Here is a 454,555-nt window from a genome sequence, read left to right as displayed (position 1 = left end):
GGCTCGACCTCGCCTACCCCGCGGTCCGCGTCGGTATCGAGTACGAGGGCGCCGACCACACCGGCCCCGACCGGGTCCTGCGCGTCGCCACGAGGGTGACCCGCCTCGTCGACGCCGGGTGGCGGATCTACCGCTACACCCGGTTCGACCTGCGCGACGAGCCCCGGCGCATCGTCGCGGAGATCGGCCGGGCCCTGGACCACGCGCCGAGTGGTACGCCGTGAACCCGGCCGAGGGGGTCCGAGGTGCCTGACGTGCCACTCGCCGGGCCGGGCCGGACCGGCTCAGGCCAGGGCGTGGCGAGCCGGGCCGGGTCAGGGCGAGGCGGGGCCAGGCGCGCCGGGCCAGGGCGGGGCGAGGCGAGGCCGGGCCGGGCCAGCCAGGCCGGGCCGGGGCCGGGGCCGGGGGCAACGGGCTCAGCCCTGCGGCACCCAGGACGGCGTCCGCTTCTCCCCGAAGGCCCGGATGCCCTCCTGCCCCTCCTCGGAGGCGAAGTAGGACGCGGACAGCGTGTTCATCGCGGCGAAGTCGTCGCTCATCGCCGCCGGGCGCTCGCGCCGCAGCATCGCCTTCGTCCCGGCCAGGGCGCCGGGCGCACCGAGGCGCAGCATCCCGGTGTAGCGGGCCACCTCGTCGTCGAGGGCCTCGGCCGGGACGGCGCTGTTGATCAGCCCGACGGCCACCGCGCGCCGCGCGTCGAAGGTCTCCCCGGTGAGGAAGAGCTCGTGCGCGGCGCGGGCGGACAGCCGCGGCAGGACGGTCACCGAGATGACCGCGGGCACCACCCCGATCCGGACCTCGGAGAAGGCGAAGGTGACCGACTCGGCGGCGACGGCGATGTCGCACGCCGCCACGATCCCGACCCCGCCGGCGCGGGCCGGCCCCGACAGGCGGGCGACGACCGGCTTCGGGGAGTCCCACAGCGTGGTCAGGATCCGCGGCACCTCGGTGACACCCTGCTGCTCGGTGCCCGCGCCCCGCGACTCCCGCAGGTCCATGCCCGCGCAGAACACCGTGCCGGTGTGGGTCAGCACGATCACCCGCACCGCGTCGTCGGCGATCGCCGCGTCGAGGTGCGCGATCAGCTCCCGGCGCAGCTGCGCCGAGAGCGCGTTGCGGTTGCGCGGCGAGTCCAGGGTGATGGTCGCGATCCCGGCCTCGACGGCCAGGTGGACGAGCTCGGGGGAGTCGACGGTGTCTGCCACCCCCGCAGACTAGGACCTCAGGCCTTCGTCCAGGTGCTGGTGATCGACACCCCGGCCAGGGCGAACAGCTGCGACACCGGGCAGCGGCGCTCGGTCTCGCGGGCGAGCTGCGCGACCTGCTCGTCGGTGCCGTCGGTGGTGATGACGGCGTCGATCCGCAGGTTCTGGAAGGTGGTCTCGCCGTCGCGGTGGGTGCCGGTGGTCATCGTCGTCGGGTTGAAGTCGGCGGCGACGTCGAAGCGCACGTGCTCGATCGTGATTCCGAGCTCCTTCGCGACGATCGAGCTGGTGACCTGGTTGCACGACGACAGCGAGGCGAGCGTGTAGGCGAGCGGGCTGGGGTGCTCGTCCTTGCCGCCGAAGGCGGGGTAGGCGTCGGTCTCGATGACGTAGTCGGCGCCATCGACCGCGACGGTCTGCGCGACGCCGGTGCCCTGACCGCTGACGGCGAAGGTGACGAGGGGCATGGGTGAACTCCCAGGGGTGCGATACGTGTGCGGGGGCGGCTGATCAGAGGCGGCGGTTCAGGGGCGCGGACAGAGCGCCCCGGCCGTCCGGGCGAGGTCGATGTGCAGCCTCCGCACGAGCGCGATCACGACGCCAGTGAACCGCACCGAACGGTTGTGCGCGACGTGATGGAGTCGACCGAACCGGCGACGCCCGTGGTCCGATGCGTGCGGTGGCGCCCGTCGCCGGGGAGGGCTACGCTCGTAAACGGAGATTGCTCCGTTTATGGGAGGACAGCTGTGAGGATCGGACTGCACATCGCGGACTTCACCTACCCGGCCGGCCCGGCCGGGCTGGCCGACGACCTGTCCCGGATCGCCGCGGCGGCCGAGGAACAGGGCTTCGCGCGGGTGAGCGTCATGGACCACCTCTGGCAGATCCGGCCGGTCGGACCGGTCGAGACCGACATGCTCGAGGCCTACACCGTGCTCGGCTACCTGGCGGCCCGCACCGAGAAGGTCGACCTGCTGGCCTGGGTGACCGCGGTGACCTACCGCGACCCTGGTCTGCTGGTGAAGGCCGTGACCACTCTGGACGTGCTGTCGAAGGGCCGCGCGATGCTGGGCATCGGCGCCGCCTGGAACGACGAGGAGGCCACCGGGCTCGGACTGTTCTTCCCGCCGACGGCGGAGCGGTTCGAGCGGCTGGAGGAGACGCTGCGCATCGCCCGGCAGATGTGGAGCGACGACGACGGCCCCTTCGAGGGCACCCACTACCGGCTCGGCGCCACACTGAACACACCGCAGCCGCTGCGCAGGCCGCACCCGCCGATCCTGATCGGCGGTGGTGGGGAGAGGAAGACGCTGCGCCTGGTCGCGCAGTACGCCGACGCGTGCAACCTGTTCGGCGGCCCCGAGCTGGAGCGCAAGCTGGACGTGCTGCGCACCCGCTGCGAGGAGGTGGGGCGCGACTACGACGAGATCGAGAAGACGGTCATGACGCGGCTCGACCCGGCCGATCCGAAGGCGGCGGTCGAGGAGCTGTGCGGCTATGCGGCACTCGGCGTGCAGCACGTGCACACCATGGTGCCGGACGTGGCGGCGATCGAGCCGTTGCGGGTGTTCGGGTCGGAGATCATCCCGGCGGCCGCCGAGCTCTGACCCGTTCGGTCAGCCGCCGGGTTGGCGGGGCATCGTCCGGAGGATCGCGACCTGCTGGTCCAGCTCGGCCGCGATCAGCTCGGCGTGCAGGGCGGCGGAGGCGCCGTCGTGCGCGGCGAGCGCGCGGTGGCGGCGCACCAGGTCGTCGATCGAGTCCAGCAGCCGGTCCACGGTCGAGCGGCCGGCCTGGGGTGCCGGGGTCTCCACGGGTGGGGGAGCCTCGGGCAGGGGGTGAATCAACTCTGCGGTCATGCGACGTTCTCCGTTGAACGTGTCGGGGTCGGGGCGTGTTATGCGCAGTCGTTCCTGGTCTCTCGAACTCCGTTGTACCCGCTCCAACGCTCTTTTACTGTGCGTAGAACACCGGTGCGACGCAGGACACGGTGACCGGGTGCGCCGGCGCGGTGACCGGTCGTGATCATCGCCTGTCAGGGGCCGGTCGGCGCGGTCGGCGGGCGAACGGAGGGTGGTCGTCGCGCCGGTCATGGAAACGGCGGGTGACGAGCCCGTGACGGTTCGTTGCGAAACCTGTACCCGAAAGGGTGACGCAACCTAGCGTCCGGACCATGATCATTCGACCGGATGCGCGGTCCGGGCTGCGTGCCCTGATCGTCGGGGCGCTCGTCGCCGTACTGGCCGTCCTCGGCCTCGCCCTGCCCGCCGCGGCCGTCGCCGCACCCGCCCCGGCCGCGCCGGCCGCCGTCGCCGCTCCCGCCGCCCCGGCCGCCGTGCCGGGGGAGGAGGAGTCCGGGCTGCCGGTGCGGGCGCTGTCGTCGCTGCCGTCGCAGGCCACCGACACCTACCGGCTGATCCGCTCCGGCGGGCCGTACCCGTACAGCCAGGACGGGACGACCTTCCAGAACCGGGAGGGGATCCTGCCCGCGAAGTCCTCGGGCTACTACAAGGAGTTCACCGTGACGACCCCCGGGTCGAGCACCCGCGGTGCCCGGCGGATCGTCACCGGATCGGGCGGGGAGTACTACTACACGGCCGACCACTACGCCTCGTTCGTCGTGGTAGACGTCTCGAGGTGAGCACCCTTCCCCGTGAGAGCGCCGGAACCGCCCCCGCCGTCGACGCGGCCCGGGGGCGGGCCGGTGGCTCCGGTCTCGTCGCCGTCGTCGAGGGGGCCGCGGACCGCACCGCGGTCCTGGCCGCCCTCGGCCGGGCGCTGAGCTTCCCCGAGTACTACGGCCACAACCTCGACGCGCTGGCGGACTGCCTGGGCGACCTGTCCTGGCTGCCCCCCGGACCGGTCGAGCTCGTCGTCGCCGACGGGCCGCTCGCCGCGGCCGACCCCGGCACCCACGCGGCCGTCCTGGAGATCCTCGCCGAGGCCGTCGAGACGACGGCGGGCACCGACCGGCCGTTGCGGGTCACCCTGGCGGGTCCCGCGACCTGAACGGCCACGCCCCGGAATCCCAGGGGTGCGGCACGACGTTGACCCCGGGGAACGGTCCGTGACGGGTGGCCGTGGACGGGGAGGAGACCTACCGTGGACGCCATGGGTCTCCGGCTGGTGAGGCGCAGGCACGTCGACCTGTGCCGCCTGCGGTGGGCGCCGTGAGGGGGCGTCCCCCTCCGCCCGCCGACCCAGGAGCGCCCCCATGTCCCGTAGTCCGCACGCCCCGTCCGTCGTGATCGTCGGCGCCGGCCCCCGCGGGGCCGGCGTGCTCGAGCGGATGGTCGCGAGTGCCCCCGAGCTGCTGCCCGACGCCCTCGCCGGGCCCGGCGTCGACGTCCACCTCGTCGACCCGTTCCCGGCCGGAGCGGGCCGCATCTGGCGGCACGCGCAGTCCCCGCTGCTCGCGATGAACTCGATGGCCGCTGACGTCACGATGTGGACCGACGACTCGGTCGTCTGCGACGGCCCGGTGGCGCCCGGCCCGTCGTTCTGGGACTGGGCACGGGACCTGCGCGAGCACGGTGACCCGGTTGCCGAGCTCGGTCCGGAGCTCGCCGACGAGCTGGCGCAGGTCACTGCGTCGACGTTCCCGTCGCGGCGGCTGCAGAGCCACTACCTCGCCGCGGTGCTGCGCGAGGTCGTCGAGCGGGCGCCGGCCGGGATGCGGGTGCACGTGCACCGCAGCACCGCCGAGGCCCTCGACGAGGCCGACGGCCGGCAGGTCGTGACCCTCGCCGACGGCACCGTCCTGCGCGGCGACGCCGTCGTCCTGGCCTCCGGGCACCTCGACGCCACCCCCACCGACGACGAGATCGCGCTCGCCGCCCGCGCCGCCGAGCTCGGCCTGCGCTACCTGCCACCCGAGCAGACCTCGGACTCCGACCTCTCGGTCATCGCCCCGGGCGAGACCGTGCTGGCCCGGGGGCTGGGGCTGGCGTTCGTCGACCTCGTGGTGCTGTTGTTCGAGGGCCGCGGCGGCCGCTTCGTGGCGGACCCGGACGACACCGACCCGGACCGGCTGCGCTACGAGCCGTGCGGGCGGGAGCCGGTGCTCGTCGGCGGGTCCCCGCGCGGCGCGACCTACCACTCCAAGACCCACTACCAGCTGCGGGGCGGGCGTCCGCCGCTGCCGCGGTTCCTCACGCCCGAGGTGGTCGACGCCCTGATCGCCTCCGGTGGCCCGGTCGACGTCGCCACCCAGGTGTGGCCGCTGATGGCGAAGGAGATCGGCTGGGGCTGGTACCACGAGCTGTTCGTCGGCCACCCCGACCGTGTCCGCGCCCGGTGGGACGAGTTCGCCGAGCGCTTCGCGGCCGTCGCACACGGCTCGCCCGAGGAGACGGCGCTGATCGCCGAGCTGGTGCCCGACCCGCTCGACCGCCTCGACCTCACCGCGCTGGACCGGCCGCTCGACGGCGTGCACGCCCCGGACCTGGAGACGCTGCAACCGCTGGTGCGCGAGCGCATCGCCGAGGACCTGCGCCAGCACGTGGACGAGCGGCACACCCCGCACCTGGGCGCGTTCGTCGCGATGCTGTCGGTCTACACCGAGACCACCCGCCTCGCCGGGGCCGGGGTGCTCTCACCGCGCTCGCGGGCGCGGGACCTGCCGTGGTGGCAGTCGTTCTTCAACTCCGTCGCCTCCGGCCCGCCGGGGTTCCGGGTCCGCCAGATGCTCGCGCTCTCCCGTGCCGGGTACCTGCGGTTCCTCGGGGCGGGGATGACCGTCGACGTCGACGCCGACGGGTTCCACGCCACCAGCACCACCCTCGCCGGTGCGGAGCCGGTCACCTCCCGGGTGCTGGTCGACGCCCGGCTGCCCGACCCGAGCGTCTCGCGCACCGTGGACGGGCTGCTGGGCGGGCTGCTCGCCCGTGGTGAGGCCGTCGAAGAGGTGCTGTACGACGACGACGGCGCCCCGCTGCGCAACACCGGACTGCTGTCGGTCCGCCCGGCCGACGGCGCACTGCACACCGCGGACGGCGGGGTGCACGAGCGACGGTTCGCGGTCGGGCCGCACACCACGGTCAAGGTCGCCGGGGCGTTCACCCGGCCCGGGATGAACGCGCAGAGCCTGCGCTACAACGACGCCGTCGCCCGGGCCGTGCTGGGGGCCCTGCCCGGCGCCGCGGCCCGCGCCGTCCCGGCGGCCTGAGCCGTCCCGCCCGGGGTTTGCCCCGGGCGGGACCCGGACTCAGACCGTCAGACCGGAGAACAGCAGGACCGCCAGTCCGAGGCCGACGGCCAGGTTGACCCCGGTCGCCGCGGCGAACACCCCGATCGGGCGCCACCCGGCCTCCCGCAGCGGTGCCGTCCGGAACTCCAGGCCGATCGAGACGAAGGCCAGGATCAGGAACGTAGTCCGGAAGGCGTTGACGTCGCTGATCAGCGGCTTCGCGACGTCGGAGCCGGCGGTCGCGACGAACACGGTCGCGATCACCGAGGCGGCGAGGAATCCGAGCACGAACTTGGGGAAGCGCTCCCAGAACTCGCGCGGGCCCGGCCGGCCCGCCGAGCCGCTGCGCTCGACCTTCAGCGTGAAGTAGGCCGTCAGCGCCACCGCGACGACGCCCAGCAGCGCGTTCTGGGTGGTCTTCACGATGGTCGCGATCTGCAGCGCCTCCTCGCCGACGATCGCCCCGGCCGCGCTGACCGCGGCGGTGGTGTCGATGTTGCCGCCGATCCACGCACCGGCGACGGCGGGCGACAACCCCAGCGCCCCGACGGCGGCGGGCAGCAGGAAGATCGACGGCAGCGCGAAGAGGATCACCAGGCTGGCCGTGTAGGCGAGCTGCTCCTTGCGGGCCTGCACCGCGCCGGCGGCCGCGATCGCCGCGCTGACGCCGCAGATGGACACCGCGGACGCCAGCAGGGCGCGGAGCTTGTCGTCGACCCCGGCCCGCCCGGCGAGCCACCAGGTGAAGCCGAAGACCACGGTGATCAGGACGACCGCCTGCACCACGGCCGGTCCGGCGGCGCGGACGATGACCGAGAAGTCGATCGAGGCGCCGAGCAGGACCAGACCGGTCTTGATGAAGAACTCGGTGCGGAAGCCGCCCGAGAGCCGTTCGCGCAGCCCGGTCAGGGTGAGCACGACGTTGCCGAGCAGCCCGAGCGCGATCGCGTAGACCGGGTACTCGATCGCGTCGGCGATCCCGGACAGCGCGGTGCCCTCGGCGGCGTCCGGGACGGTCTGTTCGAGGTAGCGGACGAGTCCGCCGAGGACGAGGACGACCGCGACGCCGCCGAGCCTCCACAGGACGGGGGAGCGGGTCGGCGCTTGTGTCCCGGTGTCGGGCCCGGTCTCCGGCTGGGTCTGCGGCTGGGTCTGCGGCTGGGTCTGCGGCTGGGTCTGCGGCTGGGTCTGCGGCTGGGTCTGCGGCGCGGTCGGCGGCGTGGTCCGTGGCTCGGTCGGTCGGCCGGCGTGCTGGTCGGTCACGGGACCAGCCACCCCGGCCAGAGCCCGGACAGGATCAGGACGAGCAGGAGGAGGCCGACGACCGTCGCGGCCCAGTCCTCGTTCAGGGCGAGGCGCCGCTGTGCGGGGACGTCCCCGGGCTCGTGGTCGGTGCCGGCGTGGGTGCCGGGCGGGGTGTCGGACGGGGTGCTCACGGGTGGCCCCCGGAGGTGGTGCGGGACATGGAGTTCCTCCACGACGAGTGGGTGCGCGGGTACACGGCGGCGCGTGACCCGGCCGGGCCACGCGCGTCAGAACCGCGGACAGAACTCGTGGTAGGCGTGCGGCCGCCGGGACGGCCAGAACTCCTCCCGGTGTCGCGCGAGGTGCGCGAGGACCGCGGGGTGCGTCGCGCAGCGACGGGACACCGGGGCGGTCATGGCCCCGATCGTGCGCTGTCGGGACGAAGCGGACAAGGTGTCGCCCACGGGACGGACGGGGTGTCCGGACACCGCATCCGCCCGGCCCGTGGGGAGGTCAGCCGGTGGAGACCGGCTGCTCCTGGTCGACCGGCGTCGCCGCGTCCTCGGTCCGGCTGCGGCGCAGCCGGGTGACCGCCGCGCCGATCGCCAGCGCCCACAGCACGAGGATGACGGCGTAGACGGCCGCGGTCACCGCACCGCTCGCGTCGGCGGCCCGCAGCAGCGTCCGGGCGTTGGTGAGGATGATGACGCCGCCGACCGCCGAGCCCAGGACCGGCGCCGGGATGCGGGTGACGAGCCAGGCCGCCAGCGGCGCGGCCAGCACCCCGCCGATCAGCAGCCCGCCGATGGTGGAGGGGTCGAGCACCTCGTGGCCGAGCCCGACGAGGAACCCGGCGCTCGCGGCGAGCGCCACCAGGAACTCCGAGGCGCTGACCGAACCGACGACGGTGCGCGGTGCGGTCCGTCCGGCGCTGAGCAGGGCCGGGGTGGAGACCGGGCCCCACCCGCCGCCGCCGGCCGCGTCGACGAAGCCGGCGACCAGGCCGAGCGGGGACAGGAACCGGGCGCCGTGCGGGGAGGTGCGGGCGGTGGCGACCTTCGGCGGCCGCACGCTGAAGCGCAGCAGGACGTAGACGCCGAGGGCGAGCAGGATCCCCGACATGAACGGGGCGGCGTTCTCGGTGGACAGCGCCGACAGCAGCGTCGCTCCCAGGAACGCGCCGACCGCACCCGGCACGCCCAGCTTGAGCACGAGCTTCCAGTCGACGTTGCCGAAGCGCCAGTGCGAGGCGCCGGAGGCGAGCGTGGTGCCGACCTCGGCCAGGTGCACCGAGGCGCTCGCGGTGGCCGGGTTGATCCCGGCGAAGACCAGCAGCGAGGTCGAGGTGATGCCGTAGGCCATGCCGAGCGCGCCGTCGACCAGCTGGGCCGCGAGGCCGACGAGGGCGAAGACGATGAGTGTGGGCACGGACGATCCTTCCCGGACTGCCGGCGGACGCGGTCCCGGGCCCCGGCGCGTCCCGGTGGGGGACGCGGGTGCGGGGGCGGCCGCGGTCACGGTGACCGGTGGTGTGGTGGGGTGGCGCTCGGCGCCGTGGGACGGGTCAGCGAGCGCGACAGAACTCGTCGAACGCGTCGAGCCGGCGCGACGGCCAGAACCGCTCGAGGTGCGCGACGAGGTGCCAGGACACCGCCGGATCCGCCTGCGAGCGGCCGGGTGACAGGACCCGGTCGGCGGGCGTGGCGGTGGTGGTCACCGATCCATGGTGGAACGCGAGCGGGGTGTCGACAAGCCGACGTCCGCAGGTCGGGACCGCGGTGAAGATGTCCGGACAACGGCTGTGACCAGCTGGTGTCGGGATGGTTCCGGGGTCGGCCCGCTGTCGTGGGCTGCGGCTGTGACCCGATACACCGGGGCCGGTCCGGACACCGTGCGCCGTCGCGCCCACCCGGTGATCGCCGGCAGTGAGAGGATCGGTGCCGGTTCGGGCACCGTTCCCCTCACTCGTCGCGATCATCGCCGGGTCGCGACGGTCGTCGTCGCGGGGCCGGGGACGACCGCGGCCCCGCACCCGGAGCGGGTGCGGGGCCGTCGGGCGTGGTCACCGTCAGCCGGCGGCCGGCACCGCCGCGAGCGGGTCGCCCACCAGCCCGGCCGCGAGCGTGTTGCCCGTCGGCGGGTCGATCAGCAGGAACCCGCCGGTCGTGCGGACGCGGGCGTAGGCGTCGACCGGCAGCGGGTCGGCGACGCGCAGCGACACCCGTCCGATGTCGTTGATCTCCAGCTTCTCCGGGGCGGGGGCGTAGGACACCGTCTCGGTGTCCAGCCGCGACCCCAGCGCCCCGACGATCACCTGGGTGGTGCGGGTGCCGTGCTTGAGCAGCAGTCGCGCGCCGGGCAGCAGCGGCTTCTCGGCCAGCCAACACAGCGTCGCGTCGATCTCGGAGGTGACCTCCGGGACGTCGGACGCGGCCGCGATCAGGGCGCCGCGGGGGGCGTCGATGTCGTCGGCGAGCAGCACCGTCACGCTGAGCCCGGCCCCGGCGGCCGCCAGCGGGCCGTCGGCGGTCCGGACCTCGGAGACGGTGGTGCGGTGCCCCTCGGGCAGGACGACGACCTCGTCGCCCGGACGGACGGTGCCCGAGGCGACCTGGCCCGCGTAGCCGCGGTAGTCGTGGAGCTCGTCCGTGCGGGGCCGGATCACGTACTGGACCGGCATCCGGAACGGGGCCGTGGTGTCCGGGCCCTCGACCGGGACCGACTCCAGGTGCTCCAGCAGCGTCGGCCCGGTGTACCAGGGGGTGTGCCCGCTGCGGGACGCCACGTTGTCCCCGACCAGCGCGGACACCGGGATGACCTGCACCGCGGCGTCGTCGAAGCCGAGCGAACGGGTGAGCTCGGTGAACTCGCGCTCGATGTCGGCGATCTTGGCCTCGTCGTACTCGATGAGGTCGATCTTGTTGATCGCCAGGACCAGACGCGGGACGCGCAGCAGCGACAGCACCGCGGCGTGCCGGCGGGTCTGGGAGACCACGCCGTTGCGGGCGTCGACCAGCAGCACCGCCAGCTCGGCGGTGGAGGCGCCGGTGACGGTGTTGCGGGTGTACTGCACGTGACCCGGGGTGTCGGCGAGCACGAACTCCCGCGTCGGCGTGCCGAAGTAGCGGTAGGCGACGTCGATGGTGATGCCCTGCTCGCGCTCGGCGCGCAGGCCGTCGACGAGCAGCGACAGGTCCGGGGTGGACATCCCCTTGTCGACCGAGGCGCGCTCGACGGCCTCGATCTGGTCGGCCAGTACCGACTTGGTGTCGTAGAGCAGGCGCCCGACCAGGGTGGACTTGCCGTCGTCGACGGAGCCCGCCGTGGCGAAGCGCAGCAGGTCGCGCGGGGTGGCGGTGTCGACCATCAGAAGTAGCCCTCCTTCTTCCGGTCCTCCATCGCGGCTTCGGACAGCCGGTCGTCGGCCCGGGTCGCGCCACGCTCGGTGAGCCGCGACGCGGTGACCTCGGCGATGACCTCGTCGAGGGTGGTGGCGGTGGACTCGACGGCTCCGGTGCACGAGCCGTCGCCCACCGTGCGGTAGCGGATCGACCTGCGTTCCAGCTTCTCGCCGTCGCGCGCTCCGCCCCAGGGACCCTCGGCGAGCCACATGCCGTCGCGCTGGAACACCTCGCGCTCGTGCGCGTAGTAGATCGACGGCAGCTCGATGCCCTCGCGCCGGATGTAGCGCCAGACGTCGAGCTCGGTCCAGTTGGAGATGGGGAACACCCGGACGTGCTCGCCGGGGGCGTGCCGTCCGTTGTAGAGGTTCCACAGCTCCGGGCGCTGCTTGCGCGGGTCCCAGCGGCCGAACGCGTCGCGCAGGCTCATGATCCGCTCCTTGGCCCTGGCGCGCTCCTCGTCGCGCCGGCCGCCGCCGAACACGGCGTCGTAGCGGTGCTCGGCGATCGCGTCGAGCAGCGGCTGGGTCTGCAGCGGGTTGCGGGTGCCGTCGGCGCGCTCGACGAGCCGGCCGTCGGCGAGGTAGTCCTCGACGCGGGCGACGTCCAGGCGCAGCCCGTGCTGCGCGGCGACCCGGTCCCGGAACTCGATGACCTCGGGGTAGTTGTGCCCGGTGTCGACGTGCAGCAGACCGAACGGCACCTTGGCCGGCGCGAACGCCTTGATCGCCAGGTGCACCAGCAGTGTCGAGTCCTTGCCACCGGAGAACAGGATCACCGGGCGGTCGAACTCGCCGGCGACCTCGCGGAACACGTGGATCGCCTCGGACTCCAGGGCGTCGAGCGCGTCCAGGGCCGGGGTCGTGACGGCGGGGGTCACGGCGGTCTCCTCCAGGGCGGTCATGCGTGCAGCCCGCACTCGGTCTTGGCGCGACCGGCCCAGCGACCGGAGCGGGGGTCCTCGCCGGGCTTCGGCTTCGCCGTGCAGGGGGCGCAGCCGATGCTCGGGTATCCGGCGTCGACCAGCGGGTTCACCAGGATTCCGTGCTCGGCGATGTAGGCGTCCATGTCCTCGTCGGACCAGGCGGCGATCGGGTTGACCTTCACCAGGCCGAACTTCTCGTCGTGGGTGACCAGCGGGGTGTTCGCCCGGGTCGGGGCCTCGACCCGGCGGACGCCGGTGACCCAGGCGTCGTAGCCGGACAGGGTCCGCTCCAGCGGGACGACCTTGCGCAGCGCACAGCAGCGGTCCGGCTCGCGGGCGAACAGGTCCTTGCCGTACTCGGCGTCCTGCTCGGCGACCGACTGGTCCGCCTGCGCGTTCACGATGCGCAGCTGCGGGTAGACGGCGTCGACCGCGTCGCGGGTGCCGATGGTCTCCGCGAAGTGGTAGCCGGTCTCCAGGAACAGCACGTCGACGTCCGGCTTCGCCCGCTGGGCGAGGTCGACCAGCACGGCGTCCTGCATGTTGGAGGCGACGATCAGCCGGTCGCCGAAGGTCTCCGCGGCCCAGGCGAGCACCTGCTCGGCGGTCGCGTCCGGACCGAGGTCGGCGGCACCGCGCTCGGCGGTGACCCGCAGGTCGTTCTCCAGGGCAACACTCATGATTCCGCTCCCGAGGTCTCGGGGACGCCGATCCCCACGAAGGTCACGACGAAGGTGCGCAGGCAGCCGGCGCACCACCAGGCGGCGCCGGGGACCTTGTCCGACCGTTCGGCCGGACGCAGGTCCTCCTCGCCGCAGTACGGGCAGTAGAACGTCGCGGCGCGCTCGCTCATTTCAGGTCCGCCTCGTCGGCCCGCAGGACCCACTGGGCGAAGCGCTCGTCGCCGTCGCGCTGCTCGGCGAAGCGGCGCACGATCCGCTCGACGTAGTCACCGAGCTCGGCGCTGGTGACCTTGAGCCCGCGCAGCTTGCGGCCGAACCCGGAGTCGAGCCCGAGGCCGCCGCCCAGGTGCACCTGGAAGCCCTCGACCTGGTTGCCGTCGGCGTCGGTGACGATCTGGCCCTTGAGCCCGATGTCGGCGACCTGGGTGCGGGCGCAGGCATTCGGGCAGCCGTTGAGGTGCAGCGTGATCGGCACGTCGGGGACGACGTCGGCGAGGCGCTTCTCCAGGTCCTCGACCAGCCGGATCGCCCGTTCCTTGGTCTCGACGATCGCGAGCTTGCAGAACTCGATGCCGGTGCAGGCCATCGTCGAACGACGCCAGGTCGACGGCCGGGCCGGCAGCCCGAGCTTGTTCAGGTCCTCGATCAGCCCGTCGAGCTTGTCGTCGGCCACGTCCAGCACGACGATCTTCTGGTACGGGGTGAACCGGATGCGGTCCGACCCGGCGCGCTCGGCGGCGTCGGCGACGGCGAGCAGCGTCGTGCCCGACACCCGGCCCGAGGGCGGGGCGACGCCGACGTAGTTGCGGCCGTCCTTCTGCTTGTGGACGCCGACGTGGTCGATCGGGCGCTCGGGGACCGCCGGAGCGGGGCCGTCGACCAGCTTCCGGCCCAGGTACTCGTCCTCCAGGACCTGGCGGAACTTCTCCGGGCCCCAGTCGGCGATGAGGAACTTGATGCGGGCGCGGTGGCGCAGGCGGCGGTAGCCGTAGTCGCGGAAGACCTGGATGACGCCGTGCCACACGTCGGGCACCTCGTCCAGCGGGACCCAGGCGCCGAGGCGCTCCGCGATCCGCGGGTTGGTCGACAGGCCACCGCCGACCCACAGGTCGAAGCCGGGGCCGTGCTCGGGGTGCTCCACGCCGACGAAGGAGATGTCGTTGATCTCGTGCGCGACGTCCTGCTGCCAGGAGATCGCGGACTTGAACTTGCGCGGCAAGTTCGACAGCTCGCGGTCGCCGATGAAGCGGCGCACGATCTCGTCGATGGCCGGGGTCGGGTCCACCACCTCGTCGGCGGAGACGCCGGCGACGGGGGAGCCCATGACCACGCGCGGGCAGTCGCCGCAGGCCTCGGTGGTCTGCATGCCCAGCGGCTCGATCAGGTTCCAGATCGCCGGGACGTCCTCGACGCGGATCCAGTGGTACTGGATGTTCTCCCGGTCGGTGACGTCGGCGGTGTCGCGGCCGTAGCGCTGCGAGACCTCACCGAGCGCGCGCAGCTGCTCGACCGAGACCGAGCCACCGTCGAGGCGCACGCGCATCATGAAGTACTCGTCGTCGAGCTCCTCGGGCTCCAGCGCCGCGGTGCGGCCGCCGTCGATCCCGGGCCTGCGCTGGGTGTAGAGCCCCATCCAGCGGAACCGACCGCGCAGGTCGGCGGGGTCGATCGAGTCGAAGCCGCGCTTGGCGTAGACGTTCTCGATCCGCGCGCGCACGTTGAGCGGGTTGTCGTCGCGCTTGCTGCGCTCGTTGGGGTTCAGCGGTTCGCGGTGGCCGAGCTTCCACTGCCCCTGGCCCTTCGGGCGGCGGGGTGCGGTCTTCGAGGGCGCCATGTGGTGGGTGCTCCGATGTGGGTTCGGGCGCACTCCGGCCCGGGACGGGGCGCGGAGCGGCCCGGGCGGTTCAGAAGGGGCCGTCGGGTCAGTGCCGACGACAGAGCGCGCTACGGGTCCGGTTCAGGTCCACGTGGCGACGCGCCACGAGGCGGAGACGGAGTGCGGGCACGGATACAGGGTGCCACGGTGTCCGGACCTGCCACAAAGTGATGTTCGCATCCTGGGAGAGGTGGGCTGATAGGTCCGGACGTTCGCCGCCGGGACGGCCGTTCCGGCCGGAAACGCCACGGTGCGGGTGCCGGTTCGGCCATTCTCCGCCCATGACGACGCCCGACGCCACCTCCTGGCAGCACGACCCGACCCCGTCGACGGACGTGGTGCACCTGCGGCCGCAACCGGTGCGCGTCGCGGTCGGGGTCGTGCTCTCGGCCGTGGCGATGCTCGCCGCGATCGCCTTCCTGCGGGCGGCGGCCACCGGCTGGTCGGTGATGGACGACGGGCGCCCCGGCAACACCGTCGTGACCCGGCTGATCGGCCTGGTGTTCGGCCTGATCGCGCTGGTGGCGGCGGTCGCCTTCTTCGTGACGGCCGCGCGCATCCGGCTCGCCCGCCGCGTCGTCGTCGGGCCGGACGCCGTCGAGCTGGTCGCCCCGGTCGAGCCGGACCGTCCGGTGCGGCTGCCCCGCGGCGTCCTCCGCCGGGTCACCGTGCACACCGCGATGCGGTCCACGCCACGGCTGCTCCCGGTCCCGGCGTTCCTGCGCCTGGAGCTGTCGGTGCCGCCGGTCGGTGACGCCGTGTACGAGCTGCTGGAGACCGATCCGGGGATCGTGGAGTACCCGCTCGACGGGTTCGACGTCCCGGCGGTGGCCCGCGCCCTCGGCGTCCCGGTCGAGGTCCGGGTGCCGACCCGTCCGACCCGGTAGTGGCACACTCGCCGGACGTGACCTCCGTGCCGCCGGCCTTCGGGCTCTACGTCCACGTGCCGTTCTGCGCGACCCGCTGCGGCTACTGCGACTTCAACACCTACACCGCCTCCGAGCTGGCCGGTGACGCCGCGTCCCCGGACGGCTGGCTCGCCGCCGCCCGCGCCGAGATCGCGCTCGCCGCCCGCACGGTGGGGGACCGCACCGTGGAGACGGTGTTCGTCGGTGGCGGCACCCCGTCGCTGATCGGCGCGGACCGGCTCGTCGCGATGCTCGACTGCGTCCGCGAGCACCTCCCGCTCGCCGAGGACGCCGAGGTCACCACCGAGTCCAACCCCGAGTCGGTCTCCCCGGAGTTCTTCGACCGGCTGCGGGCCGGCGGGTTCACCCGCATCTCGCTGGGCATGCAGTCCGCCGCCCCGCACGTGCTCGCCGTGCTCGACCGCACGCACACCCCCGGGCGCGCCGTCGCCGCCGCCCGGGAGGCCCGTGCTGCCGGGTTCGCCCACGTCAACCTGGACCTGATCTACGCCACCCCCGGCGAGACCGACGACGACCTGCGCGCCTCCGCCGACGCCGTCCTCGACGCCGGTGTCGACCACGTCTCGGCCTACGCGCTCATCGTCGAGGACGGGACCGCGCTGGCCCGCCGGGTCCGCCGCGGCGAGCTGCCCGCTCCCGACGACGACGTCGCCGCCACCCGTTACGAGCTGCTCGACGCCCGGCTGCGCGACGCCGGACTCGCCTGGTACGAGGTCTCGAACTGGTCGCTGCCCGGGGCCGAGTGCCGGCACAACCTGGGCTACTGGCGTGACGGCGACTGGTGGGGGATCGGCCCCGGCGCGCACTCCCACCTGGCCGGGACGCGCTGGTGGAACGTCAAGCACCCGGCGCGCTGGGCCGGCGCGCTCGCCGCGGGGGAGACACCCGAGGGCGGACGCGAGGAGCTCACCGCCGACGAGCGGCACACCGAGCGGGTCATGCTGCGGCTGCGCCTGGCCGAGGGCATGGCCATGACCCTGCTGCACGACGGCGGTCGCGCGGCCGCCGCCCGCGCCGTCGCCGAGGGGCTGCTGGACCCGGTGGCGCACGCGGCGGGCCGCGCCGTGCTGACCGACCGCGGACGGCTGCTGGCCGACCGGGTCGTCACCGAACTGCTGATCGCCGACGAGGAACCCGCCGCGACCGGTCCCGCCACCGCGAGCGGTCCCGCCACCGCGGGGGTGCTCGGCACCGCAGGCCCGGCGGGGGTCCGGTGAGCCCGCGCCGCCGGGCGCTGCTGGTCGTCGTCGCGCTGCTGGTCGCGGTGGGTGTGGTGGCCGCGGTCGTCGTCGCCCTGCCCGGCGCGTCCCGCGGCGCGCGCGGGCCCGTCGCCCAGGACCGACCGGGACCGGTCCTGCTCGTCCCCGGCTACGGCGGCGACCGCACCGGCCTGGAGGTCCTCGCCGGGGCCCTGCGTGCCCAGGGCCGCGACGCCCGCGTCCTGGCCCTCGGCGGCGACGGCACCGGCGACCTCGACCGGCAGGTGGACGTGCTGGACCGCGCGGTCACCGTCGCCACCGATTCCGGGGCGCCGTCGGTCGACGTCGTCGGCTACTCCGCGGGCGGCGTCGTCGCCGGGCTGTGGGCGGTCCGCGACGACGGCCCGGCCCGGGCCCGGCGGATCGTGTCGATCGGCTCCCCGCTGGCCGGGACGACCGTCGCCGGGTCCGCCGCCGCGCTCGCCCCGGAGGCGTGCCCGCAGGCCTGCCGCCAGCTCGTCCCGGGCTCGGCGCTGCTGGGGGAGCTCGCCGGTGCCGGGACGGCGGTGCCGTGGCTGTCGGTGTGGACCGACCGCGACCGGGTCGTCACCCCGCCCACCTCGGCCCGCCTCGACGGCGCGGTCAACGTGGAGCTGCAGCAGCTGTGCCCGGGCTCGACCGTCGGCCACGGCGCCCTGCCCGCCGACGACGCCGTGATCGGCCTGGTCGTCCGTGCGCTGTCCACCGCACCGATCGAGGCGGCCCCGGCCGACTGCGGCACCCTGCGCGCCGCGGGCTGAAGCGGGCGGGCTGAGGCGGGCGGGCCGCTGCGGGCGGGCGGTCAGCTCGCGATGTCCTTGGTCGCCAGGTTCGCCCACGCCGCCCCGACGGCGACGGCCACCCAGCCGGCCTGCACCCACGCCCCGGTGCGGGCGGCGTCGTAGAGGACCGGGTCGCGGTAGAGGTCGATCCAGGCGAGCCAGTGCGCCGTCGGCAGGAAGTCGACGAACGCGGCCGAGGCGTCGAGGGCCTGCAGCGACGCGCTGGTCACGACGACCGCGAGCACCGCCAGCGCCGCCGCCAGCGGCGAGTCGGTCAGGGTGGAGAAGAAGATCCCCAGCGAGCCCAGGGTGAGCATGCACAGCGCCAGGTAGGCCACGGTCAGCCCGGTCCGGGTCGCCAGGTCCGCCGGCTCGATCACCGTCCCGGACAGCGACGCGACCGAGCCGGGCCCGGCGTCGACCGGGGGCAGGGTCAGGCCCCCGGTGGCGGTGGTGGTGCCGGTGCCGAACACCGCGATCCCCACGACGTACGACGTCAGCACCACCAGGGTCACCGCGGTGACCACGAAGAACGCCACCGACACCAGCTTCGCCACGAGCAGCCGCAGCCGTCCGACCGGCCGGATCAGCAGGTAGCGCAGCGTCCCCGCGGCGGCCTCCCCGGCGATGGTGTCCCCGGCGACCACCGCCACGGTGATCGGCAGCAGGATCGGCAGCACCAGCGCCAGCGCGAACGCCGGGAAGATCTGCCCGTTCGTCGCGACCGCGGACAGGAACGCCGGTCCCTGCCCCGGCGGCGGGAGGATCCCGGTGGCCGAGACGACCACCGCGACCAGTGCCGGCAGCGCGCACAGCAGCAGCCAGCACAGCCACACCCGGGTGCGGCGCAGCAGCAGCGCGAGCTCGACGAGGATCACCGCGCCACCTCCCGCCCGGCCGTCGCCACCCGGTCCGAGCCGTCACCGGTGCGTTCCAGGACCACCTGTTCCAGAGTGCGTCGCTCGGGTTCCAGCGACGCCACCGGCACCCCGGCCCGCACCAGGTGCGCGTTGAGGTCGGCGGGGTCGACGGCCCGCACCACGAGCCGGTCGCCGTCGGCGGACTCCAGCGCCCGGCCGAGCACCCGCGCCGCGGCCGCCGGGGCCGGGGTGCGGACCATGACCCGGCCGGTGGGTGCGCGCAGCTCGTCGAGATCCTGGACGAGCACCAGGTGCCCGGCGTCCATCACCCCGAACCCGGGTGCACAGCGTCTCCACCTCGGCGAGCAGGTGGCTGGACAGCACCACGGTCGTGCCCCGGTCGTTCAGTGCGGTCAGCAGGGCACGCATCTCCCCGATGCCGCGCGGGTCGAGGCCGTTGGTCGGCTCGTCGAGCAGCAGCAGCTCCGGGGTGCGCAGCAGCGCCGAGGCGATGCCCAGGCGCTGGCGCATCCCCAGCGAGTACGCCCGCACCGGGCGGCGGTCGACCCCGCCCAGGCCGACCTGGTCCAACGCGTCCTGCACCCGTCGTCGCCGGTCGGCGGGCCGGTGCAGCGGGCCGCCCACCGAGCCCGCCGCGTCGAGCAGGGTCAGGTTCGCCCGCCCCGACAGCCCCGGCCAGGCGGCGGGGGACTCGACCAGCGCCCCGACCCGGGGCAGCACCGTGGCCGCGGCCCGCGGCATCGGCGAGCCCAGCACCTCGATCGACCCCGAGGTGGCGTGCACCAGTCCGAGCAGCATCCGCACCAGCGTCGTCTTGCCCGAGCCGTTCGGGCCCAGCAGCCCGAACCGCGATCCGGCCGGCACCGCCAGGTCGACGCCGTCGACGGCGGTGACCCGGCCGAACCGCTTGGTCAGGGCGTGCGTCGCGACCACCGGGTCGTTCACCGGCCCGCCCCCATCAGCTCGACGGCGGCGGACTCCAGCACACCGGGTCGCACCGTCCCGGCCAGCAGCACCCCGCGCCGTCGCCGACGGGCGACGACCAGGCTGAGCAGCGGCGTCGCCACCCGGGCGGCCGAGCCGCCGGGCAGGCCCGGCACGTCCACCCCGCCCGCGGCGGCCGAGCCGCGCACGATCCCGTCGACGACCTCCGGCCCGGCCGGGACCAGCACGAACCGGTCGACCCCCGTCCCGTAGACGCCGACCCCGGGCAGCAGCTCGGCGGCCGGGACGTCCCCGGACACCGGCAGCTCCACCCGGTCCCGGCCGGCGAGCCGGTCCGGCGGCGGGACCGCGCCGACCCCCTGCAGCGACCCGGTCAGGCCGTCCGGGCGGGTCCGTACCCGCTCCGCCGACGACGGCGGCGCCGGGACGAGGCCGGAGCCGGGTGGCGGGCCGGTCTCCACCGCCTCGAACGCCGTCTCCAGGAGCGGGCCCGCGCCGTCCCGGGCGGCGATCTCGACCGCGACCGGGAGGGCGCCGTCGCCGACGAGGACCGACCACACGTCGATCCGGCCGGCCAGGCTGTCCGGGTCGGCCGGGGTCACCCGCAGCCCGGCCGCGGCCAGCCCGGCCACCCGGCGCGGCGGCAGCGCCGTCACCGGGTCGTCCGGGGTGGCGCCGAGCAGCCGGCGGGCCAGGTCGGCCGGGGCGAGGTCCGAGGCCCGCGGGAACCGCACCGGGGCGAGTGGCTCGATGGTGGTGAGCCGGTTCGCGCCGTAGTCCCAGACCTGCTCGACCTGCCCGTCGCGGTAGGTGTCGACCTCGCCGACCGGGGTCAGCTCGTCGACCCGCCAGCGGCCGTCGTCGGCGACCTGGACGCGGAGCCGGGTGGTGGTGGACAGCAGGCGGGCCGCGGACCCGATCGGCGCGACGGTGGGCAGCCCGAGCCGGCCGGTCGCCGTCGCCAGCCCGGAGTGGGGGACGACACCTGCCAGGATCCGGGCCCGCAGCGCGACCGGGTCCGGCGTCCCGGCGCCGCCGTCGACGGGGAGCCAGCGGTCGGTCGTACCGGCCGCGACCAGGGCGAGGGCGCCGGCGCCGACGATCAGGGAGCGCCGGCCGAAGCGGCGTGCGGACATCACCCCACCCACCGTGCCACGCCGTGTGCCGCGGCCGCGCGACCGCGGCGGAGCTTAGGATGGACGGGGCATACCGGGGGAGGTGCGATGAGATGAACGCCGACGAACGGCGCTTCGCCGTACTACGGGCCATCGTGGCCGACTACGTGTCGACGCAGGAGCCCGTGGGCTCCAAAGCCATCGTCGACCGGCACAACCTCGGGGTGTCGAGCGCAACGGTCCGCAACGACATGGCCGTCCTCGAGGAGGACGGGCTGATCGCCCAGCCGCACACCAGCGCCGGCCGGATCCCGACCGACAAGGGCTACCGTCAGTTCGTCGACCGGATCTCGCAGGTCAAGCCGCTGTCGTCGGCGGAGAAGCGGGCCGTGCAGACGTTCCTGGACGGTGCGGTCGACCTGGACGACGTGCTGCGCCGCTCGGTGCGGCTGCTCGCGCAGCTGACCCGCCAGGTCGCCGTCGTGCAGTACCCGACGCTGACCCGCTCCACGGTCCGCCACCTGGAGGTCGTGCAGCTGACCCCGGCCCGGCTGATGCTGGTGCTGATCACCGACTCCGGGCGCGTCGACCAGCGCGTCGTGGACCTGGGGGACGTGCTCGCCGACGACGACGTCGCCCGGCTGCGCGAGATGCTCGGCAACGCCCTCAACGGTCGCAAGCTCGCCGAGGCCTCCGCGGCCGTCGCCGAGCTGCCCGACACCGCGCCGGAGGACCTGCGCACCCCGCTGCTGCACCTCGCGACGGTGCTCATCGAGACCCTCGTCGAGCACCCCGAGGAGCGGATGGTGCTGGGCGGCACGGCGAACCTGACCCGCAGCCACGCCGACTTCCCCGGCTCGCTGCGCCAGGTCCTGGAGGCGCTGGAGGAGCAGGTCGTGGTCATGCGGCTGCTCGCGGCGTCGCAGGAGTCCGGGCTGGTCACCGTCCGGATCGGCGAGGAGAACGAGGCCGAGGACCTGCGCACGGCGTCCGTGGTCACCGTGGGGTACGGCTCGGGGACCCCACTGGGCGGGATGGGCGTCGTCGGGCCCACCCGGATGGACTACCCGGGCACGATCTCGGCGGTGCATGCGGTCGCCCGGTACGTGGGTGAGATCCTGACCGGTCGGTAGGCCCTTTCATCGTCGTTGTAGGTACTTCTCAGAGGAAAAGAGCCAGGTGGCACGCGACTACTACGGGATCCTGGGCGTCGAGCGCGGCGCCGACGCCTCGGAGATCAAGCGGGCGTACCGCAAGCTCGCCCGTGAGCTGCACCCGGACGTCAACCCCGATCCCGGCGCCCAGGAGCGGTTCCGGGAGGTGAGCGCCGCCTACGAGGTGCTGACCGACCCGGAGAAGCGCCGGGTCGTCGACCTCGGTGGCGACCCCCTCGACGCCCGCGGCGGGGGTGGCGGCGGCGGTGACCCGTTCGCCGGGTTCGGCGGCTTCAGCGACATCATGGACGCGTTCTTCGGCGGCACCGCGGCCGGTGGACGCGGGCGTGGCCCGCGCAGCCGGGTCCAGCCCGGGGCCGACGCGCTGATCCGGATGGAGCTGACGCTGGAGGAGTGCGCCGCCGGTGTGCAGCGCGACCTCGCCGTCGACACCGCGGTCCTGTGCACCCAGTGCCAGGGCTCCGGCTGCGCGGACGGCACCCGTCCCACCGCCTGCGACACCTGCGGCGGCTCCGGGGAGATCCAGAGCGTGCAGCGCTCGTTCCTCGGGCAGGTCGTCACCGCGCGGCCCTGCCCGACCTGCCGCGGGTTCGGCGAGGTCATCCCCGACCCGTGCCGCCAGTGCGCGGGAGACGGCCGGGTCCGGTCGCGGCGCACCGTCTCGGTCAAGATCCCGGCCGGCGTCGCCGAGGGCATGCGGGTGCGCCTGTCCGGGCAGGGCGAGGTCGGCTCCGGTGGCGGTCCCGCCGGTGACCTCTACGTCGAGGTGGAGGAGGCGCCGCACGAGCTGTTCACCCGCGACGGCGCCGACCTGCACTGCACGCTCCCACTGCCGATGACCGCGGCCGCGCTCGGCACCACGCTGCCGCTGCCGCTGCTCGACGGCACGATCGCCGAGATCGACGTCGAGCCGGGCACCCAGCACGGCACGGTCCGCACGCTGCGCGGCAAGGGCATGCCCCGGCTGCGCTCCACCGGGCGCATCGACGGCCACGGCGACCTCCTCGTGCACGTGGAGGTGGTGGTGCCGACCCGGCTGGACAAGGAGCAGACCGACCTGCTGCGCAAGCTCGCCGAGCTGCGCGGCGAGGCACAGCCGGACCTGATCGGTGGCTCGCGCAACGGTCACGGCCTGTTCTCCAAGCTGCGCGACAGCTGGACCGGACGCTGACCCGGTGACGACGGCGCCGCTGTTCCTGGTCGACGACGTCGCGTCCCTCCCGCGCCCGGGCTCCGACATGGTGCTCGACGGCCCGGAGGGGCGGCACGCCGCGACCGTGCGACGGCTGCGCCCCGGCGAGGCGCTGGTGCTCTCCGACGGCCGGGGCGGGCTCGCCCGCGCCGAGGTCGTCGACGTCGCCGGGCGGGACGCGCTGACCGTGCGGCTGCACGCGGTGACCCGGGTGCCCGCACCCGCGGTCCGCGTCGTCGTCGCGCAGGCGCTGGTCAAGGGCGACCGCGGCGAGCTCGCCGTGGAGACCGCGACCGAGGCCGGTGCCGACGGGTTCGTCCCCTGGAAGGCGGCGCGCTGCGTCACCCGCTGGGACGACGGCCCGCGCGGGGCGAAGGCCCTCGAACGCTGGCGGTCCACCGTGCGGGAGGCGGCCAAGCAGGCCCGGCGGCCGTGGCAGCCCGGGGTCGCCGACCCGGTGACCACCGCGCAGCTCGCCGCCCGGGTCGGTGCCGCCGACACCGCGCTGGTGCTGCACGAGTCCGCGGGCGACGACCTCGCCTCGGTCGCGTTGCCCGCCGCGGGGGAGGTGCTGCTCGCCGTCGGACCGGAGGGCGGCGTCGACGACGCCGAGCTCGACCGCCTCGCCGACGCCGGCGCCGGCCCGGTCCGGATGGGACCGGAGGTGCTGCGGGCCTCCACCGCGGCCTGCGTCGCGCTCGGCGCGCTCGCCGTGCGCACCGGCCGCTGGGCCCGCTGACCCCGCCGGGGCCGTCTCTTTCCGGCGATTCCGTCGTCGTGGGCCGGGTTCGGATGCCATCATCCGCCGCGTGAGTGACCATGCTCCCCGGATCGGACGTCGCGCGCTGCTGGCCGGCCTCGCCGCCTCCCCGCTGCTCGGCGCCTGCGGCAACGACGCCCCCGCGGCCCCGCGCCGACCCCCGCGTGACGAGGCCGTACCGCGGACCGAGCGGATGGCCTACGGCGGCCAGCCCCAGCAGTTCGGCGAGCTGACCTTCCCGGCCACCCGGGACCTGCCCCGCGGCACCGTGCTCGTCGTGCACGGCGGGTTCTGGCGGGCCGGTACCGACCTCACGGTCATGCGGCCGGTGGTCGACGCGCTGGTCGCGGCGAACTTCGCGGTCTGGAACATCGAGTACCGCACGGTGAACGCCGGCGGCGGCTGGCCCTCCACCTTCGACGACGTCGCGATGGCCGCCGACCACCTCGCCACCCTGCGCTCCACCCGGCTCGACCTGCGCCGGCTCGTCGTGCTCGGGCACTCGGCGGGCGGGCACCTCGCGGGCTGGCTCGCGATGCGCGCGAAGCTCACCCCCGGTGACCCGGGCGCCGCGCCAGCGGTGCGCCCGGCCGGGGTGGTCTCGCTGGCCGGGGTGCTCGACCTGGCCGGCGGGATGCTGCTCGGCGACGGCGCCGTCGCCGACCTCGTCGCGGCGACCCCGGCCGCCGACCCGGCCCGGTTCCGCGCGACCAGCCCGATGGAGGCCGTCCCGCTCGGGGTGCCGTCGGTGTGCGTGCACGGCACCGCCGACGAGGTCGTCCCGCTCTCCCAGAGCGAGGACTTCGTCGCCGCCGCGACGGCCACCGGGGACCGTTCGGAGCTCGTGCGGGTCGAGGGCGCGAACCACCTGCAGCTCATCGACGTGCGCCATCCGGGCTGGGCGGCGGCGCTGGCGGCGGTGGAACGCCTGAGCGCGCCCGCCTGACCCGCTGCCGAATCCGCGGGTGCCGTCCGCGGTCCGACCGGTACGATCGGCGCAGTCCGGCGACCCGACGTACGAGGCAGGCGAACACACTCTTGACCGGCACCGAACCCGGCCCCACCCCTCGGACCGACGAGCGGTCCGACGCAGCACCGGGCGGGACCGTCCGGTCGAGGATGGCCGTGCCGGACACCGCCCTCCTCGCCCTGCTCGGCTCGCGCGACGAGAGCCTGCGCGCCGCCGAGGAGGAGCTGACCGCCGACGTCCACGTCCGCGGCAACGAGCTGACCCTGTCCGGGGACCCCGGCGACGTCGCCTTCGCCGAGCGGGTCTTCACCGAGCTGATCACCCTGGCCGAGCGCGGCCAGCTGGTCGGCGCGGACACCGTGCGCCGCACGGTGCAGATGCTCTCGGCGGAGAACACCGCCGACGAGCGGCTCGGCGAGTCCCCGGCCGAGGTGCTGAGCCTGGACATCCTGTCCCGGCGCGGGAAGACCATCCGGCCCAAGACGCTCAACCAGAAGCGCTACGTCGACGCCATCGACGCGTTCACCATCGTCTTCGGCATCGGCCCGGCCGGTACCGGCAAGACCTACCTGGCGATGGCCAAGGCCGTGCAGGCGTTGCAGGCCAAGCAGGTCAACCGGATCATCCTGACCCGGCCCGCGGTCGAGGCGGGGGAGCGGCTGGGCTACCTGCCCGGCACGCTGTTCGAGAAGATCGACCCGTACCTGCGCCCGCTCTACGACGCGCTGCACGACATGATCGACCCGGAGTCGATCCCGAAGCTGATGGCCGCCGGGACGATCGAGGTCGCGCCGCTGGCGTACATGCGGGGAAGGACGCTCAACGACGCGTTCATCATCCTCGACGAGGCGCAGAACACCACGCCCGAGCAGATGAAGATGTTCCTCACCCGGCTCGGCTTCGGCTCGCGGATCGTGGTCACCGGCGACATCACCCAGGTCGACCTGCCGGGCAACGCCCGGTCCGGGCTGGCGGTCGTGCAGGACATCCTCGACGGCGTCGACGACGTGCACTTCTCCCGGCTCGAGAGCGCCGACGTGGTCCGGCACCGCCTGGTGTCCGACATCGTCGACGCCTACGCCCGGTTCGCCGCGGTCGAGCACCGCGCGGCCGCCGTCGGCAACGGCGCACCCCGCAACGGCCCCGCGCGGCGTCCCGACCGGCGGCGGTGACCGGGGACGGTGGCCAGGGGCGGGTGGCGCCCGGGACCGTCGGTGCGGCCGTCTAGGCTGCCCCGTACATCCGTATCGGCGAGCAGGGGCAGGGCAGCGGCGACGTGAGCATCGAGGTCGTCAACGAGTCCGGGGTCGCGGTCGACGAGGCGCAGATCGTGTCGGTCGCCCGGTACGCGCTGGACGCGATGAAGGTGAGCCCGTCCGCCGAGCTGGCGATCACCGCCGTCGGGCTGGACGCGATGGAGGAGCTGCACGTCCGCTGGATGGACGAGCCGGGCCCCACCGACGTCATGGCCTTCCCGATGGACGCCCTCGCCGAGGACACCCGGCGGCCCGACGCACCGGACCTGGGCCCCGCCCTGCTCGGTGACGTCGTGCTCTGCCCGGCCTTCGCCCGGGACCAGGCGCGCAAGGCCGGGCACACCCTGGCCGACGAGCTGCACCTGCTGACCGTGCACGGCATCCTGCACCTGCTCGGCTACGACCACCTCGAGCCCGAGGACGAGCGCGAGATGTTCGCGCTGCAGAACCGGCTGCTCGTCCGCTGGCGGGAGGACCGGGCCCGCGAGCGCGCCCGGGACGCCCAGAAGCGCAGCGACGACCGGCTGCTCGGTGCCGCCGGTTTCGAGGACGAGGTCGGCCGGTGACCGGACGACCCACGACCCCGTTCTCCGAGGAGCAGAAGTGACCCCCGTCTGGCTGATCGTCGCGACGGTCCTGCTCGTCCTGCTGGCCGGGGTGTTCGCGGCCGCGGACTCGGCCCTGATGTCGATCTCCCGTGCCCGGGTGGACGCCGTCGTGCGGTCCGGGCGGGCCGGTGCGCGGGCGCTGTCGGCCGTCGTCGCCGACCGGCCGCGGCACGTCAACCTGCTGATGCTGCTGCGCGTCGCCTGCGAGACGGTCGCGGTGATCCTGCTGGCGATCGCGCTGGCCCCGCTGTTCTCCGCGCCCTGGATCGGGCTGCTGCTCGCCGCGGTGCTCATGGTGCTGGCCAGCTACGTGCTGGTCGGGGTCGGGCCGCGCACCCTGGGCCGCCAGCACCCGTACCGGATCGGGCTGCTGCTCGCCGCCCCGATCCGTGCCCTGGGCACGGTGCTCTCGCCGCTGGCGAAGCTGCTCATCCTGCTGGGCAACGCGATCACCCCGGGCCCCGGTTTCCGCGACGGCCCGTTCTCCACCGAGGTCGAGCTGCGCGAGCTCGTCGACATGGCCAGCAACCGCGGCGTCGTCGACGAGGGCGAGCGCAAGATGATCCACTCGGTGTTCGAGCTGGGGGAGACCCCGGTCCGCGACATCATGGTGCCGCGGCCGGACCTGATCTGGACCGAGCGCGACACCCCGGTGGAGAAGGTGCTGCGGCTGGCGCTCAAGAGCGGCTACTCGCGCATCCCGGTGCTCGGCGAGGGCATCGACGACGTCATCGGCATCGCCTACCTCAAGGACCTGGTGCGGGCCCGCGAGGAGGCCCGGCGCGGCGAGCGCGAGGTCGCCCTGCTCGACATCCTGCGCCCCGCGGCCTTCGTGCCGGACTCCAAGCGCAGCGACGACCTCATGCGCGAGATGCAGCGCACCCGCAACCACATGGCCGTCGTGGTCGACGAGTACGGCGGCACCGCCGGGGTGGTGACGATCGAGGACATCCTGGAGGAGATCGTCGGCGAGATCACCGACGAGTACGACTCCGAGGAGGTGCCCGAGGTCGCCGAGGTCTCCGACGGCGCCTTCCGGGTCGCGGCCCGGCTGCCCGTCGAGGACCTCGAGGAGCTGTTCGCCGGGCGGTTCCGCGGCACCCCGCGCGAGGACGAGCTGCACGAGGCACTGGAGAACGCCGACGTCGACACCGTCGGCGGGCTGCTCGCCCAGCGCCTGGGCAAGGTGCCGCTGCCCGGGGCCACCGCCGAGCTGGACGGCCTGCTGCGACTGCAGGGCGAGGGCGGCAAGGACGCCCGCGGTCGGGTCCGCATCACCTCGGTGCTGGTCAGCCCGCTGGAGCCGGCCGAGACCGAGGACACCGGCCACGACGGGCCGCGCCAGGGCGCCTCGGAGTCCGACGTGCCGGACCACGTCGCGGGCGACCCCACCGAGCACGCCGGCGCCGACCGGCACTGACCGGCACTGAACGGCACTGAACGGCACTGACCTGGCCGCCCCCGGGCACGGGGAACGACCGACGGACGTGACCGTCCCGCCGCGGGCGGGACGCGAGGAGGACCTGATGGCTGCCCGCACGACCATCCCCGCGGAGCGTGCCCGGTGACCGGGCTGCCCGCGACACCGCGCTACGACCTCGTCGTCGTCGGGGGCGGGATCGTCGGCCTGGCCACCGCGTACGCCGCCACCCGCAACGGGCTGAGCGTCGCCGTCGTCGAGCGCGAGCAGCGCCTGGCGAACCACCAGACCGGCAACAACTCCAACGTCGTGCACTCCGGGCTCTACTACGCGCCCGGCGGCTACAAGGCCCGCCTGGCCGTCGCCGGCTGCGCCGAGACCATCGCGTTCTGCCGCGAGCACGACCTGCCGCACCAGGTCTGCGGCAAGCTCGTCGTCGCGACCGAGCCCGAGGAGCTGCCCCGGCTCGACGAGCTGGCCCGCCGCGGCGACGCCAACGGCGTGGAGAACCACCGCCTCGACGAGCACGGCATCCGCACCTACGAGCCCGACGTCCGCGGCCTCGCCGCGCTCTGGGTGCCCTCGACCGGCATCACCGACTACCGGCTGGTCGCGGAGAAGCTGGGCGAGCTGGTGGAGAAGAACGGCGGTGAGGTGCACCTCGGCCGCACCGTCACCGGGTTCGCCCGCCGCCCGTCCGACGTCGTCGTGCGCACCACCCGCGGTGACCTGCTCGGCACCCGCGCCGTGGTCTGCGGCGGACTGCGCTGCGACGAGCTCGCCCGCCTCGCCGGGGCCGACCCCGGTGTGCGGATCATCCCGTTCCGCGGCGAGTACTCCGGCTTCTCCGAGCGGGCCGCCTCGCTGGTCCGCGGCCTGATCTACCCGGTCCCGGACCCGGCGTTCCCGTTCCTCGGGGTCCACGCCACCCGCGGCATCGACGGCACCGTCCACGCCGGCCCGAACGCCGTGCTCGCGCTGGCCCGCGAGGGCTACGACTGGCGCACGGTCAAGCCGAAGGAGCTGCTGGGGACGCTGACCTACCCGGGCATGGTGAAGGTGGCGCGCACGCACTGGCGCTACGGCATCGGCGAGGTCCGCCGCTCGCTGTCGACGCGCGCGATGGTCCGCCAGATCCAGCGGATGCTGCCCGAGGTCACCGCCTCCGACCTGCACCCGGCAGGCGCCGGGGTGCGGGCCCAGGCCGTGAAGGCCGACGGCACCCTGGTCGACGACTTCCTGTTCCTCGACCAGGCCGGTCCGGACGGCGCGGGCCGCCCCGGCTCGATCCTGCACGTGCTGAACGCACCGTCCCCGGCGGCGACGGCGGCGCTGCCGATCGGCCGCGAGATCCTCGACCGGCTCGGTGCGGCATGACCGGCGCACGGCCCGAGGGCTTCCGGTCCGGGTTCGCCTGCTTCGTCGGCAGGCCCAACGCCGGCAAGTCGACCCTGACCAACGCGCTGGTCGGGGAGAAGATCGCGATCACCTCCTCGCGCCCGCAGACCACCCGGCACGCGATCCGCGGGATCGTGCACCGACCGGCCGCCCAGATCGTCCTGGTCGACACCCCGGGGCTGCACCGCCCCCGGACCCTGCTCGGGTCGCGGCTCAACGACCTGGTGCGCGAGACGTGGTCCGAGGTCGACGTCGTCGGGTTCTGCGTGCCCGCCAACGAGAAGGTCGGCAAGGGTGACCGGTTCATCGCCGAGGAGCTGGGCCGGATCGCCGCGCACACCCCGGTGGTCGCCGTCGTCACCAAGACCGACACCGCCCGCCCCGAGCAGGTCGCCGAGCGGCTCACCGAGGTGGCGGCGCTGATGGACTTCGCCGAGGTCGTGCCGACCTCGGCGCGGTCGGGCTTCCAGGTATCGCTGCTGTCGGACCTGCTGGTCGGGCTGCTGCCGGAGGGGCCGCAGCTCTACCCGGACGGCGACCTCACCGACGAGCCGACCGACGTGCTCGTGGCCGAGCTCGTGCGGGAGGCGTCGCTGGAGGGCGTGCGCGACGAGCTGCCGCACTCGATCGCCGTCGTCGTCGAGGAGACGATCGAGAAGAAGGACCTGCTGGAGATCTACGCGATCATCTACGTCGAGCGGTCCAGCCAGAAGGGCATCGTGATCGGCAAGGGCGGTGCCCGGCTCAAGCAGGTCGGCAGCGACGCCCGTCGCCAGATCGAGAAGCTGCTGGGCACCCGGGTGCACCTGGACCTGCACGTGAAGATCGCCGAGGACTGGCAGCGGGACCCGAAGCAGCTGCGCAAGCTGGGGTTCTGAGGAGAACCTAGACTGGGTGGATGGCCCAGCTCTACCGCGACACCGGGATCGTGCTCCGGGTGCAGAAGCTGGGCGAGGCGGACCGGATCATCACGATGCTGACCCGTCAGCACGGCAAGATCCGGGTGGTCGCCAAGGGCGTGCGCCGCACCCGGTCGCGGTGGGGCGCCCGGCTGGAGCCGTTCAACCACGTCGACGTCCAGTGCTACACCGGGCGCACGCTCGACGTGGTCACCCAGGCCCAGACCGTCGACGCGTTCGCGCCGGCGATCGTCGCGGACTGGTCGGCCTACTCCTGCGGCTGCGCGATCCTGGAGACCGCGGACCGGCTGGTGTCCGAGGAGGGCGAGCCGAGCCTGCGGGTCTACCTGCTGCTGCTCGGTGCCACCCGGGCGCTGGCCGACGGCGCCCGCGAACCGGCCCTGGTGCTCGACGCGTTCCTGCTGCGGGCCATGAGCCATGCGGGGTGGGCGCCGTCGCTGTCGGACTGTGCGCGCTGCGCGACGCCCGGCCCGCACCGGTCGTTCACCGTCGCCGGGGGCGGCATGGTGTGCCCGCGCTGCCGCCCGCCGGGCTCGGTCACCCCGGCCCCCGAGACGGTGGCGCTGCTCATGGCGCTGCTGCACGGCGACTGGGACACCGCCGACGCCTCGGGCACCCCGACCCGGCGGGAGGCCAGCGGCCTGGTCGCGGCGCACCTGCAGTGGCACCTGGAGCGCCAGCTGCGCTCGCTGCCCCTGGTCGACCGCCGCGCCCGGGTCCGGCCCGCCGCCGTCGTCGCGCCGGGTGCGCCGGGGACCGCCCCGGAACCGCCGGACGGCGGTGCGCCGACACCTCCGGACGCGCTGTCCGACTAGTTCGATCGGCCCGGTGTCCCGATCGGGCTGCCGTGAGCGGCCCGTATGCTTCGTCGAGCGGTTGACGTTCCCGGTGCGCCGCCCGCCGCGGTGCCGCCGGTCGCGGCGCACGGCGCTTCCGCCGACTCCACCGGGTGAACGTCGCTCAGGACAGGCAACCGGTTGCGCGGTCTCGTTATCCTCCTGTGATCGAGGGGACCCCAGCCCCGTCGGAGAGGCAGTCGTGAACCGACCCCACACACCGCCGCCGGACGACGACCACACCGCTCGCACCCATCGTCTCCCGGCCGCCACGCAGCGGATCCCGGTGCCGCCCACCCAGCAGCTGCCGGCCCGCACCGAGGTCATGCCGGAGTCCCCGCAGGACGGGCCGACCCGCGCGATGCGTCAGGTCCGGGCCCGCACCGAGGACGGCGCCTGGCCGGCCATCCCGATGCTGCCGGTGATCCGGCCCGACGAGTCCGAACCGCTGTCGGAGGTCGACCGGGTCCACGGGCACCGCGGGATGCGCCGGCTGCGCGAGACCATCGAGCGGCTGGAGGACCCGGCCGTGCCGGCCTGGCCCCAGCCCGACCAGCGCGACTGAGCCCGACCACCGCGGCCGAGCCCGGCCATCGGCCCCGACGTAGGGTCGGTGACGTGCCGTTCCAGCCTCCCGCACCGCATCCGTCCGGTGCCCGGCCCCCGGCGATCCCGCCGGAGCTGGTGCCGGGCCACGTCGCCCTCGTCATGGACGGCAACGGCCGCTGGGCCAACGCCCGTGGTCTGCCCCGCACGGAGGGGCACAAGCGGGGCGAGACGTCGCTGATGGACGTCGCCCGCGGCTGCATCGACCTCGGTGTGCGCTGGCTGTCGGCGTACGCGTTCTCCACCGAGAACTGGCGGCGCAGCCCCGACGAGGTCCGGTTCCTGATGGGCTTCAACCGCGACGTCATCCGCCGCCGCGTCGACGAGATGGACGCGATGGGGGTCCGGGTCCGCTGGGCGGGCCGCCGCCCGCGGCTGTGGCGCTCGGTGATCAAGGAGCTGGAGATCGCCGAGGAGCGCACCCGCGGCAACGACGTGCTGAACCTGACCATGTGCGTCAACTACGGCGGCCGCGCCGAGATCGTCGACTCGGTGCGCCAGATCGCCCGGCTCGCCGCCGAGGGCCGGATCAACCCCGACAAGATCGACGAGCGGATGCTGGCCCGCCACCTCGACGAGCCGGACATGCCCGACGTCGACCTGTTCGTGCGCTCCTCGGGGGAGCAGCGGACCTCGAACTTCCTGCTCTGGCAGAGCGCCTACGCCGAGATGGTCTTCCTGGACACGCTGTTCCCCGACTTCGACCGGCGCCACATCTGGCAGGCGATCGAGATCTACGCACGCCGGGACCGGCGTTTCGGCGGGGCCGTGGACGCCGCGACGGGCGACGCCGCGACGGGGGTGACACCGTGAGCACCGATGTGATCACCGGGATGCTCGCCACCGCGAAGGGTGCGCTGGAGCGGTTCCACGACGTCACCGCCGACGACGACGGCGCGCTGACCTTCGCCCACGGCGGCGTGCTGTGCGTGGTGCAGGGGACCGAGCTGGAGGAGGGGCTGCCCGTCCTCAACCTGACCTGCGTCGTGGCGTGGGACCTGCCGGACTCCGCCGACCCGGAGCACGACGTGCCGCGACGGGTCGGGCTCGGGGTGGGGGAGGGCCTGTTCGGCACGCCCCGGGTGGTGCGCGGCGAGCGCGGCTGGGACGTGACGCTGCGCTACGCCTTCCCCGCGGCCGGGCTGGGCGAGGGTCCGATGGGGACGCTGCTCATGCTCGTCGTGTCCTCCGCGTCGAGCATGCGGGCCGAGCTCGTCGGCGGCTGACCGGCCGGCCGGGGCGGTGCCCGCCCCGGCCGCGCGGGTCACTTCTTGCGGTTGGTGCCGAGCTCCTCGGCGATCGGGTTGACCGGGTCCACGTCCTTCGTGGACTCCGACAGCCCGGGACGGGTGTGCTCGGTGCGCCGCTGCGCGCGAAGCTGCTCGGTCTCCTCGGCCGGCTCGTCCGCGGTGTCGCCCGCGGTCTGGCGCGCCGGGTCGTCGTCGGCCAGGTCCACGGCGGCCACCACGGCGGCGATCGAGGCGTAGTGCTCCTCGGCCGGCACCGCCCGCAGGGCCTCGACCGTCGCGGCGTCGGCCTCGTTGCGCTCGGCGGTCCACGCCAGGTCGTCCTTGCCGGCGGGGAACTCCAGGCCGTGCAGGGCGGTGCGGACGGCGTCGGACGTCGTCGTGCGGGTGGTCATGAGGTCACCTCTCGTCGGGATGCGTCCCGACCGGGTAGCCGCTGTGCGCCGGATGATGCATCCGGCGGGGATCAGTTCCCCGGGCCGTCCGCGGTGCCGTCCCGAGTGCCGTCCCGGGTCACCGCGTCCTCCGGGGCCGCCTCGCCGCTGCCGTCGAGGTGCACCAGCGGCAGCCCCGCCAGCTGGCCCGCGGTCATCCCGTGCGCGACGCCGAGGACGTCGTTCTGGGACTTCTTCATCCGGGCGTCCACCAGGCCGGACAGGCTGTAGGCGACCCGGCCGAGCAGCCGGACCGTCGTCTCGTCGACGAGCGGGCGCGGGGTGGAGACGACGGCGACGCCCCGGGGCGTCCCGTCGTTGGACTGGGCCACGCCGATCGAGTACGACTCGCGCGGGTTCACGTGCCGGGAGGCGTAGTGATCGCGGAGCTTGAACACCATGTCGTGGAACCCGCTGACGTCCCCGTCGAGCTCCAGCGACGTCAGGTCGTCGGTGGTCAGCGTCTTCGTCCGGCCGGAGAAGCACCGCACGTAGCCGATCAGGGCGCCGGTCCAGAGGGCCTCGACCAGCGCCGGGTCGGCGTCCACCCGCACCGGCCCGGACTCGGGCCCGCCCAGGGCGGTGACCAGGTGCTCGCAGCAGCGCAGCACGTACTGCAGGTCCTCGAAGACGGCGGCGAGCTGGGCCAGCTCGCCGGACTCCGGGACGTCGATCCGCCGGACCGTGGTGGGCGCGGGCTGCGTGTCCGTCATCGGTCAGACGCTATCCGGGGTGGCGATGCTCACGTGTCTCCATCTGAGACGGTCTGCTAGTTTCGTCGCCGAAGGTCACGAGTGCCAGCGCGAAGCCCCGGCTCGCTGGACGGCAACCCTCCTCCGCGGTGGGGTGCCCCGGGTGATGACCGGGCCGACGCGACACCCGCAGTCGGCAAGCGCGGATCCGTGCGCCACGCCGGGTCCCCGAGATCGGCCGGAGGCCCGATCATGACCCTCGCCCTGCCACGTCCCGTCCAGCACGCCCTGCCCCGCGTCGTCGGTGCGGACCTCACGGTCCCGCTCGTCGACGGCCGGTGGGCCCGCTACTGCGACCTCGACTCCGCCGCGTCGGCGCCGGCGCTGGAGCCGGTCGCTGCCCACGTCGCCGAGGTGCTGCCCTACCACGGCAGCGTGCACCGCGGCGCCGGCTGGACCTCGAAGGTCTGCACCGCGCTCGTGGAGAACGCCCGCGCCGACGTCGCCCGGTTCGTCCGGGCCCGCGCCGACGACGTCGTGGTGTTCACCCGCAACACCACCGACGCGCTCGGCCTGCTCGCCCGCGCCGTCCCCGGCCCGGTGGTGACCCTGGACCTGGAGCACCACGCGACGCTGCTGGCCTGGCGCGACCGCGAGCACCGCGTCGTGCCCGCCGCCGCCACCGTGGCGGCGACGCTCGATGCGTTGCGGGCCGAGCTCGCCGCCCGTCCCGACGCCGCGCTGGTCGCGGTCACCGGGGCGTCCAACGTGACCGGCGAGCTCCTCCCGGTCGCCGAGATCGCGCGTGTCGCGCACGCCGCGGGTGCCCGGCTGTGCGTCGACGCCGCCCAGCTCGCCCCGCACCGGCGCGTCGACCTGGCCGGGTGGGACGCGGACTACGTCGCGCTGTCCGGGCACAAGCTCTACGCGCCCTACGGCGCCGGGGTCCTCGTCGGCCGCCGGGACTGGCTCGACGCCGCCGACCCGCACGTCGCGGGCGGGGGAGCGGTTCGATCCGTGTCCGTCGCCGACGGCCCGGGCGGCGGCACGGTCACGGAGTGGCTGCCGTCGCCGCAGCGGCACGAGGGCGGCACCCCGAACGTGCTCGGTGCCGCCGCGCTCGGAGCGGCTTGCCGGAGCCTGGACCCGCTGATCGACGACATCGTGCCCGCCCACGAGCGCGAGCTGGCCGACCGCCTGCACGCCGGCCTGGCGACGGTCCCCGGCCTGCGGACCCTGTCCTGCTTCGACGACGCGGGCGACCGCACCGCGACCGTCTCGTTCACCCTGGGCGAGCTGCCCGCCGGGCTGGTCGCGGCGGCGCTGTCGGCCGAGTACGGCATCGGGGTCCGCGACGGCCGGTTCTGCGCCCACCCGCTGCTGGCGCGGCTCACCGGCGGCCGCGACGCCGTGCGCGCGTCGCTGGGCCTGCGCACCGGCTCCTCCGACGTCGACCGGCTGGTCGACGCGCTGACCGATCTGGCACGGCGCGGCCCGGCCTGGACCTACGCCCTCGTCGACGGCCGGTGGGCGCCGACCCCGGACCCGCGTCCGGCGGACCCGTTCGCCCGCGACCGGGAGCTGCCCGCCGTCCCCGGCTGCGGGGACTGAGCCCGGTCTCAGCCCGCCGAGCAGCGGCCGCAGAGGCCGAAGACCTCGAGGGTGTGCGACACCTCGGTGAAGCCGTGCTTCTGGGCGACCGACTCGGTCCAGGACTCCACCGCCGGACCCTCGATCTCGACGGCGGCGCCGCACCGGCGGCACACGAGGTGATGGTGGTGGTGCTCGGTCTCGCAGCGCCGGTAGACGGCCTCGCCGGACGCGACCCGCAGCACGTCGACCTCGCCGCCGTCGGCAAGGGTCTGCAGGGTCCGGTAGACCGTGGTCAGGCCGATGCCCTCGCCGGCGCGCCGCAGCTCCTCGTGGATCTCCTGGGCGGACCGGAAGTCGTCCAGCCGGTCCAGCAGCGCGGTGACGGCGGCCCGCTGCCGGGTGGCGCGGATGCCGCGCGGCCCGGCGGTGGACCGCTCGGTGACCGCCGCCGCGGTCGTCCGGCCGGTCGTCTCCGTCACGTGTCCTCCTCGACGTGGGCGACGGCGTCCACCACGATGTGCGCCAGGTGGTCGTCCACCAGCGAATACAGCACCTCGCGGCCCTTCCGCTCGCCCTCGACCACCCCGGCGGCCTTGAGGACCCGCAGGTGCTGGCTGATCAGGGGCTGGGTGACCCCGAGCGCGTCCACCAGGTCGTGGACGCACCGCGAGTGTTCCAGCAGCTGCAGCACGATGGCGATCCGGACCGGCGCGGCGAGTGCCCGCAGCAGGTCGCCCGCGGCGGCCAGCGTGCGCGGGTCGCGGGTCGGGCCCGGCTCTGGCGCGGGGTGGTGGTCGTCGTCCGCGCCCGGGCCGGCTCCCGGTGCGTGCGTGGTCTGGGCTGCGGCAGACATGTGGTGGACCCGTCCGTTCCTCCGGAGGCGGCGGCCACACCCTCCGGCGCTGCTGTGCCGTACAGGCCGCACCCGACATGGTAGGCGTGTTCGTTATCGTCGCGCCGTGCTGCTGGTCTGCCGCTTCCGCGTGTCTCCCTCCGAGGAGTCCGCGTTCACCGCGCGCGTGGCCCGCGCCCTGGAACTCCTCGCCGCCCGGCCGGGCTTCCGCGGGGGTGAGGCGGGCCGGGCGATCGAGGACGCCGGGCAGTGGGTCCTGACCGTCCGCTTCGACTCCGTCGACGCTTACCGGCGTGCCCTGGGGCCGTTCGAGGTCCGCGAGCACGTGCACCCGCTGCTGGCAGAGGCCGACACGACCACCGAGGCGACCTACGAGTCCCTGGTGACCGTGGCCCCCGGCGCCGCACCCGTCCACCACCCCAGCCTGTTGAGCTGACCCCGACCTCGCACACCGTTCTGCGACCTCGCAGCCGTTGCAGACCGTGCGAGGTCGCAGGAACCTGTGCGAGGTGCAGCGGGGCCGCGTTGTCCACAGCGCGCGCTCGACGCCCGCCGTGAGCCGGGACCGTCCACAGCCGGACGGGTGACGGGCTTCCCCCGCTCCCGGTGCGCGGCGACGGTGGGGACATGGACCGCGACCCGCGACCGGCGCCCGGAACACCCGCCCCGGTGCTGCGCCGGGACCTGGTCGCGGCGGGAGTGGGCGACGACGAGCTCCGCAGGCTCCGGGTCTCGGGCCGGCTCGTCCGGCTGCGCCGGGGCGCCTACGTCGGAGCCGGGGACCTCGGACCGGTGGAACGACACCGGCAGACGGTGCGTGCGGCGGTCCGCACCCTGTCCCCGGACGCGGTGTTCAGCCACGTCTCGGCGGCCGCGATGCACGGGATCGGGCTGTGGCGGGTCCCGCTCGACCGGGTGGAGGTGACCAGGAACCGGCGCAGCGGTGCGCGGACGGCGCCGTCGGCGCGATTCCACGCGGCGACGCTCGCCGCGGACGAGATCACCGTCGTCGACGGCGTCCCGGTGACGACGGTCGCGCGTACGGTCGTCGACCTGGCCCGCTCCCTGCCCTTCGTCGTGGCGGTCGCGGTCACCGACGCCGCGCTCCACGCCGGAGCCGTCACCGCCGACGAGCTCGACGTCGCCGTGGCCCGGTCCGCGCGGCGTCCCGGCACCCCGGCCGCCCGCCGGGTGCTCGCCGCGGCCGACGGCGGCGCGGACGGCCCGGGGGAGACCCGCAGCAGGCTCCTCCTCCACTCCTGCGGCCTGCCCGCACCGGCCACCCAGCAGGAGCTGCGGGATCCGGCGGGACGGTTCCTCGCCCGGGTCGACTTCTGGTGGGAGCAGGCCCGGGTGGCGGGGGAGTTCGACGGGCGCATCACGTACGGCCGGCGGCTCGCCCCCGGCGGCGACGTCGAGGAGGTCCTGTGGCGGGAGAAGCTGCGGGAGGACGCGATCCGGGCGGAGGGAGTCGCGGTGGTGCGCTGGGTGTGGGCCGACCTGCGCAGCGCGGCGTCGTTCGCCCCGACCGTCGCCCGCCTGCACCGCGCCCTCGACCGTGCCGGGTGAGCGCCCGACCTCGCAGACCGTTCTGCGACCTCGCAGCCTCTGCAGGGTCTGCGAGGTCGCAGGAGCCTGTGCGAGGTCGGTCGGGCGGAGCCACCGCGGCGAGGTCGGGGACAGGGGCAGGGAGTGGGGATACATGGCGGGTCGGTAATCTGGGATGCCCCGTATCCGGGGACCTCCGAACCACCTTCTCTGGAGCGCCGCCAGTGGCCAGCAAGCCCACCTCAGCCAAGATCGAGACCATCGTCGCGCTGACCAAGCGGCGCGGATTCGTCTTCGCCTCCGGTGAGATCTACGGCGGTACCCGGTCGGCGTGGGACTACGGGCCCCTCGGCGTCGAGCTGAAGGACAACATCAAGCGCCAGTGGTGGAAGAGCATGGTGACCGGCCGCGACGACGTCGTCGGCCTGGACTCCTCGGTCATCCTCCCGCGCCAGACCTGGGTCGCCTCCGGTCACGTCGGCACCTTCTCCGACCCGCTGGTCGAGTGCGAGTCCTGCCACAAGCGCTACCGCGCCGACCAGCTCGCCGAGGAGTTCGCCGAGCGCAAGGGCCGCGACCCGGAGCAGGCCGACCAGAACGACCTCTCCAAGGTCCCCTGCCCGAACTGCGGCACCCGCGGCCGGTTCACCGCGCCCCGCGAGTTCAACATGATGCTCAAGACCTTCCTCGGCCCGGTGGAGTCCGAGGAAGGGCTGCACTACCTGCGCCCGGAGACCGCGCAGGGCATCTTCGTGAACTTCCTGAACGTGCAGACGACCTCGCGCAAGAAGCCGCCGTTCGGCATCGGCCAGATCGGCAAGAGCTTCCGCAACGAGATCACCCCGGGCAACTTCATCTTCCGCACGCGCGAGTTCGAGCAGATGGAGATGGAGTACTTCGTCGAGCCCGGCAGCGACGAGGAGATCCACCAGTACTGGATCGACGAGCGCACCCGCTGGTACACCGACCTGGGCATCTCCTCGGAGAACCTGCGGCACTACGAGCACGCCAAGGAGAAGCTCTCCCACTACTCGAAGCGCACCGTCGACATCGAGTACCGGTTCAACTTCACCGGCCAGGAGTGGGGCGAGCTCGAGGGCATCGCGAACCGCACCGACTTCGACCTGACGGCGCACTCGAACCACTCGGGCGTCGACCTGTCGTTCTACGACCAGGCCTCCGACACCCGCTACAAGCCGTACGTGATCGAGCCCGCCGCCGGTGTCGGCCGGTCGATGATGGCCTTCCTGATCGAGGCCTACACCGAGGACGAGGCGCCCAACGCCAAGGGCGGTGTGGACAAGCGCGTCGTGCTGAAGCTCGACCGCCGGCTCGCACCGGTCAAGGCCGCAGTGCTGCCGCTGTCGCGCAACGCCGACCTGTCGCCGAAGGCGAAGGACCTGGCCGCGCAGCTGCGGAAGAACTGGAACGTCGACTTCGACGACGCCGGCGCCATCGGCCGCCGGTACCGCCGCCAGGACGAGATCGGCACCCCGTTCTGCATCACGGTCGACTTCGACACCCTCACCGACCAGGCGGTGACGATCCGCGAGCGCGACTCGATGGCGCAGGAGCGGGTCGCCCTCGACCAGGTCGAGACCTACCTGGCGACGCGCCTGCTCGGTTGCTGAGACGACGCTGCACCACGAACGCCCCTGCCCAGATCCCGGGCGGGGGCGTTCGTCGTCGAAGGGGTCAGCGCCGGTAGGCCAGCAGCTGCACGCCCAGCTCGGCCTCGGTGCGGCGCACCTCCTCCAGCTGCTCGGCGGACAGCGTGGCGTAGGGCGACTCGGGTCGGTAGCCACGAGCGGGCCGCCGATGCGGTCCTCGAGCTGCCTCAGCCTGGCCAGCGCCGCCTCGTCGAGATCGGCGGGGCGCAGCGTCGGAGCGGTCATCACAACCTCCGTGGGTGATCGGGAGGCGACCCAGGGTAGGGGCGTCCCGGACCGGGCGCAGCTCGGGCACCCGGTCCGGGGAGTGCTCCTACACCGGCTCCGGCAGCAGGCGTTCCACCAGGTCGGACAGGGTGACGATGCCGACCGGGCGGTCGTCGGACTCCACCAGCGCCAGGTGCGCACGCTGCTCGCGCATCGTGTTCACCGCCGTGTGGTATTGCGTGTCCGCCGGCAGGGTGAGCAGCGGGCGCATCAGGTCCCGGGCCCGGGTCTCCGGCGCCCGCGTCAGGGTGTCGCGGACGTGCACGTACCCGATCGGGGTGTCCCCGTCCCGGACGACCAGCCGGAGGTGGCCGGTCCGGCGACAGGTCGCCTGGACGGCGGCGACGTCGTCGTCCGCGGCGACCCCGGAGGGCTCGCGCGCGAGCTCGCCCAGGGGGGTCCGCTCCAGCTCCAGGGCCGTGACCAGCTGGTCACGGCGCCCCTGGTCGAGGGTGCCGGTCTTCGCCGAGTGGTCGACCAGCTGACGCAGGTCGTCGGCGTTGCGGCCCGAGGCCATCTCGTCGACGGGCTCGACGCCGCACCAGCGCAGGCAGCGGTTGGCCGCGCCGTTCAGCAGGAGCAGCAGCGGCCGCGCGACGATCATGAACCCGCGCATCGGGAGCGCCAGCATGATCGCCGACTTCTCCGGGTGCGAGATCGCCCAGGACTTCGGGGCCATCTCCCCGACGACCAGGTGCAGGAACGTCACGACGATCAGCGAGATGACGAACGACGCCACACCCGCGACCCCGCCGGGAACGCCCCAGCCCTCCAGGAGCGGGCGCAGCGCGTAGTCCACCGCCGGCTTGGTGATCGCACCGAGCCCCAGCACGCACAGCGTGATCCCCAGCTGGGACCCCGCCAGCAGCAGCGAGATGTCCTTGGCGCTGCGCAGCGCCGCCCGCGCCGAGGCCGAGGTCTGCGCGGCCTCCTCCAGGCGGTAGTTCCGGGCGGCGACGAGCGCGAACTCGACGGCCACGAAGAACGCGCTCGCGGCGATGAGCAGGATCGACACCACGATCTCGAAGACACTCATGCCCGTACCTCCCGGTCGTCGCCGTCCTGCTCGGAACCGGCGGCCACCGGTTCGGTCCACTCCAGGGCGACCGCCGACGGGACCCGCCGGTCGACCTCCTGCACCACCAGCCGCAGGGCGCGGTCCTCGTCGTCCGGGCCCTCCGCCGCGATCGTCACGACGACCGCGTCCCCGACGACCGGCAACCGCTGCAGCTCGGCCATCACCAGACCGCCGACGGTCTGGTAGTCGCCCTCGGGCAGCTCGGCCTCGATCAGCCTGCCGACCTCGTCGACGTGCCGGTCACCCGGGACGACCCAGCCGTCGTCGGACCGCAGTGCCTGGTCCGTCCCGGCCTGGTCGTGCTCGTCGGTGATCTCGCCGACGAGCTCCTCGGCGACGTCCTCGACGGTGATGACGCCGGCCAAGCTGCCGTACTCGTCGAGCACGCACGCCAGCTCCTCGTCGTCGGCGCGCAGCTGGGCCAGCACCTGGGGCAGCGGCAGCGACGAGGGCACCAGCACCGGGGCCCGCATGAGGTCGGAGACCAGCACCTCGTCGAACGGCCGGTCGTCGCGGTCGGCGAGGGCCAGCACGTCCTTCAGGCAGACCACGCCCACCAGCTCCAGGGCGTTCTCGGCGTTCTCCGGGTCCGCCGCCTCGGCGGGGGGCCCGAGCACCGGGTAGCGCGAGTGCTGGACGGCCATCTGGCCGACCAGGCTCTCGACGGTCGCGTCGGCACGGACCCACGACACCCGCGGCCGCGGGATCATCGCGGCCCGCGCGGTGCGGTCGCCGAAGTCGACGGCGCGGTCCAGCAGCACCGCGAGCTCCGGGTTGAGGTCACCCGAGTCCTTCGAGTCGTTGATGATCGCCTCGAGGTCGCGGGGGGGCGCCGAGTGCTCCACGTCGTGCACCGGCTCGATCCGCAGCGAGCGCAGCAGCAGGTTGGAGGCCGCGTCGAAGATCCGGATGATCCACCCGAACAGCGCCAGGTAGGTCTTGGTGGACAGCGCCAGCCACCGCGCGACCGGCTCCGGCCGGGCGATGGCGAGGTTCTTCGGGAACAGCTCGCCGAACACCATCTGGATGACGGTGGCCAACAGCAGCGCGACCGTGATGCCGATCGCCAGGCCGACCCCCTGGGGCACGTCGACGAGGCCGAGCAGCTCGGCGATGCCGTTGCCGATCAGCGGTTCGGCGACGTAACCGACCAGCAGACCGGTGACGGTGATGCCGAGCTGGGCGCCCGACAGCATGAACGACGTACGACGGGTGATGTCGAGGGCACGGGACGCTCCGGTGTCGCCCTCGGCCGCACGGGCCTTGAGGCGGGAGCGGCCCACGGCCATGTAGCCGAACTCCTGGGCCACGAAGTAGCCGGTCAGGGCAGTGATCACGAGGACCACCAGAATGCCCAGGAGGATGCCGAGGATCGTTCCGATCACCGGGCTGTCACCGCCCGGGTCTCGGGCCCGGCCGGGAGGTGCACGGCGCGGGCGGGGACGAGGACGATGCGGGGTCGCCGGCCGTCACGGGGACGGTCGGCGCGCGGACTGCAGGTGGGGTCCATGACTCCTGACTCGCGGTCTGATGGGCGTACGTGGCGTTCAACGCGTGCCGGAATCGTACGGTTCCGGAACGCTGCCGTCGCGCTGATCACTCTCTCATGGCCCGAACGGCGGTACCGGTGTCCGACGCACCGGCGCCGCTGACCGTCCCGCCGTGGCCACGTCCCGCCCGTTCTCAGCTCACCGTCAGGCCCCGTCGCTACCCTGGCGACCGTGAGCACCTCGGCGACCTCCCCCGCGGCACGGCCACCGGCCGACCCCCGTCGTGACCTGGGCGCGGCCCTGCGCCGATGGGCGGTGACCGGCGGGTCGGGGATCGGTGTCGTCCGGGTGCTCGACCGGCACGGGTTCGGCTCCGTCGAGTCCGGCCAGCTGGTGGCGGGCACCACTGACGGCGAGGTCGGCGGCCTGCTCTACCTCGGCGCCCTCGACGACTCCGCGCATCCGCTCGCCGTGCAGGCGGCGTCCGGGGTGGCGACGGTGCGCGAGGCACACGTGGGGGAGTCCTCCGCGGTCGCGGCCGGGCTCGCCTGCGCGGGCGGGGCGACGCTGCTCGCCCACCCGCTGGCCGCCGGTCCCGCCACCGCGCTCGGGGAGGCGCTGGAGACCGGGCGGCCCGCCGCGCTGCTGTCGGTCGTGGACACCGGCGCGGCCCTGGTCCTCACCGGGCCCGGCCTGGAGGAGGCCACCGGTGACCTCGGCGGGGTCACCGCCGCGGCGGCCGAGCAGACCCGCGCGCTGCTGCGCCGGGGCGCCACGGCCACCGAGCGGCTCGACGTCGACGGCACCGCGGTGCTGGTCGACCTGCTGGTGCCGGTCCCGTCGGCGCTGGTCGTCGGCGAGGGGGCGCTCGGCGCGGCGCTGCACGCCCAGGCCGGTCTGCTCGGCTGGAGCGCCCGCACCGTCACCACCGTCGAGGACGCGCGTGCCGCCGTCGCCGCCTTCACCGAGGCCGACGTGCTGGTGCTGCTCGACCACGACCCGGCCTTCGACGCGGTCCTGCTCGACGGCCTGGCCCACGGCCGTGGGTTCCTCGGGGCGCTCGGGTCGCGGCGCACCCAGGCCGCGCGCCGCGAGCGGCTGCTCGCCGCCGGGGTCACCGAGGATGACCTGGCCGCGGTGCACGGGCCGGTCGGTCTCGACCTCGGTGCCCGCACCCCGGCCGAGACCGCGGTGTCGATCGTCGCCCAGGTCGTCGCGCTGCGCGCCGGGCGCTCGGCGTCGGCGCTCGCCTCCTCGGCCGGTCGGATCGGCGGATGACCGGCACCTCGTCGCGGCGCGGGCTCGGCGGCGCCCCGCCGGAGCCCGGTCCGGACCGGCGCACCGTGCGCCGTCCGGTGCGGACCGGCATGACCTGGGGCGCGCGGCTGCTCGTCGGCGGTCTGGTCATGCTCGTCGCGGTGGTCGGGGTGACCGCGCTGCGGGTGTGGCAGGTCGCCCGGGACGACGACCAGCGCCCCAGCGACGCCGTCGTCGTCCTCGGCGCGGCCCAGTACAACGGTGAGCCCAGCGCGGTCCTGGCCAACCGGCTCAAGCACGCCGAGCAGCTGTGGCGCGACGGCGTGGCCCCGCGGATCGTCACCGTCGGCGGCGGTCGCACGGGGGACCGGTACACCGAGGCCGAGGCCAGCCGGGACTGGCTGGTCGAGCAGGGCGTGCCGTCCTCGGCGGTCGAGGCCGTCCCCGAGGGTGCGGACACGCTCGGCAGCCTGCAGGCGGTCGCGGCGACCGCGCGGCAGCAGGGCTGGTCCTCGGCCCTGCTGGTGTCCGACCCGTGGCACAGCCTCCGTGCCCGCACCATGGCGCGCGACGCCGGGCTGGAGGCCTACACCTCCCCGACGCGCAGCGGCCCGATCGTGCAGACCCGGGAGACCCAGCTGCGCTACATCTACCGCGAGACCGGCGCGCTGCTGTTCTACGAGCTGACCCACGCGTCGGTCGACACCGCGAGCAGCGGGCTGGGATGACCCTCCAGCACGCCCCGGTCGGCCCGGGATACACCGCCGCCGACGCGGAGCGCCGCCATCCGGAGGCACCGAAGGGCTCCGGGCTGGGGGAGCGCGGCCGCGTCGAGCGGCGCAGCCCCTACTCCCGCGACCGGGCCCGGGTGCTGCACTCCGCGGCGCTGCGCCGGCTCGCGGGCAAGACCCAGGTGGTCGGGCCGGGGGAGGGCGCCGAGGTCAGCGGCATCCCGCGGACCCGGCTGACGCACTCGCTCGAGGTTGCCCAGATCGGCCGCGGCATCGCCGAGGAGCTGGGGCTCGACCCCGACGTCGTCGACGCCGCCGGGCTGGCCCACGACATCGGCCACCCGCCGTTCGGGCACAACGGCGAGCGTGCGCTCGACGTCGCGGGAGCCGACTGCGGCGGGTTCGAGGGCAACGCCCAGACCCTGCGCATCCTGACCCGCCTGGAGCCCAAGGCCCGCTCCGGCGACGGCCGCGTCCCCGGCGGGCTCAACCTGACCCGGGCGACCCTGGACGCCGCCACCAAGTACCCGTGGCCGCGCCGCGGCGCGGAGCGCAAGTTCGGTGCCTACGCCGACGACCTGCCTGCCCTGGAGTGGGTGCGAGCCGGGGCACGGCCGGGGGTGCGGAGCATGGAGGCCCAGGTGATGGACTGGGCCGACGACGTCGCCTACTCGGTGCACGACGTCGAGGACGCGGTGCACGCCGGCCGGATGGACCTGGCGGTGCTGTCCTCGCCGGCCGAGCGCGCGGCGCTCGCGGTGGAGGCGTCGCTGCGCTTCGGCGAGGACGAGGGCGCCTGTGCCGAGGCCGCCGCCCGGCTCGACGCGCTGCCGGTGGTCCGCGCGGTCCGCGGCTTCGACGCCGCCACCGCCGCGGGCGACGACCTGGTCGCGATGAAGCGGATGACCTCCGAGCTGGTCGGCCGGTTCGCCCTCGCCGCGACCGACGCGACCCTGGACACCTACGGCGACGCGCCGCTGGCCCGGCACCGCGCGGACCTGGTGGTGCCGGTCGTCGCCGTGGCGGAGGTCGTGGTGCTCAAGGCACTGGCCACCCGCTACGTGATGAGCGACCCGCGGCGGCTGGCGATGCAGTCCCGCCAGCGCGACCTGCTGCACGACCTCGTCGCGGCGCTGTACGACCGGGGGCCCGACGCCCTCGACCCGGCCCGCGCGGAGGACTGGGCCGCCGCTCCCGACGACCGGTCGCGGCTGCGCGTCGTGATCGACCAGGTCGCGACGCTGACCGACCCGCAGGCGCACGCCTGGCACCGCACCCTCTGCCGGCCCTGACACCTGCCGGCCCCGAGCCGCCGACGGCCCCGCCGTCCGGGTGGGGCGGCGGGGCCGGGTGGCCGGGGTCGGTGCGGGGCTCAGCGCAGGGTGATCGCGGGCTTCGCCGCGTCGGCCTCGCTGGTCACGGCCCGGGTCGGGCAGGTCCCGAGGACCCGGTCGATCGCGTCGCGCTCGGCGCTGGTCACCCACAGCTTGTACTTCTTCTTCACCGCGACCTGACGCGCGACGTAGGCACAGCGGTAACGGCTGTCCGGCGGGAGCCAGGTCGCGGCGTCGCCGTCGCTCTTGCGGCCGTTGGTCGGCCCGTCGACGGCGATCAGGTTCAGCGGGTCGTTCCCGATCTTCTCCCGGGTGGCCGCGTCGAGCTGCTGGGCGCCCTTCTGCCAGGCGTCGGACAGCGCGACGACGTGGTCGATCTGCACCTTCTCGCTGGTGCCCTGGCCACGGGTGAACGCGATTGTGGTGCCGGTGTAGGAGTCACGCAGCGTCCCGGTCAGCACGACGCAGTCGTGCGTGCCCGCCTTGAACGTCTCGCGGTCCATGTCCCGGGCCAGTACCTGGTTGCGCTGGTCGCAACCGTCCCGGTCGATGTCGGCCCAGCTACGCCCGAACTGCTGGCGCGTGTAGCCGGTCTTCGGTGCCCGGCCCTTCACCGCCAGCGTCTTCAGCGTCGCCGACGCGCTGCCCGCGGCCGCACCCTCCACGGTCCCGGGGGTCACCGGGGCGATCGCGCCGACGTCGACGACGCCGGTGTCGAGCGCCGTGTCCAGCACGTCCACGAACGATCCGGGGGATCCGCACCCGGCCATCACCATCATCGTCGCCAGCAGTCCGGCGACCCGCACACCTCGAACACGCACACCGGAGATGTTCGCGAATGCGAACGCCGGAACCACGCCAACACGCCGCGTGTTCGTCACTCAGGGTGAAGTGACTTGCCAGGACGGGGTCGGTCCGTTCACAGGGTCGGGGTGGTCGGTGGCCTCGTGATCACGCTCACAGACCCTCGGGCCACCACGGCCGGGGTGGGGCGGGAGCACGCTCGGGCTACGCGTGCTCGTCGTGACGGCGCCGTCGACCGGCCGTCCCGCCGGTCCGACGCCGGTCCCGGGCCCGGCACGCGGCCGGGCCCGGAACCGAGATCAGGCGTTGATCGCCGCCCGGTCGGAGTCGTGCCCGGACTCGACGGCGATCGTCCGCGGCTTGGCCGCCTCGGCGACCGGGATGCGGATGCGCAGCACCCCGGCGTCGTACGACGCGTGGATGGAGGACGTGTCGAGGTTGTCGCCCAGGAACAGCTGGCGGGCGAACACGCCGTAGGCCCGCTCGGAGGCGACCCACTCGACCTGGTCGGTCCCGGCGTTGGCGGGCCGCCGCTCCGCCTTGACCGTCAGGGTGTTGCGCTCGACGGAGAGATCGACGGCGTCCGGGTCGATGCCGGGGAGGTCGAACTCCACGACGAACTCGTCACCGTGACGCCAGGCGTCCATCGGCATCGCCGCCGGGCGCGACCAGGTGCCGCCGGACTCGAACGCCTGCGAAGCGATGCGGTCCAGGGCTCGGAACGGGTCGGTACGCAGCAGCATCTCGAACCACTCCCTTCCAGCCGTGCCGGTTCACGACCGACCGGCTGACTCCTCGTTGTCCTTCGTCATGTCGGTCCTCCGGAGTCCCGCTCCGGATATCTCCAGTTATAGCTGGAGATTTTCTGTTGTCAAGGGCTGCTCTGGATTCGTGTCGCCGAGCTCGGAGCGCAGGCGTGCGAGCTCCGTGCGCAGGCGCTCGATCTCGCGGTGTGCCGCGCCGAGGCGGTTCTCGCTGTCGGCGAGCTCGCCGCGCAGTCGGTCGATCCAGGACGCCGAGCCCAGCGGATGCCCGTCGTCCAGCAGGGTGCGCAGGCGCGCGGCCTGCTCCAGCTGGTTGCGCGAGTAGCGGCGGTGCCCGCCCGGGGAGCGGTGCGGGTTCACCACGCCCGCGCTGTCGAGGCTGCGCAGGAACGCGGGCTCGACCTCCAGCAGGTGCGCGGCCTGGCCCATCGCGACGGTCGGGTAGTCGGGGTCGTCGAGCCGGTCCAGTGCCATGTCGGTTCCTCCCTCGCGGTCCGCGGCGCACGCTCGGGTGCCGGAGCCGGTCGTCCGCGAACCTGAGTGTGGCCACGTGATGGCGAAAATCTTAACCATACGCTAGAGATATGGGGGAGACGACGATCCGGAAGGAGAACGCGATGAACAGGAGCAGGGTCCGCACCGACCGCCCCCGCGAGGACGTCCTCCACGTCCGCGTCGACGGCGAGCTGGACGCGGCGGCAGGTGCGTCGCTGCTGCGCCAGGTCGATGCGCACCTCGCCGTCGCCGGTGCCGGGTGGTCGCCGGTCCGGCACGTCCTGGTCGATCTCGGTACCGGGGTCACCGCGCGCGGCGCGCGGGCGCTGCACCATCTGCGGCACGTGGCCCGCAACCGCGGTCTGGACGTCCGGCTGATCGGCGCCGCCCGCGTCGCGCCGCGGACGGTGCCGGGCGTCCGGGCGGTACTGCACGGGATGCGCAACCACCCGGACCTGGACTCCGCGCTCGCCGAGCTGCCGCCGTCGGTCGTCGTCGCGGCCTGATCGGACCGGGGTGGGGTGAGGCTCCCCCCACCCCGGCTTGCCCCGGTCGTTAGCACTGCGATGAAGTGAAGGCGTGACCTCCTCGCGTTGGCTCGTCCCGGTGCTGGCCGTGCTCTTCGTGCCGCTCTGGGCGTCCGGCTTCATCGCCGGCAAGATCGCGACCGGCTCCACCGACGTCCCCGCGGTCCTGTTCTGGCGGTTCGTGATCGCGCTGGTCGTGATGCTCGTCGCCGTCGCCGTGCAGCGGCCGGGCCTGCCGCGCGGCCGGGCCTGGCTGCACCTCGCGGTCACGGCGTTGCTGCTGCAGGTCGGGCAGTTCAGCTTCGTCTACAGCGGGCTCGCCTCGGGTGTGCCCGCCGGGCTGTCGAGCCTCATCCTCGGGATGGCGCCGTTGCTGGTCGGGCTGCTGACCCCGTTGCTGCTGGCGACCCGCCTGGGTGTCGGACCGGTGCTGGGCCTGCTGATCGGCGCCACCGGCGTCTACGTCGTACTGGCCGACGACCTCGGTGCCGGTCTCGGCGGCAACCTCGTCTTCCCGGTGCTGGGCATGCTGTCGCTGGCGGCCGGCACGCTCTACCAGAAGCGGTTCAACGACGGCACGCCCGTGGTGACCAGCGTCGTGGTCCAGATGGCCACCTCGCTGGTCGCGACCCTGGTCGCCTGGCCGTTCCTCGGTGCGGACTGGCTGTCCCGCGCACCGTCGGGATGGGCAGCCGTGGCCTTCCTGGGGGTCGTGAACTCGGTGGGCGCCTTCGTGCTGATGTTCGTGCTGCTACGCCTGCGGTCCACGGTGTTCGTGTCGTCTCTGCTGAACCTGGTCCCGGCGACGACGGCGCTGGTCGCCGTGCCCGTGCTCGGGGAGCCGCTCACCGTGCAGGCCGTGCTGGGCCTCGGCATCGCGCTGGTCGGCATGTTCGTCGGCCTGGGTCGGGTGCCCGGCCTGCGCGGTCACCCGGTGACGGCCGACGCCGCCGTCCCCGCAGAGCAGCCGGACACCGTCGCCGCCGCCCCGGTGGAGCGGCCGGACGCCGACATCGCCGCACCGCCGGCGGGCGGACCGGGACGCCGGGCCGGAGGCGCCTAGACTGGCCGTCGTGGCAGGACGGATCCGGGACGCCGACATCACCGAGGTCCGCAACCGCACGCGGGTCGAGGAGATCGTCGAGGAGTACGTGGCCCTCCGCCGCGCCGGGGCGGGCTCGCTGAAGGGCCTGTGCCCGTTCCACGACGAGAAGTCCCCGTCGTTCACCGTTCGTCCCTCGCACGGCACGTTCCACTGCTTCGGCTGCGGTGAGCACGGCAGCGTCATCGACTTCGTCATGAAGATGGAGGTCATCGGGTTCCCCGAGGCCGTCGAGCGGCTCGCCGAGCGGTGCGGGGTCCGGCTCACCTACGAGGGCGGCGGCTCCTCGGTGCAGCGCGACCGCGGTACCCGCAGCCGTCTGCTGGAGATCAACAAGAAGGCCCAGGCGTTCTACGCCGAGCAGCTGCGCACCCCCGCCGGGCGGGCCGGGATGCAGTTCCTCGCCGACCGCGGGTTCGACGAGGCCGCCGCGGAGAAGTTCGGCTGCGGCTACGCCCCGGCCGGCTGGGACGTCGTCACCAAGCACCTGCTCTCCCAGGGCTACCAGCTCGACGAGCTGATCAAGGCGGGCATCTCCAAGGAGGGCCGTCGCGGCGCCATCGACCGCTTCCACCGGCGCCTGCTGTGGCCGATCCGCGACCTGGGCGGCGACGTGGTCGGCTTCGGCGCGCGCCGGCTGTTCGACGACGACGGCATCGAGGCCAAGTACCTCAACACCTCCGAGACGCCGGTCTACCGCAAGACCCACGTGCTGTTCGGCCTGGACCAGGCCAAGCGGGAGATCGCGAAGACCCGGCAGGTGGTCGTCGTCGAGGGCTACACCGACGTGATGGCGATGCACCTGGCCGGGGTGACCACGGCGGTCGCGTCCTGTGGTACGGCGTTCGGCACCGAGCACGTCTCGGTCATCCGCAGGCTCATCGGTGACGACTCCTTCGACCGCGGGGAGGTCATCTACACCTTCGACGGCGACGCGGCGGGCCAGAGCGCCGCGATGAAGGCGTTCGAGGGCGACCAGAACTTCGCCGCGCAGACCTTCGTCGCCGTCGCACCGGACGGTCAGGACCCCTGCGACCTGCGCAACAACCACGGTGACGCGGCCGTGAGGGACCTCGTCGCCCGTCGTGAGCCGCTGTTCGAGTTCGCCATCCGCACCGAGCTGCGCAGCCACGACCTCGCCAGCGCCGAGGGCCGGGTCGCGGCGCTGCAGCGGACCGTCCCGCTGGTCGCGCAGATCAAGCGGGAGGACCTGCGGGACGAGTACGCGCGCCGGCTCGCCGGCTGGGTCGGCTGGGACGACATCGCCGTCGTCGTGCGCCGGGTGCGCGAGAGCGCCGGGGTGTCGCCGGAGGGGGGCCGTTCCCGGCGTCGGGCCCCGCTGCCCGCCCCGAAGCGCGACGACACCCAGCTGCACCTGCAGCGCGAGGCGCTCAAGGCGGCCCTGCAGATCCCCGGCGTCGTGGGCCCCGCGTTCGACGAGCTGCCCGAGGCAGGGTTCACCCACCCGCAGCTGGCCGCGGTGCACCGGGCGATCATGGCCGCGGGCGGGGTGTGCGCCGGGCTGGACGGGTCGGACTGGCTCGACGCCGTCGTCGCCGAGAGTGCGGGCGACGACGTGAAACGCCTGGTCAGCGAGCTGGCCGTGGAGGACCTGGAGCTCCCCAAGCGCAACACCGACGAGGTCCGCTACGTCAACGGCGTGCTCGCCGGGGTCCGGCTCGGCCTGGTCGAACGCGAGATCGCCGACCTCAAGTCGCAGCTGCAGCGCACCAACGCCGAGACCGACCACGACGAGTACATGGACCTGTTCGGGGTGCTCGTCCCGCTGGAGCAGTACAAGATCCAGCTGCGCGAGCAGGCCTCCGGGGTCGCGTCGTGACCGGCTTCTGGGCGCGGTTGCTCGGACGTGAGCCGGTGCCCGACACGGTCGCCGACGCCCTCGCCGACTCCGAGGCCGTCGTCGCCACCGCGCAGACCCCGGACGGAATGCTCGTGGTCACCTCGTGGGGGATCTGGCCCCCCGGCGGTGAGCGGCTGGGCTGGCACGAGATCGCGAAGGCGACCTGGGACAAGGTCAGCCTGGTCGTGACGCCGACCTCGGCCGAGCAGATCGCTCCCGGCACCGAGCTGCTGGCCGACGGGCGCCCGCTGCGGTTCCGGCTCGCCGACCCGGGGAAGGTGCCGCAGGCGGTGCAGGAACGGGTCACCCAGTCCATCCGCACCCGCAACCGGCGCGAGCTGCCCGGGGGAGGGGCCTGGGTGCTGCAGCGCCGGGTCCCCGGCCGCGACGGGCTGGTCCTCCAGGTGCGGCCCGACCCGGGCACCGACCCCGTCGCCGCGCGCCGCCTCGCCGAGGGCATCGCCGCCCGTCTGCCGGAGGACACGTGAGCACCAGCTGGGACCCCGCCCTCTACCGCGCCTTCGACGACCACCGCTCCCGCCCGTTCCTCGACCTGCTGGCCCGGGTGGGGGAGCCCGACCCGGCCCTGACCCGGGTCGTCGACGCCGGCTGCGGTCCCGGCCACCTGACCGGGCTGCTGGCCGACCGCTGGCCGACGGCGACGGTGGAGGCGTTCGACTCCTCCCCGGACATGGTCGCCGCGGCCCGGGCCGCGGGCGTCGACGCCGCGCAGGTCGACGTGCGCGACTGGACCCCGCCCCGCGACACCGGGGTGCTCGTGTCCAACGCGGTGCTGCAGTGGTGCCCGAGCACCCCGAGGTGCTGCGCCGCTGGACGGCCGCGCTCGCGCCCGGTGCGTGGATCGCGGTGCAGGTCCCCGGCAACTTCGACGCGCCCTCGCACGTGCTGACCCGCGAGGTCGCCTCGCTGCCGCACTGGCGCGACCGGATCGTGCTGCGCGGCGACGGGACCGTGCTCGACCCGCTCGGCTACGCCGACCTCCTGGCCGCCACGGGTGCCGACGTCGACGTGTGGGAGACGACCTACCTACAGCGGCTCGACGGCGAGGACCCGGTCCTGCGCTGGATCTCCGGCACCGCCCTGCGCCCGGTCCGCGACGCCCTCGACGACGACGCCTACGACGCGTTCGTCCGCGAGCTCGCTCCTCGGCTGCGCGCGGCCTACCCGCCGAGCGCCGACGGCAGCACCTGGTTCCCGTTCCGCCGCGTCTTCGCGGTCGCCCGCACACACTGAGCCGCCCCGTCCCGAGCCCCCGGGACGGGGGTCATAGGACGGGGCGGGCCTCAGCGCCCGGTGTTCTGGCCCCCGCGCACCTTGTCGATCGCGCCCTCGACGCCCGCCCGAGCGATGCCCGCGGCACCCTGCACCGCGGGGTGGTCGGCTGCCCGGTGATAGGCGCGGACGAGCTGTTCGTAGCGCTCGTGACCGGCTCTGGTGCCGAGGACGTACCCGACGGCGACACCCACGAGGAATCTGACCATTCCCCTCACCTCCGACCGCGACCGTACCCGGACCGCGGCCGCTGCCCGACCGCCACCCGGATGGGGCTCCGACCTGCGGGAACAGCGGCCGAACGGGGGGTTGCGAGACGACTGTGCGGGGTGTTGTAGAGTTCTTCTCGTCGCCGGGAACACCACCTGGAGCGGCATGAACGGTCCTCCGTAGCTCAATGGCAGAGCACCCGACTGTTAATCGGGCGGTTATTGGTTCGAGTCCAATCGGAGGAGCATTTTCCGAGGTCGATAGCTTGACGCGGGTAGCGACTCAAGATCGACCCCCAGGAAGTCCACTACTAGTGGGTTCCGGGGGTCGATGTCTTTTCAGGACCTCCAGGACCTCCTTGGCCCCGGTCGCGGCCACCAGGGCGGTTCGGTCAGTACGACGAGGAGGGGGCGGGACCACTCGGATCAGGCGTCGAAGCGGACCGTGGTGAAGTCGACCGTGCCCGAGAAGTCGGTGGTGTCCTGGAAGCCCCAGCCGATGACCTTGGCGCTCTGCGGCACGAGGTAGACCCAGGTCATGTCGGCCTCAAAGCCCGGCTGGAGCTGATCGTTGCACTCAGGGTTGCCCTTGAGCTTGTAGAGGTCGTCGATGGCGTCGAAGTTGCGTTGAGGCTTATTCAGGCTCCGTCAGGTAAGTGTGTAGAAGATGAGTCCGATGACTGCCGAGATTGTCGTTTTAAATGTGGCGTAGGGCCGCCGGTAGTCTGTGTGGAGAACTTTCCACGTTTTGATATGGGCGATGACTCGTTCGATGGTGGCGCGTGTGTGGTTGAGGCTCTTGTTGAATGTTTTTTGCCAGTCGAGAAGTTCCCGGCCGGGTGGTTTTTTGAACGGGGTGAGCATGCCGCGCCCGATGTATCCTTTATCGCCGATCGGGGGGTATGTGGCGAGGTGGTCGAGGGCGCCGGATTGGTCGAGGCAATATAGGTCGTGTCGGGATCCTGGGGTCGGGTCGGAGATCCACGACAGCTGCCCTTCCAGGGTGGCTGCGACCTGGACGACGACGCCGGTGGTGCGATGCTTGCCCGACCACAGACCCGGCACCGCGGCCCATGACCAGCAGGGCAGCAAGGTTCCATCGATGATGTACTGCCGATCGGCACGAAGCTCCTCTGCCGTCGGAACGACACTCCGCAGCGCCTGTGCCAGCAACGGTGTCACCCCCGTGATCGCTCGACTAACCGTCGACTGCGACACCCCATAGGTTTCCGCCAACTCCCACTGCACACGATTCCCGCGCAGATACGCCAACGTGATCACCACCGACCAGAACAACCCCAGAACCGGCGGCCAAGACAAACGTGCCTCCGTCGCGTCCCGCTGATCCTGCTCATACACTATAGCGACAAGATCCTGAATTTCATCACGCCGGAAACCAGTGGTATAGTACATACTGCGGCAGCCCGTTCATCTCGGATTGATTCGGCAAACCAATATTCGCGATGGACGGGCTGTCGCCCAACCCGACACGCCGGGCTAGATCGTTATTTCACGGGGCCTGAATAAGCCTCGTTGTTGCGAGTCGACGAGCTTGGTGTTGATCGGCAGGCTGCAGGTGAGGTCGAGGCCCACTTTGGCGTTGTTGACGACGTGCGCGGTGACAGAGACGAATCGGCCGCCTGCCTGTGGCGTCGTCTTCGTGTACTGCTCGTAGCCCGAGCCCGGTCGGAAACTGGACTCGTTCATCTGGATTGAGTCGACTGCGCGGGCGTCGGTCACGGTCAAGGTGATGCCACGGTTGCTCACTGTCTGACCGATGCTCGCCGAGGGTGGAGCGGTCGGGGTTGGCTTGGTTGTGACCGGCGCTGCTGACGCAGTGGTAGCGGGGCTCCCGGTGCTCGAGGGGGGCTCGGCGCTGCATCCCGCGAGCAGGAGCAAGGCGAGGAGGACGACGACGGACGCGGCACGCATGACTACTCCGTGATGTGAGGCGATCACTCCGCCTGTCGGCAGGCTTTGCTGTCTCATTACCGCCCTCCGTCCTCGATCGTCACTCTTGATGAACGGTCGACCTGGAGTGCGTGGGCTCGTCCTCCGCAAGGGCCGACCTCACTCACCTCGGGCCGTAGACTCGGCACATGGACACCGCTCGCACCTTGACCGCCGCCGTCGCGAAGGACGGCGAGTGGTACGTCGCCCGCTGTCTGGAGATCGAGGTCGCCAGCCAGGGGGAGACGGTCGACGAGGCGCTGGCCAACCTCCGTGAGGCGTTGGAGCTGTACTTCGAGGACGACGAGGTGCCGGCTTCCTTCGAGCACCCGCTCGTGACTCCGATCGAGATCCGCATCCCGGCGTGAGCCCAGCCCTTCCTCAGGTCTCCGGCAAGCAGGTCGTCCAGGCGCTCGAATCAGCGGGCTTCGAGCATCGCTCGACCAAGGGCAGCCATGCGAAGCTCCGCCACCCTGACGGCAGAGTCGTGATCGTCCCGCTGCACCGCGAGATCGTCCGGGGCACTCTCGGCTCCGTTCTGCGGCAGGCCGGACTCAGCGCTTCGGAGTTCCTGGACCTGCTCGGCTGAGGGCGCCGTCTACCTCCCGCGACCCACCGTCGAGAGTGGCAACGAGCCACAATCACCCGTATCCGTGCCGACGGCGTTGTGGCAGTTCATCGCCGGTTTCGAGCACACATGACTACTGACCGCGGGTCTTGATCCTGGATCGGGCGGTATCGGTTCGAGTCCAATCAGAGGAGCATTTTCCGAGGTCAATGACTTGATCCAGGCAGTGACTCAAGATCCCCTGGGAAGCCCTCATCGATGGGCTCCGGGGGGCGACGTCCTTCTGAGACCTCCAGGACCTCCGTCGCTTCGGTCGCGGCCATCTTGCGACCGAAGGAGAAGTCCTGCGTCCTGAGTGTTGGACGGATCGCGCAGCCCGCCCATGCGACGGCAGACGAGGCGAGATCCGGCGTGGTTCAGCCCGTCGATGTGCCGATTGTCGTGGATTGCTTGAGCCGCTTGGCAAGGTGGTGCTGTGTCAGGCAGCTCGGCGAGGCGGTGGAACCACAACATCCACTACCACCGGCTGGTCCTGGATGCGGTGCCACGTGGCGCCCAGACAGCTCTCGACGTCGGCACCGGCAACGGCCTCCTCGCAGCGGACCTGGTGCACAGGGTTCCCCAGGTCGTAGCGATCGACCTGGACCCGACAGTTCTCCGCTCGGCACGGAGCGAGGCCCCGACCCGAGTTGCACAGGTAGTCAGGGGTCGTGAGCCGTCGGTGCTGGTCAGCTGGCTGCTTGATCGGGATCTGGGGCACTAATCGGTAGTCTCGGGTAGTGCCGTTCGTCCGGAAGGTGAAGACGGCCTCCGGGGCGACAGCGGTGCAGGTCGTGGAGAAGCGCCACGGCGTCCGCCGGATCGTCGCCCACGTCGGCTCCGCGCACGATGACGCCGAGCTCGCAGTCCTGATCGCCTCAGCACGAGACCGCATCCATGCAAGCCAACAGGCGCTGGACCTGGACACCCCGGCCGCTGGGGGTGCAGGTGGGGCGATCGTGACCGAGTCGTCGAGCGAGGTCCTGTGGAACGTCCTGATCGAGGCCTACCGTCGCCTCGGCTTCGACCAGCTCGCAGACGAGGCGTTCCGGGCACTCGTGCTCGCGCGAATCGTCGAGCCCACCAGCAAGTCCGCCGCAGTAGGGGTCCTCGACGAGCTCGGCGTGGCCGCGCCGCACCGCAACACCTTCACCGCGGCGTTGCGCCGCTGCGTGGACAAGGACTACCGAGCCGCCCTCGCCGCCGCCTGTGCTGCGGCCTCGCGCCGGTCGGGTCCGGTGTCGCTGGTGCTCTACGACGTGACCACGCTGCACTTCGAGGTCGAGAACGAGGACAAGCTGCGCAAGGTCGGGATGAGCAAGGAACGCCGGGTCGACCCGCAGATCCAGGTCGGGCTGCTCGTGGACCCGTCCGGGTTTCCACTCGAGGTCCGCTGCTTCGAAGGGAACAAGGCCGAGACCACCACCCTGCTCCCGGTGCTCGACGAGTTCCGTAAGCGGCACCAGGTCAGGGACATGGTCGTCGTCGCGGACGCCGGGATGTTGTCCGCGAGCAACCTAAACGCGTTGGAGGACAACGAGTTCTCGTTCATCGTTGGGTCGAGGATCAGCAAGGCGCCCTACGACCTGGCCATGCACTTCGAACGCCACGGCAACGCCTTCGACGATGGCCAGATCCTCGAGTCACGCCGCGACATAGGGACGGGTAAGGCGAAACGCTCGCGCCGGACCGTCTACCAGTACCGGTTCGCCCGGCACAAACACGACGACCGGGCGATCAACGCCATGGTCGACCGCGCCGAGAAGGTCGCCGCCGGCACCCGGCCGTTGAAGAAGGACCGCTTCGTGCGCATCGCCAACAGCGGAACCGAGGTCGACTGGGCCCTGGTCGAACGCGCCCGCCAGCTCGCGGGTTTGAAGGGCTACGTCACCAACCTGCCAGAGGCCACCATGGGTGGACTCGCGATCGTGGCCGCCTACCACGACCTGTGGCAGGTCGAGGCCAGCTTCCGCATGACCAAATCCGACCTACGCGCCCGGCCGGTCTTCCACCGCGAACGCGACACCATCGAAGCCCACCTCACCGTCGTCTTCGCCGCCCTCGCAGTCTCGCAGCACCTACAGGACGCCACCGGAGTGACCATCAAGACACTGATCAGGACCCTGCGTCCGCTACGCACCATCCGCGTCGACGTCGGCGGTCACCCGATCACTGCAGCGCCGCAGATCACCGACCAGGCCCGCGCCATCCTCAACCGGCTACCCGCCATCAACGCCCCGGGGCACTAAACCTGTGCAACTCGGGCCCGATGGTCGAGTGGGTCCACGGCGACATTCTGAGCTACGCGTTCCCAGCCGACTCGTTCGATGTCGTGGCTTCGATGGCCACACTGCATCACCTGCCCGATCCAGTCCAAGCACTACGGCGATGCGCTGATCTCACGTCGCCGGGCGGTCGAGTCGTCGTGGTCGGTCTGGCGAGGACCTCCCAGCCGATCGAGGTCGTGCTCCACGGCATCGGAGCCGTGCAGCACGCCGTGCTGCGTCGCCGGTACGGCTTCTGGGAGCACACAGCCCCCATGGTCTGGCCATCGCCGCACACCTATTCCGAGGTTCGTCGCGCAGCCCGATCCGCCCTTCCCGGATGTCGTTGGCGCCTGCTGCCCATGTGGCGCTACTGCATCACCTGGACCAAACCTCTCCCGGACACGCACCAGCCAGAGAGCAAAAGAGGAATCGTCCACGGGTGACGGCCGTGCAAGGAGAGTGCGGTATCGCTCGGCTTGCGACCGTCGCCGGCGGCCACCCACGACCATCCCGTCATGCGGGTCACCGCGCGTGCGCCCACGAGTCCGATATCAGAACGGCCATGATGGCGCGGCTCCTGAATCAGGGACTCAGGTCGCTGATGCGCTGCAGCAACTCACTGTGCACGTCGTGGTCTGCTGCGATGACGAGTCCGTGCCCGGAGTCGACAGCGTCTCCTCTCAGGTCGGTGACGATGCATCCGGCTCCCGTACAGAGAGCGATGCCGGCAGCGAAATGCACGCTTCCGCGAAGGTCGTCGTCGTTGACATATGCGGCTCTGTGCCCGGCAGCCACCCACGCCAAAGCCAAGGATGTGGCGCTGACTCTCGGGGTCATCCACTCTCGTAGCCCGCGGTCGCCCAGGAGCGACGAGGTCACGACGTCCCACGGCCCATCTGCATTGAGGCTTATTCAGGCTCCGTCAGGTAAGTGTGTAGAAGATGAGTCCGATGACTGCCGAGATTGTCGTTTTAAATGTGGCGTAGGGCCGCCGGTAGTCTGTGTGGAGAACTTTCCACGTTTTGATATGGGCGATGACTCGTTCGATGGTGGCGCGTGTGTGGTTGAGGCTCTTGTTGAATGTTTTTTGCCAGTTGAGAAGTTCCCGGCCGGGTGGTTTTTTGAACGGGGTGAGCATGCCGCGCCCGATGTATCCTTTATCGCCGATCGGGGGGTATGTGGCGAGGTGGTCGAGGGCGCCGGATTGGTCGAGGCAATATAGGTCGTGTCGGGAGCCTGGGGTCGGGTCGGAGATCCACGACAGCTGCCCTTCCAGGGTGGCTGCGACCTGGACGACGACGCCGGTGGTGCGATGCTTGCCCGACCACAGACCCGGCACCGCGGCCCATGACCAGCAGGGCAGCAAGGTTCCATCGATGATGTACTGCCGATCGGCACGAAGCTCCTCTGCCGTCGGAACGACACTCCGCAGCGCCTGTGCCAGCAACGGTGTCACCCCCGTGATCGCTCGACTAACCGTCGACTGCGACACCCCATAGGTTTCCGCCAACTCCCACTGCACACGATTCCCGCGCAGATACGCCAACGTGATCACCACCGACCAGAACAACCCCAGAACCGGCGGCCAAGACAAACGTGCCTCCGTCGCGTCCCGCTGATCCTGCTCATACACTATAGCGACAAGATCCTGAATTTCATCACGCCGGAAACCAGTGGTATAGTACATACTGCGGCAGCCCGTTCATCTCGGATTGATTCGGCAAACCAATATTCGCGATGGACGGGCTGTCGCCCAACCCGACACGCCGGGCTAGATCGTTATTTCACGGGGCCTGAATAAGCCTCATTGAGTTCGATGATTCGGTTCTGAGCACTCGGACACAGGAGCTGGTCGCCGGCCTCGCTCCGCGTCCCTGTGGTTACCCCGTCGGTCCAGTGGATGAGTTCGCGCCGCGGGTCGCCTACCGCCGACACGGTGGGAGTGCCGTCGATACAGAGCGCGACGTTGAGGCCGTAGTCCCCGGCGCCGGAGGCGAAGTTGCGGGTCCCGCAGAGCGGGTCCACCAACCACATGCGCGAGCTTGCTCCACCGGACTCGCCGAGTTCCTCTCCGGTGCATGCATCACCTGGTCGACGCACCCGGAGTACCGATCGAATCGCGCGTTCCGCATCGAGGTCCGCAGCGGTCGCGAAGTCGACCGCACTCTTTTGAATGCGTCGGAGCTGCCCACCCGGCGTCCTTTGGATCACGTCCATGCCAGCTCGTACGGCGTCGATAGCCAGCTCGACATCTGTTCCCTGCATCGAAGGGACCCCCTTGGCTCAAGCTATGTCTTCGTCATGCGCCGGTCGGTGACGATCCCGAATCAGGCCCCGGCAGACGCGTCGGTCGAGCCCGGCGACCGGACGTCGCTCCCTCTTCCTCGCACGGGGCCTATCCAGATGACCACCCGTGCCCACGACGATCTGATGAAGCGCGCCCCGCCGGCCGTCGGGCGAGCCCGTCGCCACCGCTGGTTCGACGGATGATGCGCCAGATCAGGCCGGGCCCACGGGCTCGATCAGGTCCCAGCGATTGCCGGCGATGTCGCGGAACACCACGAAGCGCCCATAGGACTCGGTGCGCGGATCAGTGAGGAACTCGACCCCGGCGTCACGCATGTGTGCGTATCGGCTCTCGAAGTCCTCGACCTGGAGGAAGAAGCCGACCCGGCCGGCATGCTGGTCGCCGATCGCGGAGACCTGGCGTTCTCCGTCTGCGCGGGCGAGAAGAATCCCTGTCTCCGCGTCCGGCGGGCGGACGACGACCCACCGCTTGGGCCGGCCGTCGTTGCTCTGAGCGGGGGAGTCCTCGACCAACTCGAATCCCAGCGCGTGGGTGAAGAAGTCGATCGCCTCGTCGTAGACGTCCACGATGATCGTGGTGAGTTGGAGGAATGCCATGCCCGTCAGGGTGGCAGTTGCACCTCCCGGTGCGCTCCGGCCGGGGAAGCGGCAGCCGACTCCCGATGCCGGAGCGGGAGGCAACGCCACGGCGGTGTCGGTGTCGATGTTGATGTCGAGACCGTCCTCGGGTGGCCCCTGAACCGAGCTCCGGGAAGACCCCGAGTCGTTCACCGACGACGGTGCCTATGGTCGAGTGCATGACCTCGTACGAGAGTTCCGACGCCGTCGTCCCAGCTCGGGACCTCCGTGTCTCGTACGCGGAGCGGGACCATGTGGCGGCCTTGCTCAACCGGCACCACCTCGAAGGTCGGCTCGACGGGGCAGAGCTGGCCGACCGGCTGGCCGCTGGGTCCACCGCGGTGACCCGAGCGGATCTGAACAGCGTCGTCCTGGATCTCCCGGGGGCCCAGGACGCCGTGCCCACACGTGATCTGCTCGAACTGGCGAACACCGCGGGCGACCTCCGGCGTGCCGGCGAATGGCTGGTACCGCCGCGCGTGGTCGTGCGCTCCTGGTTCGGCAACGCTCGCCTCGACATGCGTCGCGCGCGCTTCGTCACCGGTGAGGTCGTCATCGACGTGGACATCGTCATCGGGAACATCGACGTTCGGCTGCCGCCGGGGGCGACCGTGGACATCACGGGCGTGCGCACGGCGGTCGGAACCGTCCGCGACAGGGTGGGCGAGTCGGCGTCGCGTGGTACTCCGCACGTCATCCTCGTCGGCGGTACCCAGGTGGGGAATGTGACCGCACGATGACGCCGCGCGCACCGGTCCTGGCCGGTCGGGGTCGGGTCTCCTGACCCCGCACCTGATCGGTGTGCCCATGTGGGGAGGCGGTGTACGGCACGGTCCCCGACCACACCGCGCGCATCCCGCCGCAGTGGGATCGACGCGATGCCGCAGCGGCCCTCACCCCACGTCGCGCGCCCGGATCCCCGCCTCGTGCGAATCCACCTGCTGCTCCTCGGGCGACAGCGCGAGGGTGAGGATCCGCGTCGGGTGGATCCGGATGATCGCGCTCGACCCCGTCGACTGCCCCGCGGAGTCCGCTGGGTCGGTCAGCGCCTCGCCCCGTCCCCGGATCTCGACGAACCGCACCCGCCACGGGTCGGTCGACAGAACGTCGTCGACGACGAAGGCGACCTGGCCGTTCGCGGCGACGTTGCGGAACTTGCGGCTGTGCTCCATCCCGTGGCCGCCGACGTCGATGGTGCCCAGCGTCGTGTTGACACCGAAACCCACCGGGCTGGCCTGCAGCGTCCCGTCCGGCTGGGCGGTGGCGAGCCGCCCGATCAACTGGCTGTGCAGGTAGGCGATCTCCTCGTCGGTGAACATGGCGGCGACGCTAGGACCTGAACGGTGCTTCAGGTCAAGACGTGGCTCGCGCGACCGCGGCCCGCGCGTCGGCCTCCGGCATCCCGAGGGTCAGCAGGTGCCCGAGGGCGACGTCGGTCTCGTCGCCGTCCCACCGCCCCTCCTGTGCGGCGCGCATGTAGGCCAGGGACCCGGCCTGCAGTACCTCGGCCAGTACCGGGGCCGCGGCATGCCGGGAGAACACACCGGATCGCTGCCCGTTCTCCAGCAGCCGGACCATGATCGTGTGGAACGGGCCCATCGCGGCGCGGAGCTCGTCGTCGGCGGTCCGGCGGGCCAGCGCGATGACCGGGCCGTAGCGCCGCGACGTGCTCCAGGTGCGCAGGAGGGTGGCCGCGAGCTCGACGGCCGGGTCGGCCGCATCGGGGTCGACCTCGCCGACCTTCTCGACGAAGTCCGCCGACGCCGCCCGGACGAGTGCGACCACGAGGTCGTGACGGCTGGTGAAGTGGCCGTAGAGGGTGCGCCGCACGACCCCGGCGCGGGCCGCGACCTCGTCCAGCGAGGCGTCCGGGTTCTCGCGCAGCACGGCCTGCGCGGCGTCCAGGATGGACCGCCGGTTCCGCTCGCGGGCCGACGGTCGCTCCGTCCGTTTCATCACGCGTGCATTTTTGCACGATGAGTGCAATCCTGGCGAGTGTCGAGGACACCCAGTGCGAGGAGCGGACGATGACGATCGACCACGACACCCGGCCGGCACGGCTGGACCAGGACTTCTTCGACGATCCCGACGAGCTCTACCGCCGGTTGCGCGACGAGAGCCCGGTCGTCCGCGCGACCGGGCCGAACGGGCTGACCTTCTGGATGATCACCCGCTACGCCGACGCCCGTGCCGCGCTCAACGACCCGCGGCTGCAGAAGGACTCCCGCCGGCTGCCGGAGGTGCTGCAGCGCCACGGCGCGACCTCGATCCGCCAGTTCGCCGGCTCCCTCGTCGCGCACATGCTCAACGCCGACCCGCCGGACCACACCCGGCTGCGCAAGCTCGTCGGACGGGCGTTCACCGTCCGGGCGATCGCCCGGCTGCGGCCGCGGATCGAGCAGATCGCCACCGAGCTCGCCGACGCCGCCGAGCAGGCGGGCCCCGAGCTCGACCTGCTGGACCACTTCGCCTTCCCACTGCCCATGACCGTCATCTCGGAGATCCTCGGTGTCCCGGGGGACCGCCGCGACGACTTCCGGCACTGGTCGAACCTACTGCTCTCCAGCGGACCCGACGAGGAGCGTGGCGCGGCCGCCGCGTCGATGGCGCAGTTCCTGTCCGCGCTCGTCGCCGAGAAGTCCGCCCACCCCGGCGACGACATGCTGTCCGAGATCGTCCGTGCCTCGGAGGACGGCGACTCGCTCAGCCCCACCGAGGTCACCGCGATGGCGTTCCTGCTGCTGGTCGCCGGGCACGAGACCACGGTCAACCTCATCGGCAACGGTGTGCTGGCACTGCTGCGCGACCCCGACCAGCACGTCCGGCTGCGTGCCGACCCCGACCGGGTGCCGCAGGCGGTCGAGGAGTTCCTCCGGTACGACGGCCCGGTCAACCTCGCCACGATCCGCTTCACCGACGAGCCCGTCGAGTACTCCGGGGTGACGATCCCGGCCGGCGAGGTCGTGCTCGTCTCGCTGATCGGGGCCAACCGCGACCCCGAGCGCTACCCGGACCCGCAGCGGTTCGACCCCGGCCGCGACACCTCCGGGCACCTCGCGTTCGGCTACGGCATCCACCACTGCCTCGGCGCACCGCTGGCCCGCCTGGAGGCCGACGTCGCGTTCCGGACGCTGCTCGCGCGGTTCCCGGACATGACGCTCGCCGGCGCCCCCGGGCAGCACCGGCAGAGCACGCTGATCCACTCGCTCACGGCGCTCCCGGTGCGCCTGCACCCGTGACCGGCGCCGGGTGATCAGCCCGCGCTGAACTGCTCGCTGCCGATCACCCGGAGCAGCTCCAGGCGCCGTTCGGTCTCGCTGCGCGGCGCCGCGGTGAGTACCAGCAGCGCCTGGGACCGGTCCTCGGTGAACAGCGCCTGGCAGTCCACCTCCAGCTCGCCGAGCTCCGGGTGCAGCAGCGTCTTGTGGTCGGCGAACCGGCGTCCGACCTCGTGCAGCTCCCACAGGGCGGCGAACTCGGGGCTGCGCTCCGACAGCACCCCCACCAGCTCGCCGGCCCGCGACCGGGGCCCGAGCATCGCCAGTGCCGCCCGCAGCGTCGCGACCTGCGCGCGGCTCTGGCGGGGGCGGTCGTCGGGCGGGTACATGCGCCGGGCGTCCGGGTCGGTGAACCAGCGGAAGACCTCGCTGCGGGCGAGCCCGGCGTGGTGGGTGTGGTCGCCGAACAGCGCCCGGGCCATCTCGTTCTGCACGAGCGTCTCGCCGAGCACGGTCAGGATCAGCGCCGGGCTGTCGTGCAGCCGGTCCAGCACCCGCAGCAGCGCGGGGGCCACGTGCTCGGACACCGGGCCCGACGCCGGCGCGTTCCGGCCCGCGCACCGGAACAGGTAGTCGCGCTCCTCGGTGCCCAGCCGCAGCGCCCGGGCCAGCGACGCCAGCATCTGGTCGCTGGGCTGCGGCCCGCGCTGCTGCTCCAGCCGCGTGTAGTAGTCGGTCGACATGACCGCGAGCGTCGCGACCTCCTCACGGCGCAGCCCCGCCGTGCGCCGGCGGGCACCGTCGGGGAGCCCGACGTCACCGGGACGGAGGCGGGCGCGGTGCCGGCGCAGGAAGTCGGCCAGGGCTGCACGGTCCACGTCACCGAGTATCCGCGGGCACCCGCCGGGCAACCAGGGACCGGTGATCCCCCGATGACCGGTCTCTGCCGCCCCCGTCCGCCGCGCGGCGACGGTGGGGACATGCAGATCACCGGACGCACCGTCTTCATCCCCGGCTCGACGAGCGGCATCGGACTCGCACTGGCCCTGGCGCTGCGCGGGCGCGGCAACACCGTGGTCCTCGGCGGTCGGCGCCGCGACCTGCTCGACGAGCTCGTCGCCGCCCACCCCGGCCTCGACGCCGTCGAGATCGACACCGCCGACCCGGCGAGCATCACGAAGGCCGTCGCCGAGGTCCTCGACCGGCACCCCGACCTCGACGTGCTCGTCGCGATGGCCGGGATCATGCGGGTCGAGGACTGGCACACCCCCGAGGGGTTCCTGGCCTCGGCCGAGCAGGTCGTCACCACCAACCTGCTCGGCCCGATCCGGCTGATCGGCGCGCTCGTGGAGCACCTGCGGGGACGGCCGGTCGCGTCGGTGGTCACCGTGTCGTCGGGGCTGGCGTTCGTCCCGCTCGCCGCGACGCCCAGCTACAACGCCACCAAGGCCGCGGTGCACATGCTCACCGAGTCGCTGCGCCTGCAGCTCGCCGACACGACCGTCGAGCTCCTCGAGATCGTGCCGCCCTCGGTGGCGACCGAACTGCTGCCCGGCCAGCAGGACAGCCCGATCGCGATGCCGCTCGACGACTTCGTCGCCGAGGTCCTCACGCTGCTCGAGGCCCCGACCCCGGCCGGGGAGGTCCTCGTCGAGCGGGTGCTGCCGTTGCGCCGTGCGGAGGCCCGCGGCGAGTACGCCGACGTCGTCGCCCGGCTGAACGCGGCCGACCCGCACTGACCGTCGCACCGCACCCGACCCCGGACGCGGCCCGGTCCGGCGTCCGTCCGGGGCGGTCGGCGCGGGCCGTAGGCTCACCCGCGCGACGACGGGGGAGGGCGCCATGACGGCACCGGGCCGGGCTCGGCAGGACCGCATCTACCGCGACGGCGTCTCCGGCGCCCGTCCCCGGGTCCCGACCGGCCCCGACGAGCTGGAGCGCCGCGCGCGGCGGGCCATGAGCCGGCGCGCCGACGCCTACGTCACCGGCGGCGCGGGCGCCGAGACCACGATGCGCGCGAACCGGGCGGCGTTCGCCCGTCGGGAGATCGTGCCGCGGGTGCTGCGCGACGTCGGCGAGCGCAACCTGACCGTCGAGCTGTTCGGCCGCACGCTGCCCGCGCCGCTGCTGCTCGCCCCGATCGGGGCACTGGACCTGGTCCGGCGCGGCGCCGACCTCGCCGTCGCCCGCGGAGCCGCGGCCGCCGGGATCCCGATGGTGATCTCCAACCAGGCCGGGGCGCCGATGGAGGAGATCGCCGCGGTCGGCGGCCCCACCTGGTTCCAGCTGTACTGGTCCACCTCCGACGAGCTCGTCGACAGCTTCCTGCGCCGCGCCGAGTCCGCCGGCTGCGACGCCGTCGTCGTCACCCTCGACACCACGATGCTGGGCTGGCGCCCCCGCGACCTCGACCTGGGGCACCTGCCCTTCGCCCGGGGCATCGGGATCGCCCAGTACACCTCCGACCCGGTGTTCCGCCGCCTGGTGGAGGAGACCCTCGCCGCGCCGTCGGCCGGGGCGCCGCCGAAGGTCACCCCGCAGGCCGTGCGGACCCTGCTCGAGATCACCCGCAACGCCCCCGGACGGTTCCGGGACAACCTGCGCTCGCCCGTCCCGCGGGCGGCCGTGGAGACCTTCCTGCGGGTCTACTCGCGACCGCGGCTGTCCTGGGAGGACCTGGCAACCCTGCGCTCGCGGACCCGGCTGCCGATCCTGCTCAAGGGGGTCCTGCACCCCGACGACGCCCGCCGCGCCGCCGACGCCGGTGTGGACGGGGTCGTCGTGTCCAACCACGGCGGCCGCCAGATCGACCACGCGGTCGCCTCGCTGGACGCGCTGCCCGGTGTCGTCGACGCGGTCGGCGATGCGCTGCCGGTGCTGCTCGACTCCGGGGTGCGGACCGGGGCCGACGTCGCGACCGCGGTCCGGCTCGGCGCCCGCGCCGTGCTGCTGGGGCGCCCGTTCGTGCACGGGCTCGCCCTGGACGGCGCCCGCGGCGTCGCGCAGGTGCTGCAGAACGTCGTCGCCGAGCTCGACCTGGTCTGCGGGCTGGCGGGGGCGACCAGCCCGGCCGGGATCGAGCTGCGCGGGCGTCCCTGACGGGTCACCCGGCGGTGCGGTCCGGCGCGCCCGGCCGCCCGCGCCGTGGCACGGTCGGACCATGACGCGTACGACGGCGACCCGCACCCGGCAGGACCTCGCCCGCCTCGCGCTCGGCGCGATGCTGGTGTTCGCCGGGACCTCGCACCTCACCTTCGCCCGCCGCGAGTTCCGTGCCCAGGTCCCGCCGTGGGTCCCGATGGACACCGACGACGTCGTGCTGCTCTCCGGGGCCGCCGAGATCGCGCTCGGCGCCGCGCTGGCCGGCCTCCCGAAGGAGCGCCGCCGGGTCGGCGGCCTGGCCGCGGTGTTCTTCACCGCGATCTTCCCGGGCAACGTCTCCCAGTACCGCAACCGTGTCGACGGGTTCGGCCTCGACACCGACGCCAAGCGGGCCGCGCGGCTGGCCGGGCAGCCGCTGCTGGTGGCGTGGGCGCTCTACGCGGGCGGGCTGATCCCGCGCCGGTGAGCCGGTGCCGGCCCGGAGAACCGGGCGAACGGGACGTCCGACACGACGCGCCAGTACCCGATAGCACGTCGCCTGTAGCACAGCGGGGTCCGGTACGGCTAATGTCCACCCCGTAGGAACCGGCAAGACGCGAGGAGACATCCGGATGCCACAGGGAACCGTCAAGTGGTTCAACGCGGAGAAGGGGTACGGGTTCATCACGCCGGACGGAGGCGGGCAGGACCTGTTCGTCCACTTCAGCGCGATCCAGTCCTCCGGATACCGCAGCCTCGACGAGGGGCAGACCGTGACCTTCGAGGTCACCCAGGGTCAGAAGGGTCCGCAGGCGGACCAGGTCGTTCCCACCTGACCGCCTGATCCGACGCCGCCGCCCGGGGTGCTCACGCGAAGCACCCCGGGCGTCGTCGTGTCGGGGGTCAGGACGCCAGGCGGGTCTCCAGCCCGGCGATGACCAGCTCGACGCGGCTCAGGGTCCAGCTGCGCGGCGGGTCGTCGATCCGGTCCCGGAAGACCGAGCGGACCTGGGCGTCGAACGGCTCGGCCGACTCCAGCACCTGGTCGCGACGGCGCGCGTCCCCGATGCCGAGGGGGTTGGCCGCCAGCCACGGCTGCATGCCTATCTGGAAGGCGGTCGAGGCGCCCAGCACCGCGTCCTCCGCGGTGAAGCCCGACTCCAGCAGCCGGTCGGTCAGCCGCCGGAACGCCGACAGCAACGCCTCGGGGGACTCCGGCAGCCGCACCATCGCGGGCGCGAGGCCCGGGTGCTCGGCCATCACGTCGAACGTCGCCGCCGCGAACGCCAGCATCTGCTCCTGCCAACGGCCCTCGTCGGTCGCGGGGAACACGCCGTCGGTCACCACGTCGTCCACCAGGGCGGCGACGAGCGCCTCCAGGCTGGGGAAGTGGCGGTAGAACGTGGAGTACTTCACCCCGACCCGCGCGGTCACCGCGCCGACCGTCAGGTCGGAGAAGCCGAGCTCGCGCGCAGCGGCCAGCAGTGTCGCGCGGTCGGTCAGTGGCGGGCGGCCGGTGCGCCGTGCCGGTCTGCTCTCGGTCTCGGTCACGCCCGAATGCTACTGCCCGTGGCCGCGTCCGGGACAGGCTAGTCGCGGTCGGTCTGACGACTACGTGTGACCTGCCCCATCACTGGTTCATTGAGCGGCTGGTCGTTCGGCCGGCCGGACGTGCGGTCGTCTCGCAACGCAGGTCGAAGGTGACGGAGCGTCACAAAGGAACGGGCGCTCCGGCGACGATCCGGCCGAGCGTGCGCAGGCTCGGCGAGCCGGGATCCCAGTAGCCGCCGTGCGCGGCGGCGAACGCGGACTCGTCGTTCGGGGTGGCCGGGTCGTCGGTGCTCGGGAGCGCCGAACCGGGGGCCGAGTCGAACACCCGGGCGCCGAACCCCGGTGCCGCCGGGTTCGGGCCGTGCAGGAGCCCGGTGGGGGCGAACCCGCGCGAGGTCGCGAAGCCCTCGACCCCGGGCACCCGGTCGATCGGGTCGTGCCGCGCGGTCGTCGCCCAGACGTGCCCGGGTGCGGTGCCGAGCTCGGAGGCGTGTCCCGCGCCGGTCCCGGGGCTGCCGACGAACACCACGTCGTCGGCGGCCAGGCCGCCGCCCCGGGCGGCGTTCCCGGCCACCGTCGAGCCGTAGGAGTGCCCGACGACGGTCAGGTGCACCGGGCCCGCGTGCCCGGCCCGCAGACCGTCCTGGAAGGAGCGCAGGTCTCCCGCTGCGGCGCGGGCGGCCCCCGGGTCCGCCGCCGCGACCAGGTCGGGTGGCGCGTCGTAGCCGGTCCACAGCACCGCGGCGACGGTGGCGTCCGGCGCGGCCGCCCGTGCGGCGGCACGGGTCGCCTCGACCCGGGCCAGGTCGCCGGGCACCCCGTCCCAGCCCGCGGTCGTCCCCGGGACGTGGGTGAGCACGTGCGCGGCGTGTTCCGGGTCGCCGACGGCGAGCACGAGCCGCCCGCCGGTGCTCCCGCGCTCCAGCCGGAGCAGGTACGCGTCACCGGCGTCGAGGCGTCGGCGGGTCGCCTCCAGACCGGCCGACGCGCGCCGGGCGCGGTCCGCGCCCGCGGTGTCCCCGGCCCGGTCGAGCAGCGCCGCCCGGGACAGGAGCCGGGACAGCTCGGCGTCGAGCAGGACCTGGTTCGCCCGGTCCCGGTCGGCCACCGGCACGCCGTCCAGCCCACCGACGAGGTCGGGCCGGGTGTGCAGCAGCTGCTCCCGTCGCACCTCGGGCAGCCCCGTCCACCAGGACCGCACGGCGCCGGCGCCCGCACCGGGGGGTGGCGCCGCGGCGGGCGCGACCGGGCGGGGGGCCGCCGCGGGGGCCGGGCGGAGCGCATCGAGCGCGGCGGCCGTGGCGTGGTCGGACCGGGCCGCGGCACCGACGGCGTCGGCCACCGCGGTGGACAGGCGGGCCAGGTCCGCCCCGAAGCGGGCGACCATCGCGGGCAGCTGCCACACCCCGAGCCAGTGCGCGCCGACGCCGGCGGACAGCGTGCCGCGTTCGAGGTCGACGACGAACTGCGGGTGCACCGCCAGCGCGGCGAGCACGAGCCGGCGCTGGGCGTCGAGGACCTCGCCGGCGTGGGTGCCCAGCACCTGCGCGGCCCGGGTCGCGGTGCCCGCGTCGTCACGCAGCCGGCGGACCTGCTCGGCGCGGTCGAGCGCGGCCGCGTCGGCGTCGGCCCCCGTCCACGACCGCGGTGCGGAGCGTTCCAGCTCGGCGGCGCGCTCGGACAGGGCCCGGGACAACCCGTCCCAGGTACCGGCGCGACGCAGCCACGCACCGGGGTCGGCGGTCACGAGGTCGCGCAGGGCGGGCCCGGTGCTCACGAGGCGCGCCCGGCGAACGCCGTCGCGGCGTCGTCGTCGGCGGCGCGCCAGGAGGTGGCGGCCGCGCGCAGTGCCGACGCCGTCGACGCGGTGTGCTCCGCGTGCTCCCGGGTGGCCCGCGCCATCGCGTCCTCCCAGGCCGTGGCCGCCGTCCCGGCCGCGAAACCCGGCACCGGCGCGGCCGGGCCCACGAGCGCCGTGTCGTCGGCGAGATCGTCGGCGATGTGGTCGAGCGCCGCGGCGGCGGCGTCGAGGCCGTCCGGGTCCGAACGCACCACCCCGCCCGACGACGGGTGTGGGCCGGGCACGGGCCGCCCGCTCGTCCACCGGGTCCCCGGTCGGTCTCGGTCGTGCACCGCGGCACCTCCGTCGTCGGTGGCGGGCCCGCCCGGCCCGCCCGCGTCGGACAGGAGTGTGCGTGCCGCGCGGCCCCGGCACGGGCGTTCGGTGGAATCCGGTGTGGGTGCTCTCGATCATGACCGGTCGCCGTGAGACCATCTGCGCCGGTCGGAGCAGCGGGCCGGGGCCCGGTCGGCTCCGGCCGGGGAGAGGAGCGTCGTGGTCGGCGTCCAGCGGGTGATGACGGTGCGCACCCCTGCCGAGACGGTGTTCCGGTACCTGTCCGACCACGGGAACAGCGAGATCTGGGACCCGACCGTGCGTTCCAGCACCCGTTCCGACGGCGGCGGCCCGATTGCGGTCGGCGCAGCCTGGCGCACGGTGGCGGTGTGGGGCGGGCGGGAGAGCGAGCTCGACCACACGCTGCGGGAGCTGACGGCGGGCCGGGTCGTGTTCGTCGCGGAGAACCCGGCGGTCAGCGCGACGGAGGAGATCGTCGTCGAGCCCGCCGAGGGTGGGGGCAGCGTCGTCAGCTTCCACGCCCGGGTGCGGCTCAAGGGGCTGCTGAAGCTGGCGGCGCCGTTCCTGCGGCGCGAGTTCGAGCGGCACGGCGACGAGCTGGAACGCATTCTGCCCCCGGTGCTGGAACGCCTGCAGGGGTCCGCACCGGCCCCACCGCCGTAGGCCCGCGGCTCAGCCGTAGGCCGGCGGCTCGGCCGTAGACCCGTGGCTCAGCGGTCGCGCCAGAAACCCATGCGACGGCTGATCTCCCGCCCCGCGGCGACGACCTCCGGGGTGATCCGCTCGATCCGCTCGGCCGGGAGCCGGTAGGCGGGACCGGACACCGACAGGGCGGCCACCACCGCGCCGCCGTGGTCCAGCACCGGTGCCGCCACGGCGTTGAGCCCGGTCTCCAGCTCCTCCAGCGACCACGCGTACCCGTGTCGGCGGACCCGGCGCAGCTCCTCGACGAGCGCCTCGCGGCCCTCGTCCGGCACCGTGTCCGGCATCGTCGTCGGGTCGTCGAGCACGACCGAGGCCAGCAGCACCTTGCCGCTGGAGGTGTTGTGCATCGGGGTGATCCGGCCGAGCCAGTTGAACGTGGTGACCATCGACGGGCCCCGGGCCTGGTCGACGTTCACCGCCCACCCGCGGTCGGGGATGGCGATGTTGACGGTCTCGCCGAGTCGCTCCGCGAGCGTCTCGCAGACCGGGTGGCCCTGGGTGGTGACCTCCAGGCGCTCGGCGACGCGCCCGGCGAGCGGGATCAGCCCGAACCCGAGGCGGTACTTGCCGCGGTCGGCGATCTGCTCGACCAGCCCGCGCTCCTCCAGCGCGCCGAGCAGCCGGAAGGCGGTGGACTTGTGGACGTCGAGCGAGGCGGCGAGCTCGCTGACCCCCGCCTCGCTCCGGTCGGCCAGCAGGGTGAGCAGGGTGATGGCCCGGTCGACCGACTGCACCCCGGGCTCCCGTCCGCGCACCGTGTTGCCCATGGCGCAACCCTAACCCGGCATTCGGCACGTCGCCACGCGGGGCGACCGGAAAGCGTGACCATCTCCCGCGCGAGGACGACGGGCCCGGGTTTGCACACCGACCCGTTTCCGGTGAAAGCTCGCGCCGTGCCGAGCCTCTACATCGACGGAAGTTGGACCACCGGATCCGCCGGGACCGCCCCGGTGGTCAACCCCTACGACGCCTCGACGGTCACCGAGGTCGACCAGGCCGGGCCCGACGACGTCGACCGTGCGGTCGCCGCCGCCCGCCGGGCCTTCGGCGACGGGCCGTGGCGGCGGACCACCACCGGCGAGCGCGGGGCGCTCCTCGGCCGGATCGCCGACCTGCTGGTGCGGGACCGGGAGAAGATCGCCCGGCTGGAGACCCTCGACACCGGCAAGACGATCGCCGAGGGCCGCCAGGACGTCGACGACGTCACCGCCGTCTTCCGCTACTACGCCGGGCTCGCCGACAAGGACGCCGGCCGGATCGTCGACACCGGCAACCCGGCCGTCGTGTCGCGGATCGTGCACGAGCCGGTCGGCGTGTGCGCGCTGATCACGCCGTGGAACTACCCGCTGCTGCAGCTGTCCTGGAAGGTCGCCCCGGCGATCGCGGCCGGCAACACGATGGTGATCAAGCCCAGCGAGGTCACCCCGCTCACCTCGATCGTGCTGGTCGAGCTGTGCGAGGAGGTCGGGATCCCGGCCGGGGTGGTCAACATCGTGCTCGGCGACGGCCCCTCGGTGGGCGCCCCGCTCACCGAGCACGCCGACGTCGACATGGTCAGCTTCACCGGCGGGCTGTCCACCGGCCAGAAGATCATCCGGGCGTCGGCCGAGACCGTGAAGCGCACCGCCGTCGAGCTGGGCGGGAAGAACCCGAACATCGTGTTCGCCGACACCGACTTCGAGCTCGCCGTCGACTACGTGATGCTCGCGGTGTTCCTGCACTCCGGACAGGTCTGCTCGGCGGGCGCCCGGCTGATCATCGAGGACTCGATCGCCGACGCCGTCGTCGACGAGGTGGTGCGCCGCGCGCAGCTGATCCGGCTCGGCAACGGCCTCACCGACGGTGTCGAGGTCGGTCCGCTGGTCTCCGCCGCGCACCTGGCCAAGATCGAGGACTTCGTCGCCGCGGCACGCGCCGAGGGCGCCACCATCCGGTGCGGTGGTGCCCGTCCGGACGACCCGGAACTGGCGAAGGGCTACTTCTACCTGCCGACCGTCATCACCGACCTGGCGCCGGGATCGCGGCTGATCCGCGAGGAGACGTTCGGCCCGCTGCTGACCGTGGAGCGGTTCAGCACCGAGGAGGAGGCCGTCCGGCTCGGCAACGACACCGAGTACGGCCTGGCCGGCGCGGTGTTCACCGCCGACATGGGCCGGGCCCACCGGGTGGCGTCCGCCCTGCGCCACGGGACCGTCTGGATCAACGACTTCCACCCGTACTTCCCGGGCGCGGAGTGGGGCGGCATGGGCCGCTCGGGCAACGGCCGCGAGCTGGGACCGACCGGGCTGGCCGAGTACCAGGAGATCAAGCACGTCTGGACCAACACGGCTCCGCAGCCCCAGGGATGGTTCTCGGGCCGCTGATACCGCCATGATGGCGCGACGAAACGGCCCAGGAGGTCCAGGATGACCGTTCCCGAACCCGCCCGGCGGGATCCCGCACCGGACGCGGACGGCGACGGGGGAGGGCTCGCCGAGTTCGGCTACAGCCAGACCCTCGACCGCAGCATCGGCAAGTTCGCCAGCTTCGCGGCCGGGATCAGCTACATCTCGATCCTGACCGGCACGTTCCAGCTGTTCTACTTCGGCTTCGGCACCGGTGGTGCGGCCTACTGGTGGTCCTGGCCGATGGTGTTCGCCGGCCAGTTCATGGTGGCGCTGTCGTTCGCCGAGCTGGCCGGGCGCTACCCGGTCGCCGGGTCGGTCTACAACTGGTCCAAGCAGCTGGCCGGGCCGACCGTGTCCTGGCTCGCCGGCTGGATGATGTTCACCGCCTCGGTGGTCTCCCTGGCGGCGGTCGCGCTGGCCGCGCAGCTCACGTTCCCGCAGATCTGGTCGGGCTTCCAGCTCGTCGGCGACGCCTCCGACGCGGGCGACGCCGCCGTCAACGGCGTGCTGCTCGGCGCGATCCTGATCGTGCTCACCACGGTGATCAATGCCGTCGGGGTGAAGCTGATGGCGCGGATCAACTCCACCGGGGTGTTCATCGAGCTGATCGCCGCCGTCGTCATCGTCGTGGCGCTGCTGCTGAGCATCCGCAACCCCGTCTCGGTGCTGTTCGAGACCCCGGCCCCGGCCGCGGGCGGCGGCGGGTACTTCGGCACGTTCCTCGTCGCGGCGCTCGCCTCGGCCTACGTCATGTACGGCTTCGACACCGCCAGCTCGCTCGGCGAGGAGACGGTCGACCCGCGGCGCACCGCCCCGGCGGCGATCCTGCGCGCGGTGATCGCCTCGTTCGTGCTCGGCGGGCTGATCCTGCTCGGCATCATCCTGGCCGCACCCGACCTGGCCGACCCGCGCCTGGGCAGCAAGGACGGCGGCGGGCAGCTCGTGCTGCTGGAGGTCGCCGGCGGCACGATCGGCCGGATCTTCCTGATCACCATCAGCATCGCGGTGATCGTCTGCCTGCTCGCGGTGCACACCGCGGCGATCCGGCTGATGTTCGCGATGGCCCGGGACAACGCGCTGCCCGCGGGGTCGGTGCTGGCCCGGATCGACCCGAAGCACAAGACGCCGGTGGTGCCGGCGATCGTCGTGGGCGTGGTCGCGATCCTCATCCTGGTCGCGAACGTCGGCGTGCCCGAGGTCTTCACCGCGGTCACCAGTGTGGCGATCATCATGATCTACATCGCGTACCTGCTGGTCACGGTGCCGATGCTGGTGCGGCGGCTGCGCGGGCGGTGGCCGGACGAGGGCCAGAAGGGGTACTTCTCCCTGGGGCGCCTCGGCCTGCCGGTCAACGTGCTGGCGGTGCTGTGGGGCGCGGCGATGGCGATCAACCTGGCCTGGCCCCGCGAGGAGGTCTACGGCACCGGGTGGCTGCGGTTCGTCGCGTTCCTGTTCATCGGCGTCGTCGCGCTGGCCGGGCTGGCCTGGTTCCGGCTGCGCGGCCGTCACGGGCTGGGCTGCCTGCCCGAGCACCGGGCGAAGGAGATCGAGCAGGGCATGGGGGAGACGGCATGACCGACCGGTTCGACTACGTCGTGGTGGGTGGCGGCTCGGCGGGCTGCGCGCTCGCCGCGCGGCTCTCCGAGGACCCCGCGGTGCGGGTGCTGCTGCTGGAGGCCGGGCCGTCCGACGTCGGTGACCCGAACATCCTGCGGCTCACCGACTGGATGGCGCTGCTCGACTCCGGCTACGACTGGGACTACCCGGTCGAGCCGCAGGAGCGCGGCAACTCCCACATGCGCCACGCCCGCGCGAAGGTGCTCGGCGGCTGCGGCTCGCACAACTCCTGCATCGCCTTCTGGACCCCGCGGGAGGACCTCGACGAGTGGGCCGCGTCCGGCCTGACCGGCTGGTCCGCCGAGGAGTGCTGGCCGCTGATCCGGCGCCTGGAGACCAACGACGGCGACTGGGACGGCCACGGCCGCTCCGGCCCGGTCAACCTCATGCAGATCCCCGCGAAGGACCCCTGCGGCGACGCCGTGCTGGCCGCCGCCGCGCAGGTCGGGATGCCGACGGTGCGGTTCAACGAGGGCCACACCGTGACCGACGGCGCCGGGTACTTCCAGATCAACTCCTTCCCCGACGGCACCCGCGCCTCGGCGTCGGTGTCCTACCTGCACCCGATCCTGGACTCGCGTCCGAACCTGGAGGTGCGCACCGACTGCTGGGCGTCGCAGGTGCTGTTCGACGGCACCCGCGCCACCGGCGTGGAGTACCAGCGCGGCATCGGCCCCGGCCGCGAGACGGTGCACGCCGACCGCGAGGTGATCCTCTCCGCGGGGGCGATCGACACCCCGAAGCTGCTGATGCTCTCCGGCATCGGCCCGGGCGAGCACCTGCGCGAGTTCGGCATCGAGGTCCGCTCGGACCTGCCCGGCGTCGGGTCGAACCTCGACGACCACGTGGAGGGCCTGGTCTTCTGGGACGCCGCGAAGCCGATGGTCACCGAGTCCACCCAGTGGTGGGAGATCGGGCTGTTCCACCGCACCGACCCGGCCCTGGACCGGCCGGACCTGATGATGCACTACGGCTCGGTCCCGTTCGACATGAACACGCTGCGCTGGGGCTACCCGACCACCGACAACGGGTTCTGCCTCACCCCGAACGTCACCCGCGGCCGGTCCCGGGGCACCGTGCGGCTGCGGACCCGCGACTTCCGCGACCGGGCCCGGGTCGACCCGCGCTACTTCACCGACCCCAAGGGTCACGACATGCGGGTGATGACCGAGGGCATCCGGCTGGCCCGACGCATCGCCGAGCAGCCGCAGCTGAAGGAGTGGATCGCCGCCGAGCTGGCGCCGGGCCCGGACGCTGTCACCGACGACGAGCTCGCCGACTACATCACCAAGACCCACAACACCGTGTACCACCCGGCGTGCACCGCGCGGATGGGTGCCGACGGCGACCCGGACGCCGTCCTGGACCCGCAGCTGCGGGTCCGCGGGGTGCAGGGTCTGCGGGTCGCCGACGCGTCGGCGATGCCGTTCCTGCCGGTGGTCAACCCGAACATCACCACGATGATGATCGGGGAGAAGTGCTCGGACCTGCTCCGGGCGGCGTACGGCTGACCCGCCGGCTCAGCCCTCGCCGACGACCTCCACCGTCGCGTGCAGCGGGGTGTCGGCGACCGAGAACCCCAGGTGCAGCTCGTAGGTGCCCGGCTCGGTCGCCCACACCCCGCCCGCGCGGTGGCGGAACGCGCGCCGCGACACCGTCACGGTGGCCGTCGTCGTGCCGGGGGCGGCGTCGACGACGGCCCAGCCGGCCAGCCAGCGGGCGGGGCGTTCGACGTCGGAGCCGGTCCGGGACAGGTAGGCCTGCACGACCTGGCGGCCCGCCCGGTCGCCGGTGTTGGTCAGGGCGACCGTCACCGCGACGCCGTCGGCCGACCAGGGCCCGGCGACGGCGTCGTCGAGGATCCAGGTGGTGTAGCCCAGCCCGTGCCCGAACGGGTACGCCGGCGTCTCGCCGTGGCGCAGCCAGTTGCGGTGCCCGAGGTGGACGCCCTCGTCGTAGCGCAGGACGCCGTCGGTCGGGCGCCCGGACAGCACCGAGCGCTCCTCGCCGGTGGCGGGCCACGTGGTCGGCAGCCGCCCGCCCGGCTCGGCGTGGCCGAGCAGCACGTCGGCGACGGCGTCGCCGAACCGCTCGCCGCCGAACCAGCCGAGCAGCACCGCGGCCACCTCGTCGCGCCAGGGCAGCAGCACCGGCGCCCCGGAGTTGACCACCACCACGGTGCGCGGGTTGGCCGCGGCGACCGCCCGGACCAGGTCGTCCTGGTGGCCCGGCAGCGTGAGCGAGGTGCGGTCGAAGCCCTCGCTCTCGATCCGGTCGTTCGTCCCGACGACCACGACCGCGACGTCGCAGTCCGCCGCCAGCGCGGCCGCCGCCGCCACCTCGGCCCGAGGGTCGGCGACGACGGTCTCGGTCCCGACGGTCAGCGCGAACAGCGCCATCCCGGCCTCACCGCCGGAGGGGCGGAACCGGAACACCAGGTCGACGGGCGCGTCGGTGGTGATCTCCGCGGTCACCGACGGCGCCTCGAAGATCGCCGCGCCCGGTCCCTCGTCGCCGGTCAGGACGGCCTCGGTATCGAGCACGGTCGCTCCGTCGGCGCTCACCGCCACGTGCCCGACGGCGGCGGCCCCGATCCGGTGCGCCCCGGGCTCGGGTGACCACCGCGTCGACACCTCGACGGTCTCGGCGCCGCCGGGGATCTCTCCGCCCATCCAGATCAGCGAGGCCCCGAGCCGGTGCTCGCTGCGCAGCGCGGTGCCGTCCGCGGCGCGGAACACCGCGCGCAGGCCGGGCTCCCCGGTCACCGGGTCGGTGACCGTCGCCGGGTCGAAGGGCTGCACCCCCTCGGCGACCTGCGCGCCCAGCCGGTACCGCACGCGGTCCCCGCCGAGTGCCGTGCGCAGCCCGTCGAGCGGCGCGACGACCGCGGCGGGCCGGACCGTGGCGCTCCCGCCGCCCTGGGTGCGGGCCAGCGCGGCGTTGTGCCCGAGGACCGCGACCGTCCCGAGCGACGAGGCGTCCCACGGCAGCTCGCCGGTGTTGCGGACCAGGACACTGCCCGCAGCGGCGAGCTCGCGGGCCACGGTGGCGCCGTCCCCGGGGGCCGGGGCGGGGGGCGGGGTCGGTGCCCCGTCGAGCGCACCGACTCGGGCGGCCAGGCGCAGCAGCCGGCGCAGCTTGCCGTCCACGACCGACTCCTCGACCTCGCCGTCGCGCACCGCCGCCACCAGCCGCTCGCCCCAGGTGCTCACCGGGCCGGGCATCACCAGGTGCTGCTCGGCGCGCGCCGAGGCGACGGTGGTGCGCACCGCGCCCCAGTCCGACATCACGAGCCCGTCGAAGCCCCACTCGCCGGTGAGCGGCTCGGCGAGCAGCGGGTTCTCGCTCATCGTCGCCCCGTTGACCGCGTTGTAGGCGGACATGACCGCCCAGGCCCCGCCCCGGGTGACGGCCGGTTCGAACGCGGCCAGGTACAGCTCGTGCAGCGCCCGCTCGCCGACGGCGTTGTCCACGGTGAAGCGCTCGGACTCGGCGTCGTTGGCGACGTAGTGCTTCGGTGTCGCGGCGACCCCGTGCGCCTGCAGCCCCTCCACGTACGCGGCGGCGAGCTCCCCGGTCAGCAGCGGGTCCTCCGACAGCGCCTCGAAGTGGCGGCCGCCGAACGGGGTGCGGTGCAGGTTGATCGTCGGCCCGAGGACGACGTCGGCGTGCTGCCGGCGGGCCTCGGCGCCCAGGGTCGAGCCGTAGCGGCGGGCGAGCTCCGGGTCCCAGGTCGCCCCCAGGGCCGTCGACGACGGCAGCGACAGCGACGGGGACCGCTCGTCGAAACTCTCCCCGCGCACGCCCGACGGACCGTCGGACAGCACCATCCGGCGCAGCCCGATCGCGGGCTCCGCCGGGGTGGACCAGAAGTCGGCCCCGGTCAGCAGCCGGACCTTCGCGTCCAGGTCGAGTCGCGCGATGAGCGTGGTCAGCAGATCCTCGTCGACGGTCGCCATGGGCTCGACCGTACCGACGCCGGGCCGGGTCAGCGGGCCGGTCGGCCCGCGCCCGCCAGCGCGCCGGGCAGCTCCCGCGCCGCCTCCAGCAGACTCGGGCCGTACCAGGTCAGCAGCCGCCCGCTGACCAGCACCGACGGCGCGTCGAACGCCTCGGGGCCGTCCTCGGCGGTGAACAGGTACGGCTCGTCGGGCAGCACGACGAGATCGTGGTCGGGCAGGTCGGCGGGGTCGAAGCGGGGATAGCGCTCCGGGGAGTCGGCCAGGACGTTGTCGACGCCGAGCCGGTCCAGCACGGCACCGGTGAAGGTGTCCGAGCCGACCGCCATCCAGGGCCTGCGCCAGATCGGGACCACGGCCCGGCGACGGTCGCGGGCGGGTTCGACCGCCGCCCACAGCGCACGGGCCTCGCGCAGCCAGCCCGGCTCGTCCAGCCCGCACGCGGCCAGCATCCGCCCCAGCGAGTCGAGCCCGCCGTCGACGTCGCGGATGTCGGTCACGTACACCGGGAGCCCCGCGGCGCGCAGCGCGTCCAGATCGGGGAGCCGGTTCTCCTCCTGGTTGGCGACGACGAGGTCCGGCGCCAGCGCGACGATCCGCTCGATGTCGGGGTTCTTCGTCCCGCGGACCCGTTCCGCACGGAGGTCGGCGGGGTGGGTGCACCAGTCCGTCGCGCCGACCACGATGCCGGGCGCGGTCGCCTCCAGCGCCTCGGTCAGCGACGGCACGATCGACACGACCCGCCGCACGGTGCCCGGGACACCGACCTCGCGGCCCTCGTCGTCGACCGGTGCCCCCACTCCCGCAGTCATGGTGCCGACCGTAACCCGGCGGGCGTCGACCGGCCGGGGACGGCGGTCGGCCCGGGCGTTCCGGTCGGGCCCGCGGCGCCGGCTCAGCCGGTCGGCACCAGCCAGCGCGGCCCGTACCGGACGACGAAGGCCCGCAGGTCCCGCACCGGTGCGGTCGGCCGCTGGTCGGCCGCGTGCACCATCCCCAGCGTCCGGACCGTGTGCGGGCTGCGCACCGGCACCTGCACCACGCCCGGCACATCCGGCCCGGCCGGGAGCAGCGCGACGCCCAGCCCGGCCCCGACCAGGCCGCGTAGTGTCGCCGTCTCCCCACCCTCGAACGCCCGCCGCGGGCGGAACCCGGCCTGCGCGCACCACGACTCCACCACGCCCTGGAGCCCGTAGCCGCGGGCGAACAGCAGGAACGGGTCGTCGGCGACCTCGGTGAGATCCGCGGAGTCCGCGCCCGCCAGCCGATGCCCGGACGGCACCGCCAGCAGCAGTTCCTCCTCGGCCAGCGGGGTCGCGACGAGCCCCGGCTCGTCGGGCATCGGGGAGGTCAGCGCCAGGTCGACCCGGCCGTCGCGGACCCGTTCCAGCAGCGCGGCGTGCGGCACCTGCACCAGCTCGATCCGCACCCGCGGGTGGTGCTCCCGGAACTCCCGCAGGATGCCCGGCACGGCGGTGGTGCCCATCGTCCCGAGGAAGCCGAGTGCGACCCGGCCGGTCACCGGGTCGGCGTCGCCCGCGACCTCGGCCACGCCCGCGGCGAGCTCGGCCAGCGCGGCCTCGGCCCGCGGCAGCAGCGTGCGCCCGGCCACGGTCAGGGCCAGCCCGCGCCCGGCCCGCCGGAACAGCGCGACGCCCAGCTCGTCCTCCAGCCGGGCGATCGCCCGGGACAGCGTGGGCTGCGGGACCCCGATCCGCTCCGCGGCGCGGGTGAGGTGACCGTCGCGCGCGACCGCGACGAACCGGTGCAGCGCCGGCGCCAACGACTCATGCATGAGTGAATGATACGGCGTCGATGCATGCATTGGACGCATGCATCGACAGTGCCTACGGTCGTATGCGATGACAACGACCGCGCACCTGCCAGCCCCGACCGCCACCCGGACCGCCCCGCTGCACGAGCGCGGCACGCCCGGCTACCGGCGGCTCGGCATCGCCCTGTGGCTGTCCGGTCTGGCGACGTTCGTGCTGGTCTACAGCGTGCAGGGGCTGCTGCCGACGCTCTCGGCGGAGTTCGGCGTCTCCTCGTCCACGGCCAGCTTCGTGCTGTCGGCGACCACTGGCACGCTCGCCCTGGCCGTGCTGCCGCTGTCCGCGCTCACCGAGTCCTGGGGGCGGGCGCGGGTCATGACCTGGGCACTCGCGGCGTCGGCGGTGCTCGCGCTGCTCGCCCCGCTGGCGCCCACGTTCGAGACCCTCGTCGTGGTGCGCGGGCTGCAGGGGATCGCCCTCGCGGCACTGCCCGCGCTGTCGATGGCCCACGTCACCCACGAGGTGGCCCCGCGGCACCTCGGCGGTGCGGTCGGGCTGCTCATCGCCGGCAACACCCTCGGCGGGCTGTCCGGGCGGCTCGTCGCGTCGTGGGTCGCCGAGCTCGGCGGCTGGCGGGCGGGCCTCGCCGCGGTCGGTGTGGTCTCGGTGCTCGCGACCGTCGCCTTCCGGCTGCTCCTGCCGCCCGCGACGGCGCCCGCCCCGGCCCGCACCCGGCTGCGCGACCTCGGCGGGCCGCTGCGTCGCCACCTCACCGACCGGGGTCTGCTGTGCCTGTTCGGGATGGCGTTCCTGCTGATGGGCGCGTTCGTGACCGTCTACAACTATCTCGGCTTCCGGCTGCTGGCCCCGCCGTTCTCGCTGCCCGGCACCCTCGTCGGGCTGGTGTTCCTCGGCTACCTCGCCGGCAGCTGGGCCTCCACCGCTGCCGGACGCCTGGGGGACCGGTTCGGGCGCCGCCCCGTGCTGTGGGTGGCGACGCTGCTCGCCCTCGCCGGGATCTGGGTGACCCTGCCCGATCTGCTGCCCACCACCCTCGCGGGGCTGCTGATGGTCACCGTCGGCTTCTTCGGGGCGCACTCGGTCGCCAGCTCCTGGGTGGGGCGCCGCTCGGCGATGCTGCCGGGGGCGGTGCCGGCCCAGGCCTCGTCGCTGTACCTGGTCGGCTACTACGCCGGGTCCAGCATCGGCGGCGCCCTCGGTGGGGTCGCCTACGACCACGCAGGCTGGGCCGGGGTGACCGGCTACGTCAGCGTGCTGCTGCTGGGCGCGCTGGCGCTGGCGCTCGTGCTGCGCCGGACCCCGGCGCCCGCGGTGTGACACGCGCTTCTGCCCACCTGGACCAGTGAGGCGTCGCAGCGGCCGCGGCGCTGCTCCGTCCGTGCCGTCGCCACCCGACACGCCGAGTCGTGGTCGTCCGAGCGGGTGGTGGACACCCGCAGCGGGGGAGTGGTGCCGCCCGGTCCGCCACCCCTGCGGAGCAGCGCCCCCGTGTTCGCGGCCCGTCGCGGTCTGTCACGGTGGGGTCTCGCCCCCAGCACCACGGAACTTTCGGAGGAACCCGATGCGGAAGGCCGGACGCAAGCTCTCCAAGGCCGCCGAGTCGTTCGTCGAGGCGATCGGCATCCTCGGCGGCTGGAACCGCGGCCGTCGCCGCAACCGCTCCCGCCGCTGACGCCGGGCAGGCCAGGGTGATCGCGAGCTGGCCGCCCCGTCCGAGGTGATTAGCTTGTGGTAAGCACATCATGTCCGTTTCCTCCGGGAAGACAGGTGTGCCCACCACGTGACCGACGCCGCCCACGACACCCACCGCCCGCCCGGGGACGGCTCCGCCGGCCTGCCCGGCGACGACCCGCTGCCCCGCCGGGTGCCGGTGTTCGCCGTCGTCGGCCTGGCGCTGCTGATGTTCTCCCTCGACGGCACGTCGGTCGCCACCGCGCTGACCACGATCAGCGGCGACCTCGGCGCCGACCTGGCCTGGACCGGCTGGGTGGTGACCGTCGCCGCCGTCGGACAGATCCTCGCGCTGCCGCTGGGCGGGTGGCTCTCCGACCGCTTCGGCGGCCGCCGGATGTTCCTGGCCGGGGTCACCGCGTTCACGGTGATGTCCGCGCTGAGCGCGCTCAGCCCCTCGATCGGCGTGCTCATCGCCTGCCGGCTGGTGCAGGGCCTCGCGGGCGGCGTGATGCTGCCGGCCGCCAACGGGATCGTCGCCCACCAGTTCGGCCGTGACCGGGACCGGGCGCTCGCCCTGTTCACCAGCGTCTTCCCGATCGGCGCGATCCTCGGACCACTGGTCGGCGGGCTGGTGCTCACCACCTGGACCTGGCACGGCATCTTCCTGGTGAACGTGCCGATCGGGATCCTGCTCGTCGCGGTCGGGCTGGCGCTGGTCGACGACCCGCCGCACCGGCGCACCGCCCGGATCGACGCCGCCGGCATCGCACTGCTCGTCCTGACCCTGCTCGCCACGATGCTGACCATCACCCGGCTCGGCTCGCCCGCGTCCGGGCCGGGCTGGACCGTCCTGGCCGGCGTGGTCGCACTGGTGGCGGGTGCGGTGTTCGTCCGGCACGCCCGGCGGCGGCCCGACGCGGTCGTCCCCGTGCACCTGCTCGCCGGACGCGGTCTGGGGATCATGAACGTCACCAACGTCGTCTTCGGCGCCGTGGTGATCGGGTTCTCGGCGACCCTGCCGCTCTACGCCCAGGTCCGCTACGACCTGCCCGCGTTCGTCGCCGGGGCGCTGCTCACCGGCCGCGCGATCGGCACCATCGTCACCTCGGCGGTCGCGGTGGCGCTGCTGCGCCGGCTCGGGTTCCGGCCGCTGCTGCTCGGCGGGCTGGTCGCCGTCGTCGCCGGGCTGGTGGTCACCGCGGTGACGCCCCTGTTCGGTGGGCCCACGGTGTGGCTGCTGGCCGGGTCCACCCTGCTCGGGCTGGGCACGGGCCTGTCCGGCCCGGCCGCCAACAACGCCGGCATGCACCTGGTGCCCGACGAGGTGGCCGCGGTGTCCGGGCTGCGCATCATGTTCCGGCAGATGGGCGGGATCGCGGCGGTGTCGGTGCTGACCGCCGCCGTCACCGCCGCCGACGACCCGGGACTCGCCGCGGGGACCGCCTACGGGGTGCTGGCGGTGGCGCTCGCCGCCGTCGGCCTGGCCGCCGCGCGGATCCCGAACCGGCGCGGCCGCTGGTGAGAGGCACGCCCCCGCGGCAGCGGGGGCGCGACCCCGGTGGGGCGGGCCGGGCTCACCCGGCCCGCCCCGACCTCACATGTTCCGCCGGTACTGCCCGCCGACCTCGAAGAACGCCGTCGTCAGCTGACCCAGCGAGCACACCCGTGCGGCCTTCATCAGCTCGTCGAACACGTTGCCGTCGCCGGTCGCGACGTCCTGGAGCCGCCGCAGCGCCTGCTCGGCCTCCGTGCGGTGCCGGGACTGGAAGTCCGCGAGCCGGTCGAGCTGGGACTGCTTCTCGGCCTCGGTGGCACGGGCCAGCTCGATCTCCTGGGGCTGCTCGTCCGGGTCGGCCGGCTTCAGGAAGGTGTTGACGCCGACGATCGGCAGCTCACCGGTGTGCTTGCGGTGCTCGTAGAGCATCGACTCGTCCTGGATCCGGCCACGCTGGTAGCCGGTCTCCATCGCGCCCAGCACACCGCCGCGCTCGGCGATCGACTCGAACTCGCGCAGCACCGCCTCCTCCACGAGATCGGTGAGCTCGTCGACGACGAACGAGCCCTGCAGCGGGTTCTCGTTCAGCGACAGGCCCCACTCCTTGTTGATGATCATCTGGATGGCCATCGCGCGGCGCACCGACTCCTGCGACGGCGTGGTGACCGCCTCGTCGTAGGCGTTGGTGTGCAGGGAGTTCGCGTTGTCGTAGAGCGCGCAGAGCGCCTGGAGCGTGGTGCGGATGTCGTTGAAGTTCATCTCCTGCGCGTGCAGGGACCGCCCGGAGGTCTGGACGTGGTACTTCAGCTTCTGCGAGCGCTCGTTCGCCCCGTAGCGCTCCTTCATCGCGATCGCCCAGATGCGGCGGGCGACCCGGCCGATCACCGTGTACTCGGCGTCCATCCCGTTGGAGAAGAAGAACGACAGGTTCGGTGCGAAGTCGTCGACCTCCATGCCGCGCGCCAGGTAGCTCTCGACGAAGGTGAACCCGTTCGCGAGGGTGAAGGCGAGCTGGCTGATGGGGTTCGCCCCGGCCTCGGCGATGTGGTAGCCGGAGATCGAGACGGAGTAGAAGTTGCGCACCTTGTGCGCGATGAACCACTCCTGGATGTCGGCCATCATCCGCAGCGAGAACTCGGTGGAGAAGATGCAGGTGTTCTGGCCCTGGTCCTCCTTGAGGATGTCGGCCTGCACCGTGCCGCGGACGTTCGCCAGCGCGTAGGCGACGAGCTCCTCGCGTTCCCCCGCGTCGGGCTCGCGGCCCTGCTCGTCGCGGAACCGCTCGACCTGCTGGTCGATCGCGGTGTTGAGGAAGTAGGCGAGGATCGTCGGCGCCGGGCCGTTGATCGTCATCGACACCGAGGTGGTCGGTGAGCAGAGGTCGAAGCCGTCGTAGAGGGCCTTGAGGTCGTCCAGCGTCGCGATCGAGACGCCCGAGGTGCCGACCTTGCCGTAGATGTCGGGGCGGGTGTCGGGGTCGTGGCCGTAGAGGGTGACCGAGTCGAAGGCCGTCGACAGGCGCTTGGCGTCGGAGTCCTGGGAGAGGTACTTGAACCGTCGGTTGGTGCGGAACGGGTCGCCCTCGCCGGCGAACATGCGCGCCGGGTCCTCGCCCTCGCGCTTGAACGGGAAGACCCCGGCGGTGAACGGGTAGAAGCCCGGCAGGTTCTCCTTGCGCAGGAAGCGCAGGAGCGCCGCGTCGTCGTCGAAGCGGGGCAGCGCGACCCGGCGGACCTTGCTGCCGGACAGCGTCTCCTTGGTCAGCTTCGTGCGGAACTCCTTGTCGCGCACGGTGTAGACGTACTCGTCGCCGGAGTAGTCCGCGACCCGCGACGGCCAGGCCGCCAGCAGCTCGGCGGACTCGGCCGGGACCTTCTTCTCGGCGGTGCGGAGCGCCTGCGCCAGGTCGTCACCGCCGACCAGCTCGGCGGCGGTGCGCAGGTGCTGGGCGGTGCGGGCCGCCTGCGCGTGGGACTCGGTGTCGGCGTGGTAGCCGCGCACGGCCTGGGAGATCTCGGCGAGGTAGCGGACCCGGTCCGGCGGGATGACCGCGGCGTGGTGGCTGGATGTCTTGGTCGTGACGCGGGGGAGCCTGCCCTCGCCGACGGCCAGCCCGTCCTCGGCCAGCAGGCCCAGCAGGTGCTGGTAGAGCGCGGTGACGCCGTCGTCGTTGAAGGTGGCGGCCGAGGTGCCGAAGACCGGCATGTCCTCCCAGGTCGCGCCGAACTCCTCGCGGTTGCGCACCAGCTGGCGGCCGACGTCGCGCCGGGCGTCCTCGTCGCCGCGGCGCTCGAACTTGTTGATCGCGACGACGTCGGCGAAGTCCAGCATGTCGATCTTCTCGAGCTGCGATGCGGCGCCGAACTCCGGCGTCATCACGTACAGCGAGTGGTCGACGAACGGGACGATCCCCGCGTCGCCCTGGCCGATGCCCGGGGTCTCGACGACGACCAGGTCGAACCCGGCCGCGCGCAGCACCGCGATGGTGTCGCCGAGGCGCTCGGGCAGCGAGCCGCCGTCGCCGCCGCGGGTGGCGAGGCTGCGGAAGAACACCGGGCTGTGACCGCCTCCGGCGCCGGCGGACCCGGACGACAGCGCGTTCATCCGGATGCGGTCGCCGAGCAGCGCACCGCCGCCCTTGCGCCGGGTCGGGTCGACGGCGAGCACCGCGATGCGGAGCTTGTCCTCCTGGTCGAGCCGGAAGCGGCGCACCAGCTCGTCGGTCAACGAGGACTTGCCGGAACCACCGGTGCCGGTGATGCCGAGGACCGGGACGGGCCGCTCGGACGCGGCGACGCGCTCGCGGACCTCCGCGGGCAGCGTTCCGCACTCGGCGAGGGTCAGCGCCCGCGCCAGCGTGGCGGTCTCCCCGGAGAACAGCCCGTCGAACGACGACGGCGGCTGGGCCGCGAGGTCGGTGTCGCACTCGCGGATCATGATGTTGATCATCCCGGGGAGGCCCAGGTGCTGGCCGTCCTCGGGGGAGAAGATCCGGGAGACGCCGCGGGAGTGCAGCAGCTCGATCTCCTCGGGGACGATCACGCCGCCGCCCCCGCCGTAGACCCTGATGTGGCCGGCGCCGCGCTCGCGCAGCAGCTCGACCAGGTAGGAGAAGTACTCGACGTGCCCGCCCTGGTAGGACGAGATCGCGCCGCCCTGCACGTCCTCCTGGATCGCGGCAGTCACGACCTCGTCGACCGAGCGGTTGTGGCCGAGGTGGATCACCTCGGCTCCCTGGCGCTGCAGGATCCGGCGCATGATGTTGATGGCGGCGTCGTGCCCGTCGAACAGGCTGGCCGCGGTCACGAAACGGACCGGATGCGTGGGGACGTGCAGCTCGGCCTGGGCGTTCGTGCCCGTGCTCATCTCCGTGCTCATCGGCGACGTTCCTCCCGCCGGGCGGACGGCGGTGTCCCGGCCGGTTTAGTTTGACATCCTAGTATTGGACGTACAAGGAAGTCGGCGAGCGTCACAGCGGGTCGTGCGGTGCGGGTCAGGCCGCGTCGCGTGCCGCGGGCTCCTCGGCGGCCGGAGCTGCCTGCTCGCGGGTCCGCCGTGCGTGCCGGCCGGTCGGCCAGGCGGCCCCCGGACCGGTCGCGTCGGACCCGTCCTCGTGGGGGACGGAGCCGTCCTCGGCGCTCGGGGTGGTGTCCACGACGTCGGACAGCGCACGACGCGCCCGGGCGAGCTTGCGCGCCCGCCAGCGCTTCCCGGCCAGGCCCGCGACGAGGCCGAGGGTGGGCAGCAGGATCCCGGAGGCGATGACCAGCACCACGGAGTACGCGGGGAACGCGGCCACCAACAGGAATGCCGTCAACGGCCAGTACAGCAGCGCCCGCCCCGCGCCCCGTCGCGTCCAGTCGCGATGAGGCGGCATGATCCATGCCTACCCGAATCGGGCGACCGTCATGCACGACTCGCCGCAACCCACCCACATGTTCCGCGACCGGGGGTACGAATTCATGACCACGACACCGGAGCGCACCGCCGTCGACCCGTATGCCGCCGTCCTGCTCGCCGAGAACGACCGGCTCGCCGCGCTGCTGGCGACGGCCGACCCGGCCACCCCCGTCCCGACCTGCCCCGGCTGGTCGCTGCTGCAGCTGCTCCGCCACGTCGGGCGCGGGCACCGGTGGGCGGCCCGGATGGTCGCCACCGGTGCGACCGAGGCCCTCGACCCGCGCGAGGTGCCCGGGGGCAAGCCGCCCGAGGGCGGCCCGGAGGTGGCGGCGCAGTGGCTGCGCGACGGCGCGACCGAGCTGCTCGACGCCGTCGTCGCGGCGGGGCCGACCGCGCCGGTGTGGACCTTCACCGGGCCGCGGCCCTCGGCGTGGTGGGTGCGGCGGCGGCTGCACGAGGCGACGGTGCACCGCGCCGACGCCGCCGTCGCGCTCGGGGCGCCGTTCCCGATCGACCCGCAGGTGGCCGCCGACGGGGTCTCGGAGTGGCTGGGTCTGCTCGCGGCCCGCCCCGCCGCCGACGAGCCGCCGCTGGCCGACGGCGCCACGCTGCACCTGCACGCCACCGACGACGTCCCGGACGGGGCGGGGGAGTGGATGGTCCGCGGCGCGGGCGGACGGGTCGTCTGGGAGCACGGGCACGGCAAGGGCGACGCCGCCGTCCGCGGCACCGCCGCCGACCTGCTCCAGGGCGTCACCCGCCGGATCCCCGCCGACGACGACCGCCTCCAGGTCCTCGGCGACGCCGGCGTCTGGACGGGGTGGCTGGCCCGCACCGGATTCTGAGCGGGACCGGTCACGCGCCTGCGCGGGCGGGGCGGGGGGACAGCGGTGCCGGCGCCGCGCTCAGCCCGCCGGGACCGTCCCCGCGCGCTGCTGCGCCGCGGCGGGCGGCGACTGCGGGGTCAGCACGACCTCGGCCGCGGTGTCGAGCACCGCGGCCGAGCGGGGCCGCTCGAACCGGCACGACGCCCGTCGCCCGTCGGTCTCCAGGGTCGCGACGAGGTTGCCGAACAGCGGGCCCGCCGTCCGCTCCCAGGCCACACCCGCGCTGCCGGCCCCGGTGCGGCGGGTCCAGCGGGTCGTCAGCCTGCCCAGCAGCCGCGACCAGGTGATCCGGAACATCACCCGCATCACCGCGGGGACCACGTTGTGCACCGGGGAGCAGGTCAGCTGATGGACCCGGGTGCCCTCCGGGCCGCGGCCCGGCCGGTCTCCGGGTGAGTGGGTGTGCACGTCGGCGACGGCGGCGTAGGAGTGGTGGACGTCGCCCGACAGCACCGACACCGTGGCGGGCGGTGCGTCCCCGCCACGCGGGCGGCACGCCTCGCGGATCAGCTCGGCGAGCCGGGCGAAGGAGTGCCCGAAGGCGGGCCAGTGCTCCAGGTCGGCCTCCTGGCGGGCCCACTCGGCGACCGCCGCGACCCGGCCGGAGCCGTCCGCGCCCTTCTCGGTCGCGGCCTCCAGATCGGAGATGACCTGCGGCATCAGCCAGGGCACCGAGGTGCCCAGCACGAGGTGGTCCACGTCGCCGGGGGCGAGCGCCTTCGCCCGGATCCACTCGAACTCGGCGTCGGAGACCATCCGTCGCGGCGTGGACTCGACGATCCGCCCGTTGCGGGAGTCCAGGACGATCAGCCGGGTACGGCCCAGCTCCCAGCAGAAGGAGAAGCGTTCGTCCTTGCCGCGGGCGTCGCCGGTGCCGGTCTCGACGTCCCAGCGGGCGGCCCGCTGCGACAGCAGCGGCCAGACGTCGCCGTCGGCGGCCTGCACCTCCTGCCAGGTCCGGTCGGCGGCCAGCTCGGCGGGGGAGAGGTTGCCCAGGTGCTGGTGGACCCAGTACGAGGCCAGGCCGGAGCGGATGCGCTCGGACCACCAGGGCTTGCGGGCGATCTGCTCGCGCCACGCGCCGGAGGTGTTCCAATCGTCGCGGACGTCGTGGTCGTCGAAGATCATCGCGGTGGGGACGGTCGACAGCATCCACCGCACCTCGGGGTCCGACCAGGTGTCGCGGTAGAGGCCCGAGTACTCGTCGAAGCCGACGATCTCGTCGTCGGGCCAGTCCGGGTGCTGCTCCCGGCGCCCGGCGATCCGCCGCCGGGTCTGCGGGGTGAGCTCGTCGGCGTAGACCTGGTCGCCGAGCAGCAGCAGCGTGGTCGGCCAGGTCTCCGGGGGCAGCCCGGCCATCCGGCCGGCGTAGACGTCGAGTGCGTCGAGGCCGTACCGGCGGGCCTGCTTCGGGTCGGCGAGCTTCACGTAGCGGCAGGAGCCGAACACGATCCGCTGGTGGGCCTCGGAATCCGCGCCGCGCGTCGTGATCAGGCTCGGCGGGAACGGCGAGTGCGGCAGCGGCCAGACCCGCTCGCCGTCGAGGTGGACCTCGTAGGCGGTGCGGGTGTCCGGCGTCAGCCCGGTCACCTGCACCAGGGCGAAGTGGTGGCCCGCCACCTCGAAGGTCTCGGCGTCGCAGCCGAGCACCGAGACGCGGCACGGGCCGGAGGTCTGCACCCAGACCAGGGCGCTGGTCTCGTCGACGTGCCGCAGCACCGGTCCGAGCAGGAGTGTCACCCGTCCGAGGGTAGTCGCGCCCCGGTCCGGTCGCGGAGCGAGATCAGGTCTCCTCGAGTGCCAGCAGTCCCGCACCGATCTTCCCGGCGTCACCCTTGTAGGTGGCGGGCAGCACCGGCGGGATCGGGCGGACCTCGGGCGGTCCGTAGTGGAACTCGCGGGCCGCCCGGCGGGCCGGTTCGAGCAGGAGCTCGCCCGCGTCGACGAGTCCGCCGCCGATCAGCACGACCTCGAACTCGAAGATCGCGTTGATGCTGGCGATGCCGATCCCCAGCGACCGTCCGAGCCGCTGGAACAGCGACGCCGCCGTGCTGTCGCCCGCCATCGCGGCCATGGTCACGTGCTGGCCGGTGACCTCGCCGCCGGCCTCCTCGGCCAGGGTCGCGATCATGCCCCGCGGGTCGTGCAGGGCGGCGCTGCGCCCCATCCGGGTCAACGCGGTCCCGGACGCGACGGCCTCCAGGCAGCCGTGGTTGCCGCAGCCGCACTTCGGGCCGTCCGGGTTGACGTTCATGTGCCCGACCTCGGCGCCGAGCCCGTGCGGGCCGCGGTAGATCTTCCCGTCGAGCACGATCCCCGCGCCGATGCCGGTGCCGACGGTCAGCAGCACCATGTCGTCGTTGCGGGTCCCGCCGAGCCGGGCCTCGGCCAGCCCGGCGACGTTGCCGTCGTTGTCGACGACCACCGGCAGCCCGCACGAGGCCTCCAGCAGGCCGCGCACGTCCCAGTTCTCGTAGTTGTTGTTGGGTGCCCAGCGGATCCGGCCGACAGGCCACTCCACGGTCCCCGCGGCACCGACGCCGATCGCGCAGACGTCCGCGCCCTCGGTGCCGCCGCGCAGCTCCTCGACCATCTCCCGCAAGAGGGTGGTCATCGTGTCCGCATCGGACGTGTCCGGGGTGTTGCGCCGCAGCTCGGCGTGGACCGTGCCATCCTCGCCCACGATCGCTCCGGCGACCTTCGTTCCTCCGATGTCGAGCCCGATGGCCCGCCGTCCGTTCGTCACCCGGGCATGATTGCCACCCCGTGGCGGTGACGCCACACCCACCCCGGGTTTGCGGACGGGCGGGCCGGGGAAAGGTGCCCCATGCCAGTCTTGCGACGTGTAGCCCGACCCGCCCTCGCCGCCGTGTTCATCTTCGGCGGAATCAACGAGCTGCGGAATGCCGACGCGTTGTCGTCCGCCGTCAAGCCCGTCCTCGACCAGGCCGCCCCGGCCATCGACAAGGTCGTGGAGAACGCCCCGCTGGAGCGGCGCCCGGACAACGAGACCCTGGTCAAGGTCGACGCCGGTGTGAAGATCGTGGCGGGCTCCCTGCTCGCCCTGGGTAAGTTCCCCCGCCTGTCGGCCACCGCGCTGGCCGCCTCGCTCGTCCCGACCACGCTGGCCGGGCACCGCTTCTGGGAGGAGACCGACCAGCAGAAGCGTGCCAACGAGCAGATCCACTTCCTGAAGAACGTCGGCCTCCTCGGCGGGCTGCTCATCGCGGCCGCCGACACGCACGGCAAGCCGTCGCACGCCTACCGGACGCGCAAGGCCGCCGAGCGGGCCCAGGCCCGGCTCTCCGGCTCCGGCTCGGACACCGGTGCCCAGCTCGCCGCAGGACTGGCCGGTGCGGGCACCTCGATCGCCGCGGCCGCCGCGGGCAGCCGGGAGAAGCTGGCCGGGGCCGTCGAGGAGTACGGCCCGGTCGTGCGCGAGCGCGCCACCGAGTGGGGCGGCAAGGCCTCCGAGCAGGCCGCGCACCTGTCCGAGGTCGCCTCGGACAAGGCCTCCACCTGGTCCGAGCAGCTCTCGGCCGCCGCCGAGCGCACCTCCAAGGCGGCCCAGAAGAAGGCGAAGGTCGCCGAGAAGCGTGGCGCCAAGCTGGCGAAGGCAGCCGAGAAGCGGGGCGCCCAGCTCGAGAAGCTCGTGGACAAGAAGGGTGCCCAGTACCGCAAGGCTGCCGGGCGCACCGGTGGCAAGTGGGTGCGCGAGGCCGAGAAGCGCCGCGCCCGCTGGGAGAAGCAGGCCCGCAAGGCCGCCGCCCGCGCGGAGAAGCGTGCCCCCGAGTACGTCGACCGCTTCTCCACCCTGGTCACCCAGGCCCAGTCCCAGGCCGCGAAGCTCGGCTCGGACCTGGCCGACCGCGCGTCGGCGGCCGGTGCCGAGGCCGCCAAGCAGGCCAAGGCGTCGGCGAAGGACGCGCGCAAGCGCGCCAAGGCCGTCGCCCGCTGACCCACCGCGACACCCGTCCACGGCCCTCCCGACCGGCACCGCGCCGGACGGGAGGGCCGTGGCGTGTCCCGGGTCAGATCGGGCGCAGCACCTGCAGCTGGCCCGAGTCGAGCGACCGCACCTCGACGACGACGCGGTCGTCCCACACCGGGGAGCGCAGTGCGTTCGCCATCCGCGTGAACAGCGCCTGGCTGCGGGCATTGGCCGCCGCCTGGTCGGCGATCAGGTTCGGCATCATCCCGCCGGAGCGCTTGCGCACGGTCTGCGGCAGCGTCGACAGCGTGGTCAGCAGCCGGTGCAGCCGCGCGACGTCCGCGGCCCGGCCCGCGAGGTCGCTCTCGACCAGGGGGCGCAGCGCGGTCAGCGGCCGGTTCGGGGCACGCAGCAGGTGGTCCGCCGCGGTGAGCAGGATGCGCCGGGCGTCCAGGACGAGCGCCTGGTAGGCGCCGTGCACCGCGGCCGGGAACCCGGTCCAGCCGAGCTTGCCGACCTCGCCGAGCGCGTCGCGCAGCGCCAGGCCGGGCGTGCCCGACGGGTCCGCCCCGGCGACGGCCCGCTCCCAGCCCGCGATCCAGGCGTGCGTCTGGTGGCGCAGCACCGACAGGTTCGCGACCGCCGTCTCGAGCCCGCGCGACGGGGAGCCGCTGTCGGTCCCGGCGCCGTCGACGACGAGCGAGCCGCGCTCGAGCAGCTCGGTCTGGGCCTCGCGCAGCGACTCCTCGGCCGCCCGCAGCCGCGAGTCCAGCCGCATCACGCACGACGGCGCCAGCTGGTCGACCGCGGCGGTCAGCTCGTCGAGTACCCGGGTCTGGGTACCGGTCGCGGCGATCTCGGCCGCGGTGGTCAGGGTGAGCAGGCCCAGCCCGGCGCCGTGCCGGTCACCGGGCGCGGTGGGCGCGACCGGCACCAGCGCCGACGACCCGGGGGCCGCCGCCGTCGTCTCACCGCCGGCCAGGCGCAGCAGCGGCTCGGCGCCGAACGCCTCGGGCAGCGCGAGCCGGAAGGTGAGCCCCGCGGCGGGACCGCGGCCCGCGTCGGGCGCGAGCCTCCGCGCCAGCTCGCTCGACGCCGACAACGTCGCCCAGGTGCGGTCGTCGTCGACGGCCGGGGTGGGGGCCCAGCTCAGCAGCAGGGCCGGGCCGGGAGGCGGGCTCCCGTTGCGGAGGGGACGCGGGCCACCGTTGCGTTCGGGGGCGCCGGTCTCCGTTCCGCCGGGCCGCCCGTCGAGCGGGAGCACGATGCCACGCGGGTCGTCCGGTTGACCGAGCATGTCTCTCCAACGACGTCACGGGCCCCGAGGTCACGAGCCCGGCGGAAGGGGGGCGTGTCCATGGTGCCCTGCGCCGTCCGGGCTCCGACCCTCGCCCCGGGTACCCGGGTCCGGGTAGAACTCCGGTGTGGGGACCGCGTACGTGATCGGCACGTTCGACACCAAGGGCGCCGAGCTGGCCTTCGTGGCCGAGCTGATGGCCGCCGACGGCGCCGACGTGCGCCGGGTGGACGTGTCCACCTCCGGCGCGTCGAGCCCCGGTCCGGACGTCACCGCGGCCGAGGTCGCTGCCTGCCACCCCGAGGGTGCCGACGCGGTGTTCACCGGGGACCGCGGCAGCGCGGTGGGGGCGATGACCCGGGCGCTGCGGGCCTTCCTCACCGGCCGCGACGACGTCGGCGGCGTCCTCGGGCTGGGCGGCTCGGGCGGGACCGCGCTGGTCACCCCGGCGATGCGGGACCTCCCGGTCGGGGTGCCCAAGCTGATGGTCTCCACGGTCGCCTCCGGTGACACCGCGCCCTACGTGGGGGCGAGCGACGTCGCGATGCTGTACGCGGTCACCGACCTCGCGGGCCTCAACCGCATCTCGCGACGGGTGCTGGCCAACGCCGCGCACATGCTGGCCGCCGCCGTGACCGCTCCGCCGCCGGCGACGGGTGCCGACCTGCCCGCCGTCGGGCTGACGATGTTCGGGGTGACCACCCCGCTGGTCACCGCGGTCCGCGAGCGGCTCGGCGACGACGTCGACGCCGTGGTCTTCCATGCCACCGGCTCCGGCGGGCCGTCGATGGAGAAGCTCGTCGACTCCGGCCTGGTCGAGTCGGTGCTGGACCTGACCACCACCGAGGTCGCGGACCTGCTCGTCGGCGGGGTGATGGCCTGCGGCCCGGACCGGTTGGACGCGGTCGCCCGCACCGCGGTGCCGTGGGTCGGTTCCTGCGGCGCGCTGGACATGGTCAACTTCGGCGCTCGGGGCACCGTCCCGGGCCGGTTCGCCGACCGGCTGTTCCACGAGCACAACGCGAACGTGACCCTGATGCGCACCACCGTCGCGGAGAACCGGGAGATCGGGGCCTGGCTGGCGGCGAAGATGAACGCGCTGACCGGGCCGTGGCGGTTCCTGCTCCCGCTGGGCGGGGTGTCCGCACTGGACGCGCCGGGTGCGGCGTTCCATGATCCCGAGGCCGACGCGGCGCTGTTCGCCGCGATCGAGTCCGGTGTGGACTCCCCGGGGAACGTCCGGCGGGTACCGCACCACGTCAACGACCCGGAGTTCGCCGACGCGGTGGTCTCGGCCTGGCAGGAGGTGCGGCGATGAGGCGGTTCACCCGCGCGGAGCTGATGGAGCGGTTCGGCGAGATGGCGGCCCGCGGCGAGCCGATCGTCGGCGGCGGTGCGGGCACCGGGCTGTCGGCCAAGTGCGAGGAGGCCGGCGGGATCGACCTCATCGTCATCTACAACTCGGGGCGCTACCGGATGGCGGGCCGCGGCTCGCTGGCCGGGCTGCTGGCCTACGGCAACGCCAACGACATCGTCGTCGAGATGGCGGCCGAGGTGCTGCCGGTGGTCCGCCGCACCCCGGTGCTGGCCGGGGTCAACGGCACCGACCCGTTCCTGTTCACCGACCGCTTCCTCGACGAGCTGTCCTCGCTCGGGTTCGCCGGCATCCAGAACTTCCCGACCGTCGGGCTGATCGACGGCACCTTCCGGGCCAACCTGGAGGAGACCGGCATGGGGTACGCGCTGGAGGTCGACCTCGTCGCCGCGGCGCGGGCCAAGGACATGCTGACCACGCCGTACGTCTTCTCCGCCGCCGACGCCCGCGCCATGGCCCGGGCCGGCGCCGACATCGTGGTGTGCCACATGGGGCTCACCACCGGCGGCGCGATCGGCGCCGGCACCGCGAGGACCCTGGACGACTGCGTCGCGCTCGTCGACGAGTGGGGGCAGGCCGCGCTGGAGGTCCGCGACGACGTCCTCGTCCTCGTCCACGGCGGCCCGGTCGCGATGCCGGAGGACGCCGCGCACGTGCTGCGCTCGGCGGCGGTCTGCCACGGCTTCTACGGGGCCTCGTCGATGGAGCGGCTGCCGACCGAGACCGCGTTGACCGAGCAGACCCGCGCGTTCAAGAAGGTGCTGGAGCGGTGACGCCGCGCGGATGCCCGCCCCGCCGCCGGGCAGGGCGGCGAGGTTGCCGCGGTCAGCTCGACCAGCTCGCGGTACCGGCCCCCCACCTGCGCCGGCAGTCCTGACACTCCCGAGGAGGAGTTCCCGATGCCCCGTCCCTACTCCAGCGCCGTGATCACGGCACCGCTGGCCGAGGTGTGGCCGCACGTCCGTGACTTCGGTGGCCTCCACCGCTGGCACCCGGCGATCGCGACCTGCGAGCTGATCCGTGGCGCGTCCGGCAGCGAGATCGGTGCGCAGCGGCGCCTGACACTGGCCGACGGCGGCGGCACCGTCGTCGAGGAGCTGACCGCACTCGACGAGCGCGGGCACGCCCTCACCTACGAGATCCTCGAGTCGCCGTTCCCGGTGCGCCGCTACGTCTCCACCATCCGGCTGGCCCCGGTCACCGCGGTCGGGCACACCTTCGGCGAGTGGTGGACCGAGTTCGACGCGGACGGGGCCGACGAGGGCGAGCTCGCCGGGCTGTTCGCGAACGGCGTGTTCGCGGCCGGGCTGGCCGCGCTGGCGCAACGCTGGGTGTGAGCGGACGGACCCTGCTCCGAGGTCAGACGCGGGGCAGGGGCACCCGGTCGCCGACGGTGCCGTCCGGTCCGCGCAGCGACGCCGTGGCCAGCCCCTCGCGCAGCAGCCAACGGCCCAGCTCGAGGGTCTCGGCGACCTCGTCGGGCGAGAGCCGCAGCCCGTCGGGCTGCAGGCTCAGCCCGATCACGCCGTTCCACGCCCCCCACAGGTAGCGGGTGAGCCGGCCGGCGTCGACCGGTCGGGCCTCCCCGGCGGCGACGGCCGCGTCGATCCGGGCGGCGAAGTCGTCGAGCAGGCCGCCGACCCGTTCCCGGAACCGCGTCTCGATGTCGCCCCCGCCCGAGTGCGCCGCGCCGGCGGGCCGGGGGTGGGCCAGGAACTGGAAGGCACCCGGGTGCTCCAGGTGGAAGCGCAGGTAGGCGTCGCCCCCCGCGAGGACCCGGCCGAGCGGGGTCAGCTCGGGTGCGTCGACCCGCGCCATGTACGCGGCGAACAGGTCCAGCGACCGCTCGACCAGGGTCAGGTAGAGGCCGAGCTTGCCGTCGAAGTGGGTGTAGATCGAGCCCACCGACACGTCGGCGAGGTCGGCGATCTCCTCGATCCGCGCGGTCTCGTGCCCCTCGCGGCGGAAGACCTCCTCGGCGGCGTCGAGGATCGCGGCCCGGGTCCTGGCACGCCGGCGTTCACCCCGCGCCGCTGCCGTCGTGCCTGCGCTCGTCGTCACCGGGACAGGATAACCACAGTGGTTTAGAAGTGCGTTCACTGAGTGAACGCTCTTGTAAAACACTCGTCGAACTGCCATCGTCGCTGCTCATGGAGACCCACACCGACGTGCTCGTCGTCGGGGCCCGCTGTGCGGGTTCCGCCGCCGCCATCGCCCTGGCCCGCCGCGGCCGTGCGGTCGTCGCCCTCGACGGCGCGACCTTCCCCTCGGACACGCTGTCCACCCACCTGTTCTTCCCGCACCACTGGGCGGAGCTGGAACGGCTCGGGGCCAGGGACCGGGTGCTGGCGCTGGACCCGCCGCTGCATCCGCGGGCCGCGCTCGGCACGCCGGAGGTCGAGATCACCGGTCGCTACGGTGCCTACGAGGGCATCGCCACCGGGTCCTGCGTGCGCCGCCCCGGGCTCGACCTCGCGCTGGTGGAGACCGCTCGCGCGGCCGGGGCCGAGGTCCGCGAGGCGACCCGGGTGACCGACCTGCTCCACGACGACGACGGACGCGTCGTCGGGGTCCGCTGGAAGGACCGCGAGGACCGCACCGGGGAGATCCGGGCGAAGCTGGTGGTCGGGGCCGACGGGCGTCGCTCCACCGTCGCCCGCCTGGTCGGCACCCGCGAGCACCACCGCTGGGAGAACCAGCGGATGATGGCCTTCGCCTACTACGACGACCCCCGCGAGGAGCTGCGCGGCGTCGCCGCCCAGTGGCGCGAGGGGCGCGAGCTCGCCACCGTCTTCCCGTGCGACGGCGGGAAGTCCGTCGTGCTGCTCATGCCGCCGGTGGAGCGCGCGGAGGAGTTCCGGCGCGACGCGACCGGCGCGTTCTCCTCGACCGTGGCCGCGATCGCGCCGTTGGCCGAGCGGCTGCGCGGCTGCACGATGGCGTCGAAGGTCCGCACCTCGCGCAGCCACCCGTCGTACTTCCGGCACTCGCAGGGGCCGGGTTGGGCGCTCGCCGGCGACGCCGGTCACTTCAAGGACCCGGTCACCGCCCAGGGCATCCGCGACGCGCTGCGCTTCGGCCGCCTGCTCGGCGAGGCCGTCGCTCCGTACCTGGACGACCCGGCCGACCTCGACGCCGCGCTCGCGCGCTGGGAGTCCGACCGCGACGAGCAGTGCCTGCCGATGTACCAGTGGGCCAACGGCCTGGGGCGCGACGACGACGTCTCACCGCTGGAGCGCGCGTCCTACCGCTGGTTCGCCGCGAGCGAGGACCGCGCCACCGAGCTGTGGGACGTGTTCTCCCGCCGGCGGCCACCGACCCAGGTCTTCCGCCCGGCCCGGCTCCTGGGCTGGGTCCGCGACTGCCTGCGTGACCCGGCGGTGGACCGCGCCGAGCTGTGGCGGGTGCTGCGGCGCGACGTCGGCCGGGAGATCGCCAGGGTCCGTGAGGCACGCGGGTTCGTGCAGAATCGCGAGGAGTCCGCACGGCGCGGCCTCCCCCCGGCGTCCGCGTCCCCGGAACGGGCGCCGGCCCTGATCGCCCCGGAGGCCGGAGCATGACCGCAACGTTGCTGGACGCCCTGCACGACACCGTCGCCGCACGCCCCGACGAGGTCGCGCTGCGCACCCGGGACGGGGCGGTCCGATGGACCTGGTCGGAGTACGACGCGCTGGCCCGCCGCGCCGCGTCCGGCCTGGCCGGGCTCGGTGTCGGCCACGGCTCGGTCGTCGCGCTGATGCTGGAGAACCGGCCCGAGTTCCACGTCGCCGACCTGGGCGCCGTGCTGCTCGGGGCGGCGACGGTGTCGATCTACAACACCTCGTCGCCGGAGCAGATCGCGTACGTGCTGCGCGACTCCGGCGCCACGGTCCTGATCGTGCAGGAGAGCTTCGCCGCCGTCGCGGCGGCACCGGCTGCGGCGGCCGGCTGCCGGGTCGTCGTCCTCGACGGGCCCGGCCCGGAGGGCGCCGTCGGGTGGGACGTGCTGCTGGCGGCCGAGCCGCTCGCCGCGCCGGCCGCGGTGACCCCGGACGACCTGCTGACGATCATCTACACCTCGGGGACGACCGGCCCGCCCAAGGGCGTCGAGCTGACCCATCGCAACCTGGTGAGCGCGAACCGCACCGTCGGCACGGTGTTCGGGCTGCGGCCCGGGGACCGCGTGGTGTGCTGGCTGCCGCTGGCCCACATCGCCGAGCGGGACGCGTCGTACTACATGGCCATCCTGTTCGGCCTCGACGTCACGACGTGCGCGAACCCGCGGGAGATCGGCGCGGCGCTGCGCGAGGTGCGCCCGCACTCGTTCTTCGCGGTGCCCCGGATCTGGGAGAAGCTCAAGGCGGGGGTGGAGGCGGCGGTCGCGGCCAGGGAGCCGCGGGAGCGCGCGCTCGTGGAGGCGGCGATCGCCGACGGGACCGAGGCCGCCCGGCTCACCCAGGCCGGGGAGCCGGTGCCCGCCGAGCTCGCGGCCTGGGTAGAGGCCGCCGCGCCGGTCCTGGCGTCGCTGCGGGCCGCACTGGGCCTGGACGAGGCGCGGTCGGCCAACATCGGTGCCGCCCCGAGCGCGCCGGAGCTGACGCTGTTCTTCCACGCGATCGGCGTCCCGCTCGGCGAGATCTACGGCATGTCGGAGAACTGCGCGGCGTGCACCTGCAACCCGTCCGACGCGATCCGCGTCGGCACCGCGGGCCCCGCGCTGCCCGGGACCGAGCTGCGCCTGGACTCCGACGGCGAGGTCCTGATGCGGTCCGAGGCCGTGATGCGGGGCTACCGCGGCAAGCCGGAGGAGACCGCGGCGGTGTTCACCGAGGACGGCTTCCTGCGCACCGGCGACATCGGCGTCATCGAGGACGGCTACCTGCGGATCGTCGACCGGAAGAAGGAGCTGATCATCAACGCGGCGGGGAAGAACATCTCCCCGTCGGCGGTGGAGTCGGCGATCAAGTCCCGGTCCCCGCTGATCGGCCAGCTGTGCGTGATCGGCGACGCCCGGCCCTACAACGTCGCGCTGGTCGCGCTGGACCCGGACGTCGCGGCCGGACGGGCCCACGACGACCCGACGGTGCGCGACGAGGTCGCTCGCGCGGTGAAGGAGGGCAACGCGCGCCTGGCCCGGGTCGAGACCGTCCGCCGGTACGCGATCGTGCCCGACCCGTGGATCCCCGGCGGCGACGAGCTCACCCCGACCATGAAGCTCAAGCGCCGCCCGATCACCGAGAAGTTCGCCGACACGGTCGAGTCGCTGTACGACGGCGGCGGCATCGACGCCGGCTGACCTCACCAGCCGCGCAGGTCGACCGCCCAGGTGTCGACGACCCGGTCGCCCTCCACGACGTGCATCCGCTCGTGGAGGGCGACGGTGGGGTCGACGTGGGCTGGCACGATCCGCACCCGGTCGCCGGTGGCCGGTGGGGTGTCGGCGGCGAACACGAGGTGCTCGTCGGCGCAGAACCACACGTTCCCGCCGGGGACGGTGGGGTTGCCGTGGTCCATGCCGAACGCCTTGAGTCCGGCGTCGGCGACCGCCCAGCCGGGCATGTCGCCGTCCGGCGCGGTCGTCGAGACCACCGTGGACAGCACGGTGAGCGCCTGGCGGAACGGCAGCCGGGCGGCGGTGTAGGCGGTGTCCATCAGCGCGTAGGACCCGGCCTGGATCTCGGTGCACGCGGTGTTCACCGCGTGAGTCCCGGTGCCGCCGCCGGAGACGATCTCGCCGCCGACGTCGGCGTGCGCCGCGCGGAGCCGGTCGGTGCACTCGGTGGTGAGCCGGGCCCGTTCGGCCTCGTCGGGGAGCATCTGCAGGTGGCCCTCGTAGCCCATCACCCCGCGCACGGTCAGCCCGGCGGCGCGGGCGGCGTCGGCGAGCGCCCCGGCGCGGGCCGGCGCGATCCCGCAGCGCGGCAGTCCGATGTTGACGTCGATCAGCACCTCGCGCACGCCGCCGTCGACGGCCGCGCGCAGCGTCTGCTCGGAGTCGATCGCGAGTGTCACCCGGGCCCCGGACCGCACGACGGCACCGAGGCGGCGCGCGTCGAGCACCTCGTTGGCCAGCAGCAGGTCCGTGCCCAGACCGGCCGCGGCCATGCCCTCCACCTCACGCACCGTCGCACAGGTGAACCCGGTGTGGCCGTGCGCGGCCTGTCGTCGGGCCAGCTCGGTCGTCTTGTGCGCCTTCACGTGCGGACGCAGCCGCGGGCCGGGCAGCAGCGCCGCCATGTCCGCGAGGTTGGCCTCCAGCGCGGCCGCGTCGACCAGCAGCGCGGGCGTGGTCAGGTCGTCGACGTGCACGGAACCCCCAGGACCCGGTCGAGGTAGGGGTTGCGGAACCGGCCCTCCGGGTCGAGCCGGTCCCTCGCGGTGACGAACGCGTCGAACCGCGGGTAGCGGGGCCGCAGCTGCTCCGCGGTGCGGGTGTGCAGCTTGCCCCAGTGCGGACGTCCGTCCAGTGCGGACAGCACCGACTCGACGGCGCCGAAGTACGCCTCGTGCGGGCGTCGCGCGTGGACGTGCACCGCGAGGTAGGCGGTGTCGCGTCCGTACGCGGTGGACAGTGCGATGTCGTCGCCGCCGAGCACCCGGACCTCGACCGGGAACGCCACGTCCGCGGCGTGCCGGGCGGCGGCGGCCCGCAACCCGGCGAACGCCTCACCGAGCGCGGCCCGCGGCACGGCGTACTCCATCTCCAGGAACCGCACGCGGCGTGGGCTGCAGAACACCGCGTAGGACGGGGCCACGTACTCCCCGGCGGCCATCTGCCCGGCCATGACCCGGTTGAGCCGCGGCGCCAGCGGCGGTGCCACCGCGGCGACCCGCTGGACCAGCCCGAACGCGCCGTTCCCGAGCAGCTCGTCGCCGACGAGGGCGGCGGCCCGGCTGCGGCGGGGGCCGGTCGCACCGGTCCGGTCGTTCGTCTTCAGCACCGCGGTGGTGGTGTGCGGGAACCAGTAGAACTCGACGTGGTCGTGTGCCGCGGCGAGCGCGTCGAGGCCGTCGAGGACCTCGGCGAGCGGGCGGGCGCTCTCGCGGGCGTGCAGGTGGAACGCGGGGACGGTCTCCAGGGTCACCTCGACGATCACCCCGAGCGCCCCGAGCCCCACCCTGGCCAGGTCGAACAGGTCGGGCTCGCGGGTCGTGTCGAGTGTGTGCACCGTGCCGGTGCCGTCGACGAGGAGCAGCCCGCGCACCGCGTCGGCAATGCCGCGGTACCCGGCGCCGGTGCCGTGGGTGCCGGTGGAGATCGCGACGGCGACGGTCTGGGCATCGATGTCGCCGAGGTTCGGCAGCGCCCGTCCGCGCGCCCACAGCCACCGGTTGAGCGTGTGCAGGGTGACCCCGGCCGGCACGGTCACGAGCGCGCCGTCGCAGCGCAGCCCGGCCGGGTCGGCGGGCACCGCCAGCGCGACGCCGTCGGGCACGCCGATGCCGGTGAAGGAGTGGCCGCTGCCGAGCGGACGCACCCGCAGGCCCTGTTCGGCGGCCCGGCGGACGGCGTCGACGACGTCGCCGGTGTCGCGCGCCCGGACCGTCCTGATCGGACGGGTGCGCTGGTTGCCCGCCCAGTTGCGCCACCGCTGCGTCACGGTGCGAGCCTGCGCGGCCCACCGGGTGTGGTCAAGACCGTCCCACGCGTGTCGGGGACCGGCCGGGACGGTGGCGCGTGGTTACGTTCCGTGTTCTTCTGCAGAAGGTGGGGGTCACGATGATGGGGCGTACGCACGCGTTGTCGGGTGCGGTGCTGGGGCTCGCGGTGTGCTCGGCGGTGCCGCCGCCACCGGTGCTGGTGCCGGTGGTCGTGGTGGTGTGCGCGCTGGCCGCGTTCGCGCCGGACCTGGACCATCCGTCGAGCGTCGCGGCGCGGGCGCTGCCGCCGGTGACCTGGCTGCTGTGCCGGGTGATCCGGTGGCTGTCGCGGGTGACGACCGGGGTGTCGCACCGCGGGCTGTCGCACTCGCCGGTGTTCGCGGCCGCGGTCGGGCTGCTGGCGTGGTGGGGGACCGGGTACCTGCTGCCCGGTCAGACGGCGGTCTGGACCGGCGTCGCGGCCGGTGCGGGCTGCTGGATCGGTGCGATCGGCGACGAGCTGACCTCGAACGGGAACCGGTTCGCGTTCTGGCCGTTGGCGGGGATCCGCTGGCCGCGGATGCTGCGGTTCCGGACCGGCGGGACCGGGGAACACGTCGTTGTCGGACTGCTGGCGGTCACGGGGGTCGCGCTGATGACCGGCACCTGGGCGTTCTGAGCGGTCCCGGTCGACATCGCTCTGTATAGCTGATACACAGGGATATACAAGCGATACATTCGATCTGGGAGAGCGCATGACCACACAGTCGTTGCAGGGCCGGAACGTGCTCGTCGCCGCGGGCGGCAAGAACCTCGGTGGCCTGATCAGCCGTCAGGCCGCCGAGGCGGGGGCGAACGTCGCGATCCACTACAACTCCGGGTCCTCGCGCGCCGAGGCCGAGGAGACGCTGAAGGCGGTCGAGGCCGCGGGCCGCGAGGGCGTGCTGCTGCAGGGGGACCTGACCGTCCCGGCGGAGGTCGAGAAGCTCTTCGCGGACGCGAGGGGCTCGCTGGGCTCGATCGACGTCGCCGTCAACGCCGTCGGCAAGGTGCTCCGCAAGCCGATCGTGGAGACCGCCGAGGCCGAGTACGACTCGATGTTCGACATCAACTCCAAGGCCGCGTACTTCTTCATCAAGGAGGCGGGCCGCAGCGTCTCCGACAACGGCTCGATCATCACGATCGTCACGGCGCTGCTGGCCGCCTTCACCGACGGCTACTCCACCTACGCCGGTGGGAAGTCCCCGGTCGAGCACTTCACCCGCGCCGCGTCCAAGGAGTTCGCCGACCGCGGCATCTCGGTGAACAGCATCGCGCCCGGTCCGATGGACACCCCGTTCTTCTACCCGCAGGAGACCCCGGAGCGGGTCGAGTTCCACAAGTCGCAGGCGATGGGCGGGCGGCTCACCAGGATCGAGGACATCGCCCCGATCGTGCGGTTCCTCGCCACCGAGGGGCACTGGATCACCGGTCAGACGATCTTCGCCAACGGCGGCTACACCACGCGGTGAGGACGTCGTCGTGAGCGCCGGGGCGCGACGGCGGCCGGGACGCCGCCGTCGCCGTCCCGTCGCCGCGCAGCCGCCCTACAGTGGGCCGGTGGAAGATCGACCGGCGGAGACCGGGACCCGGGACAGGCTCCTGCGGGCGGCCGCCGACCTCATCGCGGCATCGCCGGGGGAGAGCGTGCCGCTGCGGGCGATCTGCGACGCCGCCGGTGTGCGCCTCCCGACGCTGTACCACTTCTTCGGCAGCAAGGAAGGCCTGCTCGACGCCGTCGTCGAGCACGGGTTCGAGCAGTACCTGTCCGCGAAGCGGGCCCAGGAGTCCAGTGGGGACCCGATCCAGGACATCCGCGACGGATGGGACGCCCACGTCGCGTTCGGCATCACGAACCCCGGCTTCTACGCCCTCATGTACGGCCAGGTCACGCCCGGACGACGGCCCGCGGCCCAGGACGGGCCGTCCGCGGCCCTGCTCGGCCTGACCCGCGAGGCCGACCGCCGGGGACGACTGACCGTGACCCCGGAACGCGCCGCGGCGCACATCCTGGCCGCCAACGTCGGCGTCACCCTGCGCCAGATCATCACCGCACGCCCGGACCCCGGGCTGTCGGCCGACATGCGGGAGGCCACCCTCGCCGCGATCACCGGCGGACAGGGCGAGCGCGCGCCCGGAGAACCGGGCGCCGGCGCGGCAGCGGCGGCCCTGCTCACGCTGCCGGACGACAACGACGTCCTCGGGGTGCCCGAGACGGTGTTGCTCAAGAAGTGGCTGGCCGAGCTCGCGCGCCGGGGGTGAGCGTTCCGCGGAACGCGGCGCGCGGGTGTCGAGGCGGGGTCGGGAGGCCCTGGTGCCGGCGGTCCGCCTCGACGCCCGTCACCCTGCGCTGGTTCGTCGCGCTCGCGGCATGACGCGGCTGCCTTCGGGCCGGGCGAGGAGGAGCCACCGGCCGCTCTCTGTCGTTCTCGAACGAGAGCCTCCAGGTCGACTCTGAAGTGGACCTCGAACCGACAGGCCTAAGGGACGCGGATTGCGGCTGCCGCCCGTCGTACCTCGATCGACAGGTTCTCGACGTCGCTCTGGCTGACGTCTTCCACGGCCGCCCCGATGGTCACCGCGCCCACGGTCTCTCGGTCCTTCAGGCGGCGGACGGGGGCGGAGATCGACATGGACCCGATCTGTCGCTCGTTGCGTGCGACTTGGAAGCCCTGCTGACGGATGACCTCGAGGTCCGCGCGCAGCGCCTCGGGCTGAACGGGGTTGCCTGTGGCGTCGGACGACAGGTCGGCGGATGCGACGAAGGCGGCGAACTCCTCCGCGGACATGGAGGCGGCGAGCGTCTTACCCGCGCCGAGGTGTAGGGGGAGTCGCGCTCCGATCGGCAGCTGGTAGTGGATCGGGCGGGTGCCGTCGACGCGGGCGACGACGGCGCGGTGCCAACCGGTGCGCACGAAGAGCGAGGCCGTCAGGCCGGTGCGTTCGGCCAGCTCCTGCAGAACTGGTCGGGCGGCCGCCACCAGCGGACTGGTGGTCAAGTAGGCGTTGGCTCCGAAGATCAGGTTCACCCCGGCTCGGTAGCCGAACTCGTCCCGCTCGACGCGGTTGCGGGACTCCAGGACGCTCAGGATCCGCTGGGCCGTGGCGATGTGCAGGTCGGTGAGGGAAGCGACCTCCGCGAGGCGGAGTGGTCGCCCCGCGCTCTTCAGGACTTCCAGCACGTCGATCGACCGCTCCAGGGAGCGCATGGTCGACGGTGCCTTCTCTCCGGTCATCGTGTCCTCCCTCGTCGGTCGCTCCGCTGCGTTGTCGGCCGACGTCCTGCGACGGCGTTGACAAGCAGGCAGGGTCCGCCTAGCGTTCGACGCCTTCACAAGCTGATAGTAGCTCTCAGAGTATGAGAGCGTCGACGAGGAGTCAAGGGTGACACCAGAACGATCAGGCGTGGTTGATCCCGTGCCTCCGGCGCCAGGGGCCGGGCCGGGCCCGAGGTGGGGGCGACTGCTGTTCCCGGGGGCTCTGATCGCCCTGTCGGTCGTCGTCGTGGTCGCCTCGCTGGGTCTCGGGCTGTGGGCGCCGTTGGGCCCCGGCCCGGGGTTCTTCCCGCTGCTCCTCGGGGGTCTGCTGGGGGCGCTGTCGGTGCTGTGGGCTCTCGAGGAGGTGCGGGCCGGGCGCACCCGGCCCGTGGCCACCTCCATGCCGGACGACGAGGTCGACGGACTCGATCCCGAACTCGACGAGCAGCCCCTGCGGATGCGTCAGGTGGCGACGATCGTCGGGAGCCTCGTCGTCCTGGCGATCCTGATGCCGCTGATCGGCTACCAGCTGAGCATGCTGCTGTTCCTTGTCTTCCACCTGCGCTTCGTCGGGCACCGTCGCTGGCTGCTGACCGCCGCCATCGCGGCGATCGGCAGCTTCGGGGTCTTCAGCCTCTTCACCCGCGTGCTGTCGGTGAACCTTCCGGCCGCGTCGCTGGACTTCCTCCGTGTGCTGGGCTTCTAGGGACTGAGGGATGACCACACTCGAGTTCCTGGGGCAGGGCTTGGCCGCTGCTGCCACCCCGGCCAACCTGCTGTACGCGCTGATCGGGTGCCTCATCGGCACCGCGCTGGGCATCCTGCCGGGCATCGGCGCGACCGCCGGCATCGCCATCCTGCTGCCGTTGACCTTCGGGATGGAGCCGGCTTCGGCGATCATCATGCTCGCCGCGATCTTCTACGGCACCGCGTACGGCGGCACCATGAGGCTTATTCGCCCGCGTTCCGCAGTTGATGGGCACATGAGCGGGGTCCGCGGGGAGTAAGGCCTGGTCAGCGTGCTGCGCCTGCGTGAGAGTGCTCGAAAACGTGGGCACACGTTTTGGCGGGTTGAGGCTTGTGTGAGCTGCCCGGAGTGTGATCGGCTGCGGTCATGTATCTGCGGACGACCGAGCGGCGGAACAAGGACGGCTCGGTCGTGCGCTACCTGGCCCTGGCCCACAACCAACGCGTCGGTGCCACCACGAAGGCGAACGTGCTGCTCAACCTCGGCCGGGAGGACCGCCTGGACCCCGACGGGCTGCGCCGGCTGGTCCGCTCGATCAACCGCTACCTGGGCGAACCCGGCACCGACGCCGGCACGGACGCCGCTGAGTCCGCGGGCGCCGGTACCGCGGCCGAGGGGCTGCGGTTGATCGCCTCCCGCCCGGCCGGGGCGGCGTGGTTGCTGAACGGGCTGTGGAAGGCCCTGGACGTCGAGGCCGCCCTGCGCAAGGTGCTGGGTGGGCGCCGGTTCACCACCGATGTCGAGCGGGTGCTGTTCGCGCTGGTGGCGAACCGGGCGATCGACCCGTCCTCGAAGCTGGCCGCGGCCGAGTGGGTCGGCCACGACGTGGCGATCCCCGGCCTGGACGCGCTCAGCGAGGATCAGGCGTATCGGGCGATGGACCTGCTGATCGAGGCCGACACCGACGCGAAGGTGCAGGAGGCGGTGTTCTTCGCGGTCGCGGACCTGCTCAACCTCGAGGTCGACCTGCTGTTCTTCGACACGACCAGCACCTACTTCGAGCGCGACACCGAGGACCCCGACCCCGCCGAGGGCACCGACAGCAGCACCGACAGCAGCGTCGACGGATCAGACGCAGTGGCAAGCCCAGGCGGCCCGGGCGGGTTCCGGCGCTACGGGCACTCCAAGGACCACCGCCGGGACCTGCCGCAGATCGTCATCGGGCTGGCCGTCACCCGGGAAGGCATCCCGGTCCGGTGCTGGTGCTGGCCCGGCAACACCAACGACCAGGCGATCCTGCCGCAGGTCAAGGACGACCTACGGGGGTGGCGACTGGGCCGCGTGGTCACCGTGGTCGACCGCGGGTTCTCCTCCCGGGACAACCTGGCCTACCTTCAGCGCGCGGGCGGGCACTACATCGCCGGCGAACGGATGCGCGACGGCAGCCCGCACGCCGCCCAGGCACTGTCCCGCCAGGGCCGCTACCAGCAGGTTCGGGACAACCTGCGCGTCAAGGAAGTCCGGATCGACTCCACCCCCGGCGTCCGGTGGATCATCTGCCACAACCCCGACGAGGCCGAACGCGACCAGGCCGCCCGCGAAGCCGCGATCGCCAGGATCTCCGCCGAGCTCGACCGCATCGCGTCCGCCCGCACCCGAGCCCGCGAGGCCGCCCGCACCCGCCGCGCCGCCACCACAACCAGCAAGGCCGCGTGGCGGCACGCCGCCCGGGCCGCCGAACGTGAGGAGGCCGCGCACGTCAAGGCCGAATGCGCGCTGCGTGAACACCCGGCCCTGGGCCGGTGGCTGCGCCAGACACCGTCCGGGCGGCTGCAACTGGACCGGACCAAGATCGCCGCCGAAGCGAAGCTGGACGGGAAGTACCTGCTGTCCACCTCCGACCCGGACCTCTCGGCCGAGGACGTCGCCCTGGGCTACAAGAACCTGCTGGAGGCCGAGCGCGGGTTCCGCGACTTGAAATCCACCATCGAGCTGCGGCCGGTGTTCCACCGCCTCGAACTCCGCATCCGCGCCCACGTCCTGCTCTGCTGGCTGGCGCTGCTGCTGATCCGGGTCGCCGAACGCCGCACCGGCCGCACCTGGCGCACCATCTCCCGCGAGCTGGGCCGGCTGCACACGATCACCCTCACCGGCCCGGCCGGCACCGTCGTGCAGACCACCGAGCTCACCACCACCCAGGCCGGCATTCTTCGGGCCTGCGGGGTCACCCCACCACCCCGGATCACCACCCTCGACCCCGCCTAACCAGCCCAAACAGCGCCAACAGGCACCGCGGCGGGCATGGACACACGCCCACCCCGCTCCCACACCAGCGGTCCTGCAGGTCAACCCCCGAATTCAGCCCTCACATCTGCCCACGAACTGCGGAATCCGGGATTCAGGCCCCGTGAAATAACGATCTAGCCCGGCGTGTCGGGTTGGGCGACAGCCCGTCCATCGCGAATATTGGTTTGCCGAATCAATCCGAGATGAACGGGCTGCCGCAGTATGTACTATGAGGCTTATTCAGGGCCGCCTGGCGGGCTACCTCGCTGCGGTCCCGACCTGGAGAAACACCGCACTTCATGATCACCCTGAATAAGCCTCTATACCACTGGTTTCCGGCGTGATGAAATTCAGGATCTTGTCGCTATAGTGTATGAGCAGGATCAGCGGGACGCGACGGAGGCACGTTTGTCTTGGCCGCCGGTTCTGGGGTTGTTCTGGTCGGTGGTGATCACGTTGGCGTATCTGCGCGGGAATCGTGTGCAGTGGGAGTTGGCGGAAACCTATGGGGTGTCGCAGTCGACGGTTAGTCGAGCGATCACGGGGGTGACACCGTTGCTGGCACAGGCGCTGCGGAGTGTCGTTCCGACGGCAGAGGAGCTTCGTGCCGATCGGCAGTACATCATCGATGGAACCTTGCTGCCCTGCTGGTCATGGGCCGCGGTGCCGGGTCTGTGGTCGGGCAAGCATCGCACCACCGGCGTCGTCGTCCAGGTCGCAGCCACCCTGGAAGGGCAGCTGTCGTGGATCTCCGACCCGACCCCAGGCTCCCGACACGACCTATATTGCCTCGACCAATCCGGCGCCCTCGACCACCTCGCCACATACCCCCCGATCGGCGATAAAGGATACATCGGGCGCGGCATGCTCACCCCGTTCAAAAAACCACCCGGCCGGGAACTTCTCGACTGGCAAAAAACATTCAACAAGAGCCTCAACCACACACGCGCCACCATCGAACGAGTCATCGCCCATATCAAAACGTGGAAAGTTCTCCACACAGACTACCGGCGGCCCTACGCCACATTTAAAACGACAATCTCGGCAGTCATCGGACTCATCTTCTACACACTTACCTGACGGAGCCTGAATAAGCCTCCATCACGAGCGTCCTGCTGAACATTCCCGGCGAGGGTGAATCGGCCATCACCTGCATCGACGGGTATCAGATGACGAAGCAGGGACGAGCAGGCGTCGCGCTGAGCATCGCGGGGATCGGATCGTTCATCGGTGGCACCGCCGCCACCATCTGCCTGGTCGTCGCGGCGCAGCCACTCGCACAGCTCGGGCTGGCGATCGGGCCGCCGGAGTTCTTCTGTCTCATTCTCGTCGGCATCGCGCTGCTGGCGGGCCTGGTCGGACGGTCGTTGGTCAAGGGGCTGATCTCGGCGACGCTCGGCCTGCTGATCGCCATGATCGGCATCGACCCCGTCGCAGGCGCGCCGCGGTTCACGATGGGCAGCGAGCACCTGCTCGACGGGATCAGCATCGTCCCGGTGCTGGTGGGGATCTTCGGCCTCGGTGAGCTGCTCTACGTCGCCGGGGGCAACTCGGCGCGGCCGACCGCGCCTCGTCTGCGGAACCTGGTGCCCACGCGTACCGACGTGCGCCGTGCCGCGCCCGCCATCGGGCGAGGCACCGTGATCGGCGCGGTCGTCGGGCTGGTGCCCGGCGTGACGTCGGCGATCTCGTCGCTGTTGGCCTACAGCACCGGGCGGAAGGTCTCCAAGCACCGCGGCGAGCTGGGTACCGGCGCGATCGAGGGCGTCGCCGCACCGGAGACCGCCAACAACTCGCACTCGAACGCGGCCCTGGTCCCGCTGTTCACCCTCGGCATCCCGGCCTCACCGGCCATCGCCGTCCTGGCCGGCGCATTCCTCCAGAACGGCATCACCCCTGGGCCGCGGCTGTTCGTCGACGATCCCGTCCTGGTGTGGACCGTCATCGCCAGCCTGTTCATCGGCAACGCCCTGCTGCTGTTGTTGAACGTCCCTCTCGTCGGGCTGTGGACGCGGCTGCTCGCCATCCCGTACTCGGTACTCAGCGCCTTGATCTTCTCGTTCATCGTGATCGGCTCGTACGCGGTGAACAACAGCATCATCGACGTCTTCGTCATGATCTTCTTCGGTCTCGTCGGCCTGGCCTTCCGCCATCTCCACGTGCCGCTGGCTCCGCTGGTGTTGACGCTGGTGCTCGGGCCGCTGCTGGAGAGCGCGCTGCGGGAGTCGCTGCAGCTCTCCGGGGGCAGCCTGTCGATCTTCCTGACGCGCCCGCTCGCCCTGACCTTCCTGATCGTCGCCGTCGTCATCCTGGTCGGCTCCGTCGTCGGGGCCAACCTCAAGCGCAAGGCACACCTGCCGGTCGACTCCGCCGCATGACCCACACCAGGCCCACCGATCCATCGCCACCCGACTCATCTCGAGCGAGGAACACCATGAAGAAGATCTTTGCCACGACAGCAACGGTGCTCGTGGCAGCACTGGCCGCCGGGTGCGCGACCCCGCAGACCGGGAGCTCCGACGCCACCACCTACCCGAGCAAGCCGGTCAACCTGATCGTCAGCTTCAGCGCGGGGGGTTCCACCGACGTCGGCGCCCGGCTCGTCGCCGACGGGCTCGAGGACAAGCTGGGGCGCCCGGTGGTCGTGGAGAACAAGCCCGGTGCCAGTGGCCAGGTCGGCAACTCCGCCCTGGTGTCCTCCTCGCCGGACGGCTACACGATGAGCACGGTCAGTCTCGCCGGGACGATCCTGTCCTACCTGGACCCGGCGCGGGGTGCGTCCTACGACCACGACAGCTTCGACCCGGTCGCCATGTACGTGCAGGACCCCCAGGTCTTCGTCGTCGCCCCCGACAGCCCGTACCAGTCCCTGCAGGACCTCGTCGCCGCGGGCAAGGCCGAGCCGGGCAAGATCCGGATGGCCACCTCGGGTGTCGCCACCCAGGACCACGTCGCCATGGTGCTCTTCGAGCAGCTGAGCGGAGCACAGTTCAGCCCGGTGCACTTCAGCGACGGCGCCGCCCCCGCGGCGACCGCCTTCCTGGGCGGCAACGTCGAGGTCCTCGTGACCAACGTCGGTGACGTCCAGGAGGTCGTGGCCAACAACCAGGGCAAGGTCCTCGGGGTAGCGGCAGCCTCGCGCAACGAGTTCCTGCCAGAGGTCCCGACCTTCGCCGAGCAGGGCTTCGACTTCGAGCTCGCGTCGAGCCGGGGGTTCGTCGTGCCCGCAGGCACTCCCGACGAGGTCGTCGAGAAGCTCTCGAGCACCATCGCCGACGTCATGGACGACCCGGCGACGCTGGCCCGGCTCAAGGACCTAAACCTCACCCCCTCGTTCCTCGACCACACGGCCTCCCAGCAGCTGTGGGACCAGACCGAGAGCTCGTTCGCGTCGGTCCTCGACCAGGTCAAGGCGGATGTCTGAGCCATGTCCGACACCACCGAGCCACCCACCGAGTCGCAGCCGATCGTCGTGGGGTTCGTCCCCACCGCGCAGGGCCACGCGGCCGTCGACGCCGCCGTCGTCCACGCGCAGCGCTGGGGGACCGGCGTCGTCGTCGTGAACTCCGCGCACGGCGCTTACATGGACTCCCAGCTGGCCACCCGGTCCGACCTCGAGCAGGTACGGCGGCAGGTGGAGACCGCCGGGGTGAGCGTGGAGATCCACCAGCTCGCGGAGAGCCAGGACCCGGTGAGCGCAGTCATCGACCTCGTCGAGCAGGTCGACGCCCGAATGCTGGTGATCGGCCTGCGGCGCCGATCTCCGGTCGGGAAGTTCCTCATGGGGAGCACTGCCCAGTCCCTGCTCCAGCACAGTCCAGTGCCCGTTCTGGCCGTGAAGTCGACCAGTTGAGCCCGCCCCCTGCCACGCGCAGGTCCGACCCAGTTGAGGAACGCGCAATGACACAGACAACCGACGCACCCGGAACCGCGGACATCATCGCCGCCCTGCGCGGTTACCCCACCACGATCATCGGTGACTCCCAGGATCGCTTCGGCCTGCCGGTCGGCCTCAAGTCCATGTGGGACAGCGAGCCCTTCGCCGGTGAGGCTTACACGGTCCTGACCGCCCACGGGGACAACCTCGGCATCCACCAGGCTCTCGGACAGATCCGCCCCGGCCAGGTCCTCGTCGTCGACGGCGGCGGATACGACGGCCGGGCCCTCATCGGCGACCTCGTGACCGAGAAGGCCAGGGCCCTGCAGGTCGCCGCACTCGTCATCGACGGCGCGATCCGCGACGTCGTCGAACTCGCCGACCTCGGTGTGCCCGTCTACGCCCGCTCGGTCATTCCCGCAGGCCCGTGGAAGAACGGCCCGTTCCGGCTGCAGAGACCGGTCGTCGTCGGCAATGTCGTCGTCAACCCCGGGGACATCATCGTCGGCGACAGCGACGGACTCGCCGTCGTCCACCCCGACCGCGCCGCGGAGGTCCTCGCCACCTGCGAAGAACGCGTCGCGCGGGAGGAAGAGTCCCGCCGGCGCAGCCGGGAGCTCACGCCCAATGCCTGACGCACGGCCCGACCCGAGACCCCTCGTCTGGATCCCTTCCCCGATCCATCCGCTCGCGATCGAGAAACTCCGACAGCTGGCCGATGTGCGCTGCGGCTACGGTGATGCGGCCACGAGCTTCGCCGACGTCGCCGACGAGGTCGAGGCCATCCTGGTGCGCAGCGGACGCATCACCGCCGACCAGATCGCTGCGGCCCCTCGCCTGAAGATCATCGGTCGGCACGGCGTGGGAGTGGACACCGTCGACGTCTCGGCCGCGACAGCAGCCGGTGTCATCGTCACCAACACGCCGACCTCCAACCTCGTCTCGGTGGCCGAACACACCTTCGCGCTGTTGCTCGCACTCCGACGGAAACTGACCCTCGCGGACCGCTGCAACCAGGACGGGAGCGGGCACACCTCCCGCGCCCTGCTGGTCGGCAGAGAATTGGCGGGAAGCACCCTCGGACTCATCGGCTTCGGCCGGATCGCCGCCCAGGTCGCCGGCATCGCGCAGAACGGTTTCGGCATGAGAACACTCGCCTACGACCCGGGGTTGGGCGACGACGAGGTCCGACGCCGCGGCAGCACCCCCGCAACCCTCCCACACCTACTGGCCGACTCCGACGTGGTCAGCCTCCACATCCCCCTGCTCCCCGACACCCGGCACCTCATCGGCGCGACCGAACTCGCCACCATGCGGCCCGACGCGGTCATCATCAACACCTCTCGCGGCGGCACCATCGACGAACAGGCACTGCTCCAGGCACTCGACACCGGTCGACTGGGCGGGGCCGCCCTCGACGTCACCGAGGTCGAACCCCTCCCACCGGGCCACCCCCTGCTGAACCGACCCGACGTCATCATCACCCCGCACATCGCGGGCCAGACCGACGAATCACTGCGTCGGGTCGCCCTCGACGCCGCGGACGACGTCCTCGCTGCACTGACCGGACGCCCACCGGCAAACCCGGTCAACGAGCCGCCGGACCCACGAATCCTGGACCGAGACCGAACACGGAGTGCGTCGTGATCGCGCGCCGTCGACTCGTACGGCCAGGTCGTCGGATCTCAGACCCCGGGGTCGCGCGAGGTCCTCGGCCAGGGGCCAAGTCGGGGCGTGCTCACGTCTGATCGCCGGCGCCGGGCCTGACCACGGGCGGCTGGTCTGCCGCCCGGCGGGCGACTCGGTGGAGGTGGATCGGCAGGTTGGCCAGGGCGAGGGCGTCGCCCCCACCCCTTCCGGCACACCCCGCCGTCCTGCGTGAGCGACCTCCCGCTGTCCAACACGACCTCGATCGCGACCGACAGTTCTCGACGGGCCATCTCGGCGCCGAGGCAGAAGTGGATGCCGGAGCCGAAGGCCAGGTGCCGGTTGGGGCGGCCAGCAACAGGCCCGCGACTGCCACTACCGCCGCCGCGGCGAACGACCACCCAAGCCCTGAACTGCCGTTGCCGTACTAGCGGTGGGGCCGCACCACCGGCCGCGGCCGCATCGCCGGCGGGCAGCCGTCGTCGGTGTCGACCACCGAGTCGGCCACGGCCCCGTGGGCCGGTCCCGCCACCCCGAGGAACGGCCGCACGAAGCGCGCGGTTCGCTCCATCACCTCGTCGTGGACGTCGGTCCGCACCGTCGACGGCTGGGCCTGGACGATGATCTCGCCCGCCCACGGCAGCGCGGGGTCGGCCAGCAGCTCGTCGATGACCCGGCCGGTCGAGTGGCCCGCCGGAAGCGGCCGGGACAGCGCGACCCGGGGGACCCCGCGGGCGTAGGTCCAGTACCGGGCCAGGTCGGAGACGACGCCGCCGTGCGACGACGGCGGCCTGCCCGACAGCACTCCCACCCCGCGGACCGCGGCGGCGTCCACCGACGACGGTGTCCCCGTCGCCCACCACACCCGCTGCGTGGCGAGCGCCGTCGGCAGCGTCTCCAGCAGGACGTCGAGCGCGGCGACGGTGTCGCGGTGCCGGTCGTCGTGGTGACGCCCGAAGCGTCGCGCCGCGTCGGGGTCGGCCCCCGCTCCGACGCCCAGCTCCAGCCGCCCACCGGACAGGGCGTCGAGCACTGCGGCGTCCTCCGCGAGCCGGCGCGGGTCCTCCAGCGGCAGCGCGACGACCGCCGTCCCGAGCCGGATCAGCCGGGTCCGCTCGGCCACCGCGGCCAGCAGGACCAGCGGCGACGGCAGCCGACCGCCGAGGTGACCGTCGTGGTGCTGGGCCACCCAGAACGAGTCGTACCCGAGTTCCTCGGCCCGCTCCGCCAGCCGGATCGTCTCGCGGTAGGCGCGTGACGGATCGTCACCGGTGACGTGCGTGAGGTAACCGAGCCGCATGCCGAGGCACCCTATGCCGAGGGTGCTCCGGCCCTGCCGGAGGACCGGGGTGACGGCGGTTCGGAGTGTGCCGGTTCCGGTATCCTCCGGCTCGCCGCGGCGGTAGCTCAATTGGTCAGAGCAGCGGACTCATAACCCGTCAGGTTGCCGGTTCGAGCCCGGCCCGCCGCACTGCGTCGCAGCTCAGAGCGTTGCGGTACTGCCCATCGCATCTGTTCCAGGGGCTCGGTGCGCTGGGCGGCGCCGAGGTGGACGACCAGGTGGAGGCGGCGTCGAGCAGCATCGAGTACCCGGGTCGAGCAGGATCACGTTCTCCGGATGTCGGTCGCCTGGCGGCCATTCGGCGTCATCAGTAGGCGGTTGTCACGTGCCATGTCCCCGTCAGAGCCGGGACCAGCACGACGAGCGGAGCCGTAGCCGTTCCTGCTGTCGCAGTCGGTAGGGTCCGAGTACGGGTCACGGTGAACGTGCGGGTCGTCCCGTCGGCCAGGTTCAACCTCAGCTCGGTCCCGGGGGCGGCGGCGGTCAGCGGGGTGGGTAGCCGCACGATCCACTGATCGGGCCCGGCCCAAGTACCTGGTGTGGACGGAATCCCCGCCGCATCACGGGCCACCTGTGGAGCTGGATGGACCTTACCTTCGGCGTCGGTCAGCGACACCGCGTCGACTGCCGGTGGCGGGGCCGGTGTCGTCGGCGGTACGACCGGTGTCGGGAGTGTCCGATCAACGGTGTAACCGGCGTTGATGGGGGTCAGGTGTTGCTGGGGACGATACGGCCTTCGAAGGTGATCGCGAACGCGTTCAGTGCCGGCTTCCAGCGCATCGACCACCGCGCCCGGCCTTTCCCGGTCGGGTCCAGGGAGCGGGTGACCAGGTAGAGGCACTTCAGCGCGGCCTGCTCGGTCGGGAAGTGGCCTCGAGCTCGGATCGCGCGGCGGTAGCGGGCGTTGAGCGACTCGATCGCGTTCGTGGAGCAGATGACCCGGCGGATCTCGACGTCGTAGTCGAGGAAGGGCACGAACTCCGACCACGCCCGCGACCACAAGGTCCCGATTGCCGGGTACTGGCCGACCCAACGTCCGGCGAACTCGTCGTAGCGGGCCTTCGCCGCTTGCTCGGTCGCCGCGGTGTAGACCCGGTCGCAGATCCTTCGCCATGGTCTCCCAGTCCCGGCGGGAGGCGTAGCGGAAGGTGTTACGGATCAGGTGCAGGATGCAGGTCTGCACCACGGTCTGGGGCCAGACGGTGGTGATCGCCTCGCCCAGGCCCGTGAGTCCGTCACAGACGGCGATGCACACATCGGCGGTGCCGCGGTTCTTGATCTCGGTGAGCACCGCCAGCCAGAACTTCGCTCCTTCGCCGCCGCTGCCGGCCCAGATCCCGAGGATGTCGCGGCGGCCGTCGACGGTCACACCGATCACGACGTAGAAGGGCCGGTTGGTGACCTGGCCGTCGCGGACCTTGGCGTGGATCGCGTCGACGAAGATCACCGGATAGACCGGGTCGAGTGGGCGGTTCTGCCACTCGGTCATCTCCTCGACGACCTTGTCGGTGATTCGCGAGATCGTGTCCTTGGAGACCTTGGCGCCATAGACCTCGTCGAAGTGCGCGGCGACCTCGCCGGTAGTCAGACCGCGCGCGGTCAGCGACAGCACGATCTCGTCGATCCCGTCGAGGCGGCGCTGACGTTTACGCACGATCGTCGGTGAGAAGCTCGCGTCCCGGTCGCGGGGGACCTCGATCTCGACGGGCCCGATCTCGGTCAGCACCGTCTTCGACCGGGTCCCGTTACGGGAGTTGGCACCGTCACGGCCTTCCGGGTCGTGGCGGTCATAGCCCAGGTGCTCGCTCATCTCGGCCTCGAGCGCGGTCTCCAGGACGGTCCTGGTCAATCCGGACAGCAGCCCGTCCGGCCCGACGAGCTCAACCCCTTCGGCGCGGGCCGCGTCGACGAGTTGCTGGGCAAGTTGTTGCTGATCAATCCGATCCGGCACAGGCTCGATCGTGTCGGTCATGACTGCTCCTCCCACCGAGCTGCGCTCGGCGTGTCGGACCAGTTACACCGAAGATCGGACAGTCCCAGACCACCCGCCAGGACACCACCGAGCAGAACTTCTCGGTCAAGTACGACACCGCCGACACCACCCAGATCCAGAACGTCAGCTCGCGGCCGGCCAGCGGCGGACAGGGCCAGGCCTACGACGTCAGCCAGACTGCGCTCGGCATCACCGCCAAGGCCGGCCTCCTCGGGCAGCGGCACTCAGTCAGCCGTGACCCGTCGGGAACTCCGGTCATGCAGCGCAACCCCGACCGGTCGCTGCACTACTTCGAGCTGGACCGGATGGGCAGCGTCACCGGCCACACCCGCGGCGACGGCACCCGCACTGCGTCGTTCCGCTACCAGCCCTTCGGCGGCTACGAGCGCGTCACCGGTGCTGACTCCGGGCAGGCCGACAACTTCATCGGCTTCCAGGGCGGATTCTTCATCAACAGCCCTGCCCACACCCAGTTCGGACACCGCTGGTACGACTCCCGGATGGGGCGCTTCACCCAACCTGACCCCATCGGAACTCCGGGAGCTAGCGGGGACGGGCAGAGCAACCGCAGCGGAATCGGCGGACCTTACAGCGTCTACTCGTTCGTGTCCAGCAACCCGTGCAACTTCAGCGATCCGAGCGGGCTTCTGACCGAGACTGAATGCAATGCCCTGGACAGATTATCCTACTACGGAACCATTGTGGTGACCGGCCTGGCTATTGGCGGATACCTCGCCGCCGGCACAGTGGTTGGCGCGCCGGTGGGAGCGTTGCTCCGCCTCGCAGCTTTTCAGCTCGGAGGCGCTACGATCCTGGCAGGTACCATCTACCGATTCGCCTGCTAGGAGGAGTCGTCCATGTCGAGGCCCAGTAAGCGCCAACTTAGATCACTCGCGGCCGTATCCCTGGTAACGGGGTCGGTGCTTCTAGTGGTCGCACTCATCGGATGGTTCGTCGGAGCTCCACTCCAGCTGCTCCTGCTTCTCGCGATCGTGGTGATCATGATTGGGGCCGCGGCAGTTTACCTGGAGAAGCAGCGCAACTGATTCCTTTGTTGCATCTCCGTCGAACGGTCTGGCCGTATCCACGTCCAATCTGGACGTGGATACGGCCGAGTTTCACGTTTCTTGATGCATAGCCGGGCGCAGCGCTGCTTCGCGAACAGTCCGCCGGGGCGGCCGTCCACTCGGCTGGCTCCGCTCATTATGTTGTGCGCGAGGTGTCATGGTCGAGGTCCGTATCGATCTGGCCAACGCTGCTCAGAAGTAACTCATCATCGAGGCCGTTGAAGCGCCCGACGTCGTCATCGCCATGGGCACCGCGACCCCTGCGCCGTCTTCCCGGCAAGATCGGCCGCTACTAGCAGCTTGCCGATCCAGTAGATCGGGCTCGGTGCCGTTCGCCCGATTGGGTACGGGATCGACCGGCGGGCTCATGACCTGTTCGCCCAGTTTCAGTTCTCGCCAGGGCGGACGCCTGACCAGCGGCCCGGGTGCCCGACCCGGTGTCCGAGCCGCGCACCCGCAACGCCCGGATGATCTCCGGACGGTCGTTCGGTGCGGTTCCGTTCAGGGCCAGCCACCAGCGCAGCTCCTTCGCGACCGTCCGGACCGCGACCGTCAGTGCGGTCACCACCACACCCGCGGCAGCGGCATCGAGGAAGATCACCACGGCCGCAGCTCCTCACTCAGCTGACGGGGAACCACCAGACCGGAGCCTCGGCTCGTGAAACCGGACATCGGCGAGGACGCGTCCCCGCGCCCGGGCGGCACCCGCCCGCTTGCGCAGGCGGCGCGGCCGCTGCGCGATGGCGTCACCGTCACTCCGCGGTCGGCCGCACACCTCGGCTGCGGCCGACCAGCCGCAGCCGTGCGACGCCTTGACCATGGCCACGGCCTGGTCCTCCCGGGAGAGTCCGGCGAGCAGCGTGGCCGCGGGCCCGCACGGTCGTCTCGTACTCGGGGAGAGGGTGGACCCAGCGGCCCTTCCCGATCTGCCGCCCGACATCACCCCGAAGTTCCCGGTTCCACTTCCGCGCGCTGTCGCGGTACTGCGCCTTGACCAGGTCGACCAACTCCCAGCCGTCCTCCTCCGGGACCGCGGCGAGGTCGACGATCAGGAGCGCTTCGTGGAGCGCCTCGACGGCCTCCTGCGACGGCCGGACCTCCAGCCAGTCCTGCAGAAACTGCTCCAACGCACGGGTATCGCCGCGCTCCATCGCCCCGTACGCCCGGTACACGGCCCACCATGCGGCGCGCTGGCCGATGCGCAGCAAGTCCCGCCACGGCTCACCGATCAGCCCGAAACGGAACTGGTCGATCACGCTGTCGGTCAGCAGGGTCAGCCCGGTCATTCCCGGCCGGAGCCCGTCGAGCAGGGGACCGATTCGCAGCGCCGGGACCAGGTCCGGCGGTTCGAATATCGGGAACATGTCGTCCCATGCAGGGATGCGGCCGAGCAGGCTGGCGCCGAAGCTGTTCAGCATCGACTGGTGCTGCATCCCCAGCACGGAGGCCGTGGTCGGGGCCATGTCGAGGATCTTCGGGCGGATCGCCTCGGTCAGGCTGGCCCCGATCTGGTTCGCGAACAGCATCGGGTTGTGACCCACGAAGTGGTCCTTCGGGAAGAACGTTCCCAACGAGGCGCCCCGGGTGGCAGCGAGGAAGCCGGAGCCCGGGCTCTGCCGTGCGAGCTGCACCATGTCGCCGCGGACGGCGGCCTCGTCGTCGGACCGTCCCGGGGAACGGGAGATGTCGTCACCGGCCTCGTCGGCCATGATGACCTCCTTCGGAAGTTCACGGTACCGGCTCGGATCACCGGTCCCTCTACTTCCCAGGAACGGCGACGACGGGATTCCGTCAGAACCGCCCCGACTGTTGCCTAGATCACATTTCTGCCGAGGGGGGGCGATCGGGTCCCCAGTGGCGGGTGCCGGGAGCGGTCCACGAGTCGGTCCACGAACTGCACGGCGCTCGTGCCGGTTGTGCCAGATCTGCTGCCATTGGAGCGAGCCAACACCTGGGAATCCAGCCCTGCGGGCTCGGTCGCGCCGACTACGGATCAGAAGGTCTGCGGCAGTCTCGGCGCTCCTCGCAGCGGCCTGCGGACCGCGATCGACCCCAACGCCTATCCCAACGGATACGACCGCCTACAGCGCCTGTCCGCTCAACACCGCTGTTGATCGATTCCGGCTCCGAACAGCGAGAGCGATCGCGGGTGGGCATGGCCGATGAACTGCGACGACGCCACTCAGGACCCGTCAGGTCGCCGGTTCGAGCCCGGCCCGCCGCACAAAAGCCCAGCTCACGGCCTTGTCGTCGACCTCTGTGTGAGGTGAGTTGATCGACTCACACGGTCTCCCCACGGAAGGTCTCGGGGACCTGCCGACGAGCGGAGCGAGGATGGCACGACCACCGCTGCGGATGGGGACGCACGGCGAGATCTGGACCGAGCGGCGGGCCGGCTCCGGCAGTGGCGGTTTCGCGGCCCGGTGTCGCTTCCGCGACTTCGACACCCGCCGGTGAACTGCTACGTCGTCGCGCCGGCCTCCGGGCGGCCGGACGCCGCGTGGTTTGCGGTGCCCTGCTGGTCGGAGGGCTCCGGAACGGCAGCGATGATCCGGCGCTCGCGCAGATGTCGGCGGATCGCGCGCGAGGAGTAGGCCTTGTCCGCGCGCACCCGTTCCGGCCGGGTCCGGGGTCGTCATCGGCCGCAGCGGGCGGTTGCTCGTACGTCCGCGGGAGTTCGCGCTCCCGCTGGAGCCCGACGGGCTCCTGGGTCGGCGTCACCGCAGTCCCCGCGGCAGTGCTCCAGCAGCAACCGCCGGCGCGGCCGACCCACGCGGCATATGGGCGGAGGGGGCCTTGTTCCTCGACACGCCCTGGTCTCGATGCCGAGCAGGGAGTAGATTACTTTACTTTCCGTTACGTAAATTATTTGAGGAGTGCGATCGTGCGATCACACCGCTTGGGAGACATCGAGGTCCCGGAGATGGGATTGGGCTGCATGGGGATGAGCGAGCACTACGGCCGGGCGGACTGGGACCGCTCGATCGCGACGATCCACGAGGCGATCGAGCAGGGCGTCTCGCTGCTCGACACCGCCGACATCTACGGCTCCGGGCACAACGAGGTCCTGGTCGGTCGGGCGATCCATGACCGGCGGGATCGGGTCCGGCTGGCGACCAAGTTCGGCATCGACCGCAGTGGCGGCGACGCCAACCGTCGCTTCCGCGGCGAAGCCGCCTACGTCCAGCGGTGCTGCGAGGCCTCGCTGCTGCGTCTGGGGGTCGATGTGATCGACCTGTACTACCTGCATCGCCCGCCGCAGGACGTCGCCATCGAGGAGACCGTCGCCGCGATGGCCGAGCTGGTCAGCCAGGGCAAAGTCCGTGCGCTCGGTCTCTCCGAGGTCAGTGCGGCGGAGCTTCGCCGAGCCCACGCGGTGCACCCCATCGCTGCGGTGCAGTCGGAGTACTCGTTGTGGACCCGCGATGTCGAGCAGGTCACCCCGGTGATGGCCGAGCTCGGTGTCGGTCTGGTCGCCTACGCCCCGCTGGGACGCGGGTTCCTGACCGGCACGATCGATCGCAGGAAGCTGGCCTCGACCGACTTCCGCAGCCGCAACCCCCGGTTCCAGGGCGAGGCGGGCGACGCGAACGAGGGCATCGCCGAGGTCGTGCGGGCCGTGGCGCAGCGACTGGGCGCCAAGCCTGCACAGGTCGCGCTCGCCTGGACCTACGCACAGGCCGAGCGGTTGGGCACCTCGGTGACCACCATCCCTGGTACCACCCGTCCCGAGCGGATCGGGGAGAACCTCGCCGCGCTCGACCTCGTCCTCGACGAGCAGGCGCTCTCGGAGCTGGCGCCGCTCGGAGAGAGGGTCAGCGGCGAACGCTACGGCCCCGGCAGCGTGGGCGGGCCTCGCCCCGCGGCGCCCTCGGTCCGTTGAGCCCGCAGGCGCACGACGGCGGGGCGGCGGCGGACGCCGCCCCGCCGCGCCGGCCCGGGCGCCCCCGCGACCCCCGCATCCAGGCCACCGTGCTCGCGACGACTGCTGACATCCTCCGCGACAAGGGCGTGCCTGCAGTGACCATCGAGGCGGTCAGCGCCGCGTCGGGAGTCAGCAAGCCCACCATCTACCGCTACTGGCCGCATCGTCTCGCCCTCGCGATCGACGCGTTCGCCGAAACCATGAGCCACGACGTCCCGGTGGCCGATACCGGCGACAGCCGGCGGGACCTGCTCGAGCAGGTCGGTCATGTCGCCGCCTACTACCGCAGCCCCGCCGGGGTTGTCCTGCGCCAGCTCATCGGAGCGTGCGCGAGCGATCCTCAGGCCGCCGAGCAGCTCCGTGACCGGTTCTTCGAGCATCGCCGGGCCCAGACGCGAGTGCTCTGGGAACGCGTCCGGGCTCGCGGCGAGGCACATCCCGACATCGACGCCGACACCGCGATCGACCTGCTCTTCTCTCCCCTCATCTTCCGGCTGCTCGTCGGCCACGGGGAGATCGATGCCGAAGCGGTGGGACGACTGGTCGAGGCGGCACTCGACGGTCTCCTGCGCCCCGACCGCGGCTCGACACCCGTCCGCAGTCCTTCGTCGACGCAGGATGCAGGCTGACCGAGACCCTCGAAGCACCGCGGGGCGACAGCGGCGAGCCGGGTCGAACGGCGGCCGGCTGAGCCGGCTCGGAAGCACGAACGGGCCGGCCCCCGGTCCGTGGCGCGCGACGGTGCGACCTCGCGGGTGTCTCCGCTCGTGACACGTGCGGCGACGGCGTTCAGGTGGAGAAGGTGCGCAGGACCAGGGACCGGGGGAGCAGCCGGATCGGTGCGCGAGCAGCGCCGGCAACCAGGAGCGAGTTCGGCAGTGCCGAGGCGAGGTCTCTCTGTTCGGTCTCGAGTGCGCCGCCGGGTCGTCTCCGACCTGATGGAGCATCGCGGGATCGACGCCGGCCAGGCGTCCCGGGTGGACCACAGATCAGTGCAGTTCATCGGACCGGCCGGTGCTTCGATCCGGGTCAGGTCCGGCGGGGTGTGCTCTACGATCCGACGGTGGACCGACGGCCGAGCCACCCAGCGGACGTCGACCGCGGACCCGTCGGGTTCCTGGGACACCTCGTCGTCGGGTTCTGCGCGCTGATCCCGCTGGTCGAGCTCGGTCGCTCCGCGGTGGTGGAGCCCTATCGGGCGGGGCTGGTTCCGGTCGCGATCGGCGTCCTCCTCACGACACCCCTGCATCTGTACCTAGTGTGGTTCGCCGTGCGCGGGACCGTCGCACCGCGCGGCGGAGCGGTGTTCGCCGCGCTGCTGGTCACGTCCGGGGTGGCCGCCGTCGTCATCGGCGGCGCCTGGGCGATGATGCTGGTCTTCGTGGCGCTCGGCGCGTTCCTGGTCCGACCGCTGCGGACTGCGCTCGCGGTACTCGGGGGCTGCTGCGCCGTCGTCCTCCTCGTGGGTGTGGTCCGAGCCGACGGGTTGACCGCGAGCTACTACGTGTTCTCGCTGGTGTTCCGGGTCAGCGCGCTGTACGGGGTCATCTGGCTGGTGGCGGCGCGCCGGCGGCTGCGTGCCGCGCAGCACGAGCTGCGCGACCTCGCCGTGGTCACCGAGCGCTTCCGGATCGTCGGCTCGCTGCGGGAGGTCGTCGCCCCGGTGCTGGAGCGAGCGGCCACCGTGACGCCGAGCGCTCTGCCGGCCGTCGTCGACGACGCCCGCGACGCCCTGCTGCGGGCCCGCAGGGTCCTCGGCGGCCACCGGGCCCGGAGCCGGGCCCATGAGATCGACACCGCCCTTGCGCTGCTGACGGCCTCCGGCTCGCCCGTGGTGCTGCACGCCGCGGACGTCGACCTGAGCCGGCCCGCAACACCCGAGTTCCGGGCGGCGCTGCGCCGCGCCGTCGTCGATCTGCTGGCCCGCGACGTGCGGCACCGGGTCGTCCTGGTCGTCGAGCCCACCACCGGCGATCCGCGCGTCACCGTCGAGAACCGGGCGGCGGACCGTGGCTGAGCGCACGCCCCAGCAGCGCCAGGTACTGCTGGTCGGCATCGGTATGCACGCCGGCCTGCTGGGGTTCGTCGTCGTCCAGTCGCTCACCGACTTCGGCGGGGATCTCGGAGGATCACCGTGGGGTCTGCTCTCCCTGGTGGCGGCGGCGTGCCAGATCCACCACAGCCGGGCCGCCGTACGCGGCGAGCGGGCCGCGGCCTGGCCGGCGACCCTGACGTCGCTGGTGGGGACGGTCGTCGCGATGGGACTGCTCGGGGTTCCCGGCACCGTCGGATGGTTCCTGGTCGGTGCGTCCTCGGTCATGTTGCTCCCCGGCCGGTACCCGTTCGCGTGGCTCCTGCCCGCACTGGTGGTGCAGCTCGTGCTGGGTCTGGCGGAGACCGCGGACATGGGTGCCGCGTTCCTCGCGTGGTTCGCCGTCTACACGCCGACGGTGTTCCTGTTGGGTGCGGGTGGGCTGGTCGTGCACGCGCAGCTGGCCGTCGAGCTGGACAGGCTCGCGCGGGTCCGCGCCGAGCTGGCCGAGGTGGCGGTGCAGCGTGAGCGGCTGCGCGTGTCCCGTGACCTGCACGATCTGCTCGGACAGAGCCTGTCGGCGGTCGTGCTCAAAGGGGAGCTCGCCGGGCGGCTGCGGGACGTCGACCCGGAGCGGGCGACGCGCGAGACCGAGGATCTCGCGACCATCGCCCGCTCCGCGCTGGCCGACCTGCGCGCCACCACGGTCGACCTGCGGGCCGTGCGGCTGGACGCCGAGGTGGCCGGGGCCGTCCGGCTGCTCGACGCCGCCGGAGTCGTCGTGCACGTCACCGGCGACCCGGACGGGCTGCCCACCGACCAGGACGCACTGCTGGGCTGGGCAGTGCGGGAGGGAGTGACCAACGTGCTGCGGCACAGCGACGCGACGGCGTGCGCGATCGTGTTCGACCGATCACCGGGCAGGCTCACGATGACGATCGAGAACGACGCCCCGGCCGGCCCCGGTGGCGACGGCTCCGGACTGGACGGTCTCGCGAGCCGGGTCCGCGAGCTCGGTGGCACCCTGCGGGTCGAGCACGAGGCACGACGGTTCCGGCTGCACGTCGACGTGCCGGTGCCCTCGGCCCGGGTCGGGCACCCGTCGTGATCCGGGTGCTCGTCGCCGAGGACCAGGACATGATCCGCGGCGCGCTGGTGGCGTTGCTCGGGCTGGAGCCCGACGTCGACGTCGTCGCCGAGCTGCGCCGCGGCGACGACGTCCTCCCGGTGGCCAGGGAGCTCGGTCCGGACGTCGCCGTCCTGGACATCGACATGCCCGGTGCCGACGGCCTGATGGTGGCCCGCTCCCTGCACGACGAGCTGCCGCACGTCCGCACACTGATTCTGACCGGGCTCGACCAGCCCGGCCACATGCTCGAGGCGCTGCAGTCGCACGTGCGGGGATTCGTGCTGAAGGCAGCGCCGGCGACGACGCTGGCGCACGCCGTGCGCCGGGTCGCCGCGGGCGAGCGGGTGCTCGATCCGGACCTGGTGGCCGCCGCGCTGGAGACCGGCGCGAACCCCCTGCCCCCCCGCGAGACCGACGTCCTCGGCCTGGCCGCCACCGGCCTCACCACCGACGAGATCGGCAGGCAGCTCTACCTCTCGCCGACCACCGTGCGCAACTACCTGTCCAACGCCATCGCCAAGGTCGGCGGGCGGAACCGCATCGACGCCATCGAAACGGCCCGCCGCGCCGGGTGGCTACGGTCGCGCTGACCGCAGCCGATCAGCGCAGACCCGCGTAGAACGCGCGGACGTCGTCGACCAGCAGCTCCGGCGTCTCCATGGCGGGGAAGTGCCCGCCGACGTCGAACTCGGTCCAGCGTGCGATGTTCCCGGTGTCGATCTCGGAACGGATGGAGTTGTCCGCGGCGAACACCGCCACCGCGGTGGGGACGACCGGTCCCTCCCAGGACGCCGTGTCGTCCCCGGCCGGTGGCGTCCAGGGCATCGCGCCGTGCATCGACTCGTACAGGAACTGGGCCGATCCCGCCCCGGACCCCCACAGCCACGTCGCGGTGACGGTCGTCAGCAGCTGGTCACGGTCGACGGCCTCGTCGGGTAGCCGCCGGGCCGGGTCGGTCCACGCCTGGAACTTCTCCGTGATCCAGGCGAGTTGGGCGACCGGCGAGTCGTGCAGAGCGACACCGATGGTGGAGGGCTGGTGTGACTGCAGCTGCAGGTAGCCGGTACCCGTGGCGGCGAACTCGGCGGCCCGCCGTGCCCGCACCTTCCCGGCGTCGTCCAGGGTGGCCTCCAGTCCCTCGGGCGTCTGCTCGTCGAGCCGGTGCCGACGGGTCCGGATGCGCAGGGCGAGCGGCCGGTCGCCGGCGGTGGCCGGGTCGGCGTCGGCCTGCCGGACCGCGTCGCGGACCTCGGCGGGCGCGGTGACGACGGCTCCCACCGGGAGGGCGGCGATGGCCCGGGCCCTGGCGCGCGGCCCGTCGAGGAGGGGAAGGGCCTGGGCGACGTGCCGGGTGGCGATCGTCGGGGCGTACCCGGACTCGGCAGCGGCCAGGTCGGCCAGGACCGATCCCCGCTCGGCGGGGGACAGGTCCCCGTCGAGCAGTACCCGCCGCAGGTGGTCGGCGGCGGTCCGGCCCCCGCCGACCGGGTCCTCGGCGAGGCACAGTGACGCGGCCGTCCGCAGGGTGTGCACCGCCCACCGCTCCAACGGCGTCGTGCAGGCCAGCAGATGTCCGGCCACCTCCGCCGGGGGCCGTCCGACCTCGTGCAGGAGGCGGGCCGCCTCGGCGTGCACGGTGCACCGGTCGGTGGGGCCGAGGGCGACGTCGGCGACCGCCGGATGGCTCGGGCCGGGCGGGTCGCGGTCGAGCAGCAGCCCGGCGTCGACCAGGCGGGCCCGCGCCGTCCTGGCCGCCGCCGCATCGAGACCGGACAGCCGGCGGATCGTCCCCGCGTCGCCATCCTCGTCGAGCACGACCACGGAGCGCAGGTAGCGGAGGGCCTCGTCGTCCAGGTCGCGCACGGCCCGGGCGAACCGCTCCAGCAGGGCCGGGGGGCGGAGTGCGCCGACCGGCGTCCGCGCTGCGGTGTCGTCCCCGGACGCCGCGGCCTCGGACAGCAGCTGGGTGAGCACCATCGGGTTGCCGAGGCTGGCCGCGTGGAACATGCCCGCTGTCCCCGGCGCCGACCCGGCCCCGATCCACTCCTCGACCACGGCGGTGGTGGCCCGGTCCGACAAGGGGTGGAGCCGGATGTCACGAGCGGTCGCCAGCAGTCTGCGGACCGATCGGCGGTCGGCTCCCCGGTCCCCGGCGAGCACCGAGCACACGAGGGCGACGGGTCGCTCGTGGGAGGACAGGGCGAGCTCGACGAGCCAGTCCAGGGACGGGTCGTCGGCCCACTGGAGATCGTCGACCAGCACCACCAGGGGACTGCCGGGTGCCGTCGTGCGGTCCAGGAGTCCGACGGGGTCGGCCAGGGCGGCGTCCTCGGCACCGACCGGGAGGTCGCCCTCGGTACGGCCCCCCGGCAGCAACGGATCGACCAGCTGGTGCACCACTCCGCGGGCGAACTCGCGCTCGGCCGGGGCGGCACACGCCCGCAGCACCTGCATCCCGGTGCTCCCGGCCCTCGCCGCGACGGCCCCGAGCACGGTCGTCCGGCCGGAGCCGATCCCCCCGCTCACCACGGCGGTCCCGCCGAGCCCGTCCCGTGCTCCGGCCAGGAGCGACCCGAGCCGTTCGAGCTCGCGCTCACGACCGTGCACGCGACACCTCCGGTGTCGATCCCACGGGGGGCAGCTCGCGCAGTGTCGCGGTGACCAGTGCGATCGGCGCGGGAGCCCCCCACCGGAGTGCCAGCCGGTGCTCGTCGAGTGCCAGCCTGCGGGCGGTGGCGTGGGAGCCGAGCCCGGCCAGCAGGCGGGCGGCCGTCGAGCGCCACGGTGCGATCGCGGGGTTGACCCGGCCCCGGTCGAGGAGCAGGCGACCGCACGCCATCAGCTCGTCGACCGCGTCCTGGGGGGAGCCGGAGAGCATGTGCACGATCCCCCGGACGTAGGTGAGCAACGCGACCCCCGCACGGTCGGTGTCCGAGGTGCTCCCGGCGAGGGCGACCGAGGTCGCCGTGGCCAGGTCACCGTCGACGACGTGCAGCAGCGCCTCGACCGCGTCGAGCAGCGGATCGCAGCCCGGCTTCCGGACGGCGGCGGGGCCGCGCCGGGCGGCACGCAGGTCGCGGCGCGCACCCTCCCAGGCCCCGGCGCGCAGCTCGATCAGGGCCGAGACGCCCAGCACCAGCGTGGGCACGCGCCCGGCCCCGGCCAGATCCAGGACGAGGCGGCGCATGCCGGCGCGCGCCTCGTCGTGGTGGCCGGAGGCCTGCAGGGTCATCGCGGCCGTCACCCGGGGGACGATCGGACGGTCCGCGTCCGGGTCCCCGACGACGGCCGCGGCCTCCCGGGCGAGCGCGAGCGCCCGTCGGCGGTCCCGTCCCAGCAGCAGCAGCGAGTACGCCCCGGCGCCGCCGGCGCCCTCGGGTGGCGGGCCGTGGTCGTCTCCCGCACCGTCGAAGCCGAGCTGTCGGACCTGGGTGGCGGACGGTCGGCAGGGTGCGGCCGCGCCGGCGAGTGCTCGGCGCGCGGCCCCGGTGTCGCCCTCGGCCAGCAGCAGGTCGATCGCGGAGCGGGTGGTGCGGGGACGGGGGTCGTCCCCGAGGTCCGGCGCCGGGTCGTCGTGCGGCTCCGGGTCCGGGCCCGAGGCGGCGAGCCGGGAGAGCAGCCGACGCGCGGCAGCCGGGTCGTGGTGTGCGCGCGCCGCGGCGAGCGTCGTCGTCAGCGGGCCGCGCAGAGCCGCGGGCACGTTCTCGTCGAACGCGCGTTCGGCAACGGCCGCCGCCTCGGCGTGTCTGCCGGCGGCGAGCAGCTCGCGGGCGCCCCGGTGCAGCAGACCGGCGACCCAGGGCTCGCCCTGGACCGGCGCCGCCAGCAGCACCCGGGCGATGTCGGACTCGGGCAGCGCGGCCCGGCGGGCCGCACGTGCCGCCCGCGTGAAGAGGGCGCGTCGCTCGGCGAGGGGCACGCGGCTCAGCACGACGTCCGCGGCGACCGGGTCCAGCACCGCCGGGTGGGTCCCGGCCAGGAGCCCGGTCGCGGCGAGCCGGGGACCGAGGTCTCCGCCGTGTCCGGTGGCCGGTCCGATGCGCCCGGCCAGCGCTGCGAGCGGACGACCGCACACCGCGATGCCGGTCAGCGTGTCGCGCAGGTCGTCGGGGAGGCCGTCGACGACCGCGTTCGCGTGGTCCTGCCGGGCCCTGTCGACGACGCGGGCCAGCCGGGCCGGGTCCCCGTCGCCGTCCCAGCGGTCGAGAACCGTCGACAGGACGGCCGGCACGCCGCCGGTCGCGCGCCGCAGCCGGACGGCGGTGGCGCGGTCCGGGACGTGGCCCAGCCGGTCGGTGACCGTGTCGCGGACCTCGGCGAGGGTCAGCCGGGCGGTCCGGACGACCGTGTCCTCCGGCAGACCCGGCGCCAGCGCCCACGACGAGCCCCCGTGGGTGCCGGTGTCGGACACGAGGACCCCGAACGAGGCGTGGTGCCGTCGTCGGAGCAGCATCTGCAGCCACTCCTGGCTCAGGGGGTCGGCCCACTGCAGGTCGTCGACCACGAGGAGCAGCGGCCGTCGACGCGCGGACTCCAGGACCGTGCGGCAGTACCGGTGCAGCGCCGCATGGTCGACCCGGCCCGGCGCGGTGGACGGGAGCGGCTCGCCGGGGCGGGGCCCGCACGCCGCGATCAGGCGGGACGTCGTCGACAGCGGACGGTCGTGGCGGCCCTCGACGGCGCGCGCGGCCAGTACGCGCACACCGCGTTCCCCGGCCCTGTCCGCTGCCCACCGCAGCAACGTGGACCGCCCCGTACCGGGCTCGCCCAGGACGACGGTGAAGGTCGGAGTGCCGCCCGCGACCCGGCGCACCGTCTCCAGGAGCGCGGCGTGCGCCCTGCGCCGGTCCGGACCCGCGGTCACGCCGCGCCGCCACGGTCGGCGGCGACCAACGGTGCGAGCCCGGTGCGGTCGGTGACGTCGAGCTTCCGGAACGCGCTCGTCAGGTGCACCTCGACGGTGCGGACCGTGACGAACAGCGCCCGGGCGATCTCCCGGTTGCGGGCACCCCCGGCGGCCAGGCGCACCACCCGCCGCTCGGCGGAGGTGAGGGGGTCCAGCGGAGAACCCGTCGGCCGCCGCATCCGGCCGCCCGCGCGGTGCAGGGCCGCCCGCGCCCGGGAGGCCTCCCGCGTCGCCCCGCAGCGGGCGGCGAGGGTCGCGGCCTCGCGCAGCTGACGGCGTGCCTCGATCACGTGCCCCGAGGCGAGCAGGCCGGTACCCCATCGGAGACGGGCCTCCACCAGCTCCGACCGGGCGGGTGAGTCGTCGAGCACCGCCACCGCCTCGGCCAGCAGATCCAGCCCGTCCGGACCGGGGATCGTCGCACCGCGGGCGGTGAGCGCGAGCCCGCGGGCCCTGGGGGTGCCCCACCGCGCGGCCAGCGCCGCGCCGTGCTCGACGACCGGGGCCGCGTCGTCGGGTCTCCCGAGATCGGCGAGGAGCAGGGCGGCACGCGCCCACCAGGGCGCGAACACGGCGTTGGCGATGCCGTCCTCGTCGAGGGCGGCGCCGCACCGCCGGTACAGCGCCAGTGCCCTGGTGTGCCGGCCGCGGGCCGCCGCGACGTCGCCCCGGGCGAGCAGCAGGTCGTGGTGCTCCCAGGTGAGGTCCTCGTCCCACCGGTGCTGCCGTGCGGCCAGGACCTCCGTCGCCCGGTCGACCGCGCCCCGACGCAGGTGCACCCCCGCCAGGACGATCGACGGGGTTCCGGTGCCGCAGTCCCGACCCGCCCGGCGGGCGGTCTCCATCGCCTCGCACGCAGCGGCCTCCGCCGCGGTCAGCTCCCCCGTGGCGAGACGGGCCTCGGCCAGCCCGCTCGTGGCCAGGGTCCGCGTCCAGGACGAGACCTCGTGCCCGGGGCGCCGCAGCACGCCCTCCAGCAGGGCGACGGACTCCTCGCAGCGGTCGGCCAGGCGCAGGACCCGCGCACAGGCCAGCGCCGTCCAGCCGGCGAGCTCGGTGTGCTCGCGGGGTGCCGCCCGACGAGCCAGCTCGACGGTCCGCGCGGGATCGCGTCCCGCGAGGAGCAGGGCGGTCGCGAGCATCGCGAGCTTGTGCCGGCCGGCTTCGGTGTCGCCCTCGGGGACGTCGGTCCGGTACGCCCGCTCGATCGTGCGGGCGACCGTCCGCCGCCGGTCCAGGCCGACGACGAGCAGCACCGCCTCGGCCGAGGTGCGCAGGTCCGCTGGTCGTGGCAGGACCTGCGGCTCGTCGTCCACGGTGTCGCGGTGGTCGAGCTCCTCCAGCGCCGACCGGAGGACCGCGGCCGCGTCCCCGGGGCCCCGGGCCGGCAGCGAGGCCATCGCGAGCTGCACGGCGACCTGCATCCGACGGGCCGGGTCCACCGCCGACGCGTGCGCGACGCGCAGGTGCTCGACCGCGCCGGTCGGGTCGGACACGGCGAGCGCGGAGGCCAGGCGCGACCGCAGGGCGACGTCGGCCGGCCGCGCGTCCACCACCGGGGCGAGATACCGCGCGAGGTCGGCGAACGCGGACCGGTCGGCCGCGCGGTCGGCGGCCTCCTGGAGCACGGTCAGCATCCAGGGCTCGGCGGGGTCGGGCAGCTGCAGCAGCAGCTCCGCGATGCGCTCGGCCGGCGCGCCCGCGTCGTTCAGCACGCGTGCGGCGCGCCGCCGGAGCCGTCCCAGCTCGTGGTCGGGGATCCGGTCCAGGACGGCTGTACGCAGGTGGTCGTCGCCGAGGTCCGTGCCGTCGGGGGTGAGCACTCCGGTCCGGGCGAGGGCACGCACGGCGCCGGCGGTCGGGCCGGGGCCGACCCCCGCGACGGCGGCGAGCGTCCCGATGGTGGACGGCCCCGCGACCGCGAGCGCCGCCGTGAGGCGTCCGACGCACGGACCTCCGAAACGCAGGTGCCAGTCGACCGTCTCGTCTGTCCGGCGGCGGGAGCTCCCCGGCGGCTCCGCCACCGGAGGCGGGGGGAGCGGTGTCGCGGTCCCGGCCCGCTCCGCGGGGCGCAGGGCCAGCGTCTCGGTCGACGGGGCACGCAGGGGCCAGAGCCGTTCGGGGAGGACCCCGTCGACGTCGGTGCGCGCCGCGAGGACGAGTCCGATCGGGAGGCCGTGCATCCGGCGCAGGAGGAACCCCAGGAAGGCCAGCGACCCGGCATCGCAGCACTGGACGTCGTCGACGATCAGCAGGAGGGGGCCGCGCGCGACGAGGTTCGTGGTGAACCGGTGGAGGGCGCGCAGCCGGCGGTGGAGCTCGTCCGGTGTCGCGGCAGGTCCGAGGTCGTCGAAGACCGTCGTGACCTCGTCGGTGTGACGCGCGGCCGGACCCAGTAGGTGTCCCACCGTTCCGAACGGGGTGGGTTCGGGGTCCAGTCGGCCGGTGGCGTGCAGCAGCCGGACGTCGTGGTCGTGGTGCCGGCGCAGGGCGTCGAGCAGGACCGTCTTGCCGGTCCCGGGTGCGCCGGTCAGCAGCCGGGCGATCGGCCTGCCGGCGGCGACGGTCGCGGGTGCCGCGGTGAGCCAGGCCCATTCCGTGGCCCGCCAGGACAGGTGGGCCGGCGGTCCTTCCCGCACCGTCACCGCCCTCCTCTCCCGGTACCGCCCGGTCGACTCCGTGCCGTCGGCGGCCTGCGCCGGGGCGTCCCGGGTGCGGTCGGTGGGGGGACGTCTCGCCGGGCACCCCCCTCGACGTGGGGAAACTCGGCCGCGAGCTCACGTATGACGGTACGAAGATCGAAACGAGGGCGTCAACGACCTGGCCCCGTAAGCGCTTAACATTGTGGACCGCCCGGCGGCTCGTGAGGGAGGTGTGGTTCGGTGTGTGGTCTAGGTCACTTCGGTGTGTGCGTCACGAGGCCGGCGGCCAGGAGGCCGTCCAGCCAGTCGTTCATCCGGTCGCGCACGTTCCACGGCTGGCAGCCCCACGCGTCGGCCAGGCGGATCGCGGCGTCGCCGACGTGCCATCCGTTCTCGGCCAGGCAGAGCCACATCGCGGTCTCCTCGAGGTTGCACAGCAGCGCACCGCCACCGGGGTGGTGCAGCTCCATCCAGCCGTTGTCCAACACGCGGGCGTCGACACCGGGCACGGGTCGGACGGTCACGCCGCCCACCCTGGCCGACGGCCGCCATGGATGTCACGCCGGTTCCGAGGACGAGGGCGCCGCGGGTGCCCGTCGGCCGCGTGCCGAGGACGACGGGATGGAGGAGGCTGGGCGTCGGCACGGCCGACGAACGGGGGAGACGCGATGACCGACCTCGGGTCCGGGCCCGGCGCGGTCTTCACCCCCGCCGACCGCGCGTTGCTCGCCCTGTTCGACACCGCGGTCGACCGGCTCCTCGGCCCCCGCACCGACGACGGCCGCGGCAGCCTGCTGGTGGTCGCCGGCCCGGTCGGGAGCGGGCGGACCGCCGCGTTGGGGGACTGCACCGTGCGTGCCGGTGGGCGTGGGGCGGTCACCCTGACCACGCGGTGCCACCCCGTCGACCGGGAGGTCCCCGGCGCGGTCGTGCGGAGCCTGCTCGGTCCCCGGGGCGCGGGAACCGGTGTCGCGGGCCCGACCGGGCGACCGGAGGCGGAGCTCGCCGACCTGCTGACCGGCCGGCCGGGAGTGCTCGTCGTCGACGACGCCGAGCACTGCGACGACCTGTCGGCGGGCTGGTTGGCCGATCTCGTCGACCCCGGCGCACGGCTTCCGGTCGTCGTGCTCCTCGGGGTCCTCGGGAACGGTGCGTCGGGCCTGCCCGACCCACTGGCGGCACGGGCAGAGGTGGTGCACGTCCTCGAGCCACTGGAACCCGTCCGGGTGGACGCGGTCGTGCGCGCCCGCTGGGGCCGGGAGGTCGGCGACGGTGTGCTCGCCGCGGTCCGGGAGGTCACCGGGGGGAACCCGCTGCTGCTGGCCGGGCTGCTGGACCTCCCGGACCCGCCCGACCCCGCGCAGGTGCGACGAGCCGGTTCGCCCCGTCTGCGGCTGCGGCTCGACGATGCGCTGCGCCGGTCCTCCCGGGACGTCGGGGAGCTGCTCGCGACGGTGGCGGTCCTGGGGGAGCACGCCACCCCGCAACGGTGCGCCGCGCTGGTCCCCGCGGCCGGGGCGGACCTCGCCGCAGCCCGTCGTGACGCGGTGGCCGCCGGACTGCTGGTCGACGGCGCCGCCCCGCGGCTGCGGCACCCGCTGGTCGGCCCCGCGGCCCTGGCGGTCCTGGATCCGCAGGAGCGCCGCCGCCTGCGTCTCGACGCGGCCGCGCTGCTCGCCGAGTCGGGCGAGCCGTCGGCGGCCGCCGACGTGCTGCACGACGTCGCGGGAACCCTGCCCGACGACATGGTCGCGGTCCTGTGCGACGCGGCCGAGCGGTCGCTCCGGCAGGACGCGCCGGACATCGCGGCCCGGCACCTGCAGCGCGCGCTCCTCGCCCATCCGACCGCCGCGCGCCGGGCGGAGGTGCTCGCGCGGCTCGCCGTCGTGGAGCGCGGCCTGCACCCCGGACGGGCCCGGCTCCGTGCGGTTCAGGCGGTCCCGTTGCTGCAGGGACTGCGCGAGCGCGCCGCGGCGCTGTGCGACGCCGGTGCGCTGGGACTGCATCTCGACCCCGCTCCGTCGGTCGCCCTGCTGCGCCGCACCGCGGCCGAGGTCGCAGGGGTCGAGGACCCCGACGACGACCTGCGCGACCTCGGGCTGCGACTGCAGGCCCGGGTCCACCAGCTCGACGGTCTCGGGGCGGCCGGGGTGGCCCGCAACGTCGCGCGTCTGCGCGAGCTCACCCGCGGCGGGGAGCCGCCCCTCGGCACGGCCGGTGAACGGGAGCGGACGGCGGTCCTGGTCCACTCCGCCGCGGTGGCCGGGGCACTCCCGGCGGCGCAGGTCGCCGAGCTCGCCCGGCGGATCCTCGACGCCGACCCCACCGCGAGCGCGCACGTGCACACCCCGACCGCCGCCGTGATCCCCTGCCTGTGCATGTCCGAGGCCACCTCCGGGCTCCCGGCCGTACTCACGACCGCGTCGGCGACCCCGGGCATCGCCCCGGTCACCGCCGCCGTGCTGCAGGCCGAGTACGCCGCGGTGCTGGTGTGCGGCAACCGGCCGGACGAGGGCGGGGAACTGAGCCGGACGGCCTACCGGGAGCTCGTCGCCCGTGCCCCCGGGACCGCACTTGCCGCGACCTTGCTCGTCCCGCTGTTCACCGCGGTGCACGACCCGGACCTGGCCCGTCGGGTCGTCGCGGACACCGATGCGCTGCCCGAGGTGCCCGACGACGTCGTCGCCGGGACGGCCATGCTGCGGGCCCAGGTCGCGGTGGCCGACGGTCTCCCGGCGGACGCACTGCGCCTGAGTCTGGAGGCCGGACGCGAGTTCGACCGGATCGGCTGGGTCGACGCGCCCCAGCCGTGGCGGAGCTGGGCGATCGAGCTCCGGCGCAGGGTCGGTGACGTCGGGGGCGCGCGTGAGCTCAGCGCACGTGAGCTCGCGCTCGCCAGGGCGTGGGGGGCACCTGCCCGGCTGGGCCGTGCCCTGAGGACGGCCGGGGAGCTGGAGTCCGGCACCGCCGCCGTCGCGTTGCTGCGGGAGGCCGTCGAGGTGCTTCGGCAGAGCTCGGACCGCGCGGAGGGCCGACGGGCCGCCCTGGCGTTGCGCCGCCGGACGGCCGGGCCGGTGCCGGTGCCCCCCGAGGACGCCTGTGGTCCGTCACGGCTGGCCGGACGACCGGCGGACCGCCGGCACGGTCTCACCCCGAGGGAGTACCGGACGGCGGAGCTGGCCGCGGGCGGGCGTACGAATCCCGAGATCGCCACGGCGCTCGGGACCAGCGTCCGGGGCGTCGAGAAGCACCTCACGCGGATCTACCGCAAGCTCGGTGTGGCCGGTCGGCCGGCACTGGGCCGGATGTGGGAGGAGGGGTCCGATCTCCACCGCTGACGGTCCGGACCCCGGACGACTGCTGGATCGTGACGCCGAGCTCACCGCGGTCCGGACCGCGGTCGACGCCGTCGCCGCCGGGCATCCACGGACGGTGGTCGTCGCCGGGCCGGCCGGGTCCGGGCGCACGACGCTGCTCGAGGTGACCGCCGGGCTCGCGGCGGCCCGCGGGCTGCCCGTACGGCGTCTCGGCGGGCCCGGCCCCCTCCCCGGCGGACCGCTCGTCGTCCTCGTCGACGACCTCGACGACGCCGCTGCGGAGGTCGGCCTGCGTGCGGCCGGACTGGCACGGGGGTCGGCGGGCCCGGCGCCGGTCCTGATCGTCGCCGCGCTGCGCGGCACGGGCTCGGGCCGCAGCACGCCCGGGGCGGTGACCGCCGACGACGTGGCGGCCTGCCTCGGCCCGGCGCCCCCGGCGGCGCGGCCGGCGATCGACGCGCTCCTGACCGCTGCCGGTGCCCGGTTGCTGCCGCTGCTGCCACTGCGGTCGGCGTCGACGCGGACGGTGCTGGACGCCGCGGACTGGCCGGTCGACGCGGTCGAGGCCGCACGCGCGGCGACCGCGGGACTGCCCGGATGGCTGGCCGCGCTGGGCGCCGAGCTCGCCGCCGACGGCGCGGACCGGACCGGCAGCGCCGCGCAGCCCGCTCTCGTGCGCGCGGCGGCCGAGCGGGTCACCGCCGCCCGGCTGCCTGCCGTGCTGCGGCGCCTCGGCCCCGAGGCGACCGCGCTGGTGCGCGCCGTCGCCGTGCTCGGGACCGGGGCCGGCCGGGACACCGTCGCGGCGCTGGCCGAGCTGGACGACATCGCCCGGGAGGCGGCATCGGCCCGGTCGGCCGCGTTCGGGGTCCTGGAGGCCGACGGCGTCCGGTTCCTGCTCCCGCAGGCCGCCGCCGTCGTCCTCGCTACCACCGACCCCGCGACCCTGCGGTCCACCCGCGCGCGGGCCGCGCGGATCCTCGACGCCGGCGGTGCCGCCCCGGAGACCGTCGCCGACCAGCTGCTCGGTGCGGGACCGCCGTCCGACGCCGCGGCGGTCGCGGTCCTCCGGACGTCCGGGACGGCGCTGCTCGCCGGCGGACAGCCGGGCCGGGCGGCGCTGCATCTCGGGCACGCGCTGGCCGGGCCGGTCCCCGTGAGCGACCGCGCCGCCCTGCTCACCGACCTCGCCGTCGCCGAGCGCAGCGCCGACCCCCGCCGTGCGCTGTCCCACCTGGACGCCGCGCTGGCGGTGCTGGCGGACCCGGTCGAGCGAGCACGGACCACGCTGCGTCTCGTCCCCCTGCTGGCCGGCGCCGGCACCGGTGCCCTGCTCCGCCGGATCGACGCGGCCCGGGACGGGTTGCCCGCCGCCGACCCACCGTCCGACCTGCGGATGCGGCTGGCGGCCCTGGAAGCGCACGTCGCGGCGGGGGACCTGCGCAACATCGGCCGCATCCACTCCTGGTCGGCGGGCACGGAGCGCGCCCGCACCGCATCCGGCCCGGGCGCCCGGGCGGTCCGGGGAGCCCACGCGCTCTGCTCCGCGTGGGCTCTGCGCGCGACCGCCGCCACCACGGAGCGGCGGCTCGCCGCCGCGCTCGGCGAGACCGACGAGTCCTTCCTGCGTCCCCTGCGGGTCGCCGCGCTGGGCGTGGTGGAGCGGACCGGTGGCGATGCGTCCCGGCACGCCGAGGACGAGCGCGTCCTGAGGAGCACCCGGCGCCGGGACCGGGCCGTCGTGCGGGCGCTGCTCCGCGCGGAGCGTGCTCTGGAACGCCTGCGCTCCGGCCACGTGCTCGACGCCCTGGCCGACGGGTTGCAGGCGCTGGAGGACCGCGGTGACGACATGGACCACGTCGTCGGCCCCGTCCGGTACGTCGTGGGCATCGCGCTGATCGAGGCCGGCCGCCCGCAGGAGGCCGTCCGACGGCTGCGTCCCGGCCCCGACGAGCCGGACCGCTGGTCGTGGCGGCACAGCTGGGTCCTCACCGCGCGGGCCGCGGCGGCCGAGGCGTCGGGCCGGCCGGAGGAGGCGCTGCGGCTTCTCGACGACGTCGAGCGGCGGATGCGTGCGGCCGGGGCGCTCAACCCGGCACCGCTGGACTGGCGGGAGCGGCTGTCGCTGCTCGCCCTCGGCGCGGGCGACACCACGCGCGCCGCCGAGCTGGCCCGCGAGCAGCTGGGTCTGGCCCGCCGCTGGCGGGCCTCCGGTGCGCTGGGGTCCGCACTGCGTACGTCCGGACTGGTGACCCCCGGCCGGGCCGGCACGACACTGCTCCGGCGGGCCCACGACGAGCTGGCCGGCTCGCCACGAACCCTGGAGTGGATCCGGTGCGGTCTCGATCTCGCCGAGCGCCTCGGGGCGGGCGACCCCGACGCGACCCGTCTCGCCACCGAGGCACTGGCGCTCGCCGAGGCACGTGGCGCCCGGCTGCAGGCCGACCGTGCCCACGCGCTGCTCCCGGCCGGCGAGGAGCATCGCGTGGGCACGGGTCGCCGGAACGGAGGTCTCACCGCCGCCGAGCGCGAGATCGCCCGGCTGGCCGCCTCGGGGATGACGAACCCCGAGATCGCGGGCGCGCTGCACCTGACCCGACGGACCGTGGAGCTCCACCTCACCCGGGCCTACCGCAAGCTCGGCATCTGCGGGCGGCACGAGCTGGGGGAGGCCCTCGGCGGCGCGGTGACCCCCGCGCGCCCGCCCCGGGCACCGTGACGGCCGACCCCGCAGCCGACGACCGCGCTCGACGGCCGCCGTGACGGAGATCGATTACCATTCCCGAGGTCACGCTGAGCGAGACAGGAGCACCTGGATGAGGGAACGCCCCGGTCCCACGCCGCTGGTCGGCCGTGACCGTGAGGCGTCCTGGCTCCGCGGCGCCTCCGCCGCCGCGGCCGACGGTTCCGGGGCGGCCCGGCTGCTGCTCGGCGCCCCGGGTCTGGGCAAGACCGCACTGCTCACCGAGCTGTGCGAGGCGACCTCCGGCCCGGTGCGGGTACTGTGCGCCGCGGCGACGCGTGGCCGCGCCGAGTCCGGGTTCGGCCTGGTCCGGGAACTGCTCGGCCCCGACGCCGCCGCCAGGGCGGCCACCCTTCCCGGCGGGGCACGTTGGGCGCGGGCCGCTCTCGCCGACCCCGGGACCGACCGCACGGACGGCGGCAGTGCGGTCGGGGCGGTTCCCGAGCTGCACGGGGCCCTGCACGCCCTGTACTGGCTGACCGTCGACCTGACCGGCGACGGTCCGCTGCTCCTGGTCGTCGACGACCTGCAGTGGTCCGACGACGAGTCGCTCGCGTTCCTGGGCTTCCTGCTCCGGCGTCTGTCCGGGCTGCCGCTGGGAGTGGTCCTGGCCGCGCGGCCCGGCCCCGGCGGTGGTCCGGGCGAGCGGCTGGCCGGGATCGCCGCGGCGGCCGGCGACGCGGTGCGCACGCTGGCCCCGCTGGACCGCGACGACGTCCGACGGCTGGCCGCCCTGCGCGCCGGTGCGCCGCCCGAGGAGTCCCGCCTGGACACCCTGGTCCGGGTCTCCGGCGGCAACCCGCTGCTCGTCGAGCAGCTCGTCCCGGACGGCGGCGGCGAGATCGTGCTCCCCACCGAGGCCTCCGAGGAGGTCGTGGACGACCTGGTGGAGCACCAGGTCCGGCTCGGTGGCGCGGCGCCCACGGCGGTCGCGCTCGCCGTCGTCGGCGAGGCCGGGGAGGATCTCCTCGCCGCCGTCGCCCGGGTCCCGACCGCCACGGTCCGGGAGTCGCTCGCGGCGCTGGCCGCGTGCGGGCTGACCCTGCCGGGGCGGGCGGCGTTCCGGCACGACCGGCTCCGGGGCGCGGTCCTGCGTCGCTGCGCGGGCCCGGGGGAGCTCGACACGCTGCGTCGGCGCGCCGGACGGGTGCTCTCGGACGCCGGGAGCCCCGCCGAGCTCGTCGCCGGCATCCTCGAACCGCTCCCGGCGCCGCCCGAGCCGTGGATGGTCGACGTGTTCGCCGAGGCCGCCGACTCCGCCGCCCGGCGCGGCGCACCCGGCACCGAGGCCCGCCTCCTCGACCTGGTGGTCCGGGCCCGGCCCGACGACGTCGAGGTCCGGCTGCGGCTGGCCGCCACGATCGGCCAGCGCGACCCGGACCGCGCGCTGGACCACCTGCAGCACGCACTGGACGTCGCGCACGACATGGCCGGACGGGCACGGGCGGCGGCCGCCTTCGCGATGACCGCCCTGGCCGTTCAGCGTGCCCCCGAGGGCGTGGAGCTCCTGGAACGGGTCCTCACCGAGCTCGACGGTGACACCACGCCGGCCGCGGCCGAGCTCCGCACGCACCTCGAGGCCGCGCTGCTCGTGGTGGGGCTCGACGAGAAGCGGACGGTCGCCCCGACCATGGCGCGGATGCGCGCCATGTCGGTCCCGGAGGGCCGCACGCCTGCCGAACGCCAGAAGCTGGCCATGATGACCGTCGCCACGGCGATGCAGGGCGGTCCGGCCGTCGCCGCCGTCGACGGGGCCCGCCGGGTCCTGCTCGGCGACGACGGCGGGCTGGGTGGCTGGGCGGCGCTGGCGTCGTCGCTGGTCCTGCGCCTCGGCGACGAGACGGCGGAGTCCGACGCCGTGCTCGACCGGCTCGTGGTGGCTGCCCGCGACCGCGCGTCGGCGTGGACCTACGCCCTGGTGACCGGGACCCGGTCGACGAACCGGCTCGCGACCGGCGACCTGCTGGAGGCCGAGCTCGACGCGCTGGCCGCACTGGAGATCACCAGCCGGGAGACCTGGTCGGACAACGCCGTCGTCCCCACGATCGCGCTGGCGAGCGTCCGGGTCCACCGGGGCGACCCGGCCGGTGCGGAGGAGCTGCTCGACGGCATCTCCCGCCCGCGCACCGAGGACTTCGCGTGGGAGTACCACGACCTGCTGATGGTCCGGGCCGGGGCGCGCGCCGTCGCCGGCGACACCGAGGGGGCGCTGCGGACCTACGAGCGCTGCGGCCGCAGCCTGGCCGAGGCGGGCATCGCCAACCCGGTGTTCGCGCCGTGGTGGGCGGAGGCCGCGATGCTGCTGGGTGACCTGGGCCGGCATCGGGAGGCCGCCGCTGCCGCCGAGCACGGCGCGGAGCTCGCGGACCGCTGGGGCACCCCGCGTGGGGCGGGCCTCGCCCTGCTCGCGGCCGCCGCGGCGGACCCTGCTCGCGCCCACCCGCTGCTGGCCGAGGCCGTGGACGCCCTGGAACGCAGCCCCGCCCGGCTCGATCAGGCTCGTGCCCGTCGCCGCCTCGGGACGGAGCTGCTGCGCCAGGGCCGGGTACGGGCCGCCCGGAGCCAGCTGCGCACCGCCGCCCAGCTCGCTGCGCGCTGCGGCGCGGTCCACGAGGCCGGGACCGCCCGCGACCTGCTCGTCGCCGCCGGTGGGCGGATGCGCCGCCCCCGCGGATCCCCGCTCGACTCGCTGACGGCCGCCGAGCACCGTGTGGTCCGCCTCGCCGCCCAGGGCCTGCGCAACCGGGAGATCGCCGAGGCCCTGTTCGTGACCCTGCGCACGGTCGAGGTGCACCTCACGGGCGCCTACCGCAAGCTCGGCGTCGCGGACCGCTCCGCGCTCACCGCCCTGGTCTGTGCGGCCACCGCGGGCGAGGGCATCGCACCGGTGTCGGGAAGCGCCACCGGATGACGGAACCGGTCGAGCGCTCCGCGGCGCTGGCCGCGCTGGACGGCTTCGTCGAACGTGCCGCCCGGGGCGAGGCTCCCCTCTGCGTCGTGACCGGCCTCCCCGGCACCGGCCGTTCGCTGCTGGCGCGGCGCACCGCAGAACGGGCCGTGGACCGCGGGGTGCGGGTGCTGCGCGCCCGTGCGCTGCCGCCCGCGGCGGGCCGGGAGCCGGGGGCTGCGGCCGACCTCGTCGCCGATCTCGTGGCCGACCTCGTCGCCGACCTGCCGGGCGCCGGGCCGGCCGGGTCCGCAGCTGCCCACCCGAGCGACGCGGTCCTGCACGACCGGTGCCGGGTCGTGCTCGCCGCCGCGGCGTCGCGCCCGGTGCTCGTCGTGGTGGACGACCTCCTGCGGGCGGACCCCCGGAGCCGGGTGTGGCTGCAGATGCTGCTGCGGCGCAGGCACTCCGCCCCGATCGCCGGACTCGTCGTGCTCGACGGGGCACAGGACCCGTCCGGATGGGACGTGCCTCCCGCCGGCCCCGGCGACCTGCTGGTGCGCACCGCGCCGCTCACCCTGGGCGGCGTCCGCGCGGTCCTGGTCGCGGCCGGCGTCGCCCCCGACCGGCGCACCACCGTGCTGGCCCGGCGCGCCACCGGCGGCAACCCCGCGGTGCTGGACGCCGCGCTGGCCAGGCTCGGCAGCGGAGCCGCGACCGCCGAGGCGCTGTGCCGCGCGGCCGTCGATGCCCGCCGGGAGCAGGTCGGCTCGGTGCTCGACAGGCTACCCGCCGACCTGTCGGCCCCGCTGCTGGCGCTCGCCGTCTGCGGGGGTGAGCTCGAACCGGTCTCGGCCCGCCTCGGCGGGCCGGGACCGGGCACCGCCGGCCGGGTCCGGGACCGGCTGCGCGCCACCGGCCTGGTCACCGGTGCCCGGCTGGTGCCGGACGGCCGGGTCGTCGTCGAGGAGGTCCTCGCACGGATCGGCGCACCGGAGCGGCGCGCGCTGTTCCTCGAGGCGATCGAGCTCGCCATACGCTGCGGCCTGCCCGACGACGCCGTCGCCCGCATCGCCCGCTCCGCGCCGACACTGCAGCACCCCCCGCTGGGCGAGCTGCTGCTGGCGGTCGCGCGGCGGCGGCGGGCCGCCGGGCGTGCGGCGGAGGCGGCCGGGCTCGTCGAACGAGCCCTGGGCGAACCGGTCCCACCCCGGACCCGCGCGGACTTGCTCCAGGAGCTCGTCCGCGCCCGCGAGCGCACCGATCCCGCGACGGCCGCGCGGCTGCTGGCCCGTTGCGCGGTCGTGCCGGTCCTTCCCGGTGGGCCCGTGGACCTCGACCCGGTCGTGGTCGACACGCTGCTGTGCCGCGGTGAGGTGCGGGCGGTGCGCAACGTGGTCGCCGCCGTCCGCCGGTCGGCGGCCCCCGGGGGCAACCGGCCCGCCGTCCTCGTGCCGGCCCGGATGGCCGACGAGCTCGGCTACGACCTCACGCCCGCGCTCGGCGAGGAGGCCCCGGCGTCCGGGGCGACGGCGGTCCCGGACGGGGTGGCCGCGTGGAGCCTCACGCTGCGCGCCCAGGCGCGGGACCGTGCCGTCGCGCTCGCCCGTGCGGCGCTCGCCGCGACCGGCGGGGACGCCGTCGCGGTGACCCCGCGTGTCCTGGCGGCGGCCACCCTCGCCGCGGCCGGGCACCGGTCGGAGGCCCTCGACGCGACCGGGCACCTGCTGCTCGGCCTGACCCGCCGCGGCCGGGTCCCCGCCGCGGTCTGGGCCGTGTCGAGCCTGATGCAGCTGTCCGCGGGCCGGCGCGACGCCGCTCGGCGCGACCTCGACAGCGCCTGGTCGTCACCCGAAGCGGACGGGGCCCCCCTCGTCGCGGCGGCCGCCGTCCTGCTGAACCTCGCCGACGACAGCCCGGACACCGCCCTGGCCGTGCTGGCCCGACCGGCCGAGCCCGACATCGACCGGCCCGGGTCCGCGTTGCTGCGGTACGCCGCCGGGCTCGCCCGGCACCGCTGCGGTGACCCGCCCGGTGCACTGGCCGAGTACCTCGCCTGTGGCCGGCTGCTGCTCGACCGGGGCCGGGTCAATCCGGTCCTGGCACCGTGGCGCTCCGGCGCGGCCCGGGTCCTGGCGGCGCGCGGCGACCACGACGGCGCCGACCGGCTCCTGGCCGATGAGCTGCGGCTGGCACGCCGCTGGGGGACGCCCGCCCCGGTCGCCGCCGCCTGCCGACACACCGACCGAGCTCCCGTGCCCCACCCCGCCGGCACTCCCCGTTCCGATGCGTGACGCCGTGGACGCCGCGGTCGAGCGACTCCTGGCCGGCGCGGTGCAGGGCCGAGGCGGCGCCGTCGTGGTCCGGGGCGGTGTCGGCTCCGGCCGCACCACCGTGCTCGACGACGCCGCCGCAGCGGCGGCCGCCCGGGGGATGCAGGTGCTGCGTGCCACGGCGGCACCGGCCGAGACCGGTTTCGACCACGGGGTGACCCACCAGCTCGTCGACCCGCTGTTGCTCGGCGCCCGGGGCTGGCACCTCGCCGCGCCACCGACCGGGCTGCTCCCGGGCCGCGACCCGGCCGTGGAGTACGGAGCCGGGGCCCGCGACCGGACGCTGTGGCGGTTCGTCGAGGCGCTGGCCGGCCGGGTGCCGCTGGCCGTGCTGGTCGACGACCTGCAGTGGTCGGATCCGGCGTCGCTGCGCTGGTTGACCCGGCTCGCGGACCGGTCCGCCGGGCAGCCGATCGCCCTCGTCGGGACGGTACTGGCCGGGCAGGCCACGACCGGTGGTCCTGCTGACGACGGGGCCCTGCTGCGTGCTCTCCTCGCCGTCTGCGGATCGGTCCACCTGCACCCGCTGGACGTGCCGGCGACGACCGCCCTGGTGCGCGAGCGGTGTGGCCCCGGCGCCACCTCGGCCTTCCTCGACGCGGTCGGCGACGTCTGCCACGGGGTCCCGTCTGTCCTGCACGCCGTGCTCGACGAGGTCCGGGGCCTCCGCCCGGACGACGACGCCGTCGTGGCGGTCCGTGCCGCCCGGCCCTCCGCACTGCGCGAGCGGCTGCGTCGGGCGGCTCGTCTGCTCCCCGACCCGGCCCGGACGTACCTGCAGACCGTCGCGGTCCTCGACGGTGCCGGACCGGGCTCGCCGTCCGACCGGCTGTCCGGGCTCGACCCGGTGGACCGGGCTGCCGCCGTCGCCCGGCTCGTGGGGGACGGGCTGCTGGTGGGGGATCCGCCGCGGGTCCTGCACCCGCTGCTCGGGGAGGTCGCCGCCGACCCGGACGGGTGGGAGGACCTGCACCTGCGCGCCGCCCGGCTCCGTCTGGAGCTGGGCCACGGCTCGGAGGAGATCGCCGCCCACCTGCTCGCCGTCGCCGCGCCCCTGCAGCGGTGGGGGATCGAGATCCTGCGGGCCGCCGCCCGCAGGGCGGCCACCCTCGACCCGGGCTCGTCGCGCGCGGTCCGCTACCTCCGCCGTGCCCTGCTCGACGACGACTCGACCGGCCGGGACCGGGGTGCGCTGCTCGTCGAGCTCGCCGCCGCCGAGTACACCGAGGAGTCGTCGACCGCGGTCCGTCACGTGGGCCAGGCGGTACGGTTGCTCGACTCCCCGCGCGACCGGGCACGCGCCCTCGCCGTGCTCGACCCGGCGCTGCTGCGTGACGCCCCCGAGCCGCTGCGTGCCGCCGTGCGGGACCTCGCTGCCGCGTCCCCGCCCGGGTTGCCCGCGGCGCACGACGCGCAGGCACTCGACGACGACGACGCCCGTGAGCTGCGGCTGCGCATCCTGACCCGCTCGCTGCGCCTCGACGAGGACGAACCCGGTGGGACCGACGCCGTCGCGGGCATGCTGGACGAGGCTCTCGCCTCCGCCGATCCGCTCCTGAGCACCGCCGCCGGCCGGGAGCTGCTCGCGGTGGTGCTGCACGGTGCGGCGGTGGCCGGTACCGGGTCCGCCGCGGCGGTCGCCCACGTCGCCTCCCGGGTCCTGAAGGTCGCCTCACCACAGGAGCTGCGGTCCCCGGCCGGAGTGGCCGCGGGGGACGGACACCGCGGGCTGCTGATCACCGCACTGGTCGCGGCCGGTCGGGCAGCAGCACTGACCGTCTGGCTCGCCGAGCGCCCCGGTGCCGATCCCCGCGACCGGGCCGAGGCCGAGCTGGTACGACTCGCCTGCGGTGTGCCGTCCGAGCAGCCGGCCGCCGCACGTCCGTACCCGGACGGCCGGCCGGTCGCGTTCACCATCGCCCTGGCCTGCACCGCCGCGTCCGCCGGGGCCCGGCTCGACGACCGGGACCCGGACCGGGCCGGACTCGCCGCCCACATCCGGCGCCGACTCGTCCGGGCCACGGCCGCGCTCGCCGAGGACACCCCCGCGCTCGCCCTGGAATGCGTGTGGGACGCCGGACGGCACCTGGACCATCTCGGATGGTGCAACCCCGCTCTGTTCCCGTGGCGCGGCTGGGCCGCGGAGCTGCTCGCCGGTCGCGGCGACCGGGCCGCGGCTCTCCGCCTGCTGGACGAGGAGCTGGACCGGGCGCTGGCCTGGGGCGCTCCCGGGCCCGTGCAGCGGGCACGACGGCTCCGCGACCGGGTCCTCGGGACCGGCACCGACGATTCCGCCGGGCACGACCGACCGGGTACGGGGCTCTCGCCCGTCGCTCCGGTGCCGCCCCCGCCGGTGCTCCCCGCCGAGCAGACCCGCCCGGATCCGGCCGCGTCCACCCGCGCACGGACCGCGGATCCGGCGGGCACGGCCGGGTCCGGCGTCGCAGGGGCTGACCGGCTCACCGCCGCCGAGCTGCGCGTCGTCGAGCTCGCCGCGGCAGGCGACGGGAACCAGCAGATCGCCGCGCGCCTCGGCCTCAGCCGCCGCGCCGTGGAGAAGCGGCTGACCAGCGCCTACCGCCGGCTGGGCATCAGCGGCCGGGCGGAGCTGCGGCCCCGCGGGTGAACCCGGCGGCTGCCTACCCCGGCCGCCCTCACCCCGTCGCGGTCACTGCTCCAGCGCGGCCAGGTCCTTGCGGGCCCGCTCCAGCTCCGCCTCCAGCTCCGCGACCCGCGCGGCCTTCGCCGACCGGGCCCCCTCGATGAGCTCGTCGACCGGACCGGACAGGTCGGCGTGCAGCGCCGCGGCGGCCGCGGACACCGCCGACGCGGTCACCGGCAGCCCCCGCGCCACCCAGGTGCTGCCCTGCTTCAGCTCCGCCTGCCAGTCGCCGTCGGCGGAACCGCTGACGGTCAGGGTCATGGTCACGACCCGGGTGGTGCGGGCCGTCGAGCCCGGTGGCCGCCCCCGCCTCCGCTTCGGCGGCTCGGGCGTCGCGGCCCCCGCGGCCCCCGTGGGGTCCGCGGTGTCTGCGGTGCCCGCGGACGGGGTCTCCCCGCCGGTCGTCAGCTCGTCGTCCACGTGCGTCCTCGTCCCTCTCCACTCGGCTGCACGGCCAGCTACAAGGGTGATTCACGAACGCCCGTTCGCCGGTAGCGACCCGCCGGATTGGTCCGTGTGGGTGTCGACGTCCGGCCTTCGGTGACGGTCCGGTGCGGCGGAGGTCACCCACAGGAGGTCCCGCGTGCGTGCGGCCCGGCTGCCAACATCGTGAGCATGCGCATCGACCACCTCGACCACCTCGTGCTGACCGTCGCCGACGTCGACGCCACCGTCGCCTTCTACACCCGCGTGCTCGGCATGGAGGCCGTCGAGTTCGGCGGTGGGCGCCGCGCACTCGCCTTCGGCCCCAGCAAGATCAACCTGCACCGGGCGGGGCACGAGTTCGAGCCGAAGGCCGACCGGCCCACCCCGGGCAGCGCCGACCTGTGCCTGATCACCCTCGACCCGATCGAGCAGGTCCGGTGTGAGCTGGCCGAGGCCGGCGTCGCCGTCGAGGAGGGACCGGTCGAGCGGACCGGGGCACGGGGCCCGCTGCTCAGCGTCTACCTGCGGGACCCCGACGGGAACCTGGTCGAGATCAGCAACGAGCTCTGAGCGGCCTCACGCCTCCTGCGGGGTCCCGGTTCCCTGTCGTCCGAGCCGTTCGGCGCCGGCCGAGATCGGGATGGTCAGCAGCCAGGACAGCATCGCCGTGCCCGGGTCGAACGGGGCGATCAGCAGCGACGGCAGGAACGACACCACCGGCGCCAGCCCGTTGAGCAGCGTGCTGCGGGCCTCCTGCGGGGTCACGTCCGGGGAGGTCAGCCGCCCGCGGTAGTAGCCGTAGGCCCACATCGCGGTGGAGAACGCGCCGATGAGGATCAGGTTCGCGGCGTAGAGCATGACGGCCGCGGTGCTGGCGCTGTGCCCGCCGAGCAGCGACGTCGGGAACGGCAGGAACGCGATGCCGAACAGGTAGCCGAGGTTGAGCGTCATCAGCCGGGCGTCGGCGCGGTCGAACCGGGCGAAGAGCCGGTGGTGGATCGTCCAGTAGCGCCCGATCACCGCGAAGCTCAGCAGGAACGTCAGCATTCGCGGGAGCAGTTCCAGCAGCTGCGGCCCGACCGGTCCCGGTTCGATCTCCGCATCGGTCAGCGGCAGCACCAGCAGCGTGATCGCGATGGCGAACACCCCGTCGCTGAAAAAGGTCAGCCGTTCCAGCCCGACCTCGGCGCCTCGTCGCATCGCCGTCCCTTCCTCCGCGCAACGGTCGTCATCGTGCCGCACGCCTCCGCCCGGCCCTAACCTGGACCGCTGTGACGTCCCGGCTCGTGCGCACCGTCCGCTTCCACGCCACGGGCGGCCCGGAGGTGCTGCGGATCGAGCACCTGCCGCTGCGCGACCCGGGCCCGGGGGAGGTGCGGATCCGGGTGCACGTGGTCGGGCTCAACCGCTCCGAGGTGAACTTCCGCCGCGGCACCTACCTCGACGTCCCGGTGCTCCCCGCGGGACTGGGGAGCGAGTGCTCGGGCACCGTGCTCGACACCGGCCCGGGGGTGACCGGCTGGGCCCCCGGCGACGAGGTCTGCGTGATCCCGGCGTCGTCGCAGAACGAGCACCCGGTCTACGCCGACGAGGCCGTCGTGCCGGTCCGGTCGCTGCTGGCCCGCCCACCCGGTCTCGACGACGACGGCGCCGCCGCCCTGTGGATGCCGCTGCTGACCGTGTGGGGCATGACCCGCCACGCCACCCGGCTGCGGGAGGGCGACCGGCTCGTCGTCACGGCCGCGGCGAACAGCGTCGGGGCCGCGGCGCTGCAGGTCGCGCGGCACCTCGGGGTGCACGCCGTCGCCGTCGTGGCCGACGACCGGCACGCCGACGTCCTGCGCGCCGCCGGTGCCGCGGAGGTGCTGACAGGCACGCCCGGCCCCGACGACCTGCGGGCGGCGCTGGGCGGAGGCGCCGCCCTGGTCCTCGACGCCGAGGGCGGCCCCGGCGTCGCGCGGCTGGTGCGGGCCTGCGTGCCGGGCGGTGCGGTGATCGTGCACGGCGGGCTGTCCGGGGAGCCGACACCGCTGCCCGCGGCCGGGTACGCGCCGGTCTGGCTGCGCCGCTTCCACGTCCGCGAGGTCACCGGTGACGCGGCGACGCTGGCCCGCGCCGAGGCGTTCGCCCGCGCCGGGCTGGCCGCGGGCACGCTCGTCCCGCTGGTCGAGCGGGTCTTCGACCTCGACGACGGCGTCGCGGCCGTCGCCGCCGCGCACGAGCACCTGGAGTCACCGGACCGTGCCCCCGGCAAGCCGGTCCTGCGGACCGGTCAGCGGAACAGGTAGGCGCCCAGCAGGGCGTTCCCGAGGCCGGCGACCAGGCCGAGCGCGCCGAGGGTGATCGCGACGACGGCGGTGCGCCCTGCCCCGCGCCGGCGGGCCGCGACGCCCATCCACATCGCGACCGCCCCACCGGCCCAGCCGAGCACGGCCAGCAGCAGGGCGCCGATCGCGGCGAGCGCGCCCAGGAATGCGGCCTGCCGGGCGAGGCGGTCGGCCTCGGCGGCGATGTGCGGCACGGGGCCTCCTCGACGTCGGGACCCCGACCGTAGCGGGACATGGGCACGGTCACGGTCGTTTGCATTGCTCATGAGATGGGTTGCGTGATGCAATGTTCAACAGGTCCGAAACGTCCATGATCTCTCCGGGGTCCGTTCCCGGGGAAAGGCGATGACATGTCCCGAACATCCGGTGCGGAGCACGCCCCCAGCCCGTTCCGTCAGCCCAAGGCCGTCTGGGCGGTGGCCTTCGCCTGTGTCATCTCGTTCATGGGGATCGGGCTGGTCGACCCGATCCTGCCGTCGCTGTCCGGGCAGCTGAACGCCTCGCACGCCGAGGTCGAGCTGCTGTTCACCAGCTACCTCGTCGTCACGGCGATCGCGATGCTGGTGCCCGGCTGGGTGTCGTCCCGGATCGGTGCGAAGAAGACCCTGATCACCGGCCTGGCGCTGATCGTGGTGTTCGCCGCGCTGGCCGGGGCGTCGTCGGGGATCGGGGGCATCGTCGGCTTCCGCGCCGGCTGGGGCCTGGGCAACGCGCTGTTCATCGCGACCTCGCTCGCGGTGATCGTCGGCTCGGCCTCGGGCGGATTCGCCGGCGCGATCGTGCTCTACGAGACCGCGCTCGGCGTCGGCATCGCCACGGGTCCGTTGCTCGGCGGGCTGCTCGGCACCGTGTCCTGGCGGGGCCCGTTCTTCGGTGTCTCGGTGCTGATGCTGATCGCGCTCGTCGCGACCGTCGTGCTGCTGGAGCCGCCGCCGGTCCCGACCCGCAAGGCGACGTTCTCCGAGCCGCTGACCGCGCTGCGCCACCGCGCGCTCGCCACGACCAGCGGGGTCGGGCTGCTCTACAACTGGGGCTTCTTCACCCTGCTCGGCTACGCACCGTTCCTGATGGGCGGGCTCGACCCGATCTCGCTCGGCGCGGTGTTCTTCGGCTGGGGCCTGCTCGTCGCGGTCTTCGCGGTCTTCGGTGCGCCCTGGCTGAAGGACCGCTTCGGCACAGCGCGCACCCTCTACGGCGCGCTCGTCGGCATCGCGGTCCTGCTCGCGGCGATCGGGCTGTTCGACACCGTGCCCGCCGTGGTGATCGTCGCGGTGGTCCTGTCCGGCATCGTGGTCGGTGTCAACAACACCCTGGTCACGACGGCGGTCATGTCGATCTCCCCGGTGCCCCGCCCGACCGCGTCGGCCACCTACGGGTTCGTCCGGTTCATCGGTGGCGGCCTCGCCCCGTTCGCCGCGGGTCTGATGGCCGCGGCCGTCGGTGCCTCGGTGCCGTTCCTGATCGCCGCGGTCGTCGTGCTGGTGGGCGTGGTTCTGCTGGCGACGATCCGCCGTGATCTCGACGCCGCCGACGCCGAGGCCGAGCAGCCCGGCCCGTCGCACGAGCGGGCCGACGCCGAGGCCGCGGTCCGGGAGGTGCCCGGGCTGCCGACCGAGGCCGTGATCGCCGAGGACGCGCTGCAGCACGACCGGCGCTGAGCGGGCTCCGCCCGAGCGGCCCCCGCCCGAGCGGCCCCCGCCCGGACCGTCCGGACGGGGGTCGCCTCGGTCAGTGCGCCCCGGTGGGTGCGCCGCGGTGGGTGCGCCCGGCCGGTGGCTCAGCCGGTGACGAGGGCGGCGAAGCGGTCCAGGTCGACGTTGCCGCCGGAGATCGTGACGCCGATCCGCGCCCCCGCCCACCGCTGCGGGTCCGCGGCGACGGCGGCCCGGACCCCCGCGAAGGCCAGAGCCCCGGTCGGCTCGACGAGTACCTTGTAGCGCGACGCGAACAGCGCCATCGACTCGACCAGTGCGGCGTCGGGCACCGTCACGATGTCGGTGACGAGCCGCGAGATCACCGGGAACGTGTGGTCGCCGAGGTGGGTGGTGGCGGCGCCGTCGGCGAGGGTGCGGGGCTGCGGGATGCGCACGACGTGCCCGGCGCGCAGGGACTGCAGGCCGTCGTCGCCGGCCTCGGGCTCGACGCCGTACACCCGGGCGTCGGGGGACAGCGCCTGGGCCGCGAGCAGCGACCCGGACAGCAGCCCGCCCCCGCCGAGGCAGACGAACAGCGCGTCGAGCGGACCGTGGTCGGTCAGCAGCTCGAGCGCCGCGGTTCCCTGGCCGGCGATGACGTGCGGGTGGTCGTAGGGCGGGACGAGGGTGAGTCCGCGCTCCTCGGACAGCGCGGTCGCGATGGCGTCGCGGTCCTCGGTCCAGCGGTCGTAGCCGATCACCTCGGCGCCGTAGCCGCGGGTGGCGGCGAGCTTCGTGGCGGGGGCGTCGTGCGGCATCACGATGGTCGCGGGCACCTCCAGCAGCTGCGCGGCCAGCGCGACGGCCTGGGCGTGGTTGCCCGAGGAGAACGCGACCACCCCGGCTCGCCGCTCGGCCGCCGTCAGCCGGGACAGCGTGTGGAACGCCCCGCGGAACTTGAAGCTCCCGGTGCGCTGCAGGTTCTCCGCCTTCACGAACAGCTGCGCGCCGAGCTCGGCGTCGGTGAGCCGGGAGGTCAGGACGGGGGTGTGGTGGGCGTGCCCGCGCAGGATCGCCGCGGCGGCACCGACGTCGTCGGGGGTGGGGAGAGCAATCACCGGACCACCTTCCGCCGCCCGGCGGAGCAGGTTCAAGCCCGTTCGGGTTCATTCCCGTTCGGGTGTAACGACCGACACGTCCGGATCGCTGCTACCTGCGTGGCTCCCCCCACGTCCCCCGGAAGGACACCCCCGATGCGCCTCCGTTCCCTGTCCGCCGCCGCGCTCCTCGCGACCGTGGCCGCCCTCCCGCTCGCCGGCACGGCCTTCGCCCAGGACCGAAACTGCAAGGACTTCGCGAGCCAGGCCGACGCCCAGGCGGCCCTGACCCCGGGCGCCCCCGAGAACCTCGACGCGAACGACAACGGCGTGGCCTGCGAGGACTACGACTACGGCGTCGCGTCCACCGCCACGGCCGCGTCCGACGACTCCACCCAGGTCGCCGCGACGCCGGTCGGTGGCGTCGAGGCCGGTGGCGGCCCGGCCGACGTGCTGCCGCTGGCGCTCGGTGCCGTCGCCGCCGGTGGTATCGGCGCGGTCGCGGTGCGCCGCGTCGCCGTCGGTCGCCGCGGCTGATCCCGGCACGTGCCCGGCCCCGCCCTCCCGGTGCCCGGCCCCGCCGCACCGTCCGGTGCGCGGGCCGGGCACGGCGCCGTGGCCGGGGACCGGTCCGGACGCGGAACGGCCGCGGACCGGTCCGGAGGCGGAACGGCCGCGGACCGGTCCGGAGGCGGATCGGTGGCCGGGGACCGGTCCGGACGCGGATCGGCGGCCGGGGACCGGCCCGGACGTGGGCCGGCGGCCGCGGACCGGTCCGGACATGGGCCGGTGGCCGCGGACTGGTCTGGACATGGGCCGGTGGCCGGTGACCGGGCCGGGACGGCGCGGCGCGGGAGCCCGGACCGGCGGCGCCGGGCCGGTGCGCTGCGCCGCGTGACACGGGTGCTGGCGCCGCTCGGTGTCCTCGCCGCCACGCTGCTGCTCGCCGACCCCGCGGGCGCACCCGAGCCCGGGGCGACGGCCGTCGCGTCGGTCCCGGTGACCGCTCCGGGGTCAGCACCGGGCGCGTTGCTGCCGCCGGGGCCCGCGCCGCTGGTGCGCTCGGAGCCGGTCCGGCTCCGGGTCGACCGGCTCGGGCTCGACACCGAGCCCCGGCCGATGGGGCTGACCGCGGACCGGTCGATGGAGGTCCCCGCGGACGCGGGCACCGTCGGCTGGTACACCGGCGCGCCGACCCCCGGTGAGGTCGGGCCCGCCGTGCTCACCGCGCACGTCGACTGGAAGGGGCTCCCCGGAGCCTTCGCCGACCTGGACACCCTGGAGCCCGGCGACGAGATCCGCGTCGACCGCGCCGACGGGACGTCGGTGGTGTTCGCGGTGCGCCGGGTCGGGCGCTTCCCCAAGGCGGAGTTCCCGACCGCCGAGGTCTACGGCGACCTGGACCACGCGGGCCTGCGGCTGATCACCTGCGGCGGGGTGTTCGACCGGTCGGCCCGCAGCTACCTCGACAACGTCGTGGTGTTCGCCGACCAGGTCCGCTGATCGGCCCGGCCGTCCGCGCTCCGCGCCCCCCGTCCGCGCCCCCCGTCCGCGCCCCCCGTCCGCGCTCCGCGCCCCGCCGAGTGCGGTCCGGACCCGCCGCGCCGTCGCGGTCCGTCGCCCCGCGCTCGTCGAGATGCAGCTCAGCGGGCTGCGGAGATCGACAACTCCCGCTGAGCTGCATCTCGACGGCAGGGCCGCCCGGGGCAGGGCCGCCCGGGGCAGGGACGGCCGGGACCGGGCGCCGCGCTCACCTGCGGCGTCCGGTGCCCCGTCCCGGTGTCGCGGTGCGCGGGTCCTCCGGCCAGGCGTGCTTCGGGTAGCGCCCGCGGAGCTCGGCCCGGACCTGCGGGTAGGCGTTGTCCCAGAACGAGTCCAGGTCCGCGGTGACCGCGGTCGGGCGCCCGGCGGGGGAGAGCAAATGCAGCACCACCGGCACCCGCCCGTCGGCGACGGCGGGGGAGCCGGTCCACCCGAACACCTCCTGCACCTTCACCGGCAGCGCAGGGGCCGCCCCGGAGTAGTCCAGCGCGATCCGGGACCCGGTGGGGACGGTGAGCCGCTCCGGGGCCAGCTCGTCGATCCGCCCGGCGAGCCCGCCCACGGCCGCGGCGACGTACCGGCGCAGCGCGGGCCCGGCGTCGACCCGTGCCAGGTCCGAGCGTCGCCGGGCGGTGGCGAGCGGACCCGCCAGCCACCCGGCGGGATCGGCGGCGGAGTCGAGGAGCGCCTCCTCGGACACGTCCGGCCACGGTGCGCCCAGCACCCGGTGCAGGAAGCCCAGCCGCTCGCGCAGCGACACCGCGCCCGCCGTCCAGCGCAGCAGCCCGGTGCCCTCGGCGCGCAGCCCGGCGACGAGCGCGTCGCGGACGGCACCCGGGTCGGGGGAGCGGTCGGGCTTCTCCGACAGCACGATCGCGCCGAGCCGGTCGACGGTGCGGGCACGGACGTCGCCGTCGCTCCAGACGACCTCCGAGCCGGTGACCCGCAGCGGCGCGGCGGCCCGCAGCGCGGTCGCGGCATCGGTCGCCGCGGCGAGGCGTACCCGGCCGTGGGTCTGCCCGGGGCGCCGGTCGGCGACGGCGACGGCGAGCCACTCGGCGTCGCGCAGGGGACCGGGTGGGACCTCGACGGCGGTGCCGCCGGCCATCAGGAACACCCCGGCCGCGGTGTCGCGGCGCCGGGCGAGCCGTTCCGGGTGGGCGAGCCCGGTGACCAACGCGACGAGCTCGGCGCCCGCAGCCCCCTCGGCGCGATCGGTCCGTCCCCGGGCCCGCGCCGGTGTCCCGGCGGCAGCGCCGGAGCGGGCCCCGGTACTCGGCGACCCGGTGCCCGGCGACCCGGTGCCCGGCGACCCGGTGCCCGGCGGGGCGGCGGCCGCGGGGGACGAGGTGGCCGCGGGTGTAGCAGCGCGGGCGCGGCGCAGCGCGCCGGTCAGGCGGTCCCGGTCCCCGCGCCACCGCCCGGCGCCGGGGGCGTCGCCGGAGCGCAGCCGGGCCAGCGCGGCGGTCAGGTCGTCGGCGGGGCCGGCGAGGGTGTCGTCGTCGAGGACCGCGACGATCCCGGCGACCTCCCGCGGGTCCCCTCCGGCGGCGACGCCGTCGAGCAGCGCCCTGGCGAGGCGCGGGTGCAGGCCCAGTGCGGAGATCCGCCGTCCCCGGTCGGTGACCGCGCCGTCGGGGCCGATCGCGCCGAGCGCGGTCAGCACCCCGCGTCCGGCGGCCAGCGGACCGGGCGGCGGGGCGTCCCACCAGCGCAGACCGCTGCCGTCGGGGGTGCCCCAGACGGCGAGGTCCAGCGCGAGCGCGGTGAGGTCGGCGGTGCGGATCTCGGGGTCCGGGGCGTCGGCGAGCACTTCGCCCCCGGGCCAGCAGCGGTAGGCGAAGCCGGGTGCCTCCCGCCCGGCGCGGCCCGCGCGCTGGGTCGCGACCGCGCGCGAGACCCGGCGGGTCACGAGGCCGGACAACCCGCGCCGGTGGTCGGTGTGCGGGACCCGGACCAGCCCGGAGTCGACGACGGCCCGCACCCCGGGCACGGTCAGGCTGGACTCGGCGACGGCGGTGGCGAGCACGATCCGCCGCCGTGGCCCGTCGCGCAGCGCCGCGTCCTGCTCGGCGGCGGGCAGCCTGCCGTGCAGCGCGAGGACGTCGGCGTCGGGTCCGAGCTCGCGCAGCGCCGACGCGGTCCGCCCGATCTCCGCGACGCCCGGCAGGAACGCCAGCACGCTGCCGTGCTCGAGTGCCCGTACACACGTCCGGGCCACGGTGTTCTCGATCCGCTCGGTCCCGCCGCGGCCGGCCCGGGCGGGCGGGACGTGGGTGACCGCGACGTCGTGGCTGCGAGCGGCGACCTCCAGCACCGGCGCGGGCCGGTCGTCGTCGCCCAGCAGTACGGCCGGGCGGGCCGCGTCGAGGGTCGCGGAGGTGGCCAGCAGCCGCAGATCGGGACGGAGCCCGTCGCGGGCGTCGAGCAGCAGGGTGAGCAGCAGGTCCGCGTCGAGGTGGCGTTCGTGCACCTCGTCGAGGACGACGGTGGACACCCCGGCCAGCTCCGGGTCCCCGGCGAGGCGGCGCAGCAGCAGCCCGGAGGTGACGACCTCGACCCGGGTGCCGGGCCCGGTGCGGGCGTCGCCGCGGACGCGGTAGCCGACCGGCCCGCCGACCTCGGTCCCCAGCAGCGACGACATCCGGGCCGCGGCGGCGCGGGCGGCGACCCGGCGCGGCTCGGCCACCAGCACCGTGCCCTCCGGCCCCGGGGCGAACCCGTCGAGCCCGGCCAGCGCGAGCGGCACGAGGGTGGTCTTGCCGGTGCCGGGCGGGGCGACGAGCACGGCGCCGCCGCGGTCGTCCAGCGCCGCGCGCAGGTCGTCGAGGACGGCGCGGACCGGCAGGTCGGGGAGTGGGGACATCACCCCCGAGTATGGGTCAGGCCAGCCCGCTGTAGGACAGCACCATGATCACGACGACCGCGGCGGCGAGCCCGGTGGTGATCAGCAGCAGCGCCCAGCCCGGCAGCACGGTCCGGTCGAGCACCGGGGCCGCGGGACGGTGGGTGGCGGCGGTGGCGGGCATCGGTGCTCCTGGGGCTCGGGCTGCGTCATACGGACGAACCTGATGTCGCACCCGGACCAGGAATCGTTAACCGTGGTCCCCGAAACTGATGACGGCTACCGTCGGGAGCGACATCGACGACGATGTCAGGCCCAGCTCCCGGAGGTGCGATGAGCTCGCCCACCACGACCCGACCGGCATCCGACGCGGCCCGCGTGGCACAGGCCGCCCGGGAGGTGGTCGAGGCCCACGACCCGCGGTCGGTGCCACGCGAGGAGCTGTTCGGCGCCCTCTACGACGCCGGCCTCGCCTGGGTGCACCACCCCGAGGGGCTCGGCGGGCTCGGTCTGTCCCGCGGGCTGCAGCCGGTGGTCGACCAGATCGTCACCGACGCCGGCGGCGAGCGGATGTTCGCGGTCAACCCGATCGGCTACGGCATGGGTGCGCCGACCGTCGTCGAGTACGGAGCGGACCGCGAGCAGGTCGCGGCCTGGCTCCGGCCGATGGCCACCGGCGAGGAGATCTGGTGCCAGCTGTTCAGCGAGCCCGGCGCCGGCTCCGACGTCGCGGGTCTGGCCACCTCCGCGGTCCGCGACGGCGACGAGTGGGTCGTCAACGGGCAGAAGGTCTGGACGACCCTGGCCCACGTCGCGCGGTGGGGGATGCTCGTCGCCCGGACCGATCCCGAGCAGCCCAAGCACCGCGGACTGACCTACTTCGTGATCGACATGGCCCAGCCGGGGGTCGACGTGCGCCCGCTGCGCCAGATGACCGGGCAGGCCGAGTTCAACGAGGTCCACCTGTCCGACGCGCGGGTCCTCGACGCGCACCGGCTCGGGGAGGTCGGCGCCGGCTGGAAGGTCGCGATCACCACCCTGATGAACGAGCGCACCGCCATCGGCGGGGTCACCGGGCGGCGCGGCAGCGGCGTCATCGGCGAGGCGCTCGGCCTGTGGCGGGCCCACCCCGACCGGCACACCCCGGTGCTGCGCGACCGGCTCGCGGCCCTGTGGACCCGCGCCGAGACCCACCGCCTCACCCTCGCCCGCGCGCGGCGCACCGCGAGCGGCGGGCAGCCCGGCCCGGAGGGCTCGGTGTCCAAGCTGGTCGGCGCCGAGCTGAACCAGGACGTCTACGAGTTCTGCATGGACCTGCTCGGTCCGGACGCGCTGCTCTACGACGACTGGTCGATGGACCGCAGCCGGGTGCACACCGACCCGAACTCCACGGTGCAGCAGCGCTTCCTGCGCTCGCGCGCGAACACCATCGAGGGCGGCACCTCGGAGGTCATGCGCAACATCCTCGGCGAACGCGTCCTCGGCCTGCCCGGCGAGCCCCGGTCGGACTCCGACCGCCCCTGGAAGGAGGTCCCCCGTGGCTGAGCAGGAACTCCGGGAGTTCGACGTCACCGACGAGCAGCGCGAGCTGCGCGCGTCGCTGCACCGCTTCGCCGAGCGCCAGCACGACGAGGCCACCCTGCGCCGGCTCGTCGACACCGCCGACGGGTTCGACCGGGCACTCTGGAGCCGCCTGGGCACCGAGCTCGGCGCGCTGTCGCTGGCCGTCCCCGAGGACCTCGGCGGCGCCGGCGGGACCTGTGTGGACCAGGCCGTCGCAGCCGAGGAGCTCGGTGCGGCCCTGGTGACCGGACCGCTGCTCGGCACCGTCGCGCTCGCGATCCCGGCGCTGGTCGCGGCCCCGGCGGGCGCCGAGCGCGACGCGCTGCTCGCAGCACTGGCCGACGGCTCACGCACCGCGGCCCTGGTCGCCGTGCTCACCGCACCCTACGACGGCGCGTCCGCGGCCGGCGTCACCGCCGACGGCGACCGGCTCACCGGCACGGTCTCCCACGTCCCGGACGCGGGCGCCGCAGACGTGCTGGTCGTCGCGGCAGCGGGGGTCGACGGCCCGGTACTGGCCGTCGTCGACGCGGGCGCCGACGGGGTGCGGGTGGAGCGGCGCGGCTCGTTCGACGTGACCCGCCCGGTCGCCGGGGTCGTCCTCGACGGCGCGACCGGCACCGTGCTCGCCACCGGTACGGACGCCGACGGCGCCCTGCGCCACGCCTTCCGCACCGCGGGGGCGCTGCTCGCCGCCGAACAGGCGGGCATCGCCCGCCGGCTGCTCGACCTGACCGTCGCCTACGCGAAGGAACGGCTGCAGTTCGGCAGGCCCATCGGGTCGTTCCAGGCGGTCAAGCACCGGTGCGCGGACATGCTCGTCGCCGTCGAGCAGGCCCGGACCGCGGCGCTGCACGCGGCCTGGGCGGTTGACGACCCGCGCATCGACGACGCCGACCTCGCGGTGTCGATCGCGCAGGCCACCTGTTCGGAGACGACCTACCGGGTGGCTGCGGACGCGGTGCAGCTGCACGGCGGGATCGGGTTCACCTGGGAGCACGTCGCGCACCTGTACTACAAGCGCGCCGTCGCCGACGCGGCCCTGCTCGGGTCCGCCGAGGCCCACCGCGAGCGCATCGCCGCGCTGGTGCTCGACACCCTCGGCGACGACGTCCGCGAGCCCCGGGTGGCGACCGGCTGAGCGCCGGGACCGGGTCAGACCTTGTTCAGACCCGGCTCCCGGTCCGGCACCACGAACGACGCCGCGGTGCGCACCGTGGCGGTGGGCTCGCTGACCCGGGACACGGTGCGGAAGTCCGCGCGCATCTGCGCGGGGGTGAAGGTCGCCAGCACGTAGCCGCGCCGGTCGAGCGACCACACCGAGCTGCCGCTGCCACCGGACTTCGCGTCGCCGTCGCCGTCGCCGCCGGAGGTCACCGAGGTGGTGACCAGCTCGGTGCCGGCGACCCTGTCGTCGTCGCCGGGGATCTCGTTGGCGTGGTGCACGTGCTCGTCCCCGGTGAGGACGACGGCGTTGCGCACGCCCGCCTCGGTCCAGCCGCGGACCACCCGTTCCCGGGAGCCGGTGAACTCCCCCCAGGTGCCGGACTTGCCGCCCCGGCGCGGGGCGAAGAACACCTGCTGGGCCAGCACGTCCCAGCCGGCCGCGGAGTCCCGCAGGCCGCGCAGCAGCCAGCGTTCCTGATCGGCGCCGAGCATCGAGCCGCGCATCCGGTACTGGCGGGTGTCCAGGACGTGGAAGGTGGCGAGCGAACCCCAGGACAGCCGCCGGTAGAGCTGGATGTCCGGGCCGTCGGGCACCGAGGCCCGGCGCAGCGGCATGTGCTCGTAGTAGGCCTGGGCCGCGGCCCGACGCCGGTCGGTCGTCGCGCCCTCCCAGTCGTTGACGACCTCGTGGTCGTCCCACACGACCACCCACGGGGCGACGGCGTGCGCGGCGCGCAGGTCCTCGTCGGAGCGCTGGTGGGCGTGGGTACGGCGGTACCCGGCGAGGGTCGTCGGCTCCGGCGGTCCCGGGTCGCGGACCTCGCCCCGGTCGGTCTCGTAGAAGTAGTCACCCAGGTGCAGGACGAGGTCGGGCGCATCGGCGGCCAGCCCGCGGTAGGCGGTGAAGTGGCCCGCCCCGAACTTCGCGCACGACGCCGTCGCGATCGTCAGCGACGCCGCCGCGGCACCTGCGGCGGGCGCGGTCCGGGTGCGCGCGGCGGGGGAGAGGTGTCCGCCGGTGCGGAACCGGTAGAAGTACTCGCGTCCCGGGGCGAGCCCCGCGGGCTCGGCGTGCACGCTGTGCGCGAACTCGGAGGTGGCGGTCTCGGTGCCGCGCGCCACGACCCGGGCGAAGCGCTCGTCCTCGGCGACCTCCCACTCGACCTCGACCGCCCGGTCGGGCATGCCGCCGCGGCCGTCCTCGGCGTCGGGCTCGGGGGCCAGGCGGGTCCACAGCACCATGCCGTCGGGCGACGGGTCGCCCGAGGCGACGCCGAGGGTGAACGGGTCCGGCGTCGTCGCCTGTCGCAGCGCGCCGGCGAACCAGCGGGGCACGGCGGCGGGCTCACCACCGGGTGTGGCCGGCACCAGACCGGTGGCCGCGGCCCCGAGGGTGCCGAGCAGCACGCTGCGGCGTGGCAGTGCGGTCACACGTCCTCCTGTGCGTGGTGGTCGGGAAGAACCGTCCATGCTCCACCCCGGTGACCCCGACGACGGTGTGCACGCGCCAGGGTCGGGGTCACCGGACGAGTGAATCACTGCCCGCGCCCGGGCGCGGGCGTTCGGCCGGAACCGGCCGGGTGTGCCCCCGCCCCACGGCACGCGCGCACCGACGACCGAGTCCTGGTGCGCTGGATCACATCCGGTCTCACGTCGAACCTCCGCCCGGCGAGTCACGAAGACAGGTCATCGGGATCGCGCGGTATCGAGGCTCGCGCCCGCGGCGCCGTCGACGTCGCGGTCGGAGTCGTGCCGCGGTTCCAGGGAGCAGTGACGACCGCGGGTTCGCACGATCATGAGAAGTGACGATGTACGCGTCGGAGTCGGTCAGCGACTCTTCGGTACGGCGGTGAGACGGGAGACGTCGCATGCAGGCTCGAACGGAACCGGGACGACGGTCGCCGACGGAACGTCCAGCGTCATGTCCGTCGTCATGTCCATCGTCACCGCCGACGAGTGCGACACCGCATTCGTCGTGAACCGGACCCGGATCGGGTCGAACGCGTTCCTGGGCGAGAGGATCCCGCCCCGCGCCCTCTGTCGAACGGAGAGCTCGCACGATGACCGGCACTCTCTTCGACCCCACCACCTCGGCCACTCGTGAGCACTGGAGCCGGGTGCTGCTGACCGGCGGTGCCACCCCGGCCCCGGCCCGGACGGCGACACCCCGGCCCGGGACCGCCGTGCACACCGAGCCGGTCCCGCGGGACGCGGTCGCCGCCGTCGCCGCGGGGTCCGGCGTCGAGCCCGGCGCTGTGCTGCTCGCTGCGCACGCCGCCGTCCTCGCGGCCCTGTCCGGCGACGCCGAGGTGGTCGCCGGGATCCCGGCCCGTCCCGGTACGACGCCGCTGCCGGTGTGCCTGGACACGGCCTGCAGCTGGTCCGCTCTCGTCCTCGCGGCCGCCGAGGCACTGGCCGGGCTGCGCGCCCACTCCGACTCGGACCTGGGACGCCTCGCCGCCGAGTTCGGGACGGCGATTCCCTCGTTCGGCACCGTGCTCGATCCCGGCACGGACCTGCGCGGTACCGAGATCGCCCCCGGTGCGCTCGGCCGCACCGGCGACCGCGGTCCCGACACGGGCACCACCATCGGCGACGGCCGGGCCGCCGGGCTGCACGTCTCGCTGTCCGGGTCGACGCTGCGCCTGACCTACCGTCTCGACCTGCTCGACGAGGGTGCGGCCGCCCGGATCGCCGGCTACCACGCCACGGCCGTGGCGCTCGCCGCCGCCGACCCCGGCGCGCCGGTTCGCCCGTCGGCGCTGGTCGAGCCGGCCGGACGCGAGGCCTGACCTCGGCGACCTCGCCGGCCGGCCCCGTGACCTGCCCGACGGTCGAGCCCGGTGCCCGGCGTGGAGGTGACCCGGGTCAGCGGGCCGCTTCGACGACGAGGACGTGCGCGACCAGCGTGCCGACCGGGCCCGTGAGCTGCCGGCCGAGATCCGCGCCCAGCTCGCCGAGGGTCCGCTCCCGCACGTCCCACCCCGCCGCGCGCAGCACCGACGCCGGTGCGGGGCGGCGCCGGGTGTCCCACAGCTGCGCGAGGTCGCTGCCCATCGCCGGGGCCATCGCCCGGACCTCGTCGGTGTGCAGGTACTCGTCGGCGACCGCCAGGTCCACCGCCTCCAGCGCGACCCGGCTGCCCGGCGCGGACAGCTCGTCGACCCGGGCGAGCAGGTCTGCCTCCGCCTCCGGCGGCAGGTAGGCCAGCAGGCCCTCCACCAGCCACGCGGTGGGCTGGCCGGGGTCGAATCCGGACCCGCGCAGTGCGCCCGGCCAGTCGTCGCGCAGGTCGCAGGGCACGGCGACCAGCCGTGCCCGGGGCGCGGTGGCGCCGAGGACCCGCTGCTTGTGGGCCAGCACCTCGGGCTGGTCGATCTCGTACACCGACGTGCCGTCCGGCCAGGCCAGCCGGTAGGGGCGCGCGTCGAGCCCGGCCGCGGGGACGACGACCTGCCGCACCCCGTCCGCAGCCGCCGCCAGCAGCGCGGCGTCGAGCACCCGGGTGCGGATCGCCATCATGTCGACCAGCGCCCGCCAGCCGACGCCGCCGTCGTCGTCGGCACCGCGGGCGAGCGGGAGCCCCGGCGCGGCGGCGTCGACGAGTGCGCGCGCGTACGGGTCGACCACCAGCGGGTCAGGGCGCTCGGCCTCGGCCTCGGCGGCGCGGGCCGCAGCGACGGCCAGTGCGGTCGCGCCGACGCTGCGGGTGACGTCCCACCCGCCGGGGACACTGTTGCCACCGGCCGGGACGTTGCCGTGCGGTACTCCGGACATCGGTCCTCCCAGGAGGTGAGCAATGCTCACGATCATGATGCGGCATGCCGTGCGACGGCGCACCGCGGCATGACCGGGATCACCCGTCCGGATCACGGGAACCCGGTGGGTGGCACCCGGCGTTGATCCCCCGTGCATCTCCCGGCGCCCCGCAAGGTCCCTGTCGCCGTCGTCGCCGTCGTCCTGCGCGGGGCGGTCGTCGCCTGCGTGCTGGCGGCGCTGGTCGTGGTCGAACTGACCTCGCGCAGCGGCGTGGCCTGGCGTCTGACCACCTTCACCTACCAGGTCAACCTGCTCGCCGCGGCCTTCTACCTCTGGACCCTGCTGGGTCGCCGGTACGACGCGCGGCCCGCGGTCCGTGGTGCGGTCGTGGTCTACCTGCTGGTCGCCGGCCTGGTCTGGGTGCTGTTCCTGTCCGGGCGCTCGACGGGCTTCACCCCGGCCAACGTGCTGCTACACATCGTCGTGCCGGTGTTGGCGCTGGCCGACTGGGTCCTCGTCCGGCCCGCCCGCGGCGGGCTGCGCTGGTGGCACCCGCCGGTGTGGCTGCTGTTCCCGGCCGCGTACCTCGGGCTGGCGCTGGCCGTGCTCAACGGCGCCGGCCGGCGCGCGCCGTACTACTTCCTGGATCCGGACGCCGTCGGCGCCGGCGGGCTGGCCTGGAACGTCCTCCGGCTGGCGGCCGGATTCCCGGTCCTGGGCTACCTGGTCCTGCTGGCCGGGCGGACCGGGGCCCGCGTCCCCGGGCGGGCCGTGGGCGAAGTCGTCCCCGGGCGGGCGTGAGCGGCGTCGCACGGATTCGTGACAGTCAACTCTGACTGTTTCCTGCTACCGTCGCAGGCGAGTCGACGGCCCCGACCCGGGCGCCGTCCACCGTCGCGAAGGAGCGAACACCGTGCGAGACGCAGTCATCGTCGAGGCCGTACGCAGCCCGGTCGGCAAGCGAAAGGGCGGCCTGGCGGACGTCCACCCCACGGACCTGTCCGCGCACGTCCTGCGCAGCCTGGTCGAGCGCTCGGGCGTGGACCCGGCGCAGATCGACGACGTCCTGTGGGGCTGCGTGTCCCAGACCGGGGAGCAGACCTTCGACATCGCCCGCAACGCCGCGCTGGCCGCCGGGTTCCCCGAGACCGTCACCGGTGTGACCGTCGACCGCCAGTGCGGGTCCAGCCAGCAGTCGGTGCACTTCGCGGCCGCGGGCCTGATCGCCGGGCAGTACGACGTGGCCGTCGCCGGCGGTGTCGAGTCCATGACGCGGGTGCCGATGGGCTCCTCCCTGCAGGGCCAGGACCCGTTCGGCGCCGACTTCGCCGCCCGCTACGGGGTCGCCCCGAACCAGGGCGTCGGCGCGGAGATGATCGCCGAGAAGTGGGGCTTCTCCCGCACCCAGCTCGACGAGTTCGCGCTGCTGTCGCACGAGCGCGCCGCCGCCGCGCAGGACGACGGCCGGTTCGACGGTCAGCTTTCCCCGCTGGCCGGCGTGACCGCCGACGAGGGGGTCCGCCGCGGCGGGACCGTCGAGGGCCTCGCCCAGCTCAAGACGGTGTTCAAGGACGCCGACCAGGGCGGCGTCATCCACGCGGGCAACTCCTCGCAGATCTCCGACGGCTCCGCCGCGCTGCTGATGACCACCAGCGAGAAGGCCCGCGAGCTCGGCCTGACCCCGATCGCCCGCGTGCACACCGCGGTCCTCGCCGGCGCCGACCCGGTCATCATGCTGACCGCCCCGATCCCCGCGACGGAGAAGGCGCTGAAGCGTTCCGGTCTGTCGCTGGACGAGATCGGCGCGTTCGAGGTCAACGAGGCGTTCGCGCCGGTGCCGCTGGCCTGGCTGGCGGACATCGCGGGCACCACCGACACCGCGTCCGGTGTCGGCGAGCGGCTCAACCCCAACGGCGGCGCCATCGCGCTGGGCCACCCCCTCGGCGGCTCCGGCGCGCGGATCATGACCACCCTGGTCCACCACATGCGCGACAACGGCATCCGCTACGGCCTGCAGACCATGTGCGAGGGCGGCGGCCAGGCCAACGCCACCATCCTCGAACTCCTCTGACACCCGCTCCCCACCCGGAAGGAAACAGACAGAACATGGACATCAACGGTTCCGTCGCCGTCGTCACCGGCGGTGCGTCCGGCCTGGGCCTGGCCACCACGGAGAAGTTCGTGGAGCTCGGCGCCAAGGTCCTGATCATCGACCTGCCGTCGTCGCAGGGCGAGGCCGTCGCCGACAAGCTGGGGGACAGCGTCCGCTTCGTCGCCGCCGACGTCACGAACGAGGAGCAGGTCTCGGCCGCCCTCGACGCCGCCGAGGAGCTCGGCACCGTCCGCGTCGCGGTCAACTGCGCCGGCATCGGCAACGGCATCAAGACCTTCGGCAAGACCGGCCCGTTCCCGCTGGCCGACTTCACCAAGGTCATCAACGTCAACCTGATCGGCACGTTCAACGTGATCCGGCTGGCGGCCGAGCGCATCGCCAAGTCCGACCACGTCGACGGCGACCGCGGCGTCATCATCAACACCGCCTCGGTGGCGGCCTTCGAGGGCCAGATCGGCCAGGCCGCCTACTCGGCGTCCAAGGGCGGCATCGTCGGCATGACCCTGCCGATCGCCCGTGACCTGGCGAGCATCGGCATCCGGGTCAACACCATCGCCCCCGGTCTGTTCGAGACGCCGCTGCTCGCCGGCCTGCCCGAGGACGTCAAGACCTCGCTGGGCAAGCAGGTGCCGCACCCGTCGCGGCTGGGGCAGCCCGCGGAGTACGGCAAGCTCGCCGCCCACATCGTGGAGAACCCGATGCTCAACGGCGAGACGATCCGTCTCGACGGCGCGATCCGCATGCAGCCCCGCTAGTCCCCCTGCCGGTACCCCAGAGAGGAGGCGGCGCCGTGAAGCGCACGCTCTACGAGTCCGACCACGAGGACTTCCGCGAGGCCTTCCGGGCCTTCGTCGAGAAGGAGATCGCCCCGCACGAGGCGCAGTGGGAGCGCGACGGCGTCGTCTCCCGGGAGCTGTTCACCACCGCCGGCGCCAACGGGTTCCTGGGCATGGACGCGCCCGAGGAGTTCGGGGGCGGCGGGGTGCGGGACTTCCGGTTCAACGCCATCGTCTCCGAGGAGGTGCTGCGCGTCGGTGCGGCCGGTTCGGGGCTGGGCCTGACCCTGCACAACGACATCGTGCTGCCCTACCTGCTCGCTTACACCACCGACGAGCAGAAGCAGCGGTGGCTGCCGGGCGTCGTGGCGGGGGAGAAGATCCTCGCCATCGCGATGACCGAGCCGGGCATCGGCTCGGACCTGGCGTCGATGTCGACGACCGCCATCCGCGACGGCGACCACTACGTCGTCAACGGCGCGAAGACCTTCATCACCAACGGGATCAACGCCGACCTCGTCGTCGTCGCGGTGAAGACCGACCCGTCGCAGAAGCACAAGGGCATGAGCCTGCTGGTGCTCGAGCGCGGGATGGAGGGCTTCGAGCGCGGCCGCAACCTCGACAAGCTGGGCATGCACGCCCAGGACACCGCCGAGCTCTCCTTCACCGACGTGAAGGTGCCGGTGGAGAACCTGCTCGGGCCCGAGGAGGGCAAGGGCTTCGTCCAGCTGGTCGAGAAGCTGCCCCAGGAGCGCCTGTCGATCGCCGTCGCCGGGGTGGCCGCGGCCCGTACGGTGCTGACGAACACCCTGGAGTACGTCAGGGAGCGCAAGGCGTTCGGGTCCCCGGTCGGCTCGTTCCAGAACTCGAAGTTCGCGCTGGCCGAGATGGACACCGAGATCGACCTCGCCGAGCACTACGTCGACGACTGCGTGCGGGCGCTGAACGCGGGCGAGCTGACCGCCGTCGACGCGTCGAAGGCGAAGTACTGGTGCACCGAGCTGCAGGGCCGGGTCGCCGACCGCTGTCTGCAGCTGCACGGCGGCTACGGCTACATGAGCGAGTACCCGGTCTCCAAGGCCTACGCCGACGCCCGCATCACCCGGATCTACGGCGGCACCACCGAGATCATGAAGGAGGTGATCGGCCGGGGTCTGGGACTCTGAGCCGATGACCGACAGGCGATCATGAGCACATCATGAACACCGAACACCCTCCGGCGGTCAGGAGCCGGGCGCAGCGGTCGGAGGACAGCCGCGCCCGGATCCTGGACGCCGCCGTGGCCTGCCTCATCGACGGCGGCTACTCGGGCTCCACGACCCTGACCATCCAGTCGGCCGCCGACGTGTCGCGCGGCCGGCTGCTGCACCACTTCCCCAGCCGGGACCGGTTGCTGGTCGCGGCCGCGCAGCACCTGGCGGTGAAGCGCGTCGCCGACACCGAGGAACGCGTGCGACGGGTGGTCGAGACCGACCCGGTCGGCTCGTTCGAGCGGGCCGACCGGGTCATCGAGCTGTTGTGGGAGAGCTTCTCCGAGCCCCACTTCTGGGCGGCGGTGGAGCTCTGGACCGCGGCCCGGTCCAACGCCGAGATCGCCGAGGCGCTGCGCCCCGAGGAGAAGCGCCTCGGCGCGGCGATCCGGGCGTCGATGGCCCGCATGTTCGGCGACGAGCTCGCCGGCCGCCCGCGGTTCAAGCAGCTGCGCGACCTGCTGCTCACCTCGATGCGCGGCACCTCGCTGACCTACACCTTCGACCCGCGCGACCCGGGCAGCGACCCGATGCTGCCCCAGTGGAAGGACCTGGCCCGGGTGCTGCTCGGGCCGTGACCGGCGCCCCGGGTGTCGGAGTCCTCAGGTGCGGTAGCTCTCAGGTGCCGAAGCTCAGCCCGAACGGCGGCGTCGCACCCTCGGGAACGACGGGCGGCGCCGGGGGCCGCACCGCGACCCGGTCGCGGCCCGCGTGCTTGGCCTCGTAGAGCGCGGCGTCCGCGGCGGCCAGCAGCCCGTCGAGGTCCGAGCCGTGGTCCGGTGTCGTCGCGACGCCGACCGACACCGACAGCCCGGTGACCCGGCCCGCGGTGGCCGTGTCGACCTCCAGCGCGCGCACGCCCCGGCGGATCCGCTCGGCGACCTCGCGGGCCCGGTCGTCCAGGGTGTCGTCGGCGCGCATCCCGCCGAGCGTGACCACGAACTCCTCGCCGCCGAACCGGCCGGCCAGGTCCTCGTCGCGCACCTCGGTGGTGAGGACGTCGGCGACGGCCTGGAGCACGTCGTCGCCCGCCAGGTGGCCGTGCCGGTCGTTGACCGCCTTGAAGTGGTCGAGGTCGAGGATCAGCACCGCGCCGGCGCGGTCGGTGCGCGTGTCCCGTTCCAGCATCTGGCGGCTGCGCCAGCGCCACGCCGCCGGGTTGAGGAGCCCGGTCTTGGCGTCGGTGTCGACCTGCGCCTCGAGCTGACGCACCAGGGTCGTCTGCTCGACGACGAGCAGCGGCAGCACCGCGAGCAGCGCGAACCAGGGGGAGGTGTTGGCGAGCACGACGGCGACCAGCCCGCCGATCGACAGCGTCGCCAGCTCCAGCCCGATGTCACCGCCCCACAGGATCACGAGGAACCGCGACCCCGGTGCGGTCAGCCGCAGCACCGACACGACCAGCAGCGTGTTCACCGTGGTGTAGGCGACCAGCGCGCCCAGCACCAGCGCCGCGTTCTGCGGGGTCGCCGGAGCCCCGCCCCAGCCGCCGACCAGCGCGAGCAGCCCCGCGACGGTGTGCACGGCGAGCAGGACCGTGGCGGCGCTGTAGACCTGGCGGTGCGGCGGCGTGCCGCTCGGGCGCACCACCCGCAGGTAGAGGTGGACGTAGATGACGGCGACGACGGCCGTCGCGAGCACCGGCGGCAGCAGCAGCGCCGCCGCGAAGGTCCAGACCGAGGTCATGTTGATGTAGCGGGTCTCGGCGATCCGGCGCCGCAGGCGTTCGGCGTTGACCGACAGCTCGGTGTGCACCGCGGCCACCAGCATCAGCAGCCCGCAGAGCAGCGCGTCGGTCCGCGTCGGCGCGGCCCCGGTCAGCGCGCCCGCGACGACGGCGGCCACCGCCGCGGACTCGACGGCCAGGACCAGCAGCAGCGGGCGCACCGGCAGGCCGAGCAGCGACCGGGCGTCCGGCACACGACGGCGACGCCGTGCCGGGCGCGGTGCCACCGGGCCAGAGGTCACGTCGCCTGCCTGTTCGTCGGGTGCGTTCAGGGGTATCGGGTCGAGGCTACGCGGGAGTAAGGCAAGCGGTTGCCGTTCGTGTCGCAGCGGCCCGAGTCCGCGCCGAGCGGCCCGGAACCGACGACGAACGCCTCAGGCTTGCGTTAAACCGTGACGGAGCGTTGTCCATCGCTTACTCTGGACCTGTCATCACTCGATCGTGGAGCGTGCCGTGCGTTCTGACGTGCGGAGCGCAACGGCGTCCGTTCCGGGACGGTGAGAAGTACTCCGGTCGAGGGGAGAGTGCTCGTGCGCAACTGGGACTGGTGAACCGTCATCGGCGCCGCGCGGGACGCTCGGTCGTCCCGCGCGGCGCCGCCGTTCGTGGCCGCCGGCCGTGTCGGGCCGGGTCCCGCGCACGTACCCGTCCCTGCCCGTGTCCCTGTCGCCAGAACCGGTGACGCACGGACGGGGCATGCGACACCCTCGTCCGGCGGTGTGTGCGTGCCGGCACTCCATACTCTGAACGGGTGACACGTTCGTCACTCCGCTGCTCCGACCAGCGCAGACGAGCCGTTGCGGCCGGGTTCCGACGATCACCCCCTAGGCGGGACGTCCACCTTCGTGTTGCAGTTAGCCTCGCCTTATCTGAGGCGTGCCGAAGCAACGAAAGGACCGTGATGGCGAACCCCGCGAACGCGAACCCCCACTCCGCCCCGGAGGTACTCGACGTAGTGGGGGTCGGGTTCGGGCCGTCGAACCTCGGCATCGCGATCGCCCTGCTGGAGCACAACGCGGCGGCCCCGGCCGACGCGCCGGTGACCGCCCGGTTCGTCGAGCGCCAGGAGCGGTTCGGCTGGCACCGCGGGATGCTGCTCGAGGACGCGACCATGCAGGTGTCCTACCTCAAGGACCTCGTGACGTTGCGGAACCCGAACAGCGGCTTCTCCTTCCTGTCCTACCTGCACGACCGCGACCGGCTCGCCGACTTCATCAACTACGGCTCGTCGTTCCCCACCCGCCGCGAGTTCCACGACTACCTGGAGTGGGCCGCCGCACGGGTCGGCGAGGTCAGCGACGCCGCGGGCTCCCCGGTGACCGTCGACTACGGCAGCGAGGTCGTCGAGATCGAGCCCGTGCCCGGCGACGGGGTGGTCGACCTCCTCGACGTCGTGGTGCGCACCGGCGAACGGGTGGAGCGGCTGCGGACCCGCAACGTCGTGCTCGCCTGCGGGCTCACCCCGGTCCTCCCGCGCGGGATCACCGCAGGCGGACGCATCTGGCACAACCGCGACCTGCTCTTCCACACCCGCGAGCTCGCCGGCGCCTCGCCCGCGCGGTTCGCCGTCGTCGGGGCCGGGCAGAGCGCGGCGGAGACCGTGGAGCACCTGCACCGCACCTTCCCGACCGCCGAGGTGCACGCGGTGTTCGCCCGCTACGGCTACAGCCCCGCCGACGACACGTCCTTCGCCAACCGGATCTTCGACCCGGCCGCCGTCGACGACTTCTTCACCGCCCCGGACGAGGTCAAGGACCGCATCCTCGGCTACCACGCCAACACCAACTACTCCGTGGTCGACCCCGAGCTGATCGAGGGCCTGTACCGCACGCACTACCACGAGCGGGTCGCCGGCCGGGAGCGACTGCGCTTCCGCAACGTCTCCCGGGTGGCCGACGTCGTCGACGTCGGGGACCGGGTGGAACTGGCCATCGAGTCGCTCATCGACGGCGAGCGCGAGGTCATCACCGCCGATGCCGTGGTCTACGCGACCGGGTACCGGTCGGCCGACCCACTGTGGCTGCTCGACGCCGGCCTGCAGCAGGCCTGCGGGCGCGACGGACAGGGCCGGCTCGACGTGCAGCGCGACTACCGCGTCCGCACCGGTGCGCTCCCCGGCGGCGGAACGGTCCGGGCCGGCGTCTACCTGCAGGGTCCGACCGAGCACACGCACGGCATCACCTCGACCCTGCTGTCCAACATCGCCGTGCGGTCCGGAGAGATCGTCGCCTCGCTCGTCCGGGGAACGGCGGTCGCCTCCCCGGAGGCGAGCGGACGCGACACCGCCACCGTCTGAGCGCCCCACCACGTCCCCGCACCGGAGGAGAACCATGTCCACCAACCCCTTCGACGACGAGAACGGCACCTTCCGGGTGCTGGTGAACGACGAGGGTCAGCACTCGCTGTGGCCGGACTTCGCCGAGGTCCCGGCGGGCTGGACCTCGGTCCACGGGCCGGCCGACCGGACCTCGTGCCTGGACTACGTCGAACGGAACTGGACCGATCTGCGACCGCGCAGCCTGCGCGAACGCACCGACGCCTGATCCGCGGCGCCGCCTGATCCGGGGCGCCGCGCCACTCAGCCGAGATCGGGTGCCTGGTCGGGCCGCAGACCCGACCAGGCACCCCACAGTCGGGCGTAGGTGCCCCCGGCGGCCACGAGCTCGTCGTGGCGGCCCTGCTCGATGACCCGCCCGTCCTCGAGGACGACGACCCGGTCGGCGGTGGCCGCCTGGGTCAGGCGGTGCGCGACGACCACCGTCGTCCGCCCGCGAGCCGCGGCGAGCGCCGCGTCCTCCAGCGCCCGGGCCCCGGAGCTGCCCGCCTCCGCGGTGGCCTCGTCCAGGATCACGACCGGCCGGTCGGCGAGCACGAGCCGGGCCAGCGCGAGCTGCTGGGACTGCACGACGTCCAGCTCGTGCGCGCCGTTCCCGACCGGGGTCGCCAGGCCCTCGGGCAGCGCCTCGGCCCAGGCCAGCGCCCCGACGGTGTCGAGCGCAGCGCGCAGCTGCGCGTCGTCGGCGTCCGGGGCGGCCAGGCGCAGGTCCTCGGCCAGCGTCCCGGCGAACACGTGCACCTCCTGGGTGACCAGCGCGACGGTGTCCCGGCGGACGGTCGGGCCCTGCTCGTCGAGGCCGGCGCCGCCGATCTCGATCCGGCCGGACGACGGCCGGTGCAGCCCCACGACCAGCTTCGCCAGGGTGGACTTGCCCGCGCCGCTCGCGCCCACCAGGGCGACCCGCGTGCCCGGCTCGACGTCGAGGTCCACCCCGCGCAGCGACGGGTGTCCGTCGACGTAGGCGTGGGTCAGGCCGCGGGCGCGGACGCGGGAGCCGTCCGGCCGGGCGGGCTCGGCGGGATCGGGCTCGGGGGCGAGGTCGGCGACCCCGACGATCCGGCGCAGCCCGGCGATCGCGGACTGGGCGACGTCGAGCTGGAACAGCACCACGTTGACCGGGCCGAACAGGTTGATGAAGTAGAGCGCCGCCGCGCTGGCCGTGCCGATCGTGGCCTCACCGGAGGTCACCAGCCAGAAGCCGGCGACCAGGACACCGGTCACGCCCAGGTACTCCGCCGCGTTGAGCCGGCCGAAGAATCGGGTCTGCAGTCGGATCACCCGCATCGCGAGCCCGACGACGGCGTCGGCGCGTTCGGCGACCCGGTCCCGGTGCTGGTCGTGCAGGCGGAACGCCCGCACGGTCGACACCCCCGCGGCGGTGTCGAGCAGCTGCTGCTGCTGGTCGCCGTAGGCGATCCGCTGCGCCGCGTAGATCGGGCCGGACCGGGTGAGGAACCAGCGCGCGGTCCAGGCCTGGATCGGGACGGCGAGCAGCGCGCCGAGGAGCAGCCGCCAGTCCAGCGCGAGCAGCGCGACGAGGGTCAGGCCGATCAGCAGCGCGGAGCGGGCGAACTCGGGCAGGGCCTCGCGCACGGCCTCGGCGACGACGCTGACGTCGTCGGTGACCCGCGAGGTCAGGTCCCCGGACCCGGCCCGTTCCAGCTGCTCCAGGTCCAGGTGCAGCGCCCGGTCGACGAACCGTTCGCGCAGCCCGGCCAGCACCGTCTCCCCGGCGCGGGCGACCAGGGCGACGCCGAGCATCGCGAGCACGCCCTGCCCGACCGCGACCCCGACCAGGCCGAGCACCGGTGCGGTGACGGCGTCGGCGCCCCGGCCGTCGGCGACCAGGTCGACGATCCGGCCGAGCAGTGGTGCGGTGAGCAGGCTGACCGCGGCAGCCCCGACGAGCGTCCCGAGCCCGAGCAGCGCGGTGCCGCGCTGGGGCCGCAGCAGCTCGCCGAGGACGGCCCGCATCCGTGCCCCGTCGGCGACGGGCAGGCGGGTGGTCATCCGGTCACCAGCTTCCGGTAGTCGGGGTCGGCCATGAGCTCGCTGTGCGTCCCGTCCGCGGCGATCCGGCCGCCGCGCAGGACGACGGTCCGGTCGGCGGCGGCCAGCAGCGCCGGGCTGGTGGTGACGACGACGGTGGTCCGGCCGCGGCGCAGCGCGCGCAGCCCGTCGGCGATCGCGGCCTCGGTGACGGCGTCGACCGCGGTGGTCGGGTCGTGCAGCACGAGCACCGGGGGGTCGGCGGCGAGGGCCCGGGCGAGGGCGATCCGCTGCCGCTGACCCCCGGACAGGGAGCTGCCCCGGGCGGCGACCGCGGTGTCCGCCCCGTCGGGGAGGACCTCCGCGGCCTGGTCGGCGCGAGCCGCGGCCATCGCCGGGGCCGGGTCGGTCCCGGGCGCACACCCGGCGAGGACGTTGTCGCGCACGGTGCCGGCGAACAGGTGCGCGTCGTGCGCGGCGACGAGCACACCGGCGCGGGCGTCGGTGCACTCCAGCGCGGTGAGGTCGGTCCCGCCGACCTCGACCCGGCCGTCGACGGGGTCGGTCTCGCGGCCCAGCAGCCGGACCAGCCCGAGTGCGGTCGCCGCGTCGTCGGTGACCACACCCAGCATGGTTCCCGGTGCGACGTCGAGATCCACGCCGGACAGGCCCACGGTGCGGACCCCGCGCAGGGTCAGCCCGCCGTCCCCGGCCGCAGCGGCGCTCCCGGAGCCGGACCCGGGCCGGGCGGTGACGGCGTGCTCGCTGCCGAGCAGCGTCGCGATCCGGCCGGCGGACGCGCGGCCCTGGGCGAGCTGGCGGCTCACCGCGCCGAACACCTCGAGCGGGCCCACCAGGAACTGGGCGAGGCCGACGGCGGCGACGAGCCCGCCGATGCTGAGCTGGCCGTCGGCGGCGAGTCGCCCGCCGACCAGCGCGATGAGGGCGAGGAAGAGCCCGTTGACCAGCTGGACCGAGCCGAGGAACCCGGCCTCGGCCCGGGTGGCGAACAGGGTCGCGCCCAGCGCCTCCCGGCTGACCCGACGGTAGCGACGCTGGGCCGCCGGCTCGACCCCGAGCCCCTTCAGCACCCGGACGCCGTCGATCAGGTCGGCCGCGACCCCGGAGGCCGCGGCCGCCCGCTCCTGTTCGGCGTGGCTGCGCCGCTCCAGCGGGGTGCCGATCCGCTGGATCGCCCACAGCAGCGGCGGGGAGCCCAGCAGGATGAGCAGCCCCAGCGGCAGCGAGATGGTGAGCAGCGCGATCGCCGCGACGACGACCGCGGTCACCGCGGCCAGCCCGAGCGGGAGCATGAAGCTGACCACCGCGACACGTTTCGCGTCGGACACCGCGATCGAGGCCAGCTCACCGGGCAGCCGTCCGGCCTCGGCGCCGCCGCGGGGGTCGAGCAGCCGCCCGGCCACCTGCAGCCGCAGCCGGGCGTCGCCGCGTACGTCGGCCGACCAGGCGTGCCGGGCGCCGAAGCGGTAGCAGGTGGACAGGAACAGGAAGTCCAGTCCGAGGACCAGCAACCAGCCGGTGAGGGCGACGGGGTCGCCGGCCGCGATCCCGCGGTCGATCACCACCCCGACGAGGACGGGGACGAGTGCCTCACCCGCCTGGTGGCCGCAGAACAGCGCCGACGCCGCGGCGAGCCGTCCACGGAAGGCCCCCAGCGACCCCCGCAACACGGACCGGCCGGACTCCGCCTGGCGGGTGGGAACGTCCATTGTGTCAGGATAGCCTTGCCAACATCGACGCCCGACGCGGTCGGCGGCGGGCTCAGTTCCCCGGTGCCTGCCCCTTCAGCGCCGCGTCGAGCTGCGGCACCACGGTGTCGAGTGCGTAGGGCAGCGACAGCGGGCTGGAGTAGCCCAGTGCGGCGGCGAACTCGGTCTCGAACGGCCCGAGGTAGGCCACCCGGCCCTGCTGCACCGCCGGGATCGCCCGGAACACCGGGTCGGCCTCGGACTCGGCGCGCGAGCGGCCCAGCACCACGAGCAGATCGCTGTCGAGGTCGCCCTGGCGCTCCAGCGAGAGGGTCTGCGAGTCCGGCCGGACGGCGAAACCGAGGCCGGCGAAGATCTGGGCGCGCAGGTCGTCGGTGCCCATGTCGTAGGGGACACCCTCGATGAAGAAGTCCATCTTCAGGTTCTTGCCCGCGAAGTCGGGGTGGGCTGCCTTGGCCTCGTCGAACCTCGCGCGGGTCGCGGCGATGACCTGCTCGGCCTGCTCGGTGCGGCCGGTGGCCTGCCCGGTGATGCGGGTCTGCTCCTCCCAGCCTGCGGGGTTCGTGCCGTCGGGGGTGCCCTGGGCGACGGTCGGCGCGATCTGCGACAGCGCGGTGTAGGTCGCCTGGTCCATGAAGGAGTAGACGCCGAGGATCAGGTCGGGCTTCAGTGCGGCGACCTGCTCGATCGGGATCTCGGCTCCGGTCAGCAGCTGCGGCTGGGTCCCGCCGAGTGCCTCCTGCGCCCAGGGGCGCTGTGCGTAGTCGTAGTCGCCGATGTTCTCGCGGACCCCGACCGGCTTCACCCCCACGGCCAGTGCGAAGTCGGCGTCGTTGAAGCCGACGGTGACCACCCGCTGCGGTGCGGCCGGGATCGTCGTCTCGCCGAAGGCGTGCTTCAGTGTGACCGGGAAGGCTCCGGCGGCCTCGCCGGTGGGGGCGGGCTGCGCGGTGTCGCCGGTGCCCCCGGACGCACAGCCGGCCAGCGCCAGCAGCAGGACCACGTACGCGGCGAGCGCACGGAGCAGGGATCGGGGCATGGGGGCGGTCCTTTCGACGGGACCCGTGCGGGCGGGTGCACCGGGCGCCGGGAGATCAGGTCAGTACACCCTTCCGGGTGGACAGGCGAACCTTACCCATGGCGGTCACGATCGGGCGGACAGGACATCCCAGACGACCTCGAGGTGCGCGCGGCCGGTGGTGATCCCGCCGAACGCCACCCGCACCACCGGGTGCCCGTCGACCTCGGTACCGGTGAGCAGCACCCGACCGTCGGCGTTGGCCCGCTCCAGCAGCGCGGTGGTCGCCGCGTCGCCGGCACGCGAGCGCAGGCAGACCAGCGACAGCACCGGTGTACACGCCAGCTCCAGGTCGTCGTGCCCGCGGAGCCGCTCGGCCAGCTCGGCGGCGAGGTCCACGTGCCCGCGCAGGTGCGCCCGCAGCCCGGACAGGCCCTGCCCGTGCAGCACCGCCCACAGCTTCAGTGCCCGGAACCGCCGCCCGAGCGGGACCTGCCAGTCCCGGAAGTCCACGACGGCGCCGGAGTCGGAGTGCGCGTCGCGCAGGTAGGCCGGGGTGATCGACAGCGCGGCCGGCAGCGCGCGGGCGTCGCGCACCCACAGCAGCGAGGCGTCGAACGCGGTGAGCAGCCACTTGTGGGCGTCGGTGCAGAAGGAGTCGACGCCGGGCCCCGGGCCCGGGTTCACGCCGTCGAGAACTCAGCGGTGCTCCGGGCAGAGCGCCGCGACGCCGGCCCACGCGGCGTCGACGTGCACCCAGGCCCGGTGCGGCCGCGCCGCCGTGACCAGGGCCGCGACCGGGTCGCTCGACCCGGTCGAGGTCGTCCCGACCGTCGCGCACACCAGCACCGGGACCAGCCCGGCGGCGGTGTCGGCGGCCAGGGTGTCGGCCAGTGCGTCCGGGTCCATCGCCCGCGTCCCCGGGGTGCACGGGACCGTCCGCAGCCCGTCGGAGCCGAGTCCGGCCACCCGCACCGCCTTGGCCAGCGACGAGTGCGTCTCGGCGGTGACGTAGACGCGCTCCCGCCCGGTCACCCCGTGCGCCCGCCAGCCGGAGTCCGGGTCCGGCGCTGCCCGGTGCAGCGCGGCGGTGAGCGCGACCAGCGCCGCCGAGGACGCCGAGTCCTGGATCGAGCCGCCCCCGCCGCCGTCGTGGGTGAACGACTCGTCCAGTCCGAGTGCCCTGGCCAGCTGGTCGGTGACCGCCTGCTCCACCTCGGTGCAGGCGGGCGAGGTGGACCAGAGCATCCCCTGCGTCCCGGCGCCGCCGGCGAGCAGCTCGCCGAGCAGCGAGGTCAGCGAGGCGTTCGCCGGGAAGAAGGCGTGGAAGCCGGGGTGCTGCCAGCGGGTGTCGGCGTCGCCGGTGACGGCCTCGACCAGCGACGGGAACGCGGCGAGCGGCTCGGGGTCCTCGTTCGCCTCGCGGGGGAAGCGGCCCCGCACGGTGCCGGGCTCCACGACGTCGCGGACCGGGTGACGCTCGATCCCGGCGCGGGCGTCGGCGACGGCGTCGACGAACAGGTGGCCGAGGGCGCGGAACTCGTCCGGTGTGAGGTCGGGCACGCGGTCCGACGCTACCCGGCCACGGAGGCGTGCTCGTGGTCGTGCAGGTCGTCGAGGTCCCAGGCGGGCAGCGGGTCGTCCAGGTCGCGCCAGGAGTCGGGCCCGGCGAGCAGCTCGTCGTCGGTGAGCAGGGCCGGGTCGAGCCGGGCGGTGACGGTGTCGCGGGTCAGGCCGAGCCCGATGAACACGATCTCCTGCCCGCGCGGCCCGTCGAACGACGACCACGGCGCGGCCGGGTCCAGTGCCATGTTCGGCCCGGCCTGCGACCACAGCCCCGCGACGTCGGGCCGGGTGGCCAGCCAGCAGAAGCCCTTGCTGCGCAGCAGGCCGGGCCACTCGCCGAGCGCGTCGAGCAGTCGTGCCGGGTGGAACGGGCGCGCCGCCCGCCAGGTGACGCTCGCGATCCCGTACTCCTCGGTCTCGGGGGTGTGCGAGCCGTTGAGCTCCTGGGCCCAGCCCGGTGTCGCCGAGGCCGCCGCCGGGTCGTAGCGACGGGTGTCGAGCAGGTCGGTGACCGGCACGTCCCCGCGCACGGCGCGCACGATGCGGGCGCCCGGGTTCATCCGCGACAGCAGTGCCTCGATCCGGCCCAGCGCGTGCGGCGCGACGAGATCGGTCTTGTTCAGCACCAGCAGGTCGGCGAACTCGACCTGGTCGGCGAGCAGGTCCGACAGCGTCCGCTCGTCGCCCTCGGCGGCCTGCAGCTCCCGGTCGGCGAGCGAGTCCTCGCTGGTCAGCAGGTGCTCGAAGGTGGAGGCGTCGACGACGGTGACCATGGTGTCGAGCCGCGCCACGTCGGAGAGCGCGGTGCCGTCGTCGAAGGTCCACTCGAACGTCGCCGCCACCGGCATCGGCTCGGAGATCCCGGTCGACTCGACGCCGACGTGCTCGTAGCGCCCCTCGGCGGCCAGTTCGCCGACCGTGGTCAGCAGGTCCTCGCGCAGCGTGCAGCAGATGCAGCCGTTGGTGAGCTCGACCAGCTTCTCCTGGCTGCGGTGCAGGTCGACGAGCGCGCCGTCGATGTTCACCTCGCTCATGTCGTTGACGACGACGGCGATCCGCCTGCCCTCCCGGTTCGCGAGCAGGTGCTCCAGCAGCGTCGTCTTCCCCGCGCCGAGGAAGCCGGACAGGATCGTGACGGGAACGCGACGGTCGGCCATACCGATGATGATAACGATAGTCGATTAGGCGGGTGTAGGCTGCCTCCGTGCGTTCCTCCCGTCTCGGCTGGTGGCGGCTGCTCCCCGCAGCCGCGTAGACGCACGTCACCGTCACCCCGGGCTGCCCGAGCAGCCCGGCGGAACCCGGTGTGTCTCGTGCAGCTCCCCGTTCCCAGGAGCTGATCATGGATTCCCTCGCTGCCACCGTCGCCCGGATGCCCGCGCTGCGTGCCGCCGTCGCCGCCGACCCGTCGTCGCACCGGGTGCTGACCGGGGAGCGGCCGACCGGCCCGCTGCACCTGGGGCACCTGGTGGGCACGATCTCCGAACGGGTCCGGCTGCAACGGTCCGGTGTGGACGTGCTGGTGATCCTGGCCGACTACCAGGTGATCACCGACCGCGACGTCGCGGACCGGCTGGCCGACCACGTGCGCGGCGCGGTGCTCGACCAGCTCGCCGCCGGGCTCGACCCGGACCGCACCACGGTGTTCACCCACTCCGCGGTGCCTGCGCTGAACCAGCTGATGCTGCCGTTCCTGTCGCTGGTCACCGAGGCCGAGCTGCACCGCAACCCGACGGTGAAGGCCGAGCACGCGGCGTCCGGGCGCGCGTTGTCGGGCCTGCTTCTGACCTACCCGGTGCACCAGGCCGCGGACATCCTGTCCTGCCGTGCCGACCTCGTACCGGTGGGGAAGGACCAGCTCCCGCACATCGAGCTGACCCGGGTGCTGGCGCGGCGCTTCGCCGAGCGCTACGGCCCGGTGTTCACCCCGCCCGAGCCGATGCTGACCGACACCCCGGAGCTGCCCGGCCTCGACGGGCACAAGATGTCGAAGTCCCGCGGCAACGCCGTCCCGCTCGGCGCGACCGCCGACGAGACGGCGGCGATCGTGCGCCGCGCCCGTACCGATTCCGAGCGTCGGATCACCGTCGACCCCGAGGGGCGGCCCGGGGTGTACGGGCTGCTCACGACCGCGGCGCTGTGTCTGGGGCGCGACCCGCACGAGCTGGCCGCGACCCTCGACGGGGCCGCCGCGCTCAAGCGCCTCACCACCGAGGCGGTCAACGACCATCTCGCCGGGCACCGCGCGCGGCGCGCCGAGCTGGCGCGTGACCCCGGGCTGGTCGACGACGTGCTGGCCCGCGGCAACGCGCGTGCGAACGAGCTGACGGAGGAGACCCTCGACGCGGTCCGTGCGGCGATGGGGATGCGCTACGACCGGGTCAGGACGCGGTCCGCCGGGTGACGGTGTCCCGGATCTGCGGCAGCAGGTGCTCGCCCGCGGCCAGCAGGTCCTGGAGCCGGTCGGGCTCGCCGAGCAGCGCCCGGAAGGCGTCGGCGACGGTGACGCCGTGCCCTGGCCGGTGCTCGACGGTCACGGTGTCCCCGGCGCGGATCTCGCCGGGGGACAGGACCCGCAGATAGGCGCCGGGGCGGGCGGCCGCGGTGAACCGCTTCACCCAGCCCGCCCGCTCCAGGTGCGCGGCGAAGGTCCGGCACGGGACGCGGGGCGCGGTCACCTGCAGCACCACCCCGCCGACCCGCCAGCACTCGCCGAGCTCGGCCCCGGACACGTCGATCCCGCGGGTCGTCAGGTTCTCCCCGAACGTCCCCGCCCGCAGCGGCCCGAGCTCGGCGGCGAAGAACTCCAGGTCCTCCCGGGCGTAGGCGTAGACGGCCTGGTCCGGGCCGCCGTGGTGGTCGGCGTCGCAGATCGTGTCGCCGGCCAGCCCGCTCGCCGCAGCCGCCGGGACGGCCACCCGGACCGGTCCGGCCACCGGCCGCTTGTCGATCCCCGAGGCCCCCGCCTTCGCGAGGATCGGGCGGGACACCCCGGTGTTCACCGATTCCACGACGCTCACGGTGCCGACGGTAGGCGAGCCCCCGCCGCCGTCGCGACCGGATTGGCGACCGGGTCGGCGATCGGGCTGGCGACCGGGCTACTGCGCGGGTGCGGAGACCGAGTCCAGCGCGCCGTGGTCGCGGCGCAGTTCGGTCTTGAGCACCTTGCCCGTCGGGTTGCGCGGCAGCGCGTCGACGACGGCGATCCGTGTCGGGCGCTTGTAGCGGGCCAGCCGGTCGGCGCACCACGCGACGACGGCGTCGAGGTCCGGCGGCGCGGTGGGGTCGGCGGGCACGACCACCGCCAGCGGTGTCTCGCCCCAGCGTGGGTCGGGCACCCCGATGACCGCGACGTCGGCGATGCCCGGGTGCGCCGCCAGCACGTCCTCCACCTCGGCGCTGTAGACGTTCTCACCACCCGAGATGATCATGTCCTTGGCCCGGTCCACGACGTAGAGGTAGCCGTCGGGGTCCTCGCGGACCAGGTCTCCGGAGTGGAACCAGCCGCCGCGGAACGCTTCGGCCGTCGCGTCCGGACGCCCCCAGTACTCCCGCATCACCGTCGGTCCGCGGTAGACGATCTCGCCGACCTCGCCGCGCGGCACGTCGTTCATCTCCGGGTCGACCACGCGCACCTCGACGCCGATCATCGGCGTCCCCACCGAGCCGATCTTGCGGACCGAGTCCTCGCCGCGCAGCACGCACGTGATCGGGCTGCACTCGGTCTGGCCGAACGCGGTCACCACGGTGGCCTGCGGGAACGTGTCGATCATCGTGCGGATCAGCGTCGTCGACGCCGGTGCCGCGCCCCAGCTGATCCGGCGCAGCGCCGACAGGTCCCGCTCCGCGAGGCCGGGCACCGCGCAGATCGCCTGCCACTGCGCCGGGACGAAGAAGCACGACGACACCTTCTCCCGTTCCAGGGTGTCGACCGTCGCGACCGGGTCGAAGCCGCCCGACGGCGGGATGATCACCCGGCCGCCCGCGATCAGGGTGGGCAGCATCCCCGACAGCCCGGCGATGTGGAACAGCGGCGCCCCGGACAGCGAGACCCGGTCGTCGCCGGCGGTGCCCATGTGCGTGATCGACAGGAACGCGTGCAGCAGCAGGTTGCGGTGGGTCAGCACGGCGCCCTTGGGACGGCCGGTCGTCCCCGAGGTATACATGATGTAGGCGGGCTCCTCGTCGGCGACGTCGTCGCCCCAGGACCCGGGCCCGGCCTCGGCGAGCAGCGCGTCGAGGCCCTCGCCGAGCCCCAGCACCGTCCGCACCGACGGCGCGTCGGCCCGGGCGGTCTCCACCGTCGCGGCGAACCGGTCGTCGCAGACGACCGCGGTGGGGCCGCAGTCGGTCAGCTGGAAGGCGATCTCGCCGGCGGTCAGCCGGAAGTTCAGCGGGACGCAGATCGCGCCGATCCGCAGCACCGCCAGGTAGCTCTCGACGAGCTCGACGGAGTTGAGCCCGAGCACCGCGACCCGGTCCCCGCGGTCGACCCCGCGTCCGGCGAGGACGGTCGCCAGCCGGGACACCCGGTCGTCGAGCTGCGCCCAGGTCCGCGACGTCCGTGGGTCGGCCAGCGCCGGAGCGTCCGGTGTGGTCCGTGCGTGCCGCGCGACGATGTCCGCCGCCGTCATCCCGTGTCCCGTGATCGTGCCCACCGGTGGCCTCCCGAGCCTCGACTGCCCTGCCACTGTGGTCCCGGCCACCCCGGTGGGGCAACAGTTCGGCCCGCCGTGCAGGGTGACGCCGGTGAGCACGACCCCCGACGGCAGCGGTCCCGACGGCAGCGGTCCCGGCGGGCCCGACTCCGGGGGCGCCGTCCCCGACGGCACCCGGCGGCTCCGGCTGCTGCAGCTGGCGTCGCTGACGAGCACCGTCGACCGGTTCGCGATCGCGCCGCTGCTCGTGCCGATCGCCGCCTCGTTCGACGCGCCGCTGGCGGCGGCGGCCGGCGCGGCCGGGGGCTACTTCCTCGCCTACGGCCTCATGCAGGTCGTGTGGGGCGTGCTGTCCGACCGGATCGGCCGGGTCCGGGTGATGCGCCTGGCCCTGGTCGGGGCGGTGCTGGGCGGGGTAGCCTCGGTGCTGGCCCCGACGCTGGCCGTGCTGGTCGTCGCGCGGGTCCTCACCGGCGCGTGCACGGCGGCACTGATCCCGGCCGCGCTGGTCTACGTCGGCGACACCTGGCCCGCCGCGGTCCGGCAGCGGCCGCTGTCGGACCTGCTCGCCGCGACCGCGCTCGGCACCGCCGTCGCCACGGCCGGGGCGGGGCTGCTCGCCGACCTGGCCGGGTGGCGCGTCGTCCTCGGTGCGACGGCGGCGGGCTGCGCGGTGCTGTTCGTCGCGCTGCGGGCGCTGCCCGAACCCGACGGCGCCCGCACGCCGTCGCGCGGGATCACCGACGCGGTGCTCCGCCCGCTGGCCGCCGTCGCCGGGAACGGCTGGGCGCGGCTGGTGCTGGCGCTCGCCTTCGTCGAGGGTGCGGTCGTGCTCGGGGTGCTGACCTACCTCGCGCCGTCGCTGCAGGCCGGGGGCAGCTCCGCCGCGCTGGCCGGGCTCGCCGCCGGCGGTTACGGCGTCGGTGCGGTGCTGTTCTCCCGGGTCGTGCGACCCCTGGTCGGCCGACTCGGCCCGGCCGCGCTGGCCGGCGTCGGCGGTGGGTTCCTCGTGGTCGCCTGGACTTTCCCGCTGGTGACGGTGCACCCGATGACGGTCGCCGCGGCCGGGCTCTGCCTGGGCGGGGCGTGGGCGTTCCTGCACTCGACCCTGCAGACCTGGGCGACCGAGGTCGTCCCGCAGGCGCGCGCGACCGCCGTCGCGCTGTTCGCGACGCTGCTGTTCCTGGGCAGCTCGGCCGGGACCGCGCTCGGCGCCCCGTTCGCCGACGCCGGGCGCTTCGCCCCGCTGTTCGCCGCCGCCCTGGTCGCCTCGGTGCCGCTGGCGCTGGTCGCGGCCCTGGCCCGTGCCCGCTACGCCCGCCGCGCCGCCTGACCCCCCGTGCCGGTCACACCGCGGGCCCGGGGCGAGGTCACACGTAGCGGTCGCGCAGCTCCCGCTTGACCAGCTTGCCCGTGGGGGTGCGCGGCAGGAAGTCGGTGAAGTCCACCGACGACGGCGCCTTGTAGTGCGCGATCCGCTCCCGCACGAACTCGATCAGCTCGCGTTCCAGCTCCGGGCCGGCGTCGACGCCCTCCGGGGGCTGGACGACGGCCTTGACCTTCTCGCCCATCTCGTCGTCGGGCACCCCGATGACGGCGACGTCGAGCACCTTCGGGTGCAGCGCGAGGGCGTCCTCCACCTCCTGCGGGTAGATGTTCACCCCACCGGAGATGATCATGAATGCCTTGCGGTCGGTGAGGAAGAGGTAGCCGTCCTCGTCGAGGTAGCCCAGGTCCCCGGTGGTGGTCCAGTTCTCGTGCTCGGGGTGGGTCGCGGCGAGGGTCTTGCCCGGGTCGTTGTGGTACTCGAACGGGCGCTCGTCGCGTTCGAAGTAGACGGTCCCGATCTCGCCCGGCCCGAGCACGGTGCCGTCGTCGGCGGCGATCCGGATGGTGCCCAGCCCGGCCCGGCCGACCGACCCGGGACGCTCGCTCCACTGCGCCGAGTCGATGAAGGTGACCCCGTTGGACTCGGTCGCGGCGTAGTACTCGTGCAGGATCGGGCCCCACCAGTCGATCATGGCCTGCTTGACGTCCACCGGGCACGGGGCGGCCGCGTGGATCGCGACCCGCATCGAGGACACGTCGTAGGCGGAGCGGACGGACTCGGGGAGCTTGAGCATCCGCACGAACATCGTCGGCACCCACTGCGAGTGGGTGACCGAGTACCGCTGGACGAGCTCCAGCGCCTTCTCCGGGTCGAAGCGCTCCATCACCACGACGGTGCCGCCGAGCGCCTGCACGGTGGCGGTGAACCGCAGCGGCGCGGCGTGGTAGAGCGGGGCCGGGTTCAGGTAGACGGTGTCGGTGCCGAAGCCGTACATCGGCCCGAACAGGGCCTGGTAGGTGTCGCCCGGCTCGTCGATCTGCCGGTCGGGCAGCGTCGGCTTGATGCCCTTGGGGCGCCCGGTGGTGCCCGAGGAGTAGAGCATGTCCGCCCCGCGGGGCTGGTCGGCCGGCGGCTCGGCGGAGACCGACGCGAGGGTCTTGTCGTAGTCGGCGTAGCGGGACGCGCCGGGGATCTCGCCGCCGAAGGCCAGTCGTACCGGGGTGTCGACGTGGTCCTCGATCGCCGCGGCCAGACCGGCGACACCGGCCGAGACCACGAGTGCCTTCGCACCGCAGTCGCGGACGATGTAGGCGGCCTCGGGCGCGGAGAGGTGGTGGTTCACCGCGGTGATGTAGAGCCCCGAGCGCTGGGCCGCCCAGTAGACCTCGTAGACCCGCGCGCAGTTCTCCGCGACGAGCGCCACGATGTCGCCCCGCCGGAGTCCGGCGGCGCGCAGGTGGTTCGCGAGCCGTGCGGACCCCTCCTCCAGCTCACGGAAGGACAGGCTCGCGCCCGAGCCCCCCATGATCACGGCCGGCTTGTCGGGGGTCGTCGCGGCATGCGTGCCTGGGTACATCGGGCCCTCTCCGTCGGTGTGCGCCGCGGATCGCCCGGCGCCCGTCTCTCGTCGGCCCTGATCCTGCCATCCGGGGCGGCCCCGGCGGCGGCAGCGGTCAGGAGTGCGCGTTCCGATAGGCCTCGAGAACCGAGGACGGGATACGCCCGCGCTCGGAGATCTTCATGCCCTGGGCCGTTGCCCATTCCCGCACCGCGCGGTTCGCGGCGCGTTCCGAGGCACTGGAACCGTTCGACGAGGTGCCGGAAGAGGTGCTGCGCCGACCGGACCCGCGACGGGCGGCCGCGACGTAGGGCGCCAACGATTCGCGCAGCTTCTCGGCATTCTTCGTGGACAGGTCGATCTCGTAGGCGCGGCCGTCGACGGAGAACTCCACCTGCTCGTCGGCCTCGGTGCCGTCCAGGTCGTCGACCAGGGTGATGGTCGTCTGCTGCGCCACGTCGTCATTCCTTCCGCGGGGAATCGCCGGACCCGGCCGGAGACGGGAATCGCCCCGGTCGGTGCCGGAACCGATTCTTCGGGCAGAACGATAAGGAGGCTTATTCAGGCCCTGTGAAATAACGATCTAGCCCGGCGTGTCGGGTTGGGCGACAGCCCGTCCATCGCGAATATTGGTTTGCCGAATCAATCCGAGATGAACGGGCTGCCGCAGTATGTACTATACCACTGGTTTCCGGCGTGATGAAATTCAGGATCTTGTCGCTATAGTGTATGAGCAGGATCAGCGGGACGCGACGGAGGCACGTTTGTCTTGGCCGCCGGTTCTGGGGTTGTTCTGGTCGGTGGTGATCACGTTGGCGTATCTGCGCGGGAATCGTGTGCAGTGGGAGTTGGCGGAAACCTATGGGGTGTCGCAGTCGACGGTTAGTCGAGCGATCACGGGGGTGACACCGTTGCTGGCACAGGCGCTGCGGAGTGTCGTTCCGACGGCAGAGGAGCTTCGTGCCGATCGGCAGTACATCATCGATGGAACCTTGCTGCCCTGCTGGTCATGGGCCGCGGTGCCGGGTCTGTGGTCGGGCAAGCATCGCACCACCGGCGTCGTCGTCCAGGTCGCAGCCACCCTGGAAGGGCAGCTGTCGTGGATCTCCGACCCGACCCCAGGCTCCCGACACGACCTATATTGCCTCGACCGATCCGGCGCCCTCGACCACCTCGCCACATACCCCCCGATCGGCGATAAAGGATACATCGGGCGCGGCATGCTCACCCCGTTCAAAAAACCACCCGGCCGGGAACTTCTCGACTGGCAAAAAACATTCAACAAGAGCCTCAACCACACATGCGCCACCATCGAACGAGTCATCGCCCATATCAAAACGTGGAAAGTTCTCCACGCAGACTACCGGCGGCCCTACGCCACATTTAAAACGACAATCTCGGCAGTCATCGGACTCATCTTCTACACACTTACCTGACGGAGCCTGAATAAGCCTCAAGGGATGCCGAACCGACCTGTCGAACCCCTCCCCGGAAATGGTCCGGTGCCGGCGTTTCCGGGGAGGGGATACGGCGTCCGGGTGACGGGAATGGGCGGAAAGGGTCAGCGGTGACGGTGACGCGAATCAGCGTGCGGTCGGCCACCACGGTTCGGTGGGAACCGCGGCGCGGGCGTCGTCGACGGTCGTGACGCCGGTCAGGTCGATGCGCTGGCCCGGGCGCGGCAGGGCCAGGACCACGTCCTGGTCGGCGGCGGCCTTGCGGGCCCGCTCGGCGGGCTCGTCCCAGGGGTGGAAGCCGAGCGTGAACGTCGCCCAGTGGATCGGCAGCAGGACCCGGCCGCCGAGCTCGCGGTGCGCGGCGACCGCCTGCTCCGGGTCGGCGTGGATGTCGGGCCACAGGTCGGAGTAGGCGCCGATCGGCAGCACCGTCAGGTCGAACGGGCCGTGCGCGGCCCCGGTGCGCGCGTGCGCCCGGGTGGCGCCGGTGTCCCCGCCCAGGTAGGCGGTGTGCCGCGGTCCGGCGACCTTCCAGGCCGCCCACAGCGTGGTGTTGCGGCGCAGCCCGCGCCCGGAGAAGTGCCGGGTCTCCAGGCAGGTCAGCTCCAGCCCCGCCACGGTCACCACGCCCTCCCAGTCGCGCTCGACGACCCGGTGCCCGGGGATGCCCCAGGAACGCAGGTGCGCGCCCACCCCGAGCGGCCCGACGAACACCGCGGAGGTGTCGCGGGCCAGCGCGGTGACCGTCGGACGGTCGAGGTGGTCGTAGTGGTCGTGGCTGAGCACCACGAGGTCCGGGGAGCCGAGCTCGGACAGCGGCGCGACCGGCGGGTGCAGGCGGCGCGGCCCGAAGCGCGGCACGGGGGAGGCGTACTCAGACCAGACCGGGTCCACCAGCGCCCGCCGGCCGTCGATCTCCAGCAGCACCCCGGCGTGGCCCAGCCAGGTCACCGCCAGCCCGGCGGGCTCGGCGGGGGTCCGCAGCGGCGCGAGCGGCACCGTCGCCGTCGCGCCGCCCGCGGAGCGGCGGCCGACCAGCATGTTCAGGATCATCCGGGCCGAGGCCTTGGCCCGGGGCAGCCCGGGCTCGGTGTTGGCGAACAGCCCGTCGACGGCGTTCGGGGAGGCGGAGGCGATCCGGCGCAGCTCGCCCGGGCGGGCCCCCATGTTCCGGCGCACGTGCAGCCCGAGCGCGGCCAGGGCGCCGGTCAGGGCGAGCGGGACGGACAGGACGGCCGCGGTGGGGAGGCGCTTGCTGCGGGACACGATCACCAGACTACGAACGCCCCGGGCGCGGTTCCCACCTACAGTCACGATCGTGACCGACGGCATGGCGGGGACCAGGGTGAGCACCGAGCGGCACGGGCACGTGCTCCTGATCCGGATGACGCGGCCCGACAAGCGCAACGCCGTCGACGCGGCGATGACGGCCGGCCTCGACGAGGCGCTCAACACCCTCGACGACGACCCGGACCTGTGGTGCGGCGTGCTCGCCGGGGACCCGACGGCGTTCAGCGCGGGCACCGACCTGGCCGCCGGGGCCGGCGGCCCCACCCCGCGCGGCGGCAACTACGGCGTCGTCCGGCGGGACCGGCGGCGCCCCCTGATCGCCGCGGTCGAGGGCGTCGCCTACGGCGGCGGGTTCGAGATCGTGCTGGCCTGCGACATGGTCGTCGCGTCGACGACGGCGCGGTTCGGCCTGCCCGAGGTTGCCCGCGGCCTGGTCGCGAACTGCGGTGCGCTGTTCCGCGCGCCGCGGCCGCTGCCGCTCAACGTCGCCAAGCAGCTGCTGGTGACCGGGCGCCCGCTGGACGCCGACCGTGCGTACACCCTGGGCCTGGTCAACGAGCTCGTCGAGCCGGGGCGGGCCGAGACCGCGGCGCTGGAGCTCGCCGCGACGGTCTGCGAGAACTCGCCGCTCGCGGTGTCGGTGTCGCTGCGCGCCCTGGAACGCGTGGTGTCCGAGCCGGACGAGCGCGGCTGGAGCGCCACCGAGGTCGCCACCGCGGCGATCCTGCGCTCGGCCGACTAGACGGAGGGGATCGCGGCGTTCCTGGAGAAGCGCCCGCCGCGGTGGACGGGGCGCTGACCCTGCGCCCGGCACGGGCCCGCTGACGGCGACTAGGCTCGTCGGCATGCCTGCCCGGACGCGACGCGAGGACCTGGTCGCGCTGCTGCAGGACTACGCGGGCGAGTCCGAGCTGCTCGGCCAGGAGTTCGCCGGGCGGCACGGGCTGCATCCCACGGACCTCCACGCGCTGCTCGCGGTGATGCGCGCGGACTCCGCGGGTGAACCGCTCACCCCGGGTGTCCTCGGTGCCCGGCTCGGCCTGTCCACCGGTGCGACGACCGCGCTCGTCGACCGCCTGGAACGCGCGGGCCACGTGCGCCGCAGCCGCGAGTCCGCCGACCGGCGGCGGGTGACCCTGCGCCAGGCCGAGAACGCCGCGGAGGTCGGCGGGGCGTTCTTCGGCCCGCTCGGCGCCCGGATGGACGCCCTGCTCGCCGGCTTCGACGACGACGAGCTCGACGCGGCGGCCCGCTTCCTCAGCGCGATGAACGCGCTGGTCGCGGACTACCGCGCCGACCTCGCAGCCTCGCCGGAGCCGAGGTCCGCACCGGCCTGACGCGGTCAGGCGTTCGCCGTCGCCGTGTCCAGGTACTCGGCGAACTTGCGTTGCGCGGCCTCGGTGCGGGTCGGGACGTGCTCGGTGGGGACCTCGACCGGGGTGTAGCCGCGCAGGATGCGCCGCGCGACGGACTCCTTGTGGACCTCGTCGGGACCGTCGTAGATCCGCGCGGCGCGGGCCGCGCGGTACATCTGCTCCATCGGCAGGTCCCCGGAGAAGCCGAGCGAACCGTGCACCTGGATCGCGCGGTCGATCACGTCGTGCAGCACCTTCGCGCCCCAGTACTTGATCATCCCGATCTCGATCCGGGCGTTCGAGGCCCCGACCTGGTCCATCGTCCAGGCCGCGTGCAGGGTCAGCAGCCGGGCCGCGGCCATGTCCGCCGCCGACTGCGCGACCATGTCCTGGACCATCTGCTTGTCGGCCAGCCGCGTGCCGCTCGCCGTCCGTGACACCGCGCGCTCGCACATCATGTCGAACGCCCGCCGGGACTGGCCGAGCCAGCGCATGGCGTGGTGGATGCGGCCCGGGCCGAGCCGCTGCTGGGCGAGCCTGAACCCGTCGCCGGGGTTGCCGACGAGGTTCGTCGCCGGCACCCGGACGTCGCGGTAGAAGACCTCGGCGTGGCCGCCGTAGATCTCGCCGCCGACCTCTGGGTGGTCCATCACCGGGATGTCGCGGGCCACGTCGAGCCCGGGGGTGTCGGTCGGGACGATGATCATCGAGGCCCGCTGGTACGGCGGTGCGTCCGGGTCGGTCACCACCATCGCGATCAGGAAGTCCGCGCCGGTGGCGTTCGAGGAGAACCACTTGTGGCCGTTGATGACGTAGTCGTCGCCGTCGCGCACGGCCCGGGTGGACAGCATCGTCGGGTCCGCGCCGGCGCCGGGCTCGGTCATCGAGAAGCAGGACCGCAGCTCACCACGCAGCAACGGGTGCATCCAGCGTTCCTTCTGCTCCGGCGATCCGCCGATCGCGAGCAGCTCGGCGTTGCCCGAGTCGGGCGCCTGGTTGCCGAACACCCCCGGCGCGTAGCGGCACTGACCGAGGATCTCGTGCATCAGCCCGAGGGAGACCTGACCGAACCCGCCGCCGCCGAGCTCCGGGGGCAGGTGCGCCGCCCACAGACCCTGCTCGCGGACCTGCTCCTTGAGCGGCGCGGTGATCCGGGCGAAGGTCTCCCGGTCCAGGTCGAGGGTCTCCAACGGGATGATCTCGTCGCGGACGAAGCCGCGCATCCACTTCAGCTTCTCCTCGAACTCCGGGTCGGTACTGAAGTCCCACGCCATCGCGTCCGCCTCCCGACGAGCTTCGTTTCCACGGCGAACGTAATACAGCCCGCGACGACGGGGGAGTTCCGGCGACCCAGGACGACGGGGCGGGGGGAGTCCCGGCGGCACCCCGGTGATCGACAGTCCGCGCGTGTGTTCGGACGCGCGCGGGCGGCGCATCACCGCGCGCCCGGCGGATCACCGCGCGCCCGGCGGATCACCGCGCGCCCGGTGGACCACCGCGCGGCGGTGGATCAGCACGCGCACGGCGGATAGCCGTGCCCGGTGGAGCGACGCGTGGGCTCGGGCACGGCGCGTCGACTCCGGCACGGCGGGCCGAGGCACAGATTCGGTGACGCGTCGGTGATCGACAGTTCGCGCGCTGATCCGCTCCGCGCGTGTGTCCGGACGCGCGCGGACGACGGATCACCGCGCGGCCAGCGGATCACCGCGCGGCCAGCGGATCACCGTGCGGCTGGGAGATCACCGTGCGCCAGCGGATCACAGTGCGCCCGACGGATCGGCGCGCGCCCGGTGGAGCAGCGAGGGGTCGGTGGAGCAGCGCGCACGGTGGGCACCGCGGGAGGCGGGCCAGGCGGACGGTGAGCGTGCAGGTGGGGCTGACGGGCGGCGGGGGATCGGGCGGGCGATCACCGACGCGGCGGCGGAGGGGGCTCGCGCGACGGAGGGTCGCGGGGCGGCGACATTGCGCGCGTCCGCGTCGCCGGGGGAGGCTCGGGGGATGACCGACGAGGCTCCCGTCCCCACGCACCCGGCGGGTGTCCCGGCCGATCTGGCGGACCTGTCGTTCGAGCCGCTGACCCCCACGGCGTTCCTCGACCGGGCCGCGGCGGCGCACGGCGACCGGGTCGCGGTCGTCGACGGCGACCTGCGGTTCACCTACACCGAGTTCCGCGACCGCTGCCGGCGCCTGGCGGGCTCGCTCGCCGCGCTGCACGACGGGCGCCCGGTCGCGGTCCTCGTGCCGAACACCCACGTCGGGCTGGAGGCGGCGCACGCGGTGCCGTGGTCGGGGACGGCGCTGGTCGCGGTCAACACCCGGCTGTCGGCGGGCGAGGTCGCCTACATCCTGGAGCACTCGCGCGCCTCGGTGCTGGTGGCCGACCCGGTGTTCGACGAGCTCGTCGCGGAGGTGCTCGCCCGCCTCGACACCCCGCCGCACACCGTGCGGGTCGGCCCGGACTACGAGCGCCTCGTCGCCGACGGCGAGCCCACCGCGGTGCGTCCCGCCGACGAGCGCGGCCTGCTGTCGATCAACTACACGTCCGGGACGACCGGGAACCCGAAGGGCGTGATGTACCACCACCGGGGCGCCTACCTGCAGGCGCTGGCCATGGTCGGGCACACCGGGCTGACCGCGTCGTCGGTGCACCTGTGGACGCTGCCGATGTTCCACTGCAACGGCTGGTGCTTCCCGTGGGCGGTCACCGCGGCCGCCGCCACCCACGTCTGCCTGCCGAAGGTCGAGCCGTCCCGGATCTGGGAGCTCGTGCGCGAGCAGGGCGTCACCCACCTCAACGGCGCCCCCACCGTGCTGTCGATGATCGCCTACGCGCCGGAGGCCGGGCCGGTGGAGACGCCGGTGGCCGTCGCGACCGGGGGAGCGCCGCCGAGCCCGGCGATCCTGCGCCGGATGGCCGAGCTCGGGTTCGAGGTGACCCACCTCTACGGGCTCACCGAGACCTTCGGCCCCGCGATGATCTGCGACTGGCGTCCGGAGTGGAGCGACCTCGACGCCGACGCGCAGGCCCGGATGAAGGCCCGCCAGGGCGTCGGGAACATGATCGCCTGTGCCGTCCGGGTGATCGACGACGACGGTGCCGACGTCCCGCGCGACGGGGCGACGACCGGCCAGATCGCGTTGCGCGGCAACAACGTCATGCTCGGCTACCTCGATGACGACCAGGCCACCCGCGACGCCGCACCGGACGGCTGGTTCCGGACCGGCGACCTCGGCGTCATGCACCCCGACGGCTACGTCGAGCTCCGGGACCGCTCCAAGGACGTGATCATCTCCGGCGGGGAGAACATCGCCAGCGTCGAGGTGGAGCAGGCCATCGCCGACCACCCGGCCGTGCTGGAGGTCGCGGTGATCGCCGTCCCCGACGAGCGGTGGGGCGAGGTCCCGGCCGCCTGGGTGACACTGCGCGAGGGCGAGAGCGCCACCGAGGACGAGATCGTCGAGCACGTGCGGGGGCGGCTGGCGCGGTTCAAGGCACCGAAGCGGGTCACCTTCGGCGAGCTGCCGAAGACCTCGACCGGGAAGATCCAGAAGTTCGTCCTGCGCGACGAGGCGTGGGCCGGGCAGGATCGCCGGATCCGGTAGCGGCTCGGGACAGCGGGGTCAGGACAGGGCGCTGAGCGAGCGCCACTCGTCCCAGGGGATCGTCCAGTCGTACAGGTCGCCGTCGCGGGCGGTCAGCGGCTGCGAGCTGCCGGTCACCTCGACCGGGTCGCCGAAGGTCGTGCTCGCGAAGAACTCCTTGGCGTCGCGGGTGGACAGGTTGATGCAACCGTGGCTGACGTTGCGGCTGCCCTGCGCCCACGACGAGGCGGGGTTGGCGTGGATGAACTCGCCGTTGTTGGAGATCCGGACCGCCCAGAACTGGGGCTCGTCGACGTAGCCGTAGTCGGGGTTGCTCATCAGCACCTTCTGCGACTTGGCCATGACGACGTGGATCCCCGAGCGCGTCACCCGGCGGGGGTCGGACTCCAGGCCGTAGGACGCGTCGTAGCGGGCGATCTCCTTCCCGTCGCGGACGACGACGATCGCGTGGCTGCGGGTGTCGGCCTTCACGACCTGGCTGCGCCCCACGGTGAACGTCCGGTCCAGGTCCTTCGTCATGAAGGTGCCGTCGCCGAGGTCGAGTCCACGCAGCGCGCCCCGCACCTGGACCCGGGTGTGCGCGGGCCAGTAGGACTTCGGTCGGTAGTGCACCCGCGAGCCCTCGGCGGTGTCGGGCAGCCACGCCCAGGCGCCCTCGACCGGCCGCGACGTGGTGACGCTCAGCGCCCGCTCGACGGTGGCTTTCGCGGCGTCGGGGAGCTTCTCGCCGAAGGCGAGCACGACCGGGGCGCCGATGCCGACCTCGCCGCCGTCGCGGATGTTCATGGTGGCGTCGACGGTGTCGTCCGGGTCGACGGTGGTGAACGGGGCCGCGGGGACCGGGCGACGGTCCTGCGGGCCCAGCACCCAGCTGCCCGACCAGTGGTTAGGTGGTCGCGAAGTCCAGCGGCTCCGTGGCGGTCCAGCTGCGGCCGTCGGGGGACAGGGTGCCCGCGACGGTGACCGGTCCGTCGTCGGAGTCGGCGGTGAGCGCGACGCCCTCGAGGGTCCCGGTGCTGACCTCGGTGCGGACCGGGCCGCGCGGAGCGACCGGTGCGTTACCGGCCGGGACACTGGTGAGGACCTCGGGGACCGGGGGTGCGGGGGGCACGGCCGGGGCCGGCCGGAGGCGGTCGACGGCGCCGGCGAGGTTGCGGGCCAGCGAGTCGACGCCGCCGCCGACGGCGTCACCGATCCGCCCGCCCGCCATCGCGGCGGTCCCGCCCGCGACGAGGACCACCAGTGCGACCAGCGAGGTCGCGAGCACCGCCCAGGCGCGACGGTGCACCGAGCGTCGCCGTCGACGTGGGGCGTGGCGCCCGCGCGAGTGCTCCCAGGACCTCGACATGGGAGGAATCATGGCCCGCGTGTCACCCACACGGGCGGTACGACACCCCGATGACATGTGTTCGTTGTCCGGGCGTGGGCCGGGCGCCGGCGTGACAGGGTGCGGTCATGAGCTACGACGTCGCCGCCGTCCGCAGCCGTTTCCCCGCCCTGCGCGCCGGGATCGCCCACTTCGACGGGCCGGGCGGCTCCCAGGTCCCGGACTCGGTCGCGGGGGCGGTCGCGGCCGCCATGACCTCCCCGCTGGCCAACCGCGGCACGGTCACCAGCGGTGAGCGCGCCGCCGACGCGATCGTGGTCGGCGCCCGCGCCGCGATGGCCGACCTGCTCGGCGCCGACCCGCGCGGGATCGTGTTCGGGCGCAGCATGACCGCGTTGACCTTCGACCTCGCCCGGACGCTGGCCGCGACCTGGTCGCCGGGCGACGAGATCGTCGTGACCCGCCTCGACCACGACGCGAACATCCGCCCCTGGGTGATCGCCGCGCAGGCCGCCGGGGCGACGGTGCGGTGGCTGGACTTCGACCCCGCCACCACCGAGCTCGACGACGTGACGCCGCTGCTGTCCGACCGCACCCGGCTCGTCGCGGTGACGGGTGCGTCGAACCTGGTCGGGACCCGCCCCGACCTGCCCGCGATCGCCGCCGCCGTGCACGCCGCCGGGGCGCTGTTCATGGTCGACGGCGTGCACCTGACCGCGCACGCACCGATCGACCTCGCCGCGGTCGGCGCCGACCTCTACGCCTGCTCGCCCTACAAGTTCCTCGGCCCGCACTGCGGGGTGCTCGCCGCCGACCCGGCGTTGCTGGAGACGCTGCGCCCGGCGAAGCTGGCGCCGTCCAGCGACGCGGTGCCCGAGCGGTTCGAGCTCGGCACCCTGCCCTACGAGCTGCTCGCCGGCACCACCGCGGCCGTCGAGTTCCTCGCCGCGCTGGACCCGTCGGCGGCCGGGGACCGCCGGGCGCGCCTGCTGGCGTCGATGGCGGCGGTCGAGGAGCACGAGCGCCCGCTGCGTGAGCGCATCGAGACCCACCTGGCCGCGCTGCCCGGGGTCACGGTGCGGTCCCGGGCGGCCCGGCGGACCCCGACCCTGCTGGTGACCTTCGACGACCGCGACCCCGTCGAGGCCTACCGGTACCTGGCGCAGCGGCGGATCGCGGCGCCGGCCTCGTCGTTCTACGCGCTGGAGTGCTCGCGGCGGCTCGGCCTGGGGGACACCGGCTCCCTGCGGATCGGGCTGGCCTGCTACACCGCCGACGACGACGTCGACCGGCTCCTGGACGGGCTCTCCGCCTTCGTCGGGGCCTGATCCACATATGTGAGACTGTTCAGGTGACGCGTCATCGATGGGTCCTCGCGGCCCTGCTCGCACTGGCCGTCGTCGCAGGGTGCTCCGCGCCCGCCACGGCACCGCCCGCCCCCGGTGGGGCCGGCGCCGCGGCGCAGGACTGCGTGCCGGGCGCCGCGTCCGCCCCGGACGACACGGTCGCCTTCACCCACGCCACCAATGTCACGATCACCGGCGGCGACGGCTACCGGGTCCTGACCGTCCGCACGCCCTTCCCGGGTGGGCAGCCGCAGTCGGTGGTGCTCGTCGGCTGCGGGCAGGGCGACCCGGCGCTGCCCGCAGCACTCGCCGGGGCCCCGGTCGTGCACACCCCGGTGAGCGGGATCTTCGCCGGCTCGACCACCCAGCTGCCGATGATCACCGAGCTGGGTGGGCTCGACCGGATCACCGGCGTCGGCGGGGCCGCGCTGGTCACCGACCCGGCCGTGCGTGCCCGCGTCGCCTCCGGGGCCGCCGTCGACTTCGCGCCGAACTCGACGATCGACGCCGAGGCGGTCGTGGCCGCCGCGCCGCCGGTCGTGCTCTCGGCCGGGACCGACGACGCGGCGTTCCCGGCACTGTCCGCGGCCGGGAGCCCGGTGGTCGGCTGGGCGGACTACCTGGAGACCGGCCCGCTCGGCCAGGCCGAGTGGATCAAGGTCGCGGGGGCGCTGACCGGTCAGGACGCCCGCGCCGCGGAGATCTTCGACGGCATCGCGGGCCGCTACGCCGATCTCGCCGGTCGCGTGCGCGGCCTGCCCCCGACCCCGATCGTCGCCGGTCAGCCCTACCAGGGCACCTGGAACGTCCCGGCCGCCGAGTCGACCGCCGGCATTCTCTTCCGCGACGCCGGTGCCACCTGGCTGGGTGCCGGGATGCCGGGCACCGGCACCCAGGCGCAATCGCTGGAGCGGGTGCTGGCCGACGACGGCGACGCCCGCATCTGGCTCGCCGACGGCCCGTTCGCCACGACCGCCGACGTCGCCGCGGTCGACCCGCGGCTGTCCTCGCTCGCCGCGGTCCGCCCCGGCGGGCAGCTGTGGACCCGCGACAGGGCCACCACCCCCGACGGCGGCAACCCCCTCTACGAGCGCTGCGCGCTGCACCAGGACGAGATCCTCGCCGACCTCGTCGCGATCCTGCACCCAGAGGTCCTGCCGGGCCACGCCTTCACCTACTACCGGCAGGTGCCCGCCGGATGAGGCCGGCCGCACCGGCGTCGCCCGCCGCGGCGAGCCGGGTCTCGGACCGGGCCGGGCAGCGCTCGGGACGCCGCGCACCGCTGGTCCTGGTGCTGCTCGCGGCCGGGGTCGTCGTGCTGTTCGCCCTCGCCGTGTCGACCGGTTCGGTGGTGATCGGGCTCGACCGGACGCTGTCGGCGCTGTTCGGCACCGGCACCCCCGACGCCCGGCTCGACCTGCTCGTCACCGACCTGCGGGTGCCGCGGGCGGTGACCGCGACGGCCGTCGGTGTCGGGCTGGGCACCGCGGGGCTGCTCACCCAGACCCTGTTCCGCAACCCGCTGGCCGAGCCCTACGTGCTCGGGGTCAGCGCGGGCGCCGGGCTCGGCGTCGCGCTGGTGACCACCCTCGGGGCGGCTGCGGGGGCCGCGGCGTTCGCCACCGGCGGGCTGGGGGCAACACCGGTCGTCGGGGGACGGTTCACCACGGTCGCGGCCGCGGCGGTCGGTGCCGCCGCCGTGCTCGCGCTGGTGCTGGCGCTGTCGCGGTTCGCCCGGTCGGTGACCGCGCTGCTGGTGATCGGCGTGATGCTGGGGTCGGCGGTCACCTCGGTGGTCAGCCTGCTGCTGGTCTGGACCGACCCGCGCACCGCGCAGCAGTACCTGATGTGGGGCCTCGGCTCGGTGTCCGGCGTCGGCCGCGGCGAGCTGCCGATCCTCGGTGGGATCGTCGCGGCCGGGCTGGTGGGGGTCCTCGTGCTGGCCAAGCCGCTGGACGGACTGCTGCTCGGCGACGACTACGCCCGCACCGCAGGCGTCGACGTCGCCCGGGTGCGGCTGGCAGTGCTGGGGGTCGCCGCGGTGCTCGCCGGGACGGTCACCGCGTTCTGCGGGCCGATCGGGTTCCTCGGCATCGCCGTGCCGCACCTGGCCCGGTTGGCGGTCGGCACCTCGCGGCACCGGGTGCTCGTCCCGGCCACCGCGCTGACCGGTGCGCTGGTCGGGCTGGCGTGTGCGGTCGTCGCGAACCCGCCGGGGGTCGGCACGGTGATCCCGCTTAACGTGGTGACCTCGCTGGTCGGGGCACCGGTGGTGATCGCGGTGCTGCTGCGCTCCCGACGCCTGGGCGCGGCCTGGTGAACGCCGGGCTGGTGCTGACCGGGCTCGTCGCCGGGTACGCGCAGGGCGGGGCGCTGCGCCGGGCCCGGGTGTGCCCGGTGCTGTCCCGGGTGGACGCCGTCGCCGCGCGGGGCGAGCTGACCGTGCTGCTCGGGGCGAACGGCACGGGCAAGTCGACGCTGCTGCGGACGCTCGCCGGGCTGCAGCCCGCGCTGGGCGGCGCGGTGACCCTCGACGGCACCGACCTGCTGGCGCTGCGGCCGCCCGAACGGGCCCGCCGGGTCGGTGTGGTGCTGACCGACCGGCCGGACCCCGGGCAGCTGACCGGCCGCGACGTCGTCGAGCTGGGGCGGTTGCCGCACACCGGCGCCGCCGGTGTGCTCACCGCGGGGGACGAGGCCGCCGTCGACGCCGCGATCGACGCGGTCCGCGCCGGCCCCCTGGCCGGACGTCCGTTGGCCCGGATGTCCGACGGCGAGCGGCAGCGGATGATGGTCGCCCGCGCACTGGCCCAGCAGCCGTCGCTGCTGCTGCTCGACGAGCCGAGCGCGTTCCTCGACGTCTCCTCCCGGGTCGCGCTGCTCGGGACGCTGCGCCGGCTCGCGCGGGAGCAGGACCTCGCGGTGCTGCTGTCCACCCACGACCTGGAACCGGCGCTGCGCCTGGCGGACCGGGCCTGGCTGCTCGACGGCGCCGGCGCGCTGCGCACGGGGACGCCCGGCGCGCTGCGCACGGGGACGCCCGGCGAGCTGGCCGCCTCCGGTGCGGTGGGGGCGGCGTTCGACACCGACGAACTGGCCTTCGACGCGCCCACCGGGACGTTCCGCCTGCGCGTCTGAGGCGCCGTGCCGCAGTGCCGCCGTGCCGCAGTGCTGGCGCGCTGCCCTGCACCCGTCCGACCGTATCGCCCCCGTCCGCTCGTGCCCGGCGTCGGGATGCGAGCGGCGGGGCCGGAAGCCGTGCGACGCCGCGCGTAGCGGGGGTGTGCCGTGGGTGCGGGGGCGGAGCGCGGAGTGGGCCGGAGCTGCGGAGCGGGCTCCGGCCAGTGGCAGGGATCACCCGGACGGCGTCGTGACCAGCGGATGCGGGCCGGTCGAGCGCGACCGGCCGCGCCGACGGAGCGCCGCCCGGGTCCGGTACCGCAGCCCGGCCGATGGCGCCCGTGGCGTCGGCGGCACGACGCTGCCCGGAGTCGCTAGGTTCGCCTCGACCGCGCGGCCCGTCCGGGTGCGCGCACCCGAACACGAGGAGATGCGATGACGCACGCCGCGAGCGCGGCCGAGCTCGAGTCGCTGCTGCTGACCCGGTCGCTCGATGACCCGGAGCTCGCCGCGGCCACCGAGCGGACGTCCGACACCCGGGTCCTACCCGACGTGTCGGTGGTCAAGGTCGGTGGACAGAGCTTCATCGACCGTGGCCGTGAGGCGGTGTTCCCGCTGGTCGAGGAGCTGCTGGAGGCCCGGTCGACGCACCGGCTGCTGATCGGCACCGGCGGCGGCACCCGCGCCCGGCACGCGTACTCCCTGGCCGCCGAGCTCGGCCTGCCCACCGGTGTGCTCAGCTCGGTCGGCAGCGCCGTCGCCGGGCAGAACGCCACCATGCTCGGCTACCTGATGGCCCGGCACGGGGTGCCGGTCGTCGCCGGGGGCGGGTTCGACGCGCTGCCCCTGTCGTTGTCCGAGGTCCGGGCGGCGATCTTCGCGGGCATGCCGCCGTACGCGATGTGGCAGCCCCTGCCCGACGAGGGCGTGATCCCGCCCTACCGCACCGACGCGGGCTGCTACCTGGTCGCCGAGACCTACGGCTGCAAGAACATGATCTTCGTCAAGGACGAGGACGGCCTCTACACCGCTAACCCGAAGAACGACCCGTCGGCGACGCTGATCCCGGAGATCACCGTCGACGAGCTGATCGAGCGGGACCTCCCCGACCTGATCGTCGAGCGCCCGGTGCTGGAGCTCATGCGGCACGCGACGCACGTCCGCTCGATCCAGATCGTCAACGGTCTCAAGCCCGGCAACCTCACCCGCGCGCTCGCCGGCGAGCACGTGGGCACGATCATCACCGCGGGAGACGCCCGATGAGCACCACCCACCCCAAGGACGTCGAGTCCCCGCTGGCCCGCCAGACCCTGCTCGACCGCGAGCAGGTCCGCCCCGTCGACCAGCAGCAGCCGGTCATCCGGATGCTGCCCCGCCTGCGCGTCGTCGTGCTCGGCGGCCGCTCGATCATCGACCGCGGCCGCGACGTGCTGCTGCCGATCGTCGAGGAGCTGCGCGCCGCGATCTCCGGGGACCCGCTGCTGATCGCCACCGGCGCCGGGATCCGCGCCCGGCACGCGCTCGGCGTCGGCCTCGACCTGGGCCTGCCGACCGGTGCGCTCGCCGAGATCGCCGGTCGTGAGGCCGAGCAGAACGGGCATCTGGTCGCCGCGCTGCTCGCCGAGCAGGGCGTCGCCTACCTCGGGCACGACACGGTCGCCCACCAGCTCCCGGTGCACCTGGCCGCGTCCAACGCCGCCGTCACCAACGGCTACCCGCCCTACGGCGTGCACGAGCTGCCCGCGGCGGCGGGGAAGATCCCGCCGCACCGCACCGACACCGGCGCGCTGCTGCTGGCCGACGCCTGGGGTGCCGCGTCGCTGACCTACGTCCGCGACGTCGACGGCGTGCTCGACGGGGGCCTCGACGGGGGCACCGTGCTGCGCACGGCGACCGCGGCCGACCTGCTCGCCGATCCCGCCCGGCCCCTGCCGATCGACCGGGAGGCCCTGCGCACGCTGCAGCGCGCCCGGCACGTCCGGTCGGTGCAGATCGTCAACGGCACCGTCGCCGGGACCGTGACGAAGGCCCTCGCCGGGGAGCACGTCGGGACCGTCGTCTCGGCCTGACCGCGGCACGCGGACCGGAGGAGTCCGGGTTCGGTGCCACGGTCGGCGCCATGGCACCTATGGCACCGACGGCACCGCTGGCACCGAACCCGTTCCCCGTCCCGCAGGCGGAGATCGACCGTCTGCACGCCCGCCTCGACGACACCCGCTGGCCGGACGTGCCGTCCGGCGCGGGGTGGTCCTACGGCGTCCCGCCCGGTCACCTGCGTGAGCTCGCCGACCGCTGGCGGCACCGCTTCGACTGGCGGGCCGTGGAGGAGCGGCTGGCCGCGGACTCCGTCGTCGTCGACACCCCCGACCACGCCGGGGTGCACGCGCTGTACCGCCGTTCGACGCGGCCCGATGCCGTCCCGCTGCTGCTGGTGCACGGCTGGCCGTCCACCCCGGCGGAGTTCCTCGGGCTGCTGGGGCCGCTCACCGAACCCGGGGACGCGACGCTCCCGGCGTTCCACGTCGTCGCCCCGTCACTGCCCGGGTTCGGGTTCTCCGGTCCGACCCGCGACCTCGGCTGGGACGTCGACCGGCACGCCCGCTGCCTCACCGACCTCATGTCGGCCCTGGGCCACGACCGCTTCCTGGCCCAGGGCGGCGACTACGGCTCGATGATCGCGCCCGAGATCGCCCGCCGGGATCCCGGCCGGGTGCTCGGGGTGCACCTCAACGCGCTGGTCGGCGCGTCCCCCGACCCGTCGGCGGCCGACCCGCTCGCCGGCCTGACCGACGCCGAGCGGGCCCGTGTCGCCGAGCTCGGCGAGACCTGGCCCGGGCGCAGCGGCTACGCCGCGATCCAGAGCACCCGCCCGTCCACGCTCGGCTACGCGATGACCGACTCCCCGGTCGGGCTGCTGGCCTGGCACCTCGAGTGGTTCGTCGACTACGACCCGGACACGACCCGGCAGACCCCCGTGGACCCGGACGCCTACCTCGCCGACGTCGCGAGCTTCTGGTTCACCCGCACCGCCGGGTCCGCGATGCGCCTGTACCGGGAGATCGCGCCCACGGCGTTCCGGGAGACCCGCCCGCCGTCGGGGGTGCCGACCGCGGTGCTGAACCTGCTCGGCGACCACGCCGTGCGGCCGTTCGTGGAGCGCTCGCACCGGGTGGTGCGCTGGACCGAGCACGACCGCGGCGGGCACTTCGCCGCGCTGCAGGCCCCGGACCTGCTGCTCGACGACGTCCGGGCCTTCGCCGCGACCCTGTCCGGGGCGATCGGCACCTGAGCGCCGCCGGGCGAGGCCGGCGTCCCCCGAACCGGACGAAACAGCTGTAACGGCGCGTCACACGGGTGTCATCCGGACGGGGCACCGTCGTCGCATCCGACCGAGGAGGAGCGATGGCGACCACCGCACCCCGACCCGCGCCCACGCCGGACCGCAGTGACATCGAGACGATGCCGCCGCTGCGCGAGGCCGTCCCGCTCGGGCTGCAGCACGTGCTGGCCATGTTCGCCAGCAACCTGACCCCGGCGTTCCTGCTGGCCGCCGCGGTGGAGGCGACACCGGCCCAGCGGACCCTGCTCATCCAGGGGGCGCTGCTGTGCGCCGGCCTCGCGACGCTGCTGCAGACCATCGGGTTCTCCATCGTCGGCGGCCGGCTGCCGATCATGATGGGCTCGGGGTTCGTGTTCATCTCGGTCGCGGTGCCGCTGGCCGCCGAGCGAGGGCTCGCCGCGGTATGGGGCGCGGTGCTGGTCACCGCGGTCGTCCAGGTGGTGATCGCGCTGAACATCCACCGGATCGCCTGGCTGTTCCCGCCCCTGGTCACCGGCACGATCATCCTGGTGATCGGGCTCGGTCTGCTGCCGTCGGCGTTCACCCTCGCCGCGGGCGGGGCGGGCTCGCCGACCTTCGGCGCCGCGGCGAACCTGGGGCTGGCCGCGTTCGTGCTCGTCCTCGCCGTCGTGCTCAACCGGTGGGGGCGCGGGCTGCTCGGCACGGCGGCGGTGCTGATCTCGCTGGTCGTGGGCTACCTCGTCGCGCTGGCGCTGGGCATGGTGGACCTGGCCGGGGTCGGGCCCGCGGGCTGGGTGGCGTTCCCGACGCCGTTCGCGTTCGGGCTGAGCTTCGACGTGGTCGCGATCCTGACCGTGGCCGTCGTCGGCGTGGTCAACATGGTCGACTCCGTGGGGACCGTCAACGCCGTCACCCAGGCCGGGGCCCGGCGCCCCGCCACCACCCGGGAGCTGCGCGGCGGGATCCTAGCCGAGGGCGGCAGCGCGCTGCTCGGCGCGGTCTTCTCCGCGCTGCCCACCACCATGTTCAGCCAGAACATCGGGCTCATCGCGCTCACCCGCCAGATGAGCAGGCACGTGGTGACGATCGCGGCCGGGGTCCTCGTCGCGATGGCGCTGCTGCCCAAGGCCGCGGCGGTGATCGGGGCGACGCCGCCCGCGGTGCTCGGGGGCGGGGTCGTGCTGCTGTTCGGAATGGTGTGCGCCATCGGGATCCAGATGCTCACCGAGCGCGGCCTCGACCAGCGTGCCCTGGTGGTCGTCGCGCTGTCGGTCGGGCTCGGGCGCGGCCTGGCGTCGGTGCCGAACCTGCTGGCGCTGGTGCCCGGGCAGTGGCGCCCGCTGCTGGAGTCCGGCGTCGTCGTGACGGCGGTGGTGGCAGTGCTGCTGAACCTGGTGCTGCCGGGCCGTCCCGAGCGAGACGCCGCGACGGCGGGCACACCGCCCGCGTGAGGACCGGCCGGCCGGCCGTGGCGGGTCAGGCCACCGGGGCCGGCGGCACCGGTGCCGGCGCCGTCCGCCCGGCCGTCCTCCCGGCCCGCCGCCGTGTCCGGGACGCCACCAGCGCCGCGACGGTCAGCACCACCAGCCCGGCGACCGCGACGAGGAACGGCACCGAGCCCGGGTCCCCGCCGTAGGCGCCGATGGTCACGAACGCCACGGCCGAGGGCAGCACGCCCAGCACGGACCCGGCGAGGTAGTCGCGCAGCCGGATCGCGGTCAGCCCGCAGGCGTAGCTGAGCACCGGGAACGGGATCACCGGCAGCAGCCTGCCCCCGGCGACGGCCCACAGCCCGCCCCGGCGCAGCCGTGCGTCGAGACGGCGGATGCGGGCGCTGCCGATCCCGGCGACGACCTCGCGGCCCAGCGTCCGCGACAGCACGAAGCCGATCAGCGAGCCGGCGGCGACCGCGGTCATCGTCGTCGCCAGGCCGACGGGCAGGCCGAACAGGACGCCGGCGGCGATGCCCATCACGGTCGCGGGCGCCGGGACCAGGGTGAACCCGACGAACAGCAGCGTGAACAGGACCGGCGCCGCCCAGCCCGCGGCCGCCGTCGTCGCACGGACGCCCTCGACCGTCGGCCAGCCGGTGACCAGCAGGACCGCGGAGCCCGCGATCACCAGCGTCACCAGCAGCACGGGTCGCCACCATCGGGCCACCGTCGACCGCCTCCACCCGGATCTACGAGCGGGGGTACCCGCGGGGTTCGGGTGAGCATCGGCACGACCCGGTGAACGGCGACCGGTGTGCGGCGGCCGACGGTGTCCGGTGTGCGGGTGTCCGGTATGACACAGTTGTCGCCCTGATGAGACGTCCTGCGCGCACCCGCACCCTGCTGGGGTGGATCGCCGTCGCGTTCGTCGGGGTGTGGATCGTCGGGACGGTCGCGTTGATCGCGGCGGCGGGCGAGCGCGGCGCCGACGACCCCGCTGCGCTCTACGACCGTGCCGGCGCTGCGCTGCGGAGCCCCGACGGCGGTGCTCGGCTGCACGAGCTGCTGCTCGACGCCCCGGACCGGGGTTTCGCCGACGACTACGTCGAACGCCTGCAGGCGGCCGGGTCACCCGTCGTGCTGCCCACCGGAGCGGACCGGGTCGAGATCCGCTCGGGTCCGGTGCTGGTGACGCTGTCGGTCACCGAGGAGGCGGGCCGCTGGTACCTCAGCCTCCTGCCGCCCGGCGGGCAGGAACCCGGCTGACCCCGGGGCATCGCCACGGCCTCCTCGGCCGGAGCGCGGGCCCGGGGGCGGCCGCGACGACGACACCGGGGAACCCGGTCAGCAGCCGCGGCACGACCCGGCGCAGCCGCCGGACGGCGGCGGGAGCGTCGACGTCGTCGAGGCGGGCCTGCAGGACCAGCTCCCCGTTACCCACTTCTCATGACGACCGGACCTCGGACTGCTCCGTCCGCAGCAGCTCCGTGACGTCCGTCCGGAACTGCATCGCGCGGTACGGCCAGTGGGTGGTGGTGTTCCACTGGCTGACGACGAGGTGCAGGTCGTCGAGCGTCGAGCCGGGGACGACGTAGCCGCCGTAGAGCTGCGCGACGCGGCCGGTGGCGTGGTCCTCGTCGTCCCAGCCGCAGCCGGTGAGCACGGTGGTCCGCGGGGCACGGTGCAGGTCGGCGTTCGGCCGATCGAGCAGCAGCGTGTCGATCCGGTAGTTCCCGGCGTCGAAGACGGTGAGCAGCAGGTGCTCGCGCCCGTCCGGGCCCGGGACCCGGCGCAGGTTGAGCTCGCCGAAGGCACCCGGAAGCGTCAGCGTCGGCGGGTTGCCCCAGTCCCAGCGCTCCCCGGCGAAGCCCCACGGCTCCCACGCGTCGCGGTCGGTGATCCGGTCGGCGGGCACCCGGTGCAGCAGCAGACCGTCGCGGCGCTGGAAGCCGGTGGTGTAGGCGTAGACGTACCCGTCGCCGCCGTCGCACCAGGTCAGCTGCTGGAACAGGCCGTCGTGGTGGTCGCCGGGCCAGTCGCAGCCGGTGCGCTCCCAGGTGACGCCGTTGTCGCGGGAGGCGATGATCTCGCTCCACAGCACGTTGCCGAGGCCCTTGTTGGCCATGACGTGCAGGTACATCGTGTCGCCGACGGTGATGACGTCGGCGGGCAGGATCGTGGTGACGCGGCGGTGCAGCCGGAACCAGTTCGTCGCCGGCTTGCTGACGAGCCGGCAGGCGTAGTCCGCGGTGTCGCCACCGGAGCCGGTCCAGCGCAGGCCGGTCCGGAACCCGTCCGGGTCGGCGAACAGCACGACCGGGGAGCGCCAGCCGGGCCCGCCGACGCCGGCCCGCTCGAAGGTGTCGCCGAAGACGGCGACCAGGCGCCCGTCCGGCGCGGTGGCGAGGATGCCGAGGTCGGTGCCGCCGATCCCGAACCGGTCGGTGTGCCCGGGCCCGGTCAGGTCGGCGATCTTGGTCGTGACGGCCATGGCGGCGACCCTACGGCCGGTACCGCGCGATCGCGGCGCGGGTCGCGGGCAGCGCGAACACCTCCGCGAAGGTGTCGACGCTGGCCTCCACCGATCCGGTGATGCCCTGCTCGCGCCAGGTCTCGAGCAGCTCCTTCTGCGCCGCCAGGACCTCGCGGGTCGGGGCGAGCAGGGCCGCGACGAGCTCGTCGACGGCGGCGTCGAGCCCGGCGGGGGAGTCGACGAGCCGGTTCACCAGCGGGGCCGTCCCGGGTTCGTCGACCCGGTGCACGCTGCCGGTCAGGACCATCTCCTGGGCGAGCGCGGCGCCGACGTAGCGGGGCAGCAGCGCCGCGTCGACCACCGAGGGGATCCCGAGGCGCACCTCGGGCAGCCCCACCCGCACCCCGGTGTGGGCGACGCGCAGGTCGCAGGCCATGGCCAGCTCGAACGCGGCACCCAGGCAGGCGCCGTTCAGCCGGGCGATGGTCGGGACCGGCGCGGTGCGCACCGCACGCAGGCAGGCCGCGAGCCGGGTGATGATCGCGCGACCGTCGCCGGGGTCGGCGTCGCGGAAGGCGTCGAGGTGCATCCCGGCGCCGAAGGCCCGGTCCCCGGCCCCGGTGACCACGATGACCCGCACCCGGTCCGGGAGGTCGGTGACGGCCGCGGCGACCGCGTCGACGTCGACGAGGTGCAGGGCGTTCGCGGCGTCGGGGCGGTCCAGGGTGACGGTCCGGACGGGGCCGTCGTCGCGCACCCGCGGGGTCCCCATCAGTGCACCGTCCGCGGCGGCGCGGCCGCCGCGGCCACCGCGTCGGCGAACACCTGCGGCGCCTCGACCGGGACGAAGTGCCCGACGCCGTCGACGGCGGTGACGGTCACCTCGGTGAAGAACTCCGGGAGCCGGTCGGACCAGTCGCGTGGGAACAGCGGGTCGTGCTCGGGCCACAGGAACGCCGTCGGGACGGTGACCCGGTCGGCCGGTTCGGGCGCGGTCTCGGCCAGCGAGCGGGCGACCGCGCCACCGCCGGAGCGGTACCAGTTGATCGACGCGACGAACGCGCCCGGCGCCCCGTAGACGGCGGCGAGGTGGTCGAGGCGCTCGTCGTCGGGGGTGAACCCGGGCCCGGACCAGTGCGACCAGAAGTGGCGCAGGTACGCGCGGGCGGCACGGGTGTCGCCGTCGACGAGCTCGCGGGCCAGGTCGAGCTGGTGGAAGGACTGGTACCAGAACTCGCGCACCGGGTCCTCGCCCAGGATCCGCCTGCCGACACCGGGCGCCGGCGGGGTGACGACGAGCGCGCGCAGCAGGTCGGGCCGGTCCGCGGCGATCTGCTGGCCGACGCGGCTGCCAACGTCGTAGCCCGCGACGACCACCCCGGACAGGTCCAGCTCGTCCAGCAGCGCGGTCAGCGAGCGTGCCTGCGCGGCCGCCGAGTACTGCTCGGCCGGGTCGCGGTCGTGCTTCTCGGACGCGCCGAACCCGCGAAGGTCGGGGACGACCACGTCGTGCGCCGGGGCCAGCCGTGCGGCGACGGCGGCCATGTCCGTCCGGTCGCCCGGCCAGCCGTGCAGCAGCAGGACCGGCGGCGCACCGGGCTCGCCGTGGCGGTCGTAGGCCAGCCGGAAGCCGTCGGTGGCGGTGGACAGTGGCATCGCGGGGATCCTCCGGGGTCGTGGGGCGGCACCGGACCGCCCGGCCCGGTCTACCGAGAAGTGATGATGGGGTGCCCGGCGCGCGGCAGCGATACTCGGTTCGTTCCTCTCCCGATCGGTCCGGTCGATTTGTCGGGCCGCACCGGATACGGTTCGCCGACCGTTCGGCCGACACGTCAGGGGGAACCGTGTCCCAGCCAGCCAGCACCGGAACGACGGAGCGTCACCGTCTTCCGGTCCGGACGCTCGTCGCGGCGTCCATCGGCAACGCGGTCGAGTGGTACGACTGGACGATCTACGCGACGTTCTCGATCTACTTCGCGACGCAGATCTTCCCGGCCGACAGGGCCGCGCTCATCGCGACGCTGGCGACCTACGCGCTGGCCTTCTTCTTCCGGCCGTTGGGCGGTCTGCTGCTGGGCCGGTTCGCCGACCTCAAGGGTCGTCGGACCGCGATGCTGGTGACGATCCTGCTGATGGCGGGCGGCTCGTTCGTGATCGGCCTGCTGCCGACGTTCTCGATGATCGGCTGGTTCGCCCCGGTCCTGCTGCTGCTGGCCCGCATCGCGCAGGGCATGTCGCTGGGCGGGGAGGTCTCCAACGCCTCGGCCTACCTCGCCGAGATCGCCCCCCGTGAGCGGCGCGGGCGCTACTCGTCGTTCTTCTACATCTCCACCGGCACCGCGGTGCTGTTCGCCTCGCTCACCGGTTTCGTGCTGGCGGCGACGCTGACCGACGACCAGCTCGCCGCCTGGGGCTGGCGGATCCCGTTCCTGCTCGGCGGGGTGCTCGGCGTCATCGGGCTCTGGATGCGCCGTCAGATGAGCGAGACCGAGCAGTTCGAGGACAACAAGGAGTCGGCGGCCCGGATCCGCAACCCGCTCCTGCTGACCCTGCGCGAGCACCCGAAGGCGGTGGCGCAGCTCGTCGGCTTCACGATCCTGCACACCCTCTGCTACTACACGTTCTTCTCCGCGCTGACGCCGTTCGCCACCCGCTCCCGCGGCGCCGACGCGACCGAGGTGTTCCTCGCGCTCTCGATCGCCACGGCGATCTTCGTCCTCCTGCAGTACCCGATGGGGGCCGCCGCCGACCGCTGGGGCCGCCGACCCCAGATGCTCGTCTGGTCCGCGGCCACCGCGCTGCTCGTCGTCCCGCTGTCGTTCCTCATCGGGCCCGGCTTCTGGAACATGTTCGTCGTGTTCACCGTCGGGCTGGGGCTCTACACGGCGATGACCTCGGTCGCGCCGGCGATCATGAGCGAGCTGTTCCCGACGACGGTCCGCGCCCTGGGGATCGGCGCCTGGTACAACCTGACCGTCGCCGTGTTCGGCGGGACGGCGCCGCTGGTCATCGCCTCGCTGCAGGAGGCGGACCTGGCGATCCTGTTCTTCGTCTACGTCGCCGTCGGGGCGGTGATCTCCTTCGTCGCGGTGCTGACCCTGCCGGAGACGAAGGGCTCCGCCCTGAGCTGACCCCGGTAACCCGGTACCCCGCGAGCAGGGGCGGAGCGGGGTGCGGGTTGTACCGTTGATCGACACGCCGACGTTTCGATGGAGAGCTCGCGATGACCAGCACCGCACCGGCCGACACGCTCCGACACCTCGCGCACGGCGCCACCCTGGAGGAGGGCCTCGGCTTCTTCGACGCGCTGCCCGCCGTCGGGGTCGAGGAGATGCTGGGCGACTGGTCGGGCGGTGAGATCCCCACCGGCAACCCGATGGACGGGCTGCTGGCCCGCTTCGGCTGGCACGGCAAGCGGTTCGACGGCGTCGACGACGTCCACCCGCTCGTCATGGACCACCCCCGCGGCGGCCGGTTCTCCCTCAACCCCGCCCTGGTCCCGCTGCCCGCGCTGCTGCGCTACCCGGCCGCGCTGCGCAACGCGACCCTCGCGCGGATCGCCCGCACCGCGGGCCCCGCGCTCGCCACCCGGGCCCCGAAGGCGCGGTTGCGCATCACCGAGTACCGCGGGGTCGCCAGCGCCACCATGTGCTACGACGACCTGCCGATCCACGACGTCTTCCGCCGCGTCGACGACGACACCGTGCTCGGCGCCATGGACATGCGCGGCCTGGCCCAGCCGTTCCTGTTCTTCCTGCGTCGCGAGTGACCGGCCGTCTCCCGCCGAGCGCCGCCGCGCCGCGGTCTCAGGTCCGGTAGGAACGGACGAGGGCACGCAGCCCCAGCACGGCCGCGACCATGAGGAGCAGGTAGCCGAGCAGGCCGTTGAGCGCGAGGCCGGGTCCGACCTCGGGACCGGTCGGCGCGGTCAGCAGCAGTGCCGCCATCAGCCCGGTCGCGGCGGCGAGTGCGCTGGTCACGAGCTGGCCGACGACACCGGCCGCCGGACGGGCGAGGTGCCCCGCCCGGGGGGCCACGCGGACGGTGAGGGTGCCGGCCTCCAGCGCGCCGACGATCCGGTCGACGCGGTGCGGGAGCCGCCGCAGCATCGGCAGGAGCAGGACGGCTTCGGTGGTCAGCCGCCGCCTCAGGTCGTCGGGGTCGGTGCCGGTGGTCAGCCGGGTGGTGGCGTACCGGCGGGCTTCGGCGACCAGGTCGAACCCCGGGTCGAGCGCGGTCAGCGTGCCGTCGAGGGTGCCGATCGCGCGGAACACCGCGGCCAGCTCGGGCGGGGCGGTCACGCCGTGGTCGGCGAGGATCCGGACGAGGTCGACGAACACGGCCGGGTCGGTCCCGCCCCCGGAGGCGGTGAACCGGGCGAGGAACCGGCCGAGGTCGCGGTCCAGGCGGCGTTCGTCGAGGGCGTCGGGGGCGTCCGCGATCTCCAGCAGGACGTCCCGGACGTCGGACGCGTCGCCGCCGTCGACGGCGACCAGCAGCCGGACCAGCGACGCCCGGAGACCGGCGTCGAGGACACCGACCGAGCCGAGGTCGAGCCAGACCAGCTGCCCGGCTCCGTCGGGGGTGTCGGTGTAGAGGATGTTGCCCGGATGCGGGTCGGCGTGGAAGCGGCCGCCGACCATGATCTGGGTGAGCAGCGCCTCCAGCAGCGCATGCGCGAACCGGGGTCGCAGCTGCGGCGGGGCCTCGGTGACCGGTCGGCCGTGGATCCGCTCGAGGACCAGCAGCCGGGCCGTGCTGTGCTGTGCGTACACCGCAGGCGTGCGGACCACGGCGGCCGGCCCCGGGTCGACCGCGGCGAGGTTGCGCCGCTCCATCCGGAAGTCCAGCTCCTCGCGCAGCGACGCCGCGAAACCGTCGACCAGCGCGACGACGCCGAGCCGCGCCGCCCACGACGCGCGCCGCTCCAGGCGGCGGGCGAGCCGGGCCAGGATCTCCATGTCGTCGGCGACGACGGGGGCGATCCCCGGCCGCTGCACCTTGAGGACGACATCGCCGCCGTCGAGCAGCGTCGCGGTGTGCACCTGGGCGATGGACGCCGTCGCGAGCGGCTCGGGGTCGATCCGGGAGAACACCGTGGCGGGGTCGGCGCCCAGCTCGGTCCGGATCACGGTCTCCACCGCGCTCCACGGCACCGGGCGTGCCCGTGACTGGAGGTGGGTGAGCTCGTCGACGAACTCGGGCGGGAGCAGGTCCGGCCGGGTGGCGAGGATCTGACCGAGCTTCACGAAGGACACGCCCGCGTCCTCCAGCGCCGCGCGGACCGACCGGGCCAGCCGGGTCCGGCCCTCCGGGGTGGCGAGATCGGGACGCTGACGGGTGAACACGTACGCGGCCAGGCCGCGCCGGAGCAGGATCCGGGTGATCGCCGCGAAGCGCCGCGCACGGGACCGCCGGCCGGGGAGACTGCGGACCAGGGCGACCGGCCCGGGCAGCGACCCGCTGGGCACCAGCACCTCGGCCAGGACCAGCAGCACCATGGCGAGCAGCGTCGCCAGCATGCCGCCGAGCAGCACGTACCACAGCAACGGGAACGGTGCGGGGATCGCCGTGGCCGTGGCCGTGGCCGTGGCCGTGGCCGCGACCGCGGCCGGGGTGATCGCCTCCATGATCGGCACGGCGGCCCCGAACGCGACGGCACCGGCCGCGAGACGGCGCGACACCGAGAAGTCGAGCTGCAGCGGGCGGCTCACCACCCCGCTGAGCAGCAGCGTCCCGAGTACGGCCGTGATCGCGCTCCCGAACCAGTCCACGCCCGAAGCGTCCACCGAGGACGGTCGGAGCGGGTCCGGGACACCCCCGGGATCACCCGGACACGTGATCCCCGGCGGGTGACGAGGGTCGTCCCGGATGTCCGGCGCCCCGGCCGGTTCGACGATCGTCGGGAACGGCGCCGGTCCGGTGCGCCCGAGGGAGGTGTCCGGTGCGACGATCCGGTGTCCGAGCAGTCCGCGTCGCGGCCGTCGTGGTGAGCACGATGGTCGCCCTGCTGTGCGGGGCGGCCGCCCCGGCCGTCGCGGCCACCACACGGCTCGGCGACGATGCCGTCGTCGACGACTACGTCGGAGCGTTCCATCCCCCCGGCCTCGCCGCCGCCGTGCTCACGCCGGACGGCCGCACCCGGTTCCTGCTCCGCGGCACCGACGGTCGTGGCGAGCCGGTCACCGAGGACACCCGCTTCCGGATCGCCTCGATGAGCAAGGCGTTCACCTCCGTCGCGGTGATGCGGCTCGTCGACGCCGGACGGGTCCGGCTCGACCAGCCGGTCGGCGAGCTGCTGCCCGAGCTCGACCTCGGCGACCCCCGCTCGGCCCGGATGACCCTGCGGCACCTGCTCTCCCACACCTCGGGACTGTCGAACGAGCGCTACGACGAGTACGCGCTGCCGGTCGCCGGCTCGACGGCGGAGGTCGTCTCCGACCTCCGGGGTGTGGGGCTGGTCGCCGAGCCGGGCACCCGGTTCGAGTATTACAACACCAACTACGTCCTGGCCGCCCGCGTCGTCGAGCGAGTGACCGGCCAGGACGTCGACACCCACCTCGCCGAGCAGGTCCTCGCCCCGCTCGGCATGACCTCGACGACCTCGACGGTGCGGTGCGACCAGCAGCCGCCCGACCTCGCACCCGGGCACATCGGGGCGTTCGCGGTGCGGGTGGCCGTGCCGGAGCTCCCGGGCCTGTGCGCCGGGAACGGCGGCGTCGTCTCCACCGTGGCCGACATGGCGACCTGGGCACGGTTCCAGACCGGTGACGGCACCACGGCCTCGGGACGGCGGCTGCTCACCCCGGAGTCGCTGCGGGAGACCCACACCGCACAGCCCGGGGCCCAGGGCTACGGCCTGGGCTGGCGAGAGGTCCCGCTTCCCGGCACGTCGCCCGCGGTCGGCCACGGCGGCACGCTGGCCACGTTCACCGGTGACATCACCCTCCGCGACGCCGGCGTCGCCGCGGTCGTGCTGACGAACTCCGGTGGCGCGCCGTCCGAGCTCACCGCCGCCCTCGTCGCCGTCGCCGAGGGACGTGTCCCCGCGGGTGCGACGAACCCGCTCACCGCGGTGGACCTCGTCCTGGCCGGTCTGACCACGACGGTCCTGCTGCTCGGTGCGACGGGGGTGTGGCGGGCGCGCCGGTGGGCCGTCCGGCGCGGCCGGGCCCGGTGGCGGCTGGTGGTCCCCGTCCTCCCGGTCGTCGTGGGGACGGCTCTCCCGTTCGTCGTGGGTGCCTCGACCGGCCTGACGGGGTGGGGCGCGGCCCTGTACGTGACGTGGCTGCTGCCGATGACCACCGTGCTCGCGGTGGCCCTGGTGGTGGCCGGGACGGCCGTGCTGCTCGCCCGTGTCTCCCACCTCCGGTGGCGCCGGTCCGACCGGCCCGCCGACGCGTGACCGGCGCGGGACCGGTCGTCACCCGGGCGCTCCGATGACGTGGGCCGCTCGCGGTCACGCCCTTCTTTGCTCCGCGGCTCCGTGGACGGCCCGGGGTCAGGACCGCCGGTGCGTGTCACCGTCGGCGGTGCACTTCAGCGGCTGAACGGAGGGCCCCACTGCTTATGGTGGGGCCACGGTCTCACGACGCGAGCCACGCGACCGACCCCACGAGGAGGGCCGCCATGCCCGTACACCCGTCGCAGATCGACCCGGAGCTGCGGCGTCGCGGAACGCTGATCCGCAGGATCCGGTCCGCACGGACCGAGGAGCAGCTGCGCCGATCGAGCGCCCTCCCCGGGCCCGTCGACCGGCTGCTGCGCAGGCGGGTGCCCGCCGGTCTGGTCCGCAGCGAGGAGTGGATCCGGCGGCCGGACGGGTCGCGGCTGCGCATCCTGGTCTACCGGGCGCGGGACGCCCGGCCCGATGCTCCCGGACTGCTCTGGCTCCACGGCGGCGGGTACGCCACGGGAGCCCCCGAGTTCGAGGCGTTCTCCCTCCGGCCCCTGATCGCGGGGAGCGGCGCCGTCGTCGTCTCACCGGACTACCGCCTCAGCCCGGTGGCGCCGTACCCGGCCGCGCTCGACGATTCCTACGCGGCGCTGCTCTGGCTGAGGGACAACGCCGTCCGGCTCGGCGTGCGGCCCGACCAGATCGCGGTCGCGGGCGGCAGCGCGGGCGGCGGGCTGACCGCGGCGACGACGCTCTACGCGCGCGACGAGGGCGAGGTCGCCGTCGCCTTCCAGATGCCGCTGTACCCCATGATCGACGATCGCGGAGAGACCGAGTCCGGGCGGGACAACGACGCGCCGGTCTGGGACTCCGTGACCAACCGGTCGGCGTGGCGGCCGTACCTCGGCGACCTGTACGGCTCCGCGGACGTTCCGGCGTACGCGGCTCCGGCGCGGGCGACGGACCACGCCGGGCTCCCTCCGACGATGACCTTCGTGGGCAGTCTCGACCCGTTCCGGGACGAGACCGTCCACTACGTGGACAACCTGCGTGCGGCCGGCGTCTCGGTGGAGTTCCGCGAGTTCGCCGGCGCCTACCACGGCTTCGACGTGCTCGTTCCGAAGGCGTCGGCGAGCCGGGCTGCCGCCGCGTTCCGTGACCAGTGGTTCGGGCACGCGGTGCGGACCCACTTCGCCCCGCAGCCTTGATCGCGACCGGGCGAGCGGCACCGACAGGCCGTCGATGATCGAGGGGAGAGCGGGTTCCGCCCGTGCCGTCCTGCGCTCGTCGCGTCGGGCTACGAGGCGGGCCCGTCGACGACCTGGACGACGCCGTCGGCGGTGCCGGTGACGAACAGCCGCCCGGTGTCCGGGTCGACGGCGACCGTGTTCGGCTGGCGCACGGTGGGGATCCGGGCGACCTCCCGCGGCGTCGGCTCGGTCATGTCGTAGCCGACGAGCAGGTTCGCCCCGGTGGCGGTGACCCACACGCGGTCGCGGACCGGGTCGTAGGCGATGCCGTAGGGCTCCCCGGGCAGGTCCACCCGTCCGACCTCGGCCGGGGTGCCCGCCGGGTCGACGACGATCAGGTGCCCGCCCCGGGTGTCGGTCGCGATCAGGCGGCCGTGCCGGTCGGCGACCAGGTGGGTCGGGCCGTCCCCGGCCGGGAGCTCGCGGATCCCGTCGCCGGTCGCGGCGTCGTAGACGGTGAGGGTGTTCTCGCGGACGTCGACGAGTCCCACCCGGTCCCCGGCCGGGGCGAGCCCGGCGGGCTGGGTGACGTCGGTCAGCTGTCGCACCACCCGGTCCCCGCGGACCACGGACACGCTGCCGCCCGCCTCGTTGGCGACGAACACGGTCCCGGCCGCGGTCCCGGTCGCGTCGTGGGCCATCGGGCCGGTCATGACCTCGGAGGACACCCGGCCGTCCGGGAGCGAGACGCGCAGCAGGCCGTTCGCGCTCTCGCTCGGGACCAGCACCGGCCCGCCCGGCCCGGCGAGCTGCAGGTGACGCAGCACGCCCGGCAGCGGCACCCGCCCGGCGACGGCGGCGGTGTCGGCGTCGAGCAGCATGAGCCGGTCGGGCCGGCGCACCCCGACCGCGACGCGCCGCGTCGGCCCGTCGGCGACGATGCCCTCCGGGGCCGCCCCGACCGCGACGATCCGCCCGGGCGGGGTGCCGGTCACCGGGGGCCGCGACGCCCGGCTCGGCCGGCGGCGGCAGCGGCTCGGCGAAACGCACCGGGGTGCCCGCCCGCCCCGGCGCCGCCGGTGTGTCGGCAGGCGGGGCCGCACAGCCCACCGCCAGGAGCACCGTGGTCAGGAGCGCCGTGGTCAGGAGTGCCAGGGTCAGGAGCGCCGGGGGCGCCGGGACGGCCGGCGCCCCACGGGTCGTGCGTCCGACTGTCGCCATCTCCCCAGCATCGTCGGCCGGGCCGGTGACCGCGCGTCGGCCGAAGATCGTCTTGCACCATGAAACGATAGTCGGCTACCATTACGTCCTCGCAGACCGTGCGCACGAGGGAGTGTCACCGTGACGACCACCGAGGCCCCGCAGCTGCCGTTCGACCGTCCGAACATCATCGACGTCGCCCCGCTCTACGCCGTGCTGCGCCGCGAGGGCCCGGTCGTCCCGGTGCGCACCCCGGTCGGTGACCCGGCCTGGCTGGTCACCCGGCACGCCGAGGCCCGTGCCCTGTTCGCCGACCCGCGGCTCGGGCGCTCGCACCCCGAGCCGGAGAACGCCGCTCGGGTGTCGGAGGCCGCGATCCTGGGCGGGCCCAGCGGTGCCTTCGAGCGGGAGAAGGCCGAGCACGAGCGGATGCGCAGGTTGCTGGTGCCCGCGTTCTCCGCCAAGCGGATGCGGCTGCTCGGCGACCACGTCGGCGAGCTCGTCGACGGGTGTCTCGACGACCTCGTCGCGGCGAAGGAGGGCGCGGCCGACGGCGTCGCCGACCTGCACGCCCACCTCGCGTTCCCGCTGCCGGTGCTGGTCATCTGCGAGCTGCTCGGGGTGCCGTTCGCCGACCGCGGCTACTTCCACGGGCTGTCCGAGCGGGTCGCCACGATCCGCTCCGGTGGCGACGCCGACGTCGCGATGGGGGAGTTCCGCGCCTACCTGGGCCGCCTGGCGGATGCCAAGCGTGCGCAGCCGGGGGAGGACGTCGTCACCGACCTCGTCCGCGCCCGCGAGCAGGACCCGGACTTCGGCGAGGAGGAGATGACCCGGCTCGCCGCCGCGCTGCTGTTCGCCGGGCACGAGACGACCGTCGGGCGGATCGACCTCGGAGTCCTCCTGCTCCTGACCGACCCCGCCCGCCGCGACGCCTTCGTCGCCGACATCGACGGGCGGCTGCACGGCACCGTCGAGGAGGTCCTGCGGCTGTCCTCGCCGGGTGGGCTCGCCCTGCTGCGCTACGCCCACACCGACATCGAGGTCGGCGACGTCACGATCCGCCGCGGCGACGCCGTCATGATCGCGACCGCCTCGGCCAACCGGGACGCCGAGGTCTTCGCCGACGCCGACGCCTTCGACCCGACCCGTCGGCCCAACCCGCACGTGTCCTTCGGCTACGGCGGCCACTTCTGCATCGGCGCGAGCCTGGCGCGCACCGAGCTCGCGACGGTGTTCGCGCGGCTGTTCCGGCGGCTGCCCGGGCTGCGCCTCGCCGTCGCCCCGGAGGATCTGGAGGTGCGGGCCGAGCAGGTCACCGGCGGGGTGCGGTCGCTGCCGGTGACCTGGTGACCGGTGACCTGGTGACCGGGGACCGCGGCACCCGCTGATCTCGCGTGGCGCCCCGTGCGCGGAGTGCCACGGACGGCGGCGGGTCGCCACGGGCGCGGCGGTCAGAGGCCGTCGCGCAGGATCCCGTCCATCGCCCGCTCCACGATCGCGGCGATCGTCCAGGACGGGTTGGTGCTGCCGGTCGACCCCGGCACCAGCGCCCCGTCGACGACGTGCAGCCCCGGGTGCCCGGTGACACGCCCGCGGTCGTCGGTCACCCGGCCCAGGACCGCGCCGCCCAGCGGGTGCCACGTCACCGGGTCCAGGGTGCCCAGGTCGAGCACCCCGGTCGGGGCGTCCGCGGCGCGGGCGACCAGCCCGGACAGGCCCGACGGCAACTGCGCGGCCAGGCCGGACACGGTCCGGCCCAGCCCGACGCCGAGCGGGGCGTCGGGCGCGATCAACCGCTGGGTGAGGTCGCGGACGGTGCGCTGGGCGTCGGCGTCGCCGTCGGTGGGCCAGTGCAGGACGGCCTCGCCGGTGGCGGTGTCGAAGCGGAACTCGCCCACCGGGTCGCAGGCCCCGAACCCGGGCAGCGACATCGCCCGGATGTCGAACGGCAGCGGTGCGGGACCGTAGGTGAGCGTGACGGCCTCGGCGCGGTCGTCGGTGGGCGGGCGGATGCCGGCCGCCATCGGTCCGGCCTGCGGTCCGCCCGCGGGCTCGGGGACACCGACGCGCAGCTGGATGCGGTCGCCGTTGTTGCCCCAGAACCGGCCGGCGTCGGCGGTGAGGTCGGGCAGCGTCCCGGTCTCGCGGGCCCGTACGAGCAGCCGGGAGGTGCCGGTCGACCCGGCGGCGAGGAACACCGCGCCGGTGGTGAGCGCGATCCGCTCCTGCACGACGCCGTCGGTGTCGATCCGCTCGACGTCGAGCCGGTAGCGGCCGCCGCCGAGCGCGTGCAGGTCGGTGACCCGGTGCAGCGGGGCGACGGTGACCAGACCGGAGGCCTCGGCGTCGCGCAGGTAGTTCTTGTCCGACGACAGCCGCGCCCCGGAGTTGACCCCGGAGAAGTACTCGCCGACCGACATCGACGGGGTCGCGCGCCCGGCGAACTCGGCGCGCACGACGTCCCAGTCGGTGGCGTTGGGCAGCAGCTGGGCCGTCAGCCCCGCGCGGCGGGCCTGCTCCAGGAACAGCCGGGTGCCGACGTGCGCGGGGTGGGCCAGGACGTCGTCGGGGATCGGCGAGACCCCGACCCGGGCGGCCGCGCGCGGGTAGTGGACCGCGGCGAGCTCGTCGTGGTCGATGCCGGGGATCGCCGCGGAGAACACCGCCGCGTCCGGCCGGATCCAGACTCCGGCGTAGACCAGGGTCGATCCGCCCACCCCGGCCCCGCAGAGCACGCTCATCCCACGCCCGGACACCTTCTCGAACAGTCCGGTGTAGGGCTTGTACAGCGTCGGTGGCTGGCCGGGGAACACCGGCGCGGGCGTCAGCCACGACGAGCGACGGTCCGGGCGCAGGAACGGCGGGAACGTGTCGGCGGCCGGGGTGGTCCAGCGGCGGCCGCGTTCGAGGACCAGGGTGCGCACGCCCGCCTCGGCGAGCCGGGCCGCGGCGATCGACCCGCCGAGCCCGCTCCCGACGACGACGGCCGGAGCGGACATCGCGGTCACGTCCCGGCGCAGCAGGGCGGGCGCGGCGTTCGCGGTCCCGGCGGCGCCGAGCGCGGCGGCGCCGAGCGCGGCACCGGTCAGGAAACTCCGGCGGCTGGTCACCCGCATGCCGCTCAGTCCCCGATCCGGATGTCGGCGACGATCTCGCGGATCAGGCCGCTCTCGTAGCGGAAGGTCTCGTGCACCCGCGCGGTCGTGAGGCCGACCGGGCCCACCCCGACGGACAGGGTGAAGTCCGCGACCACGACGCCGTCCTCGCGCACGCGGTAGGTCTCCTCTGAGACGCCGCGGATGATCCGGTACTGCGGGCCGTACCGCAGGTCGGCGCGCAGCTGGTCGCCGGAGAACCCGGTCGGCAGCCCCGCCTCGACCCGGGTCGCGGCCGGGTGGAACGGCACCGCGGAGGGGTCGTGGTCGACGAGCGCGGCCACGTAGGCGCGGGCCCCGTCGACCCGGCAGGCGTCGTCACAGGTGGACGCGGACGCGACCCCCGCACCCGCCCCGGCTGCGACCACGCCGATGGCCACTGCGACGACCACTGCGACGAGCACGGACAGCACTGGACCGAGCGATCTCACGGGAACCTCCGGGACCTGGGGGAGCGGTCGGGGACGAGGTGACGGGACCCGGGCCCGCGGGCGGGCCATGATCCACAGCGGGTCACGACGGAAGTCTGGCACGGGTGAGCGGGCGCTCACCCACCGGGTTCTCCATCGGATGTCGGACACTTGTCCGCGGTCCCGGAGGCACCCGTCCGGACGGGCGCGGGCCCGACCCCCACCCGGCGGTGGCGCCCGCGACACCGTTCGCGACGATGGGGCGGTGACAGGCACGGCACCCCCGGACATCCAGCAGCACCGCTCGATCAACCAACGCATCGCCGACGAACTCGGCGCCCGGCCGGACCAGGTCGGGGCCGCGGTGGCCCTGCTGGACGAGGGCTCGACGGTCCCGTTCGTCGCGCGGTACCGCAAGGAGGCGACCGGCGGACTCGACGACGCCCAGCTCCGCACCCTGGAGGAGCGGCTGCGCTACCTGCGGGAGCTGGAGGAGCGGCGCACCGTCGTCCTCGACTCCATCCGCTCGCAGGGCAAGCTCGACGAGGCCCTCGAGGCCACCATCCTCGCCGCCGAGTCCAAGGCCCGGCTCGAGGACATCTACCTGCCCTACAAGCCCAAGCGCCGCACCAAGGCGATGATCGCCCGCGAGCAGGGTCTGGAGCCGCTGGCCGACGCGCTGCTCGCCGACCCGACGCTCGACCCGCACGAGACCGCCTCGGGCTACGTGACCGACGAGGTCGCCGACGCCGGCGCCGCGCTGGAGGGCGCCCGGTCGATCCTGGTCGAGCGGATCGGGGAGAACGCCGACCTCGTCGGTGGCCTGCGCGAGCGGATGTGGAGCCACGGCAGGCTGGTCACCACGGTCCGCGAGGGCAAGGGGAACGACCCGGCCGCGGCGAAGTTCTCGGACTACTTCGCCTTCGCCGAGAAGTTCACGACGCTGCCGTCGCACCGGATCCTCGCGGCCTTCCGCGGCGAGTCCGAGGAGGCGCTCGACGTCACCCTCGATGCCGGCGTCGCCGACGACGAGCCGAACCCCTACGAGGCGCTGATCGCCGCCGAGTACGGCATCGCCGACCGTGGCCGTCCCGGCGACGCCTGGCTGCTCGGCGTCGTCCGGTGGGCGTGGCGGACCCGGCTGCTCACCGCGCTCGGCATTGACATCCGGGTCCGGCTGCGCACCGCCGCCGAGGAGGGCGCGATCGGGGTGTTCGCGGCGAACCTGCGCGACCTCCTGCTCGCCGCCCCCGCGGGCACCCGCGCGACCCTGGGCCTCGACCCGGGCCTGCGCACCGGGGTCAAGGTCGCCGTCGTCGACGCCACCGGCAAGGTCGTCGACACCGCGGTGATCTACCCGCACGAGCCCCGCAAGGACCGCGCCGGGTCGCTGAAGACCCTGGCGGCGCTGTGCACGAAGCACGCGGTCGAGCTGATCGCGATCGGCAACGGCACCGCCTCGCGCGAGACCGACGCGCTGGCCGGTGAGCTGATCGCGGCCAACCCGGGCCTGAAGCTGACCAAGGTGATGGTGTCCGAGGCCGGCGCGTCGGTGTACTCGGCGTCGGCCTACGCCTCGGCCGAGCTGCCCGACATGGACGTCTCGCTGCGCGGCGCGGTCTCCATCGCGCGGCGCCTGCAGGACCCGCTCGCCGAGCTGGTCAAGATCGACCCGAAGTCGATCGGGGTCGGCCAGTACCAGCACGACCTGCCCGAGTCGTCGCTGTCGCGGTCGCTCGACGCGGTCGTCGAGGACTGTGTGAACGCCGTCGGGGTGGACGTGAACTCCGCGTCCGCGCCGCTGCTGCGCCGGGTCTCGGGCATCTCCGAGTCCCTCGCCGCCGCGATCGTCGCCCACCGCGACGAGAACGGCCCGTTCCGGAACCGGACCGCGCTGACCGGCGTCGCGCGGCTCGGGCCCAAGGCGTTCGAGCAGTGCGCGGGCTTCCTCCGGATCCGCGGCGGCGACGAGCCGCTCGACGTCACCGGCGTGCACCCCGAGTCCTACCCGGTGGTGCGCAAGATGGTGGAGCGCACCTCGCTGGACGTCTCCGCCCTGATGGGCAACGCCGCGCGGCTGCACCAGATCAAGCCCAAGGACTACGTCGACGACACCGTCGGGCTCCCGACCGTCACCGACATCCTGGCCGAGCTGGAGAAGCCCGGCCGGGACCCGCGCCCGGCGTTCCGCACCGCGACCTTCGCCGAGGGCGTCCACAAGATCTCCGACCTGCGGCCGGGGATGCTGCTGGAGGGCGTCGTCACCAACGTCGCCGCGTTCGGCGCGTTCGTCGACGTCGGCGTGCACCAGGACGGCCTCGTGCACGTGAGCGCGATGAGCAAGGACTTCGTGTCCGACCCGCGCGACGTCGCGAAGTCCGGTGACGTGGTCAAGGTGAAGGTCCTGGAGGTCGACGAGGCCCGCAAGCGGATCTCGCTGACCCTGCGGCTGGACGACGAGCCCGGCGCGGGCGAGCGCGGCGGCCGGTCCCGCGGGCCCGGCCAGGGTCAGGGCGGTGGCCAGGGGGCCGGCCAGGGCGGCCGTGGCCGCGACGGCGGCGGGCGCGGTCCCGGCGGTGGCCAGGGCGGCGGACGCGGCCAGGGTGCCGGACGCAGTCAGGGCGGCGGTGACCGTGGCCGGGGCGGACGCGGTGGCCAGGGCGCCGGTCGCGGCGGCGCCGGCGGGCAGGGCGGTCGCGGGGGCGCCGGCGGTCGCCAGGACCGCGGTCCCGCCAACGACGCGATGGCCGAGGCCCTGCGCAAGGCGGGCTTCGGGAAGTCCTGACCCCGAGCCCTCGCACGAACGGGCCCCCGTACGCACCGTGCGTACGGGGGCCCGTTCGTAGGAGAGGGGTGTGGGCGGGGTCAGCGGGGGAGGTCCGGCTCCAGCAGCCGCTCGGCGAGGCGGCGCAGGTCGTCGTCGGTCACGTCCCAGCTGCGCAGCCGGCCCGCCGGTCCGCCGGGGTGGGCGTCGAGGTCGTCGAGCACGGCCTCCAGGGCGGCGGCGTCCACCCCGAGCAGCGCCTCGTGGTCGGGCTCGGGCTGCCCCCAGGCGCGCAGCCGGTCCCACAGGGTCGGCAGGACCTCGTTGGTGCGCAGGTAGTCCGCGACGATCGTCGCGCGCGGCACGTCCAGCACGGCCAGCAGCACCCCGACCACGATCCCGGTGCGGTCCTTGCCCGCGGCGCAGTGCACGAGGACGGGGGCGGGTGCGTCGGCGACGGTCCGCACGATCCCGGCCAGCTCGGCGCCGGCCTCCGACGCCAGCAGCCGGTAGGCCCACTCGAGCCCGTCCTGGCCGGCGGCGGCCGTCGCGACCTGCTCCGGGGTCAGCGACGAGCCGAGCGGGACCGGCCGGACGTCGGCGACGCCGGCGAGCGGGTGCGGCTCGCGCGTCTCCGCCGCCGAGCGCAGGTCGACGACGGTCCGCGGCGGCCACGGGGAGCCGTCGGGCAGGTCGAGGGCCCGGGCCTCGCGGGGGTCGCCGGGGCGGGGGGCGTCGGACCGGTAGAGCACCCCGCGCCGTACCCGGTAGCCGTCCGTCGTGCGGAGACCGCCGAGATCACGCAGGTTCGCCGGGCGCCGGGTCGCCGCGCCGGAGAGGAATGCCGTCACCCGACCAGGGTGGGTGATCTCGCCGTGGCCGCGCCGGGCGGCGTGACCAGGGGCATCGGTGGCGTCGGTCACCCGGACCCGGCGCACGCGTCGCTCCGGGACATGGCACACTGGTCGATCGACGGCCGTAGGCGATGACGCACGGCCGCGAGCCCCGGAGGTCTGGGTTCACCGGCACATCATCTGGATCGAGATGCCGCACGCGGGCCTGGCGGGCTGGGAGAGCGGGCGAGAGCCGCCCGACGACACAGCGCACCCCCTGCGCACGCCATTTGAGGACCGAGTGACCATTCTGCTGGACCAGCACCCCGACCTGAACGACTCCGGAGACGAGATCACCACTTCCGCCGCCATGACGGACACCGACACCGCCGAGCTCGACACCGAGGTCGCCGCCACACCCGATGCGACCGCCGTCGAGGAGCACACCTCCTCGGACGAGGTCGCCGAGGACGAGCGCACCGAGGACCGTACCGACGAGCCCGTCGACGACACCCCCGCCGGCCCGACCTTCGCCGACCTGGGCCTCGCGCCCCAGCTGCTCGACACCCTCGAGAAGCTGGGCTACGCCTCGCCGAGCCCGATCCAGGCCGCCGCGATCGGCCCGCTGATCGCCGGGCGCGACCTGCTGGGCCAGGCCGCCACCGGTACCGGCAAGACCGCCGCGTTCTCGCTGCCGATGCTGCAGCGCCTCGCCGACGGCCGCACCTCCCGCTCCCGCGGCGCCAAGCCCTTCGGCCTGGTGCTCGCCCCGACCCGTGAGCTGGCCATGCAGGTCGGCGACGCGGTCTCCAAGTACGGCGCCGCGCTCGGTGCCTCGGTCGCCTGCGTCTACGGCGGCGCGCCCATCGGCCCGCAGCTGGGCCAGCTCCGTCGCGGCGTCGACATCGTCGTCGCCACCCCGGGCCGGGCGATCGACCTGGTCAACCGCGGTGCACTCGCGCTGGACGCGATCGAGGTCGCCGTCCTGGACGAGGCCGACGAGATGCTCGACATGGGCTTCGTCGAGGACATCGAGACGATCCTCGGCGCCACGCCGCGGGGCCGCCAGACCGTGCTGTTCTCCGCGACCATGCCGGGCCGCATCCAGAGCCTCGCGCGGACCCACCTGACCGACCCGGCCGACATCCGGATCAAGAAGGAGGCCACGCCCGAGGGCGAGGCCCCGCGGGTCCGCCAGACCGCCTACCACGTGCCGCGCAGCCACGTCACCGTCGCGCTGGGCCGGGTGCTCGAGATGGAGCAGCCGACCGCGGCGATCGTGTTCTGCCGCACCCGCGCCGACGTCGACGCCGTCACCGAGACGCTGACCGCGCGCGGGCTGCGCGCCGAGGCGCTGCACGGCGGCATGGACCAGGAGCACCGCACCCGGGTCGTCGAGCGCCTGCGCGCCGGCCGCACCGAGCTGCTGGTCGCCACCGACGTCGCGGCCCGTGGTCTCGACATCGACTCGCTGACCCACGTGGTCAACCACGACGTCCCGTCGTCGCCGGAGTCCTACGTGCACCGCATCGGCCGGGTCGGCCGCGCGGGCCGCGAGGGCGTCGCGATCACCCTGGTCACCCCGGGGTCGGTGCGTCACCTGCGCAACATCGAGCGCCTCATCGGCGCGTCGGTGCCCAGCGCGCCGGTGCCCTCGCCGGAGGACCTGCGCACCGTGCGGCTCGCCCGCACCGCGCTGGCCCTGCGCGAGCAGGCCGGTCAGGACGCCGACACCCCGCCGCAGGACGGCGTGGAGCAGCTCGTCGTCGAGCTGGCCCGCGACCACGACCTCGCCTCGATCGCCGCCGCGGCGATCCGGATCGCCCGCGCCGGCAACTCGGTGCCGGACGACGAGATCGAGATCCCGCAGGTCCGCTCGCGCGGTGGCCGCGACAGCGGCCCCGGTGACCGTGGCCCGCGCCGCGACCGCGACGGTCGTCCGACCGGTGCCCGCGGTCAGGGTGCCCGTCCGCCGAAGGCCGGTGCGACCCGCCTGTTCGTCTCGGCGGGCCGTGCCTCCGGTGTGCGCCCGCAGGACATCGTGGGTGCGCTGGCGAACGAATCCCGGCTGTCCGGCCGCGACATCGGCGCCATCCAGATCCACGAGCGCCACTCGCTGGTCGAGGTGCCCGAGCACGCCGCGGACGACGTGCTGCGCTCGCTGCGCGGTGCGACGACGCTCAAGGGCCGCAAGGCCAACGTGCGTCGCGACCGGGACAACGCCGGCGCCCGCTAGACCCGGTACACACGACAGGGGCCCCGCGCGATCCGCGCGGGGCCCCTGTCGTCGGTGGGGAGGGCGGGCCGCCTCGACCCGGTCACCGTGGCGCAGCGTTCCGGAGCACACCGGCGCGTCCTGGTCCCGCATCGGCAGGCAGCCCGCGGACCCTGGGTCGCGGTCGCTCCCGTGGACGGCGATGCCGCCGGGCCTGCACCGGCGATCTGCGGCAGGATCGGCCCCGTCCCGACCACCGGAGTCCGGCCGAGGAGCGCGCATGACCACCACCAGTTCCCGCAAGCCCCGCAGTCACCAGGTCACCGACGGCATCGGTGCCACCGCCGCCCGCAGCATGCTGCGCGCGGTCGGCATGCGCGACGACGACTTCGCCAAGCCCCAGATCGGCATCGCTTCGTCCTGGAACGAGATCACCCCGTGCAACCTGTCGCTGCAACGGCTCGCGACCGCGGCGAAGGAGGGCGTGCACACCGCGGGCGGCTACCCGCTGGAGTTCGGCACGATCTCGGTCTCCGACGCCATCTCCATGGGGCACCGGGGCATGCACTACTCGCTGGTGAGCCGGGAGATCATCGCCGACTCGGTGGAGACCGTCGTCGAGGCCGAGCGGCTCGACGGGACGGTGCTCCTGGCGGGCTGCGACAAGTCGCTGCCCGGGATGCTGATGGCCGCGGCCCGGCTCGACCTCGCCGGGGTGTTCGTCTACGCCGGATCGATCATGCCGGGCCGGGTCGGCGACCGGGAGGTCAACATCGGGGACGCCTTCGAGGGCATCGGCGCCTGCGCCCGCGGCCTGATCACCCCCGACGAGCTCGACACCCTGGAACGCGCGATGTGCCCGGGGGAGGGGGCGTGCGGCGGCTTCTACACCGCGAACACGATGGCCGCGGCGGCCGAGGCGCTCGGGATGGCGCTGCCCGGCTCGGCCAGCCCGCCCGCGGTGGACCGGCGCCGCGACGGCGTCGCCAGGGCCTCCGGCGAGGCCGCGGTCGGGATGATCGCGAAGGGGCTGACCGCGCGGTCGATCCTGACCCGCGAGGCCTTCGAGAACGCGATCGCCGTCGTCATGGCCTTCGGCGGGTCCACCAACGCGGTGCTGCACCTGCTCGCCATCGCCCGCGAGGCCGAGGTGCCGCTGACCCTGGACGACTTCAACACCGTCGGCGACCGGATCCCGCACCTGGCCGACGTCAAGCCGTTCGGGCGCCACCTGATGTACGCCGTCGACCAGGTCGGGGGCGTGCCGGTGGTGATGAAGGCCCTGCTCGACGCCGGCCTGATCCACGGCGACGCCCGCACCGTCACCGGTGCCACGGTCGCGGAGAACCTCGCCGAGCTCGACCCGCCCGGCCTCGACGGCTCGGTCATCCACGACCTCGCGAACCCGATCCACCCCACCGGCGGGCTCACGATCCTGCGCGGCTCACTCGCACCCGACGGCGCGGTGGTCAAGTCCGCCGGGTTCGACGCCACCACCTTCACCGGCACCGCCCGCGTCTTCGACGGCGAGCAGGGCGCGCTCGACGCCGTCGACGCCGGGGAGATCGGGCCCGGCACGATCGTCCTGATCCGCTACGAGGGCCCCCGCGGCGGACCCGGGATGCGGGAGATGCTGGCCGTCACCGGGCGGATCAAGGGCGCGGGTCTCGGCAAGGAGGTCCTGCTGGTGACCGACGGCCGCTTCTCCGGGGCGACGACCGGGCTGTGCGTCGGGCACGTCGCGCCCGAGGCCGCCGACGGCGGACCGATCGCGCTCGTCCACGACGGGGACACGATCACCCTCGACATGAAGGCCCGCACGATCGACATCGGCGTCGAGCCCGCCGAGCTGGAGCGGCGTCGCGCGGGGTGGACGTGCCCCGAGCCGACGAACCGGCGCGGGGTGCTCGGCAAGTACGCGAAGCTCGTCTCCTCGGCGGCCGACGGGGCGGTCTGCGGCTGACCCGCGCGGCCGGCGCGCCCCGCGGTCGCGCCGGCCCGTCCCGAGGCCCGGGCGGGACCACCGTCGCGACGCGGCCGACATCGCGCCGACACGGATTCGCAACATCGGTGACGGACGCTGGTGGGGATGAGCACCGATGCCGGGACCGTGAACGGCCTCTACCGGGTACGGGTACGGCTGCCCGACGAACCGGGCGCCCTGGCCCGCCTCACCGCGGCCCTGGCCGCGGTGGACTGCAACATCCTCGCCCTGTCGGTGCACGGCCAGGACGCCCACTCGGTCGTCGACGAGCTGCTGGTGTCGGGGCCGTGCAGCGTCGGGGAGCTGTCGGTCGCGATCTGCGACGCGGTCACCGGCGGCGGGGTCATGGTGCTGCCGGCCGACCCGCACGACCTGGTCGACCCGCCGACCCGGGCGCTCGACCTGGTCGCGGCGGGCCGGACGGCGGCCGACGGCGTCGCGGCGCTGCTCGGCGCCGCGTCGGTCCGCACCCCGGGCCCCGACGACCCCGGGGCCCGCGACGAGCACGACATCGAGCTGTGCGCCGCCGACGGCACCCGGATCGTCGCCCGCCGGGCGGCGCCGTTCACCGTGACCGAGGTCGCCAGGGCCGAGGCGTTCCTGCGGGCGGTCGCCACGCGCCCCGAGTCCGACCCGCGCGGCCGGCCGACGGCCTGACAGCACGGCGGCGCTGCGGCACGGCGGCACGGCGGCACCGCGCACGCTCCCGGTCGGGCACCGCGCTCGGCGACGTGCCGACACCGGTCGGCGCCGACGGCCGCCGCGCACGCTTGTGACCGCGTCCGCGGCGCTGCCATCCTGCGCGCAGGACATCCGAGAACTGGGCACGACCTCCACACCGCCCACGGCGGGACGGAACGCACGGCCTCCGGCGGCGTCCTCAGCATCGTGAAACACAGGTGACCCGCCGCCGCAACCCACGACGGCGATCGTCATCGGCGTGGAGGCCGGCATGGACGAGCAGCAGCAGGGGACGCCGCGGTGCGGCGTCGGGGTGGTCGTGCCCTACGACTTCGCGCTGGACCACGAGATGTGGCGCTGGGTCCCCGAGGGGACGACGCTGCACCTCACACGCACCCCGTTCGTCGAGACCCCGGCCGACGCCGGACAGGCCCGGCTGATCTCGGACCCGGCCATGGTGCGGACCGCGGTGCGCGAGGTGCTGACACCCGGGCCCGGCGTCGTCGCCTACTCCTGCACCTCGGGCAGCTTCGTCGACGGCGCCGCGGGGGAGCGGGCACTGCGTGCCGCGGTCCTCGACGCGGGCGCCCCGGCGGCGGTCACCACGGCCGGAGCGCTCGTCGCGGCCTGCGCCGAGCTGGGCGTGACCCGGCTCGCCGTCGCCACGCCCTACGTCGACGACCTCACCGACCTGCTCGCCGGTTTCCTCGCCGAGCACGGCGTCGCCACCGTCGCCCGGCACGGCCTGGGCCTGCTCGGCGGGATCTGGCAGGTCCGCGCCGACGACGTCGCCGCCGCCGTGTGTGCCGCCGACCACCCCGATGCGCAGGCGGTGTTCGTCTCGTGCACCAACCTCGCCACCTACGACGCCGTCGCCGGCCTCGAACGCGAGCTCGGCAAGCCCGTCCTCACCGCGAACCAGGTGACGGTGTGGGCCGCGCTGCGCGCGGTCGGTCGTGACGCCGTCGGGCCGGGGCAGACGCTCGTCGAGGGTCGCCCCGCCGTCGCGGCGCCGCCGGAGACCCCGGTGCCGTCGGAGGTCCCGGCGCTGCCGGAGCCGACGGTGCTGCGGGTGGTCGGGGCACCGGAGCTGCACAAGGTCCGGGTCCGGCTGCCCGACGAGTCCGGGGCGCTGGCCCGGCTCACCGCGGCCGTCGCCGAGGTCGGCGGCAACATCCTGTCCCTGTCGGTGCACGCCCAGGACGCGGGGTCGGTGGTCGACGAGATGCTGGTCGGCGGCCCGGTCACCGCCGAGCGGCTCTCCCGGGTGATCCGGCGACGGCTGCGCGGCTCCGCCCCCGACACCGTGCGGGTCACCCCGGCCGACCCGCACGAGCTCGTCGACACCCCCACCCGGGCGCTCGACCTCGTCGCGGCGTCGCGCACCCCGGACGGGCTGCGCGAGGCCCTCGCCGCCTTGCTGCACGCCGACGACGTCGTCGCCGGCCCGGCGACCGGAACCCACGTGCTGGAGCTGACCGGTCCGGACGGCACCCCGCTCGTCGCGCGCCGGGGCTGGGCGCCGTTCACCGTCACCGAGCGGGCCCGGGCCGAGGCGTTCCTGCGCGCGGGCGCGGCGGGCCCGGTCGGTGAGCTGCTCCTCGACGACGGTGACGCGCTCACCGCGACCCCGGCGACCGGCGCCGAGACCGCCGAGCTCGCGACGCTGTTGCGCACCTGCGTCGCGGGGTCACCGGAGGCCACGACCACCTGGACCGACGCCGACCTGCGCTCGGTGCTGCTCCCACCCGGCGGGCGCTGCCTGCTGCTGCGCTCGCGGGCGGGAGACCTCGTCGCCGTCGCCGCGCGGCTCACCGCGCCGGACACCGGTGCCGAGACCGTCGTGGTGGTGCACCCGCTGCACCGCCGCCGCGGACTGGGCCGGTGGCTGCGGCGGCGGCTCGCCGCCGGCGTCCCCGTCTAGCCTGTCGGGGTGTCCGACGACCGCACGCTCGACCCCGGGAACCTGCCCGACGACTGGGACTCCTGGAAGGACCGCGTCGACCTCACCGACTACGACCGGAAGTGGGCGGCGATGGCCGCGGCGGGGGAGAACCCGCACGGCGAGGCCGACCTGGTCACCGCGCTGTGCGGCGACGGCCCCGTGCTCGACGGCGGCTGTGGCATCCGGCCGCGTCGCGATCGAGCTGGACCGGCGTGGGATCGCCGTCACCGGCGTCGACCCCGACCCGGACATGATCGCCGCGGCCCGGGCCAAGGCGCCCGCGCTGCGCTGGGTCGCCACCGGTCTGGAGCACCTCGACCTGCCGGACCGGTTCGCGCTGGTGGTGCTCGCGGGCAACGTGATCCCGTACGCGAGCGACCGTGCCGGAGTGGTCGCCGGGTGCGCGGCACACCTGCGCGCCGGCGGGCTGCTGCTCGCCGGGTTCGCGACGCAGCCGGGCTGGCCGACCCCCGACGACCACGACGCGTGGTGCGCCGCCGCCGGACTCGTGCCGGTCGTGCGCTGGGCCACCTGGGACCGCGAGCCGTGGTCGAGGGGCGACTACGTCGTCGCGCTGCACCGGCGCGACTGAACGCGACTGAACCCCGTCGGCCGCCCGGCCGGCCCCGCTCAGCCGAGCACCCGGGCGAGGATCTCGCCGTGCGGGATCACCAGCCAGCCGTCCGGGTGCGCGGCCCACTCCCGCCACGCCGCCGAGATGTCCGCCAGCTCGGGCTCCTCGGCCAGCCCGCGGTCGACGGCCATCCGGCCGACCCCGGTGTGGATGCGGTCGGCCCACATCCCGCCCCAGGCGGCGCGGGCGTGCGGGGTCGCGTGGCACCAGACCGACGCCGACGGTGTCACCTCGCTGAACCCGGCCGCGTGCGCCCAGCCGAGCAGCCGCCGTCCGGCGTCGGGCTCGGCGTCGTTGCCGCGGGCGACGGCCCGGTACAGCTCCAGCCAGCGGTCCAGGCGCGGGTCGTGCGGCCACCAGTGGAACCCGGCGTAGTCGGCGTCGCGGGCGGCGACCAGTCCGCCGGGGCGGGCGACCCGGCCCATCTCCCGCAGCACCGCGACCGGGTCGGACACGTGCTGGAGCACCTGGTGGGCGTGCACGACGTCCCAGGTGTCGTCCGGGTCGGACAGGGCATAGCCGTCGTCGACGGCGAACTCCACGTCCAGGCCGCGGGCGGCGGCACCGGCGCGGGCCTGCTCCAGGGGGCCGGGCACCACCTCGACGCCGCGCACCCGGCCGGGCGCGACCCGCTCGGCGAGGTCGGCGGTGATGCTGCCGGGGCCGCAGCCGACGTCGAGCAGGCTGGTGCCGGGCGCGAGCCGGTCCAGCAGGTAGGCGCACGAGTCCTGCGCGGTGCGGGCCGCGTGCGACCGGACGACGACGCCCGGATGACCGTGGGTGTAGGTGTCGCGGGGCACGGGGGTCAGCCTGGCACGCCGTCAGCCGGCCCGGCGCTCGACCGGCCTTCTGCTCGGCCGGGTGTGCCGCTCGACCGGACCGGCCGCTCGGTCCGGCACTCGGCGGATCCGGATCGGCCCCCTCGCCGTCGACGGGTCCACGACCCGGCCGGACTGCACGATCTCCACCCGCCCGGCGTCGACGAGACGGCGCGCGGCCGTCCGCGCCGGTTCCATGAGGTCGCGCCAGCCGTCGGGGTCGACGGCGCGGGCCGCCTCGGACGGGCAGATCGTCGCCCCGCTCCTGCGCCGGTCGAGGAGCCCGGTGATCGCCGACTCCAGCTCGGTGCCGACCGGACGGCCCTTCCCCCGGTGCCGGTCCCGGGAGCGGTCGCGGTCCTGGTCCCCGTCGTCGGCCTCCGTCGTCTCCTCCACGACCCCCATGGTCGTCGCGCCCGCGGCGCTCCGCTCGCCGAGCGTCGTCGGGCGCCCGGTCCCGGAGCGGGGCGCGGGTGGGGCCCGTCGGACCGGGGCCTCAGCTGCGGGCGAGCACGGCCGCGTCGAGGGCCTCGCGCATGGCGGCCTCCGGGCCGGGGCGCCCGGTCATGAGCTCGACCTGCGCGACCGCCTGCTGCAGCAGCATCTCCAGACCGGAGACGATCCGCGCGCCGGCCGCCGCCGCGCCGCCCGCGACGACCGTCGGCCACGGCGCGTAGACCGCGTCGAGCAGCACGGTCCCCGGCCGCCAGCGGGCGCCGGCCAGGGCGTCGGCCGCCCCCGCCGGGAGCGTGGAGACGACCGCGTCGGCCCCCTCGAGCAGCCGCGCCGCGGCGGGCGGGTCGGTCAGCACCGCGTGCACCGTCACCTCGGTGCCGAGCCGCTCGGCGGTCCCGCGCAGCGCGGAGGCCCGCCCGGCGTCGCGGACCAGCACGTCGACGGCGTCGACCTCCATGTCGTGCAGCGCGGCGACGGCGGCCTGCGCGGTCCCGCCCGCCCCGAGCACGACGGCGCGCCCGCCGCCGGCACCCGCGGCGCGCAGCGAGCGCGCGATCCCGGTGACGTCGGTGTTGTGCGCCGTCGCGCCGGTGCCCTCGAAGACCAGGGTGTTGCCGGCCCCGATCGCGGCCGCCCCCGGCGCGACGTGGTCGGCGACGTCGAGCAGCACCCGCTTGAGCGGCATCGTCAGCGACAGTCCGGCCCACTCCGGGCCGAGCCCGGCGACGAACCCGGCCAGGCCCGCCTCGTCGACCTCGTACCGGTCGTAGTGCCAGCCGGTCAGCCCGAGTGCGGTGTAGGCGGCGTTGTGCAGCGCCGGGGACAGCGAATGGGCGATCGGGGAACCCAGGACGGCGGCGCGGCGGACGGGGGACGTGCTCATCCGGGCAGTATCCCGCGGCGGCTCAGACCGCCCGCGACGGCTCCCGCTGCGCGGCCGCCACGGTGCGCCGGGTCCGCGCCCAGCTCCACCAGCCGTGCACGACCAGCCCGGCGAACACGACGTAGACCGCGGCGGAGAACCACAGCCCCGAGGCCAGCTGCAACGGCACGCCGACGGCGTCGACCAGCAGCCAGATCACCCAGAACTCGACGAACCGCAGAGCCTGGGCGAGGAACGCGACCGCGGTGCCGACGAAGATCGCGGCGTCCGGCCAGGGCGCCCAGCTGGCATCGAGCGCGTCGAGCACCAGCGCCATGACGACGGTGCCGCCGACGAGCAGCCCGGCCAGCCCGAGCCGCTGGGCGGTGCTCGCCTGGCGCACCGCGAGCCCGTAGACCGGGTCGCGCCTGCGCAGCCACGCGACGAGCCCGAACACCGAGATGGCCAGCACGATGACCTGCCGGAACGCGAGCCCGCCCAGGTGCGCCGAGGCGTAGACGGTGAACAGCAGCACGCAGGCCGCCATCTGCACCGGCCAGGTCGCGAGGCTGCGCCGGCGCGCCAGGAAGACCACGGCGATGGCGCCGATCTGTCCGACGAGCTCGGCCCACGACACGAACTGCCCGAACGCGGTCAGCCCGTGGTGCAGCAGGAGGTCCACGACGGTCCCCTTCCCGGAGCGCGGCGGGCACGCCCCGTGACAGCACACAACGACGGCGCCGTCCCCGCCCATCCCCACCCGGGCCGGTGTGAGCGGACCCACACCACCCTCGGTCGAGTGGGTCTCCCCGTCCGACCCCACGGCGACGACGCTCCGCCACCGGGTGGGAGGCTGCACCGTGTGGGTGGTTCGGAACGCACGGTCCTGGTCCTGGGTGGTCGCAGCGAGATCGGGCTGGAGGTCGCCGAACGGCTCGCCGCCGGGGACACCGACACGGTCGTGCTGGCCGCGCGCCGCCCCGACGAGCTGACCACCGAGACGGCCCGGGTGCGGGCCGCGGGCGCCGCGGTGGACACCGTCGCCTTCGACGCCGACGACCTCGCCCGCCACCGCCCGCTGCTCGACGAGGTGACCGCCCGGCACGGGCGGATCGACGTCGCCGTCGTCGCGTTCGGGATTCTCGGCGACCAGGCCCGCGCCGAGACCGACGCCGCGCACGCCGCCGCGATCGTGCACACCGACTACCTCGCCCAGGTCCACCTGCTCACCGAGCTGGCCCAGGTGCTGCGCGCGCAGGGGAGCGGGACGCTGGTCGTCTACTCCTCGGTGGCCGGGGTCCGGGTGCGGCGCGCCAACTACGTCTACGGCAGCGCCAAGGCCGGGCTCGACGGGTTCGCCTCCGGCCTGGCCGACGCGTTGCACGGCACCGGGGTGCGGCTGGTGCTGATCCGCCCGGGGTTCGTCGTCGGCCGGATGACCGAGGGCATGAGCCCGGCGCCGCTGTCGTCGACGCCCGCGCAGGTCGCCGACGCCACGGTGCGCGCGGTCCGCCGCGGTCGGGGCAACGCCGACGTCTGGGTGCCCGGCACGCTGCGGCTGCTGTTCCTCGGGCTGCGGCTGCTGCCCCGCGCCGTCTGGCGGCGGATGCCCCGTTAGCGACACGATCTACAGGTGAATGGTGTCCCGCGATCTGCGTGTGGCACTTCCCCTGGAGTGGCCTGGCTCATATCGTCGCGTGCGCATCCCGTTGGACGACGACGTCTGAGGAGAACCACCGTGGGACACACCCGTGGAGCAATCGTCCGGAGCGCTCCGGGCAAGTACGAGGTCGTCGACCTCGAACTCGACGAGCCGCGCGCCGGCGAGATCGAGGTGAAGATGGTCGCGTCGGGCCTGTGCCACTCCGACGACCACATCGCCACCGGCGACATCCCGGTCGGCACCTACCCGTTCGCCGGCGGCCACGAGGGCTCCGGCATCGTCACCCGCGCCGGGGCGAACAAGAAGGGCCTCAAGGAGGGCGACCACGTCGTCTTCTCGTTCCTGCCGTCCTGCGGGCACTGTCGCTGGTGCGCCAGCGGCATGCAGAACCTGTGCGACCTCGGCGCGGGGCTGCTCGCCGGCACCCGCTGGGAGGAGAACACCACCCGCCTGCGGCTCGCCGACGACGGCACCCCGGTCGGCCAGATGTGCGGCATCTCGACCTTCTGCGAGACCACGCTGGTCTCGGAGGACTCCTGCGTGAAGGTCCCCGACGACATCCCGCTGGAGGTCGCCTGCCTGGTCGGCTGCGGCGTCGGCACCGGCTGGGGCTCCGCGGTCAACGCCGGCGGCGTGCAGCCGGGGCACACCACGATCGTCATGGGCATCGGCGGCATCGGCATCAACGCGGTCCAGGGCGCCTCGCACGCCGGCGCGGCGAACATCATCGCCGTCGACCCGGTCGCGCTGAAGCGGGAGAAGGCCCAGGAGCTCGGCGCCACGCACGCGGTGGAGACGATGGAGGAGGCCACCGAGATCGCGAAGCAGTTCACCAACGGTCAGGGCGCCGACCAGACCGTCGTGACCGTCGGCGTCGTGAAGCCCGACCACATCGGGCAGGCGATGGCCTCGATCCGCAAGGCGGGCACCGTCGTCGTCACCGCGCTGGGGGACATCAACTCGACCGAGCCGCTGCCGGTGTCGCTGGCCGACGTCACCCTGTTCCAGAAGCGCATCCAGGGTGCGATGTTCGGCATGTCCAACCCGAACTGGGACATCCTGCGGCAGCTGGAGCTCTACCGGGCCGGCGCGCTGAAGCTCGACGAGCTGGTCACCACCACCTACACCCTGGACCAGGTCGCCACCGCCTACGAGGACATGCACGCCGGTAAGAACATCCGCGGCGTCATCCGCTACTGATGGGGCATGACGTTCGTCCTCGACGGCCACAACGACCTCCCCTGGGCCCTGCGCGAGTTGTCCGGGGGTGACCCGGCCGCCGAGCCGGACGTCGCCGCCGGCGACCGACGGCTGCACACCGACCTGCCCCGGCTGCGTGCCGGGCGGGTCGGTGCGCAGTTCTGGTCGGTGTACGTGCCGGGCGAGCTGGGCCACGACGAGGCGGTGACCGCCGTCCTCGACCAGGTCGACCGGGTGCGACGGCTGCTCGCCGCCCACCCGGACGCCCTGGCGTTCGCCGACACCGCCGACACCGCCGACGACGTCGACGCCGTCGTCGGATCCGGGCGGGTCGCCTCCCTGATGGGGGCCGAGGGCGGGCACTGCATCGCCGACTCGCTCGCCGTGCTGCGGGTCCTGCGCGGGCTCGGGGTCCGCTACCTCACCCTGACCCACAACCTGAACAACAACTGGGCCGACTCGGCCACCGACACGCCCCGCCACGACGGGCTCTCGCCGTTCGGCCGCGAGGTCGTCGCCGAGATGAACCGCATCGGCATGATCGTCGACCTGTCACACGTCGCGCCGTCGACGATGCACCAGGCCCTCGCCGTCAGCACCCGGCCGGTGCTGTTCACCCACTCCGGTGCCCGCGCGGTCACCGACCACCCGCGCAACGTGCCCGCGGACGTGCTGGAGGCGCTGCCCGGCAACGGCGGCGTGGTCATGGCGACGTTCGTGCCCCGCTTCGTCTCCGCCGCGGTCACCGGCTGGGACACCCGGCTACGCGAGGCCATGGTCGCGGCCGGGGTCGACCACCGCGACCTCGGCGCCCGCGACCGGTTCGTCGCGACCTGGGACGGGCCGCCCGCGCCGCGCGCGACCCTCGCCGACGTCGTCGCCCACGTCGAGCACCTCCGCGAGGCCGCCGGGATCGACCACGTCGGCATCGGCGGCGACTTCGACGGGACCTCCGAGCTCCCCGACGAGCTCTCCGACGTCTCGACCTACCCGCGGCTGCTCGACGCGCTCGCCGACCGCGGGTGGAGCGCCGACGACCTGGCCAAGCTCGCGCACCGCAACGCCCTGCGGGTGCTGCGCGACGCCGACGCCTGACCGCCGCCCCGGCGGCGGCAGGCCTGGGTCAGGGCGTGCCGCCGCCGGGGCGCGCCGACGCGAGCGCCGCGGCGGCGGAGGCGGCGATGCGCAGCGACCCGATCGCGGTGGGGTGGAACGGGTCCGGGGTGGCGAGCCCCATGATGTCCGGCGGCATCCGGTCGCGGTCCGGGGCGCACAGCGGCGCCAGGGCCGGCGCGGCGGTGGCGAACCCGAAGCGGGCGGCGCCGTCGGTCAGCACGTCGTTGAGACGGCGGTTCCACTCGGCGAGCAGGTCGAGCTTGGCCTGGTCCAGGCCCGGGGTGCCGGCCGGTCCGCGCATGTCGGCACAGGTCGGGTCGAACCGGGCCGGGAACGGGTCGTAGGACAGGGTGACCACCACCCGCGGGCGGCCCGGCAGCGTGTCGAGGTCGGTGAACAGGGCGCCGACGTCGCGGGCGAACCCGGCCAGCCGGGACTCGAACTCGCCGTCGGAGAGCCGGTCGTCGCAGGTGGCGAGGCCGTAGCAGTACAGCAGGAAGTCCGACCAGGCCAGGTCGTTCGGGCCGACCGCGACGACCACCCACTGCAGGTTCCGGACCTGCTTGAGCCGCCCGACCTGCGGGTCGACGGTGACGCCCTCGCGCAGCTGCGGCCCCCGCAGCCCGGCCGCGACGCCCGCCCCGGCGCAGGCCAGGTTGAGGACGTCCTCGCCACGCAGCCGGGCGAGCTCGGCGGCGAGGGAGTCGGTGCTGCGCCCGCAGGCGCGGTCCTCCGGGGTGACGGTGCCGTCCTCGCCGCGCAGCGCAGGACCGCCGATCCGGGCCGCGCGGGAGTCCCCGATCACCGCGCCCGCGACCCCGGTCACCGCGGGCCCGACCGGTGACGGGGTGACCGTCGCCGCCCCGACGAGGTCGGTCAGCGAGGTGACCCGGCCCAGGCCGGTCATGGTGCCCTGCAGCGCGGCGACCCCGGCACCCGCCCACAGCAGCACCGAGGCCGTCACCGCGACGACGGTCATCCGCCCGATCGGCCCGGCCAGGTCGTCCCAGTGCACCGGCCGGTACCGGCGGGCGCGGGTCCGGTGCAGCGCCATCAGCAGCCGCGCGGTCGCCATCAGCCCGCTGCCCAGCAGCGCGACCAGCACGATGCCCGTGGCGCCCCACAGGTACCAGGTCACGAACCCCTCGCCGATGTCGCGGACCGCGTCACCGGCGCCGTCGACGGTGTGCGGGCCCAGGACCGGGCCGTTGTCGGCGGGCCGCTTCAACGGCCCGATGGACAACCGCGGCCGGATCGGACCCCACACCTGCACGGTCGTGAGGTCGAACTCGGCGTTGCCGAGCTGGGCGATCTGCGCGGGCCCGGACAGCGTCAGCGGCGGCACCCTGGCGCCCACGCCGACGTCCTGGCCGAACACCTCGACGTGGTTCTCCGGGGTCAGCAGGATCACCAGCGGCACGCCGACGACGGCGATCAGCGCGAGCAGCAGCAGCGTGGGCAGCGACCGGGCCTCGCGCAGCAGCGCACGCGGCCAGGACCGGGACGTGGCACGGGTGGGCACCGTCAGCGGGCTCCGTAGGGCGCGGTCGGGGCGGGCGCGGTCGGGATGGGCACGGCGCCATGGTGGCCCCGCGGCCGTACCGGAGTCACGGACGTCGCGGGGTGGCGTCGGACTCCCCGGCGCTCAGACCCCCGGCCGGGTGACCCGCAGCCGCGGGGCGAGCCGTGCCGAGGTGACGGCGGCGGTGCCGTCCCGCTCGACGTCGTCGGCGAGGGCGTCCGCGTGCGCGACCAGACCGTCGAGGTCCAGCCCGGCCGGGACGGCGACGTCGAGCACCCGCCACAGCCGGACGCCCTCCGCGCCACGGCGCAGGAGCGCGACGGCGCCGCGGGCGTTGCCGCGCTGGGCGTGGGTCAGCCCGACCGCGAGCTGGGCCAGCGCCCGCCACAGGTCGCGGGTGTCGTCGTCGGCGTCCTTCCAGGTGCCCTCCAGGACCTCGTGGGCGTGGAACGGCCGGCCCGAGTCGAGCAGGCGCTGGGCCTCGGTGACGGTCTCGGCGGGGGAGAGCGCCAGGTCCTCGGGCACCCGCTCGACGCCGGGGGCGCCGTGCGGGAGCGGACGCCCGGCGGCGTCGCGGGGGCGGGCGTTGCGGGCACGGCCCCGGCCGTCGCGGTCGCGGGAACGGGTCATGGCTGCGAGCGTGCCAGCTTCCCGGTTAGCGTGCGTCATGATCACCGAACTGTTCGACGTCCGTGGCAGAGTGGCCGTGGTCACCGGCGGCACCAGCGGCATCGGCCGCATGATCGCGGGCGGCCTCGCCGAGGCCGGGGCGCGGGTCTTCGTGTCCAGCCGCAAGGCCGACGCCTGCGCGGGGACCGCCGCGGAGATCGGCGGCACCGGCATCGCCGCGGACCTGTCGTCGGAGGACGAGTGCGTCCGCCTGGCCGCCGAGGTCGGGGCGCGCGAGGAGCGGGTGCACCTGCTGGTCAACAACGCGGGCGCCACCTGGGGCGCGCCACTGGAGGAGTTCCCCGCGCACGCCTGGGACAAGGTGCTCGACCTCAACCTGAAGGCGCCGTTCTTCCTGACCCGGGCGTTCCTGCCGTTGCTGGAGGCCGCCGGATCGGCCGACGACCCGGCCCGCGTGATCAACATCGGCAGCATCGACGGGCTGCGCGTGCCGGAGCTGCCGAACTACAGCTACTCGGCCAGCAAGGCCGGGGTGCACCAGCTGACCCGGGTGCTGGCCCGTGACCTCGCCGGGCGTGGGATCACGGTGAACGCCATCGCGCCGGGGCCGTTCCCGTCACGGATGATGCGCGCCACGCTGGAGGCGGCGGGCGAACAGATCGCCGACTCCACCCCGCTCGGGCGCCTGGGGAAGCCGTCCGACGTCGTCGGGGCGACGCTGTTCCTGGCCGGGGCCGCGGGGTCCTACGTGACCGGCGCGGTGCTGCCGGTCGACGGGGGGATCTGGACGACGCGCTGAGCCGTGCCGCGGGCCGGCCCGGTCAGCGCTCGTGGGCGACGAGGGTGAGGGCCAGTTCCACGACCGCGGAGCCGTCGGGTCCTTCGGTGGGCCACACGGTCTGGCGCAGGGTGTCGGTGCCGTCCAGCGGGTCGGGCAGCCCTGCGGCCTCGCGGGCGGACAGCTCGTGCATCAACGCGATCATCGCGGGGTGCGGCAGTCCGTGGCCGGTCGCGTCCTCCGGCCCCCGATCCCAGCGTGCGACGAGCTCGCGACGCCTCGGCAGGGTCCCGGTACGGACGGGCAGGTCCTCGACGGTCGTCAGCAGCCCCCGCGGGGCCGGTGCGGTGAGCGGCCAGCACAGCGTCACCAGGGCCGCGCCATCGTCGCCCTCGGCCATCGCCGTCCACATCGGCTGCTGCGGCGACGCCCCGGCGTGCTCGAGCTCGGCGCGCAGCCGTCCGGCGGCCCGGGACAGCGCCGCGTCGGCCCCGGCGGTGGTCTCCGGATCGTCGGGTACGGGGACGCTCAGCTCGACGCCGGCCCAGTGCCGGGCGTCGACGTCCCGCTCGACGACCGGACCGGGATCGGCGAACGCGTCGACGAACACCTCCGCGGCGGCGAGGGCGGCGTCCTGTGCGGCTCGGGCCGCGGCCAGCTCGGAGCGGAACCCGGCCACCACCGCGCGGGCGTCGGCCGGGGAGGCCAGGGCGGCCCGGATCCGTTCCAGGGGCATATCCGCCGTGCGCAGGGCTGCGACGAGCACGGCGTCAGCGAGCTGCCCGTTGCCGTAGGACCGGTGCCGGGTGAACGGGTCGACCCGGGTCGGCCTGATGAGGCCGCGCTCGTCGTAGTGCCGCAGGGCCTTGACCGTGAGGCCGGTGATCCGGGCGAACTCCCCGATGCTCAACATGGTCGCAGTGTGGGACCTCCCGTCGGGGGAGGAGCAAGCCTCACCCGGACTCCAGCGGCCCCAGCTCGGCGACGAACTCGTCGAGGAACCGGGCCCAGTCCTGCGCCGGGGCGGCGGGGCGCACCACGAACTTGGTCAGCCCGCCCTCGACGTGGTGGCGGATCTGCTCGGCGGCGCCGTCCCACCCGCGGGCGACCAGCTGCTCGGGGTCGGCGTCGGGCCGCTGCTGGGCGGCCCGGTGCAGCGCGTGCTCGGCGGCGGCGTCGGACCCGTCGCCGGGCAGTACGACGGTGACGTTGGTGCCGTAGTGGTCGTCGTCGATCGCCCGGCCCGCGTCGCGGGCGGCGGCCTCGATCACGGTGCGGGCGCGGGCGGACTCGTCGGGGGTGAGGAAGCTGCCCAGCCAGCCGTCGGCGAGCCGGCCGACCCGGCGCAGCCCGACCTCGGCACGTCCGCCGAGCCACAGGTCGAGCGGGCGGGTCGGGCGTGGTGCGACCGACGCGTCGTCGAGGGTGAAGAACTGACCGTGGTGGGTCACCGTCGCCTCGGACACCAGCCGGCGCAGCACCACCAGGGACTCCTCGAACACCGCGGCCCGGGTGCCGGGGACGGGGAACAGCTGGCGTTCCGACGGCGTCGCCGCGCGCAGGCCGAACGCCGGCAGGATCCGCTTCGGCGCCAGCACCGCCAGCGACGCGAGCTCGGCCGCGAGCAGCATCGGGTTGCGGCCGGGCAGGATCGTGACGCCGGTGCCGACCTTGAGCGTCCGGGTCCGGGCAGCCGCCCAGGTGGTGCCGACCAGAGCGTCGACGCCGGGGGCGGAGACCAGGTCGGGCAGCCACAGCGAGTCGACGCCCGCGTGGTCGAGGGCGTCGACGAACTCGTCGAACTCCGAGCCCGGGTCGGTGGTGCGCAGCCCCACCGAGCCGACACCGATGCGGACCTTGCCGTGCGGGGAGGCCACCACACCGGCCGACCGTACCCGCGTCAGCGGCCCCGGCGCGGGTCCCGACCGCTGTTGCCCAGCGCCCGGTCGAACGGCGGCGCGTCGGCCGGCACCGCGACGACCGGCCCGAACAACCCCTCCCGCGACGCCTCCTGACCGGGTGCGGACATGGCACTGGTGAACTCCAGGACGGCGGCGACGGCGTCGTCGTCCGGGGTGAACGGGCGTCCGGTCGCGACGGCGAGGTCCCAGCCGTGCAGGACCAGCTCGTCGAGGGCGATGACCCCGGCGACGTCGGCCGGCAGGTCCAGCCCGCCCGCCGCGGTGAACCCCTCCCAGGCGGCCGGCTCGCGCCAGGCCTGCGCCAGCGCGTCGAGCCGGGCCGGGATCGCGGTGCGCCAGTCCGCGACGAGGTGCGCGGCGTCGGCGCTGGGCGCGGTGCCCGCGGCCTCGGGGGACTTCTGCGCCGCGACCCGGAACGCCCACGCCAGACCGTGCAGGTGGTCGAGCAGGGCGGCGACGGACATGCCGTCGCACGGGGTCGGGTCGTGGAGCTGGTCGTCGCGGACACCCGTGACGACGTCGGCCACGGCGCGGGCTGTCGGGGCGAGATCGAGCACGGATGCCACCTCCGGTCGGGTCGGCGCCCCACGGACGGGGGCCCTGCCCACTCCGACCGGCCACGGCGCCGGATCTCATCGCGGGACGTGTATTTCGACACCCGGTAGAAGGTGGGGCGGGGACTACGGCAGAGTGGACGCCAGACGTCCCGCCCGACTGGAGGAAGCCCCCGTCATGAACGACCCGTCCCTCGTCGCCAAGGTCTTCCGTGCCGTGGCGATCGCCGAGGCGCTGTCCTGGACCGGTCTGCTGATCGGCATGTTCGTCAAGTGGGTGCTGGCCACCACCGAGGTCGGGGTGCAGGTCATGGGGCCGATCCACGGTGCGCTGTTCATCGCCTACGTGCTCGTCACGCTGTGGACCGCGCGGCTGTTCCGCTGGGACCTGCGCACCACGGTGATCGGGCTGCTCGCCAGCATCCCGCCGCTGACGACGATCTGGTTCGAGCGCCACGCCGGGTCCACCGGCCGCCTCGACCCGGCCCGTGCCCGGGCCGTCGCCGGCTGAGGGCCTCCCGGATCCGCGCACCGCTCTTGACTCTTGAGGTAAGCCTAGGCTAACTTCAGGACGTCGCTTCGTGGTGGGAGCGGCGCGTCAGTTCGGGAAACACGGCCCGGCCGCATCGACCACAGCGGCCGGGCCGTCCCGCGTTCCGGGGTCCGTGCGGGTGCCGCGTCCGCCGGTGCTGCGGCCTCGGTGTCCACGTCCCCGGTGTCCACGTCCCCGGTGTCACGGCGCCCCCGGCGGGTACGGCGAGGTCACGAGCGTCGGCTCGGGTCTGCTCGCGCGCCACGGCACGGCACGGCCGGCTCGTCGGTCGTTCGGGAACGCTGCCGGGGGAATCCGGTGGAGGCCGTTGACAAAATAGGTAAGCCTTGGCTAAGTTTCACGTGTCGCTTCGTGGTGGGAGCGGCGCGTCAGTTCGGGACGAGGGCCCGGTCGCTCGACCACGGCGACCGGGCCCTCACATTTCTCCGGCTCGGTCGTCGCCCGGGGCGGGCTTCCGGATCAACCACAGACGCAGCCCCAGTCCTGCACCCATGGCGATGGCGAGCACTACGACGTAGAACCCCGTGTCGGCGAGGTCGCCACCCACCCACCAGTGGGCGGCCCCGGCGACGACCAGGAACAGCGGCAGCAGCAGCAGTGCGCGAAGGGTCTCCGCACGATCCCGCTCGGGCGTCACGTGCGTCCCGTACCGCCGTCGGCCGATCGCCCGCGCGACCAGCCACACGGCGAGCAGGGCCATCACCAGTACGAGCACGGCACCGGACCAGGTCGCCCCGGAGGCGTCCCGCAGTCCGAGCGGGCGGCCCAGCAGGGTGACCATGCCGAGCCCCCCGGCGACCACCACCGCCTGCAGCTCCAGGCAGCGCCGTCGCAGCTGCACCAGCTCCGCGCGCTCGTCGGTCTCGTTCCTGATCTGCTCCTGCGACGTGCGCAGGGCCGTCCACGGACTACGCATCCCGGCCTCCCGTCTGCGGTGCGTCACGTCGGGCACGGATCCCGTCGGCCTCCGCGGTGGGCAGCGCGAACAGCTGCTCCCACCCGGTTCCTCACGCGTCCGGGTGGGCCAGCGCCTCGTACACCGGCCGCAACGCGTCGGTCAGCCGCCCGCCGCCGGCCCGCAGCGGCGGCTCGGGAACCTGGTCCAGCACCGCGCCCGGCCCGGTGTCCGGCGGACGCGGGGGAGCGGACCCGGCCGCTCCCTCCCAGAAGCGGTCCAGTAGGTCCGCCAGCGGCACCGGCCCGGCCGGTGCGGCCGGGCCGTCGGTGCGGTCGCGTTCGGCCCGCAACCGCTCCAGCAGTGCGTCTCGGTCTCGTCCGCGCAGCGTGAGCAGGGTGAACGGGTCGGTGTCGCAGCGCTCGGCCAGCACGTAGAACACCGCGGCCAGGTGCTTGCACGGCACCGTGTGGTCCGGGCACGAGCAGTCCTGCGAGAGGTCGGCGCCCTCGGCCGGGAACAGCGACAGCCCCAGGCCGTCGAGCAGCTCCTCGATCTCCGGGGGCACGGTCCCCGCCAGCAGGGCCGCGGTGTACCAGGCGTCGGCGGCCAGGGCCTCCTCCACGCGCCGCCACTCGGTCTTGTCCCAGACCCGCAGTCCGATCCGGACCCGGTAGGGCTGCGGCCGGGTGCCCTGGACGAGCGCGACCACCGCGCCCGCGTCGACGTCGAGCGACACGATCTGCCCCGACCGGGCGTAGCTGCGGCCACGCGAGAGCCGCCCACCGACGCCGAGCCGCTCCAGCACGGCCAGGAACCGCCCCGACCACCAGGTCCGGGCGACCGCGCCCCTCGTCGCGTGGATCCGGATCCCGCCCTCGACGCGGCGCGGTGGCCCACCGGTGAAGTCTTCCTGCGCCCAGAACGGCCGGTCACTCATCGTCGTCCCCGGTGTCCTCGTCCGGATCGGCCACCGCGTCGGAGCCGAGCGCGAACACCTCGCGCAGCTCGGCGGTCGACAGCGACGTCAGCCAGTCCTCCCCGCCGGTCACCACCATGTCCGACAGCGACCGCTTCGACGTGACCAGCTCCTCGATCCGCTCCTCGACCGTGCCCGGGCACACGAACCGGCGCACCTGCACCGCGCGCCGCTGCCCGATCCGGAACGCCCGGTCGGTGGCCTGGTCCTCGACCGCCGGGTTCCACCACCGGTCCAGGTGGATCACGTGGTTCGCCGCGGTGAGCGTGAGCCCGGTGCCGCCCGCGCGCAGCGACAGCAGGAACAGCTGCGGCCCCTCCCCGGACTGGAACCGGGCGACCATCTCGTCGCGCCGCTTCTTCGGGATGCCGCCGTGCAGGTAGAGCACCTCGGTGTCGAACCGCGCCGACAGGTGCGGGCGCAGCATGGCGGCGAACTCGGTGTACTGGGTGAACAGCAGCGCCCGGTCCCCGGCGGCGAGCACCGGCTCCAGGATCTCCTCCAGCCGGGCGACCTTGCCCGAGCGGTGCCGCCCGCCGGCCCGGTGGATCGGGGACCCGTCGTGCAGCAGCTGGGCGGGGTGGTTGCAGACCTGTTTGAGCTTGGTCATCGCGGCCAGCACGTTGCCGCGGCGCTCGATGCCGTCGCTGTCCTCGATCTTCTCCATCATGTCGTCGACGACGGTCCGGTACAGCGACGCCTGCTCCCGGGTGAGCCGGTGGTCGGCCACGATCTCGATCTTCTCCGGCAGGTCGTCGATCACCGTGGGATCGGTCTTGACCCGCCGGAGCAGGTAGGGCCGGGTGATCCGGCGCAGCGTGCGGGCCGTTCCCGCGTCGCGGTGACGCTCGATCGGCACCGCGAACCGCTGCCGGAACACCTCCGGGACCCCGAGCACCCCCGGGTTGAGGAAGTCCATCACCGACCACAGCTCGGCCAACCGGTTCTCCATCGGGGTGCCGGTCAGCGCGACCCGGTGGCCCGCGTCGAACGAGCGCATCGTGCGCGACGCCGCCGCGTGCGCGTTCTTGATCATCTGGGCCTCGTCGAGGACGAGCCGGTGGAACCGCCACGCCCGCAGGTCCTCCGCGTCCCGGGTCGCGGTCGCGTAGGTGGTGACGACGAGGTCCACCGCGCCGAGCCGGGCGTGCAGCGCGTCGCCGCGCGGACGGGCGGCACCGTGGTGGGCGTGCACCCGCAGGCCGGGGGCGAACGTCGCGGCCTCCCGCTGCCAGGTGCCGACCATCGACATCGGGCACACGATCAGGGTCGGGGCACCGGTCGGCCCACCGGCGCGGTCGTGGGCCTCCAGGGCCAGCAGCTGCACGGTCTTGCCCAGCCCCATGTCGTCGGCCAGGCAGGCCCCCAGCCCCAGCGACGACAGGAACGCCAGCCACGCCACCCCGCGCTCCTGGTAGGGGCGCAGCGTCGCGGTGAACCCCGGCGGGGACGGCACCGGCGTCAGCGCCCGGTCGGCGGTGCCCTCCAGCAGCGCCCCGAGGTGCCCGCGGGCGGACACGTCGGTCACCGGCAGCGGGGCGTCCGCGTCGCCACGGGCCGCGGCCAGCACCTCCCCGACGGTGGGCGGCCGGTCCCGGTGGCGACGCAGGAAGTCCAGCCCCTGCGCCAGCGCCTCGGCGTCGACGGCGACCCAGCGCCCGCGCAGGCGGACCAGCGGTGCCTTCGCCGCCACCAGCGCGGCGATCTCGGACTCGCCCAGCTCCTCGTCGCCGACGGCGAGCGACCACCGGAACTCCGCCAGCTCGTCGCGCCCCAGCCCGCCGCGGGTGATCACCCCCGGGGCGGGGGCCGACGACGCCGAGAGCCGCAGCCCCAGGGGCCGGCGCCCGTCCCAGCCGCGCGGCAGCGCCACCCCGAACCCGGCCGCCAGCAGCGCCGGCGCGTCCCGGGTGAGGAACCGGTGCGCGCCGGCGACGTCGAGCGGGAGGCCGGTCGGCCGGGCCCGGCGCAGCGCGGGCACCAGCCCGGGCAGCACCTGGGCGGCCCGCCCCAGCTCGGCCAGCAGCACGTCCTGCGCGCCGGCGACCAGGGCGTCGGCCTCGCCGGCCCACACCCCGGCCGCGTCGAACACCAGGCTCGGGTCCTCGGTGGAGCGCAGCGCGAAGTGCAGCTCCCACCGGGTGCCGTCACCGGTCTGGTCGTCGAGGTCCGGGCCGGGGTCCGCCGGGTCGTGCAGCGTGGACACCTCGGCGAGCCGGAACAGGGCGGTGGCGGCGCCGGGCTGCTCGCGACCGACGTCCTCCCACACCGACAGCGCCTCGCGCAGCGCCTGCAGCCCGGCCCCGGTCGCGGGCAGGTCGGCCGACGGCCCGGTCAGCGCGTGCAGCAACGCCGCCGGGGCGTCCGCGCGGGCGGGCAGCGGGAGCGGCATCGCGGCGCTGCGCCCCAGCCGCTCGCGCACCGCGGCGTCGGTGAACCGGGCCAGCGCGGCGTCGACCAGGGCGTCCGGGTCCTGCCCGGCGACATCGCCCGGGCGCCGCTGCTCGGCCCGCGCGACCGGCGGCAGCCGCCGCACCAGGTCCGCGCGGGCCACCGCGTCGAGACCCTGGACGACCGGGCGCCAGCGTGCCGCGGGCCGCCCGGACTCGGTCAGCAGCACCGGCAGCACCCGGCCGCGCGCCGCGAGCTCCTCGGCGAGCCGGGCGAGGTCGGCGAGATGGGCGAACCCGGCGCCGTAGCGGACCTCGTCGGAGGGGTCGGTCAGCTCGGAGGGGTCGACGACCACCGCCGGCACCGTCCACGGCGCCAGCGTCGGCGTGGCCCGGCTCCGGGTACGTGGCCGGGAGCGGACCAACCCGGGGGAGTCCTGCGGGCCCGACGGCTGCGAGGGCAGCAGCACCGTCACCGACGCCGGCTTGCCCGGATGGATCGCGGCCAGCTCGTCCGACGGCACCGCGAACGGGTGCGGCCGCGCCGTGCGCAGCGACCGCCGGTCGGTGCGCGGGGTGCGCTCGCCGTCCTCCGCCCACAGCAGGACGCCGCGGGCGGGGGAGTGCAGGGCGTGGACGACGAACACACCCCCACGCTAGAGGCGACCCCCGACAGCGACCGCGTGCAGGAGTCCCGCTGCGGCCGCGCACGCCTCGTCGGTGATCACGTGCTCGTCGCCGTCGTCGATCCGCAGGTCCACCCGCGCACCTCCGGCGACCAGCAGCGACGCCGTCTCCTCCACGCGGTGCGCTGGTACCCACGGGTCGCGCGAGATCGACCGCAGCACCGCGGGCGTCGGGGCCAGCGAGCCGCCGGGCGGCGCCGGGACCGGGTCCGGCCCGACGAAGCCGCCGGTGAACAGCACCAGCCCGGCGCACGGGCGCGGGTCGCGCACCAGCAGGTGGTGCGCGGCCAGGCAGGCGCCCTGGGAGAACCCCCACAGCACGACCCGGTCCCGGCCGACACCGTCGTCCGCCAGCCGGGCCAGCCGGTCGTCGACGACGTCGAGCGCGCGCAGCAGGGCGTCCCGGTTCTCGTCGAACGGCTCCAGGAACGGCTTCGGGTACCAGCTGCCGCCCGGTGCCGCCGGCGCGACGAACCGGGCGGGCACGTCCCCGAACCGGGCCGCGGTGGCCCGCATGTCGTCGGGGTCGCGGCCCCGCCCGTGCAGGGCGAGCACGACCAGCGGCGCGTCCGGGTCCCCCCAGGTGGTCATCAGCCCTCGATCGGTTCCAGCTTGGCGAAGATCTCCTCGCGCCGGTCCTCGAACTGCTCGGGCAGCTGGAACCGGGTGCCGAGCTCGTGGGGCGACTCGTCGCAGGTCCAGCCGCCCTCCTCGTGGGTGACGGCCAGCTCGAACAGCGCCCCGCTCGGCGTGCGGACGTAGACGCTCTTGAAGTACTTGCGGTCCTTGAGCTCGGAGATGTCGGTGTAGCCGGCGCCCTCGATGTCGAACTTCACCGCGTCCTGGTTCGCCAGGTCGGACACGTTCCAGGCGAAGTGGTGGTAGGTGCCCGCGCCGTAGCGCCAGGTGCCCTGGTCGTCGCGGCGGTTGACGGTGATCTCCAGGTGGTTGCCGACCTTCGCGTCGCCGATCCGCAGCCCGACCACGTCGCCGTCCTCGGCAGGGGCGCCCTGGGCGAAGAACGAGGTGTCGGCGAACTCGACCATCCGGTCCGGGGTGGTCATGTGCACCCCGACACCGTGGATGCCGTGGATCGCGTGCTCGGCCGAGACCCCGTTGCCCTCGTAGCCGCGGCGCGGGTCGGCGGCGTTCGCGACGAACTGGTACTCGATGCCCGACGGGTGGGCGAACGCGAGCCGCCGCTGGTCGAACCGCTCGACGTCGGCGACCTCGATGTCGTGGGAGCGCAGCCGCTGCGCCCAGAAGTCCAGTGAGCCCTCCGGCACCGACAGCAGCACCTCGCGGGCCTGGTTGGTGCCGCGGGTGCCGAACTGGCCGGCCTGCGCCCACGGGAACGTGGTGACGACGCTGGACGGGTCGCCGTCGGCGTTGGAGTAGTAGAGGTGGTAGATCGGCAGCGAGCCGTCGAACAGCACGGTGCGCTTGATGAAGCGCATGCCGAGGATCTTCGTGTGGAAGTCGACGTCCTCCTGGGCGCCGGCGACGGACAGGGTCACATGGTGCGAGCCTTCGACATGAGCCACGTTCGGAGACGTTAGGAACGCCGCGGCCGCGGCACATCGCCGACGGGCGCAGACCGCTGTCGTCGGAGTGCACGCCCGCCGCGGCCCGCAGGCGGCTGCTGCGTGACTAGGCTGGGGGCGGCCACCAGCACGACCAGGAGCCGCCGATGACGACCGTCGCCGACCGTCCCACCCACTCCGGCCCAGCTCCCGGCCCGGACGGCGTCGAGTTCGCCACCGTCACCGGCGACCTGCCCGCCCCCGGCGACGACCGTCTCGTCCTGGTCGTGGCACTCGCGGGCAGCGCCCTGCTCGGCGACGGCGAGCCGCTGGTCCCCGGGCGGTGGGCGCTGCTGGACCCGGCCCGTCCGGGCACGCCCACCGCGGACGGGGCGTTCCGCGCGCTGTGCGTGCGGTTCCCCCGCGACCGCGTCGAGCCCCGCGGTGAGCCGCTCCCCGGGGTGGCGGGCACGGCGTTCGAGGCGGGTCCCGGCCTGGCCGGCTACGTGTGCGACACCCTGTGCCACCTCGACGCGCACCGGCTCGCCATGGGTCCGCACGCCGCCGTCGCGGTGCGGCACGCGGTGGACCTGGTCGGGGTGCTGCTGCGCAGCGTGGCTGGGGTCGAACCCGCCCCGCACTGCGACCTGCTGGACCGGATCAAGGCCCACGTCGAGGCGAACCTCGGCGACCCGGACCTCGCCCCCGCCGGGATCGCCGCCGCGCACTTCGTCTCGGCCCGCCACCTGCACAACCTGTTCGCCGGGACCGGGACGAGCGCCGCGGCCTGGATCCGCGCGCGGCGGGTCGAGATGTGCCGGCGCGACCTGGCCGACCCCGCGCTGGCCGACGTGCCCGCCGCGGCGATCGGGTCGCGGTGGGGGTTCCGCGGGCCGTCGCACTTCGGGCAGGTGTTCAAGCGCGCGACCGGGCTGACCCCGGCGGCCTACCGCGAGGCCAGCAGCTCGTCGAGTCGCTCGTAGCCCTCGTTCACCCCGACCTCCATGCCCGAGGCCAGCATCGCGTCCCGGGCCGCCCAGGAGTCGTACAGCGACTCCGCGACCAGCCGGGTCCGGTCACCGGGCAGCGGGGTCAGCGTCATCGTCTCCAGGCAGACGCTGTCGCCGAAGCCCTCGAAGGTGAAGGTCTGCACGATCCGCTCCGGGGCCCGGACCTCGTGGAACGAGCCGAAGAAGCGGTACTCCCCGTCGTCGTCGGCGTGGGTGTAGCGGTAGCCGCCGCCGGTCACCGCGTCCCAGCGGTCCACGGTCATCCGCAGCCTGCGCGGGCCGAGCCAGCGTCTCACCTCGTCCACCTCGACGTGGGCGCGGAAGACCCGCTCGGGCGGTGCGTCGAACTCCCGGGTGACGCGGATGGCGGGCAGGTCCTCGACGGTGTCGATGGCGGTGCCGCGGGTGCCGGTGGTGCTCATGCCGTCTCCTCGTGCTCGGTGGGCGCGGTCTCCTCGGCGAGCAGGGCGTCGAGGCGCGCGTAGCGCTCCTCCACCTGCCGCCGGTACCGCTCGATCCAGGCCGTCATCAGGTCGAAGACCTCCGCCTCCAGGTGCACCGGACGGCGCTGGGCCTGCCGGCTGCGCCGGACCAGACCGGCGTCCTCCAGTACCCGGATGTGCTTGGAGACGGCCTGCACGGAGACGTCGTAGGGCTCGGCCAGCTCGTTCACGGTCGCGTCGGCCGTCGCCAGCCGGGCCACCATGTCGCGCCGGATCGGGTCCGCCAGTGCGGCGAAGACCCGGTTCAGCCGGTCCTCCACGTCTCCTCCTCGTTCAACCTCGCGGTTGAACAGACCGTAGCGCGGGGAGGGCTCGTATTCAACCCATCAGTTGAACGAGCCGGGGAGCGACCCGTGCGGCACGTAGTCCGACGGCACCACGCCGAGGCGGCCGCGCTGGTAGTCCTCGAACGCCTGCTGGACCTCCTCGCGGGTGTTCATCACGAACGGCCCTGCCCAGGCGACGGGCTCACGGATCGGCTGCCCGCCCAGCACCACGACGTCCAGCGACGGGTGGCGGGCCTCCTGCGCGGTGTTGCCCTCGACGGTGATCAGGTCCCCGGGCCCGAAGACCGCGAGCTGACCGGTCCGGACCGGGCGCCGGTCGGCACCGACCGTGCCCGCCCCGGACAGCACGTAGACCAGCGCGTTGTACGGCCGCGGCCAGGGCAGCCGCAGCTGCGCGCCGGGGGAGAGGGTGGCGTGCACCATCGCCATCGGGGTGTGCGTCGAGCCGGGCCCGGACACGCCGGCGACGTCACCGGCGATCACCCGCAGCAGTGCGCCGCCGTCGGGCGTGGCGACCAGCGCGGACTCGCCGCCGCGCAGGTCCTGGTACTTCGGCGGCAGCCACTTGTCCGCGCGCGGCAGGCTCACCCACAGCTGCAGACCGTGGAACAGGCCGCCGCTGCGCACCAGCGACTCCGGGGGGCGCTCGATGTGCAGCAGGCCCGATCCCGCGGTCATCCACTGGGTGTCGCCGTCGGTGATCGTCCCGCCGCCGCCGTGGCTGTCACCGTGCTCGAAGGTCCCGTCGATGATGTAGGTGACGGTCTCGAACCCGCGGTGCGGGTGCCAGGAGGTGCCCTTCGGCTCGCCCGGTGCGTACTCGACCTCGCCCATCTGGTCCATGTACAGGAACGGGTCGAGGTCGCGCAGGTCCACCCCCTGGAAGGCGCGGCGGACCGGGAAACCCTCGCCCTCGTAGCCGCGCGGGGCGGTGGTGACGCTGCGGACACCCCGGTCCAGGTCGGTCGGGCCCGGAACGGGCACGCGGGGCAGGGCGCTGACGTCGGCGACGGAGACGGCGGGCATCGGGACCTCCACGGTCGGTGGTTGTTGCACGGTCAACGACTGCGCTGGCGTCCCGATTCCCGGCAGGCCAGACTGATCACCATGGCGGAGCTGTCGACGGTGCTGTCGGACATGTCCTTCCTCGAGGGCCCACGCTGGCACGACGGGAGGATCTGGCTCAGCGACTTCTACACCTACCGGGTGCTCTCGGCCCGCGCCGACGGGTCGGACCTGCGCACCGAGGCCGAGGTGCCGCAGCAGCCGTCGGGGCTGGGCTGGCTGCCCGACGGACGGCTGCTCGTGGTGTCCATGCGCGACCGGCGGATCCTGCGCCGCGAGTCCGACGGCACCCTGGTCACCCACGCCGACCTGTCCGGCCACACCGAGCACCTGCTCAATGACATGGTCGTCGACGGCGGCGGCGGGCTCTGGGTGGGAACCTTCGGCTTCGACCTGATGAACGGTGCCCCGCGCGCCGCGGCCCCGCTGCTGCGCGTGGCGCCCGACGGCACCGTGTCGGTCGCGAGCGAGCCGTTGCACTTCGCGAACGGGCCCGCACTGACCGGCGGGGACCTCGTCGTCGCCGAGACCTTCGGCAACCGGCTGTCCGCCTTCGCGATCGGCGACGACGGCACGCTCGGCCCGCGCCGGGACTGGGCCCTGTTCGGTCCGCCGTCGGCCGCCGACGACCCGTCCGACGCCATCGCCGAGCTGACCGTCGCCCCGGACGGGATCTCCGTCCCCGACGCCGAGGGTGCGATCTGGGTCGCCGACGCCATCGGCAACCGCGCGATCCGGGTCCGGCCCGGCGGTCTCGTCGACGGCGAGGTGTCCACCGGGCAGGTCGGCACGTACGCCTGCGCCCTCGGCGGCGACGACGGCCGCACCCTGTTCCTCTGCACGGCCCCCGGGTTCGCCGAGCACGAGCGCCGCGACACCCGCCTGGCGCAGCTGCTCGCCGTGCGCGTGGCCGTCCCCGCGGCCTGACCGCTGTGCCCTCCCTCGACGAGACCGCCGCCCGCGCGCTGCTGACCGGCGCGCGGGTGGCGCGGCTCGCGACGATCCGCGCGACCGACGGCACCCCGCGCCTGGTGCCGATCACCTTCGCCCTGGTCGACGGGCTGGTGGTGTCCGCCGTCGACGACGTCAAGCCCAAACGGCACCGCAGGCTCGCGCGGCTGCGCGACATCGAGGCCGACCCGCGGGTGGCGCTGCTGGCCGACCACTACGACGACGACTGGACCCGGCTGTGGTGGGTCCGCCTCGACGCCACCGCCGCGATCCACGACGACGGCGACCTGCACTCCCGAGCCGTCGCGGCACTGGCCGACCGGTACGCCCCCTACGCCGCCCGTCCCCCCGAGGGCCCGGTCGTCGCCCTGACCCCGACCCGCTGGACCGCCTGGACCGCCACCCCGCCCCCGTGATCACGCGTCCGCGCGCGGAACCGGCCCCCGCGCGCGTCGCGTCGCGCGCGCACCGCGAATCCGCGCGCGGACGCGGGAGCGCGGGGGAACGGGGTCAGGGCAGGGGGTGGAGGAACCTGGTGATCGCGGCGGTGGTCTCGTCGGGGAGTTCCAGGTGGGGTGCGTGCCCGCAGGGCAGCTCGGTCACCGTGACCGGCCCGGACGCCCGTTCCTCCACCGCGCGCACGTGCACGATGCTGCCGTAGGGGTCGTCGTCGCCCTGCAGACCCAGCACCGGCGCGGTGATCCCGGCCAGCGCGTCGCGGACGTCCCAGGAGGTGAACTCCTCGGCCAGCCACATGTCGTTCCACCCGTGGAGCGTGGTGTCCGGGTCGTCGTGGTGGCGGGCCATCCGGGTGCGAAGGTCACCCTCGGTGAACGCGGTGCGGGCCGCCCGGATCGCGGTGAGGGCGAACGGCTCGGTCAGAACGTGCGGGGCGAGCACGACCACCCCGCTCACCGGCATCGCCGCGGCCGCGAGCAGCGCGATCGTGCCGCCGTCGGAGTGCCCGACCAGGATCGGACGCTCCAGGCCGAGGGCCGCGCACAGGGTCGGGACGGTCGTCGTCGCCTCGGTCGCCATGAACGTCGTGGTCCGCGGGGTGCGCGGCCGGTCGGAGCGGCCGTGCCCGAGCCGGGAGTACGCGACGGCCCGGCGCCCGGACTCCGCCGCGATCCGCTCGGGGAAGCCCCGCCAGAGCCCGACCGAGCCGAGTCCCTCGTGCAGGAACAGCAGGGGCGCGCGGCCGTCGCCCGGATCGCCGGTGTCGGAGTACTCGTGGCGCAGACCGTCCAGCTCAAGCAGCGACGTCGCAGACACGTCACGATCGTAGTGCCCGCTGTTGCGCCGTCCGGAAGGGTCGTGAAGGGTCGTTCGCGTGATTCCCGACCTCCGGCTGACGTCGCGGCTGCACGTCGACCTGTGCCGGATGTGGTCGTCCGCCTGTCGTTGACCCCCGCCCGCGTGTCCTGGAGCCGATCGGGACGCGGAGAGTCGACGATCCCCGAGAGGACGTGCCCCCGTGGCCGATCCGCCCGTTCCCGTACCCCGGACCAGGACGGTCCGCCTGGTCACCGCGCTGCTCGCGGTGCTGGTGGCCGCATCCGGCTGTGCGTCCGCCGGGGCCGACGGTCCGACCGTCCGGCTCGCCCAGTTCCCGTGGAGCGCGGCGAAGCTGACGAACGCCATCCTCGGTGAGGTCGTCGCGACCCACCCGGAGCTCGGCGTCGGCCGGCTCAAGACCATCCAGGTCGGACCCGCGACGGCGTGGGCAGGCGCCCAGCGCGGCGACGTCGACGCCCTGCCCGAGGTCGCGATGCCCAACCAGTCCGAGCTGGCCGCGAAGGCGAAGGACCGGATCGAGCTGGTGCACCCGACCTACTCCGGCGCCGAGCAGGGCTGGTACGTCCCGAGCTACGCGGTCGCGCCGGGCCAGCCGCTGGCCGGGCTGACCAGCGTGACCCAGCTGAACGACTACGCCGACGCCCTGGGCAACCGGCTCGTCGACTCCGACCCCAGCTTCCTCACCACCGAGTACAACGCCAAGCGGCTCGCCGGGTACAAGCTGAACCTGGAGCAGGTCACTTCCAGCGAGGCCGCGCAGATCGCCGAGCTGCGCCGCGCCTACGAGCGCCGCCAGCCGATCCTGGTCTACCTGTACCGGCCGCACTACATCTTCGAGGAGCTCGCGCTGACCAAGCTGACGGAGCCGACCCCGGCGCGCGAGGACTGCTACACCACCGGCGACGGTGCCTGCGCCATGCCGGCGTACTCGGCCTGGACCGCGGCGAGCCCGGACCTGGCGCGCACCAGCCCCGGGTTCGCGTCGATGCTGCGCCGGTTCGAGCTGCCGCTGGCCGATGTCGAGCAGATGCTCCAGCGGGTCGACGTGGACAACGAGGACGTGGAGGCGGTGGCGCGGGACTACGTGGCCGCGCACCCGGACCGCGTCCGCCAGTGGGTGGGAGCGGGAGCATGATCGAGGTACGGAACCTGACCAAGGTCTTCGGCGAGGGCCGCGCCGCCGACGAGGCCGTCCGGCTGGCCGGCGAGGGTATCGGCCGGTCGGAGATCCAGCGCCGCACCGGCGCGACGCTCGCCGTGCACGACGTGTCCTTCGACATCGCCGACGGCGAGCTGTTCGTGATCATGGGCTTGTCCGGGTCGGGCAAGTCGACCCTGGTCCGGCTGCTGAACCGGCTCATCGAGCCGACCTCGGGCAGCATCACCGTCGACGGCCGCGACCTCGGCTCCCTCGGCGCCGCCGACCTGCGGACCCTGCGCAACGAGCGGATCGCGATGGTGTTCCAGCACTTCGCGCTGCTGCCGCACCGCACCGTCGCGCAGAACGCCGAGTACGGGCTGCAGATCCGCGGCGTCGACGCCCGCACCCGTCGTGAGAAGGCGGAGTGGGCGCTGGAGCAGGTCGGCCTCGGCGACCGCGCCGACGCGCTGCCGGGTCAGCTCTCGGGCGGCATGCAGCAACGCGTCGGGCTGGCCCGGGCCCTGGCCAGCGACACCGAGGTGCTCCTGATGGACGAGCCCTACTCCGCGCTGGACCCGCTGATCCGGCGCGACATGCAGCAGCTGCTCGTCCGCCTGCAGCGGGACCTCAAGAAGACGATCGTGTTCATCACCCACGACCTCAACGAGGCCATGCTGCTGGGCGACCGCATCCTGCTGCTCAAGGACGGCCGGCTGGTCCAGGTCGGCACCGGGCCGCAGATCCTGGAGTCCCCGGCCGACGACTACGTCGCCGACTTCGTCTCCGACGTCGACCGCAGCCGCGTCCTCACCGCCGCCGACGTGATCCGGGCTGCCCGCATCACCGTCACCCTCGACGAGCGGCCGGCGGACGTGCTGGTCCGGCTCGGCAAGGCCGAGGCGACCGGCGCCTACGTCGTCGACGACGACCAGCGCATCCTCGGCGTCGTCCGCGACGACTGGCTCGGCCACGCCGCGGGCCGGAACGCCACCGGCATCGACCGGTCCGCGCTGGTCGAGGAGTACCGCACCACCGAACCGGACCGGCCACTCATCGACCTGCTGCACCAGGTCGGGCGCAACCCGGTCCCGCTCGCGGTGGTCGACGACGGCCGGCTCACCGGCGTGGTCCCGCGGGGTGCCGTGCTCGCCGCCCTGTCGACCCATGACGAGGCCACCGCCGACGGGAGGAACGCCTGATGCCCAGGTTCGAGTTCGGGAGCTACGTCGAGGCCTTCATCCTCTGGCTGCTGCAGAACGCCGGGGTCGTGCTCGACGCCATCGGGGTCGTGATCACCGCGGTCGTCGAGGCCGTGACCGCGGTGTTCACCACCCCGGCGTGGTGGGTCTGGCTGGTGCTGCTGGTCGCGCTCGCGCTGCTCGTGCGCGGGGTCGGGTTCGCCGTGTTCACCCTGCTCGGCTTCCTCCTCGTGTCCTCGTTCGACCTGTGGACCGAGACGATGGAGACCTTCGGTCTGGTGCTCGTCGCGGCGCTGATCGCGGTGGTCATCGGGGTGCCGCTGGGGATCTGGGCCGCGCGCAGCCGCGCGGCGAGCCGGACCCTGCGACCGGTGCTCGACCTGGCGCAGACGGTCCCGGCGTTCGTCTACCTGATCCCCGTGGTGCTGCTGTTCGGCATCGGCGTGGTCCCGGGCGTCATCGCGACGATCGTGTTCTCGATCGCGCCGGCGGTACGGCTCACCGAGCTGGGCATCCGGGGCGTCGACGGCGAGGTCGTCGAGGCGGCGCACGCCTTCGGGGCCCACCCCCGCCAGATCCTGCGCGAGGTGCAGCTGCCGATGGCGCTGCCGTCGATCATGGCCGGCGTCAACCAGGTGATCATGCTGGCGTTGTCGATGGTGGTCGTCGCGGGCCTCGCCGGAGCCGACGGGCTGGGCACGACGGTGGTCAGCGCGGTCACCCAGCTCGACATCGCGACCGGCGTCGAGGGTGGGCTCGCCGTCGTCATCGTGGCGATCTTCCTCGACCGGTTCACCTCGGCGCTGGCCGAGCGGCCGGAGGGCAGCCTGCTGGCCAAGCTGCGTGCCCGGCGCCCGCAGAAGGCGGTCGACCCGGCCGGGCTGCGCAACCCGTCGAACCTCGCCGGTCTGGCGGGGAACAACGCGACCGTGTGACGCGGCGGGCGGCGTCCGCCCGCCCCGCATGATCACCGGTGGTGGAGCGGACCGTCCGTGCCGTCCGTGACGCGGACGCCACGCTCCACGACCGGTGATCACGACCCGTCCACGCCGCCGAGGGGACGGGCGGGCAGTCCGCGGACCAGCACGTCGAGGACGACCGGGAAGTCCGGCACCCCGGCCCCGGGATGCTGCGCGTTCTCCACCGCGGCCAGCCACCCGACCGTGCAGGTCACGAAGATCTGCCAGCTCTGCACCGCGAGGTCCTCGGCGACGCCGTCGCGCACGAACGCCGCGACCGCGGTGTCCCGGAGCCGCTCGACCGAGGGCGTGTGGTGGCGGTGCGGCCGGGACAGGTGCGTGGCGTAGCCCGGTAGCGCCAGGAACTCCGCGTGCATGGCGGTGCCGAGCCGCTCCAGCTGGTCCGCGGCCGTCGGGGCCGGTCCGCGGGGGTCGTCGTCGAGCCTGCCGAGGACCCGGTCGACCACGGTGGCGCTGACCAGGTCGACGAGCTCGTCGCGGTTGCGCACCCAGCGGTAGAGCGCGCCGTGGCTCACCTGCAGCCGGGCGGCGAGCTCGCGCACCGTCAGGGTGTCGAGGTTCGCGGTGGACGCGACGGCCTCGACGATCGCGTCGCGGCTGAGCCGCGGCGGCCGGCCCGGCCGGCGTCCGGGACCGCCCGCGTCCGGGGTCGGTGTCATGGGCCGGACTGTAGGCGAGGCGCCCGTCACGGCCCGACGGCCGCCCGCCTAGGTTAGTATCCAATGGTCACTTACCGAAGGAGAGGGAGGACCAGGCGATGCGGACACTCGAGAGGCCCACGGTGCAGGGCACGGTCGCCAACGGTTTCGAACCCGTGAGGGACGCGTTCGCCGCGCTGCTCGCGGCCGAGGGTGCCCCCCCTCGACGTCCAGGTCTCGGCCCGGCACCGGGGCCGGCCGGTGGTGGACCTGTGGGCCGGTCCGGAGACCGGCCCCGACTCCCTCCTGGGCATCTACTCGGCGACCAAGGGCGTGACCCATCTCCTCGTCGCGCTGCTGGTCCAGGAGGGGGTCCTGGACCTGGACGAGCGGGTCGCCCACTACTGGCCGGAGTTCGCCACCGGCGGGAAGCAGGACCTGCTGCTGCGCGAGTTGCTCGCCCACCAGGCGGGTCTGGTCGGAACGCCCGAGGGCTTCTCCGTCGACGAGCTCTCCGACGACCGGCTGGTGGCCCGGCGGCTCGGGGCGCAGCGCCCGTTCTGGCGTCCCGGCACCTCGTCGGGCTACCACGCCCTGGTCGAGTCGGCCCTCACCGGCGAGGTGGTCCGCCGGGCCACCTCGTCGGACGTGGGTGTGCTCGTCCGGGAGCTGCTGACCGGGCCGCTGGGCCTGGACCTGCACCTCGGGCTGCCCGCGGAGGCCGAGCGCCGGTTCCTCGCCCCGCAGCCCATGATCGCCACACCCGAGCGCCTGCGGGAGCTCGCCGCGGGCGCGGGCGCAGCGGACGGTCTGCCCGGGATCGCGTTCAACCGGCAGCACCCCGAGGGCTGCGAGGTCTGGGAGCTGCCGGCCCACCCGGTGGTCCGCTCCCGGGGACCCGCCTCGCTCGGTGGGATCGGAACCGCGCACGCCCTCGCGGCGCTCTACGCGGCCGCGACCGGCCCGATCGACGGCCGCCCCGCGCTGCTCCGCCCGGACACGCTCGCGGCGTTCGCCCAGATCCAGACCGCCGGCTTCGACCTGGTCCTGCGGCAGCACAAGGCGTGGGCGGTCGGGTTCCACGCCTCCTCGGAGGTCTACCCGATGCTGGCTGCCGGGTCGTTCGGCCACAGCGGGGCCGGCGGTCAGCAGGCGCTCGCCGACCCGCGCAACGAGCTGTCCTACGCCGTCCTGCGCCGCCGCTTCCTCGTCCCGAGCCAGGCCGACGCCGACCACGCCCGGCTGCTCACGGCGCTGCTCCGGTCGGTCCGGGAGTCGGGCGCCGCGGCCTGAGTCAGCGGTCGAGCCGGGCGGCCAGCCGGGCCGGGGCGACGCAACGCCACGCGTCGGTCACGATCTCGGTGATCTCGTCCCGGTCGGCGGCGTCGGGTCCGGTGCCGTCCAGCACCACCCCGAGCCAGCCGCGGTGGCCGACGTAGGCGGGCCGGAAGAACCGGACCGGGTCCTCGGCGACCAGCTCGGACTGGACGCCCGGGGGAGCGGCGCACCAGAACGCCCGGTGCGGGTGGCCGTGGTGGTGGTCGGCGTAGGACACGAACATCCTCCGCACGAACCACGACGGCGACCCGTGGCTGAGCTTCTCGGTCACCTCGGGCAGCGACAGGCAGATCTCCCGCAGCCACGGCAGCGGGTCGGCGGGGTCCGGGTGGCGTGCGGTCACGGGCGCCCCGGGGACGGCCGGTAGGTCCCCACGCTCCAGGTGGTGCCCTCCGGATCGGTGACGGCGCACTCGCGTGAACCGTAGTCCTGGTCGGTCGGGGCCATGGCGATCTGCGCCCCGGCGGCGACCGCACGGGCGTGCACCGCGTCCGGGTCGTCGCACGTCAGGTAGATCACGGCCGGGCCGGTGTCGAAGCGGTCGCCGCCGGGCCGGCGCGGTCCGATCAGGACGAGGCCGGTGTCGTCGCCGTCGTCCCAGGCGAGCTCGGCGTGGGCGACGGTGCCGTCCTCACCGGTGTGGACGGCGGCCTCCCGGAAGCCGAGCGCGGTGGTGAGGAACGCGATCGCGGCGCGTGGGTCGTCGTAGCGGAGGGTGGGGTGGATGCTCATGACGCCCGATCCTGGTCGGGGCCGGGCAGGAGGTCTTGAACGGATGCGAACACCTCGGCCCGGAACGCGGCGGGTGACAGCCCGGCCAGCGCGCGGAACTCGCGCGTGAGATGGGCCTGGTCGGCGTAGCCGCATGTGGCGGCGATCGCGGCGAGCGGGTCGCTGCCACGCCCGACCAGGCCCGCGGCCCGGCCGAAGCGCAGGACACGGCGCGCGGTGCCCGGGGTCAGACCGACCTGGTCGCGGAAGCGGGACTGCAGGTGCCGTGTGCTCCACCCGGTCCCCGCGGCCAGCTCCCTGACGCCGACCCGGCCGTCGGTGGCGAGGAGCCGGTCCCACGCCCAGCACACCTCCGGTGCGACGACGCGTGCGCGCGGGTCGAGCAGCCGCTCCGCCAGCAGTGCGTTGACCAGTGCGAACCGTCGGGCCCAGGTCGGTTCGGCGGCGAGGCGTGCGGGCAGCGCGGCCAGCGTGGGGTCGTGCAGCTCGTCCAGGCGCGGGACCGCGCCGCCGGGCAGCGCACGCCCGCCGAGCACGGTGAACGCCGCCGCCGGGGTGAGGTCGACCTGCACCCCGGCCTGTGGGCCGGTGAACTCGGTCAGCACCCAGGTGTCGCTCGGCGCGCCGACGAACGCGTCCGCCGTCGCGGTGCCGAGCGCGGGGCCGGACAGGGTCAGCGGATGGAGCCCCAGGATCAGCGCGACCCCGCCGGCCGCGGGCTGACGACGCCGCCGCGGCGCGTCGGCGTGCTCGCGGTAACCGAGCAGGCGCAGCACCCGACCGCGCAGCGCGACGGGCGGCTGCACCGACACGTACTCGGCGGACACGGGTCACGTTCTACTCCGGATCGGCCGGGTCGCGCACCGCCGGGACGGTCCGGTGGGACTCAGGAGACGGCGAGGCCGGCGGCGAGCCCGAGCATCACCGCCGCGACGACACCGTCGAGCACCCGCCACGCGGTCGGCCGCGCGAACAGCCCGGCGAGCCGCGCCGCGCCGAAGCCCAGCCCGGAGAACCAGGTCAGGCTGGCCACGACCACCCCGGCGCCGAACGCCCACCGGCCGTCGTCGCCGTGGGCGGCGGCCAGCGACCCGAGGACGAGCAGGTCCAGCATCATGTGCGGGTTGAGGAAGGTCAGCGCCGCCGCGCTCCCCAGGACGGGTACGAGCGGCCGGGCCGAGCCGTGCGCGTCGGCGTCGAGCGAGCCGGGACGGACGGCGCGCCGCAGCGCCACCAGCCCGTAGCCGGTCAGCCAGACGACGCCGCCCCACCGCACCACCTCGACCAGGCCCGGTACGCGGTCGACGACCAGCCCGACACCCGCGACCGCCGCGGTCACCAGCACCAGGTCGGCCAGCACGCAGAACAGCACCACCGCCGGGACGTGCTCGCGGCGCAGCCCCTGCCGCAGCACGAACGCGTTCTGTGCCCCGATCGCCGCGATCAGCGACAGTCCCGTCCCGAATCCCGCCAGCACACTCACGTCGTCGACGCTAGGCCGACCGCGTCAGGAGGACGTCGAGAACTGAAAGAACTTCATGAAGTGTAGCTTTGCTTCATGTACGACCGGGATCAGCTGGCCACCCTGAGCGCCGTTGTCGAGGAGGGCGGTTTCGACGCCGCCGCCGCGCGGCTGTCGATCACGCCGTCCGCGGTGTCCCAGCGGATCAAGGCCCTGGAACGGCAGGCGCGCCGGATCCTGGTGCGCCGCACGCGTCCGTGCGTCGCGACCGAGGAGGGGGCCGCGCTGCTGCGGCTGGCGCGCCAGATCGCGGTGCTCGAGGGGGAGGTCGAGGCCGGCTTCGGTAGTGCCGACACCGCGGGCACGCACCTGCCGATCGCGGTGAACGCGGACTCGGTGACCCACTGGTTCCTGTCCGCGGTGGTGCCCCTGGCCGCCCGGCACGGGGTCCGGCTGGACCTGCACGTCGACGACGAGCAGTACACCGCGGCGCTGCTCCGCGAGGGTTCGGTGGTCGGGGCGGTCACGACGTCGTCGGCGCCGGTGCAGGGCTGCGCGGTCCGGCCGCTGGGCGCGACCCGTTACCGGCCCGTCGCGGCCCGGCCGGTGTACGACCGGTGGTTCGCCGGGCGGGACCCGGCCGAGGCGTTCCCGCTCGCGCCGCGGGTCGACTTCGGGTCGAAGGACGTGTTGCAGACCCGGTTCGTCCGCGGGCTCACCCACCGGCCGTGCACCGGTCCGGCCCACCGGGTGCCCGCCGCCGACGGCTACCACGAGGCGATCCGTGCCGGTCTGGGCTGGGGGATGTTCACCGACGGCCCGGCGCGGGAGGCTGCGGCCGCCGGGCGGCTCGTGCTGCTCGACGCCGATCGCCACCTCGACGTCCCGCTCTACTGGCAGCACTGGAAGCTCAGCACCACCGTGCTCGACGCGCTCACCGAGTCGGTGTGTGCGGCGGCGGCCACGATCCTGGTGCCGCCGTCCCGCTGACCGGGGAGGTCTCGGATCACACCGACCGGTCGCGGATCCCCAGACCCGGCAGGTCTCAGATCCCGGAGCGCCAGGGGCGTCCGAGCCGGATGTCGCAGGTGATGACCCCGCGGTCGACGCCGGTGAGGTCCGCGATCAGGTCGCGGACCGCGTCCTCGGCCGCCCGGGGGTCGTCGACGGTGGTCGACGCCTCGATGCCCGGCACGTAGAGGGTGAGCCTGCGGTCCGCCCGCCAGGCCACCACCTCGAAGTGATGGTCACCGGTCACCCGTCCACGGTAGCCCGGCGGTGGCGCGAACGGGGCGGATCAGCCGACGGTCGGGTCCGCGGCACGGCCCGCGTCGCCGCCGGGCTGGGTGTCGTCCTGCGGGGCGGGCAGCGGGTCGCCGGTGGCCTCCGGGGCGCCGGTCGGGTCCACGGGGGCCGGGGCAGGCGGCTCGGCGGGGGCGGCCGGTTCCGCTGTCGGCTCCGGGGTGGGCTCGGCGGAGGGCGTGCTGGTCGGCGTCGCCGGGGCGGTCGGCTCGTTGGGCGCCAGGGTGGAGGGTGCCTCGCCGATCGGCCTGAACGCCGGGAACTCGGTCGTGCCGGTGGCGCGCACGGTGTCGGACATGAACTCCTTCCACACCGATCCCGGCAGGTCGGAGCCGTTGATCGGGCGGCCGGAGGAGTCCTGGATCGGGTCGTTGCGGTCGGTGCCGACCCACACGGCCGTCGCGATCTGGGGGGTGAAGCCGGCGAACCAGGCGTCGTTGTTCTGGCCCTCGAAGCGCGACTGGACGGTGCCGGTCTTGCCGGCGGCCTCCTGCCCGTCGGGCAGCTGCAGCCCGTCGTTGTCGACGACGTTCATCATCGCCTCGACGACGTTGCGTGCCACCTGCTCGGGGAAACGCTGCTCGCCCTCGCCGGGCTGGTACTCGTAGAGCACGCGCCCGTCGGAGTCGACGACCTTGGACACCATGTGCGGGGGGTGCCAGACGCCGCCCGCGGCGATGGTGGCGTAGGCCGACGCCAGCTGGACCGGCGTGACCTCCTTGTTGCCCAGCGGGAGCCGCGCGTCCGGGTTGTCCAGCGGCGCGGTGATCCCGGCGAGCCGGGCGGCGTCGGCGACCTTCTGCGGTCCGACCTGCGCGGCGAGCTTGGTGAAGACGACGTTGTTGGAGATCGTCATCGCCTGCTTGAGGTCGCAGCGCGGGCAGTTGGCGCCCTCGGCGTTGCGCAGCCCCGGCCGCTCGGACCCGTCGAAGGTGGTGCCCAGGCCGATCGGCGGGTCGTTCAGGAGCCCGGCGAGCACGGCGAACGGCTTGAACGTCGACCCGGGCTGCTTCATGACCTGGGCGTAGTCGAGGCCGGTGCCGTTCGAGCCGCCGTAGTAGCCGACGATCCCGCCGGTGCGCGGGTCGATCGCGACGGCGCCGGTGCGCAGCAGCTCGGGCTCGCCGCGCAGCTTCTGCTCGACCGAGTCGGTGAGCTGCTGCTGGCGCTGCGGGTCGATCGTCGTCGTGACCTGGAGGCCGCCCTGGGCGAACGCCTGCTCGGAGATGCCCAGCGAGCCCAGTTCGGAGCGGACGGCGTTGAGGATGTGGCCGCGTGCGTCGGTCAGCGACGACGACCGGGAGGTGTTCTGCGGCGGGATCGTCTGTGGGAACACCGCGGCCTGCCGGTCGGCCGTGGAGATCCAGCCCTGGGCGTTCATGCCGTCGAGGACGAAGTTCCAGCGCTGTTTCGCCCGGTCCGGGGAGTTCGCCGGGTCCCAGTTGGACGGCGACTGGATGATCCCGGCGATCAGCGCGCCCTCGCTGGGGGTCAGCTGGGCCGCGGGCTTGCCGAAGTAGGCGAGGCTGGCGGACTCGATGCCGTAGGCGCCGCGGCCGAAGTAGATGGCGTTGAGGTAGTCGTTGAGGATCTCGTCCTTGGACTTCTGCCCGGAGACCTTCAACGAGACGATCAGTTCCTTGTACTTGCGCCAGTAGGTCGCGTCGTTGCCGACCAGGGTGTTCTTGACGTACTGCTGGGTGATCGTCGATCCGCCGCCGACGCCGCCGGTCAGCTGGTTGACCATCGCGCGCAGGATGCCGGTGAAGTCGAAGCCCGGGTTCGAGTAGAACGACCGGTCCTCGGCGGCGAGCACGGCCTCGCGCACGTGGATCGGGATGGCGTCCATCCCGACCTTGATCCGGTTGCCCTGCTCGGGCACCAGCCGGGCGAGCTGCCCGCCGTCGGCGTAGGAGACGGTGGCGATCTGGTTCTGCACGGCGTCGTCGGTGCTGGGGATCGGGAACAGCAGCCAGCCGATCCCGAGCAGCAGCAGCGGCAGCAGCACGATCGACGCGGCCGTCCCGACCAGCGAGTACACGATCTGCCGGCGGCGCCGGGTCCGGCGCTCCTCGGGGGTGAGGGCTGCCTTCTGGTCGGCGTCGAGGATGCCGAGGCGGCGACGCACGACACCCACTCCGGGGCCGACGAGTGCGATGACCCGGTCGAACGGTCCGTCGGGCTCGGCCCGGCGCCGGCGGCGCGGGCCGGGGGCCGCGGCGTCGACGAGTTCGGTGCCCGGGTCGTCGCCGGGGGCGGGGACCAGCGCGGTGGGTGCTCCGCCGTCGCTGCGTGGGCGGGCGGCGGGCACGAGCCCGGTGCGGGCCGCGGCGGCGGGGGTGAGCGCGGTCGCGGCGTCGTCGGGTCCGGGACGGCGGCGGCCGCCGGTGTGCGCGGGCAGGGCGTCCGTGGCGCTGCCGGCGCTCCCGTCCGGTTCGGGACGACGACGGCGTCCGGTGCGGAGGGTGCCGCTCGTGCCGCCCGGGGCCGCCGGGCCCGGGCTCGGTGCCGGAGGCGCGGCGAGGGCCGCGGTGGTAGCCGGAGTCACGGTGGTCGCCGGGGGCGCTGTGGTTGCCGGTGCCGCTGTGGTTGCCGGTGTCGCTGTGGTCGCCGGGGCGGCCGACGCCGGGGCGGGCCGTGCGGATCGGGTCGGGGGCACAGCGGGCCGTGGGACCGGCGGCAGCGACGGGTGCTCCCCGGGGCGGGGTGCGGCTGCCCGGGGTGCGGTGGCGTGGGGTGCGGCGACCGACGGGCCGGCGGCGGGACTCCGGCGGGGCCCGGTGTCCCGGCGCCCCGGGGTGGCAGCGGGCGGGGTGGGACGGCCGGCCGGCGCGGACGTCCCGGCCGGACGGGACGGCGCGCGGCCTGCCGACACGCCGGACGACGCGGGGCCGGAGGTCGCGGAGCCGGAGGGCGGGGGACCGGACGCCGCAGGGCCGCGCGCGGCAGGACCGGACGCGGCGGGACCGGACGCGGCGGGACCGGACGCGGTAGGGCCGGACGCGGTAGGGCCGGACCCGGCAGGGCCGCCGGGCCCGCCGGTGCCAGGACGCCGCTGTGGGCCGGTGGTGTGCCGGTTCCCGGTCGGCGTTGCCCTGCTCGGGGTGGCCCCGGTCGGCGTGGCCCCCGTGGGGGCGGGCGGGCCTGCGGGCGTCGCGCCGGTGGTGCCGGGCTGCGGGCCGGGTTCGCGGGGCACGGTGCCGCCGCGCACACGCAGCCCGACCTTCGTGCTGCCCCCGGAGCCGTGGGCCCCGGAGCCGTGGGCCCCGGAGCCGTGGGCCCCGGAGCCCGTCGCGGCGCCGTGCGCGGACGACCCGTTCGCGGCAGCACCGTTCGCAGCGGATCCGTCGGTGCGGGCGCCGTGCGCTGGGGCGCCGTTCGTCGGTGTCCCGGCGCCGGCGGAGGCGGCCTCGTCGGCCCGCCGGGAGCGTCGACGGCGGCCGTCCTCACCGGCACCGGGCGACCCGTTCGCGCCGGAACCTCGTGACCCGTCCGCGCCGGCGCCTCGCGGTCCGTCCGGGCCGGGGCGCGCGGTGGACCCGGTGGCCCGCACGACGTCGGTGAAGGACCGCGCCTCCGGGTCACCGGACCGCACACGCCCGCCGGCGGCGGGGGCGCCGTGCCGTGCCGGGGCGCCGGAGTCGGCGCGGGCGACCTGGTCGCTGCTGTGTCGTCCGGTCTGGTGTCGTCCGGTCGGGCGCTCCTCGGTGTCGACCGCAGGACCGGGAGCGGAGGCACCGTGGGAGCCGGACACACCGTAGGAATCGGACTCGGGAGAGCGGCGCGACCGCGGCGGTGGGGGCGGGCCTGCGGGCAACCGGCTCTCCCTTCTGGTCGTCTGCCGGCGCAGCCGGACGGTGGCGTGGTCTCACCCGGTCAACGAGCTCCCTGCCTCAACGAGGGACCGGAGGGCGGCGTTGTGCCCACCTGATCGACGTCACTCGAATGTCGGCACGTCAGCGGGGTGATGGCGCGCTCCGTGACCGGATCACCCGATCATGGTGCGGCATGTGGACCATCGTGCCCGCGGCCGAAGGGCTGCACAGGCGAGGCGATCACTGCATCGAGCAACGGCCGGTTGTGTGCGACGACGCGCGAGCGAGCCGGGGCCGGACGGCCGGACGGCCGCATCCGGCGGGACGACCGGCCGTCGTCGGTCGCCGGGCGGCGGCAACCCCGCCCCCGAGCTGCGGCGACGGGTCAGGGTCAGGACAGCAGCGGGCCCATGCGGTCGCGCAGTGCGACCGCGGCCGACAGCGGCCGCACGAGCACGGTCAGCTCGCGGATGCGGCCCTCGTCGTCGGTGCGCAGCACGTCGACCCCCTGCACCTCGCGCTCCCCGACGGTCGCGGTGAACTCGAGCACGTGGCCGTCGTCGCCGGAGTACTCGGCGACGTAGTGGAACCCGCCGAAGACGGTGAACACCGCGCCGAGGATGGGGCGCAACGCCTCCCGGCCCCGGTAGGGGCGGTGCACGACGGGCGAGCGGAACTCGACGTCGTCGCGGCAGAGGGCGACGGCCGCGTCGAGGTCTCCGGCCTCGATCGCGGCCCGGAAGCGGGTGGCGGCGTCGTTCACGTCCGCGATCATCCCCGGCCGCCCCGGTCGGGGGCCACCCGGCGGCCGTGTTCCCCGCGGTCGAAACCGGTTCGCGCCCCCCGACTAGCATCGGAGGTCCATCCGTTCGCACCACCGCAGGAGGCACCCCCGTGTCCGCACTGTCCGCCCCGCCAGCGTCCGCCCCGATCCGGGTGCCGGCCGGGACGACGGCCGGTGCGCGCGTCCGGGAGGGCGGGCTGCCGACCAGCGGTCCCGAGGCGATCGTCGTCGTGCGCGACGCCGAGGGCGTCCTGCGCGACCTGGCCTGGGCCCCCGAGGCCGAGGCCGAGGTCGTGCCGGTCCCGGCGAACACCGAGGAGGGGCGCAGCGTCATCCGGCACTCGGCGGCGCACGTGCTCGCCCAGGCCGTCCAGCAGCTGTTCCCGAAGGCCAAGCTGGGCATCGGCCCGCCGGTCACCGACGGCTTCTACTACGACTTCGACGTCGACACCCCCTTCACCCCCGAGGATCTGAAGAAGATCGAGTCGGCGATGAAGAAGATCGTCAAGTCCGGCCAGCGCTTCGAGCGCCGCCGCTACGCCTCCCGCGACGAGGCCCGCGCCGAGCTCGCCGACCAGCCGTACAAGCTGGAGCTGATCGACCTCAAGGGCGGTGCCGACTCCGACGGCGAGGTCATGGAGGTCGACTCCTCCGGCGAGCTCACCGTCTACGACAACGTGCACGCCCACACCGGCGCGACCGTCTGGTCGGACCTCTGCCGCGGCCCGCACCTGCCGACCACCAAGTACATCCCGGCGTTCTCGCTGACCCGCTCGGCCGCCGCGTACTGGCGGGGCGACCAGGCCAACGCCCAGCTCCAGCGGATCTACGGCACCGCGTGGGAGTCCCAGGAGGCGCACGACGCCTACCTGGAGCGCATCGCCGAGGCCGAGCGCCGCGACCACCGCCGCCTGGGCAGCGAGCTGGATCTGTTCAGCTTCCCCGACGAGATCGGGTCGGGCCTGCCCGTCTTCCACCCCAAGGGCGGGGTCGTCCGCAAGGAGCTGGAGGACCTCTCGCGTGAGCGGCACGCCGAGGCGGGCTACGAGTTCGTCTACACCCCGCACGCGACCAAGGGCGCGCTGTTCCAGAAGTCCGGGCACCTGGAGTGGTACGCCGAGGGCATGTACCCGCCCATGCAGCTCGACGCGGAGTACACCGCCGACGGCGAGCTCAAGCGGCCCGCGGTGGACTACTACCTCAAGCCGATGAACTGCCCGATGCACAACCTGATCTTCGCCTCGCGCGGGCGGTCCTACCGCGAGCTGCCGCTGCGGCTGTTCGAGTTCGGCACCGTCTACCGCTACGAGAAGTCCGGTGTCGTGCACGGCCTGACCCGGGCCCGCGGCTTCACCCAGGACGACGCGCACATCTACTGCACCCGCGAGCAGATGCAGGGCGAGATCCGCAGCCTGCTGCAGTTCGTGCTCGACCTGCTGCGCGACTACGGCCTCGACGACTTCTACCTGGAGCTGTCCACCCGCAACCCGGAGAAGTTCATCGGGTCCGACGAGTCGTGGGCCGAGGCCACCCAGGCGCTGCGCGACGCCGCCGAGAGCTTCGGTCTGGAGCTGCGCGACGACCCGGGCGGCGCCGCGTTCTACGCCCCGAAGATCTCGGTGCAGGCCCGTGACGCGATCGGCCGCTACTGGCAGATGTCGACCATCCAGGTCGACCTGATGCTGCCGGACCGCTTCGAGCTGGAGTACACCGCCTCCGACGGCTCCCGGCAGCGTCCGGTCATGATCCACCGTGCTTTGTTCGGGTCGATCGAGCGCTTCTTCGGCGTGCTCACCGAGCACTACGCCGGCGCCTTCCCGGCGTGGCTGGCGCCCGTCCAGGTCGTGGGGATCCCGGTCACCGAGGCCCAGGACGACTACGTCCGCGACGTCGCCGCCCGGCTGCGTGCCGCCGGCATCCGGGTCGACGTCGACTCCGGTGACGACCGCATGCAGAAGAAGATCCGCACCCACACCCTGGCGAAGGTGCCGTTCCTGCTGCTCGTCGGCGGACGCGACGTCGAGGCGGGGGCGGTCAGCTTCCGGTTCCGCGACGGCTCGCAGACCAACGCGGTGCCGGTCGAGCAGGCGGTCACCTCCATCATCGAGTGGGTGCGCTCGCGCACGAACACCTCGCCGACCGCGGAGAGCTTCCCGGCCGGCGCCTAGGATCGGCGCATGGAGCAGGAGTGGGTCCCGCAGGAGGGGACCGGGACGCCCGACGGCTTCGCCCGGCTGTGGACCCCGCACCGGCTCGCCTACATCCAGGGTGCCGGTGACACCGGCTGCCCGTTCTGCCGGATCGCCCGGGGGGAGACCCTGGGCGACTCGGCGGACCCGGACGCGGACAACCTCGTCGTCGCCCGCGGCGACGAGGTGTTCGCGCTGCTCAACCTGCACCCGTACAACCCGGGGCACCTGATGGTGCTGCCCTACCGGCACGTCGCGGACCTGGAGGATCTCACCGACTCCGAGGCCGGTGAGCTGATGGCGTTCACCCGGCAGGCCGTCGTGACCATGAAGAAGGTCGCGGCGCCGCACGCGTTCAACGTGGGGCTGAACCTGGGCCACGTCGCGGGCGGGTCGCTGGCCGAGCACCTGCACCAGCACGTCGTCCCGCGGTGGGGCGGGGACGCGAACTTCATCGCCGTCGTCGGGCAGACCAAGGTCATCCCGCAGCTGCTCGCCGAGACCCGCGACCAGCTGGCCCAGGCGTGGGAACCGCCACGCCGCTGACTCCGGCCGCACCTGCGGCGGGCGGATCCGGTGTCGGACTAGGCTGGGAGGGTCCCCCCACCGTCGCCGTCCTGCACGGGAGCACGCAGCCGCCGATGCTGAACCTGTTCGCCCGCGCGCACGTCAACCGGCTCACCGACCCCGTCGGACGAGCCCTGATCGACCGCGGTGTCAGCCCGGACACCGTCACGGTGCTCGGCACCGTCGGGGCCGTGGTCTGTTCGCTGGCGTTCCTGCCCACCGGGTGGCTGGCGCTCGGCGCGGTGCTGGTCACCCTGTTCGTGCTCACCGACCTGATCGACGGCGCAATGGCCCGTGCCCGCGGGCACGGCACCCCGTTCGGGGCGGTGCTCGACTCCACCTGCGACCGGATCGTCGACGGCGCCCTGTTCGCCGGGCTCGCCTGGTGGGCGCTGACCGGCGGGGCCGAGCCCCTCGCCGGTGCCGCCGCGCTGGTGGCGCTGGTCGGCGGCCAGATCGTGTCCTACGTCAAGGCCCGCGCCGAGTCCGTCGGGCTCACCGCCGAGGGCGGTCTCGTCGAACGCGCCGAACGGCTCATCCTCGGCCTGGTCGGGGCGTTCCTGTCCGGCGTCGGGGTGCCGTGGGCGCTGACCGTCACCCTCGTCGTGCTGGCGCTCGGGACGGCGGTGACCCTCGGCCAGCGGATCCTGGCGGTACGGCGGAGCTCCCGCGAGGCTCCCCGTGCCTGACCTGCGGGAACGCACGGCCGCCGCGCTCGGTGCCGCCGGGTACGCGGCGGGCTGGACGGTCGCGGGGCGGCTGCCCGCGGGCGTCGTGGAGCGGGTGTTCGACGCGGGCGCCGCGCTCGCGGTGCGCCGCGACGGCCCGGGGGTGCGGCGGCTGCGGCACAACCTGCGCCGGGTCCGCCCCGATGCGACCCCCGCCGAGCTCGACGCGCTGGTCGCCGCCGGGATGCGCAGCTACGCCCGCTACTGGCGGGAGGCGTTCGCACTGCCCGGGCTCGACCCCGCCGCGGTGCACGCCGCGATGGCGCCGCACGCCCACGGCGTCGCAGACGCACTCGCGGCCGTCCGGTCCGGGCGCGGGGTCGTGTTCGCCCTCCCGCACGCCGGCAACTGGGACCTGGCCGGGCTCTATCTGCTGCGCGAGCTCGACCGGCTCGGGCTCGAACCGGCGCTGACCACCGTCGTGCAGCGGCTGCGCCCGGAGCCGTTGTTCCGCCGGTTCCTCGCCTACCGGTCCGGGCTCGGGTTCGAGGTCGTGACCGCCGACGACCCCCGCACGGCGCACCGGGCGCTGACCGGGCGGCTGCGCCGCGGCGGCGTGGTCTGCCTGGTCGCCGACCGCGACCTGTCCGGCACCGGCACCGAGGTGACCTTCCTCGGGGGGCCCGCCCGGCTGCCGTCCGGCCCGGCCCGGCTCGCCCGGCTCACCGGTGCCGCGCTGCACCCGGCCTACCCCTACTTCACCGACGACGCCTGGGGCGTCGAGGTCGGCGCGCCGGTCCTGCCCGGTCCCGACGCCGTCCAGCGCCTCGCCGACGCCTTCGGCGACATGATCGCCCGCCGTCCGTGGGACTGGCACATGCTCCAACCGGTCGGTGCGGGATGAGGATCGGGATCGTCTGCCCGTACTCCCTCGAGGTCGCCGGGGGAGTGCAGCGCCACGTCCTGGACCTCGCCGCCGCGCTGCGCGGGCTCGGGCACACGGTCGAGGTCCTGGCCCCGGCGACCGGCACGGCGCCGGAGTTCGTCACCCCGGCCGGACGGGCCGTCGGCGTCCCCTACAACGGCTCCGTCGCCCGCGTCGCGTTCGGCCCGATGACCCGCCACCGCACCCGGCGCTGGCTCGCCACGCACGACTTCGACGTGCTGCACGTGCACGAGCCGACGACCCCGTCGGTGTCGGCGCTGGCGCTGCTCGACGCCCGCGGGCCGGTCGTCGCGACCTTCCACACCTCCACCGAGCGGTCCCGGGCGCTCGCGGCGTTCGGACCCATGGCGCGGCCCCTGCTGGAACGGGTGACGGCGCGGATCGCGGTGTCGGCGACCGCGCGCCGGGTGCAGGTCGAGCACCTGGGCGGGGACGCCACCGAGATCCCCAACGGCGTCGACGTCGCCCGGTTCGCCCACGGACCGGCGCTGGACCTGCCGCCCGCGGTGCGGGTCGGCTACGTCGGCCGCTTCGACGAGCCCCGCAAGGGCATGCCGGTGCTGCTGGACGCGCTGCGCCGGGTCGTCGCCGACCGGCCGGACGTGCGGCTGCTCGTCGTCGGCCGCGGCGACGGCGACCGGCTGCTGCGCACCGCTGGGCCCGGGCTGGCCGAGCGGATCGACCTGCTCGGTCCGGTCGACGAGGAGACCAAGGCCGCCGCGCTGCGCTCGGTCGCGGTGTTCTGCGCACCGCACCGCGGCGGGGAGAGCTTCGGGATGGTGCTGACCGAGGCGATGGCCGCGGGCGCCCCGGTGCTGGCCGCGGACCTCGAGTCCTTCCGCGCCGTCCTCGACGACGGCCGCGCCGGCGCCCTGTTCCCGCCCGGCGAAGGCGCCGCCCTGGCCGCCGCGCTGTCCGGCCTCCTCGACGACGACACCGCCCGGGCCCGGCTCGCCGCCGCCGGTCGGGAACGGGTGCAGCGCTACGACTGGCCGGTCGTCGCCGGGGACGTGCTGCGCGTGTACCGGGCCGCGATCGCCGCCGCACCGCGACCGCTGGTGCGCGGGGGCGCGCGGTGAGCACCGCCGTCGTCGCCGGGACGGCGGTCCTCGCGGCACTGCTGGTGGCGGCTCTCACCCTGTGGTGCGTGACACGGGTCCGACGCCTGCACCGGCTGCACGTGCGGGTCGACGCCGCCCGCGCCGGGCTCGCCGCGGCCCTGGACGCCAGGGCCCGGGTCGCGCTCGCCGTCGCCGACGCGCTCGGTCCCGCCGCGCCACCGGAGCTGCGCCGGGCCGCCGTCGCCGCGCGTGCGCTGCCCGCCCCGGCGCCGGACGGCCGCGACCCGGCCGGGAGCCGCGCCGCCCGCGAGGCCGCGGAGAACGCCCTGACCAGGCAGCTCGCCGCCGTCCGGCGGGGGCCGGGGGAGCCCGCGCCCTGCGGCGACCTCGCCGAGGCGGAGGCGCTGGTCGTGCTGGCCCGCCGGGTGCACAACGACGCCGTCCGCGACACCCGTGCGTTGCGGTCCCGGCGGCTGGTCCGGATGCTGCGGTTGTACGGGACCGCACCGGAGCCGGTGTACTTCGAGATCGCCGATCCGGAACCGCCGCGTTCACCTGCGCGACCTCACGTAGAATCGCGACGCAGTCCGACCGTCATGTGAGGAGCTCCGATCACCCGTGTCCGCAGCTGAGAACACCCCCGACACCGCCGGTCCGCAGCACGGCACCGCGCGGGTGAAGCGCGGGATGGCCGAGATGCTGAAGGGCGGCGTGATCATGGACGTCGTCACCCCGGATCAGGCCAAGATCGCCGAGGACGCCGGGGCCGTCGCCGTCATGGCCCTCGAGCGCGTCCCGGCCGACATCCGTGCCAACGGCGGCGTGGCCCGTATGTCGGACCCGGACATGATCACCGGCATCGTCGAGGCCGTGTCCATCCCGGTCATGGCGAAGGCCCGCATCGGCCACTTCGTCGAGGCCCAGGTCCTGCAGTCACTGGGTGTGGACTACATCGACGAGTCCGAGGTGCTGACCCCGGCCGACGAGGCGCACCACATCGACAAGTGGAGATTCACCGCCCCCTTCGTCTGCGGCGCCACCAACCTCGGTGAGGCCCTGCGCCGCATCTCCGAGGGCGCGGCGATGATCCGCTCGAAGGGCGAGGCCGGCACCGGCAACGTCGTCGAGGCCACCCGGCACATGCGCTCGATCCGCGCCGAGATCGGCCGGCTCGCCTCGCTCGACGCCGCCGAGCTCTACATCGCGGCCAAGGAGCTGCGCGCCCCGGTCGAGCTGGTCGCCGAGGTGGCCCGCACCGGGAAGCTGCCGGTCGTGCTGTTCACCGCCGGTGGCATCGCGACCCCGGCCGACGCCGCGATGATGATGCAGCTCGGCGCCGAGGGTGTGTTCGTCGGTTCCGGCATCTTCAAGTCCGGGGACCCGGCGCAGCGCGCGTCGGCGATCGTGAAGGCCACGACCTTCCACGACGACCCCGAGATGATCGCGAAGGTCTCCCGCGGTCTCGGTGAGGCGATGGTGGGCATCAACATCGCCGACATCCCCGACGAGCAGCGTTACGCCGCTCGCGGCTGGTAAGCACCCCCCGCTCCGCCCCGAGAGCCCCGTCCGGCACGCCGCCGGACGGGGCTCTCGTCGTTCCGGGGACCACGGTCCGGTGACCCGATCGGTCCCCCGGACGCGTGGGTCGTCCGTTCCGGACACGTTCCGCGGTCGCTCGGTGGAGGGGTTGCCTACTCGATGTGGTGACAGAGGGCTCGTGGTGACGCTGTGGCATCTAGCGTGCGATGTGGATCAGGAGACCACTGTTACGGAGGAGCCTGATGGGACGCTCTGTGAGGGTCGTGGCGATCGCCGCCGCGATGTTGATCAGTTTTCCGGCCGCGGCGTTCGCGGACACCGGAGACGGTCGAGCGGGTGCGACGACGACCGCGGACTGCCCCACGACGGGCGCCACCCCGGGCGGGGGAGCCGGTTCGGGTGGTCCGGTCACCGGCGGTGACGGAGATGCCGGGTCGGGGAAGCCCGACGCCTCCGCTGCCCCCGGGACGGGCGAGCCCGGGGGAGACGGTGCGTCCGGGAGCGGCTCCGGTGACGACGGGGGATCGTCGGGGTCGGGTGGCTCGGGGAGCGATGCGGGGTCCGGCTCGGGTGGTGACCGTGGCTCCGGCTCCGGCTCCGGCTCCGGCTCCGGCTCGGGTTCGGGCTCCGGCGGAGACCAGGGGTCGGGTTCCGGTGGGGACTCCGGCAACACGACGTCGGGCACGGGCGACTCCGGCTCCGGCGACAGGGGGTCCGGCGACGACACATCCCCGGGCGGTACGACGTCCCCGGGCGGCGACACCGGCTCCGGCGGCGACCAGGGTTCCGGCGGGGACCACGGATCGGACGGCGCCACGGGCTCCGGTGGCGACTCCGGCTCCGGCGGCGACCAGGGAGCCGACCAGGGGTCCGGCGGCGGCTCCGGCAGCGGCAAGGGCTCCGGCAGCGACAAGGGCGCCGGAGACCAGAAGGGCGCCGGGGACCAGAAGGGCGCCGGGGACCAGAAGGGCGCCGGGGACGACAAGAGCGCCGCAGACGACAAGGGCTCCGACCCGGCCTCGGGCCACGACACGACCTCGGGCGACGGCCAGGGCGGTTCGGCCGGCGACCAGGGCGATAAGAGTGACCAGGCCGGATCCGGCGGCGACCAGGGCGGAGAGCGGGGCTCACCCTCGGACACGACCTCGGCGACCGCGAACCCGGGCGCGGCGCCCGGCGGCGCCACGACCACCCCGACCGACACCTCGGCCCCCGGCGCGACCCCGGCCCCCGCGGACTGCGCCGCAGGCGCGGCCCCGGCAGGCCCTGCGGCCCCGGCGGTCCCGTCCTATCCGGGTGCGGCGACCAGCGCCGCCGTCGAGCACGGCTGGGGCGAGCCCACCAAGGTCGACGACTTCAACGGCGACACCCTCACGGGCTGGAGCCCCTACGACGGCCCCGGCCACGCCGGAAAGGGGACCCGTTCCCCGTCGGCGATCTCGGTGAAGGACGGCGTGCTCACCATCGACGGCGACGCCGACGGCACCACCGGCGGCATGGCCTGGTCCGACAGCAGCCAGAAGTACGGCCGCTGGGAGGGCCGGGTGCGGGCGCCCGCGTCGGACCCGTCGTACAACGCGTTGCTGCTGCTCTGGCCGACCGCGGAGAACTTCCCGGTCGGCGGCGAGATCGACTTCATGGAGATGACCGACCACACCCGGCAGAAGACCAACCTGTTCCTGCACTACGGCGAGGACAACTCCCAGGTCCAGGGCTCGGTCGACATCGACGCGACCCAGTGGCACAACTGGGCGGTCGAGTGGACGCCGAAGGGCGTGACCGCCTTCGTCGACGGCAAGCAGTGGTGGCACACCGACGACACCTCCATCCTGCCTCCCGGGCCGATGCACCTGACCATCCAGCTCGACTGGTTCCCCAAGGGCGGCGGCGACGTGAAGCCCTCGGAGATGCAGGTCGACTGGGTCCGTCAGTACGCGCTGCCCGGGTCGGAGAAGGGCGAGGGCGGCTCGGGCAGCTCGGGCGGCAACGACGAGGGGCTCCTCGACGGACTGCTGCACCGCATCACCGAGGGCGGTCCGGACCCCGAGCCCGGCTCGGCGACCCGCGGCGCGAGCGGCACCTGATCAGCGGTACTCCATCACCAGCACCGCGGTGGCCCCCGGGGTGAGCGCCCGGTAACTGTGCGGCCGGTCGGCGGGGAAGGTGACGTGGTCACCCGGGTCGAGCTCGACCTGCTCGTCGTCCGGCCCGGCGCTCCACCGGCCCGTGGACACCACCATGTGCTCGACGGTGCCGGGGGAGTGGGCGTCGGCCGTCCGCGCCGGCCCGGGTTCGCAGGTGATGAGGTGCAGGTCGCGGCGAGCGCCCGGCGGACAGGGCGACAGCAGTGCGCCGGTGTACGCGGCCTCCTCCGACCGGATCGCGGGACGGTCGGCGAAGCGCACCACCCGCAGCGGCGACGACGGCGGCTCCACCAGGGCGCTGAACGGCACTCCCGCGACCACGGCGATCGCCCACAGCGTCTCGACGCTCGGGTTGCCGGTGCCCGCCTCCAGCTGCGACAGCGTCGACTTCGCGATCCCCGCGCGCCGGGCCAGCTCGGCCGAGGAGATCCCGAGGCGTTCGCGCTCCCGGCGGATGGCCGCCGCGATCGTCGCGAGCGGCGGCTCAGGCGTTCGGTTCATCGTTCTCCTCGTTCGACTTGACGAACACAGGCGGTGTTGTTCACTGTATCGGGCATGCGTTCGATACAGCGAACGACCCGCGGGGACGTCCGCGATGCGCTCACCATCTCGGTGGCCGTCGCCGTCGTCGGGGTGTCCTTCGGCGCGCTCGCGCCGGCCGCCGGGCTGTCCCCGGCCATGACGATGGCGATGTCGCTGCTGGTGTTCGCGGGCGGCGCCCAGCTCCTCGTCACCGGGGTGCTCGCCGCCGGCGGAGGCATGTGGGCCGCCGTCGCCGCGGGGCTGGTGCTCAACCTGCGGCACCTGCCGTTCGGCCTGGCGCTGGCCCGCCACCTGGGTGGGGGCTGGGCGCGGCTGCCCGCGGCCCACGTCGTCACCGACGAGTCGACGGCGTTCGTGCTGGCCCGCACCGACGTCCCCGGGCGGGGGTGGCGTGCGTTCCGGATCCTCGGCGTTGTGAAGTACCTGTGCTGGCAGCTCGGCACCGCGGCCGGTCTCGTGCTCGGCGCGAGCGTGCCGGACCCGGGCGCGTTCGGCCTGGACGCGGCCTTCCCCGCCGCGATGCTGGCGATGCTCGTCCCGATGCTGCGCCGGGTCGACGCCCGCCGGGTCGGTGCCGCCGCGGCAGCGGTCTCGCTGGCCTGCGCACCGTTCCTGCCGGCGGGGCTGCCCGTGCTGGCCGGCCTGCTCGGCGTCACCGCCGCCGGACGGACGGAGGAGCAGTCGTGACCGTCGCCGCCCTGCTCGTCCTCGCCGGCGGGACCTACCTCATGCGGCTGCTGCCGCTCGTCCTGCACGACCGGGTCGCCCTGTCACCGCGCACCGTCCGCCTCGTCGAGCTGGGCGCGGTCGGGCTGCTCGTCGCGCTCGTCGCCACCGGCACCTGGTTCGAGGGGGCCGGGTTCGCCGGCTGGGCCCGCCCGGCCGGGGTGGCCGTGGCCGCGGGTGCGCTGCTGCTGCGGATGCCGTTCGTGCTGGTCGTCGTCCTCGCCGCGGCGACGACGGCCGGGCTGCGCCTGGCCGGGATCGGCTGAGTCGGTCGTCACCCCGGCGCGCGCCCCGCGCCGGGGACCGCGAGGATCACCCCATGCTCGTGCTCGTCCTCGGTGCCACCGGCTACGTCGGGTCCCGGCTCGTCCCACGCCTGCTCGACGCCGGCCACGACGTGCGGGTGCTCGCCCGCACCCCGGCCAAGCTCGCCGCGCACCCGTGGGGCGACCTGGTCGACGTCGCCCGCGGCGACGCCCAGGACGCGGCCGACGTGCGCCGGGCCTGCGAGGGCGTCGACGCCGTCGTCCACCTGGTGCACGCGATGGACGGCCCCGGCTACGACGCACGGGACCGCGCCGCCGCGCACGCCCTGGCCGACGGGGCCGCCGCGGCCGGCGTGCGTCGCATCGTCTACCTGGGCGGACTGCAGCCCGCGGCCGGCACCCGGCGGGTGTCGCAGCACCTGTCCTCGCGCCGCGAGGTCGGCGACATCCTGCTCGCCGGCCCGGTGCCGACCGCGGTGCTGCGCGCCGGGATCGTCGTCGGGACCGGCTCGGCCAGCTTCGAGATGATCCGCCACCTCACCGAGACGGCGATGGGCGGTCCCCTGCTCCTGCCGCTGCCCGACCGGGCGTGGAACCGGATCCAGCCGATCGCCGTCGACGACGTGCTGTACGACATCGTCGGCTGCCTCGACCTGCCCGCCGAGGTGGACCGGGCGTTCGACGTCGGCGGCCCCGACGTGCACACCTACCGCTCCCTGATGAGCGAGTTCGCCGCCGAGGCCGGGCTGCTGCGGCCGTTCCCGGTGCCCGTCCCGCTGTCCGCGCCGCGGCTCACCGCCCGCGCCGTCGCCGCGCTCACCCCGGTCGGCCGGGGCCTGGCCGAGCCGCTGGTCGAGTCGATGCGCCACGAGCTGGTGGCCGACCCCGACGACCTCGCGGCCCTCGACGTGCTCATCGGCACCCCGCCCGGCGGACGGACCCCGTACCGCACCGCGGTCCGCCGTGCCCTCGACGGCGTCGGCGCGGCCGGACCGGGGCCGTCCGACCCGCCCGGCACCGGTCCGCTGGAGTGGTCGACGACCGACACCCGCGACGTGGCCGCCCCCGCCCACGCCGTCTGGTCGGTGATCGAGACGCTCGGCGGCCCGCACGGCTGGTACACCGTCCCGGGCGTCGCGACGCTGACCGGCCACCTCGACATCCTGGCCGGCGGGCCCGGCGTGGTCCCGCGGCGGCAGGGCGACGGCCCGGCCCGGCTCGTCCCGGGGGAGCCCCTGGACCGCTGGATCGTCGAGGCGGTCGAGCCGGCGCACCGGCTGGTGCTGCGGGCCGCCGACCGGCTGCCCGGCGACGCCCGGCTGGAGCTCGCCGTCGCCCCGACCGACCGGCTGACCAGCCGCTACACCCAGACCCTGCGGTTCGCCCCGCGCGGGATGGCCGGGCGGCTGGGGTGGCTGGCGGCCTACCCCTCGCAGCGCTTCGTGTTCGCGGTGATGGCCCGGACCCTGGCCGGGGTCGCCGAGACCCGCTACCGGCGCGAGGTCCGCGCCCTCTGACGCCCACGCACCACCCCGCTGCTCCGCCGCATGGGGTGCTGCTGCGCCCGGGACGCGGGAGGCGGGTGCCGGGACGCGCGGTGCCGCACCCGCACGGGTGCGGCACCACGCGGCGCGTCAGCCCTGGCCGCGGGCCTGCGCGACCTGCTCGGCGCGGTCCTCGGCCGCGAGCCGGGTCAGCTCGGCGCCGGCCTCGGGGTCGCGGGTGAGGTTCTCGCCCGACTCCGGGTCGAACACGTGGATCTTCCGCGCGTCCAGCCAGAACTCGGCGTCGCGGCCCTCCCGGATCCGGCTGGTCGAGTCGATCGACACGATCGCCTGGGTGCGCAGCTGGTCGGCATCGAGCTCGCGGGACAGCTCCTTGAGCTTGGTCTCCACCTCGGCCGGGGCCTCGTAGGGGATGTAGGCGTACTGCGAGTCGCCCAGCCACTCGGTCACGTCGACCTTCGCGGTGAAGGTGGAGCCGACGTGCTTCTTCGCCTCGTCGACCAGGGAGGCGTCCTCGAAGTACTCCGGGCGGATCCCCACCAGCACCAGGTCGCGACCGGTGATCTTCTCGGCGCGCGCGGCGTCGAGCTCGATCGGACCGAACGGCGTCTCCAGTGTGCTCCCGGAGACCGTCGCGGGCAGGAAGTTCATCGGCGGCGACCCGATGAACCCGGCGACGAACAGGTTGACCGGCTGTTCGTAGAGCTCGCGCGGCGAGGCGACCTGCTGGATGACACCCTTGCGCAGCACGCAGACCCGGTCGCCGAGGGTCATCGCCTCGGTCTGGTCGTGGGTGACGTAGACCGTGGTGATGCCGAGGCGGCGCTGCAGCCGGGCGATCTCGGTGCGCATCTGCCCGCGCAGCTTCGCGTCCAGGTTGGACAGCGGCTCGTCGAACAGGAACGCGTCGGCGTCGCGGACGATGGCGCGGCCCATCGCGACCCGCTGGCGCTGACCGCCGGACAGGTTCGCTGGCTTGCGCTGGAGGTGCTCCTGCAGCTCCAGGACCTTCGCCGCGGCGTCGACCTTCTGCCTGACCTCGTCCTCGGGTGCCTTGGCCAGGCGCAGCGGGAACGCGATGTTCTCGAAGACCGACAGGTGCGGGTAGAGCGCGTAGTTCTGGAACACCATCGACAGGTTGCGGTCCCGCGGGGCCTTGTCGTTGACCCGGTTGCCGGCGATGATCATGTCGCCGGAGGTGATGTCCTCCAGGCCGACGATCATCCGCAGCAGCGTCGACTTCCCGCAGCCGGACGGGCCGACGAGGATCATGAACTCGCCGTCGGCGATGTCCATGCTCACGTCGTTCACGGCCGGGAAGCCGTCCCCGTACTTCTTGACGATGTTCTTCATCTCGATCGACGCCATGGCCGGTCGGTTCCTTTCCGTGTTGCGGAGCGGCAGGGCGTCTCAGCCCTTGACGGCGCCGTTGGTCAGACCGGCGACGATGCGCCGCTGGAAGATCAGGACGAGCACGACGACGGGGATGGTCACGATCACCGCGGCGGCGGCGATCGGGCCGTTGGGCGACTCGAACTGCGACGCTCCGGAGAACAGGCCCAGCGCGGCCGGGACCGGGCGGGACGCGCCGGTCGAGGTCAGCGAGATGCCGTAGGCGAAGTCGTTCCAGGCGATGAAGAACGCCAGGATCGCGGTGGTGAACACCCCGGGCGTCGCCAGCGGGACGATCACCTTGCGGAACGCCTGCCAGGTGGTGGCGCCGTCGACCTGGGCGGCCTGCTCCATCTCCCACGGGATCTCGCGGAAGAACGCCGACATGGTCCAGATCGACAGCGGCAGGGTCAGCGACAGGTAGGGGATGATCAGGCCGGGCCAGGTGTCGTAGAGCCCGATCTGGCGCCACAGGTTGAACAGCGGCGTCACGATCGAGATGACCGGGAAGATCGCCACCGCCAGCGCGGTGGACAGGATCAGCTTCTTGCCCCGGAAGTCGAGCCGGACGATCGCGTAGGCGGCAAACATCGACAGCACGCACGCCAGGAACGTCGCGATGATGCAGATGCCGAAGGAGTTGCGCAGCGCGGGCAGGAACAGCTCGGCCGCGTCGCCGACGAGGATCTGTTCGTAGTTGCTCCACGACACCGACGTCGGCAGGAACTGCTTGTTGGCGATGTCGTCGCTCGACTTCAGCGACAGCGACACGATCCAGCCCACCGGGAACAGGGCGTAGACGACGATCGCGATGCCGGCCACGATCCAGAGGATTCGCTCGCGGGTGGACATCACTTCTCCCCTCGGGCCTGGGACAGGTCGACCTTGAACCCCTTGATGAAGCCGACGCAGATGATCACGACGGACAGGAACAGCAGGACCGACACCGCGGAGCCGAGCCCGATCTCGACCCGGGCGATGGTCTGGCGGTAGGCCAGGAACGACACCGTCTCGGTGTTGTTCGCCCCCGCCGTCATGACGAACACCGAGTCGAACACGCGGAACGCGTCCAGGGTCCGGAACAGCAGGGCGACCATGATCGCCGCCTTCATGTTCGGCAGCGTCACCTTCCACATCCGCTGCCACCAGGTCGCGCCGTCGACGCGGGCGGCCTCCTGCAGCACGTCGGGCACCTGGGCCAGACCCGCGAGCAGCAGCAGCGAGATGAACGGGGTGGTCTTCCAGATCTCGGCCAGGCAGATCACGAACAGCGACGAGCCGGTCGAGCCGAACCAGTCGGTGTCCGCCGAGACCCCGGGCAGCCAGTCGAACCAGGAGTTGACGAAGCCCGAGTCCAGGGAGAACGCGTACTGCCAGGAGAACGCCGACACGACCGTGATGACCGCGTACGGGATCAGGATCGCCGCGCGCAGGACCGGCCGGATCGCCTTCAGCGCGTTCATCATCACCAGCGCCAGCAGGAAGCCGAGCACCAGCTCGACCGCGACGGTGACCACGGTGATGAACACCGTGACGCCGAACGAGGTCCACCAGATCGAGTCGGTGAGGATGACCGCGTAGTTCTTCAGGCCGACGAACGAGATGTTCTCCGGGTCGGTCAGCCGGTAGTCGAACAGCGAGTAGTAGACGGCCTGGACGATCGGGTAGGCCGTCACCAGCAACATCACGGCGAACGCCGGCCCGGCCAGGTACCAGCCGAGCTTCTGCTCGGCGCGGGCCCGGTCGCTGCCACCGCGCGGGGCGGGCGCCGCCCCCGCGGCGGGGCGCGCCGTGGGCGACTCCGTCGTCGTCACAGGAGCTCCTCCTTGGCCAGGACCGCCTTGATCAGCGCGGCGGTCGCGGGACCGACGGTCGGCGGGTCGATGCCCGCGGTCGGGTGGTAGGTGCGCTGGATCGACTCGGAGACCTCGCTGTAGTACGGGGTCTGCGGTCGCGGCTTGGCCTGCTGCAGCGACTGGGCGATCACCGGGGCCATCGGGAACTTCTTCACCACGTCCGGGTCGGTGAACACCGAGATCCGGGCGGCCGGGTTGCCGTTGGTGAGGAAGTACTGCTTCTGGTTCTCGGTCGAGACGATGCACTCGGTGGCCTTGTAGGCCAGGTCGACGTGATTGCTGAACGCGCCGACGCCGAGGTTGATGCCACCGTAGGGTGGCGACGAGGGCCTGCCGGCCTCGGTCTGCGGGTAGAGCGCCGCGCCGAAGTCGTCCGGTGTGGACTGCGGGACGGTACCCGCCTCGACCGCGCTGTTGACCTTGCCCCAGACGAACGGCCAGTTCACCTGGAACATCGCCTCACCGGCCTGGAAGGCGTTGGAGTTCTCGTCCTCGGAGTTGGTCGAGAACCCGGGACCGCCGACGGCGGAGACGGCCTTCATGATCGCCGCGGCCTTCGTCGCGGCGGGGGAGTCCAGCCCGAGCTGCACACCCGCCGGGTCCTGCGGCGAGGCGTTGGTGATGATCTGGCCGCCGCCGCCCTCCACCAGCGCGTTCAGCCAGACGGTCAGCGACTCGGCCCGGATGCCCTGCGCGGCGATGATCGAGTTCTTCGACCGTGCGGCCGCCACGACCTGGTCCCACGTGACCGGCTTCGACATGTCCAGCCCGGTGCCGGCGACCTGGGACTTGCGGTACCAGAGCAGCTGGGTGTTGGCCCAGAACGGCACCGTGACCAGCCTGCCGTTCCAGCTCGCGCCCTCCTTCGCGGAGTTCACGATCCCCGCGGTGGTCCGCCGGGCGACGTCCTCGGGCACCGGGGCGAGGAACTTCGCCTCGGCGAACTCGGGGATGTAGGGCGGGTCGATGGACATGATGTCGATCGAGCTGTCGTTCGCCGCGAGCCGGCGGATCAGCTGTTGGCGCTGCTCCGCGGACTGGCGCGGCAGCACCGACACCGCGATCGAGTACTGGCCGTTCGACGCCGCCGAACAACGCTGGGCGATCTCGGCCTGCCCGCCGTCGTCGGGGTTGATGTACCAGTTGAGGACCGGCGGGCCCGCGGGTGCGCCTCCGCAGCCCGCCAGCAGGGCGAGGGCGACGGCGGCCGCACCCGCGGCCAGCGTCCTCCTCCACCGTGTGCGACGCATGGTCAACTCCGAACTCCCGTGTTCGATACCGTTGCTGTCCCGACGCACGTCGGCGTCGCTGGAAGCGTTTCCAGCCGAGACTGTGAGCCCTTCACCCGGGAGTGTCAAGGCTCACAGCGCTTGCGCTGGTCGGCGACGATCCTTACTGATCAACAGGCGCTGGTCCAGCGCGGACGGATAACATCCGCTCTTGCAATCGCTTCCAGCTTTCGGCATACATGTGTCGTGCCCGAGCCGGTCAACCTGGCGGACGTGGCCCGGCTGGCCAAGGTCTCACCGGCCACCGCGTCACGCGCGCTCAGCGATCACCCCCACGTCGCCGCGGCCACCCGTGCCCGGGTGTGGGAGGCCGCGCGCGCCCTGGAGTACGTGGTCAGCCCGGACGCCGCCGGGCTCGCGCGGGGCACCACGGGGCGGATCGCCGTCGTCGTCCCGCACCTGTCCCGGTGGTGGTTCGGGGCCGCGCTGGAGGGGCTGTCCGAGGTGCTGCGCGAGGCCGGGCGCGACCTGCTGCTGTACCACCTCGGCGACGCCGCGGCCCGGCGCGCGTTCTTCGCCGAGCTGCCCGCCCGGCGCCGCGCCGACGCCGTCGTGCTGCTCGGGTTCGGCGTCGACGACGCCGAGCGTGCCCGGCTGGAGCGGATCGGTGTCGGGATCGTGTCGGCGGGGACCCGGATCGGGCACCATCCGTCGGTGTCGATCGACGAGCGCGTCGCCGGCCGCCAGGCCGTCGACCACCTGCTCCACCTCGGACACCGGAGGATCGGGATGATCGTCACCACCGACCCGGAGCTGGACCCGGTCCAGCCCGCGGGGCGGGCCGCCGCCTATCGGGCCGCGCTCGCCGACGCCGGCGTCGGGTACGACCCCGCGCTGACGGTCCGCGTGCCGTGGAGCCCGGAGGGCGGGGCGCGCGCGATGGGCGAGCTGCTCGGGCTGTCCGCCCCCCCGACGGCGGTCTACGCCCACACCGACGAGGTCGCCCTCGGTGCTGTCGGGACGCTGCGTCGGGCCGGGCTCGCGGTGCCCGGCGACGTGTCGGTCATCGGCATCGACGACCACCCACTGGCCGCGCTGACCGATCTGTCCACCGTGGCCCAGCCGGCGGCCGAGCAGGGCGCCGTCGCGGCCCGGATGGCGCTGGCGACGCTTGCCGGCGACCCGGTCGACCCGGTCGACCCGGTCGACCCGCTCGCCACCCTGCCGACCCGGCTGGTCATCCGCGGCTCCACCGCCCCACCGGCCCGCGGCGCCCGAGGGGTGTCCTGAATGGACACTTCACCGGAGCTCGTGCTGCGGGCACCCGGCCCCGAGCTGATCGCCCTGCCGTGGAACGAGCCGCTGGAGGACTGGGACGAGACGCGGGTCCCGTTGCGCGACATGGAGGTCGGTCCCAGCCGGCACCTCGTCCGGTTCGTCGAGGCCGACGGTGCACTGTGGGCGCTCAAGGACATGCCCGAGCGGATCGCCCGTCGCGAGTACGACGTGCTGCGCCGGCTCGAGCACCAGTGTCTGCCCGCGGTCCGCCCGGCCGGGCTGGTGAACCAGCCGGCGCACGAGACCGCGATCCTGGTGACCCGGTACCTGAGCGGGTCCTGGCAGTACCGCAGGCTGTTCCTGCGGCTTCCCCCGAACCGGCCGCGGCACCGCGCCCGGCTGTTCGACGCGATGATCTCGCTGCTGGTCGAGCTGCACCGGCACGGCGTGTTCTGGGGCGACTGCTCGCTGAACAACACCCTGTTCACCCGCGACGGGCAGACCCTGCAGGCCTTCCTCGTCGACGCCGAGACCAGCGAGGTGCACCCGGACGGCCTGTCCGACGGTCAGCGCGAGCACGACGTGACGATCCTGGTCGAGAACGTCGCCGCCGGGATGATCGACCTCGCGACCTCGCTGGAGCGGCCGCCGGAGATGATCCCGCAGCTGATCGACGAGGCCACCGCGCTGCCCGAGCGCTACCGGGAGCTGTGGGACGCCCTGCACGCCTCGCCCGTCTTCGCCTTCGGCGACCGCTACCGCGTCGAGGGTGCCATCCGTGAGCTCAACGACCTGGGCTTCGCCGTGGACGAGGTCTCCCTGCTGCCGGTCGGCGACGGCCGGTCCCGGCTGCACATCGCCGTCGGTGACCGGAACTACCACTCCGCGACGCTGCGCAGGCTGACCGGCGTCGAGGTGGGGGAGGGCCAGGCCCGGATCCTGCTCGGCGACCTCAACGCGCACCGCGACTGGATGCAGCGGCGCACCGGTCAGCCGGTCTCGGACCGCGCGGCCGCACGCAGCTGGATCGACCACTGTCTCGAGCCCGGCTCGGCCCGCGCGCACGCCGCGCTCGGCGGTGCAGGGGATCCCGTGCAGGCCTACTGCGACCTGCTGGAGGTGCGCTGGCTGCTGTCCGAACGGGCCGGTGCCGACGTCGGCAACGAGGCGGCACTGGCGGCGCTCGGGGCCGGCGCCCCGACCGACTCGGCGGCGAAGATGGCCGTCGCCGACGCGCCCACCGGGCCGCTGCCGCGGATCCCCGCGGAGGAGCCCGACGACCGGTGACGTGCGTCGTCACATCGTTGACGCCCCGGTAACCACACGCCTGGCGGTACTGTTCGGGGCCGTGTCCATTCCCGGTCCCGGTTACGCCATCACCGCACGCGTCGACGCCCCCGCCAACCCGACCTCGGCCGGTGACCTCACCGCCGCCGTCGGCCAGGTCGGCGGCGTCGTCACCGCCTTCGACGTCGTCGAGGCGCGCACCGAGAGTCTCGTCGTCGACATCTCGGTCAACGCCCGCAACACCGAGCACGTCGAGGAGATCAAGGCCGCCATCGAGCAGCTCGAGGGCTTCTCGGTCCGCAAGGTCTCGGACCGGACCTTCCTGCTCCACCTCGGCGGCAAGATCGAGGTCCGCTCCAAGGTGAACCTCCGCACCCGTGACGACCTGTCGCGCGCCTACACCCCGGGCGTCGCGCGGGTGTCGATGGCGATCGCGGAGAACCCGTCCGACGCCCGCCGTCTGACGATCAAGCGCAACACCGTCGCCGTCGTCACCGACGGGTCCGCGGTGCTCGGCCTGGGCAACATCGGCGCCGCCGCGGCGATGCCGGTCATGGAGGGCAAGGCGGCGCTGTTCAAGCAGTTCGCCAACGTCGACGCGTGGCCGGTCTGCCTCGACACCCAGGACACCGAGGAGATCATCCGCACCGTTCAGCTGATCGCGCCGGGCTACGGCGGCATCAACCTGGAGGACATCGCGGCGCCGCGCTGCTTCGAGATCGAGCGCCGGCTGCGCGAGCTGCTCGACATCCCGGTCTTCCACGACGACCAGCACGGCACCGCCGTCGTCGTCCTCGGCGCGCTGCGCAACGCGCTGCGCGTGGTCGGCAAGAAGTTCTCCGACGTCCGCGTGGTCGTCTGCGGGGTCGGTGCGGCCGGCTCGGCGATCATCCGGCTGCTCGGGTCGGAGGAGACCGCCGACGTCGTCGCCGTCGACGTGGACGGCATCGTCCACACCGGACGCGAGGGGATGGACGACAACCTCGCCTCGATCGCCGCGCAGACCAACAAGGACGGCAAGCAGGGCACGCTGGCCGACGCGCTCGTCGGGGCCGACGTCTTCATCGGGGTCAGCGCGCCGAACCTGTTCGGCGAGACCGAGCTGCGGTCGATGAACGACGACGCGATCGTGTTCGCGCTGGCCAACCCGGACCCCGAGGTCGACCCGACGCTGGCGATGCGCCACGCCGCCGTCGTCGCGACCGGGCGGTCGGACTACCCGAACCAGATCAACAACGTGCTCGCCTTCCCCGGCGTGTTCCGCGGCCTGCTCGACGCGCAGGCCCACGACATCACCGACGAGATGATGCTCGCGGCCTCCGCGGCGATCGCCGACGTCGTCGCCGAGCCGAACCCGTCGTTCATCGTGCCGAGCGTGTTCGACCAGAGCGTGGCCCCGGCCGTCGCCGAGGCGCTCCGCAACGCCGCCACGAAGCAGGCCAAGCGCGGCGAGGTCGAGGCGGGCTGACCCGGCCCTGCGGCGGGCGACCACCCCGGACGGCGCGGGCACCGGCGCGGACGCCGGGCCGCGTTCGACGGGGAGGTCGCCGTACGGTGCCGCGGCTCACCCCCGGACGGGCGGTTGCCGCAGGTCGGGCGGGTCTACGCTGGTCGACATGGCGGTGAGGATCGGTGTGCTGGCCCTGCAGGGCAACGTCCGCGAGCACGTGGCGGCGCTGACCGGGGCGGGTGCCGAGGCCGTGCCGGTCCGCCGTGCGTCCGAGCTGGCCGCGGTGGACGGCATCGTCCTGCCCGGCGGTGAGTCGACGACCATGTCGAAGCTGCTCGACACCTTCGAGCTGCTGGAGCCGCTGCGTGCCCGGCTGCGTGAGGGACTGCCCGCCTACGGCTCGTGCGCCGGCATGATCCTGCTGGCCGAGGAGATCCTGGACGGGCGGCCCGACCAGCACCAGCTCGGCGGGCTCGACGTCGTCGTGCGGCGCAACGCGTTCGGCCGGCAGGTCGACTCCTTCGAGACCGACCTGGAGTTCACCGGGCTCACCGGTGATGCGGTGCACGCGGTGTTCATCCGGGCCCCGTGGGTGGAGAAGACCGGCGGCGAGGTCGAGGTGCTCGCCACCGTCCCCGCCGTCACCAGCACCGGTGCCGACGCCGGCGAGGCCTCGGGGCGCGCGGTCGCGGTGCGGCAGGGCCCGGTGCTCGCCACCTCGTTCCACCCGGAGCTGACCGGGGACCGGCGGGTGCACGCACTGTTCGTCGACATGGTGCGGGCCGCCACCGGTTGATGCCGTGCGGGCCGCCACCGGTTGATGCCGTGCGGGCCGCCACCGGTTGATGCCGTGCGGGCCGCCACCGGTTGATGCCGTGCGGGCCGCCACCGGTTGATGCCGTGCGGGCCGCCACCGGTTGATGCGGTGCGGGCCGCCGTGGCGAGGCGGTGGCGGCGGGCCCCGGGGTGGGGGTTGCCCCAGGTGCACCCGGGGGAGCGCCGTGTGGGCCGATCGGCCCTCCGCGGGGAGCATGGGGTCATGACCAGCACCGTCGTGCCCACCGGGTCGCGCCCGGCCCTGCCGTCCGCGGTGGGGCTGAGCGTGGCACTGTGGCTCGGCGCGATCCTGGCCGGGTTCGCCGAGACCCTGGTCCGGCTGGCGGGCCCGGTGCCACCCTCGGTCGTGGAGATCCTCGCGCGCGGCGGGATCTACCTGGTGCTGGGCGTGCTGGTCGTGCAGCTGCTCTCCGGGCACGACGTGCACCGCTGGACCGTCGTCGGCGTCCTGGGGGTGCTCGGCACGGCGTCACTGGTGGTGGGGCCGCTGCGGGCGCTGGCGGGCGGGGGATCGGTCGGGCTGTTCCTGACGACCGCGACCGGCCCCGAGCTGGCCGCCGCCGCGCTGCGCGCGCTGCACGTGGCGGAGCTGCTCGTCGCCGTCGTACTGCTGTTCCACCCGGCCGCGCGGGCCTTCTACCGCTCGTCCGCCCGCACGACCTCGCCGTCGACGACCGTGGCCGGTGCGGCGGCCGGGAGCCGGTAGCGGATCAGCCGGGAGCTGTTCGCGACGACCGCGACGCTGGAGGCGTTGTGCAGGATCGCCGCGACCACCGGTGACATCGCCCCGCCCGCGGAGACCAGCAGCCCCGCCGCGTTCACCGCGATCGACATGCCGTAGTTCTGCCGGATCAGGGTGATCGACCGGCGTCCCAGGTCACGCAGGTCCAGCAGCGCGCCGAGGTCGTCCGCGGCGAGGGCCACGTCGGCGGTCTCCACCGCGACGTCGGTCCCGGCCACGCCCATCGCGATCCCGATGTCGGCCAGCGCGAGTGCCGGGGCGTCGTTCGTCCCGTCGCCGATCATCGCGACGGTGTGGCCCTGCTCCTGCAGCGCCCGCACGACGTCCTGCTTCTGCTCGGGCATGACCTCGGACCGGTACTCGGTGATGCCGAGCTCCTCGGCGACGGCCTTCGCGGTCTGCGGGTGGTCGCCGGTGAGCATGACGATCCGGGTGACGCCGTCGGCGCGCAGCCGCTCCAGCACGTCGCGGGCCTCGGCACGCACGGTGTCGCGCAGCGAGACCAGACCGACCAGGGTGCCGTCGACGGCCAGCAGCAGCGGGGTCTCCGAGGCCTTCTGCAGCCGTCGCACCCAGTCCGCGGCCTTGCGCGGCACCGTGACGCCCTGCGCGCGGAGCAGGTCGCGCGACCCGATGAGCAGCACCCGGCCGTCGGCCTGGACCCGCATGCCCTGGCCGAGCAGGACCTCGCACTCCTCGTGCGGCGGGATCTCGATCCGCCGCTCCTCGGTGGAGCGGATGACCGCCTGGGCCAGGGGGTGCCGGGAGTGGATCTCCGACGACGCGGCGTGGGCGAGGACCTGCTCGGGCGACCAGTCGTCGTGGAAGGAGATGACGTTGGTGACGATCGGGCGGCCCTGGGTCAGGGTGCCGGTCTTGTCGAACACGACCGCGTCGACCCGCCCGGCCGCCTCGAGGTGCGCGCCGCCCTTGATGAGGATGCCGCGCCGCGCGCCGTTGCCGATCGCCGCGGAGATCGCGGTCGGGGTGGACAGGCCGACCGCGCACGGGCAGGCGATGAGCAGCATCGTCATCGCGCGTCGCACGTCGCGGGTGGCGATCAGGGTCAGTGCCGAGAGCAGGAACGACGCCGGCACGAACCGGCGGGAGAAGTTCTCGCCGACGGTCTGGATCGGGGCCCGGTCGCCCTGGGCCTGCTCGACCCGGTCGATGATCCGGCCGATCGCGGTGTCCTGGCCGACGGCCGTCGCCCGGACCACGATCCGCCCGCGCAGCAGCACCGACCCGGCGTGCAGGGTGTCGCCGGGGGCGACCGAGACCGGCAGCTGCTCGCCGGTGATCGCGGCCTGGTCGGCGACGCCCTCGCCCTCGACGACCTCGCCGTCGACGGGCAGCACGATCCGCTCGTGCCCCACGACCTCGTCGCCCACGGACAGGTCCGCGATGTCGACCTCGACCTCGACGGTGCTGCCGTCGGGGGCGAGCGTGCGGGTCCAGGTGCGGGTGGTGGCACCGGTGAGCAGCTCGGAGATGGCGCGCCGGGAGCGGCGCAGCGTGAGGTCCTGGAGGTACTCGCCGATGTTGAGCAGCCACAGCACGGTCAGCGCGACGACGTTCTCGCGCAGCACCAGGCTCGCGACGGTCGCCGCGGACACCAGCGCGTCGGTGCCCGCGCCCTTCCCACCGGCGAGCGCGCGCAGCGCACCGCGCAGGAACGGGTAGCCGGTGAAGATCGTGACGCCGGTGGCGACGGTGCGGCTGGCGGGGCCCAGCAGCGGCGGGCGGCGGAGCGCGTAGCGGCGGAATCCCAGTGCGGCGAGCGCGACGCCGCCGACGACCAGGCGGGCCAGCTCGCCGTTGTGCTGGTCGGCCGAGCGCGGTGTGCGCGCCGCGGTGGCCTCGGGCTCGGCGCCCAGGCCCTTGCCGATGGCCTCGACGAGTTCGACACGGTGGCAGCCGGGGCGGTACCAGACCACGACGTTGCCGGTGCGCGGGTAGGCGTGCACCTGGCGCACCCCGCCGACGTGGTCCAGCTCGTCCTCGACGGCCACGGCCAGCGCCGTCCGCCCGCGCAGCGCGGGGACGGCGAAGCGGACGCGGCCCGCGGCGTCACTGAGGACGGTGGCCTCCGGGCCGGCGGTGTCGGTGCTCACGGTCTCGCTCGTCTCGCTCGTCGTGCCCGGAGGACCGGGAATCAGTGCTCGTGGCCGTGCCCGTGCCCGTTGCCCGGCGCGGGGGCCTCCTCGCCGATGCGGCCGCGGGCCTCGGAGACGATGTCGGCGGTCGCCAGACGGGCCTTCTCCGCGCCGGTCTCCGCGGCGCGGGCGCCCTTGAGGCCCCAGGTGGTCACCGAGACGGCGGCCTCGCGGACGGCGCCGGAGCGCGCGACCTTCTTGACGCCGTCGTAGGCGACCGCGCCGGCCAGCCCGCTCACGACGAGCCCCACGGCCTTGCCTGCCACTGCTCCGAACACGTGCGCTCCTCTCGCGACCGGCGCCCGGTGCAGGTGCCGACAACGGTTGTCAGAGTAGTCCTCGCCGGGTTCCCGACGGGACGCGGTGGCGAACCATAGCGGATCATGCATGTGTCCTCGTGGGGTGGGGTCTGCTCGGGCCCGACCCGGCGCGGAGCCGCGTCGTCGGTAGCATTGACGGGTTCCCGCAGGTCGGCCCGACCGCAGCTCGCGCTGCGGGGCGTCGGACCTGCCCCTCACCGCGCGTCGTGTGCGTGGTGCGAGCACGAGAGGTGGGCAGACGAGCCGATGAGCGGTCACTCCAAGTGGGCGACGACCAAGCACAAGAAGGCCGTGATCGACGCCCGCCGCGGCAAGATGTTCGCCAAGCTGATCAAGAACATCGAGGTCGCGGCCCGGACCGGCGGCGGTGACCCCGACGGCAACCCGACGCTCTACGACGCCATCCAGAAGGCGAAGAAGAGCTCGGTCCCGAACGACAACATCGACCGTGCGGTCAAGCGTGGTTCGGGTGCCGACGCCGGTGGCGCCGACTACCAGACGATCACCTACGAGGGCTACGGCCCGAACGGGGTCGCGGTGCTGGTCGAGTGCCTGTCCGACAACCGGAACCGGGCGGCGACCGAGGTCCGGACCGCGATGACCCGCAACGGCGGCACCATGGCCGACCCGGGGTCGGTGGCGTACCTGTTCAACCGCAAGGGCGTCGTGGTGCTGCCGAAGGCCGACCTGTCCGAGGACGACGTGCTGATGGCCGTCCTCGACGCCGGCGCCGAGGAGGTGAACGACCTCGGCGACAGCTGGGAGGTCGTCTCGGAGCCGACCGACGTCGTCGCGGTGCGCACCGCGCTCCAGCGCAGCGGGATCGACTACGACTCCGCCGAGGCGGTCTTCGTCCCGTTGATGCAGGTCGAGCTGGACGCCGAGGGTGCGAAGAAGGTCTTCAAGCTGATCGAGGCGCTCGAGGACTCCGACGAGGTCCAGAACGTCTACGCCAACTTCGACGTCTCCGACGAGGTCATGGCCGAGGTCGGCTGAGCGGCGCGGTCCCGTCCCGGTGCGGTCGTCCCCCTCGTGGGGCGGCCGCACCGTCGTCTCCGGGGCCGGCCCGTCCGGGAGCCGACCCGCGGCCGCGTTCACTGTCGGGGGTCGGTTCTAGACTCGCCGCCGATGAGCACAGCGACGCAGGGCACCCAGAAGTCGGCCTCGGCGAAGAAGAAGGCACCGGCGAAGCCGCGCCTGTTGCTGCTCGACGGCCACTCCCTGGCCTACCGGGCGTTCTTCGCGCTGCCCGCGGAGAACTTCCGCACCGGGACCGGGCAGACCACGAACGCGGTCTACGGCTTCACCTCGATGCTGATCAACCTGCTGCGCGACGAGGAGCCGACCCACCTCGCGGTGGCCTTCGACGTGTCCCGCACGACCTTCCGCTCCGAGCGCTACGCCGAGTACAAGGCGAACCGCTCGTCGACGCCGGACGACTTCCGCGGCCAGATCGACCTCATCAAGGAGGTCCTGGGCGCGCTGAACATCCCGGTCTTCGCCGTCGACGGGTACGAGGCCGACGACCTCATCGCCACCCTCGCCACCCTCGCCACCCGGGCCGAGGCGCGCGGCTTCCAGGTGCTCATCACCACCGGGGACCGTGACGCGTTCCAGCTGGTCACCGACGACGTCACCGTCCTGTACCCCAAGCGCGGCGTGTCCGATCTCGGTCGGATCGACCCGGCCGAGGTCGACAAGCGCTACGGGCTCACCCCGACCCAGTACCCGGACTTCGCGGCGCTGCGCGGCGACCCCTCGGACAACCTGCCCTCCATCCCCGGGGTGGGGGAGAAGACCGCGGCCAAGTGGGTCCGGGAGTTCGGTTCGCTCGCGGAGCTGACCGACCGGGTCGACGAGGTGAAGGGCAAGGCCGGGGACAACCTGCGGGCCAACCTGGCGAACGTGCTGCTCAACCGCCAGCTCACCGAGCTGGTGCGCGACGTCGACCTCGGCGCCGAGCCCGAGGAGCTCGAGCTGCGCCCCTGGGACCGGGACGCGGTGCACCGCCTGTTCGACGAGCTGGAGTTCCGGGTGCTGCGCGAGCGGCTGTTCTCCACGCTGTCCTCCGCCGAGCCCGAGGCCGAGTCCGTCTTCGAGGTCGCCGGCGAGGTCGTCGCCCCCGGCGCGGTGCGGGCCTGGCTGGACACCCACGCCCGCGACGGCCGTCGCGTCGCGGTGAGCTTCGCCGGGGTCACCGGCCCGATCGCCGGGCGCGACCTCGACGGGATCGCGCTCGCCGCGGGCGAGCCGACCGTCGAGCAGCGGGCCGCGGGCGCCACCGCGGGCGTCCCGGCCGCCGGCTACCTCGCGCTGACCGGCCTCACCCCGGACGACGAGGCCGCGCTGGGCGACTGGCTCGCCGACCCGTCCGTCCCCAAGGCGGCGCACGACGTGAAGCCGGTGCTGCACGCGCTGCGTGCGCGGGGCTGGACCCTGGGCGGGCTGACCAGCGACACCGCGCTCGCCGCGTACCTGGCCAAGCCCGGGCAGCGGACCTTCGACCTGGCCGACCTCGCGCTGCGCTACCTGCGTCGCGAGCTGCGCACCGAGGAGCCCGCCGACGGTCAGCTGTCGCTGCTGGGCGGCGAGGAGGAGGCCGACGCCCGGGCCGCCGAGCAGGAGATGCTCGCGGCCTCGGCGATCGCCGAGCTCGCCGACGCTCTCGACGCCGACCTCGCCGAGCGGGGCGGCAGCGAGCTGCTGGCCGACCTCGAGCTGCCGCTGGCGTTCGTACTGGCCGACTGCGAGGCCGCCGGGATCGCCGTCGACGGCGAGACCCTGTCCGACCTGGAGTCCGACTTCGGCACCCAGGTCCGGGAGGCCGCGCGGCAGGCCTACGAGGTGATCGGCAAGGAGATCAACCTCGGCTCGCCCAAGCAGCTGCAGGTCGTGCTGTTCGACGAGCTGGAGATGCCCAAGACCAAGCGCACCAAGACCGGCTACACCACCGACGCGGACGCGCTGGCGAGCCTCTACGCGCAGACCGAGCACCCGTTCCTGCAGTTCCTGCTGCAGCACCGCGACGCGACCCGGCTGAAGGTGACCGTCGACGGGCTGATGAAGTCCGTCGCCGAGGACGGCCGGATCCACACCACGTACTCGCAGACGATCGCCGCGACCGGCCGGCTGTCCTCCACCGACCCGAACCTGCAGAACGTGCCGATCCGCACCGCCGCCGGACGTCGGATCCGGGACGCCTTCGTCGTCGGGTCCGCGCCGGACGGCACGCCGTACGCCGAGCTGCTCACCGCGGACTACAGCCAGATCGAGATGCGGATCATGGCGCACCTGTCCGAGGACGCCGCGCTGATCGAGGCGTTCCGCTCGCAGCACGACTTCCACGCCGAGACCGCCGCCCGGGTCTTCGGCGTCGCGGCCACCGAGGTGACGCCCGAGCAGCGCGCCAAGATCAAGGCGATGAACTACGGCCTGGCCTACGGGCTGTCGGCCTACGGCCTGTCCGGGCAGCTGCGGATCTCCACCGAGGAGGCGAAGGGGCTGATGGACGACTACTTCGCCGGGTTCGGCGGAGTGCGCGACTATCTCGCGGGAGTCGTCGACCAGGCCCGCAAGGACGGCTACACCGCCACCATCCTGGGGCGGCGGCGGTACCTGCCCGACCTGACCAGCGACAACCGTCAGCGTCGGGAGATGGCCGAGCGGATGGCGCTCAACGCCCCGATCCAGGGCAGCGCGGCGGACATCATCAAGGTCGCGATGCTCGGGGTGTACCGGGCGTTGCAGGCCGAGGGGCTGCGCAGCCGGATGTTGCTGCAGGTGCACGACGAGCTGGTCCTCGAGGTCGCCGAGGGTGAGCGCGAGGCCCTGGAGGCACTCGTGCGTCGGGAGATGGCGGCCGCGGCGGACCTGTCGGTGCCGCTGGAGGTGTCGGTCGGGTCCGGCCGCAGCTGGGACGCCGCGGCGCACTGACCTCGCGCCCGGGTCAGCCGGCGACCGCTCCCCGGGTGGGCGCGGTGCCGGCTCCGGTGCCGTGTGCGGCTGCGGAGCGGTGGCGCAGATGTCCCGGCGCGAGGATGCGGCCGGCGCGGCCCAGCTCCGCGACGAGCTGCTCGACCGCGACGTCCTGACGGCGGGCCGCGGCGTGCAGGATCGCGCAGAGCCGCCCGACCGTGCCCTCCGTGACTGTGGTGCCGGCTGTGCCCGCTGTGCTTGTGGTGCCGGCCGTGCCTGTGGTGCCGGCCGTGACGCCGGTGGTGGTGTCGGTCGTGCCACCAGCCGCGAGGCCGGTCGGGGTGGCACGGGGGCCGGTGCGGCGTCGGGTGTCGCGCTCGTGGCGCAGCACCGCGGCCAGGTCGCGCCCGGCGGCGGCGAGGACGTCGGCGTCGTCGGTGTGGACCGCGACGACCGCGTCGGCGTCCCCGGCCGCGGCCACCGCGCGTTCCGCGGAACGCGACCATGCCCGCAGCGCACGCCGCCCGGCCAGCGACGGCGGAAGCTCCAGCCCGCCGGCCTCGGCATCGGCCAGGGTGACCAGCAGCTCCCCGATCAGGACGGCCCGGCGGGCCCAGGTCGCCCGGTCCCCGGGCAGACCCCGGTGCACGACGACGCCCGCCTGCGCGGGTTCGGCCGGCGGCACGTCGGGGCGGCGGGGATGCGGGACCGGGGACGACATCGGCGTCACCTCCTGCGGTGCCGACGTCGGTAGGGTCGCAAACCCTCCCACCTGCTGTTACAGCGCGGCGGCGGACGGTGCGGGCCCCCCGCCGGACGGTCCGTGCTCGGCGTCCGGCGGTGCGGATCCCGGCAGCGCTGGCCTCGGTGGCGCTGCTCTCGACGTCGCGGATCCCCGTGGTGCGGATCCCCGTGGTGCGGATCCGTGTGGTGCGGATCCGTGCTGTGCGGGTCCCTACGGTGTGGATCCCCGCTGTGTGGATCCCTGCGGTGCGGCTGCCGCCGGTTCCAGGATCGTCAGCTCGGCGGGGCCGAGGCGGAGCACGCCGTCGTCGAGGGGCTCGCAGCGGACCCCGCCCCGGCCACGCAGCGCGGCCCACGCGCCGTCGCCGATCTCGGTGTCCATCCAGCGGCACGGCGCGGCGGCGCGGTGCGCGCGGAAGCGGACCGGGCCGTCGCCGGAGTCCAGGGCGAACAGCGCGCCGGTGCCGCCCCGGCCCGGTGCGGCGAGCGCGTCGACCGGGGCGCCGCGCAGCACGATGTTGCGCCGCGCCGCCCGCGGGGTCGCGGTGGCCTCGACGACGTCGCCGAGGACCGTGCGCAGGTGGTCCAGCGACTCCGCGGCCAGCAGCGTCACCGCGGCCCGGGCGTGCGCCGGTCGGCCGGCGTAGCGGTCGCCGACGATCCCGTGGCCGGCGCGCACCCGGACCTCGTCGCGCAGCGGCGGCTCCGGGTCGGGACGCGGCCCGTCGGCGGGCCTGCCCTCGTAGGCGTGCCGGGACGCGACCACCAGTGCGGTGATCTCGACCCGCATCAGTTCAGCCCGGTCAGGAAGCGGATCACGGCCTCCCGGGTCAGTTGCGCACCGGGACTGCCGAAGGGGCGGTCGAAGACGTGGTCGGCGTAGGGGACGGTGACCAGCCTGCCGTCGACCCCCGCGGAGCGGAGCTGCCGGTCGTAGGCGGCGACCCGGTCGGGCAGGACGTAGTGGTCCGCGGAGCCGAGCAGCAGCAGGGTCGGTGGGAGCCCGGGGCGCACCTGCTCGGCGGGGGAGAGCAGCCGCAGCAGGCCCGGCGCCTGGTCGGCGGTGCCGCCGAACAGGGTGCGCTGTAGGTCGGGGTCGACCAGCGTCAGGTCGACGGGCGGGTAGTAGGCGACCACTCCGACCGGCGGCGGGCCGGGCGTCGGCGGTGGGGCGTCGGCCGGGCCGGTGCCGCCGTACGCGGCGGGTGCCTCGGAGCACGCCAGCGTCCCGTCGAGCAGTCCGGAGGTGACCGACAGCGCCAGCGTCGCCCCGGCGGACTGCCCGCCCAGGACCAGCCGCGCGGGGTCCAGACCCGCCTCGCCCGCGTGCGCGCGGACCCAGTCGACGGCGCACGCGACGTCGCGCTGCTGGTCGCGGCCGACGGGCTCGGGTGGCGGCAGCCGGTAGTCCACCGCGGCGACCGCCCAGCCGCGCTCGGCGAGCCACCGGTTCAGCGCGGTGCGGTCGCTGCGGTCCCCGCTGGTCCACGACCCGCCGTGCACCCACACCATCGTCGGGTGCGGACCCGCGCCGGTCGGCAGGTAGAGGTCCAGCGTGCGGCCGGGGGCGAACTCGACCGACCGGTCGGGCTTCCCGTCGGGCTGGCCCAGCTCGGTCAGCGCCGCCGTCCAGTCCAGCGGGACGCCCTGCTCGGACGCGGCCCGGCCCTGCGCGGCCAGCACCGTGACCGACCCGACGACCGCCGCCAGGGCGAGCACCGCCGTCGCGACGCCGGTGAACCGGGCACCCGCGGCTCGCGCGGCCAGCCCGAACAGGATCCCCAGCACCCCGGCGAGGGCGACGTGCAGTGGGTAGGCGCCGGACAGGAACGACCCCGCGAGCCCGATCGCCGGGGTCTCGGGGCGGAACGTCCCCACCAGCACGACCAGCAGCAGCGCGGCCCACACCCACGCGAGGACCCGGAGGAACGACGTCACCTGCGCACCCTGTCATCCCGGGCGTCACCCCGGTCCGCCCGGCCCGGCCCCGCCGGTCCGGCGTGCCCGCCCGGATGGGACCGTCCCGACCGGTACGGTTCTCGAACGGCTGTGCGGTCCGAGGCGAGGGGGACGCGGTGCGGGTGCTCGGGGTCGACCCCGGACTGACGCGGTGCGGCATCGGCGTCGTCGAGGCCGGTGCGGGCCGGACCGTCGGGTTCGTCGACGTCGGCGTCGCCCGCAGTGAGCCGACCCTGCCGCTGGAACGGCGGCTGCTCGCCGTCGCCGACGAGGTGGAGCGCTGGGTGGCCCGGCACCGACCCGACGTGATCGCCGTCGAGCGGGTGTTCAGCCAGAACAACGTCCGCACCGTGATGGGCACCGCGCAGGTCAGCGGCGTCGTCGCGCTCGTCGCGGCCCGGGCGGGGCTGCCGGTCGCCTTCCACACCCCCAGCGAGGTGAAGGCCGCCGTCACCGGTGAGGGCCGCGCGGGCAAGGCGCAGGTCACCGCGATGGTCACCCGGCTCCTCGGCCTGGACGCACCCCCGAAGCCCGCCGATGCCGCCGACGCGCTCGCGCTCGCCATCTGCCACTGCTGGCGCTCACCGATGATCGACCGGATGGCGCAGGCCCAGGCCCGCGCCGAGGAGCTGGCCGCGGTGCACCGTGCCCGGCTCGCCGAGGCCCAGCGCGAGCGCGGCGGCGCCCGGCCCGGTGCCGCCGAGCAGTGGGCCGCGGCCCGCGCGGCCGCCGACGCCCGCTCGGCCGGCGGGTGGCGCGCGCGCTGAACCCTCTCGCCCGGTGGTGGCGTGGTGTCGCGTGCGGTCCGGTCGGTGCGGCCCGGTAGCGTCGGTGCTCGAACGGTCGTTCGTCGGAAGGGGACCTGTCAGTGATCCACTCGGTGCGCGGTCCGGTGCTGGAGATCGGGCTGGACCACGCGGTCATCGAGGTGGGTGGGGTCGGGCTCGCGGTGTACGCCACCCCCGCCACGCTGGGCGGGCTGCGTCGCGGGGACGAGGCCCGGCTGCCGACCACGCTGGTGGTGCGCGAGGACTCCCTGACCCTCTACGGGTTCGCCGACGCCGAGGAACGCGAGCTGTTCCTGCTGCTGCAGACGGTGTCCGGGATCGGGACGCGGCTCGCGCTCGCCACGATCGCGGTGCTGGAGCCGGACACACTGCGCCGCGCGCTGGCCGACGGCGACCTGGCCGTGCTCACCCGCATCCCCGGCGTCGGACGCAAGAGCGCCGAGCGCCTGGTCGTGGAGCTGCGCGACAAGGTGACCGCGCCCGCCGCGGTGCCCGCGGGCGCCGTCGCGGCCGCACCGGCCCCGATGCTCGGGGTGCGTGACCAGGTCGTCGAGGCGCTGCTCGGGCTCGGCTTCACCCAGCGCCCGGCCGAGCAGGCCGTCGACGCGGTCCTGGCCCACGCCCCCGACACCGACGCCCGGGACCTGCTGCGCACCGCGCTGTCGAGCCTGGGCAGGTCGCGGTGACCGACCCCGACCCCTACGCCGGGGTCGACGGTCGGCTCGACGAGCGCGCCGTGGACGCCGGGGTCCAGCCGGGGGACACCGACGTCGAGGCGTCGCTGCGGCCCCGCTCGCTGGCCGAGTTCGTCGGCCAGCCCCGGGTCCGCGAGCAGCTGCAGCTGGTGCTGGAGGGCGCCCGTCGCCGTGGCGACCCGCCGGACCACATCCTGCTGTCCGGCCCGCCCGGGCTCGGCAAGACCAGCCTCGCCATGATCATCGCCCAGGAGATGGGGGCCGCGATCCGGCTGACCTCCGGCCCGGCGCTGGAGCGGGCCGGGGACCTCGCCGCGATGCTGTCCAACCTCGTGCCCGGCGACGTGCTGTTCATCGACGAGATCCACCGCACCGCCCGGCCCGCCGAGGAGATGCTCTACCTCGCGATGGAGGACTTCCGGGTCGACGTCGTCGTCGGCAAGGGCCCGGGTGCCACCTCGATCCCGCTGGAGGTCGCGCCGTTCACCCTGGTCGGCGCCACGACGCGGGCCGGGTCGCTGACCGGTCCGCTGCGCGACCGGTTCGGGTTCACCGGGCAGATGGAGTTCTACGACGTCCCCGAGCTGGAGCTCGTGCTCCGCCGTGCCGCCGGGATCCTCGGCATCGACCTGCGCCCCGACGGCGGGGCCGAGATCGCCGGTCGCTGCCGCGGCACCCCCCGGGTGGCGAACCGGCTGCTGCGCCGGGTCCGCGACTACGCCGAGGTCCGCGCGGACGGGGTGGTCACCCGGGAGGTCGCCCGCGACGCGCTGGCCGTCTACGACGTCGACGAGCTCGGCCTCGACCGCCTCGACCGCGCCGTGCTCGGCGCGCTGGTCCGCTCCTTCCACGGCGGCCCGGTCGGGGTGTCGACCCTCGCCGTCGCGGTGGGGGAGGAGCCCGGGACCGTCGAGGAGGTCTGCGAGCCCTACCTGGTGCGGGCCGGGATGATCGCCCGCACCCCGCGCGGGCGGGTCGCGACCCCGCTGGCCTGGACCCACCTCGGGCTGACCCCGCCCGCGGACGCGCCCGCCGGGCACCGGATCGACCCGCTGTTCTGACCCGGCGCGCCGCCGGGGCGCCGGAACGCGCGGCCGGTCGGACATGGGAGGATCCGGACGGACCGAACGGATCGGGCAGCGCCCGGCCGGGACGACGGGCACCCTGGTGCCCGCACACCGCGCGGAGCCCTCCGGACACCGCGTGCCCCGACCGGCGACCCGGACCGGGACGTCGGAACGATCCGGGCGTGCGACTCGTTCCGGGGCAGGTCGGACAGTCGACAGCTCCCGGACGACGCCGTTCGGCCCGCCGCACTGCGACGAGCGGTCCGCCACCGGGAGGGGGCAGGCCGTCGGTGTCGGTCCCGGCTGGCACACTCACGATTACGAGACGAGACGGAGACCCCGCACGATGACATCAATTCTCGCCCAGCAGGCCGGTGGCGGCTCGAGCATCTTCTCCCTGCTGCCGTTCCTCATCATCCTGCTGCTGTTCGTGCCGCTGTTCCTCAACGGCCGCAAGCAGCGCAGGCAGATGGCGGAGACGCAGGCGATGCAGCAGGCGCTGGAGGACGGCGACGTCGTCGTCACCACGTCCGGGCTGCGGGGCACCATCGTCGACGCCTCGTACGAGGACACGATCGACCTCGAGATCGCCGAGGGCGTGGTCACCACCTGGCTGCGTGCGGCGATCCGGGAGAAGGTCACGACCGAGGAGGCGACGGAGGAGACCGTCGCCGAGCCGGCCGACAAGGACGCGTCGGAGAACAAGCCGACCATCCACTGAGCACGTCGGGAACGGGCCGGACGGCCCGTTCCGGCGGCCTCGGCGTCCGTACCGGGCCCGGCCGCGGCTCTGCCGCACCGGCCCGATGGGACGGCGACCGACCGTGAGGCCGGCCGCGGCCGCCGCACGAGTCGGATCAGGAGAACGATCACGTGGCAACGTCGTCGGGGCAGCAGCACGTGCGCCCCTGGCGCTTACTGACGGCCTTCGCAGGCATCGTCGTGGTGCTGTACGCACTGGTGTTCCTCACCGGGGGCGGCAACCTCACGCCGAAGCTGGGCATCGACCTGCAGGGCGGCACCCGCGTCACGCTCACCGCGCGCACCACCGACGGGCAGCCACCGCCGCGTGACCAGCTGGTCCAGGCGCAGGACATCATCGAGCAGCGCGTCAACGGGCTCGGTGTCAGCGGCGCCGAGGTCCAGCTGGACGGCAGCAACATCGTCATCACCGTCCCCGGTGATGCCGGCGAGCAGGCCCGCTCCCTGGGGCAGACCGCGCAGCTGCGTTTCCGCGAGGTGCTGCAGGGCCCGGTCCCGGCGAACCAGGCCGCCGGCGGGCAGCCCGCACCGGGCCAGGGCGCGCAGACCGGTCAGGCCCCGGCGAGCCCGGCCCCTGCGAGCCCTGCCCCTGCGCAGCCGCAGGGGATGGGCGAGCAGAGCCACCCCGTCGCCCCGGTCGCGCAGGTCTCGCCCCTGCAGGACCCGCCGCCGACGCCCGCGCCGTCCCCCGCTCCGGGCCCTGGCGGGCTCGCCCCGGACGACCCGCGGGTCGCCGCCGAGGTCACGAAGCTCCGTGAGACCCGGCAGAGCACCGACCAGGCCACCCAGCTGCAGGCGCTGCTGACCCTGGACTGCAACGCCCCCGACCCGCTGCAGGGCTACGACGACCCGACGAAGCCGCTGGTCGCGTGCAGCGAGGACAAGCAGAACAAGTACCTGCTCGGCCCCTCCTTCCTGGAGGGCACCGAGATCGCCTCGGCCCAGGCCCAGCAGAACCCGCAGGGCGCAGGCTGGGTGGTCTCGCTGACCTTCAAGCCGCAGGGCGCCGACACCTGGGGGCAGTACACGACGAACAACGTCGGCAAGAACGTGGCGTTCGTGCTCGACGGCGACGTCGTCTCGGCCCCCACGATCAACCAGCCGATCTACGGGCAGACCCAGATCTCCGGGCAGTTCAACCAGGAGCGGGCCCAGCAGCTCGCCCAGGTGCTGCGCTACGGCTCGCTGCCGCTGTCGTTCGATTCCGGCAACGCCCAGACCGTCTCGGCCACCCTGGGGCTCGCCTCGCTGGAGGCCGGGCTGCTCGCCGGCGCCGTCGGACTGGCCCTGGTGTTCGCCTACTGCCTGTTCTACTACCGGCTGCTCGGCATCCTGACGATCCTGTCGCTGGCCCTGTCCGGCCTGGTCGTCTACGCGGTGCTGATCCTGCTCGGGCGCTGGATCGGGTTCACCCTCGACCTCGCCGGGGTCGGCGGGTTCATCATCGCCATCGGCATCACCGCCGACTCGTTCGTCATCTTCTTCGAACGGCTCAAGGACGAGATGCGGGAGGGCCGCACGTTCCGCTCGGCCGTCCCGCGGTCCTGGGAGCGGGCGCGGCGCACGATCCTCACCGCCGACGCCGTCAGCTTCCTCGCCGCCGCGGTGCTCTACATCCTTGCCGTCGGCGAGGTCCGCGGCTTCGCGTTCACCCTGGGCATGTCCACGGTCCTCGACCTCGTCGTCGTGTTCCTCGTGACGTTCCCGCTGGTCGTGCTCATCTCCCGGTCGAAGTCGCTGGGCAGGCCCGGGCTGTCCGGGCTCGCGGCCGTCGACCGGATCGGGCAGCGGCACCGCCGTGAGAAGCCGGCCGTCGGCAGGCGCGCGGCCACCACCGGGAAGGGAGCGGGCGCATGACGAACCCCGAGTCGATGTCGGGCTGGACCCGGCTCACCACCGGCACCGCGAACGTCGACATCATCGGCCGCCGGAAGACCTGGTACATCGGGTTCGGCGTGCTCATCGCGATCTGCCTGCTGTCGCTGGTCTTCCGGGGCTTCAACCTCGGGATCGACTTCATCGGCGGCTCCCAGATCCAGATGCCCGCCACCGGGGCGAACGGCGCGATCAGCACCCAGCAGGTCGACCGGGTCTACGAGAGCGTGATCGGCTCCGCGCCCGAGGTCACCCAGTCCGTCGGGTCCGGCGACGCCGCGTCGATCGTGCTGCAGTCCGAGCCGCTGACCTCCGAGCAGCTCGTGCCGCTGCGCGAGGCGCTGTTCACCCAGCTGCAGCCGCTCGGCGCGGACGGCACCCCCAGCGCCGCCTCGATCAGCGACTCGCAGGTCTCGGGCACCTGGGGCGGCGAGGTCACCACGCAGGCGCTGATCGCGCTCGCCGTGTTCATCGTGCTGGTCACGCTGTTCCTGGCGTTCTACTTCGAGCGGGCGATGGCGGCCGCCGCGCTGGTGGCCCTGATCAACGACATCGTCGTCACCGCGGGCGTGTACTCGATCATCGGTCTGGAGGTCACCCCGGCCACGGTGATCGGGCTGCTCACCATCCTCGGGTTCTCCCTCTACGACACCGTCGTGGTGTTCGACAAGGTCCGGGAGAACTCCCGCGGACTGCTCAAGCTGACCCGGCGCACCTACGCCGAGGCCGCGAACCTGGCGCTGAACCAGACGCTCATGCGGTCGATGAACACCTCGCTGATCGCGATCCTGCCGGTGCTCGGCCTGCTCGTGATCGGTGTCGGGCTGCTCGGCGTCGGCACCCTGGCCGACCTGGCCCTGGTCCAGCTGGTCGGCATGATCTCCGGTGTCGTCTCCTCGTTGCTGCTGGCCACCCCCGTGCTGGTGGACATCAAGCTGCGCGACAAGCGGGTCCGGGACCAGGCCGCCCGGGTCGAGGCCCGGCGTGCCCGCGCGGCCGGCCGCGGCGGGACGGACTCCGGGCCCGACACCGGGACCGACTCCGACGTCGACGGCGGCCCGGCCACCGATACCCTCGCCGCCGTGAGCTCCTCCGCACCCGCCGCCCCGCGGCCCGGCGCCCGCCCGACCGGCAAGACCGGACGGCGTCGCGGGTGAGCGGGGCACAGGTCGACGGCATCCGGGTCGGGCCCGGGATCAGCGGCGACTCCGCAGAGGACCTGCTCCGGGTCGCCGAGCTGGTCCGCTCGGTTCCCGACTACCCGCAGCCCGGCGTGCTGTTCCGGGACATCACCCCGGTGCTGGCGGACGGGGAGTCCTTCGCGACCGTCGCCACCGAGCTGGCCGCGGGCGCCGGCCAGGCGGACCTCGTCGTCGGGGTGGAGGCGCGCGGGTTCCTGCTCGGCGCCGCCGTCGCGCTCGTCGCCGGGGTCGGGACCGTACCGGTCCGCAAGGCGGGCAAGCTGCCCGCGGTCGCCGCGTCGCGCAGCTACGACCTGGAGTACGGCAGCGCCACCCTGGAGCTGCCGGCCGGCGTCGTCGAGCCGGGGTCCCGGGTCTACGTCGTCGACGACGTGCTCGCCACCGGCGGCACCGCCACCGCGGCCTGCGCGCTGCTCACCGACGTCGGGGCCGAGGTCGTCGGGTTCGGCACGCTGCTGGAACTGACCGCGCTGAACGGCCGGGCGAAGCTCGGTGACCTGCGGATCGACGCCCTGCTGAACGCCTGACGACGACGCGGGCCCGAAGGCGGACTATCCTCGGGTGGCGGGGACCTCCCCGCCACCCGAGCACGAGCAGGAGGTGCGGTGACCGAGGTCGACCGGACGAGCACCCACCCGGCCACGCGGCCGCTGTCGCCTGCCGACGACGAGCCGCCACGCCCGTCCGCGACCCGCCGGGTCCGCGCCCGGATCGCCCGGCGGATGACCCCGCAGCGCGTCGCCATCGTGACCCCGGTGCTGGAGCCGCTCGCCGCGGTCCACCGGTCGCTGCACCCCAAGGCCGACCTGGTGCTGCTGCAGCGCGCCTACGACGTCGCCGAGGACAAGCACGACGGGCAGACCCGCAAGTCCGGGGACCCCTACATCACCCACCCGCTCGCCGTCGCCACGATCCTGGCCGAGCTGGGCATGGACACCACGACGCTGGTCGCGGCGCTGCTGCACGACACCGTCGAGGACACCGACTACTCCCTGGAACGGCTGCGCGCCGACTTCGGCGACGAGGTCGCGCACCTCGTCGACGGGGTCACCAAGCTCGACAAGGTCGAGTTCGGCACCGCCGCCGAGGCCGAGACGATCCGCAAGATGGTCGTCGCGATGGCGCGGGACCCGCGGGTGCTGGTCATCAAGCTGTCCGACCGGCTGCACAACATGCGCACGATGCGCTTCCTGCGCCCGGAGAAGCAGGTCAAGAAGGCGAACGAGACCCTCGAGGTGTTCGCCCCGCTCGCGCACCGGCTCGGCATGGCCACGGTGAAGCTGGAGCTGGAAGACCTGTCCTTCGCGATCCTGCAGCCGAAGAAGTACCAGGAGATCGTGCGGCTGGTCGCCGACCGGGCGCCCTCGCGCGACACCTACCTGCGCCAGGTCATCGACGAGGTGTCCGCCCAGCTGGACTCCGCGCGGAACCCGGCGAAGGTCGAGGGCCGGCCGAAGCACTACTACTCGATCTACCGCAAGATGATCGTCAAGGGCCGCGACTTCGACGACATCCACGACCTCGTGGGCGTGCGCGTGCTCGTCGACGAGGTCCGCGACTGCTACGCCGCGATCGGCATGGTGCACGCGCTGTGGCAGCCGATGCCCGGCCGGTTCAAGGACTACATCGCCCAGCCCCGGTTCGGGGTCTACCAGTCGCTGCACACCACGGTGATCGGACCGGACGGCAAGCCCCTCGAGGTGCAGATCCGCACCCACGCCATGCACCGCACCGCCGAGTACGGCATCGCCGCGCACTGGCGGTACAAGGAGGTCAAGGGCGGCGGCAACAAGGAGGTCGAGGTCGAGGAGATGGCGTGGATGCGCCAGCTGCTCGACTGGCAGCGCGAGGCCGCCGACCCCGGCGAGTTCCTCGACTCGCTGCGCTTCGACCTCGCCGCGCGGGAGATCTTCGTCTTCACCCCGAAGGGCGACGTCGTCACCCTGCCGACCGGCTCCACCCCGATCGACCTGGCCTACGCCGTGCACACCGAGGTCGGGCACCGCTGCATCGGGTCCCGGGTCAACGGCAAGCTCGTCGCGCTGGAGCGCCAGCTGTCCTCCGGCGACGTCGTCGAGATCTTCACCTCGAAGGCCGAGGACGCCGGCCCGAGCCGGGACTGGCTGCAGATCGCGAAGTCCCCGCGGGCCAAGGCCAAGATCAAGCAGTGGTTCGCGAAGGAACGTCGCGAGGAGGCCGTCGAGGAGGGCAAGGAGGCGATCACCCGGGAGGCACGCCGCACCGGGATGCCGCTGCAGCGGCTCATCTCCGCCGACGCGATGTCCGCGCTCGCCCGGGAGATGCACTACTCCGACGTCTCCGCGCTCTACGCCGCCGTCGGCGAGCACCAGGCCAGCGCCCAGCACGTCGTGCAGCGCCTCGTGGCCTGGTTCGGCGGCGAGGAGGAGGCCGAGGAGGAGCTCGCCGAGCGGGCGACGCCGTCGACGGTCCGCCACCGCCGCCCGTCGGGCAACGCGGGTGTCGTCGTCACCGGCGCCGACGGCCAGTCCCTCGGTGACCTCTACGTCAAGCTCGCCCGCTGCTGCACCCCGGTGCCCGGCGACGAGATCCTCGGGTTCGTCACCCGCGGCGGCGGGATCAGCGTGCACCGCACCGACTGCACCAACGCCGGCGACCTCACCGCCCGCGAGGAGCGCCTGGTCGACGTGACCTGGTCGGTGTCGCCGGAGTCGGTGTTCCTGGTCGCCATCCAGGTCGAGGCGCTCGACCGGCACCGGCTGCTGTCCGACGTCACGAAGGTCCTGGCCGACGAGAAGGTCAACATCCTCTCGGCGACGACGACCACGTCGCGCGACCGGGTCGCGATCTCCCGGTTCTCCTTCGAGATGGGGGACCCGAAGCACCTCGGGCACCTGCTGCACGCGGTGCGCAACATCGAGGGCGTCTACGACGTCTACCGCGTCACCAGCGCTGCCTGACCCCGGCCCACCCCACGCGGGGGTGGACCGGGGCGCCGGTCAGCCGAGGGTGGTGCGCTGGATCTCGACCGGGATGCTCGGCAGGCCGTCGCCGGAGCCGACGGACTCGCCGCCCTTGGCGACCTTGTCCAGGGTCGCGAGCCCCGCGGTGCCGATCGAGCCGAACACGGTGTAGTTCGGGGGCAGCTGGGCGTCGCCGTAGATCATGAAGAACTGGCTGCCGTTGGTGTTCGGCCCGGCGTTGGCCATCGCCAGCAGGCCGCGGCCGTAGGTGAGGCCGGGGAACACCTCGTCGGCGAAGGAGTAGCCGGGGCCGCCGCGGCCGGAGCCGGACGGGTCGCCGCACTGCAGCACCTGCAGGCCGGGGCTGGTGGTGAGCCGGTGGCAGGAGGTCCCGTCGAAGTAGCCCTGCTGCGCGAGGCTCGCGAAGCTCTTGACCGTGCACGGCGCGAGGGCACGGTCCAGCGTCAGGTCGATCGGGCCGGCGCTGGTCTGCAGGTCCGCGGTCACCGTCCCCTGTGCCGGGGTGGCGCCGGCGGCCGGCGGGTTCACCGGCTTCGCGGCGGGCTCGGGAGCCCGGGGGTAGGTGCAGTCGACCGAGGCCGGCAGGGCCGTCGGGCGCTTCGGCAGGGGGACGGTCGGCAGCCCGGAGGTGTCCGGGCCGTCACCGGCGGGCGGGGCGGCGGCGGGCGGGGTGGCGTCGTCGGGGCCGCCCCAGGCCGAGGTCAGCGCGTAGATCCCGACCGCGGCCAGCACGACGACCAGCACGGTCACCACGGCCGCGATCGTCGTGTTCCGCTTGCGCTTCTGCTCGCGCTCGGCCCGGCGGGCCTGCTGCGCCTCCAGCTTGCGCTTGGCCGCCTCCCGGCGCTGCTCGTTCGTCGCCACGTCCCGCCAACTCCCTGACTTGATCATCCGTACGCGCGGTGAGGGTATCGGGGCGACCTGGGGAGAAAGCTGAGAGACACCGGTTCTAGGCTGGGAGGACCGATCTGATCCCCGGAGAGGACGTGCAACCACCGTGACCGCCACCGAGCCGCAGGTGAGCCGGGCCCGCAGGCCCGAGCCGTTCGCCGCGCCGAAGGGCATCCCCGAGTACCTCCCGCCGTCCTCGGCCGGGTTCGTGCACGTGCGGGACACCCTCGCCGCCGCCGCCGAGCGCGCCGGGTACGGCCACATCGAGCTGCCCGTGTTCGAGGACACCGGCCTCTACGCCCGCGGGGTGGGGGAGTCCACCGACGTCGTCTCCAAGGAGATGTACACCTTCGCCGACCGCGGCGACCGCTCGGTGACGCTGCGCCCCGAGGGCACCGCGGGCGTCGTCCGCTCGGTGATCGAGCACAACCTCGACAAGCAGGGACTGCCGGTCAAGCTGCGCTACACCGGGCCCTTCTTCCGCTACGAGCGCCCCCAGGCCGGCCGCTACCGGCAGCTCCAGCAGGTCGGCGTCGAGGCGATCGGGGTGGACGACGCAGGCCTGGACGCCGAGGTCATCGCGATCGCCGACGAGGGGTTCAAGGCCCTCGGCCTGACCGGCTACCGCCTGGAGATCACCTCCCTCGGCGACGCCGAGTGCCGCCCCGCCTACCGCGCGCTGCTGCAGGAGTTCCTCGCCGGGCTCGACCTCGACGAGGCGACCCGGGCCCGGGCGGAGATCAACCCGCTGCGGGTGCTCGACGACAAGCGCCCCGAGATCCGCGCCGCGATGGCCGCCGCGCCGCTGCTGATGGACCACCTGTCCGACGCCGCCGCCGACCACCACGCCCGCGTGCTGGCCCACCTCGACGACCTCGGCGTCGCCTACACGCCGAACCCGCGCATGGTCCGGGGCCTGGACTACTACACCAAGACGACCTTCGAGTTCGTCCACGACGGCCTCGGCGCGCAGTCCGGCATCGGCGGTGGCGGCCGCTACGACGGTCTCATGGCGACCCTCGGCGGACCGGAGCTGTCCGGCGTCGGGTTCGGCATCGGCGTCGACCGCACGCTGCTCGCCTGCCGCGCCGAGGGCGTCGCGCCCTGGTCGGACGCGCGGGTCGAGGTGTTCGGGGTGTCCCTCGGCGACGCCGCGCAGCGCCGCCTGGTCGTGATCGCCGCGCAGCTGCGGGCCCGGGGCCTGCGGGTCGACCTGGCCTACGGCGGCCGGGGACTCAAGGGCGCGATGAAGTCCGCCGACCGGTCCGGGGCGCGGTTCGCGCTGGTCCTGGGGGACCGGGACCTGGAGAACGGCACCGTCGGGCTCAAGGACCTCGTCTCCGGCGAGCAGCAGGACGTCCCGCTGGACGCGGTCACCGACGCCGTCGTGACCGCCCTGGCGGGCTGAGGCCCGCCGTGGCCCGGACCGACCGGGACCGGTGGGACGCGAAGCACCGCGCCCTCGGTACCGGCACCCCCGCCCCGCCGGACGCCCTGCGCGGGCACCTCGACCTGCTCCCGTCGTCCGGCCGGGCGCTGGACGTGGCCTGCGGGCGGGGGAGCGTCGCGGTGTGGCTGGCCGGGCGCGGGCTCGACGTCGTCGCCGTCGACGTGTCGCCGGCCGCGCTCGCCGCGGGGGCCGAGCTCGTCACCCGCGAGCAGCCGCCCGGTCGCGTGCGCTGGGTGGAGGCCGACCTCGACGCCGGGTTCCCGGCCGAGGACGACCGCTACGACCTCGTCGTGTGCCAGCGCTTCCGCGACCCGGCGCTCTACCCGGCGATGGCCGCGGCGCTCGCCCCGGGCGGGCTGCTGGTGGTCACGGTCCTGTCCGAGGTCGGCGACACGGGCGGGGCGTTCCGGGCGGCGCCGGGGGAGCTCACCGCGGCGTTCGCCGGCCTCGAGGTCCTCGCCCACCGCGAGGGCGACGGCGAGGCGCACCTCGTCGCCCGCGCCTCCGCCTGAACGGGCGCCGCCGCTCAGCCGCCGTGCGTCGCCGCGCTGCGGTAGTCGGTGTAGGTGTAGGGGTTGTCGAGGACCTTGGTCTCCGGGATCTCCGGGTTCATCCCCGCCTGCCACGCCTGCTCGCCCATCGTCGCGCGCAGGTGCTCCACGGTCGCGGTGACCGCTGCGCGGGCGGCGGGCAGGTCGACGTCGACGAGACGCCCGTCGCGCTTCACCACGCGCCCGTCCACCAGGACCGTGTGCACGTCCCCGCGCTGGGCCTGGAACGCGACGTGGCCGTGCGGGTGCAGCACCGGGAACGACACCGGTGAGTGGTCGTTGCGCAGCAGCACCAGGTCGGCCTTCTTCCCGACCTCGACCGAGCCCAGGTCCGACTCGCGCCCGATCGCGCGGGCCCCGCCGCGGGTGGCCCACTCGACGACCCCGCAGCGACGAGTGGGTGACGGTGTCCCCGCGCCCGTGCGCCTCCAGGTGCTCGCGGGACCGGTCGGCGCCCAGCGTGGTGCGCATCGCCGAGAACAGGTCCGCGCTCCACCACATCGACGAGTCCATCGACAGCGACACCGGGATGCCGTGCTCGCGCAGCGCCCAGGTGGGCGGGTAGCCCTGACCGGCGCTCTGCTCGCTCTCGGTGGACACCGACACCGAGCCGCCGGTCGCGGCGATCCGGTGGTAGGAGTCCGCGGACAGCGACGCGGCGTGCACGTAGACGGTGTCCGGGCCGGCGAAGCCGTGCTCGTGCATGAGCCGGACGCCGTCGTCGTTGGTGGCGCCCCATACCCCGGCGTGGGTGGTGACGCCGACGCCGAGCTCGCGCGCCACCTCGAACGCGGGACGCTCGGGGAACGCCGGGTCGCCGGTGACGTCGAAGGCCAGCTGGAAGCCCAGCATGTCGTCGCCGGGGGTGATGCGCCGTGACACGAACTCCGCGAACCCGGGGTCGGCGGTCCAGTTCGCGGGGGCGTCGTGGATGTTGCCGTAGGCGAGCACGAACCGGCCCGCGGTGGAGGTCAGGGCGTCGACGGCGGCGTCGGCGTGCTGCGAGGTCTGCAGCCCGTGCGACCAGTCGACCGTGGTGGTGACGCCCGCGTCGAGGGCCTCCAGCGCCGCGAGCAGGTTGCCCGCGTGGATGTCCTCCGGACGGAAGACCTTCCCCCACTCCAGGTAGTTCCACACGAAGTACTGGGTCAGCGTCCAGTCGGCGCCGTAGCCGCGCAGCGAGGTCTGCCACATGTGCCGGTGGGTGTCGATCATGCCGGGCATCACGATGCCGCCGGCCGCCTCGATCTCCTCGGTGCCCTCGGGCACCGCCAGCCCGACGCCGACGGCGGCGATCCGGTCGCCGGTCACCAGGACGTCGTGGCCGGACAGGACCGTCCGGCTCGCATCGACGGTCAGGACGGTCGCGTTGCGGAAGACGACGCTCATCGGCGCACTCCTCGATCTGCCGGACAGGCGTCCGCTGTACGGACATCGTGGAACGGCGGTCACTGTCGCGCACGCTGGTTGTGCTGTCAACGTCCGGGCTGTCACCGTCCGGGGCGCCGTCGTCGTGCGGTCGGTCGCGGCGTGTCCGCAGGGCGGACGCGAGGCGCTACCGTGACGCCCATGCCACGCGACGGGACCGGCCCGGACTTCATCGAGGCGCTCGCCCGCGGCCTGGAGGTGATCACCGCGTTCCGGCCCGGCCGGCCGGAGATGACCCTGGCCGACCTCGCCGCGGTGACCGGGCTCGCCCGGCCGACCGTGCGCCGGGTGCTGCTCACCCTGGCCGAGCTCGGCTACGTCCGCACCTGCGAGCGCGGATACACCCTCACGCCGCGGGTGCTCGACCTCGGCGTCGCCTACGTCCGCTCCACCGGGCTGTGGGACGTCGCCCGTCCGCACCTGGAGCGCTTGGTCGAGCGCACGCACGAGTCGTGCTCGATCGCCCAGCTCGACGGCAGCGACATCGTCTACGTCGCGCGGGTCGCGGTGCCCAAGATCGTCGCCCTGTCGGTCCAGATCGGGACCCGGTTCCCGGCGGCGTCGACCTCACTGGGGAAGGTGCAGCTCGCCGCGCTCGCCCCGGACGAGCTGGAACGTGTGCTGGCCGAGCCGTCGCGGTCCGGGCTGACCCCGCGCAGCGCCCCCACCCCGGCCGAGCGCGACGCCGAGCTGCGCGAGGTCCGCGCCCGCGGCTGGGCGCTCACCGACGAGCAGCTGGCGCCCGGAATCCGCTCGGTCGCCGCCCCCCTGCGCGACGGCGAGGGCCGGGTGATCGCCGGGGTCAACGTCAACTGCCATGCCGCGGAGACCTCGCTGGAGACCCTCCTCGAACACCACCTGCCGCTGCTGCTGCAGACCGCGGGCGACATCAGCGCCGACTTCGCCCGGCTCGCCACCGCCCCGCACGTGACCGTGTCCGCCCCGGCTTGACCTCCCGGCCCGGACAGGGCCACGATCGTCTGGCGGACAGGCGTCCGCACAGCGATCACTTCGGAGGAACTGATGGCGGAAGCCGGAACCGGCGGGCCGCTCGAGGGCATCCTCGTGGCCGACTTCTCGCGCATCCTGGCCGGGCCGTACGCGACGATGCTGCTGGCCGACATGGGCGCCGACGTCGTCAAGGTCGAGGGTCCGGCCGGCGACGACACCCGGACGTGGATGCCGCCCGAGCGCGACGGGGAGTCCACCTACTACCTGGGCATCAACCGCGGGAAGCGCTCCATCGCGCTGGACCTGCGCGACGAGACCGACCTCGCCGCCGCCCGCGAGCTCGCGCGGCGGGCCGACGTCGTCATCGAGAACCTGCGCCCCGGCGGGATGACCCGCTTCGGGCTGGACTTCGACGCCGTCGCCGCGACCAACCCGGGCGTCGTCTACGCCTCGATCTCCGGGTTCGGTTCCGGTGCGGGCGCGCACGTGCCCGGCTACGACCTCATGGTCCAGGCGATGTCCGGGCTCATGAGCCTCACCGGCGATCCGGACGGGCCGCCGTACCGGGCGGGCATCTCGGTGTTCGACGTGATGGCCGGCAACCACGCCGCGATCGGGATCCTGGCCGCGCTGCGCCACCGCGACCGCACCGGCACCGGCCAGCACGTCGAGGTCAACCTGCTCTCCTCGGCGCTCACCGGGCTGGTCAACCACAGCTCCGCCTGGGTGGCCGGGGACACCGTGCCGTACCGGATGGGCAACGCCCACCCCTCGGTCTTCCCCTACGAGCCGATGCCGACCGCCGACGACGACCTCATCGTCGCCGCCGGCAACGACGCCCAGTTCCGCAAGCTCTGCGTCGTGCTCGGGGTCGGAGACCTCGCCGACGATCCCCGCTTCGCCCGCAACGCCGACCGCACCGTGTACCGCGAGGCGCTGCGCCCGCTGCTGGAGGAGCGGCTCGCGACCCGCGGCGCCGTCGAGTGGTTCGAGCTGCTCACCGAGGCCGGCGTGCCGTCGGGCCCCATCCAGACCATCGACGGCGGCTTCGCCATGGCGGAGCGGTTCGGCCTCGACCCCGTCGTCACCGTCGGGGAGGGGGAGCGGGCGGTGCCCACCACGCGCCACCCGGTCCGCTTCTCCGCCACCCCTGCCGTCTACCGGCTCCCCCCGCCGCAGCTCGACGAGCACGGCGCCGACCTGCGGAAGTGGCTCGACTCATGACCTACCCCACCGCCCTGGGTGCCTCGTCGAAGGACGCCATCACCCTGCTCGGCCACGACCTCGCCGAGGACGTGATGGGCCCCGTCGGGTTCGGTGAGCTCGCGTTCTGGCTCGCCACCCAGCGCCGCCCGACCCCCGGCGAGACACGGGTGTTCGAGGCCGTCCTCGCCGCCCTCGCCGACCACGGGTTCACCCCGACCGCGATCGTCACGCGGCTCACCCACCTGTCCGCGCCGGACTCGGTGCAGGGCGCGCTCGCCGCCGGCCTGCTCGGGGGCGGCTCGCGCTTCCTCGGCGTCACCGAGGACTGCGGCCGGTTCCTGCACGACCACCTGCCCGCCGAGCGCCCCACCGACGACGACGGCTGGGACGCCGTCGCGCTCGACGTCGTGACCGCGCAGCGGGCCGCGAAGCGGTTCGTGCCCGGCCTCGGCCACCACGTCCACAAGGACGGCGACCCCCGCACCCCGCGGCTGTTCGCCATCGCGGAACAGGAGGGGCTGCTCGGCCCGCACCTGCGCCTGTTCGCCGCGATCGGCCGGGTGCACCCGCAGGTGCTGGGCCGGACGCTGCCGCTCAACGGCGCCGGGGTCTGCGGCGCGGCACTGGCCGACCTCGGGCTGCCGCTGGAGCTGCTGCGCGGCTTCGCGCTGCTCGCCCGGACCGCCGGTCTGATCGGTCAGCTCGCGGAGGAGCTGCGCCACCCCGTCGCGAACGACATCTTCCTGTCCGTGGACCTGCACAACCGGTCCGTCGACCCCGACCCGTACCAGCCCGAGGGAGACCTGCGATGACGCAGCCCACCACCGTCACCGAGGACACGATCACCGACGCCGCCGTCGCGCGCTGGGCCACCGCGCACGACCCGCGCACCGTCGAGCTCATGACCGCCCTGGTGCGCCACCTGCACGACTTCGCCCGCGAGACCCACCTCACCGAGGACGAGTGGATGGCCGCCGTGCGCTGGCTGACCGCCACCGGGCAGATCTCCGACGACAAGCGCGAGGAGTTCATCCTCGCCTCCGACGTGCTCGGGCTGTCCATGCTCGTCGTCCAGCAGAACCACCGCCTCGACCCGGCCGCCACCCCGGCGACCGTGCTGGGCCCGTTCCACATCGACGGCTCCCCGGAGAAGGACTTCGGCGCCGACATGTCCGACGGGCTGCCCGGCGACCTGCTGTTCGTGCACGGCACCGTCCGCTCGCTCGACGGCACCGGAGTCCCCGGCGCCGTGCTCGACGTGTGGCAGTCCGACGCCGACGGCACCTACGAGGCCCAGCTCGACGTCGACGAGGCCCGGCTGCGCGCGAAGTACACGACCGACGCCGACGGCCGCTACTGCCTGCGCACCATCGCCCCGCTCGGCTACGCCATCCCGATGGACGGCCCGGTCGGCGATCTGATCTCGCGCACCGACATCAGCCCGATGCGGCCCGCGCACATCCACTTCCTGCTCGCCGTGCCCGGCTACGCACCGCTCATCACCCACCTGTTCCGGGAGGGCACCGAGTATCTCGACTCCGACGTCGTGTTCGGTGTGAAGCGCGAGCTCGTCGTGGCGTTCGACCGCCACGAGCCCGGCCCCACGCCGGACGGCGGGCACAGCGACACCCCCTGGTACGAGGCCCGCTACGACTTCGTGCTCCAGCCCGCCGGGTGAGACTCAGCGCCGCCCGACGACCAGCGCGGCCAGCCCGGTCGTCACCGGGACAGCGGCGACCAGCCCGATGCTGCCCACCAGCGTCCGCACGATCTCGGTCGCCACGTCCTGGCTGGTCAGCACCTGCGTCACCCCGCCGGCGGCGACGGTGAACAGCAGCAGCAGCGGCAGCGCCGCCCCGGCGTAGGCCAGCACCAGGGTGTTCACCGCGGACGCGACGTGGTCGCGCCCGATCCGCATCCCGGCGGCGAACAGCTCGCCCACGCTCATCCCCGGGTTCGCCGCGCCCAGCTCCCACACCGCGGACGCCTGGGTGACGGTGACGTCGTCCAGCGCCCCGAGCGCGCCGATCACCAGCCCGGCCAGCACCAGGCCGCGGGGGTCGATCGGCACGCCCGGGCCGAGCGTGCCGATCAGGGTGGCGGTGGTGTCGTCGAGCCCGGTGAGCCGGGAGGTGACGGTGAACAGGTAGCCGAGCAGCCCGATCAGGGCGAGCGAGGCGAGTGTGCCGAGCACCGCGCACGACGTCCGCGCGGTGAACCCGTGGGTCAGGTACAGCACCACGAACATGATCAGGCAGGCGCCGGTGACCGCGACCGCGAGCGGGGAGCCGCCGGACAGGATCGCCGGCAGGACGAACCACAGCAGGATCACGAAGCTCAGCGCCAGGCTGACCAGCGCCGCGAACCCCCGCAGCCGCCCCAGCACGACGACGGCCAGGGCGAACGCCGCCGCCAACCACCCCAGCGGGGCGCCGCGCTGGAAGTCGACGAGCTGGTAGGAGCCCGCGTCGTCGGGGTTCGCGCCCGACCACGACAGCGTGACCGGATCACCCACCGCGAACCGCGGTGTCGACGGCTCGTTCGGCACCAGCTGCACCAGGTCCCGTCCGGCACGGGGCCCGTCCGACAGCGCGACCGTCACCCCGGTGCAGCGACGGTCCCCGGCGCCGGGGGAGCAGTCCGCGACCTGCACCGTGGTGACGGTGCCGTGCACCTGCTGGTGGGCGGGATCTCCGGGACCGGGGTCGCCCCCGGCCACGGCAGGGCCACCCCGGCGAGCGTCGCGAGCACGCACGGCACGAGCAGCGCGACGAGCAGCCTCCGCACCCGTCGTCCGGCCGGGGACGCGGCGCCGTGGCCGTGGCCGTGGCCGTGTCCCTGCTCGTGTCCCTGGCCGTGTGCGGCGCTGCGTCCCTCTCCGTGTCCGTCTCCTTGTCCGTCTCGGTGTCCTTCCCCGAGTCCCGCGCCGTGGTCGTGCCCGGCGGCTGGCGGTGCCGGCGCGCCGGTCGTGGTGCCGGGCCCCGCCGCGCCGGGACAGTCGCCCCAGCCGCCCGGGTGCCCGGCGCGGGGGATCGGACCGGTCTCGGCACCGTCGTCGTCTCTGCCGTCCCTGCCGTCGGGGCTGCCGCCGGCGGGGTTTGGCGCGGCACGGCCTGCCGGCGCGGGGGAGGCGCCGGCGCCGTTCTCCTCGCGGGACGGACGGCGCGGGGCGGGTGGCCGGGTGCCCGGTGTCCGCCGGGCCCGGTGCCGCGCCGGTTCGGCCGGGAACAGGTGCCCGCCGGAGGCGCCCGGTGCCCGGTCCTCGGCGCGCCGCCGTCCCCCCGTCCGTGGAGCGCTGGGCCGGCCGCCGTCCGTCCGCGGAGCGCTGGGCCGGCCGCCGTCGGGGGCGGACGGGTCGCGCGGGACGGGCGGGGGCGGGGGCACCTCCGCATCCTTGCAAACGATCTTCGGCCTGCGGGGTGCCGTTCGCCCGGACGCGACCGCCCGGCGACGACCGGTTGTCCGTCGTTCGAACTTGTGTTCGACTGGGGCGGTGCGATGGGACGGACAGCAGGTCGGGGCGGACGGGGTCGGACACGCGACGGCGCTGCCGGGGATGCGGGGGTTGCTGCGCTCGGTGCGCACCCCCGGGTTCGCGGACACGGTGTTCCACGAGGTCGAGGCGCGTTCGGTGCTCAACCGGGTGCCGTCGTCGTCGCCGATGCCGTTCGGGTGGACGGTCAACCCCTACCGCGGCTGCTCGCACGCCTGCACCTACTGCCTCGTCCCGGACACCCCGGTGCTCACCGCCGACGGTCGGTCCCGGCCCATCGGGGAGCTGCGCCCGGGCGACGAGGTGGTCGGCACCCTCGCCGACGGCGGCGGGCGGCGCCGGTTCGTCCGCACCCCGGTGCTCGCGCGCTGGTCGACCCGGCGCCGGGCGCAGGAGGTGACCCTCGACGACGGCACGGTGCTCGTCACCTCCGCCGAACACCGTTTCCTCACCACCACCGGCTGGGCACACGTGCGCCCGGGGCGCTGCCGTTCCTCGGCGGACCGGCCGCACCTGGCACCGGGGACGGCACTGGTCGGGCCCGGTGCGGCCGCGGTCCCGGGCGGGCCCCGGCCCGACGGGTACGCCGAGGGCTGGCTCTGCGGGCTGGTCCGGGCCGACGCGGTGCGCGGGCGGGTGCGGGCCGAGCCGTTCCCGACCGGCTGGGTCGAGCTGGAGGCACTCGCCCGCGCCCACCATCTGCTGACCGCGCGGCCGGTGCCCGTGGCCGCCGGGATGCTCGCGGCGCCCGCACCGTCGCCGACGGCCTGGCCGCACCGGCCCGCCCGTGGCTGGTCGGCCGGGTTCGTCGGCGGGATCGTCGACGCCTGCGGTGAGGTCTCCGCCGGGGTGCTGCGGATCGTGCCCGGCGAGGAGACGCTCGCCCGCGCCTGCGTCGACGCGCTGCGACGGCTCGGGTTCCGGGTGGCCTCGGAGCCATCGGCCCGGCCCGGGGTGCGGGCGCTGCGGGTGCTGGGCGGGGTCGCCGAGCAGCTGCGGCTGGTCGCGGTGACCGACCCGGCCGTGGCCCGGATGCGTGACGTCGGCGGCGCCCGCGTCGAGGAGCCGCCCGGGGGAGCGCCGCGGGTGGTGTCGGTCCGCGACACCGGCACCCTCCGTCCGATGGTCGACATCACCACCGGCACCGGTGACTTCGTCGCCGCCGGGGTGGTCAGCCACAACTGCTTCGCCCGCAACACCCACACCTACCTGGACCTGGACGCCGGCGCGGACTTCGACTCCCAGATCGTGGTCAAGGTGAACGTCGCCCGGGTGCTGGAGCGGGAGCTGGCCCGGCCGTCGTGGCGGCGCGAGCACGTCGCGATGGGCACCAACACCGACCCCTACCAACGGGCGGAGGGCCGCTACCGGCTGATGCCGGGGGTGATCGGCGCGCTGGCCCGCTCCGGCACGCCGTTCTCCGTCCTGACCAAGGGCACCGTGCTGGGCCGGGACCTGCCGCAGCTCGCGGCCGCGAACGCCGACGTGCGCGTCGGCACCGGGGTGTCGATCGCGCTGCTGGACCGGGAGCTGCAGTCGCACCTGGAGCCGGGCACGCCGAGCCCGCGGGCCCGGCTCGACCTGGTCCGCCGGATCACCGACGCCGGCCTGCCTTGCGGGGTCATGGTGGCCCCGGTGCTGCCGTGGCTGACCGACTCCACCGAGGCCCTCGACGCACTGCTGGGCGAGATCGCCGCCGCCGGGGCGAGCCGGGCCACGGTCCTCGCGCTGCACCTGCGCCCCGGGACCCGCGAGTGGTTCCTGGCCTGGCTGGGGCGGACCCACCCCGCGCTGCTGCCGCGCTACGCGCGGCTCTACCGCGGCGGGGCCTACGCCGCACCGGACTACCGCAGAGCCCTGGCCCGACGGGTCTCCCCGCTGCTGGCCCGGCACGGCCTGGACCGGCCCGAACCGAACCCGCGGGACCCGGGGTGGACCCGGCAGCCGGTCGCGCCGGTGCGGCCGCCGGACCCGGACGCGGGGCAGCTGAGCCTGCTGTGAGGCGGTGCCGGAAACCTGGTGGCAGGCGGCCCGGGTGGTGCCGATAGCCTTGACCGCCGTGATGCGAACCCACCCCGTCGGCACCCTGCGTGCCGAGAACGCCGGCCAGACCGTGACCCTCGCCGGATGGGTGGCCCGCCGCCGCGATCACGGTGGCGTGATCTTCATCGACCTGCGGGACCGCTCCGGATCGGCCCAGGTGGTGTTCCGTGAGGGCGAGATGGCCGAGCGGGCGCACCGGCTGCGCTCCGAGTTCTGCATCCAGGTCGTCGGCGAGGTCGTCCGCCGGCCCGCGGGCAACGAGAACGCCGACCTGCCGACCGGCGACATCGAGGTCACGGTCACCGGGCTGACCGTGCTGTCGGAGTCCGCGCCGCTGCCGTTCCCGATCGACGAGCACACCGGCGTCGGCGAGGAGATCCGGCTCTCCCACCGCTACCTCGACCTGCGCCGTCCCGGGCCGGCCGCGGCCATGAAGCTGCGCAGCGACGTGAACAAGGCCGCCCGCGACGTGCTCGCCGCCGAGGACTTCATCGAGGTCGAGACGCCGACCCTGACCCGGTCGACCCCGGAGGGCGCGCGCGACTTCGTCGTCCCGGCCCGGCTGCGCCCCGGCTCCTGGTACGCGCTACCGCAGAGCCCGCAGCTGTTCAAGCAGCTGCTGATGGTCGGCGGGCTGGAGCGGTACTACCAGATCGCGCGCTGCTACCGCGACGAGGACTTCCGCGCCGACCGGCAGCCGGAGTTCACCCAGCTCGACATCGAGATGAGCTTCGTCGAGCAGGACGACGTCATCGCGCTGGCCGAGAAGGTGCTGGTCGCGCTGTGGAAGCTCGTCGGCTACGACGTGCCCACCCCGATCCGCCGGATGCCCTACGCCGAGGCGATGGCCCGCTACGGCTCGGACAAGCCCGACCTGCGGTTCGACATCGAGCTCACCGAGCTCACGTCGTACTTCGCGGGCACCGGGTTCCGGGTCTTCCAGAACCCCTACGTCGGCGCCGTCGTCATGCCGGGCGGGGCGTCGCAGCCCCGCAAGGTGCTCGACGGCTGGCAGGAGTGGGCCAAGCAGCGTGGCGCCCGCGGCCTGGCCTACGTGCTGATCGGCGAGGACGGGCAGGTCGACGAGCGCGGCCCCGTCGTCAAGAACCTGTCCGAGGCCGAGCGGTCCGGGCTGGCCGAGGCCGTCGGCGCGAACCCCGGTGACTGCATCTTCTTCGCCGCGGGCACGCCGAGCGAGGCCCGCGCACTGCTCGGTGCCGCCCGGGGCGAGATCGCGCGGCGCATCGGCGCGATCGACGAGTCGGCCTGGTCGTTCGTCTGGATCGTCGACGCCCCGCTGTTCGAGTCGGCCGCCGACACCGACGACGTCGCCGTCGGCGGCGGTGCGTGGACCGCGCTGCACCACGCGTTCACCTCGCCGACCCCGGAGTGGATCGACAGCTTCGAGAAGGACCCGGGCAACGCGCTGGCCTACGCCTACGACATCGTCTGCAACGGCAACGAGATCGGTGGCGGCTCGATCCGTATCCACTCGGCCGAGGTGCAGAAGCGGGTCTTCGAGGTCATGGGGCTGTCCGCGGAGGAGGCGCAGGAGAAGTTCGGCTTCCTGCTCGACGCCTTCGCCTACGGTCCGCCGCCGCACGGCGGGATCGCGTTCGGGTGGGACCGGATCACCGCGCTGCTCGCCGGCGTCGACTCGATCCGCGAGGTCATCGCCTTCCCGAAGACCGGCGGCGGGTTCGACCCGCTGACCCAGGCACCCGCTCCGATCACCGCCGCCCAGCGCAAGGAGGCCGGCGTCGACGCGAAGCCCGCCGCGCCCGCACCCGGGGGTTCCGTGCCCGGCCCGTCGTCGGAGACCGGCGGCGGCGCCCCGGAGAAGCCCGGCCCGGCCGCGTAGGTGCTGCACCTGCGGGTGGTCTGTCCAGCCGGACGGACCGCCGACGTCCGCACCGTCCTCGACGCCGAACCCGGGGTGGCCCACCTGGTGGTCCACCCCGGGGTGGCGGTGCATCCGGCCGGTGACCTGATCGAGGCCGACGTCGCCCGGGAGTGCGCCGACGACCTGCTGGGCAGGCTGTCCGATCTCGGCGTCGACCACGACGGCGGCATCACCCTCGAACAGCTCGACACGGTGCTGTCCGACCGGGCCGACGCCGCCGAGGAGGCCGCCCCGGGGGACGGCGCCGACGCCGTCGTCTGGGACGAGCTGATCCAGCGCACCGGCGAGGAGTCGCGGCTGTCGGGGACGTTCCTGACCTTCCTCACCATCGCCTGCCTGCTCGCCGCCGTCGGCGCGGTCACCGATTCGCCGGTCACCGTGGTCGGGGCGATGGTGCTGGGCCCGGAGTTCGGCCCGATGGCCGCGATGGCGGTCGGACTGGTGCTGGGTCGTCGCGACCTGGTCTCGCGCGGCGCGCTCGCGCTCGCCGTGGGGTTCCCGCTGGCGATGGCCGTCACCGCCGTCGCGACCCTGGTGTTCGACCTGCTCGGTTGGTTGTCCTCGGCCGGGCTCGACAGCCTCGAGCAGATGGACTTCATCTACGAGGTGGGGCCGTTCTCGCTGGTCGTCGCCGTGCTCGCCGGGGCGGCCGGGATGCTCTCGCTGACCTCGGCGCGGTCGTCGGCGATGGTCGGCGTGGTCATCTCGGTGACGACCGTCCCCGCCGCCGCCTACGCCTCGGTCGCGGTGATCGAGGGACGCTGGAACGAGGCGGCACTGTCGGCGCTGCAGCTGGGGGTCAACCTGGTGGGCGCGATCGGCGCCGCGGCCGCGGTGCTGGCGTTCGCCCGGCGCGGGTCGCGACGTCGGGGCGCGGACCGCGCGCTCTCCGAAGGGTAGGGTCGCCTTCGATGACCGATCCGCAGTCGACTCCGGGCGCGGTCGCGGCGGTGGCCGGGGCCGCGCGCCTGCTGTCGCGGCGGGCCGGCTCGGAGGTCGAGCTGTACGAGCCCGAGGACCTCGGCGGCAGCGGCCGCTCGGTCGTCGCCCGGGCGCGGATGGCGAAGAACCCGTTCTCCGACCGGCGCAGCGTCGTCGTGAAGCACTACGCGCCTCCCGAGGACGGCTCGGCCGGCGCGGACCTGGTGTCGGACCCGTTCCGCTACGAGGTCGCGTCCTGCCAGCTGTTCACCGCGCTGCCCAGCGACGTCCGGCCCAGCCCCGTGATCATCGCGCACGACCCCGAGCAGCGGCTGCTCGTCCTGGAGGACCTCGGCCGCAGCCTGACCCTGGCCGACAAGCTCTTCGGCCCGGACGCCCACGCCGCCCGCACCTGCCTGCTCGGCTGGGCCCGTGGCCTGGGCCGGATGCAGGCCGCGACCGCCGGGCGGGAGGGTGACTTCAGCGCGCTGCTGCGCCGGCTGGGGGAGAAGGCACGCCGCGACCCGGTCGCCGACCAGGCCCGCGCCGCGCTGGCCGGCCTGCCGGAGCTGCTGGCCGGGATCCTGGGTGTCGAGGTGCCGGAGCTGGCGTCGTGGGAGGCCCAGGGCGGGGTGCGCCTGCTCGGCGGTACCGGGTTCCGCGCGTTCAGCCCGTCCGACACCTGCCCGGACAACAACCTGGTCACCAGCCGCGGGGTGCGGTTCGTCGACTTCGAGTGGGGCTGCTTCCGCGACGTCGTCCTCGACGCGGCCTACGTGCGGGTGCCCTTCCCCGGGTGCTCGTCGAGCTTCGCCCTGCCCGACGCCGTCGCCGACGCCATGCTCGACGCCTGGCGGGCCGAGGTCGCGCCGGTGTGGCCCGAGCTGGACGACCCGGAGCTGCTGGAGTCGCGCCTCGCCGACGCCCAGGTGCTGTGGGTGTGGTGGTCGACCTGGCGGCTGCTGCCGCGGGTGCCCGAGCGCGACGGGCCGATCGGCCCCGACGCCGGCCGGTCCCCCCGGATCTCGACGGCACTGCGGCACTACTGGCGACGCCTCGGTGCCACCGCGGAGGCGACGGCCCGGCCCGGCACGGCCGCGCTGGCCGACGCCGTGGTGACCGCACTGGACACCCGCTTCCCGGACGCGTCGTCGACGCTGCCGCTGTTCCCCGCCTTCCGTGGCGGCGACTGGTAGGGGTCCGCACGACAGCGCTGCCCCGAGAGTTCCCGCGGCGGTACGAGACGCGTCACCGGTTGCACACGGAAACGGTGGCTGCGGCGGTGAGGGTGTCGGCGTGTCCCCGATGACCGCGCGCCCGTCCGTCGTCGATCCGGTCCTGCGCTCCGTCCGTCCCGTCGCCGCGCCGCGTGCGACCGGGCGGCCCGTCCGGCACCTCGTGCTGCTGGGCGACTCCACCGCCGTCGGGCTGGGGGATCCCCTGCCGGGCGGTGGCTGGCGCGGTGTCGGCCCATTGCTGCGCGACGCCCTCGACGATCCCGCCCGCCCCGGCTCGGTCCGGCTGGACAACCACGCCCGGACCGGGGCGCGGATGGCCGACGCCCGGCACGGGCAGGTTCCCGTGGCCGCGGCGTCGGGGCCCGACGTGGTCGTGCTGTGCGTCGGGATGAACGACACCCTCCGCTCGGACTTCGACCCGGCCGGGATCCGGCGGGACTGCGCGGAGTCGCTGGAGCTGCTGCTGGGGGCCGGTGCGACCGTGCTGCTGCTCCGCTTCCACGACCACACCCGCGTCTGGCCGCTGCCGGGCCTGCTGCAGCGGGCGCTCGCCGCCCGGATCTCCGCTCTGAACGGGGCCGTCGACGGAGCGGTGGCCGACGCCGTCGCTGCGACGGGACGGTCCGCCGTCGGGATCCTCGACCTCGACACCGCCGGCAGCTACGACCCGGCGGCGTGGAGCGTGGACCGGTTGCACCCGTCCGAGCTGGGCCACCGGCTGCTGGCGCGGGGTTTCGCCGGGCTGCTCGGCGCCGCGGGGTTCGCGGTACCGGGGGAGGTCGGGCTCGACGCCGCCGGTGGCCGGGAGGTGACGGCCTGGCAGCGGGGGGCGTGGCTGGTGGTGCAGGGCGTGCCGTGGCTCGTGCGGCGGGGCCGGGACCTCGGGCCGGTGATGGTGCGCGGCCTGGTGGAGGGGGCGCGGGTGCGCAGGCTCTCGGCCTGACCCGTGCCCCGGCCGGCGTGGGTCACCGTCGGAGCCGGGGAGTCCCGCTACAGGCGTCGCAGGAAGTTCCCGATCCGCTCGACGGCCTGCTCCAGCTGTGGCAGCGCCGTCGCGTACGAGCAGCGGATGTGCCCCTCCCCGGGCGACCCGAACACGCTGCCCGGGACGACGGCGACCGACTCCTCCCGCAGCAGCCGCTCGGCGAAGGTCTCCGAGTCCAGGCCGGAGGTGCGGATGGAGGGGAACGCGTAGAACGCGCCCGCGGGCTCCGGGCAGTCCAGCCCGGCCTCGCGCAGGCCCTTCACGAACACCCGTCGGCGACGGTCGTAGTCGGCCACCATCTCCGCGACGTCGCCCTCCGCGCTGGTCAGCGCCTCCACCGCGGCGATCTGCGAGACGTGCGGCGCACACAGCATCGTGTACTGATGCACCCGCAGGCACAGCTCGGCGATCGGCTCCGGCGCGGCGAGCCAGCCGACCCGCCACCCCGTCATCGCCTGGGCCTTGGAGAACCCGCCCAGGACCACCGTCCGCTCCCGCGCACCGGGGACCGCACCCAGGCAGGTGTGGGTGCCGACGTAGGTGAGACGGTCGTAGATCTCGTCGGAGAGCAGGTACAGGTCGTGCCGCTCGGCCAGCGCGACGAGCTCGCGCAGCACCTCGGGCGGCTGCACCGCGCCGGTCGGGTTGGCCGGCGAGCCGATCAGGATCGCCTTCGTCCGCGGGGTGACCGCGGCCTCGACCGCGGCGATGTCGATGGCGAACCCGTCCTCGGCGTGGGTCGGCACCCCGACCGGGACACCCCCCGCGAACGCGACGCAGGGCTGGTAGGCGACGTAGCAGGGCTCCGGGACGATGACCTCCTCGCCCGGGTTCAGCAGCACCCGGAACGCCAGGTCGAGCCCCTCGGACACCCCGGTCGTCACCAGGCACTCGGTGGCGGGATCGTAGTGGGCGTCGTAGCGCGACGCCAGGTCCGCACACACCAGCTCACGCAGTTTCGGCAGGCCCGCGTTGCCGGTGTAGGTGGTGTAGCCGCGCTCCAGGGCGTAGATGCCGGCCTCGCGGATCCGCCACGGCGTCACGAAGTCGGGTTCACCGACACCGAGGGAGATGACGTCGTCCATCTCGGCGGCGATGTCGAAGAACCGCCGGATCCCCGACGGCGGGATCGCCGAGATCGTCGTGTTGAGCGGCTTCACGGGGTCACCGGCAGCCGGTGGTCGGGCTCCGGCTCGGCGAAGGAGTCGCCGTCGCGCTTGTGCGTGGCCAGCACGAAGTGCGTGGCGGTCGAGCGGACCCGGTCGATCGTGGACAGCTTCTGGGACACGAAGTCGCTGACCGCGCGGATGTCCGGGCCGACGACCGTGCAGCGCAGGTCGTGCCCACCGGAGACGAGGTAGCAGTCGCGGACCTCGTCGAACCGGGAGATGCGAGCGGCGACATCGTCGAACCCGACCCCACGGGCCGGGGCCACCGAGACGTCGATGAACGCCGTCACCTGCGCACCGGCGCGGCCCGCGCCGGGGTGGCCGTCGCCGCCGTCCTCGTAGCGGGCCCAGTCCACGACGGCCTTGTGCCTGCGGATCACCCCGGAGCGTTCCCACTCCGCGATCCGGGCGTCGACCTCGTCCCGGGTCAGACCCAGCATGGTGGCGACGGTGTCGTGGCTCAACGACGCGTCACGTTCGAGCAACTCGAGGATCTCGCGCACGGCGTGACCCTACGACGACCGCCCGTCGTCGCGCCGCGGGCCGGGCGGGTCGGTCGTGGCCCGCCCCGTCCGACCGGTCAGGCCGCGCGCGGCAGCGGGGCCGCGACGCCCGGAGCGACGGCGCCGCGGGCCGGGTCGAGCAGCCCGCACTCCAGGTCGACGAGGTGCAGCCGCGTGCACGGACCGCACACGTACACCGTGCCGGCCGGGCCGTGGTGGCTGCTCCACGCGAGTCCGCGGACGTCGGCGGGGGTGCGCGGACGAGAACAGAGCGGGCAACTCGGGATCGTGTCCATGCCCTGTGAGCGTGCACGGGATCTGTTGCGAGGCGGTGACACCGCGCGTCCGCGGCGTTGCGTTCCGGCGACGATCCGGGGTCGGAGACGATCACGGTGCGTACGCGACGGTCACGAATCGGGGGCGAGCCGGTGAATTCGGCGCCGCCGCACCCGGTCCGCAACTAGGGTCCGCGCGCATGAGCAGCAACGAACCGCCGCGGGGCGAGGACCCGCAGGCCGGCCCCGGGGGCGCCGCGACGCCCGGTGGCGCCCAGGAGCCCGGCCACGCGGCCGGGAGCGGCGACCGGCCGGACACGCCGGAGGGTGGGCAGTACGGCCAGGCTCCCCGCGGGCAGGACCCCGGCACGCAGCACGGGCAGCCGGGCCAGCAGTACGGGCAGGACCCGGGGCAGTACGGCCAGCCGGGGCAGTACGGCCAGCAGCCGTACCCCGGCGCGGGCCAGCCCTACGGCGGCCAGCAGCCCGGGACCCCGTACCCCGCCCAGTACCCGACCGGCCAGCAGTACGGCGGTCCGTACCCCCAGGGCGGCTACGGCCAGCCCGCCTACCCCGCCGGCGGCGCCCCGCCCAGCGGCACCTCCCCGGATCCGCTGGTGCCGTTCTCCTTCGGCGACTGGTTCTCCAAGATCGTCGGCGTGCTGCAGCGGAGCTGGAAGCCGCTGCTGGTCATCAACCTGATCGTGCTGATCCCGACCGCGATCCTCAGCGCCCTCGGCTACGTCCTCGACGGGAGCACGCGGTCGTCGTTCGACCCCGTCGACCTCGACCTCAGCGCCGGCGTCGTGGCGGGCCTCGGCCTGACCACCCTGCTCCTGGCCGTGGTCACCCTCGTGCTGTCGGCTCTCGGCTATGCGGCGTCGGTCTTCGTCGTCGTGCGCGACGCGGCCCAGCGCCCGTGGAACCAGGACCAGGTCATCGCGTTCGCGAAGAACCGCGCACTCCCGGTGATCGGCTGGTCGTTGCTGGCCGGGCTGCTGTTCGTCATCGGGTTCTTCCTGCTCGTCATCCCGGCCATCTACCTGGGCGTGGTGTTCACGGGCGCGCTGATGGGGGTCGTGGTGATCGAGCGGGCCGGGATCGGCCGAGCGTTCACCCTGGTCAACCCGCGGTTCTTCCCCGTACTCGGCCGGCTGGTGGTCTTCTTCCTGATCGCGGTCGTGTACTCGATGATCATCTCGCTGGTCATCGCCACGCCGCTGATGTTCCTCAGCCCCGTCCTGGGCGAGCTCGTGGCCGTCCTGCTGCAGCTGCCGCTGCAGATGGCCGGTGTCGCCGCCATGATCGTCACCTACGCGGAGTGCCGCTTCCACGAGCACAACCCGGTGCACACCCCCGTCCTCGCCGACGAGATCGACCGGGCCTGAGGCGCTCGTCCCCCGGGGCCGGTGTCCTGGCAGGCTGGATGCGATGAGCACCGACGGCCTGTTCGACATCGACCCGGGGGGCGACGAGCGCGACACCGGTGACGGCGACGCCGTCCGCCCCGACGCGCCGCTCGCCGCCCGGATGCGTCCGCGCACCCTCGACGAGGTCGTCGGCCAGGCCGACCTGCTGAAGCCCGGCGCCCCGCTGCGCCGCCTCCTCGACGGCGGTGCTGCGGCGTCGGTGCTGCTCTACGGCCCGCCCGGCACGGGCAAGACCACCCTCGCCCGGCTGATGGCCGGCGCCGGGGGAGCGGAGCGGCACTTCGTCGCCCTGTCGGCGCTGTCGGCCGGGGTGAAGGAGCTGCGGGCGGTCATCGAGGAGGCGCGCCGGCGTCGCGACCGCAGCGGCACGACCACGGTGCTGTTCATCGACGAGGTCCACCGCTTCTCCCGCACCCAGCAGGACGCCCTGCTCGGCGCGGTCGAGGACCGGCTCGTCCTGCTCGTCGCCGCGACCACCGAGAACCCGTCGTTCTCCGTCGTGTCCCCGCTGCTGTCCCGCTCCCTCGTGCTGCAGCTGCAGTCCCTCGGGGAGGAGGACGTGCGCACCCTGCTCCGTCGTGCCGTCACCTCCGAGCGCGGCCTGAACGCGACCGTCGAGCTCGCCGAGGACGGCGAGGAGGCGCTGGTCCGGCTGTCCGCGGGCGACGGGCGCCGCGCGCTCACCGCGCTGGAGGCGGCCGCCGACGGCGTCCTCGGCGCGGGCGGCGACCCGGTGATCGACCTCGCCGCCGTCGAGCGCGCCGTCACCGAGGTCGCCGTGCGCTACGACCGCGCCGGCGACCAGCACTACGACGTCATCAGCGCGTTCATCAAGTCCATCCGCGGCTCCGACCCCGACGCCGCCCTGCACTACCTGGCCCGGATGCTCGTCGCGGGGGAGGACGCCCGCTTCATCGCGCGCCGGCTGATGATCCACGCCTCGGAGGACGTCGGGCTGGCCGACCCGACCGCGCTGCCCGCCGCCACCGCGGCGGCCCAGGTCGTGCAGCTCGTCGGGATGCCCGAGGCGCGGATCGCGCTCGCCCAGGTCACCGTGCACCTGGCGACCGCGCCCAAGTCGAACGCCGTGATCACCGCGATCGACGCCGCGATGGCCGACGTCCGCTCCGGCAAGGTCGGCGGGGTGCCCCCGCACCTGCGCGACGGCCACTACGCCGGCGCGCAGAAGCTCGGCAACGCCGTCGGCTACCGGTACCCGCACGACGACCCCGACGGCGTCCTGCGCCAGCAGTACCCGCCCGACGACGTCGTCGGCGTCGACTACTACGCGCCCTCCGGGCGCGGGCACGAACGCGTCCTGGCCGAGCGCCTGCCGAAGCTGCGGCGCGTCGTGCGCGGTACCCGGGACTGAGCCCGGATCAGCCGGTGCGCAGGGTCAGCCCGAGCGCTCCGGTCGCGGTGCGGATCGGGGTGAAGTAGCTGGTGCAGTTGCCGTCGCCGCCGGCACCGGTGTGCACGCCCTGGGCCTGCCCGGACGAGGTGATGTAGGGGGCGCCGGAGTCGCCCTCCTGGGCGCACGCCGCCACCGAGGTCAGCCCGGACTGGCTCTGGCCCTCGAAGTTCACCGTCATGTCGGTGCGCTGGATCGTGCCGCAGGACCGCCCGCTGGTGGAGCCGTAGAGACAGACCGAGGAGCCGACGGGCGCCGGACGGCTGCCGGCGACCCGGATGCCCGACACCGTCGCCGACACGCTGCCCGGGTCGACCGCGATCGCCCCGACGTCGACCCCGCCGCCCGCGGTCTCGACCTCCGAGCCGATCGTCGAGCCGTCGACGGCGTACCAGGACGACGAGTTCCGGGTGCAGTGCCCGGCGGTGATCAGCCAGTCGCTGCTGCCGTCCGAGGCGGCGAACCCGGCCGTGCAGCGGCGTGTCCCGTCGGTGATGGTGTCGCCCCCGCCGACCGCGGCCTGCCGGTGCGCCGGCGCCGCGACCCGTTCCACCCGTACCGCGGACGGGTCGAGCCCACCGGTCAGGCGCGCGGCCAGCGCGTCGGCACCCGGCCCGTCGACGACGCTCAGCACGACCTGCTCGGTGCGGGGGTCGACGCCGTAGGAGTCCAGGCCGGCGGGCATCCCGGTCGCGGTGCGGGCGGCCAGCGCCGACAGCACCGCGACCGGGTCGCGGCGAGGCTCGTCGCGCACCACCGGCGTCGCGCCGAGCGCGGTGATCAGCGGGGCCGTCCCGGCGTCCCAGGTGCCCACCATCAGCCGGTCGCCGGCCAGCCACGTCCCGGCCAGTGCGGGGCCGAGTGCCTCGGTCACCGTGGGCACCAGCGCCGCGGCCGCGTCGTCGCCGACCGTGACCGGAGCCGGCTCGGGCGCCGCGGTCGCCGGCACGGCCACCGCCACACCGATCGCGACGGTGCCGAGAGCGGCGAGCAGGAGACGGTGCGGGCGACGCAGAGGCACGAGCGTTCCTTCGGGCGGGCGGAGCGTGACACCCGGCCCAACGACGCTGCTCCGCGTGGGTCACGCCCCGCAGACGGATGGCACCCCACTGTGAGATGGAGACGTCCGTCCGTGGCCTGGGTCACCCCCGTCAGGACCCGAGGCTCCTACTGTCCGTTGTTACATACCGCAAATTGTGCATATTAATTGACCCCGAAAGGGTGCACCGCGAGGGTTGAACGCAGGCCGGGGCGCGGCCGGGCGGACCTGCCGGCAGCGCCGACCACCACCGGCGGAGGACAGCGCGACAGTCGCACCGCCCGACCTCTCCCGGGGTCGGACGGGCGGTGCCGGCGCCTGACGCGCCCCCCGGGGCGCGACCGAGGAGAGCTGGGTAGATGCACGACGGACCCGTGGCCATCGCGACCGCACCCGACGACACCGCACCCGACGACACCGTCGAGGAGACCGACCCCGGGCAGGCGCCGGACCTGCTCCCCCCGGAGATGCTGGCCGCCGCCGTCGCCGTCGACGAGCGCGCCGTCGCACTGCTCCTGGCCAAGGTGCATCCGCAGGTGGCGCGCTTCTGCCGCGCCCGGCTGGGCCGGCGCGAGACCATCCTCGGCTGCGCTGACGACGTCGCACAGGACGTCTGCATGGCCGTGCTCTCCGTACTGCCGGACTACCGGCCCTCGGGCATGTCGTTCCGCGCGTTCGTGTTCGGCATCGCCCGGCACAAGGTCGCCGACGCGTTCCGGGCGATGGCCCGCAACCGCTGCGACGCCGTGGAGGAGGTCCCCGAGCGGTTCAGCCGCGAGGAGGACCCGGAGCAGTTCGTGTTCCACGCCGAGCGCAACGACCGGCTGTCCGACCTCATGGGCCTGCTCGGCCCGCGACAGGTCGAGATTCTCACGTTGCGCGTCGCGGTCGGGCTGAGCGCCGAGGAGACCGCCGACGTGCTCGGCTCCACCCCGGGTGCGGTCCGCGTCGCCCAGCACCGCGCGCTGCAGCGGCTGCGCCGCGAGCTGGAGGACCGCGCGTCCCGCCGGGCGGGTGCCCGGGTCGTCGCCGTCGCCGCCCCGCGGGCCCCCGTCCGCGCCCCCTCGGCCCTCGTCCCCGCGGTCCCCGCGCCGCGGCCCCCACTCGACGCCCCGCTGCCGGTCGCGGTGTGACCGCGGCGTGACGGCGGGCCCGCCCGCTCCCCGGTCGACCCCCCGGACCGGGAGCACGGCGTGGCCCGCAGGCGGCCGGTGCCGGTGCGCTCGGGCGCGCACCGGCACCGGCCGTCGCTGCTGCGGGTGCCGGTAACCTGGCACGACCGGCCTCCCGCGGCGTCCCCACGCCGCGCGGCCTACGGTGTGGCGCGGGCGCAGGGCGCCCGCCCCGTCGCCGACCCGTCGCCAGCCGTACCCGTCACGAGAGACCCACCGGTGCAGACCCACGAGATCGTCCGTCGTTTCACCGCCCACTTCGAGAGCAACGGGCACACGCCCGTCCCCAGCGCCTCGCTGATCCTCGAGGACCCGCAGCTGCTGTTCGTCAACGCGGGCATGGTGCAGTTCAAGCCGTACTTCCTCGGCGACGTCCCCGCGCTCTACCCGCGCGCCACGTCGATCCAGAAGTGCGTCCGCACGCCGGACATCGACGAGGTCGGCAAGACCACCCGGCACACCACGTTCTTCCAGATGGCCGGGAACTTCTCCTTCGGCGACTACTTCAAGCGCGGCGCCATCGAGTTCGCCTGGTCGCTGATCACCCGCAGCCAGGACGAGGGCGGCTACGGCTTCGACCCGGAGATCATCTGGGTCACCGTCTACCACGACGACGACGAGGCCATCGCGCTCTGGAAGGAGATCGCGGGCCTGCCGGAGGAGCGCATCCAGCGCCGCGGCGGCGACGACAACTACTGGGACATGGGCGTCCCCGGCCCCGGCGGACCCTGCTCGGAGATCTACGTCGACCGCGGCCCGGAGTTCGGCGCCGAGGGCGGCCCCGAGGCCGACGAGGACCGCTACCTCGAGATCTGGAACCTCGTCTTCATGCAGGACGAGCGCGGCGAGCTGTCCCCGAAGAAGGGGCATCCGCCGATCGGCACGCTGCCGCACAAGAACATCGACACCGGGATGGGCGTCGAGCGGGTCGCCTTCCTGCTGCAGGGCGTCAACAACGTCTACGAGACCGACCTCGTCCGCCCGGTGATCGCCAAGGCCGAGCAGCTCTCGGGCCGCCGCTACGGCGAGAACGAGGCCGACGACGTCCGCTTCCGCGTCATCGCCGACCACGCCCGGTCCTCGATGATGATCGTCGGTGACGGCGTCACCCCGGGCAACGAGGGCCGCGGCTACGTGCTGCGTCGGCTGCTGCGCCGCATCGTGCGCTCCGCCCGGCTGCTCGGCGTCACCGGTCCCTGCCTGGGTGAGTTCGCCGAGGTCGTGCGCGAGACCATGTCGCCCACCTACCCCGAGCTCACCGCCGACTTCGAGCGCATCTCCGCGGTCATCCGGGCCGAGGAGGACACCTTCCGCGCCACGTTGACCGCCGGGGAGCGGATCTTCGAGGGCGCGGTGTCGAAGGCTCGCTCCGCCGGGAGCGACACCCTGCCCGGCGACCAGGCGTTCGCGCTGCACGACACCTACGGCTTCCCGATCGACCTGACCCTGGAGATGGCCGCCGAGGCCGGACTCACCGTCGACCGGGAGCGGTTCACCGCGCTGATGGACGAGCAGCGTTCGCGGGCCAAGGCCGACGCCGCCGGGCGCAAGGTCGGCTTCGTCGACGCCTCGGTGTACCGCGCCGTCCTCGACACCCACGGCGCCACCGACTTCACCGGGTACCAGACGCTGCAGTCCGAGGCCCGGGTCGTCGGGCTGCTGCGCGACGGCGCCACCGTGCCCGCGGCCGAGGAGGGCGAGCAGGTCGAGGTGCTGCTCGACCGCACCCCGTTCTACGCCGAGGCCGGCGGCCAGCAGGCCGACACCGGTGTGCTCCGCGGTGCGTCGTTCGAGGTCCGGGTGGACGACGTCCAGTCGCCGGTGGCCGGGCTGCGGGTGCACCGCGGCGTCGTCACCGCCGGCACCGTGACCCTCGACGCCGAGGTCGTCGCCGACGTCGACCGCACCCGCCGGTCCGCGATCTCGCGCGCCCACACCGCCACCCACCTCGTGCACGCCGGGGTCCGCGGGGCGCTGGGCAGCGCCGCCGCGCAGGCCGGGTCGCTCAACGCCCCGGGCCGGCTGCGGTTCGACTTCACCTCCCCGACCGGGGCCGTGCCGCCCGCGGCGCTGGTCGAGATCGAGGAGGAGGTGAACTCGGTCCTGCAGGAGGACCGGGAGATCCAGACCTACGAGACCTCCATCGACGAGGCCCGCTCGCTCGGCGCGATGATGCTGTTCGGCGAGAAGTACGGCGACCGCGTGCGCGTGGTCGACATGGGCGACTACTCGCGTGAGCTCTGCGGTGGCACCCACGTCGGGCGCACCGGCGAGCTCGGCCTGGTCCGGGTGCTGTCCGAGGCCTCCATCGGCTCCGGGGTGCGTCGGGTCGAGGCGCTGGTGGGCCTGGACGCCTTCAAGCACGCCACGACCGAGCACCTGCTGGTCAACCAGCTCGCCGACCAGCTCAAGGCGCGCCCGGAGGAGCTGCCGGAACGGATCAACGGGATCGTCGAGCGGCTGCGGACCACCGAGCGGGACCTGGAGAAGCACCGCGCCGACGCCGTCCTGGCCTCGGCCGGGGCGCTGGCCGAGCGGGCCGAGGACCTCGACGGCACCGCGCTCGTCGCCGTCACCGCCCCGGAGGGGGTGACCGGCAACGACCTGCGGACCCTCGCCGCCGACGTGCGCGGCAAGCTGGGCGACCGGCCCGGCGTGGTCGTGCTGTTCGGCGTCGACGGGGAGAAGGTGTCGTTCGTCGTCGCCACCACGAAGGCGGCACGGGACAACGGGGTCGCCGCCGGGAAGCTGATCGGCGAGTTCGCCCCGGCGGTCGGCGGGCGCGGCGGCGGCAAGCCCGACCTCGCCCAGGGTGGCGGCACCGACCCGGCCGGGATCGACGCCGCGGTGCAGAAGCTGCGCACCGCGCTGCGTCCGTGACGCCGGTCCGCGGGCGGCGCCTGGGCATCGACGTCGGCGCCGTCCGCGTCGGCGTCGCGATGTGCGACCCGGACGGGATCCTCGCGACCCCGGTCGAGACCGTCGCGCGCGACGCGGAGGGCGGCGCCGACGTGCGCCGGATCGCCGAGCTGGTGGCCGAGCACGACGTCGTCGGGATCGTGCTCGGGCTGCCCCGGAACCTGCGCGGCGAGGACGGCCCGGCCGCCGTCGCCGCGCGGGAGTTCGCGGCCGCGTTGGAGGCGGGTCTCGCCGCCGCCGGCTGCGCGGTGCCGGTCGAGCTCACCGACGAGCGGATGACCACCGTCGTCGCGACCCGGCAGCTCGCCGGGCGCGGCGTGCGCGGCCGCAAGCAACGCTCCGTGATCGACCAGCAGGCCGCCGTCGCCATCCTGCAGGGCTGGCTGGATACCACCCGCGGCGGCTGATCACCGCCACCGGGGGTGACCACCGGGCGGGCGCCGGGCCGTTACCCTCGTGCCCGTGACCGGCGCCGGCGAGTACGACGTGACGTCCCGGGGCCCGGTGTGAGTACGACCGCGGGCCCCGTGCGGCACCGTCCGACCCCGGTGCACTTCCGGCGGCGGCTCGCCCTGCTGGGGTCGGCGCTGTTGGCCGGTGCGGTGCTCGTCGCGGCGGGTCTGTACCTGCGCGGCGCCGACGACTACACCGGTTCCGGCAGCGGCTCGGTGGTGGTGCGGGTCGAGTCCGGCGACTCCACCAGTGCGATCGGGGACACCCTGGTCGGGTTGGACGTGGTGAAGTCCCGGGCGGCCTTCGTCGAGGCCGCCGCCGAGGAGCCCGGCATCCAGCGGGTCCAGCCCGGCTACTACGAGCTCCGCTCGCAGATGTCCGGCGACTCCGCGGTGGAAGCGCTGCTCGACCCGGAGCGGCGCGTCGGGTTCTTCGACGTCAAGGGCGGCGTCCAGCTCGACGACACCCGCGCCCCGGACGGCACCGTCTCCCCGGGTGTGCTGTCCCAGATCTCCCGCGCCACCTGCCTCGGCGCCGCCGACGGCGACCCCACCTGCACGAGCGTCGATGCCCTGCGCACCGCGATGGCCGACGCGGACCCGGCCGCGATCGCCGTCCCCGACTGGGCCCGCGCCGGCTACCGGGCCGCGGCGCCCGAGCGCCGGATGGAGGGCCTGGTCGCCCCCGGCCCCTACGACCTGGATCCGCGTGGCACCCCCGAGCAGGTGCTGCGCCAGGTCCTCACCGCCTCGGCGAAGCGGCTCGACGCGGCCGGGCTGGGCGGCGCGAACTCCTACCGCACCCTCGTGCTCGCCTCGGTCGTGGAGAAGGAGGCGCTCGTCCCCGACATGCCCAAGGTGGCACGGGTGATCGAGAACCGGCTCGCGGCGAACCAGCGCCTGGAGATGGACTCCACCGTCAACTACCCGCTCGACGTGCAGGCGCTGCGCACCACCGCCGAGGCCCGCAACACCCCCGGCCCGTACAACACCTACCTCAACACCGGGCTGCCACCGACGCCCGTCGCCTCGGTGTCCACCGCCGCGCTGGCGGCCGCGGAGAAGCCGGCCGCGGGGCCCTGGCTGTTCTTCGTGCGGTGCACCACCGAGGGTGCGTCCTGCTTTGCCACGACCTACCCCGAGCACCTCGGCAACGTCGACCGTGCCCGCGCCGCCGGAGCGTTCTGACCCATCACCGGGCGCGCATGCAACCCCGCCCCAACCCGTGACGGCGCTCACCCTCCACCGGTAGACCGGTCCCGACAACGACGTCAGGCGAGAGGAGCCAACGATGCGTGCGGTCGTCTACCGGGGACGCGGGGACCTCGACATCACCGACGTGCCCGAGGGCGAGGTGGGCCCCGGCGAGGTCCGGCTCAGGGTCGGGTTCAACGGCATCTGCGGCTCGGACCTGCACGAGTACTACGCGGGGCCGATCTTCATCCCGAACGGGCAGAAGCACCCGCTGACCGGCCGCGAGCTGCCGTTGACCCTCGGCCACGAGTTCTCCGGCACCGTCGTCGAGATCGGGACGGGGGTCCAGGGCGTCACCGAGGGCGACCGGGTCGCGGTGATGCCGCTCTACAGCTGCGGGACGTGCTCGCGCTGCGCCGAGGGCCGCGAGAACGTGTGCGCGCAGATCGGCTTCCACGGGCTGATGGCCGACGGCGGCATGGCCGAGTCGACGGTCGTCCCGGCACACATGCTGCACCCGCTGCCGGAGAACGTGTCGCTGGAGATGGGCGCGCTCGTCGAGCCCATGTCGGTGGCCTACCACGCGGCAAAGCTCGGCGAGGTGGACCCGGGCGACACCGCCCTGGTGTTCGGCGCCGGGCCGATCGGGATCGGGCTGTGGTTCGCGCTGTGCGGCATGGGCGTGGAGAACGTCCGCGTCGTCGAGCCGTCGACGACCCGGCGCGGCGCGATCGAGCGGCTCGGCGCCCAGACCCTCGACCCGACCTTCCAGGACGTGCCCGCGATCGTCGCCGACCTGACGAACGGCCGGGGCGCCGACGCCTGCTACGACGCCGCGGGCGTCGCCCCGGCCGTCGCGACGGCGCTGGACACCCTCGGTGCCGGCCGTCCGATGGTCAGCGTCGCGATCTACGAGACGCCCCTGGTGACCCCGCTGCTCAGCTTGGTCCTCGGGGAGTCCCGCATCCAGGGCTCGCTCTGCTACACCCACGACGACTACCGGGCGGTGATCGAACTGATGGCGGGCGGCCACTACGACACCACCGGCTGGACGGAGAGGATCGCGATGCGCGACGTCGTCGAGGAGGGCTTCGAGGCGCTGCACGCGGGCCGGAAGATGAAGGTCCTGGTCGACCCGTCCCTAGGCTGACCGGGGGGCTTGGCGGGGGCCCTGACCGGGGGTCACTGCCCCCAGAAGCCCTCCGGCGGCCGCGGTGAGGGGACCGCGCACGCATCGGTGACGACGCCCGCGCCGCGGCCGAGGGCGCGGGTGTCGGCGTCGTCGAGGACCCGGGCCGGGAACGGGTCCCCGGCCGCGCGGCGGGTCACGCCGGGCACCGGGAGCTCCCGGTCCGACGCGGCGAGCACGAGGTTCCCGAACCGGCGACCGTGCAGCACGTCCGGCGCGGCGACGAGTGCGAGCTCGGCGAACGCCGCGCCGGCCGTCGCGATCTGACCGGGCAGGAACGGCCACGGGGCGCCGTCGCCGAGGTTCGCCACGTGCATCCCGGTCGGCGCGAGCACCCGGCGGACGGCGGTGAGGAACTCCGCCGTCGTCACCTGGGCCGGGGTGCGGGCGCCGGCGAACACGTCGACGACGACGACGTCGAACGACCCGGGCGCGAACCGGCCCAGGGTGGCGCGTGCCTCCCCGGTGACCACGGCCAGCCTGTCCGCGAGGCCGGGGCCCGGCAGGCGGTGCGCGACGAGGGCGGCCAGCTCGGCGTCGAGCTCGACGACGGTCTGGGGCGACCCGGGGCGGGTCGCGGCGACGTAGCGGGCCAGCGTCCAGGCCCCGCCGCCCAGGTGCAGCACCCGCAGCGGCACGGCGGGCGGCGCGGCGAGGTCCACGAGGTGGCCGATCCGGCGGACGTACTCGAACTCGAGGTGCTCGGGGGCGTCGAGGTCGACGTGGGACTGGGCGGTCCCGTCGAGCAGCAACGTCCACGACGACGGCCGCGCCGCGTCCTGCACCAGCTCGGCGACGCCGTGGTCGACCTCGGCGCGGACCACCGCGCCGGCCCGACGGTCGTCCTGCGGTGCACGGGATCCCATTCCGGTCATCCTGCCCCGGCCCGACGAGTTGTCCACAGGCGGGCGATCGGTCGGTCCGGGCGGCGCCGCGGGCCCCAGGATCGGGGTATGAGCCTCGTCGTCCTCGCCGCCGCCCTGGGTCTCGTCGCCGGTGCGGGTACCCGGTACCTGCTGGCCCGGGCGCCCCGCGGGGCGCCGGCACCGGAGCGGTGGTGCGGGCCGGGGACCGTGGCGGGGACGGCGGCGGGGACGGCGGCGGGGACGGCACTGTGCTGGGCGGCGGTCGCGCTGGCGGTGCAGACCGGGCGGATCGACCCGCGGTGGGCGGCGCTGCTCGCGGTTCTGTCCTGGCTGGCCGTGGCCGGGTCGGCGACCGACCTGCTGGTCCGCCGGCTGCCGAACGCGCTCACGGTGCCCGGGTTCGTGCTGGTGCTGGCCGCGCTCGTCCCGGCCGGGGGCGGCGCCGTGCTGCGCGGCCTGGCCGGCGCGGTGCTGCTCGGCGGCGCCTACCTGGTGGTGCACCTGGTCTCGCCGCACGCGATGGGCGGCGGCGACGTGAAGCTGGCCGCCCCGGTGGGAGCCGCGGCCGCCGGGACGGGGTGGGCGCTGCTGCCGGTGGTGGCGGTGGGCGCCGCGATCGCCTCGGCGGTGGTGGCGCTCGTCGTGGTCGCGGCCGGCCGGGCCGGGTGGGGGAGCAGGCTCCCGCACGGGCCGGTGCTGCTCGGTGCCGCCCTGGTGGTCGTCGCCGTGACGGTCGTGGTGCCGTCGGGTGTCGTCGGGGCCGGGTGAGAGGATGGTCGCCGTGCTGCGATGGATCACCGCCGGGGAGTCCCACGGTCCGGCCCTGGTGGGCGTGCTGGAGGGCATGGTCGCCGGTGTCTCGGTCACCACGAAGGAGCTGCAGGCCGAGCTGGCCCGCCGCAAGCTCGGCTACGGCCGCAGCCCACGGATGGCGTTCGAGGCCGACGAGCTGGAGGTCCTCGGCGGCCTGCGGCACGGGGTCACCCAGGGCGGCCCGGTCGCGGTCCGGATCGGCAACACCGAGTGGCCCAAGTGGGAGACGGTGATGGCCGCCGACCCGGTGGACCCGGAGCTGATCGCGCACCGCGCCCGCAACGCGCCGCTGACCCGGCCCCGCCCCGGGCACGCCGACCTCGCCGGCATGACCAAGTACGGCTTCGACGAGGCCCGTCCGGTCCTGGAGCGGGCCAGCGCCCGTGAGACCGCGGCGCGAGTCGTGCTCGGCACCGTCGCGAAGGCGTTCCTGCAGCAGGCGCTCGGCGTGACGATCGTGTCCCACGTCGTGGGCATCGGTGCCGTCGACGCCCCGGACGACGAGCCGCTGCCCGGCCCCGCCGACCTCGACCGGATCGACGCCAACCCGGTGCGCGCGTTCACCGACGCCACGGGTGCCGCGATGGCCGCCGAGATCGACGCCGCCCACGACGCGGGCGACACCCTCGGCGGGGTCATCGAGGTCATCGCCTACGGGATGCCGGTCGGCGTCGGCACCTACGTGCAGGCCGACCGCCGCCTCGACGCCCGGCTCGCCGCCGCGCTGATGGGCATCCAGGCGATGAAGGGCGTCGAGATCGGCGACGGCTTCCGCACCGCGCACCGCCGCGGCTCCGTCGCCCACGACGAGATGGTCCCCGCCGGCTCGCCCGGGCAGGGCCCGGCGGGCACCGTCCCGGTCACCCGGCTCACCAACCGGGCCGGTGGCATCGAGGGCGGGATGACCAACGGCGAGCCGGTCCGGGTCCGGGTCGCGATGAAGCCGATCTCCACCGTGCCGCGGGCGCTGCGCACCATCGACACCACCACCGGTGAGGAGGCCACCGCCATCCACCAGCGCTCCGACGCCTGCGCCGTGCCGCGTGCCGGGGTCGTCGTCGAGACGATGGTGGCGCTGGTGCTGGCCCAGGCCGCGCTGGAGAAGTTCGGCGGGGACTCGCTCGACGAGACCCGCCGCAACGTCGCCTCCTACCTCGCGGGGCAGCGGTGACCGCGCCGGGCCCCGACGCGCAGGGACGCCCCTGGCTGGTGCTCGTCGGCCCGCCCGGGTGCGGCAAGAGCACCATCGGGACCCTGCTCGCCCAGCGTCTCGGGCTGAGCTTCGCCGACACCGACGCGGTGATCGTCGAGCGCATCGGCAGGCCGATCGCGGAGATGTTCGTGGAGGAGGGGGAGCCCGCGTTCCGCGCGCTGGAGCGGGAGGTCGTCGCCGAGCAGCTGCACGCCGGGCACGGCGTGCTCGCCCTCGGCGGCGGCTCGGTGCTCGCCGCCGAGACCCGGGCGCTGCTCGCCGGGCACCGCGTCGTCGCCCTGGAGGTGGACCTCGCCGACGGGATGCGCCGCACCGGCATGTCCACCGCGCGCCCGCTGCTGGCCGGGGTGAACCCGCGTGCCACCTTCCGCGCCCTGCTCGCCGAGCGCGCCCCGCTCTACGCGGAGGTCGCGACCGTGCAGGTGAGTACGGTGCGGCGCAGCCCCAACCAGGTCGTCGCCGCGGTGCTGGCCGCGTTCGGCCAGGGCCCGGACACCCTGCCCGAAGCCTCGCCCGACGCGGCCGACCCGTTCGACCGTCCCACCCCGCGCCAGGACTCGACGCTCCCGGAGCCCGGCTTCGGCTCACCACAGGACGCCACCGGGACCGGCACCGAGCGGGCGGAGGCCCGATGACCGACACCACCACGCTGCCCGACACCTCCGGCACCCTCGAGTCCGACGGTGCGGTCCGCATCGACGTGCGCACCGAGCAACCCTACCCGGTGCTCGTCGGCGCAGGGGTCGCCGCCCGCCTCGCCGAGGTCGTCACCGGGACCGGCGCCGGCCGGGTGCTCGTGCTGCACCCGCCGACCCTTGCCGACCGCGCTGCCGCCGCCCGCGACGAGCTCGCCGCCGCCGGGCTGGCCGCCGCGCTGCACGAGGTCCCCGACGCCGAGGGCGGCAAGTCGCTGACCTCGCTGGCCGACTGCTGGGACGCCTGCGCCGAGTCCGGGCTGACCCGCGCCGACGTCGTCGTCGGGTTCGGTGGGGGAGCGGTCACCGACCTCGCCGGGTTCGTCGCCGCCACCTGGATGCGCGGGGTGAAGGTCGTGCACGTCCCGACCACGCTGCTCGCGATGGTCGACGCCGCCGTCGGCGGGAAGACCGGCATCAACACCGCCGCCGGGAAGAACCTGGTCGGCGCGTTCCACGAGCCGTCCGCGGTCCTGGTCGACCTCGACACGCTGTGCACGCTGCCGCGCGCGGAGCTCGTCGCCGGGTCCGCGGAGGTGTGGAAGGCCGGGTTCATCGCCGACCCGGTCATCCTCGACCGCGTCCGCGCCGACCCGGCCGCCGCGCTGGACCCGACCGGGCCGGTGCTGGCCGAGCTGGTGCGCCGCGCGATCCGGGTGAAGGCCGACGTCGTCGGGGCGGACCTGCGCGAGTCGCACCTGCGGGAGATCCTCAACTACGGTCACACCCTCGGCCACGCCGTGGAGCGCCGCGAGCGCTACCGCTGGCGGCACGGGAACGCCGTCGCCGTCGGCCTGGTGTTCGCCGCCGAGCTCGCCCGCGCCGCCGGGCGGCTCGACGACGCCACCGCCGACCTGCACCGCGAGGTGCTGGAGCTGGTCGGGTTGCCGACGAGCTACGAGCCCGGCGTGCTCGACGAGCTGACGGAGACCATGCGCGGTGACAAGAAGTCCCGCGCCGGGACGCTGCGGTTCGTGGTCCTCGACGGCCTCGCCGAGCCCGGCCGCCTGGAGGGCCCGGACCCGGAGCTGCTGGCGACCGCGTACGCCGCGATCTCCCGCTGAGACCTCACCCCATGCGTGGGGTGGGTGCGTGACCCGGACGCCTGCGTGAGCAGCAGGTCGTTCGCCTCGGTGGTCGTGGGCAAGCGTCGTCGGCGGTGCTGTCGCACCCGGTGACCTCGACGCCCGTTGCCGCCCCGCCCGCGACCCGTGGCTCAATCCCGCGTAGGCGGTCGAGGTCGTCGCGGTCGAGTTCGGCTGAACGGCCTCGCTCATGCGCTCGTCGCCTGCTGCTGGGGGGCGGTGCGCGAGGGGCGCAGGATGGCCGCGGCCAGGCTCACTCCGATGAGGGTGACCGCTGCGGCCATCCATCCGGCGAGCCGCAGTCCCGCGACGACGGCGTCCGGGGTCGCGTCGGGTTCCAGTCCGGCGCTCGCCACGGCGACCAGGGCGGCGAGGCCGACCGCGGAGCCGAGGTACTGCGAGGTCGAGGCCAGGGCGGAGGCGACGCCCTGCTGGTCGGGTGCGACGCCGGTGGAGACGGAGACGAACAGTGGTGGGAACGCGAGCCCGGCGGAGGTGCCCCAGAGGAGCACGCCGGGCAGGACGGCCCAGTAGGAGCCGTCGCCGGACATGCCGAGGGCGAGCACGACCAGTGAGGCGGTCACGCCGGTCATGCCGATGGCGAGGGTGGTGCGGATGCCGAGCCTGCCCAGCAGCGGGGGGGGGGATCAGTGTCATCGATGCGAGCAGGCTGCAGATGCTGAGTGGCAGGAAGGCGAAGCCTGCGGTGAGCGGGGAGTAGCCCAGGACGGTCTGGAGGTAGGTGGTGAACAGGTAGTACTGGGTGCCGACGGTTCCCATGAACACGAAGATCACCGCGGTGGCGGCGACGACGTTGCGGTTGCGGAACAGGCGCAGGGGTACGAGTGGGTCGCGGGTGCGGGACTCCACGAGCACGAACAGGCCCACCAGCACGAGACCGAGTACGAGCGCGCCGACGCCGCGCGGGGTGAGCCAGCCGATCTCCGGGCCCGAGACCAGGCCGAGCACGACGAGGGTGAACCCCGCGGTGGCCAGGACGGCGCCGGGCAGGTCGAATCCGCCGGTACTGGTCGTGTGGTCGCGGCTGAGCAGGGTCGGTGTCGCGGCGAGCGCGATGGCCATCAGGGGCACGTTGACGAAGAAGACCCATTCCCAGCCGAGCAGGCTGGTGAGCACCCCGCCGCCGAGGGCGCCGACCGCGGCGCCGGTCGCCCCCGCGGCTCCCCAGACCGCGAGGGCCTTGTTGCGTGCGGGGCCCTCCGCGAAGTGCGCGGTGACGAGCGTGAGGGTGGACGGGGTCAGCAGCGCCGCGCCGAGCCCCTGTACCGCGCGGGCGAGCACGAGCACGGTCGGGCCGCTCGCGAGGCCCGCGACGAGTGAGGACAGTCCGAAGACCACGAGCCCGGCGACGAACATGCGCCGCGCTCCCAGCCGGTCCGCGGCCCGCCCGCCGAGCAGGAGGAAGCCGCCGAGGACGACGGTGTAGGTGCTGACGACGGTCTGCAGCGACTGTTCGGAGAAGCCGAGGTCGCGGCCGATCTCCGGCAGCGCCACGAAGACGATGTCGAAGTCGATCGCGGTCATGAACTGGGCGAACGCGAGCAGGGCCAGGGTGAGCCCCGGCCGGGGGACGGTGCGGGACGGAGCGGTGGACACGGGGATCCCTCCCCCGAGGCAGTTTCGGTCCTGCAGGTTCGGTCGCCCGCTCGACCTGGAGGAAGAGGGAACATTCGGGTCGCCTGGGGAACAGCGATGTGACCGCCCCGGTAGATCGGGACGCGGCGAACGTTCCTGTGGCGCGACTCACGATCCGCGCGGCCGATGACCGGCTGATGAGCCCCTCATGGGCGGCCCCGTCGATGCCGGCTCTGGACGCCGACCCCGAGAGGCGGGCACGGACGAAGCCCGAGACGTCCGTGCGACGCGACCGGTGAGCGTCCTGGCGCTTGCCTCGGCGGAACACAGGCCACGCTCCGCCGAGGCAGGAGCCGGCTCGTCAGCGGGTCGCGTGGGACTCGTAGCGGTACAGGACGGCCAGCTGGGGGACCGAACGGCGCACGTCACGCGGGGAGGCGACGGCCAGGGCCGTCAGGTCGTCGGCCGCGGCCCACAGCTGCTCGGCCGACGACAACTCGCCGTCGTGAGCGCGTGCGGTGAGATGGGCGATGGCGGCGTCGCCGCGCGGGTTCAGGTGCGCGACCCGCCACAGCAGATGACGGGCCGCGGCGAGGTAGGCATCGTCCGACCTGGAGGCCTGTTGGTCGTCGAGATGGGCGAGCAGGTCCCAGGTCGGCTCGCCGGCGGCCGGACGTACCGCGAACAGCGGCCGTGCCCCCTCGCGCTCCCGGACCGCTCGCTCGCGGCTGCGCATGCGGCACGCCCAGGCGACGAAGCCGGTCGCAACAGTGAGCAGAAGGAGCACCAGCAGCGCTTCGGACGCCTGCAGGACTGCTGCGCCGAGCCCGCCACCGACCAGCAGCGAGACCACGATCAGGCGCGCCCGGCGGGGCCCCGGCGCGGTCGCGGTGTCCGCGGCGTCGGACAACAACGCCATCATCAACGGCCGGGGCAACAGCGGATCGGCCACGATCAGCTGACCCGCGTGCGGCAGCGCTGCGCCCCACCAGGTCAGCTCGGCGCCGACCCGTGACGGGGCAGCAGCTCCACCGAGCTGCCAGCTGTCGCGCGCGGTCACCTGCGCAGCCTCCGTGAACACGTCGCTTGCCCGCCCGCGCCCGTTGGCGCTCATCCGGCGGGATGGAGCAGCGAATACAACACATCGCGTCCTGTAGGGCCATACGATCGAGCACTCCGTCACCTGGTGAGACCAACCGCCTGCACGAAGCGCAACGGATCTTGTGACGCCAGGTAGTTGAAGGCGGCACGGGCAGCATGGCGGCAGTGACCGCCCCGACCGTCGAGCTCGCCGAGGGCGTGACCCCGAAGAGAGGCCGACACCGGTCGAGATCAGATGGCGCCCGCGTCGTCGCTGCGTACGTCCCTCATGATCCCGGGCGTGGTGACGGCACCGACGGGCCGGACGGAGGAGCGGCCGGGCCGTGGCTGACCAGGACCTGGTTGCGCCCGGCGTTCTTCGCGGCGTAGAGGGCCTCGTCGGCGGCCGCGAGCAGGACGTCGAGCTCGCGACCGGCCTGCGGGTAGACCGCGGCCCCGATCGAGGCGGTGAGGTCGGTGACCGCGACCGGGGGGACCTCGTCGTCGACGTGGACCGCCAGGCGTTCGATCCTGCGTCGGATCCGCTCTCCCACCTCCAGGACCGCTTCTTCGTTGCGGCTTGCCGACGTGAACATCCCGGCCAGCGCTATGACGAACTCCTCCCCGCCGAAGCGACCCGCGGCGTCGTCGTCGCGGATTTCGGCGACGATCGCCTCGCCGACCGCGCGGAGCACCGCGTCACCGACCAGGTGCCCGTAGCGGTCGTTGACCTCTTTGAAGAAGTCCAGGTCGAGGATGAGCACGCCGGCGCAGGTGCAGTCGCGCTTCGCCGCGCCGAGCAGCTGCAGCGCGCGGGAACGCCAGCCCTCGGCGTTCAGCAGACCGGTCTTCGCGTCCGTCGCTGCCCGTGTCTCCAGCTGCCTGATGAGGGTCGTCTGCTCCATCAACACGAGCGCGGGGATCAGCAGCCAGACGAGCAGGACGTGGTCGGGGACGATGACAGCCGCCACGATTCCGCCGAGGCTCAGTGTGGCGGTCTCCAGCGCGATCTCCCCTCCGGCGAGGATCGCGAGGAATGTGCTGCCCGGCTGCGCGAGCCGGATGACGCTCACGACCAGCAACATGTTCGTACCGGTGTAGACCACCAGACACGCAGCGATCTCGACGATCGCCCACCAGGAGTCGAATCCGCCGGATCCGGGAAAGATCAGTGTGACCGCGTAAACCAGGTAGACGGCCAGGACGACCGTCGACGTCGAATAGAGCTGTCGATGCGGTGGAGTTCCTGCGGGTCGGAACACGCGGAAGTACAGATGTGTGTAACTGGCGATCACCGTGGCCGCTGCCAGCATCGGCGGTAGCAACAACGCGCCCGCGAATGTCCACACCGAACTCAGGTCGACGTATCTGGTCTCGGCGATGCGCCGCCGTAGTCGTTCGGCACGCAGTGAGATCTCGGCGTGGAACCCGCTCAAGATCACCAGTGTGCCTGCGATCAGCCATGCCGACAGATCGCGTGGGACGCCGCCGAGGACGATATCGACGGTGAGTAGGCACACAGCGGCGAGCTCTACCGCGACGAGTAGCGCTCGGACGCCGATCGGAAGTGACCACAGCTGCCACGCCGCCAGCCACGACCGGAGCGTACTCTGGTCGGTGTCTCGCGCGGCGGATGAGGTCACCGAAATCCCCGAATCGTAGATCGTTTTCTCTCGTGTCAGCATAGACGTCGTCCAGCGGTTTCATCCCTGCTCAGTCGTGTCGCTCTCACTGATCTGCTGGGCGCCACCCGGGCTCGAATGACCCGCCAAGATCAACTAAGGCGCTGACGTGGTGATGCTTCTCGCCTACCCTGTCGAGGTCGCCGCGAGGCGGGGCTCGGTGCCTCGGCGGCTCGCCGTCGGCGGACGGTTGGCGACTGGGCCGTTCGCAGTAACCCGACAGAAGGGGCTGCCCGGAGAGGGGGAGTCGTGCGTAACTGGAACTGGTGACGGAGCGCGGTTCGGTGTAAAGATTCTCCACTCCATCGAAAAGGGGGCGTAATGCGCAACTGGAACTGGTGACTGCAGTGGTTCAGCGGAACGGTGTCTGCGATGAGGGGTGGGTGGCGAGCGTGCGCAACTGGAACTGGTGAATGCGATGACGCGTTGGTCACGATGGTCTGGGAGGTGTCGACATGCGTAACTGGAACTGGTGAGGCGTGGATGCAACGACGTGTCGAAGAAGTGGGCGGGGAGGTGTGGGCGATGCGCAACTGGAACTGGTGAGGTGACCGAGTCGGGGCGGGTGTCGAGCCATCCGGCTGTCGGCGCCGGCGGGGATCGTCGGAAAGGGGAATGCGGGATGCGCAACTGGAACTGGTGAGCGCTGTGATCGACGGACACGAGCGGAGAGGGGAGATGGCTGTGCGCAACTGGAACTGGTGACGTGGAGGCTTATTCAGGCCCCGTGAAATAACGATCTAGCCCGGCGTGTCGGGTTGGCCGACAGCCCGTCCATCGCGAATATTGGTTTGCCGAATCAATCCGAGATGAACGGGTTGTCGCAGTATGTACTATGCCACTGGTTTCCGGCGTGATGAGATTCAGGATCTTGCCGCTATAGTGTATGAGCAGGATCAGCGGAACGCGACTGGCCTGCGACGGCCTTGGCCGCCGGTTCTGGGGTTGTTCTGGTCGGTGGTGATCACGTTGGCGTATCTGCGCGGGAATCGTGTGCAGTGGGAGTTGGCGGAAACCTATGGGGTGTCGCAGTCGACGGTTAGTCGAGCGATCGCGGGGGTGACACCGTTGCTGGCACAGGCGCTGCGGAGTGTCGTTCCGACGGCAGAGGAGCTTCGTGCCGATCGGCAGTACATCATCGATGGAACCTTGCTGCCCTGCTGGTCATGGGCCGCGGTGCCGGGTCTGTGGTCGGGCAAGCATCGCACCACCGGCGTCGTCGTCCAGGTCGCAGCCACCCTGGAAGGGCAGCTGTCGTGGATCTCCGACCCGACCCCAGGCTCCCGACACGACCTATATTGCCTCGACCAATCCGGCGCCCTCGACCACCTCGCCACATACCCCCCGATCGGCGATAAAGGATACATCGGGCGCGGCATGCTCACCCCGTTCAAAAAACCACCCGGCCGGGAACTTCTCGACTGGCAAAAAACATTCAACAAGAGCCTCAACCACACACGCGCCACCATCGAACGAGTCATCGCCCATATCAAAACGTGGAAAGTTCTCCACACAGACTACCGGCGGCCCTACGCCACATTTAAAACGACAATCTCGGCAGTCATCGGACTCATCTTCTACACACTTACCTGACGGAGCCTGAATAAGCCTCGTGGTACTGCCGTCCGAGATCGGGAAGAGGCAACTCGTGATATGTAGCCGTGTACGGATCTGAAGCACGCGCCGGCGACGTCCGGCCGGGGAAGGCGCGACGCGCGACGTCGATGAGGTGGCGGGGAGCCGTGAGTCGTCCGCGGCGACCCGCCCCTCAGAGCGCTCGCGCGGGCCGCGACATGGCCACGGCTGCGAGCCCAGCCGAGGCCACCGCGGCGGTCACCGCCACCGCCACGGCGGGGGAGGACCACTCGGCGAGCAGACCGGCAGCGAGAAGACCGAGCCCCTGCGCGCCGATCAGCCCAGCGGCCGCGAGGCCGGTCGCGCGCCCCCGCGCCTCGGCCGGGGTCCGGCGTACGAAGCCGGCCTGTGCCTGGATCAGCGCGGCGGCCACGGCCGCGCCGCTGAGTGCCCACAACACGGTGATCGCCGCGACCGACGGCGCGAGCGCGCTCACCATCAACGGAACGCCGGCGGCCACGGCGAGCGGGAGCATCCACCGTTCCCGGGTCCGCTGGGGGACCCAACGCGTGAACACGATCGCCCCCAGGACACTGCCGGCCGGGATGGCGGCCAGGAGCAGCCCGACGGCGACCGGCCCGGCGCCGAGCTGCGCGGCATAGGGAGCAGCGACCCCCTCCGGGGCGATGTAGGTCCCGGCCAGCCAGACCACGACGGCCAGCGTGCGACGCGAGGGGTCCGCGAAGACCGTGCGCGCTCCGGCAGCGATGTCGCCCGACCAGGAACGGACCGCACCGGCGGCAGGGACAGGCGCGGGACGAGGCGCGACCCCGTAGGCCAACACCGCCGCGGACAGCAGGAAGGTCACCGCGTTCATGACCAGCGCGGCGTGCGGACTCAGCAGGGCCAGCAGCGCTCCGCCGGTCGCGAACCCGGCAACCTGCGCGAGCTGGCCCGTAACCTGACGGACGGCGTACCCGCGTTCGAGCAGGTCACCGCGCAGGATCTCCGGCAACAACGCCCCCTGCGCGGCCGAGTGCGGTGAACCCGCCAGCACCAGGACCACGATCAGGGCACACAGCACGGGCAGTGGGAGGCCGGGCCACGCCATCGGCATGACGAGCGCCGCTCTGGTGAGGTGACTGCCGATCATGACCCGCCGACGCGGGTACCGGTCGGCGACCCAGCCCAACAGTGCGCCGCCCAGCAGCGCAGGGAGGAAGGTCAACGCGTACACCGCCGCCGACAGGGCCGCTGAGCTGGTGCGCTCGTAGACCAGCACCGAGAACGCCACCCGAGCGAGCTGGTCGCCCAGGATCGAGACGACCTCGGCAGACCAGAGCGCACGGAACTCGCGAAGCGTGAAGACCTCGGTCAGGCGCCGGGGCCTCGGCACGGCGGCTGCGGAGTCGGCATCGTTCATAGTCGGCCTGCTGACCATGTCACGAACAGCAACGCGTCGGACACTCAGGGTTCGAGCAAGCACACTACTAGGCGATCAACGATCGCGAACAGTCGACCACCGACCCCGGGACGTCGGCGCCGGAGCAGGAACTAGTCGCGCACCGCGGCGACCGCTTCGATCTCGACGAGCTGATCGTCATAACCGAGCACGGTCACCCCCATCAGGGTGCTGGGTGGGTCGTGGTCACCGAAGGCGTCACGGACCACCTCCCAGGCGGCCACGAGATCGGCCTGCTCGCTGGACGCGACGAGCACCCGGGTGCTGATGACGTCACTCAGCGACGCGCCGCTCTCGGCCAACGCGGTTCTCATGTTCTCGACGGCGTGCGCTGCTTGGCCTGCGACGTCCCCGACCGCCGCGGTCGAGCCGTCGGCGTGGAGGGGGCAGCTACCCGCCAGGAAGATCAGTCGTGCGTCCGCGGGCGCGGTCGCGGCATAGGCGTACTCCGCCACGTCGGACAGGCGGGCAGAACGGATCAACCTCACGATCGTGGTCATCGGCGACGACCCTAGCCACGTCTGCCGATCCGCGCGGTCCGATTTCAGGCTCCGCCGAGCAGGTCAACCGGTGTGCGCGACGAGCGTGGGGACGGCGTCGGTCGTCGCCGGTTCGGAACCGGGCCTCCGTGGCCGCGGTGCGCTCATCGAAGGTCCAGGCCGGGGGTGATGAAGTCGCGGTAGTAGGCGACGACCGTCGAGCGGGGGATGTCGGGCCGGGTGAGCCACCAGCGTCCGAGCTGTTCGCCGACCCCGCTGATGGCGTAGGCGAAGGCGAGGCTGCGCTCGTCGTCGAAGGTCCCGAGGTGCCGGACCATTCCCGCGATCCGCGTGATGGTCTGCTCACGCAGCTCCGTGAGCTGTGCGTTCAGTTCCGGGGACAGGGCGGTGCTGGGGTTGAACAGCAGTGAGTCGCCGTGCTGCGGGGCCCCGCAGCTCGACGCCGACCCCCTCCCGGCAGTGAACGGTGCGTTCGCACGGTGGACCCGCCTGACGTCGGCCTCACCGCCCGACCCTGTCGTCCGAGTGGGCGTGCCCACGCGACGTCGACGATGGCCGTGTGCGTGATCGGACGGCGACGAGCGCGCACGCGATGACCGCGACGCCGCCGAGGAGTGTCGGCCAGGTGATGCTCTCGTGGAGGATCAGCGCCGCCCAGCCGATGCTCATCACGGGCTGGGCGAGCTGGATCTGGCTGACCTGCGCGAGTGGTCCGATCGCGAGGCCGCGGTACCAGGCGACGAAGCCCAGGAACATGCTCACGACGCCCAGGTAGGCGAAGGCGAGCCACTCCGCCGGCGTTCCGGTCGGCGGCTGGTCGACGACCGCCCATCCGGTGAGGAGGATGGTCACCGGCGCGGCAGCGAGCAGCGCCCAGGAGATCGTCTGCCAGGCTCCGAGGCGGCGGGACAGGATCCCGCCCTCGGCGTAGGCAAGGGCACAGACGATCACGGCTGCGAACAGCAGGACGTCGGCGGCCTGCAGCTGTCCGACTGTATTTCTCTGGACCGCGGCGAACAGCACGGCGGCGACCGCCCCGACTGCCGAGGCGACCCAGAACACGCGACCGGGTCGTTCGCCCGTGCGAACGACGGAGACGATCGCAGTGGTGGCGGGCAGGAGTGCGATGACCACCGCCCCGTGGCTCGCGGGCGTCTGCGTCAGCGCGATCGAGGTGAGTAGCGGGAAGCCGAGCACCGCACCAGCTGCCACGACACCGACGCCGATCCACTCCCGTCCGCGTGGACGTGGGGACTGCGAGAACCAGAGCGCCAGACCTGCGAGCAACGCGGCAACCACCGCGCGGGCGCTGCCGACGAGCAGCGACGACAGGTGCCCGGACCCGACGGCGAGCCGAGTCAGCGGGACGGTGAACGAGAAGGCGAGGACACCGAGAAAGCCCCAGCTCAGGCCGGGACGAGCCGGCACGACGAACCGCGGTAGCGGACGGCCGGGAAACGTAGTAGCGCTACTATCCTCACTCATGAATCAGCGTAGCAGCGGGCTGGTCGAGGCGGCTCTGGAGACGTGGATCTCCTCCGCCGCGCCGGGTGCGCGCCTGCCGTCGACGCGCGAACTGACGGCGCACCACGGCGTCAGTCCGGTTACGGTTCAAGCGGCTCTGCGATCGCTGGTGTGTCGTGGGCTCATCGAGACCCGCCCCGGCGCCGGGACGTTCGTCAGTGCCACCCGTGAGCTGCGACCGGTGGACCTCTCCTGGCAGACCGCCACCCTCGGGGCGGCAGGAGCAGCTCCCGCCGCCGCGTCGAGTGCTCTCCGCACGGTCCGCAGCGATGCGATCTCTCTGCACTCGGGTTATCCCGACCGCAGCCTGCTCCCCGAACGCCTCCTGCGGCCGGCAGTTGCCCGGGCGGGCCGCGGCGACGCGGCACTCGAACGCACCGGGTCGGCGGGGCTCGCGGGGCTCCGCGGCTGGTTCGCCGCCGAGATCGCCGCCCAGACGCCCGCCGACGGCACCGGCCCCTCGGCGCGGGACGTGATCATCGTGCCCGGCAGCCAGCTCGGCCTCGCCGTCCTGTTCCGCAGCATCGCGGGACCGGGCGGCGCGATCCTCATCGAATCGCCGACCTACTGGGGAGCGATCCTCGCCGCTGGTCAGGTCGGCGTCACTCTCGTGCCCGTTCCCGCGAGCACCGAGGGCCCCGACGTCACCGCTCTCGAGCGCGCCTTCACCGAGACCGGCGCGCGCGGCTTCTACGCGCAGCCCAACTTCGCCAATCCCACTGGTGCGCGATGGTCCGCCGCACGCGCCGCCCACGTCCTCGAGATCGTCCGCACGCACGGCGCGTTCCTCATCGAGGACGATTGGGCCCACGACTTCGGCATCACTGCTGACCCCGTACCGGTCGTCACGAGGGACGACTCCGGGCACGTCGTCTACCTGCGCTCCCTGACCAAGAGCGTCTCGCCGGCCATCCGCGTGGCCGCGCTCGTCGCCCGCGGCCCGCTCCACCATCGCCTCCTCACGGAGCTGCAGTCCCAGTCGATGTACGTGAGCGGACTGCTTCAGGCCGCCGCCCTCGACGTCGTGACGCAGCCCGCATGGCAATCACACCGCCGTGCCCTCCGCAAGCAGCTCCGCGCCCGACGGGACCTCCTCGTCGCCGCGCTCAGAACGCACGCCTCCGACGCGACGATCGAGGGAATCCCTGCGGGCGGCCTCAACCTCTGGGTCCGTCTCCCGGACGGGACCGACCTCGCCCGCTTGACACAGGACGCGGAGCTGCGCGGCCTCGCCGTCGCCGCGGGGAACGAGTGGTTCCCCGCCGAGCCCACGGCCCCGTACGTACGCCTCAGCTTCGCAGGCCCGAACCCTGACGCATTCGACCAAGCGGCGATCATCCTCGGTGAGGTCCTCGCGGAGCAGCGCTGAGGGGTCGAGAACGTCCTGACCAGCGGGGGATCCGGCCGGGCGCCGAGTGGGCAGACTCCTACCGGTCGCTCGCGCAGCAGTTCGGGCTCACCGTCGACGCGCTGGGCCCCACTTCGGCGACGAGGCACTCATGGACGCTCTGGCCGACTCCGCGGATCTGACGACCCTGGTCGGTACCGGTGACCGCTACCCCGGACCGGGTTGCCGCATGATCTGGCGGCTTCACGAGCGCCGAGGCAGCCGTGCGACCGGCGACGGCGATTCTCCTCGGCCACGACGCCTTGGCTACCTACGATGACGGAGGTGTCGAACAGTGACCAGGCCTCGGCGGTCGACGAGGGCGGCCGACCCCTCCCCACCGGCGGGCACGACGCCGTCCACCACGTCTGTCCGTTGAACGAGGTGCTGGACCGGGTCAGCGGGAAGTGGGCGATCGGTGTGCTCACGCTCATCGGTGCGGAGGAGGTCGCGCGGTTCACCGAGCTCGAGCGAGGCATCCCGGGCATCAGCAGGCGGATGCTCACGTTGACGTTGCGGAACCTGGAGCGGGACGGGCTGCTGACCCGCACGGTGTACGCGACGGTGCCGCCCAGGACGGAGTATCGGCTGACCGAGGCCGCCCGGGAACTCGCGCAGACCCTGTCTCTCCTCACCGACTGGGCCGAACGTCACCGGACGCACGTCCAGGTGTCCCGGCTCGCCTACGACGAGGCCGACCGAGGCCGCAGGACCGTGATCGCCGCCGACGACGACGCCGGGTCGGCTCACGACCCGAACGCCGCCACGAACTGCTCCACCGACGTCGCCCGGTAGACGGTGTTCGTCCGCTGCACGTCGGCCAGCGGGGCGTGCGACGCCGGGGAGTAGCGGTGCCCCGGGTACACCGTCGGGTTGCCCTTCAGCCCCGCCAGCTGCTGCAGCGAGTGGTACATCTGCGCGGTGTCGCCGCCCGGGAAGTCGGTGCGCCCGCAGCCCTGCAGGAACAGGGTGTCCCCGGCGACGAGCCGGTCGCCGTCCGGGTCCGGCACCAGGAAGCACTGCGAGCCCGGGGTGTGGCCGGGGGTGTGCAGCAGCCGGATCGCGACGTTCCCGACCTCGACGACGTCGTCGTGGTCGTGCGGGGTCAGGTCGGTCGCCGACAGCCCGGTCACCCGGGTCACGTAGTCGGCCTCGGCGCGCTGCACGTGGATCGGCACCGGGTGCGACCCGATCAGCTGCGCGACGCCGACGAGGTCGAAGCCCATCATCGTGCCGCCGACGTGGTCGGGGTGGTGGTGGGTGGCGAGCACCCCGGTCAGGCGCATGCCGTCGGCGTCGAGGGTCGCGACCAGCTCGTCGGGGGAGTAGGCCGGGTCGACGACGACGGCCTCGCGGGTCTCGTCGTCGCCGATCAGGTACGAGAAGTTGACCATCTGGGTGGCCACCTGGTCACCCACGGCGTAGTCCTGGCCCGACAGCAGCTGGCGGAAGTAGAGACCCATGGCCGCGACCCTAGACATAGGGTTCGGGGCATGTCCCACCCCGCCCGGCGCGACACCCTCCGCGCCCTGCTCCCCGCCGCCGGACTGGACGCGCTGCTGGTCACCGACCTGCTCGACGTCCGGTACCTCACCGGGTTCACCGGCTCCAACGCCGCCGCGGTGATCGCCACCGACCCGGGGGAGGACCTGCTCTGCACCGACGGGCGCTACCGCGTCCAGGCCGCCGAGCAGTGCCCCGGCCTGGAGATCCTCGTCGAGCGGCCGAGCGCCCCGGCGGCCGCGGCCCGCGTCCGGGCCGGGCGGACCCTCGGCTACGACTCCGCCACGCTCACCGTCGACGGCCTGGCCGCCGTGCGCGACGCCGTCCCCGGCCGCCGGCTGCGCCGGGCACCCGGCCTGGTCGGGCGGCTGCGCGCGGTGAAGGACGCCGACGAGGTCGAGCGGATCGCCGCCGCCTGCGCGCTGGCCGACACCGCGCTGCGCGGCCTGCTCGACGACGGCGGCCTGCGCCCGGGACGCACCGAGGCCGACGTCGCGCGCGAGCTCGACGACCGGATGCGCCGCCTGGGCGCCGACGGCCCCGCCTTCGACACCATCCTCGCCGCGGGCCCGCACTCCGCGGTGCCGCACCACCGCCCCACCGGCACCGAGCTGCGCCGCGGCGACCTCGTCAAGATCGACTTCGGGGCGGCGCTCGACGGCTACCACTCCGACACCACCCGGACGTTCTGCCTGGGCCCGGCCGCGGACTGGCAGCGTGAGCTGCACGCCCTGGTCGACGCCGCGGCGGCGGCCGGGCGGGCCGCCCTGGTCGACGGGGCCTCGGTGGCCGCCGTCGACGCGGCGGCCCGGGACGTCGTCACCGCCGCCGGCCACGGCGAGCGGTTCCCGCACGGGCTCGGGCACGGGGTCGGGCTCGCGGTGCACGAGCCGCCGTGGCTCGCGACCACCGCCACCGGCCGGATCGACGCCGGCACCGTCGTGACCGTCGAGCCGGGCGTCTACCTCGACGGGCGGGGCGGGGTGCGGATCGAGGACACCCTGCACGTGGCCGCGGGCGGCCCGGCCAGGGCACTGACCGGGCTGCCCCGCGAGCTCATCGAGATCTGAGCGCCTCCCGCCACGGCACCGTCGCCCCGATCCGCAGCACGGACCGCTCGTACACGCGGGCCCCGGCGCGGGCCAGCAACGCCACGGCGACGATCATGACCAGCGCCGAGCCGGCCACGTGCCAGGCCGAGACGGTGCCCTGGGCGACCATCAGCGGCATGAGCATCGCCGGGAACGGCGGGATCCACGACAGGATCTGCAGCGCCGTCGCGTCCGGCGAGCCGAGGTACCAGAACGAGGCGCCGTACATCGCGAACATCAGCATCATCAGCGGCCCGGTCGTCGAGTTGACGTCCTCCTGGCGCGACACCAGCGACCCGGCCGCGGCGTAGAGGACGGCGAAGAAGGCGTAGCCGAGCACGAACCAGGCCAGCGCCGCGCCGAACACCCCGACCGCGGTACCGGTGATCGTCAGCAGCCCGGTGGCGAGCCCGGTCGCGATCCCGACGACGCCGTAGAGCAGCAGCTGGACCAGCCCGACCGCACCGATTCCCACGACCTTGCCCCAGAGCAGGTCCAGCGGGCGGATCGTGGACAGCAACAGCTCCACCACCCGGCTGGACTTCTCCTCGACCACGCCCATCGCGACGGTCAGCCCGAAACCGACGATCTGCATGAACATCACGATCAGCACCGCGAACGACAGCGCCGACCGCTGCCCGGCCTCCGGGTCGGTGGGGTCGAGTGCGTCGACGGTCAGCCTGGCGGGCGGGGTCGCGGCGGCCAGCTGGGACGGGGTCACGCCCACCACGGCGAGCCCGACGCCGGTGGCCCGGTCGGCCAGCGCCGCGTCGAGGACGGCTCGGGTCGCCGGGTCGAGCTCGGAGTCGACGACGGCCGTCGCGCCCGGTCCCGATTCGTCGCCGAGCAGGGCGACGTCGAGGTCCCCGGCGGCGACGGCAGCCCGGCCGTCGCCGGCGGAGGCGATCTCCCGGACGTCGACGGGTGACCCGAGCCGCTCCGCGGCGGAGGTGACGGCCGCGGCCAGTGCCGGGTCACCGGCGACGCCGACCGAGGGCCGGTCGTCGCCCGTGCCGAACAGCGAGAAGGCGATCATGCTGCCCGCGATGAGCAGGAGCATGATCGCGTTGCTGACCCAGAAGCTGCGTTTGTGCACCTGCACGCGGAACTCGCGACGGGCGACCAGCGCGATGGCGCGCCGCGCGGGCAGGGTGGTGGACGGGGCGCTCATGCGACGACCTCCCGGTACAGATCGGTCAGCGACGGGGTGGTGACGGTGAAGCCGTGCACCGGACCGGTGGCGAGCGCGGCGGCGAGAACCCGCTGGTCGTCGACGCCGTCGCCGAGTGCCAGGACGGTGCGGCCGCGCTCCTCGGCGAGCACGGTGACCCCGGCCAGCCCGTGCGCCCAGCCGGGCCGGGCGGCGGGGGCGCGCACCTCCAGCCGGGTGCCGCCACCGCGCCGGACCTCGCCGACGGTGCCGACGGTCCGCATCCGGCCGGCCACGAGGATCCCGACCCGGTCGCAGAGCCGCTGCACCAGGTCGAGCTGGTGGCTGGAGAACAGCACCGGCACCCCGGCGCGGGCCTTCTGTCGCAGCACCTCGCTCATCACGTCGACGGCGACCGGGTCCAGCCCGGAGAACGGTTCGTCGAGCACCAGCACGGCCGGGTCGTGCACGAGTGCCGCGGCCAGCTGGACGCGCTGCTGGTTGCCCAGGCTGAGCGCGTCGACGGTGTCGTCGAGCCGGTGGTCGACGCCGAGCTGCTCGGCCCAGCGCAGCACCGCCCGGCGCGCAGCGACCCGGTCGACGCCGTGCAGCTCGGCCAGGTAGGCGAGCTGCTCACCGACCTTCATCTTCGGGTACAGCCCGCGCTCCTCGGGCATGTAGCCGATCGTGCGGCGGACGTCGAGGTCGATCGGGCGCCCACCGAGACGGACCTGCCCGGAGTCCGCCGCCAGCACGCCCAGGGCGATCCGCATCGTCGTCGTCTTCCCGGCGCCGTTGGAGCCGACGAAGCCGAAGATCTCGCCCGGGCGGACGTCGAAGGTCACCCCGTCCAGGGCGACGGTGCCGCCGTAGCGCTTGGTCAGCGCGTCGATCTCGAGTGTGGCGCCGGTGTCCGCCACCGGCCCGGCCCGGAGCTGCTGCTGCTGTGTGGTCATCGGTCCCTCCCCCGCTGTGGGGACCGACGCTACGAGCCGGGGGTGCCCTCGCGGATCGGCGCGAAGGACGAGATCGGTGCCGCGGCGGGGTCGTCCTCGCGGACGAGCGGGCTGCGGGGCAGCACCGCGCGGACCGTCCACCCCTGACCGTCACCGGGGCCGGTGTACAGCTCGCCGCCGACCAGCGCGACCCGTTCCCGCATCCCGAGCAGGCCCAGGCGGGAGCCGGTGTCGTCGGGTCGGTGGCCGGGCACCGGGCCGTCGTCGTCGACCTCCACGACGAGCGGCTCGGCGGCGCCGCCGTGGACGACCCGCACCCGGGTGGGGGTGGGCCCGGCGTGGCGCAGGGTGTTGGTCAGTGCCTCGGTGACGATGCGCCGCGCGAACAGCTCGGCCTCGCCGGGCGTCGCCGTGGGGGAGCCCTCGACGGTCACCGCGACCGGCAGCCCTGCCGCGCGTGACGGCGCGACCAGGGCCTCCAACGCGGCGGGGGACAGGTCTGCGCCGTCCGGGTCCGGCCCCAGGTCGGCGAGGGCGGGCAGCGCCTCGGCGACCCGGCGGACCGAGTCCGCGATGTGCCCGAGCGCCTCGGCGCGGGCCGCCGGGTCGGCGGCGAGCCGCGCCGCCCCGGCCTGCACTGCCACCGCGGAGACGTGGTGGGCGACGACGTCGTGCAGGTCGCGGGCCACCCGCAGGCGTTCGCGGGTGAGCGCCTCGCGCACCCCGGCCTCGGTGAGCGCGCGTCGCCGGGTCGCGGTGTCGAGCCGGTGGTGGCGGACCGCGACCCCGGCCGCCCACAGCGGCACCACGGCCAGGAAGCTGAGCACGACCACCGACGCCGGGGTCCCGAGCCGGTGCCACACCCCCGCGAGGGTGCCCCCGGTGAGGACGACCAGCGTCGACACCGCCACTGCCACCGCGGACGTCACGACCGGCGCCGTCGACGCCGCGCCCCACACCAGGAGTATCCAGGTGGCCTCGGCGAACGTGTTGGAGCCGTCGAGCATGGTCGCGACGAACGACGCGACTCCGGCGAGCAGCAGCGCCGGCACCGGCGCGGTCCGCCACCACGCGACGAGTGCGAACTGCACCGCCACGACCAGCGCTGCGGCCGGGTTCCCCCACGGCAGCTGCAGCAGGCGCAGGAACCCGTCGACGACCACCAGCCCGGTGTCCACGTCGCCCGCCGAGGAAACGAGCGCACCGATCAGCAGAGCCGGGACGACGAACGCGACGAGCGCCCACAGCCCGGCCCGGTCGGGCAGCGGCACCCGGCGACGCCGCGCGGACGCTGCCGGGGCCGGGACCGGGGCCGGCAGCGGGACGACGGGTCCCGGCTCGGCGGTGGCGGCGGGGGCGCGGAGCACGCCCAGGACCCGGCGCATCGCGGCCAGCACGGACCGGGCCCGTTCCCGCACCGCCCGCAGGTCGGCCTCGGTCGCGTCGGGCCCCAGCGCCCCGGCCTGGGCGACCAGGCGGCGCAGACCGCTGAGCACACCACCGCCGATCTCCTCGGCGATCCGGGACCGCTCGGCGTCCAACGCGGTGCCGTGCTGCAGCCGGTCGGTCTCGGCCCGTTCGCGGTCGGCGCGCAGCGCCGCGGACCGGCTCCAGCGCCCCGCGACGGTGGCGATCACCAGCATCGGCATGACCACCATCGCGCCGCCGACGATCAGCCCGGCGTCGGTCGCCACGTCCGGCGAGACCGGTAGGCGCAGCAGCCCGGCCAGTCCGAGCGAACCGAGCCAGGGCAGGGCCACCCACGCCGCAGCGTCGACCGGTCCGCGCTGCGGCGCCCGTGCGACGGAGAACGCGAGCAGCGGCCACACCAGCGCCGCGGCCCCGCCGAGGAACGCGATCCCCGGGGCGGAGATCACGGCCAGGGCCAGGTAGGCACGCCGCGGCCGCCGGCGGCGCAGCAGCATCGCCGCGGCCGCCGCCAGGCTCAGCCCGACCGCCAGGGCCACCTCCAGCGGCAGCGGCAGCCGGTGGACGTAGCCGTAGCTGTTCACGACCAGGGTCGTCACCATCTCCTGGGCGACGAGGATCAGCGCCAGCACCGCGAGCGCGACGTCCCCCGCGCGGCTCCCGGGCAGCGGTGCCGGGGGAGCATCCCCGCCGGGCTCAGCCGTCGGCACCGGCCGCCCCCACCAGCCCGTGCTCGTAGGCGAACACCACGAGCTGGACCCGGTCGCGCAGCCCCAGCTTGGTGGGCAGGTTCGACACGTGGGTCTTGACCGTCGTCCCGCCCAGCACCAGCCGGTCGGCGATCTCGGCGTTGGACAGCCCGGCGGCGACCAGCCCGAGCACCTCCCGCTCCCGCTCGGTCAGCGCGGCGGCGGGCCCGGCCTGCGCGGGCGGGTCGGTCGGGACGAACGAGCCGACGAGCCGCCGCGTGACCGACGGCGCGAACAGCTCGTGCCCTGCGTGCACGGTGCGCACCGCGACCTGCAGGTCCTCCGGCTCGACGTCCTTCAGCACGAAGCCGGACGCGCCGGCCCGCAGGGCGTCGTAGACGTGGCGGTCCAGGTCGAAGGTCGTCACCACCAGCACGCGGATGCCGGGGTCGCGCAACGCCCGGATCCGCCGGGTCCCCTCGATGCCGTCGGTGCCGGGCATCCGGACGTCCATCAGGACGACGTCCGGACGCAGGGTCTCGGCCAGCTCGGCGGCCTCCGCGCCGTCCCCTGCCTCCCCGACGACGTCGATGTCCGGTGCCGCCGCCAGCACCGTCCGCAGCCCCGCCCGCACCACGGCCTGGTCGTCGGCCACCACCACCCGCACCGTCATGGCGCCCATCCTGGCAGGTCGCCCGCCCCTCGGGCGGGCCGGTGAACCCGGTGGCGGTACCCTGACCGACGCACGAATCCGAGATCCGAGCAGGAGAGCGCGCACGTGGCGACCACGAACGACCTGAAGAACGGCCTGGTCCTGAACATCGAGGGCCAGCTGTGGACCGTGACGGCGTTCCAGCACGTCAAGCCCGGCAAGGGCGGTGCGTTCGTTCGCACCACGCTGAAGAACGTGATGTCCGGGAAGGTCGTGGACCGGACCTTCAACGCGGGCACCAAGGTCGACACCGCGACGGTGGACCGCCGCGACATGACCTACCTGTACCGCGAGGGCACCGACTTCGTCTTCATGGACGCCGACACCTTCGACCAGATCCCGATCCCGGAGAAGGCCGTCGGCGACGCCGCGCGCTACCTGCTGGAGAACGCCACCGCCCAGGTGTCGCTGCACGAGGGGGAGCCGCTGTTCGTCGAGCTCCCGACCTCGGTCGAGCTGGTCATCTCCCACACCGACCCGGGCCTGCAGGGCGACCGCTCCACCGGCGGCACCAAGCCCGCGACCCTGGAGACCGGCGCCGAGATCCAGGTGCCGCTGTTCCTGGAGAGCGGCACCAAGGTCAAGGTCGACACCCGGGACGGCCGTTACCTCGGCCGCGTGAGCTGAGGTGCGCGCACGCACCAAGGCCCGTAAGCGGGCACTGGACATCCTGTTCGAGGCCGAGGCCCGCGGTGAGGACGCGCTGTCCGTGCTCACCGCGCGCCGCGAGACCGACGACGCGCCGCCCGTCCAGGACTACGCGGCGCGGCTCGTCGAGGGCGTCGCCACCCACCAGGAGCGGATCGACCAGCTGATCGCCGAGCACGCCGAGGGCTGGGACGTCGACCGGATGCCCGCGGTCGACCGTGGCCTGCTGCGGCTCGGGATCTACGAGCTGCTGTGGGTCGACGACGTCGACGACCCGGTCGCGATCACCGAGGCCGTCGAGCTGGCCCGGACGCTGTCGACCGACGACTCCCCGCGCTACGTCAACGGGGTGCTGGGCCAGATCTCCGACATCGCCGAGCACCTGCGCGCCACCCTGTAGACCCCGGCCGCTCGGTGCCGGTGCCCGAGCGGTCCCGGGCGGACGGTGGCCGCGTCCCCTCCGCCCCGGGACCCGGGCGTGAGCCCGGTGCGTCCTCGGAGCCGACCGCGCCGCCCCCGACGAGCACCGTCGCGGCGACCGGCGCGGTCGGCCCTGCACGTGTGCGCCCGACCCCGTCCCTGGATTGCAGCCGACGCGAACGGTGACGTCGCGGTAGAGCGCGCCGGTCGTCGCCGACGTCCGACTCCGCGGCGCTGTTCGGTCGCGGCCCCCACCTGCTGGTCGCCCCCAGGACACGATCCCCCCCGGCCCCGGCGGTGTCCGCCGCCGGCCTGCCGATGCCCCTGCGCAGCCAGGCCCCGCAGCTGCCGCTCGACGGGCGACGCGTCGATCCCGCCACCTGGCGGCCCGTCGCCGTGTCGACGGCGGACGAGCCCCGGCGATGAGTACGCACGGCCGCTGCCCGCCGCCGGTCGTCCTGGGATCTGCCGTACCCGGTCGTCCCGACCGGGCCCCGAACCAGATCGAGAACGGCGGCAGGCGCGCGCTCGTCTGATCGATCGTTCAAAGTTGGTAACCTGACGGAAACAGCTCTGAGCTGCAACGAAGGGCGCCGTTGACGGCCATCGAACAGCTCTTTATCGTCCTGTTCAATGAATGAGAAGCGTGCTTCCGAGGTGGTGCGAGGCCCGGTGCGTGCGCGGGATCTCGGGGTCGCGGTCGGGACCGGAACGCCCGGCCCCGCCAACGCGATCACCGACGTCCCCGGTACCCGGGTCGGGCACTGCACGCTGACGGCGGGACCGGGGACGGACTCCGCGGAGGTGCACACCGGGGTCACCGTGGTCCTGCCGCACGACGACGGGATCTGGAGCCGGCCGGTCTTCGCGGGGAGCCACCGGCTCAACGGCAACGGCGAGCTCACGGGACTGCAGTGGGTGCGCGAGAGCGGAATGCTGACTTCGCCGATCGGGCTGACCAACTCACACAGCGTCGGGGTCGTGCGCGACGCGTTGGCGCGGGTCGAGGTCGCTCGGCGAGCCCCCGGGGAGCTGTTCTGGGCCCTGCCGGTGGTGGGGGAGACCTGGGACGGCGTCCTGAACGACATCGACGGCTTCCATGTCCGAGCCGAGCATCTCGAGCGGGCCCTCGCATCCGCCGTGCGCAGCGGCGACGGCGCCGCCGTGGCCGAGGGAAACGTCGGAGCCGGTACCGGCACGATCTGCCACGGCTTCAAGGGCGGGATCGGGACGTCCTCCCGCGTCGTCGTCCTGGACGGGACCGCCGGCTACACGGTCGGGGTCCTGGTGCAGGCCAACCACGGCCGGCGTGACCGGCTCCTGGTCGACGGTGTCCCGGTCGGCCGTCTGATCGACGGGCGGGAGATCCCCGTTCCGATCCCGTCCGGGGCGACGGTGCCGGTGGAGGGCGGGGGCTCGATCATCGTCGTGGTGGCGACGGACGCGCCCCTGCTCCCGCACCAGTGCGACCGCCTCGCGCAGCGAGCCTCGCTGGGCGTCGCCCGCGCCGGGGGCGTGGGCGAACACTTCAGCGGCGACCTCGTCATCGCCTTCGCCACCGGCAACCGGCTGCGCAAGAGCGAGTACGGCGCAGCGGCACCGGTGACCCAGACGCTGACCATGCTGTCCGACGGCGGCATCGACGCGTTGTTCGCGGCCACGGTGGAGGCCACCGAGGAGTCGATCCTCAACGCACTCGTGGCCGCCAGGACCGTCACCGGACGCGCGGGCGTACGCGCCCACGCGCTCCCGCACTCCCGGCTCGTCGACGTGCTCGTCGAACACGGCCGGCCCCTCGCCCCCGTTGCCGTCCGTCCGGACCGCCCGCCACTGCCCGAGGAGATGTCATGAGCCCACCCGACCTACCGCCCGCCGGGGTCGGCATCGGCCGCCGGACCGTGCTCCGGACGCTGCTCCTCGGCGGTCTCGGCGTGGCCGCACCAGGAGCGCTGGCCGGCTGTGCACGGCGGATGGACGCCGTGGCCGGCGCAGGTCCGGTCACCGCGGTGCGCGGCGGCACGGTCGTCTGGGGCAAGCCCCTCGAGGCCCTCGCGCTCAACCCGACGACGTCGTCGGTCGGGGCCTCGTGGGAGCTGATCCAGGTGGTCTACGAGCCGCTGGTCGAGCTCGACGACGACCTGGGCGTGGTTCCGGCGCTCGCCCAGAGCTGGGAGAACCCGGCGCCCGGCGAGTGGGTGTTCACCCTCCGCAGCGGTGCCAGGTTCTCCAACGGCCGCCCCGTCGACGCCGACGACGTCGTGGGCACCTTCGCCCGCCATCTCGATCCGGCGAAGCCCACCGCGTTCGCCAGCTACATCGGGGGGACCGGCACCACGGTCAGCAGGGTCGACGACCGTCGGGTTCGGTTCGTCCTGGGTGCCCCGCGTGAGATGTTCCTGTCCGCGCTGAGCGCGGCCGTGGCCGTGATCCTGCCGATCCGGGAGATCGGTGCCGGCGAGGTCACCCCGGCCACCGAGATGCTCGGCACCGGCCCGTTCATGGTCGAGAGCCACCGCCAGGACCGGGACTGGGTCCTGGTCCGCAACCCGTTCTCGTGGCGTCCCCCCACGGCGGACCGCCTCGAGGTCCCCATCATCCTCGACACCAACGCGCGGATCGCGGCGCTGCGCAACGGCAGCATCGACATCGCCACCTTCGACGAGCCCGACGCGGCGCTGCTGCTCAGCGACGTCCCCGCGGTCGCCGTGCAGGTGCAGCCGCGCACCGACTTCTTCGTCCTCACCCTCAACGCGGTCGGCGACACACCCTTCACCGATCGCCGCGTCCGGCAGGCGGTTGCCCACGGCATCGACCGGGAACGGATCAGACAGGTCGCCCTCGCCGGCGTCGGTGCCGTCACGGGCCCGGTGTCGGCGACGTTCCCCGGAGCCCTACCGACGACGGTGCACCGGGACACCGCGAAGGCCAGGACGCTGCTCGCCGAGGCGGCCCGGACCGACCTGCACTTCGAGATCATCTACGGCGGCCCCGTCGCCGGCGGGATCGCCCAGATCATCCAGCAGGACCTGGCCGAGATCGGAGTGACGGTGCGGGCCACCCAGCTGGAGGCGGCGGTGCTGAACCAGCGCTCCTGGGTGAGTACGCCCGCCCGGATGGACGCCGCCGTCAGCTTCTACGCCGCCTTCGGCGGGCCGTTGATGGCGATGCGCAACTGGAGCCCGGAGCTCGCACCCTTCACCGCGGGCTTCCAGGAGGACGATCCCTCGGTCACCGACCTCGTCACCCGGGCGTGGTCGGCGTCCGGCCCGTCGGCGGACGCGGCGGTACGCCGGGCGTCGACCGCTCTCGAGGAGCAGGCGAACACCATCCCGCTGGTCACCAAGCCCGGGATCGTCGCCTATCGGGCGGACCGGGTGGCACCGCGGATCAGCCGGCTCGACGGGAACCTGGACGTGATGCAGTACGCCGGTGCGCTGAGCCGGGTCCGGACCGGGGGTGCCTGAGATGCCCCGACTTCTCGGGTTCGTCCTCCGTCAGGTCGGCTTGGCGCTGCTGACCGTCCTCGTCTCGGCGGTCCTGGTCTTCTCGGCCCTGCACCTGGTGCCCGGCAACTACGTGGACGTCCTGCTCGGCCCCCAGGCCACGCCCGCCGAGCGGGCGGCGGCGGTGAGCGAGTACGGGCTCGACAGGTCGATCGTCGTGCAGTTCGCCACGTGGATGGGGAACCTGCTGCGCGGCGATCTCGGCACCTCCCTGCGCAGCGGCGAACCGGTACTCACCGAGATCCTCGACCGGGCACCGATCACCCTCGAGCTGGCGGCGCTGGGCTGCCTGTTCACCGTGCTCCCCGGCATCGCGCTGGGCGTGTGCGGCGGGATCGCCGCCCGCAGGCGCACCGCCGCCGCCACCCGCCTGGGGAACGCCCTGCTGCTCAGCCTGCCGGAGATCCTGGTCGGCGGTGTCCTCGTCGTCCTCATCACGACCTACGTCGTGCCGTTCACGGTGGGGGTGTGGCCGGACCCGTTCACCGACCCGGCCGGCAATCTGGCGGCCGCGGTGCCGCCGGCGATCGTGATCTCCCTCTTCGGCGCCGGGTTCCTGATGGCCACGACCCGGCGCGCCGTCGCCACGGTGCTGCGGGAGCCCTACGTTCGCGCCGACGAGATCCGTGGCGTCGGGGCCCGCACCGTCTACCGGCGGCACTTGTGGCGCAACATCTCCGCCCCGGTCGTCACCGTGGTCGGGGTCTACCTCGCCTCCGTGCTCACCGGCGCGGCGATCGCCGAGCAGATGTTCGCGCTCAACGGGATCGGCAGCTACCTGGTCAGTGCGGCCGACCAGCGCGACTACCCCGTGGTGCAGGGGATGGTGCTCGTGGTGACGGTGGTCTTCGTCCTCATCAACATGATCATCGACATTCTCTACGGGGTCATCGACCCGCGGATCGGACGGAGGGGGACGGCATGACCGGCTCCAGGGACCAGACCTCCACCGCGGTGCCGCCCCCGACCTCCGGTCCGGCGCCGACCGGCGTCGCCGGACCGGTGCCGTCGGCGCTGTCGGTGCTGTCGGCCCTGCGCGTGCCGTTCCGCGGTGATCCCCTCGGCCGGCTCGGCCTCGCCCTGCTGGTCCTCCTGCTGGCCCTGGGGATCCTGCATCCGCTGCTGCCCCTGGGCGACCCGTCGGCCTCCGTCGGCCCCCGGGTCGCGGGTCCCTCGGCGAGCTTCCTCCTGGGGACCGACGAGCTGGGCCGCTCGCTGCTGCCCCGCGTCGCCTCGGCGATCGGCGTGACGATCGTCCTGTCCACGGTCGCGGTGCTCGTCGCCACCGTCATCGGGGTCGCGCTGGGGTGTCTCGCCGCGTACTCGCCGCGGTGGGTCGACCAGCTGGTGAGCCGGTTCAGCGACGTGCTGTACAGCTTCCCGACCATCCTGATCGCCGTACTGATCTCGGTCGTCGTCGGTTCCGGCCGGACCACCGCCGTCGTCGCGATCGTGGTCGTCACGCTTCCGACGATCATCCGGGTCGCCCGGGTCGAGGCGCTGCGGATCGTCGAGCTCGACTTCGTCACCTCGGCCGAGGTCGCCGGCGCCCGGCTGGGCCGGGTCACCGTCTTCCACCTGCTGCCGAACATGCGGGAGGCGGTGATCGTGCAGGCCACGTACTCGATCTCGCTGGGAATGCTGGTCGAGGGCGGCATCAGCTTCCTCGGTCTCGGTGTCCAGCAACCCGACACCTCACTCGGTGCCCTGCTCGGCGCCGGTCGGACGTACCTCACGGTGACGCCGTCGTACGTGCTCATCCCCGGCCTCGTACTCGGGCTGGCCGTCCTCGCCTTCAACCTGGTGGGCGACTCCCTGCGAACGGAGAGGAGCACGTGATGCCGCGGTGCGCCCACACGATCCTGGAGGGACGCGATCTCGTCGTGGAGTACCGGATCCGCGACGAACCGGTCCGTGCCCTCGACGACGCCTCGCTCACGGTGGCCCGCGCGGAGGTGCTCGGCATCGTCGGGGAGAGCGGCTCGGGCAAGAGCACGCTCGGTCTGGCCCTGTCCGGTGCACTGCCACGGGAGGCCCGGATCCACTCCGGCGAGGCGTACGTGGAGGACCACCCGGTCTCGGGGACGGGGGAGCGCGCGCTGCGGGAGCTGCGACGGCGGCGGCTCGGCTTCGTGTTCCAGGATCCGATCGGCACGCTCGACCCCACCGCCCGGGTGGGCCGCCAGGTGCGGTGGGCCCTCGAGCGCGGTGCCGCGGGTCGATCCCGGTCGACGACCTCCGACGACGTCCACGCCCTGCTGGCCCAGGTCCGGCTGCCGGAGCCGAGGGCCGTCGCCCGGTCCTACCCGCACCAGCTCTCCGGAGGGATGGCCCAGCGGGTGTCGATCGCGATCGCCCTCGCCAACCGACCTGCCGCGGTGATCGCCGACGAACCCACCGCGGCGCTCGACGCATCGATCCAGGCCGAGATCCTGGAGCTGCTCGTGGACCAGGCCCGTCGGCACGACACCGCGGTGGTGCTGATGAGCCACGACCTGCCCGCGGTACGCCGGTACTGCGACCGGGTCGCCGTGATGTACGGCGGTCGTGTGGTGGAGGAGGGGCCGACGGCCCGGCTGTTCGAGAACCCGGCCCATCCCTACACCCGCGCCCTGCTCGCCTCCGCCCTCGGCCGTGAGCAGCCCGGTTCGCGGGTGGAGGCGATTCCCGGTCAGCCGCCGGTGCTGCGGGCCGCCGCGGCGGGATGCGCCTTCGCTCCCCGCTGCGACTCGGTCCTGCCCGACTGCAGCGCGACCCGGCCCGAGGTGCACGACGTCGACGGGGTGCGGACGCTGTGCCATCTGCCCGCCGTGCCCGTCCACCGGAAGGACAGGTCCCATGCCTGACGTGCCGCCCGTCGTCGAGCTCGACGACGTCGACTTCGGTTACGCCGCGGGCCCACCGTGGGCGCGGGTGCACAAGCCGGTACTCGAGGGCTTCTCGCTCCGGATCGAGCCCGGTGAGACGGTCGGCCTGGTCGGTGAGTCCGGATCCGGGAAGAGCACCGTCGGCAAGCTGTGCCTGGGTCTGCTGAGACCCGCGTCCGGACAGGTCCGCTTCACGGGGGCCCCGATGCGGAGACTGGCACCGGGCACGCTCAGCGTGGTCCTGCAGCATCCGCAGACGGCGTTGAACCCGCGGCTGAGCGTCGAACGTTCGGTCGCGGAACCGCTGGTGCTCGCGGGGGTCGAGCGGGACCGGCGGCGGCACCGGGTACGGGAGATGCTCGAGCAGGTGGGGCTCGACCCGACGTTCGCCGGCCGGTACCCGGGTGAGCTCTCGGGCGGGCAGCGCCAGCGGGTGAGCATCGCGCGGGCACTGGTCACCGAGCCGCGGTTCGTGCTGTTCGACGAGGCGGTCAGCGCCCTGGACGTGTCGGTGCAGGCACAAATCCTCAACCTGGTCCGGTCGTTGCAGGACGCGCGGCGCTTCGGCGCCATCTTCATCTCCCACGACCTGCGGGCGACCCGCTACGTCGCCGACCGGATCCTCGTCATGCGTGCCGGGACGATCGTCGACCAGGGGAGCGCCGAGCGGTTCTACACGACCGCGGAGCACGACTACACGCGCAGACTCCAGCTGGCCAGCGACATCGGGGACAGAACATGATCGACGGAATCCGGATCGGTCACTGGACCGACCTCGACGCGGCGCCCGGCCTCACCGCGTTCCTGCTCCCCGACGGCGCGGTCGCCGCCGCCGCCGTCCGCGGCCAGAGCACCGGCACCCTCAACACACCGGTCTTCGAGCCGGCCGGGGCGGCCGACCACGCCCGGGCGATCGTCCTGACCGGCGGCAGCTGCTACGGGCTGGCCGCGGCGGCGCACCTCACACAGCTCCTGGGAGGCCCGGTGCCGCGTCCCGAGCCGGTGCCCTTCGTCCTCGCAGCGGTGATCTACGACCTGCCGCTGGGGCAGGTCGCGTGGCCCACCCCCGCCGCCACCGAGCACGCGATGGCGGTCGCGGTCCCGGCGGGGACCGAGGACGTGGGCACCGTCGGAGCCGGCACGGGAGCGACCGCCGGATCTCTCGACGGTCCGGGCAACGCCATGAAGGGCGGCTTCGGCCGTGCCCACCGCAGCACCGCCGAGGGCGCCACGGTGGCGGCCTGGGCGGTGGCGAACCCGGTGGGCGACGTCCTGGACGAGGACGGCAGGGTGCTCGCCGGCCTGCGACGTGCGGGCCGCCAGGTCCGGGTGGTGGACGCACTGGCCGCGCAGGAACGGCCGACGCTGAGCTGGGGGCAGGCCACCACACTCGTCGTGGTCGCCACCGACGCCCGCCTGGACAAGCGGGCCGCCTGGCGGCTGGCCCACGCCGGGCACAGCGGCATCGCGCGCACGGTGTCATCCGCCGCCACCGGCGTCGACGGGGACACCGCCTTCGCCGTCGCGACCGGCAGGGTGCCGGTCACCAACGTCGCCCCGTTGGAGGCGGTGGCCGTCGAGGTCACCGCCGCGGCCGTCCGGGACGCGGTACGCGCCGCCACCACGTTGCACGGCGTCCCGGCCGTCCGTGACGTCGTCGCCGACACCGGCACCGGCACCGTTGCCGCAACGGTGTGAGGTGACCACGTGGAGGATCGGACGGATCCCGATCCTCCACGTGGGTCGGTGCGGAGTGCGTGGCCGTACACGAGCAGTGACCCCGGATCCCGGGGCCCGACGATGGGCGATACTTCATCGATGGCACGCCGCAAGAACCAGCAGGCCCGCCGGGACGAGTTCATGGCCGCGACCCGCAGGGTGATCGTCCGTGACGGCCTGAGCGCCGTCACGGTGCGCACCATCGCGGCCGAGGCAGGTCTGTCCACCGGGCTCGTCAGCTACTACTTCCCGGACATCGACGAGCTCTACCAGACCGTGTACGGCGACGCGGTCGACCGGTTCGCGACACGTCGGCGGCGGACGGTGGACGCCATCACGGATCCGCGGGAACGTCTGGTGGCGATGATCCGCTCGGGGCTGCCCGTCGACCCCGACGACGAGCTGTGCATCCTGCTCTACGAGTTCAGCGCCCTGGTGCGGCGCAACCCCATGGTGCAGGTGCTGCGTCGCTCGCTCTACGAACGACAGGTCTCGATCTACGAGTCGATCCTCGACGTCGGCCAGGGGCTCGGTGTCTTCACGCTGGCCCAGCCGTCGACGGCGACGGCCCGCAGCATGGTGTCGTTGGAGGACGCGTTCGGCTACCACGCGGTCGCCAGGGTCTCGGTGAGCCTGCAGGATGCGCAGGACCATCTCCTGGGCTACGCGACCATCGCCACGGGATGCCGGCTGGCGGCGGTCGCGGGCACCGGGCCCGGCTGAGGACCTCACGCCTCGGCGACGGGTCCGGAGGGTTCGCGGGCATCTGCTCGTCCGGTCAGCAGCCGCTGCCGGACCGACGGCGTGGTGGCGGCGTCGATCACGGTCGCGGCGAGCAGCAGCGCCCCGTCGAGCGCCACCCTGTCCCCGGGCGCGCCTCCGGCGAGCTCGGCGAACGGTTCGGTGTGCGAGCTGACGTCGTAGTCGCCCAGGCTGACCATGGGGTGGATGGCGGGTACGAGCTGGGAGACGTTGCCCATGTCTGTGGAGCCGCCCCGCGAGGCGTGCTCCTCCGGATTCCGGCCGATCGCGGCAGCGTTGTCCCGGTACAGGGCACGCAGGTCGAGATCCGACCGCATGTCCGCATAGGGATGACGCCCGACCGTGGCCCGCAGCTCGGCCCCCGCGGCGAGCGCGCCGGCCTCGGCGCACCGGGTGATGATCCCGACCGCGCGCCGCAGCGAGTCGAGATCGGCCCCACGGGCCATCCAGGTACCGGCGGCGCGGCCGGGGATGATGTTCGCGGCGACCCCGGCCTCACGGACGAAGCCGTGGATCTGCTGCTCGGGCTCGAGCTGCTGCCGGGCCAGGCCGATCGCGGTCAGCATCACGGTCATCGCGTCGAGCGCGTTCACCCCCATGTGCGGGGAGATCGAGGCGTGCGCCTCGCTCCCCTCGAACTCCACCCAGACCGCGTTCGAGGCGTAGGAGTTCATGCCCAGCAGCTCACGGGTGGACGGGTGGATCATCATCGCCGCGTGCGTCCCCTCGAACACGCCCGCGTCGATGAGGTGCTGCTTGCCGCCGCCGCTCTCCTCCGCCGGGGTGCCGAGCAACCGCACCTGCAGGCCGAGATCGTCGGCGATCGGGGCGAGGGCGGCGAACGCCCCCGCCGACGCCGCCGCGATGACGTTGTGCCCACAGGCGTGACCGATCCCCGGCAGCGCGTCGTACTCGGCGCAGAGGGTCACGGACAGGTCGCCGCTGCCGGCGGTGGCGGAGAGCGCGGTCGGGAGACCACCGACGCCGACGGTGGGATCGCACCCCGTCCACGCCTGCGCCGCCTCGGCCACCCAGGCCGCAGCCCGCGTCTCCTCGAAGGCGAGCTCCGGGCGGGAGTGGATGCGCCGGCTCAGCCCGACGACGTCCCGCTCGATCTCGCCGATGCGCCGGGTGGCCGCCTCCTTCGCCCGCGCGGCGGTCACGCCGTCACCGCCGTCGCTCGCCGCGTGACGGCAGCGGCGAACCACCGCACCGGTGCGGCCTGCACCTCGTCCTCACGACCGGTCGCCTCCGGATGCCACTGCACGGCGAGCACGTCGTGCTCGGCGTCGGAGAACGCCTCGACGACCCCGTCGTCGGCCACCGCGTCCACGGTGAGCCCCGCGCCGAGCCGGTCGACCGCCTGGTGGTGCCCGGAGGCGATCAGCAACCGGTGCGCACCGACCTCCTCGGCCAGCAGCGACCCCGCGCGGAGCGCGACCTCGTGCCACGCCCACCGGGGGCCGGCCGCGGTCGAGTCGCGGTGCAGCACCGTTCCCGGGGGCAGGTCGGGCACCAGCGTCCCGCCGCGGACGACGTTGAGCACCTGCAGCCCGCGGCAGATCCCGAGCACCGGAACGCCGGCGGACAGCGCGGCCTCGGCGAGCCCGCAGTCGAGTGCGTCCTGGTCGGGCTGCACGCCGTAGACCTCGGCGCACGGCTGTGCGCCGTAGCGCACGGGGTCGATGTCGTTCCCGCCGGGCAGCACCAGGCCGTCGAACCCGTCGAGGTCGGTCTCCCGGACGAGCACCGCCTCGAGCCCCCGGGCGGCGATCATCGCCACGACGTCGTGCAGCAGCCGGCGGGCGGAGGCGTCGCGGGGGTCGGTCGTCGACGAGTCGAGCCGGTCGGGGACGGCGATACGCAGGGGCCTTCGCATGGTGGGGCCTCTCAGGTGTTGGTGGGGAAGCCGAGGTTCAGCCCCGCGTGGCTGGGGTCGAGCCAACGGGTGGTGACGACCTTGGCGCGGGTGAAGAAGTGCACGCCCTCGGTGCCGTGGGCGTGGGTGTCGCCGAACAGGGAGTTCTTCCAGCCGCCGAAGCTGTAGTAGGCCATCGGGACGGGGACCGGGACGTTGACGCCGATCATGCCGACCTCGACCTCGTTCTGGAAGCGGCGGGCGGCGCCGCCGTCGTTGGTGAAGATCGCGGTGCCGTTGCCGTAGGGGTTGGCGTTGATCAGTTCCACGGCGTCGGTGTAGGTCGCGACGCGCACCACCGACAGGACCGGGCCGAAGATCTCGTCGGTGTAGACGCTCATGTCGGGGGTGACGTGGTCGAGCAGGGTGGGGCCGACGAAGAAGCCGGACCCGTCGGCGTCGAACTCGCCCTGCCTGCCGTCGACGACGACGGTGGCGCCCTCGGACTCGCCGGCGTCGATGTAGCCCGACACCCGTTCCTGGGCCGCCCGGGTCACGAGCGGTCCCATGTCGCAGGAGCGTCGGCCGTCGCCGGTGCGCAGGTTGCGGGCGCGGTCGGCGATCTTCGCGACGAGGGTGTCGGCGATGTCGCCGACGGCCACCAGCGCGGAGACGGCCATGCAGCGTTCGCCGGCGGAGCCGAACCCGGCGTTGACGGCCTGGTCGGCGGCGAGGTCGAGGTCGGCGTCGGGGAGGACGACCATGTGGTTCTTCGCCCCGCCGAGTGCCTGGACGCGCTTGCCGTGGGCGGTGGCGGTCTCGTAGACGTGGCGGGCGACCGGGGTGGAGCCGACGAAGCTGATCGACTTGACGTCCGGGCTGGTCAGCAGGGTGTCGACGGCGGTCCTGTCGCCGTGCAGGACGTTGAACACGCCGTCGGGCAGGCCGGCTTCCGACCAGAGCTCGGCGATCCAGAGGGCGGCGGAGGGCACCTTCTCCGACGGCTTGAGCACCACGGTGTTGCCGGTGGCGATCGCGATGGGGAAGAACCACATCGGGACCATCGCCGGGAAGTTGAACGGGCTGATGATCCCGACGACGCCGAGTGGCTGGCGGATCGAGTGGACGTCGACGCCGGTGGAGGCGTTCTCGGTCGCCGAGCCCTTGAGCAGGTGCGGCATGCCGCAGGCGAACTCGACGACCTCCTGGCCGCGGGCGACCTCGCCGGCGGCGTCGGAGAGGACCTTGCCGTGTTCGGCGGTGATGAGTGCGGCCAGCTCCGGGGCGCGGGCGTCGAGCAGCTCGCGGAAGCGGAACATGATCTGGGTGCGCTTGGCGAGGCTGGTGTCACGCCAGGCGGGGAACGCGGCCTTCGCCGCGGCGATCACCGTGGCGGCCTCGTCGGCGCTGGCGAGGGGCAGGTGCGCGGTGACCTCGCCGGTGGCGGGGTCGGTGACCTCGCAGGTCCGCCCGGAGGTGCCCTCGACCCGTGTGCCCGCGATCCAGTGGTGGAGCGTCTTCTGCAGCGTGCTCGTCATGATCCTCTTCCGTGTCGGGGCCGTGGTCGGACGACGGACGCGGCGTCGCCGGTCGTCCGCCGTCGGATCCGCTCCATGTCGTCGGACCCGGGTCTACCCGCAGACGAGCCGGAGAGCGACCTGCACGACGTCACCGCGGTCGTCGGGGCGAGTCGCTCGGCCCCGTTCGCTGTTGCCCACCGCGGCGGGCCGTACGGATCGTGGTGTCCGGACCGGTCGTGCCACGACCGTCACTGTGTCGGCAGATCGGCCGAGGAATGGTCACTGTGTCGGGGTCCGGCTAGGTTGGGGCGGTGCGGATGTCCCTCCGGGAGGTGCTGGAGCTCCCCTCGGTGCTCCGGGGCCGGCCGCGCGTGCGCGCCGGCTCGGCCGCTCTCGGGGCGGAGGTGCGCTGGGTGCACGTGAGCGAACTCCCCGACGTGGCGGGAACGTTGACCGGCGGCGAGCTGGTCCTGTCGATCGGGGTGGTGCTGTCCGAACCGGGCACCGACCTCGTCCGGTACCTCGACTCTTTGCGCGCCAGCGGGGCGGTCGGTCTGGTGGTGGAACTGGGCCGGCACGTGGAGCGGCTGCCCGAGGAGCTGGTGCAGTACGCCCGCTCCGTGGGGTTCCCCCTGGTCGAGCTGCGGTCGACGGTGCGTTTCGTGGAGATCACCGAAGCCGTGCACGGCCGCGTCATGCACGAGCAGTTCGCACGTCTGGACCTGACGCGCCGGGCACACCGGGTGCTCGGACCGCTGGGGGGCGAGGGCGCCCCCGTCGACGTGATCCTGGCCCGCTGCGCGGAGCTGGTCGACCGGGTGGTCGTGCTGGAGGACCTCTCCCACCGGGTCATCGGGTTCGCGGGCGCATCCGCACCGGAGGACATCCTGCGCGACTGGACGGCGCGCTCACGGCAGGTCCCGCCGGCGGCGGACACGATCCGGGGCGGGCCGGAACGGTGGATGGCCATCCCGGTCGGGCTCCGCCGCGCCCGGTGGGGACGTCTGGTGGTGCCCACCCGGGTCGACCAGTTCGAGGCCGAGGACGTGGCACTGGTCCTCGAACGGGCGGCCGAGGCGGTGACGATCACCCGTCTGGTGGGCGGGCCTGCCGAGGAGCTCGAGGTGATGGCCGTCGAGCGGCTGATCCGGGACGTCATCGGCGGTCACGGCGGCGACGAAGCGGCCGTCGGGGCCAGGGCACAGGCCCTCGGCTTCAGCCCGGCCGGGGAGATCGCGGTGCTGATGGCCCGCGGGCGTGGCGGGGACGGCGGGCCCGATGCCGAGCTCGTCGAGCAGTTCGGCGCGGCGGTGCACCGCATCCAACGAACGGCCCTGGTCGGACGGGTCCGCCGCAACCTGGTCGTGGCTCTGCTCGACGGGGGCGACGGGGTCGACGACCGGTTGGCGAGCGAGCTCGGAGCGGGTGCGGTGGCCGTCCTGGCGCTCGGGCCCCCGGTGCGACGATGGCGGGAGCTGGCCGAGGCCCTCACCGAGGCCGAGCAGATCGCCGGCATCGCCCGGCCCACGCGGCCCGGTGAGGCGGTCCGGGTGTCGCGCGGGCGGCACCTCGGTGTCCGCAGGCTGCTGTGGCAGCTGCGCGGCGAGGTACGACTGCACGCCTTCGTCGACGAACAGCTCGGACGGGTCCTCGCGCTTCCCCACGGACGACGTGAGGACACGCTGCGCATGCTCGAGTCCTACCTGGACTGCAACGGGGTGATGGCGGTGTTCGCCCGCTCGCTGCACCTGAGCCGGGCCGGGGCCTACGCGCGGCTCGACACGCTGCGTCGTGTGCTCGGCGCGGACCTCGGCGACGCGGAGGTCCGGACCGGACTGCACCTGGCGATGCTGGCGCACCGGGCCGCGACCGGTGACCAGCCGGAGCCGACCCCACCGTGAGGTGCGTCGCGCGGCACACCGGCCCCGCGCGCGGTGGCCGGGCACCGCGGGACGAGGACGGCGGCCGGGGGACTGTGCGAAAACCCCGGCCGCCGTCGTGCCGGTCGCGTCACCCTTCCCCTGGGACGCGGCCGGCGGGGCAGATCATCCCACGTGCTGTCCGGGGCGTGCCTCGGGAGGCAGGACACCCCAGTCGATCAGCTGGTCGGTCAGCTCGCCGGGGGACATGTCGTAGATGATCGCGAGCGACCGCAGGTCCTCGGCGCGGATCGAGAGCACCTTGCCGTTGTAGTCGCCGCGCTGGCTCTGGATGGCCGCGGCGTAGCGGGCCAGCGGACCCACCTTGTCCGCGGGCAGCTGCTGCAGCCGCTCCAGGTTGATCACGATCTTCGTGGCGGGCTCGCTGCCGGACGGGATGCGGCCCTCGGGGAGCAGCTCGGCCACCGGGACGCCGTAGAAGTCGGCCAGCTCGGCCAGCTTCTGCACGGTGACCGCACGGTCCCCGCGCTCGTAGGAGCCCACGACGACCGCCTTCCAGCGTCCGCCCGACTTCTGCTCGACGCCGTGCAGGGAGAGCCCCTGTTGCTGCCTGATCGCCCGGAGCTTGCCCCCGAGCGCCTTGGCGTAGTCGCCCATCGATCTCCTCGTTCCTGACGGTCCGTACCGGTGAGGACGGACCGGCGGTCACCGGCGGTGCACCGGTGGCGTGGTCGCGCCTGCCGCGTCATCGCCCCTGTGGGTGGTCCCGTTCGGGGCGGCAGCTCCGGCGGGGGGCCGGCCTCCCGGCCGTCCCGTGCGTCGCGGCGCTGCTGCACGCGTGCTGATTGATGCTGAGTGATTGCTGATTGATACGGAGAGTAATCCTCCGGGTCCGGTCCGGCGTGGTCAAGCTCGACCCCCTGCTCGGGGGGTTGACGAGCGGTTTCCCACACGAACGGGGCAGTCCACGTCCCTCGACAGCGGTAGCGCAGGGTGCGGGTGCCGACTCCGCCACCCGCCCCTGTGGGTGCGCCTGGGCGGAATCGGGTATCGCAAGTCCCGCCCGGACCGGCCGTCGACCATCGCGCATCGTGACAGGAACGTGACCTCCAACGAGTGATGCCGCTGTGGCGCGGCTCGCGGTGTGACGCGCTGCGGCCGTCCCGCGCGGCACCTGCCGGGTTGATAGGTTGACGCACAGCTCTTGCACGACCGTCCTTTAAGACCCGTCCGGTGAGGCGGGGAAGGAGACCACCTCGTGGCGCAGAACCGCCGCGGGGACGCCGACGCGCAGCAGCCCGCACGGGAACTGCTGTCCGCCGCCGACGTCACCCGCACCGTCGCGCGCATCGCGCACCAGATCATCGAGAAGACCGCGTTCAGCGCCGAGGACCCCGACGGGCTCGTGCTGATGGGCGTCCCCACCCGCGGCGTGCACCTGGCCCACCGGCTCGCCGCCGCGATCACCGACTTCGCCGGCGCCGTACCGGCGGTCGGCTCGGTCGACGCCACCCTCTACCGCGACGACCTGCGCCGCGGCCCGGCCCGCGCGCTGGAGTCCACCGCGGTGCCCGAGGGCGGTGTCGACGACCGGCTCGTCGTACTCGTCGACGACGTCCTCATGTCCGGGCGCACCACCCGCGCCGCGCTCGACGCCCTGCGCGACGAGGGCCGCCCGCGCGCGGTGCAGCTCGCCGTGCTGATCGACCGCGGCCACCGGGAGCTCCCGATCCGCGCCGACTACGTCGGCAAGAACGTCCCGACGTCGCGCTCGGAGCAGATCCTGGTCTCGCTGACCGAGATCGACGGCGGCGACGGCGTCTGGATCACCCAGGGAGAGGGGGACAGGTGAGGCACCTGCTCTCGGTCGCCGACCTCGACGCCGCCGAGGCCACCGCGCTGCTCGACACCTCCGACCGGCTGCGTCAGGCGCTGCTCGGCCGTGAGGTGCGCAAGCTGCCGACGCTGCGCGGCCGCACGGTCATCACGATGTTCTACGAGAACTCCACCCGCACCCGGGTGTCGTTCGAGATCGCCGGCAAGTGGATGAGCGCCGACACCGTGAACGTGTCGGCGGCGGGCTCGTCGGTCTCCAAGGGCGAGTCGCTGCGCGACACCGCGCTGACGCTGTCCTCGATGGGTGCGGACTGCGTGATCGTGCGCCACCCCGCGTCGGGGTCGGCGCACCGGCTGGCGCACTGGGTCGATGCCGATCGGGCCGTCACCGGCACGCCCACCGCGATCGTGAACGCCGGCGACGGCACCCACGAGCACCCCACCCAGGCGCTGCTCGACGCCGCGACCCTGCGCGACCGGCTCGGCGGCATCGCCGGGCGCCGGATCGGGATCGTCGGCGACGTCCTGCACTCGAGGGTGGCGCGGTCCAACGTGCTGCTGCTCGCGACCCTCGGCGCCGAGGTCGTGCTCGTCGCGCCGCCGACGCTGCTGCCCACCGGCGTCGAGTCCTGGCCGTGCCGGGTGGCGCACTCCCTCGACGCCGAGCTGCCCGCGCTCGACGCGGTCATGATGCTGCGCGTGCAGTCCGAGCGGATGCACGGCGGCTTCTTCCCCTCCGCGCGCGAGTACGCGGTGCGCTTCGGGCTGTCCGAGGACCGCGCGAAGCTCCTGCCCGACCACGCGGTCGTCCTGCACCCCGGCCCGATGATCCGCGGCATGGAGATCGCCCCCGCGGTCGCCGACGCCCCCAACGCCGCCGTCCTGGCCCAGGTCCGCAACGGCGTGCACGTGCGGATGGCCGTCCTCTACCACCTTCTCGCCGGAGCTCCCGAATGACCGACCTGCTGATCCGCAACACCCGGCCCTACGGCGGGGACCCGGTCGACGTGCTCGTCACCGACGGCGTCGTCGCCACCATCGGAACCGGGCTGACCACGCCCGAGGGCGCCGAGGTCCTCGACGCCGACGGCGCCGTGCTCCTGCCCGGCTTCGTCGACCTCCACGTGCACCTGCGCGAGCCCGGCGGCGAGGAGTCCGAGACCATCGAGACCGGCAGCCGGGCCGCCGCCCTCGGCGGGTTCACCGCCGTGTTCGCGATGCCGAACACCACCCCGGTCGCCGACTCCGACGTCGTCGTCGAGCACGTGCGTCGGCGCGGCGAGGAGATCGGGCTGGTCGACGTGCACCCGGTCGGCGCGGTCACCGTCGGCCTCGGCGGCGAGAAGCTCGCCGAGCTCGGCACGATGGCCGCCTCCCGCGCCGCGGTGCGGATGTTCTCCGACGACGGCCGCTGCGTGAACGACCCGCTGATCATGCGCCGGGCGCTGGAGTACGCCTCCGCGCTCGACGTCGTCATCGCCCAGCACGCCGAGGACCACCGCCTCACCGGCGGCGCCCAGGCGCACGAGGGCGCCGTCGCGGCCCGGCTCGGGCTCGCCGGATGGCCCGCGACGGCGGAGGAGACGATCGTCGCCCGGGACTGCGCGCTGGCCCGCGAGGCCGGGGCGCGGCTGCACGTCTGCCACATCTCCACCGCCCGCACGATCGACGTGCTGCGCGCGGCCAAGGCCCAGGGCGTGCGGGTGTCGGCCGAGGTCACCCCGCACCACCTGCTGCTCACCGACTCCCGGCTGACCGGCTACGACCCGGTGAACAAGGTCAACCCGCCGCTGCGCACCGCCGACGACACCCGCGCGATGCGCGAGGCGCTGGCCGAGGGCGTGATCGACGTCGTCGCGACCGACCACGCCCCGCACGCCGCGCAGTACAAGGACACCGAGTGGCAGGCGGCGAAGCCGGGCATGCTCGGCCTGCAGACCGCGCTGTCGGTGCTGGTCGAGACGATGGTGGAGCCGGGCCTGCTGGACTGGCACGGCGTCGCGCGGGTGCTCTCGGAGCGCCCCGCGGAGATCGGGAACCTGCCCGACCAGGGCCGTCCGATCGCGGAGGGGGAGCCGGCGACGTTCGCGCTGGTCGACCCGGACGGGGTCTGGACGGTCCGCGGTGCGGAGCTGGCGAGCAAGGCGGCGAACACGCCGTACGAGGGAATGCGGCTGCCCGGAACGGTGGTCGCGACGGTGCTGCGGGGACGCATCACCGCGCAGGACGGGAAGGTTGTGCAGTGACCGCGCTTTTGGTTCTCGAGGACGGACGGATCTTCCGCGGTGAGGCCTACGGCGCCACCGGGCAGACCCTGGGTGAGGCCGTGTTCACCACGGCCATGACCGGCTACCAGGAGACCCTCACCGACCCGTCGTACCACCGACAGATCGTGCTGCAGACCGCACCGCAGATCGGCAACACCGGCTGGAACGACGAGGACGACGAGTCCTCCGGCATCCAGGTCGCCGGCTACGTCGTGCGCGACCCGGCCCGGCGGCCGTCGAACTGGCGGGCCACCGGCACCCTGGAGGACGCGCTGCGCACCCAGGGGGTCGTCGGTGTCGCCGGGATCGACACCCGCGCCGCGGTGCGCCACCTGCGTGAGCGCGGCGCCATGCGGGCCGGGATCTTCTCCGGCGACGCGATCGCCCCGGACGACGAGCTCGTTGAGCGGGTGCGGCAGTCCCCGCCGATGGAGGGCGCCGACCTCTACGGCGCCGTGACCACCGCCGAGACCTATGTGGTGCCCGCGGTGGGGGAGCGGCGCTTCGTCGTCGCCGCCCTCGACGTCGGCATCAAGTTCAACACCCCGCGGATGATGGCCGCCCGCGGCATCGAGGTGCACGTGCTGCCCGCCTCGAGCACCATCGAGACGGTCGAGTCGCTGCGCCCGGACGGCTTCTTCCTGGCCAACGGCCCCGGTGACCCGGCCACCGCCGACGGTCCGGTCGCGCTGGCCCGGCAGGTGCTGGAGCGCCGGATCCCGCTGTTCGGCATCTGCTTCGGCAACCAGATCCTGGGTCGCGCGCTGGGGCGCGAGACCTACAAGCTCCGCTACGGCCACCGCGGCGTGAACATCCCGGTCGTCGAGCACGCCACCGGGCGGATCGCGATCACCTCGCAGAACCACGGGTTCGCGGTCGCCGGGTCGCCGGGGGAGGAGTTCGACACCCCCTACGGTCGGGCGCAGATCAGCCACTACTGCCCGAACGACGACACCGTCGAGGGCATGACCGGGCTGGACTTCCCCGCCTTCTCCGTGCAGTACCACCCCGAGGCCGCCGCGGGCCCGCACGACGCCGCGGACCTGTTCGACCGGTTCGTCGCGCTCATGACCGAGCACCCGGTCGGCTACGCCGGCGTCGCCGGGCAGCGGCCCGAGGGCACCGCGCCCGCGCCGTACCCGCAGCCCGAGTCCGACCCCGTGTCCGTGTCCGAGCCGGAGCCCGCGCCCGCGCCGGGGATGACCGCCCAGCCCGACCCGGCCACGCCGCCGTCGGCGACCGCGGCCCCGTCGGTCGACCTGCGGCCCACCCCGCCCGCTCCGTCACCGGGCCCGGCCCCGGCCGCGGGCGGGTTCGAGCCGGGCAGCCCGGAGGCCCCGCACGGCGGGGGCCGGCCCGGCCCGGCGGCCGTCGAGCACCCTGCCGACGAGCACACCACCCGGCTGCCCGTCACCCCGCCGACCGGGACCCCGGTCTCCGGCCGCGACGAGATCGAGCCGCCCACCAGCCGGATGCCCGCCCTCGGTCGTCCCGCCACCCCGGACCCGCTGACGGCGCCGTTCTCCGACATCGAGGACGCGCTGCGCCGCGACGGCGGCACACCCGCCCACCCGGGCGCCACCGCGGACCCGGACGCGACGGACGTCCCGGCCGACCCGGCACCGGGCGCCGACCCGGTGTCCGGCCGCGCCCGGCCCGTCGACGACCGCCCGTGGCCGCCGCCCCACGCAGCCCCATCCACCCCGCAGCACCCGGACCGGCACGACCAGGCCCGGCAGGAGGACCACTGATGCCCCGCCGCGACGACATCGACCACGTCATGGTGATCGGCTCCGGGCCGATCGTGATCGGCCAGGCCTGCGAGTTCGACTACTCCGGCACCCAGGCGTGCCGGGTGCTGCAGGCCGAGGGCATCCGGGTCTCGCTGGTCAACTCCAACCCGGCGACGATCATGACCGACCCGGAGTTCGCCGACGCCACCTACGTCGAGCCGATCACCCCGGAGTTCGTCGAGAAGGTCATCGCCGCCGAGCGCGACAACGGCACCCCGGTCACCGCGATGCTCGCGACCCTGGGCGGACAGACCGCGCTCAACACCGCGATCGCGCTGCACGAGAACGGCGCCCTGGAGCGGCACGGCGTCGAGCTGATCGGCGCCGACGTCGACGCCATCGAGCGCGGCGAGGACCGGCTCAAGTTCAAGGACATCGTCATCGGGGTCGGCGGCGACGTCCCCCGCTCGCGGGTCTGCCACTCGATGGAGGAGGTCCTCGCCGCCGCCGACGAGCTGGGTCTGCCCGTGGTCATCCGGCCGTCGTTCACCATGGGCGGTCTCGGCTCGGGCATGGCGCACTCGGCGCAGGACCTGGAGCGTCTCGCCGGCGCCGGGCTCGACGCCTCCCCGGTCACCGAGGTCCTCATCGAGGAGTCCGTGCTCGGCTGGAAGGAGTACGAGCTCGAGCTCATGCGCGACCACCACGACAACGTGGTCGTCATCTGCTCGATCGAGAACATCGACCCGATGGGCGTGCACACCGGCGACTCGATCACCGTCGCCCCGGCGATGACGCTGACCGACCGCGAGTACCAGCACATGCGCGACGTCGGCATCGCCGTGCTGCGAGCCGTCGGCGTCGACACCGGTGGCTGCAACATCCAGTTCGCGATCCACCCCGAGACCGGGCGCCTGGTCGTGATCGAGATGAACCCGCGCGTCTCGCGGTCCTCCGCGCTGGCGTCGAAGGCCACCGGCTTCCCGATCGCCAAGATCGCGGCGAAGCTCGCCGTCGGCTACACCCTCGACGAGATCCGCAACGACATCACCGGCGAGACCATCGCCGCGTTCGAGCCGTCGCTGGACTACGTCGCGGTCAAGATCCCGCGGTTCGCCTTCGAGAAGTTCCCCGGGGCCGACCCCGAGCTGACCACGACCATGAAGTCGGTCGGCGAGGCGATGGCGCTGGGCCGCTCGTTCCCCGAGGCGCTGGGTAAGGCACTGCGCTCGATGGAGCGGGACCGGGCCGGGTTCTGGACCGCCCCCGACCCCGAGGGCGAGCCGGAGTACACCGTCCCGGTCGACGGCCGCATCTACGAGGTCGAGCGCGCCCTGCGCCGCGGCCAGTCGGTCGACGACGTCGCCAAGGCCTCCGGCATCGACCCCTGGTTCGTCGACCAGATCGCGCTGCTGGGGGAGATCCGCGCCGAGCTCGAGGCCGCACCCGTCCTCGACGCCGACCTGCTGCGCCGGGCCAAGCGCCACGGCCTGTCCGACCGTCAGCTCGCCGCCGTGCGCCCCGAGTTCGCCGGCGAGGACGGCGTGCGCACCCTGCGCCACCGGCTCGGCATCCGGCCGGTCTACAAGACCGTCGACACCTGTGCCGCCGAGTTCGCGGCGAAGACGCCCTACCACTACTCGGCCTACGAGACCGACCCCGCGGCCGAGTCGGAGATCGCCCCGCAGACCGAGAAGCCGAAGGTGCTGATCCTCGGCTCCGGCCCGAACCGCATCGGGCAGGGCATCGAGTTCGACTACTCCTGTGTGCACGCGGTCATGGCGCTGCGTGCCGCCGGGTTCGAGACCGTCATGGTCAACTGCAACCCGGAGACGGTGTCCACCGACTACGACACCGCCGACCGCCTCTACTTCGAGCCGCTGACCTTCGAGGACGTCCTGGAGGTCGTGCACGCCGAGCAGGCCTCCGGCACCGTCGCCGGGGTCATCGTGCAGCTCGGCGGGCAGACCCCGCTGGGGCTCGCCCAGCGCCTCACCGACGCCGGGGTGCCGGTCGTCGGGACGTCCGCGGCCGCGATCGACCTGGCCGAGGACCGCGGCGCGTTCGGCGAGGTCCTGCACAAGGCCGGCCTGCCCGCCCCGGAGTTCGGCATGGCCACCTCCTTCGAGCAGGCCAGGGGGATCGCCTCGCGGATCGGCTACCCGGTGCTCGTGCGGCCGTCCTACGTGCTCGGTGGACGCGGCATGGAGATCGTCTACGACGAGGCGACCCTGGCCGGCTACATCGCCCGCGCCACCACCATCTCCCCGGACCGCCCGGTGCTGGTCGACAAGTTCCTCGACGACGCCATCGAGATCGACGTCGACGCCCTGTGCGACGGCGAGGAGATCTACCTCGGCGGGGTCATGGAGCACATCGAGGAGGCCGGGGTCCACTCCGGTGACTCCTCCTGCACGCTGCCGCCGATCACGCTGGGCTCCTCGATCCTGGCGAAGGTCCGCGAGGCCACCGCCGCCATCGCGCACGGCGTCGGCGTGCGCGGGCTGCTCAACGTCCAGTACGCCCTGCACGGCGACGTGCTCTACGTGCTGGAGGCCAACCCGCGGGCGTCGCGGACGGTGCCGTTCGTGTCCAAGGCGACGTCGGTGCCGCTGGCCAAGGCCGCCGCCCGGATCATGCTCGGCGCCACCATCGCCGAGCTGCGCGCCGAGGGCCTGCTCCCGGCCACCGGCGACGGCGGAGCGCTGCCCGCCGACTCCCCGGTCGCGGTCAAGGAGGCGGTGCTGCCGTTCAACCGGTTCCGCAACACCGCGGGCCAGGGCGTCGACCCGCTGCTCGGCCCGGAGATGAAGTCCACCGGCGAGGTCATGGGCTTCGACTCCGCCTTCGGCCCGGCCTTCGCCAAGTCCCAGGCCGCCGCCTACGGCTCGCTGCCCACCTCGGGCACGGTGTTCGTGTCGATCGCCGACCGCGACAAGCGGGCGATGGTCTTCCCGATCCGCCGCCTGGCCGACATGGGCTTCCAGGTCCTGGCCACCGAGGGCACCGCGGAGATGCTGCGCCGCAACGGGATCGACGTCACCGTGGTGCGCAAGCACAGCGAGGGATCCGGCCCGGACACCCCCACGATCGTCGACACCATCCTCGCCGGTGACGTCGACCTGATCGTCAACACCCCGGTCGGGAACCCCGGCCCGCGGGTGGACGGCTACGAGATCCGCGCCGCCGCGGTGTCCCGCGGTGTCCCGTGCATCACCACGGTGCAGGGGACCGCGGCCGCGGTGCAGGGCATCGAGGCGCTCGCCTCGGGTGGGCTCGGTGTGCGGTCGCTGCAGCAGGCGCACGCGGCGCTGAAGGCCAAGGCGTGAGCGTCGCCGCCCGGCTCGGCGAGGCCGTCGCCGCCCACGGGCCGCTGTGCGTCGGGATCGACCCGCACCCGGCCCTGCTGGCGGCCTGGGACCTCACCGACGACGCCGACGGCCTCGCCGCGTTCGCCGACCGCTGCCACACCGCGTTCGCCGGGGCGGTGTCGGTGGTGAAGCCGCAGTCGGCGTTCTTCGAGCGGCACGGCTCGGCGGGTGTCGCGGTGCTGGAGCGGCTGCTCGCCGGGTACGCGGGCACGGGCACTCTGACCCTGCTCGACGCCAAGCGCGGGGACATCGGCTCCACCATGGACGGCTACGCCGACGCCTACCTGCGCGTCGGCGCGCCGCTCGGGGCGGACGCGCTCACGTTGTCGCCCTACCTGGGGTTCGGGTCGCTGGAACCGGCCCTGACCGCGGCCGACGAGGCCGGGCGCGGGGTGTTCGTGCTGGCCCGGACGTCCAACCCGGACGGCGCCGCGGTGCAGTGCGCCACGGCGCCGGGCGGGGTGTCCGTCGCCCAGCAGATGGTCGACGATGCCGCCGCGCGCAACGCCGGCGCACGGCCCGGCGGGGCGGTGGGGGTCGTCGTCGGCGGCACCCACGACCACGGCCTGGACCTGAGCGCGCTGAACGGTCCGGTGCTGGTGCCCGGGCTCGGCGCCCAGGGCGCGAGCCCGGCCGACGTGGTGGCGCGGTTCGCGGGCACCACGGGCCCGGTGCTGCCGGTGTCGGCCCGCGGGGTGCTCCGGGCGGGCCCCGACCCGTCCGCGCTGCGTGACGCCGCGCACGCCCTGAGCGAGGAGCTGGCCTCGGCGACCGCCGGATCGCACTGAACCGGACCGGCCGACGTCGGTGTGCGGGGGACCGGTGCCACGTCCGGTACCGGTCCGCTCACCGACGGCGACCGTGGCCGTCGGCGACGCCGGACGCGCCGGGAGGGCGTCCGGCGGTCCGTCGTGCCGGTCGGGAGCCCCCCGGCGCACCGGGACGTCGATCGGGCGCGCCCGACCGTGTCGGTGAGGCGCGCCTCCGGCACGCCCACTGCGCCGACCCGCCGTCCGGCGGAGCCGGGTGGCGGTGGTGTGGCGGGACCGCCGGCGTGCCGTTGATCACCTCCGCACGGCCGAAACCGGAGGTGGGACCCCCATTGACGCTTCCGTGGAGGTCGTGGGTACGTTCGATCGCACCAGCCGGGACGTCCCCCGGACGGGTAGGTGCGACCCGCCGCCCGATCGCTGACGCGACACCCCGGCGCGAGCCGGGATCACGGCGGCGAGAACGACGAGAACGACACAGGAAAGTACGGAGGAACCAACCGTGGCCCTTCCCCAGCTGACCGAGGAACAGCGCGCCGCCGCGCTGGAGAAGGCTGCGGCCGCGCGCCGGGCCCGGGCCGAGCTGAAGGACCGCCTCAAGCGCGGCGGCACCACCCTCGAGGAGGTGCTGAAGAAGGCCGAGACCGACGAGGTGCTCGGCAAGATGAAGGTCTCGGCGCTGCTCGAGGCGCTGCCGAACGTCGGCAAGGTCCGTGCCCAGCAGATCATGGAGGAGCTGGAGATCGCGACCAGCCGCCGCCTGCGTGGCCTGGGCGACCGTCAGCGCAAGGCGCTGCTCGAGCGCTACCCGAGCTGATCCGGGCGTCCCGTGACCGACACCTCCTCCGTCATGTCCTCCGGCCGGACCGGCCCCGCCCGCGGGCGGCTGCTCGTGCTGGCCGGGCCGTCCGGGGTGGGCAAGAGCAGCGTGGTCGCGGGACTGCGCGAGGCGCTGCCGGAGCTGCTGTTCAGCGTGTCCGCCACGACCCGGCCCCCGCGGCCGGGTGAGGTGGACGGCCGTGACTACCACTTCGTGTCCCGCGAGGAGTTCGACGCGCTCATCGAGCGCGGCGAGCTCCTCGAGTGGGCCGAGGTGCACGGCGGGCTGCAGCGCTCCGGCACGCCACGGGTACCCGTCCAGCAGGCCCTCGACCAGGGCCGTCCGGTCCTGGTCGAGGTCGACCTGCAGGGCGCCCGGTCCGTCAAACGGGTCGTGCCCGAGGCCGTCACCGTCTTCGTCGCGCCGCCGTCGATGGAGGAGCTGACCCGTCGGCTCACCGACCGCGGCACCGACACCCCCGAGCAGCGCGAGCGCCGGCTGCGGACCGCCATCGAGGAGATGGACGCCCAGGGGGAGTTCGACGAGGTGGTCGTCAACGACGACCTGCAGGCCGTGATCGGCCGGTTGGTAGCATTGGCGGTCGACCGCGGCGCCGTCTGAGTGCCCCAGGTCCCCCTCGTTCTTCAGGAGTCCACCACGTGAGCACGCCCACCGGCACCTCCACCGCCCCCGAGGGCATCACCTACCCGCCGATCGACGACCTGCTCGGCCAGGTCAGCTCGAAGTACGCGCTGGTCATCTACGCGGCCAAGCGCGCCCGGCAGATCAACGACTACTACTCCCAGCTCGGTGAGGGCCTGCTCGAGTACGTCGGCCCGCTCGTCGAGCCGGGCCCGCGCGAGAAGCCGCTGTCGATCGCGATGCGCGAGATCCAGGCGGGGATGCTCGAGCACACCGAGGGCGAGTAAGACCTCTCGATGGCTCCTCCCGAGGTGCTCCTCGGCGTCTCCGGCGGCATCGCCGCCTACAAGAGCGCCGAGGTGCTGCGCCGTCTGACCGAGTCCGGCCACGCGGTGCGGGTGATCCCCACCGAGTCCGCGCTGCGGTTCGTCGGCGCCGCGACGTTCGAGGCTCTGTCCGGGCGGCCGGTGGCCACCGGGGTGTTCTCCGACGTCCACGAGGTGCCGCACGTGGCCCTGGGCAAGGGTGCGGACCTCGTCGTCGTCGCCCCGGCGACCGCGGACCTCATGGCCCGCCTGGCACACGGCCGCTCCGACGACCTGCTCACCGCCGCGCTGCTGACCGCCCGCTGCCCGGTGGTGCTGGCGCCCGCGATGCACACCGAGATGTGGGAGCACCCCGCGACGGTCGACAACGTCGCGCTGCTGCGCGCCCGCGGCACCGTGGTGATCGAACCCGCAGCGGGCCGGCTGACCGGCGCGGACACCGGCAAGGGCCGGCTGCCCGACCCGGCCGAGATCGTCGATCTGGCCCGGCTGCTGCTGGAGCGCCCGGACGCGCTGCCGCGTGACCTGGAGGGCCGCCACGTGGTGGTCAGCGCCGGTGGGACCCGGGAGAACCTCGACCCGGTCCGGTTCCTCGGCAACCGCTCCTCCGGCCGGCAGGGCTGGGCGCTGGCCCGGGTCGCCGCCCAGCGCGGCGCGCGGGTGACGCTCGTCGCCGGGCACACCGCGGACCTCGGCGCCCCGGCCGGGGTGGACGTCGTCGCGGCGGGGACCGCCGTCGCGATGGAGGCCGCCGTCCGCGGCGCCGCCGCCGACGCCGACGCGGTGGTCATGGCCGCCGCCGTCGCGGACTTCCGGCCGGTCGACACGGCTGTCGACAAGATCAAGCGCGGTGACGCCGAGCCGGCGCCGCTGCGGCTGACCCAGAACCCCGACATCCTCGCCGGGCTCGTGGCCGACCCGCCACGGCCGGGTCAGGTGGTGGTCGGGTTCGCCGCCGAGACCGGCGACGCCGACGGCGACGTGCTCCACCACGGCCGCGCCAAGCTCGCCCGCAAGGGCTGCGACCTGCTCGTGGTGAACGCGGTCGGCGACGGCAAGGCCTTCGAGACCGCGGACAACGCCGGCTGGCTGCTCGCCCGCGACGGCGGCGAGGAGGAGCTGCCGTTCGGCTCCAAGGCGCTGCTCGCCTCCCGCATCTGGGATGCGGTCACCCCGCGCCTGCGCTGAGCCCCGCACACGACGACGTGCCCGCACCGGAGAGCTTCCGGTGCGGGCACGTCGTCGTACGGCCCCGGCTCAGTCCTCGTCGAAGAACGAGCTGCGGGTCGGTGTCGCCTCGGCGGAGGAGGAGTCGGACCCCTCGCCCGACCCCTCGTCCGACGACGGCGTGGCCGACGAGGTCGACCGCGGCGTGGAGGTGGACGGCGTCGCCGAGGAGGTCGACCGCGGGCTCGTGGTCGACGGCGACGAGGTCGACGGGGTCGACCGCTCGCTGCTGCTCGGGGTCAGCGAGTCCTCCGAGGACCCGGAGCGCTCGGTGCCGGAGGTCGAGACGTACCGGGACATCGCCCAGCCGCCGTACTCGGGGAGCTCGACGAACCCGTCCTGGGTGTCCCCGGTCGAGGTGGTCTCCCCGCGCTCGCACACACCGACGATCGGGGCGTCGGTCTCGGGCTCGGAGCGGACGTTGACGCTCTGGGTGCAAGTGCCGGTACCGGCGGCCGACGCGGTGCCGGCAACGATCCCGATGGTAGTGACGCCGGCCCCGGCCAGGGCGCCGAGGACGGCAGCGACGCGTCGCGAGTTCGGCTTCATCGTGGAACAACCTCCGTGCCGCCGGGGCCGGGGAGGCCACCGTGCGGATCCGTTCGTGGGCGACCCCGCGGGGCGTGCGAGGTGTTGTCCGGCCCAACGAGCCGACCCCCGTTCGATTCGTGCGCGCAGGGTCAATCACCCCATCCGGCGACACTGAGTAGCGTCATTACGACGGCGCGTCACGCTCCGTGTGTGAGTTCGTCGCAGGTGGTCCCGTACGGGCGGCCGGTCTGCACTACCCTGCATGGCGAGGGGCGCCCGCGATCATGGGCGTGCGTCCGAGCGAGCGCGACGGGGCCGTCGCGCCGGTGCGGAGAACATTTCCAACGGGATGGAGAAACTGCGCGTGTCAACCACGAGCCGTCGCCTGTTCACCAGTGAGTCGGTCACCGAGGGCCACCCCGACAAGATCTGTGACGCGGTCAGCGACACCATCCTCGACGCGATGCTCGCGCAGGACCCGAGCAGCCGGGTGGCCGTCGAGACCCTGGTGACCACCGGCCAGGTCCACGTCGCCGGCGAGGTCACCACGGGCGCCTACGTCGAGATCCCGCAGCTGGTCCGGGACAAGATCCTCGAGATCGGCTACGACTCCTCCGCCAAGGGCTTCGACGGTGCCTCCTGCGGCGTCAACGTCGCGATCGGCGCGCAGTCGCCCGACATCACGCAGGGCGTCGACACCGCCTACGAGAAGCGCGTCGAGTCCGCCGAGGACGAGATCGCCAAGCAGGGTGCCGGCGACCAGGGCCTGATGTTCGGCTACGCCTGCGAGGACACCCCCGAGCTCATGCCGCTGCCGATCGCGCTGGCCCACCGCCTGTCGCGCCGGCTGACCGAGGTCCGCAAGAACGGGACGCTGCCCTACCTGCGCCCGGACGGGAAGACCCAGGTCACGATCGAGTACGACGGCGACAAGCCGGTCCGGCTCGACACCGTGGTCCTGTCGTCGCAGCACGCCGCGGACGTCGACCTCGACGGCATGCTGGCCCCCGACATCCTCAAGCACGTCGTCACCCCCGAGGTGGAGGCGCTCGGCTGGGACCCGTCGGAGCCGCGGCTGCTGGTCAACCCGACCGGCCGGTTCGTGCTCGGTGGCCCGATGGGTGACGCGGGCCTCACCGGCCGCAAGATCATCGTCGACACCTACGGCGGCATGGCCCGCCACGGCGGCGGCGCCTTCTCCGGCAAGGACCCGTCGAAGGTCGACCGCTCCGCCGCGTACGCCATGCGGTGGGTCGCCAAGAACGCCGTCGCCGCCGGGCTCGCCGGGCGGATCGAGGTCCAGGTCGCCTACGCGATCGGCAAGGCCGCCCCGGTCGGGCTGTTCGTGGAGACCTTCGGCACGGAGAACGTCGACCCGGCGCGGATCCAGGCCGCCATCGAGGAGGTCTTCGACCTGCGCCCGGCCGCGATCATCCGCGACCTGAAGCTGCTGCGCCCGATCTACGGCCCGACCGCCGCCTACGGCCACTTCGGCCGTACCGACGTCGAGCTGCCGTGGGAGGACACCTCCCGCGCCGACGCCCTGAAGTCGGTCGCCGGCGCCTGACCGCCCTGCACGTGCCCCGTGGCCGTCGACCGCACCGCGCGGTCGGCGGCCACGGGCGTCTCCGGGGGCGTCTGTGCCTCGTGGTAGACCCTCGGCGTGAGCTCTCCGCGTCCGGCCCCGGCGACCCGCGCCCGCCGCCCCGGGCGCAACCGGGGGGAGTGGCAGCCCGCCGCGGTCCGTCCGGTCGCGCGGGTGCTGGTCGACGTCGCGCTCCCGCACCTGGACCGGACCTTCGACTACCGCGTCCCGACCCATCTCGACGACGCCGCCGTCCCCGGCGTGCGGGTGCGGGTGCGGTTCGCCGGCCGGATGGTCGACGGCTTCCTGCTGGAACGCTCCGACGACACGGCCCACGCCGGGCGGCTCGCCTGGGTCGACAAGGTCGTCTCGCCCGAACCGGTGCTCACCGCCGAGGTGGCGGGCCTGGCCCGCGCCGTCGCCGACCGCTACGCCGGGGTGATGGCCGACGTCCTGCGCCTCGCGGTGCCCGCCCGGCACGCCCGCGTCGAGTCCGAGACCCCGCGCGAGCGCGACACGACCGACCCCGCCCCGGTGGACCGTGCGGGCTGGGAGGCCTACCCGCGCGGCGGCGCCTTCCTCGACGCGCTGGCGGGCGGACGCGCCGCGCACGCCGTCTGGCAGGCACTGCCGGGGGAGGAGTGGGCGGCCCGGCTGGCCGAGGCCGCCGTCGCCACCCGGTCGGCCGGGCGTTCGGCGCTGCTCGTCGTGCCCGACCAGCGCGACGTGGCCCGGCTGCACGCGGCGTGCGCCGCGCTGCTCGGCGAGGACGGGGTGGTGGCCCTGACCGCGGAGCTCGGGCCGGCCGAGCGCTACCGGCGCTGGCTGGCGGTGCGGCGGGGGAGTGTGCGGGTCGTCGTCGGCACCCGGTCCGCGGCGTTCGCCCCGCTCGGAGAGCTGGGCCTGCTGGCCGTGTGGGACGACGGCGACGACTCCCACTCCGAGCCCCGCGCCCCCTACCCGCAGGTCCGCGACGTGCTGGTGCTGCGTGCGCACCGCGAGGGCGCCGCGCTGCTGCTCGCCGGGTTCGCCCGCACCGCCGAGGCGCAGGTGCTCGTCGAGACCCGCTGGGCGAGTCCGGTCGCGGCCGACCGCGCCACCGTGCGGGCCCGGATGCCGCGGGTCACCGCGATCGGCGAGACCGACACCCAGCTCGTGCGCGACCCGGCCGCCCGCGCCGCCCGGGTCCCCGGCGTCGCGTTCGAGGCCGCCCGCGCCGCGTTGGGCGCCGGCCGCCCGGTGCTGGTGCAGGTGCCGCGGTCGGGCTACCTGCCGTTCCTGGCGTGCGCGTCCTGCCGCGACGCCGCCCGCTGCCGGCACTGCGCGGGCCCGCTCGGCCTGCCCCGCTCCGGCGCCGGCTCCGAGGGCGCCCTGCCCGCCTGCCGCTGGTGCGGCCGCGCGGAGCCGGCGTTCCGCTGCGGGCACTGCGGGTCGCGGCGGCTGCGGGCCGGGGTCGTCGGTGCCGGGCGCACCGCGGAGGAGCTGGGCCGCGCGTTCCCCGGCGTCACCGTGCGCACCTCCGGCGGCGGCGCCGAGGTCCTCGACACCGTCCCGGCCGGGCCCTCACTGGTCGTCGCCACCCCGGGTGCGGAGCCCGTCGTCGAGGGCGGCGGCGGGGCGGGGTACGGCGCAGCGTTGCTGCTCGACGGCTGGGCGATGCTCGCCCGGCCGGATCTGCGCGTCGCCGAGGAAACGCTGCGCCGCTGGTTCGCCGCGGCCGCCGGGGTCGTCCCGCACACCGACGGCGGACGGGTGGTGGTCGTCGCCGAGGCGTCGTTGCCGACCGTGCAGGCACTGGTGCGCTGGGACCCGGCCGGGCATGCCGAGGCCGAGCTCGCCGAACGCGCCGAGGTGGGGTTCCCGCCGGCAGTCCGGATGGCGGCGGTGGAGGGGCCGCCCGCCGCCGTCGCCGAGATCTGCGACGCGGTGCTCGGCACCGGGCGCGTCGACCCCTCCCCGCCCGAGGGGGTGGAGCTGCTCGGACCGGTCGAGATCGACCCGCCCGACCGCCCCGGGGCCGGCCGAGGCGCCGCCGACGAGGTCCGGGAGCGCGCGCTGCTGCGGGTCCCCCGGAGCGCCGGCCGCGACCTGGCCCGGGCCCTGCACGACGCGCAGGCCCTGCGGACCGCCCGCAAGGCCCCCGAGACCGTGCGGGTCCGGCTCGACCCCGACGAGATCGACTGAGCCGCGCGCACCGGGTCACCGCCGCGACACCGGACGGGACCGGCGGTGCCGCAGTGGCACAATGGAGCGCTGATCACCGCACTCGTCCGCCCGAGGGAGAGCCCGTGCCCATCCAGCCCGTCCGGCTGTTCGGCGACCCGGTCCTGCGCACCCGCGCCACCGAGGTCACCGACTTCGACGCGGAGCTGCGCAAGCTCGTCAGCGACCTGACCGACACCATGCACGACGAGGGCGGCGCCGGCCTGGCCGCGCCGCAGATCGGCGTCGGCAAGCGGGTGTTCGTCTACGACTGCGACGGCTTCTCCGGGCACCTGGTCAACCCGACCTGGGAGGCCGTCGGCGACGAGGAGCAGTTCGGCATGGAGGGCTGCCTGTCCATCCCCGGGCTCGGCTGGGACTGCCGGCGCAAGCTGCACGTCGTCGCACGGGGCTGGGACATGCACGGCGAGCCCCAGGTGATCGAGGGTTCCGAGCTGCTGGCGCGGGCGATCCAGCACGAGACCGACCACCTCGACGGCGTGCTGTTCGTCGACCGGCTCGACGCCGAGACCCGCAAGCTGGCGATGCGCGAGATCCGCGAGGCCGCCTGGTTCGGCGAGCCCGAGCCGGTCGTCAAGGCGAGCCCGCACCCCATGTTCGGCAAGGCTCGATGAGGCTGCTGTTCGCCGGCACCCCCGACCCGGCGGTGCCGTCGCTGCGGACGCTGCTCGAGCACCCCGGCCACGAGGTCGTCGCGGTGCTGACCCGCCCCGACGCCCCCGCCGGGCGCGGCCGCAGGCTCACCCGCTCCCCGGTCGGCGAGCTCGCCGACGCCGCCGGGATCCCGGTGCTGACGCCCGCGAAGCCCTCGGACCCGGAGTTCCTCGACACGCTGCGCGCGCTCGCCCCGGACTGCGCACCGGTCGTCGCCTACGGCGCGCTGCTGCCCCGCCCGGTGCTCGACATCCCCGTCCACGGCTGGGTCAACCTGCACTTCTCGCTGCTGCCCGCCTGGCGCGGCGCGGCCCCGCTGCAGGCCGCGATCCGGCACGGCGACGACGTCACCGGCGCCACCACGTTCCGGCTCGAGGAGGGCATGGACACCGGGCCCACCTACGGCCTGGTCACCGAGACCGTCGGTGCCACCGACACTGCGGGGGATCTGCTGGGCCGGCTCGCCGAGTCCGGCGCCCGGCTGCTCGCCGCGACCCTGGACGGCATCGCCGACGGCTCGCTGACCGCCGTCCCTCAGCCCACCGAGGGTGTCTCGCTCGCGCCGAAGGTCACGACCGCCGACGCCCGCGCCGACTTCACCACCCCGGCCGCGGCGCTGGACCGGCTGATCCGCTCGGTCACCCCCGAGCCCGGCGCGTGGTGCGGGTTCCGCGGGGACCGCCTCGGACTCGGCCCGGTCCGCCCGCTGCGCACCGGTGAGGTCGAGCTCGCGCCCGGGGAGCTGCGGGTCGAACGCCGCCGGGTGCTGGCCGGGACCGCGACCGTCCCGGTCGAGCTGGGCGAGGTGAAGCCGAAGGGCAAGCGGTCCATGCCCGCGCCGGACTGGGCCCGCGGCGCCCGGATCGACGGCGTCGAGTACCTCAGCTGACCGCCGACGCCCAGCCCGGTCCGGCGCACCGACCTCCCGACACCCACCGACTTCCCGACATCCCGGACGACGGCCGGACCCCGGCCACGGCGGACCACCGCCGAGGAGACCACGTGAGCGAGCAGGACCCCCGACCCGACCGCGACCGGCCGGACCGCCCCGAGCGGCGCTCCGGCGACGACCGGCACCGTGGCGGTGACCGAACGGGCGGTGACCGCACCGGCGGAGACCGGCCGCGCGGCGACCGCGGCCCGCGCGCCGGGTCCGGCCGGGGCGGCGGTCCGGGCTCCGGATCGGGGTCCGGCGACCGGCGCGGCGGGCCCGGTTCCGGTGGATCCGGGGAGCATCGTGGTGGGCGCGACTCCGACCGGCCCGATCGGTCCCGCTCCGGCCGGGAGGCGGCGGCGCGCCCGCGCGACGGCGGTGACCGCCAGCGCGGTGACCGCCAGCGCGACGACCGACCCCGCGTCGACCGGCCGTTCCGGGGTCGCGACGACCGCCCGCGGGATGCGGACCGCCCCCGCGGCGACCGTTCCGACCGCCGTGACGACCGCCCGCGTGACAGCCACCCGCGTGACGACCGCCCCCGGGGTGGCCGCCCCGGCGGCGACCGCCCGCGGTACGACCGTGGCGACCGGCCGCGTGGCGACCGGCCGCGTGGCGACCGGCCGCGTGGCGACCGGCCGCAGGGCGACCGGCCGCAGAGCGAACGCCCCCGCCCCGACCGGCACCGCGGCGACGACCGCCGCAGCCCCCGGGACGACCGGGGCGCCCCGCGCCGCGACGACCGGGGTGGCGACCGCGGCCCCCGCCGCGAACGCACGTCCGGCCCCCGCAACTCCGGCCCGTCCCGCGGCCGCGGCGGCCCCGCCAGGCCCCCGGCCGTCGACCCGGCCCGGCAGGCGGCCTACGAGCTGTTGACCGCCGTCCGCGAGCGCGACGCCTACGCCAACCTCGCCCTGCCCGGCATCCTGCGTCGCCACCGGCTGCGCGACCGCGACGCCGCGCTCGCCACCGAGCTCGGCTACGGCACCCTGCGCGCCCAGGGCCTGCTCGACACGATCATCGACACCTGCACCGACCGCCCGCTGGCCAAGATCGAGCACGCGCTGCTCGACGCGCTGCGCCTGGGCGCCTACCAGCTGCTGCGCACCCGGGTGCCCGACCACGCGGCCGTCACCACCTGCGTCGAGCTGGTCCGCTCCGACCACGGGTCGCAGTCGGCCGGGTTCGTCAACGCGGTGCTGCGCCGCATCGGCGAGCACACCGAGGCCGAGTGGCTCGACCGCCTCGCGCCCGACCCCGCCGAGGACCCGGTCGGCGACGCCGCGCTGCGCCACGCCCACCCGCGCTGGATCGCACAGGCCTTCGCCGACGCGCTCGGCAGCACCGGCGAGGAGCTGACCGCCGCCCTCGCCGCCGACGACACCCGGCCCCGGGTGCACCTGCTCGCCCGCCCCGGCGAGATCACCGCCGAGGAGCTGGCCCTGGCCACCGGCGGTGAGCAGGCGCCGTACTCGCCCTACGGGGTGCACCTGGAGCCGGGCAGCGGGGACGTCGGCGAGCTCGACGCCGTCGCCGAGGGGCTCGCGATCGTCCAGGACGAGGGCAGCCAGCTCGTCGCGGCGGCGCTCGCCCGCGCCGAGCTGCTCGGCGAGGACACCGGGCGCTGGCTCGACCTGTGCGCCGGACCGGGCGGCAAGGCGTCGCTGCTGGGCGGGCTCGTCGCCGCCCGGGGCGGGACGCTGGACGCGGTCGAGTCCAGCGAGCACCGCGCCGACCTCGTCCGCCGGTCCGTGGCGGAGCTGCCGGTCACCGTGCACGTCGCCGACGGCCGGGAGGCCCCGCTGCCCGACGGCGGCTACGACCGGGTGCTCGTCGACGCGCCCTGCACCGGGCTGGGCGCGCTGCGCCGCCGCCCCGAGGCCCGCTGGCGGCGCCGCCCCGAGGACATCGCGACGCTGACCCGGCTGCAGCGCGAGCTGCTCACCGCCGCGTTGCGCCACGTCCGCCCCGGTGGCGTCGTCGCCTACGTCACCTGCTCGCCGCACGTGTCGGAGACCCTGGGCGTCGTCGGCCGGATCGTCGGCCGGATCGTCGGCCGCGAGGGACGGCCCGGCCCGGCCGGTGTCGTCGAACAGCTCGACGCGCGCGCCTGCCTGCCCGGTGGGATGCCCGGCCTCGGCGACGGCCCGACCGTGCAGCTCTGGCCGCACGTGCACGGCACCGACGCGATGTTCCTGGCGCTGCTGCGGCGCCCGCTCGCCGACTGAGCGCGGTGTGACGGCGGCCTCGCCCACGGGTGCGAGGCCGCCGGGACACGGCCAGTAGCCTGCTCCGCGTGCACCCGATGATCGCGCCCAGCATCCTCTCGGCCGACTTCGCCCGACTCGGCGAGGAGGCCGCCGCCGTGCGCGGCGACGGGACCGGCGACGGCGCGGACTGGCTGCACGTCGACGTCATGGACGCGCACTTCGTGCCGAACCTGACACTCGGTCTGCCGGTCGTGCAGAGCCTGCGCGCCGCCACCGACATCCCGCTCGACTGCCACCTGATGATCGAGGACCCGGACCGCTGGGCCCCGGGCTACGCCGAGGCGGGGGCCCGCAACGTCACCGTGCACGCCGAGGCCGCCCACGACCCGGTCATGCTCGCGAAGAACCTGCGTGCCGCCGGGTCCCTCGCCGGTCTGTCGCTCAAGCCCGGCACCCCGCTCGACCCGTGGGTCGAGGTGCTCCGCCACTACGACACGCTGCTCGTGATGAGCGTCGAGCCCGGCTTCGGCGGACAGAGCTTCATGCCCGAGGTGCTCGACAAGGTCCGCACCGTCCGCAACCTGGTCGACACCGGCCACCTCACGGTGCTCGTCGAGATCGACGGCGGCATCAACGCCGACACCATCGACGCGGCCGCCGAGGCCGGTGTCGACTGCTTCGTCGCCGGGTCCGCCGTCTACGGCGCCGAGGACCCGGGCCGCGCCGTCGCCGCGCTGCGCGACAGCGTCCGCCGGGCGACCCCGCACCGCTGGGCCGACTGAGCCCGCCGCGGACGACCGAGCGACCGAGCACACCGCAGTGGACCGCCCGACCGGCACCGACGAGCGCACGGCCGCGGCCATGCGCCGCGCCCTCGCCGCGTCCGTCGAGGTCCACGGCAGCACCAGCCCCAACCCGGCGGTCGGCTGCGTGGTCCTCGACCGCGACGGCGTCGTCGTCGGCACCGGCGCCACCGCACCGCCCGGCGGACCGCACGCCGAACGGGTCGCGCTCGCGGAGGCGGGGGACCGCGCCGCGGGCGGGACCGCCGTGGTGACCCTGGAGCCGTGCAACCACACCGGTCGCACCCCGCCGTGCGTGGACGGCCTCCTCGAGGCCGGCGTCGCCCGTGTGCACGCCGCCGTCGCCGACCCCAACCCGGTCGCCGCGGGCGGACTCGACCGGCTCCGTGCCGCCGGCGTCGCTGTGACACTCGGCACCCTCGCCGACGAGGTGGCCCGGGGTCCGCTGCGCGGCTGGCTGCACCGCCAGCGCACCGGTCGCCCCCACGTGACCTGGAAGGTCGCCACCACCCTCGACGGCCGGGTCGCCGCCGCCGACGGCACCAGCCGCTGGATCACCGGGCCGGCCGCCCGGGCCACGGTCCATGACCTGAGACGCAGGATGGACGCGATCGTCGCGGGGACGGGTACCGTCCTGACCGACGACCCGGCGCTGACCGCCCGCCGGCCCGACGGCACCCTGTTCGACCACCAGCCCCTGCGGGTGGTGGTGGGACACCGCGACGTCCCGCCCGGCGCCCGGCTGGCCCGGACCGACGAGGACGGTACCGCCGACGTGCTCCACCTCCGCACCCGCGATCCGGGGGAGGTGCTCATCGAGCTCGACCACCGGACCGTGGTGGACGTGCTCCTCGAGGGCGGACCGACCCTCGCCGGTGCCTTCGTCGCCGCAGGACTCGTCGACCGGGTGCTCCTGCACCTGGCCCCGGCCCTGCTCGGCGCGGGACCGCACGCCCTCGGCGACGCGGGCGTGGTAACGATCGCCGACATCGTGCGGTTGCACGTGGACGAGATCCACCGCGCCGGCGACGACGTGGTCATCGACGCACGACCGGCACCCGGCCCGACCGGGCCGGACGTGCCGCAGTAGGAGGGACGGGCGATGTTCACCGGGATCGTGGAGGAGGTCGGCGAGGTCGTCGACGTCCGCACCGACGACGACGTCGTCGTGCTGACCGTGCGCGCGGCCCTGGCCGCCGAGGTCGGGCACGGGGAGTCGGTCGCGGTGAACGGCTGTTGCCTCACCGCCGTCGTCACCGGGCCGGGCGCGGCCACGCTGACCCTCGAGCTGGTGCCCGAGACGCTCAAGCGCACCTCGCTCGGCGCCGTCGGCCCCGGTTCCGGGGTCAACCTGGAGCGCGCGGTGCCCGCCGGCGGCCGGCTCGACGGCCACATCGTGCAGGGCCACGTCGACGGCGTCGGCACCGTGGTCTCCCGCACCCCCGGCGAGCGCAGCGACGAGGTCCGCTTCTCACTGCCCGCCGAGCTCGCCCGCTACGTCGTCGAGAAGGGCTCCGTCGCCGTCGACGGGGTCTCGCTGACCGTCGCCTCGGTGTACCCGGACGGGTTCGGGGTGGCGCTGATCCCGACGACCCTGGCCGAGACCACCCTGGGGTCGCGCGCCCCGGGCGACCCGGTCAACCTGGAGGTCGACGTGATCGCCAAGTACGTGGAACGCATGACCGCGGGGTACCTGCAGGGGCCCGGGTCCGGACAGGAAGGGGCCGCCCGGTGAGCGAGCCGTCGGAGTCGCCGGTCAACCCGGCAGACCAGGGGGCTGGCAAGCTGCCGGACGCCCCGCACACCGCGATGTCGCCCTCGGAACGGGCCGAGCGCTTCGCCCTGATCGAGAAGGCCATCGCCGACATCGCCGAGGGCAAGCCGGTCGTCGTGATGGACGACGAGGACCGCGAGAACGAGGGCGACCTCATCTTCGCGGCGTCGAAGGCGACCGCGGAGCTGCTGGCGTTCACCGTCCGCTACACCTCCGGCTACGTCTGCGTGGCCATCACCGGTGAGGCCTGCGACCGGCTGGACCTGCCGCCGATGCACCACACCAACCGGGACTCCTTCCGCACCGCGTACACGGTCACCGTGGACGCGAAGGAGGGCATCACCACCGGCATCTCCGCCCAGGACCGCGCGCACACGATCCGCACGCTGGCCGACCCGGAGTCCGACCGGCACGACCTGGTCCGGCCCGGGCACGTGGTGCCGCTGCAGGCCCGCGAGGGCGGCGTGCTGCGCCGCCCCGGGCACACCGAGGCCGCGGTCGACCTGGCCCGGATGGCGGGCCTGCCCGCCGCGGGGGCGCTCTGCGAGATCGTCTCGGAGAAGAACACCGGCGAGATGGCCCGTGGCGAGGAACTCGGCGTCTTCGCCGCCGACCACGACCTCACCCTGATCACCATCGCCGACCTCATCGCCTACCGGCGCCGCTACGAGAAGCACGTCGAACGGGTCGCGACCGCGCGGATCCCCACCGGCCACGGTGACTTCCTCGCCTACGGCTACGACTGCACCCTCGACGGCACCGAGCACATCGCCATGGTGATGGGCGACGTCGCCACCCCCGCCGACGACGGCGAGGACGTGCTCGTCCGGGTGCACTCCGAGTGCCTCACCGGTGACGTCCTCGGCTCGCTGCGCTGCGACTGCGGCCCCCAGCTCGACGCGGCCCTGGAGTCCGTCGCCAAGGAGGGCCGCGGTGTCGTGCTCTACATGCGCGGGCACGAGGGCCGGGGGATCGGCCTGCTGCACAAGCTGCAGGCCTACCAGCTCCAGGAGGCCGGCGCCGACACCGTCGACGCCAACCTCGCGATGGGGCTGCCCGCCGACGCCCGCGACTACGGCATCGGCGCCCAGATCCTCGCCGACCTCGGCGTGAAGTCGATGCGGCTGCTCACCAACAACCCGGACAAGCGCGCCGGGCTGGAGGGCTACGGCCTGCGCGTCGTCGGCCGCGAGCCGATGCCGGTGCGCGCCACCCCGCAGAACCTGCGGTACCTGCGGACCAAGCGGGACCGGATGGGCCACGACCTGCCCGACCTCGGTGAGGTCGCCGACCCGGCGCTCTGACCGGCGCCGCGCAACGCGGGTGGGCGCGGTCGGCGGACCCCCTGCTGCGGCCCACGGACCCGGAGGCGAGAATCGGCCCATGAGCGGTGAGGGCCGGCCCTCCGGGGCCACGCAGCTGGACGCGAGCGGACTGCGGGTCGGGGTGGTGGCGGCCCGCTGGCACGCCGAGATCGTGGACCGGCTGCTGGACCGGGCCGTCGCCACGGCCCGCGAGGCCGGCGTCGAACCGACCGTGGTCCGGGTGCCCGGCACCATCGAGCTCCCGGTGATCGCCCAGGAACTCGCCCGCGGCCACGACGCCGTCGTCGCGCTCGGTGTCGTCGTCCGCGGCGGCACCCCGCACTTCGAGTACGTCTGCGACGCCGTCACCGCGGGCCTCACCCGCGTCGCCCTCGACGAGTCGACCCCGGTCGGCAACGGCGTGCTCACCACCGACACGGTGGACCAGGCGGTCGACCGCTCCGGCGCGCCGGGCGCGGCCGAGGACAAGGGCGCCGAGGCCTGCACCGCCGCACTCGAATCGGCGCTGGCGCTGCGCGACCTGCGCGCCGACCAGCCCGTGACCCCGACCCGGGTCAGCACAGGGAGACCCCAGTGACCGAGCAGCCGACCGACTCCACCACCCCCGACGCCACCACCGCCGGCACCGCAGCGCCCGACGCCCGGCCCCGGACCGGACCCGGCCCGGACGCGGTGACCCTGCGCCCGCGGGTCATCCGCTGGACGGCCTGGCTCAGCGCCCTCGGTGTGATGGTGTTCTTCGTCATCGCGGCCTACTACATGCCCGCCGAGGACACCGGGGTGATCTTCCAGCCGGCCGACCAGGTCGCGATGACGGTCATCGGGGCGTTCGTCGCCGGCGGGCTGCTGCTCATGGCCCGCCCCCGGGTGCGCGCCGACTCCCACGGCATCGAGGTCCGCAACGTCATCACCGCCCGGTGGTACGACTGGGCCGACGTGCACGGCGTCTCGTTCCCCGACGGCGCCGCCTCGGCCCGCCTGGAGCTGCCCGACGACGAGTACCAGTCGGTGCTCGCCGTGCAGGCCGTCGACCGTGGTCTGGCCGTGCGCCACGTCCGCACGCTGCGCACCCTGCACCGCGCCGCCGTCCTGGGCGAGTGACGGCTCAGGCGCCGATGGCCGGCGCCCCGGCCCGGCGGTCCAGGACCGGGCCGCCCAGGTCGGCCCGGTCGGCCGCGGCGGCCCCGTGCCGGAACCCGCTGCCCGACACCTGCGGGCGGCGGGCGCGACGCAGCCTGCCGAACTCGGCGTCGTAGGCGCGGTCCACCTCGGCGCCCCGGTCGGCCAGCACCAGCTCGGTCGACGCCGCCGCCCGCCCGGTCTCCGCCTCGGTCTCGCCCAGTGCCGAGCGCTCGGCCGCGCACAGCCGCTCGTACACCCGGCCCGCGAAGCCGTAGATCCAGGACCGCCGGTAGGCCGCCACCGACTCGCCGGGGTCCGGCGGGCGGACCGCGGCCAGCGCGGCCGTGGCCTGCAGCAGCAGCGACGTGTAGAGCAGCTCCACCCGCTCCCGGTCCGAGGCGAACCCGAACACGGTGACCGCGGCGACCGAGCCGCCCCGCTGGTCGTGCATCACCCAGCGGCACCGCAGCGCCGACGCCGTCCACCCCAGCAGCCGGGCCTTCGCCCCGCTGTAGGGGTTGTCGACGGTGATCCGGCTCCGGCCGATCGGATCGGCCCGCGCCCCGGCACCGGGTGCCGCGGCCAGCAGCGCCTCGTCGATCCCGTGCCGCGCCATGAGCGCGAACGCCTTGTCGGTGTAGATCTCGGCCTCGTCCGGCGTGCCGGCCCGCTCCGCCTTCGCCAGCAGCTTCCGGATCCGGTCCAGCCGGGCCCCGGGCACCTGCTCTCCCGGCGCGGTGCCGATCTCGGTGCCGGTGTCGGTGCCGGTGTCGGTGCGGGGGCCGGTCTCCTGCGCGGTGGCCACGGCGGTCTCCTCGGGCTCGGTAGGGTCGAACTCGTGTTCGAGGGCGAGGTGTACCGGACCCTACCGACAGTTCCGGCGGCGCCGCGCGAGGTCCCCGGTCGACACGCGTCCCTACACCTCGTCCGGGGCCCCCGCCGAGACCGGGGCCGGACCGGGACTGTCGGTGCCCGCAACTACCCTGGGAGTCACCATGGCCGACCCCAGCACCTACCGTCCGGCGACCGGGACGATCCCGGAGTCGCCCGGGGTGTACCGCTTCTCCGACCCGCGCGGCCGGGTGATCTACGTCGGCAAGGCCAAGAGCCTGCGGCAGCGGCTGAACTCCTACTTCGCCGACCTGTCCGGCCTGCACCCACGCACCCGGCAGATGGTCACCACCGCGTCGAAGGTGGAGTGGACGGTCGTCGGGACCGAGGTCGAGGCCCTCCAGCTCGAGTACAACTGGATCAAGGAGTACGACCCGCGGTTCAACGTCCGCTACCGCGACGACAAGAGCTATCCCGTGCTCGCCGTGACGATGCACGAGGAGTACCCGCGGCTGCACGTCTACCGCGGCCCGCGTCGCAAGGGCGTGCGCTACTTCGGCCCGTACGCCCACGCCTGGGCCATCCGCGAGACCCTCGACCTGCTGCTGCGGGTCTTCCCCGCGCGCACCTGCTCGACGGGGGTGTTCAAGCGGCACGGCCAGATCGGGCGGCCCTGCCTGCTCGGCTACATCGACAAGTGCTCCGCCCCGTGCGTGGGCAAGGTCACCGCGGACGAGCACCGGGAGATCGTCGAGAACTTCTCCGAGTTCCTGTCCGGGCGCACCGACCGGATGGTGCGCCGGCTCGAACGCGACATGGCCGAGGCCTCGGAGAACCTCGAGTTCGAGCGCGCCGCCCGGCTGCGCGACGACCTCGGCGCCCTGCGTCGCGCCCTGGAGAAGCAGGCCGTCGTGCTGGGTGACGGCACCGACGCCGACGTCGTCGCCTTCGCCGAGGACGAGCTGGAGGCCGCGGTCCAGGTCTTCCACGTCCGCGGCGGTCGGGTCCGCGGCCAGCGCGGCTGGGTCGTCGACAAGGTCGAGCCCACCGACACCGAGCAGCTCGTGGAGCGGTTCGTCTCCCAGTTCTACGGCGAGCAGCACGCACTCGCCGGCGCCGCCGACGACGCGGCCCAGCCGGTGCCCAAGGAGATCCTGGTCCCGGTGCTGCCCGCCGAGACGCCCGCGCTGGAGCGCTGGCTGACCGGGCTGCGCGGGTCCAGGGTGCAGATCCGGGTGCCGCAGCGCGGCGACAAGCGGGACCTCGCCGCGACCGTCGCACGCAACGCGAAGGAGGCGTTCGCCCAGCACAAGCTGCGCCGTGCGGGGGACCTCACCGCCCGCTCGGCCGCCCTGCAGGAGATCCAGGAGAACCTGGAGCTCGACCAGGCCCCGCTGCGCATCGAGTGCATCGACATCAGCCACGTGCAGGGCACGAACGTCGTCGCCTCGCTGGTGGTCTTCGAGGACGGGCTGCCCCGCAAGTCCGAGTACCGCCGCTTCGAGATCCGCGACGCCGCGGCGGAGGGCGACGTCGCCTCGATCGCCGAGGTGGTGCGGCGCCGGTTCCGCCGCTACCTGGCCGAGACGGCCGACGAGCCCGCCCCCACCGAGGGCTCCGGCGAGGTCGCGCCGGGCGACACCGTCCGCACCGGGATCGACCCCGAGACCGGGCGGCCCAAGAAGTTCGCCTACCCGCCGAACCTGCTCGTCGTCGACGGGGCGAAGCCGCAGGTCGACGCCGCCGCGGCGGAGCTCGCCGCGCTGGGCATCACCGACGTCGCGGTGTGCGGGCTGGCCAAGCGCCTCGAAGAGGTATGGCTGCCCGACGACACCGACCCGGTGATCCTGTCCCGGACCAGCGAGGGGCTCTACCTGCTGCAGCGCATCCGGGACGAGGCGCACCGGTTCGCCATCACCTATCACCGCCAGCGTCGTTCGCAGGGCATGACGGCGTCCGCGCTCGACGGGGTCCCCGGGCTCGGCCCGGCCCGCAGACAGGCGCTGCTCAAGCACTTCGGGTCGGTGCGCAAGCTGCGCGCCGCCGACGTCGACGAGATCGCCGGCGTGCCCGGCTTCGGTCGCCGGACCGCCGAGTCCGTGGTCGCGGCCCTGCACGCCGGAACCGAGGGGGAGAAGGCATGACCGAGGACAACGGCGAGGCGCCCGCGGGCCCGGGGATCGAGGTCGCGGTGGTCAGCGGCCTGTCGGGGGCCGGGCGCAGCACCGCGGCGAAGGTCCTGGAGGACCTGGGCTGGTTCGTGGTGGACAACCTGCCGCCGGAGCTGATCGCCACGATGGTCGAGCTCGGGTCGCGGGCCCGGGGCGAGGTGGCCCGGATCGCGGTGGTGATGGACGTGCGCTCGCGTGCGTTCACCGACGACCTCGGCGCCGTGATCAAGGACCTCGACGGCCGCGGCTACCGGCCGAAGCTGCTGTTCCTGGAGGCCTCCGACGCAGTGCTGGTGCGCCGCTTCGAGCAGAACCGCCGCTCGCATCCCCTGCAGGGCGCCGGGCGCATCACCGACGGGCTCAACGCCGAGCGCGAGGTGCTGCGCCCGCTCCGCGAGGACGCCGACCTCGTCGTCGACACCTCGAACCTGTCGGTGCACGACCTGCGCACCCGGATCGAGGGCTCGTTCGCCCAGGAGAGCGCGCCCGCCGCGACCCGGGTGACGGTGCTGTCGTTCGGCTACAAGTACGGCCTGCCGCTGGACTCCGACCTCGTCGTCGACGTGCGGTTCCTGCCCAACCCGCACTGGATCCCCGAGCTGCGCCCGTTCACCGGCCGCGACCAGGAGGTCAGCGACTACGTGCTGTCCCAGGAGGGCGCGGAGGAGTTCGTCGACCGCTACCTGGAGCTGCTCGATCTGGTCGGGGCCGGCTACCGGCGCGAGGGCAAGCGCTACCTGACCGTGGCCGTCGGCTGCACCGGCGGCAAGCACCGCTCGGTCGCGATCTCGGAGGAGATCGGGCGCCGGCTCGCCGACCGCGAGGGCATCCAGGTCAACGTCGAGCACCGCGACATGGGGCGGGAGTGAGCCCACGCCCGCCCGAGCACGGCGGGGGACTGCGGGTGGTCGCGCTCGGCGGCGGGCACGGCCTGCACGCCACGCTGACCGCGCTGCGCCGGTGCCCGCCGGTCACCGACATCACCGCCGTGGTCACCGTCGCCGACGACGGCGGTTCCTCCGGGCGGCTGCGCCGCGAGCTCGGTCTGCTCCCGCCCGGCGACCTGCGGATGGCGCTGGCCGCCCTCGCCGGTGACGACGAGCGGGGTCGCTTCTGGTCCGGGCTGGTCCAGCACCGCTTCGGCGGGACCGGCGCCCTGGCCGGGCACGCGGTGGGCAACCTGCTCCTCGCCGGGCTGCTGGAGCGCGACGGCGACCCGGTGCGGGCGCTGGCGACCGTCGGCGAGCTGATGGGCTGTGCCGGGCGGGTGCTGCCGATGGCCCGGGTGCCGCTGGACATCGAGGCGGAGGTCGCGCTGGACGGCGTGGACGGTGCCCACCTGATCCGGGGGCAGGTCGCCGTCGCCGCCACCCCCGGCCGGGTGCGCCGGGTCTGGCTGCGGCCCGAGAGCCCGCCGGCCTGCGACGAGGCCGTGCGTGCGGTGCGCGACGCCGACGTCGTGCTGCTCGGACCCGGCTCGTGGTTCACCAGCGTGCTCCCGCACCTGCTGGTGCCGGGGCTGCGTGCGGCACTGCTGGAGACCGCGGCGGCCCGGGTCGTGCTGCTCAACCTGGCCCCCGAGCCGGGGGAGACCGCCGGCTTCTCCCCCGAACAGCACCTTGAAGTACTGTCCGGGCACGCTCCCGGGCTGCGGGTGCACGCCGTCCTGGCCGACGCCGGGTCGGTGAGCCTGCCGGACCGGCTGGACGCGGCCGCCGCCGACCTGCTGGTCCCCGGCGGGCGGGTGTGGTCGGCCGCCGTCGCCGACGCCCGGGCGTCGACCCCACGTCACGACCCGGACGCACTGGCCGGGGCACTCGTCGACGTGTTCGGTGCTCTGGCCCCCGGCCGGATCCCGGCGGAGAACGGCACCCACGACAGCCCGCAGCACGACAGCCCGCAGCGTGGAAGGAGCTCCCGATGGCCATGACCGCCACGGTGAAGGACGAGCTGAGCCGGCTCACCGTCACCAAGCAGTCGTCGCGGCGTGCGGAGGTCGCCTCGTTGCTCCGCTTCGCGGGCGGCCTGCACATCGTGGGCGGCCGGGTGGTGATCGAGGCCGAGGTCGACACCGGCTCGGTCGCCCGCCGGCTGCGCCGCGAGATCCACGAGCTCTACGGCCACACCGCCGACGCGCACGTGATCACCGCGGGCGGGCTGCGCCGCAGCGCCCGCTACGTGATCCGGGTGATCCGCGACGGCGAGGGGCTCGCCCGCCAGACCGGGCTGCTCGACAACCGGGGCCGCCCGGTGCGCGGGCTGCCGCCGCCCGTGGTCTCCGGTGACCTGTCCGACGCCGAGGCGGCCTGGCGCGGCGCGTTCCTCGCGCACGGCTCGCTGACCGAGCCGGGCCGCAGCTCCGCCCTGGAGGTCACCTGCCCCGGCCCGGAGGCCGCGCTGGCGCTGGTCGGCGCGGCACGCAGGCTGGGTGTCACGGCGAAGGCCCGCGAGGTCCGCGGCGCCGACCGGGTCGTCGTCCGCGACGGCGACGCGATCGGCGCGCTGCTGACCAGGATGGGCGCCCACCAGAGCGTGCTGTCCTGGGAGGAGCGGCGGATGCGCCGCGAGGTCCGGGCGACGGCGAACCGGCTGGCGAACTTCGACGACGCCAACCTGCGCCGTTCGGCACGGGCCGCGGTCGCCGCGGCGGCCCGGGTCAGCCGCGCCCTGGAGATCCTCGGCGACGAGGTGCCCGAGCACCTGCAGGCCGCCGGCCGGCTGCGGGCCGAGCACACCCAGGCGTCGCTGGAGGAGCTGGGTCAGCTGGCCGACCCGCCGATGACCAAGGACGCGGTGGCCGGCCGGATCCGGCGGCTGCTGCAGACCGCGGACAAGAAGGCCGCCGAGCTCGGCATCCCCGACACCGAGTCCGCCGTCACCGCCGAGATGCTCGAGGAGGACGGCGGCGGGCGCTGACCCCGGTCACACCCCGTCACGAGAGGTTGCGCAGCGTCGGGCATGATGCCCTCGTGACGATCCCGGGCTCCACCCTCCTCGCCGTCCATCTCGATCGATCCAGCACGCTGCGGCCGCTCCTGCCCGCACTGCGCTCCGGTCTCGCCGACCTGCTCGCCGAGCAGGACGCCCACGACGGTGACCTGCAGGTCGTCGTCGCCACCGGGGACGACCTCACCCGCTCGCTGCCCGACGGCACGCACCCGCCCGCCGTCCCGGTCGGTGCCGGCGAGGCCCGGACCGCACTGCCCGCGAAGCTCCGCCCGCTGGGCGGCCCGGACCTGCGCGGCGGCGCGGCCCGGCTGCTCGGCGCCGTCGGCGACGAGCTCGCCGCCCGCGACGAGGCCGACCGCCCCGAGCGGGTCGTCGTCCTGCTCGTCGGGGAGGGCGCCGTCGGTGACACCTCCGCGGTCCGCGAGCGCATCGTCCACCAGCAGAACACCTACGCCTGGGAGTTCGTGCTGGTCGACGTGACCACCGGCACGATCCCGGCCACCGCCGGTGCCCGGGCGGCCGCGTCCGAGGAGAACCGGGGCGAGGGCGGGGACGCCGCCGTCGCCGTCGCCGAGCGCCCCGCGGGCGACGGTGCCGAGCGGTTCGGTGTGCCGGCCACCGCGACCATCACCGCAGGCCCCGGGGCCGCCGGCGTGACCGCCGCACTGTCCGCGGCGTCGGCGTTCGTGACCCGGGCCCGTGCCGGGCGACCGCACGAGCCGGTCGAGGGCTTCTCCGACGACGAGCGCGCCGCCGCCGACGTCCCCGACACCCGTCCGGGCTGGCGCCGCCTGCTCCGCCTGGCCTGAGCACCCACCCGACGGCCCCGTGACCCGCCCGGGCACGGGGCCGCCGGGTGTCCGGATACCGGCCGGTACCGGTCCGTCCCCACACCGGGGACCGTCCGGAGCGCTCCGACCGTGCCTGACCGCGGAGCGCGGCGCAGGTCACGGGCCCTACGGGCGTCGCGACGGCCGATGCGCCGATAGGGTGGCTGCCGAGCACGGCACGCGCCGGCGCCCGCACGGGTGCCGACCCGCGATCGACCTGCCACACCCCACCGCCGGGACCCGGCGGGCCGGGGGAGAAGACGACAGGCACGACGAGCCCTGGAGGCATCTGTGACGGTCCGCGTAGGAGTCAACGGCTTCGGCCGCATCGGCCGGAACTTCTGGCGGGCGGTGGACGCCCAGCGCGCCGCCGGCACCACGGACATCGAGATCGTCGCGGTGAACGACATCACCGACAACGCGACCCTCGCGCACCTGCTGAAGTACGACTCGATCCTCGGGCGCCTGCCCTACGAGGTCAGCACCTCCGGCGACGAGATCGTCGTCGACGGCAAGGGCTTCAAGGGCCTGGCCGTCCGCGACCCCGCCGAGCTGCCCTGGAAGGACCTGGGCGTCGACGTCGTCGTCGAGTCGACCGGCATCTTCACCAAGCGCGAGGCCGCGGCCAAGCACCTCGACGGCGGCGCCAAGAAGGTCGTCATCTCCGCCCCGGCGACCGACGAGGACATCACCATCGTCAAGGGCGTCAACGACGGCGACTACGACGGCTCGCAGACGATCATCTCCAACGCGTCCTGCACCACGAACTGCCTCGCCCCGCTGACGAAGGTCCTCGACGACCTGCTCGGGATCGAGAAGGGTCTGATGACCACGATCCACGCCTACACCCAGGACCAGAACCTGCAGGACGGCCCGCACAAGGACCTGCGCCGCGCCCGCGCCGCCGCCCTCAACGTCGTCCCCACCTCCACCGGTGCGGCGAAGGCGATCTCGCTGGTCATGCCGCACCTCAAGGGCAAGCTCGACGGCTACGCGCTGCGGGTGCCGATCCCCACCGGCTCGGCCACCGACCTGACCGTCGACGTCCGCAAGGAGGCGTCGGTCGAGGAGATCAACGCGGCGTTCAAGGCGGCCGCCGAGGGCCCGCTCAAGGGCATCCTCAAGTACACCGAGGACCCGATCGTCTCCTCCGACATCGTGACCGACCCGCACTCGACGATCTTCGACGCCGGTCTGACCAAGGTCATCGGCAACCAGGTCAAGGTCGTCGGCTGGTACGACAACGAGTGGGGCTACTCCAACCGGCTCGTCGACATCACCGGTCTGGTGGCGTCGAAGCTGTGAGGACCCTCGACGACCTCGTCGCCGAGGGCGTGCAGGGCCGGACCGTCCTGGTCCGCAGCGATCTGAACGTTCCCCTCGACGACGACCGGAACATCACCGACGACGGCCGCATCCGCGCGTCCGTGCCGACGATCAACGCCCTCTACGAGGGCGGCGCCCGGGTCGTCGTCACCGCGCACCTCGGCCGTCCGAAGAACGGGCCGGACGAGAAGCTCTCGCTGGCCCCGGTCGCGCAGCGGCTCGGCGAGCTGCTCGGCGCCCCGGTGCGCCTGGTGGAGCTCGGCAGGCCGCTGCCCTCGATGGCCGCCGGTGACGTCGTGCTGCTGGAGAACATCCGGTTCGACGCCCGCGAGACCAGCAAGGACGACGCCGAGCGCGGCGCGTTCGCCGACGAGCTCGTCGCCCTGGTCGGCGAGGACGCGGCGTTCGTGTCCGACGGGTTCGGCGTGGTGCACCGCAAGCAGGCGTCGGTCTACGACGTCGCCCAGCGGCTCGACCCCTACGCCGGCGGGCTCGTCCTGTCCGAGGTCGAGGTGCTCCGCACCCTGACCGGGAACCCGGAGCGGCCGTACGCGGTCGTGCTCGGCGGCTCGAAGGTCTCGGACAAGCTCGCTGTGATCGAGGCGCTGCTGCCCAAGGTCGACACCCTGCTCGTGGGCGGCGGGATGTGCTTCACGTTCCTGGCCGCCCGGGGCCACGGCGTCGGGTCCTCGCTGCTGGAGGCCGACCAGGTCGAGGTCTGCCGGACGCTGCTGGAGTCCGGCAAGATCGTCCTGCCGACCGACGTCGTCGTCGCCGATGCCTTCTCCGCGGACGCGAACACGAAGACGGTGTCGGTCGAGGAGATCGCCGACGGCTGGATGGGCCTGGACATCGGGCCCGACTCGGTGCGGGAGTTCGCGGCCCGCATCGCCGCCGCGAAGACCATCTTCTGGAACGGCCCGATGGGCGTGTTCGAGCTGGCGCCGTTCGCCGAGGGCACCCGCGGTGTGGCGCAGGCGATCGCGGACGGCGACGCCTTCTCCGTCGTCGGTGGCGGGGACTCCGCCGCCGCGGTCCGGGCGCTCGGCATCGCCGAGGACGCCTTCTCCCACATCTCCACCGGGGGCGGCGCGTCCCTGGAGTTCCTGGAGGGCGCGACCCTGCCGGGCGTCGCCGTGCTGGAGGAGAACGCCTGATGGCCACCCGCAAGCCGCTGATCGCCGGCAACTGGAAGATGAACCTCCACCACCTCGAGGCCATCGCGGTGGTGCAGAAGCTCGCCTTCGCCCTGCCCGACCGCTACCTCGACAAGGTCGAGGTCGCCGTCCTGCCGCCGTTCACCGACATCCGCAGCGTGCAGACGCTGATCGACGGGGACAAGCTGCGCCTCGTGCACGGGGCCCAGGACGTGTCCCCGCACGACTCCGGTGCCTACACCGGAGACGTGTCGGGGGTCATGCTGGCCAAGCTGGGCTGCACCTACGTCGTCGTCGGGCACTCCGAGCGCCGCGAGATCCACGGCGAGGACGACGCCGTCGTCAACGCCAAGGTGCACGCCGCGCTCAAGCACGGGCTCACCCCGATCCTGTGCGTCGGTGAGGGCCTGGACGTCCGCGAGGCCGGCACCCACGTGCAGCACTGCACCGAGCAGCTGCGCGCGGCGCTGAAGGGCGTCACCGCGGAGCAGGCCGCCGGGATCGTGCTCGCCTACGAGCCGGTCTGGGCGATCGGCACCGGCAAGGTGGCGGGTCCGGCCGACGCGCAGGAGGTCTGCGCCGCGCTGCGCGCGACGCTGGCCGAGCTGTACTCCGACGAGGTGGCCGGCGGCGTCCGCATCCTCTACGGCGGCTCGGTGAAGTCGTCGAACGTGGGCGAGATCGTGGCCCGGCCCGACGTCGACGGCGCGCTCGTCGGCGGCGCCAGCCTGGACGCCGAGGAGTTCGCGAAGCTCTCGGCGATCGCCGCGGGCGGCCCGCTCCCGTGACCGGCGACCACTAGCACCGGCACGACCACCGCGGCCCCGGTCCCCTCGTGAGGGGGCCGGGGCCGCTGGAGTATTCTCGGCCACTCCGGCGAGCGACCACTGATGGGGAAGCGCACGTGATCCTGACCCTCCAGATCATCCTGATCGTGACCAGCCTCCTGCTGATCGCGATGGTCCTGCTGCAGCGCAGCAAGGGTGGTGGTCTGACCAGCCTCTTCGGTGGCGGCGTGCAGTCGAGCCTGTCCGGCTCGGCGGCGGCGGACCGCAACATCGCTCGCTACACGGTCTTCGTCGGCCTCATCTGGCTCATCGCGGTGGTCGGCAACGGCCTGCTGCTGGCCACCGGCTGACGGTCGGACGGACGAGAGGGAGCGGGACATGGCAGGCGGCAACGCGATCCGCGGTACCCGGGTCGGTGCGGGACCGATGGGCGAGAACGAGCGGGGCGAGACCGCCCCGCGCGAGCGCATCCCCTTCTACTGCGCGAACGGGCACGTCAACAACACCTGGTTCGCCGCGGAGGCCGAGGTCCCCGAGACCTGGGACTGCCCGCGCTGCGGGCTGCCGGGCGGGCGCGACGCGGAGAACCCGCCCGCCGCGCCCCGCACCGAGCCGTACAAGACGCACCTGGCGTACGTGAAGGAGCGGCGCAGCGACGCCGACGGGGAGGCCATCCTCGAGGAGGCCCTCGGCCGGCTGCGGGCGTCCCGGGAGCTCTGACCCCGAACCCACGGACCGCCCGGGTCGTGACCGGGCACACGTTCCGGTTAGATTCGGTGGTCATGAGCCGCTGGACGCTGCCCCCGGACCGGATCCCCTCGGCGTGGTTCAACGTCGTGCCGCACCTGCCGACGCCGCCGCAGCCGCCCCTGCACCCCGGGACCCGAGAGCCGGTGGTCCCGGACGACCTGGCTCCGCTGTTCCCGGCCGCCCTGATCGAGCAGGAGGTCAGCGCCGAGCCGTGGATCGACGTCCCCGGTGAGGTCCTCGACATCCTGCGGCTCTGGCGGCCCACGCCGCTGGTCCGCGCGACCCGGCTGGAGAAGGCGCTGGGCACCCCGGCGCGCATCTACTTCAAGGACGAGTCGATCTCGCCCTCGGGCAGCCACAAGACGAACACGGCGGTGGCCCAGGCGTTCTACAACGCCCGGGAGGGCACCACCCGGCTCACCACCGAGACCGGCGCCGGCCAGTGGGGGACCGCGCTGGCGTTCGCGTCCGCCCAGTTCGACCTGGACCTGAAGGTCTACATGGTGCGAGCGTCCTACGGGCAGAAGCCCTACCGGCGGATCGCGATCGAGACCTGGGGCGGGGAGGTCGTGCCGTCCCCGGTCGACGAGCCCGACCAGCCCGGCTCACTGGGCTCGGCCATCTCCGACGCGGTCCGCGACTGCGTCGGCCGCTCCGACACCCACTACGCACTCGGCTCGGTGCTCAACCACGTGCTGCTCCACCAGACCGTGATCGGTCTGGAGGCCAAGGAACAGCTGGCGCTGGCGGGGGAGCGGCTGCCCGACGTCGTCATCGCGCCCTGCGGCGGCGGGTCCAACCTGGGCGGCATCTCCTTCCCGTTCGTGCCGGACTCCGGCGTGCGGCTGCTCGCCGTCGAGCCGCTGTCCTGCCCGACGCTGACCCAGGGCCGCTACGACTACGACTTCGGCGACACCGCGGGTCTCACCCCGCTCATGCCGATGTACACCCTGGGCCACGACTTCGTGCCGCCGTCGATCCACGCCGGCGGGCTGCGGTACCACGGTGACTCGCCGCTGGTGTCGTCGCTGGTCAAGGACGAGCGGATGGAGGCCGTCGCCTACCCGCAGGGCAAGGTGTTCGAGGCCGCCATCCAGTTCGCGCGCGCCGAGGGCAAGATCCCGGCGCCGGAGTGCGGGCACGCCATCGCCGCCACCATCGACGAGGCGCTCGCCGCGAAGGAGACCGGGGAGGAGAAGGTGATCCTCTTCAACTACTGCGGCCACGGCTTCCTCGACCTCGCCGCCTACGACGACTACACCCACGGCCGGCTCGACGAGACGGGCTGAGCCCCCGGGCACGTGACGACGGCCCGGCACCCCCGTGGCGGGAGTGCCGGGTCGTCACCGTGCGGGCGGTCAGCGGCGCACGCTACGGACCAGGGCCGCGGTGTCGTGGCGGCGGGCCCAGGCGACCACGCACACCGCCACCAGGGTCAGCGCCGGGAAGGCGACCATCGCGGGCATCAGCACCACGGTGACCGCGGTGGCCCCCACCATCAGCACCACCTGGCAGGTTGCGGCGAGCCCGCACAACCGCGGGACGAGCAGCGCCACCGCGCCCGCCAGCTCCAGCCACCCGACGACGACCATCCCGGCCGTCCCCAGCCCCAGCAGGTCGAAGCCGGCGACCGCGACCGGGTCGGCGCCGATCTTCGGCACGGCGGCCATGACGAAGATCCCGGCGAGCAGCACCTGCAGCACCCACAGGCCCACGGTGGCGGCGCGCGGCCGGCGGGGACGGGCGGTGGTGGACGCGTACTCGGTGCGGATGGCGCTCATGACGGTCTCCCTCGGTGATGCGGTCCCGGGCCGGGGCCGCCGTCGCAGGAGGAGACCGCACCCCGCGCCGGAACTCATCGGTCCGGTCCTGCTCCCGGTCCGGTCCGTGCCGTCGGTGCCGTGTGTCGCATGGGCGGCGTCTGCGTGCCCCGCGCCGGGTGCCCGGACCCGACACTCATCGGAAACCACGCATGGTTGCTCCACGAAACACCGCGGGCGAACGATCCCTGCCGGGGTCGGGGAACTGCGACGACGGAGGACGCGTGGGCGTGAATGCGGGAGACACCGCGTGGGTGCTGGTCAGCGCCGCGCTGGTGATGTTGATGACGCCGGGACTGGCGTTCTTCTACGGCGGGATGACCCGCAGCAAGTCCGTGCTCAACATGCTGATGATGAGCACCATCTGTCTGGCCGTGGTCAGCGTCCTGTGGGCGCTGTACGGCTACAGCTGGGCCTTCGGCAACGACGTGGGCGGCGGCCTCCTCGGCGGCGGCGAGTTCGCGGGGCTGGCGAACACCGTCGGCGCGATGGTCGGCGTCGGCAGCGACTCGGCCCCGTGGCCGGGGCCCGACGCCCTGCCCGCGTTGGCGTTCGTGATGTTCCAGCTCATGTTCGCGGTCATCACCCCGGCCCTGATCTCCGGCGCCGTCGCGGACCGCACGAAGTTCTGGGGCTGGACCGCCTTCGTCGTGCTCTGGGTGACCATCGTGTACTTCCCGGTCGCGCACTGGGTGTTCGCCTTCGACGGGTTCACCGGCCCGGACAACGTCGGCGGCTGGATCGCCAACACCCTCAAGGCCGAGGACTTCGCCGGCGGCACCGCGGTGCACATCAACGCCGGTGCCGCGGCGCTCGCGCTGGCGATCGTGCTCGGCAAGCGGCGCGGCTGGCCGCGCGAGCCGATGCGCCCGCACAACCTGCCCTTCGTGCTGCTGGGCATGGCGCTGCTGTGGTTCGGGTGGTTCGGCTTCAACGCCGGTTCCGCGCTCGCCGCCGGTGACCTCGCCGCGACGGCGTTCACCAACACCATGCTCGCCACCGCGACCGCGCTGATCGGGTGGCTGCTCGTGGAGCAGTTCCGCGACGGGCGTCCCACCACCCTCGGTGCGGCCTCGGGTGCCGTCGCCGGGCTGGTGGCGATCACCCCGGCCTGCGGGTTCGTGCGGCCGGTCGGGGCGCTGGCCATCGGGCTCATCGCCGGTGCGGTGTGCGCGCTGGCCGTCGGGCTGAAGTTCCGGTTCGGCCTCGACGACTCCCTCGACGTCGTCGGCGTCCACCTCGTCGGCGGCATCGTGGGCACCCTGCTCATCGGCTTCTTCGGCGACAACAGCGTCAACTCCGCCGCCGCCGGCGACAACGGCCTGTTCTACGGCGGTGGATTGGCCCAGCTGGGCCGTCAGGCACTCGCCGCGGGCGCGGTGCTGCTGTACTCCTTCGTCGTCGCGCTGGTCCTCGGTTACCTGATCAAGGTGACCATCGGGTTCCGCATCGACGAGGAGAACGAGGCCACCGGCATCGACGAGACCGAGCACGCCGAGACCGCCTACGACTTCTCGTCGCTGGGCACCCGCGCGCTCGCCGGGGCCTCGCGCCCCGCGACGCCGGCCACCCGCGAGCCCGTGGGGGAGACCCGATGAAGCTCGTGACCGCCATCGTCAAGCCGTTCGCCCTGGAGGACGTCCGCGCCACGCTCGAACGCCTCGGCGTGCTCGGGCTGACCGTCGGGGAGGTCCGCGGGCACGGCAGGCAGAAGGGGCACACCGAGATCTACCGCGGCGCGGAGTACTCGGTGGACTACGTGCCCAAGGTGCGCATCGAGACCGTCGTCGACGACGACCTCGTCGACAAGGTCGTCGACGCCGTCGCCGAGGCGGCGCGCACGGGCAAGATCGGCGACGGGAAGATCTGGGTGCAGCCGGTCGAGACCATCGTGCGGGTCCGCACGGGCGAACGCGGCAGCGACGCCGTCTGAGCCGGTCAGCGCGTCGCCGGGCGGGCCGTCCGGCGACGCGCGACCCCGCCCGCGGGTGCGGTTCCCGCCGCGTGCGCCGCACCCAGCTCCACCGCCGCGGCGGCGAACGCCGGGTCGAAGAACAGGAAGCTCAGCAGCTCCGCGCCGTGGGTGGTGTCGGCGTCCGGCACCGCGCCGCCCACCAGCCGTTCCAGCACGGCCAGCGACGGGTTCCGCAACGCGCGCAGCCCGCCGTACTCGCGGCGGCGCACCGCGTCGGCCAGCTCCGCCAGCTCGGTGGCCCGGTCGGCCGGCGGCCCGGCGAACCAGGTCGCGATCCGGCGGTGCCGCCGGTCCTCGCCGCGCTCGACCAGCGCGTTGACCGCACGCAGGGTCCGCAGGTCCTCGGTCACCCCGGCGCCCAGCACGATGCGCAGCGCCAGCGCGGCGACCGCGTACACGTCGGGCACCCGGTCGCCGGGGGACAGCGCTGCGGCGGACGCGCCGAACGGGACATCCGGTGTCGTCGCGACGACCCCGACCCGGTCGGCGCCCAGGCGCGGCGCGGGCTTCAGCGGGGTGTTGAGCCGGACCCCGCCGTCGAGGTACCAGCCGGCCGCCTCCCCCTCGATGCGGCGCGGCGCGAACAGCACCGGCACCGCGGCCGAGGCGAGCAGGTGGTCGGGGCCCAGCCGGGCGTCGACGTAGCGGATGTCGCGCCCCGGGTCGTACGGCGGCAGCGCCACCTCCGGCCCGCGCTCGACGAACACCGTGGTCCCGCCGGTCCCGGCCGCGGTGCACGCCACGCCGACGGCGTCGACCCGGCCGCGGGCGACGGCGTCGTGCAACCGGTCCCAGTCGACGACCCGGTCCACCACCGGGCGCAGCCGGTCGGCGTCCAGGAGCCGGGTCACCCGGTCCGGCACCAGCAGCAGCCTGCGCAGCCACGACGGGACCCCGGCGAGGTCACCGAGGTAGGCCGCGGTCGCCTCCACCGCCGACGACGGCAGCGCCACCACCTCGTCGGTGCGCACCGAGGACCACCGGGCGACGAGCTCGGCGGCCGCGGCGTCCGGGGCGGCATCGGCCAGCCCGGCCAGCGCGGCCACGTTCAACGCGCCCGCGCTCGTGCCGACCAGCACCGACGGCGCCGACCACGTCCTCGCCATCCTCGGAAGGAGCTCGGTCAGCGCACCCGCCTCGTAGGCCCCGCGCGCCCCGGCGCCGGCCACGACGAGTCCGGTCCGAGCCACCCCGCCAGGCTACCCGCGGTGGCCCCTCCCCAGGGCGACGGCGGGGACCCGCCGTCAGTCCCGCGGCACCGGCCGGACGTGACTGGCGGCGCGGGTCGCGCGCTCCCGGGCGGTGTCGACGTCGTCGGCGTGGGCGACCGCGACGCCCATCCGGCGCCGCTCGGTCGCGGTGGGCTTGCCGAACAGCCGCAGGTCCGCGCCCTCGACCGCGAGCGCCTCGGCGACGCCCTCGTAGGCGGGGGCGTCCATGTCCTTGCCGCCGTAGACCACCGCCGACGCACCCGGGGAGCGCAGTGCGGTGTCCACCGGCAGGCCCAGCACGGCGCGGGCGTGCAGCTCGAACTCCGAGAGCCGCTGGGTCGCCAGGGTGACCAGGCCGGTGTCGTGCGGGCGCGGGCTGACCTCGGAGAACAACACGGTGTCCCCGCTCCCGTCGCGGCCCTCCCGGACGAACAGCTCCACCCCGAACAGCCCCCACCCACCGAGTGCCTCGGTGATCCGGGCCGAGACGTCGCGGGCGGCGGCCAGCGCGGCGTCGGACATGGGCTGGGGCTGCCAGGACTCGACGTAGTCGCCGGACTCCTGGCGGTGCCCGATCGGCTCGCAGAACGCGGTGCCGTCGGCGTGCCGGACGGTGAGCTGGGTGATCTCGTAGTCGAACTCGACGAAGCCCTCGACGATCACCCGCGGGTTCGACACCCGGGCGCCGGTGCGGGCGTGCTCCCAGGCGGCCTCGGCGTCGTCGGCGCTCTGCAGGACCGACTGCCCCTTGCCCGACGACGACATCACCGGCTTGAGCACGCACGGCAGCCCGACCGTGGCGACCGCGTCGCGGACCTCGTCGAGGGTGTCGGCGAAGACGTAGGGGGAGGTGGGCAGACCCAGCTCCTCGGCGGCGAGGCGCCGGATGCCCTCGCGGTCCATGGTCAGCTTCGCGGCCCGTGCCGTCGGCACCACGGTCGTCCCGGCCGCCTCGATCTCCAGCAGCGCACCGGTGGCGATGGCCTCGATCTCGGGGATGACGAGATCGGGCGCCTCCTGCTCGATGAGCGTCGCCAGCGTCACCGGGTCGGTCATGTCGATCGCGTGCCAGCGGTGCGCCACCTGGTGCGCGGGTGCGTGCGGGTAGCGGTCGACGGCGACGACCTCCACGCCCAGGCGCTGGAACGCGATCGCGACCTCCTTGCCCAGCTCACCCGAGCCGAGCAGCAGCACGCGGGTGGGGTCCGGGCCGAGCGGGGTGCCGATACGCATGACGGGGACCCTAACCGCAGGTCCACCTGCGGCACCCCGCCCGGGCGCGGCATCTCACATCCGCGCCCGGGCCGTGGTCAGGACACCCGGGCGACGAACCCGTCGGGCAGCTCCGCGGCCGCCTCGGTGTCGAGCAGCCAGCGGGTCGTGACGGTGCCGCGGGCCCCGCCGACCGGCAGCTCGGTCTCCGGCGTGCCGGTGAGCGCACCCGCGACGGCCGGTGCCTTGCCCGACCCGGCGGCGACCACCCACACCTCGCGGGAGCGGCGCGCCGCGGCCAGGGTCAGCGAGATCCGGGTCGGCGGCGGCTTCGGGCAGTCGAACACCGCGACGACCGTCGCCGCCTGCTCGTGCACGGCGGGGGAGTCGGGGAACACCGACAGGGTATGGCCCTCCTCGCCCATCCCGACCAGGGTCACGTCGAACGCCGGGATGCCGTCGTCGTCGGGGCCCGCCAGGTCGTCGAGCAGCCGCGCGTAGTCGGCCGCGGCGGCCAGCGCGTCCTCGCGGGTGCCGCCGCCGGGCGGGGCCGCGGGCATCGGGTGCACCCGGGCCGGGTCCAGCGGGAGCGCGTCGAGCAGCGCCTCGCGGGCCTGGCGGTCGTTGCGCTCGGCGTCGTCGGCGGGGACGAAGCGCTCGTCGCCCCAGAACAGCTCCACCCGGGCCCAGTCGACGGCGTCGCGCGCGGGGGAGGCGGCGACGTCGCGCAGCAGCGCGATCCCGACCCCGCCGCCGGTGAGCACCAGCCGCGGCACGGTGCCCGCGGCCTGCAGGTCCACCAGCGCGGTGACCAGCCGGGCAGCGGTCGCCGCGGCGAGGGTGTCCTTGTCCGGGTGCACCGCGACCCGGACCTGCGACGCGGCGCTCACGCGCGCACCTTCACCGGGGTGCGGCCGCGGGTCACCTTCGACACCCCGGCGAGGGCCTCGGCGTACACCTCGTCCGGGTCGAGCCTGCGCAGCTCCTCGGCGAGGCAGTCCGACACCTGCCGACGCGCCAGCGCGATGAGGCGCTCCGGCTGCCCGGGCTGGCTCAGCCGGGCGGTCTTGCCGTCCGGTCGGGCCAGCTCGACGTCACCGGAGGGGCGCGTCAGCCGGACCAGGGCGAGCCCGTTGTCCTTCTCCGACGGCGAGCGCTTCACCTTCACGCCCAGGCTCGCGGCGAGCCAGCCCGCGATCAGCTCGGTGGACGGCGACACCGCCTCCCCGGCGACGACCGCCGACGTGATGCCCTCGAACGGCGGCACGTCCAGCGCCGCGGCCAGCTGGGCCCGCCACTGGGTGAGGCGGGTCCAGGTCAGGTCGGTGTCGCCGGGCGCGTAGTCCTTGCGGCGTGCCTCGAAGGCCTTCACCGGGTTCTTCGCCGACAGCGCGTCGGTGATGCGGCGCTGCGCGAGACGGCCCACCGCGTCCTCCGACGGCGAGGCCGGCGCCTCGTTCGGCCACCACGCGACGACCGGGGCGTCGGGCAGCAGCAGCGGCATGACCATCCCGGCGCCCGCGTCCACATCGGCCAGGGCGCCGTAGCCACGGAGCAGGATGACCTCGCTCGCGCCGGCGTCGCCGCCGACCCGGATCTGGGCGTCGAGCCGCGGCGAGGCCCGGCGCTGCCCGCGGGCCAGCACGATCACCCGGCAGGGGTGCTCGCGGCTGGCCGTGTTCGCGGCGTCCACGGCCCGCTCCAGCTCCGGGCCGTCCTCGGTCAGCACGACCAGGGTCAGCACCCGGCCCAGCGCGAACACGCCGCCGGACTCGCGGAGCTCGACGAGCTTGCGGTTGACCGCCGAGGTGGTGCTCGACGGGAGATCGATGATCACGATGGGGTCTCCGTCTTCTCCGCGACTGCCGTCGGTCCGCTCACGGCCGCCTCCAGTGGCGTCCGGTGCGGGCGAGCATCTCCTCGGCCGAGGTCGGACCCCAGGACCCCGCGGGGTAGGAGTCCGGGCCGCGCTCGTCGGCGGCCCAGTGCTCCAGCACCGGGTCCAGGATCTCCCACGACCGCTCGACCTCCTCGTTCACCGGGAACAGCGACGGCTCGCCCAGCAGCACGTCGAGGATGAGGCGCTCGTAGGCCTCCGGGGACGCCTCGGTGAACGCGTTGCCGTAGCCGAAGTCCATCGTGACGTCGCGGACCTCCATCTGGCTGCCCGGCACCTTCGACCCGAACCGCATGGTGACGCCCTCGTCCGGCTGCACCCGGATGACCAGGGCGTTCTGCCCCAGCTCCTCGGTCATCGTCGCGTCGAACGGCAGGTGCGGCGCACGCTTGAACACCACTGCGATCTCGGTGACGCGCCGGCCCAGGCGCTTGCCGGTGCGCAGGTAGAACGGCACCCCTGCCCAGCGGCGGTTCTCGACCTCGCAGGTGATCGCGGCGAAGGTCTCCGTGGTGGACTCGGGGTTGAAGCCCTCCTCCTCCTTCAGCCCCGGCACCTGCTCGCCGCCCTGCCAGCCGCCCTCGTACTGGCCGCGGGCGGTGGTGGCGTCGAGCGGGTGTGCGAGCTTGACCGCCTTGAGGACCTTGATCTTCTCCGCGCGCAGCTCGTCGGAGGAGAACGACGTCGGCTCCTCCATCGCGGTGAACGCGAGCAGCTGCAGCAGGTGGTTCTGGATGACGTCGCGGGCCGCGCCGATGCCGTCGTAGTAGCCGGCGCGACCGCCCAGGCCGATGTCCTCGGCCATGGTGATCTGGACGTGGTCGACGTAGTTGGCGTTCCAGATCGGCTCGAACAGCTGGTTGGCGAACCGCAGCGCCAGCACGTTCTGGACGGTCTCCTTGCCGAGGTAGTGGTCGATGCGGAACACCGAGTCCTCGGGGAAGACGTCGTTGACGATGGCGTTGAGCTCGATGGCCGAGGTCAGGTCGTGGCCGAACGGCTTCTCGATGACGACCCGCCGCCAGACGTCCGGGTCCTCCTGGGCGGACAGTCCGGAGCGGGCGAGCTGCTTGCAGACCACCGGGAACGCGCCCGGCGGGATCGACAGGTAGAACGCGTGGTTGCCGCCGGTGCCGCGCTTCTCGTCGAGCTCGCGCACGGTGCGCTCCAGCTCGTCGAAGGCGGCGTCGTCGTCGAAGGAGCCCTGGACGAACCGCAGCCCCTCGGCGAGGTGGTCCCACACCTCCTGCCGGAACGGGGTGCGGGCGTGCTCGCGCACGGCCTCGTAGACGACCTGGCCGAAGTCCTCGTTGTCCCAGTCGCGCCGGGCGAAACCGGTGAGGGCGAAGCCCGGCGGCAGCAGTCCCCGGTTGGCGAGGTCGTAGATCGCGGGCATGAGCTTCTTGCGTGACAGGTCCCCCGTCACTCCGAAGATCACCAGTCCGCAGGGGCCGGCGATCCGGGGGAGCCGCTTGTCACGGGGGTCGCGCAGCGGGTTGGTCCGTCCGCCGTTCGCGGTGGGCATCGCCCCTCCTAGTACTGGTGTTCTCGTGATCGGGACACCGGGTCACGGCTCTGTCGACGACTGTGCCGATGTCTGTGTCGATGTCACGGCCCTGGCCAGGGTGACCAGCCCGGCGAGCCGGTCGGTCAGGTGCAGCCGCAGCACCGGACGTCCCCGGCGTCGCTGGTCGTCGATGACCGCCCGGGCCTGTGCCGCGTGCAGGCTATCCAGTCCCGGGCCGGGCGGCGAGGCGCCCGCGCCGACGGATCCCGGAAGATCACCGCCGGATCCGTTCCCGGTCAGGTGACAGTGCACCGCGACGTCCGGTGCACCGGTGTCGCCGCTGCGGCAGGCCGGGGCCCAGCCGAACGCGACGGGCAGCCCGAGCCGGGCCACCAGTGGCCCGCGCAGCACCGAGACCGAGGCGTCGGACTCCGGGTCCAGCCAGGCCGAGACGACCGCCGGTGCCCCGTCGGCGACGGCGGCCAGCGCGTCGAGCGCACCGGCGACGGTGCGGGTGCCGGCCGGCAGCCAGTCCCCGGCGTGCACCGCGATCCCGCCGTCGACGAACGACGGCGCGGGGTCGGTGCCGTCGGCGGGCGCGGGTGGGGCGGGCGCGAACGGGTCGGTGTCGAGCACCCGCCCGGCCAGCGCCGCGGCGGCCTGCCACAGCACGACCGCGGCCCCCGGTCCGGCGTCGAGCCGCACCGCGCCGTGGCCCGGCCCGGGCCGCGGCCCGGTGCCGTCGGCGTGCACGTCCACGACGCCCGCGGGAGCGGTGGGCTCGCGGGGGCCGGGGCCCGCGCCGACCGGCTCGTCGGGCGGCACCGGCACGACGGTGAGCCCGGCGGCGGTGAGCAGCGGGGCCAGCCAGCCGGTCAGGGCGGGGGAGCGCTCGACGTCGCGCAGGGCGAGCAGCGAGCCGCGGCCCGCGACGAGCGCACCGGCCAGCAGCAGCGCCGGGTTGTCCGGGTCGTCGGCGGCCAGTGCCCGCTCGGCGGCGACGGCGTCGCCCAGGACGGCGGGCACGTCCGCTCCGGCGAGCCCAGCGGGGACCAGCCCGAGCGGTCCCAGCACGCCGAAACGGCCGGGCACGTCGGCGTCGAGGGTGACCACGACCGGACCGGGGTCGGCGGGGACGTCCAGCGGCGAGCCGGGCTCGGTCAGGTGCACGGTGCGCGCGGCGAGTGCCTGCGCGCCGACCTCCTCGGCGATCGCGGCGGCGACCACCCGGGTGACGGCCGCGACGACCGGGTCGGTGCCCGCCGCGTCGGCGACGACGAGGACGGTCTCGGCGAGCTCCCCGGACAGCGCCTCCGCGACCTGCACCGGGTCCGCGGAGTCCAGTGCGGTCAGCCGGGTCCCGTCCGGGGCGGTCCCGGCGACCACCCGGGCCGCGGCGACCGCGTCGGGCGTGCCGACGAGCAGCACCCGGTGCGCACCGGCGACGGCGAACCGCTCGCGCAGCGCGGCGACCTGGCCGACGAGTGGCCGGCTGCGGGTGGCGAGCCCGGCCCAGCCGGTGCGGGGCGGGGCACCCGCTGCGCGGGGCCCCCAGACGCTGGGGTCGCCGTCGGCGAGCCGGGAGGCGACGGTCTCGCCGGCCAGCTCGGCGGCGATCCGCCGGGCCGCCCCGGCGAACGGCTCACCGGCGAGCCGTACCCGCACCGGGGAGGGTGCGGGTACGGCCGGGCCGCCGGTGGCGGCGGAGCCGAGGTCGGCCCCGTCGCCACCGGGAGTGACCTCGTCCAACTACTTCGCGGAGTCGAGCTGGCCGCGGACGGTGTCCTGCAGCTCGGTCCAGGACTTCTCGAACTTCTCGACGCCCTCGTTCTCCAGGGTGAGGAACACGTCGTCGAGGTCGATGCCCTGGCCCTCCAGGTCGGTGAAGACCTGCTGGGACGCCCCGGCGGTGTCGGTGACCTTGTCCCCGTTCACCTCGCCGTGGTCGGCGAAGGCCAGCAGGGTCTTCTCCGGCATCGTGTTGACGGTGTTGTCCACGACCAGCTCGGACACGTACAGCGTGTCCGGGTAGTCGGGGTTCTTCACCCCGGTCGAGGCCCACAGCGGGCGCTGGGCGTGCGCACCCTTCGCGGCGAGGGCGTCCCAGCGGGCGCCGGAGAACGCGTCGCGGTAGGCGGCGTAGGCCAGCCGCGAGTTCGCGACGGCCGCCTTCCCGCGCAGACCGAGCGCCTGCTCGCCGCCGATCGCCTCGAGCCGCTTGTCGATCTCGGAGTCCACACGGGACACGAAGAACGAGCCGACCGAGTGGATCCGGGACAGGTCCTGGCCGTTCTCCAGGGCCTGCTCCAGGCCGGTCAGGTAGGCGTCCATCACGAGCTTGTAGCGCTCGACGGAGAAGATCAGCGTCACGTTCACGCTGATGCCCTCGGCGGTCGCCCGGGTGATGGCCGGCAGGCCCTCCTCGGTCGCCGGGATCTTCACCAGCAGGTTCGGCCGGTCGACGGCCTTGGACAGCTCGCTCGCCTGGGCGGCGGTGCCCTCGGTGTCGTGCGCCAGCCGCGGGTCCACCTCCAGCGAGACCCGGCCGTCGACGCCGCCGGTGCGCTCGAAGACACCGGAGAACACGTCGCAGGCCTGCTGCACGTCGGCGACGGTGATCTCGCGGATCGCGGTGTCGACGTCGGCGCCGCGCGCGGCCAGCTCGCGGACCTGGGCGTCGTAGGCGGCGCCGTCGGACAGCGCGCCCGCGAAGATCGTCGGGTTGGTGGTGACCCCGACGACGTGCTTGTCCTCGATGAGCTCGGCCAGGTTGCCCGAGGTCAGCCGTTCGCGGGACAGGTCGTCGAGCCAGATGGAGACTCCGGCCGCGGAGAGTGCGGCCAGTCGGTCGTTGCTCACGTTCGCTCCCTTCACGCCGTCGTCGCGGCGAGGGTCTCCCGCGCGGCGTCGGCGACGGTGTCGGCGGTGAAGCCGAACTTCTCGAACAGGGTGGCGGCGTCGGCGCTGGCGCCGAAGTGCTCGATGGACACCGATCGCCCGGCGTCGCCGACGATGCCGCGCCACGGCATCGCGATCCCGGCCTCGACCGAGACCCTGGCCCGCACCGCGGACGGCAGGACCGACTCGCGGTAGGCCTCGTCCTGGGCGTCGAACCACTCGACGCACGGCATGGACACCACACGGGTACCGACGCCGTCGGCCTCCAGCTTCTTCCGCGCCTCGACCGCGAGGTGCAGCTCGGAGCCGGTGGCGACGATCACGACCTGCGGGACGCCGGTCGAGGCGTCGGACAGCACGTAGCCGCCGCGCGCGACGCCCTCGGCGGAGGTGCCGGGCAGGGTCGGCACGTTCTGGCGGGTCAGCGCGAACCCGATCGGCCCGTCCGACGGGCGCTCCAGCGCCGCCTTCCAGGCGTAGACGGTCTCGTTGGCGTCACCGGGGCGGACCACCGACAGGCCCGGGATCGCGCGCAGCGCGGCCAGGTGCTCGATCGGCTGGTGGGTCGGGCCGTCCTCGCCCAGACCGATCGAGTCGTGCGTCCACACGTAGATCGGGTTGGTCTTCATCAGGGCGGCGAGGCGGACCGCCGGGCGCATGTAGTCGGAGAACACCAGGAAGGTGCCGCCGTAGGCGCGGGTCGGGCCGTGCAGGGCGATGCCGTTGAGGACCGCGCCCATCGCGTGCTCGCGGACACCGAAGTGCAGCGTGCGGCCGTACGGGGAGGTCGTCCACATGCCGGTCGAGGCCGACTTCGGGCCGAACGAGTCGACGCCCTTCATCGTGGTGTTGTTCGACTCCGCGAGGTCGGCCGAGCCGCCCCACAGCTCCGGCAGCACCTCGGCCAGCGCGCCGAGCACGGTGCCGGAGGCCTTACGGGTCGCGAGGCCCTTCTCGTCGGTGTCGAAGTGCGGCAGCGCGTCCGCCCAGCCCTCGGGGAGCTCCTTCGCGAGCAGCCGGTCCAGCAGCTGCTTGCGCTGCGGCTCGCGCTGCGCCCACTCGTCGAAGGTGCCCTGCCAGGTGTCGTGCGCGGCGCGGGACCGCTCGCCGACGGCCCGGGTGTGGGCGAGGACGTCGGCGTCGACCTCGAAGTCCTGGTCCGGGTCGAACCCGAGGACCTTCTTGACCTCGCGGACCTCGTCGTCACCGAGCGCCGAGCCGTGCGCGGCACCGGTGTTCATCTTGTTCGGCGACGGGTAGCCGATCACGGTCTTGAGCACGATGATCGACGGACGGCCGGTCTCGGCCTTCGCGGCCTCGAGCGCGGCGAGGATGCCGGTGACGTTCTCGCCGCCCTCGACGACCTGCACGTGCCAGCCGTAGGCCTCGTACCGCTTCGCGGTGTCCTCGTTGAACGCGATGTTGGTGTCGTCCTCGATGGAGATCTCGTTCGCGTCGTAGATCACCGTGAGGTTGCCGAGCTCCTGGCGGCCGGCCAGCGACGACGCCTCGGAGGTGACGCCCTCCTCGATGTCGCCGTCGGAGGCGATCACGTAGATCTGGTGGTCGAACGGCGAGGACCCCTCGGGGGCGTCCGGGTCGAACAGGCCGCGCTCGCGACGGGCGGCGATCGCCATCCCGACGGCCGAGGACAGCCCCTGGCCCAGCGGGCCGGTGGTCATCTCGACGCCGCGGGTGTGGCCCCACTCCGGGTGGCCCGGGGTGAGCGAGCCCCACGTGCGGAGGCTCTCGAGGTCCTCGCGCTCCAGGCCGTAGCCGGCCAGGTACAGCTGGATGTAGAGGGTGAGGCTGGAGTGGCCCGCGGAGAGCACGAACCGGTCGCGGCCCATCCAGTCCGGGTCGGCCGGGTCGTGGCGCATGACGCGCTGGAACAGCGTGTACGCCAGCGGGGCCAGGCTCATCGCGGTGCCGGGGTGTCCGCTGCCGCACTTCTGGACCGCGTCCGCGGCCAGTACACGGATGGTGTCCACGGCCCTGCGGTCGAGGTCGGTCCAGTCGTCGGGGACGTGCGCGCGGGTGAGCGCGGCGACGGCGCTGTCCCCGGCGTGGGGGGACGTAGCGGTCTCGGACAAGGCGATGGCTCCTGTACTCGCGTCGACGATCGTCGGTCTGCCGGTGGTGGATCCCGAGGTCCGCCCGGTGGTCGCGGCCACTGCGGTGGCGGCGACGTCGGCGGGTGTCGTGGTGACCCGGACCACCTGGCGGCATCCTCGCCGCCCCGACCCGGAACACCCTACTGCTCACGCCCGCGGCCTGCGGCTTTGCGCCTCGTGGCGTTCGGCGGACCGGGGCGCCGAGGTCGGTGTACCCGGCGGGCCCGCGACGCATGCCACCGGTTAGCATCGACGCGCTGTAGAACTAGGGAGGTCGCCACCGCGGCTACCCACCCGGTGTCCACGGCACCGAGCCGGTGCGGCCCCTCGGGCGGCGCGGCACGGGATCACTACGTCGAACCGAGCGAGGTACGAACAGGTGAGCGCACCCGCGTCAGGGCGGAGCCGGGCCGACGAGGCCGGAGTGCCGGCCGAGCACGTCCCGGCCGGACCGGACGCCGCGCCGGCGGCGACGCCCCCCGCCACGACCGTGGTGGTCCCGGCGGCACCGACCGGGCGCCTCGCCCGCGTCCGCGCCACGGTGGCGGCCTATCTGGGCCTCACCAAGACGCGGATCATCGAGCAGCTGCTCGTCGTCACCGTGCCCGCCATGTTCCTGGCCCAGCGCGGCGTTCCGTCGCTGCTGCTGATCGCGGCCACCCTGGTCGGTGGCGCGATGGCCGCCGCCGCGGCGCACGCGCTGAACTGCGTCGTCGACGCCGACATCGACCAGAAGATGGCGCGCACCGCCCGCCGTCCGCTGGCGCGGGGACAGGTCCCCACCCGCAACGCGCTGGTGTTCGGCCTGGTCCTGGCCGCGCTGAGCTCGGTGTGGCTGGGCCTGACCACGAACTGGCTCGCCGCGGTGCTGTCGCTGGCCGCGATCGCGTTCTACGTGCTCGTCTACACGATGCTGCTCAAGCGGCGGACCTCGCAGAACATCGTGTGGGGCGGTGCCGCGGGCTGCATGCCGGTGGTGATCGGCTGGGCCGCGGTGACCGGCACCGTCGAGTGGCCCGCGCTGGTCATGTTCGGTGTGATCTTCTTCTGGACGCCGCCGCACTTCTGGGCGCTGGCGATGCGCTACCGCGAGGACTACGCCGCCGCCGGGGTGCCGATGCTCCCGGTCGTCGCGCCCGCGCCCGCGGTGTCGGTGCGGATCGTGGTCTACAGCTGGGTGATGGTGGCCTGGAGCCTGCTCCTGCTGCCGGTGACGTCGTGGGTGTACCTCGCGGTGGCGCTGCTCGGCGGGGCCTACTTCGTGTTCCGTGCGCACCGGCTGCACCACCAGGTGAAGTCCGGCGGCGAGATCTCCCCGATGCCGCTGTTCCACCTGTCGAACATCTACCTGTGCGTGCTGTTCGCGGCGATCGCCGTCGACGCCGCGCTGGGGCTGCCGGTCCTGTTCTGAGCCCGGACCGGCAGCCCGCCGGGGCGGCGGCCGGTCAGCGCAACAGGTCCGGGGTCTCCCACTCCGTGCCCAGCACGTGGTGGTCCAGGAACGCCCACACCGTGCGGTACCAGACCTTCGCGTGGTTCGGGGCGAGGACCCAGTGGTTCTCGTCGGGGAAGTACAGGAACCGGTGCGGGTTGGCCTCCGGGTCGGCCTGCCGGGACACCAGGTCCCACCACAGCCGCAGCCCCTCGCCGATCGGCACCCGGTAGTCGCGGTCGCCGTGGATCACCAGCATCGGGGTGACGATCGCGTCGGCGTGCCGGTGGGGGCTGTTGGCCTGCGCCATCGTCGGGGTCATCTCGGTCAGCCAGTACTCGGCGTGGTCGGTCGTCGGCCCGAACTGGTCGAGCGCCCACAGGCTGGCGTGGGTGACGATCGCGGCGAACCGGTCGGTGTGCCCGGCGACCCAGTTGGCCATGTAGCCGCCGAAGGAGCCGCCCATCGCCGCGGTGCGGGTGTCGTCGATGTCGGGCCGGGCGGTCGCGGCGTCGGTGGCGGCCATCAGGTCGGTGAACGGCGCGCCGCCCCAGGCACCCCAGCCGCGCTGGACGAAGTCCTGGCCGTAGCCGGTCGACAGGGCCGGGTCGGGCAGCAGCACGGCCCAGCCGCGTGCGGCCATCAGCCACGGGTTCCACCGCCATGACCAGGCGTTCCAGCTGGCCAGCGGGCCCCCGTGGATCCACAGCAGCAGCGGGGCCGGGCGCTCGGCGTCGGCACCCTCGGGCAGGACCAGCCAGGCGCGGACCCGGGTGCCGTCGGCGGCGGTGGTCTCCAGCTCGGTCAGCGAACCGGGCAGTGCCGGCGCCGCGGCGGGCGCGGGCAGGTACTCCGGGACGGCGTCGTGGCCGTCGGCGGGGATCCGGACCGGGGCGGGGGGCGCGTCGTAGGCGTGGCGCAGTGCGTAGACCCACCGCCCGTCCGGCGACGGGCACGGGTCGGAGTAGGTGCCGTGGTCGCCGGTCAGCCGGGTGACGGTGTCGTCCTCCCCGGTCGCGCCCAGCTCGATCCGGAACAGCGGGCCGCGGCCGTTCTCGTCGGCGGTGACCACCAGCGCGGACCCGTCGCGGGTCCAGCGCGCCGCGGTGGGCCACCGGTCCCAGCCCGGTGCCACCGGGCGCGGTGCGCCACCGGCGAGCGGGACCAGGACCAGCTCGGTCCGCGGCGCGACCTCCGGGGTGGAGACGCGTTCGCGCAGCGCGACGACGGTCCGCCCGTCCGGGCTGATCCGGGGCGCGGCGTACTCGTGGCCGTCGTCGTCGGTGAGGTCGCGGTGCTCCCCGGTCGCGGTGTCGACCACGAGCAGACCCGGCCGCCAGGTGCCGTGGCCGTGCGCGCGGTACCAACCGGTCACCACCGAGCCGCCGTCGGGGGACACGTCGAACGCGGTCTCGTCCAGCGCGCGGCCCGGCGCCGGGGTGAGGTCCCGCCACGGGTCCGTCTCCCCGGGGGTGGCCAGGAGCAGCCGTTCCTCGGCCGGTCCGAGGTCGTGGTCCCAGTGCCGCACCGGGTAGCCGGTGTGCAGGATCGCGGTGACCTTGCCCTCGGTGCGCGCGCTGCGGCGCTGCTCGTCTTCCTCGGTCGTGGTGGCACCGGGCAGCGTGGGGGAGGACACGACGACCGTCCCCGCGTCGGCGGCGACGGCGACCGCGGAGATCCCGCCGGGCCGCGCCCCGGCGGGCTCGGCCTCGCCCCCGGCCGCCGGGAGGCGCCACAGCGAGGTCGGCGGCTCGGTCTCCCCGGTGGCGTCGGGGTCGGGGCGGGCGGACCGGAACAGCAGGTCGCCGTCGGGGGGGAAGACCGGCCCGGACTCGCCGGCCGCGCCCCGGGTCAGCCGCCGCGCCGGGGCGTCCCCCGCGGGGTCGATCTCCCACAGGGCGGTCCGGTAGCGGGTGCCGTCGGCGTCGAGTTCGGCGACGCCGGTGACCAGGCGCTGCCCGTCGGGGGACAGGGTGAGCCCGCCGAGGCGGGGGAGTGCGACGTAGGCGTCGAGGTCGTGGAACGGGGTGTCGGTCACGCCGTCGGTTCTACCGCACGCAGCGCGGCGGACCGACCCCCGTGGCGCCTCGTCAGGGGACGAGCAGCACCTTGCCGGTGGTGCGGCGGCCCTGCAGGTCGTCGTGGGCGGTGCGGGCGTCCGCCAGGCCGTAGCGGTGCCCGATCCGTACGCCGAGGCGGCCCGCGGCGACCTCGCCGTACACGGCCGCCGCGCGGGCGCGCAGCTCGTCGGTGGTGGCGATGTAGTCGAACAGCTTCGGGCGGGTCAGGTACAGCGACCCCGCCGCGTCGAGCCGCTGCGGGTCGAACGGCTCGACCGGGCCGGACGCGGCGCCGTAGAGCACCAGCGTGCCGCGACGGCGCACCGAGGCCAGGCTCGCGTCGAACGTGCTGCGCCCGACCGAGTCGAACGCCGCGTGCACGCCCTCGCCGCCGGTGAGGTCGCGGACGGCGGCGGCCAGGTCGTCGACCGCGGTGTAGTCGATCACCTCGTCGGCGCCGGCCCCGCGGGCCAGCTCGGCCTTCTCCGGCGTCGACGTCGTGGCGATCACCCGGGCGCCCTTCGCGACGGCCAGCTGGGTGAGCAGCAGCCCGACGCCCCCGGCCGCGGCGTGCAGCAGGATCGTCTCCCCGCCGCGCAGCGGGAAGCAGTCGGTGACCAGGAAGTGCGCGGTCATGCCCTGCAGCGCCGCGCCGACCGCGACGTCGTCGGCGACGCCGTCGGGCACCGGGACGGCCTTCGCCCACGGCACGGCGACCTGCTCGGCGTAGCTGCCCAGGGTGTTGGCCCAGGCGATCCGGTCCCCGACCGCGACGCCGTCGACGTCCGGGCCCAGCGCGGTGACCCGGCCCGCGCCCTCCAGCCCCGCGACGTAGGGCGTCGGCATCGGGTAGATGCCCTCGCGCTGGTAGGTGTCGATGAAGTTCACGCCGGCCGCGGCAACCTCCACCAGCACCTCGCCCGGACCCGGGACCGGGGCGTCGGTGTCGACGACCTCCAGCACCTCGGACCCGCCGGGCTCCCGCACCCGTACCGCACGCATGTGTCCTCCTCGTCGCTCGCGGCTGTTGCCGGGCCCGATCATGCCCGCACGCGTCGCGGCGCAGCATCCGGGAGACGGTCCGCCGCGCGCCCGGTGCGCGCGACGAGACCGTCGGTCGGCAGCGGGTCGCGCAGCACGTCGTCCGGACGTACCCGTGCCGGCTCAGGCCGACGCGGCGGCGGGCTCCGGGGCGGTGTCCGCCGGGTCACCGGTCGGGGTGGCGCGGGGGTCGACGGCGGCCGGCCGGGTCGCGGTCCCGGCCCACACCCAGGCGGCCGCGGCGGCGGTCAGCCCGGCGCCGAGCACGTGCAGCGACACCAGCAGCTCCGGCACCCCGAGGGCGTACTGGACCCCGCCGAGCGCGCCCTGGGCGAGGACGACCACGACGAGCACCCGGAAGCGGCGCTGCAGCGCCTGCGGGGCGGACACCGCGCGCAGCAGGAACCCGAGCCCGACCAGGGTCCCGAGGTAGAGGAACAGGGTGTCGACGTGCAGCTGCGCGAGTGCGGGGATCGGCACGTCCAGGCGCGGGGTCTCCGGGTCGCCGCCGTGCGGACCCGCCGCGGTGACCAGCGTCCCGGCGACGAGCAGCACCGCGAGCACCGCGGTGGAGAACAGCACCAGCCCGCGCCCGACGGCGGGCACGGTGCGGGTCGCCGGGCCGTCGGCCTCGGTCGCCGCGCCGACGAACAGCACCGAGAACCAGACCAGCATCATCGAGGCGAGGAAGTGGAGCATCACCGTCCACCAGGCCAGCCCGAGGAGCACCGTGATGCCGCCGATGACGGCCTGCGCGACGACGCCGAGCGGCATGGCCAGCGCGAGCGCGGTGAGGCGGCGCCTGCGGGGCCGGGTGAACAGGGCCCCGAGCAGCGCGGCGCCGGCGAACAGCACGACCAGGATGCCGAGCAGCCGGTTGGAGAACTCGATCCACATGTGCAGCGGCGCGATCTCGGCGTGGTCGACCGGGATCATGCTGCCCGGCTCGCACTGCGGCCAGGTCGAGCAGCCGAGCCCCGAGCCGGTGACCCGCACGACCGATCCGGTCACCCCGATCCCGATCTGGGCGACGAGGTTCGCGATCGTGAGCCGGCGCATCAGTACCGGCGGGGTGGAGGGCACGCGCGACGACAGCACACTACGCATCGTAGAAGATGCGGCTCAGGTCCAGCGCACCAGCCGCGACGCGGCCACCCCGGCGACGACGGCCCACCCGGTGAGCACCAGCAGCGGCCCGGCCGACGGGAACTCACCCGCGCCGAGCGCCGACCGCAGCGCCTCGGCCAGCGCCCCGGACGGGAGCCACGGGGCGATCGCCGCCAGCGGTCCCGGCAGGTCCGCGACCGGCACCACGATCCCGCCCGCCAGCAGCAGCGCGAACCACACCAGGTTGGCGACGGCGAGTACGATCTCCGCCCGCAGCGTCCCGCCCAGCAGGATGCCCAGCGCCCCGAACGCGGCAGCGCCGAGCAGCACGGCCAGCGCGGCGCCGTCGAGCCGGGCCCCGGCCGGGGACCAGCCCAGCAGTGCGGCGAGCACGCCGAGCAGCACCACCTGGATCACGACGACGGCGGCGACCGCGGTCAGCCGCCCGCACACCAGCAGCCAGCGGGGCAGCGCCGTCGCGGCGAGCCTGCGCAGCGCGCCGTAGCGGCGGTCGAAGCCGAGCGCGATGGCCTGGCTGGTGAACGCCGAACTCATCACGGCCAGCGCCAGCATGGCGGCGAACAGCCACGCCACCCGCGGCTCCGGGGCGGGCACCGCCGGGACGAGCGTGAGCCCGGCCAGCAGGGCCGCCGGGATGAGCAGGGTCAACAGCACCTGTTCGGCGTTGCGCAGTGCGAGCCGGGTCTCCAGGCCGCCCTGGGCCCGCAGCATCGTCAGCGCACGTCCGCGGCCGGGCGCGGGGGTGAACATGCCGTCGGGGAACGGCGGGGCCGTCGGCGGGGTCCTCACGAGCGCAGCTCCCGTCCAGTGAGGTCGAGGAAGACGTCCTCCAGGCTGCGGCGCACGACCTGGACGTCGTCGGCGAGCACGCCCTGGTCGGCACACCACGAGGTGATGGCGGCGAGCGCGGCCGGGTCGATCCGGCCGCGGACCCGGTAGCGGCCGGGGGAGGTCTCGCAGCTGGCGTAGCCGGCGGGCAGCCGGGCGTCCAGACCGTCGACGTCCATCCCCGGCCGGGCCCGGAAGCGCAGCTCGGTCTGGTCGCCCGCGGTCAGCTGCGCCGGCGAGCCGTGCGCCACGACCCGGCCGTGGTCGATGATCACGACGTCGTCGGCGAGCTGTTCGGCCTCGTCCATCAGGTGGGTGGTCAACAGCACCCCGACGCCGTCGCGGCGCAGCGCCCGCACCAGGTCCCACACCAGATGGCGGGCCTGCGGGTCGAGACCGGCGGTCGGCTCGTCGAGGAACACCAGCTCCGGGCGCCCGACGACGGCGCAGGCCAGCGCCAGGCGCTGCTGCTCCCCGCCGGAGAGCCGCTTGTACGGCGTGCCCGCCCGCGGTCGTAGCCCGAGCACGTCGAGGAGCATGTCCACGTCGAGCGGGTGCGCGGCGCAGTCGGCGACCAGGTGCAGCATCTCCCCGGTCCGCACGGCCGGGTACGCGCCGCCGCCCTGCGGCATGACGCCCACGCGGGGGCGGACGGTCTCGTCGGCCGGGTCGTGGCCGAGCACCCGCACCCGCCCGGCCGAGGGCGTCCGGAAGCCGGTGCACACCTCGACGGTCGAGGACTTGCCGGCGCCGTTCGGGCCGAGCAGGGCGAGGACCTCGCCGCGGGCCAGGTCGAGGTCGATCCCGTCGACGGCGGTCGTGGTGCCGTAGCGCGCGACGAGGCCGCGGATCTCCAGGGCGGCGCTCACCGGACGGGCTCCGTGTCCGAGGCCGCGCGGGTCCCGGCGGGGGCGTCGCCCGGGGTGGCTGCCGCGCCGGTGTTGTCGGAGCCGTCGGCGTCGTCGGGGTGGTCGGGGCCGCCGGGGCCGTCGGCGGCCGCGTCGCCGGGGGCGCGGATCAGCCGCGCGACCACGTACAGCGCGAGGGCGTACATGACCGCGCCCGCGGTGATCGCCAGCGGCAGCTGGAATCCGCGGAAGAAGAAGTCGGCGCCGGTGGGCGGCACGACCAGGGCCAGCACCACAGACAGCAGCAGCAGGCCGCGGCGGTAGAACGGCATGGCCCGGGTGACGACCAGCGGCAGCAGGGCCCAGAACAGGTACCAGGGGTGCACGACCGGGCCGAGCAGCACGACCGCGCCGAGCCCGAGCCCGGTGCCGGTGACCGGGTCGATCGTGCCGCGCAGGCAGCCCAGCAGCAGGGCGACGACGATGACCACGATCGGCAGCACGAACAGGCTGCGCATCAGGCCCATCGTGGTGTCGAGGTGGTCACCGAGCCCGGCGAGCCTGCCGACCTGGCCGGCGAGCAGGCCGAGGTTGGTGCTGATCGACATGGGGGAGATGAGCGCGCTGGGCGCCGACAGCCCGCGCACCCAGTTGAAGCCCAACCCGGTGGCGAGGCTGAAGAAGGTCAGCACCGCGGCGGCGATCGCGGACAGCCACGCGGTCGTCACGGCCCAGTCGACGAGCCTGCCGCCGCGCCTGCGGACCAGGTACACGCCGCCGAACCCCAGTGCGAGCAGCGCGGGGAGCTTCACCGAGGCGGCGGCGACGATCAGCGCGGCGCCGGCGGTGATCCGCCACCAGGGCTGCACGGTGTCGTCGCGGCCGAGCATCACCCAGAGCCCGAGCAGCATCAGCGGCAGCATGATCGACTCGTTGTGGATGCCGCTGACCATGTGGAACAGCACCAGCGGGTTCGCCGCGCCGAGCCACAGGACCAGCCCGGCGTCGAGGTCGAAGCGCGACGCGAGCCGCGGCAGCACCCACACCAGCAGGGCGACCCCGGCGAGCGCCAGCAGCCGGTGTTCGAGGATCCCGAGGACGACGTTGTCCCCGGACAGCGCGGTGATCCCGCGCCCCAGGCCGAGGAACAGCGGGCCGTAGGGCGCCGGGGTGTCGCGCCAGACCGTGGGGATGCCGCGCACCAGCGGGTCGTCGATGCCGAGCGCCTGCGCCGGGCCGATCGAGTACGGGTCGATCCCGCGGGCGAGCGTCGCGCTCTGGGCGAGGTAGCTGTAGATGTCCTTGGAGAACATTGGCGGCGCCAGGGCCAGCGGCACCCCCCACAGGATCGCGGTGCGGCCGAGCTCGCGACGCTCGGGCGCGGGGTGCCGCGCCCCGCGGGTCGTGAGCATCCGGGCGATCCACAGCCAGGCGGTGACCACCATCAGCAGGCCCGCGTAGGTGACGGCGATGGCCAGGGTGACGTTGCGTGCGGGCAGCCCGATCACGCGCAGCCCGTTCAGCGGGTTCGGCACCGGGAACGCCCCGGAACCCAGTGCGCTGATCCCCATCAGGAGCGCGCCGGTCAGGCCGAGGATCCGCGCGATCCGGGCCTGCTCGCGCAGGCCGCGCCGGGCCCGGTGGCCGGTCGACGGCGGTGCGGCTGGGGGATCGGACGGCGCCGCACGCGTCGGGGGGTCGTCGCGCCCGGGCGGGGCGACCTCGGGCGTCACCATGGGAGAAGAGGCTAGTGGTGCCGTCGCGGGGGGTCCGGTACCGGCCCTCACCTGCGGGTGGAGTGAGCCCGGTCACCGCGGCGGGGGGCCTGTTTTGCCGTGCCGACCGATATACGCAACACTGGTGTTGTGAAAACGGACCGGACAGCGCCGCGGCGCCTCGACGACCCTGCCTGCGGGCACGGCGTCGCGGGCGACGCCGTGGTGCCCGCCGGATCCGGGACGGGTACCCGTGCCCTCGTGGCGCGGGTGCTCATGGAGCAGGGTCCGGTCACGGCCGCCGTCGTGGCGGCCGAGCTGGAGCTCACCGAGGCCGCCGTGCGCCGGCACCTCGACGCGCTGATCGTCGACGGCGAGGCGGAGGCCCGGGCCCCGGCCCGGTCCGCCCGGCCGCGGGGCCGGGGTCGTCCGGCCCGGGAGTACCTGCTCACCGACACGGGCCGGGTCCGGTTCGGGCACGGGTACGACGACCTGGCCACCCAGGCTCTGCGCTTCCTCGCCGACACGGCGGGGGAGGAGGCGGTCGACGCCTTCGCCCGGCACCGGGTGCGCGAGCTGCTCGGGTCCGACCTCGACGCGGTGACCGCTCCGGCGGAGCCCGCGGAGCGGGTCGAGGCGCTCGCCCGGGTGCTCAGCGCCCGCGGCTACGCCGCACAGACCCGGCGCGGCGGGTTCGGGGTGCAGCTGTGCCAGCACCACTGCCTGGTCGCCCACGTGGCCACCGAGTTCCCGGAGCTCTGCGAGGCCGAGACGCGTGCCTTCGCCGATCTGCTGGGCACGCACGTGCAGCGGTTGGCCACGATCGCCCGCGGCGACGCCGCGTGCACCACACACGTGCCGCTCGAGGATCCCGAACTCCTCGCGCGGGTACGGGACAGGGGAGCCGCGGGTACCGCGCAGCTCCCACCACCACGGTCCCCGAAAGGGAGGCAGTCCTTATGACGACCACTCCTGATGTGCGCACCGAGCTCACGCAGGAGGAGACGATCGCGGCGCTCGGCCGGTACGACTTCGGCTGGGCCGACTCCGACGAGGCGGGCTCCATCGCGAAGCGTGGCCTGTCCTCCGACGTCGTCGCCGACATCTCCCGCCTGAAGAACGAGCCCGAGTGGATGCTGGAATTCCGGCAGAAGGCGCTCGACATCTTCGGCAAGAAGCCGATGCCGCGCTGGGGCTCCGACCTGTCCGGGATCGACTTCGACAACATCAAGTACTTCGTGCGCTCCTCGGAGAAGCAGGCCGCCACCTGGGAGGACCTGCCCGAGGACATCAAGAACACCTACGACAAGCTGGGGATCCCCGAGGCCGAGAAGGCCCGCCTGGTCTCCGGTGTCGCCGCGCAGTACGAGTCCGAGGTCGTCTACCACTCGATCCGCGAGGACCTCGAGCAGCAGGGCGTCATCTTCCTGGACACCGACACCGCGCTGAAGGAGCACCCGGAGCTGTTCCGGGAGTACTTCGGCTCGGTCATCCCGTCCGGTGACAACAAGTTCTCCGCCCTGAACTCCGCGGTCTGGTCCGGCGGTTCGTTCATCTACGTCCCGCCGGGTGTGCACGTCGACATCCCGCTGCAGGCCTACTTCCGGATCAACACCGAGAACATGGGCCAGTTCGAGCGGACGCTGATCATCGTCGACGAGGGTGCCTACGTGCACTACGTCGAGGGCTGTACCGCGCCGATCTACAAGACCGACTCGCTGCACTCGGCCGTCGTCGAGATCGTGGTCAAGAAGGGCGGCCGCTGCCGCTACACCACGATCCAGAACTGGTCGAACAACGTCTACAACCTGGTCACCAAGCGCGCCAAGGCCGAGGAGGGCGCGACCATGGAGTGGGTCGACGGCAACCTCGGCTCCAAGGTGACCATGAAGTACCCGGCCGTGTGGCTGATGGGCGAGCACGCCAAGGGCGAGGTCCTCTCGATCGCGTTCGCGGGCGAGGGCCAGCACCAGGACGCCGGTGCCAAGATGGTCCACCTCGCGCCCAACACCTCCTCGACGATCGTGTCGAAGTCGGTGGCGCGTGGCGGCGGCCGTACGTCCTACCGCGGCCTGATCCAGGTCAACCCGCGCGCACGCAACTCCCGGTCCACGGTGAAGTGCGACGCGCTGCTGGTCGACACGATCTCCCGCTCCGACACCTACCCCTACGTCGACATCCGCAACGACGACGTGTCGATGGGGCACGAGGCCACCGTCTCCAAGGTCTCCGACGACCAGCTCTTCTACCTGATGAGCCGCGGTCTGACCGAGGACGAGGCCATGGCCATGGTCGTGCGCGGGTTCGTCGAGCCCATCGCGCGCGAGCTGCCGATGGAGTACGCGCTGGAGCTGAACCGGCTGATCGAGCTGCAGATGGAGGGTTCCGTCGGATGACGACGAGTGACGTTGCCGGCCTCGCGCCCGAGCTGGAGGGCGCCAAGGAGGGGCAGGGCGAGGTCCCGATCGCCTCGGCCGGCGAGCGCTTCCAGTCCTTCGACGTGGAGGCGTTCGAGGTCCCCGGGGGCCGCGAGGAGAACTGGCGGTTCACCCCGCTGCGGCGCCTCAAGGGCCTGCACGACGGGTCGGCCGACCTGCAGGGCTCGCCCGTGGTCACGGTCACCGAGGCCGCGGGGGTCACGGTGGAGACCGTCGGCCGCGACGACGCCCGTCTCGGTGAGGGCGGCACGCCCTTCGACCGGGTCGCCGCCGCCGCGTGGTCCGGCTTCGCCGAGGCCACCGTCGTGACCCTGGACGGCGAGAAGGTGGAGCCGGTCACGATCACCGTGGAGGGCCCCGGCGAGGGCGTCTCCGCGGCCGGTCACCTGCACATCCGCACCACCCCGCACACGCAGGCGACGGTCGTCGTCGTGCACCGGGGCTCGGGCGTGCTGGCCGACAACACCGAGGTCGTGCTCGCGGACGGCTCGCACCTGACCCTGGTCGTCACCGAGGAGCGGGCCGACGACGCCGTGCACGTGGGCGCCGAGCACTACTCGGTCGGCCGCGACGCCACGCTGCGCGGGACGACCGTACAGCTCGGCGGCGACCTGGTCCGGGTCTCCTCGACCGTGCGCTACGCCGGCCCCGGCGGCGACGCGGAGCTGATCGGCCTCGGGTTCACCGACGCCGGCCAGCACCTGGAGCAGCGCCTGCTGGTGGACCACGCGGTGCCGAACTGCAAGAGCAACGTGCTCTACAAGAACGCGCTGCAGAGCCTCACGAAGGACTCCTCGCACGTGGTGTGGATCGGCGACGTGCTGATCCGGGCCGCCGCCGAGAACACCGAGACCTTCGAGTTCAACCGGAACCTGGTGCTCACCGAGCACTGCCGCGCCGACTCCGTGCCCAACCTGGAGATCGAGACCGGCGAGATCGTGAGCGCCGGCCACGCCAGCGCCACCGGCCGGTTCGACGACGAGCAGCTGTTCTACCTGCGCAGCCGCGGCATCCCCGAGGACCAGGCCCGCCGCCTCGTCGTCCGCGGGTTCTTCGGCGAGGTCCTCAACAAGATCACGCTGCCGGAGCTCAAGGAGCGACTGGAAGCGGCCGTCGAGGCCGAGCTCGCCCTGACCGGCGTCTGATCCCACACCCTTCCCGAATACGGAGCGACCACCACAGATGTCCACTCTGGAGATCAAGGACCTGCACGCCTCGGTCGAGACGGCCGAGGACGGTCCCAAGGAGATCCTGCGCGGCGTGAACCTCACCGTCCGCGCGGGCGAGACGCACGCGATCATGGGGCCGAACGGCTCCGGCAAGTCCACACTGGCCTACGCCATCGCCGGGCACCCGAAGTACACCGTCACCGGCGGCGAGGTGCTCCTCGACGGCGAGAACGTCCTGGAGATGTCGGTCGACGAGCGGGCGCGGGCCGGGCTGTTCCTGGCCATGCAGTACCCCGTCGAGGTCCCGGGCGTGTCGATGGCGAACTTCCTGCGCTCGGCGGCCACCGCCACCCGCGGCGAGGCGCCGAAGCTGCGGACCTGGGTCAAGGAGGTCAAGGAGGCCATGGCCGGCCTCGACATCTCCCCGGAGTTCGCCGACCGCTCGGTCAACGAGGGCTTCTCCGGCGGTGAGAAGAAGCGCCACGAGGTGCTCCAGCTCGAGCTGCTGAAGCCGAAGTTCGCCGTGCTCGACGAGACCGACTCCGGCCTCGACGTCGACGCCCTGCGCGTCGTGTCCGAGGGCGTGAACCGGTACCGCTCCGGCGGCGAGACCGGCGTCCTGCTGATCACGCACTACACGCGGATCCTGAACCACATCAAGCCGGACCGCGTGCACGTGTTCGCCGGCGGCCGCGTCGTCGAGTCCGGCGGCCCGGAGCTGGCCGACGAGCTCGAGAAGAACGGCTACGTCCGGTTCACCCAGGCGAGTGCAGCGGACCAGAAGGCTGCGCAGAAGGCATCGGCCTGACATGACCCTCACCCACGGAACCGGAACCACGGCCGGCCTGGACGCCGACGCCGTGGCCCGGATCCGGGCGGACTTCCCGATCCTCGCGCGCACCGTGCGCGAGGAGAAGCCGCTGGTCTACCTCGACTCCGGCGCGACCTCCCAGCGGCCGCGCCAGGTGCTCGACGCCGAGCGCACGTTCCTGGAGCGGCACAACGCTGCCGTCCACCGGGGCGCGCACCAGCTCGCCGAGGAGGCCACCGACGCCTACGAGTCCGCCCGGGCACGCATCGCGGCGTTCGTCGGTGCGAACGACGACGAGGTCGTGTTCGTCAAGAACGCGACCGAGGGCGTCAACCTGGTCGCCTACGGCCTCGGCAACGCCTCGGTCCGGACCGGGCTCGACGCCGCCTCCGAGCGGTTCGCGCTCGGCCCCGGTGACGAGATCGTGGTCACCGAGCTGGAGCACCACGCGAACCTCATCCCGTGGCAGGAGCTGTGCCGGCGGACCGGCGCGACCCTGCGCTGGTACTCCGTCACCGACGACGGCCGGATCGACCTCGACTCGCTCGAGCTCACCGACCGGACGCGGGTCGTGGCCTTCACCCACCAGTCGAACGTGACCGGTGCCGTCGCGCCGGTCGCACAGCTGGTGGCCCGCGCCGCCGCGGTCGGGGCACTCACCGTGCTCGACGCCTGCCAGTCGGTGCCGCACATGCCGGTCGACCTGCACCGGCTCGGGGTGGACTTCGCGGTCTTCTCCGGGCACAAGATGCTCGGGCCGTCCGGGGTCGGCGTCCTCTACGGCCGCCGGGAGCTCCTGGAGGCGCTCCCGCCGTTCCTCACGGGTGGCTCGATGATCGAGACCGTCCGGATGGAGGGCGCGACCTACGCCCCGCCCCCGCAGCGGTTCGAGGCCGGGGTGCCGATGACGTCGCAGGCCGTCGGCCTCGGCGCCGCGGCCGACTACCTCGAGGCGATCGGGATGGACGCCGTCGCCGCGCACGAGGCGTCGCTGACCGCGGCCGCCCTCGAGCAGCTGTCGGCGATCGACGGGCTGCGCATCGTCGGTCCGGCCACGCCCGGCGAGCGCGGGGGAGCGGTGTCGTTCGTCGTGGACGGCATCCACGCCCACGACCTGTCCCAGGTGCTCGACGACGCCGGCGTCGCCATCCGCGTGGGTCACCACTGCGCGTGGCCGCTGCACCGGCGTTTCGGCATCGTGGCCAGTGCCCGCGCGTCGTTCGCGGTGTACAACACGCTCGACGAGGTCACCGCGCTGGCCGACGGGGTGCGCGCCGCCCAGACGTTCTTCGGGACGGTGTGACGTGCAGCTGCAGCAGATGTACCAGGAGATCATCCTGGACCACTACCGCGACCCGCACGGGTCCGGCCTGCGCGAGCCCTACGACGCCGAGACCCACCACGTGAACCCCACCTGCGGGGACGAGGTCACGCTGCGGGTCAAGGTCGACGACGGTCCCGAGGGTGCCGTGGTCACCGACGTCTCCTACGAGACGCTGGGCTGCTCGATCAGCCAGGCCTCGGTGTCGGTGCTGCACGACCTGGTCGCCGGGAAGTCGGTCGGCGAGGCGTGGAAGATCATGGCCTCGTTCCAGGAGATGGCCCAGGGACGCGGCAAGGTCGAGCCCGACGAGGACGTCATCGGCGACGGCGTGGCCTTCGCCGGCGTCGCCAAGTACCCGGCGCGGGTCAAGTGTGCTCTCCTGGGCTGGATGGCATTCAAGGACGCGGTGAGCCGCACCGACGCCAGCATCGAGAACTCCGAGGGGAGTCCGGCATGAGCGAGACCACCGAACAGAGCACCTCCGAGGACGTGGTGCGCGGGGCGGCGGGCATGCCCGAGCCGCCCGCCCGGGCCGACGCCGGTGACGGCGCGACCCTGGAGGCCCTGGAGGAGGCGATGAAGGACGTCGTCGACCCCGAGCTGGGCATCAACGTCGTCGACCTCGGCCTCGTCTACGGCATCGACCGGGACGGCGGTACCGCGGTCATCGACATGACGCTGACCTCGGCTGCCTGCCCGCTGACCGACGTGATCGAGGAGCAGACCCGCTCCGCGCTCACCGCCGGTCCCGGCGGCGGCCTCGTCGACGACGTCCGGATCAACTGGGTCTGGATGCCGCCGTGGGGCCCGGAGAAGATCACCGAGGACGGCCGCGAGCAGCTGCGCGCCCTCGGCTTCCGGGTCTGAGGACCCGTACCGACCCGACGGGCCGGATCCCCGACATCCGGGGGTCCGGCCCGTCGTCGTCTCACGGGAAGTAGACCTCCCGCAGCCGGTCCTCGAGCCCGGCGACGCCGCCGGTGTCGATGCCGAAGTACGTCTCCAGCGCGTCCCGGACCCGGGCGGGGGAGGTGAGGTCGTGCCGCTGCGCGGCGCGGTCGGCGGTGCGCACGGTGAGCCGGGTCCCGTCCAGGGTGGTCCGGCGTTCCGGGGTGGTGCGCGCGGCGACGAGCCCGGTCCGGAAGTGCGACCCCGGGTGGTGGGTCAGGTACCAGGAGCCCATCGCGAAGTCGATGTCCGGTGCGGGGGCCAGGTCGAAGGTGTACTGGTCGGCCCAGCCACCGTCGCCGCCGCGCCGCTGCAGGACCCAGCTGCCGTGGTCGCCGCGGGCGTAGCGGTAGGTCGCCTGCGGGGTCGGCTGCTCGAGCCCGGCGACGAGCCGCAGCGCGGTGGTCGGCACCGTCGAGCCGAACCCGGCGTCGACGGTGAAGCGGCCCTCCACGGTGTCGACGAGGGTCAGCCGGTGGGTGCGCTCGGTCGGCGGGTCCTCGGCGGCCAGGCCCAGCCGGACCCGCCCGACCAGCGGGGTCACCCGCAGACCGAGGTCGGCCAGGGCGTCGTGCAGCAGCCGGTTGTGCTCGAAGCACCAGCCGCCGCGCCGCCCGTGCACCAGCTTGGCCGCGACACCGTCGGCGGTGGTCGGCGGTTCGACCCCGGTGAACGGGTCGAGGTTCTCGAACGGGATGGTCGCGACGTGCGCGGTCACGAGCCGGTCGAGCAGCGCCCGGTCCGGTGTCGCCCGGTCGACCCCGACGAGGTCGAGGTACGCGGCGACCGAAGTGGTCACCGTGCTCGTCGTGCTGCCCGTCGTGCTCGTCATGGTGATCGAGGCTGTCACCTCGACCCGGGTTCAGGTCAACTGAATCAACCAGGTGAACCGGGTCGACACGGTCAGCGTTCGCGGGCCCCGCGCAGCGCCCAGGCCCGCAGGTGGGAGTAGCCGCGCGTGTGCAGGGTCGCGATCCGCCGCAGGTCGAAGCGCGGGTCGTCGCGCAGCGCGTCGTACATCTCCTTGTCGACGAGCACCGTGTCCGGGCGCGCCTCGGAGGTGAGCCGGGCCGCGACGTTGACGACCTCGCCGTAGACGTCGCCGTAGCGGGCGAGCACCATGCCGTGCGCGAGACCGATCCGCAGCAGGGGCAGCGACGGCTCTGTCCGGACCCGGTCCCGCAGGCCGAGCGCGATGGCCGCCGCGTCGGCGGGGTGCTCGGTCACGAAGAGCACCTCGTCGCCGACGGTCTTGATCACCCGGCCCCGGCCGTTCGCGATGACCTCGTTGGTCACGGCCCCGAAACGCTCGATCATCTCGCCGAGCTCGTCCATGCTGCGACGGCGGGTGGTGCGGGTGAACCCGACCATGTCGGCGAACCCGACCGACAGCGGCCAGGTGTCGGCGACGTCGCGGCGCTGCACCCCGGCGACCCAGCGCGACGCCGTCGCCGCGAGGTGGCGCCGCCACACGTAGGACTGCAGCGCCTCCAGGTCGGGGATCACCTCGGCGGCGAGCCGCGCCGCGTCGCGCGGGGTCAGCTCCCCGAGGTGCGCGGCGGCGACCTGGGCGAGCATCCCGATCTGCCACTCGGCGAGCCGGGACATCGACTGTGCGAGCGCCCGGGCGACGGCCTCGCGGGCGACCGTCTCGGGCAGCCACTCCCGGCTCAGCCGGGTGACCATCCGGGCGGCCTCGAGGTCGGCCCGGGTGTAGACGCGGTCACCCGGCTCGGAGTCGGTGAACCCCAGCGCCCGCCAGAGCCGCCCCGACTCCTCCGGGTCGAGCCCCGCGGCCTCCACCAGCTCGTCGCGGGTGAACTCGCGGGGCACGCCCAGGATGAGCTCGTCCAGCGCCCCGTCGTCGACCTCGCTCCAGTCGATCGAGGCGGGATCGGGCAGGGGGCGGGACGACCCGGGCTCGGACCTCACGCGATCAGGTGGTGTGCACGACGAGCACGTCCACGCCGGCACGGCGGGTCGCGTCGGCGGGCACCGAGCCGAGCAGCCGCCCGGAGAACGTGTTCAGACCGCGGTTGCCGACCACGAGGAGGTCGGCGCGGTGCTCCTTGACGGCCTTGCGGAGCACGTCCACCGGGGCGCCGTCCTCGGCGAAGGTCGAGACGTCCTTCGCGCCGACGGCGGCGGCCCGGTCGGCGGCCTCGCGCAGCGCCTCCTCGGCGGGGGTCCAGCCGGTGACGAGGAAGGCCTCGTCCTTCAGCGCGTCCTCCGCGGCCGAGGTGTCCTCGCGGCTGGCCGGGGTGTAGGCGGAGACGATGACCAGCTTCGCGCCGCTGTCGGCGGCCACCCCGGCGGCGCGCTCGACGGCCAGGAACGACGTCGCCGAGCCGTCGGTGCCGACGACGATGGTCTGGTATGCGGACACAGGTGCCTCCCGGGGGAACGGTCGCGCGTCGCCGGGCATGCGGCCGGCGTCACCGCGTGCGACGACGTTACTACGTTGTATCCGATCAACTTGTCCCGAGTCCCTCCCGTCATCGCCCGTTCGGGTGGAATGCGGCAGCTGATCGCAGCATGCGCGTACGCACGGCCGGCGGAGCGGCCCGGAACACCCCGGCCATTCCGGCGAGGGTGCCGGTCAGGTCGTCGCGGCCGGTGAGGAACGCGCGTCCGCTGCGCCCGGCGAAGAACGCGTCGAAGAAGTCCGGCACGAGGTGCGGCGGCATCTCCAGCACGGTGCGCAGCCCGTGCCGGCGCAGCCGGTGCACCGCGCGGGCCGACCGGGGCCAGAGCAGCCGCCGGGCCGCCGTCGTCGCGGCGGCGGGATCGTGCGGCAGGTGCCGGGCCAGCTCCGCGGCCAGCCGGGGGGCCAGCCCGAGCGCGGGGGCGACGCTGAACCCGGTGGCCGGGTGCACCAGCGGGGTCGCCGCCCCGAACCCGACGGGGTGCCGCGGACCGCGCGGGGTGTCGACCGGGAAGCGCACCCGCTCGACGGGGGCGCCGTCGGGCACGGTGACGCCGGCCCCCGCGAGCCGGGCCGCGAGCCGGTCGCGCAGCTCGGGCAGCGGCAGCCCCGGCCGTCGCGCGAGGGAGGTCTCCTCCAGCAGGACGGTGCCGTCGCCGTAGGGGACGGCGTAGAGGAACGTCGGCCAGTCCGTCCACCCGGGCCGGTGCGGGCCGGGGGAGCGCCAGTCCATGAAGACGGCCTCGCCGGGCCGCACCACCGGTGCGGCCGCCCGCTCGTCGACGACGACCCCCCAGGCGGTCTGCTCGGTCCCGCCCGCCTGGCCGGGCCGTAGGCGCGACGGCGCCCCGGTCGCGTCGACGACCAGTGCCGCGTCGACGAGCCGCGTCGGGTCGTCCTCCGGGGCTGTCTCGCTGCCGCTGCCGTCGCCGCTGGTGCCGTCGTCGTCGGTGCCGCTGCTCTCGCCGTCGATGCGCCCGCCCCGGTCGCCCGGGACGTGCAGCCGCACCCGGTACCGGTGGCCGTCGGGCCGGACGTCGTCGGCGGCGGCGCGGCCGGGCAGCACCGTGACCCCGGCGAGCCGGGCGTCGAGGTGGGCGCGCAGCCCGGAGGTGTCCAGCACCGCGTACGGGCCCAGCGCGCGCCTGCCGCCGCCGGGCAGCACGGCCACGGCCTCCGGCCGGGCCGCGACCGTCGTGGTCGGCAGGTGCGGCGGCAGCTCCTCGGGCCACGCGCAGTAGGTCGCCGTCCACGCCCGTTCCGGGGCGGGGTCGGCGAGCGCGGTGCGCAGCCCGGCCTCCGCGCACGCCGCGGCGAGTGCACGCCCGGCCGGCCCGCCGCCGAGCACCAGCACGTCTGCCACCGTCGGCCCGGGGGCACCCGAGGGCAGCGCTGTCGTGCCCGAGGGCTGCGGCGCCGCGGCCCCGCCGGCCGTCCCGGTCACCGCGGGTCCTGCCGGTGCCGCCCGGCGGACAGGCTGCCGCCGTCGATCCGCAGGGTGGCGCCGGTGACCCAGGACGCGGCGTCGGAGACGAGGAACGCGACCGCCTCGGCGACGTCCGCCGGCTCCCCGACGCGCCCCAGCGGGTAGCCCGCCACGACCGACGCCTCGTCCCGGGCGTAGAGCGCCTCGGCGAACCGCGTCCGCACCACGGCGGGGGCGACGGCGTTGACCCGGATGTCGGGGCCGAGCTGGCCCGCCAGCTCCTCGGTCAGGGTGAGCAGCGCCGCCTTCGACGCCCCGTAGGCGCCGATGACGCCGGTGGCGCGCAGCGCCGCGACCGAGGCGACGTTGACGACCGCGCCGCCGTGCGCGCCCATCCAGACCCGGTGCGCCTGCTGGACGAACCCGAGCGCGGCGACGACGTTGACGTCGAGGATCTTGCGGACGGCATCGAGGTCGGCCTCGACCAGCGGCCCGTGCTGGGGGTTGATCCCGGCGTTGTTGACCAGCACGTCCAGCGAGCCGAACGCCGCCACCGTCGCCTCCGCCGCAGCGGCCCGGTGCGCCGCGTCCCCGGCGTTGCCGGCGACGGCCAGCACCCGCCCGGCGTCGACACCCGCGGCTGCCGCGAGACCGGCCGCCGCCGCGTCGAGCTCGGGGGCGTGCCGCCCGGTGATCGTCACCGACGCGCCGCGCGCCAGCAGCGCGGCCGCGACGCCGTGGCCGATGCCCCGTGAGGCGCCGGTGACCAGCGCCGCCCGACCGGCCAGGGAGGTGAGATCGGTCATGGGGAACGACCCTACGTGGGAAACACCGTGGACCCGGCCGGTAGTCTGGCCGCGTGATCCTGATCGAGTAGACCGGCTCCCGGGCACAGGTGTGCCCGCATCCGGTCCTCTCAGCGTCACTCCTCGTCCTCCGTCTGGAGCTCTTTCACGTGATCACCACGACCGACCTCGAACTGCGTGCCGGGTCCCGCATCCTGCTCTCCGGTGCGACCCTGCGGGTGCAGCCCGGCGACCGGATCGGTCTGGTCGGGCGCAACGGCGCGGGCAAGACCACCTCGATGCGTGTGCTGGCCGGTGAGGGAGAGCCGTACTCCGGGCAGCGGACCGCGAACTCCCCGGTCGGCTACCTGCCGCAGGACCCGCGCGAGGGCGACCTGTCGGTGACGGCGAAGGACCGGGTGCTCTCGGCCCGCGGCCTGGACGTGCTGCTCGCGAAGATGGAGAAGGCGCAGACGGCGATGGCCGAGCTGGCCGACCCGGCCGCGACCGACAAGGCGATCCGCGAGTACGGCCGGCTCGAGGAGCGGTTCTCCGCCCTCGGCGGCTACGCCGCGGAGTCCGAGGCCGCGCGGATCTGCACCCACCTGGGACTGCCCGAGCGGGTGCTCGCCCAGCCGATGCGGACGCTGTCGGGCGGTCAGCGTCGGCGTGTGGAGCTGGCCCGGATCCTGTTCGCGGCCTCCGACGGCGGGTCGCAGTCGGCGACCACGCTGCTGCTCGACGAGCCCACCAACCACCTCGACGCCGACTCGATCACCTGGCTGCGCGGGTTCCTGCAGTCGCACGAGGGCGGGCTCGTCGTGATCAGCCACGACACCGAGCTGCTGGCCGCGGTCGTGAACAAGGTCTGGTTCCTCGACGCCACCCGCGGCGAGGCCGACCAGTACAACATGGACTGGAAGCGGTACCTGGAGGCGCGCGCCACCGACGAGAAGCGTCGTCGCCGCGAGCGGGCCAACGCTGAGAAGAAGGCGTCCGCACTGCACATGCAGGCCGCGAAGATGGGTGCGAAGGCCACCAAGGCCGTCGCGGCGAAGAACATGGCCCGCCGCGCCGACGCACTGCTCGCCGGCCTGGACGACGAGCGTCAGGCCGACCGCGTCGCGCACATCCGGTTCCCGACCCCGGCGCCCTGCGGGCGGACCCCGCTCACCGCGGAGAACCTGTCCAAGGCCTACGGGTCGCTGGAGGTCTTCACCGGGGTGGATCTCGCGGTGGACCGCGGGTCGAAGGTCGTGGTGCTGGGCTTCAACGGTGCCGGGAAGACGACGCTGCTGCGGATCCTGGCCGGCACCGAGGAGTCCGACTCGGGCGGTGTCGTCCCCGGCCACGGGCTGCGCCGGGGCTACTTCGCCCAGGAGCACGACACGCTCGACATGGACGCCTCGGTCTGGGACAACATCCGCCACGCCAGCCCGGACGCCCCCGAGCAGCAGCTGCGGACCCTGCTCGGGTCGTTCATGTTCTCCGGGGAGCAGCTCGAGCAGCCCGCCGGGACACTGTCCGGCGGTGAGCGGACCCGGCTCGCCCTGGCCGGGCTGGTGTCCTCGGCGGCGAACGTGCTGCTGCTCGACGAGCCGACCAACAACCTGGATCCGGCCAGCCGCGAGCAGGTGCTCGACGCGCTGCGCCGCTTCGAGGGCGCCGTCGTGCTCGTCACCCACGACCCGGGCGCGGTCGAGGCGCTGGAGCCGGACCGGGTGATCGTGCTGCCCGACGGCACCGAGGACCACTGGTCGGCCGACTACCTGGAACTGGTCCAGCTCGCCTGACCGGTCACCGCACGCCGCGGTGATCACCCGACCGGACCACCACGATCATCGGACGTGTCCGGCACGTGTCGCGGGCGGCCGCGGCGACCTCCTCGGCCGGTCCCGACGGGTGGTTCGTTGCGCCACCCGACGGACGACGCCGTCGAACGGTGCTCGCGGTGCTGAGCCGTTCGGGGTAACCGTTCGCCGATCGCGTTTTCCGCGATCTGGTCATAAATCGTCAACTGGATCATCATGACCTGATCGTCGCGGCTGATGCGGCGATCCGCGGGGGCATCCGCGGAGGGGATGAGGAGGGCCGATGGCCGAGCTGAAGAAGGGCGCCCGGATCACCGGGACGCAGCGGGGCAAACTCGCCGCCGACCTGAAGAAGAAGTACGAGAAGGGCGCCAGCATCCGTTCGCTGGCCGAGCAGACCGGGCGGTCGTACGGATTCGTCCACCGGGTCCTGTCCGAGACGGGTGTGACGCTGCGCGGGCGCGGCGGCGCCACCCGCACCAAGAAGAAGTAGCTCTCTCGTCGGCGCCGCCGACCGGGTCGAGAAGCGGCCCGGGGCGGCGTCGTCGTGTGTCCCGGGTCGGTCGTGTGCCCGGCCCCGGGCCGCCGGACGCGTGATCGCCGCGCCCGCCCGCCGCGCGCGCCGTAACGTGAACCCTCGCCGTCCACCACCGGCGAAGGGGAACACCGTTGGATCGCCCGCTCACCCTGATGCGCGGGGTCATCCGGGGGGCGGACTCGACGTCCATCCGCCGTGGCTCCATCGCGCGGGGCACCTGGCCCCGGATCTGGGGCTTCGTCCGGCCCTACCGCCGCTGGCTGCTGTCCTACCTGGCCCTGACCACCGTCACCGCGGTGATCGGGGTCGCCACGCCGGTGCTGGCCGGCCGCGTGGTCAACACGATCGTCGCGGCGAACCACCTGCCCGACGCCGCCCGCGTCGTGATGGTGATCGCCGGGGCGATCGCCGGGATGGCCGTCCTGGAGGCGGTGGTCGGGCTCACCGGACGCTGGTTCTCCGCGCGGCTCGGTGAGGGCCTGATCGAGGACCTGCGGGTGGCGGTGTTCCGCCACGTGCAGTCGATGCCGCTGGCGTTCTTCTCCCGCACCCGGACCGGGGCGCTGGTCAGCAGGCTCAACAACGACGTGATCGGCGCCCAGACCGCCATCACCGGCACCCTGTCCACCGTGCTGTCCAACAGCATCCAGCTCGTGCTGGCCGTCGCGGTCATGATCGGGCTGGCCTGGCAGGTCACCGTCCTGGCGATGCTGCTGCTGCCGGTGTTCGTGCTCCCGGCCCGGCGGATGGGGACCTGGCTCGCCGAGCTGCGCCGCGAGGCCGCCGAGCTCAACGCCACCATGGGCAACCAGATGACCGAGCGGTTCTCCGCACCCGGCGCCACGCTGGTGAAGCTGTTCGGCGACCCCGACTCCGAGGCCGCCGTCTTCCGCGGCCAGGTGTCGCGGGTGCGCGACATCGGTGTCCGGTCGGCGATGGTGTCGCGGCTGTTCGTCACCGCGCTGCAGCTGGTGTCCGCGCTGGCCCAGGCCATGATCTACGGTCTCGGCGGCTACCTCGCGGTGACCGGGTCGATTCCGGCGGGCACCGTCGTCGCGCTCGGGCTGCTGCTGAGCAGGCTCTACACCCCGATGACGGCGCTGGCCAACGCCCGCGTCGACGTCATGACCGCGTTGGTCGCCTTCGAGCGGGTCTTCGAAGTGCTGGACCTGCGCCCGATGCTGACCGAGCGGCCCGATCCGGCCCCGCTGCCCGACGGCCCCGTCGACGTGGCCCTGCGCGGGGTCCGATTCACCTACCCCAGCGCCACGGACGTCTCCCTGGCCTCGCTGGAGGAGGTCGCGGTGCTCGACCAGCGGGTCAACGCTGAGGTGCTGCACGGCGTCGACCTGCACGTCCACGGCGGTGGCCTGCTGGCCCTGGTCGGGTCGTCCGGGGCCGGGAAGTCGACGCTCGCCTCGCTGGTCCCCCGGCTCTACGACGTCGACTCCGGCTCGGTGGAGCTGTCCGGGGTGGACGTGCGGGACCTGTCGTTCGCCACGCTGCGTGGTGCCGTCGGCATGGTCACCCAGGACGGGCACCTGTTCCACGACACCATCGCCGGGAACCTGCGCTACGCCGCACCCGCCGCCACCGACGACGAGATGGTCGACGCGTTGCGGCGCGCCCGGCTCGGCGACCTGCTCGACACGCTGCCCGACGGCCTCGACACGGTGGTGGGGGAGCGCGGCTACCGGCTCTCCGGCGGCGAGCGCCAGCGCCTGACCATCGCCCGGCTGCTGCTGGCCCGCCCGCGGGTGGTGATCCTCGACGAGGCCACCGCCCACCTCGACTCCGAGTCCGAGGCCGCGGTGCAGGAGGCATTGGCCGAGGCGCTGGTGGGGCGGACCGCGATCGTCATCGCGCACCGGCTGTCCACCGTGCGGGCGGCCGACCGGATCGCGGTGCTGGAGGGCGGTCGGGTCGTCGAGTCCGGCACCCACGACGAGCTGCTGGCCGCCGACGGCCGCTACGCCACCCTCTACCGCACCCAGTTCCTCCCGGCCGCGACCGCGAGCTGAACGGCCCGCGGGGACGGGACTCAGGTCCGCCCGGCCAGCGGGTCCGCCACCTCGGCGTCGGGCTCGGCGACCGCGGCGACCGCCGCGAACAGCAGCGCGACGCCGACCGCGCCGGGGTCCGGTGCGCCCTTCGCGCGCTCCCCGACGTAGGACGCGCGGCCGTGCCGGGCCGCGAGCTCCGCGGTCCGTTCGGCGCCGTCGAGGGCCGCGGCCGCCGCCGCGGCGAACCCCGCACGGTCGAGTGCGGTCACGGCGGGGGCGAGCGCGTCGACCATCGTCCGGTCGCCCACCTCGGCCTCGCCGACCCGCTGGATCGCGGTCAGCCCGGCCCGGGCGCCCGCGGCGAACGCGGCCGCGTCGGCCGAGCCGTAGGACAGCGCGCGGGCGATCTCGGAGAACAGCAGGCCCAGCAGCGGGCCGCTGGTGCCGCCGACCTCGTCGAGGAAGACCTCGCCGAGCGCGCCGAAACCGCGCTGCGGACCGCGCTCCGCGAGCGCGACGGCCAGCCGGACCCCGGCACGCAGGTTGTCCCCGTAGTCGCCGTCGCCCGAGTGCTGGTCGAGGTCGGTGAGCGCGCCGTGACCGTCCTCGACGGCCCGGGCGAACCGGGCCAGCACGGCGTCCTGGTCGATCCGCTGGCCCGTCATGAGGTCTCCGTCCGGGGGAAGGCGGCCGTCCGGGCGGGGGCGGACCACAGGTCCGTCCACTCCGGGCGCATCCGGGTCAGGGTGAGGGAGAATCCGGCCATGTCCAGGGCGGGCACGAAGGTGCCGACGAGCAGGCCCACCCGCTCCAGCCCGCGCGCCTCCAGCGCGACGGCGGCCAGCTCGGCGAGCACGTACAGCTCCAGCAGCGCCGTGCCCCCCATGCCGTTGACGACCAGGACGACCTGGTCGGGGCCCGCGGGCAGGCCGGCGACGATCTCGTCGAGCATCCGGTCGACGAGTTCCTCGGTGGGCGGCCGGTCGACCGAACGCCGTGCCCGCTCGCCGTGGATGCCGCCGCCGTAGTCGAGCTGCCCGTCGAGGGCGAACGCGGGCTCCCCGGTGCGGGCCGAGGTCTGCGCGCGGGAGGCGACG

Annotated in this window: 414 protein-coding genes, 2 tRNA genes, 9 pseudogenes and 1 riboswitch (2 of these 426 only partly in view); of the genes and pseudogenes, 246 read left to right on the top strand and 179 right to left on the bottom strand. The window is 74.1% G+C overall.

Annotation, left to right across the window (positions count from 1 at the left end):
* Positions 1–224 carry the end of a hypothetical protein gene (locus tag KPL59_RS30105; RefSeq protein ID WP_226362783.1) on the top strand. Its footprint begins 658 nt before the window's first position, so only the last 224 of its 882 coding nucleotides appear in the window; its start codon lies off the left edge, out of view; its stop codon occupies positions 222–224.
* A 192-nt stretch (positions 225–416) separates the two neighbouring features.
* Here KPL59_RS30105 and KPL59_RS30100 read toward each other — a convergent pair whose 3' ends face one another.
* From KPL59_RS30100 to KPL59_RS37870, 3 genes are read right to left on the bottom strand one after another with little or no spacing between them, the layout of a single operon-like run.
* Positions 417–1,205: an enoyl-CoA hydratase-related protein gene (locus tag KPL59_RS30100; protein WP_226362782.1), complete on the bottom strand. Its 789-nt coding sequence runs from the start codon at positions 1,203–1,205 to the stop codon at positions 417–419.
* Between the two features lie 17 nt (positions 1,206–1,222).
* Positions 1,223–1,672, bottom strand: a complete 450-nt coding sequence (locus KPL59_RS30095) for an OsmC family protein (RefSeq protein ID WP_226352004.1) — start codon at positions 1,670–1,672, stop codon at positions 1,223–1,225.
* A gap of 57 nt (positions 1,673–1,729) precedes the next feature.
* Positions 1,730–1,801 carry a putative leader peptide gene (locus KPL59_RS37870; protein WP_374111682.1) on the bottom strand — a complete coding sequence of 24 codons (72 nt, stop codon included), beginning with the start codon at positions 1,799–1,801 and terminating at the stop codon, positions 1,730–1,732.
* 150 nt (positions 1,802–1,951) lie between these two features.
* On the opposite strand from KPL59_RS37870, the gene KPL59_RS30090 reads away from it, so the two are divergent.
* Positions 1,952–2,812: an LLM class F420-dependent oxidoreductase gene (locus tag KPL59_RS30090; protein ID WP_226362781.1), complete on the top strand. Its 861-nt coding sequence runs from the start codon at positions 1,952–1,954 to the stop codon at positions 2,810–2,812.
* Positions 2,813–2,821: 9 nt separating this feature from the next.
* On the opposite strand, the gene KPL59_RS30085 is transcribed toward KPL59_RS30090, so the two are convergent.
* Positions 2,822–3,064: a hypothetical protein gene (locus tag KPL59_RS30085; RefSeq protein ID WP_143510327.1), complete on the bottom strand. Its 243-nt coding sequence runs from the start codon at positions 3,062–3,064 to the stop codon at positions 2,822–2,824.
* Positions 3,065–3,378: 314 nt separating this feature from the next.
* On the opposite strand from KPL59_RS30085, the gene KPL59_RS30080 reads away from it, so the two are divergent.
* The 3 genes from KPL59_RS30080 (at position 3,379) to KPL59_RS30070 (ending at position 6,372) form a co-directional block, all read left to right on the top strand.
* A complete protein-coding gene (locus tag KPL59_RS30080; RefSeq protein ID WP_226362780.1) occupies positions 3,379–3,846 on the top strand; it encodes a ribonuclease domain-containing protein in 468 nt (155 codons plus the stop codon).
* On the top strand, positions 3,843–4,214 hold the full coding sequence (locus KPL59_RS30075; protein WP_226362779.1) for a barstar family protein: 372 nt from the start codon (positions 3,843–3,845) through the stop codon (positions 4,212–4,214). Before KPL59_RS30080 ends, KPL59_RS30075 begins: the two co-directional genes overlap by 4 nt.
* 205 nt (positions 4,215–4,419) lie before the next feature.
* Positions 4,420–6,372, top strand: a complete 1,953-nt coding sequence (locus tag KPL59_RS30070; protein ID WP_226362778.1) for an FAD/NAD(P)-binding protein — start codon at positions 4,420–4,422, stop codon at positions 6,370–6,372.
* 39 nt (positions 6,373–6,411) lie between these two features.
* Here the strand turns inward: KPL59_RS30070 and KPL59_RS30065 are convergent, their stop codons facing one another.
* From KPL59_RS30065 to KPL59_RS30025, 10 genes are all read right to left on the bottom strand, one after another.
* Positions 6,412–7,656 (bottom strand): putative sulfate exporter family transporter, encoded by a 1,245-nt coding sequence (locus KPL59_RS30065; RefSeq protein WP_226362777.1) that lies wholly within the window; start codon positions 7,654–7,656, stop codon positions 6,412–6,414.
* Positions 7,653–7,829, bottom strand: a complete 177-nt coding sequence (locus KPL59_RS30060) for a hypothetical protein (RefSeq protein ID WP_226362776.1) — start codon at positions 7,827–7,829, stop codon at positions 7,653–7,655. The genes KPL59_RS30065 and KPL59_RS30060 overlap by 4 nt, the downstream gene beginning before the upstream one ends.
* A gap of 96 nt (positions 7,830–7,925) precedes the next feature.
* Entirely contained in the window at positions 7,926–8,054 is a 129-nt protein-coding gene (locus KPL59_RS36155) for a hypothetical protein (protein WP_255677809.1), read from the bottom strand.
* 97 nt (positions 8,055–8,151) lie between these two features.
* On the bottom strand, positions 8,152–9,066 hold the full coding sequence (locus tag KPL59_RS30055; RefSeq protein WP_226362775.1) for a sulfite exporter TauE/SafE family protein: 915 nt from the start codon (positions 9,064–9,066) through the stop codon (positions 8,152–8,154).
* A gap of 136 nt (positions 9,067–9,202) precedes the next feature.
* Positions 9,203–9,355, bottom strand: a complete 153-nt coding sequence (locus KPL59_RS30050; protein WP_020624367.1) for a hypothetical protein — start codon at positions 9,353–9,355, stop codon at positions 9,203–9,205.
* 351 nt (positions 9,356–9,706) lie between these two features.
* Positions 9,707–11,005, bottom strand: coding sequence for a sulfate adenylyltransferase subunit 1 (locus KPL59_RS30045; protein ID WP_226362774.1), 1,299 nt, complete (start codon positions 11,003–11,005; stop codon positions 9,707–9,709).
* Complete coding sequence (gene cysD / locus KPL59_RS30040) at positions 11,005–11,943, bottom strand: sulfate adenylyltransferase subunit CysD (RefSeq protein ID WP_020624365.1); 939 nt, start codon at positions 11,941–11,943, stop codon at positions 11,005–11,007. Before cysD ends, KPL59_RS30045 begins: the two co-directional genes overlap by 1 nt.
* On the bottom strand, positions 11,940–12,644 hold the full coding sequence (locus KPL59_RS30035; protein ID WP_226362773.1) for a phosphoadenylyl-sulfate reductase: 705 nt from the start codon (positions 12,642–12,644) through the stop codon (positions 11,940–11,942). Before KPL59_RS30035 ends, cysD begins: the two co-directional genes overlap by 4 nt.
* Positions 12,641–12,817, bottom strand: coding sequence for a hypothetical protein (locus KPL59_RS30030; RefSeq protein ID WP_020624363.1), 177 nt, complete (start codon positions 12,815–12,817; stop codon positions 12,641–12,643). The genes KPL59_RS30035 and KPL59_RS30030 overlap by 4 nt, the downstream gene beginning before the upstream one ends.
* Complete coding sequence (locus tag KPL59_RS30025) at positions 12,814–14,481, bottom strand: nitrite/sulfite reductase (protein ID WP_226359205.1); 1,668 nt, start codon at positions 14,479–14,481, stop codon at positions 12,814–12,816. Before KPL59_RS30025 ends, KPL59_RS30030 begins: the two co-directional genes overlap by 4 nt.
* A 323-nt stretch (positions 14,482–14,804) precedes the next feature.
* Here KPL59_RS30025 and KPL59_RS30020 point away from each other — a divergent pair, with 323 nt between their 5' ends.
* The 3 genes from KPL59_RS30020 to KPL59_RS30010 are packed head-to-tail and all read left to right on the top strand — an operon-like array spanning position 14,805 to position 17,451.
* Entirely contained in the window at positions 14,805–15,410 is a 606-nt protein-coding gene (locus KPL59_RS30020; protein WP_226362772.1) for a hypothetical protein, read from the top strand.
* Complete coding sequence (gene hemW, locus KPL59_RS30015; protein ID WP_374111677.1) at positions 15,410–16,669, top strand: radical SAM family heme chaperone HemW; 1,260 nt, start codon at positions 15,410–15,412, stop codon at positions 16,667–16,669. Before KPL59_RS30020 ends, hemW begins: the two co-directional genes overlap by 1 nt.
* Positions 16,666–17,451, top strand: coding sequence for a lipase (locus tag KPL59_RS30010; RefSeq protein WP_226362771.1), 786 nt, complete (start codon positions 16,666–16,668; stop codon positions 17,449–17,451). Before hemW ends, KPL59_RS30010 begins: the two co-directional genes overlap by 4 nt.
* Positions 17,452–17,492: 41 nt before the next feature.
* Here KPL59_RS30010 and KPL59_RS30005 read toward each other — a convergent pair whose 3' ends face one another.
* The 3 genes from KPL59_RS30005 to KPL59_RS29995 are packed head-to-tail and all read right to left on the bottom strand — an operon-like array spanning position 17,493 to position 20,434.
* Positions 17,493–18,350, bottom strand: a complete 858-nt coding sequence (locus KPL59_RS30005) for an ABC transporter permease (protein WP_226362770.1) — start codon at positions 18,348–18,350, stop codon at positions 17,493–17,495.
* A 42-nt stretch (positions 18,351–18,392) separates the two neighbouring features.
* A complete protein-coding gene (locus tag KPL59_RS30000; RefSeq protein ID WP_226362769.1) occupies positions 18,393–19,298 on the bottom strand; it encodes an ABC transporter ATP-binding protein in 906 nt (301 codons plus the stop codon).
* Positions 19,295–20,434, bottom strand: a complete 1,140-nt coding sequence (locus KPL59_RS29995) for a hypothetical protein (RefSeq protein ID WP_226362768.1) — start codon at positions 20,432–20,434, stop codon at positions 19,295–19,297. The genes KPL59_RS30000 and KPL59_RS29995 overlap by 4 nt, the downstream gene beginning before the upstream one ends.
* Positions 20,435–20,526: 92 nt before the next feature.
* Here KPL59_RS29995 and hrcA point away from each other — a divergent pair, with 92 nt between their 5' ends.
* The 13 genes from hrcA (at position 20,527) to KPL59_RS29930 (ending at position 32,780) form a co-directional block, all read left to right on the top strand.
* Positions 20,527–21,546, top strand: a complete 1,020-nt coding sequence (gene hrcA / locus KPL59_RS29990) for a heat-inducible transcriptional repressor HrcA (protein WP_075311390.1) — start codon at positions 20,527–20,529, stop codon at positions 21,544–21,546.
* A gap of 46 nt (positions 21,547–21,592) precedes the next feature.
* Positions 21,593–22,759, top strand: coding sequence for a molecular chaperone DnaJ (gene dnaJ / locus KPL59_RS29985; RefSeq protein ID WP_020624625.1), 1,167 nt, complete (start codon positions 21,593–21,595; stop codon positions 22,757–22,759).
* Between the two features lie 4 nt (positions 22,760–22,763).
* Entirely contained in the window at positions 22,764–23,519 is a 756-nt protein-coding gene (locus KPL59_RS29980; protein WP_226362767.1) for a 16S rRNA (uracil(1498)-N(3))-methyltransferase, read from the top strand.
* A gap of 70 nt (positions 23,520–23,589) precedes the next feature.
* Entirely contained in the window at positions 23,590–24,486 is an 897-nt protein-coding gene (locus KPL59_RS29975) for a S9 family peptidase (RefSeq protein WP_226362766.1), read from the top strand.
* A 92-nt stretch (positions 24,487–24,578) separates the two neighbouring features.
* On the top strand, positions 24,579–25,682 hold the full coding sequence (locus KPL59_RS29970; protein WP_226362765.1) for a PhoH family protein: 1,104 nt from the start codon (positions 24,579–24,581) through the stop codon (positions 25,680–25,682).
* Between the two features lie 104 nt (positions 25,683–25,786).
* Entirely contained in the window at positions 25,787–26,332 is a 546-nt protein-coding gene (gene ybeY, locus KPL59_RS29965; RefSeq protein WP_020624621.1) for an rRNA maturation RNase YbeY, read from the top strand.
* Between the two features lie 37 nt (positions 26,333–26,369).
* Positions 26,370–27,794 (top strand): hemolysin family protein, encoded by a 1,425-nt coding sequence (locus KPL59_RS29960; protein ID WP_020624620.1) that lies wholly within the window; start codon positions 26,370–26,372, stop codon positions 27,792–27,794.
* A 144-nt stretch (positions 27,795–27,938) separates the two neighbouring features.
* A complete protein-coding gene (gene lhgO, locus KPL59_RS29955) occupies positions 27,939–29,171 on the top strand; it encodes an L-2-hydroxyglutarate oxidase (protein ID WP_075311400.1) in 1,233 nt (410 codons plus the stop codon).
* On the top strand, positions 29,168–30,070 hold the full coding sequence (gene era, locus KPL59_RS29950; RefSeq protein WP_226362764.1) for a GTPase Era: 903 nt from the start codon (positions 29,168–29,170) through the stop codon (positions 30,068–30,070). The genes lhgO and era overlap by 4 nt, the downstream gene beginning before the upstream one ends.
* Before the next feature lie 20 nt (positions 30,071–30,090).
* Entirely contained in the window at positions 30,091–30,927 is an 837-nt protein-coding gene (gene recO, locus KPL59_RS29945) for a DNA repair protein RecO (protein ID WP_075311402.1), read from the top strand.
* 223 nt (positions 30,928–31,150) lie between these two features.
* Complete coding sequence (locus tag KPL59_RS29940; protein WP_226359361.1) at positions 31,151–31,513, top strand: hypothetical protein; 363 nt, start codon at positions 31,151–31,153, stop codon at positions 31,511–31,513.
* Between the two features lie 53 nt (positions 31,514–31,566).
* A complete protein-coding gene (locus KPL59_RS29935; protein WP_226362763.1) occupies positions 31,567–32,367 on the top strand; it encodes an isoprenyl transferase in 801 nt (266 codons plus the stop codon).
* A gap of 20 nt (positions 32,368–32,387) precedes the next feature.
* On the top strand, positions 32,388–32,780 hold the full coding sequence (locus KPL59_RS29930; RefSeq protein WP_086002328.1) for a hypothetical protein: 393 nt from the start codon (positions 32,388–32,390) through the stop codon (positions 32,778–32,780).
* Between the two features lie 38 nt (positions 32,781–32,818).
* Here the strand turns inward: KPL59_RS29930 and KPL59_RS29925 are convergent, their stop codons facing one another.
* Together KPL59_RS29925 and KPL59_RS29920 are read right to left on the bottom strand one after the other, a co-directional pair.
* Positions 32,819–33,196 carry a DUF2795 domain-containing protein gene (locus KPL59_RS29925; RefSeq protein ID WP_226362762.1) on the bottom strand — a complete coding sequence of 126 codons (378 nt, stop codon included), beginning with the start codon at positions 33,194–33,196 and terminating at the stop codon, positions 32,819–32,821.
* Positions 33,197–33,267: 71 nt separating this feature from the next.
* Positions 33,268–33,948 (bottom strand): hypothetical protein, encoded by a 681-nt coding sequence (locus KPL59_RS29920; RefSeq protein WP_226362761.1) that lies wholly within the window; start codon positions 33,946–33,948, stop codon positions 33,268–33,270.
* Between the two features lie 73 nt (positions 33,949–34,021).
* A riboswitch (SAM riboswitch) is annotated at positions 34,022–34,136 on the top strand.
* A gap of 43 nt (positions 34,137–34,179) precedes the next feature.
* Here KPL59_RS29920 and KPL59_RS29915 point away from each other — a divergent pair.
* Positions 34,180–35,538 (top strand): aminotransferase class V-fold PLP-dependent enzyme, encoded by a 1,359-nt coding sequence (locus tag KPL59_RS29915; RefSeq protein ID WP_226362760.1) that lies wholly within the window; start codon positions 34,180–34,182, stop codon positions 35,536–35,538.
* Between the two features lie 8 nt (positions 35,539–35,546).
* Here KPL59_RS29915 and KPL59_RS29910 read toward each other — a convergent pair whose 3' ends face one another.
* A complete protein-coding gene (locus KPL59_RS29910; protein ID WP_060712704.1) occupies positions 35,547–35,999 on the bottom strand; it encodes a Fur family transcriptional regulator in 453 nt (150 codons plus the stop codon).
* The gene (locus KPL59_RS29905; RefSeq protein ID WP_020624590.1) at positions 35,996–36,373 is read right to left on the bottom strand and encodes a helix-turn-helix transcriptional regulator; all 378 of its coding nucleotides are present in this window, start codon (positions 36,371–36,373) and stop codon (positions 35,996–35,998) included. Before KPL59_RS29905 ends, KPL59_RS29910 begins: the two co-directional genes overlap by 4 nt.
* A 106-nt stretch (positions 36,374–36,479) precedes the next feature.
* On the opposite strand from KPL59_RS29905, the gene KPL59_RS29900 reads away from it, so the two are divergent.
* The 3 genes from KPL59_RS29900 to KPL59_RS29890 all read left to right on the top strand — a co-directional run bounded on the left by KPL59_RS29900 (position 36,480) and on the right by KPL59_RS29890 (position 39,552).
* Positions 36,480–36,809, top strand: a complete 330-nt coding sequence (locus tag KPL59_RS29900; protein ID WP_226362759.1) for an antibiotic biosynthesis monooxygenase family protein — start codon at positions 36,480–36,482, stop codon at positions 36,807–36,809.
* A gap of 191 nt (positions 36,810–37,000) precedes the next feature.
* Positions 37,001–37,942 carry a type IV toxin-antitoxin system AbiEi family antitoxin domain-containing protein gene (locus tag KPL59_RS29895; RefSeq protein ID WP_226362758.1) on the top strand — a complete coding sequence of 314 codons (942 nt, stop codon included), beginning with the start codon at positions 37,001–37,003 and terminating at the stop codon, positions 37,940–37,942.
* A 203-nt stretch (positions 37,943–38,145) separates the two neighbouring features.
* Positions 38,146–39,552: a glycine--tRNA ligase gene (locus tag KPL59_RS29890; RefSeq protein WP_226362757.1), complete on the top strand. Its 1,407-nt coding sequence runs from the start codon at positions 38,146–38,148 to the stop codon at positions 39,550–39,552.
* A 352-nt stretch (positions 39,553–39,904) separates the two neighbouring features.
* Here KPL59_RS29890 and KPL59_RS29885 read toward each other — a convergent pair whose 3' ends face one another.
* Together KPL59_RS29885 and KPL59_RS29880 are read right to left on the bottom strand one after the other, a co-directional pair.
* Positions 39,905–40,894, bottom strand: a complete 990-nt coding sequence (locus KPL59_RS29885) for a CNNM domain-containing protein (RefSeq protein WP_226362756.1) — start codon at positions 40,892–40,894, stop codon at positions 39,905–39,907.
* Positions 40,891–42,321, bottom strand: a complete 1,431-nt coding sequence (locus KPL59_RS29880) for a hemolysin family protein (protein WP_226362755.1) — start codon at positions 42,319–42,321, stop codon at positions 40,891–40,893. Before KPL59_RS29880 ends, KPL59_RS29885 begins: the two co-directional genes overlap by 4 nt.
* A gap of 336 nt (positions 42,322–42,657) precedes the next feature.
* On the opposite strand from KPL59_RS29880, the gene KPL59_RS29875 reads away from it, so the two are divergent.
* The 3 genes from KPL59_RS29875 (at position 42,658) to KPL59_RS29865 (ending at position 45,706) form a co-directional block, all read left to right on the top strand.
* Positions 42,658–43,704 carry an XdhC family protein gene (locus KPL59_RS29875; RefSeq protein WP_226362754.1) on the top strand — a complete coding sequence of 349 codons (1,047 nt, stop codon included), beginning with the start codon at positions 42,658–42,660 and terminating at the stop codon, positions 43,702–43,704.
* A gap of 89 nt (positions 43,705–43,793) precedes the next feature.
* Entirely contained in the window at positions 43,794–44,411 is a 618-nt protein-coding gene (locus tag KPL59_RS29870; RefSeq protein WP_043279722.1) for a YdcF family protein, read from the top strand.
* Positions 44,408–45,706: a deoxyguanosinetriphosphate triphosphohydrolase gene (locus KPL59_RS29865; protein WP_226362753.1), complete on the top strand. Its 1,299-nt coding sequence runs from the start codon at positions 44,408–44,410 to the stop codon at positions 45,704–45,706. Before KPL59_RS29870 ends, KPL59_RS29865 begins: the two co-directional genes overlap by 4 nt.
* Before the next feature lie 80 nt (positions 45,707–45,786).
* Here the strand turns inward: KPL59_RS29865 and KPL59_RS29860 are convergent, their stop codons facing one another.
* The 3 genes from KPL59_RS29860 to KPL59_RS29850 all read right to left on the bottom strand — a co-directional run bounded on the left by KPL59_RS29860 (position 45,787) and on the right by KPL59_RS29850 (position 47,790).
* Positions 45,787–46,569, bottom strand: coding sequence for an HNH endonuclease family protein (locus tag KPL59_RS29860; protein WP_226362752.1), 783 nt, complete (start codon positions 46,567–46,569; stop codon positions 45,787–45,789).
* A gap of 282 nt (positions 46,570–46,851) precedes the next feature.
* Positions 46,852–47,295 carry an Hsp20/alpha crystallin family protein gene (locus tag KPL59_RS29855; RefSeq protein ID WP_020625193.1) on the bottom strand — a complete coding sequence of 148 codons (444 nt, stop codon included), beginning with the start codon at positions 47,293–47,295 and terminating at the stop codon, positions 46,852–46,854.
* A gap of 105 nt (positions 47,296–47,400) precedes the next feature.
* The gene (locus KPL59_RS29850; protein ID WP_020625194.1) at positions 47,401–47,790 is read right to left on the bottom strand and encodes a MerR family transcriptional regulator; all 390 of its coding nucleotides are present in this window, start codon (positions 47,788–47,790) and stop codon (positions 47,401–47,403) included.
* A 143-nt stretch (positions 47,791–47,933) separates the two neighbouring features.
* On the opposite strand from KPL59_RS29850, the gene KPL59_RS29845 reads away from it, so the two are divergent.
* The 5 genes and pseudogenes from KPL59_RS29845 to KPL59_RS29825 all read left to right on the top strand — a co-directional run bounded on the left by KPL59_RS29845 (position 47,934) and on the right by KPL59_RS29825 (position 52,555).
* A complete protein-coding gene (locus tag KPL59_RS29845) occupies positions 47,934–48,317 on the top strand; it encodes a hypothetical protein (RefSeq protein ID WP_149665713.1) in 384 nt (127 codons plus the stop codon).
* A gap of 73 nt (positions 48,318–48,390) precedes the next feature.
* Entirely contained in the window at positions 48,391–49,401 is a 1,011-nt protein-coding gene (locus KPL59_RS29840; protein ID WP_226362751.1) for a DMT family transporter, read from the top strand.
* A gap of 10 nt (positions 49,402–49,411) precedes the next feature.
* Positions 49,412–51,280 carry a DNA primase gene (gene dnaG / locus KPL59_RS29835; protein ID WP_020625197.1) on the top strand — a complete coding sequence of 623 codons (1,869 nt, stop codon included), beginning with the start codon at positions 49,412–49,414 and terminating at the stop codon, positions 51,278–51,280.
* Positions 51,277–51,789: a hypothetical protein gene (locus tag KPL59_RS29830; protein WP_226350860.1), complete on the top strand. Its 513-nt coding sequence runs from the start codon at positions 51,277–51,279 to the stop codon at positions 51,787–51,789. Before dnaG ends, KPL59_RS29830 begins: the two co-directional genes overlap by 4 nt.
* Positions 51,786–52,555 (top strand): annotated as a pseudogene (locus KPL59_RS29825) (trans-aconitate 2-methyltransferase). Before KPL59_RS29830 ends, KPL59_RS29825 begins: the two are co-directional and overlap by 4 nt.
* Before the next feature lie 50 nt (positions 52,556–52,605).
* Here KPL59_RS29825 and KPL59_RS29820 read toward each other — a convergent pair.
* Complete coding sequence (locus KPL59_RS29820; protein WP_020625200.1) at positions 52,606–52,803, bottom strand: hypothetical protein; 198 nt, start codon at positions 52,801–52,803, stop codon at positions 52,606–52,608.
* Positions 52,804–52,977: 174 nt separating this feature from the next.
* Between KPL59_RS29820 and KPL59_RS29815 the strand changes: the two genes are divergently transcribed.
* Positions 52,978–53,049: transfer RNA gene (locus KPL59_RS29815), tRNA-Asn, on the top strand.
* A 402-nt stretch (positions 53,050–53,451) separates the two neighbouring features.
* Here KPL59_RS29815 and KPL59_RS29810 read toward each other — a convergent pair.
* Both KPL59_RS29810 and KPL59_RS29805 read right to left on the bottom strand, forming a co-directional pair.
* Complete coding sequence (locus KPL59_RS29810; RefSeq protein ID WP_226359944.1) at positions 53,452–54,216, bottom strand: transposase; 765 nt, start codon at positions 54,214–54,216, stop codon at positions 53,452–53,454.
* 84 nt (positions 54,217–54,300) lie between these two features.
* Positions 54,301–54,543 (bottom strand): hypothetical protein, encoded by a 243-nt coding sequence (locus tag KPL59_RS29805; RefSeq protein ID WP_226362750.1) that lies wholly within the window; start codon positions 54,541–54,543, stop codon positions 54,301–54,303.
* Positions 54,544–54,902: 359 nt separating this feature from the next.
* On the opposite strand from KPL59_RS29805, the gene KPL59_RS29800 reads away from it, so the two are divergent.
* The 5 genes from KPL59_RS29800 (at position 54,903) to KPL59_RS37860 (ending at position 58,070) form a co-directional block, all read left to right on the top strand.
* Positions 54,903–55,121, top strand: a complete 219-nt coding sequence (locus KPL59_RS29800; protein WP_020625202.1) for a type II toxin-antitoxin system HicB family antitoxin — start codon at positions 54,903–54,905, stop codon at positions 55,119–55,121.
* A complete protein-coding gene (locus tag KPL59_RS29795; protein WP_075311421.1) occupies positions 55,118–55,342 on the top strand; it encodes a type II toxin-antitoxin system HicA family toxin in 225 nt (74 codons plus the stop codon). Before KPL59_RS29800 ends, KPL59_RS29795 begins: the two co-directional genes overlap by 4 nt.
* 454 nt (positions 55,343–55,796) lie before the next feature.
* Positions 55,797–56,084, top strand: a complete 288-nt coding sequence (locus KPL59_RS37865; protein WP_226362749.1) for a methyltransferase domain-containing protein — start codon at positions 55,797–55,799, stop codon at positions 56,082–56,084.
* A gap of 16 nt (positions 56,085–56,100) precedes the next feature.
* Entirely contained in the window at positions 56,101–57,609 is a 1,509-nt protein-coding gene (locus tag KPL59_RS29785; protein ID WP_226359888.1) for an IS1634 family transposase, read from the top strand.
* A 20-nt stretch (positions 57,610–57,629) separates the two neighbouring features.
* Positions 57,630–58,070, top strand: a complete 441-nt coding sequence (locus tag KPL59_RS37860; protein ID WP_226362748.1) for a class I SAM-dependent methyltransferase — start codon at positions 57,630–57,632, stop codon at positions 58,068–58,070.
* 139 nt (positions 58,071–58,209) lie between these two features.
* Here KPL59_RS37860 and KPL59_RS29775 read toward each other — a convergent pair whose 3' ends face one another.
* The 4 genes from KPL59_RS29775 to KPL59_RS29760 all read right to left on the bottom strand — a co-directional run bounded on the left by KPL59_RS29775 (position 58,210) and on the right by KPL59_RS29760 (position 60,705).
* Complete coding sequence (locus tag KPL59_RS29775) at positions 58,210–58,464, bottom strand: inositol monophosphatase family protein (protein ID WP_226362865.1); 255 nt, start codon at positions 58,462–58,464, stop codon at positions 58,210–58,212.
* Between the two features lie 85 nt (positions 58,465–58,549).
* A complete protein-coding gene (locus tag KPL59_RS29770) occupies positions 58,550–59,314 on the bottom strand; it encodes a transposase (protein WP_226359656.1) in 765 nt (254 codons plus the stop codon).
* A 92-nt stretch (positions 59,315–59,406) separates the two neighbouring features.
* On the bottom strand, positions 59,407–59,892 hold the full coding sequence (locus KPL59_RS29765; RefSeq protein ID WP_226362747.1) for an inositol monophosphatase family protein: 486 nt from the start codon (positions 59,890–59,892) through the stop codon (positions 59,407–59,409).
* A 234-nt stretch (positions 59,893–60,126) separates the two neighbouring features.
* Positions 60,127–60,705 carry a VOC family protein gene (locus tag KPL59_RS29760; protein WP_308187977.1) on the bottom strand — a complete coding sequence of 193 codons (579 nt, stop codon included), beginning with the start codon at positions 60,703–60,705 and terminating at the stop codon, positions 60,127–60,129.
* Positions 60,706–60,731: 26 nt separating this feature from the next.
* Here KPL59_RS29760 and KPL59_RS29755 point away from each other — a divergent pair, with 26 nt between their 5' ends.
* Positions 60,732–61,292 carry a DUF1707 domain-containing protein gene (locus KPL59_RS29755; RefSeq protein WP_226350866.1) on the top strand — a complete coding sequence of 187 codons (561 nt, stop codon included), beginning with the start codon at positions 60,732–60,734 and terminating at the stop codon, positions 61,290–61,292.
* Between the two features lie 153 nt (positions 61,293–61,445).
* On the opposite strand, the gene KPL59_RS29750 is transcribed toward KPL59_RS29755, so the two are convergent.
* On the bottom strand, positions 61,446–61,871 hold the full coding sequence (locus KPL59_RS29750) for a PPOX class F420-dependent oxidoreductase (protein ID WP_226350867.1): 426 nt from the start codon (positions 61,869–61,871) through the stop codon (positions 61,446–61,448).
* A 34-nt stretch (positions 61,872–61,905) separates the two neighbouring features.
* The gene (locus KPL59_RS29745; RefSeq protein ID WP_226362746.1) at positions 61,906–62,508 is read right to left on the bottom strand and encodes a TetR/AcrR family transcriptional regulator; all 603 of its coding nucleotides are present in this window, start codon (positions 62,506–62,508) and stop codon (positions 61,906–61,908) included.
* A 71-nt stretch (positions 62,509–62,579) separates the two neighbouring features.
* On the opposite strand from KPL59_RS29745, the gene KPL59_RS29740 reads away from it, so the two are divergent.
* On the top strand, positions 62,580–63,791 hold the full coding sequence (locus KPL59_RS29740) for a cytochrome P450 (RefSeq protein WP_226362863.1): 1,212 nt from the start codon (positions 62,580–62,582) through the stop codon (positions 63,789–63,791).
* Between the two features lie 14 nt (positions 63,792–63,805).
* Here the strand turns inward: KPL59_RS29740 and KPL59_RS29735 are convergent, their stop codons facing one another.
* Entirely contained in the window at positions 63,806–64,648 is an 843-nt protein-coding gene (locus tag KPL59_RS29735; protein WP_075311435.1) for a helix-turn-helix transcriptional regulator, read from the bottom strand.
* 102 nt (positions 64,649–64,750) lie between these two features.
* Here KPL59_RS29735 and KPL59_RS29730 point away from each other — a divergent pair, with 102 nt between their 5' ends.
* The 4 genes from KPL59_RS29730 (at position 64,751) to KPL59_RS29715 (ending at position 67,687) form a co-directional block, all read left to right on the top strand.
* Complete coding sequence (locus KPL59_RS29730; RefSeq protein WP_226362745.1) at positions 64,751–65,509, top strand: SDR family oxidoreductase; 759 nt, start codon at positions 64,751–64,753, stop codon at positions 65,507–65,509.
* A 103-nt stretch (positions 65,510–65,612) separates the two neighbouring features.
* Positions 65,613–66,869: an alpha-hydroxy-acid oxidizing protein gene (locus KPL59_RS29725; RefSeq protein WP_226362744.1), complete on the top strand. Its 1,257-nt coding sequence runs from the start codon at positions 65,613–65,615 to the stop codon at positions 66,867–66,869.
* A gap of 61 nt (positions 66,870–66,930) precedes the next feature.
* Positions 66,931–67,338: a hypothetical protein gene (locus KPL59_RS29720; RefSeq protein WP_226362743.1), complete on the top strand. Its 408-nt coding sequence runs from the start codon at positions 66,931–66,933 to the stop codon at positions 67,336–67,338.
* Positions 67,339–67,483: 145 nt separating this feature from the next.
* Entirely contained in the window at positions 67,484–67,687 is a 204-nt protein-coding gene (locus KPL59_RS29715; RefSeq protein ID WP_020624259.1) for a cold-shock protein, read from the top strand.
* A gap of 67 nt (positions 67,688–67,754) precedes the next feature.
* Here the strand turns inward: KPL59_RS29715 and KPL59_RS29710 are convergent, their stop codons facing one another.
* From KPL59_RS29710 to KPL59_RS29700, 3 genes are all read right to left on the bottom strand, one after another.
* A complete protein-coding gene (locus KPL59_RS29710) occupies positions 67,755–68,402 on the bottom strand; it encodes a TetR/AcrR family transcriptional regulator (RefSeq protein ID WP_226362742.1) in 648 nt (215 codons plus the stop codon).
* Positions 68,403–68,562: 160 nt separating this feature from the next.
* Positions 68,563–70,179, bottom strand: a complete 1,617-nt coding sequence (locus KPL59_RS29705; RefSeq protein ID WP_226362741.1) for an alpha/beta hydrolase — start codon at positions 70,177–70,179, stop codon at positions 68,563–68,565.
* Complete coding sequence (locus tag KPL59_RS29700; protein WP_226362740.1) at positions 70,176–70,487, bottom strand: hypothetical protein; 312 nt, start codon at positions 70,485–70,487, stop codon at positions 70,176–70,178. Before KPL59_RS29700 ends, KPL59_RS29705 begins: the two co-directional genes overlap by 4 nt.
* Before the next feature lie 250 nt (positions 70,488–70,737).
* On the opposite strand from KPL59_RS29700, the gene KPL59_RS29695 reads away from it, so the two are divergent.
* Positions 70,738–71,202 carry an SRPBCC family protein gene (locus KPL59_RS29695; RefSeq protein ID WP_226362739.1) on the top strand — a complete coding sequence of 155 codons (465 nt, stop codon included), beginning with the start codon at positions 70,738–70,740 and terminating at the stop codon, positions 71,200–71,202.
* 47 nt (positions 71,203–71,249) lie between these two features.
* Here the strand turns inward: KPL59_RS29695 and KPL59_RS29690 are convergent, their stop codons facing one another.
* Positions 71,250–72,011: an IclR family transcriptional regulator gene (locus KPL59_RS29690; protein ID WP_226362738.1), complete on the bottom strand. Its 762-nt coding sequence runs from the start codon at positions 72,009–72,011 to the stop codon at positions 71,250–71,252.
* Between the two features lie 126 nt (positions 72,012–72,137).
* Between KPL59_RS29690 and KPL59_RS29685 the strand changes: the two genes are divergently transcribed.
* From KPL59_RS29685 to KPL59_RS29675, 3 genes are read left to right on the top strand one after another with little or no spacing between them, the layout of a single operon-like run.
* Positions 72,138–73,607: an aldehyde dehydrogenase family protein gene (locus KPL59_RS29685; RefSeq protein WP_226362737.1), complete on the top strand. Its 1,470-nt coding sequence runs from the start codon at positions 72,138–72,140 to the stop codon at positions 73,605–73,607.
* Positions 73,608–73,649: 42 nt separating this feature from the next.
* Entirely contained in the window at positions 73,650–75,206 is a 1,557-nt protein-coding gene (locus tag KPL59_RS29680) for an APC family permease (RefSeq protein ID WP_226362736.1), read from the top strand.
* Positions 75,203–76,759 carry a GMC family oxidoreductase gene (locus KPL59_RS29675; protein ID WP_226362735.1) on the top strand — a complete coding sequence of 519 codons (1,557 nt, stop codon included), beginning with the start codon at positions 75,203–75,205 and terminating at the stop codon, positions 76,757–76,759. Before KPL59_RS29680 ends, KPL59_RS29675 begins: the two co-directional genes overlap by 4 nt.
* Positions 76,760–76,768: 9 nt before the next feature.
* Here the strand turns inward: KPL59_RS29675 and KPL59_RS29670 are convergent, their stop codons facing one another.
* From KPL59_RS29670 to KPL59_RS29660, 3 genes are all read right to left on the bottom strand, one after another.
* Positions 76,769–79,207 carry a glycoside hydrolase family 3 C-terminal domain-containing protein gene (locus KPL59_RS29670; RefSeq protein WP_226362734.1) on the bottom strand — a complete coding sequence of 813 codons (2,439 nt, stop codon included), beginning with the start codon at positions 79,205–79,207 and terminating at the stop codon, positions 76,769–76,771.
* 29 nt (positions 79,208–79,236) lie between these two features.
* Positions 79,237–80,019: a helical backbone metal receptor gene (locus KPL59_RS29665; RefSeq protein ID WP_226353535.1), complete on the bottom strand. Its 783-nt coding sequence runs from the start codon at positions 80,017–80,019 to the stop codon at positions 79,237–79,239.
* Between the two features lie 83 nt (positions 80,020–80,102).
* Positions 80,103–81,002 (bottom strand): LysR family transcriptional regulator, encoded by a 900-nt coding sequence (locus KPL59_RS29660; RefSeq protein WP_226353536.1) that lies wholly within the window; start codon positions 81,000–81,002, stop codon positions 80,103–80,105.
* A 67-nt stretch (positions 81,003–81,069) separates the two neighbouring features.
* Between KPL59_RS29660 and KPL59_RS29655 the strand changes: the two genes are divergently transcribed.
* Complete coding sequence (locus KPL59_RS29655; RefSeq protein WP_226362733.1) at positions 81,070–82,317, top strand: MFS transporter; 1,248 nt, start codon at positions 81,070–81,072, stop codon at positions 82,315–82,317.
* Positions 82,318–82,780: 463 nt separating this feature from the next.
* A complete protein-coding gene (locus KPL59_RS29650; RefSeq protein WP_226362732.1) occupies positions 82,781–84,196 on the top strand; it encodes an MFS transporter in 1,416 nt (471 codons plus the stop codon).
* Between the two features lie 72 nt (positions 84,197–84,268).
* Here KPL59_RS29650 and icmF read toward each other — a convergent pair whose 3' ends face one another.
* A complete protein-coding gene (gene icmF, locus KPL59_RS29645; protein ID WP_226362731.1) occupies positions 84,269–87,535 on the bottom strand; it encodes a fused isobutyryl-CoA mutase/GTPase IcmF in 3,267 nt (1,088 codons plus the stop codon).
* Positions 87,536–87,662: 127 nt separating this feature from the next.
* Complete coding sequence (locus KPL59_RS29640) at positions 87,663–88,046, bottom strand: hypothetical protein (protein ID WP_226362730.1); 384 nt, start codon at positions 88,044–88,046, stop codon at positions 87,663–87,665.
* Positions 88,047–88,131: 85 nt separating this feature from the next.
* On the opposite strand from KPL59_RS29640, the gene KPL59_RS29635 reads away from it, so the two are divergent.
* Positions 88,132–88,914, top strand: a complete 783-nt coding sequence (locus tag KPL59_RS29635; protein WP_075313068.1) for a maleylpyruvate isomerase family mycothiol-dependent enzyme — start codon at positions 88,132–88,134, stop codon at positions 88,912–88,914.
* Between the two features lie 60 nt (positions 88,915–88,974).
* Here KPL59_RS29635 and KPL59_RS29630 read toward each other — a convergent pair whose 3' ends face one another.
* Positions 88,975–90,696, bottom strand: a complete 1,722-nt coding sequence (locus KPL59_RS29630; protein WP_226362729.1) for an alkaline phosphatase D family protein — start codon at positions 90,694–90,696, stop codon at positions 88,975–88,977.
* A gap of 43 nt (positions 90,697–90,739) precedes the next feature.
* Complete coding sequence (locus KPL59_RS29625) at positions 90,740–91,702, bottom strand: ROK family protein (protein ID WP_020626789.1); 963 nt, start codon at positions 91,700–91,702, stop codon at positions 90,740–90,742.
* 90 nt (positions 91,703–91,792) lie between these two features.
* On the opposite strand from KPL59_RS29625, the gene KPL59_RS29620 reads away from it, so the two are divergent.
* Positions 91,793–92,914, top strand: coding sequence for a DoxX family protein (locus tag KPL59_RS29620; protein ID WP_226362728.1), 1,122 nt, complete (start codon positions 91,793–91,795; stop codon positions 92,912–92,914).
* Between the two features lie 73 nt (positions 92,915–92,987).
* Here KPL59_RS29620 and KPL59_RS29615 read toward each other — a convergent pair whose 3' ends face one another.
* A complete protein-coding gene (locus KPL59_RS29615) occupies positions 92,988–94,184 on the bottom strand; it encodes a hypothetical protein (RefSeq protein WP_226362727.1) in 1,197 nt (398 codons plus the stop codon).
* A 127-nt stretch (positions 94,185–94,311) separates the two neighbouring features.
* On the opposite strand from KPL59_RS29615, the gene KPL59_RS29610 reads away from it, so the two are divergent.
* The 3 genes from KPL59_RS29610 (at position 94,312) to KPL59_RS29600 (ending at position 96,896) form a co-directional block, all read left to right on the top strand.
* Complete coding sequence (locus tag KPL59_RS29610; protein ID WP_226362726.1) at positions 94,312–95,502, top strand: Tm-1-like ATP-binding domain-containing protein; 1,191 nt, start codon at positions 94,312–94,314, stop codon at positions 95,500–95,502.
* The gene (locus tag KPL59_RS29605; RefSeq protein WP_226362725.1) at positions 95,499–96,332 is read left to right on the top strand and encodes a phosphoenolpyruvate hydrolase family protein; all 834 of its coding nucleotides are present in this window, start codon (positions 95,499–95,501) and stop codon (positions 96,330–96,332) included. Before KPL59_RS29610 ends, KPL59_RS29605 begins: the two co-directional genes overlap by 4 nt.
* A gap of 126 nt (positions 96,333–96,458) precedes the next feature.
* Entirely contained in the window at positions 96,459–96,896 is a 438-nt protein-coding gene (locus tag KPL59_RS29600; RefSeq protein ID WP_075311465.1) for an SRPBCC family protein, read from the top strand.
* 22 nt (positions 96,897–96,918) lie between these two features.
* Here the strand turns inward: KPL59_RS29600 and KPL59_RS29595 are convergent, their stop codons facing one another.
* A complete protein-coding gene (locus KPL59_RS29595) occupies positions 96,919–97,620 on the bottom strand; it encodes a TetR/AcrR family transcriptional regulator (RefSeq protein ID WP_226362724.1) in 702 nt (233 codons plus the stop codon).
* An 89-nt stretch (positions 97,621–97,709) separates the two neighbouring features.
* Here KPL59_RS29595 and KPL59_RS29590 point away from each other — a divergent pair, with 89 nt between their 5' ends.
* Together KPL59_RS29590 and KPL59_RS29585 are read left to right on the top strand one after the other, a co-directional pair.
* A complete protein-coding gene (locus tag KPL59_RS29590; protein WP_226362723.1) occupies positions 97,710–99,119 on the top strand; it encodes an NAD(P)/FAD-dependent oxidoreductase in 1,410 nt (469 codons plus the stop codon).
* On the top strand, positions 99,116–100,834 hold the full coding sequence (locus tag KPL59_RS29585; RefSeq protein ID WP_226362722.1) for a long-chain fatty acid--CoA ligase: 1,719 nt from the start codon (positions 99,116–99,118) through the stop codon (positions 100,832–100,834). Before KPL59_RS29590 ends, KPL59_RS29585 begins: the two co-directional genes overlap by 4 nt.
* A 2-nt stretch (positions 100,835–100,836) precedes the next feature.
* Here the strand turns inward: KPL59_RS29585 and KPL59_RS29580 are convergent, their stop codons facing one another.
* Together KPL59_RS29580 and KPL59_RS29575 are read right to left on the bottom strand one after the other, a co-directional pair.
* On the bottom strand, positions 100,837–101,847 hold the full coding sequence (locus KPL59_RS29580; RefSeq protein WP_226362721.1) for an alanine racemase: 1,011 nt from the start codon (positions 101,845–101,847) through the stop codon (positions 100,837–100,839).
* Complete coding sequence (locus KPL59_RS29575; RefSeq protein WP_226362720.1) at positions 101,829–103,139, bottom strand: D-arabinono-1,4-lactone oxidase; 1,311 nt, start codon at positions 103,137–103,139, stop codon at positions 101,829–101,831. Before KPL59_RS29575 ends, KPL59_RS29580 begins: the two co-directional genes overlap by 19 nt.
* Before the next feature lie 119 nt (positions 103,140–103,258).
* On the opposite strand from KPL59_RS29575, the gene KPL59_RS29570 reads away from it, so the two are divergent.
* The 3 genes from KPL59_RS29570 (at position 103,259) to KPL59_RS29560 (ending at position 105,420) form a co-directional block, all read left to right on the top strand.
* On the top strand, positions 103,259–103,798 hold the full coding sequence (locus tag KPL59_RS29570) for a metal-dependent hydrolase (RefSeq protein WP_226351755.1): 540 nt from the start codon (positions 103,259–103,261) through the stop codon (positions 103,796–103,798).
* Positions 103,799–103,874: 76 nt separating this feature from the next.
* On the top strand, positions 103,875–104,630 hold the full coding sequence (locus KPL59_RS29565) for an SDR family oxidoreductase (RefSeq protein WP_226362719.1): 756 nt from the start codon (positions 103,875–103,877) through the stop codon (positions 104,628–104,630).
* Between the two features lie 88 nt (positions 104,631–104,718).
* Positions 104,719–105,420, top strand: a complete 702-nt coding sequence (locus KPL59_RS29560) for a TetR/AcrR family transcriptional regulator (RefSeq protein ID WP_226351520.1) — start codon at positions 104,719–104,721, stop codon at positions 105,418–105,420.
* A 218-nt stretch (positions 105,421–105,638) separates the two neighbouring features.
* Here KPL59_RS29560 and KPL59_RS29555 read toward each other — a convergent pair whose 3' ends face one another.
* On the bottom strand, positions 105,639–106,394 hold the full coding sequence (locus KPL59_RS29555) for an IclR family transcriptional regulator (RefSeq protein WP_226362718.1): 756 nt from the start codon (positions 106,392–106,394) through the stop codon (positions 105,639–105,641).
* A 181-nt stretch (positions 106,395–106,575) separates the two neighbouring features.
* Between KPL59_RS29555 and KPL59_RS29550 the strand changes: the two genes are divergently transcribed.
* The 9 genes from KPL59_RS29550 (at position 106,576) to KPL59_RS29510 (ending at position 114,913) form a co-directional block, all read left to right on the top strand.
* Positions 106,576–107,121 carry a tripartite tricarboxylate transporter TctB family protein gene (locus KPL59_RS29550; RefSeq protein WP_226351518.1) on the top strand — a complete coding sequence of 182 codons (546 nt, stop codon included), beginning with the start codon at positions 106,576–106,578 and terminating at the stop codon, positions 107,119–107,121.
* 10 nt (positions 107,122–107,131) lie between these two features.
* A complete protein-coding gene (locus KPL59_RS29545) occupies positions 107,132–107,422 on the top strand; it encodes a tripartite tricarboxylate transporter permease (protein ID WP_226362717.1) in 291 nt (96 codons plus the stop codon).
* Positions 107,423–107,529: 107 nt separating this feature from the next.
* Positions 107,530–109,368, top strand: coding sequence for an IS1634 family transposase (locus KPL59_RS29540; protein ID WP_226359530.1), 1,839 nt, complete (start codon positions 107,530–107,532; stop codon positions 109,366–109,368).
* A gap of 390 nt (positions 109,369–109,758) precedes the next feature.
* Positions 109,759–110,469 carry a transposase gene (locus KPL59_RS29535; RefSeq protein ID WP_226359770.1) on the top strand — a complete coding sequence of 237 codons (711 nt, stop codon included), beginning with the start codon at positions 109,759–109,761 and terminating at the stop codon, positions 110,467–110,469.
* Positions 110,470–110,489: 20 nt separating this feature from the next.
* Positions 110,490–111,767 (top strand): tripartite tricarboxylate transporter permease, encoded by a 1,278-nt coding sequence (locus KPL59_RS29530; protein ID WP_226362862.1) that lies wholly within the window; start codon positions 110,490–110,492, stop codon positions 111,765–111,767.
* 56 nt (positions 111,768–111,823) lie between these two features.
* Positions 111,824–112,813: a tripartite tricarboxylate transporter substrate binding protein gene (locus tag KPL59_RS29525; protein ID WP_226351516.1), complete on the top strand. Its 990-nt coding sequence runs from the start codon at positions 111,824–111,826 to the stop codon at positions 112,811–112,813.
* 3 nt (positions 112,814–112,816) lie between these two features.
* Complete coding sequence (locus KPL59_RS29520) at positions 112,817–113,242, top strand: universal stress protein (RefSeq protein WP_226351515.1); 426 nt, start codon at positions 112,817–112,819, stop codon at positions 113,240–113,242.
* Between the two features lie 47 nt (positions 113,243–113,289).
* On the top strand, positions 113,290–113,901 hold the full coding sequence (locus tag KPL59_RS29515) for an RraA family protein (RefSeq protein ID WP_226351514.1): 612 nt from the start codon (positions 113,290–113,292) through the stop codon (positions 113,899–113,901).
* Positions 113,894–114,913: a hydroxyacid dehydrogenase gene (locus KPL59_RS29510; protein ID WP_226362716.1), complete on the top strand. Its 1,020-nt coding sequence runs from the start codon at positions 113,894–113,896 to the stop codon at positions 114,911–114,913. Before KPL59_RS29515 ends, KPL59_RS29510 begins: the two co-directional genes overlap by 8 nt.
* A gap of 427 nt (positions 114,914–115,340) precedes the next feature.
* Here KPL59_RS29510 and KPL59_RS29500 read toward each other — a convergent pair whose 3' ends face one another.
* Positions 115,341–116,213 (bottom strand): LLM class flavin-dependent oxidoreductase, encoded by an 873-nt coding sequence (locus KPL59_RS29500; protein ID WP_226362715.1) that lies wholly within the window; start codon positions 116,211–116,213, stop codon positions 115,341–115,343.
* A 96-nt stretch (positions 116,214–116,309) separates the two neighbouring features.
* Between KPL59_RS29500 and KPL59_RS29495 the strand changes: the two genes are divergently transcribed.
* Positions 116,310–116,384 (top strand) — tRNA-Ile (locus KPL59_RS29495).
* A gap of 579 nt (positions 116,385–116,963) precedes the next feature.
* Here the strand turns inward: KPL59_RS29495 and KPL59_RS36150 are convergent.
* Both KPL59_RS36150 and KPL59_RS36145 read right to left on the bottom strand, forming a co-directional pair.
* Complete coding sequence (locus KPL59_RS36150) at positions 116,964–117,359, bottom strand: transposase (protein ID WP_308187984.1); 396 nt, start codon at positions 117,357–117,359, stop codon at positions 116,964–116,966.
* Positions 117,340–118,227: pseudogene (locus tag KPL59_RS36145) on the bottom strand (IS256 family transposase); the annotation flags it as partial. The gene KPL59_RS36150 and the pseudogene KPL59_RS36145, both read right to left, overlap by 20 nt.
* Positions 118,228–118,505: 278 nt before the next feature.
* On the opposite strand from KPL59_RS36145, the gene KPL59_RS29485 reads away from it, so the two are divergent.
* Positions 118,506–119,093: an RHS repeat-associated core domain-containing protein gene (locus tag KPL59_RS29485; RefSeq protein ID WP_226362714.1), complete on the top strand. Its 588-nt coding sequence runs from the start codon at positions 118,506–118,508 to the stop codon at positions 119,091–119,093.
* Between the two features lie 514 nt (positions 119,094–119,607).
* On the opposite strand, the gene KPL59_RS29480 is transcribed toward KPL59_RS29485, so the two are convergent.
* Positions 119,608–119,919, bottom strand: a complete 312-nt coding sequence (locus KPL59_RS29480; RefSeq protein WP_226351509.1) for a hypothetical protein — start codon at positions 119,917–119,919, stop codon at positions 119,608–119,610.
* Between the two features lie 148 nt (positions 119,920–120,067).
* Positions 120,068–121,024 carry a hypothetical protein gene (locus tag KPL59_RS29475; protein WP_226362713.1) on the bottom strand — a complete coding sequence of 319 codons (957 nt, stop codon included), beginning with the start codon at positions 121,022–121,024 and terminating at the stop codon, positions 120,068–120,070.
* Positions 121,025–121,649: 625 nt separating this feature from the next.
* On the opposite strand from KPL59_RS29475, the gene KPL59_RS36140 reads away from it, so the two are divergent.
* Positions 121,650–121,772, top strand: coding sequence for a hypothetical protein (locus tag KPL59_RS36140; RefSeq protein ID WP_255677806.1), 123 nt, complete (start codon positions 121,650–121,652; stop codon positions 121,770–121,772).
* A 58-nt stretch (positions 121,773–121,830) separates the two neighbouring features.
* Here KPL59_RS36140 and KPL59_RS29470 read toward each other — a convergent pair.
* Positions 121,831–121,950: pseudogene (locus KPL59_RS29470) on the bottom strand (IS5/IS1182 family transposase); the annotation flags it as partial.
* A 288-nt stretch (positions 121,951–122,238) separates the two neighbouring features.
* Here KPL59_RS29470 and KPL59_RS29465 point away from each other — a divergent pair.
* The 5 genes from KPL59_RS29465 (at position 122,239) to KPL59_RS29445 (ending at position 126,991) form a co-directional block, all read left to right on the top strand.
* The gene (locus KPL59_RS29465; RefSeq protein ID WP_226362861.1) at positions 122,239–123,198 is read left to right on the top strand and encodes an aldo/keto reductase; all 960 of its coding nucleotides are present in this window, start codon (positions 122,239–122,241) and stop codon (positions 123,196–123,198) included.
* Positions 123,199–123,287: 89 nt separating this feature from the next.
* Positions 123,288–123,869 (top strand): TetR/AcrR family transcriptional regulator, encoded by a 582-nt coding sequence (locus KPL59_RS29460; protein WP_226351506.1) that lies wholly within the window; start codon positions 123,288–123,290, stop codon positions 123,867–123,869.
* A 434-nt stretch (positions 123,870–124,303) separates the two neighbouring features.
* On the top strand, positions 124,304–125,257 hold the full coding sequence (locus KPL59_RS29455) for a hypothetical protein (RefSeq protein WP_226351505.1): 954 nt from the start codon (positions 124,304–124,306) through the stop codon (positions 125,255–125,257).
* On the top strand, positions 125,250–126,380 hold the full coding sequence (locus KPL59_RS37240) for a sensor histidine kinase (RefSeq protein ID WP_020627295.1): 1,131 nt from the start codon (positions 125,250–125,252) through the stop codon (positions 126,378–126,380). The genes KPL59_RS29455 and KPL59_RS37240 overlap by 8 nt, the downstream gene beginning before the upstream one ends.
* Positions 126,377–126,991, top strand: a complete 615-nt coding sequence (locus KPL59_RS29445) for a response regulator transcription factor (RefSeq protein ID WP_226362712.1) — start codon at positions 126,377–126,379, stop codon at positions 126,989–126,991. Before KPL59_RS37240 ends, KPL59_RS29445 begins: the two co-directional genes overlap by 4 nt.
* 10 nt (positions 126,992–127,001) lie before the next feature.
* Here KPL59_RS29445 and KPL59_RS29440 read toward each other — a convergent pair whose 3' ends face one another.
* The 4 genes from KPL59_RS29440 to KPL59_RS29425 form a co-directional block, all read right to left on the bottom strand.
* Positions 127,002–129,008 (bottom strand): AAA family ATPase, encoded by a 2,007-nt coding sequence (locus KPL59_RS29440; RefSeq protein WP_226362711.1) that lies wholly within the window; start codon positions 129,006–129,008, stop codon positions 127,002–127,004.
* Complete coding sequence (locus KPL59_RS29435) at positions 128,995–131,265, bottom strand: ATP-binding protein (RefSeq protein WP_226359020.1); 2,271 nt, start codon at positions 131,263–131,265, stop codon at positions 128,995–128,997. The genes KPL59_RS29440 and KPL59_RS29435 overlap by 14 nt, the downstream gene beginning before the upstream one ends.
* A complete protein-coding gene (locus KPL59_RS29430) occupies positions 131,262–133,952 on the bottom strand; it encodes a LuxR family transcriptional regulator (protein ID WP_226362710.1) in 2,691 nt (896 codons plus the stop codon). Before KPL59_RS29430 ends, KPL59_RS29435 begins: the two co-directional genes overlap by 4 nt.
* Positions 133,953–134,203: 251 nt before the next feature.
* Positions 134,204–134,473 (bottom strand): hypothetical protein, encoded by a 270-nt coding sequence (locus tag KPL59_RS29425; protein WP_139320211.1) that lies wholly within the window; start codon positions 134,471–134,473, stop codon positions 134,204–134,206.
* 144 nt (positions 134,474–134,617) lie between these two features.
* Between KPL59_RS29425 and KPL59_RS29420 the strand changes: the two genes are divergently transcribed.
* The 5 genes from KPL59_RS29420 to KPL59_RS29400 all read left to right on the top strand — a co-directional run bounded on the left by KPL59_RS29420 (position 134,618) and on the right by KPL59_RS29400 (position 147,855).
* On the top strand, positions 134,618–137,287 hold the full coding sequence (locus tag KPL59_RS29420; RefSeq protein WP_226362709.1) for a helix-turn-helix transcriptional regulator: 2,670 nt from the start codon (positions 134,618–134,620) through the stop codon (positions 137,285–137,287).
* The gene (locus KPL59_RS37235; protein WP_226362708.1) at positions 137,226–139,985 is read left to right on the top strand and encodes a LuxR family transcriptional regulator; all 2,760 of its coding nucleotides are present in this window, start codon (positions 137,226–137,228) and stop codon (positions 139,983–139,985) included. Before KPL59_RS29420 ends, KPL59_RS37235 begins: the two co-directional genes overlap by 62 nt.
* Before the next feature lie 97 nt (positions 139,986–140,082).
* Positions 140,083–142,920 (top strand): AAA family ATPase, encoded by a 2,838-nt coding sequence (locus tag KPL59_RS29410; protein WP_226359006.1) that lies wholly within the window; start codon positions 140,083–140,085, stop codon positions 142,918–142,920.
* The gene (locus KPL59_RS29405) at positions 142,917–145,190 is read left to right on the top strand and encodes an ATP-binding protein (RefSeq protein ID WP_226362707.1); all 2,274 of its coding nucleotides are present in this window, start codon (positions 142,917–142,919) and stop codon (positions 145,188–145,190) included. The genes KPL59_RS29410 and KPL59_RS29405 overlap by 4 nt, the downstream gene beginning before the upstream one ends.
* The gene (locus KPL59_RS29400) at positions 145,183–147,855 is read left to right on the top strand and encodes an AAA family ATPase (protein ID WP_255677804.1); all 2,673 of its coding nucleotides are present in this window, start codon (positions 145,183–145,185) and stop codon (positions 147,853–147,855) included. Before KPL59_RS29405 ends, KPL59_RS29400 begins: the two co-directional genes overlap by 8 nt.
* Before the next feature lie 42 nt (positions 147,856–147,897).
* On the opposite strand, the gene KPL59_RS29395 is transcribed toward KPL59_RS29400, so the two are convergent.
* Positions 147,898–148,311, bottom strand: coding sequence for a DUF6319 family protein (locus KPL59_RS29395; RefSeq protein WP_226359003.1), 414 nt, complete (start codon positions 148,309–148,311; stop codon positions 147,898–147,900).
* Between the two features lie 195 nt (positions 148,312–148,506).
* Between KPL59_RS29395 and KPL59_RS29390 the strand changes: the two genes are divergently transcribed.
* Positions 148,507–148,887: a VOC family protein gene (locus KPL59_RS29390; protein WP_226359002.1), complete on the top strand. Its 381-nt coding sequence runs from the start codon at positions 148,507–148,509 to the stop codon at positions 148,885–148,887.
* 6 nt (positions 148,888–148,893) lie between these two features.
* Here the strand turns inward: KPL59_RS29390 and KPL59_RS29385 are convergent, their stop codons facing one another.
* Entirely contained in the window at positions 148,894–149,517 is a 624-nt protein-coding gene (locus tag KPL59_RS29385) for a TMEM175 family protein (RefSeq protein WP_226362705.1), read from the bottom strand.
* A gap of 71 nt (positions 149,518–149,588) precedes the next feature.
* On the opposite strand from KPL59_RS29385, the gene KPL59_RS29380 reads away from it, so the two are divergent.
* Complete coding sequence (locus KPL59_RS29380; protein ID WP_226362704.1) at positions 149,589–150,605, top strand: alcohol dehydrogenase catalytic domain-containing protein; 1,017 nt, start codon at positions 149,589–149,591, stop codon at positions 150,603–150,605.
* Here KPL59_RS29380 and KPL59_RS29375 read toward each other — a convergent pair.
* Positions 150,590–150,838: a hypothetical protein gene (locus tag KPL59_RS29375; protein ID WP_226362703.1), complete on the bottom strand. Its 249-nt coding sequence runs from the start codon at positions 150,836–150,838 to the stop codon at positions 150,590–150,592. The genes KPL59_RS29380 and KPL59_RS29375 overlap by 16 nt on opposite strands.
* 156 nt (positions 150,839–150,994) lie before the next feature.
* On the opposite strand from KPL59_RS29375, the gene KPL59_RS29370 reads away from it, so the two are divergent.
* Positions 150,995–152,302: an MFS transporter gene (locus KPL59_RS29370; RefSeq protein WP_226362702.1), complete on the top strand. Its 1,308-nt coding sequence runs from the start codon at positions 150,995–150,997 to the stop codon at positions 152,300–152,302.
* 119 nt (positions 152,303–152,421) lie between these two features.
* On the opposite strand, the gene KPL59_RS29365 is transcribed toward KPL59_RS29370, so the two are convergent.
* Positions 152,422–153,396 (bottom strand): threo-3-hydroxy-L-aspartate ammonia-lyase, encoded by a 975-nt coding sequence (locus KPL59_RS29365; RefSeq protein WP_226358996.1) that lies wholly within the window; start codon positions 153,394–153,396, stop codon positions 152,422–152,424.
* Positions 153,397–153,531: 135 nt separating this feature from the next.
* On the opposite strand from KPL59_RS29365, the gene KPL59_RS29360 reads away from it, so the two are divergent.
* Entirely contained in the window at positions 153,532–153,912 is a 381-nt protein-coding gene (locus KPL59_RS29360) for an excalibur calcium-binding domain-containing protein (RefSeq protein WP_226362701.1), read from the top strand.
* A 9-nt stretch (positions 153,913–153,921) separates the two neighbouring features.
* Positions 153,922–154,878, top strand: coding sequence for a class F sortase (locus tag KPL59_RS37230; protein ID WP_226362700.1), 957 nt, complete (start codon positions 153,922–153,924; stop codon positions 154,876–154,878).
* Positions 154,879–155,125: 247 nt separating this feature from the next.
* Here KPL59_RS37230 and KPL59_RS29350 read toward each other — a convergent pair whose 3' ends face one another.
* Together KPL59_RS29350 and KPL59_RS29345 are read right to left on the bottom strand one after the other, a co-directional pair.
* Entirely contained in the window at positions 155,126–157,783 is a 2,658-nt protein-coding gene (locus KPL59_RS29350; RefSeq protein ID WP_226362699.1) for an ATP-dependent RNA helicase, read from the bottom strand.
* A gap of 16 nt (positions 157,784–157,799) precedes the next feature.
* Complete coding sequence (locus KPL59_RS29345; RefSeq protein ID WP_020622758.1) at positions 157,800–157,946, bottom strand: hypothetical protein; 147 nt, start codon at positions 157,944–157,946, stop codon at positions 157,800–157,802.
* A 149-nt stretch (positions 157,947–158,095) separates the two neighbouring features.
* Here KPL59_RS29345 and KPL59_RS29340 point away from each other — a divergent pair, with 149 nt between their 5' ends.
* Positions 158,096–159,307 carry an acyl-CoA dehydrogenase family protein gene (locus KPL59_RS29340; protein WP_226358992.1) on the top strand — a complete coding sequence of 404 codons (1,212 nt, stop codon included), beginning with the start codon at positions 158,096–158,098 and terminating at the stop codon, positions 159,305–159,307.
* Positions 159,300–160,466, top strand: a complete 1,167-nt coding sequence (locus KPL59_RS37225) for an acyl-CoA dehydrogenase family protein (protein WP_226362698.1) — start codon at positions 159,300–159,302, stop codon at positions 160,464–160,466. The genes KPL59_RS29340 and KPL59_RS37225 overlap by 8 nt, the downstream gene beginning before the upstream one ends.
* A gap of 14 nt (positions 160,467–160,480) precedes the next feature.
* Here the strand turns inward: KPL59_RS37225 and KPL59_RS29330 are convergent, their stop codons facing one another.
* The gene (locus KPL59_RS29330; protein ID WP_374111676.1) at positions 160,481–161,962 is read right to left on the bottom strand and encodes an alkaline phosphatase; all 1,482 of its coding nucleotides are present in this window, start codon (positions 161,960–161,962) and stop codon (positions 160,481–160,483) included.
* 590 nt (positions 161,963–162,552) lie between these two features.
* Between KPL59_RS29330 and KPL59_RS29325 the strand changes: the two genes are divergently transcribed.
* The gene (locus tag KPL59_RS29325) at positions 162,553–163,284 is read left to right on the top strand and encodes a hypothetical protein (RefSeq protein WP_226362696.1); all 732 of its coding nucleotides are present in this window, start codon (positions 162,553–162,555) and stop codon (positions 163,282–163,284) included.
* Positions 163,285–163,360: 76 nt separating this feature from the next.
* On the opposite strand, the gene KPL59_RS29320 is transcribed toward KPL59_RS29325, so the two are convergent.
* Positions 163,361–164,269 carry an SAM-dependent methyltransferase gene (locus tag KPL59_RS29320; RefSeq protein WP_226362695.1) on the bottom strand — a complete coding sequence of 303 codons (909 nt, stop codon included), beginning with the start codon at positions 164,267–164,269 and terminating at the stop codon, positions 163,361–163,363.
* A 132-nt stretch (positions 164,270–164,401) separates the two neighbouring features.
* Between KPL59_RS29320 and KPL59_RS29315 the strand changes: the two genes are divergently transcribed.
* From KPL59_RS29315 to KPL59_RS29295, 5 genes are all read left to right on the top strand, one after another.
* The gene (locus KPL59_RS29315) at positions 164,402–165,052 is read left to right on the top strand and encodes a Pr6Pr family membrane protein (protein ID WP_226362694.1); all 651 of its coding nucleotides are present in this window, start codon (positions 164,402–164,404) and stop codon (positions 165,050–165,052) included.
* A gap of 112 nt (positions 165,053–165,164) precedes the next feature.
* A complete protein-coding gene (locus KPL59_RS29310) occupies positions 165,165–166,322 on the top strand; it encodes an acetyl-CoA C-acyltransferase (RefSeq protein ID WP_226362693.1) in 1,158 nt (385 codons plus the stop codon).
* A gap of 35 nt (positions 166,323–166,357) precedes the next feature.
* Complete coding sequence (locus KPL59_RS29305; RefSeq protein WP_226362692.1) at positions 166,358–167,119, top strand: 3-hydroxyacyl-CoA dehydrogenase; 762 nt, start codon at positions 166,358–166,360, stop codon at positions 167,117–167,119.
* A 35-nt stretch (positions 167,120–167,154) separates the two neighbouring features.
* Entirely contained in the window at positions 167,155–168,306 is a 1,152-nt protein-coding gene (locus KPL59_RS29300; protein WP_226362691.1) for an acyl-CoA dehydrogenase family protein, read from the top strand.
* Positions 168,307–168,338: 32 nt separating this feature from the next.
* Entirely contained in the window at positions 168,339–168,968 is a 630-nt protein-coding gene (locus KPL59_RS29295) for a TetR/AcrR family transcriptional regulator (protein ID WP_060712091.1), read from the top strand.
* A 40-nt stretch (positions 168,969–169,008) separates the two neighbouring features.
* Here the strand turns inward: KPL59_RS29295 and KPL59_RS29290 are convergent, their stop codons facing one another.
* Positions 169,009–170,358: a GGDEF domain-containing protein gene (locus tag KPL59_RS29290; RefSeq protein WP_226362690.1), complete on the bottom strand. Its 1,350-nt coding sequence runs from the start codon at positions 170,356–170,358 to the stop codon at positions 169,009–169,011.
* 659 nt (positions 170,359–171,017) lie between these two features.
* On the opposite strand from KPL59_RS29290, the gene KPL59_RS29285 reads away from it, so the two are divergent.
* Positions 171,018–172,412 (top strand): lysine N(6)-hydroxylase/L-ornithine N(5)-oxygenase family protein, encoded by a 1,395-nt coding sequence (locus KPL59_RS29285; protein WP_226362689.1) that lies wholly within the window; start codon positions 171,018–171,020, stop codon positions 172,410–172,412.
* A gap of 34 nt (positions 172,413–172,446) precedes the next feature.
* Entirely contained in the window at positions 172,447–172,659 is a 213-nt protein-coding gene (locus KPL59_RS29280; protein WP_020625570.1) for an MbtH family protein, read from the top strand.
* Positions 172,660–172,694: 35 nt separating this feature from the next.
* On the opposite strand, the gene KPL59_RS29275 is transcribed toward KPL59_RS29280, so the two are convergent.
* From KPL59_RS29275 to KPL59_RS29255, 5 genes and pseudogenes are all read right to left on the bottom strand, one after another.
* Positions 172,695–174,464, bottom strand: a complete 1,770-nt coding sequence (locus KPL59_RS29275) for an ABC transporter ATP-binding protein (RefSeq protein ID WP_226362688.1) — start codon at positions 174,462–174,464, stop codon at positions 172,695–172,697.
* Positions 174,461–176,173, bottom strand: coding sequence for an ABC transporter ATP-binding protein (locus KPL59_RS29270; protein WP_226362687.1), 1,713 nt, complete (start codon positions 176,171–176,173; stop codon positions 174,461–174,463). Before KPL59_RS29270 ends, KPL59_RS29275 begins: the two co-directional genes overlap by 4 nt.
* Before the next feature lie 52 nt (positions 176,174–176,225).
* Complete coding sequence (locus KPL59_RS29265; RefSeq protein ID WP_226358982.1) at positions 176,226–177,212, bottom strand: ABC transporter substrate-binding protein; 987 nt, start codon at positions 177,210–177,212, stop codon at positions 176,226–176,228.
* Positions 177,213–177,317: 105 nt separating this feature from the next.
* Positions 177,318–178,634 (bottom strand): annotated as a pseudogene (locus tag KPL59_RS29260) (aspartate aminotransferase family protein).
* Between the two features lie 131 nt (positions 178,635–178,765).
* A complete protein-coding gene (locus KPL59_RS29255; RefSeq protein WP_226362686.1) occupies positions 178,766–179,914 on the bottom strand; it encodes a GTP-binding protein in 1,149 nt (382 codons plus the stop codon).
* A 185-nt stretch (positions 179,915–180,099) separates the two neighbouring features.
* On the opposite strand from KPL59_RS29255, the gene trpS reads away from it, so the two are divergent.
* Positions 180,100–181,161 carry a tryptophan--tRNA ligase gene (gene trpS, locus KPL59_RS29250; protein ID WP_226358979.1) on the top strand — a complete coding sequence of 354 codons (1,062 nt, stop codon included), beginning with the start codon at positions 180,100–180,102 and terminating at the stop codon, positions 181,159–181,161.
* Here the strand turns inward: trpS and KPL59_RS29245 are convergent.
* Together KPL59_RS29245 and KPL59_RS29240 are read right to left on the bottom strand one after the other, a co-directional pair.
* The gene (locus tag KPL59_RS29245) at positions 181,139–181,777 is read right to left on the bottom strand and encodes an MOSC domain-containing protein (RefSeq protein WP_226362685.1); all 639 of its coding nucleotides are present in this window, start codon (positions 181,775–181,777) and stop codon (positions 181,139–181,141) included. The two genes, trpS and KPL59_RS29245, sit on opposite strands and share 23 nt — an antisense overlap.
* Before the next feature lie 78 nt (positions 181,778–181,855).
* On the bottom strand, positions 181,856–183,391 hold the full coding sequence (locus KPL59_RS29240; protein WP_226359015.1) for a long-chain-fatty-acid--CoA ligase: 1,536 nt from the start codon (positions 183,389–183,391) through the stop codon (positions 181,856–181,858).
* A gap of 115 nt (positions 183,392–183,506) precedes the next feature.
* Between KPL59_RS29240 and KPL59_RS29235 the strand changes: the two genes are divergently transcribed.
* Complete coding sequence (locus KPL59_RS29235) at positions 183,507–184,748, top strand: MFS transporter (RefSeq protein ID WP_226362684.1); 1,242 nt, start codon at positions 183,507–183,509, stop codon at positions 184,746–184,748.
* 37 nt (positions 184,749–184,785) lie between these two features.
* Here the strand turns inward: KPL59_RS29235 and KPL59_RS29230 are convergent, their stop codons facing one another.
* The gene (locus KPL59_RS29230; protein ID WP_226362683.1) at positions 184,786–186,321 is read right to left on the bottom strand and encodes an acyl-CoA synthetase; all 1,536 of its coding nucleotides are present in this window, start codon (positions 186,319–186,321) and stop codon (positions 184,786–184,788) included.
* A gap of 97 nt (positions 186,322–186,418) precedes the next feature.
* Complete coding sequence (locus tag KPL59_RS29225) at positions 186,419–186,760, bottom strand: Lsr2 family protein (protein ID WP_020626846.1); 342 nt, start codon at positions 186,758–186,760, stop codon at positions 186,419–186,421.
* Positions 186,761–186,974: 214 nt separating this feature from the next.
* On the opposite strand from KPL59_RS29225, the gene KPL59_RS29220 reads away from it, so the two are divergent.
* Positions 186,975–187,739, top strand: coding sequence for a transposase (locus KPL59_RS29220; RefSeq protein WP_226362682.1), 765 nt, complete (start codon positions 186,975–186,977; stop codon positions 187,737–187,739).
* 147 nt (positions 187,740–187,886) lie between these two features.
* On the opposite strand, the gene KPL59_RS29215 is transcribed toward KPL59_RS29220, so the two are convergent.
* Positions 187,887–189,026 (bottom strand): MBL fold metallo-hydrolase, encoded by a 1,140-nt coding sequence (locus KPL59_RS29215; protein WP_226362681.1) that lies wholly within the window; start codon positions 189,024–189,026, stop codon positions 187,887–187,889.
* Positions 189,027–189,078: 52 nt separating this feature from the next.
* On the opposite strand from KPL59_RS29215, the gene KPL59_RS29210 reads away from it, so the two are divergent.
* Entirely contained in the window at positions 189,079–189,792 is a 714-nt protein-coding gene (locus KPL59_RS29210; RefSeq protein WP_226362680.1) for an enoyl-CoA hydratase-related protein, read from the top strand.
* Between the two features lie 103 nt (positions 189,793–189,895).
* Positions 189,896–190,387 carry a MarR family winged helix-turn-helix transcriptional regulator gene (locus KPL59_RS29205; protein WP_020626843.1) on the top strand — a complete coding sequence of 164 codons (492 nt, stop codon included), beginning with the start codon at positions 189,896–189,898 and terminating at the stop codon, positions 190,385–190,387.
* A 5-nt stretch (positions 190,388–190,392) separates the two neighbouring features.
* Here the strand turns inward: KPL59_RS29205 and KPL59_RS29200 are convergent, their stop codons facing one another.
* The gene (locus tag KPL59_RS29200; protein WP_226362679.1) at positions 190,393–191,679 is read right to left on the bottom strand and encodes an acyl-CoA dehydrogenase family protein; all 1,287 of its coding nucleotides are present in this window, start codon (positions 191,677–191,679) and stop codon (positions 190,393–190,395) included.
* Positions 191,680–192,403: 724 nt separating this feature from the next.
* Here KPL59_RS29200 and KPL59_RS29195 point away from each other — a divergent pair.
* Positions 192,404–194,008, top strand: coding sequence for an AMP-binding protein (locus tag KPL59_RS29195; RefSeq protein ID WP_226362678.1), 1,605 nt, complete (start codon positions 192,404–192,406; stop codon positions 194,006–194,008).
* A gap of 18 nt (positions 194,009–194,026) precedes the next feature.
* Here KPL59_RS29195 and KPL59_RS36110 read toward each other — a convergent pair whose 3' ends face one another.
* On the bottom strand, positions 194,027–194,875 hold the full coding sequence (locus tag KPL59_RS36110) for a L,D-transpeptidase (protein ID WP_308187973.1): 849 nt from the start codon (positions 194,873–194,875) through the stop codon (positions 194,027–194,029).
* Positions 194,876–194,894: 19 nt separating this feature from the next.
* Positions 194,895–195,356 (bottom strand): Ig-like domain-containing protein, encoded by a 462-nt coding sequence (locus tag KPL59_RS36105; RefSeq protein ID WP_255677803.1) that lies wholly within the window; start codon positions 195,354–195,356, stop codon positions 194,895–194,897.
* Positions 195,357–195,463: 107 nt separating this feature from the next.
* Between KPL59_RS36105 and KPL59_RS29180 the strand changes: the two genes are divergently transcribed.
* The 8 genes from KPL59_RS29180 to KPL59_RS29145 all read left to right on the top strand — a co-directional run bounded on the left by KPL59_RS29180 (position 195,464) and on the right by KPL59_RS29145 (position 204,553).
* On the top strand, positions 195,464–196,663 hold the full coding sequence (locus KPL59_RS29180; protein ID WP_226350806.1) for a cysteine desulfurase-like protein: 1,200 nt from the start codon (positions 195,464–195,466) through the stop codon (positions 196,661–196,663).
* Between the two features lie 23 nt (positions 196,664–196,686).
* The gene (locus KPL59_RS29175) at positions 196,687–197,883 is read left to right on the top strand and encodes an ABC transporter substrate-binding protein (RefSeq protein WP_226362677.1); all 1,197 of its coding nucleotides are present in this window, start codon (positions 196,687–196,689) and stop codon (positions 197,881–197,883) included.
* Positions 197,880–199,001, top strand: coding sequence for an iron ABC transporter permease (locus KPL59_RS29170; RefSeq protein WP_226350808.1), 1,122 nt, complete (start codon positions 197,880–197,882; stop codon positions 198,999–199,001). The genes KPL59_RS29175 and KPL59_RS29170 overlap by 4 nt, the downstream gene beginning before the upstream one ends.
* Positions 198,998–199,819, top strand: coding sequence for an ABC transporter ATP-binding protein (locus tag KPL59_RS29165; RefSeq protein ID WP_226362676.1), 822 nt, complete (start codon positions 198,998–199,000; stop codon positions 199,817–199,819). The genes KPL59_RS29170 and KPL59_RS29165 overlap by 4 nt, the downstream gene beginning before the upstream one ends.
* A gap of 417 nt (positions 199,820–200,236) precedes the next feature.
* The gene (locus tag KPL59_RS29160) at positions 200,237–201,064 is read left to right on the top strand and encodes a uridine monophosphate kinase (RefSeq protein WP_020625931.1); all 828 of its coding nucleotides are present in this window, start codon (positions 200,237–200,239) and stop codon (positions 201,062–201,064) included.
* On the top strand, positions 201,061–201,870 hold the full coding sequence (locus KPL59_RS29155) for a molybdenum storage protein subunit alpha (protein ID WP_226362675.1): 810 nt from the start codon (positions 201,061–201,063) through the stop codon (positions 201,868–201,870). The genes KPL59_RS29160 and KPL59_RS29155 overlap by 4 nt, the downstream gene beginning before the upstream one ends.
* Positions 201,871–201,929: 59 nt before the next feature.
* Complete coding sequence (locus KPL59_RS29150) at positions 201,930–203,090, top strand: epoxide hydrolase family protein (RefSeq protein ID WP_226362674.1); 1,161 nt, start codon at positions 201,930–201,932, stop codon at positions 203,088–203,090.
* 113 nt (positions 203,091–203,203) lie between these two features.
* On the top strand, positions 203,204–204,553 hold the full coding sequence (locus tag KPL59_RS29145; RefSeq protein WP_226350812.1) for a uracil-xanthine permease family protein: 1,350 nt from the start codon (positions 203,204–203,206) through the stop codon (positions 204,551–204,553).
* A gap of 25 nt (positions 204,554–204,578) precedes the next feature.
* Here KPL59_RS29145 and KPL59_RS29140 read toward each other — a convergent pair whose 3' ends face one another.
* Complete coding sequence (locus KPL59_RS29140; RefSeq protein WP_226362673.1) at positions 204,579–205,241, bottom strand: TVP38/TMEM64 family protein; 663 nt, start codon at positions 205,239–205,241, stop codon at positions 204,579–204,581.
* 167 nt (positions 205,242–205,408) lie between these two features.
* Between KPL59_RS29140 and KPL59_RS29135 the strand changes: the two genes are divergently transcribed.
* The gene (locus KPL59_RS29135; RefSeq protein ID WP_020625936.1) at positions 205,409–205,801 is read left to right on the top strand and encodes a hypothetical protein; all 393 of its coding nucleotides are present in this window, start codon (positions 205,409–205,411) and stop codon (positions 205,799–205,801) included.
* Here KPL59_RS29135 and KPL59_RS29130 read toward each other — a convergent pair.
* The 4 genes from KPL59_RS29130 to KPL59_RS29115 are packed head-to-tail and all read right to left on the bottom strand — an operon-like array spanning position 205,764 to position 208,664.
* Positions 205,764–205,976, bottom strand: a complete 213-nt coding sequence (locus tag KPL59_RS29130) for a hypothetical protein (protein WP_226350815.1) — start codon at positions 205,974–205,976, stop codon at positions 205,764–205,766. The genes KPL59_RS29135 and KPL59_RS29130 overlap by 38 nt on opposite strands.
* A 3-nt stretch (positions 205,977–205,979) precedes the next feature.
* Positions 205,980–207,026, bottom strand: a complete 1,047-nt coding sequence (locus tag KPL59_RS29125; protein ID WP_226350816.1) for a DUF4185 domain-containing protein — start codon at positions 207,024–207,026, stop codon at positions 205,980–205,982.
* A gap of 10 nt (positions 207,027–207,036) precedes the next feature.
* Positions 207,037–207,780, bottom strand: coding sequence for an enoyl-CoA hydratase/isomerase family protein (locus tag KPL59_RS29120; protein ID WP_226350817.1), 744 nt, complete (start codon positions 207,778–207,780; stop codon positions 207,037–207,039).
* Entirely contained in the window at positions 207,780–208,664 is an 885-nt protein-coding gene (locus KPL59_RS29115; protein ID WP_226350818.1) for an alpha/beta fold hydrolase, read from the bottom strand. Before KPL59_RS29115 ends, KPL59_RS29120 begins: the two co-directional genes overlap by 1 nt.
* A gap of 188 nt (positions 208,665–208,852) precedes the next feature.
* On the opposite strand from KPL59_RS29115, the gene KPL59_RS29110 reads away from it, so the two are divergent.
* On the top strand, positions 208,853–210,139 hold the full coding sequence (locus tag KPL59_RS29110; RefSeq protein WP_226350819.1) for an MFS transporter: 1,287 nt from the start codon (positions 208,853–208,855) through the stop codon (positions 210,137–210,139).
* Between the two features lie 92 nt (positions 210,140–210,231).
* Positions 210,232–210,777: a DUF4334 domain-containing protein gene (locus KPL59_RS29105; protein WP_226350820.1), complete on the top strand. Its 546-nt coding sequence runs from the start codon at positions 210,232–210,234 to the stop codon at positions 210,775–210,777.
* Positions 210,778–210,814: 37 nt separating this feature from the next.
* Here the strand turns inward: KPL59_RS29105 and KPL59_RS29100 are convergent, their stop codons facing one another.
* On the bottom strand, positions 210,815–212,782 hold the full coding sequence (locus KPL59_RS29100) for an AarF/ABC1/UbiB kinase family protein (RefSeq protein ID WP_226362672.1): 1,968 nt from the start codon (positions 212,780–212,782) through the stop codon (positions 210,815–210,817).
* Positions 212,783–212,952: 170 nt separating this feature from the next.
* Here KPL59_RS29100 and KPL59_RS29095 point away from each other — a divergent pair, with 170 nt between their 5' ends.
* Both KPL59_RS29095 and KPL59_RS29090 read left to right on the top strand, forming a co-directional pair.
* Positions 212,953–214,413, top strand: coding sequence for a serine hydrolase (locus KPL59_RS29095; protein ID WP_226350822.1), 1,461 nt, complete (start codon positions 212,953–212,955; stop codon positions 214,411–214,413).
* Between the two features lie 224 nt (positions 214,414–214,637).
* The gene (locus KPL59_RS29090; protein WP_226362671.1) at positions 214,638–215,612 is read left to right on the top strand and encodes an alpha/beta hydrolase; all 975 of its coding nucleotides are present in this window, start codon (positions 214,638–214,640) and stop codon (positions 215,610–215,612) included.
* 89 nt (positions 215,613–215,701) lie between these two features.
* Here the strand turns inward: KPL59_RS29090 and KPL59_RS29085 are convergent, their stop codons facing one another.
* Positions 215,702–216,589 (bottom strand): YncE family protein, encoded by an 888-nt coding sequence (locus tag KPL59_RS29085; protein WP_226362670.1) that lies wholly within the window; start codon positions 216,587–216,589, stop codon positions 215,702–215,704.
* 346 nt (positions 216,590–216,935) lie between these two features.
* Here KPL59_RS29085 and KPL59_RS29080 point away from each other — a divergent pair, with 346 nt between their 5' ends.
* Complete coding sequence (locus KPL59_RS29080) at positions 216,936–218,147, top strand: cytochrome P450 (RefSeq protein WP_226350825.1); 1,212 nt, start codon at positions 216,936–216,938, stop codon at positions 218,145–218,147.
* A 101-nt stretch (positions 218,148–218,248) separates the two neighbouring features.
* Here the strand turns inward: KPL59_RS29080 and KPL59_RS29075 are convergent, their stop codons facing one another.
* Complete coding sequence (locus KPL59_RS29075) at positions 218,249–219,913, bottom strand: GMC oxidoreductase (protein WP_226362669.1); 1,665 nt, start codon at positions 219,911–219,913, stop codon at positions 218,249–218,251.
* Between the two features lie 5 nt (positions 219,914–219,918).
* Complete coding sequence (locus KPL59_RS29070) at positions 219,919–220,356, bottom strand: hypothetical protein (RefSeq protein WP_226362668.1); 438 nt, start codon at positions 220,354–220,356, stop codon at positions 219,919–219,921.
* 271 nt (positions 220,357–220,627) lie between these two features.
* Between KPL59_RS29070 and KPL59_RS29065 the strand changes: the two genes are divergently transcribed.
* Positions 220,628–223,147, top strand: a complete 2,520-nt coding sequence (locus KPL59_RS29065) for a Tex family protein (protein ID WP_226362667.1) — start codon at positions 220,628–220,630, stop codon at positions 223,145–223,147.
* An 80-nt stretch (positions 223,148–223,227) separates the two neighbouring features.
* On the opposite strand, the gene KPL59_RS29060 is transcribed toward KPL59_RS29065, so the two are convergent.
* On the bottom strand, positions 223,228–223,977 hold the full coding sequence (locus KPL59_RS29060; RefSeq protein ID WP_226362666.1) for a tyrosine-protein phosphatase: 750 nt from the start codon (positions 223,975–223,977) through the stop codon (positions 223,228–223,230).
* 283 nt (positions 223,978–224,260) lie between these two features.
* Between KPL59_RS29060 and KPL59_RS29055 the strand changes: the two genes are divergently transcribed.
* The 5 genes from KPL59_RS29055 to KPL59_RS29035 all read left to right on the top strand — a co-directional run bounded on the left by KPL59_RS29055 (position 224,261) and on the right by KPL59_RS29035 (position 231,376).
* Entirely contained in the window at positions 224,261–226,195 is a 1,935-nt protein-coding gene (locus tag KPL59_RS29055) for a DEAD/DEAH box helicase (RefSeq protein WP_226362665.1), read from the top strand.
* Between the two features lie 259 nt (positions 226,196–226,454).
* Positions 226,455–228,137, top strand: coding sequence for a dihydroxy-acid dehydratase (gene ilvD / locus KPL59_RS29050; RefSeq protein WP_060712052.1), 1,683 nt, complete (start codon positions 226,455–226,457; stop codon positions 228,135–228,137).
* A 126-nt stretch (positions 228,138–228,263) separates the two neighbouring features.
* Complete coding sequence (locus tag KPL59_RS29045) at positions 228,264–228,815, top strand: ACT domain-containing protein (protein WP_020622632.1); 552 nt, start codon at positions 228,264–228,266, stop codon at positions 228,813–228,815.
* A gap of 283 nt (positions 228,816–229,098) precedes the next feature.
* Positions 229,099–230,763, top strand: coding sequence for a hypothetical protein (locus KPL59_RS37220; RefSeq protein ID WP_308187972.1), 1,665 nt, complete (start codon positions 229,099–229,101; stop codon positions 230,761–230,763).
* Positions 230,764–230,959: 196 nt separating this feature from the next.
* On the top strand, positions 230,960–231,376 hold the full coding sequence (locus KPL59_RS29035) for a bifunctional 2-polyprenyl-6-hydroxyphenol methylase/3-demethylubiquinol 3-O-methyltransferase UbiG (RefSeq protein WP_226362664.1): 417 nt from the start codon (positions 230,960–230,962) through the stop codon (positions 231,374–231,376).
* A 38-nt stretch (positions 231,377–231,414) separates the two neighbouring features.
* On the opposite strand, the gene KPL59_RS29030 is transcribed toward KPL59_RS29035, so the two are convergent.
* The 4 genes from KPL59_RS29030 to KPL59_RS29015 form a co-directional block, all read right to left on the bottom strand.
* Complete coding sequence (locus tag KPL59_RS29030; RefSeq protein WP_226362663.1) at positions 231,415–232,218, bottom strand: methyltransferase domain-containing protein; 804 nt, start codon at positions 232,216–232,218, stop codon at positions 231,415–231,417.
* Positions 232,219–232,239: 21 nt separating this feature from the next.
* Entirely contained in the window at positions 232,240–232,632 is a 393-nt protein-coding gene (locus KPL59_RS29025) for a DUF3253 domain-containing protein (protein ID WP_226362662.1), read from the bottom strand.
* Between the two features lie 100 nt (positions 232,633–232,732).
* Positions 232,733–233,575 carry a shikimate dehydrogenase gene (locus tag KPL59_RS29020; protein WP_226362661.1) on the bottom strand — a complete coding sequence of 281 codons (843 nt, stop codon included), beginning with the start codon at positions 233,573–233,575 and terminating at the stop codon, positions 232,733–232,735.
* Positions 233,576–233,597: 22 nt separating this feature from the next.
* Entirely contained in the window at positions 233,598–234,236 is a 639-nt protein-coding gene (locus tag KPL59_RS29015) for a nicotinamide mononucleotide transporter family protein (protein ID WP_226362660.1), read from the bottom strand.
* A gap of 180 nt (positions 234,237–234,416) precedes the next feature.
* On the opposite strand from KPL59_RS29015, the gene KPL59_RS29010 reads away from it, so the two are divergent.
* The 3 genes from KPL59_RS29010 to KPL59_RS29000 all read left to right on the top strand — a co-directional run bounded on the left by KPL59_RS29010 (position 234,417) and on the right by KPL59_RS29000 (position 237,512).
* Positions 234,417–235,172 carry an SDR family NAD(P)-dependent oxidoreductase gene (locus KPL59_RS29010; RefSeq protein ID WP_226362659.1) on the top strand — a complete coding sequence of 252 codons (756 nt, stop codon included), beginning with the start codon at positions 234,417–234,419 and terminating at the stop codon, positions 235,170–235,172.
* A 120-nt stretch (positions 235,173–235,292) separates the two neighbouring features.
* A complete protein-coding gene (locus tag KPL59_RS29005; RefSeq protein ID WP_020626236.1) occupies positions 235,293–236,417 on the top strand; it encodes an NDMA-dependent alcohol dehydrogenase in 1,125 nt (374 codons plus the stop codon).
* Between the two features lie 6 nt (positions 236,418–236,423).
* Complete coding sequence (locus KPL59_RS29000) at positions 236,424–237,512, top strand: dipeptidase (RefSeq protein WP_226362658.1); 1,089 nt, start codon at positions 236,424–236,426, stop codon at positions 237,510–237,512.
* 28 nt (positions 237,513–237,540) lie between these two features.
* Here the strand turns inward: KPL59_RS29000 and KPL59_RS37215 are convergent, their stop codons facing one another.
* Positions 237,541–239,055 carry a GDSL-type esterase/lipase family protein gene (locus KPL59_RS37215; RefSeq protein ID WP_226362657.1) on the bottom strand — a complete coding sequence of 505 codons (1,515 nt, stop codon included), beginning with the start codon at positions 239,053–239,055 and terminating at the stop codon, positions 237,541–237,543.
* Between the two features lie 123 nt (positions 239,056–239,178).
* The gene (locus KPL59_RS28990) at positions 239,179–239,685 is read right to left on the bottom strand and encodes a DUF309 domain-containing protein (protein ID WP_226362656.1); all 507 of its coding nucleotides are present in this window, start codon (positions 239,683–239,685) and stop codon (positions 239,179–239,181) included.
* Between the two features lie 37 nt (positions 239,686–239,722).
* Here KPL59_RS28990 and KPL59_RS28985 point away from each other — a divergent pair, with 37 nt between their 5' ends.
* Positions 239,723–240,484, top strand: a complete 762-nt coding sequence (locus KPL59_RS28985; protein WP_255677801.1) for an SDR family oxidoreductase — start codon at positions 239,723–239,725, stop codon at positions 240,482–240,484.
* Between the two features lie 22 nt (positions 240,485–240,506).
* Here KPL59_RS28985 and KPL59_RS28980 read toward each other — a convergent pair whose 3' ends face one another.
* From KPL59_RS28980 to KPL59_RS28970, 3 genes are read right to left on the bottom strand one after another with little or no spacing between them, the layout of a single operon-like run.
* Entirely contained in the window at positions 240,507–241,376 is an 870-nt protein-coding gene (locus tag KPL59_RS28980; protein WP_226353240.1) for a MerR family transcriptional regulator, read from the bottom strand.
* Between the two features lie 40 nt (positions 241,377–241,416).
* The gene (locus KPL59_RS28975) at positions 241,417–242,343 is read right to left on the bottom strand and encodes a TIGR03854 family LLM class F420-dependent oxidoreductase (protein WP_226353241.1); all 927 of its coding nucleotides are present in this window, start codon (positions 242,341–242,343) and stop codon (positions 241,417–241,419) included.
* Between the two features lie 20 nt (positions 242,344–242,363).
* Positions 242,364–242,942: a TIGR03086 family metal-binding protein gene (locus KPL59_RS28970; RefSeq protein ID WP_308187971.1), complete on the bottom strand. Its 579-nt coding sequence runs from the start codon at positions 242,940–242,942 to the stop codon at positions 242,364–242,366.
* 175 nt (positions 242,943–243,117) lie between these two features.
* Between KPL59_RS28970 and KPL59_RS28965 the strand changes: the two genes are divergently transcribed.
* A complete protein-coding gene (locus tag KPL59_RS28965; RefSeq protein ID WP_060712041.1) occupies positions 243,118–243,450 on the top strand; it encodes a DUF3817 domain-containing protein in 333 nt (110 codons plus the stop codon).
* A 457-nt stretch (positions 243,451–243,907) separates the two neighbouring features.
* Here KPL59_RS28965 and KPL59_RS28960 read toward each other — a convergent pair whose 3' ends face one another.
* From KPL59_RS28960 to KPL59_RS28940, 5 genes are all read right to left on the bottom strand, one after another.
* Positions 243,908–244,408 (bottom strand): hypothetical protein, encoded by a 501-nt coding sequence (locus KPL59_RS28960; RefSeq protein ID WP_226362655.1) that lies wholly within the window; start codon positions 244,406–244,408, stop codon positions 243,908–243,910.
* Between the two features lie 91 nt (positions 244,409–244,499).
* The gene (locus KPL59_RS28955) at positions 244,500–245,327 is read right to left on the bottom strand and encodes an SWIM zinc finger family protein (protein WP_226362654.1); all 828 of its coding nucleotides are present in this window, start codon (positions 245,325–245,327) and stop codon (positions 244,500–244,502) included.
* Entirely contained in the window at positions 245,320–248,403 is a 3,084-nt protein-coding gene (locus KPL59_RS28950; RefSeq protein ID WP_226362653.1) for a DEAD/DEAH box helicase, read from the bottom strand. Before KPL59_RS28950 ends, KPL59_RS28955 begins: the two co-directional genes overlap by 8 nt.
* 9 nt (positions 248,404–248,412) lie before the next feature.
* The gene (locus KPL59_RS28945; protein ID WP_226362652.1) at positions 248,413–249,033 is read right to left on the bottom strand and encodes an alpha/beta hydrolase; all 621 of its coding nucleotides are present in this window, start codon (positions 249,031–249,033) and stop codon (positions 248,413–248,415) included.
* Positions 249,033–249,959, bottom strand: a complete 927-nt coding sequence (locus KPL59_RS28940) for a VOC family protein (RefSeq protein ID WP_226362651.1) — start codon at positions 249,957–249,959, stop codon at positions 249,033–249,035. Before KPL59_RS28940 ends, KPL59_RS28945 begins: the two co-directional genes overlap by 1 nt.
* Positions 249,960–250,132: 173 nt before the next feature.
* On the opposite strand from KPL59_RS28940, the gene KPL59_RS28935 reads away from it, so the two are divergent.
* On the top strand, positions 250,133–250,948 hold the full coding sequence (locus KPL59_RS28935) for a helix-turn-helix domain-containing protein (protein ID WP_226353247.1): 816 nt from the start codon (positions 250,133–250,135) through the stop codon (positions 250,946–250,948).
* Here KPL59_RS28935 and KPL59_RS28930 read toward each other — a convergent pair.
* The 3 genes from KPL59_RS28930 to KPL59_RS28920 form a co-directional block, all read right to left on the bottom strand.
* A complete protein-coding gene (locus KPL59_RS28930) occupies positions 250,912–251,397 on the bottom strand; it encodes an SRPBCC family protein (protein ID WP_226362650.1) in 486 nt (161 codons plus the stop codon). The genes KPL59_RS28935 and KPL59_RS28930 overlap by 37 nt on opposite strands.
* A complete protein-coding gene (locus KPL59_RS28925) occupies positions 251,394–251,738 on the bottom strand; it encodes a helix-turn-helix transcriptional regulator (protein ID WP_075306748.1) in 345 nt (114 codons plus the stop codon). The genes KPL59_RS28930 and KPL59_RS28925 overlap by 4 nt, the downstream gene beginning before the upstream one ends.
* Before the next feature lie 66 nt (positions 251,739–251,804).
* Entirely contained in the window at positions 251,805–252,791 is a 987-nt protein-coding gene (locus KPL59_RS28920; RefSeq protein ID WP_226362649.1) for a pirin family protein, read from the bottom strand.
* A gap of 81 nt (positions 252,792–252,872) precedes the next feature.
* Here KPL59_RS28920 and KPL59_RS28915 point away from each other — a divergent pair, with 81 nt between their 5' ends.
* Positions 252,873–253,757, top strand: coding sequence for an SMP-30/gluconolactonase/LRE family protein (locus KPL59_RS28915; RefSeq protein WP_226362648.1), 885 nt, complete (start codon positions 252,873–252,875; stop codon positions 253,755–253,757).
* A 5-nt stretch (positions 253,758–253,762) separates the two neighbouring features.
* The gene (locus tag KPL59_RS28910; protein ID WP_020624668.1) at positions 253,763–254,197 is read left to right on the top strand and encodes a TIGR03668 family PPOX class F420-dependent oxidoreductase; all 435 of its coding nucleotides are present in this window, start codon (positions 253,763–253,765) and stop codon (positions 254,195–254,197) included.
* A gap of 94 nt (positions 254,198–254,291) precedes the next feature.
* Here KPL59_RS28910 and KPL59_RS28905 read toward each other — a convergent pair whose 3' ends face one another.
* Positions 254,292–255,056: an alpha/beta fold hydrolase gene (locus KPL59_RS28905; protein WP_226362647.1), complete on the bottom strand. Its 765-nt coding sequence runs from the start codon at positions 255,054–255,056 to the stop codon at positions 254,292–254,294.
* 202 nt (positions 255,057–255,258) lie between these two features.
* On the opposite strand from KPL59_RS28905, the gene KPL59_RS28900 reads away from it, so the two are divergent.
* Genes KPL59_RS28900 through KPL59_RS28890 form a run of 3 tightly spaced genes read left to right on the top strand, consistent with a single transcriptional unit; the run spans position 255,259 to position 258,355 of the window.
* On the top strand, positions 255,259–256,215 hold the full coding sequence (locus tag KPL59_RS28900) for a glycine betaine ABC transporter substrate-binding protein (protein WP_226362646.1): 957 nt from the start codon (positions 255,259–255,261) through the stop codon (positions 256,213–256,215).
* Positions 256,212–257,420, top strand: coding sequence for a glycine betaine/L-proline ABC transporter ATP-binding protein (locus KPL59_RS28895; protein WP_226353253.1), 1,209 nt, complete (start codon positions 256,212–256,214; stop codon positions 257,418–257,420). The genes KPL59_RS28900 and KPL59_RS28895 overlap by 4 nt, the downstream gene beginning before the upstream one ends.
* Positions 257,420–258,355, top strand: coding sequence for a proline/glycine betaine ABC transporter permease (locus KPL59_RS28890; RefSeq protein WP_075306742.1), 936 nt, complete (start codon positions 257,420–257,422; stop codon positions 258,353–258,355). Before KPL59_RS28895 ends, KPL59_RS28890 begins: the two co-directional genes overlap by 1 nt.
* A gap of 98 nt (positions 258,356–258,453) precedes the next feature.
* Here the strand turns inward: KPL59_RS28890 and KPL59_RS28885 are convergent, their stop codons facing one another.
* Entirely contained in the window at positions 258,454–259,059 is a 606-nt protein-coding gene (locus KPL59_RS28885) for a TetR/AcrR family transcriptional regulator (protein ID WP_226353254.1), read from the bottom strand.
* Positions 259,060–259,251: 192 nt separating this feature from the next.
* Between KPL59_RS28885 and KPL59_RS28880 the strand changes: the two genes are divergently transcribed.
* Positions 259,252–260,331, top strand: a complete 1,080-nt coding sequence (locus KPL59_RS28880) for a serine hydrolase domain-containing protein (RefSeq protein ID WP_226362645.1) — start codon at positions 259,252–259,254, stop codon at positions 260,329–260,331.
* A gap of 1 nt (position 260,332) precedes the next feature.
* Here KPL59_RS28880 and KPL59_RS28875 read toward each other — a convergent pair whose 3' ends face one another.
* From KPL59_RS28875 to KPL59_RS28860, 4 genes are read right to left on the bottom strand one after another with little or no spacing between them, the layout of a single operon-like run.
* Positions 260,333–260,719 (bottom strand): MmcQ/YjbR family DNA-binding protein, encoded by a 387-nt coding sequence (locus KPL59_RS28875; RefSeq protein ID WP_226353256.1) that lies wholly within the window; start codon positions 260,717–260,719, stop codon positions 260,333–260,335.
* Positions 260,716–261,108, bottom strand: a complete 393-nt coding sequence (locus tag KPL59_RS28870; RefSeq protein WP_226353257.1) for a glyoxalase/bleomycin resistance/extradiol dioxygenase family protein — start codon at positions 261,106–261,108, stop codon at positions 260,716–260,718. The genes KPL59_RS28875 and KPL59_RS28870 overlap by 4 nt, the downstream gene beginning before the upstream one ends.
* Positions 261,105–261,935, bottom strand: coding sequence for an AraC family transcriptional regulator (locus KPL59_RS37210; protein ID WP_226353258.1), 831 nt, complete (start codon positions 261,933–261,935; stop codon positions 261,105–261,107). The genes KPL59_RS28870 and KPL59_RS37210 overlap by 4 nt, the downstream gene beginning before the upstream one ends.
* Before the next feature lie 59 nt (positions 261,936–261,994).
* Positions 261,995–262,591 carry a LysE/ArgO family amino acid transporter gene (locus KPL59_RS28860; protein ID WP_060712024.1) on the bottom strand — a complete coding sequence of 199 codons (597 nt, stop codon included), beginning with the start codon at positions 262,589–262,591 and terminating at the stop codon, positions 261,995–261,997.
* A 75-nt stretch (positions 262,592–262,666) separates the two neighbouring features.
* Here KPL59_RS28860 and KPL59_RS28855 point away from each other — a divergent pair, with 75 nt between their 5' ends.
* Positions 262,667–263,560, top strand: a complete 894-nt coding sequence (locus tag KPL59_RS28855) for a LysR family transcriptional regulator ArgP (protein ID WP_075306736.1) — start codon at positions 262,667–262,669, stop codon at positions 263,558–263,560.
* 55 nt (positions 263,561–263,615) lie between these two features.
* On the opposite strand, the gene KPL59_RS28850 is transcribed toward KPL59_RS28855, so the two are convergent.
* From KPL59_RS28850 to KPL59_RS28840, 3 genes are all read right to left on the bottom strand, one after another.
* Positions 263,616–263,828, bottom strand: coding sequence for a hypothetical protein (locus tag KPL59_RS28850; RefSeq protein ID WP_020626576.1), 213 nt, complete (start codon positions 263,826–263,828; stop codon positions 263,616–263,618).
* Between the two features lie 39 nt (positions 263,829–263,867).
* On the bottom strand, positions 263,868–267,626 hold the full coding sequence (locus tag KPL59_RS36090; protein ID WP_308187970.1) for a transglycosylase domain-containing protein: 3,759 nt from the start codon (positions 267,624–267,626) through the stop codon (positions 263,868–263,870).
* A gap of 452 nt (positions 267,627–268,078) precedes the next feature.
* The gene (locus KPL59_RS28840) at positions 268,079–268,450 is read right to left on the bottom strand and encodes a nuclear transport factor 2 family protein (RefSeq protein ID WP_226362644.1); all 372 of its coding nucleotides are present in this window, start codon (positions 268,448–268,450) and stop codon (positions 268,079–268,081) included.
* 131 nt (positions 268,451–268,581) lie between these two features.
* Here KPL59_RS28840 and thrS point away from each other — a divergent pair, with 131 nt between their 5' ends.
* The 8 genes from thrS to KPL59_RS36600 all read left to right on the top strand — a co-directional run bounded on the left by thrS (position 268,582) and on the right by KPL59_RS36600 (position 277,525).
* Positions 268,582–270,639, top strand: a complete 2,058-nt coding sequence (gene thrS / locus KPL59_RS28835; RefSeq protein ID WP_226362643.1) for a threonine--tRNA ligase — start codon at positions 268,582–268,584, stop codon at positions 270,637–270,639.
* 9 nt (positions 270,640–270,648) lie between these two features.
* The gene (locus KPL59_RS28830; RefSeq protein ID WP_020626618.1) at positions 270,649–271,206 is read left to right on the top strand and encodes an HIT domain-containing protein; all 558 of its coding nucleotides are present in this window, start codon (positions 270,649–270,651) and stop codon (positions 271,204–271,206) included.
* A gap of 95 nt (positions 271,207–271,301) precedes the next feature.
* Entirely contained in the window at positions 271,302–271,916 is a 615-nt protein-coding gene (gene pgsA / locus KPL59_RS28825; protein ID WP_020626619.1) for a phosphatidylinositol phosphate synthase, read from the top strand.
* Complete coding sequence (locus KPL59_RS28820; RefSeq protein ID WP_226362642.1) at positions 271,909–272,799, top strand: phosphatidylinositol mannoside acyltransferase; 891 nt, start codon at positions 271,909–271,911, stop codon at positions 272,797–272,799. Before pgsA ends, KPL59_RS28820 begins: the two co-directional genes overlap by 8 nt.
* A complete protein-coding gene (locus KPL59_RS28815; protein WP_226362641.1) occupies positions 272,796–273,920 on the top strand; it encodes a glycosyltransferase family 4 protein in 1,125 nt (374 codons plus the stop codon). Before KPL59_RS28820 ends, KPL59_RS28815 begins: the two co-directional genes overlap by 4 nt.
* Entirely contained in the window at positions 273,917–274,504 is a 588-nt protein-coding gene (locus KPL59_RS28810) for an NUDIX hydrolase (protein ID WP_226362640.1), read from the top strand. Before KPL59_RS28815 ends, KPL59_RS28810 begins: the two co-directional genes overlap by 4 nt.
* 16 nt (positions 274,505–274,520) lie before the next feature.
* Positions 274,521–275,438 (top strand): pyridoxal 5'-phosphate synthase lyase subunit PdxS, encoded by a 918-nt coding sequence (pdxS, locus tag KPL59_RS28805; protein ID WP_226362639.1) that lies wholly within the window; start codon positions 274,521–274,523, stop codon positions 275,436–275,438.
* Positions 275,439–275,683: 245 nt separating this feature from the next.
* A complete protein-coding gene (locus tag KPL59_RS36600) occupies positions 275,684–277,525 on the top strand; it encodes a glycoside hydrolase family 16 protein (protein WP_305080585.1) in 1,842 nt (613 codons plus the stop codon).
* Here the strand turns inward: KPL59_RS36600 and KPL59_RS28795 are convergent, their stop codons facing one another.
* Positions 277,526–278,086, bottom strand: a complete 561-nt coding sequence (locus KPL59_RS28795) for a helix-turn-helix domain-containing protein (RefSeq protein ID WP_226359497.1) — start codon at positions 278,084–278,086, stop codon at positions 277,526–277,528.
* A 54-nt stretch (positions 278,087–278,140) separates the two neighbouring features.
* Between KPL59_RS28795 and KPL59_RS28790 the strand changes: the two genes are divergently transcribed.
* From KPL59_RS28790 to KPL59_RS28780, 3 genes are read left to right on the top strand one after another with little or no spacing between them, the layout of a single operon-like run.
* Positions 278,141–278,815 (top strand): AzlC family ABC transporter permease, encoded by a 675-nt coding sequence (locus tag KPL59_RS28790; protein ID WP_075306727.1) that lies wholly within the window; start codon positions 278,141–278,143, stop codon positions 278,813–278,815.
* On the top strand, positions 278,812–279,120 hold the full coding sequence (locus KPL59_RS28785) for an AzlD domain-containing protein (protein WP_082375354.1): 309 nt from the start codon (positions 278,812–278,814) through the stop codon (positions 279,118–279,120). The genes KPL59_RS28790 and KPL59_RS28785 overlap by 4 nt, the downstream gene beginning before the upstream one ends.
* A 53-nt stretch (positions 279,121–279,173) precedes the next feature.
* Positions 279,174–280,637, top strand: a complete 1,464-nt coding sequence (locus tag KPL59_RS28780) for a DUF2867 domain-containing protein (RefSeq protein ID WP_226362638.1) — start codon at positions 279,174–279,176, stop codon at positions 280,635–280,637.
* A 117-nt stretch (positions 280,638–280,754) separates the two neighbouring features.
* Here KPL59_RS28780 and KPL59_RS28775 read toward each other — a convergent pair whose 3' ends face one another.
* Genes KPL59_RS28775 through KPL59_RS28760 form a run of 4 tightly spaced genes read right to left on the bottom strand, consistent with a single transcriptional unit; the run spans position 280,755 to position 285,123 of the window.
* A complete protein-coding gene (locus KPL59_RS28775) occupies positions 280,755–281,993 on the bottom strand; it encodes an ABC transporter ATP-binding protein (protein WP_020621863.1) in 1,239 nt (412 codons plus the stop codon).
* A gap of 42 nt (positions 281,994–282,035) precedes the next feature.
* Positions 282,036–282,869, bottom strand: a complete 834-nt coding sequence (locus tag KPL59_RS28770; protein ID WP_226362637.1) for a carbohydrate ABC transporter permease — start codon at positions 282,867–282,869, stop codon at positions 282,036–282,038.
* Positions 282,869–283,831, bottom strand: a complete 963-nt coding sequence (locus KPL59_RS28765) for a carbohydrate ABC transporter permease (protein WP_226362636.1) — start codon at positions 283,829–283,831, stop codon at positions 282,869–282,871. Before KPL59_RS28765 ends, KPL59_RS28770 begins: the two co-directional genes overlap by 1 nt.
* A complete protein-coding gene (locus KPL59_RS28760; RefSeq protein ID WP_226362635.1) occupies positions 283,828–285,123 on the bottom strand; it encodes an extracellular solute-binding protein in 1,296 nt (431 codons plus the stop codon). Before KPL59_RS28760 ends, KPL59_RS28765 begins: the two co-directional genes overlap by 4 nt.
* A gap of 225 nt (positions 285,124–285,348) precedes the next feature.
* Between KPL59_RS28760 and KPL59_RS28755 the strand changes: the two genes are divergently transcribed.
* From KPL59_RS28755 to KPL59_RS28735, 5 genes are all read left to right on the top strand, one after another.
* Positions 285,349–286,392 carry a LacI family DNA-binding transcriptional regulator gene (locus tag KPL59_RS28755; protein ID WP_226362634.1) on the top strand — a complete coding sequence of 348 codons (1,044 nt, stop codon included), beginning with the start codon at positions 285,349–285,351 and terminating at the stop codon, positions 286,390–286,392.
* On the top strand, positions 286,393–287,667 hold the full coding sequence (locus tag KPL59_RS28750; protein ID WP_226362633.1) for a DUF4032 domain-containing protein: 1,275 nt from the start codon (positions 286,393–286,395) through the stop codon (positions 287,665–287,667).
* 61 nt (positions 287,668–287,728) lie between these two features.
* Positions 287,729–289,135: an NAD-dependent malic enzyme gene (locus KPL59_RS28745; protein ID WP_020621856.1), complete on the top strand. Its 1,407-nt coding sequence runs from the start codon at positions 287,729–287,731 to the stop codon at positions 289,133–289,135.
* Positions 289,136–289,283: 148 nt separating this feature from the next.
* Positions 289,284–289,913: a pyridoxal 5'-phosphate synthase glutaminase subunit PdxT gene (gene pdxT / locus KPL59_RS28740; protein ID WP_226362632.1), complete on the top strand. Its 630-nt coding sequence runs from the start codon at positions 289,284–289,286 to the stop codon at positions 289,911–289,913.
* A 243-nt stretch (positions 289,914–290,156) separates the two neighbouring features.
* Positions 290,157–290,660 (top strand): hypothetical protein, encoded by a 504-nt coding sequence (locus tag KPL59_RS28735; RefSeq protein WP_226362631.1) that lies wholly within the window; start codon positions 290,157–290,159, stop codon positions 290,658–290,660.
* Here KPL59_RS28735 and KPL59_RS28730 read toward each other — a convergent pair.
* Entirely contained in the window at positions 290,591–292,810 is a 2,220-nt protein-coding gene (locus KPL59_RS28730) for a cation-translocating P-type ATPase (protein ID WP_226362630.1), read from the bottom strand. The genes KPL59_RS28735 and KPL59_RS28730 overlap by 70 nt on opposite strands.
* A 41-nt stretch (positions 292,811–292,851) precedes the next feature.
* The gene (locus KPL59_RS28725) at positions 292,852–293,130 is read right to left on the bottom strand and encodes a DUF1490 family protein (RefSeq protein WP_226362629.1); all 279 of its coding nucleotides are present in this window, start codon (positions 293,128–293,130) and stop codon (positions 292,852–292,854) included.
* Positions 293,131–293,418: 288 nt separating this feature from the next.
* On the opposite strand from KPL59_RS28725, the gene KPL59_RS28720 reads away from it, so the two are divergent.
* Positions 293,419–294,168, top strand: a complete 750-nt coding sequence (locus tag KPL59_RS28720; RefSeq protein WP_226362628.1) for a YebC/PmpR family DNA-binding transcriptional regulator — start codon at positions 293,419–293,421, stop codon at positions 294,166–294,168.
* A 132-nt stretch (positions 294,169–294,300) separates the two neighbouring features.
* The gene (gene polA, locus KPL59_RS28715; protein ID WP_226362627.1) at positions 294,301–297,105 is read left to right on the top strand and encodes a DNA polymerase I; all 2,805 of its coding nucleotides are present in this window, start codon (positions 294,301–294,303) and stop codon (positions 297,103–297,105) included.
* Positions 297,106–297,118: 13 nt separating this feature from the next.
* Here the strand turns inward: polA and KPL59_RS28710 are convergent, their stop codons facing one another.
* From KPL59_RS28710 to KPL59_RS28700, 3 genes are all read right to left on the bottom strand, one after another.
* Positions 297,119–297,808, bottom strand: a complete 690-nt coding sequence (locus KPL59_RS28710; RefSeq protein ID WP_226362626.1) for a hypothetical protein — start codon at positions 297,806–297,808, stop codon at positions 297,119–297,121.
* A gap of 234 nt (positions 297,809–298,042) precedes the next feature.
* Positions 298,043–298,621 carry a molybdenum cofactor biosysynthesis protein gene (locus KPL59_RS28705; protein WP_226353653.1) on the bottom strand — a complete coding sequence of 193 codons (579 nt, stop codon included), beginning with the start codon at positions 298,619–298,621 and terminating at the stop codon, positions 298,043–298,045.
* A complete protein-coding gene (locus KPL59_RS28700) occupies positions 298,621–299,769 on the bottom strand; it encodes an alpha/beta hydrolase (RefSeq protein WP_226362625.1) in 1,149 nt (382 codons plus the stop codon). The genes KPL59_RS28705 and KPL59_RS28700 overlap by 1 nt, the downstream gene beginning before the upstream one ends.
* Positions 299,770–299,906: 137 nt before the next feature.
* Here KPL59_RS28700 and ruvC point away from each other — a divergent pair, with 137 nt between their 5' ends.
* The 8 genes from ruvC to KPL59_RS28660 all read left to right on the top strand — a co-directional run bounded on the left by ruvC (position 299,907) and on the right by KPL59_RS28660 (position 309,118).
* Positions 299,907–300,557 (top strand): crossover junction endodeoxyribonuclease RuvC, encoded by a 651-nt coding sequence (gene ruvC, locus KPL59_RS28695; protein ID WP_226353655.1) that lies wholly within the window; start codon positions 299,907–299,909, stop codon positions 300,555–300,557.
* A 101-nt stretch (positions 300,558–300,658) separates the two neighbouring features.
* Complete coding sequence (gene ruvA / locus KPL59_RS28690) at positions 300,659–301,264, top strand: Holliday junction branch migration protein RuvA (protein WP_075329803.1); 606 nt, start codon at positions 300,659–300,661, stop codon at positions 301,262–301,264.
* Positions 301,265–301,314: 50 nt separating this feature from the next.
* Positions 301,315–302,334: a Holliday junction branch migration DNA helicase RuvB gene (gene ruvB, locus KPL59_RS28685; RefSeq protein ID WP_170917155.1), complete on the top strand. Its 1,020-nt coding sequence runs from the start codon at positions 301,315–301,317 to the stop codon at positions 302,332–302,334.
* A gap of 352 nt (positions 302,335–302,686) precedes the next feature.
* Positions 302,687–303,061 (top strand): preprotein translocase subunit YajC, encoded by a 375-nt coding sequence (gene yajC, locus KPL59_RS28680; protein WP_226362624.1) that lies wholly within the window; start codon positions 302,687–302,689, stop codon positions 303,059–303,061.
* Between the two features lie 152 nt (positions 303,062–303,213).
* Entirely contained in the window at positions 303,214–304,959 is a 1,746-nt protein-coding gene (gene secD / locus KPL59_RS28675; RefSeq protein WP_226362623.1) for a protein translocase subunit SecD, read from the top strand.
* A complete protein-coding gene (secF, locus tag KPL59_RS28670; RefSeq protein ID WP_226362622.1) occupies positions 304,956–306,134 on the top strand; it encodes a protein translocase subunit SecF in 1,179 nt (392 codons plus the stop codon). Before secD ends, secF begins: the two co-directional genes overlap by 4 nt.
* A gap of 38 nt (positions 306,135–306,172) precedes the next feature.
* Positions 306,173–306,706, top strand: coding sequence for an adenine phosphoribosyltransferase (locus tag KPL59_RS28665; protein ID WP_226353419.1), 534 nt, complete (start codon positions 306,173–306,175; stop codon positions 306,704–306,706).
* A gap of 123 nt (positions 306,707–306,829) precedes the next feature.
* Positions 306,830–309,118 carry a bifunctional (p)ppGpp synthetase/guanosine-3',5'-bis(diphosphate) 3'-pyrophosphohydrolase gene (locus KPL59_RS28660; protein ID WP_226362856.1) on the top strand — a complete coding sequence of 763 codons (2,289 nt, stop codon included), beginning with the start codon at positions 306,830–306,832 and terminating at the stop codon, positions 309,116–309,118.
* Between the two features lie 39 nt (positions 309,119–309,157).
* Here KPL59_RS28660 and KPL59_RS28655 read toward each other — a convergent pair whose 3' ends face one another.
* Positions 309,158–310,006: a peptidylprolyl isomerase gene (locus KPL59_RS28655; protein WP_226362621.1), complete on the bottom strand. Its 849-nt coding sequence runs from the start codon at positions 310,004–310,006 to the stop codon at positions 309,158–309,160.
* Between the two features lie 133 nt (positions 310,007–310,139).
* Between KPL59_RS28655 and hisS the strand changes: the two genes are divergently transcribed.
* Both hisS and KPL59_RS28645 read left to right on the top strand, forming a co-directional pair.
* Complete coding sequence (gene hisS / locus KPL59_RS28650) at positions 310,140–311,441, top strand: histidine--tRNA ligase (protein WP_226362620.1); 1,302 nt, start codon at positions 310,140–310,142, stop codon at positions 311,439–311,441.
* 8 nt (positions 311,442–311,449) lie between these two features.
* Positions 311,450–311,995: a bifunctional 2-polyprenyl-6-hydroxyphenol methylase/3-demethylubiquinol 3-O-methyltransferase UbiG gene (locus KPL59_RS28645; protein ID WP_226353408.1), complete on the top strand. Its 546-nt coding sequence runs from the start codon at positions 311,450–311,452 to the stop codon at positions 311,993–311,995.
* 14 nt (positions 311,996–312,009) lie between these two features.
* Here KPL59_RS28645 and KPL59_RS28640 read toward each other — a convergent pair.
* Positions 312,010–313,423, bottom strand: a pseudogene (locus KPL59_RS28640) (amidohydrolase family protein).
* A 180-nt stretch (positions 313,424–313,603) separates the two neighbouring features.
* Here KPL59_RS28640 and KPL59_RS28635 point away from each other — a divergent pair.
* From KPL59_RS28635 to KPL59_RS28620, 4 genes are all read left to right on the top strand, one after another.
* A complete protein-coding gene (locus KPL59_RS28635) occupies positions 313,604–314,413 on the top strand; it encodes an IclR family transcriptional regulator C-terminal domain-containing protein (RefSeq protein WP_226353410.1) in 810 nt (269 codons plus the stop codon).
* Between the two features lie 72 nt (positions 314,414–314,485).
* On the top strand, positions 314,486–315,637 hold the full coding sequence (locus tag KPL59_RS28630; protein WP_226353411.1) for a CaiB/BaiF CoA-transferase family protein: 1,152 nt from the start codon (positions 314,486–314,488) through the stop codon (positions 315,635–315,637).
* A complete protein-coding gene (locus KPL59_RS28625) occupies positions 315,634–316,431 on the top strand; it encodes a citryl-CoA lyase (protein WP_226362619.1) in 798 nt (265 codons plus the stop codon). The genes KPL59_RS28630 and KPL59_RS28625 overlap by 4 nt, the downstream gene beginning before the upstream one ends.
* Positions 316,428–317,297, top strand: coding sequence for a dioxygenase (locus KPL59_RS28620; RefSeq protein WP_226362618.1), 870 nt, complete (start codon positions 316,428–316,430; stop codon positions 317,295–317,297). Before KPL59_RS28625 ends, KPL59_RS28620 begins: the two co-directional genes overlap by 4 nt.
* 3 nt (positions 317,298–317,300) lie before the next feature.
* Here the strand turns inward: KPL59_RS28620 and KPL59_RS28615 are convergent, their stop codons facing one another.
* Positions 317,301–318,338 (bottom strand): YibE/F family protein, encoded by a 1,038-nt coding sequence (locus KPL59_RS28615; protein WP_226362617.1) that lies wholly within the window; start codon positions 318,336–318,338, stop codon positions 317,301–317,303.
* 774 nt (positions 318,339–319,112) lie between these two features.
* Here KPL59_RS28615 and KPL59_RS28610 point away from each other — a divergent pair.
* From KPL59_RS28610 to KPL59_RS28590, 5 genes are all read left to right on the top strand, one after another.
* Positions 319,113–321,113, top strand: a complete 2,001-nt coding sequence (locus KPL59_RS28610; RefSeq protein ID WP_226362616.1) for an intein-containing Rv2578c family radical SAM protein — start codon at positions 319,113–319,115, stop codon at positions 321,111–321,113.
* 58 nt (positions 321,114–321,171) lie between these two features.
* Positions 321,172–323,016, top strand: coding sequence for an aspartate--tRNA ligase (gene aspS, locus KPL59_RS28605; RefSeq protein WP_226362615.1), 1,845 nt, complete (start codon positions 321,172–321,174; stop codon positions 323,014–323,016).
* Positions 323,017–323,958, top strand: coding sequence for a DUF389 domain-containing protein (locus tag KPL59_RS28600; protein WP_226362614.1), 942 nt, complete (start codon positions 323,017–323,019; stop codon positions 323,956–323,958).
* An 11-nt stretch (positions 323,959–323,969) separates the two neighbouring features.
* Positions 323,970–325,175, top strand: a complete 1,206-nt coding sequence (locus tag KPL59_RS28595; RefSeq protein WP_226362613.1) for a hypothetical protein — start codon at positions 323,970–323,972, stop codon at positions 325,173–325,175.
* Positions 325,176–325,284: 109 nt separating this feature from the next.
* On the top strand, positions 325,285–326,160 hold the full coding sequence (locus tag KPL59_RS28590) for a GDSL-type esterase/lipase family protein (RefSeq protein WP_020623071.1): 876 nt from the start codon (positions 325,285–325,287) through the stop codon (positions 326,158–326,160).
* Positions 326,161–326,207: 47 nt separating this feature from the next.
* On the opposite strand, the gene KPL59_RS28585 is transcribed toward KPL59_RS28590, so the two are convergent.
* The 3 genes from KPL59_RS28585 to KPL59_RS28575 all read right to left on the bottom strand — a co-directional run bounded on the left by KPL59_RS28585 (position 326,208) and on the right by KPL59_RS28575 (position 328,170).
* Positions 326,208–327,362 carry an aminotransferase class I/II-fold pyridoxal phosphate-dependent enzyme gene (locus tag KPL59_RS28585; protein ID WP_226362612.1) on the bottom strand — a complete coding sequence of 385 codons (1,155 nt, stop codon included), beginning with the start codon at positions 327,360–327,362 and terminating at the stop codon, positions 326,208–326,210.
* Entirely contained in the window at positions 327,359–327,874 is a 516-nt protein-coding gene (locus KPL59_RS28580) for an Lrp/AsnC family transcriptional regulator (RefSeq protein ID WP_020623073.1), read from the bottom strand. The genes KPL59_RS28585 and KPL59_RS28580 overlap by 4 nt, the downstream gene beginning before the upstream one ends.
* Before the next feature lie 77 nt (positions 327,875–327,951).
* On the bottom strand, positions 327,952–328,170 hold the full coding sequence (locus KPL59_RS28575) for a hypothetical protein (protein WP_226353624.1): 219 nt from the start codon (positions 328,168–328,170) through the stop codon (positions 327,952–327,954).
* Positions 328,171–328,349: 179 nt separating this feature from the next.
* On the opposite strand from KPL59_RS28575, the gene KPL59_RS28570 reads away from it, so the two are divergent.
* Both KPL59_RS28570 and KPL59_RS28565 read left to right on the top strand, forming a co-directional pair.
* On the top strand, positions 328,350–329,537 hold the full coding sequence (locus KPL59_RS28570) for a hypothetical protein (protein WP_226362611.1): 1,188 nt from the start codon (positions 328,350–328,352) through the stop codon (positions 329,535–329,537).
* Positions 329,538–329,580: 43 nt separating this feature from the next.
* A complete protein-coding gene (locus KPL59_RS28565) occupies positions 329,581–330,951 on the top strand; it encodes a replication-associated recombination protein A (protein ID WP_149665264.1) in 1,371 nt (456 codons plus the stop codon).
* A gap of 7 nt (positions 330,952–330,958) precedes the next feature.
* Here KPL59_RS28565 and KPL59_RS28560 read toward each other — a convergent pair whose 3' ends face one another.
* Positions 330,959–332,011, bottom strand: coding sequence for a S1 family peptidase (locus KPL59_RS28560; RefSeq protein ID WP_226362610.1), 1,053 nt, complete (start codon positions 332,009–332,011; stop codon positions 330,959–330,961).
* Between the two features lie 377 nt (positions 332,012–332,388).
* Between KPL59_RS28560 and shbA the strand changes: the two genes are divergently transcribed.
* From shbA to KPL59_RS28535, 5 genes are all read left to right on the top strand, one after another.
* A complete protein-coding gene (gene shbA / locus KPL59_RS28555) occupies positions 332,389–333,162 on the top strand; it encodes an RNA polymerase sigma factor ShbA (protein ID WP_305080584.1) in 774 nt (257 codons plus the stop codon).
* A gap of 258 nt (positions 333,163–333,420) precedes the next feature.
* Positions 333,421–336,081: an alanine--tRNA ligase gene (gene alaS, locus KPL59_RS28550; protein WP_226362609.1), complete on the top strand. Its 2,661-nt coding sequence runs from the start codon at positions 333,421–333,423 to the stop codon at positions 336,079–336,081.
* A complete protein-coding gene (ruvX, locus tag KPL59_RS28545) occupies positions 336,078–336,527 on the top strand; it encodes a Holliday junction resolvase RuvX (protein WP_149665261.1) in 450 nt (149 codons plus the stop codon). The genes alaS and ruvX overlap by 4 nt, the downstream gene beginning before the upstream one ends.
* A gap of 99 nt (positions 336,528–336,626) precedes the next feature.
* A complete protein-coding gene (mltG, locus tag KPL59_RS28540) occupies positions 336,627–337,760 on the top strand; it encodes an endolytic transglycosylase MltG (RefSeq protein ID WP_226362608.1) in 1,134 nt (377 codons plus the stop codon).
* Between the two features lie 103 nt (positions 337,761–337,863).
* Positions 337,864–338,916 carry a 2,3-butanediol dehydrogenase gene (locus tag KPL59_RS28535; protein WP_226362607.1) on the top strand — a complete coding sequence of 351 codons (1,053 nt, stop codon included), beginning with the start codon at positions 337,864–337,866 and terminating at the stop codon, positions 338,914–338,916.
* A 32-nt stretch (positions 338,917–338,948) separates the two neighbouring features.
* On the opposite strand, the gene KPL59_RS28530 is transcribed toward KPL59_RS28535, so the two are convergent.
* Positions 338,949–339,821 carry a spermidine synthase gene (locus KPL59_RS28530; protein WP_226362606.1) on the bottom strand — a complete coding sequence of 291 codons (873 nt, stop codon included), beginning with the start codon at positions 339,819–339,821 and terminating at the stop codon, positions 338,949–338,951.
* Between the two features lie 87 nt (positions 339,822–339,908).
* On the opposite strand from KPL59_RS28530, the gene KPL59_RS28525 reads away from it, so the two are divergent.
* From KPL59_RS28525 to aroB, 4 genes are read left to right on the top strand one after another with little or no spacing between them, the layout of a single operon-like run.
* Positions 339,909–340,589, top strand: a complete 681-nt coding sequence (locus KPL59_RS28525; protein WP_226362605.1) for an A24 family peptidase — start codon at positions 339,909–339,911, stop codon at positions 340,587–340,589.
* 13 nt (positions 340,590–340,602) lie between these two features.
* Complete coding sequence (aroC, locus tag KPL59_RS28520; protein WP_075311707.1) at positions 340,603–341,805, top strand: chorismate synthase; 1,203 nt, start codon at positions 340,603–340,605, stop codon at positions 341,803–341,805.
* A complete protein-coding gene (locus KPL59_RS28515; RefSeq protein WP_308187969.1) occupies positions 341,802–342,482 on the top strand; it encodes a shikimate kinase in 681 nt (226 codons plus the stop codon). The genes aroC and KPL59_RS28515 overlap by 4 nt, the downstream gene beginning before the upstream one ends.
* Entirely contained in the window at positions 342,479–343,606 is a 1,128-nt protein-coding gene (gene aroB / locus KPL59_RS28510; RefSeq protein WP_226362604.1) for a 3-dehydroquinate synthase, read from the top strand. Before KPL59_RS28515 ends, aroB begins: the two co-directional genes overlap by 4 nt.
* 209 nt (positions 343,607–343,815) lie before the next feature.
* Here the strand turns inward: aroB and KPL59_RS28505 are convergent, their stop codons facing one another.
* From KPL59_RS28505 to KPL59_RS28490, 4 genes and pseudogenes are all read right to left on the bottom strand, one after another.
* A complete protein-coding gene (locus tag KPL59_RS28505; protein WP_226362603.1) occupies positions 343,816–344,220 on the bottom strand; it encodes a hypothetical protein in 405 nt (134 codons plus the stop codon).
* Positions 344,221–344,356: 136 nt separating this feature from the next.
* A pseudogene (locus tag KPL59_RS28500) lies at positions 344,357–345,172 on the bottom strand (MFS transporter); the annotation flags it as partial.
* Between the two features lie 412 nt (positions 345,173–345,584).
* A complete protein-coding gene (locus KPL59_RS28495) occupies positions 345,585–346,283 on the bottom strand; it encodes a hypothetical protein (RefSeq protein ID WP_226362602.1) in 699 nt (232 codons plus the stop codon).
* A 307-nt stretch (positions 346,284–346,590) separates the two neighbouring features.
* Positions 346,591–347,988, bottom strand: a complete 1,398-nt coding sequence (locus tag KPL59_RS28490; protein WP_226362601.1) for a GGDEF domain-containing protein — start codon at positions 347,986–347,988, stop codon at positions 346,591–346,593.
* Positions 347,989–348,813: 825 nt separating this feature from the next.
* On the opposite strand from KPL59_RS28490, the gene KPL59_RS28485 reads away from it, so the two are divergent.
* Positions 348,814–349,578, top strand: coding sequence for a transposase (locus tag KPL59_RS28485; protein WP_226362600.1), 765 nt, complete (start codon positions 348,814–348,816; stop codon positions 349,576–349,578).
* Between the two features lie 175 nt (positions 349,579–349,753).
* On the opposite strand, the gene KPL59_RS28480 is transcribed toward KPL59_RS28485, so the two are convergent.
* From KPL59_RS28480 to KPL59_RS28465, 4 genes are all read right to left on the bottom strand, one after another.
* Complete coding sequence (locus tag KPL59_RS28480) at positions 349,754–350,983, bottom strand: MFS transporter (RefSeq protein ID WP_226362599.1); 1,230 nt, start codon at positions 350,981–350,983, stop codon at positions 349,754–349,756.
* A 131-nt stretch (positions 350,984–351,114) separates the two neighbouring features.
* Positions 351,115–351,522 carry a RidA family protein gene (locus KPL59_RS28475; RefSeq protein WP_020624299.1) on the bottom strand — a complete coding sequence of 136 codons (408 nt, stop codon included), beginning with the start codon at positions 351,520–351,522 and terminating at the stop codon, positions 351,115–351,117.
* Between the two features lie 143 nt (positions 351,523–351,665).
* A complete protein-coding gene (locus tag KPL59_RS28470; RefSeq protein WP_226362598.1) occupies positions 351,666–352,061 on the bottom strand; it encodes a hypothetical protein in 396 nt (131 codons plus the stop codon).
* Positions 352,024–352,950 (bottom strand): DMT family transporter, encoded by a 927-nt coding sequence (locus tag KPL59_RS28465; protein ID WP_226362597.1) that lies wholly within the window; start codon positions 352,948–352,950, stop codon positions 352,024–352,026. Before KPL59_RS28465 ends, KPL59_RS28470 begins: the two co-directional genes overlap by 38 nt.
* Between KPL59_RS28465 and KPL59_RS28460 the strand changes: the two genes are divergently transcribed.
* Together KPL59_RS28460 and KPL59_RS28455 are read left to right on the top strand one after the other, a co-directional pair.
* Entirely contained in the window at positions 352,892–354,415 is a 1,524-nt protein-coding gene (locus KPL59_RS28460) for a PLP-dependent aminotransferase family protein (protein WP_308187968.1), read from the top strand. The genes KPL59_RS28465 and KPL59_RS28460 overlap by 59 nt on opposite strands.
* 393 nt (positions 354,416–354,808) lie before the next feature.
* Positions 354,809–355,129, top strand: a pseudogene (locus KPL59_RS28455) (winged helix-turn-helix transcriptional regulator); the annotation flags it as partial.
* A gap of 50 nt (positions 355,130–355,179) precedes the next feature.
* Here KPL59_RS28455 and KPL59_RS28450 read toward each other — a convergent pair.
* Entirely contained in the window at positions 355,180–355,896 is a 717-nt protein-coding gene (locus KPL59_RS28450; RefSeq protein ID WP_226362596.1) for an MBL fold metallo-hydrolase, read from the bottom strand.
* A gap of 30 nt (positions 355,897–355,926) precedes the next feature.
* Between KPL59_RS28450 and KPL59_RS28445 the strand changes: the two genes are divergently transcribed.
* Complete coding sequence (locus KPL59_RS28445; protein ID WP_226362595.1) at positions 355,927–357,006, top strand: Xaa-Pro peptidase family protein; 1,080 nt, start codon at positions 355,927–355,929, stop codon at positions 357,004–357,006.
* Here the strand turns inward: KPL59_RS28445 and KPL59_RS28440 are convergent.
* Genes KPL59_RS28440 through KPL59_RS28425 form a run of 4 tightly spaced genes read right to left on the bottom strand, consistent with a single transcriptional unit; the run spans position 356,993 to position 361,923 of the window.
* A complete protein-coding gene (locus tag KPL59_RS28440; RefSeq protein ID WP_226362594.1) occupies positions 356,993–358,198 on the bottom strand; it encodes an ABC transporter permease in 1,206 nt (401 codons plus the stop codon). The two genes, KPL59_RS28445 and KPL59_RS28440, sit on opposite strands and share 14 nt — an antisense overlap.
* Positions 358,195–359,133: an ABC transporter ATP-binding protein gene (locus KPL59_RS28435; protein ID WP_226362593.1), complete on the bottom strand. Its 939-nt coding sequence runs from the start codon at positions 359,131–359,133 to the stop codon at positions 358,195–358,197. Before KPL59_RS28435 ends, KPL59_RS28440 begins: the two co-directional genes overlap by 4 nt.
* A 29-nt stretch (positions 359,134–359,162) precedes the next feature.
* Positions 359,163–361,271, bottom strand: a complete 2,109-nt coding sequence (locus KPL59_RS37205; RefSeq protein ID WP_308187967.1) for a histidine kinase — start codon at positions 361,269–361,271, stop codon at positions 359,163–359,165.
* Entirely contained in the window at positions 361,258–361,923 is a 666-nt protein-coding gene (locus KPL59_RS28425; protein WP_226362592.1) for a response regulator transcription factor, read from the bottom strand. The genes KPL59_RS37205 and KPL59_RS28425 overlap by 14 nt, the downstream gene beginning before the upstream one ends.
* Before the next feature lie 105 nt (positions 361,924–362,028).
* On the opposite strand from KPL59_RS28425, the gene efp reads away from it, so the two are divergent.
* The 11 genes from efp to KPL59_RS28375 all read left to right on the top strand — a co-directional run bounded on the left by efp (position 362,029) and on the right by KPL59_RS28375 (position 371,842).
* Positions 362,029–362,589: an elongation factor P gene (gene efp / locus KPL59_RS28420; protein ID WP_020625794.1), complete on the top strand. Its 561-nt coding sequence runs from the start codon at positions 362,029–362,031 to the stop codon at positions 362,587–362,589.
* 1 nt (position 362,590) lies between these two features.
* Positions 362,591–363,010 carry a transcription antitermination factor NusB gene (nusB, locus tag KPL59_RS28415; RefSeq protein WP_020625793.1) on the top strand — a complete coding sequence of 140 codons (420 nt, stop codon included), beginning with the start codon at positions 362,591–362,593 and terminating at the stop codon, positions 363,008–363,010.
* A 317-nt stretch (positions 363,011–363,327) separates the two neighbouring features.
* Positions 363,328–363,456, top strand: a complete 129-nt coding sequence (locus tag KPL59_RS36080) for a hypothetical protein (protein WP_255677793.1) — start codon at positions 363,328–363,330, stop codon at positions 363,454–363,456.
* Positions 363,457–363,702: 246 nt separating this feature from the next.
* The gene (locus KPL59_RS28410) at positions 363,703–364,881 is read left to right on the top strand and encodes a P1 family peptidase (protein ID WP_226362591.1); all 1,179 of its coding nucleotides are present in this window, start codon (positions 363,703–363,705) and stop codon (positions 364,879–364,881) included.
* Positions 364,878–366,494, top strand: a complete 1,617-nt coding sequence (locus KPL59_RS28405) for an ABC transporter substrate-binding protein (RefSeq protein ID WP_226362590.1) — start codon at positions 364,878–364,880, stop codon at positions 366,492–366,494. The genes KPL59_RS28410 and KPL59_RS28405 overlap by 4 nt, the downstream gene beginning before the upstream one ends.
* A gap of 1 nt (position 366,495) precedes the next feature.
* Complete coding sequence (locus tag KPL59_RS28400) at positions 366,496–367,458, top strand: ABC transporter permease (RefSeq protein ID WP_226362589.1); 963 nt, start codon at positions 366,496–366,498, stop codon at positions 367,456–367,458.
* Positions 367,455–368,372 (top strand): ABC transporter permease, encoded by a 918-nt coding sequence (locus KPL59_RS28395; RefSeq protein ID WP_226351541.1) that lies wholly within the window; start codon positions 367,455–367,457, stop codon positions 368,370–368,372. Before KPL59_RS28400 ends, KPL59_RS28395 begins: the two co-directional genes overlap by 4 nt.
* Complete coding sequence (locus KPL59_RS28390) at positions 368,372–369,379, top strand: ABC transporter ATP-binding protein (RefSeq protein WP_226351540.1); 1,008 nt, start codon at positions 368,372–368,374, stop codon at positions 369,377–369,379. The genes KPL59_RS28395 and KPL59_RS28390 overlap by 1 nt, the downstream gene beginning before the upstream one ends.
* Positions 369,372–370,142 carry an ABC transporter ATP-binding protein gene (locus tag KPL59_RS28385; protein WP_226351539.1) on the top strand — a complete coding sequence of 257 codons (771 nt, stop codon included), beginning with the start codon at positions 369,372–369,374 and terminating at the stop codon, positions 370,140–370,142. Before KPL59_RS28390 ends, KPL59_RS28385 begins: the two co-directional genes overlap by 8 nt.
* A complete protein-coding gene (locus KPL59_RS28380; protein WP_226362588.1) occupies positions 370,139–371,098 on the top strand; it encodes a P1 family peptidase in 960 nt (319 codons plus the stop codon). Before KPL59_RS28385 ends, KPL59_RS28380 begins: the two co-directional genes overlap by 4 nt.
* Before the next feature lie 120 nt (positions 371,099–371,218).
* Positions 371,219–371,842 (top strand): TetR/AcrR family transcriptional regulator, encoded by a 624-nt coding sequence (locus KPL59_RS28375; RefSeq protein WP_226351537.1) that lies wholly within the window; start codon positions 371,219–371,221, stop codon positions 371,840–371,842.
* Positions 371,843–371,847: 5 nt separating this feature from the next.
* Here KPL59_RS28375 and KPL59_RS28370 read toward each other — a convergent pair whose 3' ends face one another.
* The 3 genes from KPL59_RS28370 to KPL59_RS28360 are packed head-to-tail and all read right to left on the bottom strand — an operon-like array spanning position 371,848 to position 375,277.
* Positions 371,848–373,044: an amidohydrolase gene (locus KPL59_RS28370; protein ID WP_226362587.1), complete on the bottom strand. Its 1,197-nt coding sequence runs from the start codon at positions 373,042–373,044 to the stop codon at positions 371,848–371,850.
* The gene (locus tag KPL59_RS28365) at positions 373,041–373,760 is read right to left on the bottom strand and encodes a gamma-glutamyl-gamma-aminobutyrate hydrolase family protein (protein ID WP_226351535.1); all 720 of its coding nucleotides are present in this window, start codon (positions 373,758–373,760) and stop codon (positions 373,041–373,043) included. The genes KPL59_RS28370 and KPL59_RS28365 overlap by 4 nt, the downstream gene beginning before the upstream one ends.
* 11 nt (positions 373,761–373,771) lie before the next feature.
* Entirely contained in the window at positions 373,772–375,277 is a 1,506-nt protein-coding gene (locus KPL59_RS28360; RefSeq protein WP_226362586.1) for a CoA-acylating methylmalonate-semialdehyde dehydrogenase, read from the bottom strand.
* Positions 375,278–375,576: 299 nt separating this feature from the next.
* Between KPL59_RS28360 and KPL59_RS28355 the strand changes: the two genes are divergently transcribed.
* Positions 375,577–377,160, top strand: coding sequence for a PucR family transcriptional regulator (locus KPL59_RS28355; RefSeq protein WP_226362852.1), 1,584 nt, complete (start codon positions 375,577–375,579; stop codon positions 377,158–377,160).
* A 144-nt stretch (positions 377,161–377,304) separates the two neighbouring features.
* Here KPL59_RS28355 and KPL59_RS28350 read toward each other — a convergent pair whose 3' ends face one another.
* Complete coding sequence (locus KPL59_RS28350; protein ID WP_020625790.1) at positions 377,305–377,796, bottom strand: transcriptional regulator; 492 nt, start codon at positions 377,794–377,796, stop codon at positions 377,305–377,307.
* A gap of 601 nt (positions 377,797–378,397) precedes the next feature.
* On the opposite strand from KPL59_RS28350, the gene pyrR reads away from it, so the two are divergent.
* From pyrR to coaBC, 10 genes and pseudogenes are all read left to right on the top strand, one after another.
* A complete protein-coding gene (pyrR, locus tag KPL59_RS28345; protein ID WP_226351533.1) occupies positions 378,398–378,991 on the top strand; it encodes a bifunctional pyr operon transcriptional regulator/uracil phosphoribosyltransferase PyrR in 594 nt (197 codons plus the stop codon).
* Complete coding sequence (locus tag KPL59_RS28340) at positions 378,988–379,932, top strand: aspartate carbamoyltransferase catalytic subunit (RefSeq protein ID WP_226362585.1); 945 nt, start codon at positions 378,988–378,990, stop codon at positions 379,930–379,932. The genes pyrR and KPL59_RS28340 overlap by 4 nt, the downstream gene beginning before the upstream one ends.
* Positions 379,929–381,221, top strand: coding sequence for a dihydroorotase (locus tag KPL59_RS28335; RefSeq protein WP_020625787.1), 1,293 nt, complete (start codon positions 379,929–379,931; stop codon positions 381,219–381,221). Before KPL59_RS28340 ends, KPL59_RS28335 begins: the two co-directional genes overlap by 4 nt.
* Positions 381,218–382,312 (top strand): annotated as a pseudogene (gene carA, locus KPL59_RS28330) (glutamine-hydrolyzing carbamoyl-phosphate synthase small subunit); the annotation flags it as partial. The gene KPL59_RS28335 and the pseudogene carA, both read left to right, overlap by 4 nt.
* 680 nt (positions 382,313–382,992) lie before the next feature.
* A complete protein-coding gene (carB, locus tag KPL59_RS28325) occupies positions 382,993–386,304 on the top strand; it encodes a carbamoyl-phosphate synthase large subunit (protein WP_226362584.1) in 3,312 nt (1,103 codons plus the stop codon).
* Positions 386,301–387,134, top strand: coding sequence for an orotidine-5'-phosphate decarboxylase (pyrF, locus tag KPL59_RS28320; protein WP_226362583.1), 834 nt, complete (start codon positions 386,301–386,303; stop codon positions 387,132–387,134). The genes carB and pyrF overlap by 4 nt, the downstream gene beginning before the upstream one ends.
* A 484-nt stretch (positions 387,135–387,618) precedes the next feature.
* Positions 387,619–387,933, top strand: a complete 315-nt coding sequence (gene mihF / locus KPL59_RS28315) for an integration host factor, actinobacterial type (protein ID WP_020627642.1) — start codon at positions 387,619–387,621, stop codon at positions 387,931–387,933.
* A gap of 33 nt (positions 387,934–387,966) precedes the next feature.
* A complete protein-coding gene (gmk, locus tag KPL59_RS28310; protein ID WP_226351594.1) occupies positions 387,967–388,557 on the top strand; it encodes a guanylate kinase in 591 nt (196 codons plus the stop codon).
* A gap of 38 nt (positions 388,558–388,595) precedes the next feature.
* Positions 388,596–388,865 (top strand): DNA-directed RNA polymerase subunit omega, encoded by a 270-nt coding sequence (gene rpoZ, locus KPL59_RS28305; protein ID WP_020627644.1) that lies wholly within the window; start codon positions 388,596–388,598, stop codon positions 388,863–388,865.
* Between the two features lie 9 nt (positions 388,866–388,874).
* A complete protein-coding gene (gene coaBC, locus KPL59_RS28300; RefSeq protein ID WP_075306094.1) occupies positions 388,875–390,092 on the top strand; it encodes a bifunctional phosphopantothenoylcysteine decarboxylase/phosphopantothenate--cysteine ligase CoaBC in 1,218 nt (405 codons plus the stop codon).
* Between the two features lie 69 nt (positions 390,093–390,161).
* Here coaBC and KPL59_RS28295 read toward each other — a convergent pair whose 3' ends face one another.
* Positions 390,162–390,680 carry a hypothetical protein gene (locus tag KPL59_RS28295; RefSeq protein ID WP_226362582.1) on the bottom strand — a complete coding sequence of 173 codons (519 nt, stop codon included), beginning with the start codon at positions 390,678–390,680 and terminating at the stop codon, positions 390,162–390,164.
* A 346-nt stretch (positions 390,681–391,026) separates the two neighbouring features.
* Here KPL59_RS28295 and metK point away from each other — a divergent pair, with 346 nt between their 5' ends.
* From metK to KPL59_RS28240, 11 genes and pseudogenes are all read left to right on the top strand, one after another.
* The gene (metK, locus tag KPL59_RS28290; RefSeq protein WP_226362581.1) at positions 391,027–392,229 is read left to right on the top strand and encodes a methionine adenosyltransferase; all 1,203 of its coding nucleotides are present in this window, start codon (positions 391,027–391,029) and stop codon (positions 392,227–392,229) included.
* Between the two features lie 96 nt (positions 392,230–392,325).
* Positions 392,326–394,431, top strand: coding sequence for a primosomal protein N' (locus KPL59_RS28285; protein WP_226362580.1), 2,106 nt, complete (start codon positions 392,326–392,328; stop codon positions 394,429–394,431).
* 104 nt (positions 394,432–394,535) lie between these two features.
* Entirely contained in the window at positions 394,536–395,084 is a 549-nt protein-coding gene (def, locus tag KPL59_RS28280; protein ID WP_020626878.1) for a peptide deformylase, read from the top strand.
* On the top strand, positions 395,081–396,013 hold the full coding sequence (gene fmt / locus KPL59_RS28275; protein ID WP_226362579.1) for a methionyl-tRNA formyltransferase: 933 nt from the start codon (positions 395,081–395,083) through the stop codon (positions 396,011–396,013). Before def ends, fmt begins: the two co-directional genes overlap by 4 nt.
* Before the next feature lie 809 nt (positions 396,014–396,822).
* Positions 396,823–398,286: pseudogene (locus tag KPL59_RS28270) on the top strand (RsmB/NOP family class I SAM-dependent RNA methyltransferase); the annotation flags it as partial.
* Positions 398,287–398,363: 77 nt separating this feature from the next.
* Positions 398,364–399,050 carry a ribulose-phosphate 3-epimerase gene (rpe, locus tag KPL59_RS28265; RefSeq protein WP_075311721.1) on the top strand — a complete coding sequence of 229 codons (687 nt, stop codon included), beginning with the start codon at positions 398,364–398,366 and terminating at the stop codon, positions 399,048–399,050.
* Between the two features lie 79 nt (positions 399,051–399,129).
* Positions 399,130–400,161 carry a bifunctional diaminohydroxyphosphoribosylaminopyrimidine deaminase/5-amino-6-(5-phosphoribosylamino)uracil reductase RibD gene (ribD, locus tag KPL59_RS28260; protein WP_226362850.1) on the top strand — a complete coding sequence of 344 codons (1,032 nt, stop codon included), beginning with the start codon at positions 399,130–399,132 and terminating at the stop codon, positions 400,159–400,161.
* A gap of 12 nt (positions 400,162–400,173) precedes the next feature.
* Positions 400,174–400,806, top strand: a complete 633-nt coding sequence (locus tag KPL59_RS28255) for a riboflavin synthase (RefSeq protein WP_020623632.1) — start codon at positions 400,174–400,176, stop codon at positions 400,804–400,806.
* 74 nt (positions 400,807–400,880) lie between these two features.
* Positions 400,881–402,149: a bifunctional 3,4-dihydroxy-2-butanone-4-phosphate synthase/GTP cyclohydrolase II gene (locus KPL59_RS28250; RefSeq protein WP_043277925.1), complete on the top strand. Its 1,269-nt coding sequence runs from the start codon at positions 400,881–400,883 to the stop codon at positions 402,147–402,149.
* A gap of 79 nt (positions 402,150–402,228) precedes the next feature.
* Positions 402,229–402,747 (top strand): 6,7-dimethyl-8-ribityllumazine synthase, encoded by a 519-nt coding sequence (gene ribH, locus KPL59_RS28245; protein ID WP_226362578.1) that lies wholly within the window; start codon positions 402,229–402,231, stop codon positions 402,745–402,747.
* Positions 402,744–403,271 carry a PH domain-containing protein gene (locus KPL59_RS28240; protein WP_226362577.1) on the top strand — a complete coding sequence of 176 codons (528 nt, stop codon included), beginning with the start codon at positions 402,744–402,746 and terminating at the stop codon, positions 403,269–403,271. The genes ribH and KPL59_RS28240 overlap by 4 nt, the downstream gene beginning before the upstream one ends.
* Before the next feature lie 4 nt (positions 403,272–403,275).
* Here KPL59_RS28240 and KPL59_RS28235 read toward each other — a convergent pair whose 3' ends face one another.
* Positions 403,276–404,097 (bottom strand): DUF2786 domain-containing protein, encoded by an 822-nt coding sequence (locus tag KPL59_RS28235; RefSeq protein ID WP_308187966.1) that lies wholly within the window; start codon positions 404,095–404,097, stop codon positions 403,276–403,278.
* Between the two features lie 190 nt (positions 404,098–404,287).
* Here KPL59_RS28235 and uvrC point away from each other — a divergent pair, with 190 nt between their 5' ends.
* The 11 genes from uvrC (at position 404,288) to KPL59_RS28180 (ending at position 415,383) form a co-directional block, all read left to right on the top strand.
* Positions 404,288–406,267 carry an excinuclease ABC subunit UvrC gene (gene uvrC, locus KPL59_RS28230; RefSeq protein WP_226362576.1) on the top strand — a complete coding sequence of 660 codons (1,980 nt, stop codon included), beginning with the start codon at positions 404,288–404,290 and terminating at the stop codon, positions 406,265–406,267.
* On the top strand, positions 406,264–407,163 hold the full coding sequence (gene rapZ, locus KPL59_RS28225) for an RNase adapter RapZ (protein ID WP_226362575.1): 900 nt from the start codon (positions 406,264–406,266) through the stop codon (positions 407,161–407,163). The genes uvrC and rapZ overlap by 4 nt, the downstream gene beginning before the upstream one ends.
* Positions 407,164–407,192: 29 nt before the next feature.
* On the top strand, positions 407,193–408,224 hold the full coding sequence (gene yvcK, locus KPL59_RS28220) for a uridine diphosphate-N-acetylglucosamine-binding protein YvcK (protein ID WP_043280574.1): 1,032 nt from the start codon (positions 407,193–407,195) through the stop codon (positions 408,222–408,224).
* A complete protein-coding gene (whiA, locus tag KPL59_RS28215; protein WP_060711951.1) occupies positions 408,215–409,210 on the top strand; it encodes a DNA-binding protein WhiA in 996 nt (331 codons plus the stop codon). Before yvcK ends, whiA begins: the two co-directional genes overlap by 10 nt.
* A gap of 53 nt (positions 409,211–409,263) precedes the next feature.
* On the top strand, positions 409,264–410,052 hold the full coding sequence (locus tag KPL59_RS28210) for a hypothetical protein (protein ID WP_226362574.1): 789 nt from the start codon (positions 409,264–409,266) through the stop codon (positions 410,050–410,052).
* Positions 410,053–410,364: 312 nt separating this feature from the next.
* A complete protein-coding gene (gene gap / locus KPL59_RS28205) occupies positions 410,365–411,378 on the top strand; it encodes a type I glyceraldehyde-3-phosphate dehydrogenase (RefSeq protein WP_226362573.1) in 1,014 nt (337 codons plus the stop codon).
* A complete protein-coding gene (gene pgk / locus KPL59_RS28200) occupies positions 411,375–412,556 on the top strand; it encodes a phosphoglycerate kinase (RefSeq protein WP_226362572.1) in 1,182 nt (393 codons plus the stop codon). Before gap ends, pgk begins: the two co-directional genes overlap by 4 nt.
* Positions 412,556–413,344 carry a triose-phosphate isomerase gene (gene tpiA, locus KPL59_RS28195; protein ID WP_226362571.1) on the top strand — a complete coding sequence of 263 codons (789 nt, stop codon included), beginning with the start codon at positions 412,556–412,558 and terminating at the stop codon, positions 413,342–413,344. The genes pgk and tpiA overlap by 1 nt, the downstream gene beginning before the upstream one ends.
* A gap of 116 nt (positions 413,345–413,460) precedes the next feature.
* Positions 413,461–413,694 (top strand): preprotein translocase subunit SecG, encoded by a 234-nt coding sequence (gene secG, locus KPL59_RS28190; RefSeq protein WP_020627703.1) that lies wholly within the window; start codon positions 413,461–413,463, stop codon positions 413,692–413,694.
* A 28-nt stretch (positions 413,695–413,722) separates the two neighbouring features.
* The gene (locus tag KPL59_RS28185; RefSeq protein WP_020627702.1) at positions 413,723–414,064 is read left to right on the top strand and encodes an RNA polymerase-binding protein RbpA; all 342 of its coding nucleotides are present in this window, start codon (positions 413,723–413,725) and stop codon (positions 414,062–414,064) included.
* Between the two features lie 62 nt (positions 414,065–414,126).
* The gene (locus tag KPL59_RS28180; protein ID WP_226362570.1) at positions 414,127–415,383 is read left to right on the top strand and encodes a TrpB-like pyridoxal phosphate-dependent enzyme; all 1,257 of its coding nucleotides are present in this window, start codon (positions 414,127–414,129) and stop codon (positions 415,381–415,383) included.
* Positions 415,384–415,452: 69 nt separating this feature from the next.
* Here KPL59_RS28180 and KPL59_RS28175 read toward each other — a convergent pair whose 3' ends face one another.
* A complete protein-coding gene (locus tag KPL59_RS28175; protein WP_226362569.1) occupies positions 415,453–415,875 on the bottom strand; it encodes a DoxX family protein in 423 nt (140 codons plus the stop codon).
* 317 nt (positions 415,876–416,192) lie between these two features.
* On the opposite strand from KPL59_RS28175, the gene KPL59_RS28170 reads away from it, so the two are divergent.
* A complete protein-coding gene (locus tag KPL59_RS28170) occupies positions 416,193–417,512 on the top strand; it encodes an ammonium transporter (RefSeq protein WP_374111681.1) in 1,320 nt (439 codons plus the stop codon).
* Entirely contained in the window at positions 417,509–417,847 is a 339-nt protein-coding gene (locus KPL59_RS28165) for a P-II family nitrogen regulator (RefSeq protein ID WP_075306119.1), read from the top strand. Before KPL59_RS28170 ends, KPL59_RS28165 begins: the two co-directional genes overlap by 4 nt.
* A gap of 5 nt (positions 417,848–417,852) precedes the next feature.
* Here KPL59_RS28165 and KPL59_RS28160 read toward each other — a convergent pair whose 3' ends face one another.
* The 8 genes from KPL59_RS28160 to tkt form a co-directional block, all read right to left on the bottom strand.
* The gene (locus KPL59_RS28160) at positions 417,853–419,079 is read right to left on the bottom strand and encodes a patatin-like phospholipase family protein (protein WP_226362567.1); all 1,227 of its coding nucleotides are present in this window, start codon (positions 419,077–419,079) and stop codon (positions 417,853–417,855) included.
* A 54-nt stretch (positions 419,080–419,133) separates the two neighbouring features.
* On the bottom strand, positions 419,134–420,333 hold the full coding sequence (gene purT, locus KPL59_RS28155) for a formate-dependent phosphoribosylglycinamide formyltransferase (protein WP_226362566.1): 1,200 nt from the start codon (positions 420,331–420,333) through the stop codon (positions 419,134–419,136).
* A 77-nt stretch (positions 420,334–420,410) separates the two neighbouring features.
* Positions 420,411–421,202, bottom strand: a complete 792-nt coding sequence (pgl, locus tag KPL59_RS28150; protein ID WP_226362565.1) for a 6-phosphogluconolactonase — start codon at positions 421,200–421,202, stop codon at positions 420,411–420,413.
* Positions 421,199–422,149, bottom strand: coding sequence for a glucose-6-phosphate dehydrogenase assembly protein OpcA (gene opcA, locus KPL59_RS28145; protein WP_020626159.1), 951 nt, complete (start codon positions 422,147–422,149; stop codon positions 421,199–421,201). Before opcA ends, pgl begins: the two co-directional genes overlap by 4 nt.
* Positions 422,150–422,189: 40 nt before the next feature.
* Positions 422,190–423,734, bottom strand: coding sequence for a glucose-6-phosphate dehydrogenase (gene zwf / locus KPL59_RS28140; protein ID WP_020626160.1), 1,545 nt, complete (start codon positions 423,732–423,734; stop codon positions 422,190–422,192).
* A gap of 42 nt (positions 423,735–423,776) precedes the next feature.
* Complete coding sequence (locus KPL59_RS28135; RefSeq protein WP_226362564.1) at positions 423,777–425,465, bottom strand: hypothetical protein; 1,689 nt, start codon at positions 425,463–425,465, stop codon at positions 423,777–423,779.
* Positions 425,466–426,575 (bottom strand): transaldolase, encoded by a 1,110-nt coding sequence (gene tal, locus KPL59_RS28130; RefSeq protein ID WP_043280211.1) that lies wholly within the window; start codon positions 426,573–426,575, stop codon positions 425,466–425,468.
* Positions 426,576–426,586: 11 nt separating this feature from the next.
* On the bottom strand, positions 426,587–428,707 hold the full coding sequence (gene tkt / locus KPL59_RS28125; RefSeq protein ID WP_226362848.1) for a transketolase: 2,121 nt from the start codon (positions 428,705–428,707) through the stop codon (positions 426,587–426,589).
* 511 nt (positions 428,708–429,218) lie between these two features.
* Between tkt and KPL59_RS28120 the strand changes: the two genes are divergently transcribed.
* Entirely contained in the window at positions 429,219–430,139 is a 921-nt protein-coding gene (locus tag KPL59_RS28120) for a heme o synthase (RefSeq protein ID WP_226362847.1), read from the top strand.
* Positions 430,140–430,173: 34 nt separating this feature from the next.
* On the opposite strand, the gene KPL59_RS37200 is transcribed toward KPL59_RS28120, so the two are convergent.
* From KPL59_RS37200 to mptB, 6 genes are all read right to left on the bottom strand, one after another.
* Positions 430,174–432,198: an alpha/beta fold hydrolase gene (locus KPL59_RS37200; protein ID WP_226362563.1), complete on the bottom strand. Its 2,025-nt coding sequence runs from the start codon at positions 432,196–432,198 to the stop codon at positions 430,174–430,176.
* A 52-nt stretch (positions 432,199–432,250) separates the two neighbouring features.
* A complete protein-coding gene (locus KPL59_RS28110; RefSeq protein ID WP_226362562.1) occupies positions 432,251–433,222 on the bottom strand; it encodes a quinone oxidoreductase in 972 nt (323 codons plus the stop codon).
* A gap of 162 nt (positions 433,223–433,384) precedes the next feature.
* Positions 433,385–434,368 (bottom strand): heme A synthase, encoded by a 984-nt coding sequence (locus KPL59_RS28105; RefSeq protein WP_374111675.1) that lies wholly within the window; start codon positions 434,366–434,368, stop codon positions 433,385–433,387.
* Between the two features lie 15 nt (positions 434,369–434,383).
* Positions 434,384–435,139, bottom strand: coding sequence for an ABC transporter permease (locus KPL59_RS28100; protein ID WP_051050365.1), 756 nt, complete (start codon positions 435,137–435,139; stop codon positions 434,384–434,386).
* A 35-nt stretch (positions 435,140–435,174) separates the two neighbouring features.
* A complete protein-coding gene (locus tag KPL59_RS28095; RefSeq protein ID WP_226362560.1) occupies positions 435,175–436,086 on the bottom strand; it encodes an ABC transporter ATP-binding protein in 912 nt (303 codons plus the stop codon).
* The gene (gene mptB, locus KPL59_RS28090; RefSeq protein WP_226362559.1) at positions 436,083–437,801 is read right to left on the bottom strand and encodes a polyprenol phosphomannose-dependent alpha 1,6 mannosyltransferase MptB; all 1,719 of its coding nucleotides are present in this window, start codon (positions 437,799–437,801) and stop codon (positions 436,083–436,085) included. Before mptB ends, KPL59_RS28095 begins: the two co-directional genes overlap by 4 nt.
* A gap of 129 nt (positions 437,802–437,930) precedes the next feature.
* On the opposite strand from mptB, the gene KPL59_RS28085 reads away from it, so the two are divergent.
* From KPL59_RS28085 to KPL59_RS28055, 7 genes are read left to right on the top strand one after another with little or no spacing between them, the layout of a single operon-like run.
* The gene (locus KPL59_RS28085) at positions 437,931–438,743 is read left to right on the top strand and encodes a helix-turn-helix transcriptional regulator (RefSeq protein WP_374111674.1); all 813 of its coding nucleotides are present in this window, start codon (positions 437,931–437,933) and stop codon (positions 438,741–438,743) included.
* Positions 438,740–440,176, top strand: coding sequence for a Fe-S cluster assembly protein SufB (gene sufB, locus KPL59_RS28080; protein WP_043278714.1), 1,437 nt, complete (start codon positions 438,740–438,742; stop codon positions 440,174–440,176). The genes KPL59_RS28085 and sufB overlap by 4 nt, the downstream gene beginning before the upstream one ends.
* On the top strand, positions 440,173–441,363 hold the full coding sequence (sufD, locus tag KPL59_RS28075) for a Fe-S cluster assembly protein SufD (protein WP_226362558.1): 1,191 nt from the start codon (positions 440,173–440,175) through the stop codon (positions 441,361–441,363). The genes sufB and sufD overlap by 4 nt, the downstream gene beginning before the upstream one ends.
* 37 nt (positions 441,364–441,400) lie before the next feature.
* On the top strand, positions 441,401–442,195 hold the full coding sequence (gene sufC / locus KPL59_RS28070) for a Fe-S cluster assembly ATPase SufC (protein WP_226362557.1): 795 nt from the start codon (positions 441,401–441,403) through the stop codon (positions 442,193–442,195).
* 1 nt (position 442,196) lies between these two features.
* Positions 442,197–443,501 (top strand): cysteine desulfurase, encoded by a 1,305-nt coding sequence (locus tag KPL59_RS28065; RefSeq protein WP_226362556.1) that lies wholly within the window; start codon positions 442,197–442,199, stop codon positions 443,499–443,501.
* A gap of 1 nt (position 443,502) precedes the next feature.
* Positions 443,503–443,979 (top strand): Fe-S cluster assembly sulfur transfer protein SufU, encoded by a 477-nt coding sequence (gene sufU, locus KPL59_RS28060; RefSeq protein ID WP_020624272.1) that lies wholly within the window; start codon positions 443,503–443,505, stop codon positions 443,977–443,979.
* Positions 443,976–444,389, top strand: a complete 414-nt coding sequence (locus tag KPL59_RS28055; RefSeq protein ID WP_226362555.1) for a metal-sulfur cluster assembly factor — start codon at positions 443,976–443,978, stop codon at positions 444,387–444,389. Before sufU ends, KPL59_RS28055 begins: the two co-directional genes overlap by 4 nt.
* A 61-nt stretch (positions 444,390–444,450) precedes the next feature.
* Here KPL59_RS28055 and KPL59_RS28050 read toward each other — a convergent pair whose 3' ends face one another.
* The 5 genes from KPL59_RS28050 to KPL59_RS28030 all read right to left on the bottom strand — a co-directional run bounded on the left by KPL59_RS28050 (position 444,451) and on the right by KPL59_RS28030 (position 449,127).
* Positions 444,451–445,302 carry an arylamine N-acetyltransferase gene (locus KPL59_RS28050; protein WP_226362554.1) on the bottom strand — a complete coding sequence of 284 codons (852 nt, stop codon included), beginning with the start codon at positions 445,300–445,302 and terminating at the stop codon, positions 444,451–444,453.
* Between the two features lie 71 nt (positions 445,303–445,373).
* Entirely contained in the window at positions 445,374–446,402 is a 1,029-nt protein-coding gene (locus KPL59_RS28045) for an adenylate/guanylate cyclase domain-containing protein (protein ID WP_226362553.1), read from the bottom strand.
* A gap of 4 nt (positions 446,403–446,406) precedes the next feature.
* Positions 446,407–446,856: a universal stress protein gene (locus KPL59_RS28040; protein WP_020624268.1), complete on the bottom strand. Its 450-nt coding sequence runs from the start codon at positions 446,854–446,856 to the stop codon at positions 446,407–446,409.
* A gap of 109 nt (positions 446,857–446,965) precedes the next feature.
* Positions 446,966–448,339 carry a lycopene cyclase family protein gene (locus KPL59_RS28035; RefSeq protein ID WP_226362552.1) on the bottom strand — a complete coding sequence of 458 codons (1,374 nt, stop codon included), beginning with the start codon at positions 448,337–448,339 and terminating at the stop codon, positions 446,966–446,968.
* Positions 448,336–449,127: an SDR family oxidoreductase gene (locus KPL59_RS28030; RefSeq protein WP_226362551.1), complete on the bottom strand. Its 792-nt coding sequence runs from the start codon at positions 449,125–449,127 to the stop codon at positions 448,336–448,338. Before KPL59_RS28030 ends, KPL59_RS28035 begins: the two co-directional genes overlap by 4 nt.
* A gap of 149 nt (positions 449,128–449,276) precedes the next feature.
* On the opposite strand from KPL59_RS28030, the gene KPL59_RS28025 reads away from it, so the two are divergent.
* From KPL59_RS28025 to KPL59_RS28015, 3 genes are all read left to right on the top strand, one after another.
* A complete protein-coding gene (locus tag KPL59_RS28025) occupies positions 449,277–450,899 on the top strand; it encodes an ABC-F family ATP-binding cassette domain-containing protein (protein WP_226362550.1) in 1,623 nt (540 codons plus the stop codon).
* A 301-nt stretch (positions 450,900–451,200) separates the two neighbouring features.
* On the top strand, positions 451,201–451,410 hold the full coding sequence (locus KPL59_RS28020; RefSeq protein ID WP_010240451.1) for a helix-turn-helix domain-containing protein: 210 nt from the start codon (positions 451,201–451,203) through the stop codon (positions 451,408–451,410).
* 197 nt (positions 451,411–451,607) lie between these two features.
* Positions 451,608–453,476 carry an ABC transporter ATP-binding protein gene (locus KPL59_RS28015; RefSeq protein ID WP_226362845.1) on the top strand — a complete coding sequence of 623 codons (1,869 nt, stop codon included), beginning with the start codon at positions 451,608–451,610 and terminating at the stop codon, positions 453,474–453,476.
* A gap of 20 nt (positions 453,477–453,496) precedes the next feature.
* On the opposite strand, the gene KPL59_RS28010 is transcribed toward KPL59_RS28015, so the two are convergent.
* Positions 453,497–454,123, bottom strand: a complete 627-nt coding sequence (locus KPL59_RS28010) for a DAK2 domain-containing protein (RefSeq protein ID WP_075311737.1) — start codon at positions 454,121–454,123, stop codon at positions 453,497–453,499.
* A protein-coding gene (locus KPL59_RS28005; protein ID WP_226362549.1) for a dihydroxyacetone kinase subunit DhaK crosses the window boundary here: on the bottom strand, positions 454,120–454,555 show its end. It continues 569 nt past the right edge of the window; 436 of the gene's 1,005 nt are visible here — the last part of the coding sequence; its start codon lies beyond the right edge, outside the window — the gene reads right to left on this strand; its stop codon occupies positions 454,120–454,122. The genes KPL59_RS28010 and KPL59_RS28005 overlap by 4 nt, the downstream gene beginning before the upstream one ends.

Source organism: Pseudonocardia sp. ICBG1142 (genome assembly GCF_020496255.1).
Taxonomy (GTDB): domain Bacteria; phylum Actinomycetota; class Actinomycetes; order Mycobacteriales; family Pseudonocardiaceae; genus Pseudonocardia.
Note: the sequence above shows the minus strand (reverse complement) of the source record. Positions and strands in the feature narration are given on the sequence as shown.

Excerpts from the sequence above, each read along its gene's own strand:
- KPL59_RS28775 (WP_020621863.1), bottom strand. The coding sequence starts at position 281,993 with ATGGCGTCGATCGAGATGAAGAACATCGTCAAGAAGTACGGGGACGGC.
- whiA (WP_060711951.1), top strand. The coding sequence starts at position 408,215 with ATGGCCATGACCGCCACGGTGAAGGACGAGCTGAGCCGGCTCACCGTC.
- KPL59_RS29540 (WP_226359530.1), top strand. The coding sequence starts at position 107,530 with ATGTATCTGCGGACGACCGAGCGGCGGAACAAGGACGGCTCGGTCGTG.
- sufB (WP_043278714.1), top strand. The coding sequence starts at position 438,740 with ATGACGACCACTCCTGATGTGCGCACCGAGCTCACGCAGGAGGAGACG.
- KPL59_RS28965 (WP_060712041.1), top strand. The coding sequence starts at position 243,118 with ATGAACGACCCGTCCCTCGTCGCCAAGGTCTTCCGTGCCGTGGCGATC.
- KPL59_RS28530 (WP_226362606.1), bottom strand. The coding sequence starts at position 339,821 with ATGGGATCCCGTGCACCGCAGGACGACCGTCGGGCCGGCGCGGTGGTC.
- KPL59_RS29270 (WP_226362687.1), bottom strand. The coding sequence starts at position 176,173 with ATGGACGTTCCCACCCGCCAGGCGGAGTCCGGCCGGTCCGTGTTGCGG.
- KPL59_RS29765 (WP_226362747.1), bottom strand. The coding sequence starts at position 59,892 with ATGCAGGGAACAGATGTCGAGCTGGCTATCGACGCCGTACGAGCTGGC.
- KPL59_RS28945 (WP_226362652.1), bottom strand. The coding sequence starts at position 249,033 with ATGACCACCTGGGGGGACCCGGACGCGCCGCTGGTCGTGCTCGCCCTG.
- KPL59_RS28855 (WP_075306736.1), top strand. The coding sequence starts at position 262,667 with ATGTACGACCGGGATCAGCTGGCCACCCTGAGCGCCGTTGTCGAGGAG.
- KPL59_RS30080 (WP_226362780.1), top strand. The coding sequence starts at position 3,379 with ATGATCATTCGACCGGATGCGCGGTCCGGGCTGCGTGCCCTGATCGTC.
- KPL59_RS29240 (WP_226359015.1), bottom strand. The coding sequence starts at position 183,391 with ATGACGGCGGCGGACATCGTCGCGCGGCACGCACGGACCACACCGGAC.
- KPL59_RS28395 (WP_226351541.1), top strand. The coding sequence starts at position 367,455 with ATGACCGGCTCCAGGGACCAGACCTCCACCGCGGTGCCGCCCCCGACC.
- KPL59_RS29020 (WP_226362661.1), bottom strand. The coding sequence starts at position 233,575 with ATGAGCACGTCCCCCGTCCGCCGCGCCGCCGTCCTGGGTTCCCCGATC.
- KPL59_RS28365 (WP_226351535.1), bottom strand. The coding sequence starts at position 373,760 with ATGCGAAGGCCCCTGCGTATCGCCGTCCCCGACCGGCTCGACTCGTCG.
- gmk (WP_226351594.1), top strand. The coding sequence starts at position 387,967 with ATGTCCTCCGGCCGGACCGGCCCCGCCCGCGGGCGGCTGCTCGTGCTG.
- KPL59_RS28450 (WP_226362596.1), bottom strand. The coding sequence starts at position 355,896 with ATGGGTCTCTACTTCCGCCAGCTGCTGTCGGGCCAGGACTACGCCGTG.
- KPL59_RS30085 (WP_143510327.1), bottom strand. The coding sequence starts at position 3,064 with ATGACCGCAGAGTTGATTCACCCCCTGCCCGAGGCTCCCCCACCCGTG.
- coaBC (WP_075306094.1), top strand. The coding sequence starts at position 388,875 with ATGGCTCCTCCCGAGGTGCTCCTCGGCGTCTCCGGCGGCATCGCCGCC.
- KPL59_RS28790 (WP_075306727.1), top strand. The coding sequence starts at position 278,141 with ATGCGTTCGATACAGCGAACGACCCGCGGGGACGTCCGCGATGCGCTC.
- shbA (WP_305080584.1), top strand. The coding sequence starts at position 332,389 with ATGCACGACGGACCCGTGGCCATCGCGACCGCACCCGACGACACCGCA.
- KPL59_RS29755 (WP_226350866.1), top strand. The coding sequence starts at position 60,732 with ATGACCTCGTACGAGAGTTCCGACGCCGTCGTCCCAGCTCGGGACCTC.
- KPL59_RS29230 (WP_226362683.1), bottom strand. The coding sequence starts at position 186,321 with ATGTACCCAGGCACGCATGCCGCGACGACCCCCGACAAGCCGGCCGTG.
- KPL59_RS28485 (WP_226362600.1), top strand. The coding sequence starts at position 348,814 with ATGTACTATGCCACTGGTTTCCGGCGTGATGAGATTCAGGATCTTGCC.
- KPL59_RS29145 (WP_226350812.1), top strand. The coding sequence starts at position 203,204 with ATGGCGACCACCGCACCCCGACCCGCGCCCACGCCGGACCGCAGTGAC.
- KPL59_RS29845 (WP_149665713.1), top strand. The coding sequence starts at position 47,934 with ATGAACAGGAGCAGGGTCCGCACCGACCGCCCCCGCGAGGACGTCCTC.
- KPL59_RS29715 (WP_020624259.1), top strand. The coding sequence starts at position 67,484 with ATGCCACAGGGAACCGTCAAGTGGTTCAACGCGGAGAAGGGGTACGGG.
- KPL59_RS28385 (WP_226351539.1), top strand. The coding sequence starts at position 369,372 with ATGCCTGACGTGCCGCCCGTCGTCGAGCTCGACGACGTCGACTTCGGT.
- KPL59_RS37860 (WP_226362748.1), top strand. The coding sequence starts at position 57,630 with ATGGTCGAGTGGGTCCACGGCGACATTCTGAGCTACGCGTTCCCAGCC.
- KPL59_RS29000 (WP_226362658.1), top strand. The coding sequence starts at position 236,424 with ATGACGTTCGTCCTCGACGGCCACAACGACCTCCCCTGGGCCCTGCGC.
- KPL59_RS29390 (WP_226359002.1), top strand. The coding sequence starts at position 148,507 with ATGCGCATCGACCACCTCGACCACCTCGTGCTGACCGTCGCCGACGTC.
- KPL59_RS29520 (WP_226351515.1), top strand. The coding sequence starts at position 112,817 with ATGTCCGACACCACCGAGCCACCCACCGAGTCGCAGCCGATCGTCGTG.
- KPL59_RS29690 (WP_226362738.1), bottom strand. The coding sequence starts at position 72,011 with ATGGGCAACACGGTGCGCGGACGGGAGCCCGGGGTGCAGTCGGTCGAC.
- KPL59_RS28055 (WP_226362555.1), top strand. The coding sequence starts at position 443,976 with ATGAGCGAGACCACCGAACAGAGCACCTCCGAGGACGTGGTGCGCGGG.
- KPL59_RS29150 (WP_226362674.1), top strand. The coding sequence starts at position 201,930 with ATGGCACCGACGGCACCGCTGGCACCGAACCCGTTCCCCGTCCCGCAG.
- KPL59_RS28525 (WP_226362605.1), top strand. The coding sequence starts at position 339,909 with ATGAGCCTCGTCGTCCTCGCCGCCGCCCTGGGTCTCGTCGCCGGTGCG.
- KPL59_RS28475 (WP_020624299.1), bottom strand. The coding sequence starts at position 351,522 with ATGACCACGATCGTGAGGTTGATCCGTTCTGCCCGCCTGTCCGACGTG.
- KPL59_RS28335 (WP_020625787.1), top strand. The coding sequence starts at position 379,929 with ATGACCGACCTGCTGATCCGCAACACCCGGCCCTACGGCGGGGACCCG.
- KPL59_RS30070 (WP_226362778.1), top strand. The coding sequence starts at position 4,420 with ATGTCCCGTAGTCCGCACGCCCCGTCCGTCGTGATCGTCGGCGCCGGC.
- KPL59_RS28295 (WP_226362582.1), bottom strand. The coding sequence starts at position 390,680 with ATGAAGCCGAACTCGCGACGCGTCGCTGCCGTCCTCGGCGCCCTGGCC.
- tpiA (WP_226362571.1), top strand. The coding sequence starts at position 412,556 with ATGGCCACCCGCAAGCCGCTGATCGCCGGCAACTGGAAGATGAACCTC.
- KPL59_RS29995 (WP_226362768.1), bottom strand. The coding sequence starts at position 20,434 with ATGTCCGCACGCCGCTTCGGCCGGCGCTCCCTGATCGTCGGCGCCGGC.
- KPL59_RS28105 (WP_374111675.1), bottom strand. The coding sequence starts at position 434,368 with ATGCGTAGTGTGCTGTCGTCGCGCGTGCCCTCCACCCCGCCGGTACTG.
- aroB (WP_226362604.1), top strand. The coding sequence starts at position 342,479 with ATGACCGACACCACCACGCTGCCCGACACCTCCGGCACCCTCGAGTCC.
- KPL59_RS36140 (WP_255677806.1), top strand. The coding sequence starts at position 121,650 with ATGGCACGACCACCGCTGCGGATGGGGACGCACGGCGAGATCTGGACC.
- KPL59_RS29895 (WP_226362758.1), top strand. The coding sequence starts at position 37,001 with ATGGACCGCGACCCGCGACCGGCGCCCGGAACACCCGCCCCGGTGCTG.
- KPL59_RS28935 (WP_226353247.1), top strand. The coding sequence starts at position 250,133 with ATGACGACCGTCGCCGACCGTCCCACCCACTCCGGCCCAGCTCCCGGC.
- KPL59_RS29320 (WP_226362695.1), bottom strand. The coding sequence starts at position 164,269 with ATGTCCGGAGTACCGCACGGCAACGTCCCGGCCGGTGGCAACAGTGTC.
- KPL59_RS29180 (WP_226350806.1), top strand. The coding sequence starts at position 195,464 with ATGAGCTACGACGTCGCCGCCGTCCGCAGCCGTTTCCCCGCCCTGCGC.
- KPL59_RS28425 (WP_226362592.1), bottom strand. The coding sequence starts at position 361,923 with ATGACGGTGCGGGTGGTGGTGGCCGACGACCAGGCCGTGGTGCGGGCG.
- KPL59_RS28170 (WP_374111681.1), top strand. The coding sequence starts at position 416,193 with ATGTTGATGACGCCGGGACTGGCGTTCTTCTACGGCGGGATGACCCGC.
- KPL59_RS29675 (WP_226362735.1), top strand. The coding sequence starts at position 75,203 with ATGACCGACCGGTTCGACTACGTCGTGGTGGGTGGCGGCTCGGCGGGC.
- trpS (WP_226358979.1), top strand. The coding sequence starts at position 180,100 with ATGGATTCCCTCGCTGCCACCGTCGCCCGGATGCCCGCGCTGCGTGCC.
- KPL59_RS29280 (WP_020625570.1), top strand. The coding sequence starts at position 172,447 with ATGTCCACCAACCCCTTCGACGACGAGAACGGCACCTTCCGGGTGCTG.
- KPL59_RS28360 (WP_226362586.1), bottom strand. The coding sequence starts at position 375,277 with ATGACGAGCACGCTGCAGAAGACGCTCCACCACTGGATCGCGGGCACA.
- KPL59_RS29485 (WP_226362714.1), top strand. The coding sequence starts at position 118,506 with ATGCAGCGCAACCCCGACCGGTCGCTGCACTACTTCGAGCTGGACCGG.
- KPL59_RS29660 (WP_226353536.1), bottom strand. The coding sequence starts at position 81,002 with ATGCATGAGTCGTTGGCGCCGGCGCTGCACCGGTTCGTCGCGGTCGCG.
- KPL59_RS28915 (WP_226362648.1), top strand. The coding sequence starts at position 252,873 with ATGGCGGAGCTGTCGACGGTGCTGTCGGACATGTCCTTCCTCGAGGGC.
- KPL59_RS29600 (WP_075311465.1), top strand. The coding sequence starts at position 96,459 with ATGCCCCGTCCCTACTCCAGCGCCGTGATCACGGCACCGCTGGCCGAG.
- KPL59_RS30045 (WP_226362774.1), bottom strand. The coding sequence starts at position 11,005 with ATGGTCGACACCGCCACCCCGCGCGACCTGCTGCGCTTCGCCACGGCG.
- KPL59_RS29305 (WP_226362692.1), top strand. The coding sequence starts at position 166,358 with ATGGACATCAACGGTTCCGTCGCCGTCGTCACCGGCGGTGCGTCCGGC.
- KPL59_RS29515 (WP_226351514.1), top strand. The coding sequence starts at position 113,290 with ATGACACAGACAACCGACGCACCCGGAACCGCGGACATCATCGCCGCC.
- KPL59_RS30095 (WP_226352004.1), bottom strand. The coding sequence starts at position 1,672 with ATGCCCCTCGTCACCTTCGCCGTCAGCGGTCAGGGCACCGGCGTCGCG.
- KPL59_RS29325 (WP_226362696.1), top strand. The coding sequence starts at position 162,553 with ATGACCGGCACTCTCTTCGACCCCACCACCTCGGCCACTCGTGAGCAC.
- uvrC (WP_226362576.1), top strand. The coding sequence starts at position 404,288 with ATGGCCGACCCCAGCACCTACCGTCCGGCGACCGGGACGATCCCGGAG.
- KPL59_RS29555 (WP_226362718.1), bottom strand. The coding sequence starts at position 106,394 with ATGACCGGAGAGAAGGCACCGTCGACCATGCGCTCCCTGGAGCGGTCG.
- KPL59_RS29465 (WP_226362861.1), top strand. The coding sequence starts at position 122,239 with ATGGGATTGGGCTGCATGGGGATGAGCGAGCACTACGGCCGGGCGGAC.
- KPL59_RS36155 (WP_255677809.1), bottom strand. The coding sequence starts at position 8,054 with ATGACCGCCCCGGTGTCCCGTCGCTGCGCGACGCACCCCGCGGTCCTC.
- KPL59_RS28575 (WP_226353624.1), bottom strand. The coding sequence starts at position 328,170 with ATGGACACGATCCCGAGTTGCCCGCTCTGTTCTCGTCCGCGCACCCCC.
- KPL59_RS28020 (WP_010240451.1), top strand. The coding sequence starts at position 451,201 with ATGGCCGAGCTGAAGAAGGGCGCCCGGATCACCGGGACGCAGCGGGGC.
- KPL59_RS28350 (WP_020625790.1), bottom strand. The coding sequence starts at position 377,796 with ATGGGCGACTACGCCAAGGCGCTCGGGGGCAAGCTCCGGGCGATCAGG.
- KPL59_RS28355 (WP_226362852.1), top strand. The coding sequence starts at position 375,577 with ATGTCCCTCCGGGAGGTGCTGGAGCTCCCCTCGGTGCTCCGGGGCCGG.
- rapZ (WP_226362575.1), top strand. The coding sequence starts at position 406,264 with ATGACCGAGGACAACGGCGAGGCGCCCGCGGGCCCGGGGATCGAGGTC.
- sufC (WP_226362557.1), top strand. The coding sequence starts at position 441,401 with ATGTCCACTCTGGAGATCAAGGACCTGCACGCCTCGGTCGAGACGGCC.
- KPL59_RS28255 (WP_020623632.1), top strand. The coding sequence starts at position 400,174 with ATGTTCACCGGGATCGTGGAGGAGGTCGGCGAGGTCGTCGACGTCCGC.
- KPL59_RS29720 (WP_226362743.1), top strand. The coding sequence starts at position 66,931 with ATGACGCGTACGACGGCGACCCGCACCCGGCAGGACCTCGCCCGCCTC.
- KPL59_RS29420 (WP_226362709.1), top strand. The coding sequence starts at position 134,618 with ATGACCGACCTCGGGTCCGGGCCCGGCGCGGTCTTCACCCCCGCCGAC.
- KPL59_RS29905 (WP_020624590.1), bottom strand. The coding sequence starts at position 36,373 with ATGTCTGCCGCAGCCCAGACCACGCACGCACCGGGAGCCGGCCCGGGC.
- KPL59_RS29565 (WP_226362719.1), top strand. The coding sequence starts at position 103,875 with ATGACCACACAGTCGTTGCAGGGCCGGAACGTGCTCGTCGCCGCGGGC.
- KPL59_RS36105 (WP_255677803.1), bottom strand. The coding sequence starts at position 195,356 with ATGTCGAGGTCCTGGGAGCACTCGCGCGGGCGCCACGCCCCACGTCGA.
- KPL59_RS28960 (WP_226362655.1), bottom strand. The coding sequence starts at position 244,408 with ATGCGTAGTCCGTGGACGGCCCTGCGCACGTCGCAGGAGCAGATCAGG.
- KPL59_RS28795 (WP_226359497.1), bottom strand. The coding sequence starts at position 278,086 with ATGAACCGAACGCCTGAGCCGCCGCTCGCGACGATCGCGGCGGCCATC.
- KPL59_RS29265 (WP_226358982.1), bottom strand. The coding sequence starts at position 177,212 with ATGCCCCGATCCCTGCTCCGTGCGCTCGCCGCGTACGTGGTCCTGCTG.
- KPL59_RS29925 (WP_226362762.1), bottom strand. The coding sequence starts at position 33,196 with ATGACCACCCGCACGACGACGTCCGACGCCGTCCGCACCGCCCTGCAC.
- polA (WP_226362627.1), top strand. The coding sequence starts at position 294,301 with ATGAGCACAGCGACGCAGGGCACCCAGAAGTCGGCCTCGGCGAAGAAG.
- KPL59_RS29330 (WP_374111676.1), bottom strand. The coding sequence starts at position 161,962 with ATGGACGGTTCTTCCCGACCACCACGCACAGGAGGACGTGTGACCGCA.
- KPL59_RS28010 (WP_075311737.1), bottom strand. The coding sequence starts at position 454,123 with ATGACGGGCCAGCGGATCGACCAGGACGCCGTGCTGGCCCGGTTCGCC.
- KPL59_RS28625 (WP_226362619.1), top strand. The coding sequence starts at position 315,634 with ATGACCTACCCCACCGCCCTGGGTGCCTCGTCGAAGGACGCCATCACC.
- pgsA (WP_020626619.1), top strand. The coding sequence starts at position 271,302 with ATGCTGAACCTGTTCGCCCGCGCGCACGTCAACCGGCTCACCGACCCC.
- KPL59_RS29770 (WP_226359656.1), bottom strand. The coding sequence starts at position 59,314 with ATGTACTATACCACTGGTTTCCGGCGTGATGAAATTCAGGATCTTGTC.
- KPL59_RS29670 (WP_226362734.1), bottom strand. The coding sequence starts at position 79,207 with ATGGCGACCGTCGACGAGGATCTGCTGACCACGCTCATCGCGCGACTC.
- KPL59_RS29370 (WP_226362702.1), top strand. The coding sequence starts at position 150,995 with ATGTCCCGAACATCCGGTGCGGAGCACGCCCCCAGCCCGTTCCGTCAG.
- KPL59_RS28565 (WP_149665264.1), top strand. The coding sequence starts at position 329,581 with ATGAGCACCGACGGCCTGTTCGACATCGACCCGGGGGGCGACGAGCGC.
- KPL59_RS29155 (WP_226362675.1), top strand. The coding sequence starts at position 201,061 with ATGAGCACCACCCACCCCAAGGACGTCGAGTCCCCGCTGGCCCGCCAG.
- KPL59_RS29115 (WP_226350818.1), bottom strand. The coding sequence starts at position 208,664 with ATGCCACTGTCCACCGCCACCGACGGCTTCCGGCTGGCCTACGACCGC.
- KPL59_RS29920 (WP_226362761.1), bottom strand. The coding sequence starts at position 33,948 with ATGACGGACACGCAGCCCGCGCCCACCACGGTCCGGCGGATCGACGTC.
- KPL59_RS29220 (WP_226362682.1), top strand. The coding sequence starts at position 186,975 with ATGTACTATACCACTGGTTTCCGGCGTGATGAAATTCAGGATCTTGTC.
- KPL59_RS28635 (WP_226353410.1), top strand. The coding sequence starts at position 313,604 with ATGCCACGCGACGGGACCGGCCCGGACTTCATCGAGGCGCTCGCCCGC.
- pdxT (WP_226362632.1), top strand. The coding sequence starts at position 289,284 with ATGGCGGTGAGGATCGGTGTGCTGGCCCTGCAGGGCAACGTCCGCGAG.
- era (WP_226362764.1), top strand. The coding sequence starts at position 29,168 with ATGACCGGCGCACGGCCCGAGGGCTTCCGGTCCGGGTTCGCCTGCTTC.
- KPL59_RS30030 (WP_020624363.1), bottom strand. The coding sequence starts at position 12,817 with ATGAGCGAGCGCGCCGCGACGTTCTACTGCCCGTACTGCGGCGAGGAG.
- KPL59_RS28920 (WP_226362649.1), bottom strand. The coding sequence starts at position 252,791 with ATGCCCGCCGTCTCCGTCGCCGACGTCAGCGCCCTGCCCCGCGTGCCC.
- KPL59_RS29350 (WP_226362699.1), bottom strand. The coding sequence starts at position 157,783 with ATGTCCCCACTCCCCGACCTGCCGGTCCGCGCCGTCCTCGACGACCTG.
- KPL59_RS29615 (WP_226362727.1), bottom strand. The coding sequence starts at position 94,184 with ATGCTCGGTCAACCGGACGACCCGCGTGGCATCGTGCTCCCGCTCGAC.
- KPL59_RS28990 (WP_226362656.1), bottom strand. The coding sequence starts at position 239,685 with ATGACCCGTTCCCGCGACCGCGACGGCCGGGGCCGTGCCCGCAACGCC.
- KPL59_RS28480 (WP_226362599.1), bottom strand. The coding sequence starts at position 350,983 with ATGAACGATGCCGACTCCGCAGCCGCCGTGCCGAGGCCCCGGCGCCTG.
- KPL59_RS28165 (WP_075306119.1), top strand. The coding sequence starts at position 417,509 with ATGAAGCTCGTGACCGCCATCGTCAAGCCGTTCGCCCTGGAGGACGTC.
- KPL59_RS29345 (WP_020622758.1), bottom strand. The coding sequence starts at position 157,946 with ATGCCCGCCACCGCCGCCACCCACCGTCCCGCGGCCCCGGTGCTCGAC.
- KPL59_RS28400 (WP_226362589.1), top strand. The coding sequence starts at position 366,496 with ATGCCCCGACTTCTCGGGTTCGTCCTCCGTCAGGTCGGCTTGGCGCTG.
- KPL59_RS29120 (WP_226350817.1), bottom strand. The coding sequence starts at position 207,780 with ATGGGGACCCCGCGGGTGCGCGACGACGGCCCCGTCCGGACCGTCACC.
- KPL59_RS28250 (WP_043277925.1), top strand. The coding sequence starts at position 400,881 with ATGTCGCCCTCGGAACGGGCCGAGCGCTTCGCCCTGATCGAGAAGGCC.
- KPL59_RS28375 (WP_226351537.1), top strand. The coding sequence starts at position 371,219 with ATGGCACGCCGCAAGAACCAGCAGGCCCGCCGGGACGAGTTCATGGCC.
- KPL59_RS28830 (WP_020626618.1), top strand. The coding sequence starts at position 270,649 with ATGGAGCAGGAGTGGGTCCCGCAGGAGGGGACCGGGACGCCCGACGGC.
- KPL59_RS28065 (WP_226362556.1), top strand. The coding sequence starts at position 442,197 with ATGACCCTCACCCACGGAACCGGAACCACGGCCGGCCTGGACGCCGAC.
- rpe (WP_075311721.1), top strand. The coding sequence starts at position 398,364 with ATGATCGCGCCCAGCATCCTCTCGGCCGACTTCGCCCGACTCGGCGAG.
- KPL59_RS29850 (WP_020625194.1), bottom strand. The coding sequence starts at position 47,790 with ATGGCACTGGACCGGCTCGACGACCCCGACTACCCGACCGTCGCGATG.
- KPL59_RS28185 (WP_020627702.1), top strand. The coding sequence starts at position 413,723 with ATGGCAGGCGGCAACGCGATCCGCGGTACCCGGGTCGGTGCGGGACCG.
- KPL59_RS29410 (WP_226359006.1), top strand. The coding sequence starts at position 140,083 with ATGAGGGAACGCCCCGGTCCCACGCCGCTGGTCGGCCGTGACCGTGAG.
- KPL59_RS29510 (WP_226362716.1), top strand. The coding sequence starts at position 113,894 with ATGCCTGACGCACGGCCCGACCCGAGACCCCTCGTCTGGATCCCTTCC.
- KPL59_RS28015 (WP_226362845.1), top strand. The coding sequence starts at position 451,608 with ATGCGCGGGGTCATCCGGGGGGCGGACTCGACGTCCATCCGCCGTGGC.
- KPL59_RS28770 (WP_226362637.1), bottom strand. The coding sequence starts at position 282,869 with ATGTCCACCCGCGAGCGAATCCTCTGGATCGTGGCCGGCATCGCGATC.
- fmt (WP_226362579.1), top strand. The coding sequence starts at position 395,081 with ATGAGGCTGCTGTTCGCCGGCACCCCCGACCCGGCGGTGCCGTCGCTG.
- KPL59_RS29405 (WP_226362707.1), top strand. The coding sequence starts at position 142,917 with ATGACGGAACCGGTCGAGCGCTCCGCGGCGCTGGCCGCGCTGGACGGC.
- KPL59_RS29360 (WP_226362701.1), top strand. The coding sequence starts at position 153,532 with ATGCGCCTCCGTTCCCTGTCCGCCGCCGCGCTCCTCGCGACCGTGGCC.
- KPL59_RS29640 (WP_226362730.1), bottom strand. The coding sequence starts at position 88,046 with ATGCCGCCTCATCGCGACTGGACGCGACGGGGCGCGGGGCGGGCGCTG.
- KPL59_RS29200 (WP_226362679.1), bottom strand. The coding sequence starts at position 191,679 with ATGGCGTGGGACTTCAGTACCGACCCGGAGTTCGAGGAGAAGCTGAAG.
- KPL59_RS29865 (WP_226362753.1), top strand. The coding sequence starts at position 44,408 with ATGACCCTCCAGCACGCCCCGGTCGGCCCGGGATACACCGCCGCCGAC.
- icmF (WP_226362731.1), bottom strand. The coding sequence starts at position 87,535 with ATGAGCACGGGCACGAACGCCCAGGCCGAGCTGCACGTCCCCACGCAT.
- KPL59_RS30025 (WP_226359205.1), bottom strand. The coding sequence starts at position 14,481 with ATGGCGCCCTCGAAGACCGCACCCCGCCGCCCGAAGGGCCAGGGGCAG.
- KPL59_RS30035 (WP_226362773.1), bottom strand. The coding sequence starts at position 12,644 with ATGAGTGTTGCCCTGGAGAACGACCTGCGGGTCACCGCCGAGCGCGGT.
- KPL59_RS29500 (WP_226362715.1), bottom strand. The coding sequence starts at position 116,213 with ATGCGGCTCGGTTACCTCACGCACGTCACCGGTGACGATCCGTCACGC.
- KPL59_RS29125 (WP_226350816.1), bottom strand. The coding sequence starts at position 207,026 with ATGGCCGTCACGACCAAGATCGCCGACCTGACCGGGCCCGGGCACACC.
- KPL59_RS29870 (WP_043279722.1), top strand. The coding sequence starts at position 43,794 with ATGACCTGGGGCGCGCGGCTGCTCGTCGGCGGTCTGGTCATGCTCGTC.
- KPL59_RS29915 (WP_226362760.1), top strand. The coding sequence starts at position 34,180 with ATGACCCTCGCCCTGCCACGTCCCGTCCAGCACGCCCTGCCCCGCGTC.
- KPL59_RS29775 (WP_226362865.1), bottom strand. The coding sequence starts at position 58,464 with ATGACCCCGAGAGTCAGCGCCACATCCTTGGCTTTGGCGTGGGTGGCT.
- KPL59_RS29135 (WP_020625936.1), top strand. The coding sequence starts at position 205,409 with ATGAGACGTCCTGCGCGCACCCGCACCCTGCTGGGGTGGATCGCCGTC.
- KPL59_RS28885 (WP_226353254.1), bottom strand. The coding sequence starts at position 259,059 with ATGACACCGACCCCGGACGCGGGCGGTCCCGGACGCCGGCCGGGCCGG.
- KPL59_RS28815 (WP_226362641.1), top strand. The coding sequence starts at position 272,796 with ATGAGGATCGGGATCGTCTGCCCGTACTCCCTCGAGGTCGCCGGGGGA.
- KPL59_RS29400 (WP_255677804.1), top strand. The coding sequence starts at position 145,183 with ATGCGTGACGCCGTGGACGCCGCGGTCGAGCGACTCCTGGCCGGCGCG.
- mptB (WP_226362559.1), bottom strand. The coding sequence starts at position 437,801 with ATGGTGACGCCCGAGGTCGCCCCGCCCGGGCGCGACGACCCCCCGACG.
- KPL59_RS28720 (WP_226362628.1), top strand. The coding sequence starts at position 293,419 with ATGAGCGGTCACTCCAAGTGGGCGACGACCAAGCACAAGAAGGCCGTG.
- KPL59_RS29750 (WP_226350867.1), bottom strand. The coding sequence starts at position 61,871 with ATGTTCACCGACGAGGAGATCGCCTACCTGCACAGCCAGTTGATCGGG.
- KPL59_RS29105 (WP_226350820.1), top strand. The coding sequence starts at position 210,232 with ATGACCAGCACCGCACCGGCCGACACGCTCCGACACCTCGCGCACGGC.
- KPL59_RS29340 (WP_226358992.1), top strand. The coding sequence starts at position 158,096 with ATGAGCTCGCCCACCACGACCCGACCGGCATCCGACGCGGCCCGCGTG.
- KPL59_RS29090 (WP_226362671.1), top strand. The coding sequence starts at position 214,638 with ATGCCCGTACACCCGTCGCAGATCGACCCGGAGCTGCGGCGTCGCGGA.
- KPL59_RS29170 (WP_226350808.1), top strand. The coding sequence starts at position 197,880 with ATGAGGCCGGCCGCACCGGCGTCGCCCGCCGCGGCGAGCCGGGTCTCG.
- KPL59_RS28505 (WP_226362603.1), bottom strand. The coding sequence starts at position 344,220 with ATGACCGGCGTGACCGCCTCACTGGTCGTGCTCGCCCTCGGCATGTCC.
- KPL59_RS28930 (WP_226362650.1), bottom strand. The coding sequence starts at position 251,397 with ATGAGCACCACCGGCACCCGCGGCACCGCCATCGACACCGTCGAGGAC.
- KPL59_RS28440 (WP_226362594.1), bottom strand. The coding sequence starts at position 358,198 with ATGAGCGCCCCGTCCACCACCCTGCCCGCGCGGCGCGCCATCGCGCTG.
- yajC (WP_226362624.1), top strand. The coding sequence starts at position 302,687 with ATGACATCAATTCTCGCCCAGCAGGCCGGTGGCGGCTCGAGCATCTTC.
- KPL59_RS28030 (WP_226362551.1), bottom strand. The coding sequence starts at position 449,127 with ATGACCGATCTCACCTCCCTGGCCGGTCGGGCGGCGCTGGTCACCGGC.
- KPL59_RS30020 (WP_226362772.1), top strand. The coding sequence starts at position 14,805 with ATGACGACGCCCGACGCCACCTCCTGGCAGCACGACCCGACCCCGTCG.
- KPL59_RS29680 (WP_226362736.1), top strand. The coding sequence starts at position 73,650 with ATGACCGTTCCCGAACCCGCCCGGCGGGATCCCGCACCGGACGCGGAC.
- zwf (WP_020626160.1), bottom strand. The coding sequence starts at position 423,734 with ATGCCCACCGCGAACGGCGGACGGACCAACCCGCTGCGCGACCCCCGT.
- KPL59_RS29205 (WP_020626843.1), top strand. The coding sequence starts at position 189,896 with ATGCCTGCCCGGACGCGACGCGAGGACCTGGTCGCGCTGCTGCAGGAC.
- KPL59_RS28980 (WP_226353240.1), bottom strand. The coding sequence starts at position 241,376 with ATGTTGAGCATCGGGGAGTTCGCCCGGATCACCGGCCTCACGGTCAAG.
- secF (WP_226362622.1), top strand. The coding sequence starts at position 304,956 with ATGACGAACCCCGAGTCGATGTCGGGCTGGACCCGGCTCACCACCGGC.
- KPL59_RS36600 (WP_305080585.1), top strand. The coding sequence starts at position 275,684 with ATGGGACGCTCTGTGAGGGTCGTGGCGATCGCCGCCGCGATGTTGATC.
- KPL59_RS28100 (WP_051050365.1), bottom strand. The coding sequence starts at position 435,139 with ATGTTCACCCCCGCGCCCGGCCGCGGACGTGCGCTGACGATGCTGCGG.
- KPL59_RS28050 (WP_226362554.1), bottom strand. The coding sequence starts at position 445,302 with ATGACGAGCACGACGGGCAGCACGACGAGCACGGTGACCACTTCGGTC.
- KPL59_RS29800 (WP_020625202.1), top strand. The coding sequence starts at position 54,903 with ATGGACACCGCTCGCACCTTGACCGCCGCCGTCGCGAAGGACGGCGAG.
- KPL59_RS29160 (WP_020625931.1), top strand. The coding sequence starts at position 200,237 with ATGACGCACGCCGCGAGCGCGGCCGAGCTCGAGTCGCTGCTGCTGACC.
- KPL59_RS29285 (WP_226362689.1), top strand. The coding sequence starts at position 171,018 with ATGGCGAACCCCGCGAACGCGAACCCCCACTCCGCCCCGGAGGTACTC.
- KPL59_RS29385 (WP_226362705.1), bottom strand. The coding sequence starts at position 149,517 with ATGCGACGAGGCGCCGAGGTCGGGCTGGAACGGCTGACCTTTTTCAGC.
- purT (WP_226362566.1), bottom strand. The coding sequence starts at position 420,333 with ATGCGTATCGGCACCCCGCTCGGCCCGGACCCCACCCGCGTGCTGCTG.
- KPL59_RS28705 (WP_226353653.1), bottom strand. The coding sequence starts at position 298,621 with ATGCGGGTCGAGATCACCGCACTGGTGGTCGCGTCCCGGCACGCCTAC.
- KPL59_RS28435 (WP_226362593.1), bottom strand. The coding sequence starts at position 359,133 with ATGACCACACAGCAGCAGCAGCTCCGGGCCGGGCCGGTGGCGGACACC.
- ribD (WP_226362850.1), top strand. The coding sequence starts at position 399,130 with ATGCGCCGCGCCCTCGCCGCGTCCGTCGAGGTCCACGGCAGCACCAGC.
- KPL59_RS29475 (WP_226362713.1), bottom strand. The coding sequence starts at position 121,024 with ATGGCCGACGAGGCCGGTGACGACATCTCCCGTTCCCCGGGACGGTCC.
- KPL59_RS28405 (WP_226362590.1), top strand. The coding sequence starts at position 364,878 with ATGAGCCCACCCGACCTACCGCCCGCCGGGGTCGGCATCGGCCGCCGG.
- KPL59_RS28710 (WP_226362626.1), bottom strand. The coding sequence starts at position 297,808 with ATGTCGTCCCCGGTCCCGCATCCCCGCCGCCCCGACGTGCCGCCGGCC.
- KPL59_RS29275 (WP_226362688.1), bottom strand. The coding sequence starts at position 174,464 with ATGACCACCCGCCTGCCCGTCGCCGACGGGGCACGGATGCGGGCCGTC.
- KPL59_RS29605 (WP_226362725.1), top strand. The coding sequence starts at position 95,499 with ATGAGGCGGTTCACCCGCGCGGAGCTGATGGAGCGGTTCGGCGAGATG.
- KPL59_RS29655 (WP_226362733.1), top strand. The coding sequence starts at position 81,070 with ATGACAACGACCGCGCACCTGCCAGCCCCGACCGCCACCCGGACCGCC.
- KPL59_RS29570 (WP_226351755.1), top strand. The coding sequence starts at position 103,259 with ATGATGGGGCGTACGCACGCGTTGTCGGGTGCGGTGCTGGGGCTCGCG.
- KPL59_RS29045 (WP_020622632.1), top strand. The coding sequence starts at position 228,264 with ATGAGCACCGATGCCGGGACCGTGAACGGCCTCTACCGGGTACGGGTA.
- KPL59_RS29255 (WP_226362686.1), bottom strand. The coding sequence starts at position 179,914 with ATGGCCGACCGTCGCGTTCCCGTCACGATCCTGTCCGGCTTCCTCGGC.
- KPL59_RS28110 (WP_226362562.1), bottom strand. The coding sequence starts at position 433,222 with ATGCGTGCGGTACGGGTGCGGGAGCCCGGCGGGTCCGAGGTGCTGGAG.
- KPL59_RS28570 (WP_226362611.1), top strand. The coding sequence starts at position 328,350 with ATGAGCAGCAACGAACCGCCGCGGGGCGAGGACCCGCAGGCCGGCCCC.
- KPL59_RS28180 (WP_226362570.1), top strand. The coding sequence starts at position 414,127 with ATGAGCCGCTGGACGCTGCCCCCGGACCGGATCCCCTCGGCGTGGTTC.
- KPL59_RS28760 (WP_226362635.1), bottom strand. The coding sequence starts at position 285,123 with ATGCGTCGCACACGGTGGAGGAGGACGCTGGCCGCGGGTGCGGCCGCC.
- KPL59_RS28535 (WP_226362607.1), top strand. The coding sequence starts at position 337,864 with ATGCGTGCGGTCGTCTACCGGGGACGCGGGGACCTCGACATCACCGAC.
- KPL59_RS28445 (WP_226362595.1), top strand. The coding sequence starts at position 355,927 with ATGTCCCACCCCGCCCGGCGCGACACCCTCCGCGCCCTGCTCCCCGCC.
- KPL59_RS29740 (WP_226362863.1), top strand. The coding sequence starts at position 62,580 with ATGACGATCGACCACGACACCCGGCCGGCACGGCTGGACCAGGACTTC.
- KPL59_RS28380 (WP_226362588.1), top strand. The coding sequence starts at position 370,139 with ATGATCGACGGAATCCGGATCGGTCACTGGACCGACCTCGACGCGGCG.
- KPL59_RS29195 (WP_226362678.1), top strand. The coding sequence starts at position 192,404 with ATGACCGACGAGGCTCCCGTCCCCACGCACCCGGCGGGTGTCCCGGCC.
- KPL59_RS29730 (WP_226362745.1), top strand. The coding sequence starts at position 64,751 with ATGCAGATCACCGGACGCACCGTCTTCATCCCCGGCTCGACGAGCGGC.
- ribH (WP_226362578.1), top strand. The coding sequence starts at position 402,229 with ATGAGCGGTGAGGGCCGGCCCTCCGGGGCCACGCAGCTGGACGCGAGC.
- recO (WP_075311402.1), top strand. The coding sequence starts at position 30,091 with ATGGCCCAGCTCTACCGCGACACCGGGATCGTGCTCCGGGTGCAGAAG.
- KPL59_RS28895 (WP_226353253.1), top strand. The coding sequence starts at position 256,212 with ATGATCGAGGTACGGAACCTGACCAAGGTCTTCGGCGAGGGCCGCGCC.
- KPL59_RS29885 (WP_226362756.1), bottom strand. The coding sequence starts at position 40,894 with ATGAGTGTCTTCGAGATCGTGGTGTCGATCCTGCTCATCGCCGCGAGC.
- KPL59_RS28890 (WP_075306742.1), top strand. The coding sequence starts at position 257,420 with ATGCCCAGGTTCGAGTTCGGGAGCTACGTCGAGGCCTTCATCCTCTGG.
- KPL59_RS28620 (WP_226362618.1), top strand. The coding sequence starts at position 316,428 with ATGACGCAGCCCACCACCGTCACCGAGGACACGATCACCGACGCCGCC.
- KPL59_RS28735 (WP_226362631.1), top strand. The coding sequence starts at position 290,157 with ATGACCAGCACCGTCGTGCCCACCGGGTCGCGCCCGGCCCTGCCGTCC.
- KPL59_RS28780 (WP_226362638.1), top strand. The coding sequence starts at position 279,174 with ATGCTCGTGCTCGTCCTCGGTGCCACCGGCTACGTCGGGTCCCGGCTC.
- KPL59_RS29590 (WP_226362723.1), top strand. The coding sequence starts at position 97,710 with ATGGAGACCCACACCGACGTGCTCGTCGTCGGGGCCCGCTGTGCGGGT.
- KPL59_RS29635 (WP_075313068.1), top strand. The coding sequence starts at position 88,132 with ATGACCACGACACCGGAGCGCACCGCCGTCGACCCGTATGCCGCCGTC.
- hrcA (WP_075311390.1), top strand. The coding sequence starts at position 20,527 with ATGAACGCCGACGAACGGCGCTTCGCCGTACTACGGGCCATCGTGGCC.
- KPL59_RS29855 (WP_020625193.1), bottom strand. The coding sequence starts at position 47,295 with ATGCTGCTGCGTACCGACCCGTTCCGAGCCCTGGACCGCATCGCTTCG.
- KPL59_RS28630 (WP_226353411.1), top strand. The coding sequence starts at position 314,486 with ATGGCGGAAGCCGGAACCGGCGGGCCGCTCGAGGGCATCCTCGTGGCC.
- KPL59_RS29820 (WP_020625200.1), bottom strand. The coding sequence starts at position 52,803 with ATGGTCAGATTCCTCGTGGGTGTCGCCGTCGGGTACGTCCTCGGCACC.
- KPL59_RS28490 (WP_226362601.1), bottom strand. The coding sequence starts at position 347,988 with ATGCTGACACGAGAGAAAACGATCTACGATTCGGGGATTTCGGTGACC.
- KPL59_RS28390 (WP_226351540.1), top strand. The coding sequence starts at position 368,372 with ATGCCGCGGTGCGCCCACACGATCCTGGAGGGACGCGATCTCGTCGTG.
- KPL59_RS29525 (WP_226351516.1), top strand. The coding sequence starts at position 111,824 with ATGAAGAAGATCTTTGCCACGACAGCAACGGTGCTCGTGGCAGCACTG.
- KPL59_RS29930 (WP_086002328.1), top strand. The coding sequence starts at position 32,388 with ATGCTCGCCACCGCGAAGGGTGCGCTGGAGCGGTTCCACGACGTCACC.
- KPL59_RS28590 (WP_020623071.1), top strand. The coding sequence starts at position 325,285 with ATGACCGCGCGCCCGTCCGTCGTCGATCCGGTCCTGCGCTCCGTCCGT.
- KPL59_RS28870 (WP_226353257.1), bottom strand. The coding sequence starts at position 261,108 with ATGAGCATCCACCCCACCCTCCGCTACGACGACCCACGCGCCGCGATC.
- KPL59_RS28955 (WP_226362654.1), bottom strand. The coding sequence starts at position 245,327 with ATGAGTGACCGGCCGTTCTGGGCGCAGGAAGACTTCACCGGTGGGCCA.
- sufD (WP_226362558.1), top strand. The coding sequence starts at position 440,173 with ATGACGACGAGTGACGTTGCCGGCCTCGCGCCCGAGCTGGAGGGCGCC.
- KPL59_RS29665 (WP_226353535.1), bottom strand. The coding sequence starts at position 80,019 with ATGACTGCGGGAGTGGGGGCACCGGTCGACGACGAGGGCCGCGAGGTC.
- KPL59_RS29545 (WP_226362717.1), top strand. The coding sequence starts at position 107,132 with ATGACCACACTCGAGTTCCTGGGGCAGGGCTTGGCCGCTGCTGCCACC.
- KPL59_RS28985 (WP_255677801.1), top strand. The coding sequence starts at position 239,723 with ATGATCACCGAACTGTTCGACGTCCGTGGCAGAGTGGCCGTGGTCACC.
- KPL59_RS29295 (WP_060712091.1), top strand. The coding sequence starts at position 168,339 with ATGAACACCGAACACCCTCCGGCGGTCAGGAGCCGGGCGCAGCGGTCG.
- KPL59_RS29075 (WP_226362669.1), bottom strand. The coding sequence starts at position 219,913 with ATGCGGGTGACCAGCCGCCGGAGTTTCCTGACCGGTGCCGCGCTCGGC.
- cysD (WP_020624365.1), bottom strand. The coding sequence starts at position 11,943 with ATGACCGCCCTGGAGGAGACCGCCGTGACCCCCGCCGTCACGACCCCG.
- KPL59_RS28595 (WP_226362613.1), top strand. The coding sequence starts at position 323,970 with ATGACCGATCCGCAGTCGACTCCGGGCGCGGTCGCGGCGGTGGCCGGG.
- KPL59_RS28175 (WP_226362569.1), bottom strand. The coding sequence starts at position 415,875 with ATGAGCGCCATCCGCACCGAGTACGCGTCCACCACCGCCCGTCCCCGC.
- carB (WP_226362584.1), top strand. The coding sequence starts at position 382,993 with ATGCCCCGCCGCGACGACATCGACCACGTCATGGTGATCGGCTCCGGG.
- KPL59_RS29810 (WP_226359944.1), bottom strand. The coding sequence starts at position 54,216 with ATGTACTATACCACTGGTTTCCGGCGTGATGAAATTCAGGATCTTGTC.
- ilvD (WP_060712052.1), top strand. The coding sequence starts at position 226,455 with ATGACCACCACCAGTTCCCGCAAGCCCCGCAGTCACCAGGTCACCGAC.
- KPL59_RS29725 (WP_226362744.1), top strand. The coding sequence starts at position 65,613 with ATGACGGCACCGGGCCGGGCTCGGCAGGACCGCATCTACCGCGACGGC.
- KPL59_RS28750 (WP_226362633.1), top strand. The coding sequence starts at position 286,393 with ATGGACACTTCACCGGAGCTCGTGCTGCGGGCACCCGGCCCCGAGCTG.
- KPL59_RS29745 (WP_226362746.1), bottom strand. The coding sequence starts at position 62,508 with ATGAAACGGACGGAGCGACCGTCGGCCCGCGAGCGGAACCGGCGGTCC.
- KPL59_RS29585 (WP_226362722.1), top strand. The coding sequence starts at position 99,116 with ATGACCGCAACGTTGCTGGACGCCCTGCACGACACCGTCGCCGCACGC.